The following is a 450,038-nucleotide window of genomic DNA, read 5'->3' on the forward strand; positions in this document are numbered from 1 at the left end:
AGCTCATTCTTCGGTTCTCCAGTATGAATCGGGCACGCCGGGCGCCCAGCGATGGATTTCCGCCCAGCTCTCCGCCGACCGCAGGACGGTGGAGATGAAGGGCCGCTTGATCGCCTGATACGCCTCACGGTCGCTGCGTGTCTTGTCCGCCAGCGCCATCTTGAAGTCGCCATAGTCACGTCGGGCGCTGTCGTCATCGCGCAGGAAGTCGCGCATCAGCAGCGTGTTGCGCGCCCCCGCGGCGCCATTGCGGCGCACATGGATGTGCAGGCGCCGCGCCCCCTTGCCTTCGCGGAAATAGAGCTTGCGCCAGTCATCCGGGCCCAGAACAGGCGAGGTGTCGGGATGCGGTTCGTCGCCGGTATTCTCGGCGCGATGGACAAAGCCGGCGGCCTTCATCGCGGAGATCAGTCCGGGGTCATCCAGATCAACCACCAGCGCCTGGATATCGATGACATCCTTGGCGGCAAGGCCGGGCACGGCGGTCGAGCCCACATGATCGACGCGCAAGGCCGGTGACCCCAGCGCGCGGCAGATCGCATCCGCCCAGGCGAGGCCCTCTTCCGCCCAGGCGGGGTCGGGCGTGGAGACATGAATGGGGTCGCGGCTCATGCTCGGTCCTTTACCACCCGCAGCCTTCATAAGAAACGGGCCGCCCGAACATTCGGACGGCCCGTGGATCGTCATGGCTGAAAGGGAAGCCTAGTGCTTCACATTCGACCACACCTGACGGTAGGCGGCGTAGAGAAGGCCCGCCAGGACCAGCAGGTAGATCATGACCATCAGGCCCATCTTCTTGCGCACTTCCATGTGCGGCTCGGACGCCCAGGCCAGGAAGGCGGCGACGTCGGTCGCCATCTGTTCCTTGGTGGCCTCGGTGCCGTCGGCATACTCGACCAGACCGTCCTGCAGCTGCGGCGGCATGGCGATCACGCCACCGGTCATGTACGGGTTGTAGTACTGGCCCGGGCCGATGCGCACATCTTCAGGCACTTCGTAGTCATAACCCAGCATCAGCGAACGGATGTATTCCGGACCGCCATGGCGGGCTTTCACGATCACCGAGAAATCCGGCGGAATCGCGCCGCCATTGGCCGCAGCCGCCTGTTGCGGGTTAGCGAACGGGTTCGGGAAGCGGTCAGCCGGGCGACCGGGACGCTCGAACATGTCGCCATACTCGTCCGGACCGTCCTCGACAATGTACTCGGCGGCGATGGCGCGCACGATCGGGTTGTCGTTCGGGTTCGGATATTCCTCCGAATAGAACGGGCCGCCCTCCTCGCCCAGATTGCGGATGTGCAGCTGGTTCATGGAGTGACAGGCCGAACAGACCTGTTGGTACACCAGGAAGCCGCGTTGCAGCTGGGCGCGGTCGAAAGTGCCGAACGGACCTTCAAAGCTGAAGTCATACTCAGCCGGATGATGGCCGGCCTCGGCCGCAAGCGCGGCCGGGCTTGCGAGCGCCAGAGCGCCCGCAGCTGCGGCCAGGAGGCGTTGGATCATTTTCATCTATCGCTCTCCTTATTCAGCAGGCGCGGCGGAAGCCGACGCGTCTGATTTGCCTTTGCCCAGCACCGATTCCTCGATGGAGGCCGGGCGCGCGCTCGGTTTCTCGATGAAGCCCAGAAGCGGCAGGATCACCAGGAAGTAGGCGAAGTAGTACAGGGTCAGGATACGTCCGAGCCAGAGGAAGTTCAGGCCGATCGAACCCAGCACCGGCACCTTGTTGTCCGGCAGTTCTGCGCCGCACCAGCCCAGACCCAGGCAGGCGATCACGAAGAACACGAAGAACCAGCGGGCCAGCGGACGGTAGCGCATGGAGCGCACCTTGGAGGTGTCCAGCCAGGGCAGGACGAACAGCACCGCGATGGCGCCGAACATCATCAGCACGCCGCCCAGCTTGTCGGGCACGGCCCGCAGGATGGCGTAGAAGGGCAGCAGATACCATTCGGGAACGATGTGCGCCGGGGTCACCAGGGCATTCGCCTCGATATAGTTGTCCGCATGGCCCAGAGCGTCCGGCCAGTAGAAGACGAAGAAGGCGAAGATGATCATATAGACGATGATCGCGAAGCCGTCCTTCACCGTGTAGTACGGGTGGAAGGGCAGCGTGTCCGCCTTGGTCTTGATGCTCAGGCCCGTCGGATTGTTATTGCCCGGAACGTGCAGCGCCCACACGTGCAGACCCACGATCCCGGCGATCAGGAACGGGATCAGATAGTGCAGCGAGAAGAAGCGGTTCAGGGTGGCGTTGCCCACGGAGAACCCGCCCCACAGCCATTCGGTGATCGGCGTGCCGATCAGCGGCAGCGCGCCGAACAGGTTGGTGATCACCATCGCGCCCCAATAGGACATCTGGCCCCAGGGCAGCACATAGCCCAGGAAGGCGGCGGCCATCATCAGAAGATAGATGACGACGCCCAGGATCCACAGAAGCTCGCGCGGAGCCTTGTAGGAGCCGTAATACAGACCGCGCAGCATGTGCAGATAGACCGCCAGGAAGAACATCGACGCGCCATTGGCGTGAATGTTCCGCAAGAGCCAGCCGAAGTTCACGTCACGGTCGATGCGTTCCACAGAGGCGAAGGCGTAATCGATGTGCGGCACATAGTGCATGGCCAGGACGATGCCGGTGATGATCTGGATCATCAGGCAGACGGTCAGGATGCCGCCGAAGGTATACCAGTAGTTCAGGTTGCGCGGGGTCGGGAAGTCCACGAAGGAGTCCCAGCCCAGGCGCACGATCGGCAGGCGCTGGTCAAGCCAACGCTCCACGCCGGTTTTCGGTTCGTAAGTGCTCGGTCCGCTCATTACTCGCTCTCCCCTAGCCCAGACGCAATGTCGTCGCCGCGATGAAGGTCATCGGCGGAATCGGCAGGTTTTCCGGGGCCGGGCCACGGCGGATGCGGCCTGCGGTGTCATAGTGCGAACCATGGCACGGGCAGAACCAGGCGTCGTAATCGCCAGCGCCTTCGGTCGGCACGCAACCCAGGTGCGTACAGTTCGCGCTGGTCACCAGCATGGCGCCGCGCAGGGCCTCGTCCACTTCCACGCCTTCGTCAACGCCTGCAGACAGGGTCGAACGGTTCGCGTCGGTCGCCGGGGCGCTGTCGTCGAGATTGGCGTTGCGGGCCAGCGGGTCCGGCAGACGCGAGACTTCCACTTCAGCCGCCTCGGAGATTTCCTGGGCGGTCCGGCGACGCACAAAGTGCGGACGCTCGCGGAACATCACCGTGATCTCGGCGCCTTCTTCGAGCTCGCCGATGTTTATCTCGGTGGTGGACAACGCAAGCGTATCCGCCGCCGGGTTCATCTGATCGATGAACGGCCAAAGGGTGAGAGCGCCGCCGACGCCTACCGCCCCGACCGATGCGATGTAGAGAAAGTCCCGGCGCGACGGCTCTTCGCCGCCGGTCTCGGGATTGCTGTTCACGTCCGTCACGTGCCGACCTCTTGAATTCGAACTGCCCGCCCCGCAGGGCCTGGCAGACCCCACGCACGCTAGCGCGCGATCTCAGACTTAGCCTAACGCTGCGGCTTGTCGGTGCGACGTGCTGACGCAGGCCAACTAAGCATACAACGCGGATAGAGGGGCGGATTAATGCGACCCCCCTTATTTTTCAACCAGATTATCCCGTTTGATGCGCGTGAATCCGCTGCAAACGCAGATTTTCCCCAAGAAAAAACGCAAAAGACGCGTACGATTCAGAGACAGGCTTGGTCTCTACCGCTCGCTGACCGGCAAAATGGTCGCCTGTGCGACAGCAATGAGTTTTTCACCCTCGTCCTGCTCCGCAATGACATCCACGCGCACAGTGACCTGTCTTTTCCCGGCCTTGACCACATGCGCCTCGGCCCTGAACGCCGTACCGATTCCCGGAGCGAGAAAGTTCAGATTGAACTGCGAGGTGACCACGTCGCCCACCAGGGTGGCCGCCGCATAGGCCGCGGCGTTATCCGCCAGGAACCCGACCAGCCCGCCATGCAGAAAGCCATGGTGCTGGGTCATGTCTTCCTTGCGGAGCTCCAGCCGCGTCACAACCTCGCCAGCCTCCGCCTTCAGGATCTCCAGCCCTGTCCAGCGGGTGAAGGGCTGGACCTTGATGATCTCCCTGAGAACCGCGGCATTGACCACCGGAGCGTCAGGAGCGTTCGGGGTGAGCGACATAAGCGCCTCCAAAATAGACCGACCGGTCTATATAGACTTCTCGAACGGCTTCCTACAAGCTCGCAGGCAAGGAGCTCTCGTTCATGCCGACATCTGAACACGCTGAGGCCCCGGCCTCATCGCGCAAGCGAGGCGAGTCGCGCTCGCGCCTGATCACGGCCGCGGCTCAGCTGTTTCAGGAACAGGGGTATGCCGCGACCGGTCTGTCAGAAATTCTGGACCGCGCGAAAATGCCCAAAGGCTCGCTCTACCATCATTTTCCGGGCGGCAAGGTGGAGCTGGGAGCGGCCGCGATGGAATGCGCAGGGCAAGTCCTGCAACAGACTCTCTCGGCCCGACTGGAGAGCCGGGGATCCTCGGCCGAGGCCATCCGCGCCTTCTCCCAGGATCTGGCTGGATGGCTTGAAGGCTCTGATTTCACAAAGGGATGCCCGGTCGCCACAGTGGCTCTGGAGCAAGCCAATGGCGAGCCCGATCTGGTGGCGGCGATCCGCTCGGCCTTCGAGGGAGTCATTCAGGCGCTGTCGGACCAGCTGACGGCCGAAGGCCGGACGCCAGAGCGCGCCCATCGCCTCGCGACCTTCTGCCTTTCAGCGCTGGAGGGCGCGCTTGTTCTGGCCCGCACGCAGCGGTCCAGCGAACCTGTCCGCATGGCCGGAGAAGAGCTTGCCGTGCTGATTTCGGACAGCGCGCGCGCCTAGATCAGCTCCGCGCGCGCCAGCGCCGCTTCGAGAGGTTCAAAGCGTTCCCCCGCTTCCTTGTGGACGCCCTCAGGGTCCTTGCGGAGCGTCTCCGACCGCAACCAGGCTTCCGCCGCCGCCGCATCGGCATCCACGCCGATGAACGCCGCCGCCTTCCGCGCCGCGCCCTGCGGGTCAGCCAGAAGCTCTTCATAACGCACCGTGAACACCCGGCCGGGGAAGATCGCCTCCCAGTGTTCGCACAACCGGTTATGGCACGCCATCACCCGCGCGATATCGTCAGGATGATAGGTCCAGTGGCGCGCCTTGCGGAACCGGGTCTTGTAGATCGACCAGGCCAGGTCACGCGGGTCGCGCACGATGCGGATCATCTTGGCCGCGGGCAGGCAGACGCCATACGCCCCGGCGGCCATTTCAGACAGCGAACTGGGATCGATGATGCGCGAAACGGTGCGATCGAGCGCCTCTTCAGCCTGGCTCAGATAGCGCTTGCCCACCTCGCCCAGCACATTGCGGCCCCAGCCCGCCTCGATGGCCTCGGAAATCTCGGCGAGGGTCTGATCGCCCAGCGGGGTCGCATTGAGCCAGAACAACCCGTTCTTGCGCTGGAGCGCGCCGGCGTCATCATCAGCAGCCAGCACGTCAGCCAACCAGTCCGCTCCGGCGCAAGGCGGCGCCATGATCAGGACGGGGCGACCGTCGATGACGCCTGCATCCTCATGCTTTTCAACAAATTGAGGTTCATAGCTGGCAATCAGCGCCTTGACGGACTGCTCATGACGTTCCGTGTCAAATCCGGTGTCGTCCCGGCAAAAGGCCGCGCCTTCAGCCACCCGCATGGCCGCAACCGCGTCTTCGCCCACATCGCGATACGCCTTGGCCAGGGTATAGGCCAGAGCGCCGCGTTCGGTGGAGGACATGTTGGCGGTGTTCTGAAGCCGCATCTCTTCAAGCGCGGCAAGCTCGCCCGAGCCCGATTCAAACGTGATGCATTCTGCAAGGCCTTCCCACGCCAGGACGTCGAACCGGTCCAGGCTGATCGCGCGCCGGAAGCTCAGCGCCGCCAGATTGGTTTTGCCCAGCTCCAGCAACGCCCGACCTGCCCGGCGTTGCAGCGCCGGATCATTGGGTTGCTGGGCGATCAGCTTCTCGATGACCTCAAGCGCCTGCTGATGACGGCCCAGCCCGGACAGGGCCGAGGCCAGCCAGAGCCAGGACTGGGGGTAATTCGGCGAGGCGCGGGTCAACAGCTCGGCGGCCTTCAGCGCCGCGACCTCGTCTCCCACTTCCATCGCCAGTCCGGCGACATCGCCCCACTGGCTGCCCAGCTGGGCTTCTGCCTCGATCAGGCGGCGCGCCTCGACGGACACGCCCAGAAGGTCTTCACGACGACGCGCTTCATGCAGGTCGGACAAGGGATCAATCATGGCAATCGGAATTCCACATTCAGGCCGGCTCTCTGGCGGCGGAGCCTAAAGCCCGGCTTGCGGCTGCGCCAGCGCTTCAGGCGCCGTTTTGGCTTGCCAGCGGCGGTTCAGATGTATCTTTTCGCACGGCCCTGAAACCTGAGGAGCGAGCATGTCCGCAAACGCCAAACCCAGCGAAGACGTCCTGGCGGATCGCCGCCAACGCGCGAAAGCCTGGTTTGAATCGCTGCGCGACCGCATTTGCAGCGCGTTCGAGGCGCTCGAAGCCGCCGCAGACCCGACGCTGTATCCCGGCGAGGCCGGACGCTTCGAACTGACGCCCTGGGTGCGCGGCGACGGCGCGCAGGAGCTGGGCGGCGGCGTGATGGGCATGATGCATGGCCGCCTGTTTGAGAAGGTGGGTGTCCACGTCTCCACGGTCTTTGGGGAGTTCAGCCCCGAATTCGCCGCCCGGGTCCGCGGGGCCGAGACCGATCCGCGCTTTTTCGCCACCGGCATCTCGCTGATCGCCCACATGCGCAATCCGCATGTGCCGGCGGTGCACATGAACACCCGCTTCATCACCACGACGCTGAGCTGGTTCGGCGGCGGCATGGACCTGAACCCGACCCAGGATTACCAGCGCGACAAGAGCTTCCCCGATTCCAAGGCCTTCCACGCAGCCGCGAAATCCGCCTGCGACGCCCACGACCCGAGCTATTACCCGCGCTTCACCGACTGGTGCGACGAGTATTTCTGGCTCAAGCACCGCAACGAGCCCCGCGGCACGGGCGGGATTTTCTATGACCATCTCGACAGCGGCGATCATGAGGCGGATTTCGCCTTCACCCGCGATGTGGGCGAAGCCTTCCTCAGCGCCTATCCCGAGATCGTGAAGACCCGCATGGGCCAGAGCTGGAGCGAGGATGATCGCGAGGAACAGCTGGTGCGTCGCGGCCGTTATGCCGAGTTCAATCTCCTTTATGATCGCGGCACCAAGTTCGGCCTCGAAACCGGCGGCAATATCAACTCGATCCTGTCCTCCATGCCGCCGCATGCGCGCTGGCCGTAAGCGAAGTCTTAATCTGCGTTAACGACCGGTTAGCAGACTCACCGCATCGCTTGCTGGAATCGGCTTTCCGCCTTCAGGGAGCGAGACATGGTCAATACCGTCGGAACCCAGGGTCCGTATCTGGGCCCCAATGGCGCAACAGCGGCAACGCAGAGTGAAACGACGAAACCGCGCTCGGGCGGGTCAAACCCGGATGCCGCTCCCAAGACCGCCAGCGACACAGTGAGCCTCTCGGCCGCGGCGCGCGCCGTCCTCAACGGATCTTCCGCCCGCGTGGACGCCCTGATGGCGGACCGCGGCGACGCCATCTTCCGCAACGCCCTGTCCGGCGCCCGCGCCTATCAGGACAATTACGCCTCGGTGCTGGAAAAGCCCGGCCTGGACGCCGACACGGCCCGCGAAACCCGGATGAAGATGCTGGCGCGAGAACGCGAGGCCTTCACCGCCCCCGAACATACGGGCGACGTGCTGACCCGGGCGCGCGCCTATATCGAGTTCTATGATTCCCTGTCCGAGGAAGAGCAGAACTCCGAGCGCTATCGCGGCACCCGCGAGACCATGGCGGCGATCGTCGAGCAGGAATCGGTCAACGCCGGCGTCGAGGCGCCCGATCTGAGCCTGTCGCAAAGCCCGTTCGATACCCTGCTCGACGCCCTGTCTGACGGCGAGGGCGGCATCGCCCAGCGCGACCGGCAGGAGGTGGTGGATGAATTCCGCGCCCGTCTTGAATCCCAGGTGGGATCTGAAGCGCGCCAGCGTGAGGGGCGCGAGCTGGAGAACCGCTACGGCGCGCTGCAGGACCTGATCGAACGGGCGCGTCGCGGGGATGAAACCGCCTATGCCAGGCTCGAAGCCCTGTCCGAAGACGCCGCCTCGATCGCGCCGATCAGCGAGAGCGGCACGGACGAATAGGCCCGATCAGAGGACGCCCGGCGTCCATCCGGCCGCCAGAAGGCCCAGCACAAAGCCCAGCCCGATCAGCGCGGCGCCCGCCCCGCCCATGAGAATCCAGTTCGTCGCGAGCTGCCAGAAGGCGGATTCGGCCCGACGCGGGAAGTCGCCCACCGGATCAAACTCGCGATGCAGGGGCTGCGTGGCGCGCAGCTCGGCCATGTCGGCTGAAGACCCCGCCGAGCCTGTGGCGAACTGGCACAAACGGGCGAGCACATCGACGGCGAGACGTGCGCTGGCCTCGTCATCCATGTTCAGCATCAGGCTGCCTTCGCCATGGTTGAGCAGCTTGCCGCCCTTGTTGGGCGCCTTGCGCACTCCGGTTATCTTGGAATAGCTGCGGATCTCCTCCGCTTCCGCTTCCTCGATATCGTCAGGGCTGTCGGTTTCAGGCAGACCGAACAGGACCAGACGCAGCAGCATTTCGGCCAGGCTGGCGCGGTCCAGCGCGTTGACCCGCTGGTTCTTGAGGTTTTCCGGCCCGCCATGGGCGAGCCATTTGCCGATCATCTCGATCCGGATCGCCGCCGCGAGACCGTTCGATACGCCCTTGAGCGCCGACTTGTCCGTCGCCGGGCCGCCCAGACGCGGCAGGCCGCGCGCCGGTTTGCGGTCTTTGGGCGGCTTGGCCTTGACGAACGGACCTTCGAGCTTGCCCTTGAAATGGGTCAGGCATTCATCGAGCGCATGACGCGCCGCGCGCACCGCCGCCCCGTGGCGCACCTTTTTGGACAGAAGGTCAGAATCCAGCAGCCGGTCGGCCTCCCACAGGCTGCGGGCGGCTTCGGAGAGCGATTGCGAGACCTTCTGGGGGTCAAGCGTTTCACCCGCTTCAACCCCTTCGCCATTGCGAATCCTGTTGTCCTGCGCGGTCAGCGCCTGATCGGCCTGACTCTTGAGCGAATAGAGGATCTGATCAAACTGGCTGTCGCGCTCGCGCGGCCAGTCGTCCCGCCGCCAGCGCCCGAGCTGGAAGTACCAGCGCGATTCCCCGCGCTGCAGGCGCTGATTGAGATCGCGGCTGAATTCCAGCTGCTCCTCGCCGGGCAGCAGGTCAAAGAACGCCTCGACGAAATCGAAGACGAGGAGGTTGGCCGTGATGCCCCATTTCTCCCCGTTCAGCGGATCGCGATGGGAAATCTCGCCTTCGGTCTGGAAAAGGTTCTCGAAACCCGGCGCTTCTGCCGCAGCCGACCAGTGCGCCCGGTTCGCCTGCAGATAGGCGTCCGCCATGGTCTGGCGCGCCCGGCGGGGCAAGTCCTTGATCTTGCGCTTCTCATTGGCGGCGCTGATGGTCTTGGCGAGCTGGATGCGCAGGGCGATCTCGGCATCCACAAAGGCGTTGGTGGTCTCCGCTTCAGTGAAGTTGAGCGCCTTGGCCTTCTCTTCCAGCGCCCGGCGATCATGCAGATGCAGATCCGCGGCGAACAATTCGCCGCTGCCCACCCGTGCGCGATAGCGCAGGGAGAAAAGCTCTGACAGGCTCACCCTTTCGCCTCCGCCGCACGCGCCAGAAGCGTCTCGCGGTCGAGGTTGAAATCACTGTCGATCCAGCGCGCTTCAAGCTGTTTCATCACCGCGCCCAGCTGGGGACCGGGCTCGAAACCCAGCGCGATCAGATCGCGCCCCGTCACCGGCAAGTCCGGCTTGCGCCAGTGCGCCGCCGCGTCCAGATCAGCGTCGGCCTCGCCCTCGCCGCGCGCTTCGGCGAGTCGCATCCGGTCAGAAAAGGTCTGCGCGCCAAGCGTATAAAGCGCCCGACGACGCGCCCGGGCCTCTGCTCCCGGCCGCACCGAATCTGCGCCATCAGCCGCAGGGGCGCACATCGCGATCAGGCGATCTGTCTCTGCGTTGGACGCCTTCATCTGATGGCCCAGGCTGCGCACTGTGGTCACATCTCCCCCGCACAACGCCGCCGCCCTGATGAGCGTGTCAGGCGCGCGCCCTTTCCCTCTGTCGGCGTTAATTATGCTTAAGAGAAGGTTTAAGTCGAGCCGTTCCGGCCAAACCGGTTCAAAAACGTGGCCTTCCTGCATCGCTTTGACCACAGGTCCGGGATCGGGGGCGGCCAGAAGCGTCTTGAGCTCTTTCCACACCCGCTCCCGCGCCAGCGCTTTCAACCCGGGCGCGGCGCGCACGCAGGCGGCATGGCCTTCCGGGTCCAGCGCCGAGCCATACCAGGCGTTGAAGCGATAAAACCGCAATATGCGCAAGACGTCCTCGGCCAGGCGCTCATCCGCCTCGCCAATGAAAACCACCCGATGGGCCAGCGCGTCCGCAACACCGTCATACGGATCAAACAGGCTGCCATCCCGGCGCGCATAAATCGCGTTGAGGCGAAAATCGCGGCGGCTGGCGTCGATGGCCCAGTCGGTCGTGAAGGCGACCACGGCGCGCCGGCCATCGGTGGAGACATCCTTGCGCAGCGTCGTGATCTCGAACGGCTTGCCCTTGATGACCGCGGTGATGGTGCCGTGATCGAGCCCGGTGGGAATCGCCTTGATCCCGGCGGCTTTCAGCGCGTCCAGGGTTTCTTGCGGGGTCAGCTGCGTGGCGATGTCCACATCCTCGACCGGCGCGCCCTGAAGCGCATTGCGCACCGCGCCGCCCACGATGCGCGCCCGATCCGTCTCGCCCGGGCTGATCGCGTCCAGCACCGCACGCGTGTCAGGCGCGCTCAGAAAAGCGTGCTCGGAAGGGTCCAGCCGCATGCCCGACCTCGCTAGATCGGCTCTTCGGGAGAAGGCGGATCGCGATCCTCGAACTGTCCGGGCCGGATTTCGCCATCCTCCAGCCGGGGCGGCTGATACGCGCCGTCGCGGGAGCTGGAATCCGTCTCAACCAGCACAATGACAAGGAGCATGACCATCGCCGCGCCCAGACCCAGCACAATGCCGAGAATGGCGGAGACAGGCTGCTTGATCACGCCCACGGCCGACAGGATGCGCGCCGCGACATAAGGCAGCGCGAAGGCGGCGAGCATCAGAAGAAAGATGCGGGTCATCAACGGCTCTCCCGTGCGGAGCGGGCCATTTCGCGTGGCCGCCCCTGTGCATAGCGGATCGACAGGGCGCGCAGCATGCCCGCTGTCGCCCCCCAGATATACCGCCCTTTATGGGGCATGGCGTAATAACGCCGCAACATGCCTGCGAATTCACGGGCTTCGAGTTTGTGATTGTCCGGATCCATCAGAAAGTCGAACGGCGTCTCGAACACTTCGGCGACTTCACCGGGGTCCGGGTTCAGTTCAAATCCGGGCTCGATGACGCCAACGAACGGCGTCACTGCGTAACCGGTCACCGTCTCATAGCTTTCCCAGCGCCCCAGCAGGGTCATGGCCTCGGGCGAGAGACCCACCTCTTCCTCGGTCTCGCGCAGAGCGCATTCAGCAAGGGTTTCTCGGCCCGCCATCTGGCGCCCGCCCGGAAAACTGACCTGCCCGGCATGGGCCTGCAAATGGTCCGCGCGCCGGGTGAACAGCACTGTCAGACCGCTGTCGCGCTTGACCAGCAGCGCCAGCACCGCAGCAGGCTTGAGTTTGCGCCCCACCGGACGCGTCACATCATCCAGATCCCCGTCGCCATGGAGGGGACGCGCGGGCGCCGCCCCCTCTACCGGATCGAGCACGCTGCGCAAGCGCGCGAGAACCGCTTCGACATCCGCAGTCATGCAACAGGTCCCAGCGGAAAGAAGACGCCGCGGCTCCACACGCCCATGCAGGGCTGGCCATGCTCGTCCTCGCCGCGCTCGGCGAATTCCACAAGATCATAGAAGGCGGCGCGCGTGATCAGCGCTTCGAGGCGCCCGCGCACATGCACATAGGGTTCGGGCTCGCCATCCTCACCTGTCTCCACGCGGATCGGATGTTCAGGCCCGGCGATCACCGCATCGTCCATATTGGTCAGGAAACCGAGATTCTGCTCCTGGCCCTCGCCCGTGCGATCCACCCGCACGGCCAGGAAGGGCGCGGCCTCGACCTGGATCTCGATCTTCTCCACCGGCGTGACGAGATAGGTCTTGCCGTTCTCGTCTTTCCTGAGGATGCGGGCGAACAGGCGGATCAGCTTTTCGCGTCCGATCCGCGCGCCCTCATGCCACCAGCTGCCATCCCGGCGAATGACCAGATCCATCTCGCCGCAGAAATCCGGTTCCCACTTTTCCACCGGGGGATAACCGTCTGCGGTGTCGATCGCCTGCGCCGCCGAGAGCAGCGACTGCATTGCATCTTGTTCAGACTTCGGTGCGCCCATGGACACCTCCTCTGGCTGCGGCCATGTTTGAGGTCAGAAAACTGCCTCGTTCAAGGATGTAAGCCGATGCCCACCTCGAAGGAAGACGTACAGGCGCTTTCAGCGCGCGCAGACGCTGCAACCGGGCGTCTGGCGGAGGTTCGCCAGTCCATCGCCAAGTCCATTATCGGGCTTGATGACGTGGTCGAACAATCACTGGCCGTGATCCTGTCGGGCGGCCATGGCCTGCTGGTCGGCCCTCCGGGCGTGGCGAAAACCCGACTGGTGCATGCGCTGGCGGTCGTCACCGGGCTTGAGGACAAGCGGGTCCAGTTCACGCCCGACCTGATGCCGGCGGATATTCTGGGGTCCGAAGTGCTCGACCAGGACGCCGAGGGCAAACGCCATTTCCGCTTCATTCCCGGCCCGGTCTTCTGTCGCTTGCTGATGGCGGACGAGATCAACCGCGCCAGCCCCCGCACCCAGGCCGCGCTTCTGCAAGCCATGCAGGAAGGCTTTGTCACCGTGGCGGGCGAACGCCATGACCTGCCCCAGCCCTTCCACGTGCTGGCGACCCAGAACCCGATCGAGCAGGAAGGCACCTATCCGCTGCCCGAAGCCCAGCTCGATCGCTTCCTGATGCAGATCGACGTGCCCTATCCGGACAAGGATCAGGAACGCGCCATCCTTCTGGCGACGACCGGTACGGAGGATACGACTGCCGAGCCGGTGCTGAGCGCGCAGGAAATCCTCGACCTGCAACAGCTCGTCCGCGCCATGCCGGTAGGCGAACAGGTGCTCGACGCGATCCTCTCCCTGCTCGAACAATGCCGCCCGGACCGCTCCACCGATCCCGATGTGCGCGAGGGCGTCAGCTGGGGCCCCGGCCCCCGCGCCGGTCAGGCGCTGATGCTGGCGGTGCGCGCCCGCGCGCTCCTGCAGGGGCGTCTCGCGCCCTCGACCGAGGACGTGCTGGCGCTCGCCGGCCCCGTGCTCAAGCACCGCATGGCGCTCAGCTTCGCGGCCCGCGCCGAGGGCGTGCAGCTGGACGCCCTGATCGACCGCCTCGCCCACGCCGCCGCCTAGGATTTCGATGAGCCAGGCCGCCGCCCCTTCCTATATGACCCGCCTGCGCCATGATGCGGAGGAGGCGGCGGCGCGTTTTCCCGCGCTGCTGGCGGAGGCCGAGCGCATTGCGGCCAGCGTCTCCCACGGCGTGCATGGCCGTCGCCGCGCCGGTCAGGGCGAAACCTTCTGGCAGTATCGCCACCACCGGCCCGAAGATGGCGCGCGCTTTGTCGACTGGCGCCGCTCGGCCCAGGGCGATCACCTCTATATCCGCGAAGTGGAATGGGAGGCGGCGAACGCCGTCTATTTCTGGCGCGACGGATCGGCGGGCATGCAACTGCATTCGCGCGGCCTGCCCCTGAAGAAGGAACGCGCCTCGATCTGCCTGATGGCGATCGCCAGCCTGCTCAATCGCGGCGGCGAACGCCTGTCCGTGCTGGGCGAGACCGGGCGCGCTCGCGCGGGCCGGCAAGGGCTTGAAACCGTCAGCCGCGCCCTGGCGCTGGGCGAAGGCCCGGCCGAGCATGTGGAAGCGGCGGAGCTGCCCCGCCATGCGCGTCTTGTGATCGCCAGTGATTTTCTGGACCCGGTCGAGACTTGGCGCGCCCGCCTCAATCGTTTCGCCGCCCAGGGCGCAACCGGCGCGCTCCTGCGCATTGTCGATCCGGCCGAAGAGGATTTCCCCTTCAGGGGCCGCACCCGGTTTGAAGCCGCCGCCAGCGGCGACAGCCTGTTGTTCGGTCGCGCCGAAGACGCCCGCACCGCCTATCACCAGGCTTGGGCCCGGCATGGCGCGGAGCTCGCGGACCTGTCGCGCCAGTATGGCTGGCGCCTGATCACCCATCGTACCGACCGTCCCGCCGCGAGCGCTGTTCTGGCGCTTTATCAGACCCTGTCAGAGCCGCAGTCATGATCACACTGGGACCGCTTGCCTTCGCCGCGCCCTGGGCGCTGGCCGCCTTCGCGGTGTTGCCGCTTCTGTGGTTCCTGTTGCGCGCCACCCCGCCGGCGCCCTCGCGGGTGATCTTCGCGCCCCTGCGCCTGTTGCAGAATCTCGCGCGGACGCCGGAAACCCCGCAATCGACACCCTGGTGGCTACTGGTGCTGCGGCTTGTGATGGCCGCCCTCATCATCCTGGCGCTGGCGCATCCGATCCTCAGCCCTGAAACCGAGATAAATTCCGACCGCCCGCTCCTGTTGCTGGTGGATGACGGCTGGCGCTCGGCGCCGGGCTGGCCGGACCTGCAGGCCCAGGCCCGCAGCCAGCTCATCGCCGCCCGCGGCGAGGGTCGGGACGTGCTGCTGGTCTTCACCGGCGCGCCCGCGAGCCAGACCGATCTGCAATTTGGCCCCGCCAGCAACGCCCTCTCGCGCCTGAACGCCCATGAGCTGCGCGCCTGGCCGCCCGCCCGCGCCGTCACCGCCGAACGCCTTGAGACGATCCTGAGCCAGCAAGGGGCGCCCGAGCGCTTTGATACGGTCTGGATCAGTGATGGCGTGGCTGAAGACGAGGGCGACCGCGCCCTCGCCCGCCTGCTCAATCCGCGCGGCGCGCTCAGCGTCGTCCTGCCCGAACCCGATCAGACCGCCATCGGCCTGACCCGTGTCGGCGTGGAGCCGGACGGCTTCACCGTGCGCCTGGTGCGCGCCGACGGCGAGGTCGAGCGCCCGGTCGCGCTGACGGCCCTGGGCGCGGATGGCCAGGCGCTAGCGCGTCTGGACGGGGTTTTCGCAGCAGGCGAGCAGCGTCTGGATCTGTCGGCCAGCCTGCCGCTCGATCTGCGCAACCAGATCGCTCGCATCACGCTGGATCGCTTCGCCTCCGCGGGGGCGACCCATATCACCGGCGACCGCTGGCGGCGTCCGCGCGTGGGCCTTATCCGGCCCGAGGCCAGCGGGGAACGCCAGCCGCTCCTGTCAGACTATCACTATGCCCGCGAAGCGCTGGCGGGATCGGCCGAGCTTGTGAGCGGGGATCTTGAGACCCTGCTGCAAAGCGAGCCCTCCGCGCTCGTCATGGTGGACAATGCCCGGATCGAGGATGACCGCCTGACCGCGTTCGTGAATGAAGGCGGGCTCCTGATCCGCTTCTCCGGTCCGAACCTCGCCACCCGCACCGATCCGCTTCTGCCCGTGCGCCTGCGCGAGGGCGGGCGTCTGTTTGGCGGCGCAATGGCGTGGGAAGACCCGCAGGGCCTCGCCCCCTTCCCCGACGAGAGCCCCTTTTCGGGTCTCTCCGTTTCAGAAGAAGCGCAGGTCACCCGTCAGGTGCTGGCCGAGCCGGGACCCGATCTTGACGCCAAGGTCTGGGCGCGCCTCGAAGACGGCACGCCGCTCGTCACCGCCGACCGCTATGGTCAGGGCTGGGTGGTGCTGTTTCACGTCACCGCCGGGCCCGACTGGTCCTCCCTGCCGTTGTCCGGGCTCTACCCCGCCATGCTCGAGCGCGTGCTGTCGCTCAGCAGCGGCGCAAATCCCGCTCCGCCCCAGGGCGGCGCCTGGGGGCTGGAGCGTCAGCTCGATGCCGACGGGCTTCTGTCCGAAGCTGCGACCCAGGCCGAGATGATTGCGGCGGACGCCTTCACCATGGCGCGCGCCAGCGCCACCACCCCGCCCGGCGTCTGGACGCTGGGGGCGGCGAGCGCGGCCCTCAATGTCATGCAGCCCGGCGACCAGATGGCGCTGATCGCGCGCGACCTGCCTGGCGCCACCTATCGCACCGGCGCGGGCGGCATCGAGACCCGGCTTGCGGGCCCCTTGCTGAGTCTCGCCCTGATTCTTCTGTGCGTGGATGGGCTCATCACCCTGTTCCTGTCCGGCCGCCTGCCCTTCGCCACGCGCAATTTTGGCGCGCTGGCGCTTGCAGTCGTTCTGGGCCTGGGCGCCCTGCCGCCCGATGCGCAGGCGCAGAGCGTTCAGGATATTGAACAACAGGCGCTGGAAGTGCGCCTCGCCTATGTGCTCACGGGCGATGCGCGCATTGACGATATCAGTCGCGCCGGCCTTGCGGGCCTGTCCCGTGAAAGCACGCGCCGCAGTGCGGTCGAGCCCAGCGCGCCCGTTGGCGTGGATATAGAGACGGACGAAATCCTGTTTTATCCCATGATCTACTGGCCGCTGACCGAAGACGCCCCCGCGCTCTCTCCCGACGCCGCGGCCCGCGTCACCGCCTATATGAATGCAGGCGGGCTGATCGTCTTCGACACCCGCGACGGTCGCGCCTCGGGCCGGGGACTGGCGCCGCATCCGGGGCTGGTGCGGGTGCTCGATTCGGTCGAGGTGCCGCCGCTCCAGCAGATGCCCGACGATCATGTCCTGGGCCGGACCTTCTATCTTCTGAGCGCGTTCCCGGGTCGCTATCCCGACACCCCGATCTGGGTCGAGGCCAACCCTGAAAGCTCGGGGCGGGATGGCGCATCCTCGGTGGTGATCGGCTCCGCGGACTGGGCCGCCGCCTGGGCGATTGACGAGCAGGGACGCCCCCTCGCCCCGGTGGAGGGCGGGCCGCGCCAGCGTGAGCTGGCCATCCGCTTCGGGGTCAATCTCGCCATGTATTCCCTGACCGGAAACTACAAGGCCGATCAGGTGCATGTGCCCGCCATTCTGCAGCGATTGGGGCAGGATTGATGGACGCCGTTACGCTCTCCCTCTCCCCGCTCGTTCCGCCCGCGCTCGCCTATGGGCTGGGCGCGCTGGCGCTGGCTGTGGCGATCCTTGCGCTGGTGCGCGGCCTGAAAGGCTGGCTCTGGCGGGCGCTGGCCGGGCTGGTCCTGACGGGCGCGCTGCTGAACCCGGCTCTGGTGCAGGAAACCCGCGAGCCCCTGAGTGATGTGATGGTGCTGATCACCGATGACAGCGCCTCCATGCAGATCGGCAATCGCAGCGCCGCCGCCGAGCAGACGGCGCAGGCTTTGCGCGCGCTCGCCGAAAGCGATCCGCTGCTGGATCTCGTGGAGGTCAGCGGCGGCGCGTCCGAGGACGGCACGCGTCTGAACCGCGCCCTGCAGCAAGGCCTGTCGCAAGCCCCGCGCAATCGTCTGGCGGGGGTCATCATCGCCTCTGACGGCCAGATCCATGACGCGCCGCCAGCCGCCGACGATCTGGGGCTTGAAGCCCCGGTCCATCATGTCCTGACAGGCAATCCGAATGCGCGCGACCGCCGCCTGATCGTCTCCCAGGCCCCGCGCTACGGCCTTGTGGGCGATCCGGTCAGCTTCACCTTGCGGGTCGAGGATGAGGGCGCGGCCACCGGGACCGCCATGGTCAATCTCTATGTGGATGGCGGCGATCCGATCCAGGCCCGCGTGCAGATCGGTCAGGACGTGACCGTTCAGGCCGAAATCGCCAATCGGGGCCCGAATGTTGTCGAGATCGAGGTGGAGCCTGGCCAGGGCGAGCTGTCGCTGATCAACAATCGCGCCGCGGTGAACGTCACCGGCGTGCGCGATCGCTTGCGAGTGCTGCTCGTCACCGGCGAACCCCATAACGGCGCGCGGGCCTGGCGCAATCTTCTCAAATCCGACCCCAGCGTCGATCTGGTGCACTTCACCATTCTGCGCCCGCTGGACAAGGATGACAGCGTGCCCGCCAACGAGCTCGCCCTGATCGCCTTTCCGGTCTTCGAGCTATTTCAGCTGAGCCTTGAGGAATTCGACCTCGTCATCTTCGACCGCTATCGCCGCCGCGGCATTTTGCGCCCGCTCTATTTCGACAATATCGCCAATTATGTCGAAAATGGCGGCGCGCTGTTGGTCACCACAGGGCCGCCCTTCGCCGGCGGCGAAAGCGTTTCGCGCTCGCCGCTCGCCAGCGTGCTGCCCGCCGCCCCGACCGGCCAGATCAGCGAAGAGCGCTTCACGCCGCAGATCAGCGAAATCGGCCAGCGCCACCCTGTCACCCGTCCCATGCTATCAGGTGAAGGCGAATGGGGTCCGTGGTTCCGGCGCATCGGCGCACGGCCGCTGTCGGGCGAGACCGTTCTGGAAGCCCCCAATGGCGACCCCCTGCTGACCCTGTCCCATGAAGGTCAGGGGCGGGCGGCGATCCTGCTGTCCGATCAGGCCTGGCTGTGGGCGCGCGGATATGAGGGCGGCGGTCCGCATGACGAACTGTTCCGTCGCGTCGCGCACTGGCTGATGGGCGAGCCGGAGCTGGACGAAGAACGCCTGAGCGCACGCGTCGTTGATGGCGAGCTCGAAGTCACCCGCAATACGCTTGCAGACGAGGTGCCCGAGCTGGAGATCGAATGGCCGTCCGGCGTTCAGGAATCCGTGGAGATGGATGAGACCGGGCTGGGCGTCTACACCGAGCGCATGACCGCACGCGAACAGGGGCTGGTGCGCCTGCGCTCAGGCGACCTGACCACGGTGACGGCCTCGGGCCCGCTCAATCCTCTGGAATATCGCGATCTGCGGCCCGATCCGGAAGGCTTCGCCGCGCTCGTCGATTCAAGCGAGGGCGGGATCTTCACGCTGGGCGAGGAGATCGACTTGCCTGAATTCAGGCGGACCAATGCCCGCGCCCGACAGGCCGGGATGAACTGGGCGGGACTGAAACGCAACAACGCCTATCTGGTCACGGACGCCCAGTCCGTGCCGCTGGCGCCCGGCCTTCTCATCGCCCTTCTGGCGCTCGGCTTGCTGGCGCTCGCCTGGCGCAGGGAAGGCGCGTGACGGCGCCTGGCAGATTCCATATCGTCGCCAGACCCGAACCGTTCTAGACAGTCGTGATATCCACGCCTCCGCAGGGTGCTGAGGCGTGCGCACCGGACCCGATCATGGATCTCCTCGAGCTTGGCTTCAGAACGCTGGACGAGTGGTCCGTCTTCTTCAGGACCATGCGGCCGGGAATAGAATCTCAGCGCGCCCAGGCGCTGGACCGCATCGCCATTGAAGGCCTGCATGACCCTTATCTGGGCCTGGTCACGCCTGACAGGATTGAACTCGACAGCGCCCGTCTGCGTGAAAGCCTGATCGCCCATTCCTGCACGTCACGCACGCGGGCCATCCTGCATGTACTGCGCACTTACGCCTGCGGGCGGGAAAAGTCGCTGCGGGTCTTCGCCTCGGAACGCCTGTCGCCATTCGCCCAGCGCTTGCGTTCGATCTTTCCGCGCTTCACGGGCTCTGAATACCTGCCGCTGGCTTCGGACCGCCGGGCGCACCCACGCGTGATGCATCAGGACGTGCAGGCGCTGAGTTTCAGCGATGACAGCTTCGACATCTATGTCAGCTGCGAAGTGCTCGAACATGTGCCGGACATGGACAGGGCCATTTCGGAAGCCGCCCGCATCCTCAAACCCGGCGGTCTGTTCGTCGGCACTGTGCCGTTCAACATGCGAGGGACGGAGCGGACCATCAAGGCGCGCCTGGGCCCGGACGGCCTGGAGCATCTGGCGCCGCCGGAATATCACGGCAATCCGACACGTCCGGACGAGGGCAGCCTGGTCTTCGCCATCCCCGGTTGGGACTTCGTACAGGACCTTGAAAGGGCGGGCTTTGAAGACGCCGGCATGCGCTTTGTCATGTCAGGCTATTTTGGCCTTCTGACCAATGATGTGGGTGGGGTCTTCCTCTTCGCCGCCCGCAAACCCGTAAAGCCTGCAGCCTAGAAAACTGGCGCTTCAACCCGAACCTCTTTCGCCAGACCGGGCGTCGCGCAGACTTGCCTCCAGGCGGGCTCCAACAGGTCGAGCGCCCGGACCATGAAATCCCGGTCGCGGCTGAAGGGGAGGCGCAGATTGTGCGCCCCGCCCTGCTGGAGGAAGAAGCGCGGCCCCGGCTCCAGCTTCAGCCCCCACTCGCGGGCCGCCGCCGACAGCTCGGGGCTGACCGGCCTGGGCAGGCGCAGCCAGAGCGACAGGCCGCCCTCGACCTTCAGGCTGGTCCAGTCGGGGAAACGCCGCGCGATTTCGCCGCTCAGAAAGGCGTGCTCGTCACGCAATTGCGCGCGCTGACGGTCCACCGCATCGGGGAAGTCCTCATAGAGGATGCGCGTGGTGATCTGCTCAAGCGGCGGACCACCCAGATCAATCGATGAGCGGGCGGCGTGGACCTGATCGATGATGCGTCGGTCCGCCGCGATCCAGCCCGTACGCAAGCCTCCCCAGAACACCTTGCTGGCCGACCCCAGCCGCACCACAGGCGCGCGATAATGGGGCGGATCGATCACGGGCGGCGGCGCATCGCGCCAGAGCTCGCGCACGCACTCGTCTAACACCAGCAACGCGCCGCCGCGCTTGGCGGCCCGCGCAAGACGAAAGCGCGCGTCCGCATCCATCACCTGGCCTGTGGGATTGTGATGATCCGCAATCAGGTAGGCCATCTTGTAGCGCCCCTGCGCCAGGTCGCGCTCGAGCTCGGCCACCGACCAGCCGTTATCCGTCACCGGATAGCCGCGCATCTGAACGCCTGCCCGATGGAAAGCCTCAAGGGCATTAGGATAACTCGGCAGGTCAACCGCCACCGGATCGCCGGGTTTGAGGAAGGCGCGGATCAGCAGCACCAGCCCGTGCTGGGCGCCCTGGGAGATCAGGATCTGATCCGGCGCCAGCGCCACGCCATCTTCAGCATAGCGATCCGCCAGCACCCGGCGCAGCCCGATCTCGCCGCGCATCTCATAGCCTGAATGCGGCAGGAGCGCCGGCAGATGCGCCATCGCCTTGCGATAGGCCGGCGCGAGATCGGGATGGGCGCGGGTCGTTGCGGCCGCCAGGTCCACCAGGCCCGGATCAGCGCTCGCGCCCTCCTGCAGCGCCTCGGCGCCGTCGGGCAGCACGGTCACCGAACCGCGCCCCTGCCCGCTTTCCAGAAAGCCCTCGGCGCGCAACAGATCATAGGCTTGGGACACCGTGATCCGCGCCACCTCGAGCTCGTCGGCCAGACGTCGCTCGCCGGGCAGCTTCACCCCCAGCCCGACACGCCCGTCCAGAATGGCGAAACGCAAGCGGTTCGCGATCTGGCGATAGGCGGGCGCGGTGGCGCTGTCGCGCCAGCCCTGCATCAGGCGGCGCAGGCTGAGCAGGGAAAGCGAGCGATCTGACATGGCGTCATCCTCAATCAGGCGGCTCCGGCATCATAGCGCCAAGGTCGCTAGCTTGGCCCTATTTTTTAAGGCCAAGCTCGGGATTGATGCGTGCCATGTTGATAAAACGTCTGATCCAGTTGCACCTGGGCCTCGCGGCCTATGGCGTCTCGCTGGCCCTGATGGTTCGCGCCAATCTGGGTCTTGATCCCTGGGATGTGTTCCATGAGGGCCTGTCGGACCGCATCGGTCTGAGCTTCGGCATGACCGTCAATCTGGTCGGCCTTCTGGTGCTGCTGGCCTGGTGGCCGATCCGGCAGAAGCCGGGGATCGGCACGGTGATGAACGTGCTGCTGATCGGGACAGTGGCGGACCTGACCCTGTTCGTCATGCCCGAGCTGACCGGCTACGCAATGCGCGCCCTCCTCCTGGTCTGCGCCATTGGCCTGAATGGCGTCGCCACCGCCAGTTATATCGGCGCGGGCCTGGGTCCGGGCCCGCGCGACGGCCTGATGACCGGGGTGTGCGGGCGCACGGGCTGGCCGGTGGGCCGGGTGCGCCTGGGGATCGAGCTTGTGGTGCTGGCGAGCGGCTTTGCCCTGGGCGGCACGGTGGGCCTCGGCACCGTGCTCTATGCCGTCGCCATTGGCCCGCTGGTGCACTGGCTGCTGCCGCGCTTCACGCTCAAGCCCGGGACAGCGCCTGTTCCCGCGCCGGCGGAATGATCCTTTCCGGATCGGCAAAACTCACCGTCCAACCCGCCGGTTAATGCCGCCGCCTCCCGTCTCTATCTGTGTGTCCAACACACGAGCTAAGGAGGGTTCGTCATGATTGATGTACGGTATTTCGAAGATCTGGGCGCCTTCCAGATCGACTGGCTGAACGCGAAACACCATTTCAGCTTCGGCTCCTATCACGATCCCAAACGGATGGGCTGGGGCGCGCTTCGGGTCTGGAACGACGACGAGATCCAGCCTCGCACCGGCTTCCCCCCGCACCCCCATGCGGAGATGGAGATCATCACCTATGTGCGTGACGGCGCCATCACCCATGAAGACAGCCTGGGCAACAAGGGCCGCACGGTGGCGGGCGATGTGCAGGTGATGAGTGCGGGCAAGGGCATCCGTCACGCCGAATACAATCGTGAAAGCGAGCTGACCCGCATCTTCCAGATCTGGATCATGCCCGATGAACGCGGCGGCGAGCCCTATTGGGACAGTCGCACCTTCCCCAAGGGTGACAAGGCGGGCGAGCTGGTGGTGCTGGCCTCGGGCCGCAAGGGCTATGAAGACGCCCTGCCCATCCGCGCCGATGCGCGGGTTCTGGGCGGGACGCTGAAAGCCGGCCAGTCCGTCCGCTATGCCCTTGAAGAGGGGCGTCACGCCTATCTGGCCCTCGCCAAGGGCGCGGTGACGGTCAATGAGGAAACGGTGGGACCGCGCGACGGGGCCGCGATCGTCGATGAACCCGTGATCGAGATCACCGCGATCGAGGACGCCGAAGTCGTGATGGTGGATTCGCTCTAGGCGCCTCTTCACCCGGCCTTAAGCGCCAGTCGCTAGACAGAAGACCCGGCGGAGCCCCCTGCTCCGCCGGGTTTTTCTGTGGAGCGCGCCATGACCCGACCCGCCCTTGTGATGATCGCCCTCGCCGCCGTGATGATGACGCCCGGCTGCATCGTGGTGCAGACCGCCGATCTCGCGGTCGGCGCAACCGGCGCCGTGGTGGGCGCCGCCGGCAAGGTGGTGGGCGGCGCCGTGGGCGTGGTGACGCCGGGCAAGAGCGTGGTCGAGGACAAGTTCGTCACCGAGCTCTGCGACGACACGCCCGCCTAGGGCACATTGATCCATTTGTGGGTCTGCAGGCTGAGCATCCATTGAGGATGTTGCAGACAATACTCGAATGCGGCCTGAGCATTTTTCATCTGGTCCGGCCCGTCCATGGGCTGCAGCCGGAACTGCTTGAAATCCAGCCCTGAGAAAAGTTCAGGCATCGCCTCGGGCTGAGGGTAGACGAGTTTCAGCTCATCGCCGGAGGTCTGCTTCAAGGGCGCGGTGGATTTGGGGCTGACGCAGACCCAGTCGATGCCCTCCGGCGCCTTGATCGTACCATTGGTCTCGACCGCAATTCTGAACCCCGCCTCATGCAGGGCGTCAATCAGGGGCGCGTCGAGCTGCAAGAGCGGTTCGCCGCCGGTGCAGACCACATAGGGCTCGCCCCCGCCGGGCCACAGGCTCGCGACTTTGTCGGCCAGCGCTTCGGCCGTCTTGAACTTGCCGCCATTCACCCCGTCCACGCCGACAAAATCGGTATCGCAGAACTGGCAGATGGCGCTGGCGCGATCGCGCTCGAGCCCGCTCCACAGATTGCAGCCCGCAAAGCGCAGAAACACCGCCGGACGGCCCGTCTGGCCGCCCTCGCCCTGCACGGTGAGGAACATTTCCTTGACGGAATAGGTCATCAGCCCGCCGCGCCCTCGCGCCACTTGTTCCAGCCGGCCTTGCGCAAATCGCAGGCCGGGCAGTCATCACAGCCATAGCCCCAGTCATGGCGCTGGCCGCGCTCGCCGCGATAGCAGGTATGGCTGTGCTCGACGATCAGATCGACGAGCGCCTCTCCGCCCAGCTCATGCGCGAGCAACCAGGTCTGGGCCTTGTCCAGATGCATCAGCGGCGTCTCGATGACGGTCGGGCGGTCGAGCCCCAGCCCCAGCGCTCTCGCCTGGGTCTGGATCGTGTCCTCGCGGCAGTCGGGATAGCCTGAATAATCGGTCTGGCACATCCCCCCCACCAACACGTCGATGCCCCGACGATAGGCAAGCGCGGCGGCGACCGTGAGAAAAACGAGATTGCGCCCCGGCACGAAAGTGGAGGGCAGGCCCTGTTCGGTCATGACGATTTCCATGTCCGCCGTCAGCGCGCTTTCCGCCAGCGCGCCATAGCCCGACAGATCCACCAGACGATCCTCGCCCAGCCGTTCCGCCCAGGCCGGAAACGCCTTGAGCATCTCATCGCGAACCCGCTGGCGGGCTTTCAGCTCCACCTCATGGCGCTGGCCATAGTCAAACCCGATCGTTTCCACCCGCTCAAAGCGCGACAACGCCCAGGCGAGGCAGGTGGCGGAATCCTGGCCGCCGGAGAACAGCACCAGGGCTGCGTTTGATGAAGCGCGTGTATCCATGTAGCCAGTATATCTTGCTTAAGAGCCGCGCCTGCAAGGAGCTCGACCATGACTGAAGCCGCCAAGGGCGTCATCGTCCTTTACACCACCTGGCCTGACCGGGAGAGCGTGGAGCGCGCCGCGGGCCGTCTGCTGGAGGACCGTCTGATCGCCTGCGCCAACATTCTGGGAGAGAGCCGGTCGATCTATCGCTGGGAGGGCGAGGTGCAGAGCGAGCGTGAGATCATCGCCCTGTTCAAGACCTCGGCGGGGGCGGCGGAGCGGACGCGCGACGCCCTGCTCGCGCTTCATCCCTATGATGAACCCTGCATTCTGGCGCTTGAGAGCACCGCCCCGCTGAGCGCATCGGGCTTTACCGACTGGGTGCGCGAACAGACAGCGTAACCCCAGGTTTAATAACGCGACTTTTCGATGAACCTTCCGTGAAACACGCCTTCAATTAAGGGCGCGGCAAGGGCCGGGCGTGTTGGGTAGGCGCGATTTCACCGCCTGCCCCAGGAGCCCGAGCCCATGAGCCGCACGGTTCGCACCCTTTTGCAGAATGCGCCTGTTCTGGACCCCGTCATTACCGGATCGGAGGTCTATGACCTGTTCTCCGAAGACAGCGATCTTCTGGTCTGCGCCGTGGTTGAAGCGGGCAAGCCGATCGGCCTTGTGGCGCGCAACGCCTTCTTCCTGCGCATGGCGGACACTCATGGCCGGGCGCTCTTCGCCAAACGCCCTGTCACCTATGTGATGGACAAGGACCCGCTGGTGGTCGACAGCAACCATCTGCTCTCCCAGCTCAGCCGCCACATCGTCACCGACCGCATCTCGGCCCTGTTTGACGGCTTCATCATCACCGAGAACGGCCGTTATGCCGGGGTGGGCACGGGCGTCGGCCTGATGCGGATGATCCAGTCTGAGAGCGAGGAGCGCAATCGCAAGCTGGTCGCCCTCGCCGAGCAGCTGGGGCAGGCGCGGCTTGAAGCCCTGTCCGCGAACAAGATCAAGACCGAGTTCGTGGCGACGATGAGCCATGAAATCCGCACCCCGCTGAGCGGCATGATGGGCCTGGCCCAGCTGCTTCAGGAGACCGCCCTGGATGAGGAGCAGCGCAGGCTGACCCAGAGCATTCAGCAGGGCGGCGAGGTCATGCTCGACCTGCTCAATGACGTGCTGGACCTGTCCAAGATCGAGGCCGGCAAGATGAAGCTGCGTTCGGTCGACTTCACCCTGAACGATCTCGCCCAGGCGGCGTCCCAGCTCTGGCGCGGACGCGCACAGGCCAAGGGGCTGAACTTCGAGGTCCGCACCGAGGGCGATACGGCCAAGCCGCTGCTGGGCGACCCAGTCCGGCTCAAGCAGATCCTGTTCAACCTGATCGGCAACGCCATCAAGTTCACCGATGAGGGCGCCGTGAATGTGCGCCTGGCGCTGACCCCGCTCACCCCCACGCGCGTCATCCTGCGCGGAGAGGTGACCGACACCGGATGCGGCGTGCCGCCGATCGCGCACGATGCGCTGTTCACCTCCTTCATGCAGGCCGAACCCGAGGCGCGACAGACCGCCAGCGGGACTGGCCTGGGGCTGGCCATCTGCAAACAGCTCGTTGATCTCATGGGCGGCACGATCGCCCATGACCCCAGCCACGAGCCCGGCGCGCACTTCTGGTTCGAGCTGGCGCTGGGCCTGGCCGATACGGACAGCCCAAGCCCGGCCCGGCTTGACGATGCCGGCGGCGCGACGGCGCACGCCCCGGCGCCCCGCATCCTTCTGGTGGAGGACAACGCCATGAACCGGGCAGTGATCGAAGGCTTCCTGAACCTGCGCGGATGGGGCTGCACCATCTGCGAAACCGGCGAGCAGGCGCTGGAGCTGTTGCAGACAGACGGGTTCGACCTGATCCTGATGGATGTGCGGATGCCGGGCCTGGACGGCCTTGAGGTCACCCGACGCATCCGCCAGATGAGAAGCCCGGTGCGCGCGACGCCCATTCTGGCGCTGACCGCCAACGCCTTGCGCGAGGAGCAGGCGCAATGCCTGCGCGCCGGCATGGACGGCTACGCCTCAAAACCGATCCAGCGCGAAGCCTTCTTTGCCGAGATGGATCGCCTGCTGACCCCGGACTGGCGGATGTCCGCCCCCGACCGGATGCATGGCGCAGCCTGAGCCGCCGCCCTTCCCCATGAAAAAAGCCGGCGTCACCGCCGGCTTTTTTATGTCGCGTGAGATCTGCGGTCAGGCGATGCGATAGAGCTGGGCATTGGCGATCGGATCATTGGCGAGCGCCTGTTTCAGCCCGTCCATCAGGACATCCGCACTGACCGGCGAGCGCACCTGCGTCTCCATGGCGTTCACTCGCAAGGGCGCATCCAGCTCCGGCACAAGGCGCAGGATCGGGGTCATCGCGGCCGTGGACGGCAGCGCCCGCACATCGGCGGAGGCGTCCTCGGCCTCGGAGTCTTCAAGCTGGTGCCCCAGGATCACCGCGTCATAGGCCGAGGCGCCCAGCGCATCCACCAGTTCGACCGAACTGCCAGAGCAGGTGACCACGCAGTTGAAGGATTTGAGATAGCCCAGCAGCACCGAGCGCAGGGCCGGATCGCTTTCGCCGACCAGTATGCGCAGGCGGCGACTCGAGACCGACATCTGCTCACCATCGGCGAAGCGGTCCGCCTTGATGGAGTGACGCAGCTTCACCTCGAACCAGAATACCGAGCCGGACCCTTCCTCCGCAGGCGCATAGCCGACTTCGCCATGCATCATTTCCGCCAGCTTGCGGACCAGATGCAGACCGAGGCCCGTTCCCGCCTGCTTGATGTTGTCATCAATGGCGTCCTTGCCCATGGCGTTGAACAATTGCTCGCGCGAGCTCTCGGGCACGCCGGACCCGGTATCGATCACCGAGATCCGCAAGGCGGACAGGCCGGGCTGATCCTCACGCATGGTCAGATTGACCGTGACCCCGCCCTCATCGGTGAAGTGGATCGCATTGTGCGCCAGGATCCGGCACATATGCATCAGACGACCGCCATCGGCGCGCAGTGCGCGCGCCCCGTCGCCGTCAAACTCGACATCAAAACTGATATTCTTGGCGGCCGCATGCGGGGCGTGTTCGCGACGCAGACGGTCCGCGAAATCACACGCGGTGATGTCTTCGAGGATCAGCTCCATCCGCCCCGCGTCAATACGGGAGACTTCCAGAACCGTATTGATCAGGCCCTCAAGCTTTTCACCGCTTTCCAGCAAACGCGAGACCATCAGCGATTGCTCGTCTGACAAACGGGTCTTGTCCAGAAGCTGGCCCATGCCGAGCACGCCATTGAGCGGCGAGCGCAACTCATGGCTCATATTGGCCAGAAGCACAGCGCTCGACCGCGCCGTTTCCTCGGCCTTGCGGGCGGCCTGGTCATTGTGCTCGGCCAGCCGTGCGAGCGCCGCCGCCTGTTCGAGCGTTTTCTTGTTCGCCTCTTCCAGCGCGATATTGGCCGCCACGGAATCCAGCAGGGTATTGGCGTAGGTCTTGGCCAGCATGGTGATGCCCAGCAGGAAGCCGGCCAGCATCACGGCCCCGATGGCGCCCGTGGACAGATCAATGCGCAGCAGGGCGACCGCCCAAAGCGTCAGCGAGGGGGCGGCGTAAGCCAGGATCACGCGCCGTTCGCCCGCGGAGGTCAGCACAGCGCCGGCCGCCATGCCCGCAATCACCAGACCGACGATCTGCGATACGAGCGTCGGCGTGTTGGAAGACAGAAGATGCGGGGTCGCGCCCCAGGCCAGGCCAACCACGGCCGACAGCGCAATGTACAGATACATCTCCGCATCATTGGGCGCACGATCCGCGCGACGCGCTCTCAACATCGCCCCGAACCGCAAGAAAGGCCCGACACACAGCAGTCCCGCCCAGATCCAGAGGGACACCGTGCCGACATAGGGATGGATGATTGCGGTCAGCAGCAGCGCGTTCACGATATTCAGCGGAACGGCGCGCAGCGCGCTTTTTGACACCAGCTCATACTGCGCTTGCCGCATACGCGCCTTGATGTCGTGTTTCTGATTTTGTTCTGATGGGTTTATACGACCCATTACACCACCTCCGGGACCGCTTTTCGCGGCTCTTCAGAAGGTTTGTGACAGAAAGTTCTTAAAACTGCGTGCACTTCTCTCTCCCTCTACAGAGAAGGCTGCAATCCTTTACGGGAGTGTTAATCGTGATCTTGCGACGGATTGGTCTGAGTGTGCTTGCCTGCTTTGCGATCACCGCCTGTGGCGAGACCACGCCCGCCCCGCAAGACACGGATACAAGCCTGGTCGCCGTGGATCCCGACGCCGAAGCGGAAGTTCTGGCCTGGAGCGATCTGTTGCCGGAACAGGACCTTGAAGCCCTGCAGGCGCTCAGCGAAGGCCGCGCCGACCCGTCCCTGATGAGCATGATGGGCCAGCAAAGCGAGGTCGAGGGCCAGATCGGCACGTTCAATGTGGTCGAGGATCTCGATGGCCTCGTTGTGCGCATGCCCGGCTATATCCTGCCGCTCGATTTCTCGGAAAACAGTTCGGCGCGGGAATTCCTGCTCCTGCCCTATCACGGGGCCTGCGTGCACACGCCGCCGCCGCCGCCGAACCAGATCGTCTATCTGCGCTCGCCGGAGCTGATCCGCTTTGACAGTCTGTGGGAGCCGGTCTGGGTGGAAGGCCGGATGGAGATCGAACGGGTGGACACCGATCTCGCCGCAACCGCCTATTCCATGGTGGTGCGCTCGGTGGAGCCCTATCAGACCCGATAGCGAAACGGGCGCCCGAGAGCGCCCGTTCAGGTCCTAGTGTCGGCGATCGCACGCGTCTGTGGTGAACAGATCCGCAATCACGCCCTCGCAATCGCGATCCCGGCGCGACCGGTGATACCGGCGATCATAGCGGTCCCGGTCATAGCCATGCCCGTAACCGCGGTGATGGCGGCTCGGCGTGGCGATCTCGGCGCGGATTTCGGCCAGCGACAGCGAGACGTCGGTGAAGCGGTCCTGCGCGCGTTCCCAGGAATGAAGCGTGCCGATGCAGGCGCCTTCCTGGTAATCGCGCTGGTGCATGCAGGCGGCATAGGCCCGGCAGGACCCCTCGGCGAAGCGGTAGGCGGCGTCGAGATCAAGCTCGAAGGCGCGCAGCATCTCGGTCCGCTCGGTTTGCGGCCCTGAAGGCGGCTGATCCACGCGCAGCGTGCCCTCGGTCTCTTCATAGCGCTCGTTGACGTCGCCGCCGGACGCATAGCCCGTGATCAGGAGCGCGCGCGCGGCCTCGATGCGTTCATCCCGCTGGGCGCGCAGGGAATCCACCTCGCAAACCTGCAGCGCCGTGTCGATGGCGAGCGCGTCCGCCGTCGCCTCCACCGGGGCCGTGCTGGGCGGATAATAGGGATCGACCGGATGGACATAGGTCGGGTCGGTCTTGCAGCCTGCGAGCGCGGCGGCGCTGATCAGCACGCTGAGAAGGGTCAATTTGCGCATCGGTCCTGTCCTCTCGATCTTGCCGTCACCGGCTCGCATTGGCGTCCAGACACCCGGCGTCGGCCGGGGGGACGCGGGCGCGCATGGCGTTGCGCAGGATTTCCATCGCCCGTTCCCCACGACCGGGCGTCTCACTGGCTTCTTCCTCGATCTCCTGCCGGATCCGCGCCCAGCGGGCCTGGGCGCTCGGCGCCCGCGCCAGCTCGGGCGTCGTGCGGAACCGGCGCGCCAGATCGTGTCCCAGATCGGCGGCGTCACGCAGATAGGCGTCGGCGCGTTCGGGATTCTCCACGATGGCGCACAGGCGGTAAGAGCCGAAGACCGCGCCCGTGCCATAGATCACGGCGAGATTGAAATTGGCGTCGGGATCACCCCGCACCGCAGCCATTTCCAGCCATTCCAGCGCCAGATCGGTGTTCTGCACCACGCCCAGACCCACCGCATGCATGATCCCCAGAACGTTCTGGACGCTGGGATCACGGGCCGTCTGGGCCGCGTGACACATCAGCTGGGCGGTCTGGCGCGGGGTCAGCGAAGCGGTCTCGTCATAGCCGAGCTCACGCTGGAAGGCGCGCACGGCGCGGCGCGTCTCCGCGCCATAGGTTCCGTCAATCGAGCCATTGTAATAGCCCAGCGCGGACAGCGCGGCCTGACGCAGATTGAGCCCGATGACATCCGCCATGACCCGGTCCGGGTCGCGGGCAATGCGCGCCAGGCTGTCCTGGGTGACGGGGCAGTCCACCAGATGGGCCTGCAGGCGACGCTGGGCGAGGATCGAGGATTGCGCCCCGAACGGACGGCCCCAGGCCACCGAGCGGTTCCAGTAGCGCATCGCCGCCTCGCGCGATTCCGGCATCAACGGGCGTCCGCCGGCGCGCTCGCACCCGAAATCGATGATCGAGGAATAGGTCTCGCCGCAATCGAGCTCCAGCGTGGTCAGCTCGGCGTCCCCGCGCAGCAGCCAGTAGCGCGCGGCCTCGCTGTAGACCCGCGCGGCGATGGGCCGGGGCACGCACTCCGCCGCGCCCTCGACGCACACCAGCGTGGCGTTCGTGCCGCCGGTATCGGGGTCCACGGTTTCCACATGGAAGGGCCAGGGTTCGGCCGGGAAGGAATCGCGGTTGCGCGGGAACCAGCTCCGGTTCGGATTGAGCCAGCTGTTCGGGCCCTGATAGCCCGGGCGCTGATAGCCGGGAGACGCATAGCCGCGCTGACCGCCCCGCGGCGTCCAGCGCCCTTGCTGACGCGAGGCTTCGGCCAGGGTGCGCGGCTCCCAGTCCTCATCGCGCGAGGACAGGCTGTCGCGCTCATCCGCCGGGTCAGGCTCGGGCTGGAAATCGAAAATGGACTGACGCGCATCACTGTCCGACGCCAGGAAGGCCGCCGTGGCGCCCGCCAGCATCAGCCCCAGCGCCAGAGTGAGAAGGATGGAGAAGCGGTTCATGAATCCTCGCCCCATGCGCCCGGACTGGAGCCATAAGGCCGTTCCTGGCTTTGCGGGCCATAGGCGTCATCCGCGCCATAGCTGTCCTGGTAATAGTCATAGCGCGGCGGCTCGCACACCGGCACGCCGCAAATGTCGGACGCATCCACGCATACCCGCGCATCGCGCCCGGTGAAGGTGTTCTGCGCCAGCCGCCCGTCGAAATAGCGGCGGCGATAGGCGTCGCGCTCCAGATCTCGCACATAGGACTGATAGGCCCGCTGGGAGAGCTGAACGCTCAGAATGCCGGCGAAGCACTGGCAGTTCTTGTCGCCATAGGTGTCGGTGCAAGCGAGGTAGATCGGATCGTCATGATCCTCGCCCCACATGATGCCGGCCATGCGCCATCCGCCAAAAATCAGCAAGATGATCACGATCAGGCCCGCAAGAGCCCAGATCCAGCCTAACCCGTAGGAATATCGATCCTGTTCATGCATGTGCGCCTGTCCCGCCTCACCCCAAGCGTCCACCCTCTGTTAAGGTTAACCTATGCTTAAGGCGTCCACCCGGCAACCAGAACGGATCAAGTTTCGTTGAGTTCCCCTTTTTCGGGTCAGGCCTGCGATTTTTTCACATCACCCCGATAGGGCGTGTCCGGGTCCTTGAAGACCACATACACCGCCGGGATCACCAGCAGGGTCAGGAGGGTCGAAGACAACAGGCCGAACAGCAGCGAGATCGCGAGGCCCTGGAAGATCGGGTCAAACAGGATCACAGACGCGCCCAGCATGGCCGCCAGCGCGGTCAGAAGGATCGGCTTGAAGCGAATCGCCCCGGCCCGCAGCACGGTCTCGCGCAGGGTCTCGTCGGCCCGCGCCTCATGGCGGATGAAATCCACCAGCAGGATCGAGTTCCTGACGATGATCCCCGCCAGCGCGATGAAGCCGATCATCGACGTCGCCGAGAACGGCGCGCCGAACAGGGCGTGCCCGATCAGGATGCCGATCAGCGTCAGCGGCACAGGGGTCAGGATCACCAAGGGCGCCCGGAAGGAGCCGAACTGGGCCACCACCAGCACGTAGATTCCCGCGAGCGCCACCATGAAGGCCGCGCCCATATCGCGAAAGGTCACATAGGTGATCTCCCATTCGCCATCCCAGAGGAGGGTCGGCGCATCATCGCTGATCGGCTGGCCGAAGAGGCGAATTTCCGGTCGCGGCAGATCCGCGGGCCAGCTGTCGCTCTCGATCCGCTCGGCCACTGCGCCCATGCCGTAGATCGGCGCTTCATAGCGGCCTGCGAGCTCCGCCATCACCATGTCCGCAAAGCGGCCATCGCGGCGGTAGATCACGGGCGAACCCGCAACCTCGCGCACGCTCACCACATCGCCAAGCTCCACCACCGTGCGGTCGCCGGGCAGGAGATTCGCGGGCACCGGCGTCGAGAGCAGGCGCTCGGTCCAGACCCGGCCGGACCGCGGCAGGTCTATCGTGATCTCGAGCGGATTGCGGCCATCGCCCTGCTGGGCGTAACCCACCGCGCGGCCATCGAGCAGGATGCGCAGCGTGTCGAACACATCGCCCTGCTCCACGCCATAGAATTCGAGATTGTCCTGATCGATCACGATCTGAAGACGCGGGCGCGGCTCGCCGAAGCTGTCATCCACATCAACGATATAGTCGACCTCTTCAAAGATGCGGCGGACCTCCGAGGCCACGGCCCGGCGGGTCTCGCCATCGGGGCCATAGATCTCCGCCAGCAGCGTCGCCAGAACCGGCGGTCCGGGCGGGGTTTCGGCCACCTTGATCACCGTGCCTTCGGGCATGGGGATGGCGCTCAGAAGCTCACGCGCTTCCAGCGCGATGTCATGGCTCTGGCGCTTGCGATGGTGACGCGAGGCCAGATTGACCTGCAGATCGCCCTGCTCGGGATTGGTGCGGAAGAAGTAATGGCGCACCAGGCCGTTGAAGTTGAACGGCGCTGACGTTCCGGCATAGGCCTGGATCGACATCACCTCTTCGACGCCAGACAGCACGTCGGCGGCTTCAAACAGGACGCGTTCGGTGTCCTCGAGGCTGGACCCTTCAGGCAGGTCCACGATCACCTGGAATTCGGACTTGTTGTCGAACGGCAGCAGTTTCACCGTCACCAGACCCGCCGGGATCATCATCATGATGACCAGCGTCATCACGCCCGCGCCGATCAGGAAGGTCCAGGCGCGCGCCCGGCTTTTCACCACCCAGCCCGCAATTGACCGGTAGGCGCGACCGAGACGGGTCTCGCTGTCCTCGGCGCCATGGGCGTGCTCGCCGGCATTGCCAGCGATCTTCACCATCAGCCAGGGCGTGATCAGCATGGCGACGAAGAAGGAGAAGATCATCGCCGCCGAGGCGTTGATCGGGATCGGCGCCATGTAGGGCCCCATCAGGCCCGACACGAACAGCATGGGCAGCAACGCCGCCACGACGGTCAGCGTCGCGACGATGGTGGGATTGCCCACCTCGGCGACGGCCTGAACGGCGGCGTCGATCTTGTTGCGGCCATCCTTCATCGCCCAGTGACGGGCGATGTTCTCGATCACCACGATGGCGTCATCCACCAGAATGCCGATGGAGAAGATCAGCGCGAACAGGCTGACCCGGTTGATGGTGAAGCCCAGCGTGTTCGAGGCGAACAGCGTCAGAAGGATGGTGGTCGGGATGACCACCAGCACGACGATGGATTCCCGCCAGCCCACCATCAGCGCGATCAGCACCACAATGGAGACTGTGGCGAGCCCGAGATGGAAGAACAGCTCATTGGCCTTCTCCGCCGCCGTCTCCCCGTAATTGCGGGTGATATCGACGCTCACCCCGTCCGGGATCAGCGTGCCGCGCAGGGTCTCGACCGTTTCCAGCACATGCTCTGCCACCACGACCGCATTGGCGCCGGGGCGCTTGGCGAGCGCGAGCGTCACCGCCGGCGCGCGGGTCCAGTCCCCGGTCGCGCCATGGCCGTCTTCCGCGTGAGCGTCGTCCTGTCGAGACAGGGACCAGACGCGGTGATCGGAGGGTTGAGCTCCGATCACCACGTCCGCCACATCGCGGACATAGACGGGGCGTCCGTCGCGCGTTGTGAGCAGTAACAGACCAATCGAGGCGGGATCACGCAGGGTTTCGCCCACAAGGGTTTGCGCCACCGCGCCGTTCTGAAACACCGGCCGCACGGGGAAGGCGGAATTGGCCGCCGCGATCTTGCCCGCCAGCTGTTGCAGGGTGACGCCATAGAGCGCCAGCCGTTCGGGATCGGGCTCGATGCGCACCTGATCAGCGCGACCGCCGACAATGAAGCTGAGCCCCGACCCGTCCACCGAGGTCAGCCGCGATTGCAGCTCTTCGGCCAAAGTCAGCAAGGACGCGTCCGTCCAGCGTTCGCCAAAACCCGGCTCCGGGCTCAGCGTCAGGGTCAGGATCGGCACATCATTGATGCCGCGCGCCACGATCAGGGGTTCGGGCACGCCCAGTGGCAGCTGGTCGTAATGGCCGCGAATTTCCTCATGCACGCGCAGGACGGCGATGTCCTCGGGCACGCCCACCTTGAAGCGGGCGGTGACCAGAACCTGGTCGTCCATGGTGTTGGAATAGGTGTGCTCCACCTCGGAAATGCCCGAGATGATCGCTTCCAGCGGCTCGGTGATCAGCTCGACAGCGTCCGCGGCGGCCAGACCGTCCGCGCGCACCATGATGTCGATCATCGGCACCGAGATCTGCGGCTCCTCCTCGCGCGGGATGGTCAGGAGCGCAATCAGCCCCAGCCCCAGCGCCGCCAGCAGGAAGAGCGGGGTCAGCGGCGACCGGATGAAGCCCTTCGCCAGATTGCCGGACAGCCCCAGTTTCATGGCTGCACCAGCAGATCGCCCGGCTGCAGGCCGGAGAGGATTTCAACCTGTTGCGCGCCGTCGTCGCCCACGCGCACCCCGCCGCGCTGGACCACCACGTCATGAGGGTTGCCGTCGGCGTCCAGCACGCTGACATAATCAAGCCCGTAGCGGGTCTCGATCAGCGCGGAGGGAATGAGGATGCCCGGACGGGCGTCGGTATTGATCAGGACGCGCACCCGCTCGCCCACGAAGAAATCGCCCAGGCCCTCCACGACAGCATCGGCCGTGACGCGGCCCGCCTCGATGCGCGGATAGACCTGTCGGATCGTGCCGGTGTTGGCGAGCCCGTCCGCGGTCATCGCCCCGCCTGCAAGCGCGATGGGGTCGCCCTCGGCGATGAAGCGGGCATGGCGCTCGGGCACGGACAGGCGCAGCACGTAAAGATCGGTGGCGATCTCGGCGATCTGCTCGCCCGGCATCACCACACTGCCCGCCGTCACAGGCACGGACAGGACGACGCCCGTGGCCGGGGCCAGCACATCGCCCTCGCGTGAGCGCTGCACGGTCACGGCGCGTTGCTGACGCGCGGAGGCGACCTGGTTCTCATAGACCTCGACCTGGGTGCGCGCCGCCTCGAGGCGCGCCTCGGCCACAAGGCCCCGCTCATACAGGCGCTCATCGCGCGAGAGGTCGGCGCGAGCCTGTTCGAGCTGGGCGGTCACGGCGGCCAGCTGAGCGTTGAGCGAGCCGATCTGCGGGGCCAGCTGGTCATCCACGACCACCGCCAGAACCTCGCCCGCTTCAACGCGGTCGCCCTCATCCACGCGCAATTCGCCGATCGTGCCCGACAGGCGCGCCCGCGCCATGGTCACATCCACGCTCTGCACCGTGGCGAACACGGCCTTCTGGTCGGTGATCGAGGTTTGTTGAACCTCATAGGCGTCAGATTGCGCCCAGCCAGCAGCCGGGCCCAACACCAGCGCGAGCGATGCCAGCACCATCGAACGGATCATGCACGTCCTCCTTGTGCGCGCTCGGCGGGACTCAATCCCGGCGCACTTGTCACTTATCAAAATAGATAAGTGTTGGAGGCTTGTCACCCGCCCGCGCTGCTCTGCCGCACCTGGGGTGCTGGAACGTGGCGCACATATGAAAAACGCCCCGTGCGGGGCGTATGGATGGCGCTTGATCTGCAGGAGAAGGGGTGGTGGCGGGGGGGAGACTTGAACTCCCGACCTCACGATTATGAGTCGTGCGCTCTAACCAGCTGAGCTACCCAGCCAAACCGTGTGTCCGCAACAGGGTGGGCTGCGAACCGGAGGGAGGCGTATAACCGCGCGCGGGCCGCCTTGCAAGGGGCCCGCGCTGATGCGGCGACACCAAAGTCAGTTACGCGGCGCGCACCGAAGCGAGGAACTCGCCGACCGCCTTGCGCAGCCCCGAGGATTCGGTGTTGAGCGCATGGCTGGCCGAGTTCACCTGGGCGGCGCACTGGCCGGTTTCCGCGGCGGCGGCGTCCACCTGGCCGATGGATTCGGCTACTTCACGGGTGCCCGAGGCCGCTTCGTGGGCGGCGCGGGTGATTTCCGACGCGGCGGCGCGCTGTTCTTCCATGGCCGCGGCGATGGCGGCGGAGATGTTGTTCATCTCCGAGATGACCTCGCCGATATTCTCGATGGCGGAAACGGTCTTGCCCGTCGCGCCCTGAATGCCGGAGATCTGGTCGGAGATGGACTTGGTGGCGTTCGCGGTCTGCTCGGCCAGGGTCTTCACCTCGCTAGCCACAACCGCAAAGCCCTTGCCGGCTTCACCGGCGCGCGCGGCCTCGATGGTGGCGTTCAGCGCCAGCAAGTTGGTCTGCTCGGCGATGCCCTCGATCAGGTTGACGATATCGCCGATACGGGCGGCGGCCTCATCAAGCTGGGCCACATCGGTATTGGTCTGCTGGACGCGGTTGGCGGCGTCCTGGGCGATCTCGGTGGAGCGGGAGATCTGCTGGGCGATCTCGGCGATCGAACCCGTCATCTCCTCGGCGGCGGCGGCCACCGTGTCCACGTTCTCGGCGGCGCGGCCGCCCGAAGCGTTCACGCGGGCCGTAGTTTCACCGGCGCTGCGCGAGGAGTGATCCAGAGCCGTAGCCGCGCTTTCCATTTCCTCGGCGGCGTTGCCCACAGCGTCAAGCGCGCGGCGGGAGACATCGTCGAACTGGGCGACCAGCTCCTCGATCCGCTTGGCGCGGGCTTCACGGGCGAGGCGCTCGGCTTCGCTTTCCTGCTCCAGACGCTGACGCTCGATGGCGTTCTGACGGAAGACCGCGACGGCCTTGGCCATCTCGCCGATCTCGTCCTTGTCATTGTCCTCGATCTCCTGACCAAGATCGCCCTTGGCCAGATCCTTCATGGCGCGAGCGATGCGGGTCAGGCGGGTCAACAGGTTGCGGGAGACGTAGAAGTAACCCACAGCGCCACCCACAGCGACGGACAGGACCGCGAACACCCACATCAGGGTCGAGCCGAAGGCCATGGCGTTCAGGCCGCCCTGGCTGGCTTCCGCCTGATCGGCGAGCGCGGAATCGCGGGTCTGGGTGACGATCTCGGCGAGCGCAGCGTCCATGATGCGCGCGTCTTCGACGAGCATCTCGGTTTCGTCGATCATCTCAAGCTCGGTCAGGCGCAGGTTGAACATGCCCTGATCGCCTTCGGCATAGGCCAGAAGCGTGTCGATGGCGTCGCGCAGCTCCTGGGTCGCGACATCGCCCAGAATGGCCATGTTGATGCTCAGATCATCGGCCGCGTAATAGTATTCGTCCTGAATTTCAGAAACTTCGCCAGCGCTGTCAGCCGTGCTGAGCTCAGCGAAGCGCGCGGCGACAAGGTTCACGGCCATGGACGAGCGCAGAAGCGTTTCGATGACGCCTTCGTCGCTGGTTTCATCCAGCGCCGCTTCGAGCATTTCAGAGACGGCCGCGCGCTGACGCAGGACGCCGCGCATGGCAGACTCGCGTGCGGACACGGCTTCCAGCTTGGCGCTCACCGGGCCGGAGGCCTCGTTCACGGCAGAGCCGACGCCATTGAGCGCTTCGGTCAGCGCATCGGCATTGGCGGCGCTGAGGCCGGCCTGACGCAGGGAGTCGATAGCGGCGCGCGCCTCACCCATCAGCGTGTCGAGGCGCGAGGCGGACACCTGCTGGTCAATCGTGTCGCGCGAACGCGAAAACGCCGCCAGTTCGCCCGTCAGGGCGCCCGAGGCGGCTTCAAGTCTTTGGGCTGCGGCGGCGCGAGGCGCTGTTTCCTCGACAATGGCGTCCAGAGCGTTCCTGGAACTCGAGAACGCGAACAAGCCTGCGGCGCTGGTCGCCAGAGTAATCACGATCACGGCGGCGAATGCAGCCAGCAGGCGTGTCTGCACAGAGTGGAACGAGATCGCCATCAGTCAGCCCCAATTAAGGTTAATACTCTCACGCACAAAAAACGGCGCAGCCAATTTCTGACTGCGCCGTCTTGATAAAAGGTTTATCCGCCGAAGTTAAAATCGAAGCGGCGTTCAACACCCTGGGCGCCCGGGCCCGAGGCGTAGCGCCAATCTTCCAGCGCGCGCAGCACGGAGCGCTCGAACACGCCGGCCGGAGTGGCCTCGACAACTTCAACGTCAGACACGGCGCCGTCGGCGGTCACATTGTAACGCACCACGACATGGCCTTCGATTTCACGACGCTCGGCCGCACGCGGAAATTCCGGAGCGGACGCCTCAACCAGTTCCGGCTCCTGCGCCAGCGCCGGAGCGGCGCCGAAAGCGGAGATCAGAGACACGGCAGCGAAAACACCAGCAAACTTTTTCATAGTCACACCCAAACCTTGCAAGGGGGCCTGTTTCTGAGGCCCACAAACTTCCCAAAACGTCTACGTCAGAGCGTGTTGTCCGCCCTTTGAACGTTCGACAGTGCAGGTTTATGACAGAAAGGGCTGAATCTTCGTTTAAGGTGTATGCCTAACAGCGCGTAAATTTTCGCTCAGGTCTTCTGGTCCGCGCAGGGCCCGGTTTCGACCTCCACGGTGACGTGGGTGAGCTTGTAGCGCTCGGCCAGGCGGGACTTGATCGCCACGATGATCGCGGGCGCATCCGCCTCGGGCTCGATCCGGGCATGCAGCGTGGCCATGGGGCGGTCCGGCGTCAAGGACCAGACATGCACATGGTGGATGTCGAGCACATCCTCGATCTCCGCCGTCAGGTCCGCGCGCAGCACGCTGGGATCGATATGATCGGGCGCCGCCTCCAGCAACACCCGTCCCGCATCGCGCACCAGCCGCCAGGCCGATATGCCGATCAGCCCGGCGATCAGCAAGGACAGCAGCGGATCGATCGGCGTCCAGCCGGTCCACCAGATCACGCCTGCTGCGATAATGGCCGCCACAGACCCCAGAAGATCGCCCATCACATGAGCGAGCGCGCCGCGGATATTGAGATTGTCGGTGTCCGCACCGTGCAGCACGCCAAAGGCGGCGATATTCACGATCAGCCCCAGCACCGCGATCACCATCATGCCGGTCGCCTCGATCTCGTTGGGATCAAACAGGCGCATCACCGCCTCGCAGGCGATCCAGACCACCAGGATGGACAGCGTCACCCCGTTGGCGAAAGCCGCCAGGATCTGCAAACGGTCATAGCCATAGGAGCGTTTGTCGGTCGCCGGGCGGCGCGACAGGCGGAACGCCCCCCAGGCCAGGATCAGCGCGGCGAAGTCGGTGAGCATGTGCGCCGCATCCGCCAGCAAGGCCAGCGACCCGGTCAGCAGCCCGCCGATCACCTCGGCCAGCATGAAGCCGCCCGTCAGCGCGGCTGCGATCAGCGTGCGCGTCTCGTTGCGCCCATCCACAGGATGAGCGTGAGAATGACCATGGCCGTGATGGTGATGGTCGTCCCCATGATCATGGTCATGGGCGTGATCGTGAGACGGGTGTGCGTGATTGTCAGACATGCCCCTCCCCTAGCGCTTCGCCCGGGACAAAGGAAGCCATGACATAACGTTACGCCTTGCCCGCACCCTCCTCAGAGGCGAGGATCGCTCCCGGATGCGCTCCAAAGGGGAATCAAGATGAAGCAAAGCCTGGCGCTGACCGTGCTGTATGCGCTGTTGCTGCTGACAGCCTGCGCGAGCGTGCCGTTCTCCACGCTCGCCGCCTATTCCCGGCTTGAGGTCGAGGATATCGACTTCGCCACAGCGCGCCTCGCCGTGCACTATCCGGGCCTGACCGATCATCCCGGCAAGTGGAGCGTCACCACGACCCTGCGTCAGGATGGAGAGGTGCTGGAGGAGGCCCGATTCGACCTCGTGGCGGACCAAGGCCCGGTCGAGCGCCTGCCTTTCCTTGGTCTCGCACCGCAGGACCGGCCGATCATCCTGCGTTTGTCAGAGCGCGACGTCCAACGCGCCGAGGCGCTGCGCGACCGCATCAATAGAACCGAAGCCGGATCGCTCAGCTTCGTTTTTGAAACGCGGTTTCAGGCCGATCAGCTGTGCGGATCAGACGCCCGCGCCAATGTCTGGACGCGTCCCAATGGGGAAAGCGAGTATCGCCGCGCCGCGCGCAATGCGGATGTGGCGAGGCTGCTCGGGGACAGCCTCACCCAGGCCTGCGAGACCTGATCACACCGAAATGTGGATCGGGTGGCCCAGCGCCGTCAGAACGCCTTCCGCGAAGCCTTCGGTCAGGGTCGGGTGCACGTGAATGGTGCCCGCCACGTCTTCCAGGGTCGCGCCCATCTCCAGCGCCAGGGCGAACTCGCCCGACAATTCGGAGACGTGCTTGCCGACGGCGTGAATGCCGAGGATGACATGATCGCTCTCGCGCGCGGTCACGCGCACGAAACCGCCATCCGCGCCGCCTTCCATGGTCAGCGCACGGCCCGACGCCGCCAGCGGGAACTTGCCGGTAATGACCGTCTCGCCTTTCGCCTTGGCTTCATCCGGGGTCAGGCCGACGCCCACAAGCTCAGGCTCGGTGAAGCAGACCGCCGCGACGGAGACCGGATCATAGGCGCGCTTGTGGCCGGCGATGATCTCGGCGACCAGCTCACCCTGCTTTGTGGCCTTGTGCGCCAGCAGCGGCTCGCCCACCAGATCGCCAATGGCGTAGACGCCGCGCATGGCGGTGCGGCACTGATGGTCGATCTTCACGAAGGGGCCGTCCATGTCGACGCCCATATTCTCCAGGCCCCAGCCTTCGGTGACCGGCTTGCGGCCGACAGCAACGAGGATCTTGTCCGCCTCGATACGCTGGGTTTCACCCTTGGCGTCCTCGAACTCGAGGAAGGTCTGACCGCCCTCCTCGACCGCGCCCTTGGCCTTGCAGCCGGTGTGCAGCGCGACCTTGTTCTTCTTCAGCCACATCTGGACCGGGCGGATCAATTCCTTGTCATAGCTGGGCAGGATGGAATCGAGCGCTTCGACCACGGCGACGTCAGAGCCCATCTTGCGGAAGGCGATGCCGAGCTCGAGGCCGATATAGCCGCCGCCGACCACCACCAGCTTTTCCGGGCGCTCGGTCAGTTCCAGCGCCTCGGTCGAGCCGATGACATCGCCGCCGAACTTCATGAAGGGCAGCTCGGTTTCCTTCGAGCCCGTGGCGAGGATGACGTTCTCCGCCGTGATCTCAACGGTTTCGCCGTCCTCCATCTCAACGACACAGGTCTTGGCGTTCTTGAAGGTCGCCCAGCCGTTGATGGCCTCGACTTTCGCCGCCTTGAGCAGCTGACCCACGCCCTTGGTGAGTTTGGAGACGATGCCGTCTTTCCATTCGGTCACGCCCGCCATGTCGAGGGTCGGGTCAGACACTTTCAGGCCCATCTCGTCTTTCTGGGCGTGATGGACCATCTCCTCGAACTTGGAGCCAGCGTGGATGAAGGCCTTGGACGGGATGCAGCCCCGGTTCAGGCAGGTGCCGCCCAAGCCGTGCTTGTCCACGATGATGGTGTCCAGGCCCAGCTGGCCCGCACGAATGGCGGCGGGATAGCCGCCCGGGCCGCCGCCGACGACGAGAACCTGACACGTTTTAGACTGGGCCATGAGCAAAACTCCTGCGGGTCCGGTATAGATTGGCGTGATGTTTAGACGCTCGACGTCCAACAAAAAAGGGGCAGGCTGAAACCTGCCCCATGCGCCAGTAAAGGTCCGTACAGATTAGCTCTTCTCGACATTGACCTTGGTGTTGTCCGCCCAGCGTTTGGTCAGCCCGGCGCCGCTGGCCACGGCGATGCCCAGGAAGATCATGTCCGCGATCACGATCCAGGTGGCGGGGATGCCGACCTGCACGAGCGCCCAGGTCAGACCGCCAATCGCCAGAAGCGCGCCCATCAGGAAAATGCCGAACGTTTTCATCTCATCACCCTTTGTCTGTGCTGGGTGAGGAACGCGATGTCGCACGCGAAGGTTCCGTTCAGGGCGCGCCCTGGCCAATGTCATAGGCGGTGAAAAAGGCCTGCACGAGGTCGGAGCGGTGCACCTCGGACCGGTCCGGCCGGTTCCCCCACCACAGGCTTTCGGTATTGGCGAAGGCGATCAATGTCAGGCCGCGTTCGGGGACTTTCAGATAGATCGCGGAATAGGCCTCCGGCTGCCAGCCGGAATGAAACACAAGACGTTCTCCCTGATAATCCTGAAGGAACCAGCCATTGGCGTATTCCGAGGGCGTGCCGTCGGCATTGCTGGGCGGCGTCCACATCGCCTGTCTCTGGGCTTCTGTCAGAAGCGTGCCGTCATCCAGCGCCCGGTCAAAACGCGCCAGATCCATAGGCGTCATGTACAGCCCCGCCGCACCCCGGAAATCATCATCCGGAAAAGCCTGCTTCACCAGACGCTCGCCATCAAAAAGGAAGGGCGGCGCCAAATGGCTGAGCACGTGGTAATTCCGGGTATCGCGCCAGCCCGCCATGGTGTCGGTCATCTCAAGCGGATCGAGCACATAGGCGCGCACCAGAGCGCGGAAGTCCCGCTCATGCACCTCATCCACCCAGCGGCCCAGCCGCGCAAAGACCAGAGCGTTGTAATAAAAGTCCGTTCCCGGCTCGCCATTGACCTGCATGTTCACCACCTGGCGCAGGGTCTGGCCCTGACAGGTGAAGTCCGGGAACATCACGCCCCCCACGTCTCCGCCCGCCAGCGGAATGTCGGAGTCCAGAAACCACTCGCACAAGCCGCGCCAGTCCTCGGCGTCCGCCATGGGGCGATCGAGATCAATCTCGCCCGCCTGATCTGCGAGAAACAGCGTGGTTCCGGTCACGGTCTTGGTGACAGACGCGGTGAAATAGGTCGTGTCCGCGCTCGTCGCGACTTCGCCCTCGTCATCAGACCAACCCAGATAGGCTTCGACCTCGGCCTCGCCATCGCGCAACACCAGTACGGACAGGCTGGGGATCTGATGCGCGCGGCGATACTCGGCCAGGCCGCTCTCAAAGGTCTCGGCCGGCGTCTGGGCGCAAGCCAGCCCCCCGGCCATCAGCGCCAGCGCTGTCGCGAATGCGGCGTGTCTCATCATCTCGGCTCTCCTTATGGGAGTAAGCCTAGCAGATGGGCCGGACGCTTGGATGAATTCGGTGTAAGGCGTCACGCCTCGGCGGGACGAGCGCCAAAGCGCAGAAGCTGGCCCTCCAGAACCCCGCGCACCTGATCAATGACGAACGCCTTGAGATCGTCCGGGCTGCGCGGCATCAGGGAGGCCGTACTCGCCAGAGTCACCAGGCCATAAGCAGCCGCCAGCGCCGCGAAGGCGAGATCACGCGCATCTGTCTCGCGCTCGCCCTTCTCTGCGCCCAGCGCCAGACGCGACCAGATCATCAGCTGATCAAGCTCGGCCTTGAGCGCCTCGCCCAGTGCGGAATGGCTGTCCATATCCTGCCGCGACCGGGTCAACATCAGCGTGTGAAGATAGGACCGGTCGAGCGCGAAACGGACATAGACCTCGAACGCGGTCTGAAGCGGGCTCGACGCGTCGTGACATTCCGCCATTTGCGCGCTGAGAAGCTGGCGATAGCCCTCGGCGGCGACTTCGGCCAGCACCGCGTCCCGGTCCGGGTAGTGGCGGTAGAGCGCGCGATGATCCACGCCCACCGCCTTGGCCAGCGCGCGCATGGTCAGCGCGTCGGAGCCCTCCGCCTCGATCAGAGTCAGCGCCTGGCGGATCGCCGTCTGCCGCACCTCGCCATGATGGTATTTGCGCCCGGCCATCAGCCGGTTTTCTTGACGTGCCAGTTCACCACCATCTCAGCGACGGTCACGCCCTCGGCGTCGGCAATCGCAACGTTGATATCAAAGACGACCTTGCCGACGTCAGCGAGTTCCTGCCGGATCGCCTCGGCGTCTCGGTTCGCCACGGCGGTCGCCGTCAGATCGGTCTTGCCGGTCTTGAGATACTTGATGCTGGCATCCGCCGCCACGGGCCGCGCCGCCAGCAACTGATCGCCCAGCACGCCGCCCAGCGCCGCGCCCGAGGCCGCCTCGCCCAGCGTGAACATGGCGCCGGCATGCATGGTCTGGATGTGGTTCTCCACCTCCGGACGCTTTTTCAGCGCCGCCACACCGCGCTGGGGCGAGACTTCAACGAGCTCAACGCCTGTCACCTTCGCGAACGGCACGGATTTATCCATATGATCCCGGATCATCTTATAGATCGACATCAAAGCCTCCTAATGTCACCAGTGGTGACATTAGGAGGCGGAGGTTTGGGTGGCAAGGGGGAAGTTGGGGAATGAGTGCGACGTCGGCACTTCCAATGGGTCCCCGGGCCAAGCCCGAGGACCGAGATGTTTCTCTCTCCCCCCTCGGCCTTCGGACTTGATCCGGAGGCCCGTGCACCACCCGTCTCTCCCCATGTCATTCACCGGTTTATCCGGTGAATCCATGCCGTGACCTGTCATCGGACCCACCGGCATGGATCCCCCGCATGAAGCGGGGGATGACAGGGTTTGAGTTATTGAAAACTCTCTTCTCTTTCCCCGCGCAGGCGGGGACCCAGAGATCATGAAACGCTGCGCTCCCGGCTCTGGGCCCCAGCCTTCGCTGGGGAAGAGATAAAAAGTAGAGCGCTGAATTCCCGGGCGAGCAGAGCGAAGACCCGGGACCTACTTCCGCGTAAAGCGCCCTATCCTGCACGAGGCCCCGGCTCGGCGATGCGCTTGGCCGGGGTTTCAGAACCAAACAAAAAGCCCGGCGCAAGCGCCGGGCTTTCAGTCTGGGCCGGGCACAAGCCCTAGTCCATGAACAGCGTCGCGGGGTTTTCGAGATACCCCTTCATCTCCTGCACCAGCAAGGCCGCTTCATAGCCGTCCACGATGCGGTGATCGAAGCTGGAGGACAGGTTCATGATCTTCTTCGGCACCACGCGGCCCGCCTCGTCATAGCGCGGCAGGGTCTGCATCTTGTTCACGCCGATGATCGCCGTCTCGGGATGGTTGATCACCGGGGTGGTGACAATGCCGCCAATGGCGCCCAGCGAGGTGATGGTGATGGTGGAGCCCGTCAGCTCGTCCTTGGTGGCCTTGCCCGCCTTGGCCGCATCGCCCAGGCGCTTCACCTCGGCGGCGACTTCCCAGATATCGAGACTTTCGGCGTGCTTGATCACCGGCACCATCAGCCCGTTGGGCGTGGCGGCGGCGATGCCGCAATGCACGCCGTCATGCTGGGTCAGCAGCGAGCCATCGGTGTCGAAATGGGCGTTCGCCTGCGGGAATTTCGGCAGGGATTTCACGAGCGCCAGAACGAGGAACGGAATGATGGTCAGCTTGGTCTGATCATCTGACTTCTTCGCATTCATGTGCGCGCGCAGGTCTTCGAGCGCGGTCAGATCGATCTCGTCCACATAGGTGATGTGCGGGATGGTGCGCTTGGCGTGCGCCATGTTCTCGGCGATCTTGCGGCGCAGGCCGATGACCTTGATGTCCTGCTTGCCGGTGCGCGGCGCCTTGGACGCGCCAGCCCCACCCGCTTTCGAGACAAGACGACCGCCCGCGGCGATGAAATCATCAAGATCATTATGGGTGATCCGGCCCGCCGGACCCGTGCCCGGCACATGGGCGAGATCAATGTCGGCCTCAAGCGCGCGCTGACGCACCGCCGGGCTCGCCAGCGGACGTTCGCCATTGGAACGCGCAGGCGCGGCGGTTTTCGCCGGAGCCGCCGCCGGAGCCGGTTTCGGCTCGGGCTTGGGTTCCGGCTTCGGTTCGGGTTTCGGCTCTTCCTTGGGGGCCTCGGCCTTGGACTCCTCCTTGGGAGCGTCCTTGGTTTCCGGCTCCGCCGTGTTCTCGACATCATCGGGGACTTCACCGTCCACATCGATGACGAGGATTTCGGTGCCGACCGCGATCACTTCACCGGGCTCGCCGACAATGGATTTGACCACGCCGTTCACGGCGCAGGGAATCTCGACGGTCGCCTTGTCGGTCATCACATCGAGGATGTGCTGGTCTTCAGTGACCTTGTCGCCGGCCTTGATGTGCCATTCGACGATTTCCGCCTCGACGACGCCTTCGCCCACATCGGGGAGCTTGTACTTGTATTCGCTCATGCTCAGGCCTCCGTCACGGTCTTCATCGCGCGGGCAAAACGGTCGCGCGTGGGGAAGTACGCCCATTCATGGGCGTGCGGATAGGGAATGTCCCAGCCGGTCAGGCGGAAGATCGGCGCTTCCAGAGCGTAGAAGCATTCTTCCTGGATCTGGGCGGCCAGCTCGGCGCCGAAACCCGAGGTGCGCGGCGCTTCCTGGGCGACGACGACCCGACCGGTCTTGTTCACCGACTTGGCGATGGTCTCGATATCATAGGGCACGAGCGTCTTGAGATCGATGATCTCGGCGTCGATGCCCGCCGCTTCGGCGGCCGCCTGAGCGACGTGAACCAGCGTGCCATAGGCGATGACGGTGCAGGCTTCGCCTTCGCGGACGACTTCCGCCTTGCCCAGCTCGACGGTGTAATGGCCTTCGGGGACCTCGCCCTTGGCGTGCTTGGCCCAGGATTTCAGCGGAGTGTCCGGCACGCCGTCAAAGGGGCCGTTATAGATCCGCTTGGGCTCGAAGAAGATCACCGGATCGCCGCTTTCCAGCGCCGCGATCAGCAAGCCCTTGGCGTCATACGGGTTGGACGGCACGACGACCTGAAGACCCGGCACATGGGTGAAGAAGGCTTCCGGGCTCATCGAGTGGGTCTGGCCGCCGCGAATGCCGCCGCCCCAGGGCGAGCGCACCACGCAGCCCGAAGTGAACTGACCCGCCGAGCGATAGCGGATGCGGCTCATCTCGGAGATGATCTGGTCGATGGCCGGGAAAATGTAGTCGGCGAACTGGATCTCGGCGATGGGCTTGAGCCCCTTGGCCGCCATGCCGACCGCCATGCCGGCGATCGCCGCCTCGTTGATCGGGGTGTCGAACACCCGGTCGAGGCCGTATTTCTCCTGCAGCTTGTCGGTGGCCTTGAAGACGCCGCCGAAATAGCCCGCATCCTCGCCGAAGATCACGACGTCCGGATCACGCTCCAGCAGCACGTCCATGGCGGAGTTCAGCGCCTGAATGATGTTCATGGCCGGCATGGATTAAACCCCCAGATCCTGGCGTTGACGGCGCAGGCGCCAGTCAGGCTTGGCGTAGACGTCCTCGAAAATGCTCTCGGTGGGGCTGAGCGGGCCTTCATGCAGCGTGCCGTGGCTTTCCGCTTCCTTGTAGGATTTCACCACCAGCGCCGTCATCTGCTCTTCCAGCTTGGCGTGGCGGTCTTCATCCCACTCGCCCTTGCCGATCAGATGCTGCTTGAGGCGCTCGATGGGATCGCCCAGCGGCCAGCGGTCGAATTCGGTCTTCGGACGGTATTTGGTCGGGTCATCCGAGGTGGAGTGCGCATCGGCGCGATAGGTGAACAGCTCAAGCACCGTCGCGCCCTTGCCCTGGCGCGCCCGCTCGGCGGCCCACTGGGTCGCGGCGTAGACGGCGAGGAAGTCATTGCCGTCCACCCGGATCGACGCCAGGCCATAGCCCAGCCCCTTCGCCGCAAAGGTCGGCGCATCGCCGCGGGCGATGTTCTGGGTGGAGGAGATGGCCCACTGATTGTTCACGACGTTGAAGATCACCGGCGCGCGATAGGTGGACGCCAGCGTCAGACCCGCGTGGAAGTCGCCTTCCGCCGTCGTGCCGTCGCCAATCCAGCTCGCGGCGATCTGGTCCTCGCCCTTGTAGGCGCACGCCATGGCGTAACCGGCGGCCTGCGGGAACTGGGTGCCCAGATTGCCCGAGATCGTGAAGAAGCTGCCTTCGGCCCAGGTGTAGTGCACCGGCAGCTGACGCCCCTTGAGATTATCGCGGCTGTTGGAGATGCAATGGCACATCATGTCCACGATGTTGCGCCCGCGTGCGAACAGGATGCCCTGCTGGCGATAGCTGGGGAACACCATGTCATTGGGCTTGAGCGCCATGGCGGCGGCGACGGCGACCGCCTCCTCGCCCGTGGACTTCATGTAGAAGCTCATCTTGCCCTGGCGCTGCAGCTTCAGCATGCGCTCGTCATAGATGCGGGTGAGCACCATATGGCTCAGACCCTCGCGCAGGACTTCCGGGCTCAGCTCCGGGTTCCAGTCCCCGACCGCCTGGTGGTTATGGTCGAGCACGCCCACAAGGCCGGTGGCCAGGTCGCGGGTCTCTTCCCAGCCCGAAGACGGATCCGGGCGCGGCGCCTCGCCAGCCTTCTGCAGGTCAAGATGGGTGAAGTCGGGCTCGTCCCCCGGCCGATAGGGCGGGGTCGGAACATGGAAGCGGGATTGGCCGTTCGACATGCTTTGTCCGTACGTTTCTTCAAGCCATACAAGGCTTTTCGGGCTGCGAGGTAGCGATCTGGAGAGCGTTTGGCAAGCGACGCGCGGCGGACAAAGCCATGCTGCAGCGCGTCATAAATCGAGAAATTAAGGCGGAAGACATCGCACCGGGGCCGCAATTCACCCCGCCTGACGGACGCTGCAACGCTGCGCGCGCCACTTGATTTACCAATCAGAAGTTACACCCCGGACAATCATGACCACATGCCGAATGGGTGGACCTCATGCCTCGCGCGAATCTGGCGAACATGCTCATCTGCAACAGACCGCGGATCTGGTATCTCGCTGTGACGGGACAGGAGACGGTTCGCGGAGCCATGGGCAATCTGCAGGAATTGCAGCGGCGCATCGAGGTCGATCGCATACAGGGCGCCATCTTCGATTTCCGAAAGCTGGACGGCTATGACCCGATGCAGGACTGGATCGGCTTCCTGAAAGGACTGGCGATCAATGTGCCCCATGGCCTGCCCCTGGCCTGGCTGGCGCATTCTCATGGCGCCAACGCGGCTCAGAGACTGGCGCGGGCGGCCCAGAAGTCCGGCGCCCTGTCCCAGTTCTGCATGAACTGGGAGGCGGCGTTGATGACCGTCGGGCTTCCGCAGAAGTTCAAGGATCCGCTGCCCGGTCTTCTGACGCCCCCCGATGATGACGTCCTGTTCCTCGACTGACACGAAAAAGCCCCGACCAGCAGGCCGGGGCTTTCTCGATCAGCACTCGGCCGCCGACTAGTTCAGGCGCTCGATCGCGACTGCGGTGGCTTCGCCGCCGCCAATGCAGAGCGAGGCGACGCCCTTGGACTTGCCATGCTTTTCCAGCGCGGCGATCAGGGTGACCATGATGCGCGCGCCGGAGGCGCCGATCGGGTGACCCAGCGCACAGGCGCCGCCATTGACGTTCACCACGTCATGGCTGAGGCCCAGCTCCTTCATCGCGATCATCGGGACCACGGCGAAGGCTTCGTTGATTTCCCAGAGATCCACATCGTCCTTGGTCCAGCCCGCCTTTTCCAGAACCTTGCGCATGGCCGGAACCGGCGCGGTGGTGAAATAGGCCGGCTCGTGGGCGTGAGCGGCGGTGGCGACGATCTTCGCCAGCGGCTTGAGGCCGCGGCGTTCCGCTTCGCTCTGACGCATCATCACCAGCGCAGCTGCGCCATCGGAAATGGCGGAGGCGTTCGCCGCGGTCACGGTGCCATCCTTGCCAAAGGCCGGTTTCAGGCTCGGGATCTTTTCCGGGCGCGCCTTGCGGGGCAGCTCGTCGGTCTCGACCACCGTCTCGCCCTTGCGGTCCTTGATGGTGACCGGGGTGATCTCGCGCTTGAAATCGCCCTGTTCAGTGGCGCGGATGGCGCGGGCGAGGGTTTCCAGCGCATAGGCGTCCTGGTCCTCACGGGTGAACTGGTGCTCACGGGCGATCATGTCGGCGAACACGCCCATGGCGTTGCCTTCATAGGCGTCCTCGAGACCATCCTGGGCCATGTGATCCTTGATCACGTCATGGCCATACTTGAAGCCGGTGCGGTGGTTCGGCAGCAGGTGCGGCGCGTTGGTCATGGATTCCATGCCGCCCGCCACGATCACAGAGGCGTCGCCCGAGGCGATGGAGGCGCGGCCCATAATGGCGGCCTGCATGCCGGAGCCGCACATCTTGTTCAGCGTGGTCGCCTCGACCGATTTGGGCAGACCGCCCTTGATGGCCGCCTGGCGCGCCGGGGCCTGGCCCTGGCCAGCGCTGAGCACATTGCCCATGTAGATGAGGTCCACATCGTCGCCTGCGACGCCGGCTTCGGCGAGCGCGGCCTTGACCGCTTCGGCGCCCAGCTCATTGGCGGACAGGCCCGCCAGTTCACCCATCAGGCCGCCCATCGGGGTGCGAGCCATACCAACGATGACAATCGGATCTTCGGCACTCATGGTCCGTCTCCTATCATTATTGCGGCCGGCTCGGCGGCCGGTCATTGGGCAGGAGAAAAAGGCCTTGTTTCGCACCGCGTCAAGTCTGCTCGCATCCGCAGCAGCCCGGCTCAGGACGCTTCCGGGCCTGCAAGGCCTCGTTGAAGGAGCAGCTGCGCTGGGGCTTTTCGGGCTGACAGCCTTCGCAATTCACACACTTATGAGCCCCATTCACTTTTCTATGGGGCTGCCGGGGCTGCGCAATGATCCGGATGCATTTCTACGTCTGGCGGCAATCGCGCTCTTGATACCCGCTCTGGGTGAGGAGCTGGTGTTCCGGGGGATTCTCCAGCCTGCCCGCATGTCCACGACCAAAGACTTGGCGATCAGCGCGCTGTCGCTCGCCGCCTTCGTGCTCTGGCACCCGGTTCAGGTCTGGCTCGGCCTGCCCATGGCGCAACCGGTCTTCACCGAACCGGCTTTCCTGACCCTCGTCGCGGCTGTCGGTGCGCTCTGCACCGCCCTCACCCATCGAACGGGCAGTCTGTGGCCCGCCATGGCGTTGCACTGGGTCGTGGTTGTGGGGTGGAAGGCGGGGACGGGTTAAGCCGTCGCCCGAATCCAGCCGCCGCCCAACACCCGGTCATGATCGGGATGAGAATAGAAGACGCAGGCCTGGCCCGGCGCAACGCCCTCTTCGCCCGTTTCCAGCAGCACGAAGACGCCGTCTCCGGTCACCTCCAGAATCGCCGGTTTGGGCGGACGGGTGGAGCGCACCTTGATGCCGACGGTCAGACCGTCCGCTTCGGAGAGGTCGCCATCGCCGATCCAGTTCACATCGGTCAGGGTGATCCTGCGCACCTGCAAGGCTTCGCGCGGGCCGACAATGACCTGCGCGTTTTCCGCGTCCAGCCGCACCACATAGAGCGGCTCGCCCGTCGCAATGCCGAGCCCGCGACGCTGGCCCACGGTGTAGCGCAGCACGCCCTCATGCTCGCCCATCACCCGACCATCCAGATGCACGATCTCGCCGGGACGCGACGCGCCCGGACGCACCTTCTCCACCACCGCGGCGTAATCACCGTCGGGCACGAAGCAGATGTCCTGGCTGTCGGGCTTGGCGGCCACGATGAGGCCCAGCGCGGCGGCAAGCTCGCGGGTCTGCTCCTTGTTCAGATGACCCAGCGGGAAGCGCAGATAATCAAGCTGCTCCTCTGTGGTCGCGAACAGGAAATAGGACTGGTCCTTGCCCGCATCGGCGGCGCGGCGCAGCTCGGGCCGGTTCCCGCTCATGGTGCGCTGGATGTAGTGCCCCGTCACAAGGCAATCCGCGCCCAATTGCTTGGAGGTGGCCAAGAGGTCCGCGAACTTCACGGACTGATTGCAGCGCACGCAGGGGATGGGGGTGAAGCCCGCCAGATACGTGTCGGCGAAATCCTCGATCACCGCCTCGCGGAACCGGGTTTCATAGTCGAGCACGTAATGGGCGAAGCCCATGGCCTCCGCCACGCGGCGGGCGTCATGGATGTCCTGGCCTGCACAGCAGGCGCCTTTACGGTGCACGGCCTCGCCATGATCGTAGAGCTGCAGCGTCATGCCCACGACCTGATAGCCCGCGCGATGCAGCACCGCCGCCACGACGGAACTGTCCACCCCGCCGGACATGGCCGCGACCACGCGGTGGTCAGAGGGCTCGCCGCCCAGATTGAGGAATTCGCCCGTCAGCCCGTACTTGGCCATCAGCGCGTCCACGCGCGCTTCATCCAGAGCCGGTTTCGGCATGTCAGGCATTGACGCGCCCGCGTTCGAACGCGGCGCGTTGGAAATCAATGTCGTCATCATCCTCTCCCCCGCCGGGTCAAGATCGGCGGCGAACAGCAACAGGAGCGCGGCATATAAGGCCAAAACGGCTTCAAGGCCACACAACCAGATCACATTTTCTTTGTTAACGCCTTCGCCTCAGACTTCTTCAGCTTTTGTTAGGCACACTCATGAGTTCGTGGGTGAAGTCGATACATGGGGATTTCAATGTCCAACTCTCTAGTGACGCGGCTCGTGGCCCTGATCCTGGGTCTTGTGGCGATCGGGATCGCGCTGACCGCCATCTCGGCAGGCTGGGTGATCAACAATTCCATTTCGCGCTCCGCTTCCGAGGCGCAGGAGATGAACTTGCGGGTGGCGGCGGCCACGCTGCAGGCGACGCGATTGCCGGAACTGGAGATCAGCTATAATCGCGAAGGCGATATCACGCGGCTGGTGGCGCCCGCCCTGCCGGAGTTCAGCTCCCATGAGATGATCGACTCCATCGGCCAGCAAACGGGACAGACCGCAACGCTGTTCATCTGGTCTCCGGCCGAGAACGACTTCTTCCGCCGCACGACCAATATCGTCAAACCGGACGGCAATCGCGCCGTCGGCACGCCGCTGGGCCAGGGCGCGGTCTACAATTCCATGATGGCCGGGCAGGGCTTCCGCGGTCAGGCGACGATCCTGGGCAAGGACTATTTCACTGCCTACCAGCCGGTCTTCACCCCCGATGGCGAAACCATCGGCATTCTTTATGTGGGGGTCGAGAAAGCCGCCATCATCGCCACGCGCAATCATGTGCTCATGATCACCGGTCTGCTTGCGCTCATGGCGCTCGCCATTGCCGGCGGCGTCGGGTTCTGGGTCAGCCGTCGGGCTCTGTCCCCGCTGAACACGATGACCCAGACGATTGATGAGGTCGCGCATGGCAATTACGCGCCCAATCACCAGTTCCTGGACCGCAAGGACGAGATCGGACGCATCGCCAAGGCGGTGCAGGATCTGTGCGCAAAGCTGAAAGACGCCGAAGCCCTGCGTCAGTCCGAACTCGACAAGCAGACGGGGGAAGCCGAACGCGCCGAGCGACTGGCTGAAGAAATCTCGAAATTCGAGAATGCGGCTCAGAAAGTGCTGAGCGCCGTGATCGAGGCCGCCCGCGAAGTGCATGCCTCCGCTGAAGCGACCAAGTCCACCTCCATCGAAAGCCGCGACCGCCTCGTGAAGGTGAGCGAAGCGGCGCGCGCCGCGAGCGCCGGGGTGCAGACCATGGCCGCCTCCACCGAAGAGCTGAACGCCTCGATCGGCGAACTGCGCGGGTCAGCGGCCCGGGTGGCGGACCTCACCTCCGCCTCTGCGGGACAGACCCAGCAGAGCCGGGCGAAGATGGAGGATATCAGCGAATCCCTCAGCGACATGACCGAGATCATCGCCGGGATCGACGCCGTCGCCGAACAGACGAACCTTCTGGCGCTGAACGCCACGATCGAGGCCGCGCGCGCCGGCGAAGCGGGCAAGGGCTTCGCGGTGGTCGCGAGCGAGGTGAAGGCCCTCGCCGAGCAGACCACCAAGCTGACCGAAACCATCAACGCCCGGATCCAGAACTTCAAATCCTTGGTTCAGGACGCGGGCGAGGCGACCGAAAGCGTCGCCGAGGCCATGATCCAGATCGATCAGGCGTCTTCTGAAAGCGCGTCCGCCGTCGAACAGCAGACCGCCGCCGTGGCCGAGATCAGCCGCTCCGCCCAGACCGCCGCCGAACGGACGGGGCTTGTGGATGAGGAGACCAGCACGGTCATGCAGGGCGCGGAACAATCGGTCACCAATGCCGAGCAGATCGCCGCCCTGTGCGAGGAGCTCGAGACCAACGCCTCGTCCATGTCGCAGACCATCAACGATTTCCTCAAATCGGTCCGCGCCGCCTGAGCATAAGATTATTCGCCCTATTCCCCTCTGATGAGTGTGGTTTTGCACAGACTCATTAGGGGGGGATTAACCGAACCGGCCGCATCAGAAATCCAGTCCCCAGCTGAGAGATGCGCCATGCCTGCCCTTCCGCTTTCCGTTCGCTTCATTCTGGTCTTTCTCGGACTGATGACCTTTGGAGTGATGCTCAAGACGGCGATCTACGCCGCTCTGGGCGCGGGCTGGGTCGGCTTCTTGCTGGCGACCGCCATCGCAGGCGGCATCACCGCTGTCGCCGCCTGGCCGGTCATCCAGCGCATGTTCAAGCCCATGCTGGATCTCGCTGCGCGCATGGACGCCGTCGCCGAGGGTGATCGCAGCACCGATGACAGCCTGGACGCTCGCGGCGACGAGATCGGCCGCATCTCGAAGGCGCTCAATCACATGACCGCTCAGCTGCGCGACGCGGAATCCGCGTCCGCCGGCGAGCTCTCGCGCAAGGCCACCGAGGCGGAACGCGCCCAGAAACTCCAGGCGGAGATCGAGACCTTCAAGACCGGCGCGGGCCAGACCCTGCGGGCGGTGGAAGCGCTGCTGGAGCAGGTCGTCAACGCCGCCGAGACATCCCGCCATGCAGCCGAGGACGGCCAGACGCGCGCGTCCTCCATGAACGAAGCCGCCCGGGAAGCCAGCAATGGCGTGCAGACCATGGCGGCCGCCACGGAAGAGCTGAATGTGTCCATCAACGAGGTGCGCGGCTCCGCCGAGCGGGTCTCCAACCTCACCCGCCGCACCGCCGAGCGCACCCAGGAAAGCCAGGCCAGCATGACCGAGATGGCCTCGGCCCTGGCGGACATGGTCGAGATCATATCCGGCATCAATGCGGTGGCGGAGCAGACCAATCTCCTGGCGCTGAACGCCACGATCGAGGCCGCGCGCGCCGGCGAAGCGGGCAAGGGCTTCGCGGTGGTCGCAAGCGAAGTGAAAGCGCTGTCCACCCAGACCACCAAGCTGACCGAAACCATCGGCGAACGGATTTCCCGTTTCGAAGCGAGCGTGCAGGACGCGTCCAAAACCGCTGCCGCCATCGTCGAAGAGATCAGCGAGATCGACGCCGCCTCCGCCGAGAGCGCATCCGCCGTCGAACAACAGACCGCCGCCGTCGCCGAGATTTCCGGCACCGCCCAGACCGCCGCCCAGAAGACCCAGGCCGTGGATGAGGACAGCGCCCAGGTCATGCAGGGCGCCCGGAACGCCGTGGCCGCCGCCAACCAGATCGCCGAAATGGCGAAAGAGCTGCGCACCAACTCCGATAATCTGTCCGACCGGATTGACGCTTTCCTGGAAGCCGTGAACGCCGCCTAGCGCCCGGCCGGGCGATCGGACGTCTGTCCGCCCCCCTTCCCTCACTAGCGCATCCGGCCTATACGGCCCGCCAAAGCGAGCCGGTCGCGGCAAGGATGTTCAGGAGGCGTGCGCCATGGGTTTCAAATGCGGGATTGTCGGTCTGCCGAATGTGGGCAAGTCCACCCTGTTCAACGCGCTGACCCAGACGGCGGCGGCCCAGGCGGCGAACTATCCGTTCTGCACCATTGAACCCAATGTGGGCGAGGTGGCGGTGCCCGAACCGCGCCTGATGAAGCTGGCCGAGATCGCCGGCTCCGCCAACATCATCCCGGCACGCATGAACTTCGTGGACATTGCCGGCCTGGTGAAAGGCGCGTCCCAGGGCGAAGGTCTGGGCAACCAGTTCCTCGCCAATATCCGCGAGACGGACGCCATCCTTTATGTGCTGCGCTGTTTTGAAGACGACGACATCACTCACGTCGCCGGCAAGATCGATCCGCTGGCGGATTTCGAGACCGTCGAGACCGAGCTGATGCTCGCGGACATGGAAAGCCTCGAAAAGCGCCGCGCCAATCTCGAGAAGAAAGCCAAGTCCGGCGACAAGGAGGCGAAAGCCACCATCGAGCTCGTGGACCTGGCGCTGGCCGAATTGCGCGAAGGCCGTCCGGCCCGTAACGCCGATGTGCCAGAGGACATGGGCAAGGAGTGGAAAATGCTCCAGCTCCTCACCTCCAAACCCGTGATGTTCGTCGCCAATGTGGACGAAGACAGCGCCGGAACCGGCAATGAATTCTCCAAAATGGTGGAAGAGCGTGCGTCCAGGGAAGGCGCGGCCTGCGTCGTGATCTCCGCCAAGATCGAATCCGAGCTGGCGCTGCTGGAAGATGACGAGCGCGCCGAATACCTCTCAGAGATCGGTCTGGACGAGCCGGGCCTCGATCGTCTGATCCATGTGGGCTACACCCTCCTGGACCTGCAGACCTATTTCACCGCCGGCCCGAAAGAGGCTCGCGCCTGGACCATTCGCAAGGGCTGGACCGCGCCCAAGGCGGCGGGCGTCATCCATGGCGATTTCGAACGCGGCTTCATCCGCGCCGAAACCATCGCCTTTGACGACTATGTCGCCAATGGCGGAGAGAGCGGTGCGCGCGAAGCGGGCAAGCTGCGCCAGGAAGGCAAGGAATACGTCGTTCAGGATGGCGACGTCATGCTGTTCAAGTTCAACGTCTAGAGCCTCACACAACGGCTGACGGCTCAGCATTAAGCGCTTAAGCTCCCCGGAAAAACACATCCGGGGAGTGATATGAGCTATTCCACCATCCGCTATGAGGTGCAGGACGCAATCGCGCTCCTGACCCTGAACCGGCCTGACGCCATGAACGCCTTCACCACCCAGATGGGCGAGGAGATGGCGGACGCGTTCGACCGCTCGGACGCCGATCCAAAGGTGCGCGCCATGGTCGTCACGGGCGAAGGCCGGGCCTTCTGCGCCGGGGCGGACCTGTCGCTGGGCGCGGAGACCTTCAACGCCGTCGCAACAGCTCAGGCCGAGGGCGAGCTGGTGGACACCGATCCGAAATGGCGCGATTTCGGCGGACGCCTGAACCTGCGCATCTATGACAGCGAGAAGCCGGTCGTCGCCGCCATCAATGGCACATCGGTCGGCATCGGCGCGACCATGATCCTGCCCATGGATGCGCGCGTGGCGCTGAAGGGGGCGAAGTTCGCCCTGCCCTTCACCAAGCGCGGCATCGCCTGGGACGGCTGCGCGAGCTGGTTCCTGCCCCGACTGGTCGGCGTGGAGGCCGCACTCGACTGGGGGCTGTCGGGCCGGACCTTCCTGGCGGAAGAGGCGCACGAGCGCGGGCTCGTCAGCGAACTGGCGGACACCCCCGAAGCCGTGCTTCAGCGCGCGCTGGAACGGGCGCATCTTTTTATTCGCGACACCGCCCCCGTCTCGGTCGCGATGAACCGGCGGCTGTTGTGGCGCATGATGGGCGCGAGCCATCCCATGGAGGCGCATCGGTTGGAAAGCCGGGCGATTCTCCATCGCGGCATGTCGCCGGATGCGGCTGAGGGCGTGACAAGCTTCCTGGAGAAGCGTACCCCCGACTTTCCCGGCGCTGTTCCGGCGGATTATCCGCCCGGCTGGCCCTGGGACCAGGACCCCGAATACTGACGTCCCAGCCTGTAACGGGGTCGGGAGACGCTGAGGAGCCCCCGATGCAGCACCTGCAATCTCCCGATCCGCTTCGCCCCCAGATCGCTGTCCGGGAGCTGATCGCCATGGTCGGCTGCCTGATGGCGTTGAACGCGCTCTCGATCGACATCCTGCTGCCCGCCTTGGCTGAAATCGGCCATGCGCTTGGCGCGCCCGGCAATGACCGCCAGCTGGTGATCACCTCCTACGTGTTCGGCTTCGGTCTGGCGCAACTGGGCTTCGGACCCTTGTCGGACGCCATGGGGCGGCGCAAGACCCTGTTGATCGCGCTGGTCGCCTATCTGGCGGCGACGGTGCTGTGCCTGGTCTCCCAGGGATTGTGGGCGCTTGTAGCGGCCCGCGCGCTGCAGGGCGTCGCCGCGGCCGCCACACGAGTGATCGCCGTCGCGATCGTGCGCGATCTGGTCTCCGGACGGCGCATGGCGGAGATCATGTCCTTCGCCATGACCGTGTTCACCGTCGCGCCGATCCTCGCGCCCAGCATCGGACAGCTGATCCTGTTCGGCGGCGACTGGCGGGTGATCTTCATCTTCCTCTTCGTGATGGCGAGCGCGCTGGCACTGTGGATGATGACGCGCCTGCCTGAAACCCTGCATCCGGAAAAGCGGATCGAACTGCGCCTCGGCTCGGCAATGAAGAATTACGCGCTCGCCGCCTCCAACCGCATCACGCTGGGGTATCTGACGGCGTCCTGTTTCATCATGGGGGCGCTGTTCGCCTTCATCGCCACCTCCGAACAGGTGCTGGCGGAGCTCTACGAGCTGGGCGCGATGTTTCCAATCGCCTTCGCAGTGATCGCGCTGGGCCTTGCGGGCGCCAATATCGTCAACGCCAAGATCGTGCGCCGTCTGGGCATGCGCCGCATCTCCCATTCCGCGCTCATCGCCTATCTGCTGGTCAATGGCGCGAACATGACCCTCGCCTTCTTCGGAAAGCCGCCCTTCCTCGCCTATTTCCTGCTCCTGATGACGGCGCTGATGCTGTTCTCGATGATCGGGGCGAACTTTTCCGCGCTCGCCATGGAGCCCGCCGGCGACCGGGCGGGCACGACCGCGGCGCTCTACGGCTCCTCCACCGCCATGGCGGGCGCCGTGCTGGGCTCGGTGATCGGCCAGGGCTATGACGGTACGGTCCTGCCCATCACCCTGGGCTTTACGGTGCTGGGCGCCATCGCCTTTCTGATCGTGTTGTGGACCGAGAAGGGCAAGCTGTTCGGCGTCGGTGAAGCGAACGAGCCGGACGCCTAGGACCTTACGCGGCCAGCCTCAGATCATGTCCCAAACGCGCAACTTGTCCGAAAACCGGTTCCCACTTTTCGGGTTGCGCCAAGTCTTTGCCTGACGCGCAACTTGTCCGAAAACCGGTTCCCACTTTTCGGGTTGCGCTCCTAGAACTCATCCACCATCAGGCTGTCGTCAGTGATGCAGCCATCGAGCCGCCAGCCCGCGCCGTCATCCTGCGCCAGCAGGTCCGTCAGCCAGGGCAGCAGCTTCAGCAGACGCTCCTCGAGCTGGAAGGGCGGGTTCACGACGACCACCCCGGCTCCGGCCAGCGGGCCCTCCTCGCTCAGCTCGCGCACCCACATGTCGGCGCGCAGCAGCTTCTCGCCCTCAAGCCCCTGATCGGCGATCAGCCATTCGGCGAGCCCCACGTCAAAGCGCTCCTGCGCCCACAGATCCTTGAGCGGACGCCAGAAAATGAACGTTCCGGTGGGCCAGCGCTCCAGCGCGGATTTGGCGGCCTGGGCCATGAAGGCCATCTCGTCGCGATGCTCGAAGGGCGGATCGATGATGACCAGACCGCGCTTCTCACGAGGCGGCACAAGGCCCGGCAGGGCGCGATAACCGTCCATCGCCTGCACCTTCACCCGGGCATCGCGCGCATAGCGACGGTCGAGCGTGACGGAATCATCCTTGTGCAGCTCGCACAGATGGATGCGGTCGTCCTGACGGGCGAGACGGGCGGCGATTTCGGGCGAACCGGGATAGGCGGTCAGGGCGTCGCCGTCATTCATGGCGCGGATCACGTCGAGATAGGGGTTGAGCGCATCATCAAGCTCGGCCGGCGCCGTCGTCTTGAGCAGGCGCCCGATGCCCTCTTTCCATTCCGGGCTGCGGCGCGCCTCATCCCCGGTCAGGTCATAGACCCCAACGCCCGCATGGGTGTCGATCACCCGGTAGGGCTTGGCCTTTTTCCCAAGATGTTCAAGGCATTGCGCCAGAACCAGATGCTTGAGCACATCGGCGAAATTACCGGCATGGAAGGCGTGGCGGTAGTTCATGGGGTCTCGCTTGACGCTAGAGGCGGATCATTCGGGCCGGGCAAGGAACAAATGTGACGAAACTGTAAGAGATCACATCTTTGCTCTCACCGTCTCTCCAGCCTAGTTTGTCACACTTGTACGGCAATCAAGAGGGGAGGGCTTGGAGATGTCGCAGTTTCGCAGCCTGTGGTTTGCAGCGGCCATCGCAGCCATTTCAGCGGGTGCGCCCGCATTCGCCCAGGACGAGGGCGAAGACGAAACGGAAACCATCGAGAGCTTCACGGAAGAGTTTGAAGTCATCGACGGTCTGTTTCCGCTTTATCGCGATCCGGAGAATGGCGATCTCTACATGGAGATCGCAGCCGATCAGCTCGATGACGAGTTCGTCTATTTCACCTACGCCGAAGATGGCGCGCCGCGCACCGGTCTGTTCCGCGGTCAGTTCCGCGACAACCGCGTTCTGAGCTTCGCCAAGCACTATGGCGAGATCGAGATCAGCGCCGAGAACACCAGCTTCTCCTTTGACGCGGACAACGCCCTGTCGCGCGCCTCGCACGCCAACATCACCCGCGCGCCGCTGGCCGTGCTGGAGATCGCCGCGGAAACCGAAGGCGACGACGATGGATCGGACCGCTATCTCGTCCAGATCGATTCGCTTCTGAGCGGTGAGGATCTGTCCCAGATCAAGCCGAACGCTCCGCGCGGCCCGGGCGCCGAGAACGCCTTCTCCATGGGCCGCCTGTCTGGCGACCGCACCCGCGTTCTGGACGTGCGCAACTATCCTGAAAACACGGATGTGGTCGTTGAATACGTCTACACCGAGGATTCCCCGCGCAATGGCGGCGGTGAGGAAATCACCGACGCGCGCGCCGTGGCGGTGACGGTGCAGCACAGCTTCCTGGCGCTGCCGGAAGACGGCTATGAGCCGCGGGCGGATGATTTCCGCGTGGGCTATTTCGGCCAGCGGATCACCAATCTGACCGATACCAGCGTCACGCCCTATGACGACGTGATCAATCGCTGGCGTCTGGTCAAACAGGACCCGACCGCCGAGATCTCCGATCCGGTCGAGCCCATCGTGTGGTGGATCGAGAACACCACCCCGGTTGAACTGCGCGACACCATCCGTGACGCCGCCCTGACCTGGAACATCGCCTTTGAGGCCGCGGGCTTCTCCAATGCGGTCGAAGTGCGGGTGCAGCCTGACGACGCCGACTGGGACGCCGGCGATATCCGCTACAACGTGCTGCGGTGGACCTCCTCGCCGACCCCGCCCTTCGGCGGCTATGGCCCGAGCTTCACCAATCCGCGCACCGGCGAGATCATGGGCGCGGACATCATGCTGGAATACGTCTTCCTGACGAACCGCATCCGCTATTCCGAACTGTTTGACGTGGCGGGCCTGAGCCAGTGGCTGCCGGCCGAGCAACTGGCGGAAATGACCGGCGAGCCGGTGATCGAGCATGATCACGACTCCCACGGCGCCATGTGCAATTTCGCCGAGCACCTGCAAATGGAGACCATGGCGGGACTCGCCACGCTTCAGGCCCAGGGCGCCTCCACCGTCGAGATCGACGAGCTGATCCGTCAGTCCCTGCACTATCTCGTGATCCACGAGATCGGTCACACCATGGGCCTGATGCATAACATGCGCGCCAGCTCGACCGTCTCGCTAGAGGATCTCGCCAGCGGCGAGCGGGTGACCGGCTCGATCATGGATTATCCGGCGCTCAACCTGCCTCATAATGGCGAGGAGACCGTGCAGTATTCCCAGGAAACGCCCGGGCCCTACGACATCTGGGCGATCAGCTATGGCTACACGCCGGAAACGGACGCCCTGCCGGCCATCCTGGAGCGCTCCACCGATCCCGAACTGGCCTTCGGCAATGACGCCGACGACATGCGCAGCCCGGGCATCCATTCGGATCCGCGCGTGATGATCAACGACCTCTCCTCCGACCCCGTCACCTGGGCGGGCGAGCGTGTCGCCGTCATCAACGACACCCTGCGCACCCTCCCCGAGGAGTTCGAGATCGAGGGCGAAACCTACCAGCCGCTCCTGACGAGCTATCTGGTGCTGTCCGGCCAGCGCTTTGGAGCCGCCAACGTCGCCAGCCGGCATATCGGCGGGATCTACAACAACCGGTCCGTGGTGGGTCAGCCGGGCGCCGAGACGCCCTTCATTCCGGTGCCGCGCGAGAAACAGGAACAGGCGCTTGAAGTGCTCGACGCCGCCCTGTTCGGCCCGGACGCCTTCACGGCGGAAGAAGCCTATCTCGATCACCTGCAGCGCCAGCGCCGTTTCTTTGACCATTTCGGCTCTGACGAGGATCCGGCCCTGCATGATCGCGCGTTCAGCCAGCAACGGGCCGTGATGGCGCACCTGCTGCACCCGAACATGCTCGATCGCATGAATGACGCCCGTCAGTATGGCGGCGACTATCCCGTGGCCGACTATCTGCAGGACCTGACCCAGGTGGTCTACGCCGACGACATTCGCGGCGAGCCCAACACCTACCGTCAGAACCTGCAGGTGGAATATCTGCGGACGCTGATCGGCATCACCGGCAATGACGAGTATTCGCCGGTGGCCCGCTCGGCCGCACTCGCCTCCATCCAGGATGTGAAGGGCTGGGTCGGCCCCGACTGGATGCCGGATCTTACCGGCTCCCGCGAAGCCAAGGCGCACCGCGCCCACCTTCGTACGCTGATCGCCGCCTTCGAAGACTAGGTCGCGACGCTTCTGACCGCCCCCGTCTCCGGACGGGGGCGGTTTTCGTTTGGGGACAGGCATATGTCTGAACTTGACCAGCGACCGCCTGGGTCCTCACAACAGACCATCATGACACTCGCGCCCGGCCCGCTTCGGGACGTGAGGCGACAAGGGGAAAGGAGACGGACATGTTCCGTACCGCCGCAGCTGCGCTGAGCGCAGCGCTCATGCTTGCAACGCCCGTACTGGCCCAGAATGACGACACGCCCGAGATCCCGGAAGCGGGTCGCTGGGAATCGACCGGCCAGGTCAATGCGGGGGGCGAACGCGTTCGCTATCGCGCCATCGCCGCCGAGACCTATCTGGAGAATGAAGACGGCGAGCCGACCGGCTCGATCTTCTCCACCACCTATCTGCGTGACGGCGTGTCCGATCCGCGCACGCGTCCGGTGGCCTTCATCTTCAATGGCGGGCCGGGCTCGGCCTCGCTCTGGCTGCACATGGGCATGTTCGGCCCGCAGCGCGTGGTTCTGCCCAGCGAACCGCCGGGCGATGACGGCGCAGCGCCCTTCACCGTGCGCGAGAACCCCGAAAGCCTGATCGACGCGGCTGATCTGGTCTTCATCGACCCGGTGGGCACGGGCTGGAGCCGTCCGCTGGGCGACACCGATGCAGGCGAGGAATTCTGGGGCGTGGATGAGGACGCCCGGTCGGTGGCGGATTTCATTCGTCGCTGGCTGACCGAGAACCAGCGCTGGGCCTCGCCGAAATACATCATCGGCGAAAGCTATGGCACCACGCGCTCCGCCGCGCTGATGCGTCAGCTCGAGGCCGGCTGGAATGACGTGTCCATCAATGGCGTCATCCTGATTTCCTCGGTTCTGGACTTCTCGCTCGACGCCACGGATCCGGGCAATGAGGTCGCCTATGTCGGCCTGCTGCCCGGCTATGCGGCGGCAGCCTGGTATCACGAGAAGGTGGATCGCAGCGCCTGGAACAATGATTTCGACGCTTTCATCGAGGCGTCGCGCAGCTTCGCCACGGACGAATACCTGCCGGCCCTGGTGCGCGGTCAGAACATCGACCCGCAAACCCGCGCCGCCGTTATTGATCGTCTGGCGAGCTTCACCGGTCTGTCCCGCGCCTTTATCGAGCGCGCCAACATGCGGGTGAACCTGTCGCGCTTCCGCACGGAGTTGCTGCGCGATCAGGGCGTGTCCGTTGGTCGGTTCGACGCCCGCTTCACCGGACCCGAGGAAGATGGCGTCTCTGAAAATCCCGAGGGCGATCCCTCCGGCTATGGCATTGACGGCGCCTACACCGCCTCGATGCTCGATTACTACACCCGCACCCTGGGCGTGGACATCACCCGTCCCTACACGCCGCTGGGCGGCGTGCGTCAGTGGAACTGGGACGCTGGCCCGGCAGGCGGCGAGAACAGCTATGTCAATGTCTCGCCCTGGCTGGAGCGCGCCATGCGTCAGAACAGCGATATGCGCGTGATGGTGGCCAATGGCTATTACGACCTCGCCACGCCGTTCTTCGCGACCGAGCTGACCTTCAACCGCCCCGGTTATGACCAGAGCCGGATCGACATGCATTACTACCCGGCCGGTCACATGATGTATCTGCACCAGCCCTCGATCGAGCAGCTGGCTGAGGACGTGCGCAATTTCATCGAATAAGCGCGACAGCCTACATTCAGAACGAGAAAGCCCCGGAGCGCTGCTCCGGGGCTTTTTCATTCGCGTTTGAAAAGGCCCTATTCGCCTTCGAACGCCACCAGGCTCGCCACCTTCACGCCATGGCTCTCGATCAGCTTGGCGCCGCCAATATCGGGCAGGTCGATGACGAAGGAGCAGCCGACCACCTCGCCTCCTGCCGCCCGGATCAGCTTGATCGCCGCTTCGGCGGTGCCGCCGGTGGCGATCAGGTCATCCACGATCAGGACGCTCTCGCCCGGCTTGATGGCGTCGGTATGGATCTCGACCTCGTCCGTGCCGTATTCAAGCTCATAGGACTGGCTGATCGTCTTGTGCGGCAGCTTGCCCTTCTTTCGGATCGGCACGAAGCCGACCGAAAGCTGGTGCGCAACCGCGCCTCCCAGGATGAAACCGCGCGCCTCGATCCCCGCGACCTTGTCGATCTTCTTGCCCGCATGGGGAAAGACCATCGCATCCACCGCAGCGCGAAATGCGCCCGGATCGCCCAGCAGCGTCGTCACATCCCGGAACATGATGCCGGGCTTGGGATAATCGGGAATGGTGCGAATGGCGGACTTGAGGTGGTCCATGGGGTGCTCCGGCTTGAAGGTGACAGGCAGGCGCACCCTGCCCTCTGGGGCCTGAGCATTGAAGAGGCTGGATACAGCGTCAAGACGCTTCGTCGTCAGTGGCGGGGCCGGCTCTGGCGCAATCGCATCACGCCAGAGCGTTCAGCCGCGATTGATCACGGCGCAATCGAACCGGTCGCCGTGTCGCAGTAATAGATGATGCTGGACGTGCTGTACGCTGTCTGCGTCCCCGAGACCGGGCCCGGCACAACGCCGCCCTGCAGGCACATTTCAATGCTCAGCCCGACGACTTCGGTTTTCGAGGCGTCACTGTAATAGACAGTGCTGTAGACCGGTTCGATGGATCGCGCATAAAGCGCGCCGGCCACGCCAGCCGTGAGGGTCAGGGCTGCGCAAACAGTAGCAAGCATTTTCATGGCGGTTCTCCTGTCTGGAGACTTCAGGCTATTTACTCGCCTTTTGGGAGTCAAATTGTCGCGCAAACCCCTATGCCGGGTATAAACGGCCTGGACCAAAGCAAACGGCCCGCCAGCTGAACGCTGGCGGGCCGTCTTGAAACGCACGGGCGGACCCGTGACTGCGGAAGGTCGAGCCTAGCCGCGATCCGCCACGTAGCGGGCTTCACGGGTGCGCTCCACATGAAGGGAGCTCAACCCTTCATGAGACACGGCGCTGACCACATGCTCGACAACGTCGGCGCGGCAATACGCCTGTTCGTTGGCCTGCAGGGCGAGCGCCTCGCAATAGCGAGCGGCTTCCACGTTGAGACGCTGATAGGCCACGCGAACAGCCTGCTCGGAAGTTAACTCGGCGCGGTCCACGGCGAAGGTGAATTCCTGGGATTGCTGCGCGCTGGCGGCGAACAGGCCGGCCGAAGCCAGGACGGACGCAGCGGCGACGGTTTTGATGAGATGCTTCATTGGGTTCACTCCTCATTTTTGACACGGCCCGCCGCGCCTCTCGGCATTGCGGTCCGCTATTGGGGCTTGAGCCGGTCCAGTCCTTCTCCAGGGGGGTGAAGCCTGCGCGCTGAAGTCTCGACTTTCGCCTTGGTTATTGTTCTGTCACCCAACAGTCATATAAATGTAATACATCTGGATACGGATGAAAAGTGGGAGTCGACGTTAAATTTCACGATTCCCTAAAATGTTTAATTGACTGATTTATATAAATAATTTTGGCCGTTTGGAAAATTCCTCGCAGGGCGCAGTCCGGTCGCATCGCTCAATTCTGCAAATTTCAGAACAACTTATGCGACTTCAGATATTTTTGCAGTTTTATGTCACACTTTCTTACAGCTTGTGGAAAACTCATATTCTCTAATATATTCAATTACTAAGTGGCATTTGACGCCAAAGCGTCGGGTAAAGACCGCCCCAAAGCAGGCCCCATTCAGGATGGCGGGAGCGATTGAGGAGACAACGGGCCGCGTCGGCGTGTCTGGGCATACGCGAGCCGCCTGGCTTGAAACAGCCCTCGCTCGTCAACGCGCGCCCGATTGCGCCGAGGGCGCATCAGCAAGCGCTGCGAGGAGCGGGCGCAAGCCGCCCCTCGCCCGCTCGTTCAATACAGATAGCCAGGGCACTGACCGATCAGTTCCGTGTCATAATAGGCCGTCACATAGCCGGCCACGGGGCCTGAGGTGACATAGCCATTGGTGCAGACATCCCGACGGAAGCCGACCATGTCGGTCTTGCTGGCGTCGGAATAGAAGAAATAGAAAAACATCGGTTCGGCGGATCCGGCCTGCGAGGTCAGTCCGCTCATGGCGCCGACGGCCAGGACGGCAGCGCCCAGGACAGCTTTGTAGTTCAGCATGGGGGTCTCCAATTGAGTGGAATTTCAGAAAGGACTGGCGGCTAGTACAGATAGCCGGGGCACTGACCGATCACATGACGGGTATAGTACGCGGTCGCCGTGCCATGCGCCTGGCCGGGCACGACGTGCCCGTTGATGCACTGATCGAACGAGAAACCGACCTGGGTCGTTTTGCTGGCGTCGCTGTAATAGGTGTACTCGTACATCCGGACGGAGTCGGGCCACATCGCCAGGGATGCTGCGCTGAGCACAACGCCGGCCGCCACGGCCGCTCCAACAATCCTGAAAGTCATGAGTTCGTCTCCTCCTCGCGCTAGCGCGCTGTCATGAACAGCCCGCAGCGGGTGAACGCCCCTCAGGGGCAGGGTTCGACGCAGTTTGAGTTCCCCGACGACGGATTTCAGGTTGATTGCCTGAGCGACGCCGGTGACTGACCCACAAGAAACAGGATACGCCTGTTGGTTGTTTCGTCAACAACCCAAAAGTAAAAACCCCGCCGTTCAGAACGGCGGGGTTCGGAGTCATAGCGCTGGAAAACACGTCCAGATGACGGCGATGTCCTAGATCCAGATCAGGACGCCATCCTGGCAATAGCCAGCGAGGAAACGGTCTTCATAAGGACCATACTCCCCGAAGGTCGGGCCATAGCCGACGCCCCAGCTGTCGCAGACCTGCTGAACATAGCCGACCGGCTGGGTCATCGCCGCATCCGCATAATAAGTGATGTAGTAGACAGGCTCAGGCTGCCCTGCAGAAACCGCAGAGGCCGGGAGGACAGCAAGCGCCGCAGCCGAAGCGACAAGTGAAAGACCAAGAGTGAACGCTTTCATGTAAGTCTCCTTTGTTACGGGCTGACAAGCCCTTTGCTGTGCTCAGGATGACCCAACCTCGGCTTGCCGCGCGTCAAATCATGAGTTGAATCTGCACACTATTGAGGAGAATTATGACGCCCCATCGGTTGAGCGGTCAACACATCTGGGATTGCATTCCAAAACCGGAAAAACCCCGCAACAGTCATGCTGCGGGGCGCTTCCTCGGCTTTGGCGCAACCTAGGCTTTAGACAGATCCTCGCCCGCCAACGCCCGCTCGATCAGCGCGATCGTGCCCGGCAAGCCATAGAGCGCGGCAAGACCGCCAAAGCGTGGCCCCTGGCTCTGCCCCAGCAGGACTTCATAGAGCCCCTGGAACCAGTCGCGCAGATTCTCGAACGGCTGGCTCTTGCCCGCAGCGTAGACCTCGGTCTGGATCAGCTCGGCGTCAGTTTCAGCCGGATCGAGCGCCCTGAACCGCGCCAGCAGATCCTGCATCGCCGCCCGCTCCATATCGGTGGGGGCGCGATAGGTCTTGTGCGGTTTGACCTGCTCTTCGTAATAGGCCAGCGCATAGCCCGCCAGACGATCCAGGAACGGATCGCTCTCCGGCGTCACGTCCGGGGCATACTTGGCGATGAAACCCCAGAGCGTCGCCTTGTCCGGCGCGTTGGCCGCGGAGACGAGGTTCAGCAGCAGGGAATAGCTGATGTCCGCGCCCGCCTTGGGCGGTTCGCCGTCATGGATGTGATAGACCGGGTTCTCCAGCTGCTTGTCCTCGGCCTGATCGGGATAGGCGCGCAGATGCTGGCGATACTCGTCCACCGCCTTGGGGATCACGTCGAAATACAGGCGCTTGGCCGTGCGCGGCTTCTGGAACATGTACATGGACAGCGATTCCTGCGGCGCATAGCTGAGCCATTCCTCGACCGACAGGCCATTGCCCTTGGACTTGGAAATCTTCTCGCCCTGATCATCCAGGAACAGCTCGTAGACATATTGCACCGGCGGCTCGACGCCGAGAATGCGACAGATCCTGGAATAGATCGGCGCATTGGCCTGGTGGTCCTTGCCGAACATCTCGAAATCAACGCCCAGCGCCGCCCAGCGCATGCCGAAATCAGGCTTCCATTGAAGCTTGGTGTTCCCGCCCGTCACCGGCAGGGTGATGTCGGTCCCGTCCTCATCCTCGAAGGTGATCGTGCCGGCCTTGGCGTCGATGGCCTTCATCGGCACATAGAGCACCCGGCCTGTGGTCGGCGAGATCGGCAGGAAGGGCGAATAGGTCGCCTGACGCTCCGCACCCAGCGTGGGCAGCATCACCGCCATGATGTCATCGAACTTCTCGAGCGCCCGGATGAGCGTCTCGTCGAAGGCGCCCGAACGGTATTCCTGCGTGGCTGAGCGGAACTCGTATTCAAAGCCGAAACTGTCGAGAAAGGCCCGCAAACGCGCATTATTGTGCTGGGCGAAGCCGTCATGCGTGCCGAACGGGTCCGGCACATCGGTCAGCGGCTTGCCCAGATGCTCAACCAGCATGTCCTGATTGGGCAGGTTGGAGGGCACCTTGCGCATGCCGTCCATGTCATCGGAGAAGGCGATGAGCTTGGTCGGATACTGATCCTCGGTGAGCACGCGGAAGGCGTGGCGCACCATCGCGGTTCGCGCCACTTCGCCGAAAGTGCCGATATGGGGCAGGCCCGACGGGCCGTAGCCGGTCTCGAAGATGACCGCATCGCCCTTGAGCCCGCTCTTCTTCACCCGTTTCTCCACCAGGCGCGCCTGTTCAAAGGGCCAGGCCTTGGCGTTCTGGGCGAGCGCGGCGAAATCGGTCATCGCGGGTCTCATTTCCTACTGTGAAGTGGATTGAAGCAGCGCAAGTAGAACTCCAGCTCCGTCCGGTCAACTGTGCTGGCGTGCGTGGAGAGCCTGAAGCCCGTCACGAAACCTTAATGACCCACGGGTCAGTTTCATGTTGTTACTGACCACCTGGTCAGTTATGAAGAGGCATGACCGCGCCCCTCCGCCGCCGACGCCCCGAAGCCCGCCCCGAGGAAATCCTTGCAGCGGCGCTCGACGTCTTCACGCAAACCGGTTTCGCCAGCGCCCGGGTCGAGGACATCGCCCGACGCGCCGGACTGTCCAAGGGCGCGGTCTATCTCTACTTCCCGTCCAAGGAAGCCATGCTGGAAGCGCTGGTCGAGCAATCCGCCGCGCGCGTCGCCGATGCGCTGAGCGACCTTGCGGAAGCGGGCGCGGAACTTGATCCGGAAGTCGCCCTGCGCACAGGCCTGCGGATGGCCCTGAGCACGCTCTCGCAGCCTGAAATCTCGGCCGCGCCGCGCCTCATCCTCGCCGAAGCCGCGCGCTTCCCGGACCTTGCGAACTTTTACCGTCAGCGCGTGATCAATGTCGGACAGGCCGCCCTCACCCGCATCCTCACCGCGGGGATGGAGCAGGGCGTCTTCCGCACCGTGCAGACCCCGGTCGCCCTTCGCGCCTTCATGGGGCCGGTCCTCGCCCATGTCCTTGTCACCACCCTGTTCGCTCAGGAGGGCGATCCCGAGCTTGAACCGGCGGAGCTCGCCGACCAGCTCGCCGACTTTCTCCTTCATGGCCTCAAACCCGCCCCGCCTCATCACAGGGAGCGCTGACATGCGCACAGCTCTATCAGCCTTCATTCTGCTCACCCTCACCGCCTGCGCGCCGCCCGCCACAGAGGTGCTTTACGGGTATGCGGAAGGCGACTTCCTGATGCTGGCGCCGGAAACCAGCGGGCGCGTGGAGACCGTCAGGGTGACGGACGGGCAAAGAGTGACGGCGGGCGAGCCCTTATTGTCACTGGAAAGCGAGGCGGAACGGCTTGCGCTTGAAGCGGCGCGTCAACAGGCCGAAGCCGCCGAGGCCCGCCTGGCCGACGCCTCGACCGGCGGACGGGCGCCGGAGGTGGAAGCCGCCCGGGACCGTCTGAGCCAGGCGCGCGCGGAACAGGTCCGCGCCAGGGACGCGCTCAACCGCGCCCAACGCCTGTTTGATCAGGGATTCGCCCCAAGGGCCCGTCTGGACGAGGCGGAAGCGGCGGCCGCCACCGCCAATGCGCGGGTGGCCGAGCTGAGTGAAGCCCTGACGCTCGCCGAAATGCCGGCGCGGGATGGTCAGCTTCAGGCGCTGGCCGCAACCGCCCGCGCTGCACAGGCGGATGCGGCGCGTCTGGAGGAGAGCCTGGCCCGCCGCACCGTGCGGGCGCCGGCTGACGGCCGGGTGGAGCGCGTCCTGGCCCGAGAGGGCGAGCTCGCCGGCCCCGGCGCGCCCGGCTTGCGCTTCCTGCCCGATGGCGCAGTGCATGCCGTTCTCTTCCTGCCCGAGGAGCAGATCGGCGCCTATCAGATTGGCGATGCGTTCGCGGTCGAGTGTGACGGCTGTCCCGACACAATGACGGCGCGGCTGAGCGTGATCGATGCCGAAGCCGAGTTTACTCCGCCCATCATCTATTCCGATCAGGAACGCTCCCGTCTGGTCTTCAGGGCCGAGGCCCGGTTTGACGGCGCGACGCCGCCGCCCGGCGCTCCACTCCGTCTCGCACTCCGGTCGGGCGCCGGCTGATGAGCGAGTACGCCATCGAGGTCCGGGGGCTGACCAAGCGCTTCGGCGACAAGACCGTCGTTGATGACTTCGACATGCAGGTCCCCAAGGGCGCGATCTACGGCTTTCTCGGCCCCAACGGCTCGGGCAAGACCACCACGATCCGCATGATGTGCGGCCTGCTGACCCCCGATGAAGGCCAGGGAACCGCGCTGGGCTATGACATCCGGACCCAGACCCGCGCCATCAAGGCGCGGGTGGGATACATGACCCAGCGCTTCTCGCTCTATGAAGACATGAGCGTGCGCGAGAACCTTGAATTCATGGCGCGCCTGCACGCCCTGAAAGACCGCAAGGCGGTCGTGAACGCCGCACTTGAGGAATATGACCTCACCCCAAGGGCGAAACAGCTGACCGGGCAATTGTCCGGAGGCTGGAAACAGCGCGTGGCGCTGGCCGCCGCCTCGCTCCACAATCCCGGCCTTCTGTTGCTGGATGAACCTACCGCCGGGGTGGATCCCAAGGCGCGGCGCGATTTCTGGGACCGCATCCGCAAGCTGGCCGCCCAGGGCGTCACCGTGCTTGTCTCCACCCATTACATGGACGAGGCCGTGCAATGCGATTTCATCGCCTTCATCGCCTATGGCCACAAGCTGATCGACGCACCCGCGAGCGACATTCCCGCCGCTGTGGGCCTGACCACCTGGCGCATTGAAGGCCGCACGCTGTCCCCCGTCTATGAGGCGCTCAAGACAGCGCCCGGCGTCGACCAGATCGCCCGCTTCGGATCCGCCATCCATGTCAGCGGCAAGGATCCGGAACAACTGGAAGCCGCGCTGGCCCCCTATCGCGAACAGGAGGGGCTGGAGGTCAGCCCCGCCAAGACCGGGCTGGAAGAGGCCTTCATCTATCTGATGACCGGAAGGGAGGGCGGACAATGAGCGACGGCTCTCAAGGCTCCTTCGCCCGCGTGCTTGCAGTCGCCGCCAAGGAGTTCGTCCAGATGCGGCGCGACCGGCTCACCTTCGCCATCATGGTCGCGATCCCGGTCATGCAGCTCTTGCTGTTTGGCTACGCCATCAACTCCGACCCCAGGCATATGCGCACGCTGGTCGAGGCCGGCGACTGGGGACCCGCCAGCCGCGCTGTCGTGGAAGCGATGGAGACCAGCAATTATTTCGACATCATCGGACGCGTGGACGGGGCCGAGGCGGCGAATGACGCTCTGGTCAGCGGCCAGGCCGGCTTCGTGCTCAGCATTCCGCCCGATTTCGAGCGCGCCTATGCCCGCGGCGAACGTCCGCAAATCCTTCTGGATGTGGATGCGACCGACCCTATCGCAGCCGGGGGCGCATCGGGCGCCTTCGCCCGTATCGTGTCCGAAGCCCTCAGCCCTGAAACGCATCAGGTGGATGATCAAAGCCCGGTCGAGGCCATCGTGCACCGGCGCTATAACCCTGCGGGCCGGACCGCGGTGAACATCGTTCCGGGGCTGTTGGGGACCATCCTGACCATGACCATGGCGATGATGACCTCCATGGCGATCACCCGCGAAGCAGAGCGCGGCACGCTTGAGACCCTGCTGTCCACGCCGACGCGCCCCATCGAGGTCATGGCCGGCAAGATCGCGCCCTATATCGCGGTCGGCGTCCTTCAGACCGGATTGATGCTGGTGCTGGCGCTGGGGCTGTTCAACGTGCCCTTTCTGGGCGACCCCTTCGCCTTCGCCGCAGCGGTCAGCCTGTTCGTACTGGTGAACCTGTCGCTGGGCTTTTTGTTCTCCACCATCGCGCGCAGCCAGATGCAGGCGATGCAGATGACGTTCTTCGTCTTTCTGCCCTCGATCCTTCTCAGCGGCTTCATGTTCCCCTTCGCCGGCATGCCGGGATGGGCGCAAGTGCTGGGCAACGCCCTGCCGACCACCCATTTCATCAAGGCGGTGCGCGAGATCATGCTGAAGGGGGCGGGATTGCCGGACATTACGGGCGAGCTCTGGCCGCTGGCCGTGCTGTTCCTGGTGATCGCCGCGCTGGCCCTGAGCCGGTATCGCCGCACGCTGGACTAGCCGGCGTTCTCATCGTCGAAAATCGTCTCGATGGGCAGGCCGAACACTCGCGCAATCCTGAAGGCGAGCGGCAGGGACGGATCATACTTGCCGTTCTCGATGGAGATCACGGTCTGGCGCGAGACGTCGAGCTTGTCGGCCAGCGCCGCCTGGCTCCAGCCCCGGTCCGCCCGCAACTCCTTGATGGCGTTCTTCATGCGTAGCGCCGCGTGATGAAGAATAGCGCAATGTAATAACCCAAGGCCATGCCGGGCAAAGCCAGCACCGCCCCCGGGGTTCTGAGATCATTCTCAAGCGCGATCAGACCCCAGCCGGTCATCAGGGTGCAGACCGCCCCGCCTGCGCAAGCGAGCGCAATCAGGTGAATGCGCAGCTGCAATTCGTCCAGAGCCCGCATCAGAGCGGCAAATTCATAAACGACACCCAGTAGGCACAGCACAGCGAGGGCGCGCAGGATCAGGGTCGATCCCGCCAGTTCGAACAGCTCCGGGCTGACATAGAGCCCGATGAAGCCGAGCATCAGCACCGTAGCTCTGAAGGCGTAGCGTTGGCGGGCCGATTTCGGCGCCGAGGCGGTTTCCGGCATGAGGGATGTGATCATGGTTCGTTCCTTAGACCGATCCGGTCAATTGCTTCCAGAGGCGCGCGCGATTGGCGAAGGCCGTCCAGCCCAGCAGGGCGCCGCCCACCCAGAACAACGCCTCGGTCGAGACCGCAGCGGCGATCACGGCCGCGATGAGAAGCGGGTTCGGCCCGTCAAACAGCACCGTCAGCCCCAGAGTGACCCAGGACAGGGCGCAGACGCTGACAAGCGCAACAGCGGCGATGCGGCGGAAAGTCTGAGCAAACGTCATGGAGGTCTCCTTTCCCGAGACGATCAGGCCTGAGGTTGTGTTTGAGCAGGGACAGGCTGAGCAGCGTGCGGATCGACCGCAGCGGCGCCAAGCGGCGCCAGACCAAAGGCCAGCGCATACATCGCGAGCCAGCACATCGCTTTCATTCCTTCCGCAGACATGCCGCCCTCCCGTGTTGTGTAAAGCGTGCTTCACATATGATGTAAAGCTCACTTCACGTCAAGCACCCTTGACCAGGAAAGCGCGAAAAACGGCCGCCCCGAGTTCCGGAGCGGCCGCACATTTCAGCTAAAATACTGTAAGACTTACTTGTTCGGCTGCGGCGTGGTGCGCAGATAAGGCTTGATCTTGTTATAGCCTTTCGGGAACAGCTTGTCGGCTTCATCGTCGGAGATGGACGGCACGACGATCACGTCCTGACCATCCTCCCAGTTCACCGGGGTCGCAACCTTGTAGCCGTCGGTGAGCTGCAGGGAATCAATCAGGCGCAGGATCTCGTTGAAGTTCCGGCCCGCGCTCGGCGGATAGGTGAAGGTGGCGCGGATCTTCTTGTTCGGATCGATGATGTAGACGGCGCGCACGGTCACCTTCGGATCGGCGTTCGGGTGGATCATCGTGTAGAGCTCGGACACCGAACGATCGGTGTCGGCGATGATCGGGAAGTTCATCGTGCAGCCCTGGGTCTCCTCGATATCCTTCACCCAGCCATGGTGATCGGCGATCGGATCGACAGAGAGCGCGATGGCCTTGGCGCCGCGCTTGGCGAATTCGTCTTTCAGCTTGGCGGTGTAACCGAGCTCGGTGGTGCACACCGGAGTGTAGTCGGCGGGGTGTGAGAAGAAGACCACCCAGTCATCGCCGATCCAGTCGTGGAACTTGATCTTGCCTTCGGTGGTTTCCGCTTCGAAGTTCGGGGCGATATCGCCAAGCAGCAGACCCATAATTCATCTCCATCAGAGCATTTGCGAGGGGCGTCAAACACGGCTTTACTTGGCGTGAGGGGGCGTGCAACGCAACCCGTGTGTGCTAGTAAATGCCGTCGCCCGAGGATTCTGCCCCATGCCGCTTCTGATCGCCATGCGCCACGCCAAAGCCGTTGACCGGATGCAGGCCGAAGACGATTTCGATCGCGGCCTGACCGAACGCGGCGTGGCGGATGCGGACCGCGCCGCACAGGCGATTGAAAAGGCGGGGCTGACCGTTAGCCATGCCCTGGTCAGCCCGGCCCGGCGCACGCGTGAAACCTGGAAACGGATCAGCGCCAGCGTCGGCGAACCGCGCGTCAATGATCCGATGGCGCTCTATCACGCCTCTCCCGACATGCTGGAGCGCGCCATCGCCGAGCAGCTGGAAGACGGGGCCGAGGCGATCATGCTGGTCGGACACAATCCGGGCATTGGAGCCCTTGTCCACATGCTGGCGGTCCAGGCCGAGGCGGCGTCCGACCTGCCCTATGGCTGGCCGACCAGCGCACTCGCCGGCTTTGACGTCCGGATCGAGAACAAACGGCCGGTGGCCACAAAGCGGATTTTGTATTTCAACCCAAAAGCAGATTGATTCTCCTGTTAAGGGAATATTAACTACGCCGCATCTCGGACGCATACGGGGGCGGCGCGATGACACTGGCGTTTGGACACGTCTGGAAACGGCATGCGCCAGGCGCGCGAAGCGCCCGGACCTTCGATGTCGAGGATGCGGCCTTCGGCCTGCGCAGCCGCGCTCCTCACGCCAGCGCCGGAACCCGGCTTCACCCGCCTGCAGCGCTGCTTCTGGGGCCGCTGGTCTTCCTCCTCATCCTGTTCACCCTTCTGGGCGTCACAGCGCTCACCCTGGTCTATCTGATCGCCGCCCTCAGCGTGGCGGGGGCTTGCGCCCTGCGCATCGCCGCCGCGATCATGCCGCCGCGCTATGCAGACCGCACCACAGTGTCGGATCAGGACCTGCCCGTCATCAGCGTCATTGTCGCCCTTCATGACGAGGCCAGGGTCCTGCCGGGACTGATCGCCGCCCTGTCCCGGTTGAACTATCCGCGCAGCAAGCTCGACATCATCCTGGCGCTTGAAGCCCATGACCAGCCCACGCGCGCCGCCGCCCGGGCGCTGGCGGGCCGCAAGGCCCTGCGCGTGGTCGTGCTGCCCCCGCTTGGCCCGATGACCAAGCCGCGTGCGCTGAATGTGGCGCTGCAGACGGCCCGCGGCGAACTGGTCGCTGTCTATGACGCTGAAGACGCGCCTCATCCCGACCAGTTGCGTCAGGCCGCCGAATGCTTCGCCGCCGATGACAGGCTGGGCATCATTCAGGCGCCGCTGGGATGGTATAATCGCACCGAAAACTGGCTGACGGCCCAGTTCGCGCTTGAATACGCCACCCAGTTCAATGCCCTTCTGCCCTTGCTGGCGCGGCTGGGCTGGCCCCTGCCATTGGGCGGCACCAGCAATATCTTTCGCCAGAGCGCGCTTGTGGCGTGCGGCGGGTGGGATCCGTTCAATGTGACTGAAGACGCCGATCTCGGCTTCAGAATGGCGCGATCAGGCTGGCGCGCCGGTCTTGTCGCGCCTGGCACGCTTGAGGAAGCGCCGATCACACTCAGGGCCTGGACGCATCAGCGCAGCCGATGGCTCAAGGGGCATTTCATCACCTGGCTGGTGCATATGCGCGATCCCAGAGGGCTGGTGGACGCGCTGGGCTGGGGCGGGGTGACGAGCCTGACCTTCACCGTGCTCGCCAACATGATGAGCGCCCTCATCCATGCCCCGTCCCTGTTGATGATGGGGGCGGGAGCGCTTCTGCTGGGCCTCGCGCCCGGCTGGAGCGTACTCTGGACCGTGGGAGCGGCCCTCATGACGTGCGCCTATGCCTCGGCCATGATCTGCGCAGGCGTCGCGGCCCGTCGCGCGGGCTTTTCACCCCGGCTCTCACACATGCTGTCCATGCCCGCCTACTGGCTCTTGCAGGCGCCCGCCGCGCTCAAGGCCTTGCGCGAACTGCCGCGCCAACCCTATCTGTGGGACAAGACCCAGCACGGCGTTTCCCGCGCCCGCAGAGAAACGCCCGATGACGCTTCCCCTTACGCTCCTGCTCATGGCCGTCGCAGCCGCCCTGTTCGCGCTCGCCGCCTGGCGCAGCGGCAAGCCCTCAAATCCGCTCAAGCCGCGGCTTATTCCGTGGACGCCCCTCGCCCTGATTAGCGGGGTGTTCTTCCTGATGCTGCTGACCCATGTGTTCAGCCTGTTCGGGCTCGAGACCGGTCAGCGCCTCATGCGCTAGGCGCGCCTGCAACCAGATAGATGGCCGCCCCCATCATCACTGCGAACACCATCAGCACGCCCAGCAGGGCCATCTGACGCAGCCAGACCGGGAGCCGCGCCCAGGCCCAGAGCACGCGCTGGCCGAAAAGGAAGATCAGCACGCCCATCGCGCCATAACGCATCAGGCGCCCGATCAGCGCCGCAACGACAAAGAGCAGAGCCGGGATCTGCGCCGCGCCGGCGGCGAACGAGCTCAGCTGCACCGGCACCGGCGACAGCATGGACAGGCCCACGGCGAACGCGCCATAGGCGTCGATCCGATCTCGCGCGCCTTCCAGCGATACGGCCAGATCGGGGCGCGCACTGATGAACTCCGCCGCCAGATCGAGCGCCAGCCGCCCCGCCCAATAGCTCAGCACACAGCCCAGCACCGACCCCAGCGTGACCACCAGCGTCGCCTCGACCACCTGACGGCGGCCGCGCAACATGTAGGCCAGCAAGGGAAACTCGATCGGCCAGGGCAGAAGCGTGCTTTCCAGCACCGAGCCTGCAAAGAGCGCCGGCAGGGCCCAGGCGCCCCTTGCCGCCCGGTCGAGCCGTGCCCGCCAGATCCTTATCCGGCGACGCCAGCTCATGGGGCGTTTGGAAGGCGCTTGGGTCTCGCTCATGAGACGGACTTACACCGCAAGCGTTAACCAAGCACCCGGTCGCGTCGCCGCAGGGCGAAGCTCGGAACGACAATGTCAGGAAAAGCATGGAGCGGGTGAAGGGAATCGAACCCTCGTCTGGAGCTTGGGAAGCTCTCGCTCTACCATTGAGCTACACCCGCAAGGCGCTGAAATGTTCTTACCAGATTGCCGGTCAGCGACAAGCGCTCTGGCGCAGAGGCGCTCAGCTCTTGAAATGCTTGGCGAGCTTGAGGCCCTGGGCCTGATAGTTCGATCCGGCCACCCCATAGGGGGTTTTTACCTCTGACGACATCGGTTCGTAGACGAGGCGGGCCACCGCCTGCCCATGGTCAAGGATGAAGGGCACGTCGCGTCCCCGCACTTCCAGCACGGCGCGAGACCCGGCTCCGCCCGCCGCATCGACGCCGAAGCCCGGATCAAAAAAGCCGGCGTAATGGGCGCGAAACTCACCGATCTCCGGTGCGATGGGCGCCATTTCGGCGGCCTGACCCACCGGCACGCTGACGGCCTCGCGCGAACACAGGATGTAGAACTCGCCGGGATCGAGCACGATGCGGCCATTGGGGGCGTAGATCGGCTCCCAAAAGCGCTCGGGATCGTGCTCGCCGACCTTTACAAGATCCACCAGCGGGCTGTGGCGCTTGGCGCGATAGCCAACGGGCTCGCCCTCCCCGGCCTTGAGATCGACCGACAGCGTCACCGCGTCGAGCGCCGTCATCTCACCGGCGCGCAGGCGAACCTGCACCAGCCGGTCGCCCGGCCGGGCCAGCACCGAGAAGGTGCGCGGGGAAATCTCAACGTAAAGCGGGCCGTCATAGCCCGCGCACACCTGGTCAAAGGCGCTGGAGCGATCCCCGATCACGCGGGTGAAGACATCCAGCCGCCCGGTCGAGCTTTTGGGATTGGCGAAGGCGGCGACGGCCTCGGGCAGGCTCAAGCCTTCCTGAAGCTCGGCGAGATAGACGCATCCGGTTTCCAGCACGGCCCCGCCCTCAAGGTCGAGCTCGTGCATGACGACGTCATCATCAAGGCAATCGGTGACCGTGCGCTCGGGGCCCGGCAGGAAGCTCGCACGCAATCGCCAGGCCCGGCGCGCCAGACGCAGATCCAGGCTCGCGGGCTGGATCTGCCCCGGTTCCAGATCAACGCCGGAACGGATCCAGCCCTGAGCGAGAGCGTCAAGAAGGGCGCGGTCAGGCAGAATGCCGGGGGCGAGGGTCATCAGATCAAAATCCGGCTGGCGACAGAATCATTTCAGCGCACAGAGTGTCCGCGCTAGAACCCGGCCTTGTCCAGCAAGCGCCACTGTCGCACAAGCGCGTGGCTGCGTCCGGGCACTATTTTGCTTGAGCCCGGACGTCTATCTGGGTCTGATGCTTGCGAGCTCACCAAGGAAGGCCGCCCATGTATGAAGAAGTCACCCGGGACATTCTGATCCGCGTGCGCCCGGCCTTTCTCGAGGAGGAGTCAGAGCCCGAAGAAGGCCGGTATGTCTGGGCCTATACGATCGAGATCGAGAACAAGGGCGCAGAGACCGTGCAGCTGATGAGTCGGGAATGGCGCATCACGGACGCCTTCAACCAGACCGAAATCGTGCGCGGGCCCGGCGTTGTGGGCGAGCAACCCCATATCGAGCCGGGCGAGATGTTCGCCTACACGTCTGGCGCGCCCCTGCGCACGCCCTCCGGCTTCATGCGCGGCTGCTACGCCATGCGCACCGAAAGCGGAGACAAGTTCGAGGCCGTCATTCCCGGCTTCGCGCTCGATTCCCCCTACAACACCGTCACCCTGCACTAAGCGGCTGCGAGGCACCCCGTGAGCGCATCTGGCCGCACCGTTCTGTTCGTGCTGGGCGTCATGCTCGCCAGCCTGTCCGCCGCCATGTTCGCACCGGCGATCGCGGACCTGCATGACGACGCCCAGGCCGCGCACGCCTTTTTCGGCGCCGGCGGGCTGGGGCTGGCGCTGGGCGGGATCATGACGCTGATGGGCCGCGGCACCGCCAAGGACATCACCCCGCGCGGCGCCATTCTGCTCACCGGCGGCGCCTGGATTGTCCTGTCGGTGGCCGCCGCCATCCCGCTGAAGCTGTCAGGCCTCGACATCAGCTGGACGGACGCTTTGTTCGAGGCGACGTCCGGCATCACCACCACGGGCGCCACGGTCCTGACCGGACTGCAGGACCTGCCGGCCGGCATCCTCCTGTGGCGCTCGATCCTGCAATGGATTGGCGGGGTGGGGATCATCGTCACCGCCATGGCGATCTGGCCGCTTCTGGGGATTGGCGGCATGCAGCTCTTCCGGCTTGAAAGTTCTGACAAGTCCGAGAAGGCCCTGCCGCGCGCCGGACAGATCGCAGCGGCGGTCGGCGTGATCTATCTGGTCCTGACCTTCCTGTGCTTCCTGGCCTATCTGGGCGCGGAGATGACGCCCTTCGAGGCCATCAATCACGCCATGACGACGGTGGCCACAGGCGGTTTCTCCACCCATGACAGCTCGATCGGCGCCTTTTCGGAGGGCGGCGCGGACATCGTGGCGCTGGTGTTCATGGTGCTGGCCGGCCTGCCCTTCGTACTGTTTCTGAGGGCGGCGCAAGGACGGCCTGACCTTCTGATCTTTGACCCGCAGGCGCGGGCCTTCCTGATGGTCGCCTTCACCGCCACCGTTCTCTTGACGGCATGGCTGGTCATCCATGATCCGCACGACCACACCCATCTGCCCGCCTGGCGACTGGCGGCGGTCAATTCGGTCTCGGTCCTGACGGGAACAGGCTATGCCGTCACGGATTTCTGGCTCTGGGGCGGGGGCGCAGCCGGCATCTTCTTCGTGCTGATGTTCATTGGCGGCTGTGCGGGCTCGACCAGCTGTTCGGTGAAGATCTTCCGCTATCAGATCGCGGCCTCGGCGATGAACGCCTATATCGCCCAGTACGCCCGCCCGAACGCCGTCAAACCCATCCGCTATCGCAATCAGACGGTGCCGGACGAGACCGTGCGCTCGGTGCTCGGCTTCTTCTTTCTGTTTTTCCTGACCTTCGGGGTCAGCGCGTCGATCCTCAGCCTGATGGGGCTGGACCCGGTGACCGCGGTGACAGGCGCCGCCACCACCCTCGCCAATGTGGGGCCGGGGCTGGGCGACATCATTGGCCCGGCCGGCTCCTTCCAGACCCTGCCGGCGCCCGCCAAATGGGTGATGACCGCCAACATGATCATTGGCCGTCTGGAGATCATGGTGATTTTTGTTCTGCTGGCGCCGCGCTTCTGGCGCGGTTAGGACGCGCCCAGAGCCTTGGATCGCTCGATCACCTCATCCACCGGTCCGCGATGAACGATCACGCCCTCATGCATCAGGATGGCCTGATTGCAGACCGCCTGCATGAGTTTGACGTTATGGGTGGCCAGAACCATGATCCGCGAGCGCTTGACCATGTCGTCCAGCCGCTCCTTGGCGCGGGTCTGGAACCCGGCGTCCCCCGCTCCGAGCCATTCATCAAACAACAGGATATCGGCGTCAAAGGCCGTGGCGCAGGCGAACTTCAACCGCATGGCCATGCCCTGGGAATAGGTGCGGATCGGCAGGTCGAGATAATCGCCAAGGCCCGTGAACCGGATGATGTCATCGGCCATGCCCTCTATTTCGCGCGGGGTCTTGCCCGCCACGATCCCGGCCAGCCGTATATTCTCATAGCCGGACGCATCCATATTCATGCCGAGCCCGATATTGAACATGGTGGCGATATGGCCATCCACAGCCACCAGGCCACGCTTGGGCGGATAGATGCCGGCGATCGTGCGCAGCAAGGTCGTCTTGCCCGCCCCGTTCCGACCAACCACGCCCAGCCGGTCCCCCGGTTTGAGCAGGAGCGACATGTTGCGGATTGCGCGCACGTTCAGCGTAGAGCCCTGACGCTCGATCAGACCGCCCGAGACCCGGTCCTCGCTGGCCTGAGTCGCATCGGCAGGTTTCTGCTTCACCCGACGTGAGGTGAAGGTGACGTCCACATTGCGCAGGAGAACTCGAGCCATGGCGCTATAACCAGAAAATCAGGTCGCGACGGAAACGTGCGAAGACCCCGAAGGTCACCACCGTGCCCACCAAGGTCATCGCCAGCACAAGCCACCAGTGAAACATCACCACCTGACCATTCAGCAGGGGTTCGCGGACGATCGCGATGTAATGGGTCAGCGGGTTGATGTTGGCGAAGCGTCCCCGCGTCCCAAGCTCGTCAGCCACCCTTCAGCTGCGATCAACACCGTACAGGCGGCGGTTGCGATGAACTGATAGACCCAGAGACCGATCAGGAGGTAGGCGGCGAACCAGGAGGCTTCAGTTGAACTCAGAGCGCCAAAGAACCAGATCAGCCCGCCCCCAAAGATCAGGAAGGACACCACGATCCATGCCGCACCCAAAAGGGAGCCACGATAGAGTTGTTTCACCTCCTGGAGCCCCAGATTGACCCATAGCGTATGGCGCTCGAGGCCCTCCCGGAGATCGAAAAGGGCGTCGGCGAGAGCATTGGAGTTGGATCGGTAAAAGTAAGGCGCGGACACTCGTCGACCCTAAGAATTAATGGTGACGCAGACAATCCAGTGCCAACGCGTCGTGATCGTCCAAGCTTGGCAATTCACATAGCGCCACGCCCGGAGGGTTTTGTCAGCACAACGCATATGAACCGCTTCAATTGAAATTCAGTCTGTAGGGGCACGCATTAATGGACCTGAAGCGCCCGTGTGTCCACCGCCGCCATGCAACGTTGCGGAGCCTAAAAGTCTCTTCTGATCACGTATCGAGAATATCCCGGATGAAGGCCGCCTTGGCTTCGCGATACCGGGCCATTTCACGCCCCCTGTAGGCGCGCTTGAGAGCGTTATAGCGCGCGAGAAGCGCCCGGTCGCTGGTCAGGGCGTCCCGAAAGTCCAGAAGCCGGTCCTGTTCATCCCCCATCACCACCAGCTGCACGCCGACCTCCAGCGCATAACCCGGCGCTGTGAAGGCCGCATAGCCCTTGCGGCGAGCCGCTTGAGTGTCGGCGGCGTGGGTCCGGTCCAGATAATCGCGGGCGGCGCCGAAGGCGTCTTCGGGAACGCGCACCGCGATATCGAGATCACCGCGGGTCTCGCACCCCTCTATTGCGGTCGAGCCCACATGATCGATCCGGGCTGTGCGAGGCAATTGGCGCCCGTGCTGACGCCGCCAGGTTTCGAACGCCGCCTCGGCGCGACGTCGCGCATCGGCCGGATCCGGACTGAGCTGAAAAACCGCTGCGTCCTCACCCATCAATCGTTCGCTTTGGCGGAGGCGTCGATTTCTTCCGCCGTAAAGCGCCATTCGCTCTTGCAATACTCACAGGTCATCTCGATGGAACCGTCTTCCTTGGCCATGTGTTCCCGATCATCAGCAGGAAAACGCGCCAGAAGTTGGGCCAGACGAGCGCGACCGCAGGTGCAATAGCGTTTGACCTCGCGCTCGGCCTGCACCCGAACCCCATCCTCATGGAACAGGCGATAGAGCACGCGGCCCGCCGTCAGATCCGGATCGATCAGCTCGGCGTCCTCGACGGTATTGAACAGCGCCAGGACATGCTCGAAATCCTCCGCATCAGACGGACGGCTGTCATCGCCCGCAAGCTTCTGGATCAGGGCGCCGCCGGCGCGCCAGACAGTTTCACCGCCATCGAGCACCTGCTGACCGATCGCCAGACGCAATCGGGTCGGCACCTGTTCGGACTGGGCGAAATAATGCTCCGCGCTGGCCGCCAGCGTGTCGCCCTCGATCGCGGTGACGCCCTGATAGCGCTCCATGCCTTCGCCCGGATCGATCGTCATCACGAAGTGCCCCTTGCCCAGAAGGTCGATGGGGCCCAGAGGCCCGTCGGCCTGGGCTTCGAGCGCCTGCACGCGGTCAGGGTCGAACTTGGCGTATGCCCTGACGCCCTCGCCCGGCACGAAATCGGCCACCACGAAGCTGACGGCGCCATTGCCTTCAATGTTCTGGCCCTGAGAGCCCGGCCCGCTCGCCTGGACGATCAGCCGACCATCGAATTTCAGGGAATCCCCGATCAGGATCGCCACAAGAGCGCACTCGCCGACCAGACGCGCGACAGAGCGCGGGTAATCGTGCGCGGACAACATCTTGTCCATGGTCTCGCCAAGCCGGACATACCGACCGCGCACGCTTAACCCTTCGAGCTGGAACGTAAGAACGATATTATCGCCGGCGCCCAGTTCATCGGGACCAGGAGTAGAAATGCTATCCGTCATACGCTCCGTCTCGTTCCGCTTGTCTGTTACTCAGGCTGCAGCTCGCCAAGCGCCTTGTCGAGAGCGCTGACTGCTTCACGCACATGGTCTTCATTGATGATCAGAGGCGGAGCCATGCGAGCCACATTGTCTCCCGCCGCGCCCATGAGCAGATGGTGATCGCGCGCCTTGCCGACAAGCGTGCGGTTGCCGTAGCCGTCCTTGAGCTTCAGCCCGATCAGCAAGCCGCGTCCGCGCAGCTCCTCGACCTTGTCCGAATGCTCGTCCGCCAGACCGGACAGCGCCTGGCGCAGCTTGTTGGAGATATCGACCACCTCGTCCATGAAGCCCGGACGGGTCAGCTCGTCATACACCACATTACCGACCGCCATGGCGAGCGGGTTGCCGCCAAAGGTCGAACCGTGCGTGCCCACGACCATGTGCGCGCCCGCTGCGTCCGTGGTCAGGCAGGCGCCCATGGGGAAGCCGCCGCCAACGCCCTTGGCCACCGCCATGATGTCCGGCTGTGCGGATCCCGCCCATTCGTGCGCCCAGACCTTGCCGGTCCGGCCCGCGCCGCACTGCACTTCATCATAGATCAGCAGAAGCCCGTGTTCATCGCACAGCTCGCGCAGGCCGCGCAGGCACACATCGGGGATGGCGCGCACACCGCCCTCGCCCTGCACCGGCTCCACCAGAATGGCGGCGGTTTCCTCGGTGATGGCGGCTTTCAGTGCGTCATGATCGCCGAACTCGACCTGATCAAAGCCTTCCATCGCCGGGCCGAAGCCTTCGAGGTATTTCGGATTGCCGCCCGCATTGATGCCGCCATAGGAGCGGCCATGGAAGGCGCCGGTGAAGGTGATGATGCGGTACTTGTCCGGGCGCCCGTTGGCGAAATGATAGTGCCGCGCCGATTTCAGCGCGCATTCCACCGCCTCGGTGCCGGAATTGGTGAAGAACACCCGATCGGCGAAGCTGTCGCGGCAGTATTTCTCCGCCAGCTCGATCTGCCCCGGCACCCGGAACATGTTGGAGGTGTGCCAGAGCTTGTCGGCCTGCTCTTTCAAGGCGGCCACAGCCTTGGGATGGGCGTGCCCGAGCGCATTCACCGCAATGCCCGAGATGAAGTCGAGATATTTCTCACCGCTCTTCTCGATCAGGTAAACGCCCTCGCCGCGCTCGAAATCAAGATTGGGCGGCGAATAGGTGTCCATCAACGGCTTGGGCATGAAAGGCTCCCTGGGTGGAAAGGGGGTGAAAAATATGAATGCGCTGATCTAGGACCAGACGCGTCAGCTCTTCAAGCGCCAGCCTGAGCGCAGAAGCAGATAGGAGGCGATCAGGAGCGCGGCGTTGATGGCGAGAACCACAAGGCCGCCGATCAGAAGCGGGCTGTCATGGGCGCCGATGAAGCCGTACCGGAAACCGTCGATCATGAAGAAGACCGGGTTCACATGGCTGATCGTATAGAAGGGCTCGGGCAGGATCTCGACCGAGTAGAAGGTGCCTGACAGGAAGGCCAAAGGCATGATGATGAAGTTGGTGATGACCGCCAGATGGTCGAACTTCTCCGCCCACAGCCCCGCGATCAGCCCGATCATCGACATCATCGCCGCGGCGGACAGGCCGAAATAGAGCATGGCCCACAAATGGCTGATGGAGACGTCCACAAAGGGCGCCACGGCCAGCGCCGTCGCCGCGCCCACGATCACGCCGCGCGTCACCGCGCCGCCGATGAAGGCGGCGGCCAGCTCGCCCGGAGACAGAGGCGGCATCAGGAAGTCGACCGTATTGCCCTGCACCTTCGCCACAATCAGGGAAGAGGACGAGTTCGCGAAGCTGTTGTTGAGCATGCCCAGCATGATCAGGCCCGGCGCGACGAAGGCAGTGAAGTCCACGCCCATCACCTCGCCCCGGCGCGATCCGATCGCGAGCGAAAACACGATCATGTACAGCAAGGTGGTCGCCACCGGCGCCAGCACGGTCTGGAAGCTCACCTTCAGGAAGCGACGCACTTCCTTCTTGTAAAGGGTCCACAGGCCCAGCCAGTTCACCGCGCCCAGAGGCCGCGGCTGGGGAATTGTGGAAACATCTGTGGATTGCGGCGCCGAGGCGGCTTGATCTGACATGAGCGACTCCCCTTAAGGCTCTGTACGCGCATCTAGCACGCCGGTTGCGGCCTGTTGAGGCCATGCAATGCGCAAGAAGTTATCCACGGGCGATTCGAGTCGGCATCTTGTGCCTAGCGCCTCAGCAGATACTGTATCTCGTGTTCATACCCAAGATATAGGGCAAGGCAATGACCCTATCACTAGGTGTGGGATATGTGGATGAGCTTAATTGGGCGAGGAGCGCACCGCCATGGCGTGGACCGAAGACCGTGTGGAAACCCTGAAAAAGCTGTGGGCCGATGGCCTGAGCGCCAGTCAGATCGCCAAGCAGCTTGGCGGGGTCACCCGTAACGCCGTGATCGGCAAAGTGCACCGTCTGGGCCTGTCCGGCCGCGCTGCGCCCTCGCGTCCGGCCCGTCGCCCGGCGCCGCGCCCCGCGCCCCGTCCGGCTGCAGCCAAACCCGCAGTGGCCAAGGCTGCCGCGCCGCAAGCTGCACCGGTAAAGCCCAAGGCTGTCATCGCGGAAGCCAAATCCGCGCCGCTGACCGCGCCGAAGGATGCCGCCAAGCTGCCGAACGGTGAATACGCCACCGTTCTGACCCTGCGTGAAGGCATGTGCAAATGGCCGATCGGCGACCCGACCGATACCGAATTCCGCTTCTGCGGCCGTCATTCGGGCGTCGGAAACGCTTATTGCGAAGCCCATGCCCAGCTGGCATACCAGCCGCAAGCCAAGCGCAAGCGCAAGCCCGGCGATGACGCCAAGGCCGTGCTGGACAGCCTGCAGGCGGCCCGCCGCGTGAATTTCTAGTCTGGCGCCAAGCGAGACAGACTAAGCCCCGGTCACTGGCCGGGGCTTTTTTCATGGCGTGAGCTCGTATCTGAGGAAGCGCTGCCCGGCATGCTCATCCTCGCCCACGAACTCTGCGCCATAACGCGTCAGGGCGGAGAGATGCTTGCGGGACGGCGCCAGCAGGACGCTGATCCGATCGATCCGGTCATCCTGGCGCGCGAAATCGAGCGCTTTCAGGAAGATGCGACGCCCCAGGCCAAACGCCTCCGCTGTCAGCACCAGCCCGAAATCCCAGGCCGCGCCCTCTTTCTCGAACCCGCCCCAGCCGACATAGCGATCGCCTGCATGGATCGCCCAATGCCCCAGCCCGTCCTCGAGCCAGCGCTGAGCCTTGGCGGCCTGAAACGCGACAGCGTCATCGACCGTCCAGCGACGGGTCAGGAGCGGCAGGTGCGCCGCCACGCGCGGATCATTCATATGCGCAACAAGCTGCTCGGGCGGGACCGCGCCGAGATCGCCGAAATGCAGAGATGAGGCATCGCGTTCAATCATGGCCCCAAATTATAGGGCCAAGGCGCAATCACCCAATCACGAGCAGGTGACATGAAAAACCCCGGCGAGCCCTGCCCACCGGGGTTCCGCATGAGTGCAAAGAAGGTCGGACCTATTCCGCCGGCGTCGCGCCCGCCGTCAGGGACCGCTTCATCATCATGTTGTCGAAGTTCGACCAGACGCCGGCATCGCCATGCCAGTCGCCCTGGGTCGCGCCCTTGGAGTATTCTGTGGCGCGGGCTTCAAAGAAGTTGGCGTGCTCGACCCCGTTCAGGATCTCGGTCAGCCACGGGATCGGGTGCTCTTCCACGCCATAGATGGTCGGCAGCTTGAGCTGCTTCATGCGCCAGTCGGCGATGTAGCGGATGTAGTTCTTGATGTCCTCGGGGGTCATGCCCTCGACTTCACCCGCCTCGAACGCCAGCTCGATGAACTTGTCCTCAAGGCTCACCACCGTCTTGCAGCAATCGGCGATATCGTCCTTCACGCCCTTGGTCAGCGCGCCGGTTTCCTCGGCGAAGGTGTGGAACAGCTTCATCATGCCTTCGCAGTGCAGCGACTCATCGCGCACCGACCAGGACACGATCTGGCCCATGCCCTTCATCTTGTTGAAGCGCGGGAAGTTCATCAGCATGGCGAAGCTGGCGAACAGCTGCAGGCCTTCGGTGAAGCCGCCGAACACCGCCATGGACGTCAGGATGTCGCGATCAGTCTCGCAGCCGAACTTGCCAAGATAGTCGTGCTTGGCCGCCATCTCCTCGTACTCCATGAAGGCGGAGAACTCGGTGTCAGGCATGCCGATGGTTTCCAGCAGCAGCGCATAGGCCGCAATGTGGATCGTCTCCATGTTGGAGAAGGCGGCGAGCATCATGCGCACTTCAACCGGTTTGAAGAGCGGCATGTAGTTTTCCATGTAGTTCGCGCCGACTTCCACATCCGACTGGGTGAAGAAGCGGAAGATCTGCGTGAGCAGATTGCGCTCCTTGTCGGTCAACTTGGTCGCCCAGTCCTTGCAGTCCTCGCCCAGCGGCACCTCTTCAGGCAGCCAGTGCACCTGGGACTGGACCTTCCAGAAATCATACGCCCACGGATAGCGGAACGGCTTGTAGGTCAGGCTGGGAGTCAACAGGCCCGGGCGGTCGGAAGCGACGGTAAGCATGGCGTTTCTTTCTCGGCTCTGCGCGTTCGGTTCGAAGGGCTTGGCGCACACCTGACACGACAGGTAGCTATCGATCTCGGCCCCACACACAAGATATTGTGCAATTCGATTCCGGTTACTAGCACCTTAATCAGATTATCCACGATTATAGCGGTCTCGCAGCTTAGCTAGCACAAACCTATCAGACGTGTAGGACGCTGCATATTTTTTGAAGGGTAAAAATATGGACTTGCTCAACCGGCGCAAAGCAGCCAATAAAAAGGCCGTCGGCAAAATACCGACGGCCCCATTGTATGCTGGCTTTTGCCAACTGCTCGCCATGCCAAGCGCTATGGCTCGATCATGACCAGAACTGAGCTTGAGGGTCAGTCAAGCTCAGTAGAAAACACTACAATTCATTGCGGTGCCTTCCACTAGATATTGTGTCGCAATGAGTCCGGTTACCAGTGTATTAATCCGGTTATCCACGCGGGAAGAAACTTGACCTTGATGCGACTCAAACCGGCCGCGGGCTAGAAAGCGCGCGACATCGAGATCGCGCCAAAGCGTTGCGGGCCGTTCTGGCTCGCATACTGCTCGCTTCGCACCACATACGTAAAGGCCAGCCGGTAGGAATTGATGTGCAGCGCCGCGCCCGCCTGCACATCCCCCACCCAGACATTGCGATCCACCGAACGCGAGTCGCGATAGGTATTGCCGTCCAGGAAAACATCGCGCGCCACCGCATAGCCGCCAACGCCGACAAAGACGTAAGCCGCTATGTGTTGTGTCGGGGTGTAAAGACTGGACGGCGCGAGGGCCGGCCGCAGCCGCGGCGGCGCGAACGCATCCTGCAGATCGGTGCCGAATCGCACCGTCGCGCCGGCGGACAGATCCGTCCTCAGCGTGCCCAGCGTCAGTCCGGCATGCCCCATCACATCGGCGGTGTAATGGCCAATCCGCCATTGATGGATCCGCTCGGTCCGCTGACCAGAGATCGCGAACACCACCTCGTCATGAAGCTGGGTGTCCCAGCCGCGCGGCTCCTTGCCATCAATCAGCTGATGCCAGCTCGTCTGAAGAAACTCGCCCTGCGCGCTCGGACCAATAATGCCCACATCGACGAGAATGGTGTGTTCGCTGTTCGGAGTTCGCGCCGAAGCAAACCAGTTCACATTCAAATGCGCGGCATAAGGGTGATCGTCGAGCGGCGGGTTCTCGAGCGTGATGTCGCTGGCGGTGTAAAGTGTATGCGCGAGCGCGAAGCCCTGACGGACCCGCGCGCCCTTGAGATTGACGAAAGGCTGGGTGCGGGCGGCCTGGGTCAGCCAGCGGCTCACCTCATCCTCGGGCGCAACCCATTCCAGTCGGATGCCGTTCGTGTAATTCCGGTCCGTACCGCCAAAGAGGTCGTTCTCGACCACAAGGGTCAGAACGCCGCCATCTTCAGGCTGGGCGTCAACCGGATGGTCACGCGCCTCAGAGCGCGGCGTGTGCACGCATATCAAGGCCGCAGCTCCAAGGAGCGCGGACGCCAGTCTGATCATGATGGGCAATCCCTTTGCCGCGCTATCGGCGCAGCGTTCTCAGCTTAACGACGCAACGTCAATGAGAACGCAGCGAACCCTTCTGAAGTTTCCCAGGATTCATTGGGCAACGCATAGCGGGTTTCACGCTGGATATAGGCAAAGGAGATGTCGGCGCCGCCAAACCGGGCGGCGATGCCCGCCTGTGCATCGCCCACGGTCGCATAGGGCCCCATGGCGAGCGCGTTGCGCATGTCAAAGCCTGCGCCCGGATCATACATCAGCGCCTGCTGGTCAGCGCCTGCAAAGAACCACCAGGCCGGGCGCTCCTCGCCAAAGCCTTCATCGAGATACTGACCCAGGCGCACCGTCGCGCCCGCTTCCGCGGCCGGGCCATCCTGACCGATCGACAGGCCGGCCCGCGGCGAGACGCCCACATCGAGCCCTTCCGGGCCGCCGGGTGAGTCAAACGCGTTTTCATAGCGCAGCGTCATGCGACGGTTGGAGCGGCCGGCCGGGTCAAGGTCGCTGCCCGCGATGTCGGCATAGGAATCCGACAGGGCCGACAGCGCAGCATCAGGTGCGCGCCCGTCAAACAGCGACACCGAGATGCGCCCGCCCGACGGCGTCTGCACCAGAGTGGCGCCGGCCTGATAGAAAGCGGAGAAGCCTTCCATGGCTGCGCTGTCCGCACGAACGCTGAGCGCCACGCCCGCCAGTCGGGCCGCATCCGGCAAGGCCGTAGCCGAATCAGAGCCGATGAACTCGATATAGCCCGGAGACCGTCCCAACGCCTGCGCCGGCGCAAAATTGCTGCGGTCCGGGGCGGGCCGCGCCGGCGCCAGCTCGGCCTGGAGCGGACCGAGGATCATCGCGCGTGTTTCCTGTGAGGCCTGTCCCTGCTGCGCCTGAGCGCGCTCACACGGACCGCCGAGCGAGGTGAGACACGCCGCAGCAAGGAGGCCGGCCAGCACGCTGGCGTGCTGCGCGGATTTGCTCACCTTGCTCACATTCGGCGTGGTCATACCGGTCCCCATCGGCTTCAACCTGCATTGTTCAAATCATACCATGAACAATGGCCATTCTTTGATCAAGGAGCCTTCTTTAGGGTTAACAGTTCATAAAAATTAATACCGCTTAGAATTCATGGAATTAAATACAAAGAACCCCGGAACGGGCCCGGGGTTCTTCGTTTATTCGAAAAAAATTCGACCTATTGGCAGGCGAGGCATTCGTCATAGTCCTTGGGCGCAGCATCGCTGAGTGATTTGGACATCTCGTCCTTCTCGCCGGCGCCGGCATAGGCGGCGCGCTGCACCGATTTCGAGCGGCAGTAATAGAGCGATTTGACGCCCTTCTCCCACGCCGACCAGTGCAGCATGTGCAGGTCCCATTTGTTCACATCGCCCGGCAAGAACAGGTTCAGCGATTGCGCTTGGCAGATATAGGGCGAGCGGTCAGCCGCGTGCTCGATGACCCAGCGCTGATCGAGCTCGAAGGCGGTCTTAAAGACGTCCTTCTCCAGCTCGTCCAGGCAATCCAGATGCTGCACGGAGCCTTCGTGCTCGAGGATGGAGGACCACACCGCCGGGGTGTTCTTGCCCTTCTCCTCAAGGATCTTCTCAAGATACGGGTTCTTCACGGTGAAGGAGCCCGAGAGCGTCTTGTGCGTGTAGACATTGGCCGGGATCGGCTCGATGCCGGCCGAGGTGCCGCCGCAGATGATGGAGATCGACGCGGTCGGCGCGATCGCCAGCTTGTGCGAGAAGCGCGCCTTCACGCCGTTGTCCGCCGCGTCCGGGCATGCGCCGCGCTCTTCGGCGAGCTTGACCGAGGCTTTGTCGGCGCCCTGGCGGATATGCTGGAACATGCGCTTGTTCCAGGACTGCGCCATGGCGGACTCAAACGGCACGTTCATGCTTTGCAGGAAGGAGTGGAAGCCCATCAGGCCCAGCCCCACAGACCGCTCACGCGCCGCAGAGTATTTCGCACGCTCCATTTCATCAGGAGCACGCTCGATGAAGTCCTGCAGGATGTTGTCGAGGAAGCGGAAGATGTCCTCGAGGAAGCGCTCGTCATCCTTCCACTCGAGGAATTTCTCGGCGTTCAGAGAGGACAGGCAGCACACCGCCGTGCGGTCATTGCCCAGATGGTCCACGCCCGTCGGCAGGGTGATTTCCGAGCACAGGTTGGACTGGCGCACCTTCAGGCCAAGCTTGCGCTGGTGAGCCGGCAGATTGTTGTTCACCGTGTCGGAGAACAGGATGTAGGGCTCGCCGGTCTGCAGGCGGACTTCCAGGATCTTCTGCCACAGCTTGCGGGCATTGACGGTTTTGACCACTTCGCCGGATCGCGGGGAGATCAGCTCGAACTCCTCATCCTTGGCGACGGCTTCCATGAATGCGTCAGAGACGTTGAGGCCGTGGTGAAGGTTGAGACTCTTGCGGTTGAAGTCGCCCGACGGTTTGCGGATTTCGAGGAATTCCTCGATTTCCGGGTGGTGAATGTCGAGATAGACGGCCGCCGAACCGCGACGCAGCGACCCCTGGGAAATCGCCAGCGTCAGCGAATCCATCACGCGGATGAACGGGATGATTCCGGAGGTCTGTCCGTTCTGTCCGACCTTCTCGCCGATCGAACGCACATTGCCCCAATAGGTGCCGATGCCGCCGCCATTGGAGGCGAGCCAGACATTCTCGGTCCAGGTCGACACGATGTCGCCCAGCGAATCATCCACCGAGTTCAGGAAGCAGGAAATGGGCAGGCCGCGATCCGCGCCGCCATTGGAGAGGACAGGCGTCGCCGGCATGAACCACAGATTCGACATGTAGTCATAAAGGCGCTGAGCATGCTCGAGATCGTCGGCATAGGCCGTCGACACCCGCGCGAACATGTCCTGATAGGATTCGCCCGGCAGCAGGTAACGGTCGACTAGGGTCTTCTTGCCGAAATCGGTCAGAAGCGCGTCCCGCGAAGGATCGGTCTTAACCTTATCAACCAGTCGAAGCTGAACAGCCTTGGGCTTGCCGCGCAGGGCCGAAGCGGACTCCTGCGTGCGGGCTCCGGTAGCGTGGGCTTGGTCGAAAGGCGTCATCTCTACCCGCTCCAATTCAGCGTCGCGCGTTATGCCTGCGAGAGGCCGTTTTCCCGCGCGCTGCTTAAGAAAAACCTATACATGGTGTGCGGCTTCCCCCGGAAACCGCAACATATAGTGCTTGGGTCCCATCTGACCGTCAACGGGTCAAACCGGCTCCCAGCCGCTTTTTTCGTAAACAAAGTCCTACCAGAAAACGCTCCGGGCCCGGACTCGTTAAGGAGTCCGGGCCCGGGGATAAATGCGGTTTCTTGTGGATATCTGGCGCGAGCCGCAAAGCCCGCATTCCGCGTCCGGTTAACCCAGAGACAGAAGCTCGGGGTCCCCGCCCTGGGCGGCCACATTGATGGTCACGGTATGCTCCGCCGCGAAGCGGTAGATATAGTGCGGACCGCCAGCCTTGGGTCCGGTGCCGGACAGGCCCTCGCCGCCGAACGGCTGAACCCCGACCACCGCGCCGGTGATGTTGCGGTTCACATAGCAATTGCCCACCGGGACCGCCGCGCGAACCATGTCCGCGAATCGATCCAGACGACTGTGAACGCCGAGCGTCAGGCCGTAGCCCTTGTCCGCCAGCTGACCGGCGACCTTCTGAAGGTCGGCGCGCTTGTAGCGCATCACATGCATGATCGGGCCGAACTTCTCCTCGGTCAGTTGATCAAGAGAGCTGATCTCCACCAGCGTGGGCGCGAAATACTCACCCTTGGCCGCCATTTCGGCGCTCAACGGCGCGCGATGGAGCACCTTGGCGCGGGACTCCATGTCCTTGACGTGCTCCTGGAGCATCTCATGGGCTTCCGCGTCGATGACCGGGCCGATATCGGTCGCCGGATCAGACGGATCGCCGAGAGTGAGCATGTCCATGGCGCCGGTGAGCCCCTCAATCAGCAGATCGCCGATCTCCTCGGGAATCAGAAGCACACGCAGCGCCGAGCACCGCTGACCGGCGGATCCGAAGGCGGAGTTGATGGCGTCATCGATCACCTGCTCATGCAGGGCCGAGGTATCCACGAACATGCCATTGAGGCCGCCCGTCTCCGCGATCAGCGGCACGATCGGGCCGTCCTTGGCGGCGAGCGTGCGGTTGATGATCCGCGCGACATCCGTCGACCCGGTGAACGCGACGCCGTCAACGCCGGGCAACTCTGTCAGGGCGCCGCCGATCTTGCCGTCGCCCGGCAACAGATGGAGCACGCCCTTGGGCAGGCCCGCCTCAAGATAGATCTTCACGGCCTCATAGGCGATCAGCGGGCTTTGCTCGGCCGGCTTGGCCAGCACGGAATTGCCGGCCGCCAGCGCGGCGGCCACCTGACCGGTGAAGATCGCCAGCGGGAAGTTCCACGGACTGATGCAGACAAACACGCCGCGTCCGGCCAGACCCAGATGGTTGGTTTCGCCCGCCGGCCCGGGCAGACGCACCGGATCGCCGAACTTGGTTTCCGCTTCCACCGCATAATAGCGCAGGAAATCGACCGCCTCGCGCACCTCGGCGATTCCGTCCGGCAGGGTCTTGCCGGTTTCCCGCGCCATCAGCGCCATCAACCGGTCGGTGTTCGCTTCAAGCGCGTCAGCCATGTCGCGCAGGATCCTGGCGCGCGCCGGTCCGCCCTTGGCGTTCCAGTCCTTCTGGGAGTCATGAGCGATCTTGTACGCCGTCTTCACGTCCTCTTCGGTGGCCTCGTGAAGGGTTGAGACCGTGAACTCCCTGTCCGCCGGACTGTGCATCGCCTGGCCGTCGCCTGTGCGGGCATCGCCATTGATGATCGGACCACAGGCATAGGGCGCGTTCTCGTCGAATGCCTTCTGGGCCTCAGCGAGCCGCTCGCGCACACGCGCCTGGGTCAGGTCCATGCCCTTGGAGTTCAGACGATCCGGGCCATACAGCTTGGCCGGAATGGAGATGAAGGGGTGACGATCAAGCGTCGCCGCCGCCTTGAACGGACCGCTGGCCACATCGGCGGCGGGCACATCCTCATCAAGGAAGGCGTGCACGAAAGAGGTGTTGGCGCCGTTCTCCAGAAGACGTCGCACCAGATAGGGCAGCAAGTCCTGATGGCTGCCCACCGGAGCGTAGACGCGCACCGCGCCCAGATCCGCATAGGTTTGCGCAGCCGCGGCGTAGAGCGGCTCCCCCATGCCGTGCAGGCGCTGGAATTCATAGGGCGGATTGCCGGTCTCGGCCGCAATCTGACGCACGGCGCACAAGGTGTGGGCGTTATGGGTCGCAAATTGCGGGAAGATGGCGTCCGGCGCGGCCAGCATCTGTCGCGCACAGGCCAGATAGTTGAGATCGGTCGCCGGCTTGGTCGTCCAGACCGGGAAATCCGTCTGACCGTTCATCTGGGCGAACTTGATCTCGGTATCCCAATAGGCGCCTTTCACCAGGCGCACCATGAACCGACGGCCGGTTTCCTGGCCGAGCTCGATCAGCTTCTCGAGCACGCTCATGGCGCGCTTCTGATAAGCCTGGATGACGATCCCGAGGCCGTCCCAGCCCGCCAGCGAGGGCTCGCGCGCGAGCCGGTCAAAGATTTTCAGCTGAATGACCAGGCGATCGCTTTCCTCGGCGTCGAGGCTAAAGCCCAGATCCGCATCCTTGGCCATCTGGGCCAGCTCCAGCGCGCGCGGATAGAGCTCTTCCATCACCTGCGCCTGACGCACGGCCTGATAACGCGGGTGCAGGGCGGTCAGCTTGACGCTGACGCCGTCCACATCCTCGATCGAGCCCTTCTGGCGCTTCTCGGCCACCACGCGGATGGCGTGACGGTATTTGTCGAGATAGCGCTTGGCGTCCTTTTCCGTGCGGGCGCCCTCGCCCAGCATGTCAAAGCTGAAGAGCGGCTTGACCTTGCCATAGGTCTTCCAGCCGCGGCCGCGCTTGATCGCGCTCTCGATGTCGCGGCCCAGAACGAACTGCTCGCCCAGGATTCGCATGGCGCGCTTGACGGCGGTCCGGATGACGGGTTCGCCCAGACGTCCGGCCATCTGCTTGAAGTATTCGCCCGGATTCTTCTCGGCGCGAGAATCCACCTTGAGGATCGAACCGGTCATCATCAGGCCGATGGTGGACGCATTGACCAGCCAGTTGTCCGATTTCCAGGCATGCTCGACCCAGGAGCCGGACCCGATCTTCTCGGCGATGAGATCATCGGCCGTTTCCGCGTCCGGAACCCGCAGCAGCGCCTCGGCCAGACACATCAGGGCCAAGCCTTCCTTGTTGCTCAGACCGAACTCCTGAAGGAAGCTCTCCATCAGGCCGCCGCCATGACGCGTCTCACGCGCCTTCTCGACGAGCTTGATCGCGGCGTCGCTGGCCGCCTGTCGCCCTTCAGGGCTCAAGCCGACTGCGTCTTCCAGCTTGCGGGCCGCCTGGCGTTCATCAGCGAACTTCTCGCCGTCCAGTGCATCCCAATCGATAGATACGTCTGTCCAATCGCGCATGGTCCAAAGCCTCTCGAACCCGGAGCGGCCGGCGCATCCGGCCCTGTTAGAGCGGACAATGCTTGCTGAAGTCATAGAATTCAACCCCAGCTATTCACAATCAGTACAAGTCCGCAGAACATCGCAATGCAGCATAACTGCATAGATTTTATTTTGAGCTGAAAATAACTAAATTAACTTCAGCATATTCAATTACAGATCGACTCATGACAACGCCCTTTGAACTTTACTTCATCGCAGATTTTGATTGCAGCAATCCTATTCCGGGCAGATTTCCGAGTTGAAATTTTCTATTTCGAACAGCGCATTAGTGCTTGTATAGATTTGATAATCTATTTCTGTGGACACCTGCATGCGCTGGATATCGCGCCTGCTGCGCGGGAAATCCGCCAAGTCTGGTTTTTTGGCGAGATCCTGCCTGCTGACAGGTCCTCCTCTGAAGATTGCCTCGGACGTCCATGTTGCGCCCTGGGAGCGCAGACAAAGCTTGGACACCATATCAACGGCGCAGTCAGGGAAGCGTTCCACAGCTGACGCGCTGTCGTCAGGCCGGAGCCGGAGGTTCCGGAGAATGGCGCCGACAGCCCTTCGACAAATGGCGAAAACGCGCTAAACCGGCCTGAATAGAGACAGGTTCTGGAGGTCCTTCCCATGGAGGAAAGCGCGCCGCTGCGCATCATGCTGGTCACCGATGCGTGGGAGCCGCAGGTCAATGGCGTCGTGCGTACGCTGTCGCGCACGGTCGAGGAGTGCCGGGCCATGGGCCATGAGGTGGAGGTGATCCATCCCGGGCTCGGGTTCAAGACCTTCCCGCTGCCGACCTATCCCGAGATCAAGATGGCGGTCGGCGCCCGCAAGGAGCTTGAAGCCCGTTTCAAGGCGTTCGAGCCCGAAGCCATCCATATCGCGACCGAAGGCTCGCTGGGACAGGCGGCGCGCGCCATCTGTCTGAAGTGGAAGCTGCCCTTCACCACGAGCTATCACACCAAATTCCCCGAATATGTGAATGCGCGCTTCCCGTTCATTCCGATCTCGGCCGGTTATTGGTTCATGCGGCGCTTCCACAATTCGGGCAACCGCCTGATGGTGGCGACCCCCTCCATGCGCGATCTCCTCTCCGAGCGCGGCTTCAACAACATCACCCCCTGGGCGCGCGGCGTGGACACCGAGCTGTTCCATCCCGACAAGCGCCATATGGGCGGCAAGAGCGTCTATGAAGGCGTTGAAGGTCCGATCTTCGTGTATATCGGCCGCGTCGCCGTCGAGAAGAACATCGAATCCTTCCTCGACCTCGACCTTCCCGGCACAAAGGTGGTGGTTGGCCCCGGCCCGCAACTGGAGGAGCTGAAGGAAAACTATCCCGAAGTGATCTTCACCGGAAACAAGTCGGGCGACGAGCTGGCGCGCCATTTCGCGGACGCGGACGTCATGGTCTTTCCCAGCTTCACCGACACCTTTGGCCTCGTGATTCTGGAATCCATGGCGACCGGCACGCCCGTCGCCGCCTATGTGGCGAACGGCCCCAAGGACATCATTCCCGGCTCCAAGGCGGGCTCGGTCAATGACGACCTGAAGACCGCCTGCCTGGAAGCGCTTGAGATGAAGCGCGAGGATTGCCGGGCCTATGCCGAGAAATATTCCTGGCGCGCCTGCGCCGAGGAGTTCGTCCAGAATCTCAAGCCCCAGCCCCGCCCGGAACGGCGGCGGTTCTGGCGACGCCTGCGTCGCCTTGGCCGCGGCGGTTAACCGCCCATACCGGGACCGGAAACAAAAAAGGCTGGAGCGAGGCTCCAGCCTTTTCCTTAACAGGTGCGAACCAGCCGGTCAGGCTGCTTCGCCCTTATCCTTTTTTTCGGAGTCCCCCTCCGCAGCGTCGAGCGCCTTCTGGGCGTCGATATCCGCTTTGGTGCGCCGTGTGCGGGTGCGCTTCTTGGGCTTCTCCTCGCCCGAGGGCTGGTCGTCGCCCGCATCCGAGGAGGAAGAGGCGTCAGCGCCTTCAGGCTCGACCACCTGCAGAGGATCATCGCTGGAATTGTCCTCACGCCGGCGACGGCCGCGCGGGCGGCGCTGGCGCGGCGCGTCTTCCGACGAAGCCGAACCCGCAGTGTCAGCGTTGTTCTCATTGCCGTTGTCAGCGGCGTCATCGCTCGCATCCGAGTCGTCGCCAGAGTTGTTCTGGTCGTCACGCTCATCGCGCTTGGGCTGGTTCGCCTGCATGATGCGCAGATAGTGCTCGGCGTGCTGATAGTAGTTTTCAGCCATGACCCGGTCGCCTGCGGAAGAGGCGTCGCGCGCGAGCTGCATGTACTTGTCATAGATATGAGAGGGGGCGCCCCGAACTTTGACGTCCGGCCCGTTGCTCTCATACGAGCGGTTACTGGGCGATCCGGCCTTTCGGCCTCGTCCGCGTTGACGCTTCATGTTCAAGAACCTGATCTCTTTTCGGGTTGTTGATACCGTTCCAGCCGACACGATCCGCGAAATCCGCGTCTATCGGCGCGAACGCAAACAGAAGATTGCGGTCGAACTCGATAGCGTATGGGCCAATGGGTCAGCGGGGCGCCCGGTAATCGCGTCAGAACAGCCCCTGCTCCGACCTGCATCACCCGCTGGACTTGACCGCACCCTAGACGCAGCTGCGGGGAGATTCCAACACTTTTCTGCACGCAGAAGCGGTCAGACGGAAAACCGCAGGCTCACGACCCGATCATGACCCGCCAGATCCTTGAGGATGCGCGTCTCTTTCGCACCCGCTTCGGACGCCGCCTCCCGCGCCCGCACACCCTGATCATAGCCGATCTCGAACAGGGCGAGCCCGCCCGGAACCAGAAGGCGCGACGCTTCGGCGAACAGATGCGGATAGGGCTCGAACCCGGTCCGCCCGCCCTCAAGCGCCATGCGCGGCTCATAGGCCCGCACTTCAGGCTCCAGCTCGTCAATCACCGCGGTCGCGATATAGGGAGGATTGGAGACCAGCAGATCAAACGGGCCTTCAAGCCCGTCCGCCCAGCTTTGATGCTGGAAGCTCACCCGGTCGGCGAGCCCGGTGAGATCCGCATTCTCCTGCGCCACCGCCAGAGCCGCTTCGCTGATATCGGTGGCGGCGCCGGTCGCGTTCGGAAATTCACTCAGAAGCGCCAGGATGATGGCGCCCGACCCGGTGGCGATGTCGAGGATGCGCAAGGGCGCCCTGCGATCCGGATAAGCCGCCAGCGCCGCTTCAATGAGGGTTTCCGTGTCTGCTCGCGGGGTCAGCACGTCGCGCGTGACCTTGAGCTCCAATGTCCAGAAGGGCTGGGTTCCGAGGATGTGAGACAGCGGCTCGCGCTGTTCCCGACGCCCGATGAGTGCGTCAAAGCGCTCGAGCTCTGCATCCGGCATCTCAGACGCCATCTCGGTCAGAAGCCGGGCAGGCGATCCCTCGAACGCCGCCAGCAAAAGGCGGCGGGCGTCATCAGCCGCCTCATCGATTCCCGCCGCTTTCAGACGCTCTGCCGCGAGGCGCAGCCGGTCTGAGCGGGTCAGCCCGCTCAAGCCTCTTCCATCGCCGCGAGCTTGGCGGCCTGGTCTTCGGACAGTAGCGCGTCGATCACCTCGTCCAGCGCATCGCCGGAGAGGATTTCGTCGAGCTTGTAGAGGGTCAGGTTGATGCGGTGATCCGACACCCGGCCCTGAGGGAAGTTATAGGTGCGGATGCGTTCGGACCGGTCGCCCGAGCCGACCTGGCCCTTGCGCTCGGCCGCCCTTGCCTCATCCTTCTCCCGGCGTTCCTTCTCATACAGGCGCGCCTTGAGCACCTGCATGGCGATGGCGCGGTTCTGGTGCTGGGACTTCTCCGAGCTCACCACGACAATGCCGGTGGGGATGTGGGTCATCCGCACGGCGGACTCGGTCTTGTTCACGTGCTGACCGCCCGCGCCGGAGGCGCGCATGGTGTCGATGCGGATATCCTCGTCCTTGATGTCGATCTCGACATTCTCGGGCTCGGGCAGCACCGCCACCGTTGCGGCGGAGGTGTGAATGCGTCCTCCGGATTCGGTGACCGGGACACGCTGAACCCGGTGCACGCCGGATTCAAACTTCATCTTGCCGAACACGCCCTTGCCGCTGACCGAGGCGACGATCTCCTTGTAACCGCCGACTTCCGCCTCGGACGCCTCGACCACATCGACCTTCCAGCCGTGATTGGAGGCGTAGCGCTCATACATGCGGAACAGGTCGCCCGCGAACAGCGCGGCTTCATCCCCGCCCGTCCCGGCGCGGATTTCCAGCATGATGGAAGCATCGTCATCGCGGTCCTTGGGGATCAGGAGCAATTGCAGCTCGCGTTCCAGGCCCGGCAGTCGCTTCTTGAGCTCCTGGCGCTCTTCCTCGGCCAGCTCGACCATATCCCGGTCAGAGCCATCCTCGATGATGGCCTCGGCTTCTTCAAAGCTTTCACGCGCGGTTTTCAGCTCGCGCGCCTTTTCGGCCACCAGCTTGAGCTCGGCGTGCTCCTTGGAAAGCTTCACAATCTCGTCGGGGTCCGCGGCAGCGCTCAAACGCGCCTCGACCTGATCGAACCGGTCAATGACCTGGTCCAGCTTTGCGTCCTGAATACTCATGCTCGATCAGTTACGCCCGGGCGCGTGTTTTGGAAAGGGGGTGAGGCTGCAGCAGGAGCGGGTTTCAGACCTGCCCCGCCTCAAGCGTGGCGATCATGCCGGGATGTTCGAAGGCTTCGAACTTCTCAAGCAGCTCTTCAATGGTCTCGCCCCGCACCAGCATGGCGCGGTGCTTGTCGAGCAGGAAGCCTTCCTCGGTCATGTGATCGATGAAGCCGAGGAGCTTGTCGTAATAGCCGCTGACATTCAGAACGCCGACGGGCTTCTTGTGCCGGCCCAGCTGGGACCAGGTCCAGACCTCGAACAGCTCCTCCATCGTGCCGATGCCGCCGGGCATGGCGATGAAGGCGTCAGAGGCTTCCGCCATCATCAGCTTGCGCTCGTGCATGGAGGTGACGATGTGCATGTCCTGCACGCGCGGATGAGCGATCTCCTTCTGGTGGAGAAAGTCGGGAATGACCCCGTACACCTCGCCGCCGGCATCAATGCAGGCGTCCGCCACAAGACCCATCAGTCCGACCTGTCCGCCGCCATAGACCAGGCGGATATCGTTTTGAGCCAGTTTGACGCCCACCGCTTTCGCTGCGCGGGCGTATTCAGCTGCGGCGCCCGGATTGGAGCCGCAATACACACAGATGGATTTTTTCATACCCAAGGATTTAACGCTGTCGTCTGACGGCGGAAAGTCTTTTGTACGCATGGCCGGGATGCGGGAACAGCAGCGCCAGAATAATCCCCTCATGAGAGATTTTTTCTCTTTGAGATTGTGATTCATCGCCTCCGAATATACGACTCCAGGTAGCGCGATTTACGCGCACAGGGAGATGCATCATGCAAATCGATCACCACGAAGGCCTCTCGCCGGCGGAATTCGCCATGCAGGTCATTGAACGGCTCAATGCGCGGTACGGCATCAGGCTGGACTCCGTCCTGACGAACCCGGCGCTCAGCCTGTCCCAGCGTCGCCGTCAGGCCCAGATGATGCTGATGGAAGCGGCGCTGGAGCAGGTCGCGCGCACCGAGGCGGACAGCAATCTCGATCCCTCCGAGCTGGCGCCGGAGTTCGAAGCCATGCTCAAGGACGACGGCGACGCCGTCGAGATCGAGCCCAACTACATTGTCTCAGAGCACAATGCCGAGGTCATCGCCACCTATCGCGGTCAGGACGTGTATGACTATGTCTTCACGCTCACCAAGCGCTTCGAGAACATGTCCGCCGCCAAGAGCGAAGGACAGCTGGCGATCGAGATCGTCGCCGGCGGCCTTGTGTCTGTCGGCACGCCCATGGCGTTCTACACGATCAAGGCGCTGCGCGGCGGCGCCGCTCTCCTCAGTGCTGTGAAAACAGGCGTGACCTCGCTGGGCATGAAGACGGCGGTCGCGACCGTGATCATCATCCTGGTGGCGTTCCTGTTGTATCTGCTGCTCGAGAACCCGAAGAAGATTCTCGGCATCGTCATGAACAACACCGATCAGAACTTCGTCGTCAACAACTGGCGCAAAGGGCTGGATGGAGAGAGCGGATACGATCTCTACATGGCGCATGGCGAGATGAAGTCCTTCATGCAGGACAACCAGACCGGCGATCTGGATTCGCCCAAGGTCCAGCTCAAGTCACGCTTCTTCTTCGCGCCGGGAGACCCTGACAACTCGGTTTGCGTCGGCGTCTTCTTCGCCGATCGCAATATCGGTTTCCGCGGTTCGGAAGGCGTGATGGTCTTCACCTCCAAGGAGACAACCGATCTGAGGATCGCCCTTCAGTTCGCTGTTCCCTACACCAAGGATAACGGCACCAACATCAAGACGCTCGACAAGGCCCCGTCCGACATGGATGCGCTTTTCCGCGACATGTACAACAATCGCGGCGTTCACATCGCCCGCACGGAAAAGGGTTATCGGCTGGAATCCACGGTCAATGACGCCCGCGGCGGCGTGGTCGCCCTGATCGGCTGCATCACCCAGCTTTGATCCTGCCTCGGGCTGGCGTCAGTCTGACGTCAGCCCGTTCAGCACATCCTGCGACCAGCCGACGGTGACCGCGTCATCATTCTCGATCACCGGGCGCTTGATGAGAGTCGGAGTCTCGATCAGCAGGCCCGCCGGATCGGAGTCTGCACGAAGGCGCTGCGTCTCATCCAGGCCGCGCCAGGTGGTGGAGCGTGTATTGATGAGCGCCTTGCCGCCAACCGCCGCCAGCCAGACCGGAACCCGATCGGCCAGATCCGCCTCGGCGCGAATATCGATGAAGTCATGCGCCACACCGGCAGCCTGCAGGGACTTCACAGCCTTTTTACAGGTATCGCAGTTTTTTAGTCCGTAAATCCGGGTCATGACTCATCCCTTGTAACGTATACGTCTCTGTTCATCGCCGGGTCGGGCCTTTCAGGCAAGGCTGGCCCTGCAGCAGGGCAATCGCTGGGAAAAGACATGCCATCATCACTCAATTTTGCGCTCAAGCTGGTTCTGGGCCTCGCCCTGATCGCAGCAGGCTGGACGTTCATCGCCACGCAATGGGGCTGGAAGGCGCTGCCCGATGCGCCCGCGCCCACTGTGGAGATCCTTGACGCCCGGTTTGAAGCGGCGGGACTTGAAGCGGCCAATGTGCTTGAAACGGCGCGTCAGCGTCTGGGCGTGCCCGCCATGACAGCCGCGGTCGCCGTGGATGGCGAGCTGGTCTGGGCGGCGGGTTCGGGCTGGTCGAATGTGGAAACGCAAACCCCCGCCACACCCGACACCCTCTTCCGCATCGGCTCCACCTCCAAGGCGATGACCTCCACAATGATCGCCCGGCTTGTGGATCAGGGCGCTCTGGCGCTTGATGACACGGTCAGCGATCACCTGCCCGACGCGCCGAACCCGGACTGGAACCTGATCCGACTCGATCAGCTGATGTCGCACACGGCGGGTTTTCCCGGCTATGAGAACAATTCAGACTGGCCGGACGCCTATGAAACCCTGCGCATGAAGCGCCAGTTCGATCATGTTGAAGACAGCCTGATGCTGGTGGACGACGCCCGCCTGCTCTCTGCGCCGGGCGAAAGCTTCTATTACAGCTCGTTCGATATCGTTCTGGCAGCCGTCCTGGCCGAGCGCGCCGCGGGCGAGGACTATGCCAGCCTGCTGGAGCGTGAAGTGCGCGCGCCGCTGGATCTGCAAACCCCGGTCCTGGCCAATTCCGGCCCGGAGCCAGACACCCTTGCGCGCTTTTATGAGAGCCGCAATCAACGCCAGGTGCGCCCACGCGGCGCGGTGAATGTCAGCCAGCGCTGGCCGAGCGGCGGGCTCTACAGCCGTTCGATCGATCTGGTGCGCGTCGCCAGCGCCTGGCTGGATGACGCCTACATCTCCGAAGCCACTCGCGAACAATTCTGGACGCCCATGCGTCTGAATTCCGGCGAAGTGAATGAGCAAAGCTATGCGATCGGTTGGCGGGTGAACCCGCAAAACACCACCCGTTTCGGCGAGGATGCACCCGTGCGCATCGTCCACCACGGCGGGGTCAGCCGCGGCGCGATGAGCTGGCTCATCCTCTACCCTGAGCTGGGCATGGCCGTGGCGCTGAACATCAATACCGAGACCGATGAGTACGGTGATTTCTCCAGCGTCGAGCCGGAGATCACGCGCCTGTTCGCCGAGGCGGCAGGCCGGACGCCCTAAGGCGCCCGGAAGCCCGCTTAGACTATCAGGGCGAGCAGATTGCGCACGGCCATCACGATCAGGACGATGCTCGAAAGGCTGAACAGCACGAACCGCACGGGCACGAAGTTCACCGTCGCCTGGAAGATGCTGTGCGCCACGCGCAGGATCACATAGGCCCAGGCCAGTCCGATATTGAGCGGGTCTGCAACGCCCACCAGATGGCTGTAGATCGCCAGGGCGTAGAACACGACCGGCTGTTCGTGCAGGTGGTTGTAGTTGTCGGCCACCTGACGCACCGAGCGCGGCAGCACGTCGAGCTGGGATTTTTCCTTGAGTTCGGCGGGCTTGAGCCCGGCCTTCTGCATGGCCGGAATGCGCGTGGCGTACATCCACAGCCACATGATCAGCGTCCAGCACACCAGCATCAGGACTGGCGTCATCATGGATTGAAACATCGTCTACTCCCCTGTAGGGCCGCTCTGATGGCGGCTCGGGGAGCAGCTAAGCGCAAGCCGGACCTGCTGGAAAGCGTAAACTGGACGCTATTGCGCGGCGGCTTCGGCCGCTTCACGTTCGGCCCGCATCTTCGCGGCCTTGTCCTCGACCGCTTCGACGATGCGCTCGATCATGGTCTCGTTGGAGACCTTCTCGTCCGCCTGTCCGGCGAAGTAGAGCATGCCAGAACCCTTGCCGCCGCCGGTGAAGCCGAGATCGGTATAGGCCGCCTCACCCGGTCCATTGACCACGCACCCAATGATGGACAGCGAGATCGGTTCGGAGATGTGCTCGAGCCGCTGTTCCAGCGTCTCAACCGTCTTGATGACGTCAAAGCCCTGACGCGCGCAGCTGGGACAGGCGATGATGTTCACGCCGCGCGTGCGCAAACCCAGCGATTTGAGGATGTCGTAGCCGACCTTGATCTCCTCGACCGGGTTGGCGGACAGGGAGACGCGGATGGTGTCCCCGATCCCGGCCCACAGAAGCGATCCCATGCCGATCGAGCTTTTCACCCCGCCCGTGCGCAGGCCGCCCGCCTCGGTGACGCCCAGATGCAGCGGCGCATCGGTGGCTTCGGCAAGCGCCTGATAGGCGGCCACGGTGAGGAAGACGTCGGACGCCTTCACCGAGATCTTGTATTCGCGGAAATCGAGATCCTCGAGGATGCGCGCATGGTTGAGCGCGCTTTCCACCATGGCCTCGGGACAAGGCTCGCCATACTTCTCCAGAAGCTCGCGCTCCAGAGAACCCGCATTGACGCCAATCCGGATCGAGCAGCCATGATCGCGGGCGGCGGAGACGACTTCCTTCACCCGATCCATGGACCCGATATTGCCCGGATTGATCCGCAGGCAGGCCGCGCCCGCCTCGGCGGCCTCAATGCCGCGCTTGTAGTGAAAATGGATGTCGGCGACGAGCGGAACCTTTGCGGCCTTCGCGATCGTCCGGAAGGCGGCGGTGGAGTCCGTGTCCGGGCAGGAGACGCGCACAATGTCCGCGCCCGCGTCTTCCAGCTGACGGATCTGGTTGATCGTGGCGTTGGCGTCCGAGGTGGGCGTGTTGGTCATGGACTGCACCGAAATCGGCGCATCGCCGCCCACCGCCACATTGCCCACATGGATCTGACGGCTCTTGCGACGGTCAATCATCCGCCAGGGCCGCACCTTGGTGTGGTCTTCAACCGCCATGTCGCCGCCTCGCTTGGCAGAGGGTTTCAGTCTCACTGGGATATAAGCATTCAAGCGGGGTCACGCGAGCCCCGTTCCTGCCGCCGCCTCACACAAGTGCAGTGTTAGCCTGCTTCCGTTTCCCGAAGCGCGGTCAGCACGAACTCGGCGGCCGAGACATTGTCGACTGCCTGACCCGGTTCGCCCAGCGGGCCGAGCGGACGTCCGGCGGCGCGCACCAGCACGGCGCCTGCATCATTCGTGGAAATCGTAAGGCCCGGCTCATCGGGCGCGCGATAGAGTTCGCCCGGTTCCAGCTCGCGCGCGGCGAGGATGCGGCCAGACGCGTCCCGCACTTCAATGTCGACCCGACCGCCCGCTTCCAGAACAAGCGTATTGCCGGCATTGGCGTCCGGCAGGCCCGACCAGATGGCGGCGCGGCTCGGCGCAGAGGCTTCCAGCTCGACGAGCGGGGCTTCGGCGCGCATGAGCGCATCCATCGGCGCCGCGGCGCCGGCGAAGGCTTCAGCCCGGGTGACGTAATTGCCATACCAGCCGGCCGCGACCACAACGCCGCCCAGAATGAGTACGGCGCCCACAAGTCCGCGCGGCAGCTTGATCTCGCGGCGTTCCTGCGGCGCGGTCGGTTCGCCCCGGCCGGCGTCGCAATCCACTTCCGCCTTGAACTGGCGCACACAGTCAGCGACGTCGAGCCCGAGGAAAGCGGCATAGGTGCGCAGATAGCCTACAGCATAGGCTTTGGACGGCAGACCGCGCGGGTCCATCGTCTCCAGGGCGTCGAGATAATCGCGCTTGATGCGGGTCCGGGCGGATGCGCTGTCGAGGGTCAGACCGGCATGGGTCCGGCTCAGGCGCAGGCGTTCGCCCAGGCTGACGCCTTCAAGCGCCGGCGCCGGCGCGCTGAACACCGCGTCAACAGGGACGTACCCTGTCTCGTCAGACATCGGTTCGTAATCGCGCATCTTCGCGTTCGCCATTTTCTGCGTCACAATGGACGCTCCCTCTAGTGTGGCGCCCCAGCCTCACACAAGGTTATTCAACCAAATGCTTTAGTTTTTATCAACAACTTCTCGCGGCAATCCGATTTCTTTTCCAGCGCGGAGCATGCGATCGCGCAAGGAAGCAGGCCCGATTGTCGCGCCCTGCAGAATTTCAGCGTCCAGCCAGGGCGTCAGAAGGCTGAGGTCACACCCCGCCAACGCCTGCTTGACCGGCCCGATCGATCCTGCCGCCATGGAGAGGCTGCGATACCCCAGCGCCGCCAACACGCACGCCTCCAGCGGACGCCCCGCCAGTTCGCCGCACACATTCACGGGCTTGCCAGAGGCGTCACACGCTTGCCTGACATCTTTAAGCAAGCGTAACGCAGGTGCGCTGATCGGGTCGTAACGGTCTGAGACTCGGGGATTTTGACGGTCCGCCGCGAAAAAATACTGCATCAGGTCATTGGCGCCGACCGAGACGAAGTCGGCCAGTTCCAGACAGGCTTCGGGCGCAAACGCCACAGCCGGTGTTTCCAGCATCAATCCGACGCGCAATTTCTCCGGCGCATCATGCCCGTGGCGCTGCGCGAGATCGAGCTCGCGCTCAAGAACGTCACGCGCCGCCGCCAGCTCCTCGGCCACCGAAATCATCGGGAACAGGACATTGAGCGTCCGCCCGCCGGAGGCCCGGACCAGGGCGCGCAGCTGGTAGCGGGTCAGCGCAGGGCGGTCGAGCCCCATGCGCAAGGCCCGCCAGCCCAGAGCCGGATTAGGTTCACGCATGGATGGAATGAAGGGCGTGACCTTGTCACCGCCCAGGTCCAGCGTGCGGAAAACCACGGGCTTGTCGCCCGCGGCCTCATACACGGCCTTGTAGAGCTCGATCTGCGCGCTCAGGCGCGGCAGGGTGTCAGCCACCATGAACTGGAACTCGGTGCGGAACAGGCCCACGCCCGCAGCGCCGGTATCCTCAAGCCGGTTCATCTCCACCAGCAGACCCGCATTCATGCCCAGGCTGAGCTCCTGGCCATCTTTTGTCCTGGTGGGGGCGTCGCGCAAATGCGCGAAGGCCCGCTGGCGCTCCACCAGGGCGGCGATCCGCTCGTCATAAGCCGTTCGGACTTCCTCATTGGGGCGCACATGCAGCAGGCCGAACTCACCATCGAGAATGACGCTATCGCCTTCCTCCACACGATCAAGCGCGCCATCGAGCCGGCCCACCATGGGGATGCCCAGCGCCTTGGCCACGATGGCGGCATGGCCCGTGACCGAGCCTTCCTCAACCGCGATGCCCGCCAGGCGTGAGCGATCAAACTCCAGCAGCTCCGCCGGACCGACCGAGCGCGCGACGATGACGGCGTTCTCGGGCAGACTGTCTTCCTCCGCCTCCTCGGTGCGCGCGAGATGGCGCAACAGGCGATTGGCGAGATCTTCAAGATCGTGAAGGCGTTCCTGGAAGTGCGCATCCCGCGCCTTCATCAGGCGCGCCCGGTGTTCGTTGCGGACCCGTTCAACAGCGGCCTCGGCGGTCAGGCCGGCCCGGATCGCCTCGCCCAGCTGGTTCAGCCAGCCCCGGTCATGGGCGAACATGCGATAGGTCTCGAGCACTTCGCGCGAGGGCGTACCGATCGGCACGCGAGCTGAATCCAGCAGCTGATCCACTGACCGGCGCAGGCGGGTGATCGCCTCGTTCAGGCGCGCCTCCTCAGCAGCGGCGTCATCGGCCACAAGGCGCGTCGAGAGGACGTGAGGCTCGTGCTTGACCGCCACCCCGCGCACCACGCCCGCGGACAGGGCCAGCCCCTGAAAGCGTTCAGGCTTGGATAGGCGCACTTCAAGCTCGGCGAAGCCTTCGGCCTGCACCAGCTCGCCCGAGGTGACGATCTCGGCCAGCAGCATGGCGACGGTCTGAAGCGTCTCGATCTCTTCTTCGGTGGTCGGACGCACGGCGCCGGTCTGGGCGGTCAGAACGCCCACCAGACGACCGCCGCGCAGGATCGGCACGCCGACAAAGCTCTTGAACGGCTCTTCGCCGGTTTCAGGCTTGTAGGAGAAGCTGGGATGGGACGGCGCGTCCTCCACGGCGAAGGGGCGCGCCCGGCGCGCCACCTCGCCCACAAGGCCCTCGCCGGCATGGAGCCGCACACGGTGCACCGCCGAGGCGTCCAGACCATGGGTGGCGGACAGCTCCAAGGCGCCCGAGGGGCGCACCAGATAGATCGAGCACACATCCGCACCGGTCTCTTCCGCGATGATATCCGTCAGCCGGTCGAGGCGCTTTTGCGCATCTTCCTGGGCCGCCATCAGGTCACGGATACGGCTGAGCAGGCGGCGCGGGCCGCGCGCGGTGGACAGGCTTTTGGGCGTCATGGCGTTCTGTCAGGCATCCTGTCTGGGGCCGTCACAAACGGGGGCGCACCCGGTCGAGTCTGGCATTCTGGCGATAGAGGCCTTGTTAAAGGGGGGTTCGTCAAGCCTTGGACGGCGCCGAACCCAACCTGTAGGCGGCGTGAAGCGCACGCACAGCGTGTTCAAGATAGTCCGCGTCCACCAGGGCCGAGATCTTGATCTCGCTGGTCGCGGTCATGCGCACCGCGATCCCTTCCCGCGCCAGAACGCCGTAAAGGGTGCGAGCGACATCCGCCCGCCCCCGCAGACCGGTCCCGACAACAGACACCTTCGCCAGCCCGGTCTCAGAGCGGACTTCCAGCCCGTTGGGACGCGCCGCGGCTTCGGCCGCGGCCAGGGCGCGCGGCAAGTCCCGCCCCGCCACCGAGCACTCCACCACCGAGCCGCCCGAGCGCGCGCGGGCCTGGACGATCATGTCCACATCCACATCAGCCTCGCCCAGCGCCGCGAACAGAAGCTCGGCCGCCTGCGGCCCTTCGCCGCCATGAATGGAGAGGCGCGCTTGGTCGCGCACATAAGCAACACCTGAGACAATGCGTTTCTCACCGATCTCGAATTCCGGCGTCACTTCGGTGCCCGCGCTTTGCCCCGCTGGCAGGAAACTCGATTTCACGCGCAGGGTGACGCCCTTGGCCTTCGCGTATTCCACGGACCGTGTCTGCAGCACTTTCGCGCCCATGGCCGCCAGCTCCAGCATGGCGTCATGACTGATGCGCTCGACCCGCACGGCCTCGGGCGCAATACGCGGATCAGTAGTGAAGACACCGTCCACATCCGTGTAGATATCGCATTCCGCGCCCACAGCCGCCGCAACCGCCGCTGCGCTCAGATCAGTGCCGCCGCGCCCCAGCGTGGCGAGCCGTCCTTCGGCGTTCAAGCCCTGATAGCCCGCCACCACCGGAATCACGCCCGCGCTCAACATCGCGTCGAGCTGTTCGCCATGGATGTCGGTGATCTTGGCGCCGCCGGGCGGGCCTTCGACAAGGATGGGCAGGCTCCATCCCATCACGGCTTGGGACTGGAAGCCCTCGCGCTTGAGCGCCAGGGCCATCAGCGCCGCGCTCGCCTGTTCACCCGCCGCGAGGACCGTATCGGTTTCAGTTTCGCCCAGCCCCCCACCCAGCGCTTCGGCTGCGCCCAGCAGGCGATCCGTCTCGCCCGCCATCGCCGAGACCACCACGGCGACCTGTTTGCCGGCGCGGGCTTCGGCCGCGACGATGGAGGCGGAATGGGCGATGCGTTCGGGATTGGCCATGGAGGTGCCGCCGAATTTCAGCACGAGACGCGGAGCGGTCATCAACATCCTCCAAAGACAAAACAATCAGCAGGGCAAATGCGGCAAACGGCGCAACGGGGTCGATAATCGCGAGCGATGGGACCATATTGCGGCGCGATTGGTACAAAACCGGCGATATCAGCGCAAATGCGCAGAACCGTTCATGCGCCGGCATGTGTAAGGAGCCCGTCATGGCCCAGGCCGAAGCCCCGACTGCCTTGTCCACGCCGTCGATCGATCCCGAAGAGGTCGAGAAGTTCTCCCGTATCGCCGGGGAATGGTGGGATCCGAAGTCGAAATTCGCGCCCCTGCACAAGTTCAACCCTGCGCGACTGACCTATATCCGCGACATATTGAGCCGGCATTTCAAGACCGAAGGGGCAGAGCCGCTAAAGGGCCTGAAGGTGCTTGATATCGGCTGCGGCGGCGGTCTGGTCTCCGAACCCATCGCCCGCCTCGGCGCCTCCGTCACGGGCGTCGACGCCGCAGAAGCCAACATCAAGACCGCGCTCGTGCATGCCGAGGAAAACGGCCTTTCGATCGACTATCGTCACGGCACGGCCGAGCAATTGCTCGAAGACGGCGGGCCGGAGCAATTCGACGTCGTGCTCAATCTCGAAGTGGTCGAACATGTCGCCAACCCGGATCAGTTCCTGCGCAATTGCGCCCGCATGGTGAAACCGGGCGGCATGATGATCGTGGGCTCGATCAACCGCACGCCGCGCGCCTTCGCCACCGCCATCTTCGGCGCAGAATACGTGCTGGGCTGGCTGCCGCGCGGCACCCACCGCTTCAGCAAACTCGTCAAACCCATGGAAGTCCGGGCCGCTCTCAAGGCAGAAGGTCTGACCGTCATGGAGCCCGTGGGCGTCAGCTATAACCCGCTCAAGGACGTGTTCTTCATCACGTCTGATTCCGGCGTCAACTATCTGATGGGATCGGTGAAGCCGGCGACGTCATAACCATGACGACCGAACCGCTGTCTCAGGCCATTCTCTTCGCCTTGCTCGCCGGGGCGACCATCCCTCTGGGGGCGGCGCTGGCGCTTTGGGACAAGGTCCATCCCAACTGGATGTCGGGCGAGCTGCGCCATGGCGTGATCGCCTTCGGCGGCGGGGTGCTGGTGGCGGCGGTCGCGCTGGTGCTGGTGCCTGAAGGCGTTGATCTGATGCCGGGCTGGATGGCGCTCGCGGCCTTTATTGCAGGTGGAATCTGTTTCTTCTTCATCGACCGCACGCTGGGTCGCAGCGGCAAGTCCATGGGTCAGCTCATGGCCATGCTGGTGGATTACCTGCCCGAAGCGATCGCGCTTGGGGCCATGCTGGCGACGGGAGCTGAAGCAGGGCTGCTGCTGGCATTGCTGATCGGCTTGCAGAACTTCCCAGAGGCCTTCAACGCCTTCCGGGAACGCGCCGCCAGCAGCTCTGAAAGCGCCATGAAGACCTATCTCCCCTTCGCGCTCATGCCGCTCCTGGGCCCGATCGCCGCGGCCTTGGGCGTGATGTTCTTCGCCCCCAATCAGATGGTTCTGGGGGCGCTGATGGTGTTCGCGGCAGGGGGCGTGCTGTTCCTGACCTTCCAGGACGTGGCGCCGGATGTGAAGCTTGAGAAAAGCTGGGCGCCGCCTCTGGGCGCCGTGCTTGGCTTCGCGCTCGGGCTCGCTGGCGACATCTTCCTCTAGGCTAGTTCGCCTTCTTCGGCGGGGTCGGTGCAAAGGGCGCAGGCAGCGGCGCGCAGGGCACGCCCTCCTCGCTCAGCTTTTCACGCTCTTCAGCGGTTGTTTCGCCATAGATGAGGCGCTCAGGCGCATCACCCTTGTGAATGGCGCGGGCCTCGCGGGCGAAATCCTCGCCCACATAGTCGAAATTGGAGCGGATATGGGCCTGCACCTGACGCGCCAGGGTTTCAAAGTCCGGCGCGCTGTTGGCGGTCGCCTCCGTCTTGCGCGCGGTCCTGACCGACGGCGCCATCAACTGCTTTGAAACCTCGATGGAGCCGCAATGCGGGCACTCCACCAGACCGCGGTCCTTCTGGACGTCATAATCGTCTGAATTGCGGAACCAGGCCTCGAACTCATGCCCGTCCGCGCAAGCCAGCGCGTAGCGGATCATGGACCCGTGAACTCCCGATCATTGCTCAGCGACGGAATACGAGAGCGCGCCGCCCCGACTTCATCAAGGTCGATCTCGGCATGGAGGACGCCCGGCTCGTCATGATCAAAGGCCGCCACGATCTCGCCCCAGGGACCGATGACCATCGACCGCCCCCAGGTCTTGCGGCCATCCTCATGCTTGCCGCCCTGGGCGGGGGCGAGGATGAAGCTGCCGGTCTCGATGGCGCGGGCCCGCAGCAGGGTTTCCCAATGGGCTCGCCCGGTCGGACGGGTAAAGGCGCTCGGAACAGAAATCATCTGCGCGCCCGCCTTGGCCAGACGGCGATAGAGCGCGGCGAAGCGCACATCGTAGCAGATGGTCAGACCCAGCCGGCCGCCCGCCGCCTCGGTCAGGACGGCGCGGTCGCCCGGGGCGTAATTGGTGGATTCCGAATAGGTCTCGCCGCCGCCCAGCGCCACATCGAACATGTGGATCTTGTCATAGGTCGCCTTGAGCGCCCCGTCCGGGCCAAACAGGTGCGAACGATTGACCGCGCGTTCGCGTCCATCAGAAGACGCGCCGCCCTTGAGCGCCATGGAGCCAATCAGAAGATCAATGCCGAGGGAGTCCGCGAGATCGGCGAAGCGCACAATCGCGGGCTCCACCTCGGGGGTGTGGATTTGCTGAAACAGCTGATCGGCGTCCTTCTGGACCAAAGTGGTGGTCTCAGGGGTCAGCACGAATTTTGCGCCTGCAGCCGCCGCTTCGCGGATCAGGGCTTCGGCGTCGTCCAGATTGCGTTCCGGGTCGACGCCGGAACGCATCTGGATCAGGGCGAGTTTAACGGCGCTCATAGCGCTCCTTCATTCCGCAGCAGGTCATCAAGCTTGCCCGCATTCTCCATCGCCATCATCTCGTCGCAACCGCCCACATGGGTGTCGCCGATGAAGATCTGCGGGAAGGTGCGGGCTCCATTGGCGCGATCCACCATTTCCTTTTTCTTCTTCACATCAAAGCCGGCGTCAATCTCGTCAAAGGAGACGCCCTTCTTTTTCAGAAGCGAGACGGCGCGCACGCAGTACGGACACATCGGACGGGTATAGATCGTGACGGCGGCCATGAGGCCCTCCTTGTCTGTTCGTTCGGGGGGAGCGGTTCATCCGCATTCGCCCCTTATTTAAGCGGGTCGACGGGTTTCACAACGCGCGCCAGCGTGATCGCGGTCACATCTTCGGCGCCGGCGCGTTTCAGAACCCTTGCGCAAGCCTGCAAAGTTGCGCCGGTCGTGTGCACGTCGTCCACAAGGACAAAACGCCGCCCCTGCACGAAAGGTTTCGCCGCTTCACGCACCATGAAGGCGCCCGCCACATTGCGTCGCCGCGCCTTGGCGCTGAGCCCGCCCTGACTCGGGGTCGGACGGCTTCGAGCCAGCACATGCGGCTCCACCGGCAGGCCAGAGCTGTGCGACAAGGCCCGCGCCAGCAGGAAAGACTGGTTGAAGCGCCGCTTGCGCAAACGGTGCGCATGAAGTGGGATAGGGATCAGCGTGTCCGCGCCCTCCAGGGCGTCAGCGCCCGCTCGCATCATCCAGCGGCCAAAGACGGACACCCCGTCCGTGCGGCCGGCATGCTTGAGCATCAGCACCAGACGACGGCTTTTCTCGTCATAGACAAAGGCGGCGCGACTGATCCGGCAGGGCGGATTGTCTTGTCCAGCGCACGCCCCGCACACGGCGCCCTTCCCGATGGGATAGTCAAATGGCCGGCCGCACCTCGCACACCAGGGCGCATCCAGAAACCGGACCTCACGCCATGCCGCGGGCGACAGCTCGCCCGGCGCAGTGACCGGCTCGCCCGTCACCGGGCAGAGCGGGGGCCAGACCAGATCCGCACACACCCGCCACAGCGCCAGGGCTTTGCCTCTCAGCGTATTGGGTCCATATCTCGGGCATGAGCCCGGTGACGCTGATTTCATCCAAACCCGTCCCTCAACCCGAGGGCGGACCACCCGCCCTCTTTGACCGGCGGCTCCTTGTCCGTCGCCGGGAGCGCGCCGCGCACGCGTTTCAAGACTACGACTTTTTGCACGCTCGCGCTGCAGACGATCTTCTCGATCGCGTGGAAAGCGTAACGCGCGACTTCGACACCTGTCTGGTGCTGGGCGGCGGCGGCGCAATCGGACGCGCGCTCGCAGACCGCCCCGGCGCCCGCAGCAAGATCAATCACCTCATCGAGACCGACCTGTCGCCCAGGATGGCGCGGTTGAGCGATCAGACCGCCGTGTGTCTGGATGAGGAACGCCTGCCCCTCGCGCCGCAGAGTGTGGATCTGGTGATCTCCTGCCTCAACCTTCACTGGACCAATGACATCGTCGGCGCCCTGATCCAGATCAATCATGCGCTCAAGCCTGACGGCTTCTTCGCCGGCGCGCTGCTGGGCGGGGCGACCCTGACCGAACTGCGCCAGAGCTTCCAGAAAGTCACCGATGAAGACCCCGCGCCCCGACGCGTCTCCCCCTTCGCCGATACGGTGGACATGGCGGGACTTTTGAGCCGCGCCGGCTTCACCCTGCCGGTGTCGGACGTGGACCGGGTGAAGGCGCGCTATGGCAATTCCTTCGTCCTGATGCGTGATCTGCGCGCCATGGGGGAAACCAATGCGCTGTACGACCGGCCGCGGACACCAGGCACCAAGAGCCTGTTCGTGAAGACCGCTCAGGCCTATGCCGAAGCCTTTGCGGAAGAGGATGGAAAAGTCCCCGCGACCTTCGAGATCATCTATTTCGCGGGATGGGCGCCGCACCCGGACCAGCCCAAGCCCAAACGCCCCGGCTCGGCGCAGGTCAGCCTGGCGGACGCGCTCGGCGTCGCCGAGCACAAGACCGGGGACAAGGCGGGCTAGCCGCCCGCGCCGCCAGAGGCCGTGCTGATCGTATTGCCGACCGTCTGCAAGAGCGCCCAGAGCTGATTGCCGAGCAGTGAGACGGCGGTGATCACCACCACGCCGAGAAGCCCCACCAGCAGACCGTACTCGATGGCGGTGGCGCCGCTTTCGTCAGCGATCAGCCGACGCGCGCACCGACCAGCCTGTCGCGCAATTCCGCCGCGAGCGGCTTGTCGGCCGGAGGCATCGGATACTCGCGGAACTGATCGGTCCGAACCCAGGCGATGGCCTGACCTTCGGTCGGGCGAATGAACCCGTCCCAGCGTCGACACACGAAAAGCGGCATCAGGAGATGTCCGCCCGTTTCGAGCTTTTCCGACGCAAAGGCGAAAGGCTGCAGACATTGCTCGCATGGCTCGATCCCCAGCTCCTCACGCAGTTCGCGCACCAGAGCCTGCTCAGGGCTTTCGCCCGGTTCCACCTTGCCGCCCGGAAACTCCCAGAGCCCGGCATGCTGTTTGCCTTCAGGGCGCCGGGCCAGCAGCACGCGACCATCCGGATCAACCAGCGCGCACGCCACCACAAGCAACAGGTTCGAACTCATATCAGTAAGCCAGTCTGGTTAAAGCGATGTGTGGAGACAGGGTATATGGGCCATTAAGGCCTAGGGCGCATCCTGTCCCGGCGCCTCTTCAGGCGTATCGATATCCTCTGGCGCGACCGCGCTGGGCTCGGTCGTGCGCAAGGCGCTTGGGGCGCGGCCCGCAACCCGGGTCACCGGATAGCGCTCGCGCAGCACTTCGAGAAGATCGTCAATACCTTGCAGGGTCAGGAAGCGGACGATGTTGGGACGCACCTCTTCAAGGCTCTCGCGCGGTTGAAGACGACGGTCCATGACCTGCAGGACATGCCAGCCATATTCGGTCTCGAAGGGGGCGCTGACCGCGCCCTCATCCGTCGCGAACGCCACCTGGGCGAAGCCCGGCAGAATCCCCGTGCGGGTGAAGTACCCAAGATCACCGCCGCTGAACCGGGTGGCGAGATCGCGGCTGACCTGTGCGGCCAATTGTCCGAAATCACTCCCCTCCGCCAGCAGCCGGGCGACCTCGTCGGCCTCCTCACGGGTCTCCACAAGGATATGTCGCGCCCGGATCTCCTCCGTGCGCGGCGCAAGCCGGCTCTGCTCTTCATAGACCAGCTCGACCGCCTCATCGGTCACCGCGGAGGCGATGGCGTTCTCAACCAGGATATTGCCCAGGATCCGCTCTTCGGCCGCCGCCAGGCGCAATCGGGCTTCCTCGTCGTCCTGGACATCGCGGGCAACCGCTTCCAGCGCCAGAAGCCTCTGGTCGATGAGGTCTGACAGGGTGTCGCGAAACACCTGATCGGAGGGCATGAGCGCCTGCGGGGTCTCAGTCAGCCCCAGCGAGACGGCTTCTCGACGCACGTCGTCCACAGTGATGATCGTCTCGCCCACCCGGGCCGCAATCTGCGACTGATCGACATCACGCTGCGCGATGAAGCGCAGTCCGGCCTGGGAAGCGCTGGCGTTGCGAGGCTGTGATTCTTCAGCATCTTGCGGGCTGCAGCCCGCAGCGAACGCAGTCGTGATCACCGCAGCTGCTACAAGCAGACGGCGGGCTTGATTGACAGTCAATCAGGGCCTCCTTAAGTCACCAGTGACCTTCTACGACGTCAGAATTGCGCCCCGGCTCCGCCGAGCGCGTTCAGACCGTCTTTTATTCATTGTTCGCCCGTCAAGGCAGATACGTCATGCTCAACATCGCCCGCAAGCTTTTCGGCTCCTCCAACGACCGCGAGGTCAAGCGCATGCGTCCCATCGTGGACCAGATCAATGCGCTGGAGCCAGACTTTGTCGAGCTTGATGACGCGGCGCTGGCGCAAAAGACCGTCGAATTCCGCGAACGCCATGAAAACGGCGAGAGCCTGGACAAGCTGCTGCCCGAAGCTTTCGCCGCCGTTCGCGAAGCCGCCAAGCGCGCGCTCGGCCAGCGCCATTACGACGTCCAGCTGATGGGCGGCATCGTGCTGCACCGGGGCAATATCGCCGAGATGCGCACCGGTGAAGGCAAGACGCTGGTCTCCACCCTCGCCGCCTATCTCAACGCGCTGCCGGGCAAGGGCGTTCACGTGGTGACGGTGAACGACTATCTCGCCCAGCGAGACTCCGAGTGGATGGGCCGGGTCTTCGCCAAGCTGGGCATGACCACCGGCGTGATCATCCATGGCATGAGCGATCCCGAGCGTCGCGCCGCCTATGGCTGCGACATCACCTACGGCACCAATAACGAGCTGGGCTTTGACTATCTGCGCGACAACATGAAGTACGCGCTCAATGACATGGTGCAGTTCGGCGGCCGGCCGCTGGAAAAGGCCGAGCATCACTACGCCATCGTCGATGAGGTGGACTCCATCCTGATCGACGAGGCCCGCACGCCGCTGATCATTTCCGGTCAGACCGAGGACCGCACCGACTTCTACAAGACCATCGACGCGATCATCCCGCTGCTCGACGAGGAAGACTATACGATTGACGAGAAGGCCCGCTCCTGCACCTTCACCGAGGAGGGCAACGAGCACATCGAGCAATTGCTGAAGGAACGCGACCTGCTCGATGCCGACGCCGACCTCTATGACATCGAGAACATTTCGGTGGTTCACCATGTGAACCAGGGCCTGAAAGCGCACAAGCTGTTCGTCCGCGACAAGGACTATATCGTGCGCGAAGACAAGGTGGTCCTGATCGACGAATTCACCGGCCGGATGATGCCGGGCCGCCGGCTTTCGGACGGCCTGCACCAGGCCATCGAGGCCAAGGAGACGGTCGACATCCAGCCCGAGAACCAGACGCTGGCGTCGATCACCTTCCAGAACTATTTCCGGCTGTACAAGAAGCTTGGCGGCATGACCGGCACCGCCGCGACCGAAGCCGACGAGTTCCACGACATCTACTCGCTCGGCGTGGTGGAAATCCCCACCAACCGCCCCGTGCAGCGGATCGACGAGGAAGACGAGCTCTACCGGACGGAGGGCGAGAAGTTCAACGCCATCCTCAAGGCCATCGAGGACGCCCACGCCAAGAACCAGCCGGTCCTTGTGGGCACGGTCTCGATCGAGAAATCCGAGCGTCTGTCGGACTTCCTGAAGAAGAAGAAGATTCCGCACCAGGTGCTGAATGCGCGCTATCACGAGCAGGAAGCCGGCATCATCGCCCAGGCGGGCGCGCCAGGCGCCGTGACCATCGCCACCAACATGGCCGGCCGCGGCACCGACATCCAGCTGGGCGGCAATGTGGACTACAATCTTCAGGAATGGGTCGAGGCCGAGAAAGCCGCCGGCCGCGACCCTGAGGACGCCGCGCTCAAGGCCAAGCGCGAACAGTTCGAGGCCGAAGTCGCCGACAAGAAGACACAGGCGCTGGAAGCGGGCGGTCTGTTCGTGATCGGCACCGAACGCCATGAAAGCCGCCGCATCGACAATCAGCTGCGCGGCCGCTCGGGCCGTCAGGGCGACCCGGGGCGTTCGGCCTTCTACCTCTCGGTGGAAGACGACCTGCTGCGCATCTTCGCGCCCGAACGCCTCGACGGCATCATGCGCACGCTGGGCCTGAAAGAGGGTGAGGCCATTCAGCACCCCTGGATGACCAAGGCGGTCGAGACCAGCCAGAAGAAGGTCGAGCAGCGCAACTACGACATTCGCAAGAACATCCTCAAATACGATGATGTGATGAATGATCAGCGCAAGGCGATCTTCGAGCAGCGCATCGAATTCATGACCGCCAAGGACGTCTCCGACGTCATCTCGGACATGCGCGAAACCACGGTCGAAGATCTGGTCACCCAGCACATCCCGGCGCGCGCCTATGCCGACCAGTGGAATGTCGAGGGCCTGGACGAGGACGTTCGCAAGTATTTCAGCCTCGAACTTCCCATCAAGGACTGGGCCGCCGAGGAAGGCATCGCGGACGAGGAAATGCGCGAGCGCCTGATGAAGGTGGTCGACGAGACCTATGCCGAGAAGGCCGCCAATATCGGCCCGGACCTGATGCGCCGGATCGAGAAACAGATCCTGCTGCAGACCATCGACCAGAACTGGCGTGATCACCTGCAGAATCTCGACGCCCTGCGCTCTGCTGTCGGCCTGCGCGGATACGCCCAGCGCGACCCGCTCAACGAGTTCAAGACCGAGGCCTTCGCCCTGTTCGAGCACCTGCTTGATCAGCTGCGGTACGAGACGACACGCGTCCTGTTCGCCCTGCGCATGTCCCAGAGCGCCCCGGCTCCCGAAGCGCCGCAAGCGCCCAGGAACATCCAGGCCCAGCATATCGACCCGCAAACCGGTCGGAACGAGATGGCGGATGGCGATTCCCGTCCGCCGCAGACCACGCCCTCGCCGTCCGCGACCCGCGTGGCCGCTCAGGATGTGGATCCCAACAATCCGGGCACCTGGGGGCGCGTGCCGCGCAATTCCGCCTGCCCGTGCGGGTCGGGCAAGAAGTTCAAGCATTGTCACGGGGCGATTGGTCAGGCCTGATCGTCCTGACGCCCCCAGAGAGGCTTCATGCCCGAAACCACCCTGACACGTCTTGAGCCGGATCAGTTTGACGCCGTGAATGCGATGATCCTGCGCTCCAAGGCGTTCTGGGGCTATGATGCGGACATGATGGCCAAGATGGAGACGGTGCTGCGTCTCGACCCTGCAGCCGCTGCGGAAGGCCGCGCCATCGCCGCCTGGCAGGCAGGCGCCCCGATGGGACTGGCGCAGATCAGCGCGCCTTATGAGGCCGAGGGCGGCTTCGCCGTCATGCTGGACCTTCTGTTCATTGCGCCAGAGGCAATAGGGTCGGGTCTGGGCAAACAGCTCTATGACTGGGCGCTCGATCAGGCCCGCATGGCGGATGCAGTCAGCCTGCATATCCTGTCAGACCCCAATGCCCGCGGCTTCTACACCGCCATGGGCGCGAGCTTTGTCGAGGATCGCCCCTCCAAACTCATTCCGGACCGGGTATTGCCCTGGCTGGAGCATCGTCTCACCTGAGGCGATAAATCATCGATTGCGCGGAATTCACCTCTGAGTCATGGTTTCTAACCAGATCGAGGAGGCGAAGATGAAGCGGCTGATCGTGTGTTGTGACGGCACCTGGCAAACCATCAGCCAGAAAGTGCCGACGAATGTGGCCAAGCTGGCCTTTTCTCTTGATGGCTGCGACACGAACGCCCCTGACGGCCCCGTCGAGCAGATCGTCTATTACGACTCCGGCGTCGGGACGCCCTTCACCCAGAACAATTCAAGCTGGTTCAACCGTCTGGTCTCTTCCCTGAAAAAGAAGCGTCAGGGCGCCTTTGGCGGCGGACTGGAAGAGAAAATCTATGACGCCTACCGCTTCCTGTCGCTGAACTATCGCGAGGGCGACCAGATCTGGCTGTTCGGCTTTTCCCGCGGCGCCTACACCGTGCGGTCACTGGCGGGCCTGATCTACAATTCGGGACTCCTGCACCGGCGCAATCTGGGCAAGCTGCCCGACGCCTATGCGCTCTACCGCTCGAAGGATCTCAAGCCCTCCTCCTGGACGTGCCAGGAGTTTCGCGAGCGCAACGGCTACGAGCCGGACATCCATTTTCTGGGGTGCTGGGACACGGTCGGCGCCCTGGGCATTCCCGACCTGTCCGAGGATCACGACCTCAATGAGCGTCTGAATGAAGAGTATCGATTCCACGACGCCCAGCTGAACCGCAAGGTGCTGCATGCGCGCCATGCCTGCGCGCTGGACGAGAGCCGCAAGGCCTTCCCCCTGACCCCGATGGAGGCGTCCAGGGACGCGAAGAACGACAGGGACCCGCTCAAGCAGATCTGGTTCATCGGCCCCCATGGCGGCGTGGGCGGCGGGGAATCCGCCAACACCCCCTTCTCCGACATTGCCCTGAAATGGATGGCGGATGAGGCGCGCGAGAAAGGTCTCGCCATCGAGTATGCCGTTCTTGATTCCCGGCTGGAGCCCGATCCGCTGGCTGAGCTGAAGCCGCCCAAGGGGCTGCTCTCGGCCCTCGGCGACCGGGTGCGACAGGCCCCGGAGCCGTCAGCGGAGACGCTGGCGCTCTTTCACCCCAGCGTCTGGGTGCGATTCGATCATGGGGACCTGAACTACAGGCCCGAATCCATGCAGGGATGGGCCGATGCGGACCGGAGCGGATGGGGCCGAGCGTAAGCTCAGCCTTCCAGCAATGACCGACCGATATTGAGGAAGCGATCGCGGCGGCGCTGTTTCAGCTCGGCCGGGCTCAGCCCGTCCATGCTCGACAGGGCGGTTTCAATCGCCTCGCCCACCTTGCGGATGGTGCCTGCGCGGTCGCGATGGGCGCCGCCCACCGGCTCTTCAATGATGTTGTCGATGATCTTAAGCTCGATCAGGTCCTGAGCGCTGACCTTCATGGCGAGCGCCGCATCCTTGGCCCGAGCGCCATCGCGCCACAGGATGGAGGCGCAGCCCTCCGGCGAGATCACCGAATAGATCGAGTGCTCGAGCATCATGACGGTGTTGGCCGAGGCGAGCGCCACGGCGCCGCCCGAGCCGCCCTCACCGGTGATCACGCTCACGAGCGGCGTGCCCAGCGTCAGGCAGCGTTCGGTGGAGCGGGCGATGGCTTCCGCCTGGCCGCGCTCTTCCGCGCCAATGCCCGGATAGGCGCCGGCGGTGTCCACCAGAGTGACGACCGGCAGGTCAAAGCGCTCGGCCAGATCCATCAGGCGCATGGCCTTGCGATAGCCCTCGGGGCGCGCCATGCCGAAATTGTGCTTGAGACGGGACTGGGTGTCATGGCCCTTCTCATGGCCCATCAGCACCACAGGGCGCCCGTTCAGACGTCCCAGACCGCCCACGATCGCATGATCCTCGCCGAAGCGGCGGTCACCCGCCAGCTCTTCGAAATCGGTCATCAGGCCCGCGATATAGTCACGCAGATGCGGCCGCTCGGGGTGACGCGCCACCATGGTCTTGCGCCAGGCATCGAGCTTGGAATAGAGCGATTTGAGCTGATCCGACGATTTCTGCCGCAGCTTGGCGATCTCTTCCGCCGCATCGGGAGCATCCTCACCATTCCGGGACAGGACGCCTTCAAGTTCTTCAATCTTGGCGTCAAGCTCGGCGATGGGCCGTTCGAAATCGAGATAAGTGCGCGTGGTATCAGACATGGAAGGTCCTGGTGGATGGGCCCCTGTTGGAGGCCGCAAACTAAAGGGCGCTCAAGCGCGACGCAATCTATGCACTGTTATGAGCAAATGCCGGGCCGGTTTCACCCTTAATCGTCTGTCCCAGACTGCGCCAGCGGGTGAGCATCATGCACCAGCGCCTTCAGACGCGCTTCCAGCACATGGGTGTAGATCTCGGTCGTGGACACGTCTGCATGGCCCAGAAGGCTCTGCACACTCCGCAAGTCGGCGCCATTGGCCAAGAGGTGAGTCGCAAAGGCATGGCGCATGACGTGCGGGCTGACCTGTTGCGGATCCAGGCCGGCGGCGAGGCTCAACGCCTTGAGCAGCTGTGCGAAGCGCTCCCGGGTCAGATGTCCGTCCCGGGCCGTGCGCGACGGGAAGAGATAGCGCGACGCCACAGCGTGCGTGACGGCGGCGCGGGAGGGCAGATGGTCCGCTCTCACCGCCTTGTACGCCTCCACCGCCCGGATGGCGCTGTCGGTCAGGGGCACAAGGCGTTCCTTGCCGCCCTTTCCGGTCACGACAAGGCAGCGCTCAGACCGCGCAAACGCGGCAAGCGGCAAGGTGACCAGCTCGCTGACGCGCAAACCTCCTGCATAGAGCAACTCCAACAACGCGCGGAGCCTGAACCCGTCCGCGCCCTCAATCCTGTCGGCGGCGTCAAACAGGGTTTCCACCTGACCTTCGGAGAGAACCTTGGGCAGCGGGCGCGGCTTTTTCGGCCCGGACAGGGTTTTCGCCGGGTCATCGGCCCTCAAACCCTCCTTGAGCAGGAAGCGATAATAGCGCTTGAGCGCCGACAAGCGGCGGGCCGCCGTGGCGGGCGACAATCCATCCGAGGCGAGGTCCGAGAGAAACCGCTCCACATCCGCCGTCTGTGCGCTTTCAAGACCGGTCCCGTGCGCCCCCAGACGCTGCGCCGCATCCTCGAGATCACGGCGGTAGGCATCGAGCGTATTGCGGGCGGCGCCGCGCTCGGCCGCCATCATGTCCAGGAACAGATCGATCGAGCGTGCGCTCACGCGGCGTCCTCGATCACCCGCGCCAGAAGGTATTGCAGCGCCTGACGCCTCAGACCCGCATGATCGAGCGCCAGCATGGTGGCGGCGCAAGTCTCCGCGTCATCCGTGTGCCGGTCGAGCAGGGAGGCGGCGTGAAGCTGCGTCTCCCCTTGCGCGCCCGCCCCGGCTGCGAGGATCAGAGGGCCAAAGGCCGGAGGGGTCACCCCGCTTTGCCGGGTGAGCCCGGACAGGGCCTGTTGCAGTTCGCCCTGATCATCGGCGCCCAGCGACACGAGGCCCGCCGCCTGACACAGACGCTCGGGCGTCGCGGTCTCCAGTCGCGCCGCCAGCAACGCCATGAAGGCGTCATCGCGCACCTGGTCAAGCGCAATGGCGCGCGCGAAGTCGAGCGCCACGAGCACGCCCGGCGCAGGCGGTTGCCATTCCGGTTCGGCGTCCTCGTCCACGCTGGCCGGCTTGACCGCTTCGCCGTCCAGCGAGGGCAGCGATCCCAGATCCGTCGCCGGTTCCGTCAGCAGATCCTCGGCGGGCGGCGGCGCGGGCGGCCCCTCCAGCAGGGCCTCGCGCCAGCGCTCTGCAGCGTTCAGATCATCCGCCGCCAAAGCCGCCAGCACGAAATGCACGCCATGCGCCAGAGTGTTCACGGTAATCGGCAGGCTGGCCACTTCCGGTCCGAAGGTGATCGCCGCTTCCATGAACAATCCCTGCTGGGCAGCGTCGGACAGACGGATCGCGAGCGCTTCCGCCGCAATCTCCCGATCCAGATCCTGACCGATCAGCGCGCCCAGGGCCGTGGCGCGCTCCGCGCCCTCAAGGGTCACGGCCGTTTCCAACGCTTCGGGCAGGGTTTCCGGCAGGGCGATCGCGGGCCCCGTACGCTCGGCCGCCAGATGCAGCCATCCAGGCGCATCCTCGTGCGGGGTCAGTCGCACGCCCGGCGCCAGGGCTTCAAGCAAGGTCAGCTGCAAGGCCGTCCGGGGCCGGAAATCTTCCGGCGCAGGACGATCCAGCACAAGCGCATCAAACAGGGTGTCGAAATTCGGGCTCTCGGCCTGGGCGCGCGCCAGCTCGGCGGTCAGCTCGGCGGCCGGAATGGCGCCATCCAGCGCCAGACAGCTGGCCCGCAGGCGCAGCCAGTAGGCCGCATCCCGACCTTCAAGCAGCGCATCCGCCGCCCGGCAGGCTTCCTGGGTCCGCCCCATGGCCAGGGCGGTTTCGGCGAAGACCCGCGAAAGCGCGTCTGATTCGTTCACCCGCGGCGTGCGCGACAGCAGCTCATAGACGAGTTGGGCGCGGCTTGCGGCAAGCGCCCGATCAGCGCGCTTGGCGGCCAGACGGAAATCATCGCGTCCGCCTTGGGGCGGCTCGCCTGATGACCGCAGGGCATTGAGCGCCAGGCGGGCGGCCGCAGGGCTGGTCCATCCCGGGCTGGCCCGGTCCGGCAAGACAGACAGCGCGCCATCCAGGGCGCCGGCATGACCTGTGCTCCAGACCGTTTCGGGCAGAACGGGGCTCACCCCCACCTCGAACGGATCAACAGCGCCCAGCTCAGCCACTTCAATCTGGCGCGGCGCAGTCTGGGACTGGCCGAAAGCGGTTCCGGTCGCCAGAACGCTGGCCGCCAGAAGGGCGGCCCTAATCGAGCAGCGCATCAGTCACCTCGACACGCACTTCTTCAGGTGCGGGTGCATTGGCGTCCGCCATGCCCAGAAGAGCGATGAAGCCGCCAATGATGATCACCAGCCCAACGCCCAAACCGATCAGAATGGATTTCATGATGGTCCCTTTTCCGTCTCGCTTGCCCCTGAACCTACACTAAAGCAGCCGATTGCGGCGTTTTCCAGACGTCAGCAGCGATTGCTCGCCAATGCAGCATTGGCGTATAGCCTTACAGTGTGATGACAAATTCTGACAATGCGCCTGTACTGAACCGGCATGTGACGCTGGTTGGCCTTATGGGCGTTGGCAAAACCACCATTGGCCGCCGCCTCGCCCGGCGCCTGAACGCCGACTTTGCAGACGCCGACGAAGAGGTCGAGCGCGCGGCCGGTCGCAGTGTGAGCGAAATCTTCGCCGATTTTGGCGAAGCGGCATTCCGCGATGGCGAGCGCAAGGTGATCGCCCGGCTTCTGGAAGAACCCGCCCCCATGATCATCGGGCTGGGCGGCGGCGCCTTCATCAATGAAGAGACCCGCGCGCTCATCAAGGCGCAGGCGATCTCGGTCTGGCTGAAAGCCGATCTGGAAGTGCTGGTGGAGCGGGTCAGCCGCAAGCCCGGAGCCCGTCCCCTTCTGGCCCAAGGCGACCCCGCCGAGATCATGGCGCGTCTTGAACGCGAACGCTCGCCCATCTACGCCCAGGCCGACATTGTTGTGGACACCTCTGTGGGCAGCCATGAACAATCCGCCGACCAGGTGCTGGACGCCCTGGCGCAGTATCAGGACTCGTATGCCAGATGAGCGTCTTACGCGTGATCGCGGTCGAAGCCGCATCCCGAAGCTATGAAGTTGTGATCGGCCGGAACGCTTTGTCGAGCCGGGCGGACCGCCTTGCCATACGCGCCCCCCGCGGCCGCGCCGTCATCGTGGCGGACGCTGCCGCCCTGAGCCAGCATGAGACGCGGCTGAGGCAAGCGTTCGACGCTGCCGGCGTGAAGATCGAGCTGATTGCGATCGAGGGCGGGGAAGGCGCGAAAAGCTGGTCGAGCCTTGAGACGCTTTGCGACCACCTGCTGGCGCTCAATGTCGAGCGCTCGGAACCCGTCATCGCCTTTGGCGGCGGCACGATCGGCGATCTGACGGGTTTTGCGTCTGCGATCCTCAAGCGCGGCACGCGCTTCATCCAGATCCCCACCACCCTGCTGGCGCAAGTCGACAGCTCGGTGGGCGGCAAGACCGGCATCAATACAAGCCATGGCAAGAACCTGATCGGCGCGTTTCACCAGCCGGACCTGGTGATCGCCGACACCGCCTTTCTCGACACCCTGCCCAAGCGTGAAGTGCTGGCCGGCTATGCTGAAATCGTCAAAGCCGGATTGATTCAGGACCCGGAGCTGTTTGAACGCCTCGAGGCGCAGGGCGTTGACGCGGTCACCGGCGACAGTCTGGTTCAGGCCATCGCGGACGCAGTGGCGTTCAAGGCGCGCATCGTTGCTGAGGACGAGCGCGAAAGCGGCGTGCGGGCCCTGCTCAATCTGGGTCACACCTTCGGTCATGCGTTCGAGGCGGAAGCCGAGAAAGGCGCGCTGATCCACGGCGAGGCGGTGGCTTGCGGCCTCGCCCTCGCATTCCGCTATTCCGTGCGTCTGGGCGCGTGCCGGTCGGAGGATGCGGCGCGCGTGGAAGCGCATCTGCAAGCGGTCGGCCTTCCTGCCCGCATTTCCGATCTGCCCGGCGGCCCTTATGATGCGGATCGCTTGCTGTCGCGCATGGGCGATGACAAGAAGAATTCCGGCGGCGCGATCACCCTGATCCTTGCGCGGGGGATTGGCGACGCCTTTATCACCCGCGAGACAGATCGGACGGATCTGGCGGCGTTTTTGTCCAGTGAGGTTGAGGACTGATGACTTTTGAACCGTGGATGGCGTGGACCGGACTGGGCATTCTGTGCCTTCTGGCCTTTTCCGGGTTCTTTTCAGGCTCGGAGACCGCTCTGACCGCCACCTCCAAGGCGCGGATGCTGACCCTTGAAAAGGAGAAGGATCATCGCGCCCGCCGGGTGAACCGTCTGATCGATGATCGCGAGAGCCTGATCGGCGCGATCCTCTTGGGCAACAACCTCGTCAACATCCTGTCCGCTTCTCTGGCGTCGGCGGTGTTCCTCGCCATGTTCGGCGAGGCGGGCGTGCCCATCGCCACGCTGGTGATGACGCTCCTGGTGCTGATCTTCGCTGAAGTGCTGCCCAAGACCTATGCGCTGTCGAACCCGGATCGCATGGCGTTGGCGGTCTCACTGCCCATCCGCATCTTCGTGCTGGTGTTCGCGCCCGTCGTCGCCGCCGTGCAATGGCTGGTGCGGGTGACGCTGCGCATTCTGGGCCTGTCGGTCGAGGGACCGGTGCTGTCAGCTCATGACGAGATCCGCGGCCAGATCGACCTGCACCACCAGGAAGGCGGCGTGGTGAAGACCGACCGCGACATGCTGGGCGGCGTGCTCGACCTGCGCGAGCTGACGGTGGATGACGTGATGGTCCACCGTAAGAGCCTGATCATGTTCGACATCGACCAGCCGGTGGAGCAACTGGTCGCTGATGCGCTGAGCTGTCCGCATACCCGCCTGCCGCTCTATCGCGGGGACACCGAGAACATTGTCGGCATCCTGCATGTGCGCGATCTGGCGCGCGAGCTGCACAATGCGGGCGGGGACGCCAGCAAGCTCGATATCGGGGCGATCAAGCGCGAGCCCTGGTTCATTCCCGAAACCACAGAACTGCTCGAACAGCTCACCGCCTTCCGCCAGAAGCGTGAACACTTCGCCCTCGTGGTGGACGAGTATGGCGCGCTGATGGGCGTTGTGACGCTTGAGGACATCATCGAGGAGATCGTCGGCGAGATCGAGGACGAGCACGATGTCACCGTCGAGGGCGTCACGCCCCTGCCCGACGGCTTCATCCTGGTGGACGGCGGCGCGCCCGTGCGTGATGTGAACCGCGCGCTCGACTGGGAACTGCCCGATGATGAGGCGGTGACGATTGCGGGGCTCGTGATCCACGAAGCCCAGACCATACCCGAGGCGGGTCAGATCTTCCGCTTCCATGGCGTGCAGTTCGAGATTCTCGAACGTCGCCGAAACCAGATCACCCGCATGCGGCTCAAGAAGGAGCCCGAGGCGGAAGACTCAAACGACTGATCAGACGGTTTCTCCGGGCGCTTTCGCCTTGATGGCGAGGGCGTGCACTTGCGCCTTCAGCAGATCGCCCAGCGCCTGATTGACCAGGCGATGGCGCTGAACCCGGGCCTGGCCCTCAAAGGCGGACGAGACGATCTCCACGGTGAAATGGCTTTCGCCCGCCTTGGCCTGCTCTGAATGACCAGCGTGAAGCGCGCTGTCATCTGTGATCACAAGGCTCTGGGGCGACAAGGCTGCGGTCAGGCGATCCTCGATCTGCTGCTTTACGCTCGACATTGTCATCCTCTGTTTATTGTTCCTAAGCCCGGTGCGCCCCATACTTAGGCGCATGGATGGCGCTTACAAATATCGACCGCGGTTTAAAGACATCCGCATCAAGCCGCCCAAGAACGAGGCGCGGCAAGAGGATAAGGTGTGCGAGCATCCCCAGTGTCGCTCCAAGGCCACCGCCCGCGCCCCCAAAAGCCCCGCCAACCGCACCGAGTTCTACTGGTTCTGCCAATCACACGCCGCGCAGTACAACAAGGACTGGAACTTCTTTGAAGGCATGAGCGAGGACGCGGCCAAGGCCCACGCCGCCGCTGACTTCTACGGCCACCGCCCCACCTGGAGCTTCGGCGCCGGATCGAGCGCCCGTCGCGCCGCACAGCGCGCCAGCCAGAGCTTTGAAGAAGGCTTTGTCGACCCGTTCGACCTCTTTGGCGACCGCCCGCCCCCCGGCCAGGAAAGCGCCCAGCGCGAGTATGAAGACCCCAATGCTGGCATGGGCCGCTTGCAGAAACGCGCCCTCGACACGCTCAATCTTGATCCCAAGGCCGACAAGGCCATGGTGCGCCGTCGCTATGCCGAGCTGGTCCGGCAATACCACCCGGACTCCAATGGTGGCGACCGGTCCATGGAAGAGCTGCTGCAGAAGGTGGTCGAGGCCTATCAGATCCTCAAAAGCTGCGGCATGGGTTAGCCTGTCCAAAGTTTAATGCCTCAGACAGAATCCAGAAAGATGACCCCGGTCACCTTCCCTCCTCCATACTGGGGAGGACCACATGTTTCTATCATCACTGGCGCTGTCGCTGGCCTTATCAAGCTGCCCTGCAAACGCCCACTGCCTTGAAGACGACAACCTTCTGGCCGTTTCCACGAGCGCGGAGCGCGCCGAACTGATCCTGTCCGCCATGCAGGACGCGGAAACGCGGTTTGCTGACGTCTTCAATCGCATGCCGGGCCTGACCGCCGTTGTTGAGGACAGTTCCGAGTTTCCAGGCTTCACCGGTGAGCTGGATGAGGCCGGCTATGTCGTCAAACCCTGGGTCTCCCCTCAAGCCATGCGCGCCCAGCTGGAAGCCCAGGTGCGCCCGGCGGTCGAGGCCCAGATGGCGGGCTCTCCGCAAGCGGTGATCGACGCCACGATCGAGGCGGCCCTCTCAGGCCGGGTCGAGAACAACAACAAGGTCCGCCACGCCGATGCGATCATTGCCCACGAGCTGGGGCATATGTGGGTGAAGGATCTTTATGACTGGCCGCAAGTCGATACGGGCGACGCCCGCGCCTATGGCGCAGCCGCCGCGCCGGACTGGTTTGATGAAACCGCCGCCGTGCTGATGGAAAGCGACGCTCTGACACAGAGCCGGCGCGAAGCCCTGTGCGAAACCGCCTCGGATGATCTGCCGGACCAGTTCGAGCGCTATTTCAGCATGGAGCACCCGCTGTTGCAGCTGGCCTCTCTGGCGGCCGATCGCGCGGCGGCGGCCGCAGCCGCGTCCGGCGACACCTCGAACGGTCCGCGCATCATGGTGATGTCTGGAGAAACGCTGACGGCCCAGGGCGCCGACATGATCGGGGCCGAGCAGTTCTACAGCCTGACCCGGGCGCTGATTGACTATCTGACCGCCGAGACCGGCTCAGAGGCCGTCTTCAATGACATGGCCGAAGCCTTATCGTCCGAGCAGTCCTTTGACGGCTGGCTGTCGTCGAACGAGGCGGATCTTCCCGAAAGCCGCGACGCCCTGATTGGAGCGCTGTCCGATCAGGTGGTGCGGACCTGCGAGGCCTGATCACGCAGACGCGACATTGTGTGCTGAGCTGGAGTGGCGACAGGGCTTGGACGGGCTATGTCTGAGGCTTATGGTTTGTCCCGACCCTGTCGCGCTGCAGCAAAGAGCCTTTCCGCGTATGACCGACGATACCCTGATCAGCCTCACCCCCGACGCCAAAGCCGATTGCCAGACCCTGTTCGGATTTGACCCGGGGTTCGAGGTCGCCGCCTTTTCCCAGCGCGACGCCCATGTGCCGGACATCGACCCGACCTATGTGTTTGATCCGGCCACCACACGCGCCATTCTGGCGGGCTTCGCCTTCAACCGGCGCGTCATGGTCCAGGGCTATCACGGCACGGGCAAGTCCACCCATGTGGAGCAGGTGGCCGCGCGGCTGAACTGGCCCATGATCCGGGTCAATCTCGACAGCCATGTCAGCCGGATCGACATGGTCGGCAAGGACGCCATCGTCCTGAAGGACGGCCAGCAGATCACCGAGTTCCAGGAAGGCATCCTGCCCTGGGCCGTGCAGCGCCCGGTCGCGCTCCTGTTTGACGAATACGATGCAGGCCGCCCGGACGTGATGTTCGTGATCCAGCGCGTTCTGGAAGCCTCGGGCTCGCTGACGCTGCTGGACCAGAACCGCGTCATCCGCCCGAACCCGAACTTCCGCCTGTTCGCCACCACCAACACGGTGGGTCTCGGGGACACGACGGGCCTTTATCACGGCACCCAGCAGATCAACCAGGGTCAGATGGACCGCTGGTCGATCGTCTCCACCCTCAACTATCTGCCCGCCGAGACCGAGCGCGCCATCGTCGCCGCCAAGCTGGGCGAGTACGGCAAGACCGAAGCCGGCGCAAAGATGATTGCGGACATGGTGGCCGTCGCGGATCTCACCCGCGAAGCCTTCATCAATGGCGATCTGTCCACCGTGATGAGCCCGCGCACCGTGCTCACCTGGGCGGAGAACACCCAGATCTTCGGTAATCCGGGCGTGGCCTTCCGCCTGACCTTCCTGAACAAGTGCGATGAGCTGGAACGCCCGATCGTGTCGGAATTCTACCAGCGCGTCTTCGGCGAGGATCTGCCCGAGAGCGCCCTGTCGTCCGGCGCTGCGGCCTAAGGGCACGGCATGTCTGACGCCTCTTCTGCAGATCAGTTCCGGCGTGCGCTGAGCGCGGCCACGCGCGCGATCTCTCATGATCGCGAGCTGGACGTGAAGTTCGGCGGCGACGCGGCTCTGGCGCGCGGCAAGGTCGTGCTGCCGAACCCGCCCGAGAAGATGACGGCGGAGGATGCGGCGCGTCTGCGCGGCAAGGCGGACGCGCTGGCGCTCAGACTGCAGCTTCACAATTCCAAATCCCACCAGTCCGCCCTGCCGCCGGGCGCCCAGGCGCGCAAGATCTTTGACGCCGCCGAGCAGGCGCGTGTCGAGGCTCTGGGCGCGCGGGCCATGCGCGGGGTGGCGGACAATCTCGACGCCGCCCTGGCCGACCGATGCCGCCGTGAAGGCTGGAACCATGCCGAGGACCGGCAGACCGCGCCGCTGGAAGACGCCATCTCCATGCTGGTGCGCGAGCGCATTACCGGGCGCCCGGCCCCTGACGACGCCAAGGGCCTGATGCAGGTCTGGCGCGAGGATCTGGAAAGTCATGCCGGAGGAGCGCTCGATGCTCTGGCGGGAGCCGCGGACGATCAAAGCGCCTATGCCGAGGCCCTCAGACAGGTGATCCGGGATCTCGACCTGACCGACGAGCTGGGCGAGCACGATCAGGACGAGGACGACACCGACGACAGCGAGGACGACGCCGGCGTCGAGCAGGAGCCCGAAGCGGGCGAGGACGACACTGACAGCGACCCGGATCAGGGCGAGGACGAGGACGACGCGGCGGACGCCAAGGGCACCGCGGCCGATACCGACGACATCCATTTCGCCGAGGACAGCCAGACCCGCGTCGAGGCCGATGACGAGCCCAGCGAGACCCAGCAATCGGCCAAGCCCAACTGGGTCAGCCCGCCAGGCGAGGATCCCAACGCCTACAAGGTGTTCACCACCAAGTTCGACGAGGTGATCCAGGCGTCGGACCTGTGCGATGTCAGCGAACTCAATCGTCTGCGCCGCACCCTCGACCAGCATCTCAAGGGGCTTGAAAGCGCGGTGGGGCGTCTCGCCAATCGCCTGCAGCGCCGCCTGATGGCGCAGCAACAACGCTCCTGGTCCTTCGATCTCGAGGAAGGCCAGCTCGATCCGGCGCGCCTGCCCCGCATCATCATGGACCCGATGATGCCATTGAGCTTCAAGATGGAGAAGGACACCGACTTCCGCGATACGGTCGTTACGCTGCTTCTGGACAATTCCGGCTCCATGCGCGGTCGTCCGATCCTGGTGGCCGCCGCCTGCGCCGACATACTGGCGCGGACGCTGGAGCGGTGCGGCGTGAAGACCGAGATCCTGGGCTTCACCACCCGCGCCTGGAAGGGCGGGCGCTCCAAGGAGGAATGGCTGTCTCAGGGCAAGCCGCCCCATCCAGGCCGTCTGAACGATTTGCGCCATATCATCTACAAGGCGGCGGACGCCCCCTGGCGCAGATCCCGGTCCAATCTGGGGCTGATGCTGCGAGACGGCCTTCTGAAGGAAAACATCGACGGCGAAGCCCTGCTCTGGGCGCACAAGCGTCTGCTGGCCCGGCCCGAACAGCGCCGCATCATGATGGTGATCTCGGACGGCGCGCCGGTGGATGACGGCACCCAGTCGGCGAACTCGCCCGCCTATCTCGAAAAGCATTTGCGCGAAGTTATCACCATGATCGAGACAAAGTCCGATGTTGAGCTTCTCGCCATCGGCATTGGCCATGATGTGACGCGGTATTACCGCAAGGCCGTGACGATTGTGGATGTAGAGCAGCTCGCCGGCGCCATGACCGACCAGCTGGCGGCCCTGTTTGAAGAGGACAAACGCCGCTAGGGCGTGCATAATCCACAACCAGTCCGAGAGCTTGAACTGGGGGTTCGCATGCTTGTCCGTCTAGGCCTGTCTGTCTGTCTGTGCCCGTTTTTGATCGCGTGTGGCGGAGGGGGCGAGGCGCAGACCGCGTCCGAATCCGCCAGCTTGTCTTTGACGCCCCTGCCGCTTTTCCCGGACGATCCCGGGCGGACGCGGCTGGGCGATCTGCGCTATCTGGGCGGGGTCGCGCTTGATCTCGACGAGGAGCGCTTTGGCGGCTGGTCCGCCCTCGATATTTCACCAGACGGCGGACGTTTGCTCGCGGTCTCAGACAGCGGCTACTGGATGACCGCCTCGCTGCAATATGACGGCGATGCGCTCGTCGGCCTCAGCGAACCGCATATCACGGTGATCCTCGACGAGGCCGGCGAGCCGGTGTCCGACGACTTCGCTGACTCCGAGGGCCTCGCGGATCTGGGCGATGGCGCCTATGCCGTCAGCTTCGAGCGTGAGCACCGCATCTGGCGCTATGAGCTGGGTGAAGACTGGAGCGGTGTGGACGACGCCCTGCCGACGCCTCTCGCCAATCCGCTCGGAACCGAAGCCCTGCCCAATAACGCCGGCATGGAGGGGATCGCGGTGATCGGCGACTGGCTCTGGTCCGCGCAGGAGCACACGACGGGCAATGCCCCGGTGCACATCTTCTTCCGCACGCACCTGTTCGAGCCGGAGCAGACCGGGAATTCCTATCTGGTGGCGATGGAGCCTGAATTCGGCGTCACCGAACTGGAATCAGACGGCGCGGACGGGCTCTACATCCTGCAGCGTTTCTGGTCACGCGACGTGGGCAATCGCATCCACATCCTGCACCTGACCGCCGAACAGATCGCGGAGGCGCCCAATGTCACGGAACTCCACCCCACATTGCTGGCCGCCATCGAGCCTGATGAGATGAGCGTGGACAATTTCGAGGGCATGGCGGTCATCGAGCGCGAGGGCCAGACACGCCTCTTCCTGATCTCGGACGATAATTACAACGACAGCCAGCGCACGCTGCTGTTCAGCTTCGTCCTCGAACTGCGTCAGTGATCCTGGCGACAAACGCAACGAAAAACGCCCGCCGTTTCCGGCGGGCGTTGTTTCTCGCGTCAAGACGTGAGCGGCTTAGGCGGCCGCCGCAGCTTTTTTCAGCTCGCGCTTGATTTTCAGCGCGTTGCCGGAAAGCTGCTCATCACGAGCTTTCAGCAGGAATTGGTCCAGACCACCAACATGGTCGACGCTGCGCAGGGCCTTGGCGGCGATGCGCAGACGGAAGGAACGGCCCAGGGCCTCAGACGCGAGCGTCACCTGACACAAATTCGGCAGGAAGCGACGCTTGGTCTTGTTGTTGGCGTGAGACACGTTGTTGCCCGAAACCGGACCCGTCCCAGTAAGTTCGCAGCGGCGCGACATGGCTTCCACCTTGTTCCACAACAGTCGTAAAATTATATGCGACCGCGAGAGGGAAAACCCAAGGTGCGGCGCGAGAGCGGGCGATGTACCGGTCCGGACGGCCTGCGTCAAGGCGCAGCCGCACAGAAACTGGCGTTCATCTTGCAGCCAGACCGCGTTAGATAGGCTGAGCCCACCGGCTGGGGCCAGAGGAATAAGAGTTTCATGCTGACAGTGTCCAAACACGCCCGCACCGCTTTCGCCGCACTGGCGATGGCCTCACTGCCCGCGGCGGCCCAGGCGCAGACCGTCGAACCGCCCGAGCAGGTCTATGTGCGCTATTCCGGCTCGGTGCTGATTCTGAAGGTCGCGGACATCTCCCTGAGCGCCGGTTTCAATGATGGCGTGTATTCAGCCGGCGCCACTTTTCAGAGCGGTGGATTGCTGCGCTGGTTTGACGACACCAATATCGAGGCGACCACGAACGGCTATCGTCAGCCGGACGCCCTTCACCCCTATCGCTATGAGCATATCAATCACGCCAGCGACAAGGGACGCGTGGTCGGCATCGATTTCGAGAACAATGTGGCGATGCCTGATGTCCAGCCGCCCTTCGGATCCATGGGCGAGCCCCCGGCCAGTGACGCGGACCGGGCGGGCGCGCTTGATCCCATCTCGACCCTTCTGAGCCTGATGACCGCCCTGCCGACCGACGAGAACGGGGTTTGCGAAGGCCGGTTGCCAGTATTTGACGGCAAGGCGCGCTATGATCTGCGGCTCAACAATCTGGGCCTGGATGAAGTGCGCACGCGCGCGTGGACCGGGGACGCCATTCGATGCCAGGCGTTTATCGAACCGATCAGCGGCTATGATCCGGGCGATCGCCCCGATGAAGAGGAAACAAACCGCCCGGTGACGATCTGGCTCGCCCCTGTGGACGGGGTGCATGTCCCGGTGCGCTTCCGCGCCCAGACCCGGATCGGCGCGATCACCATCCAGGCCACCCAGCTGTATGCAGGCGACGCTACGCAATAGGCCGCATCCCTTCTAAGGTTACGGCTCAATCTCGCTGGAGAGCGTCATGTCACGCGCCCGCGCAGGCGATCACCGTATCGCCGCGATCCTCGGCCCCACCAATACGGGCAAGACCCATCTCGCGCTCGAGCGGATGATGGCGCACGGGACCGGCGTATTCGGCCTGCCCCTGAGGCTCCTGGCGCGCGAACTTTACGACAAGGTGGTCAAGGCCAAGGGGCCGGCGTCGGTGGCGCTGATCACGGGCGAGGAGAAGATCGTGCCGCCCACGGCGCGCTATTTCCTGTGCACTGTCGAGGCGATGCCGCTGAACATGCGGCCCGCCTTCCTGGCCGTGGACGAGATCCAGCTCGCGGCCGATCCCGAGCGGGGCCATATCTTCACCGACCGGCTGCTGCACGCCCGCGGCACTCAGGAAACACTGTTCCTGGGCGCGGCGACCATGCGGCCCATCTTGCGCCATCTGATACCCGAGGCCGAGATCGAGGAGCGCGAGCGCTTCTCCACCCTCAGCTATGCCGGCGCCAAGAAGCTGACCAAGCTGCCGCGCCGATCGGCTATTGTCGCCTTCAGCTCCGAGGATGTGTACTCCATCGCCGAGCTGGTGCGTCGACAACGGGGCGGAGCGGCGGTGGTGATGGGCGCGCTGAGCCCCCGCACCCGCAACGCCCAGGTCGAGCTCTATCAATCGGGCGAAGTGGACTTCCTGATTGCGACCGACGCCATCGGCATGGGTCTCAATATGGATGTCGATCACGTCGCCTTCGCGAGCTATTCCAAATTCGACGGCCGCAAGCGCCGCCGGCTGTTCCCCCAGGAGGTCGGCCAGATCGCCGGCCGGGCGGGCCGCTTCCGGTCTGACGGCACCTTCGGCGAAACCGCCGACGCCCGCCCCCTGGACCCTGACATCATCGAACGGGTCGAGGACCACGAGTTCGAACCCATCAAGAAGCTGACCTGGCGTGAAAGCCATCTCGATCTCAGCTCGCTCGACAGCCTGCGCCATTCCCTGAACGCGCCCTCTCCCGACCCCGTGCTGGAACGGGTGCGCAGCGCATCGGATGAAGATGTGCTCGATCTTGTCTCCCGCGACCCCGACATTCGCGCCCGGGCCGCCGCGCGTGGCGGCACGGCGCGCCTGTGGGATGTGTGCCGGACTCCAGACTTCCGGAAGGCCAGCCCGGACGATCATGCGCGTCTGATTTCAACGCTCTACATGCATCTGACCAGTCCAAGCGGCTATTTGCCGGACGCCTGGCTGGATGCGCAGTTGAGCCGCCTGTCCAAGACCGCAGGAGATGTGGACGCCCTGGCCCAGAGACTGGCCTATGTGCGCACCTGGTCTTACGCGGCGCACCGGAAGGACTGGACAAAAGACCCTGAATATTGGACGAGCCGTACCCGAGAGGTTGAAGATCAGCTCTCCGATGCGCTTCATGAGCGCCTGACCGCCCGCTTCATTGACCGGCGCACCAGCGCGCTGATGAAGGGGCTGCGAGAGAAAACCGATTTGGAAGCCGGGCTGAACCGCCTGGGCGAGGTCACTGTGGAGGGCCATTTCGTGGGACGATTGAACGGGCTGAGCTTTGAAGCCGACGCTGCGGGCGAACCGCTGGCGCGCCGGGCGGTGGCGAACGCCGCAATGAAAGCGGTCCGCCCCGAAGTGAACCGCCTGCTCTCCCAGCTCTCCCAGGCTGAAGACAGCGCACTGGCGCTGGGCGAGGACGGCGTGCTGCGCTGGCAGGATGATCCGGTCGGTCGCCTGAAGGCGGGCAGTGACCCCTTCACCCCCGCCGTCGCTCTGATCGGCGGCGAGCTGGGATCGAGCGAGTTGATCGCCCAGGCTGAAAAGCGCCTCATGACTTTCGCGGCCAGCCAGGCCGAGACGCGACTGGAACCGCTTCTGGCCCTGCGCAAGGCGCTCAAGGAAGACGGCAAGCTTGATGGCCTGGCTCGCGGCGTCGCCTATCAGCTGGTGGAAAGCTTCGGCGCCATGTCCCGCATCAAGCTCGCGGACGAGCTGGCGGCGCTGTCCGTTCCCGAACGCCAGTCCCTGCGCCGCGCGGGCGTGCGCATTGGCGAACACGCCGTCTTCATGCCCGCCCTGCTGAAACCAGGGGCCGCCCGCCTGCTGTCCATGCTCAAGGCGATTCATGAGGGCGATATCGAGCGCGCCGTGAACCCGCCGCCGGGCCTGACCAGCATTCCCAATGATCGCCGCCACACCCTGGCTGATTACGCCGCGGCCGGCTTCCAGCCGTGCGGGCCGCGCGCCGTTCGCCTTGATATGCTCGAGCGTCTGGCGGATCTCATCCGCGAACAGCGCTCTGAGAACAAGGAACGCCGTTTCGAGCCGAATGCGCCGATGACCGCGCTTTTGGGCTGCTCGAACGAGGATCTGCGCGAAGTGCTCAAGGCGCTGGGCTATCGCCGCGTTCAGAAGGCGGCCGAGGATCAGCCTGAGCTGTGGTCCGGCCGGTCGCGCTCGACCCAACGCCCCGCCCAAACGGGTCAGAAACCGCACGCCAAGGGCAAGGGACAAGGCAAGGGCGGCCCGCGCAAGGACGCCCGGCCCCGCCCGGCTCCGGTGAAGGACAAGCCGATCGATCCGGATTCCCCCTTCGCCGCGCTCGCCGCGCTGGAGCTCGAACAGCCCAAGCCCGCCAATCAGAAACGCCGCAAGCCGCGCAAGAAGTCAAAAGCCAAGCCCGCCGAGGCCAAGACGGACGCGTCTCCAGAACAGTCCGCTGCTGAGGCGCCGGAGACGCCCAAGGCCGAAGCGCCTGCAGACACGGCTCAAACGCCGGCCGACGCCCCTGTCGATTCTGATGCGGCAGGTCCTGAACAAGACCGCTCATGAGCGCGCACGGCGAGTCCATGCGGTGTGATGTGTGGCTGTTTCGGGCCCGCCTCTACAAATCGCGCGGTCTTGCCGGACAAATGATTGAAAAAGGCGCTGTACGGATTGATCGCAACGGACAGGTGACCCGCCTGACAAAGCCCGCCGCGCCGGTGCGGCCCGGCGACTGCCTTGTCATCCGGCGGGACGCAGACCCGCTACGGCTGACGGTGCGGGCGCTGCCGGAACGGCGTGGACCCGCGCCCGAAGCGCAGTCATGCTACAGCCTTGAAACCGAGTAATGCCTGTTCTTTTCTGGATCGATCATGTTTGAGACCTTGAAACGCCTCTTTACCGGAGCCGAAACCGCTGAAGAGCGGTCGCTGAGCCCGGAACTCTCAACAGCTGTTCTACTGGTGGAAGCGGCCCTGTCGGACGGCATCTACGCCGAGGTCGAGGAGGCGGAGATCATTACGGTGCTCTGCGCCGGTTTCGACCTGGATGCAGCCCGCGCGGCGGAATTGCTGGATGAAGCCGAAACCCTGGCCGAAGCGGCGGTGGACCATCACCGCTTCACCCATGTGGTCAAGCAATTGCCGCGCGAACAACGCCTGAGCATTCTCGAGGACCTGTGGCGCGTGGTGCTGGCCGATGGCGAAAGGGATGCGCACGAAGACGCCCTGATCCGCCGTCTGGCGCCGCTGCTGGGTCTGTCAGATCGTGATCGGGCTGAAGCGCGACATGCCGCCTCGGGCCGTTGACAAACGGGCGCGAGGGGGCCATGTCCCCGCCAACTTTCTGTCTAACAACATTGTTCCGAGGCCGCCTGCGCGATGACCTATATCGTCACTGACGCCTGCATTCGCTGCAAGTTCACCGATTGCGTGGAAGTCTGTCCTGTGGACTGCTTCTATGAAGGCGAGAACATGCTCGTCATTCATCCCGACGAATGCATTGATTGCGGCGTGTGCGAGCCCGAATGCCCGATCGAGGCCATCAAGCCTGACACCGAGGACGATGCAGACGGCAAATGGCTGGCGCTCAATTCCAAATACGCGACCGAATGGCCGAACATCACGGTGCGCAAGGACCCGCCGGCGGACTACAAAGAGTTCGAAACCATCACGAACAAGCTGGAGAAATACTTCTCCGAGAAGCCGGCTTCGTGAATCCCTGAACGCCGTCAAAATCTTAGCATTCGGTTAACCGCCTTCCGGGGGCGGAATGCTTGTTGCTGCGCATCAAGTTGAGTTTTTGTAGTTTTTCTGTTATGGTCTTTGTCTTCGGTGAGCGCAGATGCGCATATTCCGGGACAGCAACCGCCTTGATGTAACTGTTTCACAAAAAGCCCGGCCGCTGATCTTCACTCAAGATCAGAGCGGGGTTTTGCGCGGTCCATTAGACCTCGTACACAGGATCAGTTCGGCAGGCTTTGGACGAGAGGGCCTCGTATGACCAAGAAATCCGCCAACGACAACAAGACGTTCAAGAAAAGCGACTATGTGGTCTATCCCGCCCATGGCGTGGGCCGCGTTGTGGGCGTCGAAAAAGAAAGCGTCGCCGGATTTGATATCGAGGTCTATGTCGTCTCCTTTGAACAGGACAAGATGACCCTGCGCGTGCCGACCGCGAAAGCGACCGCCGCCGGCATGCGTCCGCTGGCCAGCGATGACGTCCTGAAGGATGCGCTCAAGACCCTGAAGGGCAAGCCCAAGGTCAAGCGCACCATGTGGAGCCGCCGCGCTCAGGAATACGAAGCGAAAATCAACTCTGGCGATCTGATCTCCATCGCGGAAGTCGTGCGCGACCTGCACCGCCAGGAAGACCAGCCCGAGCCGTCCTATTCCGAGCGTCAGCTTTATGAATCCGCGCTCGACCGCATGGTGCGCGAAGTCGCCGCCGTCGAGAAGGTCGACCGCGAAAAGGCTCTGGAAATGCTGACCACGACCCTGACCAAGAAAGCCGCCTGAGGCGTCAAAACCTGTCAGCGCGTCATTTCAAGCCGCCCCGTCAGACATCGTCTGGCGGGGCGCTTTGCATTCCACCCCAGCATTTCGTGAACTATCACACCATTGCGTGATCCAGCAGCGCCTGCGTTGCGTATAGGCTGATGAACTGATCAACGGCCCATGCGAAACGAAAGCGACTGTGATGTCACACTCTGCCCAGACTCGCTCCGCCCCGGCGCGCTCCGCCGACCCAGACCGCCGCTTCATGAAGCAGGCGATGGACGCCCCCCTGCTGGAGCGCGAGGAAGAGCTCAATCTTGCAACGGCCTGGAAGGAGAAGGGCGATGAGGAGGCGCTGCATGCGCTGACCACCGCCTATATGCGACTGGTCATTTCGATCGCCGCCAAGTTTCGCCATTACGGCCTGCCGTTTCCCGATCTGGTTTCGGAAGGCAATATCGGCCTGATGCAGGCCGCCGCCCGCTTCGAGCCGGAACGGGAAGTGCGCTTTTCCACCTATGCCACCTGGTGGATCCGCGCCTCGATCCAGGACTATGTGCTGCGCAACTGGTCCATCGTGCGCACGGGCACAACGGCGGCTCAGAAATCGCTCTTCTTCAATCTTCGTCGCCTGCGCGCCCTGATCAAGGATACGAGTTCGGGCCAGCTGACGCCGGAGAACCGCGCCTATGTCGCTCAGGCCCTGCGTGTGGGTGAAGACGATGTGGAGAAGATGGCCAGCCGCCTGGCCGCCGTCGACCGCTCCCTGAACGCGCCTTTCTCCGAGGATGGCGAAGGCGAATGGCAGGACCTCCTGGCGGATGAGAACCCGGATCCTGAGACCCAGGTGATGGAGGACCGCGACCAGGCCCAGCGCGCCCAGTGGCTGGGCGAGGCCCTGTCCCGATTGAGCGAACGCGAACAACTGATCATTCGCGAACGCCGTCTGGGCGAGGATAGCGTCACGCTCGAAAAACTGGGCGAACGCCTCGGCATCTCGAAGGAACGGGTTCGTCAGGTCGAGCATCAAGCGCTGAACAAGCTCAAGAAGTATCTCACCGAAGTGGTGGGCGATCCTGAAGAGGCTGGCCTTCTGCCCACGAGCTAGTCTCAGGGCAGGGTCACTGGCTCTGGCGCATCGACAATCTCGATTTGCCACGGGCTCTGCACATGGATCATCGGGCCGTTTTCAGCATAGAGCCAACCACGCACCCGCACGCGGGCACCCTCGAGGCTCGCAGGGTCATAAAGCCCCGCGGCCTCAAACCGCTCACGATCCTCACGGTTCAGGCTCACGGTGAAATCGGTGCGCCAGTTCATCCCGAAATTGAGATAGAGGCGTCCATTGCGCGCCTCCCCGATGGCGACCACCCGGCCCTCCATGATCTGCGCGCTATCGAGATGCTGGGCGAGCGGGTCGGGATCGGGTGAGCGGATCGTGAAATGGCCCTCGCCCCAGGCGCCCGCGCCAGACATGCGGGCCTCTTCTTCAAGCGCCAGCAATACGCCTGCGCGTGCATCCGCTCCGGGACGCGGCCAGACCAAGGCCTGGCCCGACTTTACCATCTCTGCGTCCAGATACGCCGTCTCTCCGGCCCGATCGAAAACGGCAATGACAATCGGGCGATCATAGCGGTCACGACCGGCCTCGGTCTCCACAAGGCTCAGCCGCGGCCCGGCTTCATCGAGCAAGGCTTGCAGCGCCTCGCGGGACTGATCGGTGTCGGCCCCGCGGATTCCGGCCAGAAGGGCGTACTCGCGCACGCCCTCCCCGGTTTCATAGAGAAAACCATGGCCCGTTCGGGCGCCTGCGGGCTCCACGACTTGTGGCGCGCCCTCTTCAACACCCTTGCAGGCTGACAGGCCAAACAGAACCAGCGCAAGCCACGCGATCCTTGTCATCGCATACTCCCCCGACAGGGGAATATACTGCCCGTCAGCCTGAAAAGCGCAAAGCCTAGAAACGCGTATTCAGACGCATCCAGACCCCGGCGCCGGCGCCCGGCACGCGCTCACCCATCGGCACACCCAGCCCGGCATTACGGTTATAGCCGCCCAGATGATCCCGATAGGGCTGATCCAGAAGGTTCTCGATCCCCGCCGACAGGCTGACCCGCTCGCTCACATCCCAGCGCCCATAGGCGTTCACAAGCACACGCCCCGGCGTCGCCTGTTCGCTGTTCTCGGTCGAGACCTTGTCCTGCTCGGCGACCATCAGGGTTTCAAGACTGGCCGACCACACTTTCTGCTCATAGGTCGCGCTCAGGCGCAAAGTTGCGGGCGTGATGCGGTAGAGATCATCATCCACATCCTCGCGCTCGCCGCGCACATAGGTCAGCACGCCGTCCGCGCGCCAGTTTTGGCTCAGCCGCAGGCCGAAATCGGCGTCAAAGCCATAGAGCCGCGCATCCACATTGGAAAAGCGCAGAGGCGTCGGGTCGCCATTCATCGCCGAGACCATTTCCAGCGGCGTATCGACCACGCCGGGCGTATCGGGCTCGGCGGGCACGCCCTGGATATAGTCCTCGATCCAGCTGACATAGGCGGTCGGGCGCAGATAGGCGCGCGGCGTTTCAAGATCAAATCCCGCCTCGAGACTGGTTGCGACTTCGGGCTTGAGATCGAGCGAGCCGACATAGGTATTGCCGTCCGCCAGACCGCCCGACGCCGTGATCGGCAGCCAGCCATAGCGTTCGACCTGCCCGCCGACCCGCGATTTGCGCGCCAGCGCCCCGCGCAGGGTCAGCGCGTCGGACACCGGCCGGGCGATGCGCAGCAAGCCATCCACCGTCACATCATCCCAGGAGCGATCGGCATGGGCGAAGGCCATCGCCAGCATGCGCGGCCCTGCGGGCAGGGCTGCACCCAGGCGCGGGGTTCCCGCATCGGCGTCATGAGCATCCACGCGCAGGCCGGCGTAGACCTCATAGGCGGAGAGCGGCCCTTCCCATTCGGCATAGACGCCAGTGCGGCCCAGCTCCACATCCGGGAAGGGCGTGACGAAGAAGTCCGCATTCATCGGGTTGGTCACCGTCGTATCGTGACGGACATTCGCGCGATCAAGGCCCAACCGGATCACGCCGCCCTGGAAGGCATGCTCTGCATCCAGCCCAAAGCTGACGGTCTCGGAGCTGGCGAAGGTTTCACGCATCTGCATGGGCGCAGGGGACGGGCGCAGATCGTAATTGTTCATGGCGTGGTCCACACGCGCATGACCGGCCTTGAAAGACAGGCTCCAGCCCCCAAGCTCGGTATTCAGCCCCACACGGCTTGAAGAGGTGTCCATGAAGCGGATGTCCATGGGGAAAGGCGGATTGCCGGTAAACCCGCCCTCCTGCCAGCGGAAATCAGCCGTCAGCTCGGTCGTCTCGGTCAGGCGCGCGCCATAGCCAAAGCCATAGACGTCGCGTGCATGTTCGGTCCCGACGAGCGTCCCATACGGCGTATCAAGGTCCTCGCCGCGCTCGGTTGAGGCCAGCACTTCAAACCGCTGCCGCGCCGTGGCGAGACCCGCTACGCCGCCCACAGCCGTGCTTTCATCCACGCTGCGCACGATGGCGGTGAGGTCGGCATGAAGCTCCGGCGTCTCGCCCTGCGCGTAACCGAGATGCTTGAACACCGCATTCACGCCCGCGCTCAGGGATGGGCCCTGGCTGACAGGGGACGGGCCCCGTGTGACTTCAAGGCGTTCCAGCATGGGCGCGGGCGCGTAGTGGAGCGGCGGGTCCATCAGATTGGGGCCGCCCGAATGGAAGGCCTGCCCGTCCAGCCGCACCGCGACGCGAGAGCCATAAAGGCCGCGATACTGCACCTGGCCCGACAGCGCGCCATTATCGATGAGCGCAGCACCGGGAAGGCGGGCGGCGAGACCGGCGGCGTCCGGGGCCGTCGCGGGCGCCAGATCAATCAGCACCGTGTCCTGATCGAGTGAGACCGGGGACTGACCGGTCACGGTGATCACGTCCACCCAGCGCGATTGCGGAGCGGGAGCAGCCTCATTGGCGAAAGCGGCAGAGGTCAGGGCCAGCGCAGACACGCCGGCGAACAGAATTTTGGTCATGGAGTCTTGTTTCTCAGAACAGATCACGCGCCCGGCGGGGCCGAGCGCCAACACGCGCTTCACAAAGCGCGACGCAAAGGGAGATCAGTTCGTGAGGGGTGGTGCGCGAAGCCCGACGGGCGGACCTGCAGGCTGGCGCGGGCTCGCCCGATCGATCCGCAAGGGGCGCGGGTCGGCCGAAACAGGCGGAACGAGTGTCAGAGCCTGAACGTCGTCCGCCAGAGCAACCGCCTGGCCCAGCATGCAGGCGACGCAATCAGAAGCCTCATGATCAGGGGCAGGTTGCGGGTCTTCCAGCCCCGTCAAGGCCGCGAGTTCGGCAATGGCCGCGCGGGCTTCCGCATCGCGCACGACCTGACCGCACATGTATTTCGCAGCGTCAAACCCGGCGGCATAGGCCGTGGTCGCAGCCGGAGACCAAAGCGCCTGAAGGGCGATGAGGACCGCAGCGAGACGGATCAGGACCGGATGGGACGCACGAAACATGATCGCGCTATAGGCCAGACAAGCGTGACTGGGAAGGCGCCGGAATGTCTCAGCCGGTCATCCCGTGCTCAAGCACAGAGACCGGGCGGAGCCATGTTCACGACAACTGTCGTAAAATCTGGGCCTCGATCTGGGCGAGCCGTTCCTTGCCGTAGAACATTTCCTCGCCCACGAAGATGGTGGGCATGCCGAAAACGCCCCGCCCGACCGCGTCCTGGGTGTTGGCGATGAGATGCGCCTTCACCTCGGTGTCTGAAGTCCGGGCAAGCAGCCTGTCCGCGTCAAAGCCAGCGTCCGAGAAATGCGCCCTGATGACCTCGTCCTGCGTGAAATCACGATCCAGTTCCCACATGCCGACGAACCCGGCGTCAAAGAAGGCGCGCAGCTGATCGGGCGCATCGAGCTCCACCGACGCCGCCATGCGCATCAGGGTCAGGGTGTTCATCGGAAAGTGGGAATTGAACTTGAAGGCGGTCAGATCGTGCGCGGCCACATAGCGGCGGACTTCCAGCATCTCGTAATCAAGCTTGTGCTTGATGTCGGCGAAGGCGAAGAAGGGCGACTGATTGCCCGTCTCCTTGAAGATTCCGCCCAGAAGGCAGGGGCGATAGCGAAACCGCGCCCCTGTGCGACTCTCGATCTGCGGCAGGACCTTGTGGACCAGATAGGCGTTCGGGCTGCCCAGATCGGTGATGAAATCGGGCTCGATCATGATTGCGCGTCCTTGTTGCGGTTCGCCCGCGCCTTGAGCGCGGCGTAGGATTGTCGGGTGATCTCAGGCGCGGCGTCGGTAGCGCTCATCTCAAGGTCTGACACCTCGACCTCACGACCCGACGCCGTCTCAAGACGCACCGGCGCCAGCGCTTCACCGGTCTCGCGCACGCTGAGGCGCACTGGCGAGCGCCCCGGCTCGAAGGTCCAGCGCTCGCCCCATTGCATGAGGGCGATCAATGCCGGGGCCAGCTCCCGGCCCTTCTCGGTCAGCTCATACTCAAAGCGCTGCTTGCCCGGCGATGTCGCCTGACGCACCAGCACGCCCTGCTCCACAAGCGTGGTCAGACGATCCGTCAGGATTTTCGCCGACACGCCAAGGCGGGTCTTGAAGTCCGAGAACCGGCGCACGCCCGCGATGGCGTCCCGCAGAACCAGCAAGCTCCAAGGGTCGCCGATCACATCGACGGCTCGGGCGACCGGACACGGATAACGGGAGAGGGAGGTTCGGGTCATGCGGCGAGACTGACCCATTTAGTTTCTTTAAGCAACTAATTTAGCGCGGCGCTTCAAGAGGGCGGACGCAAGACTTTGCAATTCAATCGGGTTTCCGGCCCACCATGGAATATAGCGCTTCCAGATAGGCATCGAACGCCTTGCGGCCTTCTGGCGTCAAGCGCGCTGTGGTCAGCGTCTTGCGTGAGACGATCTGCTTGTCGATCGAGACATAGCCCGCCTCCTCCAGCTTTCTGAGCTGGATGGAGAGATTGCCTTGGGTGGCTTTGAGCGCCTCTTTAAGCGCATTGAAGGTCTCTGCTTCTGAATCAGCCAGCAAGGTCATGATCCCCAGCCGCAAGCGGCTGTGGATCACATCATCAAGCTTATCGATATCAAACGAACTCATAAGCGATCAGATTAAGGGTTGGACGCCGAGCGGATCAGGATCCAGCCAGGAAGCGCCATCAGCAGAAGCAGCACCGCCCCCAGAACCAGCATATAGGCCCAGACCATGCTGATCAGCAGGGCCAGAACCAGCACGCTGAGATACCAGCCGGCAGCGATCACCGCGGTCCAAAGACGGCGTGTGACCAGAGCGGCCAGAAACCAGCACGCGCCCTGAAACGCCGCGACCACCATGGGAAAGAGAATCCAGACCTCTGCTCCCAATCCTGTGCGCTGAGCCAGGGAAAAGCCAAGGGCCGCCACCGCATTGGCGATCCCCACACCGGCGAAACCGCCCGTCAGCGCGCGGTTGGCGACGCCTTCAGGGGTTTTGGCGCGCACGGACAGGACGATCACGCCGACACAGAACACGCCATTGGACGCCAGCGTGCCGATCCAGAAGGTGGCATCGCCCAAGGGCGACCAGCCCAGCAATGCGAAACCGCACGCCAGCGCATAAAGCCCGTAGCACAGACCGGCCAGCCCATAGAGCTGGCCGGTGGTGCGGAGCTGCACGGGACGCTCTTTCAAGAGCGACCGGATAAAAGTCAGGTCATCACCCAAACCGGTTTCGGTTGTCATGCGGCTCCACCGTTATGCTCATTTACGCCGGAAGACCGGCTTGGTGCGTCCGTTCAGGATCCATCCAATGAAGGTCCCACGAACCAGCAAATGATAGCTGACCAACAGGATCGGCATTGCGATCAGCAGGATCAGAACCAGTTTCACCTCCGCTGGCAGCACCCAGTCAAACATCCAGATCTGGAGCGTGACCACCAAAGGCAGGTGAACGAGATACACCCAGTACGAGGAGTCGGCCAGATAGCGCCAGACAGGGCTATGATGGTTCATGAGGGCCTGAAACAGACCGATAAAGCCAAAGATGAAGCCCCACATGGCGACCCCCAGGGCCAGACCGAACAGGGCTTTTTTCATTTCAGTCAGCGCCATCATCAAGTCCGGACTGAATCCGACCAAAACAAAACACCCGGCCGTCGCCAGCGCAGCCAGGCCCAGATTGATGAACCAGACACCTTTGAGCTGGTCGAGCACGTGCATCTGACGCTGCATCATCCACCCCATCCAGAACGCGAACGGGAAGGTCACCAGCGCAGGCGTATTCGGCAACAATCCCATATCGGGTGAACGCACGCCGAACCAGATCGGGCCGGAGCTGTCTGAAAACACCAGGGCAGCAACGAGAGCCGCCGGCGCAACCAGCAGGAACGGCGTACCGGCCAGCATGGCGATCAGCTTGTCGACGGCGCGCCCCAGCGCGTCGGCGCCCGGAATGATCCTGGCCGCCAGAGCCGTCAGGATCGCCGCCGGATAGATCAGCAGCAGCACATACAGAAACCACAAATGGCTCAGCGGCAGGGTGCGCCAGTTCAGTGGCGGCGCCTCGCCTTCGGGCAGCGGGCCGTACATGGCCGTCATGCCCCAGATGAACAGGGCGATGAAGGCCACGAACATGATCGGCCAGAGGCTTACAAATGGAAGCCCGATGCGCTTGAGACGGCTCAGAGCGAACCGGCCAGCGCCCATGCGCCGATACATCATGCGGCCGAAGAAGCCCGCCAGCAGGAAGAACAGGGGCATGCGGAAGGCATGGATCACGAAGAACAGGCCCGACATCAGCGAGGAGCGGTCCGTATCGGCGATCAGCCAGACCCCCGTCGTGGGGAAGAAGGACAAGGTCGCGTGCAACACGACCCCGAGCAAGAGGGCGCTGGCGCGCAAGGCGTCCAGCGCATGAAGCCGTTCTGGGGAGGAAGTGGTCATTGAAATCTCCTTTCCCGCCCCATGTACACAAACTAGTTTATTTTATAAACCACTTTTATCGAAAAATGCGGATTTCCTTCGAGCACGCCTTCACCACGCACGCCAGAGCGAGGCTCATGCCCTTGAAATAGTTGGGATTATAGAAGACGGCGAAAGAGGCCCGCGCCGCACCCCAGTCCTCACCGGGACGCCAGACACTAAAAACCCCCGGAGCCTGGCCCCGGGGGTTCTCACAGTCCTGATCTTTGACCTAGCCGCCGAAGGTGTAGCGGAAGCCGAACTGGGCCTGCCAGCCATACTCTTCGTATTGCGAGCTCAGCTCCCGACCGGCATCGCGGAAGGCGGCGCGGAACGGCTCGTCGAAGGCGTTCTTGTAGTCAAAGTAGAGGCGGAAATTCTCGGTCAGGTCATACTTGGCCGAGAAGTCGAACTGAGTGTGCTCGAGAATGATGCGATCCTCGGCTGCGCTGTCGCCCAGTTCATCGATATAGGCGTCGCGGTAGGAGACCGCAGCGCGAAGATCCAGACGGCCATCGTCATAGCCCAGGATCAGGTTCGCCACGTTCTGGGACTGCAGCGGCAAGGTGATCTCACGGCCATCAGCCAGGGTCGCCTCGGAGTCCACATAGGTGTAGTTGGCGCCCACGATGGTGTGCTGGAGCAGACCGGGCAGCATGGTCAGCGCCTGCTGATAGTTCAGCTCGATGCCGGTCAGATCTGCCTCATCCAGGTTGATGAAAGTCGTGGCTTCTTCAAGCGCGACGCCGTTGATCACCGTGTCCTCATAGACGACCTGAGCGATGAAGTTGTCGATCGACTTGTAGAACACGCCGGCGGACAGAACGGCGTCCTCGGTCGGATAGAACTCGAAGGCGAGGTCAAAGTTCTGGGCTTCCTGACGCTCGAGGTCAGGGTTGCCGGCCTCGGCTTCCACTTCGCCCTTGTCGTTTTCTTCAAAGGCGAGACGCGGCGCCGCCTGCGCCAGGTTCGGACGCGCGATCGAGGCGTAATAGGCCGCGCGCACGATCAGGTTGTCCGACGCTTCATAGCGCAGGTTCAGACTGGGCAGCCAATCAGTGTAGGAGTTTTCAGCCGTTACGCGGCGACGATAAACGCGATCACCCTCGATCACGGTCTCATCCGCACCCGCATCGTACTCAACGTCGAGATCGCTCGCCAGCAGCTCGGCGCCCGTCAGAGACGGGGCGATGAAGCTCTCGAAGGCGCCGGTGACGTCACCGGAGACCGCCGTCTCGATTTCCTGCTCGAGGATCTCGAAACCGTGCGCGTCATACTGGGTGTCTTCCACCCGAAGACCGCCGACCAGGCGCAGGCGATTGATATCCACCGAGCCCATCAGATAGGCGGAGAACACGTCTTCCTCTGCGCCGTAATTGTCGGCGTTGGACGCCACGGCGGTGTCGATGTCGTTGAGCTCGAAATCGCCGCGATTGGCGAAGAAGAAGTCACGCAGCGCGCCCGCATCCACAGCCGGGCCGAAATTGACGGCCAGCGGATAGTCGACCGTCGTCTGGAACTGGCTCAGCAGCAGGTCCGGACCGTCAAAGCCGTCATAGACGAGCGTCGTCGCATCATAGGATTTCTCCCGCGTGCGATACTGAAGGCCGGACTGGATGAAGCCGTAGTAAGAGCCAAAGTTCATCTCGCGACGCGCGTTGAACTCGGCGGACCATTCATCATCCTTGGCGACGCCGTCGAGGAATTCGAGATCATCAAATTCATAAGAGTCCGCGTCGAAATAGGCCTGCTCGGCCCCCGCATCACCAAAGATCACCTGCGGGATCTGGGCGTCAGTGACGTTCACCCCAAAAATGCCCTGGTCGAACTTGGCGCGGAAACCGGAGTCGATCCGGCTCGGCTCGGCTTCCTCGGCGTAGGCGTAGGCCAGCTGTTAGTCGAGGGTCCAGGGACCGGCGAAAGTCTCGCCGCCCACCGCGATGGCGTAGATGGTCTGTTCTTCCAGGCGATCCTTGATGTCGCGATCCACCTCGAACTCGTCACCGGTCGACGCATCAAAGAAAGCGCCATTGCCCGAGGACAGGGCGTCGGCATAGTCCGGATCCTCGAACTTGTTCTCGATCCGGTTGCGGTACTCCTGGTCGGTGAAATCCGAATAGGTCGTGCGCAGGAAGACGTTGGTGCTCTCGCTCAGATCATAGTCGAGGTTAAACACCACGGAGGTGCGCTCACGGGTGATGTCGTAATTGCGATTCTCGAACTCCTCGGGGAACGGCACGCTCTCGTCGGTGTTCCAGGTCCCGTCAACCTCGGCGTTTTCAGAGCCGAAGGACCGCTCCTGATCGGAAATCGACAGCGCCACGCCCAGGCGGTCATTGAAGAACTTGTCGGCAAAGGTCAGCGAGCCGCGATAGCCGTACTCTTCGACCACATCGGCATAGATGCCGCGCAGGCGGAACTGCAGCAGGCGCTCGTCCTGATCCAGACCGGACAGGGTCTCGATCTCGATATTGCCGCCAATGGTGTCGCCCGGCATGTCCGGGGTCAGCGATTTGGAGATGACGATCGAGGACAGCACGTCCGAATCGATCACATCCAGCGGCACCTGACGGTTGTCCGCTTCCGGGGACGGCAGTCGCACGCCGTTCACCGTAGTGGTGTTGAGATTCGGGTCGATGCCGCGGATCGAGACGAAACGGCCCTCGCCCTGGTCGTTGAGCACGTTGATGCCGGCGATCCGACGCGCGGCTTCAGCGACGTTCTCGTCAGGCAGGCGGTCCACCGCGTCAGCAGACAGGACGGAGATCAGTCCGTCCGCGGCGCGCTGGCGGTTCAGCGCACTGGTCAGCTGACCGCGCTGGCCGATGATGAGGATGTTGTCCTCGACCGCCACATCCGCGCCCAGGACGAAATTGGTCTCTACCATGGCGTCCGCGCTGGTCAGCGTCACTTCGCGGGTCTGCGCGTCAGCGCCGAGATAATCGACCACAAGGGTGAAATCGCCGGCCGGCACATTGCCGAGACGGAAGGAGCCGTCGCGCGATGTGCTCACGGTCTGACCGGTTTCGGAAATGCGCACGATCGCGCCTTGCAGGCCCACCGAACCGGTAGCTTCTGTCACGCGGCCCGTGATCTCGCCCGCCTGGGCTGCGCCCGCAACCAGAGCAACGGCAGACACTGCGCCAAGCAATGTGGTGATACGCTTCATCTCGAAATCCCCCATGAACGTGCCGGAATTGAATGCAGAGCGCTCTGATGCGCTCTCCCCGGGGGGCTTATGGAGAGTTGAAGCAACAGTTTCGTGTCGCGGCGAACACCGCTTTGTATCAACTGAATGTATTCAAGATGACACGCGCTGAAGGGCTCTTGTTCCCCCCCTTCAGATGCCGTTATGCAGAGCGAAATTTTCGCTGTTCCGGCTCTGCATCTGGGGGTGCGTCATGCGCGCAACACTATCGACGCTCTTTATTCTGTCACTGGCGAACGGGCTGTCCGCCTGCTCCGAGGCTGAAGGCCCGACCCTGCCTCGCGTGTCGGTTCCGGCCAGTCTTGAAACCGCCGCTGTCGCCGGCGCCGGCGACGCCGCGGACGATCCCGCGTTCTGGCGCGCGCAGGCCCCGGCGCAATCGCGCATTCTGGGCACCGACAAGAAAAGCGGCCTTTATGTCTACACGCTCGACGGCGGCACGGCCCAATACCTGCCCGCAGGCCGCATGAACAATGTCGATGTGCGCTATGGCTTTGAAGCGGGCGCTCAGACGGTGGACATCGCCGTCGCCTCGGACCGCACCAACATCGCCATCGCGGTGTTCTTCATTGACCCCGCCACAGGCGAGGTCAGCCCGGCGCCGGGCGGGGTTCTGCCGCTCGATTTCGTCGATCCGTATGGACTGTGCCTCTATCAGCGACCGACCGACAACGCCCTGTTCGCCTTCGTCACCGAAGACGACACCGGTCGACTGACCCAGGAACGACTCTGGTTCGAAGACGGCGCCATGCGCAGCGAGACCGTGCGCACCTTCGAAATCGGTTCGATCTCGGAAGGGTGCGCCGTCGATGATGCAACGGGAAGGGTCTATATCGCCGAGGAGAACACGGCGGTCTGGGTCTATGACGCGGATCCGGCGACAGGTGACGCCCGCACCTTGCTGGCCGAGGTCAATTCCGACAGCCTCGTCGCCGATGCCGAAGGCGTGGCGCTGTGGCCGCAAGCAAACGCTGCGCCCTGGCTCGTCGTCTCCAGCCAGGGAGACAGCGCCTACGCGGTCTTTGACACCGCGGACAACAGCCTGATCGGGCGCTTCGAGGTGAATGGCGGGGATATTGACCGCACCTCCGAGACGGACGGCATCGATGTTCACGCCCTGCCCCTGCCGGGCCATCCCGAAGGCGTCTTCCTGGCGCAGGACGATGAGGAAGACAGTGGCGGTCAGAACTTCAAAGTCACCGACCTCGCCGCAATCCGGGCCGCGCTGACCCAGGCGCCGCAATAAGCATCAGCCGGGGTGACGACCGCGTCATCCCGGCGTATTTTGCGCTGCGTGTCCCCGTAGCTCAGCAGGATAGAGCATCAGATTCCTAATCTGAGGGCCACTGGTTCGAATCCAGTCGGGGACACCAGTGATTCCTTCGACCTTCGGCGTTTCGAGGGGGCTCTCGCGCCACCAGGCGCACGCAATTGTCGTCTCGACCGGATCTATCGTGAACAAACATTGTCCTGGAGAGCGCGCTGAGCGCCATCTTTAGTTAAAAGTCGGCAATACATTGAGTCTTGTCTGTAATCAGCTGCACGGCAGGCCTATAAACCTCATTGCAACGCTCACCTGATCATTGACGCATACGGTGATCCATTTCCCGCTTTCTTGCGAACGTGTCGCAGCTACAGTGAAAATTCATCAAACCGTTAAATAGTGGCTTTTCAGGTAGACAGGCTCACTCTAGCCTTAGCATGGACAAAAGTTTAGAAACCGGGGGGGTAGAATGGCGATGGGCAATCAAAAACCGGCCTTGCTGCTGGTTGAAGATGACGATCAGGAAGCCTTCCTCTTTGAAAAAATGCTTCGCGAAGAAGCTGGCGCCGCCTCCATTGATCGTGCAGTCAAAGGTGAACAGGCGCTCGAACTGGTCCGCGCCAACCCTCATTACGACTGTGTGGTTCTCGACCTCAAACTGTCCGGTGAAGACGGCGTCTGGGTGCTTGAGCAATTGTCGCAGGATGAGGTGTTGTCTCACATCCCCGTGATCGTCTTCTCCGGCGACACCCAGCGCCTGCAGCAGGCCTGTTCCCGATACGACAACGTGGTTTCATCCGTTCGCAAGCCGGAAACCCTCGAACAGTATCGCGCGGCGCTGACCATTGTGATGGCCATTCTCCAGGCGGCCGTACACGTCGCCTGATCCTGAGCGATAGCGATGCTTGCCCCACGTCCTTAACTGTTTAAGCTTCCGGGAAAATCATCCGGGAGGACAGAGCAGTGGATCTCAACGGTAAAATCGCCATCGTCACCGGCGGAGCCAGCGGCATCGGCAAGGCCTGCGCCAGCGCGTTTCACGCCCAGGGCGCCAGGGTCGTCATCGCCGATCTCAACACAGACGCGGCCGCCAGGGCGGGTTCAGAGTTCGGCGGTTTCGGCCAGGGTGTCGACGTCACTGATGAAGCCGCGTTGGCGCGCCTGATCAATCGGGTCGAACGCGAACTGGGCCCGGTGGACATTTTCATGTCCAATGCCGGCATCGGGGTGTCTGACGGTCCGCTCTGGGGCGCAGGCGACGCTCCCACCCCCGCCTGGGACGCATGCTGGCAAGTCAATGTGATGGCGAGCGTCTACGCCGCCCGCATGCTGGCGAAATCCATGGCCAGCCGCCATGGACACTTCATCATCACAGCCTCCGCCGCCGGCCTTCTCAACCAGATCGGCGACGCCCCCTATTCCGCCACTAAGGCTGCGGCGGTCTCTTTCGCCGAAAGCCTCGCCATCACCCATGGCGATGACGGCCTGAAGGTTCAGTGCCTGTGCCCGGAAGGGGTGAATACGCCGCTGGTGAAGGGCATAGAGGGCGGCGCCCAGGGGCTGAGCGGCTATCTCGAACCCGAGGACGTGGCGCAAACCCTTCTGAAGGCGATGGAAGAGAACCGCTTCATGGTCACCACCCATGAACAGACCGCCGGCTATGCGGCCATGAAGGGCGCTGAGCGTGATCGCTGGGTGGGCGGCATGCGCAAGCTGCGCCGCATGCTGGTCGAAGCCAATAACGGCCGTCCGCTTTAAGACCTTCAGGGGCGGCCTGAGGGCCGCCCTACTCGTTCAGCGCAATGACTCCGCACTGGCCGCCAAAATGACCGGCATGGCCCTGTTTGGCGGCGCGCCTGCAGGAGAAGAAACGGTCTTGCCCGGCAAAGGTGCAGGCCTGGATCCAGCTGATGTTTGCGGCGGGAACGCCGGCCGCCACCAGCTGACGTCGCGCGCCTTCAGACACGTTGAGGCCCGCCCCGCCCTCGGCATCACGCGGCAAGGCCATGCCTTCATCAAGCGGGCCGAACTGGGCTTCGAACTGGGCGAGCACTTCAGGTCCGACGCGATAGTTCTCGGCGCTCACGGCCGGGCCGATCACAGCCTGAAGCGTTTCGGGGCGTGCTCCGTAGGCCTCGGACAGAGCGCTTATGGCTGCCGGGACCACTTTCGCCACCACGCCGCGCCAGCCGGCATGTATGGCGGCGATGGATCGGGTCTCGCGATCATACAGGAGCACCGGGGTGCAATCGGCGGTCTGCGCACACAACGCCAGCCCGGGACGATCGGTGATCAGGGCGTCGCCCTCGCCCGCAGCCCCGTCTTCGGGCGCCGCATCCACCCGGATCACCGTGTCGCCATGCACTTGCCGGGCAAACACAGGACGGGCGCCGATGGCGTCTCCCAGGCGGCGGCGGTTCTCTTGAACCCGCTCCTTCTCGTCGCCGCGCGACCAGGACAGGTTCAAGCTGGCGTACGGCCCCTCGCTCACACCGCCCGTGCGGGTGGTGAAGCCATGACTTACACGCTCATCGCCAAAGCCCTCTGCCCGCAGGATGTCCAGCATGGCGTTACTCCGCAAGAAAGCCGACCCGCCCCCGGCCCAGATCATAGGCGGCGCGGGCCTCGGCCACATCGGTCAAAGTCTGCTCCAGGGCGAACCAGTCATCTCTGTCCGCGATCGGCGCCCAGACCGATTCCATGCGCTCAATCGTCATGTGCACAGGCGCATCCTTGTTGAAATAGGGATGAGACAGGCGCTCCGGCCGCAGCGGCGTCCGCTCCGTCAGCTTGTTCAGGACTGACGCAAACTGATCATCGCGATACAGGGCGCCGCGCTGGGACTGAAGCGCCCGCTCGCGTGAGGCGTCCCCACAGAACCAGTCGAAAAAGAGCGCCTCGAACGGGATCTCGAGCGCGCGGCTGGCGTTCAGAAGGCCGCCCACCAATGCGCTGTCGCTGTCATCCCCCTTTGTCTCCAGCCCCAGGCGATGGTGAAAGGCCGTGACGATCTCACGCTTGTAATGCTCGGGGTAGGTCTCCAACGCGGCGATCAGGGCCTCCCGGTCGCCCACCAGGCTAAGGGCGCCCGCCAGTTGCTGCAGAGCCCAGAACACGCTCTCGGGCTGACGGGCATAGGCGTATAGCCCCTGCTCATCAAAATAGGCGGCGGTGAACCCGGGCTCGAAATGCGGCAGGAAACGCCAAGGCCCATAGTCGAAGCTCTCTCCGGTCACCACCAGATTATCTGTGTTGAGCACGCCGTGCACAAAGCCGGCCGCCATCCATTGCGCGGCCAGGCGGGCCGAGCGCTCCGTCACCGCCCGCAACAGGGCGGCGGCGCGATCCTCGCCCATGTCCGCCGCCTCGGGGACAAGCCGAGTGATCGCGTATTCGACAAGTTCAGCGATGAGATCCGGCCGTTCGAAATAGGCGTGACGCTGAAAGACGCCGAACCGCAGATGGGAATGCTGGAGCCGGGTCATGACGGCGGAGCGCGTCGGAGACGGCTCGTCGCCGCGATGCAGCTGCTCGCCAGTCTCGTAGATCGCGAAGGTCTTGGAGGTGTAAACGCCCAGCGCCTCCAGCATCTCGGACGCCAGCACCTCGCGCACGGCGCCCTTCAAGGTCAGGCGGCCATCGCCAGAGCGAGAATACGGCGTCTGTCCCGAGCCCTTGGTGCCCAAATCGAGCAAGCGATCCTGAGAGTCCCGGAGCTGGGCGAAGAGAAAGCCGCGCCCGTCGCCAATCTGGGGATTGTAGGTGCGGAACTGATGGCCGTGATAGCGAATGGCGCGCGGCTCGGACTGATTGTCCGGCAAGGACTCGAAGCGATGGAAATGCGCCTTGCGCGCCTCTGCATCGAGCCCGTCCAGGCCGACCTCCTGCGCCCAGCGCCCGTTCCACCAGCGCAATTGGTCCTGCGGGAAATCGGCCGGCTGCACCGGATCGGAATACTCATCGCCCAAGGCTGCGAAACGCGGATCGGGACGGTATCGGGAAGTCATGCTCATGCTGCAGAGCTAAGCCGTGCCGCGGCGGCTCACAAGGGCCTGGCTTGAAACGCCCTGTCGAGCGCCTTCGCCGACGCCTCGATCGCGGTGACGCAAGCCGGGAACAGGCGCGACATGTTCAGGAATCCATGCGGCACCATGTTCCAGAGCCTGTACTCTACATGGACGCCCGAAGCGGTCAGACGATCACGATAGGCCGCCCCTTCATCCAGGAGCGGGTCCATCTCGGCCGCCAGGATATAGGCGGGCGGCAATCCTTTGAGGTCCTCCGCCAGCAAGGGAGAAATCCGCACATCCGCCGGATCAGCGTCGCGGATGTAATGCTTGCGGATTTCCTCGAGCGTGAATTCGGACAGAAGCGGCCCTTCCTGCCAGCGCGGGCGGTCCTTCTTTGTCTGCAAGAGCTGCATCAAGGGGTAAAGGAGAAGCTGATAGCTGAGCGCGTCACGACGCTCGCGCGCCACGGTCGCCGCAAGATTCCCCCCGGCTGAATCTCCGCCCACCGCAATGCGGTCAGGGTCGAACCCATATGCGGCGAGTTCGCCAGCCAGCGCCGCATCCATCGCGGCGAAAGCGTCATCAACCGCCGCCGGGAAAGGGTGCTCCGGCGCCAGGCGATAATCGACCGAGCAGATCCGCACGCCCGACACCGCCGCCAAACGCCGGCACAACGGGTCATGGGATTTCAGCGAGCCGACCATGAAGCCGCCGCCATGATAGAAGATCAGACCGGGGCCGTGGTCCGGCTGAGCGCCATAGGGAATATAGATACGGGCGGGACGGGGCCCCTCGCCGCCCGCAAACTCTATATCGTGCACTTCCTCCACAGGCGGAGGGGCGACCTCGACCAGCTCTTCCATCCGGGCCATGGCGTCGCGCATGGCGGTGACGGTTTTGCGAGGGTTGAACAGATCGTTCAGCCCGGCCTGGTTAATCCACGTGTCAAATAGGGATAAATCGCTCATCGCCTAAAGCTGGGTGAGCCGGAGCGTCAGCGCAAGACAAACTCCTGTGTCAGCCGCCTTGTTATTGCATCTGGATGGGGCTTTCACGTCCGATGACGCCGGCCAGCGCATCCTCAATCTCCCAGCGCAACACGCGCCAGGCGTTCGCGCTTTCATCCTCGCCCTTCTGTTCGAGCTCGGTGACCGCCATGTCGGCGTAGTTGAGCGCCATGTCTCCATGACGATCGACGAGCGTGAAGGCAATGGCGCGAATATCAAGCGGGGTGATGCGGGACGGACGTTGGGCAGGCATTGGGCGCTCCTTGAGGGTTCACTCACCTCCTGCAAAGCCCTTGCCGGATTCCACGTCAAATAAATCAATCACTTAAGAAGAAGCGTGGGTATGCGGACCGAGTCAGGACTGCCCTTGGGTCGTTTTTGCCGGGCGCTTCGAGCCCGGGGCGTAACCGCCCTCCTCCAGATAGCGCTGCTCCGCCGGGCGCGGGGTCCGGCCCAAAACGGCGTTTCGATGCGGGAAGCGGCCGAAGCGCGCGATCACATCCATATGGGCTCGGGCATGCCGGGTATTGTCGCTGTCCGGACCCAGCCGCTCCTCGCACATCAGAACGGCCAGCGCCTGATCCTCGAGATCCTCGGAATGGGAGAAAGGCAGATAGACAAACGCTCGGCGATCCTTGGGCAGCGCCCAGTCAAACCCGGCCTCCAGCATGCTCATGGCCGCCTCACGCGCCAGCGGATCGAGCCTGAACGCCGCATTCGAGCCGCGCCAGACATTGCGGGGGGCCTGGTCGAGCAGAATCACCAACGCCAGGGCGGTGTCGGGCTCGACCAGCCAGGGATGGTCCAGCACGGACCGGGTCTGCAGAAAGCTGTGACAGGCCGGCCCCAGTTTTCGGCGCACCCGGGCGTCAAACGCCGCATCAACCGTGAACCAGGCTTTCGGGCCAGCCTCCTCGAACCGGCATCAGCGTCATGATCAGACCCGCTTCTCGCCCGACAGGATCTGGGCGCGCATTTCCGCCGTCAGAGGCACATAGCCGTCCTGATCAGGATCATCGAAGTAGACCGGATCGGCGATCAGCTCGGGATCCCAGCCCTGTTTGACGAGATCGGTTTTCTTCAGCTTGAAGGTCCCGGTCGTGTTCTCGTCCTGGGTCTCCTTGCTCAGCCGCAGGAAGAGCGGGCGGGCGTAATGAGGCAGCTCCTTGTGGACGTGCGCATGCAGGGCGTTGAGATCGAGCCCCTCCTCTGCGACCAGCGCCACCATGCCGGCCTTGCCCGAATAATCCGCCACTTCAACGCCATAAACATTGGCCTGGACGACTTTTTCATGAGTGCCAAAGACTTCGGCGACTTCATTGGTGGACACGTTTTCCGACTTCCAGCGGAAGGTGTCGCCCACCCGGTCGATGAAGTAGAAATAGCCTTGGGCGTCGCGCTTCATCAGGTCGCCGGTGCGGAAGTACAGATCGCCTTCGCTGAACACGTCGCGCAGGATCTTCTTCTTTGTGGCTTCCTCATCGCCATAGCCGTCAAAGCGGTAGCGAGCGTCATCGGGACGGATTTCACCAATCGCCTCGCCCACTTCACCCGGCTTGCATTCGATGCAGCGCCCGTTGGCGTCGCGGATCGGCGCTTCCTCGTCCATGTCGAACTTGACGAGCTTGATGTTGAAGCGTTTGGACAGGTGCGGCGGCACCCGTCCGATCGCGCCCTGTTTGGAATCCAGATTGATCAGGCCGACATTGCCTTCGGTCGCGCCATAGAATTCCATGATCCGCGGGATGCCGGAGCGCTCGACAAACCGCGGCCAGACATCCGGGCGCAGGCCATTGCCGATGGCGATGCGGATCTTGTGCTTCTTCTCCCACTCGCTGGGTTCGGCAGCGACCAGAAAGCGGCACAGCTCGCCCACATACATCAGCATGGTCGCGCCCGTATCGGCGGCGTCCTTCCAGAAGCGGGTGGCGGAGAATTTCCGGCGCACGATCACCGCCCCGCCAAACGACAGCGCCGCGCCGACCCCGCACAGCCCGCCCGTGGCGTGGTACATGGGCAGCACCATCATCATGCGGTCATCCTTGTCGGCATGACCGGCGACGCCAAAGACCTGGAGATAATACAGCGCCCGGGTGTGCGCCACGATCGCCGCCTTGGGCAGACCGGTCGTGCCCGAGGTGTACATCTTCATGCACGGATCAGACGCCTTCAGATGCGCGCGATAGGAGCGGTCCGGACGCACATCGGACTGACCGGACAGAGCCGCATCGAAATCCTGGCCGCCTGGCGCCTTGGCCTGCTTGCCGTCGCTGACCCATGGGGTCAGTTTGCAATTGATGAGCGCGCAGGCGGTCTCATACTGCTCTGCGAGCTCCCCTTCCACGATGACATGGGCGGCTTCGGAGACGTCAATGCAATGGGCGAGGGATTGGCCGGTGATCTGGTTGTTGAGGAGGGCGCCCATGATGCCGACCTTGGACAGGCCGAACCAGATGGCGACGTATTCCCAGCGGTTGGCCATGTAGAGCGCGACCGTGTCGCCCGGCTTCACGCCCTGCGCCAGCGCCCAATGGGCGACGCGGTTCGCATAGCGGTCAAACTGGGCGTAGCTGATCTCGACGCCGCTCTCGGTGATGAAGGCCGTGCGCTGAGCGTGCTTGTCGACGCTGTCTTCGAACAGGTCCGGGGTCAGATATTCTGAGTCAGGCGTGATCTTCTTGAGTGCGCCCAGCATGCGCACCAACTGCGTCGTGTAAAACCATTCGCGACGGATCGTCGACCACAAGCCCATATCAGTATCCTCCCTCGTATCCGCCATTGGCGGTTTAGTTGGGGCGACAGTACGGCTCGAAAACGTCCGGTCAAGTTCGGCTCGGCATGTGGCAGCCGCATTTTTCAACCGCCAATGCGTTGCAGTGCAGCACTATTGCGAATATGACCGGATAAGTGACTGAGTCAGATTCAATAAACGCCTTCCAACGCTCCGCACCTTTGAATGGGTCTAATATTATGAATTGGGGAAAAGAGCTTAGAGCTTTTCGTCAGCGCACCGGCCTGAAACAGGAAGCGGCGGCGCATCTGCTTGGCGTGAGCCAGGCCTATGTGTCGCGCCTGGAAAATTCCACAGCCTCGCCCTCCTCGCAGCTGGAAGCGAAGCTCGAACGCCTGCTGCAGGAACCCGAGCATCGTCCGCTGTTTGAGCATTTCCGCACAACGATCAGCCATTCGCCCCACCTGATCAGCATGCTGGCTGAAGTGGACGGCAAGATCATTGTCGATACGGTCAGCGAGGCCCTGCGCGATCACGGGACGCCCTTCCATCGCCTGGCGCCTGGCGAGGTCCTTGAATCCTCGAATTCGGACGTGATCGAGATTCTCGACGCCTTTCTCGATCTCGGCGCGTTCTCGGGGCGGATCGCCTCCATGCAGGTGACCTGGACCTACAACAATGAGGGGGACCCGGTCTCTCATTGGCGGACCACGGAAATTCCGGTGCGCGATGATGCGGGACGCTGGTATCTGCATGGCGCGCACGTGGAGATCACGGCTGAGGAAAAGCAGCAGTTGCTGCGCGACTGGGACGGCCCGATCAAGGTGCGCACCTTCGCGGATGAAGACGAAGGCGCCGCGCCCAGCCCGGCCAATGACACCGAAGCCGCCTGATCGCAGTATCGGCTTCATGCAAAACAGCCCGGACCTGAGGTCCGGGCTGTTCTGTTTCTGGTCGTCGCCAAGGCTCAGAAAGCCTCGTCCGAGCTGCCGGTGTCTCCGGTGTCGCTCAGCGCCAGCTCATGCCACATGGCGTTGAGGATCGCGAAAGCGCAGGCCAGTCCAAGGCCCAGAATCCAGGTGAAATACCACATCGTCTGTTCTCCTTGTCCTAGTAGTAATCGCCGCTCTCGACCTGCTCGGTCGTGACCCGACCCCACATCACCTTGAACGCCCAGGCGGTATAGGCCAGCACGATCGGCAACAGGATCGCCGTCACGATCAGCATGACGAAGAGGGTCGTGTGGCTGGAAGAGGCGTTCCACACGGTCAGTGAGGCGTTGGGATCGATGCTCGAAGGCAGGATGAACGGGAACATCGACAGCCCAACCGTCGAGATGATGCCCACCACCGACAGCTTGGAGCCGACAAAGGTCATCGCCTCGGAGTTCGAGCGCAGTCCGAACAGCGCCAGCGCCGCCCCGCCAAAGCCCAGCACCGGCGCCAGGATCATCCACGGATAGCGCCCGTAATTGGCGAGCCAGGCCCCGCCCTCCCGCACGGTTTCGGTCAGTCGCGGATTGGCCGGCCCGTCAGGGGCGACCGTATTGGTCACCTGATAGCCCAGATCCCCGAACGCCACCCACGCGCCGGCCAGGGCGAAGAGGATGATCGAAGCGAAGGCGAAGATCGGCGCGAAGGTCCGCGCGCGATCGCGCACCGGGCCGTACTCCGCCTTCATCGACAGCCAGGCCGCGCCATGCAGGAACAGCATGGTCACGCTCAACAGCCCGCACAGGAGCGCGAACGGATTGAGCAGGCCAAAGAAGTTGCCGTCCCAGAAAATGCGCATGTCGTCATTCATCCGGAAGGGCGCGCCAACCAGCACATTGCCCACGGCCACGCCAAAGATCAGCGCCGGCACGAAGCCGCCGGTGAACAGCGCCCAGTCCCAGAAATTGCGCCAGCGCGGATCATCCCGCTTGGAGCGGTACTTGAAGCCCACCGGACGCAGGATCAGCGCCGCCAGCACCACGAACATCGCCAGATAGAAGGACGAGAAGGAGACGGCGTAGACCAGCGGCCAGGCCGCGAAGATCGCGCCGCCGCCCAGGATCAGCCAGACCTGATTGCCTTCCCAGGTCGGACCCACCGTGTTGATCGCGATGCGGCGTTCGGTATCGGTCCGGGCGACGAAGGGCAAAAGCCCCGCCACGCCGAGATCAAAACCGTCGGTGATCGCAAAACCGATCAGCAGCACGCCCAGAAGCGCCCACCAGATCACCCGCAACAGCTCGTATGACAGAGGAATGTCCATGGTCTCTCCTCCCTATTCAGCCGGCAGCGGTTCGAAACCGCCCTGGCGTTTCAGGGATGATCCGCGGCTTGGTCCGTCAGGATAGGGCCCGCGGCGGATATACTTGATCATCAGGGTGACCTCGACCACGGCCAGCGCGCCATAAAGCGCGGTGAAACCGACAGTGGTCAGGATCATCTGGGTGGGGTGCAGGCTCGACACCCCTTCAAAGGTCGGCAGCACGCCTTCGATGATCCAGGGCTGGCGACCGTATTCGGCCAGCAGCCAGCCCAGCTCCGCGGCCACCCAGGGCAGCGGGAGCGAGACCAGCGCCAGCTTCAGGAACCAGCGGGTTTCATGCTTGCGCAACGAGCTCAGCACGAACGCCGCGCCGAACAGTGCGATGAAGTAGAAACCCAGCCCGGCCATGAAGCGGAAACTCCAGAACATCACCGCCACATTGGGCACCGTATCCATGGCGGCCTGCGCAATGAGGTCCGGTCCGGCGTCGCGCGGATCGTCCACATAGCGACGCAGCAGCATGGCGTAACCCAGATCAAACTTGGCTTCCTGGAACTGGGTCATCGCAACGGCGTCATCTGGATCTTCGCGTAGGCGCATCATCGCGTCATAGGCCCTGACCCCGTTCTCGATCCGGGTTTCGGCATGGGCGACCAGCGGCAGAATGCCTTCGACCTGGGTATCCAGAGAGCGGGTCGCGATCAGGCCCAGCACCCAGGGTATCTCGATGGCGTGCTCGGTCTCGTGGGTTTCACGGTTGGGGAAACCGACCAGGGTCAAGGGCGCCGGCGCCTCTTCGGTATGCCACATGGCCTCCAGCGCTGCGAGCTTCATCTTCTGGTTGTCGGTGAGCGCATATCCGCTCTCATCCCCCAGAACCACGGCCGACAGCGCGCCGGCCAGACCGAAGGCGGCCGCAACCGTCATCGAGCGCTTGGCGAAGCCGACAAAGCGCCGGTTCAGCAGGAAGAAGGCGGATATGGCCAGAACAAAGAGCGCCCCGGTCACATAGCCTGCCGACACGGTGTGCACGAACTTCGCCTGGGCGACCGGGTTGAACAGCACGGCCATGAAGTCGGTGACTTCCATGCGCATGGTGTCGGGGTTGAACTCGGACCCGACCGGGTTCTGCATCCAGCCATTGGCGATCAGAATCCACAGGGCCGACAGGTTGGTGGCGATGGCCATGAACCAGGTGGCGGCCAGATGCCCCAGCTTGCTCATCCGGTCCCAGCCGAAGAAGAACAGGCCGACCAGCGTCGCCTCGAGGAAAAAGGCCATCAGGCCTTCAATGGCCAGCGGCGCGCCGAAAATGTCGCCCACATAGTGGGAGTAATAGGACCAGTTCATGCCGAACTGGAACTCCATCGTGATCCCGGTGGACACGCCCAGCACGAAATTGATGCCGAACAGCGTGCCCCAGAACTTCGTCATGTCCCGCCAGACCTGACGGCCCGTCATCACATAAACGCTCTCCATGATGGCGAGGATGATGGACAGTCCAAGTGTGAGCGGTACAAAGAGGAAGTGATACATGGCTGTCAGCGCGAATTGCCAGCGCGACAGCTCCACAACGGTCATGTCGACCATGTCACCCTCCAATGCCTTGCGGCAGCGGTTAAAAGAATACGCCCTCGGGCGCAGCCGATGTCTTTATGATCCAAGCGCGTTAGTTTGTATCGTCTGCAAGGTGTCGCATGGGACGAGCGGTCGCACTTCAATCCGGACAAGGGCGTGTATGTCGGGGGTCATGAGTAACACTGATTTGTCCGCTGCGGACATCAAGGCCGCCCAGAAAGCCCGCAAGGCCCGGCTGGCCGCCTATCTGAAAGCCTGGGGGGCGCCGGCGTCCGGCCTGACACGACTGGGCGCCGCTTTCGGCGCCGCGCAGTACGCCGTCTTCATCGGGTTCGCCTGGGGCGCCGCGTGGGCGGTCAGCGCCCTCGTGAACGCTCAGCCTGTCTGGCCCGGACTGGGTCTGGCGCTGGTCTGCGCGGTCCTGCGCGCCGTTCTGCAGGCGGCCGAGACCCGCATGGGCGTTCTCGCCTCTCTCAAGGTTCGTAGCACGGTGCGCGCCCTGGCTGCACGCCGGCTGGTCGAGCGTGGTCCCTCCTATGTCGAGCGTGCGGATTCAGGTGCAACCGCCTCTTCCCTGATCGACGCCGTCGACAAGCTTGACGGTTTCTTCGGCCGCTATCGCCCGCTCATGGGCGTCGTCATGGCGGGCCCGCTCGTGATCATGGCGGCGGCCTTCTCGGCGAGCTATGTGGTGGGGTTGATCTTCCTGGTCACGGCGCCGCTGCTGATCGTCTTCATGGCGCTGGTCGGCGCCGGCGCCGCTGCGGCGTCCAAGGATCAGCTGACCACGCTGCAGCGGCTCGCAGGCCGGTTCAATGACCGGCTGCGCGCCCTGGAAACCCTCAATGCGTTCAACGCCGCCGGGCGTGAACGCGATGGCCTGGCCGACGCCTCCGACGATTTCCGCCGCCGCACCATGAAAGTGCTGGCGATGGCGTTCCTGTCCTCCGGTGTCCTGGAATTCTTCGCCGCTGTCTCCGTCGCCGGATCCGCCATCTATATCGGCTTTTCGCTGCTGGGCGAGTTGCCCTTCGATGCGGGCGAAACAATCACGCTTCAGACGGGCCTGTTCTGTCTGATCCTGGCTCCTGAATTCTACATGCCTCTGCGTCGCCTTTCAGCGGCCTATCATGATCGGGCGGATGCAGAAGCGGGGGCGGAGGCGCTCGCCCCCCTCTTTGACGGGCCGGAAGACTCCATGGCGGCGCTTGAGGCGCTGAACGCCGAGCGCGATCACATCCGCGACGCCGACCTGGCCGGCGAGAGCCCGGAAGCCCTGTTCCGCTCCCCGGGCTTCGAGACGGCGCCCGCGCTGACATTCCGGGAAGCAGGCTCGGTGTATGCGGATGGCAGGCGCGGCCTTGCCCCATTGAGTTTCGAGGCGCGTGCCGGACAGATCACCGCGCTGTGGGGACCTTCAGGCGTGGGCAAATCCACAGCCCTGAAAATGCTGCTGGGATATGCGCCCCTGACTGAGGGCGCGATCCTTGTGGATGGAGACGCGACCCGCACGCCCCTGATCGGCAAGGCCGCCTGGATTTCCCAGCGCCCACACGTGTTCTTCGGCGACCTCATCGAGAATATCAGCCTGTTTGACGAAAGTCTGCCTCTGGAGCGCATCACAGCGGCCGCAGAAACCGCCGGCGTCATGGATTTCGCCGCCAGCCTGCCAGACGGGCTGGAAACCCGAGTGGGGGAAAAGGGCTATGGCCTGTCGGGAGGGCAGGCGCAGCGCCTTGCTCTGGCGCGCGCCTGGGCGGTCGATATGAAGCTCGTTCTTCTGGATGAACCCACCGCCCATCTTGATGGCGAAGCCGAAGGGCGCTTCCTGGAGGCGCTCAAACGCATCAGCGCCGGACGCACCATTGTGATCGCCACGCACAGCCCCGCCGTTCGCGCCCTCGCGGACCAGGTGATCGAACTCCAGATGGAGGACGCGGCATGAGCGATCTGCGATTCTTCCTCGGTCTCGCCAGACCGGATCGCTGGTGGTTGCGCCTGGGCGCCGCTCTCGCCGCCCTGACCCTGCTCGCCGGCATCGGACTGTTGTCCCTGTCGGGCTGGTTCATCACGGCGTCCGCCGTCGCGGGACTGGCCGGCGCCGGTCGCGCCTTCAACTATCTGTTCGCTTCGGGCGGCGTGCGCGGCTTTGCGCTTGGGCGCACGGTCGGGCGCTATGCCGAACGCATGGTCACCCATGAAGCGACGTTCCGGATTCTGGCGCGCCTGCGGCTCTGGGTCTTCGATACGGTTGCTCCGCTGGCGCCGGCCCGGCTGGGACGCATGCGCGGCGGCGACCTCCTCTCGCGGGTCACACAGGATGTGGACGCGCTCGACAGTCTCTATCTGCGCTTTGTCACGCCGGTGACCGCTGCTGTGACCGGCGCCGTGTTCGCGAGCGTCATCCTGGCCTTTCTCACCCCTGCCGCCCTGCCCGGCGTGCTGGGGACCTTCCTGCTGGCGAGCGTCATCCTGCCATACTGGGCGGCCCGGACCGCACGCCAAGCCGGTCAGGACCTGACAGGCGAGGCCAGCACATTGCGCGCCGAGGCGGGCGACCTCGTCTCCGGCCTTGCGGAGCTCAAGGCCTATGGCGCAACACACCGCATTATCGGCCGGATCGAGACCGCCAATGCGGGTCTTGTCGACGCTCAGACCCGGTTATCGTCCGTCTCGATGATCAATGGCGCCATACTCGCCCTCGCCGCGCCCCTGAGTTTCGTGCTCGGCTTCGGACTCGCCGCCGCCTCCGGCGCCGCAGCCCCCGTTTCAGCCCTCGCCGGCTTCATCGCCTTCGCCCTCTTTGAAGCCGCTGCGCCCCTGGTTCAGGCCGCCGAGCTCTATGGCAAGACGACAGCCTCGGCGCGCCGCCTGAAGGCGCTCACGGAAATCACGCCGGCGGTCAGCGATCCTGCCCGCCCCGCCCCGCTGCCCGAGGGGTGGGACCTGTCCCTGAAAAACGTGACTTTCCGCTATCCCGAGACAGATACAGACATTCTCGACGGCATCGACCTGTCCCTGCCCGAAGGCGGACGACTGGCGCTGGTCGGCGCATCCGGCGCCGGCAAGTCGAGCGTGATCAAATTGCTGATGCGGTTCTACAGCGCGCAGGGGGGCGCTATCACCTTGGGCGGGGCAGCACTGGACGCTCTCGCCATCTCAGATGTTCGCAGCCGGTTCGCGCTGGTGGATCAGCGGGCCGAACTTCTCTCGACCACGCTGCGCGCCAATCTGCGCCTGGCCGATCCGGATGCCGAAGAGGACCGTCTGTGGGACGCGCTCGCACGCGCCGGAGCCGCCGATTTCGTCCGCCGTCTGCCCGAAGGCCTCAAGACCTGGACCGGGGAGCTGGGCGGGCTTGTCTCTGGCGGACAGGCGCGGCGGATCGCCCTGGCGCGCGCCTTCGTCAAGAACGCCCCGGTGCTCTTGCTCGACGAGCCGACAGAAGGGCTCGACGAGACGACCGAGGCGGACTTCCTGGATGCGCTGGACCTTTGGCTGGACGAGGACCCGCGTCGCAGCACCCTTATGGTCACGCATCGCGTCAGGCTTCTGGAACGCGCCCGGCAGATCGCGGTTCTTGAGAACGGGCGTATCGCGGCGGCCGGGCCGGCTGGCGATTTGCGCCAGTCCGACACAGCGCTGAAACGGCTGTTCCCGTCACTCTAGCCTATGGCGGAGGCGGGTTCGGCGGTTCGCGATCGGTATTGCCGAAGCCCGGATCCACGACAATGCGCTGACCGGTCTGTGAATTGCGCAGCACCACCTGGTAGCGATAGGTGAAAAAGCAATTGCACTTGTCGATCACGATCACGCTCTGGCGACCGTCATCCCCGAAGGCGACCTCGAAATCCTGGTCCGACGGCATGATGGCGATGCCGTCCCAGGTCCGGCCATCCAGTTCGAAGCGTTCGAACTCCCAGCCGCCGGTCATGATCACGAAAATCAGCTTGGTCGGAAAATTGATCGAGAAATTGCCTTCATTCTCACCAACATAGGCGGCAAACGTCTGGACGAGTTCATCCCCGACCTCGCGGACCGTCGGCTGAACATAAACCCCGATATGACGCACATCGAGACCGGGAAGTCCCAGCGCCTTGATGCGCTCGACCTGCTTGTCCACTCCGCTCATGTCAGCCCCCTTGATATGGCGCAGCCTGCGCCGTGTCCGCCTGATCAATCTCGTCCCAGAACTGCGTGAATCCCCGGCTCGCATAGCCGCGAGCCTCAAGTGCGCGCCGGACCTGCATAGCCTGCGCGATATCGCCAAGCCGCCAGTAAATGCGTGATTCCAGGTCAGCCGCAGCCAGACGCCGAGGCTCCGCGATCATGCCCAGCTGGTTGAGCGCCGAGCGATACATGGTTTCAGCCTCGCCCTGACGCCCCAGCGCCGAGAGCGCCTGTCCCCGGACATAATACGCGTTCGCCAGGGCGCTTCGCGCGATTTCCTTGCCGTTTGCGATGGATTTCTCCCCGGCGCTAATCGCCTGGGTCGCTTCCACAATGGCTGTCTCATACGAGCCCGCCCTCAGCGCCAGCTCGCCTGCAAGCGTCATCGCCCAGGTCCGGGTCAGATACAGGGTGTCATTCTCGCCGGATTCATTCGTGCGCGCCGCCAGACGTCTCGCTTCGCCAATCAGCAATTGGGCGCGCACCATCTCACCCCGGCTCATCGCGAGCCGGGCCCGCTGGTAGATCAGCTGGACATAGATGCGACCATAGGAATCGTTCTCCGGCGATTGCGTAAAGAGGGCGTTGACGGTGTCGAGCGCCTCGTCCAGCAATTCCGCGCTGCGCTCGTCCTCACCCAGCTCTGTCGCGATGCCGGCGATTTCACCCTGGGTATGCGCCACGTTCAGCAGCAGGCGCGACACGCCCGGAGACTGTTCCAAGTCCTGGCGATAGAGCGACAGCTCGCGTTCGCGGGTCGCAAGCGCGTCTCGCAGCGCCCCGGCGTCACGCTGGGCGTCGGCCAGCCAGCCCAGCGTATTGCCAAGGTCTGACAGACCAATGACATGCGCCTCGATCAATCCGTTTTCAAAGATGTCCACCGCTTCTTCAAACAGCGCGGTCGCGGACACCGGGTTGCCGGTATCAAGATCGATGACGCCCAGATTGAGCGCGGCGTAACCGCGCTCGGCCTGATAGCTGGGATTGTCAGGCTCGCGCGCGACCAGGGTCTCGGCCAGCTCGGCATAGATATCCATATAGTCGCCGGCGGTTGCTATATCCCCGCTGCGATAGGCCTGGTTACCGACCCAGTAGGCCGATTGCGCGTGATCGTAGACACGTTGAAGATTGTTCGGCGCGCGGTTCAGCAGGGCCTCGGTCATCTCGAAAGCCGCCAGAAACGCCTCGCGGGCCTCTTCAGGCTGACCATGCACGTCGCGCGCTTCACCAATGAGATTGAACAGGCGCGCGCGGCGACCCAGCTCGTCATCCGAAAGCCCGGCGACGGACGTCTCCAGATATGTGCGCGTCAACTCGTCAGCCAGTCGGATCAGGGTTTCCTGACTCGCCGCACGCGGCAGGTTCTCGGTGATGTCGGTCAGAAGGCGGCTGGTGAAAGCCTGCGCCTGCGCGGCTTCGTCCTGATAGGCGCTGATCTGGTCGGCCTGCCAGACCGTGACGCCCAGCAACAGGGCGCAGGCGGTTGCAAGCCCGGTCGCCAGAGGCCGATGCGCCACGCTGCTCGCCACGGTGCGCGCCAGCGTGATGCCGGCGTCAGAACTGCATTCATGCGCGATCTCGTCGGCAATGATCTCGACACTGGTCTCGTCATTGTAGAGCGCCCCGATCACCGGGGGCCTGGGCAGCGTCCAGAACGATCCATTACTGCGCCGCTCGGCCCGCAAGGCCATGGGCAAAACGGGCCTTTCGGTCTCCACACCGACAATGTGGATGTGGCGCATCCCGTGGGACCATGTGAAATCTTCCAGAAAATTGTTGAGCGTCTGGCACTTGAGAGCCGCCGGAGAGGACAGGACGAAAAGCCGCGCCTTCTTCTCGGCCACGCCCACTTCCGCGGACAGAACAGCGCGCACGCCGCGATCCAGCAAAGCCTGTTTCAAACGCTCGGCGCGCGCCTCATCGGCGCTGGCTGCGGCGATGATCACCAGAGGCTGTTTTCTGGAGCTCAATGATTCAGTTCCTGAAATGACGAAATGACCCCATGGCTTTGTATAGCGTCTTGAATGACATGGCTGCATCAGGATTAATGCAGCGTAGACCATCTTGCTCCTGTCAGCTCCAAAAATCTCTCTCAAGAGGCGAAAAGCCGCGGACGAAGCATTGCGGAAAAGCTTTGCACAAGCTGTTGAATTAGTTCAATTAATATAATTATCAGAAGATTGTTCAATTTCTTGAAGCGCTTGAGCTCACACAAGAAGCGCAGCGCCAACTCGCCAGAACACTCACATTTTTTCTTGTGGAAAGGTCGCGATTCTCCGGGCTCCGGCCCGCGGGGACAGGCTTGGCCGGCCGGACTGGTACGGGCGGTCGGACTCGAACCGACAAGGGCTTGCGCCCGGGGGATTTTGAGTCCCCTGCGTCTACCAATTCCGCCACGCCCGCACGCATGTCGACGCAAGCGGTCTGTATGCCTTGAAATCCTCACCTGGTCGAGCCCGGTTGTTCAGTTCCCGCTCCGGTTTGGGCTGTTTGCGAATCACGCGGCGCTCTCACATGGACGGCTCGCCCCCATCGCACTAGAAGTGAAGCGGTTTCAGCCTGACATAAGGTGATGTTGATGGCGCAGATAGAGCCTGACGAATCCCGGTCCGATCACCCCGAGCCCGGTGAAGATCTGGGGCTGACCGACGCGCTTGCCCGCATCGCCGAGACAGCGCCCGAGGACGGACTGACCCTGGGACAGTTCAGCGACGCCCTGGGCGAGCGCGTATTCGGCGCCTTGCTCTTTGCGCTCGCCATTCCGGTATGCATGCCCTTCCTTTATGGCGTGCCCCAGATTGTCGCCCTGCCGATGATGGCGATCGCCGCGCAAATGGCGGCGGGACGCGCCCATCCGTGGATGCCGAAAGGGTTTCGCGATCGCCCGCTGGACAAGCCCAGCCTTGTCCGCATCGCCCGCTGGTCCAAGAAATGGTTCGGCTGGCTGGAAGCTCTGGCGCGACCGCGTTTCAGCGCCCTCTCCGGCCCCACAGCGGAACGGGTGGTCGGCGCAGTCTTCGTTCTGTTCTGCACCTCGATCCTGATCCCCCTGCCCACCACCAACACTGCGCCCGGCATCGGCATCGCCATCGCCTCGATCGGCCTGATCACCCGGGACGGACTTCTGGTGCTCGCTGGTCTCATTCTCGGGATTTTCTGGATCAGCCTGCTCATCATCGGCTTCACGTTCTTTGGAGCGGCGTTTATCGACCTGCTCAAAGAGTTCATTCTGGGCCTGATCGGTGCTGGCGGCTGAGGCTGCGACGCCCTGTCCCTCGCTCTTCTCGCCACGCTGACCTAGGTTCATGACCATGCCCGTACTTCCCCCCCTTCTGGACCGATGGACCCGTCCCGACACCTGGCCGCTCATCGGAGCCCTCGTGTCCGCCAGCCTGTTGCTGGGCGCGTTCGGATTTGAAGTGATCGGGCGCTATGCGCCTTGCCCGCTATGCATCGAGCAACGCTGGGCGCACGCCTATCTGCTGTTCGCCGGACTGGTCCTGTTCATAGGCCTCAACGTCCTCAGGCCCATGAACGCCCTTGCTGCACGGGCGGCCACGCTGGTTATCGCCGCCCTGGCCGGGTTCAGCGCCTGGCGCGCAGGTTACCATGCGGGCGGCGAATACGGATTCTGGCGGCTTGACTGTCTGGCCGCGGACACCAGTTCCGTCAGCGTCGAGGATCTACTTTCCTCGCTGAGCACCGCGACCAATGTGGTGCTGTGCGATGAACCGGCCTGGACCCTTCTGGGCGTGTCCATGGCGGGGTACAACGCTCTCATCAGCGGCCTTCTGATGCTGGTCTCGATCCTCATCGTGTTCCGCGAACCCTATCGGAGCGAGTAATGGCGCAACGCAAGACCATCCGTCGTCCGGGCCGCAAGGCCGACGCCTCGCGCATCGAATCCATGGTGCGTGTGGACCATGCCGGCGAGTACGCCGCCGTGGCGATCTACCAGGGCCAGCGCGCCGTCTTCAAGGGGCGTCCGGAGAAGGCCAGAATCGCCAGCCAGCTGGTGCATATGGAAGCGGACGAGCAGCACCATCTGCAGGCCTTTGACGACCATATCCGCGACGGCAAGGCGCGCCCGACCCTGCTCTCGCCCATCGCCAATCTGGCAGGCTTTGCACTCGGCGCCGGCACCGCGCTTCTGGGCGAGAAAGCCGCCCACGCCTGCACCGAAGCGGTCGAAGCGGTGATCGAGGGCCATTACGATGATCAGGTGCAGGAGCTGCGTTGGGCGGGACGCGATGCGCTGGCCGATCAGTTCGCCCAGTTCCGGGACGAGGAAACCGCGCACAAGGATCTCGCGGTAGAGGAAGGCGCCAAGAGCGCGGCCGGGTATCCCGCCCTTTCGGCGCTCATCTCCACGGGCTGTCTCACCGCCATCGCCCTGTGTACGCGGATCTAGCGCTCGAGCGCCTTGAGCCGCTCCACCGCCGCCATCTTGTCGATGGCCGCCTTCACATAGACATCAAGCGCTGCGCCATCTGAATAGTCCGCGTCGGCGGTGAAGTGTACGCGGCGGTCGGCCTTGAGCTTGGCGGTCTTTTCCGCGCCCTTGGCGTCACCCGCGGGATGAACCGCGATGGACACCCCGCCCTGCTCCTTGACCGTGCGCATGCAGGGCACATCGGTGTCGCCGTCACCCACATAGATCATGTTCCGGAAGGGCACCGGGCGGTCATCCTCGGGCACATAGGCGTTGACCTCGGCATGGTCGGAGAGGTCCAGCGCGCCCTTGTTGATGCGGAACAGGAACTGGGTCTTGTTGGTGTAGTTCACAGCCGACGCCGCCCAGACCGGCACGTCATCGGCATTGTACTTGAATTCGCTGGCGAAGATCGCGTCGAACTCCTTGCCCACCGCGCTCGCCGCGATCATCTCCTTGAGCCCGGACGAGATGATGTAGTGCTGCACCCTGACGCCACGCGCTTCGCCGTAATCGCGCAGGCGCTGGAACCAGCCTTCGGCGACACCGGGAAAGAAGCTGACGGACTGGCCGTGACGTTCGATATCCTCGCGGCGGAAGCGCACATCCTCACGCTGGGCGGCTTTCACCATCTCGTGCATGTAGATGAGGATATTGTCCGCACCGAGACGGGCCGCCTCGCCATTCACCCGTCCCCAGAACGCGCCGATCTCCTCACCGATCTCGGGTATGAAGGAATGCTCTTGCATGGAGCCGGGGCTCAGCGTGCCGTCAAAATCATAGGCGATGGCGATGGTGGGCGCGTGTGTCATGGATCGCGATGAAGCCTGTTTCGGATCGGCGTGCAAGCAGGCCTTTCCCTAGGCCTCCAGCTCCACATCCCAGTAGAGATAATCGAGCCAGCTTTCGTGCAGGTATTTGGGCGGAAAGCGCCGCCCCTGGGACTGCAGCTGATGCTGGCTGGGACGATCCGCATCGCGCAGCAGCGGCATCTTGGCCTCACGCGGCGTACGCCCGCCCTTCTTAAGGTTACACGGCGCACAGGCGGCGACGATATTGTCCCAGGTGGTCCGGCCGCCATAGGCGCGCGGCACCACATGATCAAAGGTCAGCTGGTCGAGCTTATCCGTGCCGCAATACTGGCAGCGGAAACCGTCGCGCAGAAAGACGTTGAAGCGCGTGAAGGCCGGCGGACGATCCTGGCTGACATAGTCGCGCAGGGCGACGACCGAGGGCGCGCGGATCGAGCGCGACGGGCTACGGATCTCGGTGTTGTATTCGGAGACAATGTCCACACGCTCAAGGAAGGCCGCCTTGATGGCTTCCTGCCAGGGCCAGGTGGACAGGGGGTAATAGGACAGCGGTTGATAGTCCGCGTTCAGGACAAGGCATCTCAGGTCATCAGGCGCAGCCTTAAAGACCCGCATGACCGCCCCCGCACCTCAGCGCCGGGCGGCGCGTTTGAAGGAGGATGGCCCCCTGATATGCAAGCGTCGTCTTGAAGACGCGCCTCCCTCTTAGCCATCGGGCTGATCCATCCAGCGAATCAACAACCCGGTCCTTGAGACAGGCGCACAATACGCCTGTTCGCATGACATGGCTATGACACAGGCTCGACGCTTGTTTGACAGTCGCGCCTAGCCGCGCAGACGCCCTGATAGCGCCGCCTCGATGAACTGCTGACCGAGCTCCAGCCCGTCCGGACCGATGGAGTGGGGAATGCCGCGCGAGATGTGGAACTGCGCGCCATGGCCGGCTTCGGCGAGCCCCTGGGCCGCCATGAAGGTCATGCCCACAGGCAGCACGTCATCACTGTCGCCATGGATCAGCATGATGGGCGGCTTGGCGGTCATTTCAGACTTCAGCCGCTCGGGCCCCGGCAGCGCGCCGGAATAGCCGATGACGCCCGCCGGCGCGACCTCGCGCCGGAGCGCGGTGTGCAGCGCCATCATCGTGCCTTGCGAGAAGCCGATCAGGACGAGGTTTTCCGGGGCGACCTCCCAACGGCGCAATTCGGACGCGACGAATTGTTCCGCCGTCGCGTGGGCCGATCGCACCCCCTGTTCCATGGCGACCGGATCCAGGCGGGAGATCGGGAACCATTGATAGCCGCCCGGCGCGCCGGGCACGGATTCGGGCGCATCGGGCGACGCCCAGGCCACGTCGGGAAAATGCGGCGCCCAGTGCTGGGCGAGACCTGCGAGATCCGCGCCATTGGAGCCATAGCCATGAAACAGGATGACCAGCTTTTTCGCCTGCCCGGATTTGGGTGCGATGCGCGGACCGTCGATCAGGATCATGGGTGTGCCCTTCCATTGTGTGCGCGGCGATCATAGAGCGCTGACCGGACAGGAAAACCCCAAGTCTCGCACTCGCTTCAGCGCGATGATATGCAAGCGCCATGAGCGCCTTCAGAACCCGTTTCGCCCCCTCGCCCACGGGCTATCTGCATCTGGGGCACGCCTTCTCGGCCCTGACCGCGTTTGACGCGGCGCGGGAGGCGGACGGCGCGTGCTTGCTGCGGATCGAGGATATCGACACGAACCGCTGCAAGCCCGACTTCGAAGCCGCGGCGCTGGAGGATCTGGACTGGCTGGGCTGCAACTGGCCTGAACCGGTCCGTCGCCAGAGCGAGCATTTCCCCGAGTATCATGCAGCGCTTGAAACCCTCGCTGCGCGAGGCCTCGTCTATCGGTGTTTCAAGACCCGGCGGGAGATTGCCGAGGACATCGCCCGCGCGCCGCACCATCCCGGCGAAGGGCCCGAAGGCGTGATCTATCCCGGCCCGCCAGAGCCGATGAGCGCGGACGAGGAGGCCGAACGGCTGGAACGAGGCGAGGCGTTTTCATGGCGGCTCTCCATCAATGCGTGCCGCGATCATCTCGGCGCCGCCTTTGACCGTCTGTGCTTTGTCGAAACCGGCGAAGGCCCCGAAGGCGAGACCGGCGAGGTGCGGGCGCGTCCCGAAACGCTGGGAGACGTGATCCTGGGCCGCAAGGATGTGGGCACGAGCTATCACCTCGCCTGCACCCATGATGATGCGCTGCAGGGCGTCACCCATGTGATCCGGGGCGTGGACCTGTATTTCGCCACCCATCTGCATCGGCTGTTGCAGGAGCTGATGGGCTGGCCGGTCCCGATCTATCGCCATCACCGGCTGATGCTGGATGAAAGCGGCAAGCGCTTCGCCAAGCGCGACCGCTCGCTCTCCCTGCGCGCCCTGCGGGAGGCGGGCGAGACGCCCGAAACCCTGCGCGAACGGGTCGGGCTCTAGGCGCTCGTCTGGCGCTTTCTCATCACGAACAGGGCGAGCGCGATGACGTTGAACACCGCCGCCATCACGAAGGGCGCGCCCGGAAACACAACGCCGCCCACGCCGTTCTGGAAGGCGAAGAAAAGCTGTGTGTAGATGAGCGGGCTGAGGATCAGCACGATGGCGCCCAGCCCGGACAGGCCGCCCTGCAGTTCGCCCTGGGCGTCCGGCGGGGTCCGCTCGGTCATCACCTTCTGAAGCGCCGGCCCCTCCATCCCCGTGAACAGGGCCGGCAGAAGCCACAGATAGAGCACCAGGGTCGTCGGCGCTGTCGCCAGACCAATCAGCGCCACGGCTTCAAGCGCAAAAGCGATCCAGATAACGCGCCGCTCGCCAATGCGCGGCATCAGGAAAGGGGTCACAACCGCCTGGCAGATCACGAACAGAACGCCATAGGCGGCGAGCGAAATGCCGATCTCGCCTTCGGTCCAGCCAAACTTGGCGATAGCGATATAGGACCAGACCGCCGGATATACGAAACCGGCCAGCTGGGACAGGAAATAGACCCAGACCAGCACGCCCAGCCCCTCGGCCCGGCGCAGGCGCAACAGGGTGGCGATGGAATTGGACCGCTTCCAGGAAAAGGGTCGGCGGTGCTCGGGCTTGAGGGATTCAGGCACCACGAACCAGCCATAAAGCGCATTCACGCCCGCAAGCGCAGCGGCGGCGAAGAAGGGCGCGCGTGGGGTCAATTCGCCCAGAAGCCCGCCCAGCGCCGGCCCCAGGACGAACCCCGCCCCCATCGCTGCGCCCAGAAGGCCAAAACGTCGGGCGCGTTCTTCGGGCGTGGAAATGTCGGCGATATAGGCGTTGGCGGTAGAGTGCGTGGCGGCGAAAACGCCTGAGAGCAAGCGCGCGATGAAGAACACGACCAGCGCGTGGGCGAGCCCCATCAGCAGGAAGTCCACCATCAGGGCGGTCAGTGACAATAATAGCACCGGGCGGCACCCGAACCGGTCCGACAGCCCGCCGATGATGGGCGAGAAGACGAACTGCATCAGCGCGAACACGAAGGTGGCGATGCCGCCCCAGCGCGCCGCCTCCCCGACCCCGCCGCCCGTGAGCTCCATCAGGAGGCTGGGCAGGACCGGAATGATGAGCGCAAAGCCCAGAGCATCGATCGCCACCGTGCCCGTGATGAAGACGGTGGCGGCGGCGCGGGGGGCGGGCTTCACGGCGGCTGGATCGGGCGAGTTCTGGATCATGCCTGTCTATGCGCAGACCCGAGAACAACCAGCAAGCCCGGATCTGGGGCGCGTCTTATTGCGTCCGCGTCACATAAGCATAGCGCTGCGCTCTCGATCTCGACCTGGCTTAGGAAACCGTCCATGACGCAGCGCGCCAGCACGCCTTCCCCGACAGGGATGTCCGGCCAGGGATCGCACCGGGTCTGACGGTCCCCGAGATCGCCGCCGCGCTCAAAGGTCAGCGTGATCGCGCTGCCTTCACGCTCCCAAGTCACTGGCGCGCTATTGCGGCCGCCGTTCTCGCCCAGCTGTCCGGCGCCCGACATGGCGCCCGCTTCAGCCGGCTCGAAGACCAGCGGCAGATCATCAAGATCGACACTAACCGTGTAGCTTTTCCCCGCCGGGGTGAGCACGTCATCCTGCCCCACGGCCGGGCTGGCCAGACACGTTGCAACCGCCGCTGTAACGGCAAGGGTCATGCGCTTCATCAGGTCTCTCCCGCTGTGTGTGAAGAGAGTCTGATCCCATGAGGTTAAGATATCGACCTGTCTCTTCTCGCCCCTGGGAGCTCACCGTGTAAAAGCCCCTCGTCGAGATGGGCGCATCTCCTCCGCCAGGGCCGAGGCGACCTGTTCCGCAATCCAGTCGGAAGAACGCGACACATCCGAGCGCTCTGCGCCGCTGCAACCGCCCGCCATCACGACATGCGTTGTCAGCATGACCAGAAGTTTTGCGGTCGTGGCCCTTACCCGGGGCCAATGGCTACTGGTCGGTTTCCAGCCCCAGAACCTCTTCCAGGAACTCGGCCTGACGACGGTAATAGAAGAGCTGGTTGGACAGCTTGCGCCAGCCATGGCCCTCATCCGGGATCCGGATGAAGTCCGCCCGGACGCCGTTCTCGCGCAGGGTGCGCACCATCACTTCGGTCTCTGCAATATCAATGCGCGGATCCATGACGCCATGCGAGTAGAGCACGGGCACATTGATCTGGTCCGCCTGACGAATGGGCGAATTCTCGGTGTAGTAATCGCGCCAGCGCTGCTCGGTGATGTCGCCGTACTCGATGCGATCAGACGCCTTGAGCGCGGGCGAGGCGATATCGAGCGCCGTCACCCAGTCCGCCACGCCATAAAGGGACGCGCCCGCCTTGAAATGCCCCGGGAAGTTCGCCAGCACGGCGTTCACGGCATAGCCGCCATAGGACCCGCCGACCACAGCGGCGCGATCCGCATCCACTCGGCCGTCCTCGCCCAGCCAGTTGAGCATGTCCACCAGATCGGCGATGGATTCCAGGCGGTTCTCCTGGTCATCGAGCGTCACATAGGTATGCCCGAAACCGGTCGAGCCGCGCACATTGGGTTCAAACACCGCCATGCCCCGATCCACGTGATACTGGACGATGGCGTCAAAGGTCGGACGCGACTGGGAGGTCGGCCCGCCATGGACAAAGAACACCACCGGCGGCAGGCGGTCATCGGTGCGGGAGCTGTCATCAGGCAAATAGAGAAGCCCTTGCAGCTCCACCCCGTCACGCGCGGTGATCCGCACATCCTCGGGCCGCACGAGACGCTCTGCATCCAGCCCCGCCATGGAGGCGGAGAAGGTGTCGAACACCTCGCCGGTCTGCATGTCCCAGAGCTGGAAGCCGCCCGGCGTGCGCCAACCGTTCACATTGATCAGAACGCGGCTGGAATGATCCGTGCAGCTGATCCCGTAGACGCCTTCGGCCAGCGCCGGCGTGGGTAGCGTTTCTCCCGTCGACAGATCCCGGGCGTGAAGCCGGGAATAGCCGCCCTCATTCACGCTCCAGACCAGATAACGATCGTTCTCCCCGCACAGATCGACGCTCTCGATGTCATGCGGCGCGCTTTCCACCAGGCTGAAGCTGTTGGTGAAGACATCATATCTCATGAGAGCGCTGTATTCGCGCCCGCGATTTGAGACGAGATAGAAGCCTGAGGAATCGTCCTGCCACGCAATGGAACCTTGCGCGGCGCGGCGCTCGGGCGCGGAAATCGGGGTGAAGGCCCCGGTCTCCAGACTCAGAAGCCCCAGATCATCGGAATCCTCGCCCCGGGACTGGCTGACGGTCACGAAGCGCCCGTCAGGCGAGATCGCGCCGGGATAGTTGGCGTACGACCCCTCATAGACCATGGACCGTTCGCCGGTTTCGAGATCCGCCGTGTAGATGTCGAAATCGAGATTATTGCGGGCGGTCGAGGCGAAAACGATGGTCTGGCCGTCCGCGCCGAAATCCCCGAACACCCGGAAGGCGCCGTCTTCCGCGGGGAAGACCTGGTCCTCGTGCAATCCGACAGCAGAGATGCGGTAATAGGCTTCCTGCTCATTCCCGTCATTGTCCGCGCCGTAGATCAGGCTGTCGCCATCCGGCGTCCAACGGAAGAAGGTGATGCCATTGCCATAGGTCAGACGCGTGGGCTGCCCGCCCTCGGCGTCCATGATCCACAATTGCGGCTCTCCCGTGATCGACCAGCGGAACGCGGCCCTGGAGCCGTCAGGCGAGAGCTGCGCTCCGCCGGCGGCGCCGTTGGCGGCCAGCAGATAACGGGCGATGTCGGCGGGGTCTTCGCCCGCCAGGCCAATGCTGACCGCTTCATCGCTCGGTGAAATCGCGTCGAGGCTCTCGTCATAACCGGACTGACCGCCGGCGGTCTGGGCGAACGCCGAAGCGCCCATGAGCGTGGATCCTGCCAGCAGGATGGAAAGCAGCCGTGTCATGTGCGTCCCCTGGTGTCTTTGCACGTTTCGCAAAGATTAAGGGCAAACGCGGACCAGTGATAGTTGTCTCGTATAACAGTGCTCAGAAGCCGTAGAGCAAAGACACGTCGAGACGGGTGTCGGTGGGTTCGAAACCCGGTTCTGTCTCGAACTCGTGTTCGATGTGCAGACCGGTCTGGACCGCCCAGTGCCCGAACAGGCGATTGGTCAGCGTAAAGCGCTGATCCACCCGGGACCCGCCGCCGCCATAGACCGTCGTCTTGGATTCAAACCGGCTGGTGTCGTTGATCTGGAAACTGAAATCAGACGCCGCCTCCGCCACCCAGTCATCCAGCATCTGCCCGCTGCCGGCGCGTTCGCGCCAACGATGGCCGACACCGGCGCGCAGTTCCAGATCCATGCGCTCGCGATCAATCGCATGCCAGACCCCGCCCGCTGTTGCGAAGGCGGACTGCTCATAGGCGCCCACGAGATCGCGTTCATAGGAGCCGCCCGCGTAGTAGCCGAAGCCTGAGTCCAGTTCGCGAGACAGGCGGCTTTCGACCAGCCAGTTGTCCCGGCTCGTGCGGTCTCCGTTCTCGGTGAGGAAATACTCGAACTGATTGTCGACCCGCCAGCCGCGGGGCAGCTCCCGGTCCAGCTCGAACGCAAACGAGAAGTCCACAAGGTCGGTATTGCCATCCTCGACCTGAACCCCCGCGCGGATCTGCCCGGACCATTTCTCGCCCTGCAAGGCGCGGATCGGCGCGGCGAGCCAGCCGCCCGACCCGTCTGGCGCTTCGGCGAGATCCACGGGCGCGGCGCCGATGGAACGGTGTTCAGGCACAGATTCGGGGGCAGCGGCAGGCTCTGGCTGGGGCTCTGGCAGGGGCCAGTCACTAAGGGCGCCCGCGCGGTCAGGCAGATGCGCGATCACATCCGCATGCACCGCCGCCCGGCCGCCATCAACCAGTACCGCAACCATGTCCGCCGTTTCCGCGAAGCGGTCATCATCGATCCCGCGCCGGTCGGCCTCGGCCAGAAGATTGCGATATTCGGGGGGTATGTCAGCGAAGGCCGGAGGCGAGAACACGGCCAGACTGAGGGCCAGAGCGCAGCTGCGAAAGGTCATAAGTCATCCTGATCACGGCGAGTGATTTACCGTGTTTGTGAGCTAGACGCCTTTAGATTTCGTTCAACCGTTCATTCGATCCGCCCGAACCAGCCATCGGGCTCTTCTCCGGTCCACCAGCAAGGCAATTGATCGTAATAATCACCAACCTCAAGTGCAGGCCAGCGCTCACAGCGCGCGCTGTCCGTCCCCGGCGCCAGAAGCGGCAGGTCTTCGCCCGTGATTGTCATCGCGCTTAAGACTCCATCACCCATTGGCCATCCTCCCCCTGCGAGAAAGGCGGGTGCAAGCCGTTGAAGCTGACGCTCAGCGAGCCATCCGGGTCAAAACTCACCCGATAGCCTTCATCCCCGCCCGGAGAGCCCATCTGATAGACCTGACCCGCCGGGGAGGGCGCGTCCTCGGCCATGGCGATGGAAGACGCGACCATCACCAGGGCGGGCGCAAGACTCAACAGGGCGAGCTTCATGATCAGCGTTCCTCGTGTCCGGCAGCATCACCCGCCATGGCGGCGCGCGTCTCTTCGGTCTGGGCTTCAAACCGGGCGATCAGGTCGAACTCGATCTCGTCCGCCCGCGCTTGCACGGCCTCGCTCAGATCCTCTGATGGCGTCACGCCGAGCGCGTCTAGATCGGCGCTGTCAGCAATAGCAATGCCTTGCGCCTCAGCTTCCTGACCCATGCCATACCGGGCGATGGAGCGGGCCATGCCATTGATGAAGACGCTGTAGGCCACGCCGTCATCCGGGCCAAGCTCGCCCGCCTCCATCCGGCGGGTCAGCTCAGCCACGGCGGCCTGGTAGGGCGGCCAGCTTTCCGCAATCGCGCCCAGATCGGCGCTGGCGACGGGAGAGCCATCCCAGTCCGCCCCGCCATAATGGCTGAGATAGGCGGCGATATCGGACGGCGCAGCGTTATAGGCGGTGCGCCAGTCATGGGCGGTCATGCCGTTGAGCGCATAGCCCTCCCCGGATGCAATGACGACGGTGGGCGTTCCGAAAGTCCCCTCAAGACCGAAGCGGTGCAGCTGGTCCTGATTGCGGTGGCGATGGCCCACATCCACGCGGGCAAGCACGTAATGCTCGCGCACAAGGCTGGCGAGCCGATCATTCTCTTCCAGCGTTTCGGCCAGCCCGACGCTGTCATGGCACCAATCGCCGCCAAAGACGATCAGCGCCTGTTTACCCTCATCGCGGGCCTGGGCCAGAGCCGCGTCGATGACAGCGCTTGCGTCTACGTCCTCAGGGTAGAGCTGAGCCTCTTGCGCCTGCGCCGCGCCGCTCAGGAACAGCACGAGCGCCACACTGGCGTTCAAAATCAAGCGGGTCATCAGGGCGCCTCTATCGAGTTCGTGTGACGCGGACCGGCGCACCCCGCAGCGAGGTCATCCAGCACGGGTCCGTCACGATTTGTCCTTCTTCGATAATCGGCCACTCCTCGCAGCCATCGCGCCACAGCTCAGGCTCGCCCAGGGGTTCGATATGGATGTAGAAATCCTCGCGCTGCGTGAACTCCCACATGCCCCGCGTGCTGTCGCCATTGTCGCACGACATGGAAATGTCACCGCGATCCCCGCCGTACACATAGGACTGGAAATCAACCTCGCACGCGCCCAGCCCATCAATCTCGACGGCATACGCCTCGCCAACGGATGAGGGCCGATCCTGCGCGACAGCCCCCGAACTGATCGCGGCCAGCATGGTCAGAACGGATATTGCGGTTTTCATGAGTCTCCCCCTCTTTGTACCCAGCACAGCATGCCCCGCCTTAACGGGGGATGAGCGCGATTTCGCCCCTTCAAGATTCCTGATGCGCGCCCGCTCGTTTTGCTCTAAATGCCGCTCGCCGCGGGCCGGGACGGGAGGCCGTCCACGCGCGGTGGGTCTTGCATCACACGATGTCCAATACGGCGTTTGACTGCGTCGCCTGCGGAGCCTGCTGTTTCAGCAAGCATCCGCGTTATCTGGTCCTGCTGCCCGAAGATCGGGACCGCAAGCTGCCGCCTGAAAGCCTGTTTCAGGAGGGCGAGCGCAGCTTTGTGGATTTTTCCTGCGGGCATTGCACCCATCTCAAACTCGAGACCGGCCAGGCCATCTGCGCGGTCTATGAGGAGCGTCCCGAAGCCTGCCGCGCCTTCCGGGCGGGCAGCTTTGAATGCCAGCGCGCCATCCGCGCCAACGGCATTATGGGCGAGAAGGTGCGCCAGACCGAACAGGTGGCCTAGCCGCTGGCCTACTCCACTCGTGTGGCGGAATCGAGCTCCAGCCCCTCGCCCGCGCCATGGCCCAGCCAGCACAGCTCGCCCGCATCCAGGGACTCGCCCACTGCATAGCCCGGCCAGTCGCCGCAAATATAAGTCAGCTCGCCCTGATCGCCGGTATAGGTGAAGGTTATCTCCCCCTCGCCCGTGCGCACCCAGTTGCCCCAGCCCACGCCCGAGGGCGGCCAGCTGATCCCGAAAATTTCGCTGGCAAGCGCCGCATCCAGATCCATCGAGCCATCGGAATGGATAGTCAGATAGCCATCCATTTCCGCTGAAATGCGAAACCGCCCTTCCGGGTCAGCCGCCAGCGCGCTGGCGCTCGCCCCGAAAGTGAGAATGCCCAGCGCCAGACCGACCGCTGCGGCTTTCAGGATTACTCTCATGGCTGCCCCCCTTTGCCAGTTTCGCAGAGCCTGCGCGATGAGGGATGAAGGGGGCGTGAATGGGGGCCCGCCTTGTGCCTGCAGCCCGGCCTTGGCATCCTGCTGTCGCCTTCCTGTCGTGGGCGACAGGGCGCCGAAACGCTAGGTCATCCAGGCCTTTGGGCGAGAACAGACAGGACTGCCGACGATGAATCACACTCACGGCCTGCGCGCGCTGCGCCTGGACAAGGGCTGGTCACAGGAACAACTCGCTGCGATCAGCGGGTTGAGTGAACGCACCATCCAGCGCGCCGAACGCGGGGATACGCCCAGCCTTGAGACCGTCGGGGCCCTGGCCGCCAGTTTTGACCTGTCCTCCGCCCAGATGCGCGACATCATCCAAGCGCCCCGGGAGGCCTCTCACATGACCGAAACCTCTTCATCCGCCTCATCTACTCCCCTTGTGCTGACCGCCCCGCGCAAACGGGTCCTGCTCTGGTCCGCGATCTATGTGGGCGTGCTGACCTGGCTGGGCCTGATGGTCGCCTTCTTGGGCTGGGATCCCGAACTGATCGGCTTTGTCGCCCTGGTCGGCGGCGGCCTTCTTGTCCCCTTCGCCGCCATGCAACTCATGCAGACTGGCGACAGTGACACCTAGCGAAGGCGGGACAACCTGACGCCATGGATATGCGCTCGCGTCGAGGCTTTGGCGCGTGCAATGCAAAGAGCTCACAAAAAAGGCCGGGCATCTGCCCGGCCTTTTCCCTTCCAACAAACGCCAGCCCCCTAATCAATCGGCTCGCGCTTCTCGCCTTTGTCGTTGAGGTAGATCTCCGACCCCTTCGCCTTGAACTCCTCGGCTTTCTCGGCCATCGCCTCTTCGACCTCGTCCATGCCGAGGGTGGTGTTGGGGGAACGGGCCGTGCCGAATTCGTCGCGGATTTCCTGGGTGATCTTCATCGAACAGAATTTCGGCCCGCACATGGAGCAGAAATGGGCGACCTTGTGGGCCTCTTTCGGCAGGGTCTGATCGTGGAAATCGCGGGCGGTGTCGGGGTCGAGCGACAGGTTGAACTGGTCTTCCCAGCGGAACTCGAACCGGGCGCGGGATAGCGCGTCATCGCGCAACTTGGCCGCCGGATGGCCCTTGGCGAGGTCGGCGGCGTGGGCGGCGATCTTGTAGGTGATGACGCCGGTCTTCACGTCGTCGCGGTCGGGCAGGCCCAGATGCTCTTTCGGCGTCACATAGCAAAGCATGGCGCAGCCGAACCAGCCGATCATCGCGGCGCCGATGCCGGAGGTGATGTGGTCATAGCCCGGCGCAATGTCGGTGGTGAGCGGGCCAAGCGTGTAGAAGGGCGCCTCGCCACAGGTTTCGAGCTGCTTGTCCATATTGGCCTTGATCTTGTGCATGGGCACATGGCCCGGCCCTTCGATCATGACCTGACAACCCTTCTTCCAGGCCACTTGGGTCAGCTCGCCCAGGGTTTCGAGCTCGGCGAACTGGGCGCGGTCATTGGCGTCGGCGATGGAGCCGGGGCGCAGGCCGTCGCCCAGTGAGAAGGCGACATCATAGGCGCGCATGATGTCGCAAATCTCGTCAAAGCGCTCGTAGAGGAAGCTCTCCTTGTGGTGGGCGAGGCACCATTTGGCCATGATCGAGCCGCCGCGAGAGACAATGCCCGTCACCCGGTCCGCCGTCAGCGGCACATAGGCGAGGCGCACCCCGGCATGGATGGTGAAATAGTCCACCCCTTGCTCGGCCTGTTCGATCAGCGTGTCGGCGAAAATGTCAAAGGTCAGGTCCTCGGCGACGCCGCCGACTTTTTCGAGCGCCTGATAGATCGGCACGGTGCCGATAGGCACGGGCGAGTTGCGCAATATCCATTCGCGGGTGTTGTGGATGTTCTTGCCGGTGGAGAGGTCCATCACCGTGTCCCCGCCCCAGCGGATGGCCCAGACCATCTTGTCCACCTCTTCCTCAACCGATGAGGCGACGGCGGAATTGCCGATATTGGCGTTGATCTTCACGAGGAAATTCCGCCCGATCACCATGGGTTCCAGCTCGCCATGGTTGATATTGGCGGGGATGATGGCGCGGCCGCGCGCGATCTCGTCGCGCACAAACTCCGGCGTCACAAATTCGGGCACCGACGCGCCAAAGCTCTCCCCGTCCGCATGGCGGATATGGGCGTCGTGCAGCGCCTGCGCGCGGCCAAGGTTTTCGCGCTCGGCGGCGTAGATCATCTCGTCGGTGATGATGCCCGCTTTCGCGAACTCATACTGGGTCACGGGCGCTGAGCCGACAGCACGCAGCGGGCGGTGACGCACCGGAAACTCGCGCGCCAGATACTTGCCCGTCGCGCCGCCATTATCGAGCGGGCTCGGCTCGCGGCCCTCATACTCTTCCACACCGCCGCGGGCCTTCACCCATTGGATGCGGGTGCGCGGCAGGCCCTTCTCGACGTCGATGGACTGGTTCGGATCAGTATAGGGGCCCGAACAGTCATAAACGCGCACCGGCGGCTCCATCGCGGTGGGATGAAGCTCGATCTCGCGATGGGGCACCTTCAGATGCGGCGCCGCCTTGGGCGAGGAATAGACGCGCTTTGAGCCGGCCAGCGGGCCGGTGGTCACGGTCGGGGTCGGAAATTCGGCCTGGTTGGTGGGCTTGTTCATGGCGCGAGCTTTCAGTGAGAGGTGAGCGAGGTCGGGCTGCTAGAGATCCAGCAAGCCAAGTTCGGTGCGTCGCTTCTTCGTCAGCCCTTGCGCGGCAAGGGCATGCGAAGCGCGCAAATGGTCGGAGAGTTCCGCATCGGAGACGGCGGCGTCGGTCAGACGCTGGATCCAGGTCATCCCGCGACTGGCGAGATAGGGCGCGGGGCGACAGCCTTCGGCGTCGCGCAGCACTTCATAGACGATCTCGGAGCATTTGAAGGTGATGGCGAGCGCGGGCTCGTCGCTATCCTTGTCCGGCCATCCGCCTATGGCGAAGACCTTGCCGGCCTCAAGCCCGCCCACTTTCCAGACATGGGCGCCGCCCCATTGGACCACATGGGCCGCATGGGGAAGAGACGAACAGAATTGGTTATACTCTTCGAGCGTCATCGCGCTGCTCCATCCCGCCGCCGGCATGACCCGGATCCGGTCCTGAGGGTGACGTCTCAGCCCCGTACGACCACCGCACGGGACACCCCTTGGAACTGACGCCACACTGAAGACGACCGGCGCGCTTGGCAAGGGCTTGCGTTCAGGCGGGGCTGGGCAATGGGAGCGGGCTCGGCTATATTCAGCGCAGATAAAAAAGACCCGCCCGGGGGGCCGGAGCGGGTCTGAAGTCCAAAGCCAGGCCGACGGGAGCAATCTCGTCGGCTTTTTCACGTCTTAGGTGGACGAGAAGTTGGCCGAGATCATCCGGGCGACGGCGATGGCGTCGGAGATGGTGTCCACAGAATAGATCTGCATCACGCCCTGGGTGGAGGCGGCCTGCGCATTGGTGAAGGCGTGCGACTGTGCGTTCACCGCGTTCTCGAACATCAGGCCGTGCGAGTGCGCCAGCGCCTGATAGACGTTGCCCATGGCCATGGCCGGGGCTTCGCCGACCACCTTGACGTTGGACTGGGTCACGGCGTCGGTGACCTGGGAATTCACTTGCTCGTTAGCTTGCGTCGTCATGTTCTGTCCTCATTGGTTTTCGTGGTGAAGGGCAGACCCGAGGCCCTGTGAGCCGGATCCGCCGGGTTTTCTGGGGCGCTGACGCCTTCAGAAACTTGGGATCAGTCCTGCTGGACGTTGACCGACGGGCCGCCGATCGGATTCCAGATGCTTTCCGCGCTGCGGCCCAGCGTCAGGATGTAGGCGACGCAGGTCGCCGTGGTGGCCGCTGCGGTCTGGTTGTTGAGAAGCTGGGACTGGACATTGCCTTCAAACAGCTTGGCCAGAGAGCTGGCGCTGGCGTTGGTGGCGATGTTCTCATTGCTGACAACCGACAGCTCGTCGATGGTCAGGGTAATCTGCTTGTCGTCACTCATGGTGGGTCTCCTTTAGCGTTGGAAGGCGTTCAGTTTCCGGGCGATGCGGGCCTGGATCATCGCGGTGCGACGGGCGATGGCGGCGGACTGCTCCTGCTGGCGGGCCTGGGTCGCCCGTTCGAGCTGCTGGCGGATCTCCGCCTCGTTCTGAGACGTTGACGGCCTTGCTCCGCCCGGCCCCGACTGCGCCCCCAGACCGGGAATGGGCGGCAGGTCGATCGGCGTGTCCGGTATGGGCGTTTGCGGAATGGAGGGATCCGGGATCGACGGGTCGGGTATGGGCGGGTCCGGGATCGGAGGACTGGGCACGTCCGCCTCCGCCTGCATCTGCGCCCAGATCTGGTTCAGCACCTCGTTGAGCGGGGCGATCTGGCGGGCGACTTCCCGGGCGATCCTGTCTTCAAGGGTCATGTCTGCCTCCTGCCTGGCCGCACACCGGCGCTAGGCGTCTTCCGGTTCCAGGAAGGCGCCGACCATGCCTGCGGCGCCGCGGCACAAACCGCCCAGCGTGGACAGTCCGATGCCCCAGTACTTCATGGCGTTATTGTTATCGTGCAGGCCTTTGGCCCCGAGGATCCCGCCCCCCAGAGTGGCCAGCGCCCCGACAATCTGAAGCCCGCCGATGATCCAGGTCTTGCCCAGTTCGGTCACCCGCAACGCCTCCCCGACCGAAAGCCGGGTCGGAGCGGCGACCATCAGGTTCGCCGCGATCGCCGCCACAAGATCCGAAGTCTCGCCTTCAAGCCGCTGCATCAGGTCCGCGATTTCCGAGTTGGATAATGTGCTGAACGCCACCGTGCTGGACTGGGTCGTGTACTCATAATCGCCGAGCACATTGGCCTGCAGCGTCATCGTCGTGGACAGGATGTCCTGCGTCGGCGGCATGATCTGCAGGATGCCGTTGTGATCCCCCTGGGAGATGTCGCTCACCGTGGCGTAGGGGGCGATCGTCAGGATCAGGGTCACCTGCCCCGCTGTTGCGGTCTGGGCGCAGCTGATCAGCACCAGGCCGCGCTCATTGGCGCCGCCTTCAATCAGAAGGCTGGCATAGCTTGACAGATCCGGGACGAAGACCGGCCGCATCAGCGGACTCATCTGGCAGCCGGCCAGCGTGATCTGAACCACGCCATTGCCATCGCTCTCGGCCGTCCTCGCTCCATAGTGAAGGCGCGGCGCGCCCTGCGCGGTATAGCTCTCCCCCACGGCCTGGACATAGGCCAGCGATGAGGCCTCAGCGATCGTCTTCAGCCCCGGCGCAAACACCGGCTTGGCGAAGGTCGACCCCGAGGTGGTCAGCGAATTCTGGGCAGTGCACGACATGGGGGTTCCCTTTCCGGATGGGTTGGATCGGTTCTGGGCGAGGCCGCGCGCGGGCGTCCTGCGACGGGGCGGGGCGCGTCTCATCCCGAAAAGTCGGTCTTGATGGTGCTGGCGGTGCTGGTCACCGAGCCTGAGAAGGTGATCAGCGAGCTTTGCCAGGTCGCCAGCTCCTGCAGCGCCTTCTTGCCGGTGTCCTGCGTGGCCGGATCGAGCAGCAGCGCCATGGCCTGACCGGAAGCGGCGAGCACCAGTTGCTCGGAGCCCTGCATGTAGCCGCGCAGATCCTCGAGCATCATGACCGCCGCCTGATCGGCGAGCGGGCTTTCCAGTGCGCCCAGCACTTCGCCCGTCTGCGCCGTGAGCTGCGCCTGATTGAAGCTCGCCGCCTTCTGAATATCGGTTGTGGCGGTTGGCAGACTAGCGCTCTCCAGAGCGTCCCTTTCGGCGGAGACCGCATCGTCCGCGAGCGTCTGGCCATCGCGGGCAGCGTCCTTCAGGGCGGCGTCTTCAGCCGCCTGAGCCGCTGAGGGACCGGGTTTGTCCGCCTTCAACCGGGACCGCGGCGTTCGGGGAGTGGGTTGTCTGGCCATGTCATGCGTCTCCGGGCCTAGCCGCCGTTAATCTTGGCGATCGCCTGAGCGACGATCGACGGATTGAGCTGATTGAGGTTCTGCTGGTTGGAGACCGAGTTCGACAGCGCCAGGCCATTGGCGTTCGCCAGACTCTGATACAGCGCGCCAATCGCGACAGCTGGCGCTTCGGCCAACACGCCGACCGCGGTTTGCGACACCGCATCGGTGATTTTCCCGTTGACCTCTTCGTTCGTCGCCATGTTTCGCCTCCTGGGTACCAGTTAACTAAAAACAACCAGCACGAGAGTCGCCATGGCGACAATGTCCCTTGCGTTGCAGATTGACTTCGCGCTTAAATTGAAGCCGAACAAAGATGGAACCGCACTCTCGCGGAGAGCTTCAAGCCCAGAGGAGAGACAGGGTGACTTCTTACTGCCTTCCAGACAGCCAGGGCGACACCTTGGCCAATCCAATAGAAACCACTGATAAACCATACACATTGATAGCGCCCCGATTGAGCGCGACTCAGGACCCCACCCTGATCCAGTTCATCGAGACGCATTTTGACGCGCTTTGCCCGCACCTGAACTGGTTCACCGTAGAGTTGTTTTTTCAATGTGGCGTCGCCCGCGGCCTGGCCTATCTTGATCGGCACGCTTCGCGCCGGATCAGTACGCAGAAGATCCTTGAAGACATTCCCGGATCTGCGCGTTTCACCTCGGTCGTCATGAACAACGCCGGTCAGACCGGATATGTGGAGATCCAGTCAAAGTCAGGATTTATCGAAAACATTCGACGATTTATCGCCGTCGAGGCGCTCAGCGCCGGCGCCTCGACGGCCGAGGTCGCCCATTTGTGCGGGATCAGCCTGCGCACGGTTCAGAGGTTGCAAAGGGTCAGCGCTCAGTCGCGCAGCCCTGAACCCGCACCCTGAACACATCCAGACACGACAACGCCGACGCCTTCCGGCGCCGGCGTTGAAGACCGAACGTCACTCCAGCGGACTATCGCGCCGCCGCTTCCACTTCGCGCATGACCCGAAGCAGATTGCCGCCCCAGATCTTGGCGATATCGCTTTCGGAATAGCCGCGACGGATCAGCTCCGCCGTCACCGCCGGCGTGGTGCTGGCGTCATCCCAGCCGCCAACGCCTCCGCCTCCGTCAAAGTCGGATGCGATACCCACATGATCGATGCCGGCCACCTGAACGGCGTGATCGATATGGTCCGCAAGGGTGGAGATCGTAATGTCGTTCATCGACGCCCGCAGCGCTCTCAAACGCGCCTGATACGCGTCGCGTTCACTGTCGCTCGCCTGGGCGAAAGCCTGTCGGCTGGTGAAGCCCATTTCCTCGGCGAGGGCGCGCTCGGCCTCGGCCAGCTCGGGATCCACCTCGCCGATATACCGACGGAAGGCGACCATCTGGGCGACGCCCCCATTGTCGCGAATGGCGCGTAATTGCTCGTCATCGAGATTGCGCGGATGATCATAAACGCCGCGCGCGCCCGAATGGCTGGCGAGCACCGGCGCCCGGCTCAACGCAATCGCTTCGAGCATGGTGCGCTTGCCGACATGCGAAACGTCGACCATGACGCCATGGTCGTTCAGCTCACGCACAAGACCCAGTCCCAGCTCGGTCAGCCCCGGATCCTCGGCAGGGTCACCCTGGGCGAGATTGGGGTTGGAGCTGCCGCCGAACTGGTTGTTGCCGAAATGGGTGATGGAGACATAGCGCACGCCGCGCTCCGCCCACATCGCCACATTGGACAGATCCTCGCCCAGCGGCCAGGAATTCTCCATGCCGATGAGCGCGACAAGGCGACCGGACTCATGGATCGCCTCGACCTCGTCCGCGGTGGTCGCCAGGGCGATCTGATCGGGATAGCCGCGGATCATCCGCATGATGGCCTGGTATTTCTCCTCGGCCTGCCCCGCAGCGTCCTCATACCCGATCGGGCTGATCGTGCCCTGGCCGACATAGACGATGAAGAAGGCGGCATCGAGCCCGCCATCGCGCATCTTCGGAAGGTCGACCTGAGCGCGGGTGAAGCCGCCCGGATCGAGCGCCGCCGTGGCGTAGCCCTGCCCGATGTCCACATGGGTGTCCATGGTCAGAACCCGGTCGTGCAGCGACCGATCGGTGGCGCCCAGCGCCTCCGCGCCGCGCAGAGCGTCACGGCCCTCCTCAGCAAAAGGGGCGTACCCCGCCTCTTCGGAATAATCCACGCTCACGCATCCTGTGAGCGCCAGCGCCGCAGCGCCCGCGAGCCAAGCCTTCATCGCCCTCTCCCCTGTTCTTATCTAGGACGATGAAGGCTAGTCCCCGAACGGGGAGAGGAGCAAGGCCGGGACGCCGCGGCGCATAAAGACATTCGCGATTAGCGGCGTTCGAAGCGCGTTTCCTCATAAGTCAGCGCGATGATCTCGCCCGCGCCATTGCGCTCGAATTCCAGCGGCAGCAGATCATCCAGCGGATGCTGCTGCAGTCCGAACACGTCTTCACGGGCCGGCGCACCCGTAAAGGCGTAATCTCCCCACGCCGCGTGCAGACGCCCCTCCATGATCCGGACCGTCACCGGGGCGTACATCACCGGGTTTTCATAGACGCCCGCATACTCGGACAGCGCCGCATCATCCGGGGCCCAGCTCCAATCGCCGAAAGCGGCATTGGCGCGATGCGCCTCAACGCTCTCCAGGCGGGCCTCCAGGAGGCGCGCGACGCGCTCTGGATATTGCCGCTGGCGCTCGGCCATCCACATGTCGGCGTCCTCGTGGTCAATCACGAACTGGAGGAACTGGATCATGGTGCGGCTGGTCAGCCAGCCGGTCATGTTGTCGGAGTTGGAGAACACCCCGATCCCCACGCCCAGATCGGGCGAGAACGCCATCATGGTGCGCGCGCCGGTATAGCCGCCGCCATGGGCGTAGAGCGTATGCCCTTCAAAGTCGCAGACATTCCAGCCCAGCGCATAGCCGTAACAGGGCAGCTCATAGGCGTTGCGCGCGTCCCGGCTGACCTCGGCGGCGATGGCATGGGCCTCGTTGAGGACGGCGGCGGTCAGACCGCTGCCCGAAGGCCCCTCGCCGCGCAAGTTCATCTGCAGCCAGACGATCATGTCATCGGGGGCGGTGGTGATCCCGCCCGCGGACTGCATCTGGCCATCCGTCTTGGGCTGCACCTCGAACCACCCGTCCTCCGGCCCGGTCCAGATATGGTTCCAGCTTTGCTCATCCAGGCTGAAATCAGAAGTGCGGGCGCTGGTATGCGCGAGCCCCAGCGGCGTGAAGACGTCCTCGTCCAGCCAGTCCTGCCAGGTCCGCCCGGTCACGGTCTCGAGGATCGCGCCATACAGGTTGTAGCCCAGATTGCTGTAGTCAAAGCCGGGTTTGCGGGCCGTCATGACGGCCTCGATCAGCATCGGATAATCAGCAGGATCCACACGGGTGACGTAGGCCTCGAGCATCGTGATCAGATCGGCCTCGACCGGGACCTGATGACTCAGAAGGTCCCGCAAGGTCCAGGCCGCCGGATCAATCCCGTCGGGAAAGCGCACATCCGGCCAGTGATCAGACAGCGTGGAGTCAAGGCTGAGCACGCCCTCCGCATCCAGTCGCGCCGCCAGCACACCCATGTAGGCCTTGGTCTGGGATGCGATATAGACCGGCGTCTGCGCCGTGAGCGGCGCGTCGGTTCCAACCCGCCGGACACCTTCCACATGACGGATCAGGACCTCATCGGCGGTCACCGCAACGACCGCGTAACCCGGTCCCAGATCCGGAAACCCGCCCAGGAACGCCTCCATCCGCACCGCCGCGTCCTGCGGGGTTTGCGCCGCGGTCGAAGCCGTGGCGGCGCACACTCCAGATACGGCTGCACACACGGTCAGAGCCAAGGTTCGCATATCAGTCTCCAGAACAGTCTTCATCATGAGGCTGCACGATAGGCGGGCGCCGCGGTCCGGTCTTGAACGCTTGTAACCTCTTCAGCCGGGCGCCTCTCATCCGTAAAGGCCCTGACCAGTCCGCGCGGGGTCAGGCCTGTCTCGGCCCTCAGGGTCCGCGCGAAATGCGGTTGATCGGCAAACCCCGCCTCGAAGGCGGCGTGGGCGGGCGACGCCTTATCTTCCAGCAGCGCCTGCACCGCCCGCCCCATGCGGACGCGACGGCGTTCAACGCTGATCGGAGCGTTGAAATGGCGGCTATAGGCGCGCGACAGGTGCACCCGGTGAACGCCGGCCTCATTCGCCAGAACTTGCAGATCAACACCATCCGGATCCGCTCTCACGGCCTCGCGAACCCGGATCAGCCAGCCTGGCGCGGGGCGTTCGGACGCCTGTTCCGCGCCAGACATCAGCGCGAGCAGGTCCGTCAACGCATCCTCTGAAAACGCGCCCCGGCTCCGAGCCGCCGACAGCACGGCGCCGATCTGAGACGCCCAGGGGCTGGGCGCCCATCCCCAGCCCGGCCCGACATCCCGGTCAGGCGCCGAGTTCAGCGCCAGGATCAGGGCGCCCTGGGCGCTGTAACGGTTCTCATGGCGCACGCCTGCGGCCTTGAAACCGATATGGCTCATGCCCGGCGTTGCCGCGTTAGAGGGCGTATCCTCCGCCAGCGCGCCGGACAGGATGATCGAACGCTGGTCCACATCATGGGCGTGTTCGGCCATGTGATGACCCGCCGGATAGAAGCTCAGCACCAGCTCTCCCAGCTCTCCCTGGTGAAGACTGCGTCGCTTCGGCGTCTTCGCGAAAACGGCAGGGGTCGCGGCAGGGTCAGCGCTCTCGGTCACATTCGCTCCATAACAAAAGGCCGGCGAAGGATCGCCGGCCCTAGTCACGATGCAAGTGACAGTCATGTCAGATGCAGGGTGTCAGATGTCATCTCAGCTTTCGGCTTCAGCCTCGGCCTCGGCCTCGGCATAGGATTCGCCGCTCTTGGCCGAGCTCAGCGCCTGCTTGAGCAGGTTGCGGCCGACAGAGTCCACATCGTCTTTCTCCAGCTCGGTCTCACAGGCCTGCTGGAGGAACGCCTCGCCATCATCAATGGCCTTGAGCGCGGTCTTCTCCTCGCTGCCGAAATTCTTGCTCATGCCGGTGAGCATGCGATGCAGCTTACCCAGAGGGCCGCCCTTCTCCTTGGGCTCTTCACCCTGAAGACGGACATGCGCCTGAAACTCGGCGGTGATGGCGGCGCGCTCGGCGATCTTCTTGAGGAATTTCGCCTTGTGCACATAATCGTCATCACACAGGTCCGCAGCCATCTCGTAGCCGCGACGGCTATCGATGAGGATGGGAATGATATTGTTCAATGATTGTGCGGTCTGGTGTCCCATCAGGACCTCCATTCACGTATGAGGGATGAGCGTCGCGCGACCTAGGCCGCAGCGGCGTTTACCTGAGTCTCGGCAATGCGCGTGAGCTCGCGATCGCCGCCATAGGTCTCATCCAGGCAATCCTGCAGAACTTCGACGTCTGATTTCAGCCCCTGACGCTGGGCGAACGCGCGAACCACGCCGTAGCCGGCCAGCGCGTAATGGGTCATGCGCTGGGTCTGCGCGATGATGGATGCGTCTCGCACATCCTTGTCGCTGATATCGGCTTCAAGCGCGTGAGCGCGGGCTTCGGTGACCAGACCTTCCATGCCCTTGCAATGCTCGCCCTTCGGGTCGGCGCCGTGATCCTGGATCAGGGTCTTGACCTTCTCCATGCCCTTGCTGATGCCGACGACATTGCGCTCCAGCGCCTCCTTGAGGTTGGAGTTGGACGCGGCTTTGGCGAGGTCCTTGGAAACCGAAAGCGCTTGCTTGTCAGCGCTGTAAAGGTCCTGCAGCTGGTCGATATAAAGATCTTTAAGGCTGTCCATCGGTCATCTCCTCGATTGCGGTTCTGAACAACGAACGGCGACGACGGGGGGACGGTCACGGGGTTCGATGTTCGGCGTTGTCCTGACTCAACGTCCGCTGGCCGATGGCGTTCCAAAGTCTTCTCAGGCTTGGGTCACGACGCGGACAACAAAAAGGGCGGCCCGAGAGCCGCCCTTTGTCCGATCATGCCTGTCCGAGGATCAGCCCTTGAAGGGATCCTGCATCAGGATGGTGTCGTCACGTTCCGGGCTGGTGGACAGGAGCGCCACCGGCGTTTCGATCAGCTCCTCGATGCGGCGCACATACTTGACCGCTTGCGCGGGCAGATCCGCCCAGGAGCGGGCCCCTGCCGTGGAGCCTGACCAGCCTTCAAAGGTTTCATAGACCGGCTCGACGCCCGCCTGGGCGCCCGTGCCTGCAGGCAGACGGTCATACATCTCGCCATTGAACTTGTAGCCGATGCAGACCTTCAGCTCGTCAAAACCGTCGAGCACATCGAGCTTGGTCAGCGCCACGCCATTGATGCCGTTGATCTTGCACGACTGGCGCACCAGCACGGCGTCAAACCAGCCGCAGCGGCGCTGGCGGGAGGTGACGGTGCCGAATTCACGCCCGCGCTCACCGATCTTCTGTCCGATATCATCGGTCAGCTCGGTGGGGAACGGGCCCTCGCCCACGCGGGTGGTGTAGGCTTTCACAATGCCCAGCACATAACCGACCTTGCCCGGACCGACGCCCGAACCGGCGGCGGCCTGACCCGCGACGGTGTTGGAGCTGGTCACGAAGGGGTAGGTACCGTGATCCACGTCGAGGAACGCGCCCTGCGCGCCTTCGAACAGGATCTTCTTGTCGTCCGACATCGCCTTGTCGAGCGTGCGCCAGACCGGATCGGCGAAGGGCAGGATCTTCGGCGCGATCTCGAGCAATTCAGCAACCAGCGCGTCCGGATCGGCTTCTTCCACGCCCATGCCGCGACGCAGGGCGTTGTGGTGATGCAGCAGTTCGGTCACCCGGCGACGCAGTTGCTTTTCGTCCGCAAGGTCGATCACGCGGACCGAGCGGCGGCCCACCTTGTCTTCATAGGCCGGACCGATGCCGCGACGGGTGGTGCCGATCTTCATGCCGTCATCGCGGTTCTCGCGCATGGCGTCGAGTTCGCGGTGGACCGGCAGGATCAGGGTCGCGGTTTCCGCCACGCGCACGAGCTTGGGGCTGATGTCCACGCCTTGCTCGCGCACTTTCTCGATCTCTGAGATGAAGGCCCAGGGATCGACGACCACGCCATTGCCGATCAGGGACAGCTTCTTCTGTACGACGCCGGACGGCATCAGCGACAGCTTGTAGGTCACCCCATCCACGACCAGCGTGTGACCGGCATTGTGACCGCCCTGAAAGCGCACGACCACGTCGGCGCGATGAGACAGCCAGTCGACAATCTTGCCCTTGCCCTCATCGCCCCACTGGGCGCCGACAACCACAACATTGGACATCGCGCATACTCCGTATCGCGGAAAAACCGGGGGTGGCTTACGCGCTTCTCAGCCATGGGGCAAGAAGCGCGCTGGCAAAGCCCTGTGGACGCCTAGTCCGCCGGGTTGGCGAGGGCTTCGTGATAGGCCCAGTCCAACCACGGCCCGAGGGCGACCACATCGTCCGCATCAATGGTCGGTCCGCACCAGATGCGCAGTCCGGCCGGGGCCTTGGGGTGGGGAATGACGTCAAACGCCGCTTCCTCGCGATCGAGCAAGACGCCCATGCGACGCGAGACGGCCCAGCGCTCTTCCTCGGACTTGCCCTCGAGCTCCTTGCCGGAAAACTTCAGCGTCACCGAGGTTTGCGATCGGGTGGCGGGTTCTTTCGCCAGGAAGTCGATCCAGTCGGTCTTCTCGACCCAGTCCGCCAGCGCATCGAAATTGGCCTGGGTGCGATCGATCAGCGCCGAAACCCCGCCCTCTTTCGCCGCCCATTTGAGCGCATCGAGATAATCCTCGGTGCACAGAAGCGAGGGGGTGTTGATGGTGGAGCCTTCATAGATCTTGGCGGTCTCGTCGCCCGCTTCAAACAGTTGCAGGATGCGCGGCACGGGCCAGCTGGGGCGATACTCGCGCAGGCGCTGACGCGCACGCGGGCTGAGAATGGCGATGCCGTGCTGGGCTTCCCCGCCCATGCATTTCTGCCAGCTGAAGGTGGTCACATCGAGCTTGGACCAGGGCAGCTCCATCGCGAACGCGGCTGACGTCGCGTCACAGATGGTCAGGCCCTCGCGATCATCCTTGATCCAGTCGCCATCGGTCACGCGCACGCCCGCCGCCGTGGCGTTCCAGGTGAAGACGACATCGTTCTTGAAGTCGACCTTGGAATAGTCCGGCGCAACGCCGTACGGGGCGTGGTGAATGGTCAGACCTTCGGGCTTAAGCTCGTCGCGCGCATCGATCAGCCAGCGACCGCCAAACTCATCACACGCCAGCACATCCACGCCGCGCGCGCCCAGCATGGACCACATCGCTCCTTCCATGGCGCCCGTATCGGAGGCCGGGGTGATGATCACCTTGTAGTCGTCGGGAATTTCGAGGATCGCCGCCGTGCGCTCGATGGCTTCGGCCAGACGCGCTTTCGGCGTTCCGCCGCGGTGGGTGCGGCCCAGCGGCGCGGCGGCCAATGCAGAGAGTTCCCAACCCGGACGCTTCTTGGTGGGCCCGCAGGAGAAACGGGCGTCATTGGGGCGGTTGGTGGGTTTGAGAACCGTCATGACACGATGACCTCAGCTTTATGACAAGAAAGCTCACGGGTAGGCCGTGCTGCATGTGCGGTCAATTGCGCAAAGGTTGGAAAATCCTCCCTTGACCCTCAAACCTCCGGAGCGTAGCGCAAAAGCCATGACCGATTATCGCGCCCTGTTCGACCTGCCTCCCGACACCGCCTATTTCAACGCCGCCCAGGTCGGACCCTTGCCGATCAAGGCCGCAGAGGCCGGTCACGCCGCCTATCGCGACAAGCTGCGCCCCTGGGGCCACACCACCACGCAGACCTTTTTCGATCTGCCAGAGAGCGTGCGTGCGCAAGCGGCGAAGCTGTTCGGTGCGAAACCCGACGACATTGCGATTGTGCCCGCCGCCTCATACGGGCTGGCGACGGCGGCGCGCAATCTGTCGCTGAAGCCGGGCGATGAAATCGTCATCCTGGACGGGCAATTCCCCTCCAATGTCTACACCTGGCGGGCGCTGGCCAAAGAGACCGGCGCGCAAATCAGGACCGTCAAGCGTGAGACCGAACAGACCTGGACCAACGCCTTGCTCGACGCGATTGGCGTACGCACGGCTTTGGTCGCCTGCGGGGCATTGCACTGGATTGATGGCGGACGTGTGGATCTTGAAGCCGTCTCGAAGGCCGCCAGGGCGCAGGGCGCCGCTCTTGTGCTCGACCTGACCCAGTCGCTCGGCGTCATGCCCTTTGACGTCAAGACCATCGACCCCGATTTCGTGGTCGCCGCCGCCTATAAATGGATGCTCGGCCCCTACGCCACCGGCTATCTCTATGCGGCGCCCCGCCATCAGGACGGGGTTCCGCTGGAAGAGAACTGGATCAACCGCAGCGACTCCCAGGATTTCTCGCGTCTGATCGATTATCGCGACACCTACGACGTTGGCGCGCGCCGCTTTGACATGGGTGAACGCTCCAATCACCAGCTGCTGCCCGCCGCGCTGGAAAGCCTCAACCTTCTCAACGGTATCGGGGTTGATGAAATCGCGCGGCAATGCGCCGCGACCAGCACGCTCATCAAGGAGGCGGTCGCCCCATTGGGCCTGTGCGCCGACATTCCCGAACAGGCGCCGCATTATCTGTCGCTCAGCCTGCCAGACGGGGCGCCCGCTGATCTGGCCGCGCCCTTGCGCGAGCATGACGTCCACGCCTCCCAGCGCGGGCCGCGCCTGCGGATCAGCGCCCATATTTACAATACGGCCGATGACGTGGACCGTCTCGTGACGGCGTTGAAGGCCATACTGGGATGACGCCGGACTCTCCAGGACCGAAGGGCTGGGGCGCGCTCGGCCTGCTGGCGCTCGTCTGGGGCAGCGCGTTCGCCTTCATCGCGGTCGCGGTCGACACCCTGCCGCCCTCCATCATCGTGCTGGGGCGATTGAGCCTCGCCGCGGTCATCCTGACCGGCTGGGCCTTTTATCGTCGTCGCCGCTTCCCGCCCCTCAAGGATGTGCGTTGGCTGTGGTTCCTCGCCCTTGGGTTTCTGGGGAACGCCCTGCCCTTCACCCTGATCGCCATCGGGCAGAAGACGGTACCGTCGGGGATCGCCGGCATCCTGATGGGTATGATGCCGCTGACGGTGATCGCGGCCGCGCATTTCATCCTGCCCAATGAACGACTGAGCCTGAGGAAAGCCTCGGGCTTTCTCATCGGCTTTTCCGGCATTGTGATCCTGATGGGGCCGGCGGCGCTCAAGGGCATGCTGGAGGCGGACTTTCTGGCCCAGCTCCTGATCTTCATCGCCACGCTGAGCTATGCCGCCAACGCGGTGACCTATCAGGCCTCGCCTGAAACCCCGCCCAGCGTGATCGCAGCCGGCTCGATGATCTGCGCGGCGCTGTTGAGCCTGCCGGTGGCGCTTTACGACATCGTGGCGGGCCCGGCCATCACGCCCAGCCTGCCGTCCATCATGGCGGTGCTGGCCCTGGGCCTTTTGCCCACCGCCCTCGCCACCATTGTCTATATGGGCGTGGCGCGGAAAGTCGGCGCGTCCTTCATCGCCCTGATCAACTACATGGTGCCCGTGGTCGCCACGGTGATCGGCCTCGCTCGCGGGGAGCCCATGACGCTGACCACGATGATCGCGCTCGGCGTCATCCTGCTCGGCGTTTATGTCGCCCGCCGCAAGCCCAGGGTCGCGCCCTAGTCCAGATCGCCCCGGACCGGCGCCTGCGCGAACTCGGACGCATTGACCGTCCAGCCATGCTGGACCGGGCCATTGCCCTTGCCGAATTTGGGCGCGCGGCGGATCGCTTCGTACAGGTAATCGCCCGCCATCTCGACCGCGCGATCCAGCCCCAGACCTTGCGCCATCAGGGCGGCAATGCCGCTGGCCAGGGTACAGCCTGTGCCATGGGTATGACGCGTATGGATGCGCGGGCGGGTGAACAGGCGCACGCCATTGCGGGTCGCCAGAAGGTCAATGATCTGAGAGCCTTCCAGATGCCCGCCTTTGATCAGCACGGCCTTGGCGCCCATCTCCAGGAGTTCGTCTGCGGCGGCGCGCTGGTCATCGAGATCCTCGATGGTTCCGCCTGCCAGAACCGCCGCTTCGGGCGCGTTGGGCGTGATCAGGCTGGCGCGGGGCAGCAGCTCGGTGCGGATCGCCTCGGCCGTGTCCTCGCTGATCAGCTTGTCGCCAGAGCCAGCGACCATCACCGGGTCCACGATCAGCGGCAGGCCGGCGGTTTTCGCCTCATCCAGCGCTTTGACCACCGTCTCAATGGTGCTGACGCTGGCCAGCATCCCGGTCTTGATGGCGTCGGCTCCGATATCAGAGAGCACCGCCTCGATCTGGGCCGCAATGATCTCATCCGGGATCGGGTGCACGCCGGTCACGCCCTGGGTGTTCTGAACCGTCACCGCGGTGATCGCAGTCGAGGCGTATCCGCCCAGCGCCGTCACCGTCTTGATATCGGCCTGAATGCCCGCGCCGCCCGAGCTGTCCGACCCGGCGATGATCAGCACCCGGCCCTTGGGATCTTCGAACTGGGTCTCGTCGAGCGTCTCGCTGGCGTCGGTCATGGTCGTGCTCCGTCTTGTGACGGGCTTGAGCTAGTCGGTGACGGTGAAAGGTGCAAGCGCCACGGCTGTGCCCGATCAGACACACTGGAACTCAAACGCCACTATTTGCCCGGGCATCACTGGCCCCTCGCGCCGGAATGGAGTAAGCACGCTCATCCTGACAGAGCCTCTGTCCAGAAGGAGTTCTCGGACCCGTGCCACGATCCTGATAGCCGCGGCGGCCTGGTGAAACCCGGGCGGTGAGCGTCGCAGCAACCGCGGACCTGAGCGCGAATCGCGTTTGGCCCAATCGCTAAATCCCTCGCCTCTTCCGCAGCTAACAAAGGTCGCGCCTCGCCCGCCGCCGGTTACCGGCCAGGGATGAGTGCACGCATGCAGGACCGAGATGACCGATTTCGAAGACTTCGAGGACCAGGACGCTCAAAGCGAGCGGGTCCTCTCCAATTTCGCCGTACTGAGTTTTGTCGCCCGCCAATGGCGCCGGCGCCCCTGGCTGTTCAGCCTGGTGGTGAGCTTTTCCGCGCTCGCCACTTTGGCGGACGTTTTCATTCCCGTGGCCGCGGGTCGACTGATCGACACGATCAGCGGGGCGAACGCCGACCCGACCGGCCAGAGTCACTGGACCGCGCTCGCCGTGTTCGTGGGCCTCGCCATTCTGGTGAACGCCGCGCGGCAGATTATGGTCCGCTGCGAGATTCCGTTCTCGAGCGCCAACATGGCGGACATGACCTCTGAAGCCTTCGCCAAGGTGCAACGCTTCAGCGCGGACTGGCATGCCAACGCCTTCGCCGGCGCCGTCGTGCGCAAGATCACGCGCGGCATGTGGGCCTATGACACGATCACCGCCACGTTGTGGTTCTCCATGATCCCGTCCATCGGCGTGATGGTCGCGCTCGGCGTCTACATGCTCATCCACTGGCCGGTGGTGGGGATCTACGCGCTCGCAGTGACCTTCACCTTCATCGTGCTGACCGTGCTGGTGTCGACCTATTACATCCGGCCCCAGAACGTGATCTCGAACGCCCGGGACTCAGAGCTGGGCGGCGCGATCGCGGACGTCATCTCCGGCGTCGCCACGGTGAAAAGCTTTGGCGCGGAAGCGCGCGAGGACAGCCGCTTCCACGCGCTGGCCTGGGGCTGGCGGGCGCAGGCGAAAAAGACCTGGTACCGGTTCACCAATGCCTGGCTGATCCAGATGACCGCCGTGATCCTGCTGCAGGCGGGGCTGGCGGGCCTGTTGCTGCAGCTGTGGACGCAAGGCGGCGCGACGGCGGGCGATGTGGTGTTCGGCATCACCGCCTTCCTGATGATGGCGGGCTATATGCGGCGTTTCGGCGAGGAAGTGCAGAACGTCCAGCGCGGTCTCGACGAGATCCAGGACCTGGCCACCTTCGCAATAACCGACGCCCAGATCGCGGATCTGCCCGGCGCGCCCGACTTCACCCCGGTCGAGGGCGAGATCGTCTTCAGGGATGTGCGCTTCACCTATGCCGGTCAGGATACGCCGCTCTATGACGGCTTCAGCCTGACCATTCCCCAGGGTGAGAAAGTGGCGCTGGTCGGTCCCACCGGGTCGGGCAAGTCCACCTTCGTCAAGCTCGTCCAGCGTCTCTATGACGTCGAAGACGGCGCCATCGTCATAGACGGACAGGATGTGCGCACAGTCACCCAGTCGAGCCTGCGGCGCTCCATCGCGCTCGTGCCTCAGGACCCGGCGCTGTTTCACCGCTCGATTGCGGAGAACATCGCCTATGCCCGGCCTGAGGCGACCCTTGAGGAGATCGAGGATGCGGCCCGCCGCGCCCGCGCCCATGACTTCATCATGAGCTTGCCCAAGGGCTATGACACGCTGGTGGGCGAGCGCGGGGTGAAGCTGTCGGGCGGCGAACGCCAGCGGATCGCCATTGCGCGGGCCGTGCTGGCGGACGCCCCGATCCTGATCTTTGACGAGGCGACCAGCGCGCTCGACAACGAGACCGAACGCGATGTCCAGCTGGCGATGGAGGATGTGACGCGCGGCAAGACCGCCATCGTCATCGCCCACCGCCTGTCCACCATCCGCGACGCGGACCGCATCCTGGTCTTCGACAAGGGTCGGGTCGTGGAACAGGGCACGCATGATGAACTGGCGAGCCAGGGCGAAGGCGTCTATGCGCGCCTCGCCGCGCTGGCGGAAGGCTGAGCGGTTCAATCAAGGCCATTTCGGGGCTGATGCAGGTTTTTCGTATCTTTTCGGTGCGAGGCCTGCTATCAGCCGCCGCTCAGTCGCGCCGGGGATCTCCGCGCGACAAGGTTTTCGGGACTGCCTCAAGCAAGGGATTGTGAGGCGACGTCCTTTGCGAGGTACATATGAGTTTCCCCAACACCATCCCCTCCGCGCTGGTCACGGCGCTGGAGGCGAAGGGCTATGAGACCCTGACTGACGTCCAGAACGCCGTGCTGACCGATGAGGCCGATGGCCGGGACCTGCTGGTCTCCGCCCAGACCGGTTCGGGCAAGACCGTGGCGTTCGGCATGGCCATGGCCGGCACCCTGCTGGCGGGCGAAGACCGCCTGCCCCAGGCCGGCGCGCCGCTCGCCCTGATCATCGCCCCGACCCGCGAACTGGCCCTTCAGGTCCAGCGCGAGCTTGACTGGCTCTATGCCGAAGCGGGCGCGAAACTCGCCAGCGCCGTGGGCGGCCTTGATCCGCGCACCGAGCGCCGGGCGCTCGAACGCGGCGCGCATATCGTCGTGGGCACGCCGGGCCGTCTGCGCGACCATATCGAACGCAAGGCGCTCGATCTGTCCAACATTCGCGCCATTGCGCTCGATGAAGCGGACGAAATGCTCGATTTCGGTTTCCGCGAGGATCTTGAGTTCATCCTGGGCTCCGCCCCGGAAGAGCGCCGCACGCTCTTGTTCTCGGCCACCGTGTCCAAAGAGATCGCGCGCATCGCCGAGACCTATCAGCGCGACGCCCTGCGCATCTCGACCCTGAGCGCGACGAACCAGCACGCCGACATCACCTATCTGGCGCACACCGTGGCCGGTCATGACCGCGAGAACGCCGTCATCAACGTGCTGCGCTATCACGCCGCCCCGCGCGCGCTGGTGTTCTGCGCCACCCGCGATGCGGTGAACCGTCTGGCCGCCAAGCTCCATAATCGCGGCTTCCACGCCGTGGCTTTGTCGGGCGAGCTGACCCAGGCCGAACGCACCAAGGCGCTGCAGGCGCTGCGCGATGGCCGGGCGACTGTGTGCGTCGCCACCGACGTCGCCGCGCGCGGCATCGACCTGCCGGGTCTTGATCTGGTGGTCCATGCCGAGCCGCCGACCAATGCCGAAAGCCTGCTGCACCGCTCTGGCCGGACCGGCCGAGCCGGCGCGAAGGGCACCAGCGTCTTTGTCGTCGCCAGCTCCCGCAAGGGCCGGGTCATCCGCCTGCTGCGCGAAGCCAAGGTGCAGGCGGAGTGGGTGGATGCCCCCGACGCCGATCTGGTGCGCGAGAAAGACCGCGAGCGTCTGGGCGATCACCCCGCCCTCTCCCAGGAGGTGGATGAGGACCGGCTTGAGGAAGTCCGCGAGCTGATCGAACGCTTCGGCGCCGAGAAGCTGACCGCCGCCTTCCTGTCCGAGCTGGAACGCCGCATGCCGGCGCCCGAAGAGCTGTCAGGCACGCCGCCCGAGCGTCAGCGCGAAGAGCGCGCCGACCGGGGTCCGCGTCGGGGCCGCGAGGATTTTGACGCCGGTCAATGGTTCGAGATTGATCTGGGCCGCAAGCAACGCGCCGAGCCGCGCTGGCTGGTGCCGCTGATCTGCCGTGTGGGCGGGATTGTCGGCAATGATATCGGCGCGATCCGCATTGGCGAGACGGCCACCCGCTTCCAAATCGCCGAAGACAAGATCGACGGCTTCACCGAGGCGATGAACCAGCCGCGCGAGACCGACAAGAATGTGCGGGTCACAATCGCGGGCGATGAGCCGTTCGAGACCGCCGGGCCGGGCTTTGGCAGTGGTCCGCGCGGCGACCGCGATCGCGGCAAGCCCAAGCGCACGCCGCGCCCGGGCAAGGCCGAACGCGCCGCCAAGCGCTCGCATGATGATGCCGACTTCTTCTCGGGCTCGCTTGATGATGCCCGCGGAGACACCCGTCCCAAGCGCGACTGGGCGCCCAAGGGCGGCAAGTCCGGCGACTTCAAGAAGCGGGACGGCGAGCGCTCTTATGGCGACAAGCCCGCGTTCAAGAAACGCGAGGGTGAGCGCTCCTTTGGCGACAAGCCCCATGCGGGCAAGCGCGAGGGCTTCAAGAAGCGCGATGGCGGCAAGCCCGGCTTCAAGAAAGCCGAAGGCGGCAAGCCGTCCGGTTTCAAGAAGTCCGAAGGCCGCGACCGTCCGCTGAAGCGCATCAAGCGCAAGACCGGCTAATCTGACCAAGAGGTCATGAGACGGACAGGACAAGCCTGCCGCCCTGCGGCAGGCTTGTTTTATGTCCAGACTTATCGATTGCCTCGACACGCAGGACCCGAACGGGCTCAGCCGGTTGCTGGCCCAGCAGCCGCATCTGACCAATGCGCCTGTGATCGAGGGCGATCACGCCCCGCATCCGATCCATGCGATCTGTGATCGCGTGTTTGACGGCCGACTGAGTGAAGGCCAGGGTCTGGCGTTCGCGAACGCCCTGATTTCGGCGGGCGCCGATCTTGATGCTGTGCACCCGGGCAATGGCGATACGCTGTTGATCAGCGCCATCAGCCTGTCCTGTCCCGCCATTGCGCACCGGCTACTGGACAAGGGCGCCAATCCGGACCCGCGCGGCGTCTTCGGCGCCACGGCCCTGCACTGGGCCGCCATCATGGGCCTGCCCGACCTCGTCAAACGCCTGATTGATCACGGCGTCTACATTTTCCTGCGCGACACCCAGTATCACGGCACGCCGCTCGGATGGGCCGTACAGGGGCGGCTCGATCCGCCACCCGGCGCGCGGGGCGGGCAAGTCGCCTGCGCCACCCTGCTGGTTGCGGCGGGTCTGCAGCCGGAGGCGGAGTGGCGGACGAGTGAACAGATCCAGTCTGACGCCGCTTTGCGGGCCGCTCTGGACGGACGTCAGTCAGCGTAGCGAGCAATCTCCGCCTGAACCTTGAGCGCCTGCGCCGTCTCGCGCACATCATGCACGCGCACGATGGCGCAGCCTGCCCGGGCCGCCTGCAAGGCAACAGTCAGGGACCCGCCCAGCCGATCCAGGGCGTCCGTCGCCGTCTCGTCAATCGCGTTGATGAAGCGTTTGCGCGACGCGCCGAACAGCACCGGCAGGCCCAGCGAGACGAAATGCTCGAGCGAGGCGATGAGTTTGAGATTGTGCTCGAGCGTCTTGCCGAAGCCGATGCCCGGATCGAGCACGATCAGGCTGCTGTCAAACCCGGTCGACAACAACACGCCGGCTCGCTGGCCCAGATAGCGGGCCACATCATTGACCACATCATCATAGTGCGGATCAGCCTGCATGGTGCGCGGTTCGCCCTGCATGTGCATCAGACAGACCGGCACGCCCAGCTCCATGGCGGTTTCCGGCGCGCCTTCAGCGCGCAGCGCATTGACGTCATTCCAAAGGCCCGCGCCAGCATGCACGGCGGCGCGGGCGACGCCCGGCTTCATGGTGTCGATGGAGATCGCTGCGTCGAGGCGTTCGGCCCGAATGGCCTCAATCACGGGAATGACCCGATCAAGTTCTTCCGCTTCAGAGACCGGTTCCGCGCCGGGCCGCGTGCTCTCTCCGCCAATGTCGAGACAATCCGCACCCTCATCCAGCAGACGTAAGGCGTGATCGCGCGCGGCCTGCGTGCTGGCATGCCGCCCGCCATCGGAAAAGCTGTCCGGCGTCACATTGACGATGCCCATCAGCTGCGGGCGACCGTCCGCATGGGGGCGGAGCGGAAAGGCTAGCATGGCCGGCTGTCTTCCTGGCCGAAACGGGAGGGCTCGCCATTGCGGAAATGGTCCCGGTCGGCGCGCAGGGCTTCAGCGATATGGTCCAGCACCGTGGCCTGGGCGCGCGACCGGCGCACCGCGCCATGAGCCACCAGCCAGAGATCCAACATGACCTCGAAATCAGGCAGGATCCGCACCAGCCCTGGACGGGCGCGCGCCAGTCGGTGAGAGGTCACCCCCAGACCCAGCCCGTTGCGCAGGCCTTCCAGATGCGCGCTGGGATGCGCGGCGACCATCACATCCCGGCGCGGGCGCAATTCATCGCCGATGGGCGTGCGCGGCCACTGGAAGGCAATCGGCGTGGCCCAGCCGACCGCCACGTGATCCGCCACATCCTCGAGGGTTTGCGGCGCGCCATGCTTTTTCAGATAGCACTCGGAGGCATACATGCCGCTACCCACTTCCGCGGCGCGACGCGCCAGCAGGGAGTGTTGCGGGCCGGGCTGGCCCCAGCGCACGGCGATATCGGCTTCCCCACCCGCCAGATTGGCCGGCTCGAACCCGATCTTGAGCTCGACCGACAGGTCCGGATGCGCTTCCAGCAGGGGCGTCAGGGCGCCCGGCAGCCAGTCTGCGCCGATGCCGTCACTGGCGGCGACGGTGACCCGGCCCTCGATCCGCTCATGTCCGGATCGCGCAGCGCGCTCGATGGCGGCGGCTTCGTCCTGCATGTTGCGGGCGTGATCAATGACCGACCGCCCCAGACCAGTGGGAGTGAGGATGTCCCCGCGACGTTCGAACAGCGCGCCGCCCAGATGGGTTTCCAGCGCGCGCATGCGGCGGCTGACCGTGGGCTGGCTCAGCCCCATGACCCGGCCGGCGGCGGCGTGGCTGCCCGCTTCGAAGACGGCGAGCGCCAAGTGATAGTCTGACCAGTTATCCATTCAAGTGTGAATATCAAATATGCGGATTCAGTCAATTGAACATATGCTGCAGCGCGGCATATTCGCAATACAACCCGGAGCCGTTTCGGTCTTCCCTGGTCGACCCCAGCGGCTCCAACCTCGTGATGAGTCGCCTTTTCAAACCGCGAAACCGGGACTCCCAATCGCTGAAAAGGCTTTATTGGAGGCTGATATGTCCGTGTTTGCCACCGCAGTGCTCGCGCTGCAACTGACCGGCGCTCCGGTCCAGGAATTCACTCCGGTCCGCGTGGCCGATTCCGATATCCGCGGGTCCGTCCGCGCCCTGAACCAGGGCGAATGGGACACCGCATTGCACTTCACCCGTGCAGCCCTTGAAGGTGGCTCGCGCACCAGCGTCCGCGCCGCCGCACACGCCAATGCCTGCATCGCGCTTTACCAGCTGGGCCAGACGGCTCAGGCGACCGAAGCGTGCCAGACCGCACTGGCGCTCGCGCCGGACAATACGGTCCTGGCGTCGAACCTCTCTGCTGTCCAGACCCGCATGGCGGGTGCGCCGTCCGCCGGCGCCGGCAACTAGCCGATCACGCAGATGCGTTTTGTACTGTCATGGCAGGGCCGCTATCGGCTTTGCCATGACGGTGCACTGGATCTCCCGGCTTGGCCCCTATAGCGAAGCGCGCTCTGGCTCAGGGCGATCGCGGCGCCTGTGGCGACATGAGGCCGGGTTCGGGATCCGCCCCCTTCCCCATCGGGTGCTGCCGGAAACCCGTCTCAGCCTGGTCACCGAACGCCATTTCGCTCCGAATGGCGACCTGCTGGATGAACGGCATTGGGTCTTCGGCCCCATCCTGACGCCCCGTCTTTACACGCCCGCGGCCGGCACGGTGCTGGAAGGCGTCTTCCTCGCGCCGGAAGAGGCGTTGTGCTGTCTCGGCGTCCGTCCTGACGAGCTGACCGACGCCATCCTCCCCCAGACCGACTTCCCGGCCCTGACCCTGTGTCCGGAGCCCGCTGGACGGTCACAGGATGTGTTGGCCATCCGGGCGGCCGCTCTGGTCCGCAGAACCCGCGGGCAGATCCGCGCCTCGGCCCTCGCCCGGCGCGCCGGGGTCAGCGAGCGCCATCTCCACCGCGTCATGACCGGACGCCTCGGCATCGGCCCGAAGGCGCTCGCCAGCCAGATCCGCGCCCTGAGCGCCGTCGAGCTCGCCGACCGTCATGACTCGCCGGACTGGGCGGGCATCGCCTATGCGGCAGGCTATAGCGATCAGGCGCATCTCGGCCGCGCCATCAAGGCGCTGTCCGGACTCTCACCTGCCGCGCTGCATGCGGAACGGTCCGTAGAGTCCGAAATATTCAAGACCGCAGCCCCCGTCCAAGACCAGTCTCAGGCCATCTGTCCCCTTGCCGGAGCTTGAGACCATGAGACTGATGATGACCGCCGCCCTGTGTGCGGTAATGAGTGCGCCTGCCTTTGCCCAGCAAACCCTTGAGTTTGAAGGGATGAATTGGCGGGTCGATGCTGTGGAGCTTGCCGAGACCACCGAATTTCTGGGCCGCGACGCCCTGCATTTCCGCGATGGCGTGATCTGGATCGATGGCTCGCAGCTTGCCACCGGCGAGATCCGCTTCGAGATGGCGATCAGTGGTTCGCCCGGTCATACCGGCGTGCTGTGGCGCGGTCAGGGGGTGGGCGATTGGGAGAAGTTCTACTTCCGTCACCATCTCAACAACCTGCCCGATTCCGTGCAGTACACCCCCGCCCATGACGGCGTGACCGCCTGGCAGGTCTTCTCCGATCCCGACGCCATCAGCCAGGTCAATCACGGCCTGAACCGCTGGATGGAGGTTCGCGTGGTGGTGGCCGAGGATCAGGCCGACATCTTCATGGACGGCCAACTGATCCACCATGTGCCGGACCTGCAGCGCGAGGAGCGCTCGGGTTGGGTCGGCTTCTGGCAGCTGGCGCCCAGTGGCGCAGCGTCGGGCTATGTGCGCAATGTCGAGATTACTCCGCAATCCAATCCGCAGATCATCGGTCGTTCGGAACGCCCGATGGCCGAACCGGTCGCCCATCGGGCCGAGACCTGGCGCGTGTCCGATCCGTTCAGCGAAGATCGCCTTGGCGACACCCCGTTTGAGACCCTGCGCGCCAGCCGGTCGCGCTGGACCGCGCTCCCCGTCGCCTATAACGACATCGCCAATCTCGCGAGCGTCACGCGCCATTCCCAGGGCGACACGGTACTGGCGGAAGCCACGCTGATCGCGGATGGCGACCGCACGGCGCTGGTCAGGTTCGGCTATTCGGACCGGGTGCAGGTCTTCCTCAATGGCGAGCGCCTGTTCGTTGGAAACAATGACTGGCGCAGCCGCGATTACCGATATCTGGGCACCATCACCCGCCATGTGGCCGTGCCGCTGAGCCTCCGCGATGGCGAGAACACCCTGACCTTCGCCGTCTCGGAGACCTTTGGCGGCTGGGGCGTCACCGCCGCGCTTGAAGACGCGGACGGCGTGCGCATCGCACGCTGAAGACCTGTCTGCAGACACTCAAAGCCCCGCGTCATCACTGACGCGGGGCTTTTTCTGTAGCCATTGAGCGCGGATCAGGCGCCGCCGGGTTTGGGCTCGAGCCCGCCCGGGTTTGACGCTTCATCCTCGTCATCATCGATGACCGGAAGCGCGCCGGACGGCGGGGTTCCGTCATCGGTCTTGGGCGGCACGTCCGTGTCGCGATGGGGCGGATTGCCCTTGAGAAGCTCGACGATTTCCTGGCCGGAGAGAGTTTCGTATTCCAGGAGACCTTCGGACAGCTTGACCCAGTCATCCTTCTTCTCGGTCAGGATGCGGCGCGCCTCGTTCAGGCCGCCTTCCACCAGCGCCTTGACCTCTTTCTCGATCTTGGCGGCGGTTTCCGCCGAGATGGAGGAGGACTGCACCAGTTGCTGGCCGAGGAAGACCTCGCCCTGATCCTCGCCGTAATCGACCGGGCCGATCTCTTCGGAGAAGCCCCATTGGGTGACCATGGCGCGGGCCAGACGGGTCGCCTGCTTGATGTCGCTGGCGGCGCCGGAGGTGACATTCTCCTTGCCGAATTTCAGCTCTTCAGCGACACGGCCGCCCATCATGATGGCGAGACGGGACGTCATCTCCTGATGGGTCATCGACATCTTGTCGGTTTCCGGCAGCTGCATGACCATGCCCAGCGCGCGACCGCGCGGGATGATTGTCGCCTTGTGCACCGGGTCGGCCGCCGGCACGTTCAGCGCCACGATGGCGTGGCCGGATTCGTGATAGGCGGTCAGCGTGCGCTCTTTCTCGGTCATCACCATGGTGCGCCGCTCGGGGCCCATCATGACCTTGTCCTTGGAATCCTCGAACTCGGCCATGGACACCATGCGCTTGTTGCGACGGGCAGCCAGAAGCGCCGCTTCGTTCACAAGGTTGGCGAGATCGGCGCCGGAGAAGCCCGGCGTGCCGCGCGCGATGACCTTGGGATCCACATCGTCGGCCAGCGGCACGTCGCGCATATGCACCTTGAGGATCTTCTCACGGCCCGTGATGTCCGGGTTCGGCACGACGACCTGACGGTCAAAACGGCCCGGGCGCAGCAGAGCGGGGTCCAGAACGTCGGGACGGTTGGTGGCGGCGATCAGGATGATGCCTTCATTGGCTTCAAACCCGTCCATCTCCACCAGCAGCTGGTTGAGGGTCTGTTCGCGCTCGTCATTGCCGCCGCCAAGGCCCGCGCCGCGGGATCGGCCCACCGCATCGATCTCGTCGATGAAGATGATGCAGGGCGCGTTTTTCTTGGCCTGTTCGAACATGTCGCGCACGCGCGATGCGCCGACGCCGACGAACATCTCGACAAAGTCAGAGCCGGAAATGGTGAAGAAGGGCACGCCCGCCTCGCCCGCAACAGCGCGCGCAGTCAGGGTCTTACCCGTGCCCGGAGGGCCCACCAGCAGGGCGCCCTTGGGGATCTTGCCGCCCAGGCGCTGGAACTTGGAGGGGTCTTTCAGGAACTCGACGATCTCCTGAAGCTCTTCCTTGGCCTCGTCGATGCCGGCCACATCGTCAAAGGTGACCCGGCCCGTCTTCTCGGTCAGCAGCTTCGCCTTGGACTTGCCGAAGCCCATGGCGCCGCGACCGCCGCCCTGCATCTGACGCATGAAGAAGATCCACACGCCGATCAGCAGCAGCATCGGGAACCAGTTGATGAGGATGCCCAGCGGACTGATGCCGCCTTCAGCCGGCGGCTGCGCAGTGATGTCCACATCCGCCGCGCGCAGAGCCGGGGTTACGTTCTCATCCTCGGGCACCGTGGTGCGGAAGGTGGCGCCGCCCGTGGTCTGGCCGGTGACCGTGTCGCCCTGGATGGTGACCGAGCTGACCTGACCGCTCTCGACCTGGTTCATGAACTGGGAGTAGTTGATCTCGTTCGAGGGCGCGGACTGGCTGGGACCCTGAAGCATGTTGAACAGGGCCAGCAGCAGCACCAGCAAGATCGCCCAAACCAGGATATTGCGCATATTCATCCGTTTGTGTCCTTGTCCGCGCCGCCTTCGACCGGGCGCGCATCTGAGGCTGTCGTCATTTCGTCATGCCTGATATTGGGGCGTCAGGCCGGTTTCGCCAGTGCCGCGCGGATATGCGCCGCAGATTTATCCCCATCAAACCACGCCGGAGCCTCACACGGAAGCAGCCAGCGCCTGAGTCTCGGCATGCAAAGCAGCGACCAATAGTCCGCCTCATCGGGCTTAAACCCTAGTAAAGCCAGAATATCATCGCCCTGCTGGGAAACGAGAACCGTCAGGGACCGCCGCAGACTGGGCGGAATGTCAGACAGCTGTGTCCCGTCCGGCGCCGCCCGGTCACCCAGCGCCTCAATCCGGCACGCCTCTGGGGCCTGAATTTCAAACCGCCCGTCAAACAGGGCCGTATCGCCCGCCTCGAGCTCCAGGCGCAACGCCTCAGCGCCGCCATCGGCGCGCCCCAGCACAGCGCCCGGATCCCGTCCCATGAGCCCCTCGGCAGTCAGCAGCACGCCCGCTTGCGTATGGGCCTCGCCCTGCTCCAGCGCATCAAGACAGGCTTCAACGCCCTCAGGCGTGGGCAGGCGCGCCTCGCCGGACACCGCCATCATCACCGCTTCAAGCGCCCTCAACGCCATCGGACGAGCCGCCAGGGCGAACTTGTCCCGATCCAGCACGGCGCCGCCCCAGGGCGTGATTTCAACCGCCCGCTCGGTCAGGCGCCAGGCCGCTCCCCGCAACAGGCGCTCCGCATCCAGACTCTGATCAGACAGGCTCAGAAGGCTCTGCTCCGCTGGCCCGCCGGGCGGGTAGGCCTCCTGGCGCAAGCGGATACGTTCAAACTGCGCATCGTCATTGGACGGGTCGTCCACCCAGCGCGCCTTGATGCGCCGGAGATAGGTCCGCAGCTCATCACGCCTCATTTCCAGAAGGGGGCGTGCGACGGTCAGATTGCGTCCTTCCGGCCAGATCGGAGAGGCGTCCAGCGCCGTCATCCCGGTCAGCGTCCGCCATCCCCCCTTGCGGTTCGCGCGCATGCGCAGGGTCTCGATCCGGTCGTCCAGCGTATGGCCAAGGCACAGGAGTGACACGCCCAGGCCTTCACACGCCCCCGCCAGCAAGGCATGACGCGCCTGACGCGCGGCCGCCTGGTTCTTGCGGGGTGAGGACCAGCGCAGAATGTGCGGCTCAGCGCCTAGATCACGGGCGTAATCGGCGTTATCCGCCGCTTCTTCGGCGCTTTCGGGCCGCAGACTATGATCCACGATCAGGGCGTGCAGCGCGACATCCGGAAAACAGGCCTTCAAGGCGTGCAGGAGGGCGGTGGAATCTCCGCCGCCGGAATAGCCGAGCGCGAGCGTGTCAGTCACCTCGCCCCCTAGCGGCAGCCTATCCTTGAGACTTCACGCTGGGCCTTGCGGCGCGCATCATCACCCGCACGCGGGAATTCGGACGGGAAGGTCGCCAGCACCTGACAGGCGCGGCTGGTCTCCCCTAGCGCGGCGAGCGAGGCGCCCAGACGGACCAGAGCGTCCGGTGCGCGCGGCCCCTGACGGTCTTCCTGCAAGGAGGCGATGTAGGAATCGGCCGCATCCTGGAAATCGCCGTTGATGAAGTGGGTTTCGCCCAGCCAGTACCAGGCCTGCCCCACCTTCTGATCATCGGGATAGGTCTCGGTGAAATCGCGCAGCAGTTCACGCGCGCCGCCGAAATCGCCGTCCAGCAGACGGGCATTGGCGGTTTCAAACAGCGTATCCGCGTCCATCACCGGCTCGGGCGGCGCGGCGAGCGAACTGACATCCGCATTGAGCTGCGTTTGGGCGCCGCTTTGGGACCGGGTGTCGCGTGACGGGGCGCGTTGGGATGTCTGGTTTTGAGCGGGCGCACCCAATGGCTGCACGGTCGAGGCCCGCGCCTGGGCGAACGGATCGCTGTCATCGATCTCGTCCGAGGTGAGAAGATCGGAGGGGCCGCCCAGAGAGAGCGGATCGCCGCCCGCCGCCCTGTCCGCGTCGCCCGAACCATACACCGCCCCGCCTGACAGCAGCCGGTCCACATTCACGCCCATCTGCTCCAGTTCCTGGCGCAGACGGCGGTTCTCGAAATTCAGACGCTCGATTTCACCCGTCTGGACGCGCTGCTGACGCTCAAGGTCATCCACGCGCATCATCAGGGTCTCCGCCACCGGATCGCCTTGCAACGCCCGGCTCTCGATCTCGGCCAGTCGCGCCTCCACCGCATCCAGGCGTGCGGCGAGCTCCCGACGCGATTGCGCCTCGGCGGGCGTCGCCATCAAGGCGACCAGCAGTCCGAGAGCGGACAGAGAGATCAATACGGTACGTGTCATGGCGCACGGGTCCTGTTCAGCGGCTCAGGGCGTATAAGCGCTAGTGTCGTCGAGCAAACGGCGAAATCAAGGCGAAGTCAGGAATAGTCGAGCAGCCGCACATTGTCAGGCCTTACAACCCAGTCGCCACTGGCTGTTTCCTCCATCGGAAACACATAGCCATACCCATCCGCACGGCTCAGCACGCACCGGATATGATCATGAGCCGGCGTGCAGGACGCCTGACCCCCTGATCCGGGCTCGGCGATCTGCGCCGAGAAGGAGGCCAGATCCGCGCGGCTGTCGACGCCATAGATCCATGGGTCCTGCGTCCCCGCCAGAGCGTTCGCCAGAAACGCGGCCGCCTCACCTTCACGGTAGGGCAGGTCCACGGTGATGAGCCGGACCTCATCATCCACAACCATCCAGCCTGCGCCGTCCATGTTCTGCAGCGCGAAGGAATAGCCAGACCCGTCAGCCAGACGCAGCGTGCACTGCAACTGGACATGGCTTGGCGCACAGAAGGCCTCCCCGCCTGAACCCGGTTCGGCGACCTGCGCAGAGACCCCGGCAAGATCGGCGCGACTGTCCTCGCCCGTGAGCCAGTAGGGTTGGGCCCCCTCGAATGTCCGAGCCAGGAAATCCGCAGCTCCACCCGCTTCATAGGGCAATGCCAGCGGCGGCTCCCCCATCGGCTCCTGGTGCGGTTCGGCGCCCGGCTCTTCTCCGGTCTGGACGGTCTCGCTGTCAGGCGCGCCATACGAAGGCTCCACCACCATGGACAAGCCATACAGGGCGCCGACAGACGCAATCGGGGCTATGATGAGCCCCATCAGCATACGGATGATCATTTCACTGCCCCCTCAAGCAGAAACGCCCGCAAGGATGAACCTTGCGGGCGTTTCGATCAATCCTTTTCAGGGCTGCTCCTAGGAGACAGCGCCCGACTGGATGACGGTCATGGCGTTCCGGTTGGTCGCCCAGCACTGCTCGGTGGACTGATTGCAGACCGGACGCTCCTTACCGTAGGACACGGTCGAGATGCGCGACGGGTCCACGCCCTGGCTGACCAGGAAGTCGCGAGCGGCATTGGCGCGGCGCGCGCCCAGAGCCAGGTTGTACTCGCGGGTGCCGCGCTCATCGCAGTTGCCGGCGATCAGGATGCGGGCGCCCGGATAAGACGACAGCCAGGCGGCCTGACGGCGCAGGGTGGCGCGAGCTTCATTGGACAGCGTGTGCTGGTCCAGAGCGAAGAAGACGCGGTCGCCCGCATTCACTTCGAAGTCTTCCACCGAACCCGGGGTCGGACCTGCAGGTTCCGGCGCCGGTTCATAGACCGGGGTCGGCTCCGGCTCGGGCATCGGCGCCGGCTCGGGCTGGGAAGCGCAGGCGGCCAGCGAAGCGCTGAGCGCGAGAGCGGCAAGAATAGACAGGCGTTTCATAGTATGGTCGTCCTCTCCAAGCCTATGAATCTCAACATAGGCAAATCGGTGTGGATGCTATCAGAATGGGCGCGCTTCACACCCCCAAAAAACCCCAAAACGCGCACCTCGGTTATGACATTAGCCGAGCTGAGCTCAGTCGATCAAGGGCGACCAGGCCGGGTCGCTTGCTTCGCCCTGCGTCGGCAATCGACGCAGATTGAACCCCGCCAGATCGATGCTCCAGATCGAATACGTCGTCCCTTCGCGCGTTCTGTCGCCGCGTGTGAACAACAACACGCGACCATTGGGCGACCAGGCGGGCGTATCCACGAAATAACCTTCGTAGAGGATACGTTCCTCGCCCGAGCCGTCCGCAGCCACAACGCCCAGCATGAACTGGCCGCTGCGCTGTTTCGTGAAGGCGATCAGGTCGCCACGCGGACTCCAGACGGGAGTGGTGTAGCGGCCTTCGCCGAACGTGATCCGCTGCGGGTCGGTCCCGTCGGCGTTCATCACGTACAATTGAGACTGTCCGCCCCGGGACGAGGAGAACACCACCTGCTCGCCATCGGGCGCGTAGGAGGGCTCCACATCATCGGCGGGATGGGTGGTGAGCTGGCGCAGGGTGCGCGAGCGCAAGTCGAACTTGAACAGGTCGTGACCGCTATGGCGCTCGGCGGAAACCACCAGCTCGCGCCCGTTGGGATGGAAACGGGCTGACAGGGACTGGCCTTCGCTGGCGAGCGAGGGGCCGGAGTCAAACAGGGCTTCCTGGCGGCCGGTCTCAAGATCATAGAGATAGCTGGTGGCGCGACCGTCGCGGAAGGACACATAGGTGATCTGCTGGGCGCTCGGCGAATAGTTCGGCAGCAGCGCCATATAGGAGCGGTCGGTCAGGAAGGACGGGTTCGCGCCGTCCTGGTCCATCACCGCCAGACGACGGATCGGCTCGCCATTGGGACCATCGCCTTCGGACACATAAACGATGCGGGTGTCGAAATATCCGCTCTCTCCGGTCAGACGCTCATAGACGGCGTCCGACACCTTGTGCGCGATGCGGCGCCAGTTGTCCGGCGAGGTGACGAATTGCAGGCCCTGCAATTGCTGCTCGGTATTGGCGTCCCACAGGCGGAAGGCGACGAGCATGCGGTCATTCTCGTCAATCGTCACTTCGCCCACCAGCAGGGCGGAGGCGTTGATCACCCGCCAGTCGCCAAAGCGCGGGCGCAGATTGATGTCGGTGATGTCCTCGATGAAGGCGTCCGGGTCCACGGGGGCGAACAGGCCGGAAGTCTGCAGGTTGTTGCTGATCACCCGGGAGATGTCCGCGCCGATTTCAGCTTCGCGATTGTCCGCGCCCAGAAAGTCCGGAATGGCGATCGGGGTCGGATCGAGCGTGCCCTCGGTCACGTCCACGACGAGCGGCGTTTGCGCAAAAGCCGATCCGGCCATCACGATCAGGGCGAGGATCGGTGCGAAGAGGTAGCGCAGGACGGTCATGGGCAAGCTCCCGGGGTTCGAACGGCAGATCAGCGATTACGTTGAGTGTCGACATTCACCCGAAGCACGCGCCACTGGGCGTAATGCTCGGGAGGCAGAGGATAGGGTTGGCATTCGATCGCGCCGCGCAAGGCCCGTTCACCCGCCACTCTCAGGAAGGAATTGGGCGAATTCATGATGCGCGCTTCGTCGATCAGACGCGGCGGAACCGACAGGCGGCCATTGCGCTCCAAGCGGATTTCCAGCGAGACGCGCAGATCCATATTGGCCGGCGCGTCCGCGTTCGAGCGGATGCAGCGGTTCATGTGGGACGCCGCCATGGCCTGCAGGCTCGCCGTCATGTCAGTGCCTGCTCCAACACGATTGCGTTGTTCGCCCGTCTCGGCCTGACCTTGCGGGGCGGCATTATCCCGCGAGCGGTCCACGAGCTGGGAGAGCGCATTGAGGTCCAGCGATTCCTGACGCGGTTCAGGCTCACGCGGGCGCGGGGTCGGAACGGGTTCCGGTTCCGGCTCGGGCTCAGGCTCCGGTTCGGGCGGCGTCGGCTCGGGTTCGGGCTCCGGCTCATCCTGCGGCGCAGGCGGAATGACTTCCGGCTGGGCTTCGGGCTGCACCGGTTCAGGCTCTGGCTCCGGAGCAGGCTGCGGGGCAGGCGTCTCGATCACCTCTTCAGGTTCGGGTTCCGGCTCCGGGCGCGCGACGCGAACATTTGTCTCCCGCGCCAGCGTCACCAGCTCAACGGGCACTACGGTCAGCTCTTCGGTCAAACGCCGCGTATGCGGAAACGCGATCAGCGCGCTCGCAATCAGCCCTGCATGGATGAACAGGGAGAGGATGAACCCCAGGGCCTGACGCATGGCCCGGCCCCCTATTCGCGGATCGGGTCGGTGACGAGGCCGATATTGGTGTAGCCAGAGGCCGACACCCGGGTCATCACCCGCATGACCTCGCCATAGGGCGCGCCGTCATCGGCGCGGATATAGATCCGCGCTTCGGAACCGGCGCCGGTAATGGCGGCGAGCCGCGGGGCGAGTTCGTCAAACTCCACCACCGTCTCCATCAGATAGAGCGTGCCATCCGACTGGATCGTCAGGGTCAGCGGCTCTTCGGATGTCGTCATGGCGCGCGCCTCAGTGTCGGGCAGATCAACCTCCACCCCCACCGTCAACAGCGGCGCGGACACCATGAACACGATGAGCAGCACCAGCATCACGTCCACAAAGGGTGTGACGTTGATCTCAGCCTTGGGCTTGAAGCGGCGACGCCCATTGCCGCCGCCGGTGTCGAGACCGCCAGCCATGGACTAGTTCCCCCGGCTCGCAAGCGCCGCCAGATCATCCACCAGGCCTTCGAGGCGGGCGGCGTACTTGGCGAGATTGGACGACAGGGCATTGAAGAAGATCACGGCCGGGATGGCGGCCAGAAGGCCCAGCGCGGTGGCGAACAGGGCTTCGGAAATGCCCGGCGCCACGACGGCCAGGGAGGTGTTCTCTGAGGCGGCGATGGAGCGGAAGGCGTTCATGATGCCCCAGACCGTGCCGAACAGACCGATGAAGGGGGCGGACGAACCGATGATGGACAGAACGCCAAGGCCGGCTTCCATCTTGTTCAGCTCGCGATTGGCTTCGGCGCCGCCGCTCTTGGCGACGGCATAGCCGTCCCAGTCGCGCATGGCGGCGGCGAGCACGCGGCCGAAGGGCTCCTTGGCGGGTTTGGCGTATTTGGTCACCAGCTGATCAAGCGAGCCGCCGGACCAGAAATCGTTCTCGAAGCGCGAGGCGCCCGCATGGGCCTTGTTCAGCTGCATCCATTTCTCGATGGCGATGGCCCAGGACCAGATGGACATCAACGCCAGGATCGCCATCACCGCCTTTACGACAATGTCGGCGCGCATGAACAAATGCATGATGGTCAGTTCAGTGGCCGGACCCGTCAGCTCAACTGCAACGCTTTCCATGGAAACTCCGCTAGACCCTCACGCATCCGCGCCCGGCGGATGCGTCATTATGAAACGCCCTCGGGCAGCAGGTGTAACCGCACGCACGCGCCACGCCAAGCCGAACTCGGCCAGACAGGCGCATCGATATGAGAAAACACCGCGATTGGGGCGAATTGAGGGAGAATTCTAGTCGGTTACGTAGCGTTGCACCTGATCGAGCATGGTCTTGGGCAAGCGCCGGGGCCGTCCTTCAATGTCGATGCAGGCCGCTTCCACATCAGCGGTCACCAGCACTTCGGCGGCGCAGATGACCCGCTGGCGGATGACCAGCCTTGCCCCCTTGGCGGCCACGAAACGCGTCTCGATGGTCAGGGCGTCATCGATTCGCGCGGGCTTGAGATAGTCGAGATTGATCTTGCGCACGGCGAAGCCCAGCGGCGGATCCAGTTTCAGAATCTCGGCGTGGGACACGCCCGCACAGCGCAGCGCATCGGTGCGGCCGCGCTCGAGGAATTTGAGATAATTGGCGTAATAGACGACGCCTGTGAAATCGGTGTCCTCGTAATAGACCCGGACAGAGAGCTGGTGCGTCTTGTCATCGAGCCAGACGCCGGCATGGGGTTCGGCCATTACGCGCCCTCCCCGAACAGATCGTCAGACAAATGCCGCGGCATCGTGAAGCCCAGATGCTCATAGGCCCGCTTGGCGGCCACACGCCCGCGCGGCGTGCGCATGATGAAGCCCTGCTGGATCAGGAAGGGCTCGACCACATCCTCAAGCGCATCGCGCGCTTCGGCGCAGGCCGCCGCCAGCGTCTCGACGCCCGCCGGTCCGCCGCCAAAACCCTCGATCAGAACCCGAAGATAGCGTCGGTCGAGGCTATCGAGTCCCACCGCATCCACCTCAAGCCGTCTCAGCGCCGCATCTGCGGCCTTGGCGTTGATCACCGGCACGCCGTCTTCCTCGGCGAAGTCGCGCACCCGGCGAAGCAAGCGCCCGGCGACGCGCGGCGTGCCGCGGGCGCGCTTGGCGATCTCGGTCGCGCCATCCTCGCTCATGGGCGCGCCCAGCTTGTTGGCGGCGCGGGCGACAATGCCCGAGAGCTCTTCGGTGGAATAAAACTCAAGCCTTACCGGCACGCCGAAGCGATCCCGCAGCGGCGTCGCCAGAAGGCCCGCCCGCGTCGTCGCGCCCACGAGCGTGAAGGGCGGCAAGTCGATGCGCACGGTGCGCGCGCTCGGCCCTTCGCCGATCACTAGATCAAGGCAGAAATCCTCCATCGCGGGATAGAGGATCTCCTCGACCGCTGGCAGCAGCCGGTGGATCTCGTCAATGAACAGGACGTCGCGTTCTTCAAGATTGGTCAGGATCGCCGCGAGATCGCCCGCCTTGGCGATGACCGGGCCCGAGGTGGCGCGGAAGTTCACGCCCAATTCCTTGGCCACGATCTGGGCGAGTGTGGTCTTGCCAAGGCCAGGCGGGCCGGACAGGAGGACGTGATCGAGCGCCTCGCCGCGTCGCGCGGCGGCCTGGGTGAACACCTTGAGATTGGCGATGGCGGCGGGTTGGCCGACAAACTCGTCAAACGAGAGCGGGCGCAAGGCCTTGTCCCGGCCATCGCCGGGATTGGCTTCAGCAGAAATGATGCGGTCTTCGGCGTCGCTCACCGCGCCAGCTCCTTGAGGGCTGATTTGATCACGAGCCCTTCGGTCGCATCCTCACCGAGCTGACGCAAGGCTTCGGCGGCGGCCTTGCGCGCATCGCTCTCGCTGTAGCCCAGATTGACCAGCGCCGAGACGGCGGATTCACGCATGACATTGTCTTTCGGCGCCGGGGCGGCGGTAGGCGTCTCGGCGCCCGCCGGGGCCAGAGCCGCCGCCAGCTCCGCAACGCCCGCGCCCAGCGAGCGCCCGAGCGGCGGGGCCTTGTCCTTCAATTCGGTGGCGATGCGTTGGGCGAGCTTCTTGCCCACGCCCTTGGCGCGTTCAAACGGCAGAGGATCGCCCAGAATGGCGGAGCTTTCGATCTCGCCGACTTCAATGGCGTCGAGCATGGCGAGCGCATGTTTCGCGCCGACGCCCTGAACCGATTGCAGGCGGACGAACCAGGCGCGCTCGGAATCACTCAGGAATCCAAAGAGCTTGAACTGGTCCTCGCGCACATGGGTCTCGATATGCAGCGCAACCGGCTTTCCCGGTTCGAGCCGCCCCAGCGTGCGCGACCCAGCGCTCACCAGATAGCCGACGCCATTGACGTCGATGACCGCTTCTTCCTCGCCCACACAATCGACGACGCCCTTGAGCTTTCCGATCACGACGCCATTCCTTTCACGCTATTCCTGTGATGCGCATGACAGACCGCGACAGCCAGCGCGTCCGCGGCGTCCGCATCCGCTTTTGATCCGGGCAGCAGGATGGCGATCATCGCCGCCACCTGCGCCTTCTCCGCCGAGCCGGTGCCCACGACCGCCTTTTTCACGAGCTTGGGGGCGTATTCACCCACAACCAGTCCCGCGCGCGCCGGCGCCAGCATAGCCGCAGCGCGGGCCTGGCCCAGCTTGAGCGCGCTGACGGCGCTGGCGTGCACGAACTGGTCTTCCACCGCCGCTTCATGGGGCTGATGCGCGATCACAAGCTCTTCAATGGCGTTGTAGATGACCGTCAGACGCTCGGCCATGGGCGCTTTGGAGGGCGCCTTGATGACGCCATAACTGACCAGGGACAGGCGCGAACCGGTCTGGTCGATCACCCCCCAACCCGTGGCGTTCAGGCCCGGGTCGATGCCCAATATGCGAATCGCGCTGCTCATCACGCGCCAGCATAGAGCACTCGGAACAAAACGCGACCAAACTCTGCACGCCCACCCGTTCAGACCGCATTCAGCTTCTCTCAATCCATAATTGGTGTAAGGTCATTGTCTTTGGGGGAGACGGACATGAGCAAGAAGCGCACGCTCTCACGGCGGTCCTTCCTGACCCAGGTCGCCGGCGGCGCCACGGCGATCGGGGCAGCTGGACTGACAGGCTGCACGACGACCGGCGCAGGCTATACGGGCCTGACCGATCAGGATCAGGGACCCTATGCGGACGCCATCGGTTATGGTCGCGGGGGCGCGTATGGCGGCGGGCGAAACTGCACCGATGCGGATCAGGGCCCTTATGCCGATCCCGCCAATCAGGGCCGGAGCTGCCAGGGTCAGTCTGGCTATACCGATAACGACCAAGGGCCTTACGCAGACCCGCCCGGCCAGGGTCGCGGGAGCGGCTATCAGAACAGCTACACGGATAATGACCAGGGTCCTTATGCGGACCCGCCCGGAAAGGGCCGCGGAAGCGGATACCAGAACGGCGTCACCGATAACGATCAGGGCCCTTACGCCGATCCGCCGGGTCAGGGCCGCGGCGGCTACCAGGGCGGCTATACAGACAATGATCAGGGGCCGTATGCGGACCCGCCCGGCCAGGGGCGAGGCGGCTATCAGGGCGGCGGACGGCAATGCACCGATGCGGACTCCGGTCCTTATGCTGATCCGTCAGGTCAGGGACGCCGCTGCTAGACAACATGAGCTCCGAACCTGCTTCAATGTCCGGCGCGCTTGTCGACCTCATCGCGCCGCATGAGACGACCGCATTTTTCGAAACCGTCTTTGAGCAGACCCATCTGCATGCCCCGGGGACTGACCGGAACCGCTTCGCCTCTCTGATCAGTCTTGATGCGATTGACCGCATCCTCGCCGAGGACCTGTTGCGTGAGGGCGATCTGTCCATGGCGCGCGCCGAGCCGCGCCTGCCCGATCGCGCCTGGCTGCGCGAGGACGGTCTGGTGGATCGCGGCGAGGTCGCGAGGCTCTATCAGCAGGGCGCGACCTTGATCCTGCCCCAGCTGCAGGCGCGACACCGCCCCCTGGCCGATCTCTGCCGTCAGCTGGAAGCGGAGTTCTCCTGCCCGGTCCAGACCAATATCTATCTCACCCCGCCGAACGCGCAGGGCTTTCAGACCCATTACGACAATCACGATGTGCTGGTGCTGCAGGTCGAGGGATCCAAGCGCTGGCGGCTCTATGACGCTCCTGTGGGCGTACCCTATCGCGGCGAACGCTTCACGCCGGGCCGCTTCGCCCAGACCGAACCGCGCGCAGAGCTGGTGCTGAACCCCGGCGATGTCCTCTACGTGCCGCGCGGGCTGATGCATGACGCAGTCAATGAGGGCTCTGACGAAGCCTCGCTGCACATCACCACGGGCCTTCTGGCCAAGACCTGGGCGGACTTTCTGCTGGAAGCCGTATCCGAAGCCGCCCTGCGCACGCCGCAACTTCGCCGCGCTCTCCCGCCGGGCTATGCCCGCGGCGCGGTCAGCCCGGGTGTCTTCGCCAAGACCTTCGCCGAAGCACTGGAGGCGGTGGGCCAGAACGCGGATATCGGGGCCGTGCTGGGCCTGTTCACCGATGCCGCCCTCACCTCGCGTCCCGCCGATACGCGCGGCGCGCTGACCTTGGGCCCCATCACCGCGGACACGAGACTGAAGCGCCGGGCGCTGATTGCACTCGATCTCGTGGATGACGGGGATCATGTGGCGCTGGTGGCGCCGGGCGGCGCGCTGAGCTTTGACGCCGCCGCGGAAGCGGGCCTCGAGCGGCTGCTTAAGGGCGATGCAATAAGCCTGGCGGACTTCAGCGCCCTGGATGACGCCAAGGCGCGTGACGTGATGGAACGCCTGATCGCCTATGGCGCAGCGGAGCGGGCCTGAGCCCGCCCCGCCTCAAGCACCGCTAGCGATTGTCCGGCTGGGCGCGCACCAGTTCCAGCCCCCGCCGCGTAATGCGATAGGGACCGCCCTGTGAGGACGCCACCGCGCGCTTGGACTTGAGCTTGCGGAACAGGCGCGGGGTGACGCCGGGCATGGCCCAGCCTTCACGCGTGATCAGCTCCACATCAAGGATGCGGCCGGATGAGGTTTTGACGGCCTGCAAACGGCCGCCCTTGGCCAGCGCGTGCAATACGCGCTGTTCGTCTTTTGAAATATCCATGGGTCTGTCGGTCCCGAGGGTCCGCAGCCGGGCTGCAGACACAAGAAATCGGCGCTCACTGGTCACAGCGAGCGGGCTCTTTGAGGCCGCCTCACCCCGCAAATTGCGAGGAGAGGCCCTACCGGGTCTCGGACAGAGTGTTACTCATAAGCGACCCGGATAGCACAAAAGCCCCGGGCCGCCTATGGTCAAAGGGTCACACCCGGGCGAGCGCCTGCTCGACCACGGCGTCGGCGGTGATGCCGAAATGCTCGAAAAGGGCTTCCGCCGGCGCCGAGGCGCCGAAGCCCTCCATCCCGACAAAGCCGCCCTCAAGACCAATCAGACCATCCCAGCCCCAGCGAATGGCCGCCTCGACCGCCACAACCGGCAGGTCCGGGTTCACGACTGATTTGCGATAGGCTGCATCCTGCTTGAGGAAGGTTTCAAGCGACGGCGCGGAGACGACGCGGGCGTTCACGCCCCTGGCCTTGAGCTTGTCCTGCGCTTCCAGCGCCAGGCCCAGCTCGGTGCCGGTGCCGATGAGGGTGATCTGCGCCTCGCCTTCGGCTTCGCGGATCACATAGGCACCCTTGGCTGAGAGGTTCTCAGAGCCATCATCCTGACGCGCATGCGGCGCTTTCTGTCGCGACAGCACCAGAACGGTCGGACCGTCCGTCCGCTCGAGCGCGCATTTCCAGGCTTCCGCCGCCTCGACCGCATCGCCGGGACGGTAGACCGCCACATTCGGCATGGAGCGCAGGGCGATGAGATGCTCGACCGGCTGGTGAGTCGGACCGTCTTCGCCCAGGCCGATGGAATCGTGGGTGAAGACATAGATCACCGGCTGATTCATCAGCGCAGAGAGACGGATCGCGCCGCGGCAATAATCGGAGAACACCAGGAAGGTGCCCGAGTACGGACGCAGGCCGCCATGCAGCGCCAGGCCGTTCATGGCGGCCGCCATGCCGAATTCACGCACGCCATAATGGACGTAGGAACCGGAGAAATCGTCCGGCGTGATCGAGGCCATGCCCGGCGCGCGGGTATTGTTGGACCCGGTCAGGTCCGCCGAACCGCCAATGAGGCCCGGGAAGGCTTCCCAGAAGGCTTCAATCGCCTTGCCAGACGAGGCGCGGGTCGCGAGCGCCGGCTTGTCGGCGAGGGTTTTCTTGATGTGGGCGTCAAGCGCGTCGAGCGCGGCTTTCGGCGGCTGGCCGGAGATCTGCGCTTTGAACGCCTCGGCCTTGTCAGACGCCGCGAGACGGGCTTCCCAGGCCTCGCGGGTCTGGCCGCCGAGCTCGGCGGCGAAGCGCCAGCCCTCATAGATATCATCGGGGATCACGAAGGGCTCATGGCTCCAGCCGAGCGCTTCGCGCGCGCCCTTGATCTCCTCGGCGCCCAGCGGCGCGCCATGGCTGCCGGCCGTGCCGGCTTTCGTCGGCGCGCCGAAGCCGATGGTGGTCTTGCAGGCGATCAGCACCGGCTTGTCAGACATCTTGGCGTCGTTGAGCGCCTTGTCGACGGCGGCGGCGTCATGGCCGTCCACTTCCATCGTGGTCCAGCCCGCGCTCTCAAAACGCTGGCGATGATTTACCGTGTCAGACAGCGCCGTGTCGCCATCGATCTGGATCGAGTTGTCGTCCCACAGCACCACCAGCTTGTTGAGCTTGAGATGGCCGGCGATGGAGATGGCTTCCTGGCTGACGCCTTCCTGAAGGTCGCCATCCGACGCGATCACCCAGGTGCGGTGGTCCACCAGATCATCGCCGTAATGGGCGTTCATGATCCGCTCGCCCAGCGCCATGCCGACCGCGGTCGAGAGCCCCTGACCCAGCGGACCGGTGGTGGTCTCGATGCCCGGCGCATGGCCGAACTCGGGGTGGCCAGCAGTTTTTGAGCCCAGCTGACGGAAGTTCTTGAGCTCGTCCAGGCTCAGCGCGTCAACGCCGATCAGGTGCAGGATCGAGTAGAGCAGCATGGAGCCATGGCCCGCAGACAGCACGAAGCGGTCGCGATCTGCCCACTCAGTGTCCTTGGGATCAAACTTGATATGACGCGTCCACAGGACAGTCGCGGCGTCCGCCATGCCCATGGGCATGCCGGGGTGACCGGAATTGGCGGCCTCGACCGCGTCCATGGACAGGGCGCGGACAGCATTGGCGAGGGGCTGGATCCGGGCCGGATCAAGAGCGGGCTGGGTCATGTCGCAAGCCTTTTAAGAGCGCGGGTGCGAGGGGGCGTATCCGGAATGTGTTTACACAGCCCTGATGAAGATCAATCAAGGCCCAATCTGTGCGTCAGTTCGCGTGCAGGCGCATCAAACCCGGCCATGTCGCCGGAAAGGATGGAGCGGGCAAGGCTTTTGCCCAGCTCGACGCCCCATTGGTCAAACGGGTTGAGGCCATAGAACAGCGCTTCGACGAACACCTTATGCTCATGCAGCGCCAGGAGCGCGCCCAGCGTCTCAGGGCTCAGCGTCTCCATCACGAAGGTGGCGCTGGCCCGGCCGCCGACAATACGGGTGTGCGCGGCAAGCTCGCCCTCGCCTGTGCGGCCATGGGTCAGGGCCGCGCCCTGAGCGGCGAGATTGGCGTTGAGCGCGCGCACGCGCTCATCCTCGCGACCATGATCGGCGATGGCGATGAAATCGACGGGGGCTTCATCCAGCCCCTGATGCAGCCATTGGAAGACCGAGTGCTGCAGATCCGACCCGCGCCCGCCCCAGACCAGCGGACCGCAATGGCTTTCGCCCAGAGGACCGCCCTCGTTGTTCACCGACTTGCCGAGGCTCTCCATTTCCAGCTGCTGCAGATAGCTCGCCAGCCGCTCGAGCCGGGAAGAATAGGCCGCCACGCAGCGCGACGGCAGGCCGCGCCCCGCGCGGTTGAAGACATCGACCAGGGCCTTGGCGACCGGCATGTTGCGCGCAAGCGGCGTGGTCGTGACATGCTCGTCCATCGCCCGCGCGCCCGCGAGCAGGCGGTCAAACACATCCGCGCCCAGCCCGGCTTCCAAGGCCAGCCCGGCGGCGGACCAGAGCGAATAGCGCCCGCCCACCCCGTCGGGGAAGGGGAAGATGCGCGCATCCTCAAGACCAAATTCACGCGCCTTGTCCGGGCAAGCGGTGGCGGCGGCGAAGCGCGGCGCGACGCCCGCCTCACCCAGTCGCTCGACGATCCAGCGGCGCGCGGCGCGCGCATTCATCAGCGTTTCCTGGGTCGTGAAGGATTTGGAGATCACCAGGATCAGGGTGGTCTCGGCGTCAGCGCCTTCCAGCGCGTCATCAAGATCAGCCGGGTCGAGATTGGAGACGAACCGGGTCTCGATCCCCTCGCGGCGATAGGCCTTGAGCGCGTCATAGACAAAGCGCGGGCCCAGATCAGACCCGCCAATGCCGATATTGACGATCCGCCGGACCGGATGACCGTTAAGCACACCCGGACGCCCGACAAGGTCCGCAAAGGCGCGGGTTTTCTTGCGCGTCTCGACCAGCGCAGCGCCAGCCAGCGCATCGCCCAACAGAGCCGGATTTCGACACGCGGGATGCAGCGCCGGGCGTTGCTCGGTCCCATTGACGATCTCGCCCGCAAACAGCTGCGCGATCTTCTCGCTGACCTTCAAACGCTCAGCTTGGTCCAGCAGAACGCGCCAGCCGGACAGATCGATTTTCTGCCGGCGCAGGTCGAGATACAGCCCCGCCGCTTCAAACTGCAGGGCGTCATCGCGCACATCGTCGTCAAGAAGGTCCGCCATCTGGACGTCCGATTGCGTCCGCGCGATCGCCTTCACCCCCGTTTCAGGCGTCATCCCCATCCCCCTCGACCGGGCGTTCCGCCGCCCAGATCAGAACCGTAAGCCCGCCTTCAATGCCCTCTGGTTGAAGTGTGCGCAACGATTTCAGGGTGAGTCCGCTGGTTTGCAGCCAGGCGGTGACCTGAGCCGGCGGGAAGCCGAGCCAGCGATGGTGGTGCTCCAGGCGCAGGCTTTCATGATGATGCTCGGCGAAATCGACCACCAGCAACAGGCCGCCCGGCGCCAGAACGCGCGCGCATTCGGACAGCGCCGCTTGCGGGTCCGGCAAATAGTGCAGGACCTGATGCAGCGTGACGAGATCGGCGGCGCCGGCGTCCAGCGGCAGGGCGGACGCATCCGCCTGACGAACGAAGCGCGAGGACAGGCCCGCCTCGGTCAGCTTGGCGCGCGCCACATGGAGCATTTCACGGCTGAGGTCGACGCCCATGCCTTCGTCAGCCTGATCGATGAACAATTCCAGCATGCGGCCCGTACCCGTGCCCACATCCACATGCTGCTTGAAGGGGCGCCCCTGGGCCAGCTCGACCATGGCTTCTTCCACCGCAGCCTCGGAAAAGTGCAGCGAGCGAATGGTCGACCATTCCTGGGCGGCGGCCTCGAAATACTTGGCCGCCTCTTCGGCGCGCAGACGCTTGAGCTCCTGCAGGCGCTGCCGATCGCGATGCACCTGGGGCTCATTGGCTTCCGTGAATTCCTCGACAAGCGCCGCGAGACGACTGACGGGTCCGGTGCGCATCAGGCGATAGAACACCCAGCCGCCTTCCGGAAAGCGCTCGCACAGGCCTGCATCGGCCAGGAGTTTGAGGTGACGGGAAATCCGCGGCTGGCTCTGCCCCAGCACCTGCATGATTTCACTGACCGTCAGCTCGCCCTGGGCCAAGAGCGACACGATCCGCAGGCGCGTCGGCTCCGCCAGAGCCTTGAGCTTCGCCAACAGATCAGATTGCATCGTGTCTCCCGCCCGGCGCCCGTCGCGCCTGATACCTATCCCCCACCGATTAGCGGGAGAATGGGAAAAAGTCATCTTTCCCGCGCGGCTTGACGTGATTTCAGTTCAGGCCGAGCCGTGTGAAGACGTCTGGTATGGCGGTTTTGAATTTAAAGAAACCCTTCGTGGCGAACGGGTGAAACGCCTGGTCCCAGTCTCGAGTCAGGCTGACGACGCGCAGACCTGAGGCCTCAATCCTTTCCTGCGCCTTCAGGCGTTCATCCCGGACGCCCCCCTGGCAGGGCCGTTGAGTGATCAGCTGACGCACATTGGACGACCGCGCCGCCTCGATCTGATCGGCGACCGAGTCGGCCGCCACGGCCTTGACCCCGAAGCGTCCGGCCGCCCGCTGCGCCCCGTCCTCGAGCGCCGCCTTGCTGAAACGCCGCGCAACTGCGCCAAGCCCGGCCTCGCCGCGCGAAGCGGGCGAAGAGGGGTAGATGACGCATCGGATATCCACATCCTCAACGCCCCAGCTTTCCGCATGCAGATCCTCGTCATGCAGCCACAGGGCGGAAGGCAGGGAGGGGTCGGGTCGCTCTCCGGGCAGGATCGCGCCCGGGCTCGGAATCGGATGGACGGACGGCAAGGCGGGCGCCTCGGGGGCCAGAGAGGCCGGATCGGGCGCAAACCTGCCCTTGGTGTATTTTTCAATATTGGAGGCGCGGGCGAGATAGGTCTTGCCCACCGTCTGCAATCCCCCAACCCAGCGCCAGCTCAGCGTATTGGAGGCTGCATCACCATCGATCAGATGACGCAGGAAATGGTCCGCGCCCAGCACCCAGGGCAGGTCCAGCGTGAAGATCCAGATCGAGGCGAACCACATCCGCGCATGATTGTGCAGATAGCCGGTCTGCATCAGCTCGGTCGCCCACGCATCAAAGCCCTCAAGCCCCGTTCGTCCCTCGATCGCCGCTTCATAGCGCTGGGCCAAGGCCTGGTCCTCGGACACGGCCGTGAAGGCTTGCTCACGCTCAGCCTTGTAGTCGGCCCAGACTGCGGAACGCAGCTCCAGCCATCCCTTCCAGTAGGTGCGCCAGCAGACTTCCTGAATGAACTTTTCGGCGGCCTGAAGGCCATGGGCGGACAAGGCCGCTTGCGCCAGCTCCGCTTCCTGAACGAGCCTGTGGCGCACATGGGCGCTGAGACAGGAAATGTTCGAGCGATCCTGCGGGCCCAAGTCGAAATTGCGCTCGCTGGCATAGGCCCGCCCCATGGCGGGGGTGAACGCCTTGAGACGGCTCAGCCCCGCCTTGCGGTCGGGGGCTGGCGGGAGGGCTGCGGGAAACAGGTCAGGCTGGCTCATCGGGGCGGAACTAGGCCGCGGAACAGGTCAGGAAAGCGCGCCTGATGAAAGATTGTCGAGCAAGTGAGCCCGACGGGTCGTCGTGAACAGGGCGGAAACCACCCCCGGGCTCGCCAAGGCGGCCTGCAAGCCGACGGGCGGGGACACCCGGCCTCTTCCGGAAGCTCCGCCGCGCAGGCGCTTGGCGAGCGGATACAGATCGGCCGGCGTTCTGGGCGGACGCAGCGCCGGCGGCGCATCCCCCGCGGTTTCAATGGCGATGATCCGAACGCCCAGATCCGAGGCGCGTTGAAGCGTAGCGCGCTCACGGGCGTCAAGAAAGGGGTGAACCGGCGCCATCAGAACATCGAACCACCCCGCATCCAGCGCCCAGTCCAGCGCCTCGCCGCGGCCCGTGGCGCCCAGCCAGCGATAGGCGCCCGCGCGCTTGAGGGCCTGAAGTCTCGCCAGCAGATCCGAATGCAGCTCTTGAGGCGCAGCTCCGTGAAGGATCAACAGGTCCACGCCCTCCCGTCCCAGACGACCAAGGGAGGCGCACAGACTGTCTTCCACACCCTCCGGGGAGAGATCGCGACGACGCCCCCAGAGCCCATGACTGGACAGCCCGACCTTGGTGGAGATGGCGAGCGTCTCGCCGTCAAAGGCCCTCAAGGCGCGCCCCAGCCGATGTTCGCACTCGCCCGCCCCATAGGACGGCGCCGTATCGAAATAGCGGATGCCGCGGTCAAAAGCCTCTGCAACCAGGGCCTGTGTCCGGGCGCGTGAGACAAGGCGCGTGCCATGAGCGCCTGACACGCCGAATCCGAGGGAGGAAAGCTCAACCATTCCCTTACGCTAAGCCCGTTTCACGCGGTTCGCTACGCTTCGCTGCCGCATCAGGGCCCGGCAGCAATACTTGACAAGAACACAGTTAAGGCCAGCTAATCATGTTGCGCGAAAAATAAAAATGCGCACCCGAAATGCGCTCTGGGGAGGAGCTAAATGTTTAAACAAATCATGGGGGCCTCTGTGGCCACCCTGTGCTTCGCGACTGCACCATCGCTGGCGCAGAACTGGGATTTCACCGCCGGCAAGTCTTACGTGTTCGGCGACAGCCTGTCAGACACCGGCAATGTATTCCTCGCCGCCGGCGCGGGCGCTCCGCCTGTCTATTTCAATGGGCGGTTCTCGAATGGCCCCGTCTGGCATGAATATCTGACAGGAGACACGCTGGCCCTCTCGCCCTTTCTGACCGGCATCATTGGCGACGCCTCGAACGGCATCAACTTCGCCCATGGCGGGGCCCGCACCTATGGCTTCGCCAGCAGCCCGGGCGGCCCGATCCTGCCCGGTTCCATAGAACAGGCCCAGTTCTACGCCGCAGGCGTGGCCAATGGCAGCATCGCCGCGCCGACGAGCTCGGACATCTTCTCGATCTGGATCGGGGGCAACAACTTCCTGTCCGCGCTCAGCGGAGCGCCGCTCGACATCAATCAGGGCGTCGCCGACATCCAGCAGACCCTGACCACCCTCGCGAGCGCCGGGGCCCGACGCTTCGTACTCTTCGGCGTGCCGCCCATCGGAACCTCCGTTGAAGCGCCTGCGCCGTTCGATGCGCAATTCGACCAGGCCGCCGCCCAGTTCAATCTGGGACTGCGCAGCGTGGACGCCGCCATCAGCGCACAGTTCGGCGCCGATGTGCTCTACATCAATGTGGAGGATCTGCTGCTTGACCTGTACGCCGACCCCGCCGCCTACGGGTTCAGCGAAGTTCGGACCGATTGCGTCAGCCAGGGATTGCTTCTGGACGCCTGCCCGGCCGACTGGAGCGATTATGACGGCATCCATCCCACGACCCAGTCCCACGCCGTTCTGGCCGCCTTTGTGGTGGCGAGCGGGATGAACGACGATTATGCCGGCCAGAGCGCCGGCGGGTTGTCCGAGCACGCCTATCAGGTCAGCCGGCATCTGATCGTGGATGCGATGGATGAGGCCGGACGCGCCCGCCAACAGACCGGTCCCTATCTGACCGGCGGCTGGCTGGACGGCTCGGTGGATGCAGAGGCCGGACGCGCCGGCGTCGACTATGACGGGTGGTCCGTGTCGGGCGGCTTCAACGCCAATCTGGACAAGGGCTTCTTTGCAGGCGGACGCGTCAGCTTCGCAGACACGACCAGCAGTGTGGATTCCGCGCTCGCAGCGTCCGGCGAGGCTGAAACCTTCGCCATCGCCGTTCATGGCGGCTGGTCCACCGGCGCCTTCTATGTGCTCGGCGGCGCCGGTCTGGGCCGCACCGACATGGACACGATGCGCGCCACGGGATTCGCGCCCCGCAACTCCGTCACGGGCTCCTGGGTCATTGACCACAGCTTCACCGCCCTCGAGGCCGGATTCGACTTCACGCCGGCAGAAAGCTTCATCCTGACCCCCTATCTGCGGGGCGTCTTCACCGATTACGAGCTGGGCACGAATATCGAGCAGGGCGTCCTGCTTGCGGGTCGCTATCAGGAGACCGATTTCAGCAGCACCCTGTATGAAGCCGGGCTCCGCGCTGAATGGCAGGTCAGCAACGCCGGCCAGCTGACAGCCGGCCTCGCCTATGAAAGCGAGGACGACGCCGAGCGAACACTTGGCGTGCTGCTCAACGACGTGGACCTGTCCACCGCACAGGCGGGTGGAAATGAGGATGGCGTGCTGCGCGCTCAGCTGGGGTATGTGGCGGAAATCCGCGACCGGTTGAGCATCGCCCTGACCGCAGCGGGCCGGACCGGAGACGGAACGGAAAGTCTTCAGGCTCGCCTGCAGGTTCGACTGGGCTTCTAGACGCGAGGTTGAGCCCGGCCGTCCTCAAGTCGCCGGGCTCAACCCAGCTTTTCCTCCACCAGACGAATGGCTTCGCGGACAGCCTCGTCCACCGACATCTCGGAGGTGTCGAGTTCGATGGCGTCATCCGCCTTGAGCATGGGGGCATAGGCCCGGCTGGCGTCCCGCGCATCGCGCTGGCGCAATTGACCCAGCACCTGCTCGAAGCTGATATCCTCACCCCGATTGACGAGCTCGGCCCGACGTCGCCAGGCGCGGGATTCCTCATCCGCGGTGACGAACAGTTTCACATCCGCATCGGGGCAGATCACCGTACCGATATCGCGGCCATCCAGCACGGCTCCGCCAGGCTGATTGGCGAATATGCGCTGCACATCCAGAAGCGCAGCGCGCACCCGCGGATGGGCCGAAACGACGCTGGCGGCGACGCCGGCGCCCGCCGTGCGGATCTTGCCCTCATCAATGGCGTTCACATCCAGCGTGCGTGCAACCTCTTCCGCCGCATCGGCGTCTTCCGGCGGCAGGCCCTTCTCGATCATGGCGACGGCCACGGCGCGATAGAGCGCGCCGGTGTCGAGATGCGGCACGCCGAACCGCGCCCCCAGCGCGCGCGCAATGGTCCCCTTGCCAGAGGCAAGGGGACCATCCACGGCGATGATGACAGAGCGCGGTGAGCCGACCATCAGTCGAGCGCAGCCATGTCTTCGTCGGAGATGTCGAAATTGGCGAAGACGGTGCTCACATCATCGAGGTCTTCGAGCGCTTCCATGAGCTTCATCACGGTCGCCACCTTGTCGCCGGTCACCTCGATCAGGTTCTGCGGCTTCCAGATGATGTTGGCGGATTTGGCTTCGCCGAACTTCTCCTGCAGGGCGGAGCTGACTTCGGCGAGGTCTTCACGCGCGCAGTAGATGACGTGTTCCGGCGCAGGCTCGCCATCGTCATCCACGAGGTCTTCCTGCACCACGTCTTCTGCGCCCGCCTCGATGGCGGCTTCGAAGATGGCTTCTTCATCGGCGACCGAGGCCGGGAAGCGGATCTCGCCCAGCTGGTCGAACATGAAGCTGACCGAGCCGGTCTCGCCCATGTTACCGCCATTCTTGGAGAAGGCGGCGCGAATGTCGCTGGCGGCGCGGTTCTTGTTGTCGGTGGAGGCTTCCACGATCAGGCCGATGCCCGCCGGGCCGAAACCCTCATAGCGGATCTCGAAGTATTCTTCGGCGTCGCCGCCCGCCGCCTTGTTGATGGCGCGTTCGATATTGTCCTTGGGCATGGACTGACCCTTGGCGTTCTGAACGGCAAGGCGCAGACGCGGGTTCATGTCCGGATCCGGGCCGCCCATTTTCACGGCGACCATGATTTCCTTGGACAAACGCGAGAACAGTTTGGCGCGAGCCTTATCCTGGCGACCTTTGCGGTGCTGGATATTGGCCCATTTTGAGTGGCCGGCCATGGTCGAAACCTCCGGGTGGGCGAATGGCGCGACGGCTTTTGCTAAGCCGCATGAATTCTTGGAGCGGGCCTTCTACCCTATTGAGGGCGCTTCGGCCAAGACCTTGAGCGCTCAGCGCCTGCACTGGTCTTCAGCGGCGGGGCATGGCATTGAACCGGGGTATCCGCTTTGATGTTCCCTAAAGGCGCCCCATGACCGTTATCGCCGTTATTCCCGCCCGTTACGGCTCCACGCGTTTTCCCGGCAAACCCCTTCACGAAATTGCTGGCGTGCCCATGGTCGAACGCGTGCGCCGTCTGGCCGCAGCCGCGCCCTCCATCGACCGCGTGATCGTCGCAACCGATGACGCACGCATCCTGGCGGCGGTTGAAGGCTTTGGCGGCGAAGCCGTGATGACGCCGGAAAGTTGTCGCAACGGCACGGAACGCGCCTTTGAAGCGGTCAAGGACTTCGCCAAACCAGACGATGTGATCGTCAATCTGCAGGGTGATGCGCCCCTGACGCCGCCCTGGGTGGTGGACGCCGCCGCCGCCGCCATGAAGGCGGACCCGGCGTTGAAACTGGCGACGCCCGCCGTGGCGCTGAGCGAGGATGCGCTGGACAAGCTGAGCGAGGCCAAGCGGCGCGGAGAAGTGGGCGGCACCACCGTCGTTTTCGACAAGGCCATGAACGCGCTGTACTTTTCAAAGGCCATCATCCCGTTCAAGCGCGAGAATACGGGCCTGCCGATCTACAAGCATATCGGACTTTACGCCTATCGCTTCGACACCCTGTCCGAGCTGGTCAAACTGGACCCCAGCCCGCTGGAGCTGACCGAAAGCCTTGAGCAATTGCGCGCGCTTGAAAACGGCATTCCGATCCGGGTCGTGCTGACCGAGTATCGCGGCCGCACGCCCTATTCGGTGGACTCCCCGCGCGACGCCGAAGTCGCCGCCGACATCATCGCCCGTGAAGGAGAGATCCTGTAATGCTTCTGATACTGGCCCGTCATGGCAACACCTTCGGCCCTGAAGACACTCCGGTCTGGGTCGGGGCGAACGAGGATCTGCCGCTGGTCGAAAAAGGCCTCGAGCAATCGCGCGCCATGGGCGAAGCCTTGCGGTCGCTCAACCAGCTGCCTGATCGCATCCTGGCCGGCCCTCTCAAGCGCACGCGTCATGGCGCCCGCCTGGTCGGGGAGGTTTGCGGTTTCACGGGCGAGGTGGAGATTGATGAGCGCCTCAAGGAGATCGATTACGGGGTCTGGGGCGGCAAGACCGACGCCGAGATCACCGAGAGCTGGGGCGAAAGCGCGATCGCGGACTGGCGCGACCGGTCCATTCCGCCAACCGGGGCCGGCTGGAGCCCCACGGTCGAGACCCTGAAGTCCAATGCCCGGAGCGTGCTCGACTCCGTCTCCCGGGACCGCAGCGAGGACACGGTTGTATTCATCCTCACCTCCAATGGCGTTTTGCGTTATTTTCATGAGCTTCTGGCTGGCCAGGACGCGCCGACAGAAGACGCCAAGGTGAAAACCGGCCATATGGTCGCCGTGCGCATCACTGCCGACAGTCGCGAGCTGCTGGGATGGAATCTCTCTCCGGACGCCTTCGTCGAGGCTCTGCGTTCGTGAACTGGAGCTGGCGTCTCTCGTCCGTCACCCTGGCGACCCTCCTGACGCTGAGCGCCCTCTTCATCGCGGCAGGCGGACTGGGACTGGCGACCTCGATCGGCCTGGCCGGTCTGATCTTCACGCCTGTGGTTTTCGTCTCCGGCTGGCGCGCCTTCAAAAGCGCGCCCACCCTGGTGTTTCTGGGCGTCCTGAGCATCGGGTGGATCTGCCTGTCCCATCTCTGGTCGCCTTATGACAAGCCCGATCAGGTCTACAAGCTGGCGTTGCTGACCCCATTGTTCGTGCTCGCGGCCTATATGGCCTGTCGCCTGACCGAAGAAGAGGCGGACCGCCAGCGCCGCGTCCTTGTCGCCGGCGCCTTGCTCGTTGGCGGTTACTTTCTGGTCGAAGCCCTGAGCGGCGGACTGATTGGCGGCTGGATCGAACTGAATCTCGAAGAATCCACGTATCCGGCTGAAGCTGTGCGCAATGCGAAGGTGACCCTGTCACGTGGCGCGACCGCCTTCATGATGCTGGCCGGCCCCGTGGCTCTGGCGTTGTGGCGACGCCCCGACGCCGCTCAGCGCGGCCTGGCGATGGCGCTGATGGTGATGGCGGGCTTCGCCTCGGCGAGCTTTGATGTGGAAGCCAACATCCTGGCCCTTCTCTTCGGCCTGATCGTTGCCGGCGCCACATTGTGGAGCGGGCCCGTGGCGCCGCAACTGATGGTGCTGGGCGCCGGCGTCTGGGTGCTGGGAGCGCCCCTTTTCATGGGACTTGGCCTGGCCCTGCTGCCCGATCCCGTCGAAGACTCCCTCCCGCTGTCCTGGGCCTGGCGCCTGGAAATCTGGCAAGCCGTTCTCGAGCAGATTCGTCAGGCCCCCCTGATCGGGCATGGTCTGGACAGCATGCGGGCCATGAGCGATCCGACCCCGTATCGCGACATCACCATCGATCGGTTGCCTCTGCATGCCCACAATGCCGGGCTCCACATCTGGATGGATGCCGGCGCGGTCGGCGCGATCCTGTGCGCAGCCACGCTGTTTGCGCTGGTGGGCGCCCTCGGACGGGCCCGATTGACCCGCGACCAGCTGGCGGGCCTCGCCTATGTGGGCGGAATCTGGCTGGTCAGCGTCATGCTGGGGTATGGCGTCTATCAGGAATGGCATCACGCCGCCCTGGCGCTGGGCGTGTTCTCGGCGTTCCTGAACAGGACAGACTGACCGCGCAGCGACGCCCGTCCCACGGCGCCATTCTTGCTCGTATGCTCCCAACCGCCTTCAAGAGCGGATTGCGCGTATCGAGGAGAACACCATGTCGTCCCGGATTGAGGCACAGGCGCCGTCTTTCGCCGCCGCGCGAACCGCACGCAAGATCAATCCGCTTCAGGTGTTCGTCCTGTCTGACATGAGCGCGATCAGCCTGTCCGGCATCCTGCTTCAGGGGCTGCACGCCCTGACGGCTCACCCTCAGGCCTCGGGGGAACTCGCCGTCTTCTTCGTCTCGGGCGTGCTTCTGATGGGCTGGTTCAATGCGCAGGGGCATTACCGCACCCGCCAGCCGGTAATGGGCGCGGCCGGCGCCGTGCTCAAGGCCTGCGCCCTTGCCTGCATCGCTCAGATCGCTGGCCTCGCCGCTTACGGCGCGCTCGACCAGGCCTGGCCTTTGGCGGTCAGCTGGATGTCTGTCCTCTGTCTTGTCCTGGCCTTGCGGGTCGGGGTGCGCGCGCTGTTCACGGCCACGGGCGGCTGGCTGGAACCGGTCACGGTCCTGGCGCCTCAGGCGCTGACCCTGTCTCCGGACAGCGTTCTGTCACATCATCAGGGGCATGGGTTGCGCGCTGAGCGCAGCCTGGGCCTGGAGCCGTTCGGGCAGCTGAGCGAAGCCGCGCTGCATGAACAGGTCGAAGCCCTGTCGCGCCGCCCGGTCTTCCTGGCTCCCGACGCAGACACCCAGGCGATCGCCGCACGACTGGCGCGCCTTCTGACCGCACACGGCGCCCGTTTCTATTATCGTCCGGCCATGGGAGTCCTTTCTAACGAGGCGCTCGACACCGTCGCCTTCCCGCCCGAAGACGGCCTGATCCTGTCCCTGCACGATTCGCTGGACCGCCCCTTCGCCCAAGCGCTCAAACGCGGCTTTGACATTGCAGCCTCGCTGGGCGCCCTGATCTTCCTGAGCCCGCTCCTGGCTTGCCTCCTCTTCGCCATCCGTCGGGATGGCGGCCCGGCCTTCTTCAGCCAGAAACGATTGGGTGCGCAGGGCAAGGTCTTTGGCTGCCTGAAATTCCGCACCATGGTGGTGGACGCCGAGGCGAAGCTGGAAGCGATCCTGGCGAGCGACCCCGAACGTGAGGCGCAATGGCGCGCCTATCAGAAGCTGGATGATGATCCGCGCATCACGGCGGTCGGCAAGTTCCTGCGCATGAGCAGCCTGGATGAGCTGCCGCAACTGATCAATGTGCTCAAGGGCGATATGAGCCTTGTGGGACCGCGGCCCATGACGCTGGACCAGCAGGAGCCCTATGGCGAGGCGCTTCTGGAGTATCAGCGGGTGCGGCCGGGGCTGACCGGGCTGTGGCAGGTCAATGGCCGCAACGAGACCACTTTCGACGAGCGCGCCCGGCTGGACCGGTATTACGTGCACAACTGGTCGCTCTGGCGCGACGCCGTCATCCTCGTGCGCACCGTGCGGGAAGTCCTGTTCAGTTCGGGACGCTAGAGCGCCGGCTTCTCAACAATGATGCGGTCCTGAAACTCGCCTCTCCGGACCGTATCCGACCAGTGCCCCGCCTCGACCGGCGCGGCCATCCTGAGCCCCGCCTCCCTGAGCCAGCGCTCAAAGACGGCGCGCTCATAGCCGATCGCGCGTTCAGGCTCCCTGGGGTCGGCCACCCATGCGCCTTCGCGATAGGGGGAAAGGGGCAGAACGGCGTCCGTCAGGACCATGCCCGGCTCGATCAGAAACCCTGTCAGGCACAAGCGCCCGCCCGGTTTGAGCACGCGGCCCGCTTCGCGCAGATAGGCCGCAGCATCCTCGGGCAGCAAATGGCTGAACAGGGAGATGGCTAGCGCCGCATCAATGCTCTCCGCCTCGGCGGGAAATTGATAGCCGACCGCCTTCAAGCCCGCACCGCCATACTCGCGGCTCTGCACGTCGGCGCGGACGAAGTTGAAGCGCGCCTCGCCCCGGGTATGCCGGCGGGCGAAACCCAGCGCCCGCTCGGACAGGTCAAATCCGGTATAGACGCCATTGACGTCCAGATAGGTGGCCAGCGGAAACGCCAGACGTCCCGCGCCGCATCCCATATCCAGAACATGCGCGTCCGGCTTCAGGTTCGTGGAGATCCGGAACCAGTCAAAATACTGTTGTCCGATGAGATGGAAATCCCCGCCGCCGACATTGTGCCAGATCCGCCAGGGCCGGGGCGCGCCCGGGGATTTCAGACGAGCGGGCAGGTCCTTGACGTCGCTGGCCAGGTTCCAGACGCCGTTCACCACAGGACGGGGCAGGACCCTGTGCGCCCAGGATTTGAAGGCGGTCGCCGGGCGCATGCAGTCTTCCTCATTCCCAAAGCGGTTTTATGGTGCTGTTATGATTGAGGAGTAAGTCGTGTTCAAGATGAACACGCCGCACGCGAACCGGAGGCCCCCATGCAGATCTTTCTCGACACCGCCGAAATCAGCGAGATTGAAGCACGCGCCGCCCGGATTGACGGCGTGACCACCAACCCTTCCCTGATCGCCAAATCCGGCGCCGGCGTGATGGAGCGCATCAAGGAGATCACCAAGGCGGTCTCTGGCCCGGTCAGCGCGGAAGTGGTCGCCACCGATCGCGACGGCATGCTCGAGGAAGGCCGCAAGCTGCGCGCGATCGCCGACAATGTGGTGGTCAAGCTGCCTCTGACCGCAGCCGGGCTCGACGCTTGCCGCATCTTCCACGAGGAGGGCATCGCCACGAATGTCACCTTGTGCTTTTCGCTCAATCAGGCGCTGATGGCGGCCAAGGCGGGCGCCACCTACATCTCGCCTTTCGTGGGCCGAATCGATGACGCCGGCGGGGACGGGGTCAACCTGCTTGAGGATATTCGCGCCGTCTATGACCAGTACGGTTTCGAGACCTCGATCCTCGCCGCTTCTCTGCGCAGCCTGCATCATGTGGAAGGCGCGGCGCTGGCGGGCAGCGACGCCGCCACCCTGCCCGTGAAGATCTTCGATCAGCTGATCTCTCATCCCCAGACCGATCTGGGGCTGGACGCCTTCTTGGCGGACTGGAAGGCCACAGGCCGCGACGGACTCGTCTAGGTCCGGGACCGTGCTCCTGCATCTGTCGGCGGCCCTTGAGCGGATCGAGGCGCTCAATGCCTATGTGCATGGGCAGCAGCTGCGCCAGTTCCAGCATGACATCCTGACGACGGGCGCCTTTCATCTGGTTTCGCCCTTCACGGGAGACCGGCTGGAATGCGTCGAATCCCGGCTGATCGCCTTCATCAACGATCCCTATCATTTCTAGCTTCCGCTCTACGCCTATCGCTTCGAAGACCGGTCTGACATCTGGGTGATGAGTTTCCAGATCGGGCTCGGATTCCCGTTGTGCGCGCTCTTCATCGAGGAGGTCGGCGGCCTCTATGTGCATCGGGCGCCTGCGGCTCCGAACAGCTACAAGGTGCTCAAGCGCCTCTGGCGTGAGTTCGAGACGCTGAACGCAATCCCGTCTGAAGAGGCCGGGCTGGCACAGCCGCTGGCCATGATCGGACACCCGAACTTCGCTCATTACATGTGGAATGAACTGCCCGCCCTGAACGCGGCGCTACGGGACAGGCCGGTCGAGACGCGTTCGCTTTTTGCCCCGCTGGGTCCGCTTGAAGGCCTGCCCCGGCCAGTCGCCTTCAAGCCGCTGAAACAGAGCGGCCCGCCCTATTTCACGCCCGTAGGGGGCGAGTTCCTCGACCAGCGGACCCAATCGTCCTTGTCCCGGCAGATGCCAACTCGAACCGTCCTTCGCTCGGACAAGGCTTCTCCCGTGATCTGGGTGGCGCATCGCGAGGATGGGCGGAGCTGCGAGAACTTTCTCGACATGCTCGCCGCCTTTGACCGACAGGCGCGCGAGCTTTGCCAACCGCGCTATATTTTCGACAGCTTTTCCGCGCCCGACGATCTTGCCGCCCCCTGGTACGACCCGGTCCGTGATGCGTTCGAGTCCCGCCGGCGCCAGTCCGAAACCCTGTTCCAGGCCATGTCCGGAGCTGTGAGCACGCCGGAGGCCGTGCTGGCGACCACGGCCGGCCTGACGGTGATGCAAGCCATGGCGCTGGCGCGAGAGGCGGACTACTACATCTCGCCCATCGGCTCGATCCAGCACAAGGTCGCCTGGCTGCAGCCGATTCCGGGACTGGTGCATGGTCCCAGCACCGCCATGAACCGCCACGTCGCCCACTGGCATGGCCAGAAGTCCGAGGTGGCGCTGGCGCCGACCACCCTGCCTTCGGAGTTGATCCGGGATACGCGCGCCTCAGCCCATCATCCCAGCGCAGAGCGCAATATGGACTACAGGATCACGGACCCCGAAGCCGCCGCCGCATTTGCGCTGGCGCATTTACGCGACGTGCTCAGCCTTTGATGAGACGCGCCCGGATGGTTCCGTCAATGGCGCGGACCCGGTCCAGGAAATCCTCCGGCAGTTCGCCTTCGAGATCGGCCACCGCATACCCCAGATCCCCCTTGGTCTGCAGGAACTGCGCCGCGACGTTCGCGCCCGCCTGTTCGGCGGCGTCATTGAGACGGCGCAGGAAACCCGGACGGTTGCGGTGCGGCGCGAGGATGCGCGTGCGGCCCGGCTGAATGGGGCCCGGCTCCACTTCGGGGAAGTTCACGGCGAAGGTGGTCGAGCCCTCATGGAGATAGCGCGCCAGCTTGCCGGCGGCGTCCAGACCAATGGCCTGCTGCGCTTCCAGCGTCGATCCGCCGATATGCGGGGTCAGGATGACATTGGCGCACCGGGTGAGCGGGCTCTCGAACTTTTCGTCCTTGCTCTTGGGTTCGACCGGGAAGACATCCACGGCCGCACCCGCGAGATGACCCGAGTTCAGGGCGTCCGCAAGCGCGTCCACATCCACAAGGTCGCCGCGCGCCTGGTTGATCAGGAAGGCGCCATGCTTCATCAGCGCGATCTGGTCCTTGCCGATCATGTTCTTGGTGCGCGGCGTGGAGGGCACGTGCAACGTGACCACATCGCACTCGGTCAGGATGTCATCGAGCGTGTCCATGGGTCGAGCATTGCCATGGGCGAGCTTGGGCGCGATGTCATAGTAATAGACATGCATGCCCAGCGCCGAGGCGATGACTGACAGCTGGGCGCCGATATTGCCGTAGCCGATGATGCCGAGCTTCTTCTTGCGCACCTCATTTGCGCCGTCGGCGGTCTTCAGCCATTCCCCGCGCTGGATGGCGAACATCTTCTCGGGGATGCGGCGCATCAGCATGATGACGGACGCCATGGTCAGCTCGGCCACCGAGCGCGTATTGGCGAAAGGCGCGTTGAACACCGGCACGCCGCGCTCGGCGGCGGCGACGAGATCGACCTGATTGGTGCCGATGCAGAAACAGCCCACCGCCTGAAGCTCCTTCGCCGCGTCCAGGAGCGCCGCATCCACATGGGTGCGCGACCGGATGCCCAAAACGCTGGCTGACGCGATCTCGCTCTCAAGCTGAGCCCGGTCCGGCGAGCCGGACAGTCGTTTCACGGTCACAGGACCAGCGGTCTGAAGCGCGTTATCGGCGTCCGGGTGGACGTTTTCCAGAAGAAGAGCGGTGTATTCAGGGGTCTGAGCCATGACGGGCGTCCCTCGGCTATGCTGCATTGCGTCACTGTGCCTGATTGCCTCGACAATTCAATGCCGCGTTCGGGCATATCCTGAATTCAGGACGCGCCTCGCCTTGCCGCAGGGGAGATCCGCGCGTATCTGGACGCCATACGCTGTCCAACCGACCGCCATCTTTTGAGGAGGCCTTCATGAAGACCCGCGCCGCTATCGCATTCGCTCCCAACAAACCGCTGGAAATTCACGAGGTCGATCTGGAAGGTCCGCGCGCTGGCGAAGTGCTGGTCGAGATCATGGCGACGGGCGTGTGCCATACCGACGCCTACACGCTGGAAGGCAAGGACAGCGAAGGCCTGTTCCCTTCCATTCTGGGCCATGAAGGCGCGGGCATAGTTCGCGAGGTGGGCGAAGGGGTGACCAGCGTGAAGCCGGGCGACCACGTGATCCCGCTCTACACGCCCGAATGTCGCCAGTGCAAAAGCTGCCTGAGCCAGAAGACCAATCTGTGCACCTCGATCCGCTCCACCCAGGGTCAGGGCCTGATGCCGGACGGCACCTCTCGCTTCAGCCTCAATGGCGAGATGCTGCACCATTACATGGGCTGCTCGACCTTCTCGAACTTCACCGTCATGCCCGAGATCGCGCTGGCGAAAATCCGTGAGGACGCGCCCTTCGACAAGGTGTGTTACATCGGTTGCGGGGTGACCACGGGCGTGGGCGCGGTGATCTTCACCGCCGGCGTGGAACCCGGCGCGAACGTCGCGGTGTTCGGTCTGGGCGGCATCGGCCTGAACGTCATCCAGGCCGCCCGCATGGTCGGCGCGGACAAGATCATCGGCATCGACATCAACCCCGCCAAGCGCGCCCATGCCGAGAAGTTCGGGATGACCGACTTCATCAATCCCAACGAGATCGGCGCGGACAAGGTGGTCGAGGCGATTCTCGACATTACCGGCGGCGGCGCCGATTACAGCTTTGACTGCACAGGCAACACACATGTGATGCGTCAGGCGCTCGAATGCTGCCATCGCGGCTGGGGCGAAAGCATCATCATCGGCGTGGCCGAGGCCGGTCAGGAAATCTCCACCCGTCCGTTCCAGCTGGTCACGGGCCGGGTCTGGAAGGGGTCGGCCTTCGGAGGCGCGCGCGGCCGCACCGACGTGCCGAAAATCGTCGACTGGTACATGGACGGCAAGATCGATATCGACAGCCTGATTACTCACAAGATGCCGCTTGATGACATCAACAAGGCCTTCGACCTGATGCATGCGGGCGAAAGCATCCGTTCCGTGGTGGAGTTCTGATCTGACGCTCTACATCGACGCCGACGCCTGTCCGGTAAAGGATGAGGCGATCAAGGTGGCCGAGCGCCATCGCACCGAGATCAAGCTTGTGTGCGATGGCGGTCTGCGCCGCCCGCAGAGCCAATGGGCCGAGCTGGTGATCGTGCCCGAGGGCGCGGACGCAGCGGACAACTGGATCGCCGAGCGCATCGGGCCGGGCGATATCTGCATCACCGGCGACATCCCCCTCGCCGACCGTTGCCTGAAAGCCGGCGCCAAGGTGATCGACCACCGCGGGACCGAGTTTGACGCTCACTCCATCGGTTCGAAACTGGCCATGCGCGACCTGATGACCGATCTTCGCAGCGCCGGAACCATGGAAGGCGGGGGCGGCAAGCCTTTCGGACCCCGGGACCGGTCGAACTTTCTCAACGGGCTCGAACGCCTGTTCCAGGATCTCAAACGAGGACGATAAGCCCATGGAACTCAAATCCGAGAACCGCAGCTTTGGCGGCCGCCAGCAGGTCTGGACCCATCAGTCAAAAGAGACCGGCACGGAGATGACGTTCGGGCTCTATCTACCGCCCGCCGCCGAGGACGGCCCGGTCCCGGTCGTGCTCTATCTGTCAGGCCTGACCTGCACCCACGCCAACGTCACCGACAAGGGCGGCTTCCAGCGCGTCTGCGCCGAGCTGGGCCTCGCCTTTCTCGCGCCCGACACCTCTCCGCGCGGTCTGGATCTGCCGGGCGAGCACGACAGCTATGATTTCGGCTCCGGCGCGGGCTTCTATGTGGACGCCACGCAAGAACCCTGGTCAAAACACTATCGCATGGAAAGCTATGTCACCGGCGAGCTTCTGAAAGTCGCTGCGGAAGCTGCACCCTGTCTTGATCTTGAAGACATCGCCATCACCGGCCATTCCATGGGCGGGCATGGTGCGCTGACCCTGGGCCTGAAACGCCCGGACCTCTTCAAGGCGATCAGCGCGTTTGCGCCGATCAGCTCGCCCATCCATTGCCCCTGGGGCCAGAAAGCGCTCGGCGGTTATCTCGGTGATGACCAGAGCGCCTGGCGCAAATATGACGCCTGCGCCCTGATCGAGGACGGCGCGCGATGCGAAAGCGGTATTCTGGTGGATCAGGGGCTGAGCGATCAGTTCCTCTCCGAACAGCTCAAGCCTGAATTGCTGGAAGAGGCGTGTCGCAAGGCGGGCCAGCCGCTGACGCTTCACCGTCAGGACGGCTATGACCACAGCTACTTCTTCATCGCCACCTTCATGGAAGACCATTTGCGGTGGCTGAGCGAGCGACTCTGATCAGACCTCGGGGATAATCTCTGCGAGCTGACCGCCCACGCGGATCGGCTCGCAGCGCACAGCCAGCCCCGTCGCGTCATCGGTCTCCACATAGAGCCCGCACACCGTCGCCTCGCCCGAAGCGGGCGTGAAGCGGCCTGAGCGCATATGGGTGACGAAGCGATTGATCGGCTCGTCCTTCACCATGCCGATGACGGAATCATAATCCCCGCACATGCCCGCATCGGTCTGATAGGCCGTGCCCTTGGGCAGGATGCGATGGTCAGCGGTGGGAACATGGGTGTGCGTGCCGACGACCAGGCTGGCGCGACCATCGCAATAATTGCCCAGCGCCACCTTCTCGCTGGTCGCCTCGCCATGCATGTCCACGATGATGGCGTCCGCGACTGCGCCGAGCGGGCAGGATTCGATCTCGTGATTGACCGAGGCGAACGGGTCTTCCAGCGGCTGCATGAACAGGCGCAGCATCACATTCATCACCAGAACCCGACGACCATCGGGCAGGTCATATAGCCCCGCTCCGCGCCCCGGCGCCGTGCCCTCGCGATAATTCACCGGACGCAGCAGACGCGGTTCGCGCTCGATATGCGACAGGGTTTCAGACTGGTCCCAGGCATGATTGCCGAGCGTCAGCACATCCGCGCCCGCATCATACATCTCGTTGGCGGTCTTCTCGGTGATGCCGAAGCCGCCCGCCGCGTTCTCTGCGTTCACGACAACGAAGTCGAGCTGCAGTCGCTTGCGCAGATCCGGCAGCGCATCGCACAGCCCGTCCCGGCCCGACTTGCCGACCACATCGCCAAAAAACGCAATACGCATGAGCTCGCCTTCACTTCGCTAGGGGAGCGGATATAGGCGAAACGGTCCGCTTAGGCTAGCGAGCCCCTGTTCAGGCTCAGCCCACAAATGACTTCTCGACCACATACTGGGCCGGGCGGGCGTTGGAGCCTTCCTTCAGGCCTGCCTGCTCGCAGCGTTGCTTGCAGGATTCCAGCATGTCCATGGAGCCGCAGATCATCACCCGGTCGGTTTCGGGGTTGAGCGGGGGAATGCCCAGCTCTTCATAGATGACGCCGTCATCCATCAACTGGGTGATGCGGCCCTTGCGCTCGAACTCCTCGCGGGTGACGGACGGGTAATAGACCAGCTTGTCGCCCACGAACTCGCCCACCAGCGGATCCTCGCGCACGGTCTCGACCAACTCCTTGCCATAGGTCAGCTCGGCGACCTCGCGGCAGGTATGGGTCAGGATCACCTGATCAAAGCGCTCATAGGTCTCCGGATCGCGGATGACCGAGGCGAAGGGCGCAATGCCGGTGCCGGTGGACAGAAGATAAAGCCGCTTGCCCGGCTCCAGAGCATCGAGCACGAGCGTGCCGACCGACTTCTTGCCCATCAGGATCGTGTCCCCGGGCTCGATATGCTGGAGCTGGCTCGTCAGCGGGCCATCAGGCACCTTGATCGAGTAGAAGTCGAGCTCCTCGTCCCAGCTCGGACTGGCGATGGAATAGGCGCGCAGCAGCGGCTTGCCGTCGACCATCAGGCCGATCATGACGAACTCGCCCGAGCGGAAGCGGAAGCTCTGCGGGCGGGTCACCCGGAATGAAAACAGACGGTCGGTGTAATGCCGCACCGCAATGACGGTCTCTTCCGTAAACGCGCCCATCGCCATCTCGCTTTCTGAAGTTGATAAGTGAGGGCGTTCTAGGCCGCGGCTGGCTTCTTGCCAATGGTTCGCACTGCGGCGCGCGGTCACGCCTTCAAAAGCACGGATCAGTCGCCGAAGCCCGGATCGCGAACCTTGTCTGACACCGGCAGCTGGCCGAAGACCGAATGCACGCCGGAGACATAATGGGGCTGGTTGTTATTGACCTGGCCGGGCAGGGCGAAGGAGCCCAGATTGACGGTGGAGCCGCCTGCGTAACCCAGCGTTTCGATGGGTCCGAAGGCGCTCTCGATCTTGGCGATTTCCTCGGCGCTGGCAAAGGCGGCGTAGCCATTGGGGTCGGTTTGCGCGGCTGGATCGCAGCCGGCGGCTGCACGGGTGTGTTCAGACCCGCCCGCACACAGAAGGCCGCGCAAGGCACCTGCGGTGCGTTCACTGACCTGAAGGCCCGCATCCGGCGCCCAGCCTGCTTCGCCACCCTCGGCGGTCAGGACCTGCGTCGGACCAGCAGGCGCAGCGGCGGCAGGTTCTGAAGCGCTCGCGGCCGGGGCAGAAGGCGCGGGCTGCGCCTCGATGACGGGGTTCACCGGAGCTGTCTCGATGCGCTCCTGCGGAGCCGGATCGGCGACTGGCGGCGTCTCGATCACTGTCTCCTCGGCCGGTTCAACAGTCGGCTCGACCTCCACAGGCGTGAACAGGGTGACGTTCAGCGTGCGATTGGTGAGCGGAGCAGCATTGGGCTGGCTGTGCATCAACCACAGCGCCGCCGCACCCAGACCCATATGCAGGACGAGCGCCGCCCCGCCCGACGACCATTTCAGGCTTGTCGGGCTGAACCGGGACGAGAGCGCGTCCAGAGTCAGCGCCCAGCGTTGAGAAGGTGCGATCGCGTGCATGATATCCGTCAAAGAGCCTGGCGCGCAGTCAGCCAGCCCCCGGGTCAGGGGTCAACGACATGACGCTCAGCTTGCCGTTTTGTAATCGGATCAGGCGCTGATCTCGTAGGCTTTGCAACCTGAAAACAGCGATCTTACTGTGGCGGCTTCGGAGTTGCCCTGGATTGCATCGCGTCGTGCAGTGGCCGCACATCCAAGCCTCGTGTCAGCAGTTTTAGAGGATTCCAGGTCATCGCTCGGGCAATACTTAACGCACTTGCGCGCCGTTGCGATTGAACGGCGCGTCGTTTCGCCATGAGTGTCGGCCAAGCCGCCAGTGAGTCTCTGATCGCCCGGCCAAACAGGGTAAACTGACCGAAACGTGCAGCAGACAGCCAGAGCAGAACCGTTACGCCCGCATGCACCGGCGTCAATAGCACCAACAAAGGCCAAGGTGTATTCTTCAGAAAGGTCCAGAGCCTGTTGCGGACACCGTGATAACTGGCGAAGGCGCTTCGCCGCCCTGAAGAAGCATAGCCGACATGGCGAACCCGAGCCTTGTTCAATTGAATGCAACGCTCACCCAGCAATCTGGCGCGGTAGGCCAGATCAACATCCTCCACATAACAGAAATAGTCTTCGTCAAATCCGCTCAGCGCTTTGAATAAATCGCGGCGGATCAAAAGCGCGGCACCACAAGGACCGAAGACTTCTCCATCTGGGGGCGGATCAATGTGCGCGCCATATCCAGAGCGATAGGGAAGACCTGTCATGTGATAGACATCACCCGCGCCATCCAGCACGCCGGGTGCGCCGTCAGCGAGTTGAGTGCAGCCGAACAGCCGGACGCCAGGATACCTGGTAATGGCGGCCTGTAGCTGAGCGATCAAATCTGGCTCAGGATAAGCGTCGGGATTAAGTAAAAAGAGCCATTGCGCTTCGGTGCGGCGCGCCAGAAAATTATTTCCAGCTGCGAACCCGAGATTGGCTTCGCTTTCGACAAGCTCAGCCGCCGCCCCAACCATCCCTGCGTTGATGCGCGCCTCGCTCGGCGAGCCATTCTCCAGAACATGAATGGAGCAAGGCCGAACGGTTTGACGCTCCAGGCCGGCAATAACGCCTGGCAGCGTGCCCTGACTCTGAAACGCCACGATCAAGACTGCAATGTCAGCAACTGGGTCTGTCACACGTCCACCCGCACTCTGCCAAAGCCTATCAACAATTCAGGCTCATCAAATCAATGCACGCGAGCAATCGCTGGCAAGGCCCGAACCCACGCGCTTGATGCGGCCAAGTTCGTAAAGCCAGCCGCGACACTCGCAAGAGCCTTCATATCATGGGGCAATCTGATAAGCCCCCTGCTCGGTCACCACCCAGTCCATGCGCACATCATGGCTCTCGGCCGGGACCTTGTTCAGGCGCTGCGCCTCATAGGCCAGCCCCACCACCGTCAGCGGGCCCTGAGCCTTCAGCGCCTCCAGCGTGCGATCATAGAACCCGCCGCCATAGCCGAGCCGGCGTCCCTTGAGATCAAAACCGACCAGCGGGACGAGCACCAGGCTGGGCGTCAGCTCAGGATGGGTTGCGGCCGGCTCGCGCGTGCCGAACGCGCCCGGCTCCAGGAGCTGGTCCAGCGTCCAGCTGCGGAAAATCAAAGGCTGGTCCTTCGCGACGACGCACGGCAAGGCGATGCGCGCCTGTTCCAGCGCAAAGGTCTCAAGAAGCGGGAGAGGATCGATCTCGTCACCGATGGCGGCATAGCCCGCCACCACCTGGCGCACTTTCGGCCAGAGCCGGTCCGGAAACTGCTCCGCAAGCCTGCGTCCCGCTTGCGGATCTGCGGCGTGGGCGGCGGCGCGGGCGGCGCAGGCGGCGCGCCTGGCGTTGGATTTGCGCCAGGCGGTCAGCATGACGGCTGAAGGGTAAGGGTGGCGGCGCCAATTCCGCCGGTGGTCGTTTTCCAACCCTGATGACCCGGTAAACCAGGTGGGCGCCGCTTAGATAGGACCACGGTCCAGTCCAGAGGCAGCTCCCTCTCAGAGATGTAAGGTCCTCGGGATGTTAAGACCTGCCGAACGGTCCAGCTACCGCCGTGAAGGAAGATGGGGTCGCGATGCCCCGCGCTCAAGCGCTTTCTCCATCTGAAGGATCAGCTGACGCAGTCATCGCGCTCGTCGCCGCCTCGATCCCGATCATGGTTTCGAGCTTTTCAGCCGCCCCTATCAGGGCTTCCGCCGCCCGCGCCCGGTCCGATCGGCGTCGGGCGTCAGCCTGGGACACCTTGCCCTTCAGATCGAGCACCGTGTCTTCCAGCTCATCGACCTTGCCGCGCGCCTCGCGCATTTCATCGGTGACGATCAGCGCCGCCATCAGCAGGAGGCGCACATCCCCGATCTGGCCCACCTTTTCGGCCAGGTCGCGCACATGGGTGTCAAGATGGCCCGCCAGCTCGCGCAGATAGGCTTGCTGACCCTCTTCACAGCCAATGGTGAAAGCGCGTCCATTCAGGGAAATGGTGACCTTGCTCACGCCTGCTCCCCGGACTCGTCGGTATGCGCTAGAAGCGCCTGAAGGTCGGCCATGGCGTCATCAAGCGCCTGAGTCGCCTCTTCCGCCGCGCCCTGAAGTTCGTCCTCTCGGGCGCGGGCTTCATCCAAAGCTGCGGCCAGACGCGCTCGGTCATTATAAAGCGCGTGCGCCGCCTCCACATCGCCGGCGGCTGCGCTCAAGCGCAATTGATAATCCTCCAGGCGAGCGCCCACGCGCGACACCGCCCTTTCCAAGCGGGCGACGGCGTCGGCCAACGGGGCGTCGGCGGAGGTGGGTTCAGAGGCGCTCATGCCCTTAAAATCCGCCTTTAACGGCAAAAGTTCAAGCTGTGCGATAAGCGTTTATGCAACTAGTATCAGCTAGAATAATCAGCCATAACCCGAAAGCGGAACATGGTGGCGAATATGACCAGTAACTCTAAACGCTATTTTGGAACGGACGGCATTCGCGGGCGCACCAATACAGCCCCTATGACCGCTGAAACTGCTCTGCATTTGGGAATGGCGGCAGCCCGCTTTTTTCGACGGTCGGATGATCGACGCCATACGGTCGTGATCGGCAAGGACACCCGACTCTCTGGCTATATGCTGGAAAACGCACTGACCGCCGGGTTCACGAGTGCGGGCATGGACGTCAACCTGTTTGGCCCGCTGCCCACTCCCGCGGTTGCTACGCTCACGCGTTCGCTCAGAGCCGACCTGGGCGTCATGATTACGGCGTCGCACAATCTATACGAGGACAACGGGATCAAGCTGTTTGGTCCCGACGGCTTCAAGTTGAACGATCAAGCCGAGCTTGAGATCGAGGCCCTTATGGACAGCGATCACACCGAGGCCTTGGCGCAACCCAATGAAATTGGCCGCGCCAAGCGCGTTGATGACGCTCAAGCTCGATATGTCGAGATCGTAAAGGCGACTTTCCCTCGCCACATGCGCCTGAGCGGTCTCAGAATTGTGGTCGATTGCGCAAATGGCGCCGCCTACAAGGTTGCGCCCACCGTTCTATGGGAACTGGGTGCAGACGTAATCCCAATACATAACAAGCCCAACGGCCAAAACATCAATGAAGACTGCGGCGCCGTCTCGCCAGTCGGCCTCTCAGAAGAAGTTCTAAGGTACCGTGCCGATTTGGGCATTGCGCTCGATGGTGATGCCGATCGCGTAATCCTGTGCGATGAAACCGGCAAGATCATCGATGGCGACCAGTTGATTGGCGCCATTGCCTTGGCCTGGAAAAAAGCCGGAAAGCTTTCAAACAACCGTATCGTCACGACCGTGATGAGCAATATGGGCCTTGAGCAAGAGCTTGCAAAACACGACATTCAGATGGAGCGCACCAAAGTCGGCGACCGCTACGTCGTCGAGGCCATGCGTGCGGGCGCATCAAACCTTGGCGGGGAACAATCTGGTCACATCGTAATTTCAGATTTCGCCACAACGGGTGATGCGTTAATTGCCGCCTTGCAGGTTCTCGCATTGCTCGTCGAGGAAAGAAGGTCCGCCAGCGAAGTCCTGAATGTCTTCAAACGCGCACCGCAAATACTCAAAAATGTGCGCTACTCAAACGGCGCTTGCCCCTTGAACCACCCCGATGTGATGGTGGCTATCGCTGAGGCCGAAGCCCAACTCAAGGACAAGGGACGCCTGCTCGTTCGAGCGTCAGGCACAGAGCCGGTCATTCGAGTTATGGCCGAAGGTGACACCCGCCTACTCAATGGGGCGGTAGACCAAATCTGCAAAGCCATTCGGAATACCGCCTAGAGCTTTGCCCTGTTTGGACTCGCATGCCTTCGCCCCCACCCATGTGAACAGGGCAAAATTCGCCAGTTTATGTATTAGAGGCCGCAGGCTTCGCACCAAACGGAGCTCAGCGCCCTACCGTGGCGCCGCCCTCGGGGTTAAGCTTTCTGGGCTCACACTTTCAAAACTGCCTGGGCCAGACATCGACAAGGCGATGAGACCTCTACCATGAAATCAACCCTAACCTTCGCTGTCGCGATCCCAATTGGCTCATGGCATCCATTTCTACCTGAAGCCTTTGCAAGCCTCGCGGCTCAACCTTTTTCTCTCAGTATCGCGTTGCTGGATGCCTCAGCAGATCCTCGCGTCGCACAGGCCGCCGATGCAAGCGGTCTGACATTCGCGTATCGCAGACATGGACCGGATCAAGGACAATCGGATGCGATAAGAGAAGGGTGGAGCAACACAGAAGGTGAGGTTTTGTTTTGGCTCAATGCCGATGATCGGCTGACTAAAAACGCCTTGGAGATAGTTGCAAAGACCTTTGATGAGAATCCGAGCCTGCATGCAGTCTACGGACTATCAGAATTTATAAACGAAGAAGGCCAGACTACAGGCGATCACGACCAGGTCGCCCCAATAACCGATATGATTTTTCGCTCAAACATCATATCTCAACCGTCCTGCTTTGTGAAAAGGCATGCGATTAACTCTGTTGGAGGGGTCAATCCATCGCTGCACTACGTTATGGATTGGGATCTATGGGTCAGGCTTTATGCAGCCGGTATGCACTTTCACTTTATCCCCGAAACGCTATCTATAGTATACATGGGATCCAGCACCAAAACCGATAAAATTCAAACAAGAAGGCTAAAAGAAGTCTTCAACCTTGTAAGGCAGAATAGTAACAACTTTGACGCCTTCAAGTCGACTCTAGCTCTAACTTTGCATACACTTTCATTTCGGGCAGGCCGCAAATGACTCAATCCACTCCACCCAGAATATCTCTGGTAACACCCAACTACAATGGCGAAAAGTTTTTAGACACCACGGTCAAATCTGTAATAGAACAGAATTATCAAAATCTGGATTATGTACTTGTTGACGGCCTAAGCACAGATCGATCCGCAAGCATAATGGAATTATATCGCAATAATGTATCCAAGATCATCATTGAAGCCGACGACGGACATGCCGATGCCTTGAATAAAGGCTTTGCCCATACGGATGGGAATATTATGGGCTGGATCAATTCAGATGACGTCCTATTACCCGGCAGCCTGGCCATAGTGGCGCGCATTTTTGAGCTCTATCCGGAAGTCGAGTGGATTACAGGCCTGCCAAGCACCTGCGATGAATCAGGCAATCTGACTTATGTTGGTCCCTTAAAACCTTGGTCCCAAGCGCGTTTTCTTTGCGGAGACCATTTGTGGATACAGCAAGAATCCACGTTTTGGAGACGATCGCTCTGGGAGCGAGCCGGGGGACTGGATACGCACTGGAAGGTCGCAAACGACTTTGACCTTTGGGCGCGCTTCTTCAGGCACGCCTCATTACACTCAGTAGACACCCTTCTTGGATGCTTCAGAGTTCGGACAGGGCAACGCTCCATCCAACACAGAGCCCTATATATGCGGGAAGTCGACCAGATACTCACACGCGAGCTCAATGAGCTAGCCCCGGTAAAGCGCAAGGCCTATGAAAACCTGCTCCCGAACAAACCAACCTTTTTGGACAGTGCGGAGCGAAAAGCGCTTGAGCCCGCCTTACGGAAAATGGATCCGCCTTTTATCACTTTAGCACAACTCCGCTCAGATACTCCAACGCTCTTTAATCCTGTCTCCATCGGAAATTACGAAATCGAAGCCGCCCCCGTTCAGTCAAGCAGCCTTAAAGACACGCTCATGCGAAATTGGCGGTACGCCCTTGGCATGATGATAGTCGGCATTTGCGTCGTCGCTGCTGCCACATACTGGCCTGACTCCAGAGTCTGGTTAGCTGCTGGATTGGGAACAGGGTCAGCGCTGAGCGTATCCATAGCGCTAGCGTTAAAAACAAGGCGTATAATCAATGCACTAATACAAAGCATCAAATTGATCGAAAGGTCCGCAGCTAGGGAAGCCTACCAGCGTCACATGATGGAACTTGAACTCATGAACATCAAGCCAACCCCAAATACAAACAATAACAAAAAGCCCCTCTCTTAAAATAATTAAAACCATAGTATTCCCATATACAATTAAAGTCAGGCCCTCCTTATATCCACGTATATCTATGCGCTAAACACGCAGCAAGTCTTTACTTCAGTAATATTACAAAGGTTTTAAATTATTGCCTATTAAGACTGTCTTTATGCCGTTAGTGCAGCTATGAATTCAATTACGAGGCAAAAATAGACTCATATAGCTGCATGCTGTAGAAATCATCGAAATACACATAGTATCTACAATCAATACAGCGCCGGATTATTAGCTACGATTACACCATCACCCAATTGTATATCCCCATATGGCGTATTACACAATTTCCCTCGTTCATAATCCATGCGAATTTCCCAGCCATAATTCTGAAATAGGCTAGAAATATAGCTATGCCCCTCAGAAGATATATGCGTCCCGATTAAGACTGACTTTACTCGATTCCGAAGCAACTCCATGTTATTAGGTATTATATTATATTCTTCACCCTGTATATCAATGTGGAGAAAGTCTACAGGACCGGCAACCATACTGAGAAGATCCTTCAAAGTATATTGCTTCACTGTAACCGTATTTTTCGAATTATAAACTTGTCGAACTGAGCCACCATAATCTTCATCGGGCCTCTCAATAAGTGGAAACTCAACTAGGCCGCTCTCCGCACCAATGACGCCATGAACCAGATGCACGCCGTCATGCATCATGTTGTTTTTGGCAAAGTGTTCGCACATCCACTCATAATGAGCGCCATCTGCCTCGATGGCGACCACCTCAGTCCTCATTATGTGAGAAACTTGCTTGCATGCGGCCAAACCAGACGAAGACCAAGTTCCCCAACCAGCGCCTAGCTCCACAATGCGGAAAACATCACTCGCTCTTAGCACGCTCTCTAGTAGCGCCACCCAATCCAAGTAGTGCTCGTTCACTACGGGCAAATTAGGTTTGAATTTAGAGCCAGCGGGCGGAGCAAACCTTGCCCAAGATTTTTTGAACCTTACTGCGGTCGCCAAACCCAGAAAATCGTAAATATGCTCACCATCAGCGATGATTTCACAACGCTCAAAATCGTCAAACACAACATCGTGCGCTACCACTATCTTTCACTCCTCAACGGACAGGCCTCTTACATCTCACTAACTTTAGGCACAAGGTTTAAGCAGGGCTAGAATATCTGGGACAAAATTGGACTTTCCATATCGGGCTTTAATCATGGACAAAGACGCAACTTTCCTTTTCATCTCTTCCCTATCGGAAATTATTTCTTTTAACAATTGGGGTAGTTTACGAATATTGTAACGGTCTTCAGGGCACGCAACAACCGCGTTATCCCAAATAAATTGAGATCCGGGCGCTTTATAGGTATCTGCGAGCACAACAGGTATGGCGCCGCTAGCGACTGCTTCCCACAAACGTATTGAATTCGGACCAGTGCCAGAAGGGCAAAGTGCGAATTGTGTTTCCGACATTACATTCTTAAATTCTTTAGTTGCTTGTACGTCGATTAAATTTGAACCAGCGTCATGGCGCTTCAGTATTTGCTGATCATAAACAACCTTGTTGTAGTGCCAAGATTCACGGTCCACTACATAGCCGCCGTGGATGTTAGAGAGCTCTTCAATTATATATGTTCTGGACTGCGTAAGATAAATTGGAGTTGAACGAGCGCCAACAAAAGAAAACAAGTACTTTCTATCAAATAAGGAAACGTTCGGATTTTCCGCCACCTGAACCGGGTACAATGGGAACGGATGAATAGACACCTTCTGGCTGTCACCAAATTGCAGCTTCGCATGAGTAGCATGCGACCAAAACACGTCTGTCACACCGGCTTCAACGAACAGTTCAGCAAATTTCAGCATGTGGATATGTTGGCACGTTGTCACTACGCGATCATAATCGCGCAGCTTTTCAGCCGCCGCCGAAAGGCCCTCCCTTAATTCGGACAAGCGCTCCAGGTCAGACTTGTTGTGGTTACTGACGTCAATCAACGTCGCCCATGGAAAACCAAGATAAGCCGTACTCGACCCTCTAAGCGCCAAGAGCCGCACTTGATTGAAAGCATGCTGTTCTGTGACAGCAGGATGCTGCCAATGATCGTCGAAGCCGATCACATTTTCATCGCAATACAACTTTCCTTCAAACTTATCCTCATGATCGAGTCCAGAGCCCAGCCCAGGGCCTTTCTCATGATCGCGAATGATTGAACCAATAGCCTTCTTCATTGCAGGGGACTGTATTCGCGGCAACGCTTCCCCCCTTTCTTTCGCCCAGCGCTCCAAGGATGAGTTGATTTTCACGTCTGAGAAATGTGAACTCTGAATTGGCCACATTTCAATATTCAGCGGAGCAGGGTCCAAGAGCCCTTCACTGGCATGGACCATCGCCATTCCGCCGACGATGCGCGCATCGCCTTTTTTATCATATGTACGGATACCTGTTTGATGCACGTGAACACTTCGCACATCAACGCATGGATTATAAACTTTGTGGCCATACACAGCGAATGTATAGGCAACTTTGTTGTCACAGCGAGGCACCCCCAAAGGGAAGCTCAAGCACCTATCTCGATCTGGGTTTGAAGCATGAGAGGGCAGATATGCCCATGTATCCTGTGACCAGTGAGGGTTCGGATGAAGTTCAAGCCCGTCATTCACGAGCTCGTAACGGGTCAGCGCCACAAAGCCCAAAGGGTCCGCTGCGAACAGCTCTTCGAGCTTGAGCAGAGTGTCGTCGAAGTAAATATCCGCATTTGCCAAGACTGAGATATGATCCGGACAGCGCTCTTCACTGAAGGCGGTCCAGTCTTGGTAAGTCGGCCTTCTATCCAGCCGCAAGACCGTGACTCGACCATCTGAAGTATCGACTTGAGCGTCATCATCCACCATCAAGTAGATATGGGAAATCGCCTTGTTTTCACGGTTCCTTTCAAGGCACAACTTCAACTCTTCAGCGCGCGCCTCTTCTTTTGGCTTAAAATATGGCATAAATAAAGAGATATTCATTTTAAATCGCCTCAATTTAAAACAGGGTCATAGCCCAGCTTTTTGCATAGACTGCTATATGATTGGCTTTCGACGGCTTGCTCAAGTAGTGCTTCGCTGATTTCTCGCCTCGGCCTCGGAGCAATTCTATTGCCACTGCGACCACTGTCCCCCGTCAACTTTACGGTGGATATTAAAGATTTCCAGTCCGGATTATAAGGCAGATACAAGGCCTCACAGATCTCACGCATAACCCGATCAGGGTTCTCCACAAAGTCCTCATACATGAAGATTGGCGCGCCTTGGTTCGCCTCCAAAAACCTCATATATCGCACCGAATACTCTTCAAGAGAGAAGGGCTCGAAATGACGCCACCCATTCTTGTCCAGCGCCAAGAAGGAATCGACCGGGTGACGAACGGTTAGGACCGAACACACGCGAGATATATTTCTCACCATCTCGATGAGCGTCGGTCGTGAATCCGATAGCACGTCGGTGCAATAATGTGAGTGCGTATGGTCTCGCAAAACCAGGCGCTGACCATTGCTCACCAAATGCTCATACAAGACATTTATCGAAGACGAAAACATCCGGACGGCAGTTTCATCATCGATTGACTTGATGGAGGCGCGCGCAAGCAAGATCGGATCAGTCGGAGCAAATTGGGCGCGTTTTTGAGTGAGCTGTATTTGACTAAGAGGATCCACCTCACTTAGCAAAAACACGTTTGGCTGCACCTGAAGGGATTTAGAAATCAGCGTCCCGCCTGTGCAGGCAAAATGATGTATAATGCGAACAGGGTCTCGATGCGGTTCAGTATCACGCTCGACGACATCAAGCATCTTTCTCAGAATATCGTCAGGCAGCTCACCGATTAGTTCAAGGTAATTCGGTGCGGCTTCATCGCCCAGCACTATATTTGAAACTGAAGAATATGGCTTCTTATCAGCCATCAGAACTCTCGCCACTTTTCGATATTGGCCGTTCTTTTGACGTAACTCGCTTGGATTTTTTCTTAGCCTTGCCCGGATTAACGCCAATTTCCCGTCTCTGTGAAATCTCACTTTTCATATAGCTAGATATTTTATCGAGCGATTCTTCCAGCTGGCTTTTTTCGGTCGCCAAAGTCATGAATCGTGACTGCAAATCTGCGAGATCAGCTTGAGCCATGCGCTGCATCCTCAACGACAATCGATTGTCTTCTCGCAAATCTTCAACTTCGTTCAACAGCTTCTGGTTCTTTTGCATCTCATCCTGGATGAGCGCCTGAAGCCTTTTCAACTCGCTCTCCAGGCTTTCCCGATCTTTTCGCTCCTTCAGATATGAGTCGTTGAGCTGATCGGCCTGCTCAGTCTTAAGCTTCAGCGCCTGCTGCTCTGACGCTAGCGCCGATTCAAAAGACCTCTTGGAGCTTTCCAATTCAGCGCGCAGCGCATCATTTTCTGCCGCTAGAGTCTCTTGGACGTCCTCAAGCTCCAGCTCCTTGGACTTCAACCGCGTCAGGGCTTCTTCGAGACTGTCAGAGCAAGCGGAGACTTCCTCAACGGCAGACTTGTAAGCTTGCCTCGCTTCTCTAACGTCCGCCTCGAGACGCTCCTTGAGAAGCGTCAATTTCTGATAGGCCGCGCTCCAATCATAGTTCAGGCGGCCAACATGAAGGTTGGGGTCTGCAGCCGACCTGCCCCACTGAACCGAATAATTATGATCGCGAGCCCAGGTTTCGCACGTCGCTTTGCTAGCGCCACCCTCATGCAAGGGATGTTCGCCGGCATCAATCTGAATGTAGCCAAAGCCAGCGAGCAGCCCGCTGGCATGCAAGTCCGAAAGCACAAGGTACGCCTCGGAGGGCGCGCCCACAATCAGCCCACAGCCCCCCTTCCGGACTTCGCCCTCATACTCCTGGAGAAGGTCGCGAGGCCGAACAGTGGCAACCTGTTCCGCACGGAGAACCTGCAGACCCGGATACAAGTCCAGCGCTCCCGTCATCGCCCGCACACTGCTCATCTTGGCGTAGCTGACACAGTTAAGAGCTGCCTGGCCGACGCTATCTGCGACAGCGGCCTGAACAACACGCCCCTGAGCAGTTTCGCTTAGCCATACTCTGGCTTTCTGCGCCAATTGCGGGTCGGGCTCCACAAGCAGAACCGTATCGGCGTCAGCGCAAAAGGCTGCGTCACTGCTGGCTCCGCTTCCAATGTGCAACAGAAGAGGCATGCCCCCCGGATCAAGGTGCTCATCCTGACTCATTGGTCGCCTCCCGCTGACTCGCTGGAAGCCCCGCCACGCATTTTTCTCAGGAAGGCCGTCAATCGCCAGGAGGTGGAGTTTCTCATTTGTGAGAGCGCTTCACGATGCTGGTCCGCATCCTGTTGCACCCAATAGTATTGCTCTTTAACAGCGGCCAGCTCGTCCTTCAGACGATCACGTTCGAGCTTGACCCGTTCAAACTTGCGCTTCAATTCCTGCGCCTCAGCTTTTCCCGGCGCTTCCAGAGCCGTTTTGTAATAACCTTCGAGCTCTTGCTGGCAGGCCTCCAGAGCCACCTGCAGGTCATTAATCAGCACTCGCTGCGCATGCGTTGTGTGCTCAGGCATGCCGACCAGGGAGGCTTGAGACATATCCGCCCCGTCACGCCCCATACCCTCGAGCTCGAACAAGGCAGCGCGCGCTTGCATGCCTCGCGACTGATCCGAAACAACACATTGAGCCATGCTTGCGTCAAATCGGGCAGACAAGCCGAGCAAGTCATCGCTGGACTCAATGATAAGCTTCGCAACCTGCTCATAAGCCAACAAAATGGGCTTTGATGCGTAAAGGTCAGCGTCCTTGATAATGAACTCTGGAAATTCACCATCGGTGAAATAAGCGCCGACTTTTTTTGCAATCTCGCCATTGGGTAGAAAAGATGCAGCCCTCGGCGCCAGCAAGACCCGGCGGCGCGCGCTGGCGAAAATGGCCAGCGCATCGTTCATCATGGCCTTCAGATCAGCCTCGGCGGCCTCAAGAGACGCGCCCGCCTCCAGTGCTGCTCCAAGCACTTCATGCGCCGGCGCAACCCATATCACCAAGTGCTCCTGCGGGTTGCTCGACAGCCTCTCGATCAGCTCTGATCGCACGAAATCATGCCAGTGTGAGGCCGGCTCAGATCGCAGGTTTTCGCCCAGAATGAGGTTTTCGGTTGCAAGCGTGTAGAGCAATTTTCCAGCCTTTATATGTTAACTCACCCGATACCTCAGCCCCAGGATGCGGACAAGACCAGCCCCCTTCACCCCATGCACGAAGTCCAAAGAGAGCCGCCGCGCAGTTGTAATGACTTGCCTGACGGTCTAACAGAGCGGAGTTGCCTTCAACCCACATAAATTTATCGGGAAACACATGTCGAAGCGTGCACTGATCACTGGCGTAACCGGGCAGGACGGGGCCTATCTGGCAGAGTTGCTACTGAGCAAAGGCTATGAAGTCCACGGCGTCAAACGCAGGTCATCATCCTTCAACTCCCAACGCATCGATCACCTTTATGTGGACCCTCACGAAGGCGAGACGAAATTCTTCATGCACTATGGGGACATGACAGATTCAACGAATCTGATCCGGCTCGTCCAACAAGTGCAGCCAGACGAAGTTTACAACTTGGCTGCTCAAAGCCATGTCATGGTAAGCTTCGAAACACCTGAATACACTGCAAATGCAGATGCGATTGGCCCTCTGCGATTGCTTGAAGCCATCCGTATTCTTGGGATGGAGAAACACACACGCTTTTATCAAGCTTCAACTTCCGAGCTATATGGCTTGGTTCAGGAAGTACCGCAAAGAGAGACGACGCCCTTCTACCCGAGAAGCCCATACGCGGCAGCGAAACTCTACGGGTATTGGATTACGGTCAATTATCGCGAAGCTTATGGCATGCATGCCTCTAATGGTATCTTGTTCAACCATGAAGGCCCCACACGCGGCGAAACATTTGTGACCCGCAAAATCACGCGTGGAGTCGCTGCAATCCATCAAGGTCGCCAAAGCAAGCTTCACCTGGGCAATCTGGACGCCAAACGAGATTGGGGCCACGCGCGAGACTATGTCGAAGGCATGTGGCGGATACTGCAGCATGAACAGCCTGACGATTTCGTCCTTGCGACCGGCGAAACACACACGGTTCGTGAATTTGTGGAGCTGGCCTTCGCTGAACTCGGGACGACGCTCGAGTGGCGCGGCATCGGTGAAAACGAAGTCGGCGTCTGCTCGAAGACTGGTAAAGAACTGGTCGCCGTTGACCCGCGTTACTATCGCCCGACTGAAGTTGACCTTCTGATCGGCGACCCTGCAAAAGCTTTTGAAAAGTTGGGCTGGCGCCACACGACCAGCTTCAAAGAGCTTGTCAGCGAGATGGTCCGCAATGATGTGAAGGCGATAGAAACCGAAGCCTCATATCGAACCAATCATGGTGAGGTCTAAGATCCATGTATGCGCTTGAAGGAAAACGTATCTGGGTGGCCGGACACAGGGGCATGGTCGGATCTGCCATTGTGCGCCGACTTGATCGCGAAAACCCTGCTGAAATACTGACGGCTTCCAGATCTGAACTGGATCTGCTCGATCAAGCCGCCACGCGGCAATGGCTGGAAACACATCGTCCAGATGTCGTATTCCTGTCCGCAGCAAAGGTTGGCGGGATCTACGCGAATGACGTATACCCAGCGGAGTTCATCTACCAAAACCTGATGATAGCATCGAACATCATTCACGCGAGCTATCATGCCGGAGTCGAAAAGTTATTATTCTTGGGATCATCTTGCATCTATCCCAAGTTCGCAGAACAACCCATTCAGGAAGGCTCGCTCCTTACCGGCGCTTTGGAGCCCACCAATGAATGGTATGCGATTGCCAAGATCGCCGGGATCAAGTTGTGCCAAGCCTACAGAAAACAGTACGGCGTTGACTTCAACTCAGCTATGCCGACCAACCTGTATGGGCCAGGCGATAACTACCACCCTGACAATTCTCACGTGATCCCAGCCCTGCTGAGGAAGGCGCACCTTGCCAAGCACTCAGGCGCGAGCAGCATGGAGATCTGGGGAAGCGGGACTCCCAAGCGCGAGTTCCTGCACGCAGATGACTGCGCCGACGCATTAGTTCATGTGATGAAGCATTATTCGTCCGACGAACACATCAATATCGGGTCTGGTGAAGACCTTTCAATCGAAGAGCTGGCAGAGACCATTATGGACGTTGTCGGCTTCCAGGGTGAGCTCGTCAAAGATACAAGCAAACCTGATGGCACCCCTCGCAAATTGATGTCGGCTACCAAGATCAGGGATCTGGGCTGGTCTCCCAGCATAAGCCTCCGCGATGGCCTGAAGGATGCCTACGACTGGTTCCTCAAACATGAGAGTGTAGCCTAGCTATATTTAATAGGCTCTGTTATAAAATTCCACCAATAATCAAGCTTCAGTCTCGTCAGTATTTGATTCTTATTATTAATCATATACCCCCTATAAAAATAGTAATCGTGCCACTTTTCCAGCTTTTGTAATGTTAGAGCCTCCTTAGACCACTCAGCAATCTTTATCACTGGTAGCTTGTCATAGCCCACTGTTGTTGCCGTCGTGCGCAAAATCGGTACTGCTCCATTCAGTAAACTTTGCCAGGCTTTAGGGGAGGGATCCAGCCCCCCTCCTTCCACACACAACACAAAAGCATGCGTCCGGAGAAGAGCATAAAACTCTTCCTCCTCAACCGGTTCATCAAGGATCGTTACGAAGCTCCGCCAGTGCGTCCGCGCGAGTTCAGTAACATGCTTGCGCAATTGCCATTGTTCGCCATCGCGAACCCGATGTGCACACAGGATACGCTTGGCTCGTGTTGCTAGCCCTCCCCAATCCGAGGCACGGACCTTCATATCCTTATCGACATCTGGTTCGACAATGCCCAGAGGAAGCGGACTAATCTTTGCATGAAACTGCTCATCAAGATTTTCGCAGAACCAATGCAGCAAGAGAGGATGCTCAACCAGATGCACGATGCGTTCGCGAAGATTGGCAGGAAGGCTTGGCCACCGCTTGTCAGTCTGATTGGGAAGCGTGATATCCTCAGAACCCGTGACAAGAACAAACTTCCGCTTCAGTCTCGGCAACACAGAAGAGAAAAAGTACTCCAGAGCAACTTCGTGCGAACGTAAGGAGACGAAAACGGTTTGAACGTTTTCCACCTCTGTATTCAAGCGGCTTGCCACAAAGGGCTCTTTGCGGTCGCTCAGCACGACCCAGTCGCACCGCGCAGCGATCCCAGACAGGCGATACGCATCAGCCCCTTGGAATTTCGGAAAAAGGCGCGTCGATAACGGGATGAATTCGTCTTTAGAGTGCACGTGCGAGCAAGCCATCCCAAACTTGTTGAACGTCTGAAGGAAGCTCATCAGTCTCGGCCTGTTGAACCGTCTGCAGACCCGCGTCGAAGAACTCAAGGTTCTTATCGGCATCAAGCTCAAGAGCGTTAAGAAGCACTTTCAGCTTTGCCTTCATCAACGCATTGTCTGATGCACACTCAACAACTGGAAAGCCAAGCTTTTCCTGCCAGCTCAAGAGTCTTGAGTTGTATTCAAGCCAGAGATTCAAGCCATCCTTGATAGCGATTGAGTTCCGGCTCTCCAGGGAGCGAGCCACGGCCATCGGGTGACGGAAAATCCCCAAGGGTTGCGCTGATGGCAAGACCTCCATCCAGCCCTGCAACGTCAGGAGGGTGCGCGGATCCTTGAACCCCCAACGCTCCACCCCCTGGCGCGATTCAATGAACAGATCGCGCACAGCCGTATGCAGAGGCCCCCATTCAACTGTCTGAGGAGGCGCATTCCAGCTGCCGCCATTCGCTTTGAGCAGGTCTTCTTGCATGTAAAGTACCGCAGGGGGTTCCTGCAGTCCTTTGGGATTTCGCTTGATGCTCTGGTCCAGCACGCGGCCCAGATAGACACCCGCTTCCAGAAGCGTTCCAGCCAATGCGCTCGTGCCGCTACGGTGCATGCCTAGAATGATGAAAACTTGCTGATTATCCACCTAGCAGCCCCTTGTTATCTGTGCTGGGTATGTCGCTTGTGATTAACGACGATCTGCATCCATAGCAACTGCAGGCCACGCGCCATGACACGCACATCTCTGCCAGCTCCTCATGTCCTCATCGTCGGCGGCCTTGGCGGTTCGGGCACGCGCGCTGTGGCGCAAGCTCTTGGAAATCTGGGCTATGCACACGGCCCCGCCTTGAATGAGTCTGAGGACTGCCTGGCGTTTACCTATCTGTTCGTCAGAACTGACTGGCTCAGCGAACCACTCCCAAGCCTGCAACAACGCCTTGAGGTCCTCAGGCGTTGGATCGAGACAGGTCACTCCCCCCTCGCACCGGACCTGGACACCCTGACGTCCGCGATACGTCGCCGGACGCCGCCCGCAGGGGCTGGCCCCTTTCTCATCAAAGAGCCCAACACCCATATATTCGCCGACGACATTCTAAACGCCTGGAGTGATTGCACCTTCATGTTCGTGCATCGCCACCCGCTCGACATGGCCTTCAGCAAGAACATCAACCAGCTCAAACGCTGGGGGCCGGCATTGGGTATCGAGCCGTCAGCGTATGAGCATACCGAGTCCGCCCAGCTAGCCCTCTGGATCAAATCCAGAAAGGACCAGGCCCAGAGAATGCTCGACTTTCCTGGCCGGACATCAGAGCTGGATTATGACGCCTTCACGCAATCGCCCGCGCAGACATTGCAGGCCTCGCTTTCAGAGCTGGGCATTGAGGTTGAGGCGGGTGCGATGAATGACGCTTGTCGGCACGTTCACAGGCCGGACAGTCAGGGGCGGTCCACACGATCAGACCTCTCGCGTCTTTCGCCTCATCTGATCGAAACGTGCAGACGCGAAGGCTGGCTCTAAGGCTCAGACGACGTCAAAGCTGTAAAGGCTCGACATGGCCAGCACCAAGCTGATGACGATGAGCCCGATGATGGACGCGATGAAGGCGATGGCCATGGGTTCAGCCAGCGCAGTCAAACGCTTGGCGAGGTTCTTGGCATCCTGCTCGCCCGCCTCGGCGACAAAGATCAGCATTTCCGACAATGCCCCGGAGAGGCGCCCTGTCCGGACGAGGTTCAACGTCATCGCATCCGTCCTCGTATGCGCGCGCAGCGCACTTTCGAGCGGATCGCCAGACCGCACGGAGCGCCTAGCTTGCTCTAGCCCTTGACGGCGGCGCTCGGACATCACGCCTTTTTCAGCCAGCGCCAAGGCATCAATCAGCCCAGCACCGGCCGCGAGCGCGGTGCCGGTTATGCGCGCCCAACGGGCGGTATCGCTGGCGTTCAGGAAACTACCAATGACCGGGGTCTGGAAGGCGATATCCAGCACGGCCCGACGCAAGGCCTGGGTTCTCCAGATCTGGATGGCGGCGACCACCAAAAGGACAACCCCACCGATGACCCAGGGGATATGGGCGTTGAAGAAAGTTCCGATGGCTAGCACGACCCGTGAAAGCGCAGGGATTTCGGCGTCTGAATTATCCAGAAGGGTGCTGAAACGGGGCACAACGAACATGAAGATGAAGATCACCGCGCCAAAGCCCGCCACCGCCAAAAATGCAGGATAGGACAGGGCGTTGCGCACTTCTTCGGCGGCCGTCAGGTCGCGCTCCATCTGGGCGGCCACCTCGTTCAGGCGCACATCGAGCGAGCCGGTCGCCTCCCCCAGCTCAACCAGGCGCGAAGCGTAATCGGGCAATGTCGGCATGTGCCGGGACAGCGCTTCGGACAAGCGCCCGCCAGCGCGCAGATCAGAGCGGATGGCGTTCATCTGCTCTGACAATTCCCGACACGGCTCTTCTTCAAGCAGGCTGTCGAACGCGCCCAATAGCGGCGCCCCGGCCCTCAACAGCGTCGCCAGCTGGCGCATGAAACGATGGCGGTCCTTGGGCCGCGCCTTCTTGCGATCAAACTTGCGGTCGGCGCCGTCATTGGCGCTGACCTCGTAGGCGAGAATGCCCTGCGTGCGCAGCTGACTGATGGCCTCGTCGGAATCGGTCGCGGAGATCCGCCCCTCCACGGAGCTGCCATCGCGCTTCAAGCCCTTATAGCTGAAACTCGCCATCGGGTTCAGACCTTCAAGACTGCGAAGCGCGAGACAGCTGGCTGTCGCGCTCATCCACCACGCCGCCCAGCACACGCAGGACTTCGGACACCGAGGTCACTCCGGTTCGGGCTTTGAGCAGGCCATCCTCCATCAAGGACAGGAAGCCCGCACGACGCGCCGCGTCCATGATCTGCGCCTGGCCCTTGTTGTGGGCGATCGCGTCCTTGAGATCGCCTTCAATGGCGGCGGCTTCATAGACCGCGATCCGGCCCGCATAGCCCGTCTGGCGACACTGGTCACAGCCGACAGGGGTTTTCCAGGCCGCAGGCTCATGCGCCAGCGAGGCAGGCCATTGTGTGCCTTGCTCGGCGGCATGCGCCATCAGGCGCTCGGCCTCAGCGATGCTATCGGCATCGGCCGGTTTCGCGCAATGATCGCACAGACGCCGCAACAGCCTTTGCGCCAGCAGGCCGCGCAAGGAAGCCGACACCAGAAACGGCTCCACCCCCAGATCGGTCAGGCGCTCGATCGCGCCCAGTGCGGTATTGGTGTGCAGGGTGGAGAAGACCAAATGGCCGGTCAGCGCGGCCTGAATGGCGATGCGGGCGGTCTCCCCGTCCCGGATCTCACCAATCATGATGACATCGGGATCCTGACGCAGGATGGCGCGCAGGCCGCGGGCGAAGTCATAGCCGATATCGGCGCGCGCCTGCACCTGGGTCACCCCGTCCATGTCATATTCGACCGGGTCTTCAATGGTGATGATCTTGCGCGCGCCATCATTGACCAGCTCCAGCGCGCGATAGAGCGTGGTGGACTTGCCCGAGCCGGTCGGCCCGGTCACCAGGATCACCCCATTGGGTTCGCGGATGATGCGGTCAAACACCTTGCGCTGCGGCCCCTGAAGGCCCAGCCCGTCAAGCGAGGGCAATTCCTGACGCTTGCGCAGCAAACGCAGAACGAGGGATTCCCCCCAGGCGCCGGGCAGGGAGGAGACGCGCAAGTCAATATCCTGCCCCGCGAACCTTACGGTCTGACGACCATCCTGCGGCAGGCGCCGCTCGGCGATATCCATGGCGGAGACGAGCTTGATGCGCGAGGCGACAGCGTCAAACCGGCCCTTGGGCTGGGTCTGGACCAGGCGCAACACCCCGTCGACGCGGAAGCGGACCTGAAACTCGTGCTCATAGGGTTCAATGTGGATATCGCTGGCATTGTCGCGCAGCGCGTCTTCAAACACCGCATTGACGAAATCGATGACGGGGGCCTCTTCGGCCATTTCGCGCAGGCGCTCCACATCGGTCAGCGCGCCCTCTTGCCGCCGCGCGCCCGCGGCCTGCAAGCGCGCCAGCGCGCCGTCGAGCAAGCGATTGGCGCCCAGCGCCAGGGTCAGCGGCCCGGACCACGCCTCTTGCAGGCGTTCGAGCAAGGCCGGATCGAGCGGATTGCGTGCAAACAGAACCAGGCGGAAGGCGGAATGATCGCGCTGGTCCAGCGCTTGCGGGTCGAGCGCGGTCAGCTGGTCATCGGCCGGGTCACACCACCACAGCACCGCCGCCTTTTCCGACAGCCAGCGCAAAGGCAGATCAAGGTCTGATGGCGCGACGCCATAGACCGCTTCCTCGCGCGGCAAAGCCTCGGCCATGAGGATAGGCAGGTCGAGTTGACGTGACAGGGTATCGAGCAGAATGTCTTCAGCAACCGCGCCCAGGCGCAACAGGGCCTGACCGAACAGGACTGGCGTTTCGCGCTGATAGGCGACAGCCTGATCCACGTCCGACGCGCTGATCACACCCCGCTCTACAAGGAGCTCCCCGATCCGGCGCTGATCCATCGTCCACCCTCTATGCCCTTGCTGGCGCCCTCATACAGGCCTTGACGACGCGTCGGCACAGTCTGCCACACAAGCGCCTGCATCGCCCATGCCCAAGCACAGGCCCAACGCCCCCGTTTATGGCGGACGCCGCCGCCCCCGCGCAAGCCGCCCTGCCCTTCAGACAAAAAGAAAGGGCGGCCGAAGCCGCCCTTTCCCGTAGTCTATAGACCAAGCGAAGCTTAGCCGTCGAAGCCGGTGCCGACAACAATGTTGTTGCGGGACAGCAGACGGCGAATGTTGATCTGACCGTTGAAGTTGCCATCAGCCTGAGCAACCGAATTGATGGTGTCCGCACGGCGAACACGCAGCTGGATGTCAGCATTGCCTTCACCCGCGCCCAGAGCCGCGTTCAGATCAGCGGAGTCGAAGGTAGCGGTCCAGGTGTTGTTGGCGGAAGCCACAACGTTTGCGCCAGAGATGCAGTTCCAGCCAGAGTTGGCGATGGTGGTGTTGGTGTCCGTTGCCTGAACCTCGATGCATGCACCGGTGGCAGACAGATCAGTCGGCAGGCCGGTCACGCGGAACGCATTGTTGGTGCCGCCCGAAGAACGAACGCTGACCCACTCGAATGCATTACCAACGGTCGGGACGTCGGTGTTCAGGCCATCGTCGCGATCGATAGCAGCCAAAGCACCGGCGGACAGGCCAGACACAGCATAACCGGTGTTAGCGGTCACATTGATCGCGGCGGTCGGAGTTTGAGCCGAGATCGCATCGGTGTTGTCAGGCGTGAAGGAAATCACACCATTACCAACACCATCAAGCGCCGCAAGTTCAGCAGCAGTAACAGGGCAAGTGAAGGTGCCAGCAGTAGCGTCTTCAACGCAGGCACCAGCAACGCCCGTGGCAGCCACGGTCGCAATGCCAGTGGTGCCTTGCGGGAAGGTCACCACGAGAGACGCAGATGCTACCGCATCAGTGGCAGTGATCTGAGCAATGGCGGCACCACCATCAACATTGATATCCTCAACCGGACCTGCGTTGTTAAAGTCAAACGCATCACGGAACTGGAAGTCAACTTCGCCCAGATCAAAGGAAGAAGCCGGGCCAATACCGTTTGCATTGACAGTCGCGGTGGTACCGGCATTCACAGCACGGCCAGCCGTCGGATACGCATCAGCTTCGATTACAATGTTGTACGATTCGTTAGCTGCAGCAAAAGTGCCGCAGTCTGCAGTACAATTATAATTGATCGTCATCGAAGCAGCACCAGCAGCGACACGCTCGACCGGCAGGGTCCAAGTGTTGTCGTTGCCACATGCGTTCAGGTTTGCAGCACCACTGGAGTCATTACGCACAACAACAGACGTGCCTTGGGAACCGCCACCGGATTGAATGGCGAAAGTACAGTTGGCAGCATCGACACCAGGATCGAAATCAGTGTTGGCAAGCACGCGGGTGAAACGAAGATTGTTCAGCGTGATGGTCACATCAACAACAGAAGCAGCACCGAGATTATCAAAAGTGCCCGTGCCGCTAGCGTCGGTGTCAACGGTGATGACCGTGTTATCAGCAATTGCACCGTCGAACTCGGATGCAAACTGTGTATTTTCACCAAGGTTGCCAGCAACAGAAGCTTCTTGAGCGGTGGCAACACCAGCCAGCAGAGCAGCAGTCGCCGCACCAGTGAGAAGTTGAACCAGTTTCATAGGGAGATCCCCCTCTTTTCCTACATAAGTCATGGCCATGACAGAGCCACAACGGTTTTCAAACGATCCGGGTGGAGGTTCCGTTAACACGGTGCGTCAAGTTGCAGTGCCTGAAGCGCGCCCCCGCCTTTCGCGCCCGAGAACCCTCGTGACGCTGGGGAGGAGAAAAGCCGAAGCGCACACCCGCTGTCAACCACAAATCCGGCGAAAACCCGTCAAAAGAGAGCCCTTGGCGCCTTAAACACACAACTCGGGTTTTCAAGCATGGGCAGGCGGATAGGCGTGACGCGCCTTGCCCCCCCGCCGCGACAGCGTGATGCAGACTGCATATCAGAGTGCGTTGCAAAACTGTCGCGAAGTCGCGCATGCAGCACACGCCCAAATTGTCAGCCCGACTCGACCCGGTAGGTGATGCGGCACTGATCAGGCGCGACGACGCGTTCCCACACCCGCTGGCGCGGGGAAAGGATCTGAATGCGCATGGGCGCGCAGGCCCCAGAGGGATAGATCCGGGCCGGGCCGAGAAATTGCGCGCTCCAGCCCTGGGGCAGGTCGACGGCGCGGGCGGGGCTGGCGCCCTCGGCCCATGTCATCATGGCCCCCGATGTACGCGCCAGGGTGCGCTGATCCGTCAGCCAGACATTGACGGCGGCAAAGGCCTGGCGGGCCTGATGACGCTCCAGCAGTGCCGCCATGGAGGGAATGGACATGGAAATCGCCAGCGCCAGGATGGCGATGGCGATGAGCACTTCGAGCAGGGAATAGCCCGCCTGCTTGCGCGCGCGTGCTTCACATTTTGGCGGCGCCAATCGCCCAGTCTCCGGCCTGAGGGGCGCGCGATGGCGCGCCCAGGCGCGCCGCGTCATGGATTGCGTCCGTGACCGCACGCCGTTGCGCCCGCTCGGGCTAACGCTGGGGTTCGATATCGGCATTCAGGCCTTCGCCGCCCAGCGCGCCGTCTGCGCCAAAGCTGTAGACGCGGCCGCGGCGGGAGAGATCGTCGCGCGCTTCATACTGGAACGGGGCGCCCCAGGGATCTTGCGGCAGGCCGCCATCCATATAGGGGCCATTCCAGTTGGCGCCGACATCGGCGCTAGGCGCGACCAGCAGACCCAGACCTTCATCCTGAGACGGATAACGCCCCAGATCGAGGCGCATCGTATCGAGCGCGGTTTCAACCATGCGAATCTGGGTGAGTGCGGCGGCCTGTTTGGAGCTGTCGAGTTGACCGAACAGGCGCGGGGCGACCAGGGCGGCCAGGGTGGCGATGATCGCCACGGCGATCAGCACTTCCATGAGGGAATACCCCGCCTGGGCGCGTTGGCGCGCCTTGGCCGGACGCGGGGCCAGCATGCGGGCCACACCGCGCGAGATGCGGGCAGATTGGCGTTTGGACCAATGATCGAGCTTGACCATGATGCTCCTCCCTCTGAATGCCCCCGATGGGGACGACCGCCCATACGGGCTTGCACAGCCGATAATTATTCGTCACTTACCATAGGGGCGACAAGCCGACTAGGACAGCATGACACGGGGATTCACCCTTCTTGAAACCTTGATTGCGCTTGTGATCGCCTCGATCACGGCGCTGGTGCTGCTGGAATCGCTGACCGCCATTGCGCGCACCACGGCGCGGGTGGATGAAGCGGCGGGCGATGCCCTGCGTCATGAGCTCACCACTACCGCCACCGAAGACGCGCTGGCCGCCGCGATTGCGGACTATCTTGATTCAGAGGGCGCCTTTGTGGGCGAAGCGCGCCGCCTGCGCGGGGTGACCAAGCGGCCCTTGCTGGCGCCCTATGGCGCGCCGCGCCCGTTCACGATGCAGATTGTCGAGGATGAGGATGGCGCAAGGCTGCGCTATCGGGAGCAGGCGCCCTCGCCCAATGATGCGGACGCCGCGCCATGGATTGAGGTGCTGAGTCTGGAAGGCGAGGATATCCACTTTCTTTACGCCTATCGGTCGCTGGACACACTTTATGCGGGCGAGCCGCCGGTGCGGTCGGAGACCTGGCCGCCGGAAGAGCCGCTCAATCCCTTTTATGACTATTTCCGTCCGCCGCCGGACCTGGTGCTGATCGTGAATGCAGAGGGCGCGGTGCTGTGGGCGGTGGCCTCGGATGGCTGGCAGGCGCCGCCGCTGCGCCCCAGTGATCTGGAAGAGGCGCTATGACCGGCCATGGCACGAATGCAACGCCGAGCGGGCAAGAGGGTTATGTTTTCCCCCTGGCCCTGTGGACTCTGGCGATCATCGCCGTGCTGCTGGGGGCGGCCTTTGCGGCGGTGTCGGCGGCGAACGCGACCTTCGCCCGGTTGCAGGACCGCGACCAGGCGCTGTCGGACTTTCAGATCGCGGAAACCCAGATGCTGGCGCTGCTGCTGACCGAGCCGATGGGGCTGTCCAATCTGCGGGTCGGGGGTCAACTCAATCTCGATCCGGTCAGCGGCGGCTTTGGCGAAGGCGGCGAAGCGGTGGCGGCCTATGGCGCGCCTTATCTCTTTGACGCCGCGCATGGCCCTGTGGTCGTGCGGCTTGTGGCCGTGAACGGGCTGATCGACCTGCAGGACGAGCCTGTAAGGGCCGCGCGCGCCCTGCTGATGGCGCAAGGACATGACCGCGCCGAGGCCGAGCAGCTGGCCGCGCGCCTGGGCGATTTCATCGATCAGGATGATCTACGGCGACTGGGCGGGGCCGAGGCGGATGACTATCCCGACGGCCAGGCGCCCCGCAACGCGCCGCTGAGCACGGCGTCTGAAGCGTGTGGCGCCTTGGGCTGGGCGGAAACCGTGTCGCTGTGCGCCGATCCGCGGCTTCTGGACCTTTACGCCTTTGCCGGAGGGGCCAATGCGATGACCTCGCGCCTGGCGCCGAACCATCTGCTAATGCGCCTGCTGGACGATGAGACCGCTGTACGCCGGGCCCGGGATGCGCTTGACGATCGGAACGCTCTCGTGCGCTTTAGCGATCTGGGGATTGAGGGACTTGAAGGGCTTGAAGAGAATTCGGCGCTGCCCGGGCCGAGCTTTCTCATCATTACACACAGGCCGAACGCCGCCTTTATTCAGGTGACGCGTATCGACCTGACCATGGCGAGCTATTACAAGCCCTATGATGTTGTGTTCACGCATGTCATTGGCGGCCAGACGATAGAGGGGGTTTTCAATGTCGAACTTGACGACACGCTTGCCAGACTTCCTCAGGCCGGTTGACCGCCTGGTCACGCCTGAAGGCGTCGCGCCGCGCGCATCGCGCGATCTGCTGCGCGCCATTGTGTGTGGTGAACGTTATGTGGTCAGCCGCTCGCTGCTGCATTTCGAGCGCATAGAGCGCCCCGCCGGCGAGCTGGACCAACGCATCCGCAACGCCGTCAAGCTCGCCGCCCGCACACGCGCGCCGTACAATAATCCCGGCCTCGACATCCATTGGAGCACACGCCATGCGCTGGTCTGGTCCTGGGATCAGGACCGGCTGCAGCAGATGGGACTAAAGCCTGGCGCCTGGATCCGCCCCGAACCTATGATGACCGCCTATCGCGATCTGGAGGACGGGTTTCATCTTCGCCAGCTGCGCGATGGATATGAAGGCTTCGTCATCCAGAACCAGGATCTGGTCGCCAGTCGCTTCTGGCGTCATGAGCCGTCTGTTTTGGATCTTGAGATGTTCCAGCGCAGCTGCCGCACCACTCATGACGACGCCTCGCGCCAGAGCCTTGATTCCCTGAGCCTGCTGCGCGCTGAAACCGAGAAATGGGCGTCACGACTAACGCCGCTTCAGATTTCGCTGATCGGGCTGCTCGTGCTCGGCGTCCCGCTGCTGTATCAGGCCGGGATCTATCTGAGGCTGAACCTTGAACTGCAGGGCAGCCGCCAGGAATTGACGGCGGTCGTGCAAGAGAGCGCCACGCAGTTTGAAGCCCTGAGGACCTACCAGAACAATCTGGCCCAGCTTGAGGAGTACAGCGACGTCCTCAACCTCGTGCATCCGTTATTGCCCGCAGCCGAACTTGCAGAAACCGCCCAGACCATTGGCGGCGAGCTGTCACGCTTCCGCGTCACGCAGAACGGTGTCGAGGCGGAATTGCGCGCACCTGACTCCTCTGATCCGGCTGAGATCGTGCGACTGGTCGAAGCCAGTCAAAGCATGACAGGCGTATCCATTAGCCGGACCCGAGCCCAGAATATGTGGGCTATCACAGCCGAGCTCGAGACCCCAGCTGTGATTGACGGAAACTCCCGATGACCCAAACCGCGACCCTTGCAGAGCGCATGCGATCTACGCTCACGCCCAGGGCCCAGCTCGGCCTGATCGCCCTGGTCGCGCTGCTCGCGCTAGTGGCGCTGCTGGAGCTCAGCTCTCGAAACGAGCAACTGCGTCGGGACACCCTCACCGTTCGGACCGAGTATGCCGGTCGGCTCGCCGCTCTGGAGCAGCGTGACTGGACACAGGTGCTGAACAGCGCCGCCTCGGAATTGACCACCGTCGAAGATCGGTTCTGGAGGGCTGAAACCACAGGCTTGGCCAGTGCTGAGATCCTCGGCGCCGTTGAAGCCGCAGCCCGGCGCGCCGAGCTTAGCGCACCGCGCGTCAGCGTCCTTCGCAGCGACCTTGTAGGCAGCGACGTGATCTTGTTTGAAGTTGAGGTGACCGCGCGCAGCAATAACGGTCGATTTGCAACTTTCCTGGAAGCCTTGGTTGAATCCGAAGGTCTGCTTCAACCCTCCGAACTGGAGTGGCAGGGCCAGAACCGTCCCGTGACCGTTCGCCTTGTTGCACCCGCCCTGGTCGAAGTAGGGGATCGCTCATGACGCTGACCGCCCTCAGACTGATCGGAATCAGCCTGTCGGGTCTGGCGGCCCTGATAGTCGGGCTATCGCTCACTGGCCTGCCCTCCGCATCAAGCCCGACAGCTTCCACCCGGCCGCTCTCGACCTTCTCCTCGCCAGATCAGGCCGATGTGAGGGACTATGTTGTGCGGCTTGGACGGACCGGCTTCTTTCCAGCCGCCACCCCTCTCGATACAGAAGCCGCTTCCGCCACTCTTGCTAATGCTAATGCCACCGCTGAAGCCTCTCCGGTTTCCGCACAAGATGCTGCAGCCTCCTCCCGACCCGTGATACACGCTCTCGTGCTCAGAGAGGCGCAATGGAGACTTTACGCCAATGATGAAGAAGCGCTGATTTCAGTCTTTTCACCGGGCGAAGAGTTGTTTGATGGTTGGCGGATTACTGAAATCACACCACGTACCTTGCATCTGGAACGTGACGGACAGAGCCAGACAATTGATGTTTTCAGACCGGTTCAAGAGGGGTAGCTCGATGCAAATCAAGCGTCTTAGCGTCAGCGCGCTTAGCTGTGTGGCCTTATCGGGCTGCGCCCTGAGCTCTTACGCACCGGAATCGCGTCTTGGCCCGACCCTGGAAGCCCGCGTACAAGAGATTGACGGCTCTGCAGCCTCAAGCTCCGCTCCTGTTGAGTCCTCCGCGCCCCAACAGTCTCTCGAAGAGGATCTGGTCTCAGCGCCTCGCACTGTGCCAGGACAAACAGGCAGCTCATCGGACTTGATGCTCACGGATTCTCTGGCGCTCCGGGGGCCCAGCATCAACGCCACTTTGCCGGCCCAGCCCCTGCCTTCATTTCTGGACACCGTGCTGGGCGAAATCCTCGAGATTCCCTATGCACTCGGTCCGGGCGTCTCTGATAGGGACGATATCGTTACACTTCGCAGCGTCGAAGACATGTCCCCTCAAACATTTTTCACACTGTTTGAGACCGCCATTGGCGAATATGGACTGGCTGTGGAAACCCATGACAACATGGTCGTCGTAGTTGAGAGAAGCGACCTGCGCAGCGCCATGCCGCAAATCATCCAGGCGCGCGCTCGATCCAGTGTCGCATCCCAGCTGAGGCCCGTGATTCAGTTTGTGGAATTTGATTATGCCGACGCCGCAGTTATAGAAGCCGTCGTTCGGCAAGTCTTCCCTGATACCCAAGGGCTAGGAATACAGACGCGACGTGACATCAACTCGATGACGCTCACGGGCCTGTCAGATATCGTAAACAGCGCTAATCGCCTGATCGAACAGCTTGATAGACCTCGGTTTGCAGGCGCTACCGCCGTCGCGCTATCGCCGCGCAACTGGGAAGCGGCCGAGCTGGCTCAGACACTCACGGATATCCTGTCTCTGGAAGGCTTCCAGATCGGCTTAGGAGGACGTCAGCCGCGGCCTCTGACTTTGCTTCCCCTTGAGCAGACCAACCAGATCCTGGTTTTTGCGAAGAACGAGGACAGCCTGGGTCACCTTATCGCAACAGCCCGACGGCTTGAAGAAGCTGCCGAACATGAAGATGTGACCCGTTCCTATGTGTACCAGGTTCGCAATACGGACGCAGAGGAGCTGGCGAACATCATCCGGACGGTCTTGGGTGAAACGGGGCGCTCCTCCTCGACCGGCGCAGAAACAACGGCCGGCGAGACTGCTGGCGCTTCCAGCGCCGTGTCATCCCGGCTCGCAGTCGATACATTTGGCAACAGGCTCATCTTCACCGGTAACCGGAATGAATATGACAATCTGGCGCGTCTTCTCGGTCAGTTGGATACTCCCGTATCCGAAGTCCTCGTGGAGGTGACGATTGCTGAGGTCATCTTCAGTGATACGACTCGTCTTGGCGTCGAATTCTTCTTGAACACACTTGGCGGAGACGTTCAGGTTGGAACGTCTGATGGCCTAGGCCTGTCATCTGGCGGTTTGTCAGCAATCGTAGACGCTGGACAACTGGATATTGAAGCCGCCGCCAGGTCCACAAACTCAAACATCAATGTCTTGTCCACGCCTCGTATAGTCGCGCGCTCTGGAGAATCTGCGGAAGTACAGGTAGGCACCGATGTGCCGATCATTACATCGCAGCGTGCCGCCAATACTCAGGATTCCGGCTCTACCGACATCCTTCAATCCGTCAGCTATCGATCCACAGGTGTATTGCTGACCGTTGAGCCAAGAGTCTACAGCAACAACCGGATCGATTTGACGATCATGCAGGAAGTCAGCTCGGCTGACGACAACCCTAACCAAGCTATCGCGAGCCCTATCATTTCCAATCGCCGGATGACGTCTTCAATTACACTCCAGGATGGCCAGACTGCGGTCCTCGGAGGGCTGATGAGTGAAACCGTCAACCGAGGATCAACGGGCGTGCCCCTGGTTCAGGACATTCCTGTTTTGGGCAATATCTTCAAGACGGAAACCTTCAGCAACGATCAAAGGGTGCTGCTTGTCCTTGTGACGCCGTATATCTTGAATGATCGTAACGATCGCCAGGAAATCGTGGATGTTTTCCAAGGAGAGGTGAATGATGCATTCGTATCGCGCCTCGGCCCTGGCGCAACCTTCTTCAGGCGAAGCCAACCCATTCAACTTGGTCGTGATGAATAACCAGCCCCATCACAGCCTGCATTGACCTGGAAAATTCGCGTGGCTCGCACTCAATACGGGCTCGCGTCCGAAAGGCTTGGCATGACGGGCACAAGACAGTTCGGCGGATCTTTTTTTCCGGCCGTGTGCTACGGCATAGCCGCCTTAATGCTTGTCTTGTTTTACTATCGACACCCAGGCGCCAATGCGCCCACAGACAGCGTTTATGGTTATGTATTGTTTGGAATAAACTGCTTTTTCTCTGCGCGAATTGCTATTTCTGACGCCCGCACTCTAAAAATTCCATTTCTGCACCTTGGCGTCATCGGTCTTACCGCAATATTTGTGGCTGCGATTTCACAGACCCTATTACCTAGCTTCCTTGCAGCAGCATCAGCCGCAATCACGCTCCTGACTGCAAGACAATTGACGACTTATATGACCGGGAAACCATCAATAGGCATTGGCGATATAATGCTGTCGTTCTGCCTAGGGTTTTGGCTGACCCCTGCAACACTCCCCTTCGCACTTATTGTGGCTATTACTGTTACGGCGCTATTCAGGTTAATCTTGGACTTCAGACTGGGCTCCAGAATACCCTTTGCTCCAGGCATAGCCCTTGGTTTTTGCCTTGTTGCAGCCATTGGATAGAATATCAAAATGAGAGAATTGAGGACCCTATCCGCGGATGGATTCAGCGTAATCGAGGCGCTAGCGGCTACAGCCTTGCTCGTTATCGCCCTCAGTCCTGTCTATAGCATGCTGCAACAATTATCAGATGCCGCTACACGGTCCATGCACTTAACGGATGCGGCGCACCAATATCGACTGATCTGCGCCCTCATCAAGACAGGTGACAACCCACCTGAAAATCTCAATGGATGGCAGGTTAGTATTGAGAGAAGCTCAAACCCCACAATCGACAGAAGCATAGTAGATGGGTATCTTGGCGCGGATTTTTTTAGCGTGACACAAGTCAGCTATCAAATCAGCCTTGAGAAGGACAACTTTCGGTACAACAACCAACTATCAGAGTTGGAACTAACGCCGATCTATGAAACTCCCGAAGATGCCATTTTTAGTCGCTTCTAGCCCTTAAAAGATACTATACTTTCTAGGATCAAAGCCTTCATCTTCTATAATTTCAAATTTTTCCGCAAATAGTTCTTTTCTAATAAAAATTATATCGCACTGCCAAAGCGCTTCATCGTAATAGCAAGGCTCGACGATATCAAAAACCACAAAACCCCGATCCTGCATCAAACTCACGATAGACACTAAGCGTGTCGATGTTGTTTCGACCATCACAACAGAACACTTCTCAACAAAACCTGTTGCGCCCAAAATAACACTTTCTTCGTTTCCATCAGTGTCAACTTTTAGAAAGGCATTGTGGTAATTGAATTGACCCTCAAAATAATGGTCGAGAGATACGGTCTTGATATTGTTTTCAGGGCATGAAGCATTCCCAAGAATAAACCTTGCACTTGATCCATTATCGCCAGCACCACCTGTGCAGTACATATGCCCTAGCTGATCCTGCAGACCTACGGCTACATTGATGACTTCATGCCTGATATGGCGGTAAGACTGACTTATCGCAGGGTTACATTCCAGCACAGGCTCAAACAAGTAGTGGTGCAATTCCGGGAATGAATCGATCAGCTCTCTTGTTCCCTGCAAGACACCCACATCGACAATACAGTCAACAGGAACACCCCTGCTTTTTAATGCACTAAAAGCTGCATTCTTTCTTGGCTCGCGCTTATTTTTTCCCATTATCAAAGCGCAAATATACACCCGAATTTTGTTTTTAATTAATTTTATCATGCAAAAATGCGCCCTAGCTGGTGCTATATTCCTTCAGTACTTCCTTTATTGGGCCGTCAGATCGGATTGTTCCGTTATCAAGCCAGATTGCGCGCGTACAATTCTCCAAAAGCAAGCTCATGCTGTGTGAAGCCAGAATTACGATACCCGCCTTGCCCACAAAAGAGGCCATTCGCTCATTCGCCATTTTGCGAAAGCTTGCATCACCGGCAGACAGCCATTCATCCAATATTAGAATTTCAGGCTCGAAAGCAGTTGCGATTGCGAAATTCAACCTCATCCGCATGCCCGCAGAGTAAGTCTCGACTGGAAGGTCCAGAAACTCGCCCAAACCTGTGAAGGCAGCAATCTCGGAACGCCGGGCTTCAATTTCAGATCGTGAGTGACCTGACGCCAGCCCCCGGAGGGTTATATTCTTGTTTCCACTCGCTTCGTTGCGAATGCCGAGATTGATGTTCACTAAACTCGTAGTCCGGCCCCGCACCTCAACGGTACCGTGATCTGGCGGATAGATCCCGGCCAAAACCTGCAACAAAGTCGTCTTACCAGAGCCATTTGACCCGATCAGACCGACGCGCTCTCCGGTTTCAACCTTGAACGAGACATCGCGTAGAGCTCTGACCCCTATGATTTGCCCATTCGGAGCCCTCAGCAAGCGAGAGGTGGCATTGTACCCTTCCGAAACATCCAGTGTCGCTGACGCATCCAGGCTACTACTTGCCCGATTGAACAAGGGATAAGTTACACTTAAGCTTTTAACATCGATGAAAGACATAAAGCGCACTCACAGCCAATATGGCAAACGCCTGCGAAATGCAGCCGCAACGAGCAGAGTAATAGCACCAGATATAATAGTAATAATGATTACTATTGCCCAACTTGTTAAACGCGGAGGTTCTCCCATTAGGGGCGCCCTCAAGACCTCCACATAATGAGTCAGCGGATTCAGGTCCGCGACGAATGCGCGCTGACCCGCCATACCCTCTCTCGACCAAAGTATTGGGGTTACAAATATCAGCAAACGACTGATGGACGTTACTAAATGGCCTAAATCTCGGTGCCTTGCAGCCGCCAAACCAAGAAAGTACTGAATGAATACTGCATTGACTAGGTACACGAATACCGCCGGAATAGCCCACAAGTAACTTATAGACGGAGTCCTTCCATATAAAATCATTAAAGCAATTATTATAATAAACTGCATAGTAAATGTCAGCACTGACCGCGTTATACTGCGGTAGACATGGACCGAATAAGGCAAAGGCATTGCTTTAATCCAAATTTTTGAAGACGTGAAAACTTCACAACCATCTATTAAATTGCCAATAATAAATAGATATGCCGCGTACCCTATCGCTACATGGAACACAAATTGATCCATTGGCATGCTAACAAAGCCTGAGAAGAAGTACGCAACCCCTGCTACGAACATGGCGAAAGAGACAAATAACCAAGATACTCCTAGCAGGCTCCTACGAAACCTGTGCTGGATCTCATCTTTAGCAAATTCGAACCATAGTTCAGCTTTCATCAGGCCCGATGCCATGTCGAGCAAGGCCCCACGCAGGCCTTTAGCCGCATGGGGATCATAGGTTTTCAGACGTTCACCCAACAAAGCGTCTACTCTCAGAAAAGCACGTGTGAACACGTAATGGACTAGTCAGCACCTGTCTATCCCAGCCAACCGTGCACCACTCAGCCAGCACGCGCTCTGCATGCCTGATGCAGAAAAACTCCCTCCACCATGACGCAAGCACTAAGCTGGATAATTGAACCCCTTCACCAACCATATGAAATAAAACGACAGGCTTCGTGACTTTTCTCCAAACTGCGAAGCTCATATGAGCAGGGTCACCCTTTTCGCTTTGCGCCAGGAATACGCATCATGCTGCCTTTCATTGACCTCGCCGCCCAGCGGGCCCGTCTTCAGCCCAAGCTGGACCAGGCCATCGCCAAGGTGATCGAGGAAGGACGCTATATCTTCGGCCCGGAAGTCACCGATCTGGAAGAGAAGCTTGCCGCCTTCAGCGCCGCCCGGCATGCGCTGACCTGCGCGAACGGCACTGATGCGCTGGCCTTGCCTCTGATGGCCTGGCAGGTGAGCGAGAAAGACGCCATCTTCGTGCCCAGCTTCACCTTCGCCTCCACCGCAGAAATGCCTGCGCATCTGGGCGCGCATCCGGTGTTTGTGGACATTGATCCCGAGACCTATTGCATGGATCCCGGATCGCTGGAGAAAGCGGTCGCCTGGGCGAAGTCGGAAGGTCTGAACCCGCACACCGTGATTGCGGTGGATCTGTTCGGTCAGCCAGCGGACTATCCGGCGATCTCGGCGATCTGCAAGGCGGAGGGCATGAAGCTGATCGCCGACAGCGCGCAGGGTTTTGGCTGCACGCTGGACGGCAAGCACCCGGTCGAATGGGCGGATGTGGCGACCATCAGCTTCTACCCCGCCAAGCCGCTGGGCTGTTATGGCGATGGCGGCGCGGTGGTGACCCAGGATGACGACTTGCAGCATCTGATGAAGTCGCTGCGCAATCACGGCGAGGCGGATGAGCGCTATTACTATGCCCGCATCGGCCTGAACTCGCGTCTCGACACGATCCAGGCGGCGGTTCTGCTGCTCAAGCTTGAAATCTTCGCAGACGAAATAAAAGCGCGCAATGTGGCCGCCGACGCCTATGCCAAGGGCTTTGGCGATGTGGTGAAGGCTCCCAAGGTGATCGAGGGCGGCGTGTCCACCTGGGCGCAATATACCATCGAGGTGGATGATCGTGACGCCTTCCGCGCCAGCCTTGCGGAGAAGAGCGTGCCGACGGCCGTCTATTACCCGGTCCCGCTGCATCTTCAGGACTGCTATGCGGCCTTCAAGCAGATGCCCGGCGGTTTGCCGGTGACGGAAGCGGCGGCCCATCGCGTGGTGTCGCTGCCGATGGACGCGTATCTCGAAGGCGACCGGTTGTCCCAGGTTATCGCGGCTGTGCGCGCATCCGTGTAATTGCGCGACCGCAGTGCTTGACCCTTCAGGCGCGGCTTCCGAATTGTGAGACGAACCAGACGGGCGGTCCCTCAGGGCCGCCCGTTCTTTCGTCGACGGACCGCGATAAAAATGCTGCAGTGCACAGTCTCGAGGTTTTGCCGGGTTTCTGCGCTATGCAAAAGCTCATAAACTGACTACCACATCCGCTGATCCTTTCATGACCAAGGGGCGTCGTCATGACCGACATCCAGACGCGCATCCGCACCTATGCGCAACGCTTCCAGAGCGGAGCCCAGCCACGGGCGCGTGAGCTTTCTCCACATCTCAAGGCGCTGGAGGCTGAGGCCATTCACATCATGCGTGAAGTGGCGGCCGAGTTCGAGCGTCCGGTCATGCTCTATTCGATCGGCAAGGACTCAACGGTCATGCTGCATCTGGCGATGAAGGCCTTCTTCCCGTCCAGGCCGCCCTTTCCCTTCCTGCACATCGACTCCTTGTGGGAGTTCCAGGCCATGGGCGAGTTTCGCGACGCGCTCAGCGAGGCTCTGGGGCTCGACATGATCGTGTGGGTCAATGAAGAGGGCAAACAGCGCGAGATCAATCCGTTTACGGATGGGTCGGCGCTGCACACCCAGGTGATGCGCACCGAAGGGCTCCTGCAGGCGCTCAATGACGGGCGGTATGACGCCGCGTTTGGCGGCGGTCGCCGGGACGAGGAGAAGTCCCGCGCCAAGGAACGCGTTTTCTCCTTCCGCAACGCCGCCCACGCCTGGGACCCGCGCAATCAGCGCCCCGAGCTCTGGCGCACCTACAACACCCGGATCCGCAAGGGTGAGAGCATTCGCGTCTTCCCGCTGTCCAACTGGACCGAAGTCGATATCTGGCAATACATCCTGGAAGAGGACATTCCCATTGTCCCGCTTTACTTCGCAGGCGAACGACCAGTTGTGGAGCGCGACGGCACGCTGATCATGGTCGATGACGAACGGATGGTTTTCGAGGACGGCGAAACGCCGGAAATGCGCAAGATCCGCTTCCGGACGCTGGGCTGTTACCCGCTCACCGGCGCTGTGGAGAGCGAGGCGGAAACGCTTGATGACATTGTTCTTGAAATGCTCACCGCGCGCACGTCCGAACGCGCAGGCCGCCTGATCGATTTCGACGAGGCGGGCTCCATGGAGAAGAAGAAGCGCGAGGGGTATTTCTAAGATGGCTGATGATGCAATCCGCGCTGAAGTCGCCGAACGTCTGACCCGGGCGGGGGAGAACGGGGTGCTGCGAGTGATCACTTGCGGCTCTGTGGATGACGGCAAATCCACCCTGATCGGCCGACTTCTGTATGACTCCAAGCTGCTCTTCGAAGACCAGATCAAGGTGCTTGAGCGCGATTCCCGCAAGCACGGCACTGCGGGTGAGGAAATCGACTTCGCCTTGCTGCTGGATGGCCTTGAGGCCGAGCGCGAGCAGGGCATCACCATCGATGTGGCCTATCGCTTCTTCAATACGGAAAAGCGCAAGTTCATCGTCGCCGACACGCCCGGTCACGAGCAGTACACGCGCAACATGGCGACGGGCGCCTCGACGGCGGACCTCGCCATCATTCTGGTGGATGCGCGCAAGGGCGTGCTGACCCAGACCAAGCGACATACCTATATCGCCAACATGATGGGCATCCGTCATGCCGTTCTGGCGGTGAACAAGATGGATCTGGTGGAGCATTCCCGCGCCCGCTTCCACGAGATCGTCTCCGAATACCTCACCATCGCCGAAGATCTGGGCTTTGCGACCATTACGCCGATCCCGATCTCCGCGCGCTATGGCGACAACATCTTCTCCCGCTCGGACGCCATGAAATGGCATGACGGCCCGACGCTCATGGAGCATCTCGAGCGTGTGGACACCAACACCGAGAAGGAAGCGGCCTATGCTTTCCGCTTCCCGGTGCAATGGGTGAACCGTCCCAATCTCGATTTCCGCGGTTTCTCCGGGACTGTGGCGTCAGGCGCCGTGGCGCCCGGCGATGATGTAGTCGTCGCGCATTCCGGCAAGGCGGCCAAGATCAGCCGTGTGGTGACGGCCGATGGCGATCTCGAAACCGCGAGCGCGGGCGACGCTGTCACGCTGGTCCTTGATCGTGAAATCGACATTGCACGCGGCGACATGCTGGCGGACCCGCAGCAGCGCCCGGAAGTCTCTGACCAGTTCGCCGCGGAAATCCTCTGGATGACCGAGGAGGAAATGCTTCCGGGACGGTCCTATCTGCTCAAGGCCGGCGGACAGGTCTCGCCCGTATCGGTCACGACCCTCAAGCACAAGCTGAACGTCAACAGCTTCGAGAAAGAGCCGGGCAAGTCGCTCAAGCTGAACGAAATCGGCGTCTGCACGCTCTCGACCTCGCGGCCCATTGCCTTTGATCCTTACAAGGATCAGCGAGAGACCGGCTCCTTCATCCTGATCGACCGCTTCACCAACCAGACGGTGGGCGCCGGCATGATCGAGTTCTCCCTGCGCCGGGCCAGCAACATCCACACTCACGCCATGGATGTGGACAAGGCGCGCCGCGCCGACATGAAGGGCCAGAAACCGGCTGTGCTGTGGTTCACGGGCCTGTCGGGCGCGGGCAAGTCCACCATCGCCAACCTCGTGGAGCGCAAGCTGGCCGAAGCGGGCCGTCACACCTACTCGCTCGACGGGGACAATGTCCGCCATGGGCTGAACAAGGATCTGGGCTTCACCGATGTGGACCGGGTGGAGAATATCCGCCGGATCGGGGAGGTGGCGAAGCTGTTCGTGGATGCGGGCCTGATCGTGACCTGCTCCTTCATCTCGCCCTTCCGCTCCGAGCGTCAGATGGTGCGCGAACTGGTGGACGAGGCGGAGTTCATCGAGATCTTCGTCGATGCGCCGTTGGAGGTCTGCATGCAGCGCGATCCCAAGGGCCTCTACAAGAAGGCGCAAGCTGGCGAGATCAAGAATTTCACCGGGTTCGACAGTCCGTATGAAGCGCCCGAAAGCGCCGAGATCCACCTCAAGACGGGCGATCTGTCTGCAGAGGATGCGGCCGAGCGCGTGATCGAGACGCTGATCGAGCGCGGCTTCATTGGCTAGGGCCTGAACCAGACGACGGGTCCTGTGATCCGTCGTCGCCCGTCAGGCCGCTAACGCGGCGGTTGGGCCCAGGCCACGAAGGCGCCGTTCTTGTAGCCCGCATCGGTCTTGCCGTAGCGGAAGGGTGCCCCCTGCGGATCCGTAACGACGCCGCCGGCGGCATTCAGCACGGCGTGTCCCGCGGCCGTGTCCCACTCCATCGTGGGTCCGAAGCGCGGATAGAGATCGGCCGCGCCTTCCGCCAGCTTGCAGAACTTCAGGGAAGAGCCCGCCGACACCGCCTCGGTGACGCCCTGGGCTTCGGCGAAGGCCTTCGTCTGTTCATCCGCATGCGACCGGCTCATCACGGCGGTCATGCCGGATGCGGGTTTCTCGCGGGTATGGGCCGGTGAGAGTTTCTCAGACGTCAGGGTTTCCCCCGGTTCGAATGCGCCGGTAAAGGCGGTTTCACCGCCCAGATAGAGCTGCTTGAGGGCCGGGGCGTAGACCGCGCCCGCGACCGGAGCGCCGTCACGGATCAGGGCGATATTGATGGTGAACTCGCCGCGCTTGGCGATGAATTCCTTGGTGCCGTCAACGGGGTCGACGAGCAGGAACTCGTCCTCGACAGAAGGCCGGATGCCGGCCTCAAAGCTTTCTTCCGCCAGCACAGGCACATCCGGCATCAGCTCGGCGAGCGCCTTGAGGATGATGACTTCGGCGCGCTTGTCCGCTTCCGTGACGGGCGATTTGTCGGCCTTCTGCTCGGCGGTGAAGTCGCTCTCATAGACCTCCATCACCGGGATGGCGGCCTCCAGGCAGATCTGACCAAAGGACCGGGCGAGAGCGTCGAGTGTCATGGTCAGATCCTTTAACTTTGAACTACATGCTTGCTTAGAATGCCCGTCATCAGGATAGTGTGTCGGGTTGCAACTAGCTGTTTCGGTGGCCATCTCGACCTTACGCAAACCCAAGTTCAAGATCTTTGTCGTATTGACCGGTGACGCCATCCGCCAGGCCGCGGGCTAGACCCGCCGATCGCCCTTCAGAAGGCCCGAGAGCACCGCCTCGCTGGCGGTGTGGTCCGCCTTCAGCGCCATGGCGGCGAACGCTTCCAGATAGCCCTGCGGCGAGCCGGTGTCATAGGTCACGCCCTCGAACTTGTAGGCGTGGAACGGGCGGGTCTTGAGCAGGGTCTCCATGGAATCGGTGAGCTGGATTTCCCCGCCGGCGCCGGGCGCCTGGTTGCCCAGAAGCTCCATGATCCGCGGCTCCAGAATGTACCGCCCCGAAATCATCAGATTGGACGGCGCCTGATCAACCGGCGGCTTCTCCACCATGCCCAGCATTTCCAGCAGCACGCCCTTGTCCGCGCCCGGCTTGATGACGCCGTACTTGGATACGTCTTCCTCGGGCACGGCTTCAACCGAGACCAGGTTCCCGCCCGTCCCGGCATAGGCGTCGACCATGCCTTTCAGGCAGGGCGTCGCGCCATCCATGATCATGTCAGGCAGCATCACGGCGAAGGGGTCATCGCCCACAAGATCGCGGGCGCACCAGATGGCGTGGCCCAGCCCCTTCGGCGCCTGCTGACGCACGAAGCTGCAGGTCCCCGCCTCGGGACGAAGCGTGTTCAAGGTCTCCAGGAGCGCCGTCTTGTTCTTCTGCGCCAGCGCATCTTCAAGCTCATAGGCGTGATCGAAATAGTCCTCGATCGCGCCCTTGTTGCGCCCGGTGATGAAGATGAAGTGTTCGATTCCGGCGGCCAGCGCCTCGTCGACGACATATTGCAGGGCCGGACGGTCATAGACCGGCAGCATTTCCTTCGGAATGACCTTGGTCGCCGGGAGCACGCGCGTCCCAAACCCTGCGACCGGAATGACTGCTTTGCGAACGGCGCCCGACATCATTTGCCCCCTGAGCATGATCCGCATGGTTGATAGCTTCTGAACCGTCTCGCCGCAATGTCTGCGCGAGCGCGATTACTCAACGGTCACGGACTTCGCCAGATTCCGCGGCTGGTCCACATCGGTGCCTTTGAGTGAAGCCGTGTGATAGGCCAGAAGCTGGATGGGCGCCGCCGCCACGATGGGGCGGATGAACTCGGGGCATTCGGGCATGGTGACGATGTGCTCGGCCGTGTCCACGGCCAGTGCAGCGCCCTGCTCATCCGTGATCAGAATGATCTCGGCGCCACGGGCGGCGACTTCCTGCATGTTCGACAACGTCTTCTCGAACAGCGCGTCATGCGGTGCGGCGACCACCACCGGCGTCCCCTCCTCGATCAGCGCGATCGGGCCATGTTTGAGTTCCCCTGCGGCATAGCCTTCGGCGTGGATGTAGCTGATTTCCTTGAGCTTCAAAGCGCCTTCCATGGCCAGCGGATGATAGACTCCGCGGCCGAGATACAGCACGTCCCGCGCCTGGGTCAGCCGCTGGGCGATCTTCTCGATCTGCGGCTCAACCCCGAGAGCGGCATTGATCAGGCGCGGCGTTTCCAGGAGCGCCGTGACGAAGCGCGCTTCATCCGCTTCGGTGAGCACGCCCCGGGCGCGACCGGCGCCGATCGCGAGAGAGGCGATGGCGGTCAACTGGGCCGTGAAGGCCTTGGTCGAGGCCACCCCGATTTCGGGTCCGGCCTGGGTCTGGGCGATGGCGTCCGCCTCGCGGGCAATGGAGGATTCGGCCACATTGACCACGGCCAGCGTCTTTGCGCCCGCCTGCTTGCAATAGCGCAAAGCGGCGAGCGTGTCGGCGGTCTCGCCCGACTGGGAGATGAACAGCGCCGCATCCTTCGGGCCGATCACCGGATCGCGATAACGGAACTCGGAGGCCACATCGATCTCGACAGACAGCCGGGCATGCTTCTCGAACCAGTACTTGCCAATCGCAGCGGCGTAGAACGCCGTGCCGCAGGCCGTACCCAGAAGACGGTTGATCGCTTTCCAGTCCAGAAGCCCGTCGGTGGTGAAACGGCCGGCGTCCACATCCACATAGCGCGACAGGGTGTGAGCGATCGCGTCGGGCTGTTCATGGATCTCCTTTTCCATGAAGTGCCGGTACTCGCCCTTGTCCGCAAAGCCGGCGACAGCGCGGGAAACATGCACTTCGCGATTGGCGGGGCGTTGCTGGGCGTCAAGGATGCGGACATCGCCCGCAGTGACGATGGCCCGGTCACCTTCCTCAAGATAGATCACCTTGTTGGTCCAGCCTGCGAGCGCCAGGGAGTCAGACCCGACATAGCCCTCGGTCTCGCCCAGCCCCACAACCAGCGGACAGCCCGAGCGCGCCACGTAAAGCGCATCCGGATCCTCGACATTCAGAGCGGCCAACGCATAGGCGCCGCGCAAGCGGTCCACGGCGGCATGAAACGCGCCCGCCATGTCGAGACCGCGCTTCAGGCCCGCGGCGATCAGATGCGCGATCACTTCCGAGTCGGTCGGGGTTGAACAGGCAAAGCCGGCCGCCTTCAGCTCTTCGCGCAATTCGGCATAGTTCTCGATGATGCCGTTGTGAACGATCGCGACCGGGCCTGAGGCATGGGGGTGGGCGTTCTCCAGCGTCGGCGCGCCATGGGTCGCCCACCGGGTATGGCCGATCCCGACAGCGCCATCGGCCGGGTCGCTGGCGATCGCCTGGTCCAGACCTGAAATCTTGCCCGGCGCACGGCGCCGCTCCAGCACGCCCTCCGGCGTGATCACCGCAACGCCCGCAGAGTCATAGCCGCGATATTCAAGCCGCCGCAGCCCTTCCACCAGGCGCTCTGTTACCGTGGTCGATCCGACGATGCCGACAATGCCGCACATGAGCTGCTCCTGACTCCAAACCGGGCCCTGCCGCCTTCGATAGCCATAGCGGCCCGACCTGGCCAGCGCCCCACACGCCTTAATGGCGTGAAAGGCTTCAACAATTACTGCGGCAGATTTCAGGCGCCGGAAACCCTATCGCCCCACGCTGACATAATTGAAGCCGCGGCCCTTCATGTCTGCGGGGTCGTAGATATTGCGCAGGTCCACGAGGATGGAGCCCTTCATGGACTCCTTCACACGATCCAGATCGAGCGCGCGGAACTCGTTCCATTCGGTGATGATCACCAGAACGTCCGCATCCTCCGTACACAGATAGGCGCCGGACGTCATCTCCACATCGCTCAGAAGCTTCTCCGCCTCCAGCGCGCCGGCCGGGTCATACGCCTTGATCCTCGCCCCCGCCTTCTGGAGCGCGGGAATGATGTCGAGCGAAGGCGCATCGCGCATGTCGTCGGTATTGGGCTTGAAGGTCAGCCCCAGCACCGCCACCGTCTTGCCCGACACATCGCCGTCGCACGCCTTGATGACCTTGTCCGCCATCGCCGCCTTGCGCTTGTCATTGATGTCGACCACCGTCTCCACCAGACGCACCGGGCTGTCATGCTCCTGCGCCGTGCGCGTCAGCGCCAGCGTGTCTTTCGGGAAGCACGAGCCGCCATAGCCCGGACCGGCATGCAGGAACTTGTTGCCGATCCGGTTGTCCAGGCCGATCCCCTTGGCCACCTGCTGCACGTCCGCGCCCACCGCCTCGCACAGATCCGCCATCTCGTTGATGAAGGTGATCTTCATCGCCAGGAACGCGTTCGCCGCGTACTTGATCAGCTCCGACGTGCGCCGCGCCGTGAACACGATCGGGGTCTCGTTGAGAAACAGCGGACGATAGAGCTCGCGCATCACTTCGCGCGCAGTGTCGTTCTCAACGCCCACGACGACACGGTCAGGGCGCTTGAAGTCCTCGATCGCCGCGCCCTCGCGCAGGAATTCGGGATTGGACACCACCGCGAACTCCGCATCCGGACGGGTCTTGCGGATCACCGCCTCAACCTCGTCGCCCGTCCCCACCGGCACGGTGGACTTGGTCACCACAACCGTGAACCCGTCCATGGAGCGCGCGATCTCTTCAGCCGCCGCGTACACATAGCTCAGATCCGCATGACCATCGCCCCGCCGCGACGGCGTGCCCACCGCGATGAACACCACATCCGCCGCCTTCACCGCATCGGTCAGATCCGTCTCGAAATCCAGGCGGCCCTCGCGCACATTGCGCTCGATCAGAAGATCAAGGCCCGGCTCGTAAATCGGAACCCCGCCCGAGCGAAGCTGATCGATCTTCTCCGAATTCTTGTCGATGCAGGTCACATGGTGACCAAAATCAGCAAAACACGCCCCCGAAACCAGACCCACATATCCAGTCCCGATCATTGCTACGCGCATGGGGTTTCCTTCCTAGAACCAGGGTTGCTGACCGGTTTCTGATAGGCCATTCCGGCCAGAATGTGACAACCCAAAATCACAGGCGGCGAGCTAGAGTTCCTGGTCAAATGCGCCGATCTCGGGATGCCGGGAGAGCTCGTCCTTGATGGCCGCGAAGATCATCTTGACGTCGTCCGCGCTGTTGGGGCTCTCCACCACGATCACGAGATTGGGGGTGTTCGAACTGGCGCGCACCAGACCCCAGGCCCCGCCCTCAAGGGTGAAACGCACGCCATTGACGGTGTTCACATCAATGATCTTGCGACCTGCGACGTCTGCGCCTTCGGCCTCTTTCGCCTGGAAACTGGCGACGATGCGCTCGACCACAGCATATTTCTCTTCGTCCGAACACGCGGGCGACATGGTGGGCGAGCCATAGCTGACCGGCAAATCCGCCTTGAGATCGGCGACAGACTTGCCCGGATTGCGATCCAGCATCTCGAGAATGCAGCGCGCGGCCACGATGCCGTCATCATACCCACGTCCGACCGGCGGCTGCAGGAAGAAATGCCCGGACTTCTCGAACCCGGCCAGAGCGCCCAGCTCATTGGCGCGGCGCTTGATATAGGAATGGCCGGTCTTCCAGTACTCAGTCTCGCAGCCATTGGCCTTGAGTACAGGATCAATGGCGAACAGGCCGGTGGACTTCACGTCCACAACGAATTTCGCGCCCTTGTGACGCTCAGACAGGTCGCGCGCCAGCATCAGGCCGACCTTGTCCGCGAAGATCTCCTCGCCGGTATTGTCAACCACGCCGCAGCGATCGCCATCTCCATCAAAGGCAAGGCCGATATCCGCGCCCGTTTCCTTCACCCGATCCGACAGAGCATGCAGCATCTTCATGTCTTCAGGATTGGGATTGTATTTGGGGAAGGTGTGATCGAGCTCGCAGTCCATGGCGATCACCTCAACACCCATGGCTTCAAGGGTCTCAGGCGCGAACGCGCCCGCCGTGCCATTGCCGCACGCGACCACGGCCTTGATCCTGCGCTTGAGCGAAACGCCTTTGGACAGTTCGGCCTTGTAGGCTTCAGCCACCCCGGTCTCGCGCACATAACCCCCGCCCGGGCGCGCCACGCCCTCATCGTTCAGCACGATCTCCTTCAGGCGGCTCATCTCATCGGGACCAAAGGTGAGCGGGCGCTCGACGCCCATCTTCACGCCGGTCCAGCCATTGGAGTTATGGCTGGCGGTGACCATGGCCACCGAGGCGATGTCGAGATGGAACTGGGCGAAATAGGCCGTTGGCGAGAGCGCCAGACCAATATCGTGCACCTCGATGCCCGCCTGCATCAGACCGACTTCCAGCGCTTGCTTCACGCTGAGTGAATAGCTGCGGAAGTCGTGGCCGGTGACGATCCTGGGTTCCTTGCCCAGCTCGTGGATCAGCGTGCCAAGACCCAGGCCCAGCGCCTGGACGCCATACAGATTGATCTGGGGCGGTTGATCCGAGCCCGGATGGCCGAACCACCAACGCGCGTCATATTCGCGAAACCCGGTGGGCGTCACGAACGCTTCTGTTTCAAATTCCCAGGTATTGGGCTGAAGGTCGGTGCGCATTCTGGTCCCCTGTGATCGGCGCGAAGTGAAACGCGCCCCCGTCTTTTCGCAACTCTGCCGCGTACGGAATTAGCAAACAAGTGTGACGGCTATTGCCCTGCAGCCGCATCAATGCGTTCGGCGAACCGGACTGCCGCAGCCCCCGCCTCACCCGGAGCGGCAGGTCCGGTCGCCCGTCCCAGAACCGCCTCCACAAATCGCGCCACATTCGCGCCCAGCGGATCGCGGCCTTCAGGCGTGTCCATGTAATCGGGGTTGAGGTCAAAGCCGGTCGTGTTCTTGAAGGTGCGGGCCACGAAATCGATCTCGATCACGCCCGCCTCATACTCCACCACCATGCCGCGGCGCCGGTCATCCGCGATCCGGCTGGCCTTGAGTTCAAGCTCGGCGCCATTGGAAAAGCGCGCCGACATGCTCACCTCGTCGAGACTGTCGCTACGCTCGGTCTTGCCCTCGACGGACAGAGTTTCGGCGTCCGCCTGACCGATCAGGGTCAGCGCCAGATCAAGGTCATGCACCATGAGGTCGAAAGTGACGGAAATGTCAGTGCTTCGACCGCTCCACGGGCCTTCGCGCCAGGCGGTGATGCGCCGGGGCGGGGTCTGGATGCCAGTCAGGCCCATGACGTCGAAGACCAGCCGTTCCTGATGCCCGCAGGCCAGCGCCACTTGATGCTCGGCCGCCAGCCTTACCAACTGATCGGCTTCTTCGCCGGTCACCGCCAGCGGCTTCTCGATGAGCACGGGCTTGCCGGCGCGAAGCGCCCGTGCGCCCATTTCAGCATGGGTGACGCCGGGGCTGGCGATGGTGACCACGTCCACAGCCTCCAGGAACAGCCCCACCTCTGAATAGGCCGTGACGCCATGCTTGTCCGCCAGGGCCTGGGCGCGCGCCTGATCAGGGTCAAAGATCGCGGTCAGCGTGGTGTCCGGGTTCTCGACGTATTTGCCAGCGTGATAGCCCCCGAACACGCCTGCGCCGATGACGCCTGCGCGCAAGGGAGAGGTCGCCGTACTGTTCATGAAGATGCCTCGTCATGCTGAAGGCCTGAGGGTGTGCGCCGTCTTAGACCGCGTTCGGACCGGTGGCAAAGGGCCGGATCGCCGCGCCCTAGCTGACCCCGGCGCGCAGAAGATCGTGGATATGCAATAGCCCCACCGGCTTGCCCGCCTCATCGCAGACAAAAAGCTGAGTGATCTTGCGGTTGCCCGCAGTCATCACGCGCAGGGCGTCAGAGGCCAGGGCGCCGGGCGTGGTGGTTATGGGGCCGGGCGTCATCACACTCTTCACCGACAGCTCGATCAGGTCCGGGCCCATCCTGCGACGCAGATCGCCGTCGGTGACGATGCCCGACAATTTGCCGTCGCCATCGGTGACGCCGACGCAGCCAAACCCCTTCTCACTCATCACGATCAGCGCATCGCCCATGCTGGCGAGCTCGGGCGCGAGCGGCATGGCGTCGCCGGCATGCATCAGCTCATCGACGCGCGCCAGCGCCGAGCCGAGCGCGCCGCCGGGATGAAAGCGCGCAAAATCGGTCGCAGTGAAGCCCCGCGCCTCGATCAGCGCCACCGCGAGCGCATCGCCAAACGCCATCATCATCGTGGTCGAGGTGGTGGGCGCGCGGGTCTCGCCGCACGCCTCGGGAGCCTTGGGGCAGAGCAGAAGGATGTCAGAGCCTTTCGCCAGCGTGGACTCCGCCCCCGCCGTCATGCCGATCAACGGCACGCCGAAGCGCCGACAATAGGCGATCATGTCGCCCAGTTCCTTCGTCTCTCCCGAGTTTGACAGCGCCAGCACAGCGTCATCGGCCGTGATCATCCCCAGATCGCCATGGCTGGCTTCAGCCGGGTGCACATAGGAGGCAGGCGTGCCGGTGGACGCCAATGTCGCAGCGATCTTGCGCGCCACATGGCCAGACTTGCCGACACCGGCGCAGATCAGCCTTCCCTTGAGCCCGGCAATCCGCTTGACGACACGAACAGCCTCTTCTGAAAGAGCGTCAGACAATTGCGAGAGACCGGACATCTCAAGGGACAGCGTCCGTCGCATCGACGCCAGTATTTCACCAGCATCGTATTCAGTTTCGTGTTCAGGCATCAGAACTCCCAAGAGATATCCTCATTCCCTCTAGCAGCGTCGCACGAGCCTTGCTAGATGACGGACCACACTCCAGCTTCGAAAAATACGTGCAAGATGCAGCTCACTTCTCTTCAAATACCCGACGTTAAGCTCATCTCGCCCAAACGGTTCCGCGATGACAGGGGCTGGTTCAACGAAACCTGGTCTTCAGACAAACTGGCCGGGTTGGGCTTCGTGCAGAGTTTTGTTCAGGACAACCTGTCTTATTCAAGCGCGAGCGGCACGCTCAGGGGGCTGCACTGCCAGCTACCGCCTTGCGCGCAGGGAAAGCTGGTGAGTGTCGTAACAGGCGCTATCTGGGATTTTGTGGTGGATGTACGGACAGGCTCTCCCACCTTTGGCCAGTCGGTCAGGATTGAGCTTGATGAAAACACTCCGCATCAGCTCTGGATACCCGAAGGCTTTCTCCATGGCTTTCTCACACGCGCCCCTGACACCAGGGTGAGCTACAAGGTGACCGCGCCCTACAGCCCGGCCCATGATCGCAGCATAGCCTGGAATGATCCCTTCCTGGGTCTGGCGTGGGGAGTCGCGGATCCCGTCTTGTCAGACAAGGACCGGCAAGCGCCTCAGCTGAAGAACAGCGATGTTCATTTCACCTACGAGTCTTCCTGATGTCTTCTGAACGTCCTCGCGCGCTGGTTACCGGAGGGGCCGGCTTTATTGGTTCAGCATTGGTTGCGGAATTGATAGATGCAGGATGGACGGTCGCCGTCCTTGATACCCTGTCATACGCTGCAGCCCCCGGGACCATAGCGCTCCTGAAACAGCTTGATCACTGCACACTCGTGAAGGGTGACATTCGCGACAGACACGCCGTCCGAAATGCATTCAAGCTTGCCGATCCTGACGTCATTTTTCACGCCGCGGCCGAGACCCATGTCGATCGGTCCATCGACGCAGCGACTGATTTTGTCACAACCAATGTGATTGGAACCTTCGAGCTTCTGGAAGCGGCCCGAGACTGGCGTGACACCTATCCTGAGCGCAAAGTCACTTTCGTTCACGTTTCGACCGACGAAGTGTTCGGTGATCTCCACGATACGGGCCAGTTTGACGAAGCCAGTCCTTACGCTCCCTCTTCTCCCTACTCCGCAACCAAGGCAAGCTCCGACCATCTTGTCAGAGCGTGGGCGCGAACCTATGGCCTCGATGTCCGCATCTCCAATTGCTCAAACAATTACGGACCCCGCCAGTTTCCGGAAAAACTCATCCCGCTGACGATCCTGAACGCATTAGAGGGCAAGCCGCTGCCGGTTTACGGAGATGGTGGACAGGTGCGTGACTGGCTTTATGTGAACGATCATGCGCGTGCCTTGCGGCTGATCGCTGAAAAAGGCGAGGCCAGTCGGACGTATTGCGTAGGAGGAAATGCAGAACAGACGAACCTGAATGTCGTGTACCTGCTCTGTGACATCCTCGACGAACGCATTGAAAAACCGGACTCCCATCGTGAGCTGATAACGTTTGTGTCAGACCGCCCAGGGCATGACAGACGCTACGCCATCGACGCATCTCGCATAAAAGCCGAGCTGGGCTGGCGTCCAGGCCAGACCTTTCAGGCTGGACTGAAGAAGACAGTAGACTGGTATCTCGCCCATGAAGACTGGTGGCGCCCTCTGGCTCAGCATTATAAGCGCGAACGCCTGGGAAACATCTAATGGCATTGGCTGCAGCACCCGAGTTCCTGATCTTTGGAAAATCCGGTCAGCTTGCGCGTTCCCTGGCGGCTCAAGCGCGCTGTGAAGACGTCTCTTTGCTCTGCGCAGGCCGAGACATCGCGGACCTCACCATCCCTGGACACGCACGCGCTCTGATCGAAAGGCTTCAGCCACGTTTCGTCATCAATGCTGCGGCCTATACCGCCGTCGATCGAGCTGAAGACGAAACGCTCCTCTGCAACGCCATAAACGCAGATGCGCCTGGTGAAATGGCAAAGGCCTGCGCCAGCCAGGGCAGTCGGTTTATTCACGTCTCCACTGATTATGTGTTCAATGGAGAGTCCGATACGCCCTACACTGAAGATTCCGAGCCGGACCCTATCAACTTCTACGGCCAGTCAAAACTTGAGGGTGAGCTCAAGGCGCTCAACTCATACGATCAAACAACCATTGTCCGAACATCCGCCGTTTTCTCAGGGCTCGGCGATGACTTTCCCTGTAAAATCCTCAACCTTGCGGCCTCCAGAGAGACTTTGAGAATTGTGGACGATCAAATAACCGGCCCCACCCCGGCCGCTGAGCTTGCCCGCAGATTGTTCGCACTGGCCAGATCCCCCTCGGCCTACGGTGTGTTTCATTGCGCCGGACAGCCCTTTGTCAGTTGGGCAGGTTTCGCCGCGGCCTTTCTTGAACAGGAAGGCTCTGCCATCGGGACCCGGGTGATTCCAGTCTCCAGTGAAGAGTATCCAACCCGCGCCCGGCGTCCGAAGCGATCCCGCCTTGGGGGCGACCGCCTCAAGGAGGCGACGGGTTTGCATTCCCCACAATGGCAGCAAAGCCTTGGCTTGATGCTCGACGCCTGGCGGGCGAGTCGGTAAATGCAACCCATGACACATAACAACATCACCTCTCGGGAAACGTCACACCGCAAGGGTATTCTGCTGGCTGGCGGATTGGGGACACGACTTGCGCCGCTAACACAGTCGGTCTCCAAACAATTGCTGCCCATCTATGACAAACCGCTCGTTTTCTACCCCCTCTCCACCCTGATGCTAGCGGGCATCAAGGACGTGCTCGTCATCTCGACACCAGATCATATTGACCAGTTCAAGCGATTGCTGGGCGATGGTTCTGACTGGAACATGCACATTTCCTATCAGGTCCAGGCGGAACCCAAAGGGGTGGCCGAAGCCCTCATCCTGGCAGAGAGCTGGCTAGACGGCGCCCCCAGCCTCTTGGCGCTGGGTGACAACATCCTGCACTCGACCGGACTCACGGGATTGCTGCTGGACAGCGTTCAACCCAGTCAAGGAGCTACGATCTTTGCGTTTCCGGTTCAGGATCCGTCACAATTCGGTGTCGTGGATTTCGACGAGAACGGCGCTGCGATCAGCTTGGAAGAGAAACCGTCCAACCCACGGAGCGAGTGGGCCGTTACAGGTCTGTACGTTTATGATGAAACAGCATCACAGAAAGCACGCTCTCTGTCTCCCTCAACGAGGGGCGAGCTCGAAATCACCGACCTCAACAAACTCTACCTGTCCGAGAAAACATTGAATGTGGTTCGTTTCCCCCGTGGCACGACATGGCTGGACACCGGAACCCTGGACGGTCTGGTCACAGCCAGTGAATGGGTGCGCGCAACTGAGCGCCAGAACGGCTTTAAAATCGCTTGCCCTGAGGAAATCGCCTGGCGGAATGGATGGATTTCGCGCGAGCAGCTGGCTGCGATCAGCCTCCGCTACAAGAATGAATACGGCGCTTACCTGAAACGGCTTAGCGACAGCTCAAAATCCTGAAAAATTCGGAGTATCCCATCATGACCCGTCTTGTGCTCACCCGTCACGGCCAGAGCGTCTGGAACCTTGAGAACCGGTTTACGGGCTGGGTCGATGTGGATCTGACCGAAGAGGGCGTCAAACAGGCCAAACGCGGCGGCGAACTGCTCGCTGAGGCCGGGTTCAAACCTGACTTCGCCTGCACCTCGGTGCTCAAGCGCGCCATCCGCACGCTCTGGTTCGCGCTTGAGGGCGTCGATCGGGTCTGGGTTCCTGTGGAAAAGACCTGGTTGCTCAATGAGCGCCATTACGGCGCGCTGACCGGGCTGAACAAGGCCGAGACCGCCGAGAAGCATGGCGAGGAGCAGGTGAAGATCTGGCGGCGCTCCTATGACATTCCGCCGCCGGCCCTTGAAACGACCGACGAGCGTCATCCGCGCTTTGACGACCGTTACGCCAGTCTTGATCCGGCGCTGCTGCCGGGCACGGAAAGTCTCAAACTGACGCTCGATCGCGTCGCGCCCTATTTCGACAGCACCATCGCGCCGAAGATCAAGGCAGGCGAGGACATCCTGATCTCCGCCCATGGCAATTCGCTGCGCGCGCTGATCAAGATGCTGTTTGACGTCTCTGCAGACGACATCGTCAAGGTGGAAGTCCCCACCGGCAACCCGCTGATGATCGAGCTCGATGGCCTCAAGCCGGTCTCCGCGCGCTATCTCGATGAAGATCGCGCCCAGCCGCTCGACTTTGCGAAGTGATCCCATGACCTCACGCCCGGTCACGGCTGAGGATCTGCGCTACATGGATACGGCGCTGGCGCTGGCCTATGCGCGCCTGGGCCAGACCGCGCCCAACCCGTCTGTTGGCTGCATCATTGTCCGGGACGGACGCATTATCGGCGCCGCGGCCACCGCCCCTGGCGGACGTCCCCATGCCGAGCCGCAGGCTCTCGAGCAAGCGGGCGCCCGTGCAGAAGGCGCGACGGTCTACGTCACGCTTGAACCCTGCGCTCATTACGGCAAGACGCCGCCCTGCGCCGAGGCCCTGATCGCCGCTCATCCGGCGGAAGTCGTCATCGCCTGCCGCGACCCGTTCGAGCATGTGGCGGGGCGCGGCATGACGATGCTGGCGGACGCCGGCATCGCAGTTCTTGAGGGTGTGCGGGAAGCGGACGCAATCGCTCTGAACGCCGGGTTTTTCGAGCGGCTCAAGACTGGCCGCCCCCTGCTGGCGTCCGATCCTCGCACTGGATTGTTTGACGCCGATCTCGTTCTGCAGGCGGGAGAGGATACCGGGGCCGCGCTCGACCGGCTGGGCGCACAGGGCCTGACCCGGGTGCGTCAGCGATAAAAACGCCGGCTTTGCACGCTCCGACAAGATAGCGTTAACAGGCAGTGGGCCACACTCGCCCATAACGGGCGGCCACGCCCATCGCCCGTAACGGATCAAAGATGATCGGCAAGCCTATCCAGTATCAGCCCCTGACCCAGCTTGAGGTGGATGAAGCCTGCCGCAAGCATGAGTTTCTCATGAACGGGCGCATGGGCGGCGCCCGGGCGAATTTCTCCTACAAGATCCTCAAGGGGCTTGATCTTTCAGGCCGCAACCTGGCGGATGCCGACCTGTCAGGCGCCATTCTTGAGGGCACGAACTTTTCCGGCGCCAATCTGACCCGTGCGACGATTTTCGCCGCCGACATGCGACAGGCGAACCTCTCGGGCGCCGTGCTGCACCGGGCGGACATGCGCGGGGTGATCCTGCGCGGCGCGGACCTGACAGGCGCGGACCTCAGCCAGGCGGACCTGCGCGAAGGCGCCATCGCCCAGGTGGACCGGGAAAAGGGCCTCGCCGTCATCACCCATGAACAGCGTCCCGGCGAAGCCAGCGAAGCCCGCTTCAAGGGCGCAAACCTGTCCCAGACCAAGATGACCGGGGCCGTGGCCCAATCATCGGACTTCACCGATGCGGTCCTGATCGGGGCGCGGCTGACCCGCGCCAATCTGCGCGGTTCGCGCTTTCCCGGCGCGAACCTTCAGGACGCCGACCTTTATGGCGCGGACCTGAGTGACGCGGATATGCGCGATTGCGTGCTGATCGGCGCCAAGACCGACATGTGCCAGTTCCAGCGCGCCAATCTGGAAGGCGCCTTGCGCGATGCCCCGCCGCCCGAGATCGCCGATCCGGGCGGGGAAACCGCCAAGGCGCTCGATCGCCATGCTCGCTGGTGCGAGACCGGCGGCGCGGAAGGCGCCCCCTCCACCTTCAATGACAAGGACCTGCGCGGGCTCAAATCGCTGGCCGGGCGCAATCTCACCGCGCTTCAGGCGCGCAACGCCATTCTCTATGGCCTTGATATGGAAGGCGTGGAACTTCAGGGCGCGAAACTGTCCGGCGCGGACCTTCGGATGACATCTCTGCGCGGCGCGGATCTGCGCGGCGCCGATCTCAAGGGCGCCAAGCTGAACAACGCCGATCTGCGCGAAGCGCAGCTGGGCCCGCTGGTCCTGCCCAATGACCGTTTGCTCGCCGCATCCATCGCCGAGGCCTGCCTGCGCTATGCGGATCTGTCCGGCGCAGACCTTCATCATCTTCAGGCGGAGGCGGCCGACCTGTCCTTCGCCCGCATGCATGGCGTGGACGCGCGCAAGGCGATCTTCACCCGCGCGCTCTTCACGGGCGCCAAGGTGAGCGATCAGTTCACCTCCATGGTCGAGGACCTGACCGACGCGGTGGATATCAACGCGGCCTGAGTAGACGATCGCCGCTTCTGCCGATAAATACTCATCCTGAGCATAAGGGGGCTCCGCCCCTCTGACAGGTGACCTCATGTCCGCATTCACGAATATCTACCGCCACGGCTTCGCCCGCATCGCCGCCTTCGCGCCGGAGGTTCATCTGGCCGAGCCGCTGGCGAACGCCGAAACGCTGATCGGACTGGTGCGACAGGCCCATGAGCGTCATGCCGCCGTGTGCCTGTTCCCGGAACTGGGCCTGACCGGATATTCCGTGGATGACCTTCATCATCAGACGGCGCTTCTGGACGCCGCTGAGAACGCGGCGGCGCGGATCATCGAAGCGAGCGAGGGCCTGCGGCCCCTGATCTTCTTCGGGTGCGCGCTCAGAAGCTCTGGCCAGCTCTTCAACTGTGCGCTGGCGGTGCAGGACGGCCAGTTGCTGGGCGTCATCCCCAAGAGCTATCTGCCGAACTATCGCGAATTCTATGAAAAGCGCTGGTTCTCCGACGCCTCAAGCGTGATCGAGGACACGATCTCGGTGGGTGGTCATATCGCGCCCTTCGGCACGGATCTTCTCTTTGAAGCGCTCGACCTGCCCGGCCTCGTCGTTCATGCCGAGATCTGCGAGGACTTCTGGTCACCCATCCCGCCGAGCCTTCATGGCGCGCTGGCCGGGGCGACCGTGATGGTGAACCTGTCCGCCTCCAACGCCACGATCGGAAAGGCGCGCGAGCGGGCGGCCCTGTGCGACGCCCAGTCACGACGCACCCAGGGCGCCTATGTCTTCTCGGCGGCAGGGACCGGGGAATCCACCACGGACCTCGCCTGGGACGGCCAGCTTCTGGCCTATCAGCAAGGCGAGCTGCTGGCCGAGGGCGAGCGCTTCCTCAATGACACGCCTGCGGTGCTCTATGCTGATATCGATCTGGAGCGCATCACCGGCGAACGCGCGCGCCTGTCCACCTGGCGCGACGCCTGCGCGCGACATGCGGACGCCCTCAAAGCCTATACGCGCATCGGCTTCACGCTGGACATGGACCGGGACGCCGCGATCGCGCTGGAGCGCAGCATAGATCGCTTCCCGTTTGTGCCCAATGACGCCACCCGCCTCGATGAGGACTGCTACGAGGCTTACAATATCCAGGTGCAAGGGCTCGTTCAGCGCCTGAAAGCGACCGGTCTGAAGCGCGCCGTGATCGGCGTTTCGGGCGGGCTTGATTCCACCCAGGCGCTCATCGTGACCGCCCGCGCCTTTGACCGGCTGGGACTGGATCGGTCCGGCATTTTCGCTGTGACCTTGCCCGGCTTCGCCACCTCCGAAGGCACCCGCAGGAATGCGCTGGCCTTGATCGAAGGGCTGGGCGCGACCCATCGCGAGATCGACATCCGTCCCGCCGCCGAGCGCATGCTGGCCGATCTCAATCACCCCTATTCGGATGGCGCGGACCAGTACGACGTCACCTTCGAGAACGTGCAGGCGGGGCTCCGCACCGACTATCTCTTCCGCATGGCCAATCATGAGGGCGGGCTGGTGATCGGAACGGGCGACCTGTCCGAGCTGGCGCTAGGCTGGTGCACTTATGGCGTCGGCGATCATATGAGCCATTACAATGTGAACGCCGGCGTGGCGAAAACCCTGATCCAGCACCTGATCGGCTGGGCGGCAAGGCGTGAGGAATACGGCGCGGACGTGTCACGTGCATTGATGGATGTGCTCAATACCGAGATCTCGCCCGAGCTGGTGCCTGCAGGCGCGGACGGCGCGATCCAGAGCACCGAGGCCGCCATCGGCCCCTACCCGCTCAATGACTTCTTCCTGCACTATGTGGTGCGTCACGGCTTCTCGCCGGCCAAGATTGCTTTCCTCGCCGAGCAGGCCTGGAGCGACAAGGCGGCGGGCGACTGGCCGCCCCATGTGGCGGACGCTGACCAACGCGCCTTTGACCGGGCGACCATCCTGCACTGGCTGGGTGAGTTTGCTCGGCGCTTCTTCGGCAATTCCCAATTCAAGCGTTCGGCCATTCCCAACGGTCCCAAACTGACCTCTGCGGGCGCATTGAGCCCGCGTGGAGACTGGCGCATGCCCTCTGATTCCAGCGCGAAAGTCTGGCGTGACGCGGTGCAGACGCTCAAGGACGAGCTACTCTGACACGAAAAAACGGCGCTCCCCATGAGAAAGGAGCGCCGCGAGGTCGAAAGAGGAAAAGTCGGTTGGAAAATCAGGCCCGACCGGCCAGACGCCGACTATCGGGGGGAGGGACGTGTCGCGTCCGTCCGATCGGGCCGCGATCCCGGCTTAGGCGGCGGACGCCTTGTCAGCCGAGATCAGCTTGGTTTCGGATTTGCCGTTGACGGCGATCCGGCGCGGCTTCTTCGCTTCGGGAATCTCGCGCTCGAGCTGGATGCGCAGCAGGCCATTCTCAAGGCTGGCCTCGCGCACCTGGACATGGTCAGCGAGATGGAAGCGGCGCTCGAACGAGCGTTCTGCGATGCCGCGATGCAGATAATTGCGTTGTTCGGCGTCTTCCGACTGCGTGCGCTTGCCGGCGATCGTCAGCACATTTTCCTGCACCTCGATCTCGAGATCATCCTCTCCGAACCCGGCGACCGCGAGCTCGATCTGATATTCGTGCTCGGACAGCTGTTCGATATTGTACGGGGGGTAGCCGCCGGACGGCTCCAGCTTCGCCGCGTTGTCGATCATGTTGGCCAGACGGTCAAATCCGACAATCGTGCGGTAAAGCGGCGAGAAATCAGTCGTACGCATGGTATCGATCCTCCTTGGAAGCGATCGGGCCCGCATGCGGGCGGGCTATGGTTTTCAAAGGTCGCCATCCCGACCACCCGCAGCATGCAGCGTGGTCTGTCCGGCAATCCGTAAAGCCCCGTATGGCGGCCTTACGAAACTTGAATTGGGTAAGCGTCGCGAAGGGCGCAAGAGGTCAGCGCGATTTTTTTCTACATCGCGCCCCTGATCGTCATCGCGCCATTGTGAGAGGACGCATTCCGCCTCTATGATCCGTGCAATCTCGGCTAACCGGAGTGAGTACATGCAACGTCTGACAGCCCTTCTTACCGCCGCCTCGGCCTGCGCCGTTCTGGCGGCCTGTGGCGCACCTTCCCAAGAGGAGGATGCGGACGCGTCCATGCCGGCCGCGGAAATGACCGACGAGGCCTCGTCCCTGACAGACGATGAGATCGCGAATGAAGCGGAGATGATGGAGGATGCATCTGCAGAATCCGGAACTCTGGCCTGGGCGGTCGAAGGCGAGTGGCGCAGTGAGGAAGAACGCGCGCGGGATCCTTACCGGCATCCGTATGAGACGCTTGAGTTCTTCGGCATCGATCCGTCGGGCCGCATCATGGAAATCTGGCCCGGCGGCGGCTGGTACACCGACATTCTGGCGCCGTGGATCAACGCCAATGGCGGCGAATACATCGCCGTCTGGTCAGATATTGCGCCGGACAACCAGCGCGCCCTCAACTTCCGCCAGAGCTTCGAGGACAAGTTTGGCGGCCCCCTTTACGGGGACGTCACCATGGCCACCTTCGACAGTGAAACCGGTCCCATTGCCGAACCCGGTTCGGTGGACGCCATTGTGACGTTCCGCAACACCCATTCCTGGATGGGCCGTGGCGCGGCGGAAAAAGCCTTCAGCGATTTCTATGACGTGCTCGCGCCTGGCGGCGTTCTGGGCCTTGTCCAGCACCGTCTGCCCGCTGACCGCGTGCAGGACCCGCGCGCCAGCACGGGCTATGTCCAGCAGGATCTGGTGATCTCCATGGCGGAAGAGGCCGGATTTGAACTGGTCGAAGCCAGCGAGATCAACGCCAACCCTGCCGACACCGCAGACCATCCGTTCGGGGTCTGGACCCTGCCGCCGGTGTCCCGGACCTCGGATTTCGGCGAGCCCGCTGATCCCGAGTTTGATCGCGCGCCCTATGACGCGATCGGGGAATCGGACCGGATGACCCTTCTGTTCCGCAAACCTGCGGGCGAATAGGCCTCAGCGCCGGCCTGGTCCTCCAGGCCGGCGTTTTTTTATGCGATCAGAGCGCAGCTGGCGCGAGCATGTCCAGGGCCCTGGCGTGCAGTTCCGGCGACGCAGCCGCCAGCAACTGCCCGCCTTCATGGGCCGGTTCGCCGCGCCAGTTGGTGATGACGCCGCCCGCGCCGCTGACCACCGGGATCAGCGCGCCCACATCCCAGGCCTTGAGACCGCTCTCGATCACCAGATCGACGCCCCCGGCCGCCAGCGCAGCATAGGCGTACGCATCCAGACCATAGCGGCGCACCTTCGCCGCCCGGGCCACAGTCATGAAGCACTCAGCTTCACCCCCTTCAAAGAGGCCAGGATCGGTTGTTGAGACAATGGCGTCCTCGATGCGATCGACCGATTGACGCGTTTTCAGGGGTTGTCTCGATCCCCCGTGGTCCAGCCAGGCCGCGTCACCGGCGACGCCGCTATAGCGTTCGCCCGTGAAAGGCTGATCGATCACGGAAAGGATCGGTCCCTCAGGACCATACAGGGCGATCAGGACACACCAGGTGGGCAGGCCCGCGATGAAGGCGCGCGTGCCGTCAATGGGATCGACAACCCAGGTGCGGCCGGACCGTCCCAGGGTTTCAGCCTGCTCCTCACCCAGAACGCCGTCATCCGGTCGGTCCTGCGCCAGAAGGGCGCGGATTCGCGCCTCGATGGCGCGATCCGCTTCTGTCACGGGGTCGAATTCCTGTGCGGGTTTGGCGTCGCCGCGAAGTCCGGTCCGGAAATGCTGCAAGGCGATCGGACGCGCAGCGTCCGCCAGTTGAGCGGCCAGCGCCAACTCTGCAGTCACATCCAGATCGGACATCGGGAACTCGGTGTCGGACGTTAGCGCTTACGCGACGTTTTCGCCCCGGGAATCCGGGTCAAGAGACCGGGCCAGCTCGAGCAGACGGCGGCGCGGACGCTCATTGAGCTTGTAGTAGGCGCGCACCAGATCCAGCGTTTCCTTCTGGGAAAGCACGTCGGCTGCCACGTTCTCGCCTTCCGGCGCCGCAGATTCGCCCGTGCCCTGCAGGCCTTCGTAGAAGTACTGCACCGGAACATCGAGCGCTTCAGCCAGCTCGAACAGACGCGATGCGCTGACGCGATTGGCGCCGCTCTCGTATTTCTGGATCTGCTGGAAGCGAATGCCGACCGATTGCGCGAGCTGTTGCTGAGTCAGCCCCAGCAGACGGCGACGGCGACGGATCCGCTTACCCACGTGATGGTCAATTGCATTGGTCATTGTGAAAACCCTCGATCAAACTTTTCCAGTTGCGATTCCCCCGTCAAGATCGCAACACGACACTTCAATGACACCTGAGATATGGCACAGCATTGCTCGCCTCGCAAGTGAACGCAGCAGCGCAAATCGCGCCTCAGGAAAGACTCTGCGGATATGCTTTCCAAAACACTTTACTCCGCGGCAAGTCTACCTGTGTCTTCTGTGTAAATCATGGACTTCGTCCATGTCTTCAGGCGTTCTTTCAAGTTGTCCATGCGAGACAAAGGTCGCACGTCAGATTCGCTCAGATACAATCCGCGATTGATCTCAACCTGCATGACATGCACCCCGCTGAGGGGACGCCCGTAATGCTCTGTCGTGTAACCGCCTGCATAAGGACGGTTCCGGGTTACCGTAAAGCCCAGGGATTTGAAATACGCTTCTGCATGGTTGATCAAATTTCGCCCGCAGGAGGCGCCGAAGCGATCCCCAAGCACCATGTCCGCGCCACGGGCGCTGGAGGACGGCATGGAGTGACAGTCGATCAGCACGGCGCGCCCGAACTGGTCCAGCGTCCGCTCGATTTCGGATTTCAGCGCCTCATGATAGGGCCGGTAATACTGGTCGATCCGCCGACGGCCCTCGGCATAGGCGATCACGGAAGCGTGAATGCTTCTGCCGTCCGCCGCCAGCCTGGGCACCACGCCAAGCCCGGCGGATGTGCGCGCATTCGGCGCACTGAACCCTTCAAGCGGCGGGTCCTTGAACAGGCGTGCGTCGAGTTCGTCCGGCCCCCGGTTGGGGTCAACAAACGCCCGCGGAAAGATCGCCTCGACAAAACTCGCGCCCAGTTCCGTCACATGAGCGAAGAACTGATCGACATACGCGTCCTCGGACCGGCGAAGGACAGAGACCGGCGCACTGGCCTGCTTGAGGAAATCGCTCTCATAGCAACGCCCTGAATGCGGCGAGGCGAAGATGAAGGGCGAACTGCGCACGTCCGGCTCATGAACGATCACGGGTTCATGGATCTGGCCGATGAGTGAGTCTGAAGCAGGTTGCATGGGCTGATTGTGATCGGTCAGCCGAGAAGGTCAATGAGACTATGAGCGCCCTGATAAATCACAGGCCGGTTTGCGGCGCGTTCAGTTGACTTTTACGAGTTTGGGATAGGCTATGCGCTGGTGGAAACAGACAAGGGGGCGGCGATGGCCCGCATTCTGCTCGCAGAAGACGATGACTCCATGCGTGATTTTCTGGCCAAGGCGCTCAACCGCGCCGGCCATGACGTGGACGCTGTGGCGGATGGCGAGGAAGGGCTGGACGCCCTGGGCGAAGCGCCCGGCGCTTATGAGTTGCTGCTGACCGACATCGTCATGCCCGGTGTGGACGGGATCGAGCTGGCGCGTCGCGCCGCCCAGATCGATGCGGGCCTGAAAATCATGTTCATCACCGGCTTTGCCGCCGTGGCGCTGAATGCCGGCTCCCAGGCCCCCAACCAGGCCAAGGTGCTGTCCAAGCCCTTCCATTTGCGGGATCTCGTCGACGAGGTCGCAAAGGTCGTCGCCGCCGCCTGATCCGCCTCCTTCGGTTTCACCTGAATCTGGTCTGCGGGCGCCCAAGCCGGTGGCGTCCCGGACCGGCCTCAGGCTAAAGTCCGTCCTGTAACAAACGGGGAAGGACCAGCCATGTTCCGCGCTTTCGACCGTCTGGGGCCCAGCCTCGCCGTTCTGGCAAGCCTTGCAGCCCTGGCCGCGACCGGCTCAGCATCTGCCCAGGAAAATCCGTCTCTGGATCCGGTGTTCCAGTGCCAGGAACTCCAGAATGATGCGGAGCGTCTGGCCTGCTTTGACGCAGCCGTGAGCAGCCTCCGCGCTGAAAGCAACGAAATCGTGGTCATCCGCCGATCCGAGGTCGAGGCGGTGGAGCGCGACAGCTTCGGCCTTGAATTGCCCAGCCTGCCTCGCCTGTCCCTGTCCCTGTTCTCCACCCGCGACAATCAGCTGGAGACCGGATCCGGACAGAGCGGCTCCGCTCAGTCATCCGGATCGACCGATCAGGGCGCCCGGACCGCTCAGGCCGCTCCTTCCGAACAAAGCGGCGTCGAAGTTCTCCGCCGCGAGGATGACGGCCAGATCAACGAGATCAGCCTGCCGATCGACCGGGTTGAACGGCGCGGGTTCGACACCATTCACATTCACACCACCAACGGACAGGTCTGGGAAATCACGGACCGCGTCGGCAATCGCCCGATCCGTGTCCGTGATGACAGCGTGATGGTGGTGCGGCGGGCCTCGCTGGGCAGCTATCTGATGCAGATTGACGGCCGGGACCGGAGCTACCGGGTGCAGCGCATACGCTAGGATGACGCGGCATGCATGTCTGCCACATCATCGTTGATGATTTTCTGCCCGATCCGGACGCCGTGCGCGACGCGGCGCTCCGGCTCGCCTATCCCGAGCCGGAAGAAGCGACCTATTTCCCGGGGCGCAATGCGGATCAGGCCCTCCCGATCCAGGGGCTGGACCAGGTCATCAGCGCCCTCGCCGGCGAGGCCCTGCAACCGGCTCCGGGGACGTCGCACCTGAAGCCGCGCCTGGCTCTGGACGGTCAGAGCGGCAAGGGCGGCATTCATGTCGACAATGCGCACTGGTCCGCCATCATCTACCTGACGCCGGACGCCCATTGTCAGGGCGGGACGAGCTTTCACCGCCACAGGCGGACCGACAGCGAACACGCGCCGGTTTTCCCGGGCGAAGCCGAACGCATGGGGCTCAATCACCCCAGCGAGATCTGGGAGAAGATCGTCTTCCCCGATCAGGACCGGCCCGAGGCCTGGGACACCACGATGACCGTGCCCATGCGCTATAACCGAATGGCGCTGTTCCGGTCCTATCTCTGGCACAATGCCGGGCCCAGCTTTGGCGCGACTCCGGAAACCGGGCGGCTGATTCTGCCGCTTTTCTACATTCCCGCCTGACCTTCATCACCCACAACTGGCCGGCCTGCAGAGCGACGCGTGGTCACGCGGCTGCAGGCCTTCATGCGTGTCCGCGCATTCCTATGCGCCTTGACCTTCAGACAAAAAAGAAGGGCGAGCCGAAGCTCGCCCTTCCCAATCTTCGGACTGTAGCCGTCGCTTAGAAGCGAGCGGTCACACCCACGTTGAAGATACGGCCGATGTTGTAGTAGCCGTGCGCCTTCTCGGCGTTGGTGTAGCCCTCGTCCGTCACGTTCTGGATGCTCGCACGGAAGGTCACATTGTTCCAATCGTACGAACCGCCAATGTCGACAGTCGTGTAGGAGTCGAAGTTGTAGTACGGGTTGCCCGTTTCGTCGATGTACTGGTACGGCACCGCGAATTTGCTCACGAGGCCGGAGCCGGTGTACTCGACGTCAACGAACGCCGTGACCGGACCACGGTACCACTGAGCGCGGACGTCGCCACGCCAGTTCGGGTTGGAGCGCTGACCAACGGTGTCGTTGTAGTCAAAGCCCGTGGACGAAGTGGTGTTCGTCTGAACGTTGTAGACGCGCAGGGTGGCGTCGAACGTACCCAGGTCGGATTCGATCTGATTCAGGAAGAACACGTCGTTCAGTTCGGTCTGATAACGTGCAGCCAGTTCCACAGAGTCGAACTCCTGGATAGCTGCGTTCACGTAGCCCGAGGTAAAGGCGTTGATGGACGGCAGCTGACCATTCGGCAGTCGCGTGAACGCGTTGCAGAAGGAGTTCGGATAGTTGGTGGAGTCGTAGCACGCCTGCATGATCTGCGTCAGCGTGAACGAGGTGATCGCGTCTTCGATGGCGATGTTGATGTAGTCGACCGACAGGGTCAGACCATCAACCCAACGCGGGCTGAACACCAGGCCGAAGTTGTAGGAGTCGGCGGTTTCGTTGTTCAGCTGCGGGTTGCCGCCGTTGAAGCCGCTAACCGTAGCGTTCTGCGCCTGGGAGATGAAGGTCGGCGGCAGGCCTTCCGCGGCGCAGTTTGCAGCGCGGACAGCAGGACGCGGACCACCATTCAGGTTGTTCGCAGAGCACGGGTCAGCCGCAAACTGGCTGGACTGGACGCGCGGCAGGAAGAGCTCGGTCACCGCCGGGGCGCGAACCGTACGCGCCACGTTGGCGCGGAAGTTCAGGTCCTCGAGGATGCCCATGCTCAGGCCGACGGCCCAGGCTTCGTCAACACCGGCGCGGGTGTTGTTCATCAGACGGTAGGACGCTTCGATGTCCGCGTAGTCGATGAACGGGATCGGGTTGAACCCGCCGCCCAGGACCGGGATGTAGGTCTCGGCGTACACGTCGGTGGTGAAGTATTCACCGGTGGTCGGAGAACCGCCGCCATCACGGGTGATGTTCAGCTGGTTGCCCGCGCCCGGACGATAGTCGGCGAACTCGCGGCGATATTCAAAGCCGGTCGCGAAGCCGAGGTTACCCGCCGGAAGAGCGAAGATGTCGGAGGTCAGGAAGCCGGAGACGATTTCCTGTTCGATCTCGGTGACCGCGGTGCGGTTCACGATGAGATAGTCGACATTTTCCTGGGTGGCGCCTTCAAACGGGTTGTAAGGCACGCACTCTTCCCCCAGAGCGCCGACGTCGTCGATGGCGCCGAAGCCGCCCGCGAGCGGAGCGTCATAGGTCGGGTCATAGTTGAAGCGGCAGTCGATCTGGCCGGTGGCCGGGTTGATGCCAACATCCAGAGACGCGAAGAAACGATCTTCAGACAGGTCACCGGTCTGGGACACGATCGAGGACGAACCGGTCTGGTAAGCCAGTTCCCAGCTCACGTCGCGTTCCAGCACGGAGAACATGCCGTCCAGAGCGAAGTTGTAGCTCATGACGGTGGTTTCGTTGAAGATGTCCTTGGCGCCAAGGTCGGTGAAGCCCTTCTGCAGGTAGAACCCACTCAGGCCGTTGGCGACAAGGGTGTCACGAACACTCTGGTTCAGATATGCGTAGTCGACCGGGAAGAACAGCGAATCACTGGTCGCGCCGAACAGACCGGACGCATAGAACGGCTGGTTCACCGGCTCAGTCGCTTCGAACTGGTTGGCGAACACGTTCATGGAGAAGTTCACGTAATCGTTGATCTGATAGTCAACGAACGTGGAGAAGTTCATGCGGCGGAACGGCGAACGCAGCGGCGTGATGCCTTCCAGACGCAGGCCGTCACCACCGGACGCCCAGACCAGGTTGCCCGTCGGGAGACCGGGATCATACGCCACCAGGTTACCCGAACCCGCCGGATCGAACTGATAGAAGTTACCATCCGGGAAACGGCCAACACCAACGTTGGTGATCGCTGCAGAACCCGGGGTAAGCAGGCCGGAGAACGACAGGATGCCGGCGGTCGCAGCCGGAACAACACGGGTCTGGGAGCCCGGCGCCGTGCCGGTGTCCGGGTTCACGACGCGGTTGGCGGCGGTCGGGGTGAAGCGCGACCAGCCTTCGGCCAGGTCATCAACGGCGCTTTCCAGAACCGGGCTGGTTTCGTTGAATTCGATCGAGGCCACGATGTTGCCGCGACCGTTGTCGAAGTTGCCGCCCATCAGAGCGCGGATCGAGTACTCGTCAGCAATGTTGTCTTCGGTCCACTGAGAGTAGTCAGCGCCGATTTCAAAGCCTTCGTAGTCGTCACGCAGGATGTAGTTCACAACACCCGCGACGGCGTCGGAACCGTAAACGGCGGCGCCGCCCACTTTCACGACTTCCACGCGCTCGATCATGGCGACCGGGATGTTGTTCAGGTCAACCTGGGAGCCCGGGTTGCCCGAACCGCCAACCGGCGAGTTCGAGGACACGAAACGACGGCCGTCGATCAGGGTCAGGGTACGGTTGGTGCCCAGGCCGAACAGGTTCGGCAGGTTCTGGCCAACACCCGAAGAGCCCTGGTTGCCGATCGGCGTGTTGCCGAAGACGCCCGGGATGTCCAGGACCGCGTCGGCAGCGTTGGTGTAGCCGCGCAGTTCGATTTCCTGAGAACCGATGATCTCGGAGGGCTGGGTGGTGTCAAAGCCCGTACGCGCAATCCGCGAACCCGTCACCACGATGGTGTCTTCGGCGGCCGGCGATTCTTCAGCGGTTTGTTCCGGTTCGTCAGTTTCCTGCGCGAAAACCGGTGCGCCGCCCATGGTCAGCGCCGCAACGCCCGCCAGAACGGTCGAGCGCAACAGGCGCTCTTTGGTAGTAATGCTCACGATCGTTCCCCTTCGGATTGGAACTCCACCTCTATGTGTGGAGGTTGCGCGCAAATTTTATTATGCGCTTGTGAGTTTGATAGATCAGGAAACCGCCGCCTCAAAGACCGAGATCACAGATTTGACACATTGCAGGGCGGCTTTCGCCACCAATGTTGCTTTTTTGCAATAATCGACGATGCGGACCGGACGCGCCCTGACCGAAGCCCCGGTCCGAGCTGCAAAACTTCGCACAAGCGGCAGTCAGGGCGATTGACACGCACGAGCCCTCCGACTTATTACGCGTCCTCCCTCGCGGCCCCCGGGCGGCAGGGGGCCTATGGCACGCCATAGCGGGCGCGTAGCTCAGTTGGTCAGAGCACTACGTTGACATCGTAGGGGTCACAAGTTCGAATCTTGTCGCGCCCACCATTCCCTACCCCATCTCCTTCACAGACAGGCCCGTGACAGACTTTGCCGTCGGGATACGAAAAAGCCGCGCTTTCGCGCGGCTTTCGTGCATCAGGGCGTGAGTCAGGCCGGTCCGCTCTCAGCCCCGACCCAGCAGATCCTGTTCCAGATCATGGAGCCGCGTCCGCGCCCGCCGCCAACGCCACCACAGAGCCATGACCTTCAGACCATCAACCAGATAGCGTTTCCACATCCGGCGCGGCTCCTCGATCAGGCGGAACATCCACTCCAGGCGCAGATTCTGCATCCATTTCGGCGCCCGCCGCGCCTTGCCAGACAGAAAATCGAGCGAGGCGCCCACGCACAGGCCGACCCCGAGACAGTCGCCCCGTTCAAGACAGGCCTCGGCCACGAGCTCCTGTTGCGGCGATCCCACGCACAGAAAGCTGAAACGGGCGGGATTGGCGGCGACAAAAGCCGCGCACTCGGCAATGGCGTCAGGATTGGACTTCAGCCCCATGGGCGGCTGGTGCCAGCGGATATCAGTGAGCCCATAGCGCGCCCTGAGGCCGTCGATCACGCCCTGATCGCCGCCAATCACCACCACTGGCTCCCGGGGATCGATGACCTCATCGAACAGGGCCTGAGTGAGGTCCGAGCCTGTCGTCACATCCACATCCTCGCCGGAGAGCTCGGCGATCAGTTCAAGCACCCGGCTGTCACACACGGTCAGCCAGGCCTGGGCGTAAAGCCGCGCGAGCACCGATTCTCCCTGGAGGCGGACAAGATGGTCCACATTGGGCGTCACGACGAAGGCGAAGGGCTTCTTGGCCGGGCGTTCCGCAATTCTCTTGAGCGCGACATCAGCCGAAATGCGATCGAAAGCGGCGTTCAGGAACCAGATATGACGGGCGCCATTGCGGCGATCCGGCCCCTGCCAGACCACGTCCGAGGCTATGGCGTTCAGCCTGTGCAGATCGAGATGTGCGCTCATCGTGCCGTTTTGCTCCAGTCAGAAAGACTTCGAACTGAAACGAGCAAGAAGGGCGCCGCATCCGATTCGGGATCTTCGCGCATCTCAAGGGAAACCCCGCCAAGGAAGATGCGACATGTCAGTTTATGATCAGGCTCTGGCTCTGGCCCTCGGCTCCGCTGCTGCGGGGCTGCTGTTGACGACCTCTCCTGGATCGACAGCCGGAACACCCCATGCCGCTGTCCGGTTGCAGACAGGCCCTCTGGCCCTGGATCTTGGCGGTCCGGGGTGGGTGAGACTGGCGTCGAGCTCTGACTGCCTCTCCCGGGGTTGCCCGCTCCTGCGGGTGAGTCTCGAACGATCAGCTGCGCCTGAGGCTGCGCCAGAGCAGTCGCGCGGGGTGAAGACTTGCCAGACCGGCCCGCTCGATCGGGGATGGTTCATTGCAGAGCGCGCTGACGAGGGATTCGGCGAGGAGCGGCGCGTGTGCGAAGCCGCGCGCCCCGAAACCGCCTAGGACAAACAGCGAGGACGGCTCAAGGTCGTCCCGGGCCGGCATCGGTCCACCCTTGGCGTGACCCCGCCAGAGTTCTTCATACCCCTCGGCCGGCAAGGGCCCTGTCATCGGCAACCGATCCGCTACCGCCGCTCGCACGCCAGCCCAGCCCTCTTGCAGGCGATCAAGCTCAACCGGTCCGCCCGGCGCCGTACGGGCCAGCTGCCGGAGGGCGATTTCCGCATCCTCCAGCAGGCCGGCATCGGCGCCCTTTTCATGGGTCGCCCCGATCATCAGCCGCCCGTCCAGACGCGCGGCGTATCCGCCCCAGGCGGCTGGCGCCCGCAGATCAAAACCGCTCTCGAACAGCCCCACCTGTCCCGCGGTGGGTTCGAGGGTCAGCCCCCGCCCGGACAGAAGGGCATGCTGGGCCCATCCGCCTGCGAAGATCACCCCGGCATAAGGGCCAAAGCGCTCGCCGGTTCCGGCCTGAAGACGCCAGCCATCGTCTCTCCGCGCCAGAAGCTCCACGCGGACATCGTGTGCGGTAGCATTGCGCGCCAGCGCCGGGACCAGCCGCTCGGGCCGGATCTGCCCGGCGCTCGCCATCCACAGCGCCCCCGCCTCACCGCCGAGGCCGCAACGCCGCGCCGCGTCGGAAGGCGACAGAAACTCAAAGCCGTCATCAAGCGCCTGCGCCAGGGAAAACAGACGCTCGGCGCCTTTGGCGTCAGGAGCGAGACGCGCAACCCCGGTGGGTTCAAAGCCATCCAGATCGCGATAGAGCGTGCGGGCATAGTCAAACGCCGCCAGCAAGGCGCGGTTATGGGGTCGATCCCCCAGCTCCAGCCGTGGCGTCAGAAGACCACGCGGCGCACCGGACGCGCCTGAAGCCCAGCCGCCCTCGGCGAAGACATCGACGCTGCGTCCCCTCAGGGCGAAGGCGTGAACAAGGCTGGCCGCGGCGATGCCGCCGCCGATGATCGCGATGGGGCCCTCAAGCGGTTGCGCTGACGGAAAGGGCGTTGGCGACTCCTCGGCCGGCGCTCCTTCATAGATCGCCTCAAGCCGTTCGCGCTTGCGCCCGAAGCCGGGCTTCTTCTCGACCTTGAAGCCCGCCGCTGCGAGACCGCGCCTAACCGCGCCCGCCACCGTGAAGGTGACCGCCGGAGCGCCGGGCGCGCTCAAGCGCGCCAGCTCCGTGAAGACATTCGTGTCCCACATGTCGGGGTTCCTGGCGGGGGCGAAACCATCAAGGAACCAGGCGTCCGCCTTGAAATCCATGTTCGGCAGCGCGCTCTCTGCCAGATCATGAAAGACGGTCAGCATGACCCGTCCGCCCTCGAAAACACGCCGGTGCGGACCTTTGTGAGGGCTCGGCCACACCTCTGTCAGTTGCGCGCTCAAAGCCGCAAGCTCGGGGAAAGCCGACAGCGCCCGTTCCGCATCCGCTTGCCGGAGCGGGAAGCCTTCAATGCTGACGAAATGAAGCTGCGCATCAGACGGCGCGGTCTTGAGGAACAGATCCCACAGCGCCAGAAAGTTCAGCCCGGTGCCAAAGCCCAGCTCGGCCACCACGGTCGGGCGGCCCCTGGCGAAGCGCTCAGGGAAGTTGGCAGCCTTGAGAAAGACCGAGCGGGTTTCCGCCAGGCCATCCTCGGCGGAGAAATAGACATCGCCCGCATCCAGAGCGACCGGGCCGGTTGCGGTCCAGTCAATCCGGGCATGGGGGCGCTTCAGGGCGTAAGGATCAGGGTGTTCAGACATGACAGCGCCCGCCTTGGCCAAAGACCAGGGCGGGCGCAAGGGGAAATGTCAAATGCGCTGCGCGAGCGATTAGATCGTCGGCGCGTTGGAGCTGGCCTCTTCAAGCTCGGCGAAGCTCGGCTGGAAGCTGCTCGGCACATTGCCGCGGCCGATCTCGACGGAGATCTGGGCGGCGTTGCCATGCAGGTGCGCCACGAGCACAGCCTGGATGATCTTGTAGAAGGCGCCCTCTTCTTCGTAGATCTCGTTCAGGCGCGCCGCGAACGGGCCCACCAGGCCATAGGCCAGGAACACGCCGAGGAAGGTCCCCACCAGAGCCGAGCCGATCTTGGCGCCGAGCACGGTCGGCGGCGAGTCGATCGCGCCCATGGTCTTGATGATCCCCAGCACCGCGGCCACGATCCCCAGCGCGGGCAGGGCGTCGGCCATGCTCTGCAGGGCATGCGCGGGCGTGGCGGCCTCGTGATGGTGCTTCTCGATCTGCTTTTCCATCGCGTCCTCGACCTGATGCGGGTCCTCGAGGTTCATCGTCATCATCCGCAGCGTGTCGCAGATGAAGTCGATGGCGAAATGGTCCTTCATGATCTTCGGATAGGCGGAGAAGATCGAACTGTCGTGCGGGTTCTCGATATGAGATTCCAGCGCGATCACGCCCTTGGTCTTCATCGTCTTGGTCAGCTGGAACAGGAGGGTCAGCAGGTCCATGTAATCCTGCTTGCCCCATTTGGGCCCCGAGATCAGCTTGGCGAAGTCGCCGGCCGTCTTGGTGATCGTGCCCAGCGAGTTACTGATCAGGAAGGCGCCGATCGCGGCGCCGCCGATCATCATGAGTTCGAACGGCAAGGCCGCGACAATGATGTCGAAGTGCCCCCCGGCGAGCGTGAAGCCGCCGAACACCATGCCGAACAGGACAACAATCCCGATAATCTGAAACATTCCCACCACCCGTTCTAGGCGACATCCGAAGACCCGGCGGCTCCTGCCGCTCTGTCGCCTTCAGCGTCCGATTTCGGGACGGTTATACGCGCTGATGCTTAAGGCCCGGTTTGCGACGCGTTAGGAGCTGGGAAAGACTCTGCGTCCGACTCACGCATAGCCGCCCTGCTCTCATAAACATGGACGGCGCGGGCGGGCGGGCCTATGTCTGTAAGCCTATGAACCCGCCCTATGATCCCGCCAATCCGTCGAGCCCTGATGTGCGCCGCCGCGCATTCCGGCTCCTGTTCCTGTGCCTGATCGCGACCTCCATCGGCAATTCCATGCTGTTCGCGATCCTGCCGCCGCTGGCGCGGGAGCTGCAGGTGGACGAGATCTTCGTCGGGGCGATCTACACGCTTTCCGCCCTCCTCTTCCTGATCATGAGCCCGGTCTGGGGCGCCTTGTCGGACCGGTATGGCCGTCGCCCGCTGATCGTGTTCGGATTGTCGGCCTTTGCAGGCTCCTGCCTGGTCTTCGCCGCAGGCGCCTGGGCCGGTCAGGTGGGCCTCCTGCCGCCCATGGCCGCGATCATCGCCATGGCGCTGGCGCGCTCGATCTTTGGCGGGCTGGGCTCGGCCACCAACCCCTCCGCCCAGGCCTATGTGGCGGACCGCACCGAGCCGTCCCAGCGCACCCGCGCGCTGTCGAGCCTGACGGCGGCGTTCGGGCTTGGGACCGTGATCGGTCCGGCTTTGGCGGGCTTTTTCTCCCACCGCATCGGCATTTCCACCTTCATGGTGCTGGTCGCCATCATGGTGGGCATTGCGGCGGTCTGCGTGCGCCTGTTCCTGCCTGAACAGACCCCGCCCCAGAAAAAGGGCCGCCCGATCAATCCGCTGGTGCAATTCAGATTCGCCGGAGATCCGCGCCTGACCGCCTTCATGATCTATGGCTGCGCGATGTGGATGGCCCAGGCGGCGAGCCTGCAATCACTCAGCTTTTACATCATGGACCGTCTGGGCATGGACGCGGCGGGAGGTCTGCAACTGGGCTCCATCGCGCTGACCATGGGCGCGGCGGGGCTGATCTTCGCCCAGCTTGTCGTGATCCCCGTGCTGAACACCTCGCCTCGCGTCCTCATGATCATCGGCGCTGTGATGGTGGTTCTGGGCAACGCCACGATGATCTTCGCGCCCAATTATGTGGTCATCGTGATCGGCTACATGTTCAACAGTTTCGGCTTCGGGCTCGCGCGCTCGGGCTTCACTGCGGGCGCCTCGCTGGCGGTCGAGCCCGAGGAACAGGGCCGGGCGGCGGGTCTGACCACCGCCACGGCGGGCGTGGGCTTCATGATCGCGCCCATCACCGGGCTGTGGCTCTATCAGAGCGTGGCGCCGGCCGCGCCCTTCGAGCTCAACGCCAGCCTCGCCGTGATCGGCTGCGCGCTGGCGCTGCTGCATCCGCGGGTGCGGGAGACGACGGCGGCGCTGGTCCCCAATGTCGAGGACACGCCGCCCGCCTAAGCGAGGCTTACTGCGCCCGCGCCATCACCGCCTCATACGCGAGACGCCCGGCATAGCCATCCGGCGTGAGCCCGTTGGCGGCCTGGAAGGATTTGAGCGCCGCGCGGCTATTGGCCCCGAAAATGCCGTCCACGCCCCGCGTGTCATGACCGAGATCGGTCAGGGTCTGCTGCAGTTCGCGCGCCTGGGACCGGGTGATCGGGGGATTGTCTTGCGGCCAGTCCCCCGGCAGGGCGTCGAGACCCGACAGGCGCTTGGCCAGATAGCTGACCCCCAGCGCGTAGGCGGTGGAATTGTTATAGCGCATGATGACGTCGAAATTGGTGAAGGCCATGAAGGCCGGACCTGACGCGCCCGCAGGCAGCAGGATGCGGGCGGGGCGATAGAGATCATCCGGGCTCCATTCCCCGCTCACCGGCCGCACGCCATCCATGGCCCAGGCGGAGACGGCGCGTCGGTCGCGCTCTTCCCAGCCCGCAAAGTCAAACCCTTCCGGCAAAGTGACCTCTGTGACGACGGGGGCGCCGGTCTGCCAGCCCGCCCGCGCCAGAAGGTTCGCCGCAGACCCCAGCGCATCGGCTTCGGTCGTCCAGATGTCGCGATGCCCGTCACCATGAATATCGACGGCCCGCTCCATATAGGTGGTCGGTATGAACTGGGTCTGGCCCATGGCGCCCGCCCAGCTGCCCTTGAGCTGGTCCCGGTCGGCATAGCCGCGCTCGATCATGTCGGCGACCGCGAAGAGCTGGTTTTCGGCGAACTGACGGCGGCGACCTTCCCAGGCGAGAGTCGCCAGCGAGCGGACAATGTCGAAATCGCCCTGAATGACGCCATAGGCGCTCTCGAGCCCCCAGATCGCGGTCAGGATATCGGCGTCCACGCCGAACTGGGATTCGACCGTTTCCAGCGCCTCGCCATGAGTCGCCTGGGCGGACAGGCCGTTCTGGGTGCGAGCGTCAGAGGCGGCGCCCTCAAGATACTGCCAGACCGGACGTACGAATTCAGGCTGGGAGCGGTCGCGATCGATGATGCGGGAATCAGGCTCCAGCCCGTCCATCATCAGAGCAATGGTCGCAGGCTCGGCGCCATGTTCGGCGAGGCGGTCCCGGAAGCCGCTGGCCCAGTCCTCGAAGCTGGTCTCCTGCGCGCCCGCGGCGGCTGAAACCAGCACAGCCACGGCCAGAGCCGCGCTTTTGAACAGTGTGCGTACCATCATGATGTTCCTGAACTCGCCTTTGCGCCCCTCGCCGAAGCAGATGATAACGCTGCTCGCACACACTTGCGAGGCGCCAGAAGCGTTGACTCTGCGCTGAGGGTTGAGTAAATCGCGCCCTCTTGAATTTTCCGGGGGCCGTAATGTCCTCCACCCGCATTTAGCTAGGGCGACGACCATGAAAGTGCGCAGCTCCCTGAAGTCCTTGAAGAACCGCCACCGCGACTGTCAGGTCGTGCGCCGCCGCGGCAAGGTCTACGTGATCAACAAAACCGACCCGCGCTTCAAAGCCCGCGCCGGCTAGACAGCCGTGTCGCGCGCGGTTCTCTGGGACCTGGGTCATACCCTGGTCGACTGGGACCCGCGCCGGGTCTACAGATCCCTGTTATCTGACGACGCCGCCGTGGAGCAATTCCTCGGCGGTGTTTGTACTATGGCATGGCACACCGAGCATGACCGCGGCGTGCCCATGGCCGAGAACCGCAAGCCCCTGATTGACGCCCATCCCGACAAGGCCGACCTCATCACGGCCTGGGACACGCGCTGGCCGGACATGTTCGATGGCTGGATCACGGGCATGGAAGCGGTGGTTGACCGCCTGAGCGCCCTGGGCGTGGCGCAATACGCCCTGACCAATCTTCCGGCCGAGAAATGGTCTCATATCGAGCAGACCTATCCCAAGATCGCCGCGTTCGATGCGGTGGTGGTCTCCGGCGCGGAAAAAATGGTCAAACCCGATCCCCGCCTCTATCAGCTGACCATCGAGCGGATCGGCCACGCGCCCGAGGACGTGCTGTTCATCGATGACCGCGAGGACAATATCCGCGCCGGGGTCGAAGCAGGCTTCAAGGGGCATGTCTTCCGCGGCGCAGAAGGCGCGGTTCAGGCCCTTCGCGATCATGGGATCGCGCTCTAAGCGCAAGGGTTGCACATCTTCCCCACACAGGCGATGATACTGGCCCGTGGGAGTCTGCTTCATGTTCAACCTGAAGAAACATGCGCTTTATTTTGCAGCGTTCATCACCGCCTTCATGGTGTTGAGCGTGGCGTTACCGGCCCTGAACCTGAACTGGCCGCCAGTCTTGCAAGTTTTCCTCAAGGGGTTTCTGTCGGGTCTGATCGCCATGCCGCTGCATCCCCGATTCAGGCAGCGCCAGACTACAGACTGAGCTTGCCCGGATCAGCGTCTGGCTTATCCTTCCTTCCATGATGGTGCTCTGCCTCCTGGCCGCCTTTCAGGCGACGCCGCTCGATCTGAGTCCGACTCTGGATGTGGCGGAGCCGCGCGAACATCGCTCCGTCTCCGAGCATCTCGATGACCGCCTGCAAACCCTGGCCAGTCTGACTGATGAGGAGCGCGCCGCCGCCGTTGCGGACGAAGTGCGCTCCTTGTGGCGGCAGCAGGCCGGGGCAACCGCTGACCTTTTGCTTCAGCGGGGCGCCGAGGCGCGCGAGCGCGGCGACATCGACACCGCCTGGCGCAGCTATGACCATCTGCGCGCGCTGGAACCCGACTATGCCGAAGGCTGGGTGGTCTCCGCCGAGCTGGCCATGCAGGCATCGGACTGGGAGTTCGCACTGGAAGCGCTCAACCAGGCCGTGACCCTCGATGAGCGCCGGTTTGACGCCTGGGCGCTTCTGGGCCGGGCGCTGGAACAGGCGCAGGCGCGTGAGGCGGCGATGGAGGCCTATCGCGAAGCAGTATTGCTTTACCCCCTGCATCCGGCGGCCGGGCCCGCCCTCGCCCGGCTCGAACGTGAGCTCGCGGGACGCGCGCTCTAGGCGCGGAGTAGGGGCTGACGCATGACAGGCGAGTTCATCGAACTGGGCGGCGTCAGACTTCATCATCTCATGACAGGCCCCGAGGCCGCGCCAACGCTTCTGGTCCTGCACGGCGCTTCCACCTCGCTGTATGAACCCTATATGGCGCTCTCGAACGCGCTGGAAGCCTATCGGGTGATCTGGCTTGACCGCCCTGGTCTGGGGTGGAGCGAACGCCCCTCAGGCCCTTGGTCGCCCCAACGGGAAGCCGAGCTGATCGCGCATTTCCTGACCGCGCTTGGCGTGCCTCGCGTGGTCGTTCTGGGGCATTCCTGGGGGGCGGCGATCGCGCTCCGGCTTCTGATGGATCGCCCCGATCATGTCAGCGGCGGCGTGCTGATCAGTCCCGCCGCCCGCGCCTGGGTGGGCGAGGCGGCGAGCTATAACAAGATGACAGGCTGGCCCGTCATCGGCCCGCTGATCAGCCATGTGATCGCGCCCCTGATCGGCCCGCGGGAACTGCACAAGGGCGTGGCAAGCGCCTTTCATCCCGAGCCGGTCCCGACGGGCTATATCGAAACGGCGCGACTGGACCGCTTGTTCAAGCCGTCCGTATGGAAGGCCAATGCGCAGGACATGGCGCAGGTCAACGCGCATCTGGCCAATCAGGAAACGCGTTATGGCGAGATCACCCAGCCCGTGGTGATTCTGGCGGGGCCGAAGGACACGGTGGTCCGCACCAGTCGGCACGCCGAACCTGTGGCGAAAACGCTGCCCCATGGTGAGATGCGGCTCTTTCCCAAGGCGGGACATAACCTGCACCACGCCTATTCCCATGAAGTCACGAAGGCTGTCGCGGACGTGCTGGCGCGCAGACGCTGAACCTCCGTCCCGGAGCGGGAAACTTACTCCGCCACCCGACGGTACACCCCGTCCACGCGCAGCTGGCCATTCGCGGCTTCATAGACGCCACGCATGATCGCTTCGAGCTGATCGAGGTCCTGGATCGGGCAATAGCCCTCGGCGTCCCGGCTCACATCCGCTGTCTCGAGCACCGCATCGGCGACATCCGAGCAGGACGGCTGATGATAGCTGACGACTCGGCCCTCCTCATAAACGAAGGCGAGCCCGTAGCCGACCCCATCCTCTCGGGGGGACTGAACGATGTAGACATCGTCAAACAGTTCATGAAAGCGGGCGCCCTGGTGAGGAAAGTTCGGCGCATCAGAGACATAGCGTCTCTGTTCGAGCGTGATTTCGCCGGTCCAGGTGGGGCGGTCCCATTCACGGCCGTCCGGATGCGTCGGAGTATGGGCGTAGACGCCTTCAGACACAGGCCGATCCGCGCCCCAATATCCCACCAGCTCTTCTTCACTCGCGAAACAGGCGGTCAGCCCCAATGCAAAAGCGAGCCCGGCGCACACGCGCAGGCTCGCTTTCACAACTGCCAGAGCGACAGCGTTCATCAGGGCGTGGCGCCCAGGAAGGGTTCGCAGGCTTTCACCAGCCAGTTCGCCGCCTCGCCATCGAGCAGCGGCAGCACCTTCTTGCGCACATCGGCGTGATAGGCGTCGAGCCAGACGAGCTCGTCCTTGTCGAGCAGGGACACGTCCACCAGCGCGCGATGCATCGGCGCCATGGTCAGGGTCTCAAACCCGTGCATGGAGCGATTGCCGCCCGGCACCGGTTCCGCCGGCGTGACCACCTGCAGGTTCTCGATGCGGATGCCGTAATCGCCGACCTGGTAATAGCCCGGTTCGTTGGAGACGATCATGCCGGTTTCAAGCGCGATGGCGTTCGGCGCCTTGGAGATGCGCTGCGGGCCTTCATGGACGCCCAGATAGCTGCCCACGCCATGTCCGGTCCCATGGTCGTAATCGAGCCCGGCCATCCACAAGGGCTGACGCGCCAGCGCATCCAGCGCATGGCCCGACGTGCCCTCGGGGAAGCGGATGCGCGACAGGGCGATATGGCCCTTCAGGACAAGCGTGAAGTGACGACGCATCTGCGCGGTCGGCTCGCCAATGGGCACGGTCCGGGTGATGTCCGTCGTGCCGTCCGGATACTGGCCACCCGAATCCACCAGAAACAGCGAGCCCTGCTTCAGCTTGCGATTGGAGTCCGTATTGACCCGATAGTGCGGGAAGGCGCCGTTCGGGCCCGCCGCCGAAATCGTTTCGAAGGAGATGTCCTTGAGCTGGGGCGACATGTGCCGGAACTCTTCCAGCTTCATCGCCGCACGGATCTCGTCCATCTCGCCAGACTGGGCCTCGGTGTCGAGCCAGTGCAGGAAGCGCACGATGGCCGCGCCGTCGCGGATATGCGCCTGACGGCTGCCTTCCACTTCGACCGGATTCTTGCACGCCTTGGGCAGGGCGACCGGGTCGGGCTTGCGCTGGACCTTCGCGTCCGCGCCTTCAAGCTGCTGGACGACCCAGACCGACGCGGTAGCGGGATCGACGCGGACCGTCTTGCCGGACAGGGCCTTCAGGCCATCTGCGAACTCGGTCTCCGGGCGGATCGCGACTTCATTGCCCAGATGGCTGCGGGTGGCGTCCGTCAGCTTGGCCTCGTTGATGAACAAGGTCGCCTGACCGGACGGCTCGATAATGGCCGAGGACAGCGGCAGAGGCGTGCAGGCCACATCGCCGCCGCGAATATTGAACAGCCAGGCGATGGAGGCCGGATCGGTGATCACTGCGGCGTCCGCGCCGTCTTCCTTCACATCCGCGCCAATTCGCTTGCGTTTGTCGCCATGGGCCTCGCCCGCCACATCCAGCGGCTGGGGATGCACGGCCGCCATCGGGGCGGCCGGGCGATCGTCCCAGGCGGCGTCGATGGGATTGGTCTCCACCGCGACGAGCTTGGCGCCGGTCTTGTCGGCGGCTTCCTGCAGCCTGGTCAGCGCATCGGGTGAATGCAGGCGCGGATCATAGCCGATGGTCTGGCCGGACTTGGCCGTCTTGCGGATCCAGCCCGCCATGCCGGTCTTCACCAGGTCTTCGTAGTCAAACAGGCTGTTATCGACCTGGGATTTGACCTGCTCGGTATAGCGACCGTCCACAAAGACCGCCGCCGTGTCACCAAGCACCGCCGCAGCGCCGGCGGACCCGGTGAAACCGGTGGCCCAGGCCAGACGTTCGGCGTTCGCGGGCAAGTACTCGTTATTGTACTCGTCCTCGTGCGGGATCAGGAAACCGTCCAGACCGGCCTGAGCCAGGCTGGCGCGGAGCTTGGGAAGGTTCTCGCGCCCGTATTGGGGCCCGCCCTTCACATGAAATTGCTGGATCTGATGGGTCATGCGCACAAGCTAGGCCCGCGCCCGGACCTTATCAATCTCATCTCTGCGACAGTGCGCAGCGAGAAGGGCCGCCTTGCAGAAACGCAAGGCGGACCTGCGCAATTGGATATGGCTAATCAAATCTTACAAGCCCATATCCGGGCTCACGAAATTCATGCCTATCGGGAGCTCCGCCATGTTCCACCATGACGCTCATCTTCGCCTGAACGCCTGCGACGGCCTGCGCTCCGTGCGCCGCGCCGAGGCGGCCGGCGTGCGCGCTCGTCCGCGCAATACCGACGCCAACTCGCTGTTCGAGAAAATCGGCCTGGCCGATCGCGTCCGCAAACTCTAAGCCGATCTCTCTCCGGCTTATTTAAAAGCGCGCCAGGCCTCACAGCTGGCGCGCTTTTTCTTTATGCGGCTAGGCCTTGCTGGCGTACACCAGCGTCGCCCAGCCATCGAGAATGGCCTTGTCAATCAGCGACAGGCCCTCGGCGTCATAGGCCGCCTCGACCTTGTCGGACTGCTCCTCGAGAAGCCCGGACAGGATGATCCGGCCGCCCGCCTCGAGACGGGCCGCGATCTCCGGCGCCAGGGTGATCAGCGGACCCGCCAGAATGTTGGCGAAGATCAGCTCGAACTTGGCGCCCTCGAACACCGGGTGATGGAAGCCGTCCGCCGTCACCGCCTCGATCCGGGGCTTCACGCCGTTCTTGGCCGTATTCTCCACCGTCTCGATGACGGATTCTTCATCGATATCCGTGGCGAGGATCTCGCAATCAGACCAGATTTTCGCCGCCGCGATGGCCAGCAGCCCGGTCCCGGTCCCCAGATCCAGGACGGTTTTCGGGTGAAAGCCGGACTGGTCGAGCTTGTCGAGCGCCTCGAGGCAGCCCTTGGTGGTGCCGTGATGGCCCGTGCCGAACGCCGGGCCCGCCTCGATCCACAAGCCGATCTGGCCCTCGGTCAGATCCGACGAGGTATGCTCGCCATAGACAAGGAACCGACCCGCCTCGACGCTCGGCAGGCCTTCCAGAGACAGGGCGATCCAGTCTTCCTCGGGCAGCGGGCCGAAATTGATCTCGACGGCGTCGTGCTCGAGACCGGCCTCGCTGGCAAACGCCTCGGCGTCCGGTTGGTGATCAAACAGGATGTCGATGCGGCCCGCCTCGGGAGAACCATCCTCGAACATGGACCAGCTGACAGGCAGGGGTTCCAGCGCTGCGTCCAGCCGATCGTTGGCTGCGCGAATGAGCGGCATCGGGCCGCGCGCTTCAAGGCGCCAGAGCGTGGTCATGGTGTTCTCCTGTATAGTGCTGGAAGGGCTCTAAAGACTCTTCAGACGGAAGGAAAGCATGCAGCGCGTCTGCATCAGATCGGCTTTGCGCGTCACGACCGGCTTGCCCCGCCCCGCCCCCCTCGCCTATCGAAGAGGGCAAGATCGTAAATCCTCGCCAGGAGACCCTCATGGCCGACTTTGCCGCCTCGACCCCCGAGAAAGACGAATCCGACGCCATCGGCGCCGCCGCCCGTGATCAGCTGCGCGCCCTGGTGGCCCGCATCGAGCGCCTGGAAGAAGACAAGGCCGGCGTCGCCGCCGACATCAAGGAAGTCTACGCCGAAGCCAAATCCATGGGCTATGACACCAAGGTGCTGCGCAAGGTGATCTCCCTGCGCAAACAGGACGCCCATGAGCGCCAGGAAATGGAAGCGCTGCTGGAGCTCTATCTGGGCGCGGTCGGCGAACACTAGGACCGATCATGGCGCGTGAGGTTGATGACAAGTCGACCCGCAAGGCCCTGGCCCGCATTCGCCGGGCCAAGGCCGCCGTCGAGCGCGCCATCGCCAAGGCCGAGGAGGATGATCCCGACGCCGCCGAAGCCGCCCGGATCGAGCTGACCGACTGGGAGGACGAGTTCATGAGCTCCATCGAGGAGCGCCTGAACACGTTCGGCTCGGCCTATGCCGATCCCTCGCTGGGCGCCGAGGGCGAGGCGCTCTCCACGCTCCAGCTCGCCAAGCTCAAGGAGATCGAGAAGAAGGCCAGGGGCAAAGCGCCCAAGGGCTTCTCCCGCGGCGGCGGGTCGAGCTTCAAGACCAAGGGCTCGGGCTTCAAGCGCAAGGGCCCCGAGCGCCGCGCCCGCGAACGCGACATCAACGAGGACGTCATCGCCCCCATCGAGGACACGGCGCCGGATCCCGTGTCCGAACTGCGCAAGTCCGGCCTCGTGCGCAAGGGTTTCACGCCTGAGGTAATCGAGACGCCAGTGGAGCCTGAGGATGCGCCTTCACCGGACGAGGCGCCGTCAGAACCGCCGGTCCCGCCGCGGCGCGGCTTCCGGGTGATCGAGGGCGGTAAGGACTAGACTGTGACCGCAAACCTGTCAGACGCGGACCGGGCCTTCTGGACCCGCTTTCAGCTCGCCACTGGCGAGACCGCCCGGCCGCGCGGCGTGGACGCCTTTGGCGACAGCCCGGAGATGATGGATGAGCTGCTCGCTCTGGTGCTCAGCCGGACCAAACAGGCGACGGCCAGTCTGGCGCGCTGGTACGTGGACGATCCGGAAGGTCTGCCCAAACCCGGCGATCTGTGGCTGATCACAGACGGACGCGGCGTCCCCGCCTGCGTTACAAGAACCACCCGGGTGGATGTCATGCCGATCCGCGAGGTGGATGCGCAATTTGCGTGGGATGAGGGCGAAGGCGACCGCTCGTACGATTACTGGATCACCGAGCACCGCAAATTCTGGCGCCGCGAAGCCGCGCGTGAAGGCTTTGAATACTCCGACGACCTTGATGTGGTCTGTGAGCGCTTCGAGCTCGTCTGGAAACCCGCCCCGTCCGAATAGAAAGAGGCGGGCTTTCACCCGCCTCTCCTGAAATCATCCCTCAACGCGATGAATGGCGCAGAGCTTGTTGCCATCGGGATCACGCACATAGGCGAGATTGATCGCTCCCAGCGATCCCTGGCGCAGGCCGGGCGGGTCCTCGATGGACTTGCCGCCATGGGCGACCGCCACATCGTGGAACTGCTTGAGCTGATCGAACGAGTTGCACTTGAAGCCGAAGGTCGAGCCATTGCCAGCGGTCGCCGCTTGTCCGTCAATCGGTTCACTGACGCAGAAGACGCTCCCATCATGGATGTAGAACAGGCGCACATGACCGGTCGGCGCTTCATTGCGCACTGGCTCTCCCGCGCCCAGAACGCCCAGCACGGCGTCGTAGAAGCGCTTGGACCGCTCGATATCGTTCGAGCCGACCATGATGTGATTGAACATTCAGTCCTCCATCTGCGAGGGCCCAAACGGCCCGCAAGTCGAGCGCATTGTCACCGAGGATGCAGCCAAGTCCATGCGCTAGCGCAAATTTTCCAGGACTACATGAGCCAGCAATGGCGGCCCGCATCCGACAACAAATCGCGGCCCAGGCCGACCGCCTGAACCGCGATGAAGTCTTGGCTCAAAACCTGGACGCCGTGCTGGACGTCCAAGACTGATCAATCAGCCCGCTTCGCGGAAATTGTCCACGTCGAGATCGTATTCGCGAACCTTGCGATACAGCGTGGAGCGGCCCACGCCCAGACGCCTGGCGACCTCGGCCATACGGCCTGAATAGGTCTCGATGGCGAACGCGATGAGATCGCGTTCAATGCTCTCGAGCGAGCGCAGATGTCCGCCCTCATCGAGAATATCGACCGGGAAATGCTCCTCTTCGGCGCCATTCGGCGCCGCGCCCTCGAACTGCTCGGCCGGCAGGGCCGGGACCGCGTTGGCTGCGGGCTGAGCCGGGGCGGCAGACTGGATCGGCGCATCCCGCAAGGTCGGGGCGAGACCCGAAATCTGCGGGAAATCCTCTTCGGTCAGATAATCGCTGTCTGACAGCACCACCGCGCGGAACACCGCATTCTCGAGCTGGCGCACATTGCCCTTCCAGTCATGGTTGGCGAGCATGTGCATGGTCTCCGCCGTGGCGTCGAGCACCGACTTGCCTTCCTGGGCGTTGAAGCGCGCAATGAAGTGCCGCACCAGAGCCGGAATATCCTCGGTCCGCTCGCGCAGGGACGGCACCTCGATGGGGAACACGTTCAGGCGATAGAACAGGTCCTCGCGGAAGGCGCCGGTCTTCACCTGTTCGGCGAGATCGCGGTTGGTCGCCGACACGATGCGCACATCCACTTTCACCGGACGCTTGGAGCCCACCGGATCCACTTCGCCTTCCTGAAGCGCGCGCAGCAGCTTGACCTGCATGTCGAGCGGCAGTTCACCGATCTCATCGAGGAACAGCGTGCCGCCATCAGCTTCCTGGAATTTGCCCAGATGCTTGGCCACAGCGCCCGTGAACGAGCCTTTTTCGTGACCGAACAGGGTGGATTCCACCAGATTTTCCGGGATCGCGCCGCAGTTCACCGCCACGAAGGGACGGCCTGCGCGGTCGGATCCCGCCGCGATGGCGCGCGCCACCAGTTCCTTGCCCACGCCGCTTTCGCCCGTGATCAGGATCGGGATGTTGGACTTGGCCGCCCGTTCGCCAAGACGCACCACCTGACGCATGGCCGGCGCTCCGGCGATCATGTCGGAAAAGCCCAGGGCGCCCGTCGTGCGCTTCTTGAGACGCGTCACCTCGCCCGACAGATCCTTGACTTTCAAGGCATTGCGGATCGACACCGCAATCCGCTCCGGACTGGCGGGCTTCACGAAGAAGTCCACGGCGCCGGCGCGCATCGCCTTCACCACGGTTTCAATGCCCCCATGAGCGGTCAGCACGATCACCGGCAGATCGGGATTGCGGGCCTTGATCGCTTCCAGCGTCTCAATGCCGTCCATGCCCGGCATGACCATGTCGAGCATGACCACGTCCACCCCGCCGCGCTTGACGCGCTCGAGGCCGGCCTCCCCATCCTCGGCGGTCTCCGCCAGATGCCCCTGCTTTTCCAGAACCGCCTGCATCAGGCGACGCTGGGTCGGATCGTCATCGACGATCAATACGGTCTTGGCCATCACACCCACGCCTTTTCGGTCGCTTATCTATTCGGGGCGATCCTTTGAGCGGACCGACCGGGGTTTTCCCCGTGCCGGTCCGAACCGCCCTCCCACCTGTTGTGTGACCCTTTATGGGACACCCGGCGTAAAGATGAGGTGTAGAGACGACTCAGAAATTGTTAGGGTAAATAGAGAGTTAGCCTGGCCTTAAGCTTCAGGTGAGACTCCTGCGTTTGACGGGTCGGCCACAGCCGGTCTACCCCTGAAGCTCCTAAGTATAAGAGTCCCAAGGTCCCATCATGACCAAAGCCGACCGCATGCCTCCGCCCCTCGCGCCCTTCAAGGGCGAGCCTGTCTCCGCTCCCGACTGGTTCAGGACCGCCCAGACTGAAGCCGTCGATACCGGTTTCGCCGAACGCGACGGAACAAGGCTCGCCTGGAAGGCCTGGGGCGAGCGCGGCAAGCCGGGCCTTCTGCTGGTGCATGGCGGCACCGCCCATAAAGGATGGTGGGACGCATTGGGCCCCTATCTGGCGCGCGAAGGGGGCGGTCGCCGGGTCGTCGCCGCTGATCTCGCCGGGATGGGCGAAAGCGGCTGGCGCGAGGTCTACACCATGGATGACCACGCCGCGGACATGCTGGTCGCGGCGGAAGCCGGCGGCGCCTTTGACGCCGGCAAACCCATCATGGTCGGGCATTCCTTCGGCGGCTTCGTCACGCTGCAGGCCTCGACCGTCATGGGGGACCAGCTTGAAGCCGCGATCATCCTCGACAGCCCGATTCGAAAACCCGAAAAGCAGCGCGAGGGCAGCCCGCCGCGCCGGGGCGGACGCATCTATGCCGATCTGCCTGCGGCGCTCGAACGCTTTCGTCTGCTGCCCGAGCAGCATTGCGAGAACCTGTGGATCATTGATCACATCGCCCGCGGCTCTCTCAAAGCAGTCGAGGACGGGTATACTTGGCTGTTTGATCCCGACCTGTGGGCCAAGCTGACCTATCAGCGCCGCGACCCGGAAGCAGCGGCGGCGAACCTCAAATGTCCGCTGGCCTTTATCCGCGGGGAGCATTCGGTGCTGATGAAGGCGGAGACCTGGGACTACATGAAGTCCGTGTTCACCCGTTCGCCCTTCGTCAGCATACCGAACACCCAGCATCATCTGATCCTGGATGATCCGATCGCTGTCACGGCGGCGCTGGACGCCCTGATCGAAGGCTGGGCCCGAAGACCAGTCTAGCCGAGCACAGCGTCTTGGCGGATGGCGAGGAGCGTGATATGTGCCGCCCTCAGAAGACTTCTTTTTCAGATGAGGACGATCATGGCTGAAGAATACATCCGCGGAGACATGGACATCTCCGAGCATAAAGCCTCCTTTGACGGCTTTATCGGCGTGTCGGTGTATTCCACTCTGGTCATCGTCACCACGCTGCTGTGCGTGATCCTCGTCTTCGGCGCGCATTTCCATTGGCTCACCGCCATGTTCGTCTCCGCCATTGTCGGAGGCCTGGGCGGCTTCTTCCTCAAGCAGGGCGCTGGCTACTGGGCGACTCTCGTTGTGCTCGCCATCATCGGCTTCATCATTGGCGGCCTGGTCAGCCTTCTGGCCTAAGCCCTTAAAACAGCGGGCTCACAGCGCGCTCACCGCCTATTGAGCCCGAATCTGTCCGTACAAGCCAGATTACCCCTTTCCGGCGTTAGACGTTTGTCGCAGACTGCGCGCAACGTTAACGACCGGAAGACGGGGTTTCCGAATGCATATCGCCGTACTCGCCGAAACCCGGGATGGAGAATCCCGGGTCGCAGCCACGCCTGACAGCGTCAAGGCGCTGATCAAGGCCGGAGCCGAGATCACGGTTCAGAAGGGCGCAGGCGAGCGCGCCGCCTATACCGACGCCGCCTACGAGGCCGCGGGCGCCAAGCTCGCCACCCGCGCCAACGCCGTCAAAGGGGCCGATGCGCTGTTCTGCGTGCGGCGCCCCGATGACGAGACGCTCAAGCGCCTGAAAGACGGCGCGGTGGTGATCGGGCTTCTGGAGCCGCATGGCGCGACGGAGTTCGCCCAGGCCTGCGCCGACGCCAAGGTCAACGCGCTGGCGATGGAATATACGCCGCGAATCACCCGCGCGCAGGCCATGGACGCCCTGTCGAGCCAGTCGAACCTGTCGGGCTATCGCGCCGTCATCGAGGCGGCCGAGCTCTATGGCCGCGCCTTTCCCATGATGATGACCGCTGCAGGCACCATCGCCCCGGCGAAAGCCTTCGTGATGGGCGCCGGGGTTGCGGGCCTGCAGGCCATCGCCACGGCGCGCCGTCTGGGCGCGGTCGTCTCTGCGACCGACGTGCGTCCCGCCGCCAAGGAACAGGTGGGGTCTCTGGGCGCCAAGTTCGTCGCCGTCGAGGATGACGAGTTCAAGGAAGCCGAGACCGCGGGCGGCTACGCCAAGGAGATGAGCGACGACTACAAGGCCAAGCAGGCCGAGCTGGTCGCCAGCCACATCGCCAAGCAGGACATCGTCATCACAACCGCCCTCATCCCGGGGCGTCCGGCGCCGCGCCTGATCACCACGGCCATGGTCGAAAGCATGAAGCCGGGGTCCGTGATCATCGACATCGCCGCCGCCAATGGCGGCAATTGCGAGCTGACCGAAGCGGACAAGGTGGTCGAGCATAACGGGGTGAAGATCGCCGGTTTCACCAATCTGCCCGCCCGCCTGGCGGCCGATTCCAGCCAGCTTCTGGCCAAGAACCTCGTCAATCTCTTCCCACTCCTGGTGGGTGAGGATGCGGCGTTCGCCCCGCACTGGGATGACGAGGTCATCAAGGGCATGGCCCTGACCAGGGATGGCGCGATCATCCACCCCAGCCTGACGGGTGATGCGTAATGGTTTGTCCCGCAAACCGCACTCACCACTTTCTGACCGCCCCCGCATACGGAGCCTCACATGGAAGCCGTTGATCCGATTATCTTTCGCCTGGCGATCTTCGTCCTCGCCGTTTTCGTGGGCTATTATGTCGTCTGGTCGGTGACCCCGGCCCTGCACACGCCCTTGATGAGCGTGACCAACGCCATCTCCTCGGTGATCATTGTCGGCGCGCTGATCGCCGCGGGCGCCACCGCGCTTGATCAGGCCGGGCAGTTCTCCAAGGGCGTCGGCGTGCTTGCGGTGATCCTCGCCAGCATCAACATCTTTGGCGGCTTCATGGTCACCCAGCGCATGCTGGCGATGTACAAGAAAAAAGAAAAGCCGGCGGCCAAGCCGAAGGCGGAGGGCTAAGACATGTCAGCCAATCTCGCCGCAATCCTCTACATGGTCTCGGGCATCTTGTTCATCATGGCGCTTCGGGGCCTGTCGAGCCCGGAAACCTCCCGCCAGGGCAATTATCTGGGCATGGCCGGCATGGCCATCGCCGTGGGCACGACCCTGTTCTATGTCGAACTCGACGGGCTGGGCCTGCTGCTGATCCTGGGCGCGGTCGCCATTGGCGGCGGCATCGGCGCGGTCATCGCCCGGCGCATCCCCATGACGGACATGCCCCAGCTGGTCGCGGGCTTCCACTCGCTGGTGGGTCTGTGCGCCGTGCTGGTCGCCGCCGCCGCGCTCTATGAGCCGCACGCCTTCCACATCGCCACCGCCACCGGCAAGCTCAAGGGCCTGTCGCTCGTCGAGCTGTCGCTGGGAGTCGCCATTGGCGCGATCACCTTCTCGGGCTCTGTGATCGCCTTCATGAAGCTGCAGGGCCTGATGAGCGGCGCGCCGATCGTCTTCAAGGGCCAGCACTGGCTGAACCTCGCCATCGGCGTTGCGATCTTCGTCTTCATCACCTTCCTCACCGCCTCGGGCGGGGACGCCAAGATCGCGTTCTGGATCATCACGCTGCTGGCGCTGGTGCTGGGCGTGCTCCTGATCATCCCCATCGGCGGCGCGGACATGCCGGTCGTGGTGTCCATGCTCAACTCCTATTCGGGTTGGGCGGCTGCAGCGCTCGGCTTCACGCTTGAGAACACGGCGCTGCTGATCACCGGCGCGCTGGTGGGCAGCTCGGGCGCGATCCTGTCCTACATCATGTGCAAGGGCATGAACCGCTCCTTCATCTCGGTGATCCTGGGCGGCTTCGGCGCTGACCCGGCCTCCGCCGGCGCTGCGGCGGATGTGGACCGCACGGTCAAGCAGGGCTCGGCCGATGACGCGGCCTTCATCATGAAGAACGCCGGCAAGGTCATCATCGTCCCCGGTTACGGCATGGCGGTGGCGCAGGCCCAGCACGCGCTCAAGGAGATGGCCGACACCCTCAAGGAAGAGGGCGTGGACGTGAGCTACGCCATCCACCCGGTGGCGGGGCGGATGCCCGGGCATATGAACGTGCTCCTGGCCGAAGCCCAGGTGCCCTATGACGAGGTGTTCGAGCTTGAGGACATCAATTCCGAATTCGCGACCGCCGACGTGGCCTTCGTGATCGGGGCCAATGACGTCACCAACCCCGCCGCCGAGGAAGATCCGGCCAGCCCGATCTATGGCATGCCGGTGCTGCAGGTGTGGAAGGCGAAGACGGTCTTCTTCGTCAAGCGCTCGCTCGGTTCCGGCTATGCCGGCATCGAGAACCCGCTCTTCTTCCGGGACAACACCATGATGTTGCTGGGCGACGCCAAGAAGATGAGCGAAAGCATCGTCAAGGCGCTCGACTAGAGCCCGACAGACAATTGAGCGCCCCGCCCGGATCTCCGCGGCGGGGCGTTTTCTTTCAGGCCTTCACACTGACCGGCGCCTGAGCCGGTTTGCCCGAGCCGCCGCCCAGGGCGACACAGCCCATGACGATCAGTGCGCCCAGAATCTGAAGCGGGCTGAGCGCCTGGCCCAGCACGACCCAGCCCAGCAGCACTGCAGTGAGCGGGCTGAGAAAGCCCAGGGGCGTGATCGCCGCCGGCCCCAGTCGGGCAATGCCCCGGAACCATAGACAATAGGTCAAGGCGGCCCCCACCAGACCCAGCCAGACAAAGCCCGCCGCATGCGCCAGCGTGAGCGGCGGCAGAGCCGGCTCAACGAAAAGGGCCACCGGGAGTAGAAGCACGCCGCCTGCGGTCAACTGCCAGCCGGCAAAGGTCAGGGCTGAAACAGGCGGCTGCCAGCGGCGCGTCAGCACGGAGCCCATCGCCATCGCGACGGCGCCTACAAGCGCCGCAACAACGCCCACGCCATCAAGCTGGGCTTCCGGTCCCAGAACCAGCAGGGCGACGCCGCCAATTCCCGCGACCGCCGCGGTCAGATTGCGCGCGGTCAGCGACGTGCTGAGCAACAGGCTGGACAAATAGAGCACGATCAGCGGCTGGATCGCCCCCAGGGTCGCCGCAACGCCGCCCGGCAGGCGATAGGCGGCGATGAAAAGCGCGCTCCAGAACACGGAAAAATTCAGACCGCCCAGCACGAAAAGCCGCCCCAGCCAGCGGACGGGCGGGAGGCTGCGCGTCATCAGCATCAGGAGCAGGCCGGCCGGCAGGGCCCGCAACACTGCCGCTGTGAGCGGATACCCGTCGGGAAGCAGGTTCGTGGTGACCAGATAGCTGGTGCCCCAGATCATTGGCGCGCTGGCGGTAAGGGCGAGATCGAGCGAGCGGGACATGACCGCCTCCTGTTTATCTTGACGTCGAGATAGTTGCTCGCTGTCTTGACGTCAAGATAGATGGCTCTAGTTCTTCGATGATGGATCAAGTCGACCGCATTCTCGCCCAATGGCATGCCGAACGTCCCGATCTCGATGTGGGGCCGATGGGCGTGTTCGGGCGGCTCAAGCGCCTCGCAGACCATCTGCAGGCCGAGATCGGCAGGGTCTATGCCGAGAACGGGCTGACCTTCGCAGCGTTTGACGTGCTCGCGACCCTGCGCCGGGCCGGTCCGCCCTATGCCCTCAGCCCGTCCGATCTCGTGAACTGGACGATGGTCACATCCGGCACGATGACGAACCGCATTGATCGTCTGGAGGAACAGGGCCTGATCGCGCGTCGCCCCAACCCTGAGGATGGCCGCAGCAATGTCGTTGCGCTCACCGATCAGGGCTTCGCGCTGATTGACCGCGTCATCGACGCTCATGTCGCCAACCAGCATCGCCTCATCGCTCAACTCCCAGAGGACTTGCGTGACGGACTTGAAGACGGTCTGCGCGCCTGGCTCGCGAGTTTCGAAACATCCCCTGGGCCGGAGTGAGGCTTTAGCGCCGCACCCGGCATTCTTTCCCGACCTGTCATAGGGCTTGTTGCTGGACTCTGCCCGCCCGCTCCGCCTTTCTGTCACAAACGCCATAGGGGACACGGCGTGATGGGGATGCAAGCAGGGATGGATCGCGCCGCGAGCTGGGGCGAAGCCGTCTGGCGCGTCTGGGAGGATGCGCCGGAACCTGTGAGATATGGGGCCCTGTGTATCATCGCGATCTACGCAATCTGGCTGGTGCTGTTCTTCACCCAGCGCCGCATCCTCTATTTCACCGATCCGACCCGGATCCATCCGTCTGATTGCGAGCTGGACCGCACCGAGGAAACGGAACTCGGAACGCCGGACGGCCACACCCTGATCGTTTGGCGGGCGGATGCGAAGGACGACGCCCTGCCCCACATCCTCTATCTGCATGGCAATCGGCGGGCCTTGTGGCGCCGGGCCCGGTTCTTTCGCCTGTTCATCGCGTCGGGCTGGGGTCTGAGCGCGCTCGCCCATCGCGGCTTTAACGGCTCGACGGGACGGCCCAGCGAACCGGCCAATGTGGCCGACGCCATTCTCGCCTTTGATGCGCTGGTCGCAGAGGGGATCAGGCCCGGGCGGATCGTGGTCTATGGCGAAAGCCTGGGGTCGGGCACGGCGGTGCAGCTGGCCGCAGCGCGCCCTGTGGGCGGGCTGATCCTGCACGCCCCCTATGACAGCTTTCGCGACATTGTCCGCTCGCGCACCGCCTGGCTGCTGCCGCGCGCCATCTTCCGGGAGAGGTACGACTCCATCCGCCAGATCGGACAGGTGAAAGCCCCAGTCCTGTGGCTGCATGGGGACAAGGATCGCATCATTCCGCAGGGGCGCGGACGGCGGCTCTATGACGCCGCCCTGTCGACGAAATACGCGGCCCTTGTGAAGGGGGCGAACCATTTCGGCATCTACACCCAGGCGGTCTTCAACCAGCATGTCCGCTTCTTCGCCGAAGCCTGCGCCAGCCTGAACGGGCAGGGTCGCCCTGGGCCCGAGATGAGCGTCATAGACCCCGTCCTGCCGAAAGAGGACGCCCACCCCGAACTGTCAAAGGGGCGCGTTCCCCTGGCTGGGAAACGGCGCTAGCCTGATCTTATGTCGTTTTACGAAACCCATATCCTGCCCCATCTGATCGGCTGCGCCTGCGGCGCGCCCCAGATCATGAAACAGCGCTCGCTTCTCGTGCCCAAGGCAGAAGGCCGGGTTCTGGAAGTGGGCTTCGGCGCCGGCCCCAATCTCAGCTTCTATGATCCCTCCAGGGTCAGCCGCGTCTTCGCGCTGGAACCGTCCGAAGGCATGCGGCGCAAGGCGCAGAAAGCAATCGCGGACTGTCCTGTGGCTGTCGAGCTGATGGACCTGCCTGGCGAGGCCATCCCGCTCGACGATGACAGCGTGGATACGGTGGTGCTGACCTATACCGCCTGCACCATTCCCGATGTGAACGCCGCCCTGGCCCAGATGCGCCGTGTCCTGAAACCCGGGGGACGCCTCCTGTTTTCCGAGCATGGCCTTGCGCCGGATACCGGCGTCCAACGCTGGCAGAAGATCATCGAACCGGTCTGGAAACCCATTGGCGGCGGCTGTCATCTGACGCGACAACCGGACAAGCTCATCGAGGCGGCCGGTTTTTCCATCGCCGAGATGACAGCGGACTATCTGCCCAAGAGCCCGAAATTTGCGAGCTTCAACTATGCGGGCGTCGCCCTCATACGATAGGCGGGGGTGTCCGCCGCCTTTACAGTTTTATCTTCGGTCAATAACAGGGTGATACGCCTCTGAGGCGTCTGCCGGGCTGGCTCTGCGCCAGACCGGACGTCTACAATGATCCGTGCGCCCGTCTGGTCCGGCGTCTGAATGAGTGATGACACATGGCGATGCTCTACAGCCACCCGTCCCGCATGGCGGCCTATAACACCTGGGCGAATGCACGCCTTTACGATGCGGCCACGGCGCTGACCGATTTCGAGCGCAAGCGGGATGTGAAAGCGTATTTCACCAGCCTGCACGGTACGCTCAATCATCTTCTCACGGCGGACCGGATCTGGCTCAAGCGCCTGACCGGCGAAGGCGAGGCGCCGGCCAAGCTCGACACGGTGCTGTTCGAGCAGTTCTCGGACCTGCGAGAGGCCCGCGAGGTCGAGGACAAGCGGCTGATGGACTATGCCGCGACGGTGAAACCCGAGCAGCTGGACGATATTCTTGAGTATGTGAACACGCGCGGCGAGGCCAAGGCCCTGCCGCTCGGCGTGGTCCTGACCCATGTGTTCAATCACCAGACCCACCATCGCGGTCAGGCGACCCATATCCTGCGCCAGCTGGGCGTGGCCGAGCCGCCCTCCCTCGACCTGCTGTATTTCGCCCTGCCGACGGCCTAGCCGAGCTGCGCGCTCAGCGCGTCGAGCCAGGCCATGATGCGCTTTCGGTTCACGCCGATATCGGAATAGCCGATCACCGCCCGCGAATAGATCGCCAGCGCCGAGCCGCCATCCGTCTCCATGGCCTCGGCCGTGATGTAGTCGGGGAACCGGAACAGTCTTGAGCGCTGCACCAGCTCGACCTGCCCCTCCGTCTCACGCACCAGCGTCACCCGGGGCTGTTCCAGCGCCAGCGCCTTGAAGCGCACCAGCAGGACCTCCGGCTTCACCTTGAAATGCGGGCTGATCTGATCAGGCTGCGCGGAGGCGTCAAAGCCTTCTGGCAGGACCAGCCATCGACGCGGCCGCGCATCCGGTGCGAGTGTCGCAAAATCCAGCGGGAAGGGTCTGTCAGCCATGGCGGTTTTCCTCCTGCGCGATCCCGTCGCGCGCGATTCACCTGACCCCATTCGTAACTGGATTACACGCTCGCATCACCCTAAAGATGAACCAAAGAGTTCGGGGAGCATCCAATCTCATGACTGAGTACGCGCTTGAGGTCGAAGGCCTGAGCAAGACGTTCGGCGGCAAACCGGCCGTACAGGACGTGTCTTTCCAGGCCCGCAAGGGCGAGCTGACGGGCTTTCTGGGCCCGAACGGCGCCGGCAAGACCACAACCCTGCGCATGTCGCTGGGCGTGATCGTTCCAGATAGCGGCGCCGTGAAGCTGTTCGGCCAGGCGCCCAACACGAAGAGCATGGACCGCGTGGGCTTCCTGCCCGAAGAGCGCGGCGTCTATCGCAAGATGACCGCCGAGGCCGTGATCGTGTTCTTCGCCCGGCTGAAGGGCCTGTCTGCGGGCGAGGCCCGCCGCCGGGCGCTGGTCTATCTTGAACGCTTCGGCCTCAAGGAAGCGGCGACCAAGAAGATCAAGGAACTCTCCAAGGGCATGGCCCAGAAGATCCAGATCATCTCCGCCATCATTCACGAGCCGGACTTCATCATCCTCGACGAGCCGTTCTCCGGTCTGGACCCGGTCAACCAGGCCATGCTCGAGCAGGTGATCCGCGAGCAGGCCCAGGCGGGCCGCACCGTGCTGTTCTCCACCCATGTGATGGAGCATGCCGAGCGCCTGTGCGATCGCATTGTGCTGATGGCGCGCGGCCGGAAGGTGTTTGACGGGCGCGTGGACGAAGCGCTGGCGCGCGTGCCCCGGCAAGTCACCCTGGGCGCGTCGGCCGGGTCAAACCTCGCCGAGGTCGTCTCGCCCATGGGCGAGATCGAGACGCTCGCGCCCGACGAGGATGGTTCAGCGAACCTGCTGCTCACGCTCAAGCCGGGCGTGGACGCCCAGGACGTGCTGCGCGCCTGTGTGCAGGCCGGCGTTCCCCTGACCCGCTTCGAGCCCCGCCGTCCCCATCTTCACGACGCCTTTGTCGCCCTTGTGGGCGAGGATGCGGTCGAAACACTCCGTCAGGAGGCCTGATCATGCGCGCCGCCTATCTGATCGCTCGCCGCGAATACCTCTCCTATGTCGCCACCTGGGGCTTCTGGCTCTCGCTGCTGGCCGTACCGATCTTCGCCACGATTGGCGGGGTGACGCCCGCCCTCATCCAGTCCAGCCAGCCGGTGCGCTATTTCAGCGTGATCGACGAGACCGGGCAGCGGCTCGACCAGCTGGTCGAGCAGGCCCGCATCGAAGAACGTCGCGCCCAGGTCCGCGGGGCCATCGAGATGATGGCCCAGGGCGTGGGCGGGGATGAGGCCGCAGAGCGCGCCCTCGCCATCTTTGACGAAGACCCTGACGGGGTCAGCCAGACCGAGGCCGCCTTGCAGTCCGTGGGCCTGTCTGACGCCGCCAGCGCGCTTGAAGCCGGTCGCACCAAGGCCGTCCAGGTCGAACCGCCAGCCCGGACCGCGGACGCATTGCGTCCCTATCTCTCAGGCGATCAGACCATCGAGACCCCTGAAGGCCCCAAACCGCTCTTTGCCGCCTTCTTCATTCGCGAGCATGCCGAAAACGGGCTGGAGGTCGTCTATCTGTCGACCAATCTGACCAATTCCGACCTCCGCGGCGATGTGCGCGACATCATCCGCGCGCACATGCGTGAGCAGGCCCTTGTGAGCGAAGGCCTCGACCCGGACGAGATCGACGCCATTCTCGACATCCGTCCGCTTGTCACCAGCCTGGATGCGCGCAGCGAAGCGGGCGTGGAAGAGGAAGTGACCTTCGCCGACCGCGCCCCCTTCTTCGTGGCGCTCGGCCTGGCGTTCATCCTGTGGATGGCGGTGTTCTCGGTGGCGAACATGCTGCTGACCTCCATGATCGAGGAGAAGGGCGGCAAGATCATCGAGCTGCTGCTGTCCACCGCCCGCCTCGAGGACATCCTGATCGGCAAGCTTCTGGGCGTGGCGGGCGTGTCCGTCACCCTGTTCGCCGTCTGGGGCGGGGTCGGGGTGCTGCTGAGCACGCTGGGCGGCTCGGCCATCGCGGCGCTCGATCCGGACCTTCTGGAGCTCCTCACCTCGGTCTTTGATCCGGGCCTCCTGCTGGCCGGCCTGTTCTTCTTCACCTGCGGCTATCTGATGTATGGCGCGATCTTCCTCGCCATGGGCTCGCTGTGCGACACCCTGCAGGACGCCCAGACGCTGATGGGACCGGTGATCTGGATCCTGATGCTGCCCATGCTGATCATCGTGTTCTCGATCGATGCGCTCGACTCGATGGTCATCCAGATCGGCTCCTGGGTGCCGCTGTGGACGCCTTTCGTGATGATGGCGCGCCTGCCCACCGATCCGCCCCTGTGGGAGCTGCTGAGCGCCTGTGCGCTGATGGTGGTGACCACCCTCATCGTCCTGTGGGGAGCGGCCGCGGTGTTCCGTCAGGGCGCCCTGCGTCAGGCCAATGCGGATTCCGTTCGCAAGCTTCTGAAGATGGGCGGCAAGAAAAAGGCCTGAGGCGATCGCCTCAGGCCTTGAGCCTCGCCTACCGCCCGGCCAGGGCCGACACAGCAAAACCCCGTACGCTGGGCGTACGGGGTTTTTCGTGTCTGCTTAGGAGCGGTTAAGCCCGGCGCAGCGTTCTAGCGGCGACCACCGCCGCGTTTCGGCAGCAGGCCCTCGCGCTGAGCGCGCTTGCGAGCCAGTTTGCGGGCGCGGCGGATCGCCTCGGCCTTCTGGCGCGCTTTCTTTTCAGACGGCTTTTCGTAATGGTTGCGGCGCTTCATCTCGCGGAAAGTGCCTTCCCGCTGCATCTTTTTCTTCAACGCCTTGAGCGCTTGCTCAACGTTGTTATCGCGCACGACGATCTGGACGATGGTAATCTCTCCCTTCGAATAGGTGGTCAAGGCCCGCTCCGGAACTTTGACCGTATAGCTCACGCGAACCAAAGAGCCGCGTGGCTCCACCGTCCGCGCCGGATCGCTTCCAACAGAGGCGGGCGATATACCGGGTCTGGGAGCCCCTGTCCAGCGTAGAGCGCGGCGAAACGCCCCGTGACGTCAGGCCCAGAGCGCACTAAATATACAGCCATGACCGCAAAAGCACAAAACACCGCCCCCTCTCGCGCCCAGCGCGCCCGTGACGCGCTGGTGGACGCCGCCCTGCCCAACGCCGCCTTCGACGGCTGGAGCGAGACCACGCTGACCCGCGCCGCCCAGGACGCCGGACTGAGCGAGGGGGAGGTGCAACTGTATTGCCCTGCAGGGATTCTCGACGTCATCGAGACCTGGACGCGGCGCTGTGACGCCAATGCCCGCGCCGAGATCGAGGCCAATCCCGCCAACCGGATTCGCGACAAGGTCAGCCAGGCGGTGCTGATCCGTCTGGCGCAGTATGAGGGTCATGAAGAGGCCGCCGCCCGCGCCCGGGCGCGACTGCTTTTGCCAGATGGTCTGGATCGCGGCGCCCGGCTCGTCTGGGCCACATCACACATGATCTGGAGCGCGATCGGGGACACAAGCACCGACGCGAACTTCTATTCCAAGCGGGCGATTCTGTCGGGCGTCTACGCCTCAACCTTTGCGATCTGGCTCGAGGACGACAGCGAGGACCGGACGAAGACCGCCGAATTCCTTGATCGCCGCATCGACAATGTCATGCAGTTCGAGAAGGTGAAGGGTCAGGTCAACAAGCTGGCGAAAAACCTGCCCGACCTGCCCGGCTTGATGGGTGATCTGCGTTATGGGTTCAGACGGGCGCGCTAGGCGGCTCTAGAGCGGCCCCAGCACGTTCACATGGCCCATCTTGCGGCCCTCGCGAGTCTCGCGCTTGCCGTAAAGATGCAGCACCGCATTCGGGGTTTTCAGCCAGTCTTCCCAGGCGTCCGCGTCATGGCCGATGAGATTGACCATGCGGGCCGAGGCATGCGGGGCGGGATCGCCCAGCGGCCAGCCTGCGACTGCGCGGATATGCTGCTCGAACTGGCAGACCGTGCAGGCGTCCTGCGTCCAGTGACCGGTATTATGAACCCGCGGCGCGATCTCGTTCACAAGCAATGAGCCGTCCTTGAGCGCAAACAGCTCCATTCCCATCACGCCCACATAATCGAGGGCATCCAGAACCCGCGTCGCCATGCCGAGCGCGGTCGCCCGCGTCTCGTCGCTGACTTGGGCCGGGGCGAGGCTTTCACGCAGGATGCCGTCCGAATGCCGGTTCTCTGACAGCGGGTAGGCGCGCACCGCCCCATCCAGCCCGCGCGCGGCCACGATGGACAGCTCATGGGTGAAGTCGGCGAAGGCTTCGAGGATGGCCGGCTGGCCCTTCATGGCGGCGAGTGCGTCCTCGGCGTCCGCCATCTCGCGGATCACCGCCTGCCCCTTGCCGTCATAGCCGAAGCGGCGGGTTTTCAGGATGGCGGGCAGACCCAGCTCCGAAATCGCGGTCTGCAGTTCCTGAAGCGTGCTTACAGGCCGGAACGCCACCGTCGCAGCGTCATGATCATTGAGGAAGGTCTTTTCGGTCAGACGATCCTGAGCGACGTCCAGCGCCATGGCGCCTGGGCGCAGCGGGGCGTGTTTCGCCGCGGCGGCGGCGGTTTCAGCCGGAACGTTCTCGAACTCATAGGTGACCGCATCCACGCTGGCGGCGAATGTCGCCACAGCGTCGAGATCCTCATAGGCGGCGGTGACGGTCTCGGCGGCGACACGGCTCGCAGGGCAGTCAGGCTCGGGATCGAAGATCACCACATCAAGCCCCATCCGGGCCGCCGACAGGGCCAGCATGCGGCCGAGCTGGCCGCCGCCCAGAATGCCGATCCGCGAGGTCGGCGCCAGCGCTTGGGTCATGGATCAGTCCTCGACCGTTTCCGCCACCGACTCCGTCAGTGACGCCCGATAGGCTTTCAGGCGCTCCATCAGCGCATCGTCAGACAGGCCCACAATGGACGCGGCCATGATGGCGGCGTTCTTCGCGCCCGCCTCGCCGATCGCCAGCGTGCCCACCGGCACGCCGCCGGGCATCTGGACAATGGACAGAAGCGAGTCGAGCCCGGACAGGGCGCGCGATTGCACCGGAACGCCCAGCACCGGCAGATGCGTCATGGACGCCACCATGCCCGGCAGGTGCGCTGCGCCGCCCGCGCCGGCGATGATCACCTGCACGCCGCGATCAGCGGCGGACTTGGAGAACGCCACCAGACGGTCAGGCGTGCGGTGCGCAGAGACAACCTTGGTCTCATAGGATGCGCCCAGCTGATCGAGCAGATCGGCGCCGGCCTTCATCGTCGGCCAGTCCGACCGTGAACCCATGATGATGGAGATGGGAGCAGCTTTGGCGCCGCCCGAAATGCTTTCGCTCATAATAGCCTTGCCTGACAGGCGATTGGAAAGCACGTCAACTTAACCGCGGCGCGCTTTCGGTCAAGCAAAACCCATGACTGCACTGTATTCAGAGCGAACGCTGGTTCACCCGCGCCATCAATTCCTCTGCGCTTTCCTTGCGTTCGGAATACCGGTCCACGAGATAGTCCGCCTGCTCACGGGTCATCAGGGTGAACTTCACCAGCTCTTCCATGACATCGACGATGCGGTCATAGAGCCCGGACGGCTTCATCCGTCCCGCCTCGTCAAACTCCAGAAACGCCTTGGGAATGGAGGACTGGTTAGGGATGGTGATCATGCGCATCCACCGCCCCAGAACCCGCATCTGGTTGAGCGCATTGAAGCTTTGCGAACCGCCCGAGACCTGCATCAGCGCCAGCGTCTTGCCCTGGGTCGGACGCACGGCGCCCATCGCCAGCGGAATCCAGTCGATCTGCGCCTTGAGCACCGCCGTCATCGCGCCATGACGTTCGGGGCTGCACCAGACCATGCCTTCCGACCAGGTCACCAGATCGCGCAGCTCGGCCACCTTCGGGTGGTCCGCCTCGGAGTCATCGGGCAGGGGCAGGCCGTTCGCGTGAAAGATGCGGGTCTCGGCGCCGAACATCTCCAAGAGACGCGCGGCTTCCAGCGCCGCAAACCGTGAGAAGGAGCGCTCGCGCAAGGAGCCGTAGAGCAGCAGGATGCGCGGCTTGTGCGTCATCCGTCGCAAGGGGGCGAGCGCGTCCTGGTTGATCGGCGCAACATGCTCCACGACCAGATTGGGCATGAATGTTTCAGAACGGTCTGACACAGGGCTCTCCAAGGATCGCAGCCAACCCTCATCGAGCCGACATGTCCTCATAATGACCAGGGACGCCCTCATTTCAATAATTCATGACTGCCTGAAATCACAACCCGCCCGTTCAGGCAGACGTCCACCTGGCGAGAATGAACGTTTTTTTTACCACAACCACCGAGGCTTAACGGGCGAGACCAGTCTCATGGAGCCCGCGACATGCGAATTCGATCCGGCGGCCCGCTCGCTGGCGCCGGCCCGGTGGGTCGTCGTGAGGAGACCCCGCGCACGTCTGCTGCGCCCAAGGGGACGAGTGCGCCCACCGATAGCGCGTCCATCATGGGCGTGCCCGAAGCCGAGCTGACCCCGAATGTGCAGCGCGCCCTCCTGTCCCTGATGGGCGAAGTGGACCAGCTGCGACGCGAGACCGAAGCCTTGCGCGGCCGCATTCGTGATCTGGAGAGTCTCGCGGACCGGGACGCCCTGCTTCCGGTCTTCAACCGCCGCGCCTTCTTGCGGGAAGTCTCAAAAGCGCTGGCGTTGGCGGAGCGTCATGGCGCGCCGTCGAGCCTGATCTATATTGATCTCAACGGCTTCAAACAGATCAATGATGAGCATGGCCATGCCGCAGGCGACGCCGCGCTCGAGCAGGTGGCCAACCTGATCACCGATCATGTGCGGGAAACCGATGCGGTCGGCCGGCTGGGCGGGGATGAATTCGGCATCGTGCTGACCCTGACGCCGGAAAGCGCAGCGCGCCAGAAGGCCAACGACCTGTCAAAGGCGATCTCCGACGCCTCGATCACGCATAACGGCAAACCACTCAAGCTCGGCGCCGCATGGGGCGTGCATGCGCTGTCGCATGGCGTTGCGCCTGAAGATGCGCTGGCCGCCGCAGACGCCGCCATGTATGCGCACAAACAGGCCAGCAAGACCCGCGCGACAGGCTAGATCGTCTCGCCTAGGCGATGATGTCGGGGTTCAGAATGTCTTCCAGACGATAGATCTCGTCCTTCAGCGCCAGCTTGCGGCGCTTGAGACGCACGAGCTTGAGCTGGTCGGACACGCCGCACGCCGCCAGAGCCGACACCTCTTCATCCAGGGTGCGGTGTTCGATCTGCAGATCTTCGAGCCTGCGCTTGAGCGCGGTTTCGTCGAACTCGCCGTCCATTGCCGTGACCGACCTCTTCAATCAGACGCAAGCCGGACCCATCCGGCTGAGTGGATTGTCGAAAAAACCTCGGGCGCCAGAGCGTAACGCTTGCGCTCACTTCGTTTCGAGGAGACCCATATTACACATTTTTGGTCGCCTCGAAAACGTTTTCCACAAACGCCCCTGCGCTCGCCGCACTCGAACCGAGCCGGGCGGCGTAATCCTGCAGCCGTTTCAGAGCCAGATCGCGCCGGTCAGAAACGTCTGTTTCCGGGCAGGCATGGGTCAACGCCTCAAGCCCGTGCTGCTCGAGTTTTTCCGCTTCGAGCTCGGCGGCGAGCACGCTCTTGCGCAAGCTCAGGGCGGCCTCTGCATTCACGCCCGCCATCGGATGCTTGAGATGGTCCCGCGCGCTTCGCAGCGGTTTGACCACCTGTGCGCTCCACAGGGCGGACAGCTCCACCGCCTGCCCGAGCGCCGGTCCCGGATCGCGTCCGTTCACACAGGCCCAGATGATCCACAAACCGACATTCACGTCCATGCCGGCCGCCTGCAAGGACAGGCAGGCGGGCTTCACGCCCGCCTGGGCGTACAGCCGGACCGAGAAATTCCAGAAGGCGCTCACCGGTTCGTCCGCGCCTGGGGACGGCGGCCCTGTTCGAGATCCTCACCCCAGCGCCTGGTCGCGTCCCAATCGAGTCCGAACAGATCCAGCGCCCGGCCGACGGACTGGTTGACGATGTCATCCACGCTTTTGGGGTGGGCATAGAACGCGGGCAAGGGAGGCAGGATCACGGCCCCCATCTCGGTCAGCTGGGTCATGGTGCGCAAATGGCCCAGATGAAACGGCGTCTCTCGCACCATCAGCACCAGCAGACGCCGCTCCTTGAGCACCACATCGGCCGCCCGGGTCAGCAGCGAGGACGTGACCCCGGTGGCGATCTCGCTCATCGTGCGCACCGAGCAGGGCGCAATCAGCATGCCGCGGGTCTTGAAGGACCCCGAAGCGATCGAAGCGCCCACATCGGCCTGCTTGTACAGATAATTCGCCCGATCGCGCAGGATCGAGGGCTTCTCTCCCAGCTCGTAGGACAAGGTCATTTCGGCCGCCTTGGAGGCCACCACATGACTTTCCACACCTAATTGCCGGAGCGCCTCGAGAGCGCGCATGGCGTAAATCACGCCCGAAGCGCCAGAAATTCCAACCACGAGCCGATCAGGCGTCACATCCGTCACTGCGAGTTAACTCCGTTAAAATGTCGCAATCGAATTTGAATTGTCAGACCGCGCTATCAAATGGTTCAATGTACGTCCTACAGCAAGGGAGGCATTGATGGCCACTGACGCGCGTATTCGTGAACTGGACGCCCGCCACGACAAACTGGACCACCTGATTGTCGAAGAAATGAAACGCCCTTCCACCGACACCCTGCAGATCGCCTCCCTTAAAAAACAGAAACTTAAACTTAAAGAAGAGATCGAAGCGCTCAGACGACGACAATAACGGCGCGAGCTGCTAGCCTGATTGCAAAGGGCGGACATTACGTCCGCCCTTTTCTTTTGACCCCTGCCGAGATCGAATCCGACCGTGCTTCAACCTGTCCGCCTTCTGACGATTCTTGCAGCAGTCTGCCTGTCCATGGCCGCTGCTGAGGCCCAGTCTCGCGAAGAGATCTGCCCCGACGGTTATGCCGCCCTCTCCGCCAATGACGCCGAAGCGGCCATTGAGGCCTTTGAAGCCTGTCTGGCGGACCAGTTCTATGACTGGCCGCAAGAAGCGGAATTGCGCGCGCGCCTGGGCGCCGCCTACCTGGCCGCGACCCGCTCCGAAGAGGCGCTGATCGCCTACAACCAGATCTTCGCGCTGGTCGAAGCCAATGACGGGGATGTCGACAATCCGCTGATCCGCCGCAATCGCGCCGCCGCCTATCTGCAGCTTGACCGCCCCGAGGACGCGATCACCGATCTCGAGATCGCCCTGGCGCGCATTCCGGAAGACGGTTTCACCGCCGTGCTGGCGGGCTCGGCCTATCTTGATCTTCATCGCCCCGAAGAGGCCGTCGCCGCCTTTGACGCCGCCGTGCGCGCCGAACCCGATTATGCGTCGGCCTGGATCGGGCGCTCGGCCGCCTTCGTCGAGATGGCGCTCACTGAAATGGCGGTCGAGGATGCCCGCGAAGCTGTCGCGCTCGCCCCCGAGGATCCGGGTGCGCTCAATGCGCTGTGCTGGGCGCTGGTGAAGGATGGTCGCGCTGCGGACGGGTTGTCCACCTGCCGGGCCGCGTCCGAGGCTGCGCCCGAGGAAGGCTCGATCACCCATTCGCTCGCTTCTGCGCTCGAGCAGATCGGGGAGACCGAAGAGGCGCGCCGCCTCTTCGCCCTCGCTCACGAGCAGGCCCCGGATGATCCTGAAGTGACCGCTGATTATGAGCGGGTTTTCAACAACACGCCCTGAGCCCTGTCGATGGTGACTGACTGAGCGGTTTACAGAACCGTCCGGCGGCTGTTTGATCGCCGCCGATTTTGGGAAGTGGAGATCTCTCATGGCCGTATCTGATCGCGTGGCCATCATCACCGGCGGCGCCAAGGGCATTGGCGCCGCCTGCGCCCGACGCTTCGTCGAGGAAGGCCTGCGCGTCGTGGTCGCCGATATTGATGATGAGGCGGGCGAAGCGCTGGTGGAGACCCTGAACGCCGGCAAGGAGCGCGCGCTCTTCGTCAGCTGTGATGTCTCCGACAAGCTGGCCGTCGCCAACCTCATGGCCGAGACCCGTTCGGCTTTTGACCGGGTGGACATCCTGATCAACAACGCCGCCACCCTGGCCAAGGGCGATGTGCTGGATCTGTCCTTTGACGACTTCAATGCCGTGATGGACGTCAATCTGCGCGGCGCCTTCCTAGTGGCCAAGGCCGCGTCCAAGCAGATGATCGAGCAGATCGAGGACGAACAGACCCGCGCCGAGGACTGCCGCAAGCGCTACGCCATCATCAATATGAGCTCGGTGAACGCCGTGGTCTCCCTGCCCGACCAGCTTGCCTACACGATGAGCAAGGGCGCGCTGAACCAGATGACCAAGTCCATGGCCTTGGCGCTGGCGCCCTGGGGCGTGCGGGTGAACGCCATCGGGCCGGGCTCGATCAACACCGACATTCTCAAGGCGGTCGCGGATGACCGCGAGGCCATGCAGCGCATCCTGTCGCGCACACCGCTCAACCGTCTCGGCGATCCCGACGAAATCGCAGGCGTCGCCTGGTTCCTCGCCAACAAGGATGCGAGCTACATCACCGGCGAATGCATCTACGCCGATGGCGGGCGTCTGGCGCTCAATTACACGATGAAGCCCGAGGACTACGAGGACTAGGTCCTTGAGCGCGCGCGGACAAAGCGCGCCCAGACCAGGATGGCGAGCGGGCTGAACAGGCCGACCCAGCCCGCCGCATCCCAGACGCCATTTCCGATCAGGGAGAGGACCAGCCCGGCCAGGCTGATCCCGAGGATGACCAGCGGCCAGCCGAAGACGCGCCAGAACCGGCTCATGCCGGAACCTCTGCAGAGCTGCGGCGGGCGCCCCTGAGATAGCCCTTGCGTACGGCCCACAGATACAGCCCGCTGATCAGCACCACGATGGTCAGAAGGTCGAGCAGGGCCCAGAGGATCTTCAGCGGCAGGCCGGCGTAATCGCCAAAATGCAAGGGTTGAGACAGCGCCAGCGCCTTGGCGTACCAGGGCATTTCGCGCAGGCCTGCAACCTCGCCTGTCACCGCATCCACCAGCACCGGCGCAATCAGGTGCTCGGTCAGCGGCGTGTCGCCATGCAGGAAGATGGCGTAGTGGAAGTCCGTCGAGAAGGTCCCGCCCGGAAACGCCACAAACTGCAAGGTCATGTTCGGTGCGGCCTCGATCGCGGCGGTCACCGCCTGATCGAGCGACGCCATCTCATCCGGCGACGGGACAGCGCGATCAGGATACTCGGCGATCAGATCCGCAAGCGCGGCGTCGCGCCAATAGCCGTAGATGACATCGTCGAGAGTGTTGATCACTCCGGTGCCGCCCACAACCATCACCCAGCCCAGCGTGATCACGCCGAGAAGGTTGTGATAGTCGAGCCAGCGGGTGCGCGCGGACCGCTCCAGCCGCAGCATGCCGAACCGGTGTTTGCGCATGAACGGCCAGTAGAGCACCACGCCCGAAAGAACGGCGAGCAGGAAGCTGAGCCCCATGGCGCCCAGAAACAGCTTGCCGGGCAGCCCCAGGAACATGTCGGTATGCAGCTGGACCAGGAAATCCATGATCCCGCCCGCGTCGGCGGGAGCCGCGACGATGGAGCCGTCCGTCTGGTCAAACCGCTCGAACCACATCGCCCCGCCCGGCGCATCCGGCGTCGGCCCGGTGGTGACGTTCACCACGGGGCGGTCGATGTCAAAGCTCATGAAGAGCGGGACTTCGCCCGGTCGGTTTTCCAGCGAGCGATCCAGGATCTGATCGAGATCCAGCATTGGGCCGTCGGGATTGCCCGGCGTGAATTCGGACGGGTTCAGCGCCGCCTCGAACTCGTCATGGAAGATGATCGGCAATCCGGTCACGCACAGCATGAGCAGGAAGAGCGTGCACACCAGGGACGTCCAGGTGTGAATGCCGCTCCAGATCCGGATCGCCGATCGGGACATCTCGCCTCGCCTAGAAGTCGGTGCTCACCGACACGCGAACGGTGCGCGGCTCGCCCTGCACCAGATAGTTCGCGCCCGGATAACCGCCGGTCGAGGCCCAATAGTCGTCATCGAGCAGGTTCTCCACCCGCGCGCGCAGGGCAACCGGATGACCTTGCGCCTCGAAGCTGTAACGCACGCCGGCGTCAAAGCGCGCCCAGGCGGGGATTTCCAGCGTATTGTCCGCGCTGGCGTACTGCTCGCCGGTATAGATCACGCGCCCTTCGAGAACGAGACCCGGCAGGAAGCTGGCGTCCCATTCCGCGTTGAAGCTGGCCTGGAATTCCGGCACGCCCACAGCCGCATTGCCTTCATTGAGACCGCCCTGGGTTCTGGCCTGCTCGGACTCAAGCCAGGTCGCGCCACCGATCAGGCGCAGGCCTTCGACCGGTTCGCCGAACACCGTCAGCTCGGCGCCGCGGGTGCGCTGCTCGCCATCATCGGTGAAGCGGTCGCCCACCACGATGGCGTTCGGCTGGGTCAGCTCGAACAGGTTCGCAGTGACGCCGTAATTGCCGCCGTCATACTTGATGCCCGCTTCCATCTGCTCGCCGCGGAAGGGAGAGAGCACCTCGCCGGCGTTGACGATCACGACGCCGCCCGAGCTTGCGGGCGCGATCTGGCCCGGCTGCAGGCTTTCGGCATAGTTGGCGTAGAGCGAGACGGCGTCAGAGGCGCGATAGACCACGCCAAGGGCCGGGGTGATCGCATCATCATCATACGCGCTCAGCTCGGCTCCGGTGTTGTAGTCAAAGCTCGCCGTGTCGATGGTCTGCCAGCGCAGCCCCAGGGTCGCGAGCACCCGGCCGTCCAGAAGGCTCATCGTGTCGGCGAGGGCGAAACTCGAATTGGTCACTTCTTCCGTCTTGCCCGGATCATCGAGATCGCCCCCGACAAAGAAGTCCGCCGCCGGTTGGGGCGCGGCGAAGGGATCGTTCAGATCGCCCGCAAAGCCCGCAAAATTGGAGAACGCGTAGGCATTGTCGGACTCGCTGTGAATGCCGGAGACAGACGCCACCAGACGGTGACCGATCTCGCCGGTCCAGACATCGGCGCGCAGGCCGGCATCGGCGCTGATCACCTGATCCACGCGCGCATTGTCAAAGCGATAGGCCGAAGTGACGCCGGACGCCCCCGCACTCGGATTGGCGAGCACGTTTTCCTCTTCCCCGTCGCGGGCGCCCACGGCCAGCCAGCCCGTGACGACATCGCTGAAATCCATCTCGGCCCGCACGACGCCGAACAGCTGCTGCTCGTCGGTATAGGTCCAGGGTTGGGCGTAGTTCACATCCGCATCCGGCACGGACGGAATGGCGCCCAGCGGGGTCACTTGCGGACGCGGCGCGTCAATATGGTGGTCCTGCCAGCCTAGGTCCGCAGACAGGCGGATGCGATCGGTTTCATAGCTCAGCCCCAGCGTGAAGAGGTTCAGGGAGCGGTCCTGATCCTCGATGGCGGTCTCGCCATCACGCAGCGCGCCGTTGAAACGCACGCCCAGCTCGTCCTGAGCGCCGAACCGGCGGCTCAGATCGAGCGCGGCATAGCCATGGGAGCGGCCTTCAAAGCCCAGCGTGACGCGCGTGAGATCGTCTTCACCGGCGCGCTTGGGCACCAGGTTGAACGCCCCGCCCACGCCGGAGCCGCCCGGGGCCGCGCCATTCAGGAACGCATTCGCGCCAGAGAACACTTCAACGCGCTCGACCAGTTCAGCCGCCACATACTGGCGCGGCAGGATGCCGTAGACGCCGTTCAGCGTCATGTCATCGGAATAGACCGGGAAGCCGCGGACGACATAGAGCTCCTGGAAGTTCCCGAAGCCCTTGGCCAGACGCACTTGCGGATTGTTGGCGAGGACGTCGCCAATGCCCCGCGCCTGCTGGTTCTCGATCAGCTCAGCGGTGTAGGCGGTGGTGGTGAAAGGGGAGTCCAGGAAATCGACATTGCCCAGCAGACCGTTGCGGGCGCCGCGCGCCACCTGACCGCCCTCGAACACCTGATTGAGCTCCACCTGAGAGCCGGTGACGATGATGACGTCCTGTGCATCATCGGCAGTCTGGGCGGAGGCGGGAGCGCAGAGCACAAGCGCAGACAGCGCGACGCCGCCCATCAGGGCATGGAGCTTGAACATGGGAAGACCCTTCGCAGGCTTGATTGATTTTGAGAGTGATTATCAATCAAAGAAGAGCGGGTCAATTCTTCTGCACGGCTGCGCCTGCCGCAAACAGGAAAGCCCGGCCTGAACAGCCGGGCTTTCGAAACTTCAGGGTGATGCAAGGTCTATTCGTTGTCGCCCTTGGGCTTGCCGAACAGCTCGTCGAGCGTCGTCGGCGCATTGGCTGAATCCATGTCCTGATCATCGGCCGGCTTGAGGGTGTCCTCCTCGATGATGACCTGGCCATCCTCTTCCATCTGCTTGCGACGTGCGGACGCCTTGGAGACCTGAGCATCCAGATCGATCTGGGTGCACAGCCCCAGCGTCACCGGGTCGGTCGGCTTGATGTTGGGCGAATTCCAGTGCGTGCGCTCGCGCACCGCCTCGATGGTCGTCTTGGTGGTGCCGATCAGCTTGGAGATCTGAGCATCGGTCAGCTCGGGGTGATTGCGCACCAGCCAGGCGATGGCGTCCGGACGGTTCTGGCGGCGCGACAGCGGGGTGTAGCGCGGGCCTTTCTTGCGTTCCTGAAGCTCGGCGTATTTCGGCTTGGAGGCCGTCATCCGGTAGGCCGGGTCCGCTTCCGCCTTGTCCAGTTCAGCGCGATCGAGCTGGCCGGATGCGACCGGGTCGGAACCGCGCACGCCAGCCGCCACATCGCCATCCGCAATGCCCTTGATCTCAAGATGGTGCAGCCCGGTGAAATCAGCGATCTGTTCAAAGCTCAGCGCGGTGTTGTCCACCAGCCAGACCGCCGTCGCCTTGGGCATGAGAATCTCGGCCATGTCAGTCCTCGTACACGAAACAAAAGAAAACCCGGCGCGGACCGCCGGGTTGTTTCCGTCGACCGCCCCTCATCTCGTACTCACGATGAAGAGGGAGAGTGTGACCCTCCTTATAGCGCGCTTGTCACGCGCTGGAAACACCCCTGTCACGCTAGGGAATCAGCAGGATCTTGCCCGCATGGCCGCCCGCATCCATCCGCGCATGCGCCTTGGCGACGTCATCAAGAGCAAAGGTGGAATCGATCAGAGGACGCACCTTGCCCGCCTCGATCCAGGGCCAGACATGCGTTAGAACCGCTTGGGCGATATCGGCCTTCTCCTCATCAGAGCGTGAGCGAAGGGTCGAGCCCGTCAGGGTCTGGCGCTTGAGCATCAATCCCATCAGATCCAGCTCGACCCGGCTGCCCTTGAGGAAGGCGATCATGACGATGCGCCCGAACCGGTTCAGGCAATTGAGGTTCTTCTGCACATAGTCGCCGCCGACCATGTCGAGGATCACATCGGCGCCGCCTTCCGCCCTGATCGCAGCGGACCAGTCCTCGGCGTGATAGTCGAACGCCCGGTCCGCGCCGAGATCGAGACAGGCCTGCGCCCGGTCCGGACCGCCGGCGGTGGCGATCACATAAGCGCCCTGGGCCTTGGCCATCTGGATGGCGGTGGAGCCGATGCCGCTGACCCCGCCATGAACAAGCAGGCGTTCGCCGGGCTTGAGCGCGCCGGCGTCAAAGACATTGGTCCAGACCGTAAAGACGGTTTCAGGCAGCCCCGCGGCCTCGACCAGGTCGACGCCCTTCGGCGCCGGCAGGACGCTGCCCGCCTTCGCCCGCGCGACATCGGCGTAGCCGCCGCCTGACACCAGCGCCACCACCGGATCGCCCGCCTTGTAGCGAGTGACCCCGTCACCCACAGCGCGCACCGTGCCCGACACCTCAAGGCCCAGTCCTTCAGGCGCGCCGTCCGGCGCCGGATAGAACCCCATCCGTTCGAACACGTCAGGCCGGTTGATCCCGCTCGCCGCCACATCGATCAGCACTTCACCGGCAGCCGGCGGCGCCAGTTCGACCTGTTTGACCACCAGCTTTTCGGGACCGCCGGGTTCCGGCGCCGTGACGATGCGTGATGAAATCGGATTCATGAACGGGACTCCCGAGGGTTAATGCACTAGTATCTGTCGTCCTGTCCGCCAATGAGGAGAGCGACGCCATGTTTCACGATGAACCGCTGACCTCCCGCAATGAAGCGCTGGTCCCCGGCGAGGATCTGAGCGAACTGGGTGTCGAACAGCTCACCGAACGGCTTGAAGTCTTACGTCAGGAAATGGGACGGACCGAAGCGGCGATCAAGCAGAAGAAGGCCGGCCTCTCAGCAGCGGAAGCCTTTTTCAAGACCCCAGGCGGAGACTAGCGGGCGAGACTGGCCCCAGCCTTGCTTAAGAGTTCGTACACACTCTTGAGATGACGCGTAACGAGACAGAACGGATACTGCCATGACCCCGGTCACGCCTCACGCCGCCAGCACCGCCGCTCGGGTTTCCGATTTTGCGGATTCCGAAATGTTCCGCCGTCTGTTCCGTGACGGCATGGATCTGGTGGAGGAAACTGCGGCCTATCTGGATGGCCCCGGCCGGGATGACGCCAAGCGTCTGGGCCGCTCGGGCGCGTTGGCATATGCGTCTGAATCCATGGGGCTGACCACCCAGCTGATGCAATGCGCGTCCTGGCTCCTGACCCAGCGCGCCGTCGCCGAGGGCGATATGAGCCCGCGCGAAGCCGCCGAGGAGCGCTATCGCCTCTCGCCCAACAAGTTCAGCCCGCCGACCTGGCCGGCCGGGGATGATCCCTGTCCGCCGCGCCTCGGGGATCTGGCGCTGCGCGCGCGCGAATTGCATGAACGTCTGATGCGCCTGGACGACTCGCTGTTCGAGGCCGAGCTCAAGCCGGTCGAGAACCCGGTCGCCAACCAGCTCTCCCAGCTCTCGGCCGCCTTCAGCGATAGCTAGAAACGAGTACAGCGAACACAGAAAAGGCAGAACCCCCTCGAACGGAACGTCAAAGAAGGCGAGAAAAACGCCCGCAGCCGAGGGGAGACTGCGGGCGTTCCTCGAAAGACTTCAACGGAGCCAAGCTCTGCCCGATCGAGGGGGGATTGGGCCTTAAACGCCGAAGCCTTTGAACTTGTCTTTGAACTTGGACACGCGACCCGCACGATCCAGCAGGGTCTGGTTGCCGCCAGTCCAGGCCGGGTGCGTGGACGGATCAATGTCCAGTTGCAGCACAGCGCCTTCTTTACCATAGGTAGAACGGGTCTTAAAGCGCGAACCGTTCGGGAGCACCACTTCGATGAAGTGATAGTCGGGGTGGGTGTCCTGTTTCATCGTGCCGCTCCGGCCCTCTTTACGCTCGCGGGCGGCCGTTGAAGCCGCCCGCAAGTGGAAATCTGCATGAATTGAGGCGCGGTGTATACACCCCGAATTACGCTGTTTCAAGCGCCCTGAGTCATATGGCGGAAATACAAGGACTTACTCAAAGATTAAGCCGGGCCGACTTGAGATTATGGCTAACAGAATCCTAACGCGAGGTCAGTTTCAGTTCGATCCGCCGGTTGCGGGCATAGGCCTCCTGGGTCCGCCCCTCGGCAATGGGATAATGCTCGCCAAAGCCCGCTGCCAGCAGGCGACGCGGCGGCACGCCGCGGCTTTCGAAATAGGCGATCACCGACAGCGACCGCGCCGTCGACAGCTCCCAGTTGGACTCAAACGGCGCGTTGGGCCCCAGCGGCACGCGGTCTGTATGCCCGTCCACGCGCAACACCCAGTCAAGATCATCCGGGATTTCATCTGTGAGCTGGATGATGGCGTCTGCGATGGGAGCAAGCGAGCGCCGCCCCTCCTCGCTCAGCTCGGCCGAGCCCGATGCGAAAAGCACGTCGGTTTCAAACACGAACCGGTCGCCCACCACGCGAACACCGGACCGATCGCCCAGGACCTCGATCAAACGGCCGAAGAATTCGGAGCGATAGCGCGCCAGCCGAGCCACTTCGCTCGCCAGGGCCGCATTGAGGCGACGGCCCAGATTGACCACTTCGGCCTCAAGCTCGGCCTCGCGCGCCTCGGAGGCGTTGAGCGCCTCATTGAGACGCGCCAGCTCTTCGCGCAGGGCCGCCATCTGATTGTTCAGAAGCGCAACAGTGGCCTGCGCCTCTTCATTGAGCGCCTCTTCCTCCGCCAGGCTGGAACGGGCGGCCGCGAGCCCCTCCTGCAGACCGGCGATCTGACTGGTCAGGCCGGCATTGGTTTCCGCCAAGGCGCCATTTTCCTGAGTCAGGGTGCTGACCCGCAGGCTGAGACGTTCATTCTCGCTCTGGGCCAGGTTCAGCTCTTCAGCCAGGGTCGCCAGACGTCCGTTGAGCTCGGCGAGCTGTTCGTCGCGGCCGGTCAGCGCCTGGGACAGCGCGAACTGGCCCGCCGTGAACACCGCCAGCAAGAAGACGATGACCAGAAGCAGCGTCGCCAGCGCATCCACGAAGCCCGGCCAGTAATCGCCGGAGTCGGCCTGTCCGCTCTGCAGGTGCCGGGGGAGCGCCATGGCTTACTCGTTCCGATCCGAACCGCGATCCCGGTTCAGGCGCGCCTGCGCCTCAAGCGCGCGCACCAGAACCTTGATCTCATCGCGCAGAAGCCGCGCGCTTTCGCGCTGGCTTTCCGCCGCATCATCCGCAAATCGAGCCATGATGGTTTCCAGCTGGCGCGTATGACGCTCCAGCGTGTGGGTCAGCCGGTCCAGCGCATCCGCGCTCTGCTCCAGAAGCGCGCCCACATAGGCGCCCGAGCCGCCGCCCTCATCCGGGCTGGCGCCTTGCGGGCCGGCGTTGGCGAGGCGGGAAATCGAGGAGAGCCATTCCTCCACCTCGTTGTAGAAGCGGTTCTGCGCCCGGCTGGCCTGCAGCTCGAGAAAGCCGATGATCAAGGAGCCGGCCAGACCGAAGAGCGATGACGCGAACGCCGTGCCCATGCCCGCAATGGGCTCCTCGATCGCGCTCATCAGGGCCATGGCGTCCGTTTCCCCGGCGCCGGTGGAGCTGGCGGACACCGCGCGCACGGCGTCGCCCACATTGCCCACCACCTGCAACAGGCCCCAGAACGTGCCCAGCAGACCGAGAAAGATCAGCAGGCGCCCGAAATACCGGGTGAAGGCCCCGCTTTCCGCCATGCGGGCGGCGACCGAGTCCAGCACCACGCGAGCCGACGCCGCCGACAGGCGGGACCGGCCATCGGCCGCATCGGTGATCAGCGCCGCCATGGGGGCGATCATGGCGGGCGGGCTGGGCAGCTGGTCGGGGTGATCCGCCTCGTTCAGGCGCACCAGCCAGCGCGCGCTCGGCCCGATGGCGAGCGCCTGCTGGAAGGTGTAGAGGATGCCGATGAACAGCACGCCCAGGATCAGGCCATTAATGGCGGGGTTCGCCTCGAACGCCAGGATCAGCGGCTGGTTCAGGAGCGCGGCCAGCAGCACCACGACCGCCAGGAACACGATCATCCAGAGAATGTAATTCCCGGGCCCGGTGAACCGGGCCTTGCGGCGCGAAGCTTTCGGATCAGCCATTCAGCGCAGCTCCCTCATCTGGCGCGTCAGCACTTCTGCAGGCTTGGCCTACCCCGCCATCAAACGCAAGGGTCTTGGCGGGAATGAGGCAAGGATGCGGCTCAAGCCCGACCCACACTCAAATTTCTTTTCCCCGCTGGCGAACGGTTTGCCTTGCCTGAAACCTTAAGCGGCGTTAACCCTATTCAGAGCAATGTTGCATCGCAGCACCAGGATCCGCCATGCCGCTCAGACTGAAGCGTTGGACATACCGGATCAACCAGCACGACATCGTGCTGGAGTGCGGCTTCACATTGTGGGGCTGGGCGCAGGCGCGGCTTGTTGTGGACGGCGCCGAACTGGCGCACCGCAAAGGGTGCCGGTTCTGGCCGCTATCGCTTGAAACGCGGGTCGATGCTGCGCAGCCGGCCATGCCGATCCGCGCCGTGATTACGCCCGGGCTTTTCAGTGTGCATAACGAGTTCTGGGCCCATGGCGTTCCGGCGGCCGCGCCGGACCGAGCCTTCAAGGGCTGGCTGGACGCGCCGCGCGGGAGCTGGCCTGACGCCGGACCCGCACGACGTTCCGCACAAGAACGCGCCTAGCTGGCGGCTTTCGCCAGCATCTCGCGCAACTCCTTGATCACCCTCTCATTGCCGGCGGCGATATGGCCGGTCTCGAGCACATCGGTGCCAGGATCAATGGCGCCGGCGAAGCCGCCCGCCTCACGCACGAGCACCAGGCCGGCGGCGATATCCCAGGATTTCAGATTGCGTTCCCAGAAGCCGTCAAACCGGCCCGCCGCCGTCCAGGCCAGATCGAGCGACGCTGCGCCATAGCGGCGCACGCCGGCCGTCATCGGCATGATCTGGTGCAATTCCTTGAGGAACTGGGCGTGCCCCTTCTTGCCGAAGAACGGCATGCCGGTGGCGATGACGCAGTCATGCAGGTCGCGGCGCTCGGCCACGCGCAGACGGCGGTCATTCATATAGGCGCCCCGGCCCTTCTCGGCGTGGAACAGCTCGTCGGTCGCGGGGTTGTAGACTACGCCCGCCACAATCTCGCCCTCGCGCTCCAGCGCCACCGAGATGGCGAAGTGCGGCTGGGCGTGCATGAAGTTCAGCGTGCCGTCCAGCGGATCAATGATCCAGCGGTGGGAGCGGTCGGTGCCTTCAACAACGCCGCGCTCTTCCATCAGGAAGCCATAGCCCGGACGCGCCTTGGACAGGACCTCAAACAGGATCTCTTCAGACTTCATGTCGGACGCGGTGACGAAGTCCGCCGGGCCCTTCTTGGAGACCTGAAGGTTCTCGATTTCACCAAAGTCACGCGCCAGACGGCGGCCCGCTTTGCGGACCGCGTCGGTCATGACCTGCATCAGTGCGGATACCTGAGCCAAGATCTACTCCGCGCGACGGACGTAGGAACCGTCCTCGGTGGCCACCACGATGCGCTCGCCCACGCCCACGAAAGGCGGAACCGCGGTGCGCACATTGCCGGTCAGGATGGCGGGCTTGAACGAGTTCGCCGCCGTCTGGCCCTTGACCACCGGCTCGGTCTCAATGACTTCGAGCTCCACATGCTTGGGCAGCTCGATGCCGATCGGCTTCTCTTCGTAGATTTCCAGAACGACCATCATGCCGTCGGTCAGATAGGCCGCACGGTCCTCGCCCACGAAATCGATGGGCAGATTGGTCTGCTCATAGGTCTCGGTGTCCATGAAAACCAGCATCTCGCCCTCGGGATAGAGGAACTGGTGGTCTTTCTGCTCGAGGCGCACGCGCTCGACCTTGTCCGCAGAGCGGAAGCGTTCATTGAGCTTGCGACCGTCGAGCAGGTTCTTCAGTTCGACCTGGGCGAACGCGCCGCCCTTGCCCGGTTTCACGTGATCCGCTTTCACCGCCACCCACAGGGTGTCCTGGTGCTTGATCACGTTGCCGGGCTTGATTTCATTGCCGTTGATTTTCATCGGAAGGTCCGTTCCTGGAACGGGCGCGCCGCACAAACCACCAGCGCCGCCCTGTAATTCAGCCGCGCTCGTTTAACAGGGAGACCCCTGACGGGCAAGCTGTGCGTCAGAATCCGCCCCGTCGCACACTCTAGAAGGGGCTCGATTCCACTGCTGCTTCGACCCGCACCCGCTCCAGAACCGCCTCCGGCAGGGCGTTTTCCAGGCTCGCCTCCAGACGATCGCGATCAAAGTCTTCCGGCGTGCGTCCGCCCCGCGGAGCGGCTGCGCGGAGCACCCAGTAATAGGCGCGCTCGAGATCCCGCGGCGCGCCATCCCCCGTCGCCAGTGCGTAGGCCAGAAGGAACTGGCTGTCGGGATCATTCGCCTCGGCGCCCTGTCGCGCCCAGTCCACAGCTTCCGAGGGATTGGGGGCGCGGTCCGCCACGCCCTGATAGAGCAGAAGCGCATGCTGGCCCATGGCGGCGGGGAGGCCATATTCGGCGGCCATCCGGATCATCCGGGCGCCTGCGGCTTCATCCGCCTCGCCGCCTTCACCCTCCATCAGCATCAGTCCGGCGATCAGCGCGGAGCTGGGATCGCCCGCCTCGCCCGCTCGCACATACCAGACTCGCGCCGCCTCGAGATCATGCGGACCATGGTCCCAGTCCGCGAGCGCAAAGGCGTAATCGCCATACGCCTCGAAGCGCCCGCTTTCCGCAGCCAGCTGCAGCCAGTTCAGCGCTTCGCTCGCCGCGCCCGGATCACCTCGCTCCATCAGGTACAGGCCATACTCATGGGCGGCGCGCGCATCGCCTGCTTCCGCCGCCTGCGCCAGAAATTCGCGCGACTGCCAGGCCTGGAGGCCGCCACGGCCCTCGCTGGCGAGGCGCGACAGGATGATCAGGGCGTCCGGCTCACCCAGTTCCGCCGCGCGACGGAACCAGCGCACGGCGTCTTCATCACTCGCTTCCCCGGTCAGGCCATGAAGCCGGATATGGCCCGCCAGCGTCGCGCCGCGCGCTTCACCGCCCGCCGCCGCACGCTGAGCATGAATGAGCGCGCCCTGGAAATCACCGACCAGATAGGCTGCAGAGGCGCTCGCCATGGCCGAATTGGTCTGGGAGCGCCCTTCGACGGCATCGCCGCTGGCGTCACGGGCGAAGTCCTCCGCCAGGCCTTCCGGCAGGGGCGGCAAGTCGGCCTGAGACGGGACGCCGTCCTCAACCTGTTCAGCGGTCGGAACCGTGGGCGCGTCTTCCTGCGCCCAGGCGGCGCCGCCGAGCGCGAGGATCAATCCAAGAGTTGAGACAAGCCGGCGCATGCGGCCTCCGGTCCTTCGGGGTGCGACCAGACCCCGCCGCACACTGCAATATAATCGGCCCCGGCCGCGATCACCTCGGAGGCGTTCTCCAGGGTTATTCCCCCGATCGCGACGCAGGGCAGTTCGAAAAGCTCGGTCCACCAGACCAGGATGTCCAGATCAGCGCGGGTCTTGGGCGATTTCGTGGCGGTGTCGAAAAAAGCGCCGAACGCGACGTAATCAGCGCCCTGCTCGCCCGCCAGCATGGCCAGATGGCGACTGTCATGACAGGTGACGCCGACAATGCCCTTTGGCCCCACCGCCGCGCGCGCCTGCTTGATCGAGCCATCCTCCTGACCGATATGGACGCCGTCACACCCCAGCTTCGCCGCCAGAACGGGATCATCATTCATGATCACGGAAACTCCGCGCTGGTGCGCGATCTCGATCAGCCTGGGCGCAAGCGCCTCGATCTCGTCCTGACCCTGGTCTTTCAAGCGAAGCTGCAGCGCCGAGACGCGACCGGCGTCCAGCGTGCGCGCCAGCACATCCGCGAAATCAGCGTCAATCTTGGGCGGGGTGAGGAGATACAGTTCGGCCATAGCCCTCTCCTAACCCGGCGCAACGCGAAAAGGAACGGCCTGAATCCGCACCCTGCAGAACCGCAGGGGGTTCGGCCCTGACGGGCAGGCCCGCAAGGTCCCAGACCCGTCCCCGCCCCCTGGCCCTGACAACGCCATAGCGCTGGCCTCGCGCCTCGACCGTGCCGCCCTGCCCGTCAGAGATCGCCACATGGCCCGACCCGTAATGATGCGGACGGCGCACGAGGATCGCTCCGGGCGTGTCATAAGCGGCTTCAAGATCAATGGCGTTCGCCGGGTCCTCCGCCCATCTGATCCAGGCGCCGGAATAGGGATGCCCGGCCACAGTCAGCCCCAGCTTCAGCCCGTGGGTCTGATACACGCACCAGCTGACGAAGTCGGCGCAATCCCAGGGCCCGGCATAGTCCGGGTCTTCCAGATCGGCGGCCGCGCCCAGTTGATAGGCTTGCCCCAGATGCGCGGATGCGCGCCGCACCAGTTCCTGACCCGTCATGGTTCACCCCTTTGCTGACAGACTGTCAGTATGGGGTCGCCGCGCGCCGCTGCGGATTAGTTGCGGACAGGCTTGTGGACAAACCCGGCGCGGATCGTGATCGGCCATCGCACCCGGATCTCGCCCTCGCCCCAGGCCTTGCGCGCCTTGTCCAGATACCCGTTGATCATTTCGTCTTCACCGTCCGCCCGCGCAGCGCGCAGGGCAGACCAGCTTTCCAGATAGGCGCGCATTTCCTCGAAGGTCCAGTCATGGATGATCGCCCCGCCCTTGGCCGGGATTGCATCAAACGGGAAGTCGAACCGCGCATAGGCGGTCTCCACATCCTCGCGCTCGGGGCGCCACCAGGGATCCAGCGCCTGGTAGAGCTGGCCTATGGGTTTCATCGCTTCGGTATCGGCTTCGGCGTTGTTATAGGTGATCAGCGCCAGAACCGCGCCCGGCGCTGCAATGCGGCGCACCTCGGCGTAAAAGCGCGGCCTGTCAAACCAGTGCGCCGCCTGCGCGGCGGTGATGAGATTTGCGCTTCCGCTGGCGATCGGCAGCGCCTCGGCCGGGGCCCTGGCGTAACTGACCCGGGGATGAGGCCGGGCGTGGGCAAGCTGGCTTTCGCTGGGATCAAAGGCGCGCACGGATTTGAAATGCTCCGCCAGAAGAACGGATAACTGACCCGTGCCGCAGCCCACATCGACCGCCAGGGTATGGTTGCTGACGAGCCCCTCCAGCGTGAAGGCGAGTTTGCCAGGATAGACCGGGCGTCCGGCGGCGTAGCGCGCGCCGCCCTGCTCAAACGGGTTCGGGCTCATTGTCATTCTCCGGTCTGCGTCAGACGTGTCACGATACCGCGACACCGCAAAAGGTCACGCCTGACGGATCAGATGCGGAAACCGGCGGGAAATTGCGTCCAGCGCGACGACGCGCCTGTGCTCCCAGCTCCCCGACAGGCGGACATAGTCCACACCCTGACGCTCAAGCGCTTCAACCGACAGTGCAAAAAAGCGCTCGCGATCGGCCGGATCGGAATAGACCCGCGTCCCGTCGTCCACGAAGGGCTGATCGATATCGGTGAGAAGATAGAGGTCACCCTCCGGCTCGGGGGACGGATCGAAGACAGAAGCGCCGAGCATCATTTGCGACCAGACCTCGGTCAGCAGCCCGTCCGTGTCCGAAATCACGAACCCGTCCGCCGTCCGGCGAGCGGCCTGGATCGCGGCTGCCTGCCCGGCTGCGATATTGCGCAGATCCTCTGCGCTGCAATCGGTCCCGTACAGCTCACACCAGGTGCGACCGAATTCGGGCGCATACGCCCCGCCCAAAGCTCGCGCCAGGTCCTGGCCGAGCATGGACTTGCCCGTGCTTTCAGGACCATGAAGAACAATGGTCCGTGTGAAATACGGTCGGGCCGGAGGCGCGATCATCGACCAGTGCGCCATCGGGGCCTGACGGATCTGCGTGCCGCTGACCGGGCGGCAGGCGCGCTCCGGATCCGCGGGCCAGAACTCGGCGCCCAGCTCCTGCGCCAGCCTCAGGCCGTAATCCTCGGACGCGAACACGCGATGGATCGGTTCGGGATGAACGCTGCGCACCAGTTCGCGCCAGATATCCCAGAAGTCCGGGCTCTCGGACGGCTCTTGCGGAACGTCGCGATCGAAATGCAGCACACGCGCGTCCGGATAGAGCGCGGACATCCATTCATGGCGCAGCTTGCCTGGGATGGGTTCGCGCTCGAGCGAACAGACCAGTATGGTCAGCTGATCACACAGGCCGGCGGCGAAATCGCACAGATACATGTGCCCGGCATGGGGCGGCATGAACTTGCCCAGAACGAAGCCATGGACCGGGGTCGTCATTGCGCCGGCGCCGCCTCTGGCTCGACGGCGGAATCACGTCGCCACTGCCAGAAGCCCCAGACGCACATCAGCAGGAAGAGCGCATAGAGCCCGCTGGTGAGCATCAGCCCCTTATAGGCATAGACCCCGATGGCGACGACATCCACGCCGATCCAGACCAGCCAGTTTTCCAGATATTTGCGCGCCAGCATGAACTGGGCGACCAGGCTGAAGCTCGTGGTCATCGCGTCCCAATAGGGCAGGTCCGCATCGGTGAAGCGGTCCATGACCAGCCCCAGCGCCAAAGCGCCGACAGCGCCAACCGCCAGCCAGGGCAAAAGCTTCTGAAACCCCAGCCAGATCACCGGCGCCTGGCTGTTCGCCTCGGCCCTGTCGCGATGGCTCAGCCAGAACCACCACCCATAGGCCTGCAGCACGCAGAAGATCAGTTGCAGCCCGAAATCGGAATACAGCCGCACATCAAAGAAGATGATGGCGTAAAGGCCGGTCATGGCGATGCCGACCGGCCAGGCCCACATGCTTTGCCGGATCAGGAAGAAGAGGCAAAGCACGCCGAGCCCGGCGGCGGTCGGTTCAAGCCATGACATGAGCGAGGCTTAGCCTTCGCTTTCCAGGCCTTCATTCCACTCGCCCAGCGCGGCGAGGCCGTTCATGCGGGCGCGGTGGTTGAACGCTTTTTGGCCGGCTTCGACATTGGAGCCGCCCCAGGCTTTCAGAGGCGCCGCCTGCAGCGCGCGACCATAGGAGAAGGTCAGCGGCCACGGCAGGTCAAAGCCTTCATTCATGATGTTCAGGTGCGCGGTGGCGTCTTCATCAGACTGACCGCCCGACAGGAAGGCGATGCCCGGAACCGCCGCCGGGACGGTGTTCAGAAGGCACTGGACCGTCATCTCGGCCACTTCCTCGCGGCTGGCCTGATCGGCACATTTCTTGCCGGCGATGACCATGTTGGGCTTGAGCACCGTGCCTTCCAGGATCACGCCCTGGTCAAACAGCTCGGCATAGAGGCGCTTGAGGGTGAACTCGGTCACTTCATAGCAACGCTCGATGGAGTGATCGCCGTCCATCAGGACTTCGGGCTCCACGATCGGCACGATGTTGGCTTCCTGGCAGAGCGCGGCGTAGCGGGCCAGCGCGTGCACGTTCACATCGACTGCGTACTGGGACGGAATGTCCTCGCCATTGACGTCGATGACTGCGCGCCACTTCGCGAAACGCGCGCCCAGCTCGTAATACTCCGCCAGACGCTCGCGCAGGCCGTCCAGCCCCTCGGTGACGGTCTCGCCTTCCGCGCCCGCCAGCGCTTTCGCGCCCGCATCCACCTTGATGCCCGGCACGGCGCCGGCGTCGGTGATGAGCTTGACCAGCGGCGTGCCGTCGGCGGCCTTCTGGCGGATCGTCTCGTCAAACAGGATGACGCCGGAGACGTGATCCGTCATTGCAGGCGTGGTGCGGAACAGCATCTCGCGCCAGTTGCGTCGGTTCTCCTCGGTGTTCTCAAGGCCGATGCCGTCAAAGCGCTTGCCGATGGTGCGCGTGGATTCGTCGGCGGCCAGAATGCCCTTGCCCGGCGCCGTCATGCGGATCGCGATTTCGTTAAGCTGATCGATGTCCATGACCGTCGTCCCCCTTGAAAGAAAGTGTGGCGAGCCTCGCCGGATTGAGTGTGTTTCGCCCCGAGCGGGCGAAGGGTCAAGCTTTAGTCCTTGAGCGCTTCCACGCCCGGCAGGGCCTTGCCCTCAAGCCATTCCAGGAACGCCCCGCCTGCGGTCGAGACAAAGGTGAAATCGTCCGACACGCCCGCCTGATTGAGCGCTGCGACCGTATCGCCGCCGCCCGCAACAGCCGTCAGTCCGTGTTCCTTGCAACGGCTTGCAGCATAGCGCGCCGCTTCCACGGTGGCGGTGTCAAAGGGCGGCGTCTCAAACGCGCCCAGCGGGCCGTTCCAGACCAGCGTGCGCGACGCGGCGATGGCGTCGGCCAGCTGGTCCACAGTCTCGGGTCCGCAATCAAGGATCATCTCGGTCGCCTGGATGTCATCCACCTCGGCGACACGGCGATCCGCGTGCGCCTTGAACTCTTTCGCCACAACCGCATCCGTCGGCAGCAGGATCTGGCATTGCGCCTCGCCCGCCGCGTCCTCGATGGCCTTGGCGGTGTCGATCAGGTCGCGCTCGTACAGGCTGCCGCCCACATCATGGCCGCGCGCCGCCAGGAAGGTGTTCGCCATGGCGCCGCCCACGAACAGGCGGTCCACCTTTTTGACGAGGTTTTTCAGAAGCTCGATCTTGGTGGAGACCTTCGCCCCGCCCACGACCGCCAGAACCGGACGGTTGGGGTTCTCGAGCGCAGCGGTCACATGATCGATCTCACGCTGAAGCGCCAGACCGGCATAGGCCGGCAGCAGACGCGCCACGCCTTCGGTGGAGGCATGCGCCCGGTGCGCCGCAGAGAAGGCGTCATTGACATAGACGTCCGCCAGTTCGGCCAGTTGTGCGGCGAACGCGGGATCGTTCTTTTCCTCGCCTTCGTGAAAGCGGGTGTTTTCCAGCAAGAGCACATCGCCCGCCTTCATCAGCGAGATCGCGCCCTTGGGGTCGCTGCCTACGCAATCAGAAACGAACTTCACTGGATGACCGATCAGCTCCGCCAGCGGGGTCGCGACCGGGGCCAGGCTCATCTCGGGATTGCGCTGGCCCTTGGGACGGCCGAAATGCGCCATCAGGATCACTTTCGCCCCCGCCTCGCGCAAATGCTCGATGGTGGGCAGGGCCGCACGCAGCCGGGTGTCGTCGCTGACGCTCCCGTTTTGCATGGGTACATTGAAATCCACGCGCACAAGCACGCGTTTCCCAGCGATGTCGGCGTCTTCGATACGACGGATCATTGTCGGCGTCCCTTGAAGGTCAGTCGGCTTAGAGGAAGCGGCCCATCGCCTTGGCGGTGTCGAGCATGCGGCAGGCGAAGCCCCATTCGTTGTCATACCAGGTCATGACGCGGACCAGGCGCTCGTCGATCACGGCGATCTTGTCGAGCGCGACCACGGACGAGCGGCTGTCATGGTTATAGTCGATGGAGACCAGCGGCGCGGTGTCATAGCCCAGCACGCCCTTCAGCGGGCCATCGGCGGCCGCCTTGATGGCGTTCGCAATCTCTTCAACGCTGGTGGCCTTGCCCGGCGTGAACACAAGATCGATCACCGACACGTTCGGGGTCGGCACGCGCACCGCTGAGCCATCGAGCTTGCCCGCCAGTTCCGGCAGCACCAGGCCGACCGCCTTGGCCGCGCCGGTGGAGGTCGGGATCATGGACAGGGCCGCCGCGCGGGCGCGGTGCAGGTCCTTGTGGTTCCGGTCCAGCGTCGGCTGGTCGCCGGTATAGGCGTGGATGGTGGTCATGTGACCGCGTTCGATGCCGACCGCATCATTGAGCACCTTGGCCACCGGCGCGAGGCCGTTGGTGGTGCAGGACGCGTTGGAGACCACAATGTCTTCCGCGGTCAGCTGGTCATGGTTGACGCCATAGACGATCGTCTTGTCGGCGTTCTTGGCCGGGGCCGAGCACAGCACGCGTTTCGCGCCCGCCTCGATATGGGCCATCGCCTTGGCCTTGTCGTTGAAGGCGCCGGTGCATTCAAGAACAATGTCGATGCCCATCGCCGCCCAGGGCAGCTTGGACGGGTCGCGCTCATTGACCTTGGTGATCTTGCCGAAGCCCAGATCCATCCAGTCCTCGCCCGTGGTCAGCTCGCCGCGATAGCGGCCATGCACGCTGTCGAACGCGAACAGGTGAGCGATGGCTTCGGCGGTGCCGGAATTGTTGATCGCCACAACCTCGAACTCGTCCGTCCGCTCGTGCTCCATGAGGGCACGCAGAGCCAGACGGCCGATCCGGCCAAACCCGTTGATCGCCACACGCAGCGCCATGATCTGCTCCTTTGATCTTGCTGGACCGGGCGTGGTTGCACGCTGTCGGCCTTGAGACATGTCGCGCGCGGTTTAGACGCTTCCCGCGCGTCCGTCCATATCCGGGGGGGCGCCGGGACCGCGTCCCGGCCTTGCATCCCAACGCACGAACTGCAAGAAACCTGTTCAAAATTCTGACAGGGTCAGGACAGTCTTTTGGGGATTGAGATGAAAGTACTCGTGCTCGGCGGTGACGGTTTCTGCGGCTGGCCGTCTGCGCTCCACCTCTCTGCGCGCGGCCATGATGTTGTAATCGTGGACAATCTGTCTCGTCGCAAGATCGATATCGAGCTGGAAGTGGACTCCCTGACGCCGATCCGCCCCATGGGCGAGCGTCTGGCGGCCTGGAAAGAGGTCTCCGGCAAGGAGATTCGCTTCAGGGACCTGACCATCGGCAAGGACTATCAGGAACTCGTCGACCTGATCCTTGAAGAAAAACCTGATGCGATCATCCACTTCGCCGAACAGCGCGCCGCGCCCTATTCGATGAAGTCCGCCCGTCACAAGCGCTATACGGTCGACAACAACCTCAACGCCACCAATGACGTGCTGGCCGCCATCGTCGAGACCGGTCTGGACATTCACCTCGTCCACCTGGGCACCATGGGCGTCTACGGCTATGGCACCGCGGGCATGAAAATCCCCGAGGGCTATCTGAAGGTGAAGGTGGAGACCCAGGAAGGCCTGAAGGATCAGGAGATCCTCTATCCGGCCAATCCGGGCTCAATCTATCACATGACCAAGACCCAGGATCAGTTGTTCTTCCACTTCTACAACAAGAACGACAAGGTGAAGATCACCGACCTTCACCAGGGCATCGTCTGGGGCACCCAGACCGAGGAAACCAAGAAGGACGAGCGCCTGATCAACCGGTTCGACTATGACGGCGACTATGGCACCGTTCTGAACCGCTTCCTGATGCAAGCCGCCATCGACTTCCCGATGACCGTGCACGGCACGGGCGGTCAGACCCGCGCCTTCATCCATATCCAGGACACGGTCCGCTGCATCCAGCTGGCGGTCGAGAACCCGCCCGAGCATGGCGAGCGCACCCGCATCATGAACCAGATGACCGAAACCCACCGGGTGCGCGAACTGGCCGAGATGATCGCCGGCATGACCAAGACCGAGGTCGCCTATCTGCCGAACCCGCGCAATGAAGCCGATGAGAACGAGCTTCACGTGGAGAACGACACCTTCCTGTCCATGGGCCTGAAGCCCATCACCCTCGCCGAAGGGCTGATGGAGGAAGTGACCGAGATCGCGAAGAAATATGCCGATCGCTGCGACCGCTCCAAGGTCAAGTCGGTCTCCTACTGGAACAAGGACCGCGAAGCGGCCCAGAACGCGACCCGCTAGTCTGTGGTTCGCGCCAGATGATGAAAGGCCGGATCCTCGCATCCGGCCTTTTTTCTCAGCCCCTGTCCCACCCCGCTCTTGATGCGCCGCACACAAATGCTCACGCTGGTCCCAGCGACGACAGGTGACCCATGGCTCCGCTGAAATCAGAATACCGGCTGGCGCTCGAGGCGGGCGCGCAGGCGCTGGATGCGGCGCTTGCAGGCCTCGATGCAGCCGGAGCAGTCCGCCGGGTGCTGGCCGACATCTATCCTGGCGAATCCTGCGTGGTGTCATCCTATGGCGCGGAAAGCGCCGTGATCCTGCACCTGGTCGCGCAGGCCAAACCGGATACCCCCGTGCTGTTCATGGACACGGGGCAGCTCTTTGACGAGACCCTGGCCTATCGTGACGCCCTGTCTGAAAGACTGGGCCTGACCGACGTGCGCACCTTGCAGCCCAATCCCGATCACGTGAAAGCGGATGATCCGGACGGCGTGCTGCACAAGACCAACCCCGATCTGTGCTGCCATATCCGCAAGACCCTGCCCCTGATCAGCGCCCTGCGCCCCTTCAAGGTCTGGATCTCGGGTCGCAAGCGCCATCATGGCGGCGAACGCGCCGCCCTGCCCCGGGTCGAGATCCAGGACGGCAAGCTCAAACTCAATCCGCTCTTTGACTGGTCTCGCGACGCGATCAACGCCTATTTCGAAACCCATGACCTGCCGCCCCATCCCATGGTGGCGGAGGGGTATCCCTCGATCGGCTGCCTGCCCTGCACCAGTCAGGTGAAAGATCCGACCGATGATCCGCGCGCCGGTCGCTGGGCCGGTCAGGACAAGACCGAGTGCGGCATCCATATCGCAGAGGACGGCACGATCACCCGCACGGGCGGAAGCTAAGCCCGACCTAGGCGCTCAGGCGCTGTTCAAGCTTGTCGAGAAATCGCATGCAGGCGTCGAGTTCGCTGATGGCGACAAACTCATCAGGCTGGTGCGCCTGGGTGATCGAGCCAGGGCCACAGATGACAGTCGAGAAACCGGCTTCCTGGAACTGTCCGCCCTCGGTGCCATACGCAACGACGCGCGGGCTGTTATCGCCGGTCAGAGCACGGGCGAGGGTTTCCGCCTCCCCCATGTCTTCAGGCCGCAAGGGCGGGACATTGGAGCGGACTTCGACCTCTATTCGCGCCTCGGGCGCATACTGACGCATCTCCGCCTCGAGCCGGGCCGCCTCTGCCATCAGTCTCCGGCCCAGACCGGGGCCGTCATCCCAGGGCGCCGGGCGCATCAGGGATATGAACCAGGCCGATTTCGCCAGGATATTGGCGGCCGTTCCGCCGCCCATCTGTCCGATGGTCAGCGTGCCATAGGGCGGGTTGAACGGACTGTCAGCCGGCGCCGCCGCCTTGAGCGCGTCCGATTGCTCAACCATCCAGTTCATGAGGCGCACGGCGTAGGTCACGGCGCAGGCGCCGTCCTCCACCAGCGAGGAATGCGCTTCCTTCCCCGTCACCTCGACCCGGACCGAAAAGAGCCCCTTGTGGCCGGTCACGACCGCCATTTCAGTGGGCTCGCCCACGATGACGCAGGACGGGCGCGGGGCGTGGCCCGCCATCTGTCGGATCATGTCCGGCGCCCCGAGACAGCCGATCTCCTCGTCATAGGAAAAGGCGAAATGGACCGGACGTTTCAGCGCGGCCTTTGCAAAACTCGGCGCCTTGGCCAGCGCGCAGGCGATAAACCCTTTCATGTCGCACGAGCCACGCCCGTAAAGCTTGCCGTCGCGCTCTGTCAGGGTGAACGGGTCCGTGCTCCAGTCCTGGCCATCCACCGGCACAACATCGGTATGGCCCGACAGAACCACGCCGCCATCCACATGCGGCCCGAGGACCGCATGCAGATTGGCTTTCGTCCCGTCAGGACTTTCGATGCGATGACACTCCGCGCCCAACTCGGCGAGATAGGACTCGACCCGGTCGATCAGGGCGAGATTGGAATTGCGCGAGGTGGTGTCAAAAGACACCAGCTCGGCCAGCCAGTCAGACGCGGTGCGCATGCGCCTATTGCTCGTCGATCGGACGGTTGGGCAGGCTGATCAGCTCGAGACGGAAGATCAGCGTCTCGTTCGGACCGATCGGACCGCCCTGGGTGCCGGTGGGCCCGTAAGCCAGGTCGGACGGGATGAACAGCGTCCATTCCTCGCCCACATTCATCAGTGGCAGAGCCTCGACCCAGCCGCGGATCAGGCGGTTGGACGGGAAGGTGGCGGACTGACCCCGGGCATAGGAGCTGTCAAACACCTCACCATTGATCAGCGTGCCTTCATAATTGACCTCGACCAGCTCGCCGCGCGGATCCGGAGACGCGCCGTCACGGGCGCGGTCCACCCGGAACTGCAGACCGGACGGCAGCGTGAAGACGCAGGCGCTCTGAGCGTTCTGGGCAAGGTAGGCCTCGCCTACAGCCGCATTGAAATCAGCGAGCGCCTGATCCTCGCCCCGTTCGGGCAGGTCATACTCGCCGGCATCGCCTTCGGCCGTGCAACGACGCGCTTCAGCGACAATCCGCTCTTCCTCGGAGGCCTCGGCGGTGTCCGCCATGGCTTCAAGAATGTCGTTGACCTGGGCTTCGGTCTCGCTGAGCTCCTGTTCGCCGGACGCAGCGGCGTCGGACTCTTCAGCCTGCGGAGCGCCGCACGCAGCGAGGCCGAGGCTGACAAGAGCGGCGGTGGTCAACAGCGCAAAACGGTTCATGCGAACTCCCCCTTGGGCATGAGCGCCCGAACAGTCCGGACGCTTTGGCGGGAGAGTATCAGGACTGCCCAGAAGGTCGAGAGCCCAGACGCGGCCAGGCGCATCGCCTGACCGCATCTGTTTTGACTATTCCGCTTCGGTCGCGGCGCTCTGCGGCAGGATGGTGACGCGGTAGGCTTCATCGGGCCGCAGGGACTGCTCGGCCAGCGCGACCAGCTCGTCCACGGTCACGTCGCGATAGTCGGACTGGATGGACCGGATCTGCTCCAGATCCTCGGGATGGGTCTGGATCCGCGACAGGGCGTTCACCCAGAATGGATTGCGCTCGAAATTCTCTTCAAGGCTTTCCATGATCGGGTTGCGGGCGCGCCGCAGCTCGTCCTCGGAAATATCGCCATTGGCCATGGCCAGCGCGATCTCGTCGGCGATGTCGTACATCCGGTCGATGTCGGCGACATTCACGTCCAGGCCAACCCACATGAAGCCATAGCCTTCCGAGACCCGCGATTGCTGGCTCGAAACGATGGCGGAGTAGGTGGCGCCTTCCTGCTCGCGAAAACGGTCAATGGCCTTGAGATTGTAGACCGCGCGCAGAAGGTCATAAGCGCGGCGCTCGCGCGCATTGATCCCGTCCGTGGTCGGGTAATAGACATTCGCCATGCCCTGATAATCCTGACCGTTGAAGGTCACGATCACCGGCTCTTCGGTCGGCGCCGGGAATTCGATCGCGGCGTTGTCTTGATAGGCAGGCCAGCTCTCGTCGCGATCCGCCAGCGCGCCGAAAGTTTCAGCGACCACCTCGATGGCGCGTTCAGTCGACACATCTCCCGTAATGGTGATCTCGATCGGAGCGTTCTGAAGCGCCGGCTCGAGCATGGTGCGGGCATGCTCCATCGTGAAGGCGTTGACTTCCTCGGCCGTGGGGAAGCCCCAGCGCGGATCGCCCGAGCGCAGCATGCGTCCCACCCGGTTCACCGCCACCTGGACCGCCTGGGCGTTCTGGCCGCGACGGATTTCCTCGGCGATGGCGCGGAACTGGTTCAGCCCGTCTTCACGCCAGCCCGGCGCGGTCATGAAAGCGGCGAGGACCTGCATCTGCAGCTCGAAATCGGTCGGGGTGGTGGCGTTCGCGAAGGCAAAGCTGTCCGGGCCCACATTCAGGCCATAGCCCACGGAGCGACCGGCGAGCAGACGTTGCAGCTCATCGCGATCATGGGCTTCAAGACCGCCGCCGCCAAACACGGCGCCCAGAATGGTGCCAGCCGCAGCGGTCGGTTGCGGGGTCAGATCGCCGGCGCCGAAATCCACGCGCACACGGATGACATTGTCCTCGAAATCGGTGGTCTTGACGTTGAGCATGACGCCATTGTCGAACACGACTTGGTCCACGCCCAGATCCTCGATCCGGTTGGTGCTGACCACCTCGCCCGGCGTTCCGAAGTCAGTATAGGCGAACTCGACCACGCCCGCGTCCACGACAGGGTCCACCGGTTCCGCGGAAGAGGCGAGCCAGGCTTCGCGCACTGCTGCGTCGCCATCGGTCACGTCCTGGTTCAGCGCCACCATCACCTTGGGCGGAGACGCCGTCCAGATACGGTTGAAGGCGTCTTCCACCGCTTCCACCGTGATCTGGTCCTCAAGCGCTTCGAAGCGCGCCATGACATCTGTCGGGGATGAGAAGACCTCCCCCTCGATCCAGCTCGACCACAGCCCGTCAGCCAGATCGCCGCTCTGACGCGTATCCGCCTGGTCGACGGCGTTGCGCAGGCTGGTGCGCACATTGGCGAGCTGTTCGTTGAGCTCGGCTTGGGTGAAGCCGTATTCCTGGGCGCGGCGCAGCTCCTGTTCCAGCGTGGCGACGCCTTCGCGCCAGCGCTCCGGGCTGGACACCGCGAACAGGCCCGCCTTGTTCACCAGATCAAATTCATTGCCATAGGACAGGCTGGCCTGGACCAGCGGCGACGCCCCGCGATTGATGTCGCTCTGCAGGCGGCGCTGAACGATGCCATTACCCAGCTGACGCAGCAGGTCCTCAAACCGGGCCTCCTGCGTATCATAGGGCGCCGCGCCGGGTTCGATCACGTCCACCGTGATGAGCGTGAACACGTCCGGATCATAGAAGAAGCCGAATTCGGGCTCCTGGGGATCCGCCACCGTGCCGATATCGGGATCCGGCGCCGCCGGGGTCGGTTGCTCCCAGCTGGCGAAGCTCGACACATGCTCCACATCCAGCCCCTCAAGGCTGATGTCGAAGCCGTCGCGGATCTTCGCCTCAATCATGTCGGCGTCCACATCGCCGACCACGACCAGCATGCCGCGTTCAGGCGTGTAGTAATCGTTGTAATAGGCGATCAGGCGTTCGGCCGGCGCATTCTCGATCACCTCGACCGTGCCGATGGAGTCGCGCTCGGTGATGATCGTGTCCGGGTAGAGGAAGGTGTAATAGGCGTTGAAGAAGCGGCGGATCGGCGTGTTGCGGTAGCGCTCCTCGCCCAGAATGACCCCGCGCTCGCGATCGATCGCATCGCTGTCAAAGGTCAGCTCCGATGCGGTCTCGCGCATCAGGAACAGGCCGACATTCAGCATCTGGTCGGAATTGCTCGGAAGGTCGAGCTGGTAACCGACCACCTCACGTCCCGTGAAGGCGTTGGTATCCGCCCCGAAGGCCAGCCCATACCGCTCCAGCAGGGCGACCATCTCGCCCTCGGGCACGTGAGTCGTTCCGTTGAACGCCATGTGTTCGATGAAATGGGCCAGACCGCGCTGGTCTTCCTCTTCCGCCAGAGAACCGACATCGAACACCATGCGCAGAGCGGCCGTGCCCGTCGGCGTGTCATTCTCCAGAATGGCGTAGCGCAGACCATTGTCGAGCACGCCGTAACGGACGGCCGGATCTGCGGCGATATCGCTGGCTTCATGCGGGAAGCTGGCGCTTTCAAAGGCGGCGGCCAGATCATTTCCAGGATCAGCATCCTGCTGATCCGAACAAGCCCAGAGCATCATCGCAGCGAGCGGCGACAGGCAGCATGCGGCGATGCGGGAATTGAGCTTGACCATGATCGTTCACCTCAGTTTTCGGATTTCTCCAACTATGGCGAAAATAAGGACATACCCTGCAGAGGCAAATGAATTCCCATTTAACCGGCTGGCGAGCGCAGCTCAGACGGCCAGTTAATCAATAGGATCATGCTCGGCGACCCAGTGCCCCGGCGACACCTCGAGCAATTGCGGCCGGTACTGTTCCGCATCGGGATCATCGATCAGCTTGGACTTCATGAAGCGCAGCTGGGCGCGGCTGTCGAGCGGGCTGGGAAGATCCCCCGTCAGCTTCAGGCGCTCCCTCGTCTTCTCGATCTCGGGATCGGGGATGGGCACGGCGCTGATCAGCGCCTTGGTGTAGGGATGGCGCGCATCGGTGTAGATCGCCTCGCGGTCGGCCAGCTCCACAATGCGGCCCAGATACAGCACCATGACCCGGTGGGACACTTCGCGCACCACGGACAGGTCGTGTGAGATGAACATCATCGACAGGCCGAAATCCTTCTGCAGACCGATCAGCAGTTCGATGATCTGGGCCTGGATGGACACGTCGAGCGCTGACACCGCCTCGTCGCAGATCACCAGCTTCGGTTTGAGGATCATGGCGCGGGCAATACCGACGCGCTGGTTCTGACCACCCGACAGCTCATGCGGATAGCGGTTGATCATGTTCGGATCGAGCCCGACCCGCTCCATCATCGCCTTGACCTCGGCCTCACGCTCCTTGGACGACATGGTCTTGCGGAAGGTCAGCATGGGTTCGGCGATCGATGCGCCGATGGTCATGCGCGGATTAAGCGAGGCCAGCGGATCCTGGAAGACGATCTGCAGATCCTCGCGGACCTCTTCCAGCGCGCGCGGCTTCATGGACAGAAGGTCCTTGCCGATCCAGCTCACTGCGCCCGCGCTCGCCGGCACAAGGCGCAGGACGGCGCGCGCCAGCGTGGACTTGCCGCAGCCGGATTCGCCCACGATCCCGAGCGTCTCGCCTTCCTTGAGCTCGAAGCTGACGCCATCGACGGCCTTCAGCGGCTTGGTCTTTGGAAACAGGCCGCCACCCACCACGACCGGGAAGTGCACCTTCACGTCATCGGCCACCAGAAGCGGCTTGTCCTCGCCGATCGCTTCACGCGGCGGCAAGGCTTCGTGACCCGGCTTGTCAGGCTGGTCAATGCGCGGCATCGCATCCAGAAGCATCTGGGTATATTCGTGCTTGGGAGACCGGAAGATGTCATAGACATCGCCGCCTTCCACGTATTCGCCGTGCTTCATCACCTGCACGCGGTCAGCCATGCGCGCCACAACGCCCATATCGTGCGTGATCAGGGCGATGGCGGCGCCGGTTTCAGCCTTCAGCTCGTCCATGATGTCGAGCACCTGGGCCTGAACGGTCACATCAAGCGCCGTGGTCGGCTCGTCCGCAATGAGCAGGTCAGGCTCACACAGCATCGCCATGGCGATCATGACGCGCTGGCGCATGCCGCCGGACAGCTCGTGCGGGAACTGCTTCAGGCGACGCGCCGCTTCAGGAATGCGGACACGCTCCAGCCAGTCCAGACACCGCTTGGTGGCCGCCTCGCCGCGCAGATCGGTGTGGATCTTCAGCACTTCCTCAAGCTGGGCGCCCACCCGCATGTGCGGCGTCAGCGAGGTCAGCGGATCCTGGAAGATCATCGTCATGGACTTGCCGCGCACCGCGTTCAGCTTGGACGGCGGCAGATTCAGGATTTCCTGACCGGAATACCTGATCGAGCCTTCCGCCTTGCCGTTTGACGCCAGCAACCCCATGGCGGCGAGAAAGGTCTGGCTCTTGCCGGATCCGGACTCGCCCACCACGGCCAGGCATTCGCCCGGCGAGATTTCCAGATTGACCCCGCGAACGGCGTGAACTTCTCCATCCGGCGTATCAAAACGCACATTGAGATCGGAGACCTGAAAGATCGGCGCAGTGGTGGCGGACAAGACTATGGCTCCAGAGGCAGAGACTTCGATGGAAAGTCATGCACAATAGCTATCGTGCGCTTCAACGCCAGCGCGCTCGGCGCCGTCTGTTCAGGGCGGGCACACCCGGGAGCTTACATGCCGCCTCGCAGTTTTCCCTCAGGTCTCTCCACACAAACGCTTTTTGATGCGCTGCCGGACCCCTGCATTCTGCTGAACGCGACCAGCGAAATCGCAGGCTGGAATGCTGCGTTCGAGCAGGAGCGCTCACGCTGTCCGGACCTGCCCAGGCTTTGCGAAGCAGCCATGCCAGCCAAGCCCGGCCCGTCATTGACCGTGCAGGCGGATGATGGTTCGACCTATCAGGCTGAACTGGCCCCCCTGGGCGCTGACGGCCTGAGATTGCTGCGTTTGCAACGCGTCGATCCGGGCGCTCGCCAGATCGAATTCCTGCGCCGCTTCGGCGCCAGCGCCGGGCATGATCTGCAGGAACCTGTGCGCAAGATGCTCGCTTTCTCGAGCCTCCTGTCAAAGCGCTATGCTGAAGCGCTTGATGCAGACGGCGTCCAGAGTCTGGACTTCATCTCTGACGCCGCCCAGCGCATGCGCACCCTCATTCAGGCCTGTCTTGCCTATCTCGAGGTCGCGACACGCCCTCTGAAACACGAGACGGTCGCACTCGACGTGCTTCTGGCGGAGGTCCTTGAGGCGCAGTCAGACCTCATCAGGACGGCCGAGGCGCATCTGACGGCTGCCTCGCTGCCTGTAGTGAGCGGGGACCCGGCGCTGCTCAAGCCAGTGCTTGAAGCGCTCATCGACAATGCCCTGAAATTCCGACGTGGGCCCGGCGTGCAGATCGCCATCCACGCAAAGCGTGAAGGCCACCACCACCGGATCGAGGTGCGTGATGACGGGATCGGCGTTGATCCGGCGCTCGCCGGCAAACTCTTCACCCCGTTCGAGCGTCTGCATCCGCGCGAGACCTATCCGGGCGCAGCCCTGGGTCTGGCGCAGGCGCGCCTGATCCTCGAACGCCATGGCGGCAAGATCTGGCTCGAGCCCGGTGCGGGTGAAGGGGCCTGCTTCGTCTTCACCCTGCCGGTTTCAGAGTAAGGGGAAGGTTCAGCCTTCCGCCTTCTTCTCCTCGATGATCAGGTCCATGGAGACCGTGAAACGCTCGTCCGGCGACACGACCGAGGCCACGCCTTCAGGTGCGGTTTCAGCGCGGACGATCTCGCCCGCGCTCGTGACGGCCTTGAGGTCTTCCGCTGTCTCGCCGATCAGTTCGGCCACTGCGCCAGCGCCCTGACCGGAGATGGTCAGCGTGTTGGCGGCGGTCTTCATCGACACCTGGGCTTCGGACTTCACCTTGCGGGCGGCGGCGAGAATCTGGACGAAGGCTTCGCCCTCCTTCTCGAACGCGCCGGCCGGCGCCTGATCGGCGGCCTTCGGCCACATGCCGCGGGCATGGACAGTGGACGGCATGCCCTCGCGATCGCCGATCATCACGTCGTAAAGCGCATCGGTGACGTAGGGAATGAAGGGCGCGAACAGGCGGATCAGCGCATCGGTGGCGTGCCACAGCGTATGGACCGCGGACAGCTCTTCGCCCTCAGGCTTGCCTTCAAACCGGGTGCGGCGTTTGACGATCTCGAGATAGTTGTCGCAATAGGTGCGCCAGAAGAAGTCTTCCACTTCGCGCTGGGCGGCGGCGTACTCGTAATTTTCGAACGCCTTGGTCGCCTTGGCGATGGTCTGGCTCAGCTCGCCCAGCAGCCATTGATCAAGCGGATGAGAGATCACGCCGCTTTCAATGTCGCCCTTGGGCGTTGTCGGGTTTAGCACGCCATGGCTTTGGGCGCCTTCAAGGCTCATCGCGGCGAGCTTGGCGGCGTTCCACAACTTGGTGACCAGACGCTTGCCCTGTTTGAGGGTGTTCGGCGACAGCGCCGTGTCCTGCCCCAGACGCGAGGTGCCGGTCCAGTAACGGACCGGGTCCGTGCCGTATTCGTCCAGCATCTTGATCGGGTCGATCACATTGCCCTTGGACTTGGACATCTTCGACCCGTCTGACGCCAGGCACCAGCCCGAGATCGCGATATTGGACCACGGGACGGTGTTCTCGTGATGGAGCGCCTTGACGATGGTGTAGAACGCCCAGGTGCGAATGATCTCGTGCGCCTGCGGACGCAGCGCCATCGGGAACTGGCGGCGGTGGGATTCGATATCGAGGGCGTAGTCCTCGTTGATCGAGCGGGTGTTGAGCTGCGGGCTGACCGAGGAGGTCGCCCAGGTGTCCATCACATCGCGCTCGCCCTCGACCTCATGGGCTTCATAGCCTTGGGGCAGGTCCGTGGTCGGGTCGACGGGCAGCTGGTCCTTGGACGGAACAATGATCTGGCCTTCCTCTCCCAGACGCTTGGAATACCAGACGGGAAGCGGCACGCCGAAATGGCGCTGGCGCGAGATCGACCAGTCCCATTTCAGACCCTCGACCCAGCTTTCAAAACGCTGGCGCATATAGGCCGGACGCCAAGTGATCTCGCGACCCTTCTCAAGGATCTGTTCCTTGAAATCGAGGGTGCGGATGAACCATTGCGGGGTCACGATGATCTCAAGCGGCGCACCGGAGCGTTCCGCGATCGGGATCACCTGATGGGTGGTTTCCTGCTTGAGGACGAGATCGCGCTCGGTGAGCATCTCAAGGATGGTTTCCTTGGCCTTGGCGGCTTTCAGGCCCGCCAGCGCCGCCATGGTCGCCTTGGCGCTCTCAACATCGAGGCTCGGCCAGTCATCCGTGCCGATGGGCAGCTCGTCGATCATCTTGCCCGCCTGGTCGATGACGAGGCGCAAGGGCAGCTTGTGGGTGCGGTACCATTGAATGTCGGTGACATCGCCAAAGGTACAGCACATCACGATGCCGGTGCCCTTTTCAGGATCGACCGTGTCCTCGGCATAGATCTCGACGGGCACGTTGTAGAGCGGGCTGATGGCGCGCTTGCCGATCAGTTCGCCAGCGCGCGGATGATCGGGGTGGATCATCAGGCCGCCGCAGGCGCCGATCAGTTCAGGGCGCGTGGTGGCGATGATCGCCGGCTCGATATCCTCACCCTCAATGGCGAAGGGAATGTAGTTGAGCTTGCCTTCGCGCTCGGTCTCTTCAACCTCGGCCTGGGCGATGGCGGTGCGGTCGGCCGGGTCCCACAGGGTCGGCTCCAGGCGACGCTCCAGCAGGCCCTTGTGATAAAGGTCCAGGAAGGACATCTGGCTGACCGAGCGGCTCTCGTCGGAGATGGTCTGGTATTCCCGGCTCCAGTCCACCGACAGCGCCAGACGGCCGAACAGGTCGCGGAATTGCTGCTCGTAAGGCGGGATCACCTCCTTGCAGAGCGCGACGAATTCCTCGCGCGACATGGTCCCGCCGCGCACCTTCTTCACCTTCTCCACCAGCCGCTCTGTCGGCAGGCCGTTATCGTCCCAGCCGATCGGATAGAGCACATTGCGACCGCTCATCCGCATGTAGCGGGCCATGATGTCGGCCTGGGTGTAGGAATAGACGTGACCCACATGCAGCGCGCCCGACACGGTCGGTGGCGGCGTGTCGATCACATAGTCGGTGTCCGCCGGCGCGTTCGGATCCCAGACGAAGGCGTCATCCTTGGCCCAGCGGGCCTGAAGGGCGGCTTCGGAAGCTTTGGCGTCGTACTTGTTCGGAAACGGTTTCATGAGGGCGGACCGATATCTTGGATGAGAGGCGGAAGGGAGGCTGGTCTTAGACGATTTTTTGCTGACGCAAAAGGCGAGCACAGCTAGCGTGGCGCCCTGACAATCGCGAAGCGCCCCGGCCAGCCAGGATTGTCCCCAGGCGCGCCGCTTCGAACGGATGATCCGACGCGCCGTCCTCTCGCTCTCGCGGCAGGCTGACGCAGCGCTTCGATACAGGAAGACCAATGGCTTACGACTATATCGAAACTGTGCGCGACGATGCGGTCCTGACCATCCGCATGAACCGGCCCGACGCGCTGAACGCGTTGATCCCGCCCATGCTGGAAGAGCTGATCGAGGCGCTCCATCGCGCCGAGAACGAAAACGGTCCTTCAGTCCTCATCATCGAGGGCGCGGGCCGGGCCTTCAGCTCCGGTGTGGATCTCAAGGTGCTGTCCGGCGCCAAGCCGAAGGCGGGCCGGGTCGGCTCGGTGTTTGACGAACCGGCGAGCCGTCTGATGCAGGCCGTGCGCGCCAGCTCCAAACCCGTCATCGCCAAGGTGCATGGCGCCTGCTTCACCGGCGCGCTGGAGTTCGCGTTGCATTGCGACTTCATCCACACCACCACCGACACCAAGTTCGGAGACACCCACGCCAAGTTCGCCATTCGCCCCACCTGGGGGATGAGCCAGACGCTGGTGGATGCGGTGGGCCTGCGTCGAGCGAAGGAAATTTCCTATTCCGCGCGGACCTTCACGGGCCAGGACGCCTTTGACTGGGGCCTCGCCAACGCCTGCCATGCCGACAAGGACGCGCTCGACGAGGCCGTGGCCTCACTGGCGAAAGACATTGCGGCGAACGATCCTGCGACGGTGGCGGCGTACAAGACGCTGCATGCGATCGCCGAAACCCATGACGTGCCCGCAGGGATCGCGGCGGAAGGCGCGAAGGAATTTCCCGAAATCACCGATACGCTCAACCGCATTGGCGGGTTCCTGCGGGTGGTGAAGTAGATAGCGTCAGAATTCCCGGGCGAGCGTAGCGACGACCCGGGACCGCCATCCACGTTAAGCGCCCTATCATGAGGGAGGCCCCGGCTCTGCGCTGCGCTTGGCCGGGGTTTCACTAAACCCTAGGCCATCAACGCCTGTTCCAGATCACCCAGGATGTCATCGGCGTCCTCGAGACCGACCGACAGGCGCACCAGACCGTCTGAAATGCCATAGAGCGCACGCTCTTCGGCGCTGTAGGCGGAATGGGTCATGGAGGCCGGGTGCTGGATCAGGGTTTCCGCATCCCCGAGGCTGACCGCGCGTAGCGCCAGCTTCATGGCGTTCATCATGCGCACGCCCGCCTCGAACCCGCCTTCGAGTTCAAAGGCGATCATGCCGCCGAAATGTTGCATCTGAGAACGGGCGAGCGCGTATTGCGGCCCGTCCTCGAGTCCCGGATACGCCACCTCGCGCACCTGCGGGTGAGCGCTGAGCCAGCGGGCCACGGCGCCGCCGGTCTGGCTATGACGCTCCATCCGCAGGGACAGGGTTTTCAGCCCGCGCAGGATCAGCATGGCGTTGAACGGCGACAGCGCCGCGCCCGTCATGTCCTTGAGGCCGTAAAGCCGGACGCGTTCCATCACTTCGGCGGAGCCCACGGCCATCCCGGCCACCAGATCTCCATGACCGCCGAGATATTTCGTCGCCGAATGCACCACCACATCCGCGCCGCGCTCAATGGGGCGGGTGATGAGCGGCGTGGCGTAGGTGTTATCGACCACGCACATGGCGGAATGCGCGCGCGCCACCGCGGCGACAGCGGCAATGTCGACGAGCTTCATGGTCGGGTTGGCGGGGGTCTCGAAATAGACGACGCGCGTCTTCTCGCTCATCGCCGAAATCACGGCGTCGATGTCGCTCATGTCCACATGGCGCACCTTGATCCCGAAGCGCGACAGCCCGTGATTGAGAAAGGCGAAGGTGCAGCCATACAGGGTCTTGTCCGCCAGGATCTCGTCACCCGGCTCTAGCAGGCTCCAGAGCACAGAGGTGATCGCCCCCATGCCCGACCCGAAGCTGACGCCCGCTTCGCCGCCTTCTAGATCGGCGATGCGCCGCTCCAGAAGATCCAGCGTCGGGTTTGAGATGCGGGTGTAAAAGTGAGCAGGCTGCTCGCCAGAAAACGCGGCGCCCGCATCCTCGACCGTTTCGAAGGCGAAGGTCGAGGACAGATGGAGCGGAGGGACCAGCGCGCCCCCTTCTTTGGCCGGTTCATAGCCCGCATGAATGGCGCGGGTGGAGAAACCGGGTTTGCGAGTGATTGGCGCTGATCCGTCCACGTCGTCGTCCTCCCTGACTGACCGGGACAGAATACGCGCGGCGACGCAGCAGGGGCTTGCCATTTCAGCCTCTCACTGTATCCAGATTGGCAGGATCTGCTAAAATAGCGCCATGGACAGCACGGATCGACGCCTACTCACCGCCCTTCAGCAAGACGGGCGCATCACCAATCAGGCCCTGGCCGACCAGATCGGCCTGTCGCCCTCACCCTGTCTGAGACGGGTCCGCGCGCTGGAAGAGAGCGGGCTGATCACCGGCTATGCGGCGATCCTGGATCGCGACAAAGCGGGCCTGCCCATTACGGCCTTTCTCAGGATCAAGCTCGCCAATCACGCACCGGCGACCGTCGCCGCCTTCGAGAAAGCCATTCTGCGGCTCGATGAAGTGCTGGAATGCCACCTCACCTCAGGCGCAGAGGATTATCTGCTGCAGGTCGTCGTCGACAGCCAGTCCGGCTATGAACGCTTCATGCGCGAGCGCCTGCATCCCGTGCCGGGCATCGCCGGCATAGAGACCAGCTTCGCCTTCGGCACGGTCAAGCGCACGCCCGTTCTGCCGCTGGACTAGGTCCTAGACGGGCTCCAGCACCACAAGCCGGCATTTGTGGACGTGGTAATCCGCCTCGTCCGCCTCGCGGATCTTCGCCTTGCCGGAGGCCTCGAGTTTCTTGAGATAGTCCGCGTACTTGTCTTCATCCCAGACATCTTCGTGGACGGTCGCAACGATCCCGCCGCCGGGACGGGTGATGCGCACCAGCTCGTCAAAGCCCTTCGGCCCCACATGGGCGTGGGTGAAGGCGCCGACACAGATGATCGCGTCATAAGCGTTATCGGGATAGTCGAGCGTCTCCGTCATGTCCGCCTCGCGCAGATCGTCATAGACCTCCTTGCGACGCGCGACGGTAAGCATGTCGGGCGACAGATCCATGCCGTCCACATTCTGATAGCCGCGCTTGTTCAGCTCGACCCCGGCCAGGCCCGTGCCACAACCTGCGTCCAGGATCCGGATGGAGGTGTCGGGCAGAAGCGCGCGGAGCTTGTCGCTGGCGACGGCAGGCGCGACATAGCCCATGCCCTCGACCGTATCGTCATCATAGTTTTCGGCCCAGTCCTTGTAAGCATCCCGCGTTTCTTCAGGATCGCCGCTCAAATTGTAAATTCGATTCAGAATCTCATTTTCTGATTTCATGACTCTTTCTCGCCCTGCTGCCGGTGCGAATACTTATAGCGGATTCCATGAACTGAATCCAATGAACCCTCTTTGTCGTTATTTTCTTATAGGTTTTCTCATTTGAAAAATTTTTATATGAATTTTTCTTGTCAGCGGCTTCACCGGATTTGCCGCGGATTTCGCCAGCCCCATGATCTGGAAGGGTGACAGCGCCCCGACGCTCGGCTAACGGCTAAGCCATGTCTGCACCGCTCCTGACCCTGACCGATACACACCTCACCTTTGGGGCGACCCCGCTGCTCACCGGCGCCGATCTCATCGTGCGCGAGAACGAACGCATCGGCCTCGTGGGGCGGAACGGATCGGGCAAATCCTCTTTCCTGAAGATCGCGGCCGGGATCATCGAGGCGGATGGCGGCGAGCGCTTCGTGCATCCCGGCTCCACCCTGCGTTATCTGCCCCAGGAGCCGGACCTGACCGGCTATGACAGCGTCATCGCCTATATCCGCGACGGGCTCGCCCCGGGCGACGACGCCTATCGCGCCGACTATCTTGCTGAGCATCTGGGTCTTGATGCCGAAGCCGACCCGGCGACCCTGTCAGGCGGCGAGGCCCGCCGGGCGGCGCTGGCGCGGACGCTCGCGCCCCAGCCCGACATCCTGCTGCTGGATGAACCGACCAACCATCTCGACCTTCCGGCGATTGAATGGCTGGAAAGCGAGCTCAACAGCCATCGCGGCGCGCTGGTGCTGATCAGCCACGACAGGCGCTTCCTCGAGAACCTCACACGTCAGACCCTGTGGATCGACCGGGGCAAGACGCGGCGGCTTGATCGCGGCTTTGCGCATTTCGAGGCCTGGCGCGACGAGGTGTTCGAGGCCGAGGAAATGGAACGCCACAAGCTCGAGCGTCAGATCGCGCGCGAGGAAGACTGGATGCGCTATGGCGTGACGGCGCGCCGCAAACGCAATGTGCGCCGCGTCGGCGAACTGCAGGCGATGAAGTCGGACCTGAAGAACTGGCGCGGCCCGCAAGGCGCGGCCAGCCTGTCGGTCAGCGAGGCGGACCGGTCCGGCAAGAGCGTCATCGAGGCGGATCGCATCTCCAAGAGTTATGACGGTCGCCCGATCTTTTCCGATCTTTCCATCAAGATCGCCCGCGGCGACCGGATCGCGCTGGTCGGCCCCAATGGCGCGGGCAAGACCACGATGATCAAGGTGCTGACCGGCCAGATCGAACCGGATGCGGGCACGGTCAAGCTGGGCACAAATCTGGAAATCGCGAGCCTCGATCAGCGCCGCGCCGCGCTGAAGCCCGACTGGACCGTTGTCGAAGCCATCGCGCCCGGTGGCGGGGAGCGCATCGAGGTCGCCGGAACCGTCAAGCACGTCCAGGCCTATATGAAGGACTTCCTGTTCAGCCCCGAACAGGCGCGCACGCCGGTCCATGCCCTTTCGGGCGGGGAACGAGCGCGATTGATGCTGGCGCGGGCGCTAGCTTTGCCGTCCAACCTTCTGGTGCTCGACGAGCCGACCAACGATCTTGATCTTGAAACGCTGGATCTCCTGGAAGAGCTGATCTCGGACTATAACGGCACGGCGCTTCTGGTGAGCCACGACCGGGATTTCATCGACCGCACCGCCACCGCCACCATCGCCTGGGAAGAGGACGGGGTCTGGCGCGTCTATGCGGGCGGGTATTCGGATATGGTCGCCCAGCGCGGCGAAGGCGTGAAAGCCCGAAAGGCGGCCGAGAAGGCCGAGAAGACCGCGGGCAAATCCAAGGGCGAGAAGCCGAAGAACAAATCCGCCGGCAAGCTCAGCTTCAAGGACAAGCACGCGCTGGAAACCCTGCCCGGCGAGATTGAAAAGATCGAGGCGACGCTGGCCAAGCTCGAAACCGAGCTGGCGGATTCGACGCTCTTCACCAAGAACCCCGAGCGCTTCAATGCCGCCACGAAAGAGCATGCGCGCCTGACCGACGACAAGGCCGCCAAGGAAGAGCGCTGGCTCGAGCTTGAAATGCTCCGCGAGGAGATCGAGGGGAGCTAGGCCCCTTCAAATATTGAAACCCCGGCCAAGCGAAGCGCAGAGCCGGGGCCTCGATCAGGATAAGGCGCTCTTGGAGGTCCCGGGTCTTCGCTACGCTCGCCCGGGAATTCAGGCTTCTTATCCCGCCTTCACCGTCATGGCGCTCGCAGCGTCAAAATTGCCAGCAATCAGCTTGTCATAGGCCTTGAGCGCGCCTTCGCCGCCGACAAATTCCTCTTCGCTGAAGAGTGTCTGGCCCGCTTCCACAAAGCTCATCCACGCTGCGCCATAACGGCGGCCGAACTCTTCGCTCCCCCAGGCCTTCATCCGGTCGCGCACATGATCGGGCGCAAAGAAGAAGACCGGCTTGGGCCCAGGCATGACGCCGGGCGGGGCGGAGTTCTCCCAATGGGCGCCGCCCACGCGGATATTGCCGACGAGATCATCGCCCAGCGTCTCGTGAATGGCCTTGTTCACCTTGGAATCGCCTGCAAAGTCCACGATCAGGCGGCGCGGTTCGGGCTTGAAGCCGTTTATCTCGTCATAAGTGCTGATGACATCGTAATAGCCGGTGGATTTGACGAAACCGGCGTTACGGGCCGAGGTCAGCGCCTCGATTTTCACGCCCTCGGGCGGATTGGCGTGCAGCAGATGCGCCAGCGCCAGCGCGGTCTTGGAGGACGCGCTGGTGAGCGTGATCTGGCTCGCGCCCATGAAATCATGATCGCGCAAGTGAAGATCGATCAGGAAGGAGGTGATGAAGAGCGGCTGCAGCACCATCTGGGCGGCTTCACGCTCGGGCGCATAGCCCGGATCGGCCTGGCAGCGCACATAGCGGTTATAGGCGCCCGCCAGCTCGGCGCGATGGGGCGAGACCTCGAGGAAAGACCCCGGCTTGACCCCATCCACGGTGAGCACCGCCTCATCCGCCGCCGGCCAGTAGCCATAGACCCGCTCGCCCGCCTCCAGACCCGGGGCCCGGCTCTCGACCACTTCGGCGAAGCCCCAGACCGGAAGTCGACCCGAGCCGTCCTCGGCCGGGTAGAAATCCCAATAGCGCATGGCGGCCCCGAATGCGGCATAGGTGATGTTGTTGGCGGTCAACGCGAAGCGCCGGATCGCAAATCGGGCTTGCCCGTCAGCCAGCGTCTGCGGCTCGGCCCTCACCAGCCTGGCGTCGGAAATATCGGCTTTGTTGATGGACAGCGCCCAACCCATGACGTCCTCCCTCGGCGCCCTTGCGGGCGCTCCCTATCCTTAAGAACTTCAGCTTGTCTCAAGACGGGCGGGAGGCCAAGCCCTACTCCGCCGCCTCTGTCAGCGGGGCGCCCGCGCGGAAGACCTGATCGCCAGCGGTGCCGAAGCGCACATGGCCGTCCTCGAGCTTGCCATACCGGATGGCGAACATGTCCTGCAGATAGTTCTGATAGGTGCGCCAGGGCGGCGTCGCTCCCTGTCGCGGCAGCGTGGGCAGGGCCCGCTGGACATAACCCGAAGAGAAATCGAGCAAGGGCAGGGTTTCCAGACCCTCAGGCGGGGTCGGCACCACATAATCGAGATTGCGCGCCTTCATGTGATTGATCAGGCGGCAGACCCGCTCGGCCGTCAGGTCCACTTTCAACGTCCAGGACGCGTTGGTGTAGCCGAAGGCCAGCGCCAGATTGGGGACGTCCGACAGCATCATGCCGCGATAGGTGACATGGTCGGGCGCCACGAAGGGCTGCCCGTCCACGCTTATATCCATGCCGCCGCCCACCTGCATCTCAAGCCCCGTTGCAGGAATGATGAGATCCGCTTCCAGCGTCTCGCCCGATTTCAGAAGGATGCCGTTCTCAGTGAAGCGCTCGATCTGGTCGGTGACGATCGAGGCTTCGCCCGACTTCAGGACGTCAAAGAAATCGCCTTCGGGGGCTAGGCAGAAGCGTTGATCCCAGGGCCGATAGCTGGGCGAGAAATGCTTCTCAACGTCAAAGTCTTCGCCCAGCTGCTCCTGAATGGCCTTGAGCACGCCCTTCTTCACAAAGTCCGGCCAGCGCCGCGACATCTGGAAGATCAGGATCGCCTGCAGGACATTCTTGATCCGCGTCAGGCCATAAGCGGTCTTGGCGGGCAGGACCTTGCGCAGGAAATCCGCGGTCTTGTCCACGGATGGTCGCGCCGCGATATAGGTGGGCGAACGCTGCAGCATGGTGACATGTCTCGCCGTGTCCGACATCGCCGGCACCAGCGTCACCGCCGTTGCGCCCGATCCGATCACCACCACGCGTTTGCCAGTGTAATCATAGCCTTCGGGCCAGTGTTGGGGATGGATGACATCGCCCTTGAAGTCCGCCATGCCCGGAAAGTCCGGCATGTAACCGCGGTCATAGCGATAATAGCCCGAGCACAGGAAGACGAATTTGGCGGTATAGCGCTTGATGGCGCCGCTCTCGCCGACGGCGACCTCCACCGTCCAGCGGGCGTCTTCGGTGCTCCAGTGCGCGCCCACCACCTTGTGCTGATAGCGGATAATGGGAGCGATGCCCGCTTCTTCGGCGGTGTCGTTGACATAATTTCGAATGGAGGGACCGTCCGCGAACACCTTGCCGTCCGTCCAGGGCCGGAAGGCATAGCCGAAGGTGTACATGTCGCTGTCAGAGCGGATGCCGGGATAGCGGAAGAGGTCCCAGGTGCCCCCCAGGCTCTCGCGCGATTCCAGGATCAGATAGGACTGGTCCGGGCAGCGATGCTGCAAGTGCCAGGCCGCGCCCACGCCGGAGAGACCGGCGCCGACAATGAGCACATCAAGATCCGCCTCGACGGGCGCTGAAACGTTTGCAGACATGTCTTCCTCCCCGGCGGCTTGGCCGCTCGCTCTGGAAGTAAGTGAACACTGTTCACTTCATGCCTGCAAGAGGAAACGCCCTACACCTCACATCCGGTGCGCGCCCGGATGCGGGCTTCCAGTTCATCCCGCCAGTTCACCAGGGCCTCTGCGATATGGCAGGTGTCCGCTGAATCAAGCGTCGGATCACTCGCCAGGTCCTCGAGCAGGCGCTCCACGCTGTCGGTTCCTTCCAGCAGTCCTGATGTGGGCGCATCAAAGCGTTTCAGCACGCCGTCCTCCGTCCAGGCCGGCCAGCCCGCGCCCGGATCTCCGGTCCGGGCGAACTCGGTCCAGTAGGCGCCCATTTCCGCCGCCAGCTCCGCACGGCTGTCGGCGTTTTCGCGATGGAACAGAAACCGGTCGAGGGGACCGAAGAAATCGAAATGGTTGAAGACGAAGGGAATTTCCATGGCGTGCGCTGCACCGAACAATTCCGACAGGTCCATGGTCAGGAATCCGCCCCCGTCATCCCAGTCAAACCGGTACGCCCAGAGCGGTTCATGACCCGCTGCGCGCATGCGCGCGAAAGGCTGATCAATCGCCAGGATCCGCCACAGCCGGGACTGATAATAGGCGCGGCGCTCATACAGATGGGGATCACGGATCGAGATAAGGACGCCGAACCGCTGACGGGTCAGCTCCGGGTTCAGGGCGTTGAAGAGCTTCATCTCGTCCCGGTTCACGCCTGAAATGATCGGCACGGCGTTGAAGGTCTCCGTATCATCCAGCGTGCTCGCCAGCCCCTCGCGCGGCAAGGTCACGCCATCTGCGATCACGCGCGGCAGTTCCGCCCGGGCATCGCCCAGATTGTAGGCGTCAAAAACCGCCTGAAGCGGGGCGTTCCGCAAGGCATACGCCGTCGCCTCACCGCTCAGCATGCGCTCTGCCGCCGGTATGGCGCTGTTCTCGGTTCCCTCTTGCGCTTCGTTCAGCGGCGTTGAATCAAAGAAGCCCGATTGCACGACTGCCCGATGATAAAGACCGGACGCGAGCGGCGAGGCCAGCAAGGCGGCGACATTCTGCCCGCCCGCGCTCTCGCCGAAGATCGTCACATTGTCGGGATCACCGCCGAACTGGCCGATTTCCTCCGCCACCCATTGCAGCGCCGCGACATGGTCCAGCAGGGCGAAGTTCGCGCCTTCGCCCTCGTCAATCTGCGGATGTGCGAAAAAGCCGAGCGGGCCGAGGCGGTACTGAATCACCACCACGACCACATCCTGCTCCTGGGCGAGCTTTGAGCCGTCATACTGGCTGGCGAAACCCCAGGTGTTCGAGCCGCCATGGATCCAGACCATAACCGGCCGGTCCGCGTTATCCGGTCCGGCCCCGTTGGGCGCGTAGACATCAAGCTTCAGACAGTCTTCGCTGCCGTACAGATCGCCCTCATCGCGGCCGGTCGTGCGTGTGCTCAACCGGTTGATGATCTGCGGACAGGGCTCGGAATGCGTCAGGGCTTCAAAGCGCTCTGTGAATCGGGCCGCCGGCTGCGGCGCGCGCCAGCGATTCACCCCCGCAGTTGACGCCGCATAGGGCAGGCCAAGCCAGACCTGGGCGGCATTGTCCGCCGCGAAGCCGACAATTTCCCCCTGGCTGATCGTGCGTTCAGTCGCGGCGAGCGGCTCGGGCGGTTCCGGGACGCTGGAGCATGCGCCCAGCCCCGAAAGCACGCCAATCGCGACCAGTGTGCGCAGATGTCTGATCATGGAAGCCTCCCTCATCCCTGGCGCTAATGTGTTCCGACACCCCCGCCAGGGCAAGGAGAACGCAAAGAAAAGGGCGCGCCCGCGTCCGGACGCGCCCCTGGGGACAGGCGTCGGCCCTCTCTACCAGGCGCCCGTCCAGGTCAGATCAACGCGCACGCTGCGTCCCGCTTCGGAAACGCCTGCGAACACGCGCTCATAATCCTCGTCAAACACGTTATCGACGCCGAGATTGATGCGCAGGGGCTGGTCCGCCATCGGCGTCCAGCTGGCATACAGATCCAGCACCGCATAGCCGTCGCGCTCTTCCGCCGCGCTTGCAACCTTGTCGAAGTCGGACGCGAACGCCACGCGACCGCCCAGGGTCAGGCGTTGCGGCTCGAAGGTGTAGCGCGCATTCACAAAGCCCATGACCGGCTGCAGCGCGCCCAGCGGGTCGCCCGTCGCCTTGTCCTCGCCATCCACTTCGAAGACGGAGCCGGACAGCTCGAACGCCCCGACCGAATAGGCCGCTGCGATCTCGAACCCCTCGAGCTCGGCTTCGGAGAGGTTCTCCGAATAGGTCGTGCCCGCAGAGCACGGCATGAAGGGCGGCGCGAAGCAGGTCGGATTGAACGCAAAGTCCACATTGAGATTGATCAGGTCCTCAGCCTCGGTCTGGAACCAGGCCCCCTTGATCTCCAGCCGGTCATTGGCCGTGAACAGGCCCTCATGACTGAAGGCGGCGCCGATCTCGAACGTCTCGGTCTCTTCCGGCTTCAGGTTCGGATTGGCGATGAAGCTGTTGGTGATGAAGACCGGCGCGCCCAGGATCGGGTGCGGCAAGGAGAAGTGGGTATCGCTGAGGTAAAGCTCGTTCAGCGACGGTGCGCGGAAGGCTTCCGACCAGCTGCCGAATATCCGGATGCTGTCATTGGGCGCCCAGGTGGCCGCGATGCGGGGAGAGACGGCCTCGTCTTTGTTGTCATCGGCGGCGCTCGATGCACTCTCGAACTGGTCAAAGCGCACGCCCGGAAGGACGATCAGTTCGCCGGCCGCGCCGAGATCGAGCGTGCTTTCAAGCTGGGCCCAGACGCCGGTGAAGCGGGTGGAGCCGGACGGCACGCCGCCCCGCACCCCGTCAGAGGTGGCGGAATCAAAGCCTTCCTGCTCGTCCTCATACCATTCCGCGCCCGTCACCAACGCCAGATCGAGCCCGCCCAGCGCAAACTCGGCGCGGTTCTCCGCTCGAATGCCGGTGGTGGTCAGGTCCCGCTCCACAAGGCGGTTTATGCTCGCATCCACCTCATCCACAGCGCCGATATTGTGATAGACCGTGGTCTCAAGATTGATCAGCGGGCTGTGCGCATCAAAGCGCAGGGTGGCTCGCAGGCTGTCAGAGGCGACATCCTTGTTCATCAGCGGGTTGAGACTATCGACCCCAGCCGCGCCCTGGCCATTATTGGGCTCGACGCTGTCATTGCGGAAGCTCAGCCAGCCGAGCTCCAGCTCGACCCCCTCGGCCATATCCCATTCCCCGCCCAGCAGGGTGGAGACGATGTCGTCACTGGCTGAGAGATCATCACCGGAGCCCAGCGCGATATCACCGGACTGACGCAGACTGACCGCCGCCACGCCCTCGAGGTCGCCGAAATCGCCGACCAGCGCCACCGAGCCGCGGCTTTCCTCATTGACCGAGCGATAGCCCGCCGAAGCGCGCACGCCATAGCGCTGGCCGTCTTCGAGCAAGTCATCCGCTTCCAGCGTCTCAAAGGCGACGACTCCGCCCGCCGCGCCGGATCCATAGAGCGACGCGGCCGAGCCGCGCACGCTCTCCACCCGGCCCAGAAGCGAGGGATCCAGGAACAGCACGCCGTCATGGGCGCTGTTGAAGTTCTGCCGCGCGCCATCGATCAGCAAGGTCACATTCTCGCGGCCCAGACCGCGCAGGCTGAGGGTCTGACCGGTCCGGCGCGGTCCGCCTGACACTTCCAGCGCCGGGATGTCTTCGAGAAGTTCGATGAGGTCGGAGGGACGGTTCTGGTCCAGCGCTTCGAGCGAAATGACGCTGGTCAGGCCCGGATAGTCAAAATTGGTCAGCTGGGTGCGGGTGGCGGTGACCACGATCACATCGCTGGCCTCCTCTCCCTGGCTGGCCTCCGTTTCGGCCATGGCCGGCGAGGCCAGCGCCAGCGCCGAAACGCTCGCCGCCATCAACATGCGTGCGTTCAGTCTCTCAGATTTGGAAGTCATGTCCTCGCCCCGTATTGCGAATAGTTCTCAATTTCTCTCTGAATGGCGCAGGTCATTTGAGATTGCAAGTGAGAATCTTTCGCACTATGCAGTCGGCATGAGTTTTCGCAGAGCGGACCGCGCCGGCAGGGCCGCTTCGTTCAGCCTGACCGCAAGACAGACAGGGACATTGAGATGACCAGATTGCGCTTGATGACGCTCGCCACCGCCAGCCTCGCCGCGCTCACCTTGGGCGCATGCGCCAGCACCGGCGCGCATACCGGCATGGCGACAGCACCGCAAACGCACGCCCCGCATGCGCATACGGACCATGAGGCCGACTTCGAAGCGGACCGTCAGGCCATTCTGGCGATGGCGGGCGAATACGAAGTGACGTTCGATTTCACCGAATTCCTGCCCATTGACGCCGCATACGAGCTGGCCGATCCCAAGGTCACCCCGGCGCGCGAAGTGGTCTACGTGATCGCCGATGAGGGCGACTTCATCTCTCTCCAGCACCTGCTGCTGGTCGGGGATCTGGAAGACCCGTTCGTGGTGAAGCACTGGCGTCAGGACTGGGCGTATCAGCCCGAGCGCCTGATGGCCTATCGCGGCTTCGGCGCCTGGGAAATGGACACGCTGAGCGCGGATCAGTCCCACCGCGCCTGGTCGCAGACGGTCTATCAGGTCGATGACAGCCCGCGCTATGCCGGGATCGCCCGCTGGGAGCATGCGCCCGAAGCCTCCACCTGGGAGCCGGCGCGCAGCTGGCGCCCCCTGCCGCGCCGCGACGCCACCACGCGCGATGACTACGATGTGATCGAAGCCGTGAACCGCCACACGATCCTCGAGTGGGGCTGGACACACGAACAGGACAACTCAAAGCTTGTCCTTCGCGATGGCGAGGAGCGCGAGCTGGTGCGTGAGCACGGCATCAACACCTATCGCCGCTATGACCTTGAGGGTGATCACGCTGCGCAAACCTATTGGGACGGCACTCAAGACTATTGGGCCGATGTGCGCGCGGTCTGGGACGACATACTTGAACACGCCGATCGCTTCACCGCCGAGGATGATGCGGAAGGCTCGATGCTCTACATGCCGCTGCTGAATGAAGGGCAGGCGGTGCTCGATGGCGAGCAAGACGCCGACACGGCCTTCTCGAACGCCGCAGACGTGATGGAAGCCCAGATCACGGTGGATGGCGAACCGCTTGAGGTGGAGTAGCGCAGGCGCACATGGGTCCCCGGGTCAAGCCCGAGGACCGAGAGCATAGAGCTTGAACCTCTCGGCCTTCGGATTTGATCCGGAGGCCCATACCCCCATCAAAAAAGCCCCGGCGTCACCGCCGGGGCTTTCACATAGTCAAAGACCAGCGCTTAAGCCTGATCGAGCTTGGGCACGTTCACCAGCTTGACGCGGCCCGACTTCTTGTCGCGCACCACGATGACGCGCTTCATGTCCACGCCTTCGATGGACTTGCCCATCTCGGCGAGGCGGGCCAGCGAGGCGTCGCGCACGGTCTGGTCATCCGCATCCGGCGCCAGCTTGATGGTGTCGCGGCGCTTGCCGCCTTCCTGGATCACCACCTCGATCTCCTCGATCGCAGCGTCCAGATCGGCTTCGTTGGCCGTCGGCCATTGGGCATCAAAGACGGACGGTTTGTGACCGGCCTTCTCCCACAGCTCTTCGGCCATGAAGGGCGCAAACGGCGCGAGCACGGTGATGAACTGATCGAGCACAGCCTTGGTGACCGGCTGCCCTTCCACCGCATTGAGGAACTTCATCAGCTCCGCGATGCCGGTATTGAGGCGCAGATTGTCCAGATCCTCGGTGATCGCGAGCACAAGCTTGGTCAGCGCCAGGCTGACCGGCTTGCTCTCTTCGGTCGCCGGATTGGCGAGGCCTTCGGTGGCGAAACGCCAGACGCGACGCAGGAATTTGAGTGCGCTGGCGACCTTGTCGGTCTCCCATTCGCGCATCGCCTCGACCGGGCCCATGAACATCATGTGCACGCGGAAGGCGTCCGCTCCGAAGCGCTCGACCACATCATCGGGCGTCACGACATTGTGCAGCGATTTTGACATTTTCGCGCCGACCCGCTCGACCACATCGCCGGACGGCTCATGCACGAAGGTCCCGTCTTCACGCTCGACGACTTCATCGACCGGCAGGATGATCCCGCGGTCATTCTTGAAGGCGTGGCTCGTGAGAAGGCCCTGGTTCACCAGTTTCTGGAACGGCTCCCTGGTGGAAACCAGACCCAGATCAAACAGGATCTTGTGCCAGAAGCGCGCATAGAGAAGGTGCAGCGTCGCGTGCTCGGCGCCGCCCACATAGAGGTCCACCATGCCCCAGGCTTTCTCGAGCTCGGGGTCGACCATGGCCTGTGCATTCCTGGGGTCCTTGAAGCGCAGATAATACCAGCACGACCCCGCCCATTGCGGCATGGTGTTGGTGTCCCGGCGCCCCTTCATCCCGGTTTCGGGATCGATGACCTCGACCCAGTCCTCGGCGCGCGCCAGCGGGGATTCCCCGTGGCCGGTCGGCTTGTAGGTGTCGATATGCGGCAAGGTCAGCGGCAGCTGGTCTTCGGGCACGGTGGTGCGGGTGCCGTCTTCCCAATGGATGATCGGGATCGGCTCGCCCCAATAGCGCTGACGGGCGAAGATCCAGTCACGCAGATTATAGCTGATGACGCGCTTGCCGACGCCCTGCGCTTCCAGATGATCGGCGACCGCTTCGCGCGCCTCGCGCCAACGCACGCCGGCCTGATAAAGCTCGCTCTGATCAGGGGCGGCGAGCATGACGCCGTCCTCGGTCCAGCACTTCTGACCCGCCAGCACGGACTCCCGTTCGGGCGCGTCCGCGCCCGGATCGATCACCGGCACGATGTCGAGGCCGTACTTGCTGGCGAACGTGAAATCGCGCTCGTCATGGGCCGGAACGCCCATCACGGCGCCCGTGCCATAGTCGGGCAGCACATAGTCGGCGACGTAGATCGGCACGGCGCGACCTGTCACCGGGTTGATGGCGAAGCTGCCCGTGGGCGCGCCAGTCTTCTCGGCGTCCTTGGTGCGATCGAGATCGGACTTGCGCGCAGCCTCGTCACGATAGGCGTCCACCGCCGCCTTCTGTTCGGGCGCGGTCAGCACATCCACGAGCGCGTGCTCGGGCGCAACAGCGAGGAAGGTCACCCCGCCAAGCGTGTCGACGCGGGTGGTGAAGGTTTCGACTTCCTGCTCGGAGCCCTGAACCTTGAAGCGCAATTGCACGCCTTCAGAGCGCCCGATCCAGTTGCGCTGGGAATCTTTGATGCCTTCGGGCCAGTCGAGACCGTCGAGATCATTGATCAAACGCTCGGCATAGGCCGTGATGCGCATCTTCACCTGCTTGAGCGGGACGCGGATCACCTCATAGCCCTGCTCGGACTTGCCGTCGAAGACCTCTTCATTGGCGAGGATCGTGCCCAGCTCGGCGCACCAGTTCACCGGCGCGGTCTCGTAATACACAAGCCGACGCTCGTCCTGATAGTCCTGAACCGCAAGCTTGCCCTGCGCCTCGACCTCGGCCGGGATCGGCAGATCGTCCATGGGACGGGCCTTCTGGGCGTCATGATCGTACCAGGCGTTATAAAGCCGGGAGAAGATGAACTGGGTCCAGTGATAATAGTCCGGGCTGGAGGTCTGGATCTCGCGATCCCAGTCATACCCCAGGCCCAGAAGATCCATCTGGCGCTTGTAGTTGGCGATATTGTCCTGGGTGGAGACCTGCGGGTGCACCCCGGTCTTCATGGCATAGCGCTCCGCCGGCAGGCCGAAGCTGTCCCAGCCCATCGGGTGCAGCACCTTGTAGCCCGCCATGCGCTTGTAGCGCGCGACAATATCCGTGGACAGATAACCCACCGGGTGGCCCACATGCAGACCCGCCCCGGACGGGTAGGGAAACATGTCGAGCACGTAGAAGGTCTTGTCGCCGGGCTTGGGGTCCGGCGTCTTCATGGTGTGGTTCTGCTGCCAGTAGGCGCGCCATTTCTTCTCAAGCGCGTTGAACTCGTAAGCGGTCTGTTCGGTCATCGAATCTCGTCCTAGCCGGCTTTCGCCACGGAGATGCGCACGGCATCGCCCTGAATCTCGGTCTCGCTGACAAAGCCCTCGCCCGCTTCAGCCGCAAGGCTGAGAGCGAGGGTTTCGTCCTTGATGAAGTCACCATGGGCGTCGAGCGCCGCCTTCACAGCCTCGCCGCCGGCAATGCCGAGCGCGATACGGTCAGACACTTCCAGACCCGCCTCCTTGCGGGCGGTCTGGACCGCGCGCACGAGGTCGCGGGCGAGGCCTTCACGTTCCTGATCCGCGTCCACGGAGGTGTCGAGCACGATGGCGCCGGTGCCGGCGAAGGGTTCGGCGTCCGAGCCCTCATCGGTGACGACGCGCATGGTGAACTCTTCGGCGGCGAGGGTTTCACCCGCCACCGTCGCCGTGCCGTCCTCATTGAGCGTAAACTCACCCGAACGCGAGGCCGCCATGACATCCTTCATGGCCTTCCCGAGGCGCTTGCCGATGCGCGGATCGGGCTTGAGCTCGACCTTGCCATAGGCGTCGAGATCGGTGGATGTCGCCACATCGCGCACATTCACCTCGTCCCGGATCAGGTCCGCGAACGGTTCCAGCGCCGCACTGTCCGCATGCACGATGGTCAGGGTCTTGAGCGGCAGGCGCACGCGCAGACGCGCGCGCTCACGCACCGCCAGCGCCGCCGAACAGGCGTCGCGCACCAGGTCCATCGCGTGGACGAGATCATGGTCCTGCGGGAACTCGTCCGCTTGCGGCCAGAGGGTCAGATGCACCGAACGATCGCCGGTCAGGGCCTTGTAGACCTTCTCGGTCGTGATCGGCAGCAGCGGGGCGAGGATTCGGCTCACCTTCACAAGGACCGTATAGAGCGTATCGAAGGCCGCGTTCTTGGCCGCCTCGTCTTCGGAGCCCCAGAAGCGGGCGCGGGAGCGGCGGATATACCAGTTGGTCAGCGCGTCGAAATAGGCCGTCGCCTCCTTGCAGGCGCGCGGCACGTCATAGCCTTCGAGCGCCGCGTTCACGGCATTGGCCAGCTCGCCCGTCTTGGTGAGGATATAGCGATCCAGGGGATCGGTCGCCGAGGTGATGATCTGCGGCTGGCGCTCCTCGAGATTGGCGTAGAGCGAGAAGAAGGAATAGGCGTTCAGCAGCGGCGCGATGGCTTCGCGCTGCACGCTCGCAATCTCGCGGCCCTCCTTGGGCACCAGCAGGTCGCCCCCGGTGAGCACCGGCGAGGAGATCAGGAACCAGCGCATCACGTCCGAGCCGTACTGGTCAAAGAACTCCATCGGGTCGGGATAGTTGCGCAGGCGCTTGGACAGCTTCTGGCGGTTCTCATCCAGCACCACGCCGTGGCAGATCGCGTTCTTGAAGGGCGGCCGATCGAACAGCATCGTCGACAGCACCATCAGCGTGTAGAACCAGCCGCGCGTCTGGGCGACATATTCCACGATGAAGTCCGCCGGGAAGTTCGCCTCGAACCAGTCCTTGTTCTCGAACGGGTAATGGACCTGGGAATACGGCATGGAGCCGGAGTCAAACCACACATCGAACACGTCCTCGACGCGGCGCATGGTGGACTTGCCGGTGGGATCATCCGGGTTCGGACGGGTCAGTTCGTCGATATAGGGGCGGTGCAGGTCGGTGACCTTGACGCCGAACTCCGCCTCCAGCTCCTCGATGGAGCCATAGACGTCGACGCGTGGATAGTTCGGATCATCAGACACCCAGACCGGGATCGGCGTGCCCCAGAAGCGCGAGCGGGAGATGTTCCAGTCCTGCGCACCGGCGAGCCAATTGCCGAAAATGCCATCTTTGACGTGGGCCGGAGACCAGTTGATCTCCTTGTTCAGCTCGACCATCCGCTCGCGGAAGTCCGACACCTTCAAATACCAGCTGTCGACCGCTTTGTAGATCAGCGGCTCGTCCGTCCGCCAGCAATGCGGATAGTTGTGGTCATAGGTGTCATGGCGGAAGAGTTTGCCCTCTTCCTTCATGCGCTGGATGATCGGCTTGTTGGCGTCAAACACCAGCATGCCTTCATAATCAGGCACCTGAGACGTATAGCGGCCCGCCTGATCCACCGGCACGACAACGGCGATGCCCGCCTTGCGGCAGGCGTTCAGGTCATCCTCACCAAAGCCCGGCGCCATGTGCACGATACCGGTGCCGTCCTCATCAACGACGAAGTCCTCGATCAGGATCTGGTGGGCGTTCTCCCAGCCGACGAAATAGTCGAACGGCGGGTGGTATTTCAGGCCCGCCAGCTCAGAGCCCTTCACCGTGCCGATCTGCTCGGCGCCCTCAAGCTGCTTCTTGTACTTCTCAAGCCCGTTCACCGACAGGATGAAGCGCTCATCGCCCTTCTGCATGATGGCGTAGGTGATGTCCGCGCCGGCGGCGGCGGCGAGGTTGGAGGGCAGCGTCCAGGGCGTGGTGGTCCAGATCAGGATCTTCGCGCCCGACAGCTCGCCCTGACCCTCTTTCAGCTCGAAGCCGATGGTGACGGCGGGGTCGGTGCGGTTGCGGTAGGAGTTGTCGAGACGGGTCTCGAAATTCGACAGCGGGGATTCCACGGCCCAGGAATAGGGCACGACCCGGTAATCCTTGTAGACAAGACCCTTGTCCCAGAGCTGCTTGAACGCCCACAGCGCGCTTTCCATGAAGCTGATGTCGAGCGTCTTGTAGTCGTTCTCGAAATCGACCCAGCGCGCCGAACGGGTGACATAGTCCTCCCACTCGCCGGCATATTTCATTACGCCCGCGCGCGCGGCGGCGTTGAACTTGTCGATGCCCATTTCCAGGACGGCCTTGCGCCCGGAAATGCCAAGGTCCTTCTCGGCGGACAGTTCAGCCGGCAGGCCGTGCGTGTCCCAGCCGAAGCGACGCTCGACGCGCTTGCCCTTCATGGTCTGGAAGCGCGGGATCACGTCCTTGGCGAAGCCGGTCAGAAGGTGCCCGTAGTGCGGCAAGCCATTGGCGAAGGGCGGGCCGTCATAGAAGACGAACTGATCGTCTTCCGGGCGCTCGTCGATCGAGGCCTGGAAGGTGCCGTCCGCCTTCCAGAACTGGAGAATCTCGGCATCGATCTTGGGCAGCTCCGACGGTCCGGGGACAGCGGGAAAACGGCGCTCCGTCGCGCCTTCAGCCTTCTGGGCGTCGCTCTTGGTCGCGTCGGCCATATCGATCCTCGTCTCACATGTTTCTGACGGCTTCCCCACGCCTTCATATCGGCGCGTCTTGCGACAATGCCACTGACGGAGAAAGCCCTGCACCAGACAAGTGCAGTCAACATGCGGCGGTACCCCTTGCGCGCGCGAGGGTCAAGGCGCAGGCACGCTAAAGCGCGGCGAGCGCCTGTTCGAGATCGGCCCAGAGGTCATCCGGAGCCTCGAGCCCGACCGACAGACGCACCAGACCATCGCTCACCCCCGCCTCCTGACGCGCCTCGGGCGTCATGGCGGCATGGGTCATGGTGGCGGGGATGGCGCACAGGCTCTCCACGCCCCCGAGCGACTGGGCGAGGATGAAAAGCTCCAGCGCGAGGACGAACTGGCGCGCCGCCGCTTCCCCGCCCTCAAGCTCGAGACTCAGGAGCGGGCCGTAACCGTCCTGCTGGGCTCTGGCGATGGCGTGGCCGGGATGATCCTCGAGCCCGGGATAATCGACCCGCACCACCTTGGGGTGGGCATTCAGGCGCCGGGCAATCTCGAGCGCGCCGTCCGACTGCGCCTTCGCCCGGACCGGCAAGGTCCTCAGGCCGCGCATGGCGAGAAAGGCGTCAAACGCCCCGCCCACGGCGCCCGCCGCATTGGCCCACCAGCCCAGCTGCTCCACATGATCAGGATTTGCCGCGCAGACAACGCCGCCCACCATGTCCGAATGGCCGTTGATGATCTTGGTCAACGAACTGACGACGAGATCCGCGCCCAGCGCAATCGGGCGCTGAAGCGCGGGCGACAGAACCGTGTTGTCGACAACCGCAATCGCGCCCGCCGCTTTCGCCTTGGCGCAGGCGGACTTGAGGTCGGTCAGGCGCAGGCGCGGATTGGACGGCGTCTCGAAGAAGACGAGATCCGCGCCGTTCCAGAGCGCCTCGTCCAGCGCCACAGGGTCGGTGCAATCGGCATAGCTCAACACAAAGCCGCGCTGCTGGCTGCGCGCATCCATCAGGCGCCGCGTGCCGCCATAGCAGTCATGGGCGCAGACGATCCGCGCCCCGTTGGGCAGGAGATTGAGCACCAGATCAATCGCCGCCATTCCCGAACTGGCCACCACCGCGCCGGAGGCCCCTTCCAGCGCTGCAAGGGCGGCGGCCAGTTCAGCCCGACCGGGTTGGCCAGTGCGGGCATAGTCAAACGCGCCGGGCTGGGCCGGATCGGCCCGCCTGTAGGCGCTCGAAACCTGTATGGGCGCGACCACTGCGCCATGACCCGGATCGCAATTGATCCCGGCGCGAACGGCGCGCGTGCGAAACTCAGTCATGACGGCCCTCGAGGAAAGCATTCACACGCGCGGCCTCCTTCAGGAAGGCGTCATGACCATACGGGCTGTCATGGACGACAAGACGTGAGTCGCATCCCGTCAGCGCGGCGCGTGTCGCCTCGACCTCTTCAAGCGGCACGAGCCGGTCAGAGGTGAAGGCCAGCAGGTTCACCGGGCAGGTGATCGCGGAAAGGTCCGGGTTCGCCGCTTCCATGGAGGCGAGGCGCGACAGGAAGCGTTCAGGCGTCACCGTGCGCGCATAATCGGCGCCCCGCGCGGAGAGATAGGCTTCCACCCCGCCCGGTTCGCCCTCCGGGCCGAAACGCCGGGCGAATTCTTCGGGCGTGCGATAGGTCGTCATGGCGAGGCGGCGAGCGATATCCACGCCGCGCGCGCCCTGCCCGGCCTCGATGGCGAGCTTGAGGATTTCACGCTGGATGGCGCGCAGGCCCTGGGTCATCGGATGCACGCCTGCACTGGCGCACAGAAGATCGAGCCTGCTGACCCGTTCGGGCGCCATGGCCGCAAGGCTCAGCCCGACCGAGCCGCCATAGCTCGCGCCGACCAGCGCGAAACGCTCGATGCCCGCCGTATCGGCCAGCATCAACACGGCCGCGGCCTGATCATCCACCGTCGGGAAGGGCTCTGCGGCGTCATCGAGAAAATCCATGGACACAAGCCGTCGCCGGGTCGGGTCCAGTGCGCCGCCGACCTCAGCCACGCCCGGCCACCAGCCCGGCCCGTCCTCATCCTCGATCAGGCGCCGGTCCGCGGAAATGCCGCCCAGAACGATGGTGACGGCCCCGTCATTGGGGCCGACCACCCGGCCGCGCACATCCGACCAGCCCCCGCCATGGGGGCGTTCAAAGCCGCAGCTATACTCCTGAACGCGCCATTGGGCGGTTCGACATCGCTCGGGCGAGGAAGAGGCAAGGGCCGTCATCAGCGCTGGGCCTTCAGAAGCCGGTTGAGATCCCCGATCAGGCTGCCCGCCGTCGGCAGACGCCCAGCGCCCTTGCCCGCCACGATCACTTCAGCGCCGCGCTCGGGAAGCAGCACGACCACATTGCCTTCCGCGCGCGCCCGCGCCAGCGGGTCGGTCAGCGGCAGGGCTTCCAGACGGACCTCGGCGCGCACGCCCGAGACAGAGCGCGACAGGCAGCCCACCTGACGGATGCGGCGACCATCCTGGCGCGCCGCGTCCAGCACATGGGCGGAGAGATCGCGGATCGACGCGGTCGGGATGGAGGCCGGATCAAGATCGACGCCCCAGGCCTCGCGGGCGATCAGCGCCAGCTTGTTCGCCGCGTCCAGACCATCGAGATCCGCGCTCGGATCCGCTTCAGCGAAGCCGGCGTCCTGCGCTTCCTTTACGGACGCCTCGAGGGAGCGGCCGGACGCCAGACGGTCGAGGACGAAATTGGAGGTGCCGTTCAGCACGCCGCGGACCCGGCCGACCTTGACGCCGCTCTCGCGCAGGCGCGTCACGGTTTCCAGCACCGGCGCGCCACCGCCGACAGCGGACGAGCAGGCGAAGGTGCGACCTGCCGCCTGGGTCTCTTGCACGAGGTCAGGACGACGGGCGGCCACATCCTTGTTGGCGGTGACCACATGGCAGCCTTCCCGCACCGCGCGCTCGACCAGCGCTTCCGCCTCGGCGCCGCCGGGCAGCGCCTCGATCACCAGCTCGGGCTTGAGCGCGAATACTGCGTCCGGATCGGTGAAGACCTTGAAGCCGGATACGCCTTCGGGGCGCGGGGTGCGGGTGAGAATACCGAGAAGCTCAATTCCTTCCGGCAGACGCTCGATCACGCCGCCGCCAACCACGCCGCAACCCAGCATGATCGCGCGCATGGGGCGGACCGGCGTGGCGGCGGGTGAAAAGGCGGGGCGATCCAGCAGGGCCGGATAGGTCATGATGCTCTCCTTTGTGTTCAACGGCGCCGAAGCGAGGGCTCCGGGCGGAACTGAGGAAGAGCGGTGCGTCGAGAGTGCCTGAGGCGACGGGGGGAATGTCAGGACCAAACAATCTCGACGCTTCGCTTTAGCCGCACTTGTTCCGCGCCCGCAAGCTGAAGCTCAAATCGGCGCAAATCTGGATATAAGGATATCTTTATATCCGGTCAAGCGCTTTCTCACATGCTGTGTGAGATCACCGTCCAGACCGCCAGTCCGATGAGCGCGCCGCCCGCCAGAAGCCTGAGCCAGAGCGCGCGGGCGAGGCGTTGCAGCGCCCCCGCCCCCAGACCCAGCGCAAAGAGGGCCGGCACTGTGCCCAGGCCAAACCCCAGCATCACGAGCCCGCCTTGCACCGGTGAGCCCGTGAGCCCGGCATAGAAGGTCATCAGATAGATCAGGGCGCAGGGCATCAGCCCCCAGACCAGCCCCAGACCGATTGGCCCGAAGCGATGCAGATGGTGCAGGCGCTTGGTGATCGGCGCGGCCAGCCGCGCGCCCAGGCGCCCGACCTCTCCGCCGAAGATGGGGATTTCCATGACCGAGAAGCCCGCCGCGACCAGCACCAGCGCCGACAGATAGCGCGCCACATCCTGAAAGGCGGCAGGAGGGCGGGAATCCTGCAATCCCCAGCCAATGGCCCCGGCGATCACGCCCAGCACCAGATAGAGCGAAATCCGCGCGAGCTGGGCCTGCAGGAGCCGTGACGCCCGCAAACCCGCCCTCGTCTCCTTGCCGCCTGCGCCCAGCGCGATGACCGCAGCGATGCCGCCGCACATGGCCAGACAATGGGCGCTGGAGGACAGACCCGCGACCAGACCGGCCAGAAAATCGATTTCCATCCGTCCGCCCAAGAGCGGCCCGACATCCATTCCGGGGTGTGTCAACGTGTCGCCATCCACAATTTTTGTAGGGAATTTTCTGGAAAATCCCAAGGAAAACAAGGCATGCTCAGCATCGTGGACCTTAATGCGCGCGCGCTGGAAATGATGCTGAGGCATATTGCCATAGTTTCATCTTCGCCGTTTCCCAGCGATGACACGCATGGACATTGCCTTCATCAGGGAGGGGCGACATGACCGCGCTCGCGGGACGACCCAAAACCGGCTTAGACGCCAATGCTATGATTGTCGGCGGCATTCTGCTGCTTGGCGCTCTCTGGTCGCTGTTTGCAGCGGCCAGCGGCGCAGACGCCAATATGAGACTTCACGCCTGGGTGATCGGGGCCGGCTTCGTGCTGGGCCTGTTCGGCATGGTGGGCGTGTATTCCAATGGCGGGGTCGAACGCGACCCGGCCCAGTATAACGAGACCATCGTCAAGTACGGCGTGATCGCGTCCATGTTCTGGGCGATCGCGGGCCTGCTGGTCGGCGTGATCATCGCCTGCCAGCTGGCCTGGCCGGCGCTCCTGTCCTGGGATGCGCTGCCGCAGCTGAACTTCGGTCGTCTGCGTCCGGTGCACACCAGCGCCGTGATCTTCGCGTTCGGGGGCAACGTGCTGATCGCCACCAGCTTCTACGTGGTCCAGCGCACCACCCGCGCCCGCCTCGCCGGCGGCGTATGGCCCTGGTTCGTGTTCTGGGGCTATCAGCTGTTCATCGTGGTCGCGGCCACGGGCTATCTGCTGGGCATCACCCAGTCCAAGGAATACGCCGAGCCCGAATGGTACGCCGATCTGTGGCTGACCATCGTCTGGGTCGCGTATCTGCTGGTCTTCCTGGGCACGCTGGCCAAGCGCAAGGAACCGCACATCTATGTGGCGAACTGGTTCTATCTGGCCTTCATCGTGACCATCGCGCTGCTGCACGTGGTCAACAATCTGGCCATGCCCGTCTCCTTCCTGGGCTCGCGCTCCTACGCCGCATTCTCGGGCGTGCAGGACGCCCTGACCCAGTGGTGGTACGGCCACAACGCCGTGGGCTTCTTCCTGACCGCCGGCTTCCTGGCGATCATGTACTACTTCATCCCCAAACGGGCCGAGCGGCCGGTCTATTCCTACCGCCTGTCGATCATCCATTTCTGGGCGCTGATCTTCATCTACATCTGGGCCGGCCCCCACCACCTGCACTACACGGCTCTGCCGGAATGGGCGCAGACGCTGGGCATGACCTTCTCGATCATGCTGTGGATGCCGTCCTGGGGCGGGATGATCAACGGCCTGATGACCCTGTCGGGGGCCTGGGACAAGCTGCGCACCGACCCGGTGATCCGCATGCTGGTCGTCTCGGTGGCCTTCTACGGCATGTCGACCTTTGAAGGCCCGGTCATGTCGGTCCGCGCGGTGAACTCGCTGTCGCACTATACCGACTGGACCATTGGCCACGTGCATTCGGGCGCTCTGGGCTGGGTGGGATTCATCTCCTTCGGCGCGATCTACTGCCTTGTTCCCTGGCTGTGGAAGCGCAAGGGCATGTTCTCGCGCGCCCTCATCGAATGGCACTTCTGGATCGCGACCCTGGGCATCCTCCTGTACATCACCTCCATGTGGGTGTCGGGCATCATGCAGGGTCTGATGTGGCGCTCCTACGACTCGCTGGGCTTCCTGGAATACTCCTTCGTCCAGACGGTCGAGGCCATGCATCCCTCCTACATCATCCGCGCTCTGGGCGGCCTGATGTACCTCACTGGCGCGCTTCTGATGGCCTGGAATGTCTACAAGACCATCAAGGGCGACGTCGCCGATACCGAGGACGCGGTGAACCCGCAGTCCGCCGCTATCCAACCGGCCGAATAGGGAGGCGGATATGGCGAAAAAACAAAATCCGATCTGGGGCTGGCACAAGAAGGTTCTCGAGCAGAACTCGCTGGTGCTCACCGTGGGCGTCCTGGCTGTCGTCTCCATCGGCGGCCTGGTGGAAATCGCTCCGCTCTTCTATCTCGACGAGACCATCGAGGAAGTGGAGGGCGTGCGCCCCTACTCCCCGCTCGCGCTGATGGGCCGCGACATCTACATCCGGGAAGGCTGCTACAATTGCCACTCCCAGATGGTGCGCCCGCTGCGCGACGAGGTGGAGCGCTATGGCCACTATTCGCTGGCGGCCGAGAGCATGTACGACCACCCCTTCCAGTGGGGCTCCAAGCGCACCGGGCCGGATCTGGCCCGCGTGGGCAACAAGTACTCGGACGAATGGCACCGCGACCACATGCGCGACCCGCGCTCGGTGGTGCCTGAATCCATCATGCCGCCTTATGCGTTCCTGGAAACCACGCGTCTTGAAACCGAAGTGGTGGAAGGCCGCCTGCGGGCCCTGCGCCGGCTGGGCGTGCCCTATACCGACGAGATGATCGAGAACGCGGAAGCCGATCTGGAGGCCCAGCTCGATCCGTTCTCGGCCAGCTATGACGCCTTCCTGGCCCGGTATCCGGGCGCGCCGGTCCGCGATTTCGACGGCAATCCGGAGATGATCTCCGAACTCGACGCCCTGATCGCGTATCTGCAGGTGCTCGGCACCATGGTGGACTTCTCCACCTATGAAGCCGACGCCGACGAGAATCTGAGGTAGGCCGCCATGTACGAGATGCTTTCAAGCTTCGCACAGACCTGGGGGCTGATCGGCTTCGTCGCGCTCTTCGCCGGCGTGCTGGTCTACGCCCTCTGGCCGAAAAACCAGGACAAGTTTGACGACGCCGCGCGCGTGCCGCTCGAAGACGACGCACGCCCCGCCGCCGCCTCGGCCACGGAGGACAATCATGGCTGACGAGCACAAGAAAGACGTCGACGCCTATAGCGGCGTGGACACTACGGGCCATGAATGGGATGGCATCAAGGAGCTGGACAACCCGCTGCCGCGCTGGTGGGTGTGGGTGTTCTACGCCTCCATCGTCTGGTCGGTGATCTACTGGGTCTTCATGCCGGCCTGGCCCGCCCTGCCCGGCATGGACGGCCACACCCGCGGCCTGCGCGATCACTCCGAACGGGCCAATGTGGCCGCCGCCGTCGCCGAACTCGAAGCCAGCCGCGCGCCCATGTTCACCCGCCTCACCGAGGCGGCGAACACGGGCGGCATCAGCGCCATCGAGGCGGATGCGGACCTTCTGAGCTTCGCGCTCGCGGCGGGATCCTCGGCCTTTGGCGATAACTGCGCCACTTGTCATGGCGCAGGCGGTCAGGGCGCCATCGGCTACCCGAACCTCAATGATGATGTCTGGCTGTGGGGCGGGTCGTTCGACGAGATCCGGCACACCCTGCATGTGGGCATCCGCTGGGAGAGCAATCCCGATACCCGCTTCTCGCAAATGCCGTCCTATGGCCGCGACGAGCTTCTGTCTCGTGAGGAAATCTCTGCGGTCACCGATTACGTCATGACCCTGTCTGACATGATCGAGCCCACCGAGGCCGGTCAGACCACCGGGGCCGAGATTTTCGATTTCCAGTGTTCGGCCTGTCATGGCGCGAACGGCATGGGCGACCGCACGCAGGGCGCGCCCAACCTGACCGACCAGGAATGGCTGTACGGCGGCACGCGCGACCAGATCTACAACACGATCTGGCGGGGCCCCTATGGCATGATGCCGGCCTGGGAAGGGCGTCTGGATGAGGAAGTCATCACCGCCCTCGCCGCTTACGTTTACTTGCTGGGCGGCGGTGAAAGCGAAACGATCACTGAAGCCAGTGCGGCGGACGTGATCAACGCCCGGGAGGCGGGGCGCTAGGAACGCCTCGCCCGCACGGGTCCGACGATCAAGCGCCATCTGGTTCTCTGGGGCGAGCCGGATGGCGCACTTGTCTGACTACGCGGCCGGAGGCCGGAGAAGACCATGAACCTGATCAAGAATCGTCCCCAAGCGCGGGAACAGGCGGCGGACGGCGTGGAAGCCCATGACGCCGTTGCGGTCAACGCCGCCCATTCGCGCGAACTCTACAAGAAGCGCGAACCCATCTATCCCAAGCTAGTCCACGGCAAGTTCCGTCTGGGCAAATGGGTCTTCATGGCGCTGGCCCTGGGCGTCTACTACATCCTGCCCTTCCTGCGCTGGGACCGCGGCGCGGGCGCGCCCGACCAGGCGGTCCTCGTGGATTTCGCCAATGCCCGCTTCTATTTCTTCTTCATCGAGATCTGGCCCCAGGAAGTCTATTACATCACCGGGCTTCTGATCGTCTCGGCGCTGGCGCTGTTCCTGGTGACCTCGCTCTTCGGCCGGGTCTGGTGCGGCTATGCCTGCCCCCAGACCGTCTGGACCGACCTCTTCATCGCCGTCGAGCGGATGTTCGAGGGCGACCGCAACAAGCGCATCATGCTCGATCGCGCGGAGTGGAGCTTCAACAAGGCTTGGCGCAAGATCGGCAAGCATGCGGTCTGGCTGCTGATCGCGGCGGCCACGGGCGGCGCCTGGATCCTCTATTTCCACGACGCCTTCGCGGTCGTGAACAATTTCGTCACCGGCCAGGCCGCGCTGACAAGCTATATCTTCTTCGGCGTGCTGACCTTCACCACCTATGTGCTCGCCGGCACCATGCGCGAGCAGGTCTGCACCTATATGTGCCCCTGGCCGCGCATCCAGGGCGCGCTGATCGACAAGGAAGCGCTGAGCGTGACCTATCGCGTCGATCGCGGCGAGCCGCGCGGCCGGCACAAGAAGGGCGAAAGCTGGGAAGGCCGCGGCGACTGCATCGACTGCAAGGCCTGCGTCGCCGCCTGCCCGATGGGCATCGACATTCGCGACGGCGACCAGCTGGAATGCATCAACTGCGCGCTGTGCATCGACGCCTGCGACGACATCATGGCCAAGATCGGTCGCCCCAAGGGGCTGATCGCCTATGACAGCCAGGACAATGTCGATCGCCGCGCCCAGGATCTCAAGCCGCGCTACCGGTTCCTCCGCCCGCGCACCATCCTCTATGCCGTGCTGATCGCGGCGGTCGGCGGGCTGATGATGTTCAGCCTCATGAACCGGGCGGTTCTCGATCTCAACGCCTATCGCGACCGCAGCCCGAACTATGTGCGCCTGTCTGACGGCTCGGTGCGCAACGGCTATACGCTCACGATCCTGAACAAGACCGGCGAGACGCGCACCTATGAGCTGACCATCGAGGGCGACCCCGCCATGCAGCTCCGGGTTCTGGGCGCAGATGAGACATCTCGTCAGCTTGAAGTCGGCCCCGACCAGACGCAGGATTTCCGGGTATTCGTCACCTTGCCGCGGGATGCGGTGGATGCGCCCTCCGAACCGTTGAGCTTCATCGTCACAGACATGGAGACCGGCGAGACGGCGCAGACCCGCTCCGCCTTCCAGACCGGAGAGATCCGATGACCGACTATACCGCCCCAGAGGGCTCTTCCGGCTTCCGCATCACCGGCTGGCACGTGCTGGCGGGCATGATCCTGTTCTTCTCCACGATCATCGCGGTGAATGCGGTCTTCATCTCGCTGGCGGTGCAATCCTTCCCTGGCGAGGACCAGCGTCGCTCCTATGTGCAGGGGCTGGAATACAATGACGTCATCGCCCAGCGGCGCGCCCAGGCGGCGCTCGGCTGGACAGCCGCGGTCAATCTGGCGGACGACCGGGTGCTGATCCGCGTCACTGATGCGGACGACCAGCCCGTCATGGGCTTGTCGCTGACCGGGGCGCTGCGCCATCCGGCCAATACCGACCTTGATCACGCCCTCACCTTCAATGAGGCGCGCCCGGGCGTGTATTCCGCCCCGGTCGAGGCTGTCACCGAGGGCAACTGGACCCTGCATGCCGAAGCGGAAGACGCGGACGCGCCGTTCGTGCTGGAGCGCGAGTTGTGGCGTCAGTAGAGCCTGTTCTCGGCCCCGCGATTGCGCAGGCGGGTTCGCCCGCCCAAGCCCATGGGGACGAGATCACCGCCTTTGTGCGCGAGACCGAAGAGGGCAAGGCGATTGATCTTGCCGTCGAGGGGGCTCATTGCGCCGCCTGCATCGTCAAGATCGAGGACGGGCTGCAAAAGCTCGACGGCGTCAAGCGCGCCCGCCTGAACCTCTCAACCGGACGTCTGGCGGTGAAGTTTCATGGCGCGGACGCCAAGGCCGAAGAGATCGTGGGTCGGCTGGAGCATCTGGGCTATCGCGCCCGGCCCTATCAGCCTGAAACCGCAGACGACCCCAAATCCGATGAAGAGAAGCGCCTCTTGCGCGCCCTCGGCGTGGCGGGCTTCGCCTCCGCCAATGTGATGCTGCTGTCCATCTCGGTCTGGGCGGGGGAAGGCGAGATGAGCCTTCCCACCATCACCCTGATGCACTGGATTTCCGGGCTGATCGCCCTGCCCGCCGTCGCCTATTCGGGCTGGCCCTTCTTCAAGAACGCCATTGCGGGCATCAAAAGCCGCAACGTGAACATGGACCTGCCGATCTCGCTGGCGGTGCTGCTGGCGTGCGGCCTGTCGATCTATGAGACGGCGCTCGGTCATGGCGCGGCGTATTTCGATGCCGCGATCATGCTGTTGTTCTTCCTGCTGATCGGTCGGTTTCTGGATGTGCGACTGCGCGCCCGCGCCGGTCAGGCGGCCCGCGACCTCGCCGCGCTTCAGGCCCGCATCGCCCACCGCATCGAACCGGATGGCGCGATCAAGGCCATTCCAGCGCGTGACGTGAAACCGGGCGATCTGCTGCGCATTGCACCGGGCGACCGCCTGCCGGTCGATGGCGTCATCATCGAAGGCCGTGGCGAGATCGACGCCGCGCTTGTCACCGGCGAGACCCAGCCGCAAATGCTGGAGCCGGGGAGCACGGTCTATTCGGGCATGATCAATCTCAACGCGCCTCTGACCGTGAAGGCCACCGCCGCCCGCGATGATTCCCTGCTGGCGGAAATCGCGCGTCTGGTGGAAGCGGGCGAACAGGGCCGCTCGCGCTATGTGCGCTATGCCGACAAGGCCGCCCGCGCCTATGTGCCGGGCGTCTTCATCATGGCGCTCGTCACGCTAATCGGCTGGCTCGGCGTCACCGGAAACGTCCACGACGCGGTGATGAACGCCATCGCGGTGCTCATCATCACCTGCCCCTGCGCACTGGCGCTGGTGGTCCCCGCCGTTCAGGTGGTGGCCTCGGGTCGGCTCTATGGCGAGGGCGTGCTGGTCAAATCCGGCGACGCGCTGGAGCGGCTCGCAGAAGCGAAATCGGTGGTGTTTGACAAGACCGGCACGCTGACGCTCGGCCGACCCAGCCTGATCAATCGCGACGACATCTCGCCCCGCGCGCTCACTCTCGCCGCCCGGCTGGCGCGCGGCTCGCGTCACCCCATCTCTCGCGCGGTTGCGGACGCCGCAGGCCCCGGCCCGCTGGCCGATGATCTTCAGGAAATTGCGGGCGGCGGCCTGACCGGCACGGCTGAAGGCGCGGTAGTCCAGTTTGGCTCTGCGAGCTGGCTTGGCCTTGAAAAACAGGGCCAGGACCCTGACCCGTCGGTTCTGGAAGCCTGGCTTCTGGTTGAAGGCGAAACACCGGTCCGTTTTGTCTTTTCAGATGGTTTGCGGGCGGACGCGCCCGAGGCCGTCACGGGCCTGAAAGCCCAGGGCCTGCCCGTCGAGCTTCTGTCGGGCGATCGCGAAGCGCCGGTCGCCGCCGCGGCCCATGCGCTCGGTCTTGATCGGTATCAGGCGGGGCTGAAACCCCAGGACAAGATCGCGCGGATCAACGCTCTGAATGAAGCGGGCGAGGCCCCGATCATGGTGGGCGACGGCATCAATGACGCCCCGGCGCTGGCGGCGGCCCATGTCTCCATCTCCATGGGTTCGGCGGCGGACATTTCACGCTCGGCGGCCGATCTCGTCATTCAGGGCGACCGGCTGGCCGCCCTGCCCCGCGCGGTTGAGATCGCCCGGGCCGCAAAGGCGCGGATGATGGAGAATTTCACCCTCGCCAACATCTACAACGTCATCGCCGTACCGCTGGCGGTGTTTGGTCTGGTCACCCCGCTCGTGGCCGCCATCGCCATGTCCGCCAGCTCGCTCGTGGTGATGGCCAACGCATTGAGGCTCTGGCGCGCATGACCGCTCTACTCTGGCTGATCCCCGCCGCCCTCATGCTCGGCGCGATGGGTTTGCTCGGCTTCTTCTGGGCGATGAAGTCGGGTCAGTATGACGATCTCGACGGCGCCGCCGAACGCATCCTCATCGATGATGACGGACCCATCGTGGATGACGAGGACGAGCGCTAGTTCATAAAACACTGAAACCCCGGCCATGGAGCCGGGGTCTCTGTGAGGACAAGGCGTTTTATTCTGAAGGAGGTCCCGGGTCTCGCTCTCGCTCGCCCGGGATTTCAGCCTTGGATCAGGCGTGGTTCTTCTCGGCCAGACGCGCCTCGACTTCCTTGGCGCTCGGTTTCGGGCGCGGGTTGAAGTCCTTGTAGGCGCGCCAGCTGGCATGGGCGATCAACGGGAAGGTGATCGCGATGCCGACCCCGAACAGCGCAAGACCCGCCCCGGTCGCAAAGGCGATGATCCAGGCCCAGACCAGCATCACCTCGGGCTGCTCCTTGACCGCCTTGATCGAGGCGACCACCGCGGTCACCGCATCCACATCCTGATCCACCATCATGGGGAAGGAGAGCGCGGACACCATGAACGCCACGAGCGCCAGAGCCGCGCCGACCAGCGTGCCGATCACCATCAGCATGACGCCCTGCACATCGGTGAACAGGAAGGGCAGGAAGCTGTCGAGGCGGAAATCGGCTTCATGGGTGAACAGCGCGAACATCATCTGCGCCAGTCGCGCCCAGGTCAGGAAGAACACCAGCATCAGCACGCTCAGCAGCGCCAGCTGAGTGAACCGGCCCGCCGGTATCGACCAGAAATCCCACAGACCCGGCGTCTGGCCCTGATCGCGCATCTGGCTGATGCGGTAGATCCCGATGGCTGAGGCCGGCGCCACCAGCGCAAAACCGCCCATCATCACCGGCACCACCGCGCCCTGACCGAGTGACCAGAGGCCGACCGTGATCAGAAGGCCGATGACGGTGAAGACAACGCCATAACCGATGGACAGGAAGGGTGCGGCCCGCATGTCGTCAATGGCGCCCTTGATCCAGGCCCAGGGGGCATCGCGGCGGACTTTCTCCAGCGTAACCATGCAAACTCCTCCCTAGAATTTTTGTGTGTATTCCCGAGTGTGTTCCCATTTCCATGAACTGACAAGATCGTCTCCGGCCCAAGCGCCGATGGACAGGGGCTGAAAACTCTGAAACTCTGCGCGAAACTCCGGAGTGAACAGCGTTCACGTCAAAACCGGCAATAATCTCAGGGGGAGAGCATGACCCGTCATCTCGATTTCAAGGGCCGCACCGCTGTCATCACCGGCGCCGGCAGCGGCATTGGCGCAGCGCTCGCTGCGGCGCTCGCCGCGCGCGGCGCGAACCTTGCGCTCGCCGACATCAATGAAGCGCGACTGCAAGAGGTCGCCGACGCCCTCAAGAGCAATGAAATCAAGGTGACGACCCATAAGGTCGATGTCGCCGACAAGGACCAGATCGCAGCCTTCGCGGAGGCGGTCGAGCACGAGCATGGCGCGGTGCATGGCCTTTTCAACAATGCCGGCGTGGCGCTCGGCGGCACGTTCGACCGGGTCAAGGACGATGATTTCGAGTGGTTGATGAACATCAACTTCTATGGCGTGGTGCGCATGACCCGCGCCTTCATGCCGCTCCTGAAGCAGGCGGATATGGCGCAGCTGGTGAACGTGTCCTCGATCTTCGGGATCGTCGCGCCCTCGGGCCAGACCGCCTATTCCTCGGCCAAGTTCGCAGTGCGCGGCTTCTCGAATGCGCTGATGCACGAGCTGGAAGGTACGTCCATCGGGGTGACGACCGTGCATCCGGGCGGGGTCAACACCCGTATCGCCGAGGACGCCAAGAAACCTGAAGACATGACCGAGGCGGAACTGGCGGCTGTGAAGAAAATGGCCAAGGAAGGCCTCGTCATGCCGCCGCCCGAAGCGGCCGAGATCATCCTGCGCGGCGTCGAGCGCCGCCTGCCGCGCGTGCTCGTGGGCAAGGACGCCCATACGCTCGCCATTCTCGAGCGGATTTTCCCGATCAAGTACTGGAACTTCATCAAGAAGCGGGCCAGCCGCCCCCAAGCCGACTGACCCTGTCTTCTATTCGGCGGCGGCGGAGGCCGCCGTCTTCTCGATCTGCCGTAGCACGGCCTCGGCAAATTCAGAGCCGCTGGCCGCACCGCCCAGATCCGCCGTCCGCTCTTCGTGCAGCAAGGCCGCTTCCAGCGCCGCCTCCAGACGATCGGCGGCTCTGGGCTCGTTCAGGCCATAGCGCAGCAGCATGGCCGCACTGGCGATGGCGCCCGACGGGTTCGCCTTGTCCTGACCGGCAATGTCCGGCGCGCTGCCATGGATGGGTTCAAAGAGACCCGGTCCCGACGCGCCGAGGCTCGCCGAGCCCAGAAGCCCGATAGAGCCCGCCACCACGGCGGCTTCATCAGACAGGATATCGCCAAACAGGTTCTCGGTGACGATGACGTCGAACCGGGTCGGCCCGGTCACAAGCGCCATGGCCGCCGCGTCCACATAAAGATGATCCACCGACACATCGGGATAATCCGACGCCAGATCGTTGACCGTCTTGCGCCAGAGCCGGGAGGTGGCGAGCACATTGGCCTTGTCCACGCTGGTGAGCTTGCCTTTGCGGCCCTGCGCGGCCTTGAACGCTATCTCGGCGATGCGGCTGACCTCCACGCGGGAATACGCGCAACCGTCAAAGGCCTCCTCATCGCCTTCGCGCTTCTCGCCAAAATACATCCCGCCCGTCAGCTCGCGCACGATCAGCAGATCCGCGCCCGCCACCCGGTCCTCTTTCAGAGGGGAGAGATGCTCCAGCCCCTTGAAGACCTTGACCGGGCGCAGATTTGCGAACAGGCCCAGCGCCTTGCGCAAGCCCAGAAGGCCCTGCTCGGGCCGCTTCGCGCCGCCATCCCATTGCGGCCCGCCCACTGCACCGAGAAAGATCGCATCAGCCGCTTGCGCCGCTTTCAGGGTCTCCTCAGGCAAGGGCTCGCCGCAGGCCTCGATCCCCGCCCCGCCGAACGCGGCTTCGGAGAAGGTGAAGTCGAGACCCTCAAGTCGCGCCACTGCCTCGAGACAGGCCTGCGCCGCCCTGGCGACTTCCGGGCCGATGCCGTCGCCGGGCAGGATCAGGATGGACTGGCTCACGCGGCGGTCTCCTGCTCGAAGCGGGCAATGGCGTCAGACTGGTTGAGGATGTAGCCCAGCGGGTCCACACCCTCGATCAGGCAGGTGCGGGCGAACGGGTCGAGCTTGAAGCTCGCAGTGATATTGCCCGCCGTCACGGTCTGATTGACCACGTCCACGGTGATTTCAAGGTCCTCCCGGTCGAGAAGCGCGGCATGGGCGGCCTCGTCGATTTCGCACACCACAAGACCGTTCTTGAGCGCATTGGACTTGAAGATGTCCGCCGCGCGCGAGGTGATGACGGCCTCGACGCCGAAGTCGCGCAGCGCCCAGGGGGCGTGCTCGCGCGAGGAGCCGCAGCCGAAATTGTCGCCCGCAATCAAAATGCGTTGCTCCTCCCGGTTCACAGTGTTGAGCGGGTGATCGGTCTGCTCGCCGTCCGGGGTGAAGCGCCAGTCATGAAAGCACGCCTCGGCCAGCGCGCCGCGCTCGGTCGTGGTCAGAAAGCGCGCGGGGATGATCTGGTCGGTGTCCACATTGGCGTCGCGGATCACGAAACTGCGCGCCGTGACGGTCTTGATCGGCTCATTGAGCATGGGACGCCTCCAGAATGCGGCGTGGATCGGCGATGGCGCCCGCGATCGCAGAGGCCGCGGCGGTCGCCGGGCTCGCCAGGATGGTGCGCACCCCCCGGCCCTGACGACCGGCGAAATTGCGATTGGACGTCGAGACGATACGCTCGCCTGAACGTCCGCTATCGCCATTCATGGCGATGCACATGGAGCAACCCGGCTCGCGCCATTCCGCCCCGGCTGTGCGGAAGATGGCGTCCAGCCCTTCGGCTTCCGCCTGACGTTTCACCTCTTCAGATCCCGGCACGACCAGCATGCGCACGCCCGGCTTCACATGACGCCCGGCGATGACAGCCGCCGCCTCACGCAGGTCTGACAGGCGCGCATTGGTGCACGAGCCGACGAATACCGCATCGATGGTTTCGCCCATCAGGGCCTCGCCCGCCTTGAAGCCCATATAGTTGAGCGCCTCGGCGGCGGGGCCTTCCGGCGCGCGGGGCACAGAGGCGTCGATCGGCGCAGCCATGTCCGGGCTGTCGCCCCAGGTGACCATGGGGGCGAGTTTCGACCCATCCAGCCGCACCTCGGCGTCGAACCTGGCGTCCGGGTCGGATTTGAGGCTGGCCCACCGCGCTTTCGCCGCTTCCCAGGCCGCGCCCTTGGGCGCGTGCTTGCGACCATCCAGCCAGGCGAAGGTGGTGGCGTCGGGCGCGATCATGCCCGCTCGGGCGCCCGCCTCGATGGACATGTTGCAGACGGTCATCCGCTCTTCCATGGACAGCGCTTCTATGGCCTCGCCGGCATATTCGATCACATGGCCGGAGGCGCCGCCCGCGCCCAGCTCGGCGATGATGGCGAGGATCAGATCCTTGCCGCCGACGCCATGAGGCAGGCGGCCATCCACGGTGACGCGCATGGTCCGGGGTTTGGACTGCAACAGCGATTGCGTCGCCAGCACATGCCCGACCTCGGTGGTGCCGATGCCGAAGGCCAGCGCGCCGAACGCGCCATGGGTGGAGGTGTGACTGTCGCCGCAGACAATGGTCATGCCCGGCTGGGTCAGGCCCAGCTCCGGCCCGATCACATGGACGATGCCCCGCTCCGGACTGTCCCAACCCGCCAGACGGATGCCATGCCGGCGGCAATTGTCTTCCAGCGTCTCCACCTGCTTTTTCGCCGCCGCATTGATGTAGATCGGCTTGGACCCCGGCGCGCGCGGCGTTGTTGGGGTGGAATGATCCAGTGTGCCATAAACGCGATCGGGCCGCCGTACCTTCAGGCCACGCTGTTCGAGCGCGGTGAAGGCCTGCGGGCTCGTCACCTCATGGATGAGATGCAGGTCGATATAGACCAGCGCCGGGGCGGCATCGGTCTCGGGCTGGATGAGATGGGCGTCCCAGACCTTTTCAAACAGGGTTTTCGGGGACGTCTCAGACGGCGACGGCGTTGTCATGTCCTGTCTCCTGGGCTTGGGCGTTGACGGGCTCCAGCCAGCCCCAGTCGTCCTGGGTGCGGCCTTCGAACAGACCGAAAAAACGGTCCATGATCAGCTTGGTGACCGGCCCGGCGCCCGCGGCGCGGGTGGTCTTGTCATCGATGGAGCGGATCGGGGTGACCTCGGCGGCGGTGCCGGTGAAGAAGGCCTCGTCGCACAGATACAGCATCTCGCGCGGCAGGGTCTGCTCGACCACGTCCAGGCCTTCGCGCTTGGCGAGACGGATTACGCTGTCGCGGGTAATGCCCTGCAGGATCGACGAGCTGGCGGGCGGGGTCATCAGCTTGCCGTCCTTGACCAGAAACAGGTTCTCACCCGCGCCTTCGGACAGGCGCCCGTCCACATCGAGACCAATGCCCTCCGCATAGCCGCGGGATTTCGCTTCCCGGCTGATCAGATAGCTCGAGAGATAGTTGCCGCCGGCCTTGGCCGCGGTCGGCGCCGTGTTGGGCGCCAAGCGGTTCCAGCTCGACACGCACACATCCACGCCCTTCGTCCGGGCGTCCTCGCCCAGATACGCGCCCCAGGGGAAGGCCGCGATATAGGTGTCGATCGGAGCATCCTGGGCGGGCACGACGCCGATGGAGCCATAGCCGATGAAACTGATCGGCCGCAGATAGGCCGAACCCAGCTTGTTCTCGCGCAGCACCTGCTTGCAGGCTTCGGCCAGCTCCTGCGCGGTGTAAGGCAGATCGATGGAATAGATCCGCGCGGAATCGATCAGCCGCTTGACGTGATCGGTCAGGCGGAACACCGCCGGCCCGGCCGGCGTGTCATAGCTGCGGATGCCTTCAAAGAAGGACGTGCCGTAATGCAGGGCGTGCGACAGCACGTGAACCTGCGCATCCGCCCAGGGAATAAGCGCGCCATTGCGCCAGATATAGTCGACTTGATTGATGGCCATGGTGTTCGTCCTCTAGGCGGCGTGGGCGTTTGTGTTGCGGCGTCGACGGACGGCGCAGGCATTGTTGAGCGCGTCGATATAGGCGGAGACGCAGGCGGGAATGATGTCGCGGGCGCGGGCGCGGCCGGAGAAGACCTCCCCGTCCACGCTGGCTTTCAGATCGACCAGCACGTCCGCGCCCTGACCGTCCTCTCCGGTCTCATTGGGGTCCGCGGCGACATACTGCATCTCGATGTCCTCGACCCGGGCCGGGATCTCCATGATCTGGCTGACGGCGCGATAGGCCGCATCCAGCGCGCCCGGCGCGGACGCAATGTCGGTCACCTGGCCGCGGCGGCCATGATCCATCTCGATCCGGGCGACCGGATGATCCTTGGGTGAGAGCGGGGCGCGAATATCAATGCGCTTGAGGGTCCACAATTCAGCCTCTCCTTGTGCGCCGCTTTCAAGGCGCTCCAGCAGGGCTGACAATTGCCCTGAATCCACCAGTCCGATGTCGTCGGCCAGCGCCTTGAACGCCTCAAAGGCGGTCTGCAGGCGCTCGCCATCCAGCGTCCAGCCCAAAGCCTTGGCGCGCGCCGCCAAGGCATGTTTTCCCGAGTGCTTGCCCAGAACGATCTGGTTGGAGCTCAGCCCCACATCCTCGGGCTTCATGATCTCGTAGGTCTCCCGGTTCGCCAGCACGCCATGCTGATGAATGCCGGATTCATGAGCGAAGGCGTTCGCCCCCACGATCGCCTTGTTGCGCGGCGGATGGGTGTTGGTCGCCTTGCTCAGGGCCCGGCTCGCCGCCATGATCTGACGGGTGTCGATGCCGGTCGTCAGGTTGAACACGTCCCGGCGGGTGCGGATCGCCATGACGGCGTCCTCCAGCGCGCAATTGCCCGCCCGTTCGCCTATGCCATTGACCGTGCACTCGATCTGACGGGCGCCGCCGCGCACGGCGGCCAGCGAGTTGGCGACCGCCATGCCCAGATCATCATGACAATGAGCGGAGAAGATCACGTCCGACCCTCTGGTGACCTTGTCGCTGAGGTGCTTGAACAACTGGTAGATCTCGTCCGGCGTCGAATAGCCCACCGTGTCGGGCACGTTGAGTGTGGTCGCCCCCGCTTCGGCGGCGATGGAGAGCGCTTCGACCAGGAAGCCCCGCTCGGTGCGGATGGCGTCCTCGGCGGAGAACTCCACATCGTCGCAATGTTCACGCGCCAGCTCGGTCATCTCCTTGATGCGCGTCAGCACGTCTTCGGGGGTCATGTTCAGCTTGAACTCGCGATGCAGCGGGCTCGTCCCCAGAAAGATGTGGATGCGCTTGTTGGTTGCGGATTTCAGCGCCCGCGCCGCCGCATCGATATCGCCCGGCGTCGTGCGCGCCAGCGAGCAGATGGCGGGCCCCTCGATCTCATTGGCGATCCGCTCAACGGCGCGGAAATCACCCGGGCTGGCGGCGGCGAAGCCGGCCTCGATCACATCCACTTTCAACGCCTGCAGGGCGCGCGCGACGCTGAGCTTGCCGGTCTCTGACATGGAGAAACCGGGAGCCTGCTCGCCATCGCGCAAGGTGGTGTCGAAGATTCTGACAGGGTTTGCAGGTCGGGTCATGACGCCGCCTCATAAGCTGGGGTCAGGCTGGCCGAACGCACCGCGCTGACGCCGTAGATCTTGGCGATCTGGGCGCACAGCGTGCTCATCTTGCGACCGGCATCCCGCGGCTGGACCATCAGATCCATGCGCGCATCGGACTGGGTGTTCATCTGCGGCAGGTCGACGCCGCGCACCTCGAAGCCGCGACGCTCTACGAGCCCGATCAGACGCAGGATCGCGCCTTCACTGGGGCGAAATTCGATCTCGATCCGGTCTGTCATGGATCAGGCCTCCATCATGTCAGCATTGGATTTGCCCGGCGGCACCAGCGGCCAGACATTCTCACGCGGGTCGATGCGCACATGGCACAGGATCGGCCCGTTCGTGTTCAGGAGCCGCTCGATCGCGGCGGGCGCGTGTTCGCGCTGGTCCAGGGTGAAGGCCTCGATCCCGAAGGCGCGCGCCACGGCGGCGAAATCGGGATTGTCAAAGAGGTCCACTTCCGAGAAATTCTCGTCGTAGAACAGCTGCTGCCATTGGCGGACCATGCCCAGCTGGGAATTGTCCAGCAGCACGATCTTCAGCGGCAGGCGATAGCGACGCAGAGTGGCCAGCTCGTGAATGTTCATCATGATCGAGCCATCGCCCGACACGGTGATCACGGTCGCATCGGGCTCGGCCAGCAAGGCGCCGATGCCGGCCGGCAGGCCATAGCCCATCGTGCCCAGACCGGCGCTCGTCAGGTGCGCCTGCGGCCGGGAAAAGCGGCAATGCTGGGCCACCCACATCTGGTGCTGGCCCACATCGCACGTGATGATGGCGTCATCGCCCGCCTGTTCGGACAGGTCTTTCAACAGCTTGGGCGCGTAGATTCCCGAACCGGGCGCATCATAGCGCATGGCCCAGCGCTCGGCGGCCGCCGCGCAGCGTTGACGCCAGGGCTCGATGCTCAGAACGCCCGGCTCCAGCCGATCCAGCGTTTCCGCCAGATCGCCGGTCAAACCGACATCCGCATCGCGCAGCTTGGAGATCTCGGACGGATCGACGTCAAAATGGATGATGCGGGCCGAGGGGGCAAAGGTGTCGAGCTTGCCCGTCGCGCGGTCGTCAAACCGGGCGCCGATGCAGACCAGCAGATCGCTTTCATCCACTGCCAGATTGGCGGCCTTCGTGCCGTGCATGCCCAGCATGCCCAGAAAGCCCGGCGTATCGGTGGGCAAGGCGCCCAGACCTTTCAGGGTCGCCACCGCCGGGATGCGGGTGCGGCTGAAGAACCGGCGCAGGGCCGGCTCGGCTTTCGCCAGCGACACTCCGCCGCCGATATACAGCACCGGACGTTCGGCCTGCGCCATCAGGGCTTCGGCCTGGGCGATCAGGGCCGGGTCGGCGGGGGCCTGACTGACGGGCGCCCGGACCGTCTGATCGACTGAGGGGAACGCCGCTGACGTCTGGGTGACGTCCTTGGGCAAGTCGATCAGAACGGGTCCGGGCCGCCCGCGCTTCGCCAGCTCGAAAGCCTCGGCGAAGATCTGGGGGATGTCCCTGGCGTCCCTGACTAGGAAGGAGTGTTTGACGATGGGCAGGGTGATGCCGAAGACATCGATTTCCTGAAAGGCGTCCGTCCCCATCAGAGGCGTCGCCACCTGGCCGGTGATCGCCACCATCGGCACGGAATCCAGAAACGCGTTGGCGATGCCGGTGACCAGATTGGTCGCGCCCGGGCCGGAGGTCGCCAGGCACACGCCCACCTCGCCCGACACCCGCGCATAGGCGTCCGCCGCCAGCGCCGCCGCTTGTTCATGACGCACCAGAATGTGCTCGAGACCCGAGCCCGGCAGTGCGTCATACACGGGCATGATCGCCCCGCCAGGGTAGCCGAACACCTTCGATACGCCCTGCGCCCGCAGCGCTTCGACGACCAGATGGGCGCCGGTGCGGTGACGAGTGGCGGCGGGTGCGGCTTTGGGCTGGGCGGTCATGGTCGGTTTCCTTTGCGTGCGCTAGGCCTGGCCTGCATTGGCGCCGGGTTGCAGCCAGGCCATGCGGGCCCGCAGACGGGCGCCGGTCTTCTCGATGTCCTGGTTCAGATCCGCGCGCAGCAGGGCGTCGTACTGCGGCTTGCCGGCCTGGTTCTCCACGATCCAGTCACGCGCGAACTTGCCCGACTGGATGTCGGTCAGAACCTCGCGCATCCGGGCCCGGGTCTCGTCATTGATGACGCGCGGACCGGAGACCAGATCGCCGTACTTGGCGGTCTCGGAGATGAAGTCATGCATGCGGGCGATGCCGCCTTCATACAGGAGATCGACAATCAGCTTGAGCTCGTGCAAGCACTCAAAGTAAGCGATTTCAGGCTGGTAGCCGGCATCGACCAGGGTCTGATAGCCTGCCGCGACCAGCTCGGACGCGCCGCCGCACAGCACGGCCTGCTCGCCGAACAGATCGGTTTCGGTCTCTTCGGCGAAGCTCGTCTCGATGGCGCCGCCGGCGGTGCCGCCATTGCCCTTGCAATAGGCCAGCGCCTTCTCGCGCGCCTTGCCCGAAGCGTCCTGATGGATCGCAAACAGCGAAGGCACGCCGCGGCCGATCTCGTACTCGCGACGGACGAGGTCACCCGGTCCCTTGGGGGCGACCAGGATCACATCGATATCGGTGCGCGGACGGATCTGGCCGTAATGGATGGAGAAGCCATGGGCCACCATCAGCGTATCGCCCGGCGAGAGTTGCGGAGCGATGTCGCACTCATACACGTCCTTGTGGCTCATATCCGGGGTCAGCAGCGCCACGAAGCTGGCCTTTTTGGCGGCTTCGGCCGGAGTGAAAGTTTCAAATCCGTCGGCCCTGGCCTTGGCTTCCGCCCCGCCGCCGGGTCGGGCGCCGACAATCACCTCATGGCCGGAATCGCGCAGATTGCGGGCATGGGCGCGGCCCTGGCTGCCATAGCCGATGATGGCGATGGGGCCGGGCTTGATGGCGTCTGCGCTGGCGTCGTCGTCGGTGTAAATCCGGGTCATGATCCTGGTCTTTCGTGGCGTTCGAGCTGGCTCGGGGTTCAGGTCTGGGGTTGAGGCAAAGAAAAACCCCCGCTCCGGTATGGAGCGGGGGTTTGCTTGGGTCTGAGGTGTGTTTGCTACCGTCAGACAGGCGCCGCCGCTCCACCGGAGGTGGTAATAAGGAGTACGACGACAAGAAGTACGACCGAGCCGGCCACCGCAGCGATACGCTGGGCGTCCTGGGTCAGGGTCTGGGTCTTTGCGTCGCGCATGGCGCTGTCTCCCGGTTTCGACACTGCGTCGTGTGGCCCTGTTCATAAGGGCCGGAACGACGCGCGAAAATGACCGGCGATGCGACTGCTTTCGTCTCGCCGGGCTGTGCAAAAACCGTAAGGCCGAAATGCTGCAACGCGCAACACCTAAATGTCCGAACAACTAAGAAAAAAATTTCTAGTAGTTTAATCAGTAATTTAAGGGCTGTTTTTTCGAGATTGGCGTGACGATTGTGCTTTTCCTGTCACAGGGGGATGGTTGACGGGCTGTGGAAAAGCCGGTCACGGTGCGCTCGACGCTGCGCACTTGCAGCACGTCTAGGAGATGATCATGACCCGCTTCCCGCAGGTCCAGCACGACGCCCTGACGACCACGGTCTCCACCGTGACCGCAGGCGTATGCGCCGTCTCCGGAACCGCGCTCACCACCACCATTACCACCATTACCACCACCCTTACTCGAGGGCGGGGCGGTACGGGCTGAGCGCAAAACAGGCGCAAACATTCAACCCAACACCAACCCGCTCCCCGAAACCGGCGAGCGGGTTTTTTCATGCTTCATACCCACCCGGCTCGCACCCAACCGAACCAAAAAGGACTGATCCGATGGATCCCCAGCTTAATGTCTCCTCCGCCCCGAAAGGCCTGTGCGTCCTCAAGTTCGGCGGCTCGGTGCTGACTTCGGAAGCCGACTACGCCGCCGCTGGCGCCGAAATCTACCGCCATGTCAGGGCGGGGGAGAAAACCATCGTGATCGTCTCGGCGCTGAAAGGGGAAACCGACCAGCTTCTGGCCCAGGCCGACGCCAATGGCGGCGCGCCCTTCCCCGACATCACCGCCCGCCTCGCCCGGCTCGGGGAGTTCCGCTCCGCCGCCCTGATGGGGCTCGCCCTGTCTCAGCTCGGGCTCAAGGCCAAGGTTCTCGACCCCCATGAAATCGGCCTCATGGCCGAGGGCGACCCCATGGACGCCAATCTCAGCGAGCTGGACGCCGGCGCCCTGGCTGGCGCGCTCGACGAGGCCGACGCTGTCGTGCTGCCGGGCTTCACCGCCTGTCATGCCGAGCATGGCGCAGCGACGCTGGGCCGGGGCGGCACTGATCTGACGGCGGTGTTCTTCGCGGTGAAGGCGGGCGCGAACCGGGTGCGCCTGATCAAGGATGTGGACGGGGTCTACACCGATGATCCGGCCAAGGATCCGCATGCCCAACGCTATGATGCGCTTGATTATGACCAGGCGATGGACGCCAGCCGCGGCCTGATCCAGCCCAAGGCGATCGAAGCCGCCAAGGCCGCCGATCTGGTGGTGGAAGTGGCCGCCATGGGCGCCCGCGAAGCCACCCGCATCGCGTCGGGACCCGCTGTCATCGGGCGCCCGCGCCATCGCGGCCCGATGAAGGTCGCGCTTCTGGGCTGCGGCGCCGTGGGATCCGGCGTGCTCGACCATGTGCTGAGCCATCCTGAACTGTTCGAACTCAATCCGGTGCTGGTGCGCAATGTGGGCGCCCGGGCGGACGACCGCCGGGCGGTCTTCACCTCCGACCCCCATGCCGCCCTCGCAGGCGAACCCGATCTCGTGGTCGAGATGATGGGCGGCGCGGATGGCCCGGCCTCCGTGATGATGCCGGTGCTGCGCAATGGCCAGCACGTGGTCACCGCGAACAAGGCCGCCGTGGCCAAGCATTACGAAGCCCTGCATGAGGCCGCGAAGAAGGGCGGCGCGCATCTGATGTATTCCGCTTCGGTCGGTGGGGGCGTCGTCGTCCTTGAGCGATTGTCGGAGCTGAAGGATCAGGGCGTTGTCGCGGTCGAAGGCGTCATGAACGGCACCGGCAATTTCATCCTTGATCAGCTGGGCAAGGGCCGCCCGTTCGAGGAGGCTGTTTCCGAAGCCCAGCGCATGGGCTTTGCGGAAGCCGATCCCAGCGCCGATGTGGACGGCCATGACGCCGCCGACAAGCTCTCCATCCTGATCCGCGAGGCCTTTGGCGTGGAGCTTCCGCCGGAGAAGATCGCCAAGCAGTCCCTCAGCGAGGTCTCCGCCAAACAGGCCCAGGACGCCCTGATGAGCGGCAAGGTGTTCAAGCAGATCGGGCGCTGCAAGCTGGGCGCTGGCGGGGTCGTGGATGCAGAAGTCCAGGTGCGCGCCGTCCCGAAGGAGCACGCGCTCGCCGGGGCCCGCAATGAGGAGAACCGCTTCCTTCTGACCCTCTCCAACGGCGAAGTGCACGCCCTGCAGGGCAAGGGCGCGGGCCGCTGGCCCACGGCGGCCGCTGTTTTCGGCGACATGATGGACATCCGACGGGCATGGGCGTGTGATGGCGCCGCGCCCGCGCACGCACCGTCCGTTCGATCCCCCTTGCGGGCGGACGGTGCGTTGCGCAGCGCCTGACGGAAAGAGGACGAGTAGTCTCATGAGTGTGCAAGCGCGCGCCAGCGCCCCGGCCAGCATTGGCAATGTCGGGGTTGGATTTGATGTTCTGGGACAAGCGTTTGACGCGTGCCGGGATGAAGTGACCGCCCATCGTGAAAGCCAGCCCGGCGTCAGGCTGGGCGAAGTGTCCGGCCTGATGACGACATTGCCGGACGATCCCATGCGCAATACGGCGTTGCGGGCCGCCCAGGCCGTGCTTCAGGCTGTGAAAGCGCCGTTCGGAGCTCGGCTGGATGTGAAGAAAGGCGTGCCGATCAGCGCCGGCATGGGCGGGTCCGCCGCGAGCGCCGTAGCGGCTGCGGCTGCGGTCAATGCCTTGCTGGACAAGCCCTTCTCGACTGCCGAGCTGCTGCCCTTCGCCCTTGAAGGAGAACGGGCGAGCGCCGATCCGCCGCCCTGGGACAATGTCATGGCCTCGCTTCTGGGCGGGCTTGTGATTGCGGCCCAGCTCGATCCGGCGATCGTCAAGCCGATGCCGGTTCCCCAAGGGATCAGCGCCGTTCTATTTCATCCCGACGCGAAAACCGAAACCCAGGCCGCACGCGATGTGCTCCAGCCCGAGGTTCCGCTCAACACCGCCGTTGAGCATGCCCGTCGCCTGGGCGCCTTCACCCTGGGCTGCGCCACCTCGGACCTTGAGCTGATCCGCGCCGGGCTCGATGACGTGCTGATCGAACCCCAGCGCGCCTTCCTGCTGCCCGAAATGCGCGCCGTGAAAGCCGCCGCGTTGAATGCGGGCGCTCTGGGATGCTCCTTCTCGGGCTCCGGACCGTCCATCTTCGCCTGGGCGGCGGATCTTGATCTTGACGCCGTGGAAGCCGCCATGGCTGACGCCTTTGAGCAAGCCGGTCGCAAGGCCCGTTGCTATCGGGCGCCGCTCGACAGCTTCGGAGTGCGCCTGGAGCCGGCCGAGGAGCAAGAAGCATGCGCCTGATCTCGACCCGTCACGGCGCCAGCGCCAGCTCCATCTCCGAAGCCATCCGCGTGGGTCTGGCCGGCGATGGCGGCCTGTTCATTCCCGATGAGTTTCCCGAAGGTCAACTCAGCGGCCTGACCGCGCAAACCAGTCTTAAGGAGACCGCGCTCGCCCTGTTCGAACCCTTCTTCAAGGGCGACGCACTGGAAGGCGTTCTGCCGGAGCTCGTTGAAGAAACCTACGATTTCGACGTTCCGCTGGTGAACCCCTTCCCGGGACGCCCCGGCGTGTTCGCGCTGGAGCTGTTCCATGGGCCGACCGGCGCATTCAAGGATGTGGGCGCCCGGTTCCTTCTGCGCTGCCTTGACCGTATGGGCGACCCCGACAATCCCTTCACCGTGCTGGCCGCCACATCCGGAGACACCGGAGGCGCGGTGGGGTGCGCAGCTGAAGGCCGTACAGGCGTGCGGGCGGTGATCCTGTACGCCAAGGGACGGATTTCCGGGTTCCAGAAACGACAGCTGACCTGCTGGAACGCCCCGGTCTCCGCGCTGGAGGTCGAAGGCGATTTCGACGCCTGCCAACGCATGGTCAAGGCCGCCTTTTCCGACCGCGACCTCAGCAATCGTCACAATCTGACCAGCGCCAACTCGATCAATATCGCGCGCCTCTTGCCCCAGGCGGCCTACATGGCGTGGGCGGCAAGGCAGGCGTATGAGAAGAACGGCGTCAAACCCGGGCTGATCATCCCCACCGGCAATCTCGGCCATGGCGTCGCGGCCATCTGGGCCCGCCATATGGGCGCGCCCTGGGGACCGATCGTGCTCGCCACCAACGCCAATCGCACGCTGGCGGACTGGTCGATCTCTGGCCGGTATGAACCGCGCGCTTCCATCGCCACCCTCGCCAACGCCATGGATGTGGGCGCGCCGAGCAATTTCGAGCGCCTCGACGCCCTGCCCGATGACGCGGCGCGCCTGTCTGTGGAGCTCGTCGAGGACCGCGCCATACGCGCCCGGATCAAGGCTGACTATACCCGCTCAGGATATGTCTGGTGCCCGCACTCTGCCGTCGGCGCCGAAGCGCTGGCGCGCATGCGCGAGTTTGATCTGCACGCGCGGCCCTGGGTGATCGCCGCAACCGCTCATCCCTACAAGTTCGCCGACATTGTCGAACCCCTGATCGGCCGGACCATCGATCCCTCTCCCGCGCTGGCCGAGGTTCTGGACCGCTCGACCCGGTTTGAACCCTGCGCCGCGGATCTCGACGCCCTCAAAACGCAATTGAACGCCCTGAACGAAACGGCCTGATTTCAAATGACCGATAACAAACGCCCCTCGCACACACTGATCCAGGGGCCGGCCCGCGCCCCGGCTCGCGCCATGCTTCGCGCGGCCGGCTATGACGATGACCGGATGGCGAAACCCATGATCGCCATCGTCAACACCTGGACCAGCGTCACCCCGTGCAACATGCACCTTCAGGGTCTCGCCGATCATGCCCGCGCCGGGATCGAGGCGGCAGGCGGCACGGCGGTGGATTTCAACACCATCGTCGTCACCGACGGCATCTCCATGGGCACCGAAGGCATGCGCGCCAGCCTGATGAGCCGCGATTGCGTGGCGGACTCCGCCGAACTCGCCGTGCGCGGCCATTGCCTGGACGCCGTGCTGTTCCTGGTGGGCTGCGACAAGACCCTGCCTGGCGCCGCCATGGCGGCGGCGCGGCTGAACCTGCCCAGCGTCGTGCTCTATGGCGGCTCGATCATGCCGGGCAAGCTGGGCGACAAGGCGGTGACGATTCAGGACGTGTTCGAGGCCGTCGGGGCCTGCGCGGCGGGCAAGATCAGCGAAGACGAACTCGTCGAAGTCGAAAAAGCCGCCTGCCCCGGCGCGGGCGCCTGCGGCGGCCAGTTCACCGCCAACACCATGGCGCTGGCGCTGACCGCGCTCGGCCTGTCGCCCATGGGGCTCAACGACATTCCCGCCGTTCATCCCGACAAGCCCGAAGCCGCGCGCAAGGCCGGTCAGGCCGTGGTCGATGCGCTGAAGGCGGATCGCAAGCCGCGCGACATCATCACCCCGACCTCTCTGAAAAACGCCGCCGTCGCGGTGACCGCCACGGCGGGCTCCACAAACGCGGTCCTGCATCTTCTGGCCATTGCCCGCGAAGCCGGGGTCAGCCGGGATCAGTTCGACATTGATGTGTTTGACGCCGTGAGCCGGAAGACTCCGGTGATCGCCGATCTCAAGCCCGGCGGTCGCTATATGGCGCCGGACATGGCGGCTGCGGGCGGGGCACGCCTGCTGCTGCAGCGCCTGAAAGCCGCGGACATGCTGGACGATGCGCCCACCGTCACCGGCAAGACCCTGTTTGAAGAAGCCGAGCTGGCCGCTGAAACGCCGGGTCAGGACGTGATCCTGTCGCCCGACAAACCGCTCAAGAAGCGCGGCGGCTTCGGCGTGCTTTATGGCGATCTCGCCCCGGAAGGCTGCGTCGCCAAGCTCGCGGGTCATGACCGTCTGTTCTTTGAAGGCCCCGCCAAGGTATTTGATTGCGAGGAAGACTGCTTCGCCGCGGTCAATTCGGGCGGGATCGAGAAGGGCAATGTGGTCGTCATCCGCAATGAAGGCCCCGCCGGCGGGCCGGGCATGCGTGAAATGCTGGCCGTCACCGCCGCCATTCAAGGCGCAGGCCTGGGCGATGATGTGGCGTTGATGACGGACGGCCGCTTCTCGGGCGCGACCTATGGCTTCATGGTCGGGCACGTCGCCCCCGAAGCCGCCCATGGCGGACCCATCGCCTTTGTGAAGACCGGCGATATCATCACCATCGATATCGAGAACCGTCGCATTGATGTGAAGGCCGATCTCAAGGCGCGCATGGCCCAGGGCTTCACCCCGCCCGAACCCAAATACCGCACGGGGGCGTTCGCGAAATACGCCAGGCTCGTCCACTCCGCATCAGATGGCGCGGTGACGAGCTTCCCGTTCGACTAGCGCCTTTAAGAGGCTCCAAAGGAGACGATCAGGAGGTCCGGGTCTGGTCCAGGGCGGCGATGTGGATGCGCACCGCCCGGACGACCTGGTCCTCCCAGTCCGTGCCTTCGGTCTTCAGGGCCGTCACATGCTGGCGCAGGCTGACAAAGCCATGGATCAGCGCCCAGATTTCAAGCGCGGCATTGCGCACCTCATCCGCGGCATGATCGGGTAGAAACTCGGCCGAGCGTTCGAGCAGGCTGGCGAAAGCTTGCGTGCCCGCCTGACGCGCCTCTTCTGACGGGCTGAAGTCAGGCGATTGCTCGCCAAAGATCAACCGGTAATGGGCTTCATGCGCCCTCACGCTGCGCAGATACTGGCGCACCACGGTCTCGATCGCCGCATCGCGATCTCTCACGCCTTCGGGCAGGCGGGTCGTCGCTTCGACCTGCTCGAACCCTTCGATATAGAGCGCGTCCAGAATACCCTGCTTGCCGTCAAAATGGCTGTAGATACCGATGGTCGAGACGCCCGCCTCTTTCGCGATGGCGCGCACGCTGAGCGCCTTGTAGCCGCCCTCCAGGAACAGCTTTGACGCCGCCTGCATGATCGTGGATTTCGCGTCGCTCATGGTTTCAGCCTTGACGGGACCCGTTATGTCCCTGACAGTTGTATAACACTGTTATGATCAGGCTCAACCCGATGCAACAATAACGGGTGAGCCGTCCCGGGGAGGCGACTCATGGCGATCACACCTCTTGAGACTGATTATCTGGTCATTGGCGGCGGCGCCATGGGCATGGCCTTCACCGATGTCATCCTGTCCGAAACCGACGCCGACCTCATCATCGTGGATCAGAACGCCAAGCCGGGCGGGCACTGGAACCACGCCTATCCCTTCGTCACCCTTCATCAGCCCTCGAGCTTTTACGGCGTCTCCTCCAGGGAACTCAGCCGAGGGCAGCTCGATCAGGTGGGCCTGAACAAGGGGATGGGGGATCTCGCCAGCGGTCAGGAAGTCCTTGCCTATTACGAGCAGGTGATGAACCACACCTTCCTGCCTTCAGGCCGGGTGCGCTTCTTCCCCATGTGCCGGTATGTCGGCGAGGGCCGCTTCGAGCATGTATTGAGCGGAGAGGTGTTCGAGGTCAAAGCCCGGCGCAAGACCGTGGACGCGACGCATCTGAAAACCTCTGTCCCCTCCACCCATACGCCCAAATTCGAGGTGTCGCCCGACGCCTGGTTCATGCCGCCCAATGACTTGCCGAAGATCGACCGCAAGCCGGACGGCTTTGTGATCATCGGCGCGGGCAAGACCGCCATCGACACGGTTCTGTGGCTGCTGGAGCATCATGTCGACCCCGATGATATCCAGTGGATCATGCCGCGCGACGCCTGGCTGCTCGATCGGCGCAACACCCAGACCGGGCCGGACTTCTTCTTTGACACCATCGGCGCGCAGGCGCGTCAGTTCGAGGCCATCGCCAATTCCACAAGCCTTGAAGACATGTTCGACCGGCTCGAAGCCTGCGGCTATTTCCTGCGCCTCGATCCCGATGTGCGCCCCTCCATGTTCCATGGCGCGACCGTCAGCCAACGGGAAGTCGAGGAACTCCGCCGCGTCCGCAACGTCATCCGCAAGGGTCGGGTGAAGACCATCACGGCGGACCGCGTCATCCTGGATGAGGGCGAAATCGCCATCACGCCCGACACGGTGCTGGTTGATTGCGCGGCCCGCGCGGTCACGAATGACGCCATCGTTCCGGTCTTTCAGGGCGACAGGCTGGTGCTCCAGATGGTGCGCTCCTACCAGCCGGTGTTCAGCGCCGCCTTCATCGCTCATATCGAAGCCGCCTATGAAGACGAAGCCGAGCAGAACCGCCTGTGCGCGGTGGTGCCGCTGCCCAATCACGACACCGACTATATCCGCTTCACCGCCGCGTACATGATGAACCAGTATAACTGGAGCCAGATCCCCGAACTGCGCGCCTGGCTGCGCGAGAACCGGCTGGATGGTTTCTCCAAGCTGCTCAGTGAAATCGGCCCCGAAGACACGGAAAAGACCGCGCTGCTTCAGTCCATGCGCCAGACCGCGCCGGCGGCTGTAGCGAAGCTGTTTGAGTACATGCAGGCGCTCGATGACCCCGCCCAAGCGACGGGCTGATCTCATACGCAGCATTGCGGATCGTACAATCCTTTAGGGAGAATTCCGTCTACAGACGGGCTCTTTTTTCGTCTCTTTTACCGGGGCTGACCGAAGGCGTCGCGACCTTCACATCCCCGCTCGCCCTCTGGCGCGCACTCAGGAGAGAGACCATGAAGACCCTTGTTTCCACCGCTCTGATCGGCCTCGCGCTGGTCGCCGCCACCGCCCCGCTCGCTCTGGCCGAAGACGAAAACAACGTCACCTCCGGCTATACGCTGGCCGGCGCGCCGCTGGGCCTGCATGGCTCTGACCCGGTCGCCCTGATCCAGACCGGCATCCGCCTTGACGGCTCGGCTGAATTCTCCGCCGTGCACGACGGCGTCGCCTATTACTTCGCAAGCCAAGCCAATCTGCGCACCTTCCGCCGCAATCCCGAGCAATACATTCCGGCCTATGGCGGTTTCTGCGCGCTCGGCGTGGCGCTGGGCAAGAAGCTCGATGGTGATCCGCGCTTTTCCGCCGTGCGCGACGGCCAGCTCTATGTCTTCGTGAACGAGGAGATCCTGCGCAACTTCCTCAATGACGAAGCCGGCACCCTGGCCCGCGCCGAGCGCAACTGGACCGAGATCGAACACACCGCAGCGTCCGACCTGTAAGGGCCTCCCCCTCCCCTTACAGGGCAAGGGTTTCCCCCGCTCTTGCCGGACGTCAGACCGGGCGGTCGCACAGCGGCCGCCCGGTGTCTGTTATGGCGCCGGAATCGTCGTCATCGGGTTGCAGCGCACAATCAGCCCATCCGGCAGGCTGACCTGATATGCGCTCCATTCCGAGCGAGGCTGAGGGTAATCGGTGCTGATCCAGTGCGCGCCCAGTTCAAAGGCGGCGTCCCGGCGGCTGGCATCGCCCGTGCGCGCTTCCATCGTGTTCGCATCTGCGCGGGTGCGCACCAAAAACCCGCTCAATGCCGCATGAGCGATCATCTGCCGGTCCTCGACCGGATCGTTGAGGATGAAGATGGCGGCGTGATCAGCTTCAATGCTCTCAGACAGGGTGAACATCATCCGCCCTTCCAGCGAGGCCGCCTCGCCGCGATAGGCGTCCGCCTTCGCGCCCCGCTCGTCGAGCACCAGAAGGATGCGGCCGCGCGCCTCGCCCAATGTCGGCCAGCCGCCCGCCTCGACACCTTCACGCAGGGTGGCGTGATGACCGCGCACCTCATCGGGAATGATCAGATGGCCGGGCGCGAAGACTCGGGCGAACTCCGCATCAAGCGCCGCGAAAGCCTCGCGGTCAAAGTCGAGCGTCTCCACCGCGCCCGGCGCATCGATGCCGCCGGTCTTGGCGTTGAACATCACCATGATGGGCGCGTGATCGGGATGGGCGAGCGACCAGTCGCGAATCTCGCTCACGCAGGCGATCAGGGTCGAACAGCTTGAGCGCACATCGATATCGGGAATGTGCAAGACCTTGAAACCCGGCGCATCCATGCCCGTCGCGTCATAGGGCGCCGAGCCCTCCTGACCCGCCATCATCGCCGGCATCAGCGGATTGGCGTAGCGACCGCCTTCGGGATCATGGACAATATCAATCTCGAGATTGCGCATGCCCGCATCCAGCTGATCAGACAGCGGCGGATGGCTGTAATCGAGCGCCATCACTTCGGGGTTCTGCGCCAGAAGCGCCGCGAGTTCCGCGGGCGGTATGGCCTGCTTGTAACTGTTATGAGTGCCCACGGTCTGAAGCGCGGTGAGGGGCAGGCTGTCCCAGGCGCGGCCTTCAGGCCCATCAAGCTCCACCCCCACAGGACAGGCCACGTCAGAAAGCTGCAATGACAGCGCCAATGAAACGACAAGACCAATCATGTGAGCCCCCTCTTTCAGTCGGCCTCAGATAGCCACGGGCGGACCCGGCGCTCAACGCAAATCAGAACGGGTCGCTGAAGCGTCATAAAACCAGACCTGTGCCCGACCGCCCCTGTTCAAACCGGACCGCTCTGGCTAGCCTTTGTTCCAAGAGCGTGAGATGCGCCAAGGGGAGCAAGACCATGAAAAACCTGATCACCGGCGCGCTGGCGCTGTGCCTGAGCCTGTCCGGCGCACAGGCGCTGGCCCAGGATACGCCGAGCTTTACCGAGAGCGTTGAGGGGCTGAACCGCCAGGACGGGCTGATCGCGCTCTACCCTGACGCCGCCAAGGGCCGGGTGCTGGCGGCGCTCTCCCCTCAGGACGACGGCACGCTGGGCCGGATGATCTACACTGCGCGCCTGACCTCGGGTCTGGGCTCCAACCCGGTGGGGCTGGATCGAGGGCTGGGCAGCGACACGTATATTCTGCGCTTCTCGCGCGTGGGCGACGCCGTCTTCGCGGAATTTGAAAACACCCGTTACGCGGCGCTTGGCGCAGGCTCGGACGAGCAGGCGGCGACGGCGCAATCCTTCGCCCGCTCCGTCATCTGGCGCACCGAGATCGTGTCCGAAAGCGCCAATGGCGAGGTGCTGATCGACCTGTCAGGCTTTCTCAAGCGCGATCCCATTGATGCGGCGGGTTATCTCGACAATGCCGGTCAGGGTGCCTTCTCGGTCAATGCCGAGCGTAGCGCGCCGCTGGCCGAAAGCGTCCTGACATTTCCCGAAAACGTGGAGATTGATGCGCTTCTCACCCTCACCGCCAACAATCCCGGCGCAGAGGTGCGCGCCACCGCACCCTATGCCGAGGCGGTGACGCTGACGGTGCATCACTCCTTTATCGCCCTGCCCGAGGACGGGTATGAAACCCGTGCGTCGGACCCGCGCAGCGGCGCCTTCGAGATGACCCGATATGACATGGCGACCCCGCTCGACGCCCCGCTCGAGCGCGGCTTCGCCCAGCGCCACAGGCTGGAACGGGTCGATCCGTCCGCCGCTTCCGGCCCGGTCGTCGAGCCCATCATCTATTACGTGGATCGCGGCGCGCCCGAGCTGATCCAGCAGGCCCTGATCGAGGGCGGGAACTGGTGGGCGGAGGCCTTTGAAGCGGCCGGCTTTGAAGACGCCTATCGCGTCGAGCTCCTGCCCGAGGGCGTGCACCCGCTCGATTCGCGCTACAATGTCATCCAGTGGGTGCATCGCCAGACCCGCGGCTGGTCCTATGGCGGTTCGGTAGTCGATCCGCGCACGGGGGAAATCCTCAAAGGCCATGTGATCCTGGGCAGCCAGCGCGTGCGTCAGGACCGGCGCATCTTTGAAGGCCTGATGGGTGTCGAGCATACCGGCACGGGCGCGCAGGATGACCCGCTGGAGCTGGCGCTGGCGCGGGTGCGGCAACTGTCGGCGCACGAGATCGGCCATACGCTGGGCCTGATGCACAATTTCGCCGCCAGCACCAATGACCGCGCCTCGGTGATGGACTATCCCGCTCCGCTGATCCGCTTTGACGACGCGACCGGCTTTGACGCCTCGGACGCCTATGATGTGGGCATTGGCGAGTGGGACATCGCCAGCATCTCCTGGCTCTATTCACAGTATGAGGACAATGCGTCCGAACAGGCCGGGCTCGCCAACATCCTCGAGCAGGCGCGTGAGGACGGCCTTCTCTACATTTCCGACCGTCATGCGCGCGGCAATGCGTCGGGTCACCCGTTCGCCAATCTGTGGGATAATGGCGCGGACCCGGTTGAGGCGCTCAATGACACGCTGGTCGTGCGCGAAGCGGCGCTCGCGCGCTTTGGAACCGATGTGATGGCGCAGGGCCTGCCGCTCAGCGAGATCCGCAATGTCTTCCCGCCCATCTATCTCTATCACCGCTATCAGGTGGAGGCCGCCGCCAAGGCGCTCGGCGGAGTGGTCTTCGCCTATGAGGTCAATGGCCCCGATGTGAACGGCGTCACCGACTTTGACCCTGCCCGCCAGCGCGAAGCGCTGAACGCTCTGGCCGCAACACTGGAGCCGTCCATTCTCGACATTCCAGACCAGACGCTGCGGCTTCTGACGCCCTCGCCCTTTAGCGATTACGACCCGATCGCCCGCCGCGAACAGTTTGAAAGCGACCAGTATCCCGCCTTCAGCCGCGCCAATGCGGCCGCTGCGGCAGGCCGGATCACGCTCGACGCCATGCTGAACCCCGCCCGTCTGGCGCGGATGGAGGAGCAGAGCGCCCGCCATCAGAACGGTTTGGCGCCGGCTGAGGTCCTTGAACGGATCGAGGCCGTGCTGTTTGACGCGCCACGCGATGAAACCGCACGCCTGACGCCCATCCGCCAGGCCTTGCAGGCCGAATATGTGGGCCAGCTCCTGTCCACTGCCGCCAGCTCCACGCCCAGCGCCGCACGGCTGACGCGCCATCGGCTGACAACCCTGCAATCGGAGCTTTCCGGCCGCCGCGCGCTCGTGCGTCCTGATCAGGCCGCGGCCCTGTCCGCGATGATCTCGGCGGGGCTGGCCGCGATTGACGAGGGCCGCACGGTCTCGACGCCAAACACGGACATCCCCCCCGGCAGCCCGATCGGCGCCGATGGCTGCTTCCATTGTGACAGCGGCGCGCGGCTGGGTCTGAACTGAAGGACAGGCTCAGGCGGCAGGGGAGAGCGGAACCAGGCTGGGATCCCGTGACAGCTCTTCCAGCAGCCAGGTCTCGAAGGCCGCGACCTTGTCGAGCCCGCGCTTGGCGTAAGGCGTGGCGAAGTACCAGTTCCCCGGCAAGGCGGTGCGGCGTTCGGGGAACAGCTCCACGAGCGCGCCCGTCTCCAGCTCGGCGTGGGCGAAGGGTTCGATCGCCAGCGCCACCCCCATGCCGCCAACCGCGGCGTTGAGGGCCAGGTCATAGCTGTCAAACAGGCCTTCGCCCGCCGGGCTGATGCCGGACAGGCCGGTTGCGGTGAGCCAGGTCGACCAGTCGTCCGCAGACGGATAAACCTGTAACAGGGGATGCCCGCGCAGGTCCGAGGGCTGGCTGATGGGGCCGTAACGCTCGAGATAGTCCGGGCTCGCAACCGGAAAGACGTGCGAATTGAACAGGGGGCGGTACGCCACCTGGGGGTCCTGCGGGTGACCGATCATGATGCAGGCGTCCACGGCGTCGGTGCTGAAGTCCACATCGCTCTGGGATGTCACCAGCCGGATCGGCTTCTGCCCGGTCGCCCGGCTGTAGGAGGCGAGCCGCGGCACCAGCCAGCGAATTGCAAAGGTGGAATAGGTTTGCAGGGTCAGACACTGACCCGTGTCGGACAGCAACTCCTCGGTCGCTTCCAGCAGCCGCTCCATGCCCCGGGTCACGCCGAAGGCATAGCGCTCGCCCTGGGCGGTCAGCGTGACGCCCGTGCGATTGCGCTGCATCAACCGGCAATTGAGCTCGGTCTCCAGACGCCGGATCTGGTGACTGATCGCGGAGGAGGAGACATTGAGTTCGGCCGCCGCCGCCTTGAAGCTGCGCAGACGCACCACCGCTTCAAAGGCGCGGAGCGAGGCGAGAGGCGGCAGACGTCTTTGCATGAAGCTCAGCACTTTGACTTGAAAAACGGAACGATAGTCAGGCTTGATGGCGGCGTGCGTCAAACACAAACATCGGAGCCGCCATGACTGACCCGCGCTCACGCCCCGCCCCGTCCCTTGCCGGGCGGAGAGGTCGAGAACTGGCGATCTGGGTGGAGCGTGAACCGGATGCCGCTCTCACCGCCGCACGCGAGGCGCGGGCCAAGGGGTCTGTCGACCCGCTCCCGCTTCATGTGGAGACCGAGGCCACGCGCAGGCTCGGGCGCCCGGCAGACGCTCTGAACCTGGCCCGCAAAGCCCTCAGACAGTTTCCCGGGCATCCCGGACTGACGCTCGAAGCCGCGCGTTCAGAAGCGGCGACCGGTCAGCTGGACGCCGCCATCGCCCGGATGGAAGCCCTGGCCAGGGCGCGGCCAGACTTTCCGCCGGCCTGGCGCACCCTGGCCGAGCTGCGCGAACGCGCGGGCGACGCCGAGGGGGCGCTTGAAGCGGCCAAGCAGCAAGCGGCCAGCGCCGCCCAGTCTCCCGAATTGCTCGAGGCCGCGCGCCTGATCCAGGACGGCAAGCTGGGCCGCGCCGAGGCGCTCCTGCGACCTTATGTGAAGGCTCATCCCACCGATGTGTCCGGCATTCGGCTGCTGGCTGACGTCGCCTTGCGACTGGGCGTCTTCGAGGATTCCCGCAAACTCCTGGAGCGGGCGCTGGAATTGGCGCCGGATTTCCACATGGCCCGGCATGACTACGCCAATTGCCTGATCAAGCTTCAGCGCTTTGAAGAGGCCGAAACGCAGCTCGACCGCCTAGAGCGCGCCGAGCCGGACCGTCCCAGCCACGCCATCCTCAAGGCGCTTCTGCGCGTGCGGACCGGCCATCATCAGGAGGCGTGCGAGATCTATGCCCGCATCCTCAAGGACAATCCGGATCAGGCGCGCATCCAGCTCAGCTATGGCCACGCCCTGAAGACCATCGGCCAGCGCGAGGACGCCGTTGCCGCCTATCGCGCCGCCATCACGGCCGAGCCCACGCTGGGGGAGGCCTATTGGAGCCTCGCCAACCTGAAGACCGTCAAGTTCGACGCGCGCGATATCGCCCGCATGAAGGAGGCGCTCGGAACAGACGGGATCAGCGTGTCCGACCGGTACCATCTGCAATTCGCCCTGGGGAAAGCGCTCGAGGACAGCCAGGCCTTTGAGGACGCCTTCAGCGCCTACGAGACCGGCAACGCCCTGCGCCGCAAGACCGTGCTCTATGACGCCGACCGGACCTCCGCCGAGACCGATCTGGTGACCGCCTTCTTCAGCCGCGACTTCTTCGAGGCGCGCCAGGGATGGGGCGATCCCGCGCCGGATCCGATCTTCATACTGGGCCTGCCGCGCTCGGGCTCCACCCTGCTGGAGCAGATCCTCGCCAGTCACCCGCAGATCGACGGCACGTTCGAACTGCCCGACATCATCTCCATCGCCCGGCGCCTGTCCGGCAAGAAGCGGCGCACGGACGCCTCGTCCTATCCGGACATGCTCGCCGAACTTGATCCGGACGCCGTGCGCGCCCTGGGGGCGGAATATCTCGAGCGCACCCGGGTTCACCGCGGAGATGCGCCCTATTTCATCGACAAGATGCCCAACAACTGCATGAATGTGGGGCTGATCCGCCTGATCCTGCCAAACGCGAAGATCATCGACGCCCGGCGCCATCCGCTGGCCTGCGGCTTCTCCAACTTCAAGCAGCTCTTCGCGCGGGGTCAGAATTTCAGCTATGACCTGACCGAGATCGGTCGCTATTACAGCGATTATCTCAAGGTGATGCGCGCGTTTGACGAGGCCCAGCCCGGCGCGGCCCTGCGTGTGATCTATGAGGACATGGTTGCGGACTTCGAGCCGCAAGTGCGTCGCCTGCTCGACTATGTCGGCGTGGAGTTTCACCCCGATTGCGTGAACTTCCATTCAACAGACCGCGCCGTCCGCACCGCCAGCTCCGAACAGGTCCGCCAGCCCATTTACCAAAGCGGAACAACGCAATGGCTCAACTTTGAGCCTTTTCTGTCGCCCTTGAAAACCCTCCTTGAAGCCGAGCTGGGGGAGGACCGGAATTGGGATAGATGAATTTTCGTCATCTATCGTCGAATATTTTCCGGTCGGCCCGGAGGCGGCCCTTCCCTTAAGCTTCCGCCCAAAGTGCGCATTACGCGACGCACGTTCAGATCGAGGGAAGGACGCATCATGGCTGGATTCAAGGACAATACGGGCCGACGCAAGACCCCGTCTCGCGCCGCCTTTCTGATGACCACCACCTGCGCAGCGGCGCTCTGCCTGCCCGGCGCAGCGCTGGCCCAGGACGCGCCCTCGGCGCCGCGGCAGATCGAGACGATCACCGTCACCGCCCAGAAGCGCGAGGAGAGCCTGCAGGACGTGGCGCTCAGCGTTCAGGTCCTGGACAACACCTTCCTCGATCAGCAGCAGGTCACCGATTTCGAAGAATACGCCCAGCTCCTGCCGAGCGTGTCGTTCAACTCGGTCGGCCCCGGCTCGGCCCAGATCTATATCCGCGGCATTTCCGATGGCGGCGACGGCAACGCCTCGGGCTCCCAGCCCAGCGTCGGTCTCTATCTGGACGATCAGCCGGTCACCGCCATCGGCCGCAATCTCGATGTCCACATCTATGACGTCTCCCGCATCGAGGTGCTGGGCGGCCCGCAGGGCACGCTCTATGGCGCGAACTCGCAGGCGGGCACGCTGCGCATCATCACCAATGCGCCCGATGCCAGCGGCTTCGAGGCCGGGTATGACCTGACGACAGAAACCGTCAATGAAGGCGGTGTGGGCTACACCGCAGAGGGCTTTGTGAACCTGCCGCTGGGCGATCGCGCGGCGCTGCGACTTGTCGGCTGGCATGACCAGTCGGCGGGCTATATCGACAATGTCGCGGCGACGAAGACCTTCTCACGGTCGGGCATCACCGTCGACAATGCCCCTTATGTGGAAGAGGACTTCAACGAGGAAACCACGAGCGGCGCGCGCGCCGCGCTGCAGATCGATCTGGATGACAACTGGACGCTGACCGCCCGCGCCCTGCACCAGACCCAGGAAACCGAAGGCGTCTGGGATCATGACCCCGAGGATGTGGGCGATCTGGAAGTCGAGCGTTTCTTCAATGATCGCTCCGAAGACACCTTCACCCAGCTGGGCGCCACCGTTGAGGGCCGCATTGCGGGCATGGACGTGACCTATTCGGGCTCCTTCCTCGATCGCGAGGTGGAGTATGACAACGATTACTCCGAATACGCTGAATACTCGTCCTATATCGACTATTACACCTGTTACTACGCTTACGATTCCGCAGCCGGCGCCTATGATTTCTACGCCTGCGAGGATCCGCGCATCCAGTATCAGGACCGCAGCCAGTATACCCGCGACAGCCATGAATTCCGTCTTGCGACGCCTCAGGAAAACCGCCTGCGCCTGATCGCGGGCGTGTTCTATCAGCGCGCCGAGCACGACTTTGACTTCGACTGGAACATCCCGACCATCAAGCCGGGCATGGCGGTGGATGGCGAGCAGGCCTATTTCACCACCAATCAGGTGCGAGAGGATACCGAGGCCGCCCTCTTCGGCGAGCTGTCCTATGATCTCACCGACACCCTGACCGCGACCGTCGGCGCGCGGGTGTTTGATACCGACAGCTCCATTGAAGGCTTTGTCGGCACCGTGTTCAGCGGCAGTCCCGACGTGGATGTCGAGCAATCGGAATCGGGCAGCCTGTATAAGGTCAATCTGACCTGGCAACCCAGCTCTGACCGACTGTTCTACGCCACAGTCTCCGAAGGCTTCCGGCCAGGCGGCGTGAACCGCGCGTCCACCTCCAACATTCCGGGGACGTACGATTCAGACCTCATCACCAATTACGAGTTCGGCTGGAAGACGACACTGGCGGACGGCGTATTGCGCTTCAACGGCGCCGCCTTCCTGATGGAATGGGAGGACGTCCAGTTCACCCGCTTCGATCCGTCTGAATCCCCGCTGGGTCTGACCCAGAACGCGGGCGCAGCGCAAGTGCTGGGCCTTGAAGCGGACATCAGCTGGCTCGCCACCGACAATCTCACCCTGACCGGAGCGATGACGGTGCTGCAGGCCGAGCTGAGCGAGGACTTCAGCCAGAACATCAATGCGACGACGCCAGATGCGCCCGATGGGACCGAGCTGCCCTATATCCCCTCGGTCAAGGGCTATCTGAATGCGCGATACGAATTCGCCTGGCGCGACTTTGACGCCTTCTGGAATGTGCGCGGATCATATGTGGGCAAATCCTACAACGATCTGTTCATCGCCAATCGCTCCGAGCAGGAGGCCTACGCCCTGCTGGGCGCCTCGGCGGGGCTGGGCCGGGACAACTGGACCGTCACCGCCTATGTGCGCAACCTGACCGACGAGCGGGCAGAGCTCTATCGCAACGCCACCGATTTCGACAGTCGCATCACGACCAACCAGCCGCGCACCTTCGGCGTCAGCCTGTCCCAGCGCTTCTAGTCCGACAGGCCGTTTGAGGATCGAACATGACCCCAGAGTCCAAGGCGGCGGCGAGCTCCGCCGCTCCGGTCGCCCTTGTCACCGCTGGCGCTGCAGGCGTCGGCCGCGCCATCGCGAAAGCCTATCGCGAGGCGGGGTGGGCCGTGCATGTCTGTGACGTGGACGAAAAGGCGCTGGCTGACTTTCTCGACGCCTATCCCAGCTGCGGCGCCACGCGCGCCGATGTCTCGGACGCCAGGGCCGCCCATCGTGTCGTCAGTGAAGTGCTGGAATATCATGGCCGTCTGGACGCCTTGGTGAACAATGCCGGCATTGCCGGGCCGACGGGCCCTGTGGAGGATCTGGATGCGGACGGCTTCCGTCAGTGTCTGGATGTGAACCTTGTGGGCGCCTTCAATTTCACCCGGCATGCCGCCCGCGCCATGAAGGCGGCGGGCCGGGGCGCCATCATCAATATCGCCTCGAACGCCGCCCTGTTCGGCTTCCCCTATCGCGCCCCCTATGCGGCGGCGAAGTGGGGGATGATCGGCCTGACCAAGACGCTCGCCATGGAGCTGGGTCCCTTTGGCGTCCGGGTCAACGCCATCTGCCCGGGCTCTGTGGAGGGGCCGCGCATCGAAAGCGTGATCGCCCGGGAAGCCTCGAGCCGCGGGGTCAGCCCCGATGAGGTGCGCCGCACCTACGAAAGCCAGTCCTCGATGCAGACCTTCATCCGCGCCGAGGATGTCGCCAATATGTGCGTCTATCTCAGCTCCAAGGGCGGCGAACGCATTTCCGGCCAGTCCATCGCCATCGATGGACACACGGAATCCCTGTCCTTCCCGGTCAAATGAGGCGGCCATGAAAGCCATCTATTTCGAGAGCTTCGGCAAGGCTGAAGAGACGCTGATCCTGGGCGAGACGCCTGTGGCCGAGCCCGGTCAGGGCGAGGTGCGCGTGAAGATCGCGACGAGCGGGGTGAACCCGTCCGACGTCAAGAAACGCATGGGGTCTTTCCCGCATCTGCTGGACAACGGTTATGTCATTCCGCATTCGGACGGCGCCGGCGTCATCGAGGCGGTGGGCGAAGGCGTGGATCCGGCCCGCATCGGCCAGAAGGTCTGGGTCTATCAGGCCCAGCACGGTCGCCGTTTCGGCACCGCGGCCGAATATGTGGTGATTGACGAACGCCGCGCGCCCGCCCTGCCCGACGGCGCCAGCTTCGAGACCGGGGCGATCTACGGCATCCCCGTCATGACGGCCCATCGCTGCGTCTTCGCCGAAGGCGATCCCTTCGGCAAGACCCTTCTCGTGACCGGCGGCGCGGGCCGGGTCGGCCATTACGCCATCCAGTGGGCCAGCCGCGCCGGCGCAAGGGTCATCGCCACCGCCAGCAATCCCGATGACGAGAAGGCGTGCCTGGAGGCCGGCGCCGCCCATGTGGTCAATCACCGTCAGGACGGCTGGGGCGCAGACGTGCTGAAGGCGACGGGCGGAGAGAAAGTGGATCAGGTCGTCGAAGTGGAGTTCGGCGCCAATCTTCCTCAAGTGCTCGACTGTCTTCGGATCGGCGGAACGATCTGCACCTATTCCTCCGCCCAGGACATGACCCCCACCCTGCCGTTTTACCGCATGATGTTCATGGACCTCACCGTGCGCATGGTGATCGTCTACGAAATGCCGGAAGAGGCGAAAGCCCAGGCCATCGCCGATATCGCGCGGGTCGAAGCGGAACCCCAAGGCGGGCTGATCCACCGGATCGCGGAAACCCATGCGCTGGCCAATTGCGCCAACGCTCATGCCGCAGTGGAGGCCGGCGATCGTCGCGGCGCGGTGATCGTGAAGGTTCAGGAGGTCTGATCGGTTGAAGGTTCGAAGTCTCATCACGGGGGCGGCGTGCGCCCTTCTGGCCCTGAGCGCTTGCGGCAGCGAGACGCCGGAGCCCCCGCGTGCAGAGACCCTGTCCGGCCCCTTGGTCGGGCTGAGCCTGGACGATCATCCCGATGGCGGCGTGTTCAGGGGCGTGCCCTTCGCCACACCGCCTGTGGGCGCTCTTCGCTGGCATGCGCCTCACCCCGTCGAGGCCTGGAGCGTGGAGCGCCCCGCTCAATCCTTCGCCCCGGCCTGCATGCAGACCCGGTCCATCGTGGACTGGTATGGCGATATCGCCGAAGCCTTCGGCCAGTCTCGCGCGGTTGCGCCCGAACCTGAGGGCGTCAGCGAGGACTGTCTGTATCTCAATGTCTGGACGCCCGATCTGAGCCCTGACGAACCGGCCCCGGTCATGGTCTACATTCATGGCGGCAGCTATACGGGCGGCTGGTCCTATGAGCCCAATTACCACGGCGACGCCTTCGCGGATCAGGGCATTGTTCTGGTCTCCATCGCCTATCGTCTGGGCGCTTTCGGCTATATTGCTCCGGATACAGACAATGCGACCGCCAATGCAGGATTGCATGACCAGATCGCCGCGCTGGAGTGGGTGCAGGCGAACATCGGCCGGTTTGGCGGCGACTCTGACCAGGTGACGATCTTTGGCGAGAGCGCAGGGGCCGCTGCGGTGGGCGCGCTTCTGGCGTCTCCGGCGGCGGAAGGCCTGTTTCATCGCGCGATCAGCCAGAGCGGCGGCTTTGAATTTGATGCGGATCGACCGGCGCAAACGGCTCACGACGCCTTTGACCAGCTTGCGAACGCGTTGAACGACGATCCCTATGACGCGTCCGCTGACGCCATCCTCGACACCGCTGCGGATGTCCTGTCCGGCTATGATTACGGCCCGGTCCATGGCCCTGATGAACTGCCTGTGTCGCCGCGTTCGGCTCTGGAATCGGGCACGCTCAACCCCGTACCCCTGATGATCGGGACCAATCGCGATGAGTGGCGCATGTATGTGGACGCCGCTGCGTTGGAACAGAGCCTTGAGGGCTGGCGCGCGCAACTCGGCGACGCGCGTGTTGACCGCCTGCTCACCGAAGAGGGCTCTGCGCTTGGCGCGCTCGACCGTCTGGACACCGCCCGCTGGATGCGCTGTCCGGGGCAGGCGCTGGCGCGCGGGGCATCGGCTCAGGGCGCTCCCGTTTTTCTCTACCGCCTGGAACGCGCCCGCGAGGACGCGCCGGATTCGCTGCGCGTCTATCATGGCGCAGAGCTGCCCTATGTCTTTGATACTCATGACGCCTGGCTGCCCACAGTCGAGGCGGACCGGGCGCTGACCCGCGCCATGCACGAAAGCTGGGCCCGCTTCGCCCGGACCGGCAACCCGAACCCGGTCACATCGGATCTCGACTGGCCGGAATTTGGCGCGACCGGCGCGCTTCTGGTCTGGGATCAACCGATTTCAACCGGCGCGCCGATGGATGAAGAGCTATGCCCGCTTCTGGGCTGGGAGACGACGCCTTGACCCTGCCCGCCCGTACAGACTGGATCGCGTTCACGGTGAGCGCCGGCCTTGTGGGACTGGTGTGCCTCGGACTGGTCATCAACCCGGACGCCGGGGCGGTCCTGCTGCCCCAGATCTATGACTTCGTCGCGGAAAAGATCGGACCGCTCTATCTCGCCCTGGGCGTCGTCCTGATCGGTTTCCTTTTCTGGCTGGCGCTCAGCCGCTATGGCCAAGTGCGTCTGGGCGGGCAGGAGGCTGTCGAGGAGTTCAATACGCTGGGCTGGGCGGCCATGCTGTTCTGCGCCGGCATTGGCGCAGGCCTGATGTACTGGGCCGCGATCGAATGGGCGTACTATTTCCAGACCCCGCCCTTCGGCCTGCCCCAGGGCACGCCCGAAGCGATTGAATGGGCCTCGGCCTATGGCCTGTTTCACTGGGGCCCCTCGGCTTGGGCCTTCTATTGCCTGCCGACGCTCGCGATCGGCTACGCCTATCACAATCGCGGCGTGCCCTTCCTGCGCCTGAGCACAGGCTGTGCAGGCGTGCCCGGCTTTGGCGCGCACCAGCCGCTGGGCCGGATCGTGGACACGATCTTCATGGTCAGCCTTCTGGGCGGCGCGGGTACATCGCTCGGCTTCTCCACCCCGATGATCGCCGCGCTCGCCGCGCGCATCATGGGCGTGGCTCCCAGCTTCGGCCTCGAGGTCGCGACGCTGGTGATCACCATGGTGCTCTTCGCGCTGAGCGCGGCGGCGGGGCTGCGCAAGGGCATCCAGCGCCTCAGCGACCTCAATGTCGGTCTGATCTTCGCGTTCCTGTTGCTGGTCTTCATCGCCGGGCCCACCGGGCTCTTCATCGAGGCGGGCATCACCGGCTATGGCCTTGTGGCGCAGAACTTCATTCGCCTGAACACCTGGGCGGAGCCCTTCGGCGACACGCGTTTCGTCATCGACTGGACGATCTTCTACTGGGCCTGGTGGATCGCCTATGGCCCGGTGGTGGGCCTGTTCGTGGCGCGCATCTCGCGCGGTCGCACCATCCGGCAGGTGATCTTCGGCATGATCGGCTATGGCACGCTGGGCGCGGGCCTGTTCTTCGTCATTCTGGGCAATTACGGCCTGAACCTGCAGCTGACCGGCGCGGTGGATGTGGTCGAACAGCTCAATGCCGACGGCGGCGCCCAGGCCATTGTCGCGATCATGGACGCCCTGCCGCTTGATGTCTGGGCGATGGGCCTGTTCGCTGTCGCCGCCGTGGTGTTCTCGGCCACCACCTATGACA

437 protein-coding genes, 5 tRNA genes, 1 other RNA gene, 1 pseudogene and 1 riboswitch (2 of these 445 cut by a window edge) are annotated in these 450,038 nt (G+C 63.6%); of the genes and pseudogenes, 181 read left to right on the top strand and 263 right to left on the bottom strand.

Translation table 11 applies throughout. The features are described from left to right. From OA2633_RS06190 to OA2633_RS06215, 6 genes are all read right to left on the bottom strand, one after another. Window positions 1–7: the beginning of an S-methyl-5'-thioadenosine phosphorylase gene (locus tag OA2633_RS06190; RefSeq protein ID WP_009801648.1), read on the bottom strand. 872 nt of this gene lie to the left of the window's left edge; 7 of the gene's 879 nt are visible here — the first part of the coding sequence; it begins with the start codon at window positions 5–7; its stop codon lies off the left edge, out of view. After that, window positions 4–612 carry a GrpB family protein gene (locus OA2633_RS06195; RefSeq protein ID WP_009801649.1) on the bottom strand — a complete coding sequence of 203 codons (609 nt, stop codon included), beginning with the start codon at window positions 610–612 and terminating at the stop codon, window positions 4–6. Before OA2633_RS06195 ends, OA2633_RS06190 begins: the two co-directional genes overlap by 4 nt. A 90-nt stretch (window positions 613–702) precedes the next feature. Then, window positions 703–1,509, bottom strand: a complete 807-nt coding sequence (locus OA2633_RS06200; RefSeq protein ID WP_009801650.1) for a cytochrome c1 — start codon at window positions 1,507–1,509, stop codon at window positions 703–705. 12 nt (window positions 1,510–1,521) lie between these two features. Then, complete coding sequence (locus OA2633_RS06205; protein WP_009801651.1) at window positions 1,522–2,811, bottom strand: cytochrome b N-terminal domain-containing protein; 1,290 nt, start codon at window positions 2,809–2,811, stop codon at window positions 1,522–1,524. Between the two features lie 13 nt (window positions 2,812–2,824). Beyond that, on the bottom strand, window positions 2,825–3,442 hold the full coding sequence (petA, locus tag OA2633_RS06210) for a ubiquinol-cytochrome c reductase iron-sulfur subunit (protein WP_009801652.1): 618 nt from the start codon (window positions 3,440–3,442) through the stop codon (window positions 2,825–2,827). A gap of 282 nt (window positions 3,443–3,724) precedes the next feature. Further along, window positions 3,725–4,168, bottom strand: coding sequence for a PaaI family thioesterase (locus tag OA2633_RS06215; protein WP_009801653.1), 444 nt, complete (start codon window positions 4,166–4,168; stop codon window positions 3,725–3,727). Between the two features lie 83 nt (window positions 4,169–4,251). On the opposite strand from OA2633_RS06215, the gene OA2633_RS06220 reads away from it, so the two are divergent. After that, window positions 4,252–4,869 carry a TetR/AcrR family transcriptional regulator gene (locus OA2633_RS06220; protein WP_009801654.1) on the top strand — a complete coding sequence of 206 codons (618 nt, stop codon included), beginning with the start codon at window positions 4,252–4,254 and terminating at the stop codon, window positions 4,867–4,869. On the opposite strand, the gene OA2633_RS06225 is transcribed toward OA2633_RS06220, so the two are convergent. Then, complete coding sequence (locus OA2633_RS06225; RefSeq protein WP_009801655.1) at window positions 4,866–6,296, bottom strand: sulfotransferase; 1,431 nt, start codon at window positions 6,294–6,296, stop codon at window positions 4,866–4,868. The genes OA2633_RS06220 and OA2633_RS06225 overlap by 4 nt on opposite strands. Before the next feature lie 151 nt (window positions 6,297–6,447). Here OA2633_RS06225 and hemF point away from each other — a divergent pair, with 151 nt between their 5' ends. Continuing rightward, a complete protein-coding gene (hemF, locus tag OA2633_RS06230) occupies window positions 6,448–7,347 on the top strand; it encodes an oxygen-dependent coproporphyrinogen oxidase (protein ID WP_009801656.1) in 900 nt (299 codons plus the stop codon). A gap of 87 nt (window positions 7,348–7,434) precedes the next feature. Continuing rightward, on the top strand, window positions 7,435–8,259 hold the full coding sequence (locus OA2633_RS06235; protein WP_009801657.1) for a hypothetical protein: 825 nt from the start codon (window positions 7,435–7,437) through the stop codon (window positions 8,257–8,259). A 6-nt stretch (window positions 8,260–8,265) separates the two neighbouring features. On the opposite strand, the gene OA2633_RS06240 is transcribed toward OA2633_RS06235, so the two are convergent. Genes OA2633_RS06240 through OA2633_RS06260 form a run of 5 tightly spaced genes read right to left on the bottom strand, consistent with a single transcriptional unit; the run spans window position 8,266 to window position 12,548 of the window. Then, window positions 8,266–9,786, bottom strand: a complete 1,521-nt coding sequence (locus OA2633_RS06240) for a hypothetical protein (protein WP_009801658.1) — start codon at window positions 9,784–9,786, stop codon at window positions 8,266–8,268. After that, window positions 9,783–11,009 (bottom strand): CCA tRNA nucleotidyltransferase, encoded by a 1,227-nt coding sequence (locus OA2633_RS06245; RefSeq protein WP_009801659.1) that lies wholly within the window; start codon window positions 11,007–11,009, stop codon window positions 9,783–9,785. Before OA2633_RS06245 ends, OA2633_RS06240 begins: the two co-directional genes overlap by 4 nt. Window positions 11,010–11,020: 11 nt before the next feature. After that, the gene (locus OA2633_RS06250; protein ID WP_009801660.1) at window positions 11,021–11,302 is read right to left on the bottom strand and encodes a hypothetical protein; all 282 of its coding nucleotides are present in this window, start codon (window positions 11,300–11,302) and stop codon (window positions 11,021–11,023) included. Then, window positions 11,302–11,967: a CoA pyrophosphatase gene (locus tag OA2633_RS06255; protein ID WP_009801661.1), complete on the bottom strand. Its 666-nt coding sequence runs from the start codon at window positions 11,965–11,967 to the stop codon at window positions 11,302–11,304. Before OA2633_RS06255 ends, OA2633_RS06250 begins: the two co-directional genes overlap by 1 nt. Continuing rightward, on the bottom strand, window positions 11,964–12,548 hold the full coding sequence (locus OA2633_RS06260; protein WP_009801662.1) for a DUF1285 domain-containing protein: 585 nt from the start codon (window positions 12,546–12,548) through the stop codon (window positions 11,964–11,966). Before OA2633_RS06260 ends, OA2633_RS06255 begins: the two co-directional genes overlap by 4 nt. 66 nt (window positions 12,549–12,614) lie before the next feature. Here OA2633_RS06260 and OA2633_RS06265 point away from each other — a divergent pair, with 66 nt between their 5' ends. The 5 genes from OA2633_RS06265 (at window position 12,615) to OA2633_RS15265 (ending at window position 20,205) form a co-directional block, all read left to right on the top strand. Beyond that, window positions 12,615–13,613 carry a MoxR family ATPase gene (locus OA2633_RS06265; RefSeq protein ID WP_009801663.1) on the top strand — a complete coding sequence of 333 codons (999 nt, stop codon included), beginning with the start codon at window positions 12,615–12,617 and terminating at the stop codon, window positions 13,611–13,613. 7 nt (window positions 13,614–13,620) lie between these two features. Beyond that, on the top strand, window positions 13,621–14,508 hold the full coding sequence (locus tag OA2633_RS06270) for a DUF58 domain-containing protein (protein ID WP_009801664.1): 888 nt from the start codon (window positions 13,621–13,623) through the stop codon (window positions 14,506–14,508). After that, entirely contained in the window at window positions 14,505–17,222 is a 2,718-nt protein-coding gene (locus tag OA2633_RS06275; protein WP_009801665.1) for a DUF4159 domain-containing protein, read from the top strand. Before OA2633_RS06270 ends, OA2633_RS06275 begins: the two co-directional genes overlap by 4 nt. Then, a complete protein-coding gene (locus OA2633_RS06280) occupies window positions 17,222–19,267 on the top strand; it encodes a hypothetical protein (RefSeq protein WP_009801666.1) in 2,046 nt (681 codons plus the stop codon). Before OA2633_RS06275 ends, OA2633_RS06280 begins: the two co-directional genes overlap by 1 nt. A gap of 104 nt (window positions 19,268–19,371) precedes the next feature. Beyond that, window positions 19,372–20,205, top strand: coding sequence for a class I SAM-dependent methyltransferase (locus OA2633_RS15265; protein ID WP_009801667.1), 834 nt, complete (start codon window positions 19,372–19,374; stop codon window positions 20,203–20,205). Here the strand turns inward: OA2633_RS15265 and OA2633_RS06290 are convergent. Then, on the bottom strand, window positions 20,202–21,638 hold the full coding sequence (locus tag OA2633_RS06290; protein ID WP_009801668.1) for a PLP-dependent aminotransferase family protein: 1,437 nt from the start codon (window positions 21,636–21,638) through the stop codon (window positions 20,202–20,204). The genes OA2633_RS15265 and OA2633_RS06290 overlap by 4 nt on opposite strands. 95 nt (window positions 21,639–21,733) lie before the next feature. Here OA2633_RS06290 and OA2633_RS06295 point away from each other — a divergent pair, with 95 nt between their 5' ends. The 3 genes from OA2633_RS06295 (at window position 21,734) to OA2633_RS06305 (ending at window position 23,452) form a co-directional block, all read left to right on the top strand. Further along, the gene (locus tag OA2633_RS06295) at window positions 21,734–22,342 is read left to right on the top strand and encodes a YitT family protein (protein WP_009801669.1); all 609 of its coding nucleotides are present in this window, start codon (window positions 21,734–21,736) and stop codon (window positions 22,340–22,342) included. Between the two features lie 102 nt (window positions 22,343–22,444). Continuing rightward, complete coding sequence (locus OA2633_RS06300; RefSeq protein WP_009801670.1) at window positions 22,445–23,143, top strand: pirin family protein; 699 nt, start codon at window positions 22,445–22,447, stop codon at window positions 23,141–23,143. A gap of 90 nt (window positions 23,144–23,233) precedes the next feature. Then, window positions 23,234–23,452: a hypothetical protein gene (locus OA2633_RS06305; protein ID WP_040612508.1), complete on the top strand. Its 219-nt coding sequence runs from the start codon at window positions 23,234–23,236 to the stop codon at window positions 23,450–23,452. On the opposite strand, the gene queE is transcribed toward OA2633_RS06305, so the two are convergent. Then, window positions 23,449–24,078, bottom strand: coding sequence for a 7-carboxy-7-deazaguanine synthase (gene queE, locus OA2633_RS06310; RefSeq protein WP_009801672.1), 630 nt, complete (start codon window positions 24,076–24,078; stop codon window positions 23,449–23,451). The genes OA2633_RS06305 and queE overlap by 4 nt on opposite strands. Further along, complete coding sequence (gene queC, locus OA2633_RS06315) at window positions 24,078–24,797, bottom strand: 7-cyano-7-deazaguanine synthase QueC (protein ID WP_009801673.1); 720 nt, start codon at window positions 24,795–24,797, stop codon at window positions 24,078–24,080. Before queC ends, queE begins: the two co-directional genes overlap by 1 nt. 48 nt (window positions 24,798–24,845) lie before the next feature. Here queC and cutA point away from each other — a divergent pair, with 48 nt between their 5' ends. Then, on the top strand, window positions 24,846–25,181 hold the full coding sequence (gene cutA / locus OA2633_RS06320; RefSeq protein WP_009801674.1) for a divalent-cation tolerance protein CutA: 336 nt from the start codon (window positions 24,846–24,848) through the stop codon (window positions 25,179–25,181). 126 nt (window positions 25,182–25,307) lie between these two features. Further along, entirely contained in the window at window positions 25,308–26,948 is a 1,641-nt protein-coding gene (locus OA2633_RS06325) for an ATP-binding protein (protein ID WP_009801675.1), read from the top strand. A 69-nt stretch (window positions 26,949–27,017) separates the two neighbouring features. Here the strand turns inward: OA2633_RS06325 and OA2633_RS06330 are convergent, their stop codons facing one another. After that, complete coding sequence (locus OA2633_RS06330) at window positions 27,018–28,811, bottom strand: HAMP domain-containing sensor histidine kinase (protein ID WP_009801676.1); 1,794 nt, start codon at window positions 28,809–28,811, stop codon at window positions 27,018–27,020. A gap of 179 nt (window positions 28,812–28,990) precedes the next feature. On the opposite strand from OA2633_RS06330, the gene OA2633_RS06335 reads away from it, so the two are divergent. Further along, complete coding sequence (locus OA2633_RS06335; protein WP_009801677.1) at window positions 28,991–29,563, top strand: DUF3299 domain-containing protein; 573 nt, start codon at window positions 28,991–28,993, stop codon at window positions 29,561–29,563. Window positions 29,564–29,596: 33 nt separating this feature from the next. Here OA2633_RS06335 and OA2633_RS06340 read toward each other — a convergent pair whose 3' ends face one another. The 9 genes from OA2633_RS06340 to OA2633_RS06380 all read right to left on the bottom strand — a co-directional run bounded on the left by OA2633_RS06340 (window position 29,597) and on the right by OA2633_RS06380 (window position 40,534). Next, complete coding sequence (locus OA2633_RS06340; RefSeq protein WP_009801678.1) at window positions 29,597–30,277, bottom strand: hypothetical protein; 681 nt, start codon at window positions 30,275–30,277, stop codon at window positions 29,597–29,599. Between the two features lie 25 nt (window positions 30,278–30,302). Then, a complete protein-coding gene (locus OA2633_RS06345; RefSeq protein ID WP_009801679.1) occupies window positions 30,303–31,721 on the bottom strand; it encodes a peptidoglycan-binding protein in 1,419 nt (472 codons plus the stop codon). Continuing rightward, the gene (locus OA2633_RS06350; protein WP_009801680.1) at window positions 31,718–32,197 is read right to left on the bottom strand and encodes a hypothetical protein; all 480 of its coding nucleotides are present in this window, start codon (window positions 32,195–32,197) and stop codon (window positions 31,718–31,720) included. Before OA2633_RS06350 ends, OA2633_RS06345 begins: the two co-directional genes overlap by 4 nt. Before the next feature lie 116 nt (window positions 32,198–32,313). Then, entirely contained in the window at window positions 32,314–35,577 is a 3,264-nt protein-coding gene (locus tag OA2633_RS06355; protein ID WP_009801681.1) for an efflux RND transporter permease subunit, read from the bottom strand. Continuing rightward, window positions 35,574–36,572 (bottom strand): efflux RND transporter periplasmic adaptor subunit, encoded by a 999-nt coding sequence (locus OA2633_RS06360; RefSeq protein WP_009801682.1) that lies wholly within the window; start codon window positions 36,570–36,572, stop codon window positions 35,574–35,576. The genes OA2633_RS06355 and OA2633_RS06360 overlap by 4 nt, the downstream gene beginning before the upstream one ends. A gap of 192 nt (window positions 36,573–36,764) precedes the next feature. Next, a tRNA-Met gene (locus OA2633_RS06365) sits at window positions 36,765–36,841 on the bottom strand. Between the two features lie 107 nt (window positions 36,842–36,948). Then, complete coding sequence (locus OA2633_RS06370) at window positions 36,949–38,988, bottom strand: methyl-accepting chemotaxis protein (protein WP_009801683.1); 2,040 nt, start codon at window positions 38,986–38,988, stop codon at window positions 36,949–36,951. An 83-nt stretch (window positions 38,989–39,071) separates the two neighbouring features. Further along, window positions 39,072–39,398: a TonB family protein gene (locus tag OA2633_RS06375; RefSeq protein WP_009801684.1), complete on the bottom strand. Its 327-nt coding sequence runs from the start codon at window positions 39,396–39,398 to the stop codon at window positions 39,072–39,074. 170 nt (window positions 39,399–39,568) lie between these two features. Then, the gene (locus OA2633_RS06380) at window positions 39,569–40,534 is read right to left on the bottom strand and encodes a cation diffusion facilitator family transporter (RefSeq protein ID WP_009801685.1); all 966 of its coding nucleotides are present in this window, start codon (window positions 40,532–40,534) and stop codon (window positions 39,569–39,571) included. A gap of 117 nt (window positions 40,535–40,651) precedes the next feature. Between OA2633_RS06380 and OA2633_RS06385 the strand changes: the two genes are divergently transcribed. After that, a complete protein-coding gene (locus OA2633_RS06385; RefSeq protein WP_009801686.1) occupies window positions 40,652–41,203 on the top strand; it encodes a hypothetical protein in 552 nt (183 codons plus the stop codon). Here OA2633_RS06385 and lpdA read toward each other — a convergent pair whose 3' ends face one another. From lpdA to OA2633_RS06425, 8 genes are all read right to left on the bottom strand, one after another. Then, window positions 41,204–42,622 carry a dihydrolipoyl dehydrogenase gene (gene lpdA / locus OA2633_RS06390; protein ID WP_009801687.1) on the bottom strand — a complete coding sequence of 473 codons (1,419 nt, stop codon included), beginning with the start codon at window positions 42,620–42,622 and terminating at the stop codon, window positions 41,204–41,206. Window positions 42,623–42,736: 114 nt separating this feature from the next. Further along, window positions 42,737–42,934, bottom strand: coding sequence for a hypothetical protein (locus OA2633_RS06395; protein WP_009801688.1), 198 nt, complete (start codon window positions 42,932–42,934; stop codon window positions 42,737–42,739). Window positions 42,935–42,992: 58 nt separating this feature from the next. Beyond that, complete coding sequence (locus OA2633_RS06400) at window positions 42,993–44,090, bottom strand: serine hydrolase (RefSeq protein ID WP_009801689.1); 1,098 nt, start codon at window positions 44,088–44,090, stop codon at window positions 42,993–42,995. Window positions 44,091–44,158: 68 nt separating this feature from the next. Continuing rightward, the gene (locus OA2633_RS15270; protein ID WP_009801690.1) at window positions 44,159–44,779 is read right to left on the bottom strand and encodes a TetR/AcrR family transcriptional regulator; all 621 of its coding nucleotides are present in this window, start codon (window positions 44,777–44,779) and stop codon (window positions 44,159–44,161) included. Continuing rightward, window positions 44,779–45,228: a DUF4442 domain-containing protein gene (locus tag OA2633_RS06410; RefSeq protein WP_009801691.1), complete on the bottom strand. Its 450-nt coding sequence runs from the start codon at window positions 45,226–45,228 to the stop codon at window positions 44,779–44,781. The genes OA2633_RS15270 and OA2633_RS06410 overlap by 1 nt, the downstream gene beginning before the upstream one ends. A gap of 572 nt (window positions 45,229–45,800) precedes the next feature. Then, on the bottom strand, window positions 45,801–47,114 hold the full coding sequence (locus tag OA2633_RS06415) for a dihydrolipoamide acetyltransferase family protein (RefSeq protein ID WP_009801692.1): 1,314 nt from the start codon (window positions 47,112–47,114) through the stop codon (window positions 45,801–45,803). Between the two features lie 2 nt (window positions 47,115–47,116). Then, the gene (locus OA2633_RS06420; protein ID WP_009801693.1) at window positions 47,117–48,130 is read right to left on the bottom strand and encodes an alpha-ketoacid dehydrogenase subunit beta; all 1,014 of its coding nucleotides are present in this window, start codon (window positions 48,128–48,130) and stop codon (window positions 47,117–47,119) included. A 3-nt stretch (window positions 48,131–48,133) separates the two neighbouring features. Then, a complete protein-coding gene (locus OA2633_RS06425) occupies window positions 48,134–49,363 on the bottom strand; it encodes a thiamine pyrophosphate-dependent enzyme (RefSeq protein WP_009801694.1) in 1,230 nt (409 codons plus the stop codon). Window positions 49,364–49,626: 263 nt separating this feature from the next. Here OA2633_RS06425 and OA2633_RS06430 point away from each other — a divergent pair, with 263 nt between their 5' ends. After that, the gene (locus OA2633_RS06430; RefSeq protein WP_009801695.1) at window positions 49,627–50,070 is read left to right on the top strand and encodes a hypothetical protein; all 444 of its coding nucleotides are present in this window, start codon (window positions 49,627–49,629) and stop codon (window positions 50,068–50,070) included. A gap of 57 nt (window positions 50,071–50,127) precedes the next feature. Here the strand turns inward: OA2633_RS06430 and OA2633_RS06435 are convergent, their stop codons facing one another. Further along, entirely contained in the window at window positions 50,128–51,315 is a 1,188-nt protein-coding gene (locus OA2633_RS06435) for a thiolase family protein (RefSeq protein WP_009801696.1), read from the bottom strand. Window positions 51,316–51,514: 199 nt separating this feature from the next. Between OA2633_RS06435 and OA2633_RS16245 the strand changes: the two genes are divergently transcribed. Further along, window positions 51,515–51,901, top strand: a complete 387-nt coding sequence (locus OA2633_RS16245) for a type II CAAX prenyl endopeptidase Rce1 family protein (protein ID WP_162010979.1) — start codon at window positions 51,515–51,517, stop codon at window positions 51,899–51,901. On the opposite strand, the gene mnmA is transcribed toward OA2633_RS16245, so the two are convergent. Next, window positions 51,898–53,034, bottom strand: a complete 1,137-nt coding sequence (gene mnmA, locus OA2633_RS06445; protein WP_050752897.1) for a tRNA 2-thiouridine(34) synthase MnmA — start codon at window positions 53,032–53,034, stop codon at window positions 51,898–51,900. The genes OA2633_RS16245 and mnmA overlap by 4 nt on opposite strands. Window positions 53,035–53,322: 288 nt before the next feature. On the opposite strand from mnmA, the gene OA2633_RS06450 reads away from it, so the two are divergent. The 5 genes from OA2633_RS06450 (at window position 53,323) to OA2633_RS06470 (ending at window position 59,817) form a co-directional block, all read left to right on the top strand. Then, a complete protein-coding gene (locus OA2633_RS06450; protein ID WP_009801699.1) occupies window positions 53,323–55,023 on the top strand; it encodes a methyl-accepting chemotaxis protein in 1,701 nt (566 codons plus the stop codon). A 117-nt stretch (window positions 55,024–55,140) separates the two neighbouring features. Then, window positions 55,141–56,367, top strand: coding sequence for a methyl-accepting chemotaxis protein (locus tag OA2633_RS06455; protein ID WP_009801700.1), 1,227 nt, complete (start codon window positions 55,141–55,143; stop codon window positions 56,365–56,367). 115 nt (window positions 56,368–56,482) lie between these two features. Further along, on the top strand, window positions 56,483–57,580 hold the full coding sequence (gene ychF / locus OA2633_RS06460) for a redox-regulated ATPase YchF (protein WP_009801701.1): 1,098 nt from the start codon (window positions 56,483–56,485) through the stop codon (window positions 57,578–57,580). Between the two features lie 72 nt (window positions 57,581–57,652). Continuing rightward, window positions 57,653–58,528 (top strand): enoyl-CoA hydratase-related protein, encoded by an 876-nt coding sequence (locus tag OA2633_RS06465; protein WP_009801702.1) that lies wholly within the window; start codon window positions 57,653–57,655, stop codon window positions 58,526–58,528. Between the two features lie 44 nt (window positions 58,529–58,572). Next, window positions 58,573–59,817, top strand: coding sequence for a multidrug effflux MFS transporter (locus tag OA2633_RS06470; RefSeq protein WP_009801703.1), 1,245 nt, complete (start codon window positions 58,573–58,575; stop codon window positions 59,815–59,817). Between the two features lie 140 nt (window positions 59,818–59,957). Here the strand turns inward: OA2633_RS06470 and OA2633_RS06475 are convergent, their stop codons facing one another. Next, complete coding sequence (locus OA2633_RS06475; RefSeq protein WP_009801704.1) at window positions 59,958–60,851, bottom strand: 23S rRNA (adenine(2030)-N(6))-methyltransferase RlmJ; 894 nt, start codon at window positions 60,849–60,851, stop codon at window positions 59,958–59,960. A 148-nt stretch (window positions 60,852–60,999) separates the two neighbouring features. Between OA2633_RS06475 and OA2633_RS06480 the strand changes: the two genes are divergently transcribed. After that, the gene (locus tag OA2633_RS06480) at window positions 61,000–63,564 is read left to right on the top strand and encodes a zinc-dependent metalloprotease (protein ID WP_009801705.1); all 2,565 of its coding nucleotides are present in this window, start codon (window positions 61,000–61,002) and stop codon (window positions 63,562–63,564) included. A 170-nt stretch (window positions 63,565–63,734) separates the two neighbouring features. Then, on the top strand, window positions 63,735–65,231 hold the full coding sequence (locus OA2633_RS06485; protein ID WP_009801706.1) for a S10 family peptidase: 1,497 nt from the start codon (window positions 63,735–63,737) through the stop codon (window positions 65,229–65,231). A gap of 77 nt (window positions 65,232–65,308) precedes the next feature. On the opposite strand, the gene OA2633_RS06490 is transcribed toward OA2633_RS06485, so the two are convergent. The 7 genes from OA2633_RS06490 to OA2633_RS06520 all read right to left on the bottom strand — a co-directional run bounded on the left by OA2633_RS06490 (window position 65,309) and on the right by OA2633_RS06520 (window position 70,303). Continuing rightward, a complete protein-coding gene (locus tag OA2633_RS06490; RefSeq protein ID WP_040612509.1) occupies window positions 65,309–65,839 on the bottom strand; it encodes an adenine phosphoribosyltransferase in 531 nt (176 codons plus the stop codon). 155 nt (window positions 65,840–65,994) lie between these two features. Then, window positions 65,995–66,255 (bottom strand): hypothetical protein, encoded by a 261-nt coding sequence (locus OA2633_RS06495; RefSeq protein ID WP_009801708.1) that lies wholly within the window; start codon window positions 66,253–66,255, stop codon window positions 65,995–65,997. 177 nt (window positions 66,256–66,432) lie between these two features. Further along, complete coding sequence (locus OA2633_RS06500; protein ID WP_009801709.1) at window positions 66,433–66,759, bottom strand: UrcA family protein; 327 nt, start codon at window positions 66,757–66,759, stop codon at window positions 66,433–66,435. Window positions 66,760–67,402: 643 nt separating this feature from the next. Further along, entirely contained in the window at window positions 67,403–67,657 is a 255-nt protein-coding gene (locus tag OA2633_RS06505) for a hypothetical protein (protein ID WP_009801710.1), read from the bottom strand. A 41-nt stretch (window positions 67,658–67,698) separates the two neighbouring features. Next, entirely contained in the window at window positions 67,699–67,950 is a 252-nt protein-coding gene (locus OA2633_RS06510) for a hypothetical protein (protein ID WP_009801711.1), read from the bottom strand. A 267-nt stretch (window positions 67,951–68,217) separates the two neighbouring features. Next, window positions 68,218–68,487, bottom strand: coding sequence for a hypothetical protein (locus OA2633_RS06515; RefSeq protein WP_009801712.1), 270 nt, complete (start codon window positions 68,485–68,487; stop codon window positions 68,218–68,220). A 220-nt stretch (window positions 68,488–68,707) separates the two neighbouring features. Continuing rightward, window positions 68,708–70,303 carry a lysine--tRNA ligase gene (locus OA2633_RS06520; protein WP_009801713.1) on the bottom strand — a complete coding sequence of 532 codons (1,596 nt, stop codon included), beginning with the start codon at window positions 70,301–70,303 and terminating at the stop codon, window positions 68,708–68,710. A 173-nt stretch (window positions 70,304–70,476) separates the two neighbouring features. On the opposite strand from OA2633_RS06520, the gene OA2633_RS06525 reads away from it, so the two are divergent. From OA2633_RS06525 to OA2633_RS06540, 4 genes are read left to right on the top strand one after another with little or no spacing between them, the layout of a single operon-like run. Then, the gene (locus OA2633_RS06525) at window positions 70,477–71,121 is read left to right on the top strand and encodes a TetR/AcrR family transcriptional regulator (protein ID WP_009801714.1); all 645 of its coding nucleotides are present in this window, start codon (window positions 70,477–70,479) and stop codon (window positions 71,119–71,121) included. A gap of 1 nt (window position 71,122) precedes the next feature. Beyond that, window positions 71,123–72,070 (top strand): HlyD family secretion protein, encoded by a 948-nt coding sequence (locus OA2633_RS06530; RefSeq protein ID WP_009801715.1) that lies wholly within the window; start codon window positions 71,123–71,125, stop codon window positions 72,068–72,070. Next, entirely contained in the window at window positions 72,070–72,990 is a 921-nt protein-coding gene (locus tag OA2633_RS06535) for an ABC transporter ATP-binding protein (RefSeq protein ID WP_009801716.1), read from the top strand. Before OA2633_RS06530 ends, OA2633_RS06535 begins: the two co-directional genes overlap by 1 nt. Beyond that, entirely contained in the window at window positions 72,987–74,114 is a 1,128-nt protein-coding gene (locus tag OA2633_RS06540; RefSeq protein WP_009801717.1) for an ABC transporter permease, read from the top strand. The genes OA2633_RS06535 and OA2633_RS06540 overlap by 4 nt, the downstream gene beginning before the upstream one ends. On the opposite strand, the gene OA2633_RS06545 is transcribed toward OA2633_RS06540, so the two are convergent. From OA2633_RS06545 to OA2633_RS06560, 4 genes are all read right to left on the bottom strand, one after another. Further along, entirely contained in the window at window positions 74,111–74,311 is a 201-nt protein-coding gene (locus OA2633_RS06545) for a helix-turn-helix transcriptional regulator (protein ID WP_009801718.1), read from the bottom strand. The genes OA2633_RS06540 and OA2633_RS06545 overlap by 4 nt on opposite strands. Further along, on the bottom strand, window positions 74,308–74,715 hold the full coding sequence (locus OA2633_RS06550) for a hypothetical protein (RefSeq protein ID WP_009801719.1): 408 nt from the start codon (window positions 74,713–74,715) through the stop codon (window positions 74,308–74,310). Before OA2633_RS06550 ends, OA2633_RS06545 begins: the two co-directional genes overlap by 4 nt. 10 nt (window positions 74,716–74,725) lie before the next feature. Further along, complete coding sequence (locus OA2633_RS06555; protein WP_009801720.1) at window positions 74,726–74,968, bottom strand: hypothetical protein; 243 nt, start codon at window positions 74,966–74,968, stop codon at window positions 74,726–74,728. A gap of 305 nt (window positions 74,969–75,273) precedes the next feature. Next, window positions 75,274–75,909, bottom strand: a complete 636-nt coding sequence (locus tag OA2633_RS06560) for a peroxiredoxin (protein ID WP_009801721.1) — start codon at window positions 75,907–75,909, stop codon at window positions 75,274–75,276. 118 nt (window positions 75,910–76,027) lie between these two features. Here OA2633_RS06560 and OA2633_RS06565 point away from each other — a divergent pair, with 118 nt between their 5' ends. After that, a complete protein-coding gene (locus OA2633_RS06565) occupies window positions 76,028–76,525 on the top strand; it encodes a histidine phosphatase family protein (protein ID WP_009801722.1) in 498 nt (165 codons plus the stop codon). 59 nt (window positions 76,526–76,584) lie between these two features. Beyond that, window positions 76,585–78,156 (top strand): glycosyltransferase, encoded by a 1,572-nt coding sequence (locus OA2633_RS06570; protein ID WP_009801723.1) that lies wholly within the window; start codon window positions 76,585–76,587, stop codon window positions 78,154–78,156. 68 nt (window positions 78,157–78,224) lie between these two features. Here OA2633_RS06570 and OA2633_RS06575 read toward each other — a convergent pair whose 3' ends face one another. From OA2633_RS06575 to OA2633_RS06585, 3 genes are all read right to left on the bottom strand, one after another. Next, window positions 78,225–78,884, bottom strand: a complete 660-nt coding sequence (locus OA2633_RS06575; RefSeq protein WP_009801725.1) for a YqaA family protein — start codon at window positions 78,882–78,884, stop codon at window positions 78,225–78,227. An 87-nt stretch (window positions 78,885–78,971) separates the two neighbouring features. Beyond that, a tRNA-Gly gene (locus OA2633_RS06580) sits at window positions 78,972–79,045 on the bottom strand. Window positions 79,046–79,107: 62 nt separating this feature from the next. Beyond that, window positions 79,108–80,127 carry a 2'-deoxycytidine 5'-triphosphate deaminase domain-containing protein gene (locus OA2633_RS06585; protein ID WP_009801726.1) on the bottom strand — a complete coding sequence of 340 codons (1,020 nt, stop codon included), beginning with the start codon at window positions 80,125–80,127 and terminating at the stop codon, window positions 79,108–79,110. Between the two features lie 182 nt (window positions 80,128–80,309). Between OA2633_RS06585 and apaG the strand changes: the two genes are divergently transcribed. Both apaG and OA2633_RS06595 read left to right on the top strand, forming a co-directional pair. Further along, window positions 80,310–80,702, top strand: coding sequence for a Co2+/Mg2+ efflux protein ApaG (apaG, locus tag OA2633_RS06590; protein WP_009801727.1), 393 nt, complete (start codon window positions 80,310–80,312; stop codon window positions 80,700–80,702). 18 nt (window positions 80,703–80,720) lie between these two features. Next, window positions 80,721–82,178 (top strand): TrkH family potassium uptake protein, encoded by a 1,458-nt coding sequence (locus tag OA2633_RS06595; RefSeq protein WP_009801728.1) that lies wholly within the window; start codon window positions 80,721–80,723, stop codon window positions 82,176–82,178. On the opposite strand, the gene OA2633_RS06600 is transcribed toward OA2633_RS06595, so the two are convergent. From OA2633_RS06600 to OA2633_RS06630, 6 genes are all read right to left on the bottom strand, one after another. Continuing rightward, complete coding sequence (locus OA2633_RS06600) at window positions 82,175–82,930, bottom strand: ABC transporter ATP-binding protein (RefSeq protein ID WP_009801729.1); 756 nt, start codon at window positions 82,928–82,930, stop codon at window positions 82,175–82,177. The genes OA2633_RS06595 and OA2633_RS06600 overlap by 4 nt on opposite strands. 4 nt (window positions 82,931–82,934) lie before the next feature. After that, on the bottom strand, window positions 82,935–83,138 hold the full coding sequence (locus OA2633_RS06605; RefSeq protein WP_009801730.1) for a polysaccharide/polyol phosphate export systems, permease component: 204 nt from the start codon (window positions 83,136–83,138) through the stop codon (window positions 82,935–82,937). A 546-nt stretch (window positions 83,139–83,684) separates the two neighbouring features. Then, window positions 83,685–84,182, bottom strand: a complete 498-nt coding sequence (locus OA2633_RS06615; RefSeq protein WP_009801732.1) for a GrpB family protein — start codon at window positions 84,180–84,182, stop codon at window positions 83,685–83,687. Beyond that, the gene (locus tag OA2633_RS06620) at window positions 84,182–85,165 is read right to left on the bottom strand and encodes an Hsp33 family molecular chaperone (RefSeq protein WP_040612512.1); all 984 of its coding nucleotides are present in this window, start codon (window positions 85,163–85,165) and stop codon (window positions 84,182–84,184) included. Before OA2633_RS06620 ends, OA2633_RS06615 begins: the two co-directional genes overlap by 1 nt. 26 nt (window positions 85,166–85,191) lie before the next feature. Next, a complete protein-coding gene (locus OA2633_RS06625; protein ID WP_009801734.1) occupies window positions 85,192–86,376 on the bottom strand; it encodes an aspartate aminotransferase family protein in 1,185 nt (394 codons plus the stop codon). Between the two features lie 63 nt (window positions 86,377–86,439). Next, window positions 86,440–87,276 (bottom strand): ABC transporter permease, encoded by an 837-nt coding sequence (locus tag OA2633_RS06630; protein WP_009801735.1) that lies wholly within the window; start codon window positions 87,274–87,276, stop codon window positions 86,440–86,442. A gap of 232 nt (window positions 87,277–87,508) precedes the next feature. Between OA2633_RS06630 and OA2633_RS06635 the strand changes: the two genes are divergently transcribed. Beyond that, window positions 87,509–88,069 (top strand): GcrA family cell cycle regulator, encoded by a 561-nt coding sequence (locus tag OA2633_RS06635; protein WP_050752898.1) that lies wholly within the window; start codon window positions 87,509–87,511, stop codon window positions 88,067–88,069. A 51-nt stretch (window positions 88,070–88,120) separates the two neighbouring features. Here OA2633_RS06635 and OA2633_RS06640 read toward each other — a convergent pair whose 3' ends face one another. The 7 genes from OA2633_RS06640 to OA2633_RS16065 all read right to left on the bottom strand — a co-directional run bounded on the left by OA2633_RS06640 (window position 88,121) and on the right by OA2633_RS16065 (window position 98,330). Then, entirely contained in the window at window positions 88,121–88,603 is a 483-nt protein-coding gene (locus tag OA2633_RS06640; RefSeq protein ID WP_009801737.1) for a GNAT family N-acetyltransferase, read from the bottom strand. Window positions 88,604–88,715: 112 nt separating this feature from the next. Further along, window positions 88,716–89,762 (bottom strand): ribonucleotide-diphosphate reductase subunit beta, encoded by a 1,047-nt coding sequence (locus OA2633_RS06645; RefSeq protein ID WP_009801738.1) that lies wholly within the window; start codon window positions 89,760–89,762, stop codon window positions 88,716–88,718. A 512-nt stretch (window positions 89,763–90,274) separates the two neighbouring features. Next, the gene (locus OA2633_RS06650; RefSeq protein WP_009801739.1) at window positions 90,275–91,288 is read right to left on the bottom strand and encodes a lipid A deacylase LpxR family protein; all 1,014 of its coding nucleotides are present in this window, start codon (window positions 91,286–91,288) and stop codon (window positions 90,275–90,277) included. Window positions 91,289–91,332: 44 nt separating this feature from the next. Beyond that, entirely contained in the window at window positions 91,333–92,292 is a 960-nt protein-coding gene (locus OA2633_RS06655) for a lipid A-modifier LpxR family protein (protein ID WP_009801740.1), read from the bottom strand. 188 nt (window positions 92,293–92,480) lie between these two features. Further along, window positions 92,481–94,361, bottom strand: coding sequence for a ribonucleoside-diphosphate reductase subunit alpha (locus tag OA2633_RS06660; RefSeq protein WP_009801741.1), 1,881 nt, complete (start codon window positions 94,359–94,361; stop codon window positions 92,481–92,483). Between the two features lie 297 nt (window positions 94,362–94,658). Continuing rightward, window positions 94,659–97,802 (bottom strand): bifunctional proline dehydrogenase/L-glutamate gamma-semialdehyde dehydrogenase PutA, encoded by a 3,144-nt coding sequence (gene putA, locus OA2633_RS06665; RefSeq protein ID WP_009801742.1) that lies wholly within the window; start codon window positions 97,800–97,802, stop codon window positions 94,659–94,661. Window positions 97,803–98,060: 258 nt separating this feature from the next. Further along, window positions 98,061–98,330, bottom strand: coding sequence for a hypothetical protein (locus tag OA2633_RS16065; protein ID WP_156776152.1), 270 nt, complete (start codon window positions 98,328–98,330; stop codon window positions 98,061–98,063). A gap of 141 nt (window positions 98,331–98,471) precedes the next feature. Here OA2633_RS16065 and OA2633_RS06670 point away from each other — a divergent pair, with 141 nt between their 5' ends. Further along, window positions 98,472–99,548, top strand: coding sequence for a glycosyltransferase family 1 protein (locus OA2633_RS06670; RefSeq protein WP_040613189.1), 1,077 nt, complete (start codon window positions 98,472–98,474; stop codon window positions 99,546–99,548). 78 nt (window positions 99,549–99,626) lie between these two features. Here the strand turns inward: OA2633_RS06670 and OA2633_RS06675 are convergent, their stop codons facing one another. From OA2633_RS06675 to OA2633_RS06690, 4 genes are all read right to left on the bottom strand, one after another. Then, window positions 99,627–100,223, bottom strand: a complete 597-nt coding sequence (locus tag OA2633_RS06675) for a DUF4167 domain-containing protein (RefSeq protein ID WP_040612513.1) — start codon at window positions 100,221–100,223, stop codon at window positions 99,627–99,629. A 255-nt stretch (window positions 100,224–100,478) separates the two neighbouring features. Beyond that, entirely contained in the window at window positions 100,479–101,336 is an 858-nt protein-coding gene (prmC, locus tag OA2633_RS06680) for a peptide chain release factor N(5)-glutamine methyltransferase (RefSeq protein WP_009801745.1), read from the bottom strand. Further along, window positions 101,333–102,406 carry a peptide chain release factor 1 gene (prfA, locus tag OA2633_RS06685; RefSeq protein ID WP_009801746.1) on the bottom strand — a complete coding sequence of 358 codons (1,074 nt, stop codon included), beginning with the start codon at window positions 102,404–102,406 and terminating at the stop codon, window positions 101,333–101,335. Before prfA ends, prmC begins: the two co-directional genes overlap by 4 nt. 64 nt (window positions 102,407–102,470) lie before the next feature. Beyond that, window positions 102,471–103,055, bottom strand: coding sequence for a TIGR00730 family Rossman fold protein (locus OA2633_RS06690; RefSeq protein ID WP_009801747.1), 585 nt, complete (start codon window positions 103,053–103,055; stop codon window positions 102,471–102,473). Window positions 103,056–103,237: 182 nt separating this feature from the next. Here OA2633_RS06690 and OA2633_RS06695 point away from each other — a divergent pair, with 182 nt between their 5' ends. Next, window positions 103,238–104,374, top strand: coding sequence for a hypothetical protein (locus OA2633_RS06695; protein WP_009801748.1), 1,137 nt, complete (start codon window positions 103,238–103,240; stop codon window positions 104,372–104,374). An 18-nt stretch (window positions 104,375–104,392) separates the two neighbouring features. Here OA2633_RS06695 and OA2633_RS06700 read toward each other — a convergent pair whose 3' ends face one another. After that, the gene (locus OA2633_RS06700; protein ID WP_040612514.1) at window positions 104,393–104,737 is read right to left on the bottom strand and encodes an ArsC/Spx/MgsR family protein; all 345 of its coding nucleotides are present in this window, start codon (window positions 104,735–104,737) and stop codon (window positions 104,393–104,395) included. A gap of 96 nt (window positions 104,738–104,833) precedes the next feature. On the opposite strand from OA2633_RS06700, the gene OA2633_RS06705 reads away from it, so the two are divergent. Next, window positions 104,834–106,063: a serine hydrolase gene (locus OA2633_RS06705; protein WP_009801750.1), complete on the top strand. Its 1,230-nt coding sequence runs from the start codon at window positions 104,834–104,836 to the stop codon at window positions 106,061–106,063. 17 nt (window positions 106,064–106,080) lie between these two features. On the opposite strand, the gene OA2633_RS06710 is transcribed toward OA2633_RS06705, so the two are convergent. The 5 genes from OA2633_RS06710 to OA2633_RS06730 form a co-directional block, all read right to left on the bottom strand. Continuing rightward, window positions 106,081–106,500 (bottom strand): MAPEG family protein, encoded by a 420-nt coding sequence (locus tag OA2633_RS06710; protein ID WP_009801751.1) that lies wholly within the window; start codon window positions 106,498–106,500, stop codon window positions 106,081–106,083. A gap of 87 nt (window positions 106,501–106,587) precedes the next feature. Continuing rightward, on the bottom strand, window positions 106,588–107,730 hold the full coding sequence (ispG, locus tag OA2633_RS06715) for a flavodoxin-dependent (E)-4-hydroxy-3-methylbut-2-enyl-diphosphate synthase (RefSeq protein ID WP_009801752.1): 1,143 nt from the start codon (window positions 107,728–107,730) through the stop codon (window positions 106,588–106,590). Between the two features lie 104 nt (window positions 107,731–107,834). After that, window positions 107,835–108,707, bottom strand: a complete 873-nt coding sequence (locus tag OA2633_RS06720; RefSeq protein WP_009801753.1) for a helix-turn-helix domain-containing protein — start codon at window positions 108,705–108,707, stop codon at window positions 107,835–107,837. Window positions 108,708–108,779: 72 nt separating this feature from the next. Further along, window positions 108,780–111,083, bottom strand: coding sequence for a phosphoenolpyruvate--protein phosphotransferase (ptsP, locus tag OA2633_RS06725; protein WP_009801754.1), 2,304 nt, complete (start codon window positions 111,081–111,083; stop codon window positions 108,780–108,782). A 100-nt stretch (window positions 111,084–111,183) separates the two neighbouring features. Further along, a complete protein-coding gene (locus OA2633_RS06730; protein ID WP_009801755.1) occupies window positions 111,184–112,419 on the bottom strand; it encodes an aspartate kinase in 1,236 nt (411 codons plus the stop codon). A gap of 170 nt (window positions 112,420–112,589) precedes the next feature. On the opposite strand from OA2633_RS06730, the gene ubiG reads away from it, so the two are divergent. Continuing rightward, on the top strand, window positions 112,590–113,360 hold the full coding sequence (gene ubiG, locus OA2633_RS06735; protein ID WP_009801756.1) for a bifunctional 2-polyprenyl-6-hydroxyphenol methylase/3-demethylubiquinol 3-O-methyltransferase UbiG: 771 nt from the start codon (window positions 112,590–112,592) through the stop codon (window positions 113,358–113,360). A gap of 2 nt (window positions 113,361–113,362) precedes the next feature. Beyond that, the gene (locus OA2633_RS06740; protein ID WP_009801757.1) at window positions 113,363–114,079 is read left to right on the top strand and encodes a ZIP family metal transporter; all 717 of its coding nucleotides are present in this window, start codon (window positions 113,363–113,365) and stop codon (window positions 114,077–114,079) included. Between the two features lies 1 nt (window position 114,080). Here OA2633_RS06740 and OA2633_RS06745 read toward each other — a convergent pair whose 3' ends face one another. Genes OA2633_RS06745 through OA2633_RS06760 form a run of 4 tightly spaced genes read right to left on the bottom strand, consistent with a single transcriptional unit; the run spans window position 114,081 to window position 116,465 of the window. Beyond that, window positions 114,081–114,509 (bottom strand): DUF1178 family protein, encoded by a 429-nt coding sequence (locus tag OA2633_RS06745; protein WP_009801758.1) that lies wholly within the window; start codon window positions 114,507–114,509, stop codon window positions 114,081–114,083. Beyond that, complete coding sequence (locus OA2633_RS06750) at window positions 114,506–115,345, bottom strand: carbon-nitrogen hydrolase family protein (RefSeq protein ID WP_009801759.1); 840 nt, start codon at window positions 115,343–115,345, stop codon at window positions 114,506–114,508. The genes OA2633_RS06745 and OA2633_RS06750 overlap by 4 nt, the downstream gene beginning before the upstream one ends. Beyond that, entirely contained in the window at window positions 115,342–115,611 is a 270-nt protein-coding gene (gene grxC, locus OA2633_RS06755) for a glutaredoxin 3 (RefSeq protein ID WP_009801760.1), read from the bottom strand. The genes OA2633_RS06750 and grxC overlap by 4 nt, the downstream gene beginning before the upstream one ends. A gap of 53 nt (window positions 115,612–115,664) precedes the next feature. Then, window positions 115,665–116,465 carry a ComF family protein gene (locus OA2633_RS06760; protein WP_083783304.1) on the bottom strand — a complete coding sequence of 267 codons (801 nt, stop codon included), beginning with the start codon at window positions 116,463–116,465 and terminating at the stop codon, window positions 115,665–115,667. 107 nt (window positions 116,466–116,572) lie between these two features. Between OA2633_RS06760 and OA2633_RS06765 the strand changes: the two genes are divergently transcribed. Next, a complete protein-coding gene (locus tag OA2633_RS06765) occupies window positions 116,573–117,391 on the top strand; it encodes a methyltransferase domain-containing protein (RefSeq protein ID WP_009801762.1) in 819 nt (272 codons plus the stop codon). On the opposite strand, the gene OA2633_RS16580 is transcribed toward OA2633_RS06765, so the two are convergent. The 3 genes from OA2633_RS16580 to OA2633_RS06775 are packed head-to-tail and all read right to left on the bottom strand — an operon-like array spanning window position 117,388 to window position 119,030. Continuing rightward, window positions 117,388–117,654 (bottom strand): Flp family type IVb pilin, encoded by a 267-nt coding sequence (locus tag OA2633_RS16580; RefSeq protein WP_256377099.1) that lies wholly within the window; start codon window positions 117,652–117,654, stop codon window positions 117,388–117,390. The two genes, OA2633_RS06765 and OA2633_RS16580, sit on opposite strands and share 4 nt — an antisense overlap. Then, window positions 117,552–117,977: a (deoxy)nucleoside triphosphate pyrophosphohydrolase gene (locus OA2633_RS06770; RefSeq protein ID WP_009801764.1), complete on the bottom strand. Its 426-nt coding sequence runs from the start codon at window positions 117,975–117,977 to the stop codon at window positions 117,552–117,554. Before OA2633_RS06770 ends, OA2633_RS16580 begins: the two co-directional genes overlap by 103 nt. Window positions 117,978–118,037: 60 nt before the next feature. Then, on the bottom strand, window positions 118,038–119,030 hold the full coding sequence (locus OA2633_RS06775; protein WP_009801765.1) for a peptidylprolyl isomerase: 993 nt from the start codon (window positions 119,028–119,030) through the stop codon (window positions 118,038–118,040). Between the two features lie 116 nt (window positions 119,031–119,146). On the opposite strand from OA2633_RS06775, the gene secA reads away from it, so the two are divergent. The 3 genes from secA to OA2633_RS06790 all read left to right on the top strand — a co-directional run bounded on the left by secA (window position 119,147) and on the right by OA2633_RS06790 (window position 123,599). Next, window positions 119,147–121,927 carry a preprotein translocase subunit SecA gene (gene secA, locus OA2633_RS06780; protein WP_009801766.1) on the top strand — a complete coding sequence of 927 codons (2,781 nt, stop codon included), beginning with the start codon at window positions 119,147–119,149 and terminating at the stop codon, window positions 121,925–121,927. A 27-nt stretch (window positions 121,928–121,954) separates the two neighbouring features. Further along, window positions 121,955–122,431 carry a GNAT family N-acetyltransferase gene (locus OA2633_RS06785; protein ID WP_009801767.1) on the top strand — a complete coding sequence of 159 codons (477 nt, stop codon included), beginning with the start codon at window positions 121,955–121,957 and terminating at the stop codon, window positions 122,429–122,431. Window positions 122,432–122,501: 70 nt separating this feature from the next. Further along, a complete protein-coding gene (locus OA2633_RS06790) occupies window positions 122,502–123,599 on the top strand; it encodes a DUF2235 domain-containing protein (protein ID WP_040613195.1) in 1,098 nt (365 codons plus the stop codon). Between the two features lie 2 nt (window positions 123,600–123,601). Here OA2633_RS06790 and OA2633_RS06795 read toward each other — a convergent pair whose 3' ends face one another. The 4 genes from OA2633_RS06795 to OA2633_RS16070 all read right to left on the bottom strand — a co-directional run bounded on the left by OA2633_RS06795 (window position 123,602) and on the right by OA2633_RS16070 (window position 127,401). Next, window positions 123,602–124,582 (bottom strand): acetyl-CoA carboxylase carboxyltransferase subunit alpha, encoded by a 981-nt coding sequence (locus OA2633_RS06795; RefSeq protein ID WP_009801769.1) that lies wholly within the window; start codon window positions 124,580–124,582, stop codon window positions 123,602–123,604. A gap of 107 nt (window positions 124,583–124,689) precedes the next feature. Beyond that, window positions 124,690–125,625: a site-specific tyrosine recombinase XerD gene (locus tag OA2633_RS06800; RefSeq protein WP_009801770.1), complete on the bottom strand. Its 936-nt coding sequence runs from the start codon at window positions 125,623–125,625 to the stop codon at window positions 124,690–124,692. Beyond that, complete coding sequence (locus OA2633_RS06805; RefSeq protein WP_009801771.1) at window positions 125,622–127,277, bottom strand: hypothetical protein; 1,656 nt, start codon at window positions 127,275–127,277, stop codon at window positions 125,622–125,624. The genes OA2633_RS06800 and OA2633_RS06805 overlap by 4 nt, the downstream gene beginning before the upstream one ends. Next, window positions 127,261–127,401 carry a hypothetical protein gene (locus OA2633_RS16070; protein ID WP_009801772.1) on the bottom strand — a complete coding sequence of 47 codons (141 nt, stop codon included), beginning with the start codon at window positions 127,399–127,401 and terminating at the stop codon, window positions 127,261–127,263. Before OA2633_RS16070 ends, OA2633_RS06805 begins: the two co-directional genes overlap by 17 nt. A gap of 122 nt (window positions 127,402–127,523) precedes the next feature. Here OA2633_RS16070 and OA2633_RS06810 point away from each other — a divergent pair, with 122 nt between their 5' ends. From OA2633_RS06810 to OA2633_RS06820, 3 genes are read left to right on the top strand one after another with little or no spacing between them, the layout of a single operon-like run. Next, window positions 127,524–128,084 carry a shikimate kinase gene (locus tag OA2633_RS06810; RefSeq protein WP_009801773.1) on the top strand — a complete coding sequence of 187 codons (561 nt, stop codon included), beginning with the start codon at window positions 127,524–127,526 and terminating at the stop codon, window positions 128,082–128,084. Beyond that, on the top strand, window positions 128,081–129,187 hold the full coding sequence (gene aroB, locus OA2633_RS06815) for a 3-dehydroquinate synthase (RefSeq protein ID WP_009801774.1): 1,107 nt from the start codon (window positions 128,081–128,083) through the stop codon (window positions 129,185–129,187). Before OA2633_RS06810 ends, aroB begins: the two co-directional genes overlap by 4 nt. After that, window positions 129,187–130,473 carry an HlyC/CorC family transporter gene (locus OA2633_RS06820; protein ID WP_009801775.1) on the top strand — a complete coding sequence of 429 codons (1,287 nt, stop codon included), beginning with the start codon at window positions 129,187–129,189 and terminating at the stop codon, window positions 130,471–130,473. The genes aroB and OA2633_RS06820 overlap by 1 nt, the downstream gene beginning before the upstream one ends. On the opposite strand, the gene OA2633_RS06825 is transcribed toward OA2633_RS06820, so the two are convergent. Further along, window positions 130,474–130,749, bottom strand: coding sequence for a BolA family transcriptional regulator (locus tag OA2633_RS06825; RefSeq protein ID WP_009801776.1), 276 nt, complete (start codon window positions 130,747–130,749; stop codon window positions 130,474–130,476). It lies immediately after the preceding gene. A gap of 136 nt (window positions 130,750–130,885) precedes the next feature. Between OA2633_RS06825 and OA2633_RS06830 the strand changes: the two genes are divergently transcribed. The 5 genes from OA2633_RS06830 (at window position 130,886) to OA2633_RS06850 (ending at window position 136,542) form a co-directional block, all read left to right on the top strand. Beyond that, window positions 130,886–131,434, top strand: coding sequence for a J domain-containing protein (locus tag OA2633_RS06830; protein ID WP_241760696.1), 549 nt, complete (start codon window positions 130,886–130,888; stop codon window positions 131,432–131,434). Window positions 131,435–131,516: 82 nt separating this feature from the next. Continuing rightward, the gene (locus tag OA2633_RS06835; protein WP_009801778.1) at window positions 131,517–132,524 is read left to right on the top strand and encodes a hypothetical protein; all 1,008 of its coding nucleotides are present in this window, start codon (window positions 131,517–131,519) and stop codon (window positions 132,522–132,524) included. 118 nt (window positions 132,525–132,642) lie between these two features. Next, window positions 132,643–133,632, top strand: a complete 990-nt coding sequence (gene cobS / locus OA2633_RS06840) for a cobaltochelatase subunit CobS (protein ID WP_009801779.1) — start codon at window positions 132,643–132,645, stop codon at window positions 133,630–133,632. A 9-nt stretch (window positions 133,633–133,641) separates the two neighbouring features. Further along, window positions 133,642–135,474, top strand: a complete 1,833-nt coding sequence (gene cobT / locus OA2633_RS06845) for a cobaltochelatase subunit CobT (protein WP_009801780.1) — start codon at window positions 133,642–133,644, stop codon at window positions 135,472–135,474. A 48-nt stretch (window positions 135,475–135,522) separates the two neighbouring features. Then, the gene (locus OA2633_RS06850; protein WP_009801781.1) at window positions 135,523–136,542 is read left to right on the top strand and encodes an esterase-like activity of phytase family protein; all 1,020 of its coding nucleotides are present in this window, start codon (window positions 135,523–135,525) and stop codon (window positions 136,540–136,542) included. A gap of 75 nt (window positions 136,543–136,617) precedes the next feature. On the opposite strand, the gene rpmB is transcribed toward OA2633_RS06850, so the two are convergent. Continuing rightward, window positions 136,618–136,905 (bottom strand): 50S ribosomal protein L28, encoded by a 288-nt coding sequence (gene rpmB / locus OA2633_RS06855; RefSeq protein ID WP_009801782.1) that lies wholly within the window; start codon window positions 136,903–136,905, stop codon window positions 136,618–136,620. Window positions 136,906–137,109: 204 nt separating this feature from the next. On the opposite strand from rpmB, the gene OA2633_RS06860 reads away from it, so the two are divergent. The 7 genes from OA2633_RS06860 to OA2633_RS06890 all read left to right on the top strand — a co-directional run bounded on the left by OA2633_RS06860 (window position 137,110) and on the right by OA2633_RS06890 (window position 143,815). Next, window positions 137,110–137,919 carry a DUF3108 domain-containing protein gene (locus OA2633_RS06860; protein WP_009801783.1) on the top strand — a complete coding sequence of 270 codons (810 nt, stop codon included), beginning with the start codon at window positions 137,110–137,112 and terminating at the stop codon, window positions 137,917–137,919. A 46-nt stretch (window positions 137,920–137,965) separates the two neighbouring features. Next, entirely contained in the window at window positions 137,966–140,779 is a 2,814-nt protein-coding gene (locus OA2633_RS06865) for a helicase-related protein (protein WP_009801784.1), read from the top strand. Continuing rightward, window positions 140,776–141,060, top strand: a complete 285-nt coding sequence (locus OA2633_RS06870) for an RNA-binding S4 domain-containing protein (protein ID WP_009801785.1) — start codon at window positions 140,776–140,778, stop codon at window positions 141,058–141,060. The genes OA2633_RS06865 and OA2633_RS06870 overlap by 4 nt, the downstream gene beginning before the upstream one ends. A 24-nt stretch (window positions 141,061–141,084) precedes the next feature. Continuing rightward, window positions 141,085–141,519 carry a TerB family tellurite resistance protein gene (locus tag OA2633_RS06875; RefSeq protein ID WP_009801786.1) on the top strand — a complete coding sequence of 145 codons (435 nt, stop codon included), beginning with the start codon at window positions 141,085–141,087 and terminating at the stop codon, window positions 141,517–141,519. Between the two features lie 72 nt (window positions 141,520–141,591). Next, window positions 141,592–141,927, top strand: coding sequence for a ferredoxin FdxA (gene fdxA, locus OA2633_RS06880; RefSeq protein ID WP_009801787.1), 336 nt, complete (start codon window positions 141,592–141,594; stop codon window positions 141,925–141,927). Between the two features lie 282 nt (window positions 141,928–142,209). Then, window positions 142,210–142,728, top strand: a complete 519-nt coding sequence (locus OA2633_RS06885; RefSeq protein WP_009801788.1) for a CarD family transcriptional regulator — start codon at window positions 142,210–142,212, stop codon at window positions 142,726–142,728. A 181-nt stretch (window positions 142,729–142,909) separates the two neighbouring features. After that, window positions 142,910–143,815, top strand: coding sequence for an RNA polymerase factor sigma-32 (locus OA2633_RS06890; protein WP_009801789.1), 906 nt, complete (start codon window positions 142,910–142,912; stop codon window positions 143,813–143,815). Window positions 143,816–143,817: 2 nt separating this feature from the next. On the opposite strand, the gene OA2633_RS15280 is transcribed toward OA2633_RS06890, so the two are convergent. From OA2633_RS15280 to OA2633_RS06940, 10 genes are all read right to left on the bottom strand, one after another. Further along, window positions 143,818–144,609, bottom strand: coding sequence for a thermonuclease family protein (locus tag OA2633_RS15280; RefSeq protein WP_009801790.1), 792 nt, complete (start codon window positions 144,607–144,609; stop codon window positions 143,818–143,820). Window positions 144,610–144,664: 55 nt separating this feature from the next. Next, on the bottom strand, window positions 144,665–146,767 hold the full coding sequence (locus tag OA2633_RS06900) for a TonB-dependent receptor (RefSeq protein WP_009801791.1): 2,103 nt from the start codon (window positions 146,765–146,767) through the stop codon (window positions 144,665–144,667). An 84-nt stretch (window positions 146,768–146,851) separates the two neighbouring features. Continuing rightward, complete coding sequence (locus tag OA2633_RS06905) at window positions 146,852–147,253, bottom strand: hypothetical protein (protein ID WP_009801792.1); 402 nt, start codon at window positions 147,251–147,253, stop codon at window positions 146,852–146,854. Window positions 147,254–147,350: 97 nt separating this feature from the next. Then, window positions 147,351–147,965 (bottom strand): 2-hydroxychromene-2-carboxylate isomerase, encoded by a 615-nt coding sequence (locus tag OA2633_RS06910; RefSeq protein ID WP_009801793.1) that lies wholly within the window; start codon window positions 147,963–147,965, stop codon window positions 147,351–147,353. Continuing rightward, window positions 147,962–148,480, bottom strand: coding sequence for a helix-turn-helix domain-containing protein (locus tag OA2633_RS06915; RefSeq protein ID WP_083783306.1), 519 nt, complete (start codon window positions 148,478–148,480; stop codon window positions 147,962–147,964). The genes OA2633_RS06910 and OA2633_RS06915 overlap by 4 nt, the downstream gene beginning before the upstream one ends. 82 nt (window positions 148,481–148,562) lie before the next feature. Beyond that, window positions 148,563–148,868, bottom strand: a complete 306-nt coding sequence (locus OA2633_RS06920) for a transcriptional regulator (protein ID WP_009801795.1) — start codon at window positions 148,866–148,868, stop codon at window positions 148,563–148,565. A gap of 11 nt (window positions 148,869–148,879) precedes the next feature. Next, the gene (locus OA2633_RS06925) at window positions 148,880–149,422 is read right to left on the bottom strand and encodes a hypothetical protein (RefSeq protein WP_156776154.1); all 543 of its coding nucleotides are present in this window, start codon (window positions 149,420–149,422) and stop codon (window positions 148,880–148,882) included. 84 nt (window positions 149,423–149,506) lie between these two features. Continuing rightward, complete coding sequence (locus OA2633_RS06930) at window positions 149,507–150,688, bottom strand: acyltransferase family protein (RefSeq protein ID WP_009801797.1); 1,182 nt, start codon at window positions 150,686–150,688, stop codon at window positions 149,507–149,509. Between the two features lie 250 nt (window positions 150,689–150,938). After that, the gene (locus tag OA2633_RS06935; protein WP_009801798.1) at window positions 150,939–152,513 is read right to left on the bottom strand and encodes a TonB-dependent receptor domain-containing protein; all 1,575 of its coding nucleotides are present in this window, start codon (window positions 152,511–152,513) and stop codon (window positions 150,939–150,941) included. A gap of 87 nt (window positions 152,514–152,600) precedes the next feature. After that, the gene (locus OA2633_RS06940; protein WP_162010980.1) at window positions 152,601–153,875 is read right to left on the bottom strand and encodes a TonB-dependent receptor plug domain-containing protein; all 1,275 of its coding nucleotides are present in this window, start codon (window positions 153,873–153,875) and stop codon (window positions 152,601–152,603) included. 232 nt (window positions 153,876–154,107) lie between these two features. On the opposite strand from OA2633_RS06940, the gene OA2633_RS06945 reads away from it, so the two are divergent. The 4 genes from OA2633_RS06945 to OA2633_RS06960 all read left to right on the top strand — a co-directional run bounded on the left by OA2633_RS06945 (window position 154,108) and on the right by OA2633_RS06960 (window position 156,936). After that, window positions 154,108–155,160 (top strand): phytase, encoded by a 1,053-nt coding sequence (locus tag OA2633_RS06945; protein ID WP_009801800.1) that lies wholly within the window; start codon window positions 154,108–154,110, stop codon window positions 155,158–155,160. A 50-nt stretch (window positions 155,161–155,210) separates the two neighbouring features. Continuing rightward, a tRNA-Arg gene (locus OA2633_RS06950) sits at window positions 155,211–155,287 on the top strand. 360 nt (window positions 155,288–155,647) lie between these two features. Next, entirely contained in the window at window positions 155,648–156,064 is a 417-nt protein-coding gene (locus tag OA2633_RS06955; protein ID WP_009801801.1) for a response regulator, read from the top strand. A gap of 77 nt (window positions 156,065–156,141) precedes the next feature. After that, window positions 156,142–156,936, top strand: a complete 795-nt coding sequence (locus OA2633_RS06960; RefSeq protein ID WP_009801802.1) for an SDR family oxidoreductase — start codon at window positions 156,142–156,144, stop codon at window positions 156,934–156,936. Between the two features lie 28 nt (window positions 156,937–156,964). On the opposite strand, the gene pgeF is transcribed toward OA2633_RS06960, so the two are convergent. The 6 genes and pseudogenes from pgeF to OA2633_RS06990 form a co-directional block, all read right to left on the bottom strand. Continuing rightward, window positions 156,965–157,744: a peptidoglycan editing factor PgeF gene (gene pgeF, locus OA2633_RS06965; RefSeq protein ID WP_009801803.1), complete on the bottom strand. Its 780-nt coding sequence runs from the start codon at window positions 157,742–157,744 to the stop codon at window positions 156,965–156,967. 4 nt (window positions 157,745–157,748) lie between these two features. Continuing rightward, the gene (locus OA2633_RS06970; RefSeq protein ID WP_040612516.1) at window positions 157,749–159,191 is read right to left on the bottom strand and encodes a protein adenylyltransferase SelO family protein; all 1,443 of its coding nucleotides are present in this window, start codon (window positions 159,189–159,191) and stop codon (window positions 157,749–157,751) included. Window positions 159,192–159,220: 29 nt separating this feature from the next. Beyond that, on the bottom strand, window positions 159,221–160,156 hold the full coding sequence (locus OA2633_RS06975) for an alpha/beta hydrolase (RefSeq protein ID WP_009801805.1): 936 nt from the start codon (window positions 160,154–160,156) through the stop codon (window positions 159,221–159,223). A 61-nt stretch (window positions 160,157–160,217) separates the two neighbouring features. Further along, on the bottom strand, window positions 160,218–160,448 hold the full coding sequence (locus tag OA2633_RS06980; protein WP_009801806.1) for a hypothetical protein: 231 nt from the start codon (window positions 160,446–160,448) through the stop codon (window positions 160,218–160,220). 102 nt (window positions 160,449–160,550) lie between these two features. Then, window positions 160,551–161,093: pseudogene (locus tag OA2633_RS06985) on the bottom strand (DUF924 family protein); the annotation flags it as partial. A gap of 39 nt (window positions 161,094–161,132) precedes the next feature. Beyond that, window positions 161,133–162,947 carry a long-chain-acyl-CoA synthetase gene (locus OA2633_RS06990; RefSeq protein WP_009801808.1) on the bottom strand — a complete coding sequence of 605 codons (1,815 nt, stop codon included), beginning with the start codon at window positions 162,945–162,947 and terminating at the stop codon, window positions 161,133–161,135. Between the two features lie 218 nt (window positions 162,948–163,165). Between OA2633_RS06990 and OA2633_RS06995 the strand changes: the two genes are divergently transcribed. Then, window positions 163,166–163,819 carry a helix-turn-helix transcriptional regulator gene (locus tag OA2633_RS06995; protein WP_009801809.1) on the top strand — a complete coding sequence of 218 codons (654 nt, stop codon included), beginning with the start codon at window positions 163,166–163,168 and terminating at the stop codon, window positions 163,817–163,819. A 74-nt stretch (window positions 163,820–163,893) separates the two neighbouring features. Here the strand turns inward: OA2633_RS06995 and cydX are convergent, their stop codons facing one another. Genes cydX through OA2633_RS07010 form a run of 3 tightly spaced genes read right to left on the bottom strand, consistent with a single transcriptional unit; the run spans window position 163,894 to window position 166,772 of the window. Then, a complete protein-coding gene (cydX, locus tag OA2633_RS07000) occupies window positions 163,894–164,019 on the bottom strand; it encodes a cytochrome bd-I oxidase subunit CydX (RefSeq protein ID WP_009801810.1) in 126 nt (41 codons plus the stop codon). Window positions 164,020–164,036: 17 nt separating this feature from the next. Further along, window positions 164,037–165,182: a cytochrome d ubiquinol oxidase subunit II gene (gene cydB, locus OA2633_RS07005; protein ID WP_009801811.1), complete on the bottom strand. Its 1,146-nt coding sequence runs from the start codon at window positions 165,180–165,182 to the stop codon at window positions 164,037–164,039. A 12-nt stretch (window positions 165,183–165,194) separates the two neighbouring features. Beyond that, window positions 165,195–166,772 (bottom strand): cytochrome ubiquinol oxidase subunit I, encoded by a 1,578-nt coding sequence (locus tag OA2633_RS07010; RefSeq protein ID WP_009801812.1) that lies wholly within the window; start codon window positions 166,770–166,772, stop codon window positions 165,195–165,197. 160 nt (window positions 166,773–166,932) lie between these two features. Between OA2633_RS07010 and cydD the strand changes: the two genes are divergently transcribed. Continuing rightward, the gene (gene cydD, locus OA2633_RS07015) at window positions 166,933–168,705 is read left to right on the top strand and encodes a thiol reductant ABC exporter subunit CydD (RefSeq protein ID WP_156776157.1); all 1,773 of its coding nucleotides are present in this window, start codon (window positions 166,933–166,935) and stop codon (window positions 168,703–168,705) included. Beyond that, entirely contained in the window at window positions 168,702–170,429 is a 1,728-nt protein-coding gene (gene cydC, locus OA2633_RS07020) for a thiol reductant ABC exporter subunit CydC (protein WP_009801815.1), read from the top strand. Before cydD ends, cydC begins: the two co-directional genes overlap by 4 nt. 1 nt (window position 170,430) lies before the next feature. On the opposite strand, the gene OA2633_RS07025 is transcribed toward cydC, so the two are convergent. The 3 genes from OA2633_RS07025 to OA2633_RS07035 form a co-directional block, all read right to left on the bottom strand. Next, complete coding sequence (locus tag OA2633_RS07025; protein WP_009801816.1) at window positions 170,431–170,892, bottom strand: hypothetical protein; 462 nt, start codon at window positions 170,890–170,892, stop codon at window positions 170,431–170,433. A 1-nt stretch (window position 170,893) separates the two neighbouring features. After that, window positions 170,894–172,900: a hypothetical protein gene (locus OA2633_RS07030; protein WP_162010981.1), complete on the bottom strand. Its 2,007-nt coding sequence runs from the start codon at window positions 172,898–172,900 to the stop codon at window positions 170,894–170,896. A 346-nt stretch (window positions 172,901–173,246) separates the two neighbouring features. Continuing rightward, window positions 173,247–173,333: transfer RNA gene (locus OA2633_RS07035), tRNA-Leu, on the bottom strand. 175 nt (window positions 173,334–173,508) lie between these two features. Here OA2633_RS07035 and OA2633_RS07040 point away from each other — a divergent pair. From OA2633_RS07040 to OA2633_RS07050, 3 genes are read left to right on the top strand one after another with little or no spacing between them, the layout of a single operon-like run. After that, entirely contained in the window at window positions 173,509–174,186 is a 678-nt protein-coding gene (locus OA2633_RS07040; protein ID WP_156776162.1) for an exopolysaccharide biosynthesis protein, read from the top strand. A gap of 55 nt (window positions 174,187–174,241) precedes the next feature. Beyond that, window positions 174,242–174,775 (top strand): disulfide bond formation protein B, encoded by a 534-nt coding sequence (locus OA2633_RS07045; protein WP_162010982.1) that lies wholly within the window; start codon window positions 174,242–174,244, stop codon window positions 174,773–174,775. Further along, entirely contained in the window at window positions 174,775–175,341 is a 567-nt protein-coding gene (locus OA2633_RS07050) for a demethoxyubiquinone hydroxylase family protein (protein ID WP_009801820.1), read from the top strand. Before OA2633_RS07045 ends, OA2633_RS07050 begins: the two co-directional genes overlap by 1 nt. Here the strand turns inward: OA2633_RS07050 and OA2633_RS07055 are convergent. From OA2633_RS07055 to OA2633_RS07065, 3 genes are all read right to left on the bottom strand, one after another. Next, window positions 175,338–176,174, bottom strand: coding sequence for an HAD family hydrolase (locus OA2633_RS07055; protein ID WP_009801821.1), 837 nt, complete (start codon window positions 176,172–176,174; stop codon window positions 175,338–175,340). The two genes, OA2633_RS07050 and OA2633_RS07055, sit on opposite strands and share 4 nt — an antisense overlap. A gap of 48 nt (window positions 176,175–176,222) precedes the next feature. Further along, on the bottom strand, window positions 176,223–176,789 hold the full coding sequence (locus OA2633_RS07060) for an HNH endonuclease (RefSeq protein ID WP_009801822.1): 567 nt from the start codon (window positions 176,787–176,789) through the stop codon (window positions 176,223–176,225). Window positions 176,790–176,999: 210 nt separating this feature from the next. After that, window positions 177,000–177,662 carry an alpha/beta hydrolase gene (locus tag OA2633_RS07065; RefSeq protein ID WP_009801823.1) on the bottom strand — a complete coding sequence of 221 codons (663 nt, stop codon included), beginning with the start codon at window positions 177,660–177,662 and terminating at the stop codon, window positions 177,000–177,002. A gap of 101 nt (window positions 177,663–177,763) precedes the next feature. On the opposite strand from OA2633_RS07065, the gene gluQRS reads away from it, so the two are divergent. After that, window positions 177,764–178,636 carry a tRNA glutamyl-Q(34) synthetase GluQRS gene (gene gluQRS / locus OA2633_RS07070; RefSeq protein ID WP_009801824.1) on the top strand — a complete coding sequence of 291 codons (873 nt, stop codon included), beginning with the start codon at window positions 177,764–177,766 and terminating at the stop codon, window positions 178,634–178,636. On the opposite strand, the gene OA2633_RS07075 is transcribed toward gluQRS, so the two are convergent. The 8 genes from OA2633_RS07075 to OA2633_RS07105 form a co-directional block, all read right to left on the bottom strand. Then, window positions 178,633–179,880, bottom strand: coding sequence for an MFS transporter (locus tag OA2633_RS07075; RefSeq protein ID WP_009801825.1), 1,248 nt, complete (start codon window positions 179,878–179,880; stop codon window positions 178,633–178,635). The genes gluQRS and OA2633_RS07075 overlap by 4 nt on opposite strands. After that, window positions 179,877–180,350, bottom strand: coding sequence for a hypothetical protein (locus tag OA2633_RS07080; RefSeq protein WP_009801826.1), 474 nt, complete (start codon window positions 180,348–180,350; stop codon window positions 179,877–179,879). The genes OA2633_RS07075 and OA2633_RS07080 overlap by 4 nt, the downstream gene beginning before the upstream one ends. Window positions 180,351–180,624: 274 nt before the next feature. Next, a complete protein-coding gene (locus OA2633_RS07085; RefSeq protein ID WP_009801827.1) occupies window positions 180,625–182,601 on the bottom strand; it encodes an alpha/beta fold hydrolase in 1,977 nt (658 codons plus the stop codon). 82 nt (window positions 182,602–182,683) lie between these two features. Continuing rightward, window positions 182,684–183,712 carry a DUF481 domain-containing protein gene (locus OA2633_RS07090; protein WP_009801828.1) on the bottom strand — a complete coding sequence of 343 codons (1,029 nt, stop codon included), beginning with the start codon at window positions 183,710–183,712 and terminating at the stop codon, window positions 182,684–182,686. 71 nt (window positions 183,713–183,783) lie between these two features. Further along, complete coding sequence (locus OA2633_RS16075; RefSeq protein WP_009801829.1) at window positions 183,784–183,942, bottom strand: hypothetical protein; 159 nt, start codon at window positions 183,940–183,942, stop codon at window positions 183,784–183,786. Window positions 183,943–183,947: 5 nt separating this feature from the next. Then, entirely contained in the window at window positions 183,948–184,181 is a 234-nt protein-coding gene (locus tag OA2633_RS07095; RefSeq protein ID WP_009801830.1) for a hypothetical protein, read from the bottom strand. Between the two features lie 2 nt (window positions 184,182–184,183). Beyond that, the gene (locus tag OA2633_RS15285) at window positions 184,184–185,041 is read right to left on the bottom strand and encodes a thioredoxin family protein (RefSeq protein ID WP_009801831.1); all 858 of its coding nucleotides are present in this window, start codon (window positions 185,039–185,041) and stop codon (window positions 184,184–184,186) included. Between the two features lie 10 nt (window positions 185,042–185,051). Next, window positions 185,052–185,438 (bottom strand): hypothetical protein, encoded by a 387-nt coding sequence (locus OA2633_RS07105; RefSeq protein WP_009801832.1) that lies wholly within the window; start codon window positions 185,436–185,438, stop codon window positions 185,052–185,054. Between the two features lie 170 nt (window positions 185,439–185,608). Between OA2633_RS07105 and OA2633_RS07110 the strand changes: the two genes are divergently transcribed. After that, window positions 185,609–185,935: a YkgJ family cysteine cluster protein gene (locus OA2633_RS07110; protein ID WP_009801833.1), complete on the top strand. Its 327-nt coding sequence runs from the start codon at window positions 185,609–185,611 to the stop codon at window positions 185,933–185,935. An 8-nt stretch (window positions 185,936–185,943) separates the two neighbouring features. Here OA2633_RS07110 and OA2633_RS07115 read toward each other — a convergent pair whose 3' ends face one another. After that, the gene (locus OA2633_RS07115; protein ID WP_009801834.1) at window positions 185,944–186,357 is read right to left on the bottom strand and encodes a hypothetical protein; all 414 of its coding nucleotides are present in this window, start codon (window positions 186,355–186,357) and stop codon (window positions 185,944–185,946) included. A gap of 187 nt (window positions 186,358–186,544) precedes the next feature. On the opposite strand from OA2633_RS07115, the gene OA2633_RS15290 reads away from it, so the two are divergent. Beyond that, the gene (locus OA2633_RS15290; protein ID WP_009801835.1) at window positions 186,545–186,994 is read left to right on the top strand and encodes a helix-turn-helix transcriptional regulator; all 450 of its coding nucleotides are present in this window, start codon (window positions 186,545–186,547) and stop codon (window positions 186,992–186,994) included. A gap of 128 nt (window positions 186,995–187,122) precedes the next feature. Here OA2633_RS15290 and thiC read toward each other — a convergent pair whose 3' ends face one another. From thiC to OA2633_RS07160, 8 genes are all read right to left on the bottom strand, one after another. Then, window positions 187,123–189,015 carry a phosphomethylpyrimidine synthase ThiC gene (gene thiC, locus OA2633_RS07125; RefSeq protein ID WP_009801836.1) on the bottom strand — a complete coding sequence of 631 codons (1,893 nt, stop codon included), beginning with the start codon at window positions 189,013–189,015 and terminating at the stop codon, window positions 187,123–187,125. Between the two features lie 39 nt (window positions 189,016–189,054). Next, complete coding sequence (locus OA2633_RS07130) at window positions 189,055–189,444, bottom strand: MmcQ/YjbR family DNA-binding protein (protein WP_009801837.1); 390 nt, start codon at window positions 189,442–189,444, stop codon at window positions 189,055–189,057. Further along, window positions 189,440–189,544, bottom strand: a riboswitch (TPP riboswitch). It overlaps the preceding gene by 5 nt. A 176-nt stretch (window positions 189,545–189,720) precedes the next feature. Continuing rightward, a complete protein-coding gene (locus tag OA2633_RS07135) occupies window positions 189,721–190,011 on the bottom strand; it encodes a RebB family R body protein (protein WP_009801838.1) in 291 nt (96 codons plus the stop codon). Between the two features lie 101 nt (window positions 190,012–190,112). Then, complete coding sequence (locus OA2633_RS07140; protein WP_009801839.1) at window positions 190,113–190,367, bottom strand: hypothetical protein; 255 nt, start codon at window positions 190,365–190,367, stop codon at window positions 190,113–190,115. A 12-nt stretch (window positions 190,368–190,379) separates the two neighbouring features. Further along, on the bottom strand, window positions 190,380–190,778 hold the full coding sequence (locus OA2633_RS07145; RefSeq protein ID WP_009801840.1) for a hypothetical protein: 399 nt from the start codon (window positions 190,776–190,778) through the stop codon (window positions 190,380–190,382). A gap of 30 nt (window positions 190,779–190,808) precedes the next feature. Then, window positions 190,809–191,687, bottom strand: coding sequence for a hypothetical protein (locus OA2633_RS07150; protein ID WP_009801841.1), 879 nt, complete (start codon window positions 191,685–191,687; stop codon window positions 190,809–190,811). A gap of 80 nt (window positions 191,688–191,767) precedes the next feature. Continuing rightward, window positions 191,768–192,277 (bottom strand): hypothetical protein, encoded by a 510-nt coding sequence (locus OA2633_RS07155; protein ID WP_156776164.1) that lies wholly within the window; start codon window positions 192,275–192,277, stop codon window positions 191,768–191,770. Between the two features lie 17 nt (window positions 192,278–192,294). Further along, window positions 192,295–192,519: a RebB family R body protein gene (locus OA2633_RS07160; protein WP_009801843.1), complete on the bottom strand. Its 225-nt coding sequence runs from the start codon at window positions 192,517–192,519 to the stop codon at window positions 192,295–192,297. Between the two features lie 254 nt (window positions 192,520–192,773). Here OA2633_RS07160 and OA2633_RS07165 point away from each other — a divergent pair, with 254 nt between their 5' ends. Next, window positions 192,774–193,193 carry a helix-turn-helix domain-containing protein gene (locus OA2633_RS07165; RefSeq protein WP_162010983.1) on the top strand — a complete coding sequence of 140 codons (420 nt, stop codon included), beginning with the start codon at window positions 192,774–192,776 and terminating at the stop codon, window positions 193,191–193,193. Window positions 193,194–193,263: 70 nt separating this feature from the next. Here OA2633_RS07165 and OA2633_RS07170 read toward each other — a convergent pair whose 3' ends face one another. The 7 genes from OA2633_RS07170 to OA2633_RS07200 all read right to left on the bottom strand — a co-directional run bounded on the left by OA2633_RS07170 (window position 193,264) and on the right by OA2633_RS07200 (window position 200,870). Beyond that, window positions 193,264–194,538 (bottom strand): dipeptidase, encoded by a 1,275-nt coding sequence (locus OA2633_RS07170; protein WP_009801845.1) that lies wholly within the window; start codon window positions 194,536–194,538, stop codon window positions 193,264–193,266. A gap of 98 nt (window positions 194,539–194,636) precedes the next feature. Further along, complete coding sequence (locus tag OA2633_RS07175; protein ID WP_156776166.1) at window positions 194,637–196,160, bottom strand: serine hydrolase; 1,524 nt, start codon at window positions 196,158–196,160, stop codon at window positions 194,637–194,639. Between the two features lie 23 nt (window positions 196,161–196,183). Then, window positions 196,184–197,047 carry a helix-turn-helix domain-containing protein gene (locus OA2633_RS15295; protein ID WP_009801847.1) on the bottom strand — a complete coding sequence of 288 codons (864 nt, stop codon included), beginning with the start codon at window positions 197,045–197,047 and terminating at the stop codon, window positions 196,184–196,186. Window positions 197,048–197,140: 93 nt separating this feature from the next. Further along, window positions 197,141–197,590: a PA2169 family four-helix-bundle protein gene (locus OA2633_RS07185; protein ID WP_040613223.1), complete on the bottom strand. Its 450-nt coding sequence runs from the start codon at window positions 197,588–197,590 to the stop codon at window positions 197,141–197,143. Window positions 197,591–197,631: 41 nt separating this feature from the next. After that, complete coding sequence (locus OA2633_RS07190) at window positions 197,632–198,120, bottom strand: DUF892 family protein (RefSeq protein WP_009801849.1); 489 nt, start codon at window positions 198,118–198,120, stop codon at window positions 197,632–197,634. A 201-nt stretch (window positions 198,121–198,321) separates the two neighbouring features. Then, window positions 198,322–199,611 carry an adenylosuccinate synthase gene (locus OA2633_RS07195; RefSeq protein ID WP_009801850.1) on the bottom strand — a complete coding sequence of 430 codons (1,290 nt, stop codon included), beginning with the start codon at window positions 199,609–199,611 and terminating at the stop codon, window positions 198,322–198,324. 92 nt (window positions 199,612–199,703) lie between these two features. Beyond that, a complete protein-coding gene (locus OA2633_RS07200; RefSeq protein ID WP_009801851.1) occupies window positions 199,704–200,870 on the bottom strand; it encodes a phosphoserine transaminase in 1,167 nt (388 codons plus the stop codon). Window positions 200,871–200,997: 127 nt separating this feature from the next. Between OA2633_RS07200 and OA2633_RS07205 the strand changes: the two genes are divergently transcribed. Then, window positions 200,998–202,131 carry an aminotransferase class V-fold PLP-dependent enzyme gene (locus tag OA2633_RS07205; RefSeq protein ID WP_009801852.1) on the top strand — a complete coding sequence of 378 codons (1,134 nt, stop codon included), beginning with the start codon at window positions 200,998–201,000 and terminating at the stop codon, window positions 202,129–202,131. Next, window positions 202,128–203,027 carry a DMT family transporter gene (locus tag OA2633_RS07210; protein ID WP_009801853.1) on the top strand — a complete coding sequence of 300 codons (900 nt, stop codon included), beginning with the start codon at window positions 202,128–202,130 and terminating at the stop codon, window positions 203,025–203,027. The genes OA2633_RS07205 and OA2633_RS07210 overlap by 4 nt, the downstream gene beginning before the upstream one ends. Here OA2633_RS07210 and thiD read toward each other — a convergent pair. Then, entirely contained in the window at window positions 203,024–203,905 is an 882-nt protein-coding gene (gene thiD / locus OA2633_RS07215) for a bifunctional hydroxymethylpyrimidine kinase/phosphomethylpyrimidine kinase (protein WP_009801854.1), read from the bottom strand. The two genes, OA2633_RS07210 and thiD, sit on opposite strands and share 4 nt — an antisense overlap. 385 nt (window positions 203,906–204,290) lie before the next feature. On the opposite strand from thiD, the gene OA2633_RS07220 reads away from it, so the two are divergent. The 3 genes from OA2633_RS07220 (at window position 204,291) to OA2633_RS07230 (ending at window position 209,003) form a co-directional block, all read left to right on the top strand. Next, the gene (locus OA2633_RS07220; protein ID WP_009801855.1) at window positions 204,291–206,087 is read left to right on the top strand and encodes an ABC transporter ATP-binding protein; all 1,797 of its coding nucleotides are present in this window, start codon (window positions 204,291–204,293) and stop codon (window positions 206,085–206,087) included. Between the two features lie 167 nt (window positions 206,088–206,254). After that, window positions 206,255–208,312, top strand: coding sequence for a DEAD/DEAH box helicase (locus OA2633_RS07225; RefSeq protein ID WP_009801856.1), 2,058 nt, complete (start codon window positions 206,255–206,257; stop codon window positions 208,310–208,312). Window positions 208,313–208,373: 61 nt separating this feature from the next. After that, the gene (locus OA2633_RS07230) at window positions 208,374–209,003 is read left to right on the top strand and encodes an ankyrin repeat domain-containing protein (protein WP_040612518.1); all 630 of its coding nucleotides are present in this window, start codon (window positions 208,374–208,376) and stop codon (window positions 209,001–209,003) included. Here OA2633_RS07230 and folP read toward each other — a convergent pair. Together folP and OA2633_RS07240 are read right to left on the bottom strand one after the other, a co-directional pair. Further along, window positions 208,991–209,830: a dihydropteroate synthase gene (gene folP / locus OA2633_RS07235; protein WP_009801858.1), complete on the bottom strand. Its 840-nt coding sequence runs from the start codon at window positions 209,828–209,830 to the stop codon at window positions 208,991–208,993. The two genes, OA2633_RS07230 and folP, sit on opposite strands and share 13 nt — an antisense overlap. Then, window positions 209,824–210,756 carry a LysR family transcriptional regulator gene (locus tag OA2633_RS07240; protein ID WP_009801859.1) on the bottom strand — a complete coding sequence of 311 codons (933 nt, stop codon included), beginning with the start codon at window positions 210,754–210,756 and terminating at the stop codon, window positions 209,824–209,826. The genes folP and OA2633_RS07240 overlap by 7 nt, the downstream gene beginning before the upstream one ends. A gap of 193 nt (window positions 210,757–210,949) precedes the next feature. Here OA2633_RS07240 and OA2633_RS16250 point away from each other — a divergent pair, with 193 nt between their 5' ends. The 3 genes from OA2633_RS16250 to OA2633_RS07255 are packed head-to-tail and all read left to right on the top strand — an operon-like array spanning window position 210,950 to window position 213,270. Further along, window positions 210,950–211,315 (top strand): tetratricopeptide repeat protein, encoded by a 366-nt coding sequence (locus OA2633_RS16250; protein WP_040612519.1) that lies wholly within the window; start codon window positions 210,950–210,952, stop codon window positions 211,313–211,315. A 55-nt stretch (window positions 211,316–211,370) separates the two neighbouring features. Further along, window positions 211,371–212,156 (top strand): helix-turn-helix domain-containing protein, encoded by a 786-nt coding sequence (locus OA2633_RS15300; protein WP_162010984.1) that lies wholly within the window; start codon window positions 211,371–211,373, stop codon window positions 212,154–212,156. Window positions 212,157–212,160: 4 nt separating this feature from the next. Beyond that, window positions 212,161–213,270 (top strand): hypothetical protein, encoded by a 1,110-nt coding sequence (locus OA2633_RS07255; protein WP_156776168.1) that lies wholly within the window; start codon window positions 212,161–212,163, stop codon window positions 213,268–213,270. A 74-nt stretch (window positions 213,271–213,344) separates the two neighbouring features. Here OA2633_RS07255 and ftsH read toward each other — a convergent pair whose 3' ends face one another. From ftsH to ruvC, 13 genes are all read right to left on the bottom strand, one after another. After that, entirely contained in the window at window positions 213,345–215,276 is a 1,932-nt protein-coding gene (ftsH, locus tag OA2633_RS07260; RefSeq protein ID WP_009801863.1) for an ATP-dependent zinc metalloprotease FtsH, read from the bottom strand. A gap of 83 nt (window positions 215,277–215,359) precedes the next feature. Then, window positions 215,360–216,643 (bottom strand): tRNA lysidine(34) synthetase TilS, encoded by a 1,284-nt coding sequence (gene tilS / locus OA2633_RS15305; RefSeq protein WP_009801864.1) that lies wholly within the window; start codon window positions 216,641–216,643, stop codon window positions 215,360–215,362. Between the two features lie 8 nt (window positions 216,644–216,651). Beyond that, window positions 216,652–217,620: a tol-pal system protein YbgF gene (ybgF, locus tag OA2633_RS07270; protein WP_083783229.1), complete on the bottom strand. Its 969-nt coding sequence runs from the start codon at window positions 217,618–217,620 to the stop codon at window positions 216,652–216,654. Window positions 217,621–217,697: 77 nt separating this feature from the next. Continuing rightward, entirely contained in the window at window positions 217,698–218,450 is a 753-nt protein-coding gene (locus OA2633_RS07275) for a hypothetical protein (protein WP_009801866.1), read from the bottom strand. A 78-nt stretch (window positions 218,451–218,528) separates the two neighbouring features. Further along, entirely contained in the window at window positions 218,529–219,041 is a 513-nt protein-coding gene (gene pal, locus OA2633_RS07280; protein WP_009801867.1) for a peptidoglycan-associated lipoprotein Pal, read from the bottom strand. A gap of 135 nt (window positions 219,042–219,176) precedes the next feature. Beyond that, complete coding sequence (gene tolB / locus OA2633_RS07285; protein ID WP_009801868.1) at window positions 219,177–220,523, bottom strand: Tol-Pal system beta propeller repeat protein TolB; 1,347 nt, start codon at window positions 220,521–220,523, stop codon at window positions 219,177–219,179. Between the two features lie 29 nt (window positions 220,524–220,552). Further along, window positions 220,553–221,380, bottom strand: coding sequence for a hypothetical protein (locus OA2633_RS16280; protein ID WP_009801869.1), 828 nt, complete (start codon window positions 221,378–221,380; stop codon window positions 220,553–220,555). Window positions 221,381–221,391: 11 nt separating this feature from the next. Beyond that, window positions 221,392–221,823 (bottom strand): ExbD/TolR family protein, encoded by a 432-nt coding sequence (locus OA2633_RS07295; protein ID WP_009801870.1) that lies wholly within the window; start codon window positions 221,821–221,823, stop codon window positions 221,392–221,394. A 3-nt stretch (window positions 221,824–221,826) separates the two neighbouring features. Beyond that, on the bottom strand, window positions 221,827–222,480 hold the full coding sequence (locus OA2633_RS07300) for a MotA/TolQ/ExbB proton channel family protein (protein ID WP_009801871.1): 654 nt from the start codon (window positions 222,478–222,480) through the stop codon (window positions 221,827–221,829). Window positions 222,481–222,648: 168 nt separating this feature from the next. After that, window positions 222,649–223,092, bottom strand: coding sequence for a tol-pal system-associated acyl-CoA thioesterase (gene ybgC / locus OA2633_RS07305; protein ID WP_009801872.1), 444 nt, complete (start codon window positions 223,090–223,092; stop codon window positions 222,649–222,651). Continuing rightward, window positions 223,092–224,129, bottom strand: coding sequence for a Holliday junction branch migration DNA helicase RuvB (gene ruvB, locus OA2633_RS07310; RefSeq protein WP_009801873.1), 1,038 nt, complete (start codon window positions 224,127–224,129; stop codon window positions 223,092–223,094). The genes ybgC and ruvB overlap by 1 nt, the downstream gene beginning before the upstream one ends. Then, entirely contained in the window at window positions 224,126–224,776 is a 651-nt protein-coding gene (ruvA, locus tag OA2633_RS07315) for a Holliday junction branch migration protein RuvA (RefSeq protein ID WP_009801874.1), read from the bottom strand. Before ruvA ends, ruvB begins: the two co-directional genes overlap by 4 nt. Then, complete coding sequence (gene ruvC / locus OA2633_RS07320; RefSeq protein WP_009801875.1) at window positions 224,773–225,270, bottom strand: crossover junction endodeoxyribonuclease RuvC; 498 nt, start codon at window positions 225,268–225,270, stop codon at window positions 224,773–224,775. Before ruvC ends, ruvA begins: the two co-directional genes overlap by 4 nt. A 126-nt stretch (window positions 225,271–225,396) precedes the next feature. On the opposite strand from ruvC, the gene OA2633_RS07325 reads away from it, so the two are divergent. Further along, entirely contained in the window at window positions 225,397–226,017 is a 621-nt protein-coding gene (locus OA2633_RS07325; protein ID WP_009801876.1) for a hypothetical protein, read from the top strand. A 5-nt stretch (window positions 226,018–226,022) separates the two neighbouring features. Continuing rightward, window positions 226,023–227,207 (top strand): cupin domain-containing protein, encoded by a 1,185-nt coding sequence (locus OA2633_RS15315; RefSeq protein WP_083783230.1) that lies wholly within the window; start codon window positions 226,023–226,025, stop codon window positions 227,205–227,207. A gap of 22 nt (window positions 227,208–227,229) precedes the next feature. Here OA2633_RS15315 and OA2633_RS07335 read toward each other — a convergent pair whose 3' ends face one another. From OA2633_RS07335 to OA2633_RS15320, 6 genes are all read right to left on the bottom strand, one after another. Beyond that, the gene (locus OA2633_RS07335) at window positions 227,230–227,487 is read right to left on the bottom strand and encodes a YjhX family toxin (protein ID WP_009801878.1); all 258 of its coding nucleotides are present in this window, start codon (window positions 227,485–227,487) and stop codon (window positions 227,230–227,232) included. A gap of 196 nt (window positions 227,488–227,683) precedes the next feature. Continuing rightward, window positions 227,684–229,672: a transketolase gene (tkt, locus tag OA2633_RS07340; RefSeq protein ID WP_009801879.1), complete on the bottom strand. Its 1,989-nt coding sequence runs from the start codon at window positions 229,670–229,672 to the stop codon at window positions 227,684–227,686. A gap of 71 nt (window positions 229,673–229,743) precedes the next feature. Then, complete coding sequence (pgi, locus tag OA2633_RS07345) at window positions 229,744–231,276, bottom strand: glucose-6-phosphate isomerase (RefSeq protein WP_009801880.1); 1,533 nt, start codon at window positions 231,274–231,276, stop codon at window positions 229,744–229,746. Next, window positions 231,266–232,231, bottom strand: a complete 966-nt coding sequence (locus OA2633_RS07350) for a metalloregulator ArsR/SmtB family transcription factor (RefSeq protein WP_009801881.1) — start codon at window positions 232,229–232,231, stop codon at window positions 231,266–231,268. The genes pgi and OA2633_RS07350 overlap by 11 nt, the downstream gene beginning before the upstream one ends. A 100-nt stretch (window positions 232,232–232,331) precedes the next feature. Then, complete coding sequence (locus tag OA2633_RS07355; protein ID WP_009801882.1) at window positions 232,332–233,576, bottom strand: FAD-binding domain-containing protein; 1,245 nt, start codon at window positions 233,574–233,576, stop codon at window positions 232,332–232,334. 27 nt (window positions 233,577–233,603) lie between these two features. Continuing rightward, window positions 233,604–234,401 (bottom strand): aldo/keto reductase, encoded by a 798-nt coding sequence (locus tag OA2633_RS15320; RefSeq protein ID WP_009801883.1) that lies wholly within the window; start codon window positions 234,399–234,401, stop codon window positions 233,604–233,606. Window positions 234,402–234,557: 156 nt separating this feature from the next. Between OA2633_RS15320 and OA2633_RS07365 the strand changes: the two genes are divergently transcribed. Then, window positions 234,558–236,378, top strand: a complete 1,821-nt coding sequence (locus OA2633_RS07365; RefSeq protein WP_009801884.1) for an autotransporter domain-containing esterase — start codon at window positions 234,558–234,560, stop codon at window positions 236,376–236,378. Between the two features lie 38 nt (window positions 236,379–236,416). Here OA2633_RS07365 and cmk read toward each other — a convergent pair whose 3' ends face one another. Together cmk and OA2633_RS07375 are read right to left on the bottom strand one after the other, a co-directional pair. Beyond that, entirely contained in the window at window positions 236,417–237,061 is a 645-nt protein-coding gene (cmk, locus tag OA2633_RS07370) for a (d)CMP kinase (RefSeq protein WP_009801885.1), read from the bottom strand. Further along, complete coding sequence (locus tag OA2633_RS07375) at window positions 237,061–237,831, bottom strand: YebC/PmpR family DNA-binding transcriptional regulator (protein ID WP_009801886.1); 771 nt, start codon at window positions 237,829–237,831, stop codon at window positions 237,061–237,063. The genes cmk and OA2633_RS07375 overlap by 1 nt, the downstream gene beginning before the upstream one ends. Window positions 237,832–238,022: 191 nt before the next feature. Between OA2633_RS07375 and kdsB the strand changes: the two genes are divergently transcribed. The 4 genes from kdsB (at window position 238,023) to OA2633_RS15325 (ending at window position 242,143) form a co-directional block, all read left to right on the top strand. Further along, a complete protein-coding gene (gene kdsB, locus OA2633_RS07380; RefSeq protein WP_009801887.1) occupies window positions 238,023–238,799 on the top strand; it encodes a 3-deoxy-manno-octulosonate cytidylyltransferase in 777 nt (258 codons plus the stop codon). Next, entirely contained in the window at window positions 238,799–239,443 is a 645-nt protein-coding gene (locus OA2633_RS07385) for a histidine phosphatase family protein (RefSeq protein ID WP_009801888.1), read from the top strand. Before kdsB ends, OA2633_RS07385 begins: the two co-directional genes overlap by 1 nt. Next, on the top strand, window positions 239,398–240,645 hold the full coding sequence (locus OA2633_RS07390) for an O-antigen ligase (RefSeq protein WP_083783231.1): 1,248 nt from the start codon (window positions 239,398–239,400) through the stop codon (window positions 240,643–240,645). Before OA2633_RS07385 ends, OA2633_RS07390 begins: the two co-directional genes overlap by 46 nt. Before the next feature lie 91 nt (window positions 240,646–240,736). Next, the gene (locus OA2633_RS15325; RefSeq protein WP_009801890.1) at window positions 240,737–242,143 is read left to right on the top strand and encodes an exopolysaccharide biosynthesis polyprenyl glycosylphosphotransferase; all 1,407 of its coding nucleotides are present in this window, start codon (window positions 240,737–240,739) and stop codon (window positions 242,141–242,143) included. Here OA2633_RS15325 and OA2633_RS15330 read toward each other — a convergent pair. Further along, window positions 242,140–242,976: a class I SAM-dependent methyltransferase gene (locus tag OA2633_RS15330; RefSeq protein ID WP_009801891.1), complete on the bottom strand. Its 837-nt coding sequence runs from the start codon at window positions 242,974–242,976 to the stop codon at window positions 242,140–242,142. The two genes, OA2633_RS15325 and OA2633_RS15330, sit on opposite strands and share 4 nt — an antisense overlap. A 99-nt stretch (window positions 242,977–243,075) precedes the next feature. Here OA2633_RS15330 and fsa point away from each other — a divergent pair, with 99 nt between their 5' ends. From fsa to OA2633_RS07415, 3 genes are read left to right on the top strand one after another with little or no spacing between them, the layout of a single operon-like run. Further along, complete coding sequence (gene fsa, locus OA2633_RS07405; protein WP_009801892.1) at window positions 243,076–243,726, top strand: fructose-6-phosphate aldolase; 651 nt, start codon at window positions 243,076–243,078, stop codon at window positions 243,724–243,726. Between the two features lie 10 nt (window positions 243,727–243,736). Next, the gene (locus OA2633_RS07410; protein ID WP_009801893.1) at window positions 243,737–243,934 is read left to right on the top strand and encodes a hypothetical protein; all 198 of its coding nucleotides are present in this window, start codon (window positions 243,737–243,739) and stop codon (window positions 243,932–243,934) included. A 48-nt stretch (window positions 243,935–243,982) separates the two neighbouring features. Further along, entirely contained in the window at window positions 243,983–245,041 is a 1,059-nt protein-coding gene (locus OA2633_RS07415; protein ID WP_009801894.1) for a hypothetical protein, read from the top strand. Here OA2633_RS07415 and serA read toward each other — a convergent pair. Further along, window positions 245,031–246,254: a phosphoglycerate dehydrogenase gene (gene serA, locus OA2633_RS07420; RefSeq protein WP_009801895.1), complete on the bottom strand. Its 1,224-nt coding sequence runs from the start codon at window positions 246,252–246,254 to the stop codon at window positions 245,031–245,033. The genes OA2633_RS07415 and serA overlap by 11 nt on opposite strands. Before the next feature lie 179 nt (window positions 246,255–246,433). Here serA and OA2633_RS07425 point away from each other — a divergent pair, with 179 nt between their 5' ends. Genes OA2633_RS07425 through fghA form a run of 3 tightly spaced genes read left to right on the top strand, consistent with a single transcriptional unit; the run spans window position 246,434 to window position 248,841 of the window. Continuing rightward, a complete protein-coding gene (locus OA2633_RS07425; RefSeq protein WP_009801896.1) occupies window positions 246,434–247,546 on the top strand; it encodes an S-(hydroxymethyl)glutathione dehydrogenase/class III alcohol dehydrogenase in 1,113 nt (370 codons plus the stop codon). Beyond that, entirely contained in the window at window positions 247,509–248,000 is a 492-nt protein-coding gene (locus tag OA2633_RS07430) for a YaiI/YqxD family protein (RefSeq protein WP_009801897.1), read from the top strand. Before OA2633_RS07425 ends, OA2633_RS07430 begins: the two co-directional genes overlap by 38 nt. A 4-nt stretch (window positions 248,001–248,004) precedes the next feature. Continuing rightward, window positions 248,005–248,841, top strand: coding sequence for an S-formylglutathione hydrolase (fghA, locus tag OA2633_RS07435; RefSeq protein WP_009801898.1), 837 nt, complete (start codon window positions 248,005–248,007; stop codon window positions 248,839–248,841). On the opposite strand, the gene OA2633_RS07440 is transcribed toward fghA, so the two are convergent. From OA2633_RS07440 to OA2633_RS07465, 8 genes are all read right to left on the bottom strand, one after another. After that, window positions 248,842–249,660 carry a TIGR00282 family metallophosphoesterase gene (locus OA2633_RS07440; protein ID WP_009801899.1) on the bottom strand — a complete coding sequence of 273 codons (819 nt, stop codon included), beginning with the start codon at window positions 249,658–249,660 and terminating at the stop codon, window positions 248,842–248,844. A gap of 76 nt (window positions 249,661–249,736) precedes the next feature. After that, entirely contained in the window at window positions 249,737–250,513 is a 777-nt protein-coding gene (locus OA2633_RS07445; RefSeq protein ID WP_009801900.1) for a ferredoxin--NADP reductase, read from the bottom strand. Between the two features lie 101 nt (window positions 250,514–250,614). Next, window positions 250,615–251,403, bottom strand: coding sequence for a hypothetical protein (locus OA2633_RS07450; protein WP_009801901.1), 789 nt, complete (start codon window positions 251,401–251,403; stop codon window positions 250,615–250,617). A gap of 134 nt (window positions 251,404–251,537) precedes the next feature. Then, window positions 251,538–252,533 (bottom strand): glycosyltransferase family 2 protein, encoded by a 996-nt coding sequence (locus tag OA2633_RS15805; protein WP_241760698.1) that lies wholly within the window; start codon window positions 252,531–252,533, stop codon window positions 251,538–251,540. Between the two features lie 183 nt (window positions 252,534–252,716). Beyond that, window positions 252,717–253,292 carry a 5-formyltetrahydrofolate cyclo-ligase gene (locus tag OA2633_RS07455; RefSeq protein WP_009801903.1) on the bottom strand — a complete coding sequence of 192 codons (576 nt, stop codon included), beginning with the start codon at window positions 253,290–253,292 and terminating at the stop codon, window positions 252,717–252,719. 20 nt (window positions 253,293–253,312) lie between these two features. Then, a non-coding RNA gene (gene ssrS, locus OA2633_RS15810) (6S RNA) lies at window positions 253,313–253,472 on the bottom strand. Window positions 253,473–253,506: 34 nt separating this feature from the next. Then, window positions 253,507–253,911, bottom strand: a complete 405-nt coding sequence (locus tag OA2633_RS07460) for a cell division protein ZapA (protein WP_009801904.1) — start codon at window positions 253,909–253,911, stop codon at window positions 253,507–253,509. Then, window positions 253,908–254,222 (bottom strand): DUF4164 family protein, encoded by a 315-nt coding sequence (locus tag OA2633_RS07465; RefSeq protein WP_009801905.1) that lies wholly within the window; start codon window positions 254,220–254,222, stop codon window positions 253,908–253,910. The genes OA2633_RS07460 and OA2633_RS07465 overlap by 4 nt, the downstream gene beginning before the upstream one ends. Window positions 254,223–254,336: 114 nt before the next feature. Here OA2633_RS07465 and glmM point away from each other — a divergent pair, with 114 nt between their 5' ends. From glmM to OA2633_RS15335, 3 genes are all read left to right on the top strand, one after another. Next, window positions 254,337–255,692, top strand: a complete 1,356-nt coding sequence (gene glmM, locus OA2633_RS07470) for a phosphoglucosamine mutase (protein ID WP_040613252.1) — start codon at window positions 254,337–254,339, stop codon at window positions 255,690–255,692. Window positions 255,693–255,899: 207 nt separating this feature from the next. Beyond that, a complete protein-coding gene (locus OA2633_RS15815) occupies window positions 255,900–256,652 on the top strand; it encodes a glycosyltransferase (RefSeq protein WP_083783232.1) in 753 nt (250 codons plus the stop codon). Then, on the top strand, window positions 256,649–257,878 hold the full coding sequence (locus OA2633_RS15335; protein WP_083783233.1) for a glycosyltransferase family 2 protein: 1,230 nt from the start codon (window positions 256,649–256,651) through the stop codon (window positions 257,876–257,878). Before OA2633_RS15815 ends, OA2633_RS15335 begins: the two co-directional genes overlap by 4 nt. Before the next feature lie 242 nt (window positions 257,879–258,120). Here the strand turns inward: OA2633_RS15335 and OA2633_RS16085 are convergent, their stop codons facing one another. From OA2633_RS16085 to OA2633_RS07495, 5 genes are read right to left on the bottom strand one after another with little or no spacing between them, the layout of a single operon-like run. Beyond that, window positions 258,121–258,963: an FkbM family methyltransferase gene (locus tag OA2633_RS16085; RefSeq protein WP_156776170.1), complete on the bottom strand. Its 843-nt coding sequence runs from the start codon at window positions 258,961–258,963 to the stop codon at window positions 258,121–258,123. A 45-nt stretch (window positions 258,964–259,008) separates the two neighbouring features. Further along, a complete protein-coding gene (locus tag OA2633_RS15825; protein ID WP_083783235.1) occupies window positions 259,009–260,871 on the bottom strand; it encodes an exostosin family protein in 1,863 nt (620 codons plus the stop codon). Between the two features lie 11 nt (window positions 260,872–260,882). Next, the gene (locus OA2633_RS07485; protein ID WP_009801911.1) at window positions 260,883–261,803 is read right to left on the bottom strand and encodes a sulfotransferase; all 921 of its coding nucleotides are present in this window, start codon (window positions 261,801–261,803) and stop codon (window positions 260,883–260,885) included. After that, a complete protein-coding gene (locus tag OA2633_RS07490; RefSeq protein WP_009801912.1) occupies window positions 261,796–263,097 on the bottom strand; it encodes an ATP-dependent dsDNA exonuclease in 1,302 nt (433 codons plus the stop codon). Before OA2633_RS07490 ends, OA2633_RS07485 begins: the two co-directional genes overlap by 8 nt. After that, a complete protein-coding gene (locus tag OA2633_RS07495; protein ID WP_009801913.1) occupies window positions 263,094–264,047 on the bottom strand; it encodes a hypothetical protein in 954 nt (317 codons plus the stop codon). The genes OA2633_RS07490 and OA2633_RS07495 overlap by 4 nt, the downstream gene beginning before the upstream one ends. Window positions 264,048–264,225: 178 nt before the next feature. Between OA2633_RS07495 and gmd the strand changes: the two genes are divergently transcribed. Together gmd and OA2633_RS07505 are read left to right on the top strand one after the other, a co-directional pair. Next, a complete protein-coding gene (gene gmd, locus OA2633_RS07500; RefSeq protein ID WP_040612525.1) occupies window positions 264,226–265,299 on the top strand; it encodes a GDP-mannose 4,6-dehydratase in 1,074 nt (357 codons plus the stop codon). A 5-nt stretch (window positions 265,300–265,304) separates the two neighbouring features. Further along, window positions 265,305–266,246: a GDP-L-fucose synthase gene (locus OA2633_RS07505; protein ID WP_040612527.1), complete on the top strand. Its 942-nt coding sequence runs from the start codon at window positions 265,305–265,307 to the stop codon at window positions 266,244–266,246. Here the strand turns inward: OA2633_RS07505 and OA2633_RS16090 are convergent. Together OA2633_RS16090 and OA2633_RS16095 are read right to left on the bottom strand one after the other, a co-directional pair. Continuing rightward, the gene (locus OA2633_RS16090) at window positions 266,243–267,259 is read right to left on the bottom strand and encodes a hypothetical protein (protein ID WP_156776172.1); all 1,017 of its coding nucleotides are present in this window, start codon (window positions 267,257–267,259) and stop codon (window positions 266,243–266,245) included. The two genes, OA2633_RS07505 and OA2633_RS16090, sit on opposite strands and share 4 nt — an antisense overlap. Continuing rightward, window positions 267,201–267,893: a sulfotransferase family protein gene (locus OA2633_RS16095; protein ID WP_009801918.1), complete on the bottom strand. Its 693-nt coding sequence runs from the start codon at window positions 267,891–267,893 to the stop codon at window positions 267,201–267,203. The genes OA2633_RS16090 and OA2633_RS16095 overlap by 59 nt, the downstream gene beginning before the upstream one ends. A gap of 84 nt (window positions 267,894–267,977) precedes the next feature. Between OA2633_RS16095 and OA2633_RS07520 the strand changes: the two genes are divergently transcribed. Further along, a complete protein-coding gene (locus tag OA2633_RS07520) occupies window positions 267,978–268,766 on the top strand; it encodes a sulfotransferase (RefSeq protein WP_009801919.1) in 789 nt (262 codons plus the stop codon). A 3-nt stretch (window positions 268,767–268,769) separates the two neighbouring features. Here the strand turns inward: OA2633_RS07520 and OA2633_RS07525 are convergent, their stop codons facing one another. From OA2633_RS07525 to gspG, 5 genes are all read right to left on the bottom strand, one after another. Beyond that, entirely contained in the window at window positions 268,770–270,026 is a 1,257-nt protein-coding gene (locus OA2633_RS07525; protein WP_009801920.1) for a type II secretion system F family protein, read from the bottom strand. After that, window positions 269,986–271,788, bottom strand: a complete 1,803-nt coding sequence (locus OA2633_RS07530) for a GspE/PulE family protein (RefSeq protein ID WP_009801921.1) — start codon at window positions 271,786–271,788, stop codon at window positions 269,986–269,988. The genes OA2633_RS07525 and OA2633_RS07530 overlap by 41 nt, the downstream gene beginning before the upstream one ends. Before the next feature lie 221 nt (window positions 271,789–272,009). Beyond that, the gene (locus tag OA2633_RS16100) at window positions 272,010–273,479 is read right to left on the bottom strand and encodes a hypothetical protein (protein ID WP_156776175.1); all 1,470 of its coding nucleotides are present in this window, start codon (window positions 273,477–273,479) and stop codon (window positions 272,010–272,012) included. 386 nt (window positions 273,480–273,865) lie between these two features. After that, window positions 273,866–274,288, bottom strand: coding sequence for a prepilin-type N-terminal cleavage/methylation domain-containing protein (locus OA2633_RS07545; protein ID WP_009801924.1), 423 nt, complete (start codon window positions 274,286–274,288; stop codon window positions 273,866–273,868). Window positions 274,289–274,385: 97 nt separating this feature from the next. Then, window positions 274,386–274,895 (bottom strand): type II secretion system major pseudopilin GspG, encoded by a 510-nt coding sequence (gene gspG / locus OA2633_RS07550; RefSeq protein WP_009801925.1) that lies wholly within the window; start codon window positions 274,893–274,895, stop codon window positions 274,386–274,388. 109 nt (window positions 274,896–275,004) lie between these two features. On the opposite strand from gspG, the gene OA2633_RS07555 reads away from it, so the two are divergent. The 8 genes from OA2633_RS07555 to OA2633_RS07580 all read left to right on the top strand — a co-directional run bounded on the left by OA2633_RS07555 (window position 275,005) and on the right by OA2633_RS07580 (window position 281,981). Next, entirely contained in the window at window positions 275,005–275,652 is a 648-nt protein-coding gene (locus OA2633_RS07555; RefSeq protein WP_009801926.1) for a type II secretion system protein J, read from the top strand. Next, the gene (locus OA2633_RS07560) at window positions 275,649–276,689 is read left to right on the top strand and encodes a type II secretion system protein GspK (RefSeq protein WP_009801927.1); all 1,041 of its coding nucleotides are present in this window, start codon (window positions 275,649–275,651) and stop codon (window positions 276,687–276,689) included. The genes OA2633_RS07555 and OA2633_RS07560 overlap by 4 nt, the downstream gene beginning before the upstream one ends. After that, window positions 276,643–277,719 carry a hypothetical protein gene (locus OA2633_RS07565; protein ID WP_156776177.1) on the top strand — a complete coding sequence of 359 codons (1,077 nt, stop codon included), beginning with the start codon at window positions 276,643–276,645 and terminating at the stop codon, window positions 277,717–277,719. The genes OA2633_RS07560 and OA2633_RS07565 overlap by 47 nt, the downstream gene beginning before the upstream one ends. Then, window positions 277,716–278,285, top strand: a complete 570-nt coding sequence (locus OA2633_RS07570) for a hypothetical protein (protein WP_009801929.1) — start codon at window positions 277,716–277,718, stop codon at window positions 278,283–278,285. Before OA2633_RS07565 ends, OA2633_RS07570 begins: the two co-directional genes overlap by 4 nt. Beyond that, window positions 278,282–278,791 (top strand): hypothetical protein, encoded by a 510-nt coding sequence (locus OA2633_RS16105; protein WP_156776179.1) that lies wholly within the window; start codon window positions 278,282–278,284, stop codon window positions 278,789–278,791. Before OA2633_RS07570 ends, OA2633_RS16105 begins: the two co-directional genes overlap by 4 nt. A gap of 4 nt (window positions 278,792–278,795) precedes the next feature. Further along, complete coding sequence (locus OA2633_RS07575) at window positions 278,796–280,910, top strand: secretin N-terminal domain-containing protein (protein ID WP_162010986.1); 2,115 nt, start codon at window positions 278,796–278,798, stop codon at window positions 280,908–280,910. 81 nt (window positions 280,911–280,991) lie between these two features. Next, window positions 280,992–281,540, top strand: coding sequence for an A24 family peptidase (locus tag OA2633_RS16110; RefSeq protein WP_156776181.1), 549 nt, complete (start codon window positions 280,992–280,994; stop codon window positions 281,538–281,540). A 9-nt stretch (window positions 281,541–281,549) separates the two neighbouring features. Further along, window positions 281,550–281,981 carry a hypothetical protein gene (locus OA2633_RS07580; protein WP_009801931.1) on the top strand — a complete coding sequence of 144 codons (432 nt, stop codon included), beginning with the start codon at window positions 281,550–281,552 and terminating at the stop codon, window positions 281,979–281,981. A gap of 3 nt (window positions 281,982–281,984) precedes the next feature. On the opposite strand, the gene OA2633_RS15830 is transcribed toward OA2633_RS07580, so the two are convergent. The 3 genes from OA2633_RS15830 to OA2633_RS15835 are packed head-to-tail and all read right to left on the bottom strand — an operon-like array spanning window position 281,985 to window position 284,331. Next, a complete protein-coding gene (locus tag OA2633_RS15830) occupies window positions 281,985–282,719 on the bottom strand; it encodes an FkbM family methyltransferase (protein ID WP_083783238.1) in 735 nt (244 codons plus the stop codon). A gap of 13 nt (window positions 282,720–282,732) precedes the next feature. Next, on the bottom strand, window positions 282,733–283,494 hold the full coding sequence (locus OA2633_RS07590) for an ABC transporter ATP-binding protein (protein WP_040612539.1): 762 nt from the start codon (window positions 283,492–283,494) through the stop codon (window positions 282,733–282,735). A gap of 9 nt (window positions 283,495–283,503) precedes the next feature. Further along, complete coding sequence (locus OA2633_RS15835) at window positions 283,504–284,331, bottom strand: ABC transporter permease (protein WP_156776183.1); 828 nt, start codon at window positions 284,329–284,331, stop codon at window positions 283,504–283,506. A gap of 273 nt (window positions 284,332–284,604) precedes the next feature. On the opposite strand from OA2633_RS15835, the gene OA2633_RS07595 reads away from it, so the two are divergent. The 3 genes from OA2633_RS07595 to cysN all read left to right on the top strand — a co-directional run bounded on the left by OA2633_RS07595 (window position 284,605) and on the right by cysN (window position 288,807). Next, complete coding sequence (locus tag OA2633_RS07595) at window positions 284,605–285,717, top strand: DegT/DnrJ/EryC1/StrS aminotransferase family protein (protein WP_009801934.1); 1,113 nt, start codon at window positions 284,605–284,607, stop codon at window positions 285,715–285,717. Window positions 285,718–285,935: 218 nt separating this feature from the next. Further along, window positions 285,936–286,907 carry a sulfate adenylyltransferase subunit CysD gene (gene cysD / locus OA2633_RS07600; RefSeq protein ID WP_009801935.1) on the top strand — a complete coding sequence of 324 codons (972 nt, stop codon included), beginning with the start codon at window positions 285,936–285,938 and terminating at the stop codon, window positions 286,905–286,907. Between the two features lies 1 nt (window position 286,908). After that, window positions 286,909–288,807 (top strand): sulfate adenylyltransferase subunit CysN, encoded by a 1,899-nt coding sequence (cysN, locus tag OA2633_RS07605; RefSeq protein ID WP_009801936.1) that lies wholly within the window; start codon window positions 286,909–286,911, stop codon window positions 288,805–288,807. A 50-nt stretch (window positions 288,808–288,857) separates the two neighbouring features. On the opposite strand, the gene cysQ is transcribed toward cysN, so the two are convergent. The 7 genes from cysQ to OA2633_RS07640 all read right to left on the bottom strand — a co-directional run bounded on the left by cysQ (window position 288,858) and on the right by OA2633_RS07640 (window position 297,728). Then, window positions 288,858–289,646: a 3'(2'),5'-bisphosphate nucleotidase CysQ gene (gene cysQ, locus OA2633_RS07610; RefSeq protein WP_009801937.1), complete on the bottom strand. Its 789-nt coding sequence runs from the start codon at window positions 289,644–289,646 to the stop codon at window positions 288,858–288,860. Window positions 289,647–289,811: 165 nt separating this feature from the next. Beyond that, on the bottom strand, window positions 289,812–290,696 hold the full coding sequence (gene galU / locus OA2633_RS07615) for a UTP--glucose-1-phosphate uridylyltransferase GalU (protein WP_009801938.1): 885 nt from the start codon (window positions 290,694–290,696) through the stop codon (window positions 289,812–289,814). Window positions 290,697–290,768: 72 nt separating this feature from the next. Further along, window positions 290,769–292,592, bottom strand: a complete 1,824-nt coding sequence (gene glmS / locus OA2633_RS07620) for a glutamine--fructose-6-phosphate transaminase (isomerizing) (RefSeq protein WP_009801939.1) — start codon at window positions 292,590–292,592, stop codon at window positions 290,769–290,771. Between the two features lie 135 nt (window positions 292,593–292,727). Further along, complete coding sequence (locus OA2633_RS07625; RefSeq protein WP_009801940.1) at window positions 292,728–294,029, bottom strand: UDP-glucose/GDP-mannose dehydrogenase family protein; 1,302 nt, start codon at window positions 294,027–294,029, stop codon at window positions 292,728–292,730. A gap of 90 nt (window positions 294,030–294,119) precedes the next feature. Continuing rightward, window positions 294,120–295,628, bottom strand: coding sequence for a phosphomannomutase/phosphoglucomutase (locus tag OA2633_RS07630; protein WP_009801941.1), 1,509 nt, complete (start codon window positions 295,626–295,628; stop codon window positions 294,120–294,122). 89 nt (window positions 295,629–295,717) lie between these two features. Next, a complete protein-coding gene (locus tag OA2633_RS07635; RefSeq protein ID WP_009801942.1) occupies window positions 295,718–296,650 on the bottom strand; it encodes a Gfo/Idh/MocA family protein in 933 nt (310 codons plus the stop codon). 88 nt (window positions 296,651–296,738) lie between these two features. Continuing rightward, entirely contained in the window at window positions 296,739–297,728 is a 990-nt protein-coding gene (locus tag OA2633_RS07640) for an SIS domain-containing protein (protein ID WP_009801943.1), read from the bottom strand. 96 nt (window positions 297,729–297,824) lie between these two features. Between OA2633_RS07640 and rfbC the strand changes: the two genes are divergently transcribed. From rfbC to OA2633_RS07680, 8 genes are all read left to right on the top strand, one after another. Then, window positions 297,825–298,385, top strand: a complete 561-nt coding sequence (gene rfbC, locus OA2633_RS07645; RefSeq protein ID WP_009801944.1) for a dTDP-4-dehydrorhamnose 3,5-epimerase — start codon at window positions 297,825–297,827, stop codon at window positions 298,383–298,385. Beyond that, window positions 298,385–299,431, top strand: coding sequence for a dTDP-glucose 4,6-dehydratase (gene rfbB / locus OA2633_RS07650; RefSeq protein ID WP_040612543.1), 1,047 nt, complete (start codon window positions 298,385–298,387; stop codon window positions 299,429–299,431). Before rfbC ends, rfbB begins: the two co-directional genes overlap by 1 nt. Continuing rightward, complete coding sequence (gene rfbD, locus OA2633_RS07655; protein WP_009801947.1) at window positions 299,431–300,309, top strand: dTDP-4-dehydrorhamnose reductase; 879 nt, start codon at window positions 299,431–299,433, stop codon at window positions 300,307–300,309. Before rfbB ends, rfbD begins: the two co-directional genes overlap by 1 nt. Beyond that, a complete protein-coding gene (rfbA, locus tag OA2633_RS07660; protein ID WP_009801948.1) occupies window positions 300,310–301,230 on the top strand; it encodes a glucose-1-phosphate thymidylyltransferase RfbA in 921 nt (306 codons plus the stop codon). 20 nt (window positions 301,231–301,250) lie between these two features. Further along, window positions 301,251–301,970: a 2,3-diphosphoglycerate-dependent phosphoglycerate mutase gene (gene gpmA / locus OA2633_RS07665; RefSeq protein ID WP_009801949.1), complete on the top strand. Its 720-nt coding sequence runs from the start codon at window positions 301,251–301,253 to the stop codon at window positions 301,968–301,970. Window positions 301,971–301,974: 4 nt separating this feature from the next. Continuing rightward, the gene (gene ribD, locus OA2633_RS07670; RefSeq protein ID WP_009801950.1) at window positions 301,975–302,562 is read left to right on the top strand and encodes a bifunctional diaminohydroxyphosphoribosylaminopyrimidine deaminase/5-amino-6-(5-phosphoribosylamino)uracil reductase RibD; all 588 of its coding nucleotides are present in this window, start codon (window positions 301,975–301,977) and stop codon (window positions 302,560–302,562) included. Window positions 302,563–302,663: 101 nt separating this feature from the next. Continuing rightward, window positions 302,664–303,962, top strand: a complete 1,299-nt coding sequence (locus OA2633_RS07675; RefSeq protein WP_009801951.1) for a pentapeptide repeat-containing protein — start codon at window positions 302,664–302,666, stop codon at window positions 303,960–303,962. Window positions 303,963–304,038: 76 nt separating this feature from the next. Then, window positions 304,039–306,096 carry an NAD(+) synthase gene (locus tag OA2633_RS07680; RefSeq protein ID WP_009801952.1) on the top strand — a complete coding sequence of 686 codons (2,058 nt, stop codon included), beginning with the start codon at window positions 304,039–304,041 and terminating at the stop codon, window positions 306,094–306,096. 147 nt (window positions 306,097–306,243) lie between these two features. Here OA2633_RS07680 and OA2633_RS07685 read toward each other — a convergent pair whose 3' ends face one another. Next, window positions 306,244–306,714 carry an Hsp20 family protein gene (locus OA2633_RS07685; protein WP_009801953.1) on the bottom strand — a complete coding sequence of 157 codons (471 nt, stop codon included), beginning with the start codon at window positions 306,712–306,714 and terminating at the stop codon, window positions 306,244–306,246. 283 nt (window positions 306,715–306,997) lie between these two features. Here OA2633_RS07685 and OA2633_RS07690 point away from each other — a divergent pair, with 283 nt between their 5' ends. After that, window positions 306,998–307,951, top strand: a complete 954-nt coding sequence (locus OA2633_RS07690; protein ID WP_009801954.1) for a class I SAM-dependent methyltransferase — start codon at window positions 306,998–307,000, stop codon at window positions 307,949–307,951. A 46-nt stretch (window positions 307,952–307,997) separates the two neighbouring features. Here OA2633_RS07690 and hisN read toward each other — a convergent pair whose 3' ends face one another. The 3 genes from hisN to OA2633_RS07705 all read right to left on the bottom strand — a co-directional run bounded on the left by hisN (window position 307,998) and on the right by OA2633_RS07705 (window position 310,264). Next, complete coding sequence (gene hisN / locus OA2633_RS07695) at window positions 307,998–308,801, bottom strand: histidinol-phosphatase (RefSeq protein ID WP_009801955.1); 804 nt, start codon at window positions 308,799–308,801, stop codon at window positions 307,998–308,000. A 27-nt stretch (window positions 308,802–308,828) separates the two neighbouring features. Then, complete coding sequence (locus OA2633_RS07700; protein WP_009801956.1) at window positions 308,829–309,221, bottom strand: helix-turn-helix domain-containing protein; 393 nt, start codon at window positions 309,219–309,221, stop codon at window positions 308,829–308,831. Between the two features lie 170 nt (window positions 309,222–309,391). Then, complete coding sequence (locus tag OA2633_RS07705) at window positions 309,392–310,264, bottom strand: N-formylglutamate amidohydrolase (RefSeq protein ID WP_009801957.1); 873 nt, start codon at window positions 310,262–310,264, stop codon at window positions 309,392–309,394. Between the two features lie 144 nt (window positions 310,265–310,408). Here OA2633_RS07705 and cpdR point away from each other — a divergent pair, with 144 nt between their 5' ends. The 3 genes from cpdR to OA2633_RS07720 all read left to right on the top strand — a co-directional run bounded on the left by cpdR (window position 310,409) and on the right by OA2633_RS07720 (window position 312,180). Further along, the gene (gene cpdR / locus OA2633_RS07710) at window positions 310,409–310,777 is read left to right on the top strand and encodes a cell cycle two-component system response regulator CpdR (protein ID WP_009801958.1); all 369 of its coding nucleotides are present in this window, start codon (window positions 310,409–310,411) and stop codon (window positions 310,775–310,777) included. Between the two features lie 111 nt (window positions 310,778–310,888). Continuing rightward, complete coding sequence (locus OA2633_RS07715) at window positions 310,889–311,563, top strand: hypothetical protein (protein ID WP_009801959.1); 675 nt, start codon at window positions 310,889–310,891, stop codon at window positions 311,561–311,563. Between the two features lie 11 nt (window positions 311,564–311,574). Further along, window positions 311,575–312,180, top strand: a complete 606-nt coding sequence (locus tag OA2633_RS07720) for a DUF6445 family protein (protein WP_009801960.1) — start codon at window positions 311,575–311,577, stop codon at window positions 312,178–312,180. 160 nt (window positions 312,181–312,340) lie between these two features. On the opposite strand, the gene OA2633_RS07725 is transcribed toward OA2633_RS07720, so the two are convergent. Then, a complete protein-coding gene (locus tag OA2633_RS07725) occupies window positions 312,341–315,400 on the bottom strand; it encodes a TonB-dependent receptor domain-containing protein (protein WP_156776185.1) in 3,060 nt (1,019 codons plus the stop codon). Window positions 315,401–315,734: 334 nt separating this feature from the next. Here OA2633_RS07725 and OA2633_RS07730 point away from each other — a divergent pair. Then, window positions 315,735–315,811: transfer RNA gene (locus OA2633_RS07730), tRNA-Val, on the top strand. Window positions 315,812–315,929: 118 nt separating this feature from the next. On the opposite strand, the gene OA2633_RS07735 is transcribed toward OA2633_RS07730, so the two are convergent. The 3 genes from OA2633_RS07735 to motA form a co-directional block, all read right to left on the bottom strand. Further along, window positions 315,930–316,784, bottom strand: coding sequence for a WecB/TagA/CpsF family glycosyltransferase (locus OA2633_RS07735; RefSeq protein WP_009801962.1), 855 nt, complete (start codon window positions 316,782–316,784; stop codon window positions 315,930–315,932). Window positions 316,785–317,124: 340 nt separating this feature from the next. Next, the gene (gene mnmD, locus OA2633_RS07740) at window positions 317,125–319,026 is read right to left on the bottom strand and encodes a tRNA (5-methylaminomethyl-2-thiouridine)(34)-methyltransferase MnmD (RefSeq protein ID WP_009801963.1); all 1,902 of its coding nucleotides are present in this window, start codon (window positions 319,024–319,026) and stop codon (window positions 317,125–317,127) included. A gap of 69 nt (window positions 319,027–319,095) precedes the next feature. Then, window positions 319,096–319,962: a flagellar motor stator protein MotA gene (gene motA, locus OA2633_RS07745; RefSeq protein ID WP_009801964.1), complete on the bottom strand. Its 867-nt coding sequence runs from the start codon at window positions 319,960–319,962 to the stop codon at window positions 319,096–319,098. 218 nt (window positions 319,963–320,180) lie between these two features. Here motA and OA2633_RS07750 point away from each other — a divergent pair, with 218 nt between their 5' ends. Beyond that, window positions 320,181–321,467, top strand: coding sequence for an MFS transporter (locus OA2633_RS07750; protein WP_009801965.1), 1,287 nt, complete (start codon window positions 320,181–320,183; stop codon window positions 321,465–321,467). Window positions 321,468–321,474: 7 nt separating this feature from the next. On the opposite strand, the gene OA2633_RS07755 is transcribed toward OA2633_RS07750, so the two are convergent. Next, window positions 321,475–322,683, bottom strand: coding sequence for a lytic murein transglycosylase (locus tag OA2633_RS07755; RefSeq protein WP_009801966.1), 1,209 nt, complete (start codon window positions 322,681–322,683; stop codon window positions 321,475–321,477). Between the two features lie 175 nt (window positions 322,684–322,858). On the opposite strand from OA2633_RS07755, the gene ykgO reads away from it, so the two are divergent. The 5 genes from ykgO (at window position 322,859) to OA2633_RS07780 (ending at window position 325,323) form a co-directional block, all read left to right on the top strand. Further along, the gene (gene ykgO / locus OA2633_RS07760; protein ID WP_009801967.1) at window positions 322,859–322,984 is read left to right on the top strand and encodes a type B 50S ribosomal protein L36; all 126 of its coding nucleotides are present in this window, start codon (window positions 322,859–322,861) and stop codon (window positions 322,982–322,984) included. Between the two features lie 6 nt (window positions 322,985–322,990). Then, entirely contained in the window at window positions 322,991–323,596 is a 606-nt protein-coding gene (locus OA2633_RS07765; protein ID WP_040612545.1) for an HAD family phosphatase, read from the top strand. 61 nt (window positions 323,597–323,657) lie between these two features. After that, on the top strand, window positions 323,658–323,849 hold the full coding sequence (locus tag OA2633_RS07770) for a hypothetical protein (protein WP_009801969.1): 192 nt from the start codon (window positions 323,658–323,660) through the stop codon (window positions 323,847–323,849). Between the two features lie 37 nt (window positions 323,850–323,886). Further along, the gene (locus OA2633_RS07775) at window positions 323,887–324,462 is read left to right on the top strand and encodes a hypothetical protein (RefSeq protein WP_009801970.1); all 576 of its coding nucleotides are present in this window, start codon (window positions 323,887–323,889) and stop codon (window positions 324,460–324,462) included. A gap of 21 nt (window positions 324,463–324,483) precedes the next feature. Beyond that, on the top strand, window positions 324,484–325,323 hold the full coding sequence (locus OA2633_RS07780) for an alpha/beta fold hydrolase (RefSeq protein WP_009801971.1): 840 nt from the start codon (window positions 324,484–324,486) through the stop codon (window positions 325,321–325,323). Window positions 325,324–325,346: 23 nt separating this feature from the next. Here the strand turns inward: OA2633_RS07780 and OA2633_RS07785 are convergent, their stop codons facing one another. Continuing rightward, window positions 325,347–325,907, bottom strand: a complete 561-nt coding sequence (locus OA2633_RS07785; RefSeq protein WP_009801972.1) for a hypothetical protein — start codon at window positions 325,905–325,907, stop codon at window positions 325,347–325,349. Beyond that, the gene (locus OA2633_RS07790; protein ID WP_009801973.1) at window positions 325,907–327,742 is read right to left on the bottom strand and encodes an aminopeptidase P family protein; all 1,836 of its coding nucleotides are present in this window, start codon (window positions 327,740–327,742) and stop codon (window positions 325,907–325,909) included. The genes OA2633_RS07785 and OA2633_RS07790 overlap by 1 nt, the downstream gene beginning before the upstream one ends. Window positions 327,743–327,917: 175 nt before the next feature. Between OA2633_RS07790 and OA2633_RS16115 the strand changes: the two genes are divergently transcribed. Next, window positions 327,918–328,076 carry a hypothetical protein gene (locus tag OA2633_RS16115; RefSeq protein ID WP_156776186.1) on the top strand — a complete coding sequence of 53 codons (159 nt, stop codon included), beginning with the start codon at window positions 327,918–327,920 and terminating at the stop codon, window positions 328,074–328,076. 69 nt (window positions 328,077–328,145) lie between these two features. Here the strand turns inward: OA2633_RS16115 and OA2633_RS07795 are convergent, their stop codons facing one another. After that, window positions 328,146–329,021, bottom strand: coding sequence for a 50S ribosomal protein L11 methyltransferase (locus tag OA2633_RS07795; protein ID WP_009801975.1), 876 nt, complete (start codon window positions 329,019–329,021; stop codon window positions 328,146–328,148). 170 nt (window positions 329,022–329,191) lie between these two features. On the opposite strand from OA2633_RS07795, the gene OA2633_RS07800 reads away from it, so the two are divergent. Genes OA2633_RS07800 through OA2633_RS07810 form a run of 3 tightly spaced genes read left to right on the top strand, consistent with a single transcriptional unit; the run spans window position 329,192 to window position 330,573 of the window. Then, window positions 329,192–329,476 (top strand): DUF2312 domain-containing protein, encoded by a 285-nt coding sequence (locus OA2633_RS07800; RefSeq protein WP_009801976.1) that lies wholly within the window; start codon window positions 329,192–329,194, stop codon window positions 329,474–329,476. Between the two features lie 8 nt (window positions 329,477–329,484). Then, window positions 329,485–330,090 (top strand): hypothetical protein, encoded by a 606-nt coding sequence (locus OA2633_RS07805; protein ID WP_009801977.1) that lies wholly within the window; start codon window positions 329,485–329,487, stop codon window positions 330,088–330,090. Window positions 330,091–330,093: 3 nt separating this feature from the next. After that, window positions 330,094–330,573, top strand: coding sequence for an ASCH domain-containing protein (locus OA2633_RS07810; RefSeq protein ID WP_009801978.1), 480 nt, complete (start codon window positions 330,094–330,096; stop codon window positions 330,571–330,573). 33 nt (window positions 330,574–330,606) lie between these two features. Here the strand turns inward: OA2633_RS07810 and OA2633_RS07815 are convergent, their stop codons facing one another. Both OA2633_RS07815 and OA2633_RS07820 read right to left on the bottom strand, forming a co-directional pair. Further along, entirely contained in the window at window positions 330,607–331,002 is a 396-nt protein-coding gene (locus OA2633_RS07815; protein ID WP_009801979.1) for a VOC family protein, read from the bottom strand. Window positions 331,003–331,224: 222 nt separating this feature from the next. Continuing rightward, a complete protein-coding gene (locus OA2633_RS07820; RefSeq protein WP_009801981.1) occupies window positions 331,225–332,721 on the bottom strand; it encodes a sigma-54 dependent transcriptional regulator in 1,497 nt (498 codons plus the stop codon). A gap of 281 nt (window positions 332,722–333,002) precedes the next feature. On the opposite strand from OA2633_RS07820, the gene OA2633_RS07825 reads away from it, so the two are divergent. The 5 genes from OA2633_RS07825 (at window position 333,003) to OA2633_RS07845 (ending at window position 337,386) form a co-directional block, all read left to right on the top strand. Further along, window positions 333,003–333,938, top strand: a complete 936-nt coding sequence (locus OA2633_RS07825; protein ID WP_009801982.1) for an alpha/beta fold hydrolase — start codon at window positions 333,003–333,005, stop codon at window positions 333,936–333,938. Window positions 333,939–334,019: 81 nt separating this feature from the next. Continuing rightward, on the top strand, window positions 334,020–334,310 hold the full coding sequence (locus tag OA2633_RS07830; RefSeq protein ID WP_009801983.1) for an aa3-type cytochrome c oxidase subunit IV: 291 nt from the start codon (window positions 334,020–334,022) through the stop codon (window positions 334,308–334,310). Between the two features lie 142 nt (window positions 334,311–334,452). Then, entirely contained in the window at window positions 334,453–335,583 is a 1,131-nt protein-coding gene (locus tag OA2633_RS07835) for a Re/Si-specific NAD(P)(+) transhydrogenase subunit alpha (RefSeq protein WP_009801984.1), read from the top strand. A gap of 60 nt (window positions 335,584–335,643) precedes the next feature. Continuing rightward, the gene (locus OA2633_RS07840; RefSeq protein ID WP_009801985.1) at window positions 335,644–335,976 is read left to right on the top strand and encodes a proton-translocating transhydrogenase family protein; all 333 of its coding nucleotides are present in this window, start codon (window positions 335,644–335,646) and stop codon (window positions 335,974–335,976) included. 3 nt (window positions 335,977–335,979) lie between these two features. Then, a complete protein-coding gene (locus tag OA2633_RS07845; protein WP_009801986.1) occupies window positions 335,980–337,386 on the top strand; it encodes an NAD(P)(+) transhydrogenase (Re/Si-specific) subunit beta in 1,407 nt (468 codons plus the stop codon). Between the two features lie 55 nt (window positions 337,387–337,441). On the opposite strand, the gene OA2633_RS07850 is transcribed toward OA2633_RS07845, so the two are convergent. After that, window positions 337,442–338,317: an EamA family transporter gene (locus tag OA2633_RS07850; protein ID WP_009801987.1), complete on the bottom strand. Its 876-nt coding sequence runs from the start codon at window positions 338,315–338,317 to the stop codon at window positions 337,442–337,444. An 80-nt stretch (window positions 338,318–338,397) separates the two neighbouring features. Between OA2633_RS07850 and OA2633_RS07855 the strand changes: the two genes are divergently transcribed. From OA2633_RS07855 to OA2633_RS07870, 4 genes are all read left to right on the top strand, one after another. Beyond that, window positions 338,398–338,898, top strand: coding sequence for a MarR family transcriptional regulator (locus OA2633_RS07855; protein WP_040613281.1), 501 nt, complete (start codon window positions 338,398–338,400; stop codon window positions 338,896–338,898). Window positions 338,899–339,009: 111 nt separating this feature from the next. Next, complete coding sequence (locus OA2633_RS07860; RefSeq protein WP_083783240.1) at window positions 339,010–340,008, top strand: alpha/beta hydrolase; 999 nt, start codon at window positions 339,010–339,012, stop codon at window positions 340,006–340,008. Between the two features lie 9 nt (window positions 340,009–340,017). Then, the gene (locus OA2633_RS07865) at window positions 340,018–340,638 is read left to right on the top strand and encodes a class I SAM-dependent methyltransferase (RefSeq protein ID WP_009801990.1); all 621 of its coding nucleotides are present in this window, start codon (window positions 340,018–340,020) and stop codon (window positions 340,636–340,638) included. A 152-nt stretch (window positions 340,639–340,790) separates the two neighbouring features. Continuing rightward, window positions 340,791–341,297 (top strand): DinB family protein, encoded by a 507-nt coding sequence (locus OA2633_RS07870; protein WP_009801991.1) that lies wholly within the window; start codon window positions 340,791–340,793, stop codon window positions 341,295–341,297. Here the strand turns inward: OA2633_RS07870 and OA2633_RS15345 are convergent. Next, on the bottom strand, window positions 341,294–341,695 hold the full coding sequence (locus tag OA2633_RS15345) for a DUF1499 domain-containing protein (RefSeq protein ID WP_009801992.1): 402 nt from the start codon (window positions 341,693–341,695) through the stop codon (window positions 341,294–341,296). The two genes, OA2633_RS07870 and OA2633_RS15345, sit on opposite strands and share 4 nt — an antisense overlap. Window positions 341,696–341,814: 119 nt before the next feature. Here OA2633_RS15345 and OA2633_RS07880 point away from each other — a divergent pair, with 119 nt between their 5' ends. Together OA2633_RS07880 and OA2633_RS07885 are read left to right on the top strand one after the other, a co-directional pair. Further along, a complete protein-coding gene (locus tag OA2633_RS07880; RefSeq protein ID WP_009801993.1) occupies window positions 341,815–342,762 on the top strand; it encodes an ABC transporter ATP-binding protein in 948 nt (315 codons plus the stop codon). Window positions 342,763–342,764: 2 nt separating this feature from the next. Then, window positions 342,765–344,234 (top strand): ABC transporter permease, encoded by a 1,470-nt coding sequence (locus tag OA2633_RS07885; protein WP_009801994.1) that lies wholly within the window; start codon window positions 342,765–342,767, stop codon window positions 344,232–344,234. A gap of 125 nt (window positions 344,235–344,359) precedes the next feature. Here the strand turns inward: OA2633_RS07885 and rpsU are convergent, their stop codons facing one another. After that, window positions 344,360–344,665, bottom strand: a complete 306-nt coding sequence (gene rpsU, locus OA2633_RS07890; RefSeq protein ID WP_009801995.1) for a 30S ribosomal protein S21 — start codon at window positions 344,663–344,665, stop codon at window positions 344,360–344,362. A 141-nt stretch (window positions 344,666–344,806) separates the two neighbouring features. Between rpsU and OA2633_RS07895 the strand changes: the two genes are divergently transcribed. Then, window positions 344,807–345,481 carry a COQ9 family protein gene (locus OA2633_RS07895; RefSeq protein ID WP_009801996.1) on the top strand — a complete coding sequence of 225 codons (675 nt, stop codon included), beginning with the start codon at window positions 344,807–344,809 and terminating at the stop codon, window positions 345,479–345,481. Between the two features lie 6 nt (window positions 345,482–345,487). On the opposite strand, the gene OA2633_RS07900 is transcribed toward OA2633_RS07895, so the two are convergent. The 3 genes from OA2633_RS07900 to arsH all read right to left on the bottom strand — a co-directional run bounded on the left by OA2633_RS07900 (window position 345,488) and on the right by arsH (window position 347,864). After that, window positions 345,488–346,561, bottom strand: a complete 1,074-nt coding sequence (locus OA2633_RS07900; RefSeq protein ID WP_009801997.1) for a 5-(carboxyamino)imidazole ribonucleotide synthase — start codon at window positions 346,559–346,561, stop codon at window positions 345,488–345,490. Window positions 346,562–346,564: 3 nt separating this feature from the next. Then, window positions 346,565–347,074, bottom strand: a complete 510-nt coding sequence (gene purE, locus OA2633_RS07905; protein WP_009801998.1) for a 5-(carboxyamino)imidazole ribonucleotide mutase — start codon at window positions 347,072–347,074, stop codon at window positions 346,565–346,567. A gap of 88 nt (window positions 347,075–347,162) precedes the next feature. After that, window positions 347,163–347,864: an arsenical resistance protein ArsH gene (arsH, locus tag OA2633_RS07910; protein WP_009801999.1), complete on the bottom strand. Its 702-nt coding sequence runs from the start codon at window positions 347,862–347,864 to the stop codon at window positions 347,163–347,165. 228 nt (window positions 347,865–348,092) lie between these two features. On the opposite strand from arsH, the gene OA2633_RS07915 reads away from it, so the two are divergent. Beyond that, on the top strand, window positions 348,093–348,824 hold the full coding sequence (locus tag OA2633_RS07915) for a GGDEF domain-containing protein (RefSeq protein WP_040612548.1): 732 nt from the start codon (window positions 348,093–348,095) through the stop codon (window positions 348,822–348,824). Window positions 348,825–348,834: 10 nt separating this feature from the next. Here the strand turns inward: OA2633_RS07915 and OA2633_RS07920 are convergent, their stop codons facing one another. From OA2633_RS07920 to OA2633_RS07930, 3 genes are all read right to left on the bottom strand, one after another. Next, on the bottom strand, window positions 348,835–349,044 hold the full coding sequence (locus OA2633_RS07920) for a YdcH family protein (RefSeq protein WP_009802001.1): 210 nt from the start codon (window positions 349,042–349,044) through the stop codon (window positions 348,835–348,837). A gap of 121 nt (window positions 349,045–349,165) precedes the next feature. Next, window positions 349,166–349,651 carry a TIGR02444 family protein gene (locus OA2633_RS15350; RefSeq protein WP_009802002.1) on the bottom strand — a complete coding sequence of 162 codons (486 nt, stop codon included), beginning with the start codon at window positions 349,649–349,651 and terminating at the stop codon, window positions 349,166–349,168. Next, a complete protein-coding gene (locus OA2633_RS07930) occupies window positions 349,648–350,235 on the bottom strand; it encodes a UbiX family flavin prenyltransferase (protein ID WP_292979982.1) in 588 nt (195 codons plus the stop codon). Before OA2633_RS07930 ends, OA2633_RS15350 begins: the two co-directional genes overlap by 4 nt. Window positions 350,236–350,359: 124 nt before the next feature. Between OA2633_RS07930 and OA2633_RS07935 the strand changes: the two genes are divergently transcribed. From OA2633_RS07935 to OA2633_RS07945, 3 genes are all read left to right on the top strand, one after another. Further along, a complete protein-coding gene (locus OA2633_RS07935) occupies window positions 350,360–350,530 on the top strand; it encodes a DUF465 domain-containing protein (RefSeq protein ID WP_009802004.1) in 171 nt (56 codons plus the stop codon). 84 nt (window positions 350,531–350,614) lie between these two features. Beyond that, a complete protein-coding gene (locus OA2633_RS07940; RefSeq protein WP_156776188.1) occupies window positions 350,615–351,481 on the top strand; it encodes a tetratricopeptide repeat protein in 867 nt (288 codons plus the stop codon). An 88-nt stretch (window positions 351,482–351,569) separates the two neighbouring features. Next, window positions 351,570–352,388: an SDR family NAD(P)-dependent oxidoreductase gene (locus OA2633_RS07945; RefSeq protein ID WP_009802006.1), complete on the top strand. Its 819-nt coding sequence runs from the start codon at window positions 351,570–351,572 to the stop codon at window positions 352,386–352,388. On the opposite strand, the gene OA2633_RS07950 is transcribed toward OA2633_RS07945, so the two are convergent. The 5 genes from OA2633_RS07950 to OA2633_RS07970 form a co-directional block, all read right to left on the bottom strand. Next, entirely contained in the window at window positions 352,385–352,564 is a 180-nt protein-coding gene (locus OA2633_RS07950) for a hypothetical protein (RefSeq protein WP_009802007.1), read from the bottom strand. The genes OA2633_RS07945 and OA2633_RS07950 overlap by 4 nt on opposite strands. Then, window positions 352,561–353,694: a PepSY domain-containing protein gene (locus OA2633_RS07955; protein ID WP_009802008.1), complete on the bottom strand. Its 1,134-nt coding sequence runs from the start codon at window positions 353,692–353,694 to the stop codon at window positions 352,561–352,563. Before OA2633_RS07955 ends, OA2633_RS07950 begins: the two co-directional genes overlap by 4 nt. A 10-nt stretch (window positions 353,695–353,704) precedes the next feature. After that, the gene (locus OA2633_RS07960) at window positions 353,705–355,861 is read right to left on the bottom strand and encodes a TonB-dependent siderophore receptor (RefSeq protein ID WP_009802009.1); all 2,157 of its coding nucleotides are present in this window, start codon (window positions 355,859–355,861) and stop codon (window positions 353,705–353,707) included. Window positions 355,862–356,010: 149 nt separating this feature from the next. Further along, on the bottom strand, window positions 356,011–356,670 hold the full coding sequence (locus OA2633_RS07965) for a DUF1013 domain-containing protein (protein WP_009802010.1): 660 nt from the start codon (window positions 356,668–356,670) through the stop codon (window positions 356,011–356,013). 151 nt (window positions 356,671–356,821) lie between these two features. Then, the gene (locus tag OA2633_RS07970) at window positions 356,822–357,805 is read right to left on the bottom strand and encodes an NAD(P)H-quinone oxidoreductase (RefSeq protein ID WP_009802011.1); all 984 of its coding nucleotides are present in this window, start codon (window positions 357,803–357,805) and stop codon (window positions 356,822–356,824) included. 68 nt (window positions 357,806–357,873) lie between these two features. Between OA2633_RS07970 and OA2633_RS07975 the strand changes: the two genes are divergently transcribed. Both OA2633_RS07975 and OA2633_RS07980 read left to right on the top strand, forming a co-directional pair. After that, the gene (locus OA2633_RS07975) at window positions 357,874–358,074 is read left to right on the top strand and encodes a DUF1192 domain-containing protein (protein WP_009802012.1); all 201 of its coding nucleotides are present in this window, start codon (window positions 357,874–357,876) and stop codon (window positions 358,072–358,074) included. An 82-nt stretch (window positions 358,075–358,156) separates the two neighbouring features. Next, entirely contained in the window at window positions 358,157–358,669 is a 513-nt protein-coding gene (locus tag OA2633_RS07980; protein WP_009802013.1) for a DUF1465 family protein, read from the top strand. A 153-nt stretch (window positions 358,670–358,822) separates the two neighbouring features. On the opposite strand, the gene rpmE is transcribed toward OA2633_RS07980, so the two are convergent. The 3 genes from rpmE to OA2633_RS07995 all read right to left on the bottom strand — a co-directional run bounded on the left by rpmE (window position 358,823) and on the right by OA2633_RS07995 (window position 361,271). Beyond that, entirely contained in the window at window positions 358,823–359,044 is a 222-nt protein-coding gene (gene rpmE, locus OA2633_RS07985; RefSeq protein ID WP_009802014.1) for a 50S ribosomal protein L31, read from the bottom strand. 193 nt (window positions 359,045–359,237) lie between these two features. Continuing rightward, complete coding sequence (locus tag OA2633_RS07990) at window positions 359,238–360,254, bottom strand: peptidoglycan -binding protein (RefSeq protein ID WP_009802015.1); 1,017 nt, start codon at window positions 360,252–360,254, stop codon at window positions 359,238–359,240. A 3-nt stretch (window positions 360,255–360,257) separates the two neighbouring features. After that, entirely contained in the window at window positions 360,258–361,271 is a 1,014-nt protein-coding gene (locus tag OA2633_RS07995; RefSeq protein ID WP_009802016.1) for a hypothetical protein, read from the bottom strand. 221 nt (window positions 361,272–361,492) lie between these two features. Between OA2633_RS07995 and OA2633_RS08000 the strand changes: the two genes are divergently transcribed. Then, window positions 361,493–361,855: a hypothetical protein gene (locus tag OA2633_RS08000; protein ID WP_009802017.1), complete on the top strand. Its 363-nt coding sequence runs from the start codon at window positions 361,493–361,495 to the stop codon at window positions 361,853–361,855. Here OA2633_RS08000 and OA2633_RS08005 read toward each other — a convergent pair. From OA2633_RS08005 to gap, 11 genes are all read right to left on the bottom strand, one after another. Next, window positions 361,852–362,628: an inositol monophosphatase family protein gene (locus tag OA2633_RS08005; RefSeq protein WP_009802018.1), complete on the bottom strand. Its 777-nt coding sequence runs from the start codon at window positions 362,626–362,628 to the stop codon at window positions 361,852–361,854. The two genes, OA2633_RS08000 and OA2633_RS08005, sit on opposite strands and share 4 nt — an antisense overlap. A 24-nt stretch (window positions 362,629–362,652) precedes the next feature. Beyond that, complete coding sequence (gene efp / locus OA2633_RS08010; RefSeq protein WP_009802019.1) at window positions 362,653–363,219, bottom strand: elongation factor P; 567 nt, start codon at window positions 363,217–363,219, stop codon at window positions 362,653–362,655. Window positions 363,220–363,349: 130 nt separating this feature from the next. Further along, on the bottom strand, window positions 363,350–364,522 hold the full coding sequence (locus tag OA2633_RS08015) for a tetratricopeptide repeat protein (protein WP_083783242.1): 1,173 nt from the start codon (window positions 364,520–364,522) through the stop codon (window positions 363,350–363,352). Continuing rightward, a complete protein-coding gene (gene thiE / locus OA2633_RS08020) occupies window positions 364,492–365,103 on the bottom strand; it encodes a thiamine phosphate synthase (RefSeq protein ID WP_009802021.1) in 612 nt (203 codons plus the stop codon). The genes OA2633_RS08015 and thiE overlap by 31 nt, the downstream gene beginning before the upstream one ends. Then, complete coding sequence (locus OA2633_RS08025; protein WP_009802022.1) at window positions 365,066–365,596, bottom strand: CHAP domain-containing protein; 531 nt, start codon at window positions 365,594–365,596, stop codon at window positions 365,066–365,068. The genes thiE and OA2633_RS08025 overlap by 38 nt, the downstream gene beginning before the upstream one ends. Window positions 365,597–365,652: 56 nt before the next feature. Next, window positions 365,653–366,402 (bottom strand): class I SAM-dependent methyltransferase, encoded by a 750-nt coding sequence (locus OA2633_RS08030; protein WP_009802023.1) that lies wholly within the window; start codon window positions 366,400–366,402, stop codon window positions 365,653–365,655. A 54-nt stretch (window positions 366,403–366,456) separates the two neighbouring features. After that, entirely contained in the window at window positions 366,457–367,446 is a 990-nt protein-coding gene (locus OA2633_RS08035; RefSeq protein WP_009802024.1) for an AAA family ATPase, read from the bottom strand. Continuing rightward, window positions 367,443–368,033 carry a nicotinamide riboside transporter PnuC gene (pnuC, locus tag OA2633_RS08040; protein ID WP_009802025.1) on the bottom strand — a complete coding sequence of 197 codons (591 nt, stop codon included), beginning with the start codon at window positions 368,031–368,033 and terminating at the stop codon, window positions 367,443–367,445. The genes OA2633_RS08035 and pnuC overlap by 4 nt, the downstream gene beginning before the upstream one ends. Window positions 368,034–368,042: 9 nt before the next feature. Beyond that, window positions 368,043–369,062, bottom strand: coding sequence for a class I fructose-bisphosphate aldolase (locus tag OA2633_RS08045; RefSeq protein WP_009802026.1), 1,020 nt, complete (start codon window positions 369,060–369,062; stop codon window positions 368,043–368,045). 83 nt (window positions 369,063–369,145) lie between these two features. Then, on the bottom strand, window positions 369,146–370,333 hold the full coding sequence (gene pgk / locus OA2633_RS08050; protein ID WP_009802027.1) for a phosphoglycerate kinase: 1,188 nt from the start codon (window positions 370,331–370,333) through the stop codon (window positions 369,146–369,148). Window positions 370,334–370,361: 28 nt separating this feature from the next. Then, entirely contained in the window at window positions 370,362–371,372 is a 1,011-nt protein-coding gene (gene gap, locus OA2633_RS08055; protein WP_009802028.1) for a type I glyceraldehyde-3-phosphate dehydrogenase, read from the bottom strand. 207 nt (window positions 371,373–371,579) lie between these two features. On the opposite strand from gap, the gene OA2633_RS08060 reads away from it, so the two are divergent. Both OA2633_RS08060 and OA2633_RS08065 read left to right on the top strand, forming a co-directional pair. Then, window positions 371,580–372,770 (top strand): NAD-dependent epimerase/dehydratase family protein, encoded by a 1,191-nt coding sequence (locus tag OA2633_RS08060; protein WP_009802029.1) that lies wholly within the window; start codon window positions 371,580–371,582, stop codon window positions 372,768–372,770. A 131-nt stretch (window positions 372,771–372,901) separates the two neighbouring features. Next, window positions 372,902–373,651, top strand: coding sequence for a phosphoadenylyl-sulfate reductase (locus OA2633_RS08065; protein WP_009802030.1), 750 nt, complete (start codon window positions 372,902–372,904; stop codon window positions 373,649–373,651). A 7-nt stretch (window positions 373,652–373,658) separates the two neighbouring features. On the opposite strand, the gene argE is transcribed toward OA2633_RS08065, so the two are convergent. The 4 genes from argE to OA2633_RS16610 form a co-directional block, all read right to left on the bottom strand. Next, window positions 373,659–374,807, bottom strand: a complete 1,149-nt coding sequence (gene argE / locus OA2633_RS08070) for an acetylornithine deacetylase (protein WP_009802031.1) — start codon at window positions 374,805–374,807, stop codon at window positions 373,659–373,661. Window positions 374,808–374,811: 4 nt separating this feature from the next. Continuing rightward, window positions 374,812–375,504 (bottom strand): FKBP-type peptidyl-prolyl cis-trans isomerase, encoded by a 693-nt coding sequence (locus OA2633_RS08075; protein ID WP_009802032.1) that lies wholly within the window; start codon window positions 375,502–375,504, stop codon window positions 374,812–374,814. A gap of 126 nt (window positions 375,505–375,630) precedes the next feature. Further along, window positions 375,631–378,561: a pitrilysin family protein gene (locus OA2633_RS08080; protein ID WP_009802033.1), complete on the bottom strand. Its 2,931-nt coding sequence runs from the start codon at window positions 378,559–378,561 to the stop codon at window positions 375,631–375,633. 114 nt (window positions 378,562–378,675) lie between these two features. Next, window positions 378,676–380,505: an ABC transporter ATP-binding protein gene (locus OA2633_RS16610; RefSeq protein WP_009802034.1), complete on the bottom strand. Its 1,830-nt coding sequence runs from the start codon at window positions 380,503–380,505 to the stop codon at window positions 378,676–378,678. A gap of 117 nt (window positions 380,506–380,622) precedes the next feature. On the opposite strand from OA2633_RS16610, the gene OA2633_RS08090 reads away from it, so the two are divergent. Beyond that, on the top strand, window positions 380,623–381,597 hold the full coding sequence (locus OA2633_RS08090) for an ATP-binding protein (protein WP_009802035.1): 975 nt from the start codon (window positions 380,623–380,625) through the stop codon (window positions 381,595–381,597). Window positions 381,598–381,606: 9 nt separating this feature from the next. Here the strand turns inward: OA2633_RS08090 and OA2633_RS08095 are convergent, their stop codons facing one another. Further along, window positions 381,607–384,210: a valine--tRNA ligase gene (locus OA2633_RS08095; protein WP_009802036.1), complete on the bottom strand. Its 2,604-nt coding sequence runs from the start codon at window positions 384,208–384,210 to the stop codon at window positions 381,607–381,609. A 224-nt stretch (window positions 384,211–384,434) separates the two neighbouring features. On the opposite strand from OA2633_RS08095, the gene OA2633_RS08100 reads away from it, so the two are divergent. After that, entirely contained in the window at window positions 384,435–385,202 is a 768-nt protein-coding gene (locus OA2633_RS08100) for an enoyl-CoA hydratase/isomerase family protein (protein WP_009802037.1), read from the top strand. Window positions 385,203–385,321: 119 nt separating this feature from the next. On the opposite strand, the gene OA2633_RS08105 is transcribed toward OA2633_RS08100, so the two are convergent. Further along, complete coding sequence (locus tag OA2633_RS08105) at window positions 385,322–386,521, bottom strand: methionine gamma-lyase (RefSeq protein ID WP_206740495.1); 1,200 nt, start codon at window positions 386,519–386,521, stop codon at window positions 385,322–385,324. Between the two features lie 112 nt (window positions 386,522–386,633). Between OA2633_RS08105 and OA2633_RS08110 the strand changes: the two genes are divergently transcribed. After that, window positions 386,634–387,089: an Lrp/AsnC family transcriptional regulator gene (locus OA2633_RS08110; RefSeq protein ID WP_009802039.1), complete on the top strand. Its 456-nt coding sequence runs from the start codon at window positions 386,634–386,636 to the stop codon at window positions 387,087–387,089. Between the two features lie 3 nt (window positions 387,090–387,092). Here the strand turns inward: OA2633_RS08110 and OA2633_RS08115 are convergent, their stop codons facing one another. Then, the gene (locus OA2633_RS08115; protein WP_206740496.1) at window positions 387,093–387,671 is read right to left on the bottom strand and encodes a class I SAM-dependent methyltransferase; all 579 of its coding nucleotides are present in this window, start codon (window positions 387,669–387,671) and stop codon (window positions 387,093–387,095) included. Between the two features lie 260 nt (window positions 387,672–387,931). On the opposite strand from OA2633_RS08115, the gene OA2633_RS08120 reads away from it, so the two are divergent. Further along, window positions 387,932–389,743 carry an ABC-F family ATP-binding cassette domain-containing protein gene (locus tag OA2633_RS08120; protein ID WP_009802041.1) on the top strand — a complete coding sequence of 604 codons (1,812 nt, stop codon included), beginning with the start codon at window positions 387,932–387,934 and terminating at the stop codon, window positions 389,741–389,743. Between the two features lie 117 nt (window positions 389,744–389,860). Here OA2633_RS08120 and OA2633_RS08125 read toward each other — a convergent pair whose 3' ends face one another. From OA2633_RS08125 to OA2633_RS08140, 4 genes are all read right to left on the bottom strand, one after another. Beyond that, window positions 389,861–390,940 carry a DUF2855 family protein gene (locus OA2633_RS08125; protein ID WP_009802042.1) on the bottom strand — a complete coding sequence of 360 codons (1,080 nt, stop codon included), beginning with the start codon at window positions 390,938–390,940 and terminating at the stop codon, window positions 389,861–389,863. Between the two features lie 82 nt (window positions 390,941–391,022). Further along, a complete protein-coding gene (locus OA2633_RS08130) occupies window positions 391,023–392,546 on the bottom strand; it encodes an NAD(P)/FAD-dependent oxidoreductase (RefSeq protein ID WP_009802043.1) in 1,524 nt (507 codons plus the stop codon). 80 nt (window positions 392,547–392,626) lie between these two features. Further along, window positions 392,627–394,291 (bottom strand): carboxylesterase/lipase family protein, encoded by a 1,665-nt coding sequence (locus tag OA2633_RS08135; RefSeq protein WP_009802044.1) that lies wholly within the window; start codon window positions 394,289–394,291, stop codon window positions 392,627–392,629. Window positions 394,292–394,411: 120 nt separating this feature from the next. After that, window positions 394,412–396,520: a TonB-dependent receptor domain-containing protein gene (locus OA2633_RS08140; RefSeq protein WP_241760700.1), complete on the bottom strand. Its 2,109-nt coding sequence runs from the start codon at window positions 396,518–396,520 to the stop codon at window positions 394,412–394,414. A gap of 174 nt (window positions 396,521–396,694) precedes the next feature. Between OA2633_RS08140 and OA2633_RS08145 the strand changes: the two genes are divergently transcribed. After that, the gene (locus OA2633_RS08145) at window positions 396,695–397,726 is read left to right on the top strand and encodes a DUF6607 family protein (RefSeq protein WP_009802046.1); all 1,032 of its coding nucleotides are present in this window, start codon (window positions 396,695–396,697) and stop codon (window positions 397,724–397,726) included. A 152-nt stretch (window positions 397,727–397,878) separates the two neighbouring features. Here the strand turns inward: OA2633_RS08145 and leuS are convergent, their stop codons facing one another. The 6 genes from leuS to OA2633_RS08175 form a co-directional block, all read right to left on the bottom strand. Then, complete coding sequence (leuS, locus tag OA2633_RS08150) at window positions 397,879–400,575, bottom strand: leucine--tRNA ligase (protein WP_009802047.1); 2,697 nt, start codon at window positions 400,573–400,575, stop codon at window positions 397,879–397,881. A gap of 11 nt (window positions 400,576–400,586) precedes the next feature. Next, window positions 400,587–403,754: an isoleucine--tRNA ligase gene (ileS, locus tag OA2633_RS08155; RefSeq protein ID WP_009802048.1), complete on the bottom strand. Its 3,168-nt coding sequence runs from the start codon at window positions 403,752–403,754 to the stop codon at window positions 400,587–400,589. Window positions 403,755–403,911: 157 nt separating this feature from the next. Further along, a complete protein-coding gene (locus OA2633_RS08160; protein ID WP_009802049.1) occupies window positions 403,912–405,057 on the bottom strand; it encodes a PLP-dependent aspartate aminotransferase family protein in 1,146 nt (381 codons plus the stop codon). Continuing rightward, on the bottom strand, window positions 405,050–406,000 hold the full coding sequence (locus OA2633_RS08165) for an alpha/beta fold hydrolase (protein WP_009802050.1): 951 nt from the start codon (window positions 405,998–406,000) through the stop codon (window positions 405,050–405,052). Before OA2633_RS08165 ends, OA2633_RS08160 begins: the two co-directional genes overlap by 8 nt. Next, on the bottom strand, window positions 406,000–406,974 hold the full coding sequence (locus OA2633_RS08170; protein WP_009802051.1) for a homoserine dehydrogenase: 975 nt from the start codon (window positions 406,972–406,974) through the stop codon (window positions 406,000–406,002). The genes OA2633_RS08165 and OA2633_RS08170 overlap by 1 nt, the downstream gene beginning before the upstream one ends. A gap of 218 nt (window positions 406,975–407,192) precedes the next feature. Further along, window positions 407,193–407,855: a sulfite exporter TauE/SafE family protein gene (locus OA2633_RS08175; protein ID WP_162010987.1), complete on the bottom strand. Its 663-nt coding sequence runs from the start codon at window positions 407,853–407,855 to the stop codon at window positions 407,193–407,195. Window positions 407,856–408,088: 233 nt separating this feature from the next. Here OA2633_RS08175 and ccoN point away from each other — a divergent pair, with 233 nt between their 5' ends. The 8 genes from ccoN (at window position 408,089) to ccoS (ending at window position 416,133) form a co-directional block, all read left to right on the top strand. Then, window positions 408,089–409,747 carry a cytochrome-c oxidase, cbb3-type subunit I gene (gene ccoN / locus OA2633_RS08180; protein ID WP_009802053.1) on the top strand — a complete coding sequence of 553 codons (1,659 nt, stop codon included), beginning with the start codon at window positions 408,089–408,091 and terminating at the stop codon, window positions 409,745–409,747. Window positions 409,748–409,757: 10 nt separating this feature from the next. After that, window positions 409,758–410,516 (top strand): cytochrome-c oxidase, cbb3-type subunit II, encoded by a 759-nt coding sequence (gene ccoO, locus OA2633_RS08185; RefSeq protein WP_009802054.1) that lies wholly within the window; start codon window positions 409,758–409,760, stop codon window positions 410,514–410,516. Window positions 410,517–410,522: 6 nt separating this feature from the next. Beyond that, window positions 410,523–410,711 carry a cbb3-type cytochrome c oxidase subunit 3 gene (locus OA2633_RS08190; protein WP_009802055.1) on the top strand — a complete coding sequence of 63 codons (189 nt, stop codon included), beginning with the start codon at window positions 410,523–410,525 and terminating at the stop codon, window positions 410,709–410,711. Further along, window positions 410,704–411,666 carry a cytochrome-c oxidase, cbb3-type subunit III gene (gene ccoP / locus OA2633_RS08195; RefSeq protein ID WP_009802056.1) on the top strand — a complete coding sequence of 321 codons (963 nt, stop codon included), beginning with the start codon at window positions 410,704–410,706 and terminating at the stop codon, window positions 411,664–411,666. The genes OA2633_RS08190 and ccoP overlap by 8 nt, the downstream gene beginning before the upstream one ends. A gap of 105 nt (window positions 411,667–411,771) precedes the next feature. Then, window positions 411,772–413,265, top strand: coding sequence for a cytochrome c oxidase accessory protein CcoG (gene ccoG / locus OA2633_RS08200; RefSeq protein ID WP_009802057.1), 1,494 nt, complete (start codon window positions 411,772–411,774; stop codon window positions 413,263–413,265). Continuing rightward, the gene (locus OA2633_RS08205) at window positions 413,262–413,756 is read left to right on the top strand and encodes a FixH family protein (protein ID WP_009802058.1); all 495 of its coding nucleotides are present in this window, start codon (window positions 413,262–413,264) and stop codon (window positions 413,754–413,756) included. The genes ccoG and OA2633_RS08205 overlap by 4 nt, the downstream gene beginning before the upstream one ends. Continuing rightward, the gene (locus OA2633_RS08210) at window positions 413,744–415,966 is read left to right on the top strand and encodes a heavy metal translocating P-type ATPase (RefSeq protein WP_009802059.1); all 2,223 of its coding nucleotides are present in this window, start codon (window positions 413,744–413,746) and stop codon (window positions 415,964–415,966) included. The genes OA2633_RS08205 and OA2633_RS08210 overlap by 13 nt, the downstream gene beginning before the upstream one ends. Then, window positions 415,963–416,133: a cbb3-type cytochrome oxidase assembly protein CcoS gene (gene ccoS / locus OA2633_RS08215; RefSeq protein ID WP_009802060.1), complete on the top strand. Its 171-nt coding sequence runs from the start codon at window positions 415,963–415,965 to the stop codon at window positions 416,131–416,133. The genes OA2633_RS08210 and ccoS overlap by 4 nt, the downstream gene beginning before the upstream one ends. 115 nt (window positions 416,134–416,248) lie before the next feature. Here ccoS and OA2633_RS08220 read toward each other — a convergent pair whose 3' ends face one another. Continuing rightward, window positions 416,249–417,046 carry a DUF2189 domain-containing protein gene (locus tag OA2633_RS08220; protein WP_009802061.1) on the bottom strand — a complete coding sequence of 266 codons (798 nt, stop codon included), beginning with the start codon at window positions 417,044–417,046 and terminating at the stop codon, window positions 416,249–416,251. A gap of 180 nt (window positions 417,047–417,226) precedes the next feature. Here OA2633_RS08220 and OA2633_RS08225 point away from each other — a divergent pair, with 180 nt between their 5' ends. Beyond that, window positions 417,227–418,060, top strand: coding sequence for an SDR family oxidoreductase (locus OA2633_RS08225; protein WP_009802062.1), 834 nt, complete (start codon window positions 417,227–417,229; stop codon window positions 418,058–418,060). A gap of 9 nt (window positions 418,061–418,069) precedes the next feature. On the opposite strand, the gene leuB is transcribed toward OA2633_RS08225, so the two are convergent. From leuB to OA2633_RS16585, 9 genes are all read right to left on the bottom strand, one after another. Beyond that, a complete protein-coding gene (gene leuB, locus OA2633_RS08230) occupies window positions 418,070–419,137 on the bottom strand; it encodes a 3-isopropylmalate dehydrogenase (RefSeq protein ID WP_009802063.1) in 1,068 nt (355 codons plus the stop codon). After that, on the bottom strand, window positions 419,134–419,712 hold the full coding sequence (leuD, locus tag OA2633_RS08235) for a 3-isopropylmalate dehydratase small subunit (protein WP_009802064.1): 579 nt from the start codon (window positions 419,710–419,712) through the stop codon (window positions 419,134–419,136). Before leuD ends, leuB begins: the two co-directional genes overlap by 4 nt. Next, the gene (gene leuC / locus OA2633_RS08240; RefSeq protein WP_009802065.1) at window positions 419,702–421,141 is read right to left on the bottom strand and encodes a 3-isopropylmalate dehydratase large subunit; all 1,440 of its coding nucleotides are present in this window, start codon (window positions 421,139–421,141) and stop codon (window positions 419,702–419,704) included. The genes leuD and leuC overlap by 11 nt, the downstream gene beginning before the upstream one ends. Next, window positions 421,119–422,087 carry a branched-chain amino acid transaminase gene (locus tag OA2633_RS08245; protein ID WP_009802066.1) on the bottom strand — a complete coding sequence of 323 codons (969 nt, stop codon included), beginning with the start codon at window positions 422,085–422,087 and terminating at the stop codon, window positions 421,119–421,121. The genes leuC and OA2633_RS08245 overlap by 23 nt, the downstream gene beginning before the upstream one ends. Before the next feature lie 12 nt (window positions 422,088–422,099). Continuing rightward, on the bottom strand, window positions 422,100–423,689 hold the full coding sequence (locus tag OA2633_RS08250; RefSeq protein ID WP_009802067.1) for a 2-isopropylmalate synthase: 1,590 nt from the start codon (window positions 423,687–423,689) through the stop codon (window positions 422,100–422,102). Then, window positions 423,686–423,952: an ACT domain-containing protein gene (locus tag OA2633_RS08255; RefSeq protein ID WP_009802068.1), complete on the bottom strand. Its 267-nt coding sequence runs from the start codon at window positions 423,950–423,952 to the stop codon at window positions 423,686–423,688. Before OA2633_RS08255 ends, OA2633_RS08250 begins: the two co-directional genes overlap by 4 nt. Before the next feature lie 3 nt (window positions 423,953–423,955). Next, on the bottom strand, window positions 423,956–425,650 hold the full coding sequence (ilvG, locus tag OA2633_RS08260) for an acetolactate synthase 2 catalytic subunit (protein ID WP_009802069.1): 1,695 nt from the start codon (window positions 425,648–425,650) through the stop codon (window positions 423,956–423,958). Window positions 425,651–425,671: 21 nt separating this feature from the next. Beyond that, window positions 425,672–426,685 (bottom strand): ketol-acid reductoisomerase, encoded by a 1,014-nt coding sequence (ilvC, locus tag OA2633_RS08265; protein ID WP_009802070.1) that lies wholly within the window; start codon window positions 426,683–426,685, stop codon window positions 425,672–425,674. Between the two features lie 122 nt (window positions 426,686–426,807). Further along, complete coding sequence (locus OA2633_RS16585) at window positions 426,808–426,936, bottom strand: hypothetical protein (RefSeq protein ID WP_009802071.1); 129 nt, start codon at window positions 426,934–426,936, stop codon at window positions 426,808–426,810. A 331-nt stretch (window positions 426,937–427,267) separates the two neighbouring features. Between OA2633_RS16585 and OA2633_RS16255 the strand changes: the two genes are divergently transcribed. The 5 genes from OA2633_RS16255 to ilvD all read left to right on the top strand — a co-directional run bounded on the left by OA2633_RS16255 (window position 427,268) and on the right by ilvD (window position 433,284). After that, window positions 427,268–427,420: a hypothetical protein gene (locus OA2633_RS16255; RefSeq protein ID WP_162010988.1), complete on the top strand. Its 153-nt coding sequence runs from the start codon at window positions 427,268–427,270 to the stop codon at window positions 427,418–427,420. A 122-nt stretch (window positions 427,421–427,542) separates the two neighbouring features. Next, window positions 427,543–429,327 carry a homoserine dehydrogenase gene (locus tag OA2633_RS08270; protein ID WP_009802073.1) on the top strand — a complete coding sequence of 595 codons (1,785 nt, stop codon included), beginning with the start codon at window positions 427,543–427,545 and terminating at the stop codon, window positions 429,325–429,327. Window positions 429,328–429,349: 22 nt separating this feature from the next. Further along, window positions 429,350–430,303: a homoserine kinase gene (locus OA2633_RS08275; protein WP_009802074.1), complete on the top strand. Its 954-nt coding sequence runs from the start codon at window positions 429,350–429,352 to the stop codon at window positions 430,301–430,303. Then, window positions 430,294–431,595, top strand: coding sequence for a threonine synthase (gene thrC / locus OA2633_RS08280; protein WP_009802075.1), 1,302 nt, complete (start codon window positions 430,294–430,296; stop codon window positions 431,593–431,595). The genes OA2633_RS08275 and thrC overlap by 10 nt, the downstream gene beginning before the upstream one ends. Before the next feature lie 6 nt (window positions 431,596–431,601). Beyond that, complete coding sequence (ilvD, locus tag OA2633_RS08285; RefSeq protein WP_009802076.1) at window positions 431,602–433,284, top strand: dihydroxy-acid dehydratase; 1,683 nt, start codon at window positions 431,602–431,604, stop codon at window positions 433,282–433,284. Between the two features lie 28 nt (window positions 433,285–433,312). Here the strand turns inward: ilvD and OA2633_RS08290 are convergent, their stop codons facing one another. Further along, window positions 433,313–433,894, bottom strand: a complete 582-nt coding sequence (locus tag OA2633_RS08290; RefSeq protein WP_009802077.1) for a TetR/AcrR family transcriptional regulator — start codon at window positions 433,892–433,894, stop codon at window positions 433,313–433,315. 111 nt (window positions 433,895–434,005) lie between these two features. Between OA2633_RS08290 and OA2633_RS08295 the strand changes: the two genes are divergently transcribed. Then, on the top strand, window positions 434,006–435,427 hold the full coding sequence (locus OA2633_RS08295) for a hypothetical protein (RefSeq protein WP_009802078.1): 1,422 nt from the start codon (window positions 434,006–434,008) through the stop codon (window positions 435,425–435,427). A 152-nt stretch (window positions 435,428–435,579) separates the two neighbouring features. Further along, entirely contained in the window at window positions 435,580–436,065 is a 486-nt protein-coding gene (locus OA2633_RS08300) for a YHS domain-containing (seleno)protein (RefSeq protein WP_009802079.1), read from the top strand. 90 nt (window positions 436,066–436,155) lie between these two features. Here OA2633_RS08300 and OA2633_RS08305 read toward each other — a convergent pair whose 3' ends face one another. Further along, a complete protein-coding gene (locus OA2633_RS08305; protein ID WP_009802080.1) occupies window positions 436,156–437,271 on the bottom strand; it encodes a phosphatidylinositol-specific phospholipase C1-like protein in 1,116 nt (371 codons plus the stop codon). A 182-nt stretch (window positions 437,272–437,453) separates the two neighbouring features. On the opposite strand from OA2633_RS08305, the gene OA2633_RS08310 reads away from it, so the two are divergent. Next, entirely contained in the window at window positions 437,454–439,943 is a 2,490-nt protein-coding gene (locus OA2633_RS08310) for a zinc-dependent metalloprotease (RefSeq protein ID WP_009802081.1), read from the top strand. Between the two features lie 9 nt (window positions 439,944–439,952). Here the strand turns inward: OA2633_RS08310 and OA2633_RS08315 are convergent, their stop codons facing one another. Beyond that, window positions 439,953–440,873, bottom strand: coding sequence for a LysR substrate-binding domain-containing protein (locus OA2633_RS08315; protein WP_040613315.1), 921 nt, complete (start codon window positions 440,871–440,873; stop codon window positions 439,953–439,955). Between the two features lie 83 nt (window positions 440,874–440,956). Between OA2633_RS08315 and OA2633_RS08320 the strand changes: the two genes are divergently transcribed. From OA2633_RS08320 to OA2633_RS08345, 6 genes are all read left to right on the top strand, one after another. Continuing rightward, on the top strand, window positions 440,957–442,975 hold the full coding sequence (locus tag OA2633_RS08320) for a tetratricopeptide repeat-containing sulfotransferase family protein (RefSeq protein WP_156776194.1): 2,019 nt from the start codon (window positions 440,957–440,959) through the stop codon (window positions 442,973–442,975). 117 nt (window positions 442,976–443,092) lie between these two features. Continuing rightward, a complete protein-coding gene (locus tag OA2633_RS08325) occupies window positions 443,093–445,396 on the top strand; it encodes a TonB-dependent receptor (protein ID WP_009802084.1) in 2,304 nt (767 codons plus the stop codon). 26 nt (window positions 445,397–445,422) lie between these two features. Further along, a complete protein-coding gene (locus tag OA2633_RS08330) occupies window positions 445,423–446,229 on the top strand; it encodes an SDR family oxidoreductase (RefSeq protein WP_009802085.1) in 807 nt (268 codons plus the stop codon). Window positions 446,230–446,236: 7 nt separating this feature from the next. Beyond that, the gene (locus tag OA2633_RS08335) at window positions 446,237–447,235 is read left to right on the top strand and encodes an NADPH:quinone reductase (RefSeq protein ID WP_009802086.1); all 999 of its coding nucleotides are present in this window, start codon (window positions 446,237–446,239) and stop codon (window positions 447,233–447,235) included. A gap of 4 nt (window positions 447,236–447,239) precedes the next feature. After that, window positions 447,240–448,775, top strand: coding sequence for a carboxylesterase/lipase family protein (locus OA2633_RS08340; protein WP_009802087.1), 1,536 nt, complete (start codon window positions 447,240–447,242; stop codon window positions 448,773–448,775). Beyond that, window positions 448,772–450,038, top strand: partial view of a BCCT family transporter gene (locus OA2633_RS08345; RefSeq protein ID WP_206740497.1) — the 5' portion only. Its footprint extends 287 nt past the window's final position; only the first 1,267 of its 1,554 coding nucleotides appear in the window; it begins with the start codon at window positions 448,772–448,774; its stop codon lies beyond the right edge, outside the window. Before OA2633_RS08340 ends, OA2633_RS08345 begins: the two co-directional genes overlap by 4 nt.

The sequence above is a fragment of the Oceanicaulis sp. HTCC2633 genome (assembly GCF_000152745.1).
Lineage (GTDB): Bacteria > Pseudomonadota > Alphaproteobacteria > Caulobacterales > Maricaulaceae > Oceanicaulis.

Coding starts and splice junctions, on each gene's coding strand:
- OA2633_RS06195 (WP_009801649.1), bottom strand. CDS start 612: ATGAGCCGCGACCCCATTCATGTCTCCACGCCCGACCCCGCCTGGGCG.
- OA2633_RS06200 (WP_009801650.1), bottom strand. CDS start 1,509: ATGAAAATGATCCAACGCCTCCTGGCCGCAGCTGCGGGCGCTCTGGCG.
- OA2633_RS06205 (WP_009801651.1), bottom strand. CDS start 2,811: ATGAGCGGACCGAGCACTTACGAACCGAAAACCGGCGTGGAGCGTTGG.
- OA2633_RS06215 (WP_009801653.1), bottom strand. CDS start 4,168: ATGTCGCTCACCCCGAACGCTCCTGACGCTCCGGTGGTCAATGCCGCG.
- OA2633_RS06220 (WP_009801654.1), top strand. CDS start 4,252: ATGCCGACATCTGAACACGCTGAGGCCCCGGCCTCATCGCGCAAGCGA.
- OA2633_RS06225 (WP_009801655.1), bottom strand. CDS start 6,296: ATGATTGATCCCTTGTCCGACCTGCATGAAGCGCGTCGTCGTGAAGAC.
- hemF (WP_009801656.1), top strand. CDS start 6,448: ATGTCCGCAAACGCCAAACCCAGCGAAGACGTCCTGGCGGATCGCCGC.
- OA2633_RS06235 (WP_009801657.1), top strand. CDS start 7,435: ATGGTCAATACCGTCGGAACCCAGGGTCCGTATCTGGGCCCCAATGGC.
- OA2633_RS06245 (WP_009801659.1), bottom strand. CDS start 11,009: ATGCGGCTGGACCCTTCCGAGCACGCTTTTCTGAGCGCGCCTGACACG.
- OA2633_RS06250 (WP_009801660.1), bottom strand. CDS start 11,302: ATGACCCGCATCTTTCTTCTGATGCTCGCCGCCTTCGCGCTGCCTTAT.
- OA2633_RS06255 (WP_009801661.1), bottom strand. CDS start 11,967: ATGACTGCGGATGTCGAAGCGGTTCTCGCGCGCTTGCGCAGCGTGCTC.
- OA2633_RS06260 (WP_009801662.1), bottom strand. CDS start 12,548: ATGGGCGCACCGAAGTCTGAACAAGATGCAATGCAGTCGCTGCTCTCG.
- OA2633_RS06265 (WP_009801663.1), top strand. CDS start 12,615: ATGCCCACCTCGAAGGAAGACGTACAGGCGCTTTCAGCGCGCGCAGAC.
- OA2633_RS06270 (WP_009801664.1), top strand. CDS start 13,621: ATGAGCCAGGCCGCCGCCCCTTCCTATATGACCCGCCTGCGCCATGAT.
- OA2633_RS06275 (WP_009801665.1), top strand. CDS start 14,505: ATGATCACACTGGGACCGCTTGCCTTCGCCGCGCCCTGGGCGCTGGCC.
- OA2633_RS06280 (WP_009801666.1), top strand. CDS start 17,222: ATGGACGCCGTTACGCTCTCCCTCTCCCCGCTCGTTCCGCCCGCGCTC.
- OA2633_RS15265 (WP_009801667.1), top strand. CDS start 19,372: ATGGATCTCCTCGAGCTTGGCTTCAGAACGCTGGACGAGTGGTCCGTC.
- OA2633_RS06290 (WP_009801668.1), bottom strand. CDS start 21,638: ATGTCAGATCGCTCGCTTTCCCTGCTCAGCCTGCGCCGCCTGATGCAG.
- OA2633_RS06295 (WP_009801669.1), top strand. CDS start 21,734: ATGTTGATAAAACGTCTGATCCAGTTGCACCTGGGCCTCGCGGCCTAT.
- OA2633_RS06300 (WP_009801670.1), top strand. CDS start 22,445: ATGATTGATGTACGGTATTTCGAAGATCTGGGCGCCTTCCAGATCGAC.
- OA2633_RS06305 (WP_040612508.1), top strand. CDS start 23,234: ATGACCCGACCCGCCCTTGTGATGATCGCCCTCGCCGCCGTGATGATG.
- queE (WP_009801672.1), bottom strand. CDS start 24,078: ATGACCTATTCCGTCAAGGAAATGTTCCTCACCGTGCAGGGCGAGGGC.
- queC (WP_009801673.1), bottom strand. CDS start 24,797: ATGGATACACGCGCTTCATCAAACGCAGCCCTGGTGCTGTTCTCCGGC.
- cutA (WP_009801674.1), top strand. CDS start 24,846: ATGACTGAAGCCGCCAAGGGCGTCATCGTCCTTTACACCACCTGGCCT.
- OA2633_RS06325 (WP_009801675.1), top strand. CDS start 25,308: ATGAGCCGCACGGTTCGCACCCTTTTGCAGAATGCGCCTGTTCTGGAC.
- OA2633_RS06330 (WP_009801676.1), bottom strand. CDS start 28,811: ATGCGGCAAGCGCAGTATGAGCTGGTGTCAAAAAGCGCGCTGCGCGCC.
- OA2633_RS06340 (WP_009801678.1), bottom strand. CDS start 30,277: ATGCGCAAATTGACCCTTCTCAGCGTGCTGATCAGCGCCGCCGCGCTC.
- OA2633_RS06345 (WP_009801679.1), bottom strand. CDS start 31,721: ATGAACCGCTTCTCCATCCTTCTCACTCTGGCGCTGGGGCTGATGCTG.
- OA2633_RS06350 (WP_009801680.1), bottom strand. CDS start 32,197: ATGCATGAACAGGATCGATATTCCTACGGGTTAGGCTGGATCTGGGCT.
- OA2633_RS06355 (WP_009801681.1), bottom strand. CDS start 35,577: ATGAAACTGGGGCTGTCCGGCAATCTGGCGAAGGGCTTCATCCGGTCG.
- OA2633_RS06360 (WP_009801682.1), bottom strand. CDS start 36,572: ATGATCCGTTCGATGGTGCTGGCATCGCTCGCGCTGGTGTTGGGCCCG.
- OA2633_RS06370 (WP_009801683.1), bottom strand. CDS start 38,988: ATGGCGATCTCGTTCCACTCTGTGCAGACACGCCTGCTGGCTGCATTC.
- OA2633_RS06375 (WP_009801684.1), bottom strand. CDS start 39,398: ATGAAAAAGTTTGCTGGTGTTTTCGCTGCCGTGTCTCTGATCTCCGCT.
- OA2633_RS06380 (WP_009801685.1), bottom strand. CDS start 40,534: ATGTCTGACAATCACGCACACCCGTCTCACGATCACGCCCATGACCAT.
- OA2633_RS06385 (WP_009801686.1), top strand. CDS start 40,652: ATGAAGCAAAGCCTGGCGCTGACCGTGCTGTATGCGCTGTTGCTGCTG.
- lpdA (WP_009801687.1), bottom strand. CDS start 42,622: ATGGCCCAGTCTAAAACGTGTCAGGTTCTCGTCGTCGGCGGCGGCCCG.
- OA2633_RS06395 (WP_009801688.1), bottom strand. CDS start 42,934: ATGAAAACGTTCGGCATTTTCCTGATGGGCGCGCTTCTGGCGATTGGC.
- OA2633_RS06400 (WP_009801689.1), bottom strand. CDS start 44,090: ATGATGAGACACGCCGCATTCGCGACAGCGCTGGCGCTGATGGCCGGG.
- OA2633_RS15270 (WP_009801690.1), bottom strand. CDS start 44,779: ATGGCCGGGCGCAAATACCATCATGGCGAGGTGCGGCAGACGGCGATC.
- OA2633_RS06410 (WP_009801691.1), bottom strand. CDS start 45,228: ATGTCGATCTATAAGATGATCCGGGATCATATGGATAAATCCGTGCCG.
- OA2633_RS06415 (WP_009801692.1), bottom strand. CDS start 47,114: ATGAGCGAATACAAGTACAAGCTCCCCGATGTGGGCGAAGGCGTCGTC.
- OA2633_RS06420 (WP_009801693.1), bottom strand. CDS start 48,130: ATGCCGGCCATGAACATCATTCAGGCGCTGAACTCCGCCATGGACGTG.
- OA2633_RS06425 (WP_009801694.1), bottom strand. CDS start 49,363: ATGTCGAACGGCCAATCCCGCTTCCATGTTCCGACCCCGCCCTATCGG.
- OA2633_RS06430 (WP_009801695.1), top strand. CDS start 49,627: ATGCCTCGCGCGAATCTGGCGAACATGCTCATCTGCAACAGACCGCGG.
- OA2633_RS06435 (WP_009801696.1), bottom strand. CDS start 51,315: ATGAGTGCCGAAGATCCGATTGTCATCGTTGGTATGGCTCGCACCCCG.
- OA2633_RS16245 (WP_162010979.1), top strand. CDS start 51,515: ATGAGCCCCATTCACTTTTCTATGGGGCTGCCGGGGCTGCGCAATGAT.
- mnmA (WP_050752897.1), bottom strand. CDS start 53,034: ATGGCCAAGTACGGGCTGACGGGCGAATTCCTCAATCTGGGCGGCGAG.
- OA2633_RS06450 (WP_009801699.1), top strand. CDS start 53,323: ATGTCCAACTCTCTAGTGACGCGGCTCGTGGCCCTGATCCTGGGTCTT.
- OA2633_RS06455 (WP_009801700.1), top strand. CDS start 55,141: ATGCCTGCCCTTCCGCTTTCCGTTCGCTTCATTCTGGTCTTTCTCGGA.
- ychF (WP_009801701.1), top strand. CDS start 56,483: ATGGGTTTCAAATGCGGGATTGTCGGTCTGCCGAATGTGGGCAAGTCC.
- OA2633_RS06465 (WP_009801702.1), top strand. CDS start 57,653: ATGAGCTATTCCACCATCCGCTATGAGGTGCAGGACGCAATCGCGCTC.
- OA2633_RS06470 (WP_009801703.1), top strand. CDS start 58,573: ATGCAGCACCTGCAATCTCCCGATCCGCTTCGCCCCCAGATCGCTGTC.
- OA2633_RS06475 (WP_009801704.1), bottom strand. CDS start 60,851: ATGAACTACCGCCACGCCTTCCATGCCGGTAATTTCGCCGATGTGCTC.
- OA2633_RS06480 (WP_009801705.1), top strand. CDS start 61,000: ATGTCGCAGTTTCGCAGCCTGTGGTTTGCAGCGGCCATCGCAGCCATT.
- OA2633_RS06485 (WP_009801706.1), top strand. CDS start 63,735: ATGTTCCGTACCGCCGCAGCTGCGCTGAGCGCAGCGCTCATGCTTGCA.
- OA2633_RS06490 (WP_040612509.1), bottom strand. CDS start 65,839: ATGGACCACCTCAAGTCCGCCATTCGCACCATTCCCGATTATCCCAAG.
- OA2633_RS06495 (WP_009801708.1), bottom strand. CDS start 66,255: ATGAAAATGCTTGCTACTGTTTGCGCAGCCCTGACCCTCACGGCTGGC.
- OA2633_RS06500 (WP_009801709.1), bottom strand. CDS start 66,759: ATGAAGCATCTCATCAAAACCGTCGCCGCTGCGTCCGTCCTGGCTTCG.
- OA2633_RS06505 (WP_009801710.1), bottom strand. CDS start 67,657: ATGCTGAACTACAAAGCTGTCCTGGGCGCTGCCGTCCTGGCCGTCGGC.
- OA2633_RS06510 (WP_009801711.1), bottom strand. CDS start 67,950: ATGACTTTCAGGATTGTTGGAGCGGCCGTGGCGGCCGGCGTTGTGCTC.
- OA2633_RS06515 (WP_009801712.1), bottom strand. CDS start 68,487: ATGAAAGCGTTCACTCTTGGTCTTTCACTTGTCGCTTCGGCTGCGGCG.
- OA2633_RS06520 (WP_009801713.1), bottom strand. CDS start 70,303: ATGACCGATTTCGCCGCGCTCGCCCAGAACGCCAAGGCCTGGCCCTTT.
- OA2633_RS06525 (WP_009801714.1), top strand. CDS start 70,477: ATGACCGCGCCCCTCCGCCGCCGACGCCCCGAAGCCCGCCCCGAGGAA.
- OA2633_RS06530 (WP_009801715.1), top strand. CDS start 71,123: ATGCGCACAGCTCTATCAGCCTTCATTCTGCTCACCCTCACCGCCTGC.
- OA2633_RS06535 (WP_009801716.1), top strand. CDS start 72,070: ATGAGCGAGTACGCCATCGAGGTCCGGGGGCTGACCAAGCGCTTCGGC.
- OA2633_RS06540 (WP_009801717.1), top strand. CDS start 72,987: ATGAGCGACGGCTCTCAAGGCTCCTTCGCCCGCGTGCTTGCAGTCGCC.
- OA2633_RS06545 (WP_009801718.1), bottom strand. CDS start 74,311: ATGAAGAACGCCATCAAGGAGTTGCGGGCGGACCGGGGCTGGAGCCAG.
- OA2633_RS06550 (WP_009801719.1), bottom strand. CDS start 74,715: ATGATCACATCCCTCATGCCGGAAACCGCCTCGGCGCCGAAATCGGCC.
- OA2633_RS06555 (WP_009801720.1), bottom strand. CDS start 74,968: ATGACGTTTGCTCAGACTTTCCGCCGCATCGCCGCTGTTGCGCTTGTC.
- OA2633_RS06560 (WP_009801721.1), bottom strand. CDS start 75,909: ATGGGTCTGCTGCTTGGCGATATCGCCCCGAACTTCGAAGCGGAAACC.
- OA2633_RS06565 (WP_009801722.1), top strand. CDS start 76,028: ATGCCGCTTCTGATCGCCATGCGCCACGCCAAAGCCGTTGACCGGATG.
- OA2633_RS06570 (WP_009801723.1), top strand. CDS start 76,585: ATGACACTGGCGTTTGGACACGTCTGGAAACGGCATGCGCCAGGCGCG.
- OA2633_RS06575 (WP_009801725.1), bottom strand. CDS start 78,884: ATGAGCGAGACCCAAGCGCCTTCCAAACGCCCCATGAGCTGGCGTCGC.
- OA2633_RS06585 (WP_009801726.1), bottom strand. CDS start 80,127: ATGACCCTCGCCCCCGGCATTCTGCCTGACCGCGCCCTTCTTGACGCT.
- apaG (WP_009801727.1), top strand. CDS start 80,310: ATGTATGAAGAAGTCACCCGGGACATTCTGATCCGCGTGCGCCCGGCC.
- OA2633_RS06600 (WP_009801729.1), bottom strand. CDS start 82,930: ATGGCTCGAGTTCTCCTGCGCAATGTGGACGTCACCTTCACCTCACGT.
- OA2633_RS06615 (WP_009801732.1), bottom strand. CDS start 84,182: ATGGGTGAGGACGCAGCGGTTTTTCAGCTCAGTCCGGATCCGGCCGAT.
- OA2633_RS06620 (WP_040612512.1), bottom strand. CDS start 85,165: ATGACGGATAGCATTTCTACTCCTGGTCCCGATGAACTGGGCGCCGGC.
- OA2633_RS06625 (WP_009801734.1), bottom strand. CDS start 86,376: ATGCCCAAGCCGTTGATGGACACCTATTCGCCGCCCAATCTTGATTTC.
- OA2633_RS06630 (WP_009801735.1), bottom strand. CDS start 87,276: ATGTCAGATCAAGCCGCCTCGGCGCCGCAATCCACAGATGTTTCCACA.
- OA2633_RS06635 (WP_050752898.1), top strand. CDS start 87,509: ATGGCGTGGACCGAAGACCGTGTGGAAACCCTGAAAAAGCTGTGGGCC.
- OA2633_RS06640 (WP_009801737.1), bottom strand. CDS start 88,603: ATGATTGAACGCGATGCCTCATCTCTGCATTTCGGCGATCTCGGCGCG.
- OA2633_RS06645 (WP_009801738.1), bottom strand. CDS start 89,762: ATGCTTACCGTCGCTTCCGACCGCCCGGGCCTGTTGACTCCCAGCCTG.
- OA2633_RS06650 (WP_009801739.1), bottom strand. CDS start 91,288: ATGATCAGACTGGCGTCCGCGCTCCTTGGAGCTGCGGCCTTGATATGC.
- OA2633_RS06655 (WP_009801740.1), bottom strand. CDS start 92,292: ATGACCACGCCGAATGTGAGCAAGGTGAGCAAATCCGCGCAGCACGCC.
- OA2633_RS06660 (WP_009801741.1), bottom strand. CDS start 94,361: ATGACGCCTTTCGACCAAGCCCACGCTACCGGAGCCCGCACGCAGGAG.
- putA (WP_009801742.1), bottom strand. CDS start 97,802: ATGCGCGATTGGACAGACGTATCTATCGATTGGGATGCACTGGACGGC.
- OA2633_RS06675 (WP_040612513.1), bottom strand. CDS start 100,223: ATGAAGCGTCAACGCGGACGAGGCCGAAAGGCCGGATCGCCCAGTAAC.
- prfA (WP_009801746.1), bottom strand. CDS start 102,406: ATGAGTATTCAGGACGCAAAGCTGGACCAGGTCATTGACCGGTTCGAT.
- OA2633_RS06690 (WP_009801747.1), bottom strand. CDS start 103,055: ATGAAAAAATCCATCTGTGTGTATTGCGGCTCCAATCCGGGCGCCGCA.
- OA2633_RS06695 (WP_009801748.1), top strand. CDS start 103,238: ATGCAAATCGATCACCACGAAGGCCTCTCGCCGGCGGAATTCGCCATG.
- OA2633_RS06700 (WP_040612514.1), bottom strand. CDS start 104,737: ATGACCCGGATTTACGGACTAAAAAACTGCGATACCTGTAAAAAGGCT.
- OA2633_RS06705 (WP_009801750.1), top strand. CDS start 104,834: ATGCCATCATCACTCAATTTTGCGCTCAAGCTGGTTCTGGGCCTCGCC.
- OA2633_RS06710 (WP_009801751.1), bottom strand. CDS start 106,500: ATGTTTCAATCCATGATGACGCCAGTCCTGATGCTGGTGTGCTGGACG.
- ispG (WP_009801752.1), bottom strand. CDS start 107,730: ATGGCGGTTGAAGACCACACCAAGGTGCGGCCCTGGCGGATGATTGAC.
- OA2633_RS06720 (WP_009801753.1), bottom strand. CDS start 108,707: ATGGCGAACGCGAAGATGCGCGATTACGAACCGATGTCTGACGAGACA.
- ptsP (WP_009801754.1), bottom strand. CDS start 111,083: ATGACGCCCAAAAGCCTGTCCACCGCGCGCGGCCCGCGCCGCCTGCTC.
- OA2633_RS06730 (WP_009801755.1), bottom strand. CDS start 112,419: ATGACCGCTCCGCGTCTCGTGCTGAAATTCGGCGGCACCTCCATGGCC.
- ubiG (WP_009801756.1), top strand. CDS start 112,590: ATGGCCCAGGCCGAAGCCCCGACTGCCTTGTCCACGCCGTCGATCGAT.
- OA2633_RS06740 (WP_009801757.1), top strand. CDS start 113,363: ATGACGACCGAACCGCTGTCTCAGGCCATTCTCTTCGCCTTGCTCGCC.
- OA2633_RS06745 (WP_009801758.1), bottom strand. CDS start 114,509: ATGATCCGCTACGCGCTGGCTTGCGCGGACGGGCATGAGTTCGAGGCC.
- OA2633_RS06750 (WP_009801759.1), bottom strand. CDS start 115,345: ATGAGCGCCGTTAAACTCGCCCTGATCCAGATGCGTTCCGGCGTCGAC.
- grxC (WP_009801760.1), bottom strand. CDS start 115,611: ATGGCCGCCGTCACGATCTATACCCGTCCGATGTGTCCGTACTGCGTG.
- OA2633_RS06760 (WP_083783304.1), bottom strand. CDS start 116,465: ATGAAATCAGCGTCACCGGGCTCATGCCCGAGATATGGACCCAATACG.
- OA2633_RS06770 (WP_009801764.1), bottom strand. CDS start 117,977: ATGAGTTCGAACCTGTTGCTTGTGGTGGCGTGCGCGCTGGTTGATCCG.
- secA (WP_009801766.1), top strand. CDS start 119,147: ATGCTCAACATCGCCCGCAAGCTTTTCGGCTCCTCCAACGACCGCGAG.
- OA2633_RS06785 (WP_009801767.1), top strand. CDS start 121,955: ATGCCCGAAACCACCCTGACACGTCTTGAGCCGGATCAGTTTGACGCC.
- OA2633_RS06790 (WP_040613195.1), top strand. CDS start 122,502: ATGAAGCGGCTGATCGTGTGTTGTGACGGCACCTGGCAAACCATCAGC.
- OA2633_RS06795 (WP_009801769.1), bottom strand. CDS start 124,582: ATGTCTGATACCACGCGCACTTATCTCGATTTCGAACGGCCCATCGCC.
- OA2633_RS06805 (WP_009801771.1), bottom strand. CDS start 127,277: ATGCGCTGCTCGATTAGGGCCGCCCTTCTGGCGGCCAGCGTTCTGGCG.
- OA2633_RS16070 (WP_009801772.1), bottom strand. CDS start 127,401: ATGAAATCCATTCTGATCGGTTTGGGCGTTGGGCTGGTGATCATCATT.
- OA2633_RS06810 (WP_009801773.1), top strand. CDS start 127,524: ATGACAAATTCTGACAATGCGCCTGTACTGAACCGGCATGTGACGCTG.
- aroB (WP_009801774.1), top strand. CDS start 128,081: ATGAGCGTCTTACGCGTGATCGCGGTCGAAGCCGCATCCCGAAGCTAT.
- OA2633_RS06820 (WP_009801775.1), top strand. CDS start 129,187: ATGACTTTTGAACCGTGGATGGCGTGGACCGGACTGGGCATTCTGTGC.
- OA2633_RS06825 (WP_009801776.1), bottom strand. CDS start 130,749: ATGTCGAGCGTAAAGCAGCAGATCGAGGATCGCCTGACCGCAGCCTTG.
- OA2633_RS06835 (WP_009801778.1), top strand. CDS start 131,517: ATGTTTCTATCATCACTGGCGCTGTCGCTGGCCTTATCAAGCTGCCCT.
- cobS (WP_009801779.1), top strand. CDS start 132,643: ATGACCGACGATACCCTGATCAGCCTCACCCCCGACGCCAAAGCCGAT.
- cobT (WP_009801780.1), top strand. CDS start 133,642: ATGTCTGACGCCTCTTCTGCAGATCAGTTCCGGCGTGCGCTGAGCGCG.
- OA2633_RS06850 (WP_009801781.1), top strand. CDS start 135,523: ATGCTTGTCCGTCTAGGCCTGTCTGTCTGTCTGTGCCCGTTTTTGATC.
- rpmB (WP_009801782.1), bottom strand. CDS start 136,905: ATGTCGCGCCGCTGCGAACTTACTGGGACGGGTCCGGTTTCGGGCAAC.
- OA2633_RS06860 (WP_009801783.1), top strand. CDS start 137,110: ATGCTGACAGTGTCCAAACACGCCCGCACCGCTTTCGCCGCACTGGCG.
- OA2633_RS06865 (WP_009801784.1), top strand. CDS start 137,966: ATGTCACGCGCCCGCGCAGGCGATCACCGTATCGCCGCGATCCTCGGC.
- OA2633_RS06870 (WP_009801785.1), top strand. CDS start 140,776: ATGAGCGCGCACGGCGAGTCCATGCGGTGTGATGTGTGGCTGTTTCGG.
- OA2633_RS06875 (WP_009801786.1), top strand. CDS start 141,085: ATGTTTGAGACCTTGAAACGCCTCTTTACCGGAGCCGAAACCGCTGAA.
- fdxA (WP_009801787.1), top strand. CDS start 141,592: ATGACCTATATCGTCACTGACGCCTGCATTCGCTGCAAGTTCACCGAT.
- OA2633_RS06885 (WP_009801788.1), top strand. CDS start 142,210: ATGACCAAGAAATCCGCCAACGACAACAAGACGTTCAAGAAAAGCGAC.
- OA2633_RS06890 (WP_009801789.1), top strand. CDS start 142,910: ATGTCACACTCTGCCCAGACTCGCTCCGCCCCGGCGCGCTCCGCCGAC.
- OA2633_RS15280 (WP_009801790.1), bottom strand. CDS start 144,609: ATGACAAGGATCGCGTGGCTTGCGCTGGTTCTGTTTGGCCTGTCAGCC.
- OA2633_RS06900 (WP_009801791.1), bottom strand. CDS start 146,767: ATGACCAAAATTCTGTTCGCCGGCGTGTCTGCGCTGGCCCTGACCTCT.
- OA2633_RS06905 (WP_009801792.1), bottom strand. CDS start 147,253: ATGTTTCGTGCGTCCCATCCGGTCCTGATCCGTCTCGCTGCGGTCCTC.
- OA2633_RS06910 (WP_009801793.1), bottom strand. CDS start 147,965: ATGATCGAGCCCGATTTCATCACCGATCTGGGCAGCCCGAACGCCTAT.
- OA2633_RS06915 (WP_083783306.1), bottom strand. CDS start 148,480: ATGACCCGAACCTCCCTCTCCCGTTATCCGTGTCCGGTCGCCCGAGCC.
- OA2633_RS06920 (WP_009801795.1), bottom strand. CDS start 148,868: ATGAGTTCGTTTGATATCGATAAGCTTGATGATGTGATCCACAGCCGC.
- OA2633_RS06930 (WP_009801797.1), bottom strand. CDS start 150,688: ATGACCACTTCCTCCCCAGAACGGCTTCATGCGCTGGACGCCTTGCGC.
- OA2633_RS06940 (WP_162010980.1), bottom strand. CDS start 153,875: ATGAAGCGTATCACCACATTGCTTGGCGCAGTGTCTGCCGTTGCTCTG.
- OA2633_RS06945 (WP_009801800.1), top strand. CDS start 154,108: ATGCGCGCAACACTATCGACGCTCTTTATTCTGTCACTGGCGAACGGG.
- OA2633_RS06955 (WP_009801801.1), top strand. CDS start 155,648: ATGGCGATGGGCAATCAAAAACCGGCCTTGCTGCTGGTTGAAGATGAC.
- pgeF (WP_009801803.1), bottom strand. CDS start 157,744: ATGCTGGACATCCTGCGGGCAGAGGGCTTTGGCGATGAGCGTGTAAGT.
- OA2633_RS06970 (WP_040612516.1), bottom strand. CDS start 159,191: ATGAGCATGACTTCCCGATACCGTCCCGATCCGCGTTTCGCAGCCTTG.
- OA2633_RS06975 (WP_009801805.1), bottom strand. CDS start 160,156: ATGAGCGATTTATCCCTATTTGACACGTGGATTAACCAGGCCGGGCTG.
- OA2633_RS06980 (WP_009801806.1), bottom strand. CDS start 160,448: ATGCCTGCCCAACGTCCGTCCCGCATCACCCCGCTTGATATTCGCGCC.
- OA2633_RS06990 (WP_009801808.1), bottom strand. CDS start 162,947: ATGGGCTTGTGGTCGACGATCCGTCGCGAATGGTTTTACACGACGCAG.
- OA2633_RS06995 (WP_009801809.1), top strand. CDS start 163,166: ATGAATTGGGGAAAAGAGCTTAGAGCTTTTCGTCAGCGCACCGGCCTG.
- cydX (WP_009801810.1), bottom strand. CDS start 164,019: ATGTGGTATTTCACCTGGATTCTGGGCCTTGGACTGGCCTGCGCTTTC.
- cydB (WP_009801811.1), bottom strand. CDS start 165,182: ATGGACATTCCTCTGTCATACGAGCTGTTGCGGGTGATCTGGTGGGCG.
- OA2633_RS07010 (WP_009801812.1), bottom strand. CDS start 166,772: ATGGTCGACATGACCGTTGTGGAGCTGTCGCGCTGGCAATTCGCGCTG.
- cydD (WP_156776157.1), top strand. CDS start 166,933: ATGAGTAACACTGATTTGTCCGCTGCGGACATCAAGGCCGCCCAGAAA.
- cydC (WP_009801815.1), top strand. CDS start 168,702: ATGAGCGATCTGCGATTCTTCCTCGGTCTCGCCAGACCGGATCGCTGG.
- OA2633_RS07025 (WP_009801816.1), bottom strand. CDS start 170,892: ATGAGCGGAGTGGACAAGCAGGTCGAGCGCATCAAGGCGCTGGGACTT.
- OA2633_RS07040 (WP_156776162.1), top strand. CDS start 173,509: ATGGCGCAGATAGAGCCTGACGAATCCCGGTCCGATCACCCCGAGCCC.
- OA2633_RS07045 (WP_162010982.1), top strand. CDS start 174,242: ATGCCCGTACTTCCCCCCCTTCTGGACCGATGGACCCGTCCCGACACC.
- OA2633_RS07050 (WP_009801820.1), top strand. CDS start 174,775: ATGGCGCAACGCAAGACCATCCGTCGTCCGGGCCGCAAGGCCGACGCC.
- OA2633_RS07055 (WP_009801821.1), bottom strand. CDS start 176,174: ATGACACACGCGCCCACCATCGCCATCGCCTATGATTTTGACGGCACG.
- OA2633_RS07060 (WP_009801822.1), bottom strand. CDS start 176,789: ATGCGGGTCTTTAAGGCTGCGCCTGATGACCTGAGATGCCTTGTCCTG.
- OA2633_RS07065 (WP_009801823.1), bottom strand. CDS start 177,662: ATGATCCTGATCGACGGTCCGCGCATCGCACCCAAATCCGGGCAGGCG.
- gluQRS (WP_009801824.1), top strand. CDS start 177,764: ATGAGCGCCTTCAGAACCCGTTTCGCCCCCTCGCCCACGGGCTATCTG.
- OA2633_RS07075 (WP_009801825.1), bottom strand. CDS start 179,880: ATGATCCAGAACTCGCCCGATCCAGCCGCCGTGAAGCCCGCCCCCCGC.
- OA2633_RS07080 (WP_009801826.1), bottom strand. CDS start 180,350: ATGAAGCGCATGACCCTTGCCGTTACAGCGGCGGTTGCAACGTGTCTG.
- OA2633_RS07085 (WP_009801827.1), bottom strand. CDS start 182,601: ATGACACGGCTGCTTTCCATCCTGCTGGCAGGATCCACGCTCATGGGC.
- OA2633_RS07090 (WP_009801828.1), bottom strand. CDS start 183,712: ATGACCTTTCGCAGCTGCGCTCTGGCCCTCAGTCTGGCCGTGTTCTCG.
- OA2633_RS16075 (WP_009801829.1), bottom strand. CDS start 183,942: ATGACAATCACGGGCGAAGACCTGCCGCTTCTGGCGCCGGGGACGGAC.
- OA2633_RS07095 (WP_009801830.1), bottom strand. CDS start 184,181: ATGAAGCTCGCCCTGTTGAGTCTTGCGCCCGCCCTGGTGATGGTCGCG.
- OA2633_RS15285 (WP_009801831.1), bottom strand. CDS start 185,041: ATGACCCGCTTGATTTTGAACGCCAGTGTGGCGCTCGTGCTGTTCCTG.
- OA2633_RS07105 (WP_009801832.1), bottom strand. CDS start 185,438: ATGAAAACCGCAATATCCGTTCTGACCATGCTGGCCGCGATCAGTTCG.
- OA2633_RS07110 (WP_009801833.1), top strand. CDS start 185,609: ATGTCCAATACGGCGTTTGACTGCGTCGCCTGCGGAGCCTGCTGTTTC.
- OA2633_RS07115 (WP_009801834.1), bottom strand. CDS start 186,357: ATGAGAGTAATCCTGAAAGCCGCAGCGGTCGGTCTGGCGCTGGGCATT.
- OA2633_RS15290 (WP_009801835.1), top strand. CDS start 186,545: ATGAATCACACTCACGGCCTGCGCGCGCTGCGCCTGGACAAGGGCTGG.
- thiC (WP_009801836.1), bottom strand. CDS start 189,015: ATGAACAAGCCCACCAACCAGGCCGAATTTCCGACCCCGACCGTGACC.
- OA2633_RS07130 (WP_009801837.1), bottom strand. CDS start 189,444: ATGACGCTCGAAGAGTATAACCAATTCTGTTCGTCTCTTCCCCATGCG.
- OA2633_RS07135 (WP_009801838.1), bottom strand. CDS start 190,011: ATGACGACGCAAGCTAACGAGCAAGTGAATTCCCAGGTCACCGACGCC.
- OA2633_RS07140 (WP_009801839.1), bottom strand. CDS start 190,367: ATGAGTGACGACAAGCAGATTACCCTGACCATCGACGAGCTGTCGGTT.
- OA2633_RS07145 (WP_009801840.1), bottom strand. CDS start 190,778: ATGACCCTTGAAGACAGGATCGCCCGGGAAGTCGCCCGCCAGATCGCC.
- OA2633_RS07150 (WP_009801841.1), bottom strand. CDS start 191,687: ATGTCGTGCACTGCCCAGAATTCGCTGACCACCTCGGGGTCGACCTTC.
- OA2633_RS07155 (WP_156776164.1), bottom strand. CDS start 192,277: ATGGCCAGACAACCCACTCCCCGAACGCCGCGGTCCCGGTTGAAGGCG.
- OA2633_RS07160 (WP_009801843.1), bottom strand. CDS start 192,519: ATGGCGACGAACGAAGAGGTCAACGGGAAAATCACCGATGCGGTGTCG.
- OA2633_RS07170 (WP_009801845.1), bottom strand. CDS start 194,538: ATGAAGGCTTGGCTCGCGGGCGCTGCGGCGCTGGCGCTCACAGGATGC.
- OA2633_RS07175 (WP_156776166.1), bottom strand. CDS start 196,160: ATGCGAACCTTGGCTCTGACCGTGTGTGCAGCCGTATCTGGAGTGTGC.
- OA2633_RS07185 (WP_040613223.1), bottom strand. CDS start 197,590: ATGGGACACCAGACCGCACAATCATTGAACAATATCATTCCCATCCTC.
- OA2633_RS07190 (WP_009801849.1), bottom strand. CDS start 198,120: ATGGACAGCCTTAAAGATCTTTATATCGACCAGCTGCAGGACCTTTAC.
- OA2633_RS07195 (WP_009801850.1), bottom strand. CDS start 199,611: ATGTCCAATGTTGTGGTTGTCGGCGCCCAGTGGGGCGATGAGGGCAAG.
- OA2633_RS07200 (WP_009801851.1), bottom strand. CDS start 200,870: ATGACGGTTCTCAAACCCACCAACCGCCCCAATGACGCCCGTTTCTCC.
- OA2633_RS07205 (WP_009801852.1), top strand. CDS start 200,998: ATGACCGATTATCGCGCCCTGTTCGACCTGCCTCCCGACACCGCCTAT.
- OA2633_RS07210 (WP_009801853.1), top strand. CDS start 202,128: ATGACGCCGGACTCTCCAGGACCGAAGGGCTGGGGCGCGCTCGGCCTG.
- thiD (WP_009801854.1), bottom strand. CDS start 203,905: ATGACCGACGCCAGCGAGACGCTCGACGAGACCCAGTTCGAAGATCCC.
- OA2633_RS07220 (WP_009801855.1), top strand. CDS start 204,291: ATGACCGATTTCGAAGACTTCGAGGACCAGGACGCTCAAAGCGAGCGG.
- OA2633_RS07225 (WP_009801856.1), top strand. CDS start 206,255: ATGAGTTTCCCCAACACCATCCCCTCCGCGCTGGTCACGGCGCTGGAG.
- OA2633_RS07230 (WP_040612518.1), top strand. CDS start 208,374: ATGTCCAGACTTATCGATTGCCTCGACACGCAGGACCCGAACGGGCTC.
- folP (WP_009801858.1), bottom strand. CDS start 209,830: ATGCTAGCCTTTCCGCTCCGCCCCCATGCGGACGGTCGCCCGCAGCTG.
- OA2633_RS07240 (WP_009801859.1), bottom strand. CDS start 210,756: ATGGATAACTGGTCAGACTATCACTTGGCGCTCGCCGTCTTCGAAGCG.
- OA2633_RS16250 (WP_040612519.1), top strand. CDS start 210,950: ATGTCCGTGTTTGCCACCGCAGTGCTCGCGCTGCAACTGACCGGCGCT.
- OA2633_RS15300 (WP_162010984.1), top strand. CDS start 211,371: ATGACGGTGCACTGGATCTCCCGGCTTGGCCCCTATAGCGAAGCGCGC.
- OA2633_RS07255 (WP_156776168.1), top strand. CDS start 212,161: ATGAGACTGATGATGACCGCCGCCCTGTGTGCGGTAATGAGTGCGCCT.
- ftsH (WP_009801863.1), bottom strand. CDS start 215,276: ATGAATATGCGCAATATCCTGGTTTGGGCGATCTTGCTGGTGCTGCTG.
- ybgF (WP_083783229.1), bottom strand. CDS start 217,620: ATGACACGTACCGTATTGATCTCTCTGTCCGCTCTCGGACTGCTGGTC.
- OA2633_RS07275 (WP_009801866.1), bottom strand. CDS start 218,450: ATGATCATCCGTATGCTGATGGGGCTCATCATAGCCCCGATTGCGTCT.
- pal (WP_009801867.1), bottom strand. CDS start 219,041: ATGAAACGCCTGTCTATTCTTGCCGCTCTCGCGCTCAGCGCTTCGCTG.
- tolB (WP_009801868.1), bottom strand. CDS start 220,523: ATGACCGTCCTGCGCTACCTCTTCGCACCGATCCTCGCCCTGATCGTG.
- OA2633_RS16280 (WP_009801869.1), bottom strand. CDS start 221,380: ATGCGTCAGGCCCTGGGGTTCATCCTCTCCCTGTTCATCCATGCAGGG.
- OA2633_RS07295 (WP_009801870.1), bottom strand. CDS start 221,823: ATGGCTGGCGGTCTCGACACCGGCGGCGGCAATGGGCGTCGCCGCTTC.
- OA2633_RS07300 (WP_009801871.1), bottom strand. CDS start 222,480: ATGGAAAGCGTTGCAGTTGAGCTGACGGGTCCGGCCACTGAACTGACC.
- ybgC (WP_009801872.1), bottom strand. CDS start 223,092: ATGGCCGAACCCCATGCCGGCGTCTGGCTCGATGACAAGACGCACCAG.
- ruvC (WP_009801875.1), bottom strand. CDS start 225,270: ATGAGCAGCGCGATTCGCATATTGGGCATCGACCCGGGCCTGAACGCC.
- OA2633_RS07325 (WP_009801876.1), top strand. CDS start 225,397: ATGAGCAAGAAGCGCACGCTCTCACGGCGGTCCTTCCTGACCCAGGTC.
- OA2633_RS15315 (WP_083783230.1), top strand. CDS start 226,023: ATGAGCTCCGAACCTGCTTCAATGTCCGGCGCGCTTGTCGACCTCATC.
- OA2633_RS07335 (WP_009801878.1), bottom strand. CDS start 227,487: ATGGATATTTCAAAAGACGAACAGCGCGTATTGCACGCGCTGGCCAAG.
- tkt (WP_009801879.1), bottom strand. CDS start 229,672: ATGACCCAGCCCGCTCTTGATCCGGCCCGGATCCAGCCCCTCGCCAAT.
- pgi (WP_009801880.1), bottom strand. CDS start 231,276: ATGACGCCTGAAACGGGGGTGAAGGCGATCGCGCGGACGCAATCGGAC.
- OA2633_RS07350 (WP_009801881.1), bottom strand. CDS start 232,231: ATGCAATCTGATCTGTTGGCGAAGCTCAAGGCTCTGGCGGAGCCGACG.
- OA2633_RS07355 (WP_009801882.1), bottom strand. CDS start 233,576: ATGAGCCAGCCTGACCTGTTTCCCGCAGCCCTCCCGCCAGCCCCCGAC.
- OA2633_RS15320 (WP_009801883.1), bottom strand. CDS start 234,401: ATGGTTGAGCTTTCCTCCCTCGGATTCGGCGTGTCAGGCGCTCATGGC.
- OA2633_RS07365 (WP_009801884.1), top strand. CDS start 234,558: ATGTTTAAACAAATCATGGGGGCCTCTGTGGCCACCCTGTGCTTCGCG.
- cmk (WP_009801885.1), bottom strand. CDS start 237,061: ATGGTCGGCTCACCGCGCTCTGTCATCATCGCCGTGGATGGTCCCCTT.
- OA2633_RS07375 (WP_009801886.1), bottom strand. CDS start 237,831: ATGGCCGGCCACTCAAAATGGGCCAATATCCAGCACCGCAAAGGTCGC.
- kdsB (WP_009801887.1), top strand. CDS start 238,023: ATGACCGTTATCGCCGTTATTCCCGCCCGTTACGGCTCCACGCGTTTT.
- OA2633_RS07385 (WP_009801888.1), top strand. CDS start 238,799: ATGCTTCTGATACTGGCCCGTCATGGCAACACCTTCGGCCCTGAAGAC.
- OA2633_RS07390 (WP_083783231.1), top strand. CDS start 239,398: ATGGAATCTCTCTCCGGACGCCTTCGTCGAGGCTCTGCGTTCGTGAAC.
- OA2633_RS15325 (WP_009801890.1), top strand. CDS start 240,737: ATGTCGTCCCGGATTGAGGCACAGGCGCCGTCTTTCGCCGCCGCGCGA.
- OA2633_RS15330 (WP_009801891.1), bottom strand. CDS start 242,976: ATGCGCCCGGCGACCGCCTTCAAATCCTGGGCGCACAGGGTCCTGCCC.
- fsa (WP_009801892.1), top strand. CDS start 243,076: ATGCAGATCTTTCTCGACACCGCCGAAATCAGCGAGATTGAAGCACGC.
- OA2633_RS07415 (WP_009801894.1), top strand. CDS start 243,983: ATGAGTTTCCAGATCGGGCTCGGATTCCCGTTGTGCGCGCTCTTCATC.
- serA (WP_009801895.1), bottom strand. CDS start 246,254: ATGGCTCAGACCCCTGAATACACCGCTCTTCTTCTGGAAAACGTCCAC.
- OA2633_RS07425 (WP_009801896.1), top strand. CDS start 246,434: ATGAAGACCCGCGCCGCTATCGCATTCGCTCCCAACAAACCGCTGGAA.
- OA2633_RS07430 (WP_009801897.1), top strand. CDS start 247,509: ATGCGGGCGAAAGCATCCGTTCCGTGGTGGAGTTCTGATCTGACGCTC.
- fghA (WP_009801898.1), top strand. CDS start 248,005: ATGGAACTCAAATCCGAGAACCGCAGCTTTGGCGGCCGCCAGCAGGTC.
- OA2633_RS07440 (WP_009801899.1), bottom strand. CDS start 249,660: ATGCGTATTGCGTTTTTTGGCGATGTGGTCGGCAAGTCGGGCCGGGAC.
- OA2633_RS07445 (WP_009801900.1), bottom strand. CDS start 250,513: ATGGCGATGGGCGCGTTTACGGAAGAGACCGTCATTGCGGTGCGGCAT.
- OA2633_RS07450 (WP_009801901.1), bottom strand. CDS start 251,403: ATGCACGCGATCGCACCTTCTCAACGCTGGGCGCTGACTCTGGACGCG.
- OA2633_RS07455 (WP_009801903.1), bottom strand. CDS start 253,292: ATGCTGACCGCCTGGCGCAAATCCAACGCCAGGCGCGCCGCCTGCGCC.
- OA2633_RS07465 (WP_009801905.1), bottom strand. CDS start 254,222: ATGAGCGCCTCTGAACCCACCTCCGCCGACGCCCCGTTGGCCGACGCC.
- glmM (WP_040613252.1), top strand. CDS start 254,337: ATGACCAGTAACTCTAAACGCTATTTTGGAACGGACGGCATTCGCGGG.
- OA2633_RS15815 (WP_083783232.1), top strand. CDS start 255,900: ATGAAATCAACCCTAACCTTCGCTGTCGCGATCCCAATTGGCTCATGG.
- OA2633_RS15335 (WP_083783233.1), top strand. CDS start 256,649: ATGACTCAATCCACTCCACCCAGAATATCTCTGGTAACACCCAACTAC.
- OA2633_RS15825 (WP_083783235.1), bottom strand. CDS start 260,871: ATGAATATCTCTTTATTTATGCCATATTTTAAGCCAAAAGAAGAGGCG.
- OA2633_RS07485 (WP_009801911.1), bottom strand. CDS start 261,803: ATGGCTGATAAGAAGCCATATTCTTCAGTTTCAAATATAGTGCTGGGC.
- OA2633_RS07490 (WP_009801912.1), bottom strand. CDS start 263,097: ATGAGTCAGGATGAGCACCTTGATCCGGGGGGCATGCCTCTTCTGTTG.
- gmd (WP_040612525.1), top strand. CDS start 264,226: ATGTCGAAGCGTGCACTGATCACTGGCGTAACCGGGCAGGACGGGGCC.
- OA2633_RS07505 (WP_040612527.1), top strand. CDS start 265,305: ATGTATGCGCTTGAAGGAAAACGTATCTGGGTGGCCGGACACAGGGGC.
- OA2633_RS16090 (WP_156776172.1), bottom strand. CDS start 267,259: ATGAGCTTCCTTCAGACGTTCAACAAGTTTGGGATGGCTTGCTCGCAC.
- OA2633_RS07520 (WP_009801919.1), top strand. CDS start 267,978: ATGACACGCACATCTCTGCCAGCTCCTCATGTCCTCATCGTCGGCGGC.
- OA2633_RS07525 (WP_009801920.1), bottom strand. CDS start 270,026: ATGAGCGCGACAGCCAGCTGTCTCGCGCTTCGCAGTCTTGAAGGTCTG.
- OA2633_RS07530 (WP_009801921.1), bottom strand. CDS start 271,788: ATGGATCAGCGCCGGATCGGGGAGCTCCTTGTAGAGCGGGGTGTGATC.
- OA2633_RS16100 (WP_156776175.1), bottom strand. CDS start 273,479: ATGAAACTGGTTCAACTTCTCACTGGTGCGGCGACTGCTGCTCTGCTG.
- gspG (WP_009801925.1), bottom strand. CDS start 274,895: ATGGTCAAGCTCGATCATTGGTCCAAACGCCAATCTGCCCGCATCTCG.
- OA2633_RS07555 (WP_009801926.1), top strand. CDS start 275,005: ATGACACGGGGATTCACCCTTCTTGAAACCTTGATTGCGCTTGTGATC.
- OA2633_RS07560 (WP_009801927.1), top strand. CDS start 275,649: ATGACCGGCCATGGCACGAATGCAACGCCGAGCGGGCAAGAGGGTTAT.
- OA2633_RS07565 (WP_156776177.1), top strand. CDS start 276,643: ATGTCGAACTTGACGACACGCTTGCCAGACTTCCTCAGGCCGGTTGAC.
- OA2633_RS07570 (WP_009801929.1), top strand. CDS start 277,716: ATGACCCAAACCGCGACCCTTGCAGAGCGCATGCGATCTACGCTCACG.
- OA2633_RS16105 (WP_156776179.1), top strand. CDS start 278,282: ATGACGCTGACCGCCCTCAGACTGATCGGAATCAGCCTGTCGGGTCTG.
- OA2633_RS07575 (WP_162010986.1), top strand. CDS start 278,796: ATGCAAATCAAGCGTCTTAGCGTCAGCGCGCTTAGCTGTGTGGCCTTA.
- OA2633_RS16110 (WP_156776181.1), top strand. CDS start 280,992: ATGACGGGCACAAGACAGTTCGGCGGATCTTTTTTTCCGGCCGTGTGC.
- OA2633_RS07580 (WP_009801931.1), top strand. CDS start 281,550: ATGAGAGAATTGAGGACCCTATCCGCGGATGGATTCAGCGTAATCGAG.
- OA2633_RS15830 (WP_083783238.1), bottom strand. CDS start 282,719: ATGATAAAATTAATTAAAAACAAAATTCGGGTGTATATTTGCGCTTTG.
- OA2633_RS07590 (WP_040612539.1), bottom strand. CDS start 283,494: ATGTCTTTCATCGATGTTAAAAGCTTAAGTGTAACTTATCCCTTGTTC.
- OA2633_RS07595 (WP_009801934.1), top strand. CDS start 284,605: ATGCTGCCTTTCATTGACCTCGCCGCCCAGCGGGCCCGTCTTCAGCCC.
- cysD (WP_009801935.1), top strand. CDS start 285,936: ATGACCGACATCCAGACGCGCATCCGCACCTATGCGCAACGCTTCCAG.
- cysN (WP_009801936.1), top strand. CDS start 286,909: ATGGCTGATGATGCAATCCGCGCTGAAGTCGCCGAACGTCTGACCCGG.
- cysQ (WP_009801937.1), bottom strand. CDS start 289,646: ATGACACTCGACGCTCTCGCCCGGTCCTTTGGTCAGATCTGCCTGGAG.
- galU (WP_009801938.1), bottom strand. CDS start 290,696: ATGATGTCGGGCGCCGTTCGCAAAGCAGTCATTCCGGTCGCAGGGTTT.
- glmS (WP_009801939.1), bottom strand. CDS start 292,592: ATGTGCGGCATTGTCGGCATCGTCGGATCGACCACGGTAACAGAGCGC.
- OA2633_RS07625 (WP_009801940.1), bottom strand. CDS start 294,029: ATGCGCGTAGCAATGATCGGGACTGGATATGTGGGTCTGGTTTCGGGG.
- OA2633_RS07630 (WP_009801941.1), bottom strand. CDS start 295,628: ATGCGCACCGACCTTCAGCCCAATACCTGGGAATTTGAAACAGAAGCG.
- OA2633_RS07635 (WP_009801942.1), bottom strand. CDS start 296,650: ATGAACAGTACGGCGACCTCTCCCTTGCGCGCAGGCGTCATCGGCGCA.
- OA2633_RS07640 (WP_009801943.1), bottom strand. CDS start 297,728: ATGCCTGAACACGAAACTGAATACGATGCTGGTGAAATACTGGCGTCG.
- rfbC (WP_009801944.1), top strand. CDS start 297,825: ATGCAGCTCACTTCTCTTCAAATACCCGACGTTAAGCTCATCTCGCCC.
- rfbB (WP_040612543.1), top strand. CDS start 298,385: ATGTCTTCTGAACGTCCTCGCGCGCTGGTTACCGGAGGGGCCGGCTTT.
- rfbD (WP_009801947.1), top strand. CDS start 299,431: ATGGCATTGGCTGCAGCACCCGAGTTCCTGATCTTTGGAAAATCCGGT.
- rfbA (WP_009801948.1), top strand. CDS start 300,310: ATGCAACCCATGACACATAACAACATCACCTCTCGGGAAACGTCACAC.
- gpmA (WP_009801949.1), top strand. CDS start 301,251: ATGACCCGTCTTGTGCTCACCCGTCACGGCCAGAGCGTCTGGAACCTT.
- ribD (WP_009801950.1), top strand. CDS start 301,975: ATGACCTCACGCCCGGTCACGGCTGAGGATCTGCGCTACATGGATACG.
- OA2633_RS07675 (WP_009801951.1), top strand. CDS start 302,664: ATGATCGGCAAGCCTATCCAGTATCAGCCCCTGACCCAGCTTGAGGTG.
- OA2633_RS07680 (WP_009801952.1), top strand. CDS start 304,039: ATGTCCGCATTCACGAATATCTACCGCCACGGCTTCGCCCGCATCGCC.
- OA2633_RS07685 (WP_009801953.1), bottom strand. CDS start 306,714: ATGCGTACGACTGATTTCTCGCCGCTTTACCGCACGATTGTCGGATTT.
- OA2633_RS07690 (WP_009801954.1), top strand. CDS start 306,998: ATGCAACGTCTGACAGCCCTTCTTACCGCCGCCTCGGCCTGCGCCGTT.
- hisN (WP_009801955.1), bottom strand. CDS start 308,801: ATGTCCGATCTGGATGTGACTGCAGAGTTGGCGCTGGCCGCTCAACTG.
- OA2633_RS07700 (WP_009801956.1), bottom strand. CDS start 309,221: ATGACCAATGCAATTGACCATCACGTGGGTAAGCGGATCCGTCGCCGT.
- OA2633_RS07705 (WP_009801957.1), bottom strand. CDS start 310,264: ATGCAACCTGCTTCAGACTCACTCATCGGCCAGATCCATGAACCCGTG.
- cpdR (WP_009801958.1), top strand. CDS start 310,409: ATGGCCCGCATTCTGCTCGCAGAAGACGATGACTCCATGCGTGATTTT.
- OA2633_RS07715 (WP_009801959.1), top strand. CDS start 310,889: ATGTTCCGCGCTTTCGACCGTCTGGGGCCCAGCCTCGCCGTTCTGGCA.
- OA2633_RS07720 (WP_009801960.1), top strand. CDS start 311,575: ATGCATGTCTGCCACATCATCGTTGATGATTTTCTGCCCGATCCGGAC.
- OA2633_RS07735 (WP_009801962.1), bottom strand. CDS start 316,784: ATGAGCGCACATCTCGATCTGCACAGGCTGAACGCCATAGCCTCGGAC.
- mnmD (WP_009801963.1), bottom strand. CDS start 319,026: ATGTCTGAACACCCTGATCCTTACGCCCTGAAGCGCCCCCATGCCCGG.
- motA (WP_009801964.1), bottom strand. CDS start 319,962: ATGTTTCAGATTATCGGGATTGTTGTCCTGTTCGGCATGGTGTTCGGC.
- OA2633_RS07750 (WP_009801965.1), top strand. CDS start 320,181: ATGAACCCGCCCTATGATCCCGCCAATCCGTCGAGCCCTGATGTGCGC.
- OA2633_RS07755 (WP_009801966.1), bottom strand. CDS start 322,683: ATGATGGTACGCACACTGTTCAAAAGCGCGGCTCTGGCCGTGGCTGTG.
- ykgO (WP_009801967.1), top strand. CDS start 322,859: ATGAAAGTGCGCAGCTCCCTGAAGTCCTTGAAGAACCGCCACCGCGAC.
- OA2633_RS07770 (WP_009801969.1), top strand. CDS start 323,658: ATGTTCAACCTGAAGAAACATGCGCTTTATTTTGCAGCGTTCATCACC.
- OA2633_RS07775 (WP_009801970.1), top strand. CDS start 323,887: ATGATGGTGCTCTGCCTCCTGGCCGCCTTTCAGGCGACGCCGCTCGAT.
- OA2633_RS07780 (WP_009801971.1), top strand. CDS start 324,484: ATGACAGGCGAGTTCATCGAACTGGGCGGCGTCAGACTTCATCATCTC.
- OA2633_RS07785 (WP_009801972.1), bottom strand. CDS start 325,907: ATGAACGCTGTCGCTCTGGCAGTTGTGAAAGCGAGCCTGCGCGTGTGC.
- OA2633_RS07790 (WP_009801973.1), bottom strand. CDS start 327,742: ATGACCCATCAGATCCAGCAATTTCATGTGAAGGGCGGGCCCCAATAC.
- OA2633_RS16115 (WP_156776186.1), top strand. CDS start 327,918: ATGTTCCACCATGACGCTCATCTTCGCCTGAACGCCTGCGACGGCCTG.
- OA2633_RS07795 (WP_009801975.1), bottom strand. CDS start 329,021: ATGACCACGCTCTGGCGCCTTGAAGCGCGCGGCCCGATGCCGCTCATT.
- OA2633_RS07800 (WP_009801976.1), top strand. CDS start 329,192: ATGGCCGACTTTGCCGCCTCGACCCCCGAGAAAGACGAATCCGACGCC.
- OA2633_RS07805 (WP_009801977.1), top strand. CDS start 329,485: ATGGCGCGTGAGGTTGATGACAAGTCGACCCGCAAGGCCCTGGCCCGC.
- OA2633_RS07815 (WP_009801979.1), bottom strand. CDS start 331,002: ATGTTCAATCACATCATGGTCGGCTCGAACGATATCGAGCGGTCCAAG.
- OA2633_RS07820 (WP_009801981.1), bottom strand. CDS start 332,721: ATGGCCAAGACCGTATTGATCGTCGATGACGATCCGACCCAGCGTCGC.
- OA2633_RS07825 (WP_009801982.1), top strand. CDS start 333,003: ATGACCAAAGCCGACCGCATGCCTCCGCCCCTCGCGCCCTTCAAGGGC.
- OA2633_RS07830 (WP_009801983.1), top strand. CDS start 334,020: ATGGCTGAAGAATACATCCGCGGAGACATGGACATCTCCGAGCATAAA.
- OA2633_RS07835 (WP_009801984.1), top strand. CDS start 334,453: ATGCATATCGCCGTACTCGCCGAAACCCGGGATGGAGAATCCCGGGTC.
- OA2633_RS07840 (WP_009801985.1), top strand. CDS start 335,644: ATGGAAGCCGTTGATCCGATTATCTTTCGCCTGGCGATCTTCGTCCTC.
- OA2633_RS07845 (WP_009801986.1), top strand. CDS start 335,980: ATGTCAGCCAATCTCGCCGCAATCCTCTACATGGTCTCGGGCATCTTG.
- OA2633_RS07850 (WP_009801987.1), bottom strand. CDS start 338,317: ATGTCCCGCTCGCTCGATCTCGCCCTTACCGCCAGCGCGCCAATGATC.
- OA2633_RS07855 (WP_040613281.1), top strand. CDS start 338,398: ATGGATCAAGTCGACCGCATTCTCGCCCAATGGCATGCCGAACGTCCC.
- OA2633_RS07860 (WP_083783240.1), top strand. CDS start 339,010: ATGGGGATGCAAGCAGGGATGGATCGCGCCGCGAGCTGGGGCGAAGCC.
- OA2633_RS07865 (WP_009801990.1), top strand. CDS start 340,018: ATGTCGTTTTACGAAACCCATATCCTGCCCCATCTGATCGGCTGCGCC.
- OA2633_RS07870 (WP_009801991.1), top strand. CDS start 340,791: ATGGCGATGCTCTACAGCCACCCGTCCCGCATGGCGGCCTATAACACC.
- OA2633_RS15345 (WP_009801992.1), bottom strand. CDS start 341,695: ATGGCTGACAGACCCTTCCCGCTGGATTTTGCGACACTCGCACCGGAT.
- OA2633_RS07880 (WP_009801993.1), top strand. CDS start 341,815: ATGACTGAGTACGCGCTTGAGGTCGAAGGCCTGAGCAAGACGTTCGGC.
- OA2633_RS07885 (WP_009801994.1), top strand. CDS start 342,765: ATGCGCGCCGCCTATCTGATCGCTCGCCGCGAATACCTCTCCTATGTC.
- OA2633_RS07895 (WP_009801996.1), top strand. CDS start 344,807: ATGACCGCAAAAGCACAAAACACCGCCCCCTCTCGCGCCCAGCGCGCC.
- OA2633_RS07900 (WP_009801997.1), bottom strand. CDS start 346,561: ATGACCCAAGCGCTGGCGCCGACCTCGCGGATCGGCATTCTGGGCGGC.
- purE (WP_009801998.1), bottom strand. CDS start 347,074: ATGAGCGAAAGCATTTCGGGCGGCGCCAAAGCTGCTCCCATCTCCATC.
- arsH (WP_009801999.1), bottom strand. CDS start 347,864: ATGCCCAATCTGGTCGTGGAGCATGTTGCGCCGATCAACCAGGACGCG.
- OA2633_RS07915 (WP_040612548.1), top strand. CDS start 348,093: ATGCGAATTCGATCCGGCGGCCCGCTCGCTGGCGCCGGCCCGGTGGGT.
- OA2633_RS07920 (WP_009802001.1), bottom strand. CDS start 349,044: ATGGACGGCGAGTTCGACGAAACCGCGCTCAAGCGCAGGCTCGAAGAT.
- OA2633_RS07935 (WP_009802004.1), top strand. CDS start 350,360: ATGGCCACTGACGCGCGTATTCGTGAACTGGACGCCCGCCACGACAAA.
- OA2633_RS07945 (WP_009802006.1), top strand. CDS start 351,570: ATGGCCGTATCTGATCGCGTGGCCATCATCACCGGCGGCGCCAAGGGC.
- OA2633_RS07950 (WP_009802007.1), bottom strand. CDS start 352,564: ATGAGCCGGTTCTGGCGCGTCTTCGGCTGGCCGCTGGTCATCCTCGGG.
- OA2633_RS07955 (WP_009802008.1), bottom strand. CDS start 353,694: ATGTCCCGATCGGCGATCCGGATCTGGAGCGGCATTCACACCTGGACG.
- OA2633_RS07960 (WP_009802009.1), bottom strand. CDS start 355,861: ATGTTCAAGCTCCATGCCCTGATGGGCGGCGTCGCGCTGTCTGCGCTT.
- OA2633_RS07965 (WP_009802010.1), bottom strand. CDS start 356,670: ATGGCCGAGATTCTCATGCCCAAGGCGACGGCGGTCTGGCTGGTGGAC.
- OA2633_RS07970 (WP_009802011.1), bottom strand. CDS start 357,805: ATGAATCCGATTTCATCACGCATCGTCACGGCGCCGGAACCCGGCGGT.
- OA2633_RS07975 (WP_009802012.1), top strand. CDS start 357,874: ATGTTTCACGATGAACCGCTGACCTCCCGCAATGAAGCGCTGGTCCCC.
- OA2633_RS07980 (WP_009802013.1), top strand. CDS start 358,157: ATGACCCCGGTCACGCCTCACGCCGCCAGCACCGCCGCTCGGGTTTCC.
- rpmE (WP_009802014.1), bottom strand. CDS start 359,044: ATGAAACAGGACACCCACCCCGACTATCACTTCATCGAAGTGGTGCTC.
- OA2633_RS07990 (WP_009802015.1), bottom strand. CDS start 360,254: ATGGCGCTCCCCCGGCACCTGCAGAGCGGACAGGCCGACTCCGGCGAT.
- OA2633_RS07995 (WP_009802016.1), bottom strand. CDS start 361,271: ATGGCTGATCCGAAAGCTTCGCGCCGCAAGGCCCGGTTCACCGGGCCC.
- OA2633_RS08000 (WP_009802017.1), top strand. CDS start 361,493: ATGCCGCTCAGACTGAAGCGTTGGACATACCGGATCAACCAGCACGAC.
- OA2633_RS08005 (WP_009802018.1), bottom strand. CDS start 362,628: ATGCAGGTCATGACCGACGCGGTCCGCAAAGCGGGCCGCCGTCTGGCG.
- efp (WP_009802019.1), bottom strand. CDS start 363,219: ATGAAAATCAACGGCAATGAAATCAAGCCCGGCAACGTGATCAAGCAC.
- OA2633_RS08015 (WP_083783242.1), bottom strand. CDS start 364,522: ATGCGCCGGCTTGTCTCAACTCTTGGATTGATCCTCGCGCTCGGCGGC.
- thiE (WP_009802021.1), bottom strand. CDS start 365,103: ATGGCCGAACTGTATCTCCTCACCCCGCCCAAGATTGACGCTGATTTC.
- OA2633_RS08025 (WP_009802022.1), bottom strand. CDS start 365,596: ATGACGGGTCAGGAACTGGTGCGGCGCGCATCCGCGCATCTGGGGCAA.
- OA2633_RS08030 (WP_009802023.1), bottom strand. CDS start 366,402: ATGAGCCCGAACCCGTTTGAGCAGGGCGGCGCGCGCTACGCCGCCGGA.
- OA2633_RS08035 (WP_009802024.1), bottom strand. CDS start 367,446: ATGACGACCCCGGTCCATGGCTTCGTTCTGGGCAAGTTCATGCCGCCC.
- pnuC (WP_009802025.1), bottom strand. CDS start 368,033: ATGTCATGGCTTGAACCGACCGCCGCCGGGCTCGGCGTGCTTTGCCTC.
- OA2633_RS08045 (WP_009802026.1), bottom strand. CDS start 369,062: ATGGACATCGATCAGCTTAACGAAATCGCGATCCGCATGACGGCGCCG.
- pgk (WP_009802027.1), bottom strand. CDS start 370,333: ATGATCCGTCGTATCGAAGACGCCGACATCGCTGGGAAACGCGTGCTT.
- gap (WP_009802028.1), bottom strand. CDS start 371,372: ATGGCGCTGCGTGTGGCGATCAACGGGTTTGGCCGGATCGGCCGTCTG.
- OA2633_RS08060 (WP_009802029.1), top strand. CDS start 371,580: ATGAAAGTACTCGTGCTCGGCGGTGACGGTTTCTGCGGCTGGCCGTCT.
- OA2633_RS08065 (WP_009802030.1), top strand. CDS start 372,902: ATGGCTCCGCTGAAATCAGAATACCGGCTGGCGCTCGAGGCGGGCGCG.
- argE (WP_009802031.1), bottom strand. CDS start 374,807: ATGCGCACCGCGTCTGACTGGCTGGCCGAGCTGGTGTCTTTTGACACC.
- OA2633_RS08075 (WP_009802032.1), bottom strand. CDS start 375,504: ATGAACCGTTTTGCGCTGTTGACCACCGCCGCTCTTGTCAGCCTCGGC.
- OA2633_RS08080 (WP_009802033.1), bottom strand. CDS start 378,561: ATGGTCAAGCTCAATTCCCGCATCGCCGCATGCTGCCTGTCGCCGCTC.
- OA2633_RS08090 (WP_009802035.1), top strand. CDS start 380,623: ATGCCGCCTCGCAGTTTTCCCTCAGGTCTCTCCACACAAACGCTTTTT.
- OA2633_RS08095 (WP_009802036.1), bottom strand. CDS start 384,210: ATGAAACCGTTTCCGAACAAGTACGACGCCAAAGCTTCCGAAGCCGCC.
- OA2633_RS08100 (WP_009802037.1), top strand. CDS start 384,435: ATGGCTTACGACTATATCGAAACTGTGCGCGACGATGCGGTCCTGACC.
- OA2633_RS08110 (WP_009802039.1), top strand. CDS start 386,634: ATGGACAGCACGGATCGACGCCTACTCACCGCCCTTCAGCAAGACGGG.
- OA2633_RS08120 (WP_009802041.1), top strand. CDS start 387,932: ATGTCTGCACCGCTCCTGACCCTGACCGATACACACCTCACCTTTGGG.
- OA2633_RS08125 (WP_009802042.1), bottom strand. CDS start 390,940: ATGGGTTGGGCGCTGTCCATCAACAAAGCCGATATTTCCGACGCCAGG.
- OA2633_RS08130 (WP_009802043.1), bottom strand. CDS start 392,546: ATGTCTGCAAACGTTTCAGCGCCCGTCGAGGCGGATCTTGATGTGCTC.
- OA2633_RS08135 (WP_009802044.1), bottom strand. CDS start 394,291: ATGATCAGACATCTGCGCACACTGGTCGCGATTGGCGTGCTTTCGGGG.
- OA2633_RS08140 (WP_241760700.1), bottom strand. CDS start 396,520: ATGACTTCCAAATCTGAGAGACTGAACGCACGCATGTTGATGGCGGCG.
- OA2633_RS08145 (WP_009802046.1), top strand. CDS start 396,695: ATGACCAGATTGCGCTTGATGACGCTCGCCACCGCCAGCCTCGCCGCG.
- leuS (WP_009802047.1), bottom strand. CDS start 400,575: ATGACCGAACAGACCGCTTACGAGTTCAACGCGCTTGAGAAGAAATGG.
- ileS (WP_009802048.1), bottom strand. CDS start 403,754: ATGGCCGACGCGACCAAGAGCGACGCCCAGAAGGCTGAAGGCGCGACG.
- OA2633_RS08160 (WP_009802049.1), bottom strand. CDS start 405,057: ATGACTGAGTTTCGCACGCGCGCCGTTCGCGCCGGGATCAATTGCGAT.
- OA2633_RS08165 (WP_009802050.1), bottom strand. CDS start 406,000: ATGACGGCCCTTGCCTCTTCCTCGCCCGAGCGATGTCGAACCGCCCAA.
- OA2633_RS08170 (WP_009802051.1), bottom strand. CDS start 406,974: ATGACCTATCCGGCCCTGCTGGATCGCCCCGCCTTTTCACCCGCCGCC.
- OA2633_RS08175 (WP_162010987.1), bottom strand. CDS start 407,855: ATGGAAATCGATTTTCTGGCCGGTCTGGTCGCGGGTCTGTCCTCCAGC.
- ccoN (WP_009802053.1), top strand. CDS start 408,089: ATGACCGCGCTCGCGGGACGACCCAAAACCGGCTTAGACGCCAATGCT.
- ccoO (WP_009802054.1), top strand. CDS start 409,758: ATGGCGAAAAAACAAAATCCGATCTGGGGCTGGCACAAGAAGGTTCTC.
- OA2633_RS08190 (WP_009802055.1), top strand. CDS start 410,523: ATGTACGAGATGCTTTCAAGCTTCGCACAGACCTGGGGGCTGATCGGC.
- ccoP (WP_009802056.1), top strand. CDS start 410,704: ATGGCTGACGAGCACAAGAAAGACGTCGACGCCTATAGCGGCGTGGAC.
- ccoG (WP_009802057.1), top strand. CDS start 411,772: ATGAACCTGATCAAGAATCGTCCCCAAGCGCGGGAACAGGCGGCGGAC.
- OA2633_RS08205 (WP_009802058.1), top strand. CDS start 413,262: ATGACCGACTATACCGCCCCAGAGGGCTCTTCCGGCTTCCGCATCACC.
- ccoS (WP_009802060.1), top strand. CDS start 415,963: ATGACCGCTCTACTCTGGCTGATCCCCGCCGCCCTCATGCTCGGCGCG.
- OA2633_RS08220 (WP_009802061.1), bottom strand. CDS start 417,046: ATGGTTACGCTGGAGAAAGTCCGCCGCGATGCCCCCTGGGCCTGGATC.
- OA2633_RS08225 (WP_009802062.1), top strand. CDS start 417,227: ATGACCCGTCATCTCGATTTCAAGGGCCGCACCGCTGTCATCACCGGC.
- leuD (WP_009802064.1), bottom strand. CDS start 419,712: ATGCTCAATGAGCCGATCAAGACCGTCACGGCGCGCAGTTTCGTGATC.
- leuC (WP_009802065.1), bottom strand. CDS start 421,141: ATGACAACGCCGTCGCCGTCTGAGACGTCCCCGAAAACCCTGTTTGAA.
- OA2633_RS08245 (WP_009802066.1), bottom strand. CDS start 422,087: ATGGCCATCAATCAAGTCGACTATATCTGGCGCAATGGCGCGCTTATT.
- OA2633_RS08250 (WP_009802067.1), bottom strand. CDS start 423,689: ATGACCCGACCTGCAAACCCTGTCAGAATCTTCGACACCACCTTGCGC.
- OA2633_RS08255 (WP_009802068.1), bottom strand. CDS start 423,952: ATGACAGACCGGATCGAGATCGAATTTCGCCCCAGTGAAGGCGCGATC.
- ilvG (WP_009802069.1), bottom strand. CDS start 425,650: ATGACCGCCCAGCCCAAAGCCGCACCCGCCGCCACTCGTCACCGCACC.
- ilvC (WP_009802070.1), bottom strand. CDS start 426,685: ATGACCCGGATTTACACCGACGACGACGCCAGCGCAGACGCCATCAAG.
- OA2633_RS16585 (WP_009802071.1), bottom strand. CDS start 426,936: ATGCGCGACGCAAAGACCCAGACCCTGACCCAGGACGCCCAGCGTATC.
- OA2633_RS16255 (WP_162010988.1), top strand. CDS start 427,268: ATGACCCGCTTCCCGCAGGTCCAGCACGACGCCCTGACGACCACGGTC.
- OA2633_RS08270 (WP_009802073.1), top strand. CDS start 427,543: ATGGATCCCCAGCTTAATGTCTCCTCCGCCCCGAAAGGCCTGTGCGTC.
- OA2633_RS08275 (WP_009802074.1), top strand. CDS start 429,350: ATGAGTGTGCAAGCGCGCGCCAGCGCCCCGGCCAGCATTGGCAATGTC.
- thrC (WP_009802075.1), top strand. CDS start 430,294: ATGCGCCTGATCTCGACCCGTCACGGCGCCAGCGCCAGCTCCATCTCC.
- ilvD (WP_009802076.1), top strand. CDS start 431,602: ATGACCGATAACAAACGCCCCTCGCACACACTGATCCAGGGGCCGGCC.
- OA2633_RS08290 (WP_009802077.1), bottom strand. CDS start 433,894: ATGAGCGACGCGAAATCCACGATCATGCAGGCGGCGTCAAAGCTGTTC.
- OA2633_RS08295 (WP_009802078.1), top strand. CDS start 434,006: ATGGCGATCACACCTCTTGAGACTGATTATCTGGTCATTGGCGGCGGC.
- OA2633_RS08300 (WP_009802079.1), top strand. CDS start 435,580: ATGAAGACCCTTGTTTCCACCGCTCTGATCGGCCTCGCGCTGGTCGCC.
- OA2633_RS08305 (WP_009802080.1), bottom strand. CDS start 437,271: ATGATTGGTCTTGTCGTTTCATTGGCGCTGTCATTGCAGCTTTCTGAC.
- OA2633_RS08310 (WP_009802081.1), top strand. CDS start 437,454: ATGAAAAACCTGATCACCGGCGCGCTGGCGCTGTGCCTGAGCCTGTCC.
- OA2633_RS08315 (WP_040613315.1), bottom strand. CDS start 440,873: ATGCAAAGACGTCTGCCGCCTCTCGCCTCGCTCCGCGCCTTTGAAGCG.
- OA2633_RS08320 (WP_156776194.1), top strand. CDS start 440,957: ATGACTGACCCGCGCTCACGCCCCGCCCCGTCCCTTGCCGGGCGGAGA.
- OA2633_RS08325 (WP_009802084.1), top strand. CDS start 443,093: ATGGCTGGATTCAAGGACAATACGGGCCGACGCAAGACCCCGTCTCGC.
- OA2633_RS08330 (WP_009802085.1), top strand. CDS start 445,423: ATGACCCCAGAGTCCAAGGCGGCGGCGAGCTCCGCCGCTCCGGTCGCC.
- OA2633_RS08335 (WP_009802086.1), top strand. CDS start 446,237: ATGAAAGCCATCTATTTCGAGAGCTTCGGCAAGGCTGAAGAGACGCTG.